This window comes from Pseudomonas jessenii (assembly GCF_002236115.1).
GTDB classification, from domain to species: domain Bacteria; phylum Pseudomonadota; class Gammaproteobacteria; order Pseudomonadales; family Pseudomonadaceae; genus Aquipseudomonas; species Aquipseudomonas jessenii.
Genome location: NZ_NIWT01000003.1, coordinates 397,555 through 851,069, shown reverse-complemented (window position 1 = coordinate 851,069; position 453,515 = coordinate 397,555). Strand labels below are relative to the sequence as shown.

The window sequence follows — 453,515 nt, the reverse complement described above, 5'->3', positions numbered from 1 at the left end:
TTGAGTCCCCTGAAGGGCCGTCGAAGACTACGACGTTGATAGGTTGGGTGTGTAAGCGCTGTGAGGCGTTGAGCTAACCAATACTAATTGCCCGTGAGGCTTGACCATATAACACCCAAGCAATTTGACTACTCGAAAGAGCATCAGATTGCGGTGTATGAAGACGAAACGAACCGAAAGTTCGACTCTTGCAAAACACCGAAAGCTGTCACATACCCAATTTGCTGAAGCGAGGCCAACCGGCCACGAGTCAGTACCCGAATTTCTTGACGACCATAGAGCGTTGGAACCACCTGATCCCATCCCGAACTCAGCAGTGAAACGATGCATCGCCGATGGTAGTGTGGGGTTTCCCCATGTGAGAGTAGGTCATCGTCAAGATTAAATTCCGAAACCCCTATCTGCGTATGCAGGTAGGGGTTTTGTTTTTGTCGTAGAAAAAGCACGATCAATCAAGCACAAATTGGCGCAGTTATTTTTGTCCCAGGACACTAGAATAGGTCCAACTTTTTCAGAGTCAGAGCGCTTATGCCGGATTCGGTTGACGCCAAAGAGCTGTCAGAAATACCACTGGAAAATCTGGTTGCCTGCCATGAGTGCGACTTGCTCATGCGTAAACCCGAACTCGCCCATGGCGAAAAAGCCGTGTGCCCGCGCTGTGGCTACGAGCTTTATGCCAATCGGTACAACGTCGTACAGCGCAGTCTCGCCCTTGTCATAGCCGCCTTGTTGTTGTTTATTCCGGCGAACTTTTTACCCATCATGCAGCTCAATCTACTCGGGCAGTCTTCGCAAGACACTGTCTGGAGCGGCGTTGTCGCCCTTTTTGATACGGGCATGCAAAGCGTTTCAGTGATTGTATTCCTGTGCAGCATGGGGATCCCGCTGCTCAAGCTGCTGTGTCAACTGACCGTATTGTTGAGTATCCGTTTTGATGTCGGACGCAGCTACGGCTTGCTGCTCTATCGCATTTATCACCATATACGCGAATGGGGGATGCTCGAGGTTTACTTCATGGGCGTACTGGTAGCGATCGTAAAACTGGCAGATATGGCAGCCATCACCGTAGGCCTCGGCCTGGTGTGCTTCATTGGTTTGTTGCTGATTCAAGTCTGGCTGGAGGTCGTAATGTCTCCACACCAGATCTGGCAAGCGTTATCAGGAGAGGATGCCCATGCGGGCGATTGATGCGGGCATTCTGATTTGCAAGGAATGTCATGAATTGAACAGGCAGGAAGCTGATACCGATGAGCAAGTCTGTACGCGCTGCGGGGCGCTGGTACACGCCCGCAGCCCGAATAGCCTGGTGCGCACCTGGGCATTGCTGATTACCGCCGCCATTCTTTACATACCGGCCAATTTGCTGCCGATCATGACCGTGAACTCCTTGGGCAAAGGTGCGCCGAGCACGATCATGGCAGGTGTGATCGAACTGATGCACTACGGAATGTTCCCCATTGCGGCCGTGGTGTTTATCGCCAGTATCGTGGTGCCCACGTTCAAGCTGGTGGGCATCGCTCTGCTGCTGTTTTCCGTGCAGCGCCGTCAGCCCCTTTCGGCTCGCCAGCGTATCTGGATGTACCGTTTCATTGAATTCATCGGCCGCTGGTCGATGCTCGATATCTTTGTGATTGCCATCCTCGTGGCGGTCGTGAATTTTGGGCGGCTTGCCAGCATCGAAGCCAATCTTGGCGCCATCGCTTTCGCCACGGTGGTGATTCTGACGATGCTTGCCGCGGTAACTTTTGATCCCCGACTGATTTGGGATAACACGGAGTCGGACGACGACCATGACTGATTTGCCTGTAGCGAAAACCCGACCGGCTTCGAACTGGTCTGCCATTTGGGTGTTGCCCCTGATCGCCTTGATCATTGGCGGCTGGCTCGGCTGGCGTGCCTATAACGAGACCGGTATCGAGATTCAGGTGCGTTTTGAGAGCGGCGAGGGCATTCAGGCCAACAAGACCGAAGTTGTCTATAAAGGCATGTCGGTCGGTAAGGTCAAAAGTCTCAAGCTCGATGACGAAGGCAGTTCCAAAGGCGTGATCGCCAGCATCGAAATGAACAAGGACGTAGAGCCATACCTGCGAACCAGCACGCGTTTCTGGCTGGTCAAGCCGAGCGTGACGCTGGCAGGGATTACCGGTCTCGAGACGCTGGTTTCAGGTAACTATGTCGCCATCAGCCCGGGGGAAGGCGAGCCGGTCCGCAAGTTCAAGGCCCTGGCCCAGGAACCGCCGCTCTCCGATGCCCAGCCCGGTCTGCACTTGACTATCAAGGCCGACCGCCTGGGCTCGCTGAACCGTGGCAGTCCGGTGTTTTACAAACAGATCAAAGTGGGCCAGATCAAAAGCTATGTATTGTCCGAGGACCAGAACACTGTCGAGCTCAAGGTCTTCATTGAGCCGACTTACGCCAAACTGGTGCGCAAACACACACGTTTCTGGAATGCCAGCGGCATCAGCATCGACGCCAATCTGTCGGGTGTGAAGGTCCGCAGTGAGTCCCTGGCCAGCATCGTCGCCGGTGGTATTGCGTTCGCCACACCCGAAAACCGCAAGGACAGTCCGCCTACCGATCCGAGCCTGCCGTTCAGACTATATGAAGACTTTGACGCCGCCGCCGCCGGTATCCGGGTGAAGGTCAAGCTCAGTGATTTCGACGGCTTGCAGGCCGGTCGCACACCGGTGATGTACAAGGGTATTCAGGTGGGCAGCCTGAAAACGCTGAAGGTCGATGCGGATCTGTCTGGCGCAACCGCCGAGTTGACGATGGACCCATTGGCCGAGGATTACCTGGTCGAAGGCACTCAGTTCTGGGTGGTGAAGCCGTCGATTTCCCTGGCGGGGATTACCGGTCTCGAGGCGTTGGTCAAAGGTAACTACATCGCTGTGCGGCCTGGCGACAAGGGTTCGGCGCCACAGCGGGAGTTTGTAGCCCGGGCCAAGGCACCGCCGCTGGATCTGCGTGCACCGGGCCTGCACCTTGTTTTGTTCACGGAAAACCTCGGTTCGCTGGAAGTCGGCAGCCCGGTTCTCTACAAGCAGGTCAAAGTCGGCTCCGTACAGAGCTATCAGTTCTCCCGCAAAAAGAAACAACTGATCATTGGCGTGCACATCGAGAAGGAATATGAAGGCCTGGTCAACGCCTCGACGCGCTTCTGGAACGCCAGTGGCATCACCCTCACGGGCGGACTGACCGGCGGGGTCCAGGTTAAAAGCGAGTCATTGCAAAGCTTGATGGCCGGCGGCATTGCCTTCGAGACCCCGCAGGACAACGCCCCGTTGCAGAAGCGTATTCCACGTTTCCGTCTGTTCGCGAACCATGAAGACGCTACGCAGAAGGGCGAAGTCATCACGCTCAAGCTCGATCGCGCTGATGGCCTGCGTACCGGCACTCCGATTCGTTTCAAGGGGCTGGATGTCGGCAAGGTGGAGGATGTTGATCTCAGCGAGGACCTGCAATCGGTGCTGTTGACCGCGCGGATTACCGAAGTGCCAGAGCGCATTGCCCGGGTCGGCAGTCAGTTCTGGGTGGTCAAGCCTGAACTGGGCCTGATCAAGACGTCCAACCTCGAAACCCTGGTGACCGGGCAATACATTGAGGTACAACCGGCGCCGAAGAACCTGGGACCGCAGAAGAGCTTTGTCGTTTTGGCCGCCGCGCCCGAAACTGCCCAGCAGGAAGCGGGATTGAGTCTGGTGCTGAGCGCGGCACGTCGCGGTTCGCTGAAGGCCGGGGTGCCGGTGACGTATCGCGAAATCACCGTGGGCAAGGTGACCGGTTATGAACTGGGCCAGACCGCTGATCGCGTGCTGATCCATATCCTGATCGAGCCGAAGTACGCGCCATTGGTACGCAGCGGTACACGATTCTGGAACACCAGCGGTTTCGACTTCGATGTCGGCCTGTTCAAAGGTGCAACGGTGCGTACTGAATCACTGGAGACGATGATTCAGGGCGGTGTCGCCTTTGCCACGCCGGATGGCGAGCGCATGGGTAGCCCGGCGCGACCGGAGCAGACGTTCGCGCTGTTCGACAAGTTCGAAGAGGAGTGGCTGGGCTGGGCGCCGAAGATTTCCCTCGGTAAATAGTCGGTGGGTTATGTGGCGTCTGTGATGACGCCTTCGCGGGCAAGCCCGCTCCCACAGGGGGCGGGGTTGTTCCTGAAGATATGCGATCAAATGTAGGAGCGGGCTTGCCCGCGAAGAGGCTCTGAAGTTCACTGCAAAGCTAAATGACACACCTATGAAAAAGGCCGCGATCCATTGGACCGCGGCCTTTTTATTGCCTTCGATTCAAGCCTCAGACCGCATCCAGCTCCGGTTCATCCGCTTGTTCGTTGATCGTCGCCCTTACCTGATCGTGACGACGGATGTACTTCCAGTCCGCCTCATCGATGTAGATACCGGCCGGGCCGCTGCCACCTTCCAGGTCGATGGCGACACTGGCGCAGACCTGCGGCTTCACGCTCGCCAGGATCGGCACGAAGCCCAGTTGCAGGCTGGTTTCCAGCAATGCGGCCTGGTTCTTCTCATCGATGTCCGCCGCCTCGTCGAGGTAGTACGGCAGGCGCACGCGACCGGCCTGGTCACGGTCCATCAAGTGCAGCAACAAGTACATGTTGGTCAGCGCCTTGATGGTCATGGTGGTGCCGTTGGACGCCGCGCCGTCGATGTCGGTGTGGATCACCGGTTGGCCGTTGACCTTGGTGATCTCGAACGCCAGTTCGAACAAGTCCTTGAGGCCGAGCTGGTTGTGGTTGGCCGCCACCAGCCGCGCCAGGTATTCCTTGGCCTCTTCGTTCTTGTTGTCCTGCTCGGCGCTTTGGCTCAGATCGAAGACCGACAGGGTTTCGCCTTCTTCATACTGACCTGCGCTGTGAATGATCTGGTCGATGTGCTTGAGCGCTTCCTTGTTCGGTGCGAGCACGATGCGGAAGCTTTGCAGGTTGGAGACCTGGCGTTTGTTGATCTCGCGGTTGAACAGTGCCAGTTGGTGTTCGAGGCTGTCATAGTCGCTGCGGATGTTGCGCAGGGTCCGGGCGATGTCTGTCACGGCGGCACGGCGAGCCTTGCCCAGGGTCAGGGCTTCGTCGGTACGGTGCGCATAGGCGTTGATCAGCAGTTGCAGGCGACGCTCCATATCGTCTTCGCTGTCGAACTTGGCCACGCCCTTGAGGCGTACCTGGGCGTACAGCGCTTCGATCTGGCCGTCGGCCCGCAGCAGGCCTTGCCAGCTGTCCTGATAGTCGTTGAGCAGTGGCAGCAGGTTGTCCATGGAATCGTCGATCGGGTCCATGAACGGTGTGCCGAACGGCAGGTCCGCCGGCAACAACTGGCGACGGCGCAGGGCGTCGTCGAGGGTGCGTTGCTTGGCTTCCATGTCGCCGATCTGGCGGCCGACCAGTTGTAGCTTGGCCGACAGTTGCTGGACGCGCTCGGTAAAGGCATCGCTGGAACGCTTCAATTCGTCCTGTGCGGCTTCCATCTGTGCCATCTGTTCCAGCTTGTCGCCTTCCTCGGCGCTCAGGGTTTGCGCGCGACGGAAATCTTCCAGGGCTTTCTGCGCATCCAGCACTTGCTGGTACAGCACTTCAGTCTGGGTCTTGCTCGCGGCGCGGTCGGCCGCCACGGCCTGCTGGGTCTTCAGTTGCTTGAGTTCTTTGTCCAGGCGCTCCTTCTGGTCGCGCAGGGCTGCGCGGTCAGCCAGGGCCTGCAGCGCCGGTGGTTCGATGTGCGAGATGTCGATGGACAGGCCCGGCACTTCGAAGCGTTCGCCTTTGAAACCGTCGAGGATCAGCTCCACGGATTTGACCCACTCGCCGTCGTCGTCGAGGGTGATCCCGTGTTCACCCAGCGGCAGGCTGAACAGTGCGCTGTTGAACAGGCGCATCAGGCGTTCGACGTCTTGCTGCGAGAATTCTTCGCGCAGGCGGGCATAACTGTTGTTGTCGGCGTGATCGAGCTGCTGCTTGACCGACTTCAGGCGTTTTTCCAGGTCGCGCAGGCGCTCGTCCAGGTCTTCGGCGCTGAACTGGCGGGACTGTGCCAGCGCACCGGCCAGTTCATCGTGAGCGTCCTTGGCGGCCAGCAGCTGCTGCTCCAGCACCTTGACGTCATCGACCAGGGCAAAGCGATGCTTGAGCACCGACAATTCGCCGAGCCAGCGCTGGATGCCGGTGATTTCCCGTTCCAGACGCATCAGTTCCTGGGTGCCACCGCGCTGGTCGTTTTGCAGGGCATCCTGCTCGTTGCGGTAGTGCTCGGCCTGAATGGTCAGCTCTTCCTTGCGCGCACTGGCGTAGTCCGACCAGGTGCCGAGCAAGGAGTCGAGCAGCGGTGAGATCCGGTGCAGTTTGCCGCGCAGAATGTCGCGTTGCTTCACGCCGTTGGCCAGGGCTTCGACCAGCGGGCCGGCGGCGACCAGCGAGTTGTAGTCCTGCTCCATGCGTCGTACATCGCGGAACGCTTCTTCGCACGCGGCGATGTAGTCGACGCTGCCGGAACGCAGGCTGTGTTCGAAGGCATCGAGGAACAGCTGCTTGAGCTTGGCCGCGGTGATTTCGCGCATGTGCAGCAGGTTGATGAACAGGGCGCGGAAGGTCTTCAGGCTCTGCTCGCTGGTGGAGCGTAGCGGGATCAGCGTCAGGTCCAGCGGGATCGAAGTGTGACCGCCAACCAGCAGGCGGCGCAGTTCGTCCGGCTTGAGTTCGTAGGCTTTCAGGCCTTCGCGCTCAAGGTTGGTGAACAGTTCTTTCTGGCGCAGGCAGGTGTCGTTTTTCTGGTAGTGGGCCAGGTCCAGTTTGCCGGCATAGGCAAAGAACTGGTGACCGAAGCCGCCGCCCGGGCCGCGGCCGACCACACCGATCACGTGGGGGCCGTGGGGCAGGTTCACCTCCACCAGGATGTAGCTGGTGTCCGAGGCGAAGTAGAAGCGCCGGGACTGCTCCAGGCTGTACTTGCCGAAGCTCATGTCCGACATGCGCGCCAGGATCGGGAACTGCAGGGCGTTGATCGAGGCGGATTTACCCAAGTTGTTGGCGCCGTATACCGATAGCGGCTCTTCCAGCGGGAACAGGCCGAGGCTGTAGCCGGCGGTGTTCAAAAGGGCAAAGCGGCGGATGCCGTAACGTTCCTTGCTCATGCGTCGAGCTCCTGTTCTTCGGCGATGGCGCGGGCCAGTGCGTCTTCTTCGCTTTCGTCTTCAAAACCCGCGAGGTCGAGCGGGTCATCGGTCTGCAACAGCTTTTCGTCGCTGTCTTCGTCGATCAGGACCGGCACCGGCAACGGCAGGACACTGTGCAGGCTGGCGGCCAGGTCGCGGTCCTGCTGCACCGACAGGCACACATCGAGGAAACGGTGCATCGGCGGCAGGAAACGGTAGACGCCGTTCTCTTCGCTGGCGAAACCGAGCTGAGTCATGCGGCGCATGATCTTTTCTTCGAGCTCGTCCTGGGTCTGCACTTCGGCCTGGATGAACAGGTCGCGGTACTTTTCCAGCAGCGACGGCAATTCATCGCGACCGAGGCTGCCGCCGTCGAGCACGGCGATCGGGTCGCGGCCCTGATCGGCCAGGTGCTCGACGAGGATAAAGGTGAACAGCGCCAGACGCTGGGCGGTCTTGTTCACCGCCGCCGCTGCGAGGTCCGGCACGAAGTAGTAGAAGCCACGGGTGTCGCAGACCAGTTCAAAGCCCAGGGCCTTGAACAGCGTGCGGTACTGGTCCTGGAAGTTCGACAACTGCGCGTACAGCTCCGGATCGCGGCGGCTGACGTGATAACCCTTGAACAGCTCGCGAAAGATCGGCGCCAGCTGGGACAGTTCGGATAGATCAAGATGCATAGGGAGTGCTCGCAGAATCCTCGGCGGCGGTGTCGCTGACCGAGAGCAGGGCGAAGGAGCGCAGGCTGACCTGGTGCTCGTGAGTATGGTATTCGCGACGTTCCAGGCGCTCGCGCTTGAAGCGTTTTTCCCGCGACAGGCGCGAGAACCAGTACAACAGTTCGTCGGTGGCACCGTCCGGTTCCTGCTCCAGCAGCCAGGTCATCAGGTCCGGCATCGGCAGGGCGTCTTCGCAGCGTTCGAGCATTTCCCGAACGGTGCGTGGCGCCCGTGGCGCGTCGCCTTTCTGGGTCTTGTGAGCCTTGGGGAAGCGCGCCGGTTTCGGTTCGAAGCGAGCCAGGGCATAAACGTAGGCTTCGACCTGGCTGGCACTGCCGAGGAAGGTGCTCTGTGGGCGAGTGAACATCGGCATCGCCGCTTGCGGCACGGCGTCGATGCCTTTGCGGCGGATCATCGACAGGGCCAATGCGGCGCCACGGGTCACGGCGTTGTGCCGGCGCGCCTCTTCGCGCAGCGGCAGCAGCAGCTCGCGGGCGTGACGCAGGGTCAGCTGGGCGCTGGTCTGCATTTCGAGGATGCGCGCGTGGGTGCGCAGCAACATGTCGTCGTCGACCAGGTGGCCGAGGCGCTGCTGTTCGCTGAGCATCTTCAGCAGGACGGTTTCGACCTTGCGCACGCCTTGTTCGAAGGCGCCGTCGGCGTTCACCAGATCAATCATCGGCTCGACGTATTCGTCCCAGGTCGCCAGCACTTCGGCGTAACGCTGGCGCAACGGAATCTGCCGGTCGCTGGTTTTCGCCCGTTCGGCGACGGCCACCAGTGCCTGTTCGTCGTTATCGAGTTTTTTCAGCACGTCACGCACGCGCATGTCGAGCAGGCGCAATTGGCGGGCGAGGTCGTTGCCGTCGCGGATATCGAATGCGTCCTGGATATAACCGGCCAGACGCTCGAGGTGGCGCAGGTAGGCTTCGATCTCCAGGCACAGGCCCAGACGGTGTTCACGGCGCAGATAGGCGAGGAAGTCGTGAATCTGCGCATTGAGCTCGAAACGGTTCGGGCTTTTGGCCACGGGAACCAGGATGTCGAGGCGAATCCACACATCCAGCAGGCTGGTGATGTCCTGCGGCGTACTGTCGAGTTGCTGGGCGGCCAGTTGCGTGCGCAGTTCGTTCAGGCTCAGTGTGCCTTGGTCGAAGTGCTCGCACAGTGGCTCCAGAAGTGCCCAGTGTTCAGCGAGGGCGCGCAAGACGCGCTTGGGTTCGATCATCGGAATGGCCGGCTGGTTGGCGATTAAAAGCCGCGATTGTACTGCATCGGGGGCAATGCGATTCACTCTCGGGACGGACTGTCGCCTTCTTTTCGGTAAGGTGCATCGATCAACTGCGGGCGATCTTCAGCGAACGGCGGTAGAATCAGCGCACTTTAGTTATCCACAAGTGGCCGACCTTTGCTTATCGAGTCCCGTCGTCGCGCTTATCTGGCCGCCATGCAGGTGGTCAACTGGCTGCCGCGCACCGAATTGCCCTTTGCCGCGCCGTCGCGGCCCGAGCTGCTGGAGATTCCCGAGCCGGTTGTGGTCGCGCCTGTCGTGCCCGCTGTTGTGGCCGATACGCCCGTGGCGCCTGTGGTCAAGCCGGCCGAGCGGGTGAAGATCGAGGTGCCACGGCCATCGCTGGCCAGCACCCGCACCGGCGCGAAACCGGTGGAAGAGGCCGAAGAGACGCCAGCCGTGGTCAAGGCACCCATCGTGCCGCCCCCGCGTTTCGCCCTGCAATTATTGCGGGCCGGGCGTTGCCTGCTGCTGGTGGAGTTACCCACAGGTGAATCCTTCCAGACTCGCGATCCTGCCTACCTGCTGCTCAAGGACATGCTGCGCGCGGCAGGTCTGCCGGACAGCCCGCAGATCGTCGGTGAGCCGGTGCGTTGGCCGCTGTTGGTGCGTGGCACGATGGATCAGGGCCCGGAAGCGGCCCGCGACTTCGTGCAAGGTTTTCTCTCGGTGCGCATGGAAGAAACGCCCTGCGCCTGCTTGTGGCTGATCGGCTTGCCTGCGGTGCGATTTGCCGGCGAAGCGGATGCCGAGGCGTTCAATCGCGAATTGCAGATCGAAGGCCTGGGCTCGGCCTGGGCGGTGCCGGGCCTGGAATTATTAATGGAAGAGCCACAGCGTAAGGCTGATGTCTGGCAAGCCATGCGTCGGCTGATGGCGCGCTGGAAAGAATCGAATGAGTGACGCTGTATCGTTTCGCCCGATGACCGAGGCGGACCTGGAAGCTGTACTGAAAATCGAATATGCGGCCTATAGCCATCCCTGGACCCGCGGGATTTTCCTCGATGGCCTGGGCAAGTATCAGATCTGGCTGATGTTCGAAGGTCAGCAACAAGTCGGCCACGGTGTGGTGCAGATCATCCTCGACGAGGCGCACCTGCTGAACATTACGGTCAAGCCGGAAAACCAGGGGCGTGGCCTGGGGCTGACATTGCTTGAGCATTTGATGTCGATTGCCTACAAGGCCGACGCCCGGGAGTGTTTCCTGGAAGTGCGCGACAGCAATACCGCTGCGTTCAAGCTGTATGAGCGATATGGTTTCAACGAGATCGGCCGGCGTCGGGATTACTACCCGGCGGTGGGCGGGCGCGAAGATGCGGTGGTCATGGCCTGCACTTTGGTGGATTGAGCTTAAAAGCTTCGCGAGCAAGCCCGCTCCCACATTTGGAATGCATTCCCCTGTGGGAGCGGGCTTGCTCGCGAAGGCGGCTGAACAGGCACTAAAAAATTATCGCTTGCCGTCCATCGGATCGCGCTGAGCCAGTTCAGCCTCATCCAGGCCATTGCCACCGCCGATCTCGTCCTCATCGACGATGCTCAGGTCCCAATCCGCACGGCTATCATTGCCCGCCTCATGGGCATCCCGGGCGCCGTCCTCACGGATCAGGGTTTCCGGGCTCAAGTCGTCATCGGTAGGTTGATGGTCACCGGTCGAGGCAGCGGTCAGGCCCGCTTCACTTCCGCGCTTGCGCGGCAGCAGTTGCTCGCGCTCCTTTTCCGGCAGTTCGTCACCGATTCTGGTGCCGGGTTCTTCTTCGTCGAAATCCAACTCACGCACCGAGCCCATGCGGTCTTCGTTGTCATCGACGGGTTCCGGTTGCACCGCATCGTACGGACGTCGTGAATCATTCATGGCAATTCCTCATACTGTAGTCCCTACTACGGTTGACCCCCGTGGCTACCGAGAATTCCACCGGCATGGAGCCCCGTGTTCCGGATCAGGAGAGCATCTGCATTTTCGCGCGTGACCCCGACGGACGGTTGTCAGTCAAAGCTGCGCATCATTCTTGAGGCTTCAAAGCATGAACGAATTACAAGATCTGATTGATAACAACGAGCGTTGGGCCGCTGCGATCAAGGAGGAAGATCCTGACTTCTTCGCCAAGCTGGCTCGCCAACAGACCCCAGAGTTCCTGTGGATCGGTTGTTCCGACGCCCGGGTGCCGGCCAACGAGATCGTCGGCATGCTGCCGGGCGATCTGTTCGTACACCGTAATGTGGCCAACGTCGTGCTGCACACCGACCTCAACTGCCTGTCGGTGATTCAGTACGCGGTCGATGTGCTCAAGGTCAAACACATCCTTGTCACCGGCCATTATGGCTGCGGCGGTGTGCGCGCTTCGATGCAGGATCGCCAGTTCGGCCTGATCGACGGCTGGCTGCGTTCGATTCGCGATCTCTACTACGAGAAGCGCGAAGAACTGGCCAAACTGGCCACCGAAGAGGAACAGGTCGACCGCCTCTGCGAACTCAACGTGATTCAGCAAGTGGCCAACGTCGCCCATACCAGCATTGTGCAAAATGCCTGGCACCGCGGGCAGAGCCTGTCGGTCCACGGTTGCATCTACGGCATCAAGGACGGTCGCTGGAAAAGCCTGAACACCACCATCAGCGGCTTCGAGCAACTGCCGCCGCAGTACCGCCTGCGTCCGGTCGACCCTCAGTAATACCCGTCAATAATGACGTTGCCGACGCCAGCGTTGCAGAAACGCCTGGCCGTCGGCGTTTGGCGACTCGTCGTAGCCGGTAATCCAGCCACGGCACTCGTATGAGCCGCACTGGCAGGCAAATTGGCGTTGCAGTTTGTCTTCGGTGGCGGCGAAGTCCATGGTCAGCCAGTCCCCCTTGCTGATGTCCTTCAGCGCCCATATCCACAACTCGCTCAAGTCCAGAAAGACATTGGGGTCGCAGGAGTGTCGCAACAGTCCGCAGAAGCGCGGGTCGTAGACGTGTATGCCCGGGGCGAGCTGGCGGGTATGCCGGCAGCGGTAGGGCAGCAAATGCCCCGACGCCCGGCAGATACGGGTGATTCGCGGGAATTCGCGCCGTGCGGCAATACCCGTGGCTTCGCCCTTGGCGTTTTCAATGATTTCGAAGTCGGCCAGGGAAGGAAATCCCAGGCGAACGGGCAACTCCGAAAAGGGGTAAACACCTTGCGGCGGTTGTGGGCGTTTTCGTTGAGGGGCGTGAGCTTTCATAACAATCCCTGTCTGCTGGGTGCTGCGACTTCCTTGCACCGACGGTCCTGTCAGCACAGCAGCACATGGGTTCAGCCCAAGCCTCTCGCAGATACCATGGGCGGTCTACTGTCATAAGTGACAGATTTTTCGCCGTTCATCGGGTTACAACGGCGGAGCAGGTTTCGCCGTGGCTGGCGCCGGAGCCTTGAGCTGCTTGAGCTGGGACACGATCGAAGCTGTCGCGCATTTGCCCACAGCCTGTTGGGGCGACAGGTTGCGGATCGAGGTGTAGAACAGCTCGCAGGTTTTTTCTTTCTGGGCCACTTGCCAGGTTTGCCTGCAGGTATTGAGCTCAACGTCCGGATTGCTGTCCGGTTGGCGGCCCATGGCGGCCTGCCAGCACGCAGCACTCAAATCCTGACCCATGACTTTCAGGCCTGCCGCATCGGCCTTGGCCTGGGCGTCACTGCCGGTGTAGCTTGCCGGATCGGCGGCATACCAAATGTAGCTCGGATGGTTGGAGCCCAGCACGGGGACTTTCACGCCGTTGTCCGGGGTGATCTGGACCAGGCCCAACACGTTCACCGTCTGCCCGTATTGCTCTTTGATCCAGTTACGCACCGGTGCGCCGAAGGCGACCATCGGCAGGGCTGCGCCGCTGGCGTTCAGGCTGACTTCCTTGACCATGGTGGTCTGGTAATCCTTGAAGTAGCCGTAGACGCCTTCGAGGTCTTTGCCCGCGTTGGACGGCGCGGCAATCGGGGCGATGTCGATGATTGTCTGGTAGCCCGGCGTCTGCCCGGCCGGGATGCCGTTGGCAGTCAGCAGCGTGGCCCAGCGATCCGTAGTGGCGGACCTCAGGTAATCCTGGGCCTGGGTCAGCGAATAGTCTGGCGGGAAGTGCAGCAGTTCGACGCTTTTGCGATTTTCCAGGGCCATACCCAACGGCAGGAACAGGTACCAGCTATACGCCCACTTGCCATCGGCATTCAGTTTGCTGGCGCCGTTGTAGGCCAGGTCACCGGCGTCGAGCAGCGCGGCCAGAGGCTTTTCATAGCCGTTGGGTACGCCGCTGATTTCGGCGTAAAGCTGATTGTTATCGGTCTTGATCAGAACCTTCGCCCCGGTGTAGCCATCACGCTGCACGCTTTGGGTCAGGTAATGCTCGACGGTCTGTTCAAGTGTCCAGTTGCGAAAGCAGATCACGTTGCAGTTGTTGGGATAGGCGAAGAGACGGGTAACGCGTTCGGTACTGCCCAGTTTCAGGGCGACATCGGCGTGGGCAGCGGCACTCAGGGTGACGGCTGCGAGAGTCAGTCCTGCAAGTTTTAGCATGCTCAGATCCTTTTCAGCGTGATTTCCCGTTGGCGTGGGTGCTACATACTGAAACCGCAGGCGGCGGTTGGTCTAGAGGGGGGAGGTAAAAAGCTGTCAGGCAACGTGCACTCTCAATGTGGGAGAAACCACAGTGGGAGCGGGTTTGCTCGCGATGGCGTCGGCACATTCAGTATCAATATGTCAGTGACATTGTCATCGCGAGCAAGCTCGCTCCCACAGGGTTCTATGTCATCACCACCATTTGGGTCACGGCATCACCGGCGGCGTATACGTCAGCGTCGTGCCCAGTGCCCACAGCAAAAACAGCACCAGTGGCGTGTGCACCAGCAACTGCACGAACGAGAAGCCGATCAGGTCCCGCGCCTTCAACCCCAGTACGCCCAGCAACGGCAGCATGTAGAACGGGTTGATCAGGTTCGGCAAGGCTTCGGCGGCGTTGTAGATCTGTACGGCCCAGCCCAGGTGATAGTTCAGGTCATTGGCCACCTGCATCACGTACGGCGCTTCGATGATCCACTTGCCGCCGCCGGACGGAATGAAGAAGCCGAGGATCGCCGAGTACACCCCCATCAGCAGGGCATAGGTGTCGTGGGAGGCAATGCTGACGAAAAAGGTCGAGATGTGGTGCGCCAGGGTCTGCGCATCGGCACCCTTGACCGTAGTCATCAGTGCGGCGATCGAGCCGTACAGCGGGAACTGGATCAACACACCGGTGGTGGTCGGTACCGCACGGGACACGGCATCCAGAAAGCTGCGCGGACGCCAGTGCAGTAGCGCCCCCAGCATGATGAACAGGAAGTTGTAGGTGTTCAGCCCGGAAATCGCGCTGATGGCCGGTTTGGTCGAGAACTCATGGAACAGCCATCCGGCTGCCAGCAGCACCAGCAGAATCGTCAGCAGCGGGCTGTGTTCCAGCCATTCGCCGGGGCGGGTGCGTGGTTGCAGCGGTGGCAGGTTGAAGCTTGGGTCGATCCCGCAGGCGTTGGCGTCTCGTGCGGAGTTCGGGCCGGGGGCGGTGGCGTAGGCAACGATCAGTGAAACGATGATCAGAGCCAGCAACATCACACCGGACTGCCAAAGAAAGATCGTCTGGGTGAAAGGGATCACCCCGGTGATCGACAGGATCGACGGCGGCAGGCTGGCCGGGTTGGCCTGCAATTGCGCGGCGGACGATGACAGGCCCAGGGCCCAAACCGCACCGAGGCCCAGGTAGACAGCGGCACCGGCGGCGCGGTAGTCCATCTTCAGATCGGTTCTGCGGGCCAGAGCGCGCACCAGCAAACCGCCGAACACCAGCGACAGACCCCAGTTCAGCAGCGACGCAACCATGGAAATCAGCGCCACCCAGGCCACGGCGGAGCGGCCGTTTTTCGGGATTTTCGCCAGGCGGTCGATCAGCTTCACCGCCGGTGGCGAACTGGCGACCACGTAACCACCGATTACCACGAACGCCATCTGCATGGTGAACGGGATCAGGCTCCAGAAGCCGTCACCGAACGCCACCGCGGCATCGGTGGGCTTGGCACCCATCGCCATGGTGGCCAGGGCCACGATAATCACCGCCAGGGCAGCAAACACCCAGGAGTCGGGAAACCAGCGTTCGGCAAAACTTGAACAGCGCAGGGCAAAGCGGGCGGAGCGGCTATCTTCGATATCAGCGGCCACGGGGGGTACCTCGGATTTATTATGTTTGTAGTGGTCTTCGGGGCAGTAACCGCCCGTCTGGACAGGCGCCAACATTAATTCAAGCCGAGGACTTTTGCGGGGCTGTTTCGTGGCTATGGGACTTTGGTCTAACGGGTTGTCCGCCGGTGCATTTGCGTAGACCATGGGCGCCTTGGTTTTTGCCTGTGCCAGAGTTCTTTTCATGACTAACACCGATTCGCGCCCGACGCCGTTCAGCCGCTCGGACTACAAGACCCTGGGGCTCGCCGCTCTCGGCGGGGCGCTGGAAATCTACGACTTCATCATCTTCGTGTTTTTCGCCCTGACCCTCAGCCAGTTGTTCTTCCCGCCGGAAATGCCCGAGTGGCTTCGATTACTGCAAAGCTTCGGGATCTTCGTCACCGGTTACCTGGCGCGACCGTTGGGGGGCATCCTGATGGCGCACTTCGCCGACCGTCTGGGGCGAAAGAAAGTCTTCAGCCTGAGCATCCTGATGATGGCGTTGCCCTGTCTGCTGATCGGGATCATGCCGACCTACGCGCAAATCGGCTATTTCGCACCCTTGCTGCTGTTGGCCCTGCGCATCCTCCAGGGCGCGGCGGTGGGCGGTGAGGTACCCAGTGCCTGGGTATTCGTCGCCGAGCACGCACCCATTGCCCACCGCGGCTATGCCTTGGGCTTCTTGCAGGCGGGGCTGACCTTCGGCTATTTGATCGGGGCATTGACCGCGACCTTCCTGGCGCAGGCGTTCACTGCGGCGGAAATTCTCGATTACGCCTGGCGTTATCCCTTCCTGTTGGGCGGCGTGTTTGGGGTGATTGGCGTGTGGCTGCGTCGCTGGCTCAGCGAAACCCCAGTGTTCACGGCCATGCAGGCGCAGCGCGAGGCGGCTGGCGAACTGCCGCTGCGTACGGTCTTGCGCGAGCATCGCCTGGCCATTTTGCCGGCGATGATTCTCACTTGTGTGCTGACTTCGGCCGTGGTGGTGTTCGTGGTCATCACCCCGACCATGATGCAGAAAACCTTTGGTATGACCGCCAGTCGTACCTTCGCCTTGAGCGCGCTGGGCATCGTGTTCCTGAACATCGGCTGCGTGCTCGCCGGGCTGCTGGTCGATCGCATCGGCGCCTGGCGCACGGTGATGCTCTATAGCCTGCTGCTGCCGCTGGGCATCGGCGTGCTGTATGCCTGCCTGATCATGGGCGGCGACTGGATCGGCCTGGCCTACGCGGTGGCCGGACTGTCCTGCGGGGTAGTTGGCGCGGTGCCATCGGTGATGGTCAGCCTGTTCCCGGCGCGGATTCGCGTTTCGGGGATCTCGTTCACCTACAACATTGCCTATGCCGCATGGGCGAGTGTCACACCGCTGTTGTTGATCGGTCTGATGCCATGGAGCCCATGGATCTGCGTGATGTTCAGTGCGGTGATGGGGGCGGTGGGCATGGGCAGTGCGGCGTACTTCGGTGCGCGGATGCCGAGAATCGCAGGCTGTCCTGCGGCTGGCGCGCATTGATCGGGCATGTCGTAACTATTTTTTGTAGGACAAGCCTGAAGCACGCTTAAGAAAATGTTTCCAAGGCCGATGGTTAGGCTGCATATCGCTTTCTACCCCTGTCCATCGGTGCTTTCCCATGTTCAATAAACGCTTGAAGCAGGAGCTGTCGGCTCTTCGTGAAGAACTCTCCAGCCTCCAGCAAGTGAAGGAAAGTCTGGAAAGCGAAATGCTGGTGCTGACCCTCGACAGCAACGGGCGGGTTCAGTCGGTCAACCAGAACTTCCTTGGCGAAATGCATTACAAGAGCGGCGACCTGATTGGCCGACACATCGACGATCTGGTCCCGGATCACGTGAAATCCGATGAATTCCAGCTGCGCTTCAAGAACGCGTTGACCCGTGGCGAGCACTTCGCCGGCGCAGTGCGTCTGTTGCGCGGTACCGGCCAGGAAGCGTGGTTGCGTTCGATCCTGCAACCGGTGCGCTCGGCGGACGGGCGGATCAAGTGTTTTTCGATCTTTTCCAGCGACCTGACCCGCACCATCGAGGCCTCCCGCGAACACGAGAACCTGATCGGCGCGCTGGTGCGCTCCACGGCGGTGATCGAATTCGACCTCAACGGCAACGTGCTGACCGCCAACGACCGCTTCCTCAGCGGTATGGGTTACAGCCTGGCGCAGATCAAGGGCAAGCATCACCGCACCTTCTGCCTGCCGGAAGAATACAACAGTGACGCATACCATAACTTCTGGCGTCGCCTGAATGCGGGCGAGTACGTGGCCGACCGTTTCAAACGTGTCGACAGCCATGGTCGTGCGGTCTGGCTTGAGGCGTCCTACAACCCGGTGGCCGATGCCAACAATAATCTCTACAAGGTGGTGAAGTTCGCCACGGTGATTACCGATCAGGTCAATCAGGAGCAAGCCGTCGCCGAGGCGGCCAACATCGCCTACAGCACCTCGCAGCAAACCGACCAAAGCGCTCAGCGCGGCAACGCCGTGGTGACCCAGGCCGTGGACGTGATGCGCAACCTGGCCAGGCATATGCAAACCGCCGGCGATGGCATCGAAGCGCTGAACGAGCAATCGCTGGTGATCGGTACCATTGTCAAAACCATCAGCGGCATTGCCGAGCAGACCAACCTGCTGGCGCTCAACGCGGCCATCGAAGCGGCCCGTGCGGGCGAGCAGGGGCGGGGGTTCGCCGTGGTGGCTGATGAGGTCCGGCAACTGGCTTCGCGCACCAGCCAGGCCACCGACGAAATCGTCCTCGTGGTGCGGCAGAACCAGGACATGGCGCGCAACGCCGTAGCGCTGATGTCCGACGGCAAGCTTCAGGCCGAGCAGGGCCTGGCACTGGCGGCGGAAGCGGGTACGGTGATTGTCGAGATCCAGGACGGCGCGCAGAAAGTGGTCAACGCGGTGGGGCAGTTTGCCAATCAACTCACCAACTGACCTGAGATCAGCTCTTGGTGGGAGCGGGCTTGCTCCGGGCGGCGTTCCGACGAAAGCGGTGTGTCATTCAACCCAGCGGTGACTGAATTGACGCCTTCGCGAGCAAGCCCGCTCCCACAGGGTTACGTGGGCGCTACAATCGGCTCTTTTCCCCCAGGAGCAGACTTCCATGAGCGTTCCCCACCGCCGTCCGGTTCCCTTGCCCAAGGCCTATCGTCTGCTCAATCATGGCCCGACCGTGCTGGTCAGCGCAGCCCACGATGGCCAGCGCAATATCATGGCGGCAGCCTGGGCCATGCCACTGGATTTCGAACCACCGAAAATTGCCGTGGTGTTGGACAAGTCCACCTGGACTCGCCAGTTGCTGGAAGCCTCGGGCACGTTTGTGCTGAACGTTCCATGCGCTGCACAGGCCGACATTGTGCAGACCGTCGGTTCGACCTCCGGCCTGGAGTTGACCCAGGGCCAGGGGCGCGACAAGTTTGAGACCTACGATTTACAGACGTTCACCGGCCAGTCGGTTGATGCGCCGATGCTCGAGGGCTGCGTGGCCTGGCTGGAATGTCGCCTGTTGCCGGAGCCGAACAACCACCAGCAGTACGATCTGTTCCTGGCTGAAGTGATTGCCGCCCAGGCTGACGAGCGCGTGTTCAGCGAAGGCCGCTGGCACTTCGAAGGGCAAGACGCCTTGCGCACCTTGCACCACGTGGCGGGCGGGCACTTCTTGACCATTGGTGATCCAGTGGACGGCAAGACCTTGCAGGCGTGAGGCGGCCAGCGCTCAAATCCAGACATCATTCTCGGCCGTGCGCTCGCCACCTTCGCGGCCGGTATTGAGCACGCCCTTGGGTTCGATCAGCAGGAGTTTTACCTCCTGCCCCGCGCTGGGTTTGTGCTCGACGCCTTTGGGCACCACATACATCTCCCCGGCGTTCACCAGCACATGGCCATCGCGAAAGTCGATACGTAACTGGCCTTCCAGAACGATGAAGGTTTCGTCGGTATCGAAGTGGTCGTGCCAGATGAAATCCCCCAGCAGCTTCACCACCTTGAACTGGTAGTCGTTCATTTCGGCGATGACCCGGGGCGACCAGTGCGAATCGATCCGGGTGAGCTTTTCCGCGAAGTTCAGGCTTTCGTAGGCGTTCATCATGGGGCTCTCGTGGTTGATCCTGGGCCACGATAGCCAGCAATTCGACGCGATTCTTGAACGATTGTGCGTGGCTCAGCGCCGCTGCAGGTTCAGCCAGCGGGCCGGTGGCAAGCCGTAGGCTTTGCTGAATTGCCGAGTCATGTGGCTCTGGTCGGTGAAGCCGGCGATCAGCGCGGCGCTGACCAGTGTCTGCCCCTGAGTCAGCAGCGCGCGGACCATGTCCAGGCGTCGCATGGTCAGGTAGCGATAGGGACTGGTACCGAACAACAGGCGAAAATCCCGGGACAGGCTCCAGCGATCCCGGCCACTGTGTTGCGCCAGCTCATCGAGTGTCACGGTGCGATCGAGGGCGCTGTGGATGTATTCCCGCGCGCGCTGCGCGGCCACGTAATCGAAACCCGAGCGTTTGGCTGGCACACCGGAAACGCTGCTCAAGGCCTGCGCCAGATCGAACAGCGCATCCTGTTCTTCCAGTGGATCGAGCGGGCAATCAAGGCTGCGCAGCAAGGCTCCCGTAGTAGCAAACAGGCGGGGGTCGTTCGACAGTCCGGTCTTGATGAACGGCAGCGGTTGGCCGCCGAGCATCTGCTGGATCAGCGCCGGTTCGATGTACATCATCCGGTACTGGAAACCGGACTCGGTGCCGGCCTCGCCATCGTGGGCTTCGTCCGGGTGCAGCACGATCGTTGCGCCTGGCTGGCTGTGACGCCAGCCACCGCGATACTGAAAGCTCTGCACCCCGGCCAGGGTGTGGCCGATGGCATAGGTGTCGTGGCGGTGAAGATCGTAGCCATGGCCGGCAAAAAACGCCTCGAAACGCTGTAGCCCGCCGACATCGGGCGCGCGATGGAACCAGTCATTGCGAGGCGGGTACTTGGCCATGGTGATGATTGTCTTGAGCTCGATGCGCAACACGGTAACCCAGTCAGCGACTCCCTGTCTTCTGATCGCAAGGCGACAGGTACGCTAGAAAACCAAGGGCAAATACTGCACTGTGTGGCGCATTCTCTGCAGGTCGTTTTTCTATTCGTCAGGTGAGGCCAGGTCATGAGTAAGCTGCGCGTGGGGATCATTTTCGGGGGCCGTTCGGCTGAGCATGAGGTGTCGCTGCAATCGGCGAAAAACATCGTCGATGCGCTGGACCGTTCACGCTTCGAGCCGGTGCTGATCGGCATCGACAAACAAGGCCACTGGCACCTCAACGATCCTTCGAATTTTTTGCTGAATCAGGAAAATCCGGCGCTGATCGCCCTCAACCAGTCCAACCGTGAACTGGCCGTGGTGCCGGGTAAAGCCAGTCAGCAACTGGTGGAAACCTCCAGCCAGGAACTGCTTGGCCACGTCGATGTGATCTTCCCGATTGTCCACGGTACCCTCGGTGAAGACGGTTGCCTGCAAGGCTTGCTGCGCATGGCCGATTTGCCGTTTGTCGGCTCCGATGTGCTGGGCTCGGCCGTGTGCATGGACAAGGACATCAGCAAGCGCCTGCTGCGCGATGCCGGCCTGGCCGTGACGCCGTTCGTGACATTGACCCGCGCCACGGCGGCGCGCACCGGGTTTGCCGAGGTGCAGGGCAAGTTGGGTTTGCCGCTGTTCGTCAAACCGGCGAATCAGGGCTCTTCCGTGGGCGTGAGTAAGGTCACCGACGAGGCTGAGTACAGCGCAGCGGTGGAGCTGGCCTTGAGTTTCGATACCAAGGTGTTGATCGAATCTGCCGTCAGCGGCCGCGAGATTGAATGCGCAGTGCTCGGCAATGAAGACGCCATCGCCAGTGGCTGCGGCGAGATCGTGGTGCGCAGCGGGTTCTATTCCTACGACAGCAAGTACATCGACGACAAGGCGGCTGAAGTGGTGGTGCCGGCCAATATCAGCGTCGAGGCCAGCGAGCGCATTCGCGCCCTGGCCGTCGAAGCGTTCCAGATACTGGGCTGCTCCGGCCTGGCCCGCGTCGACGTGTTCCTGACCGACAGCGGCGAAGTGCTGATCAACGAAATCAACTCGCTGCCCGGCTTCACCCGCATCAGCATGTACCCGAAACTGTGGCAGGCCACCGGCATGACCTACAGCGAGCTGGTGACGCGACTGATCGAGCTGGCGCTGGAAAAGCACCAGGTTCGGCAGGGGTTGAAGATCAGTCGATAAGCGGAGTTCTGCATCGTCCGTATTATCGGTAGGTATGCTTGCATGAGCCGACCCTGATCAAGCGTGTTTGACCGGTTTGATCAGGCTCTGGGCGGGTATCCCGAACAGCTCGTGCAGTTTCCAGATCATTGGAAGCGTCAACGCTCGCTTGCCATTGAGTACTTCATAAACACGATTTGTGCGGCCGATGGCGGGTGCAAGATCGGCGGCGGACAACCCGGACTGCTCCATTCTGAACTTGATCGCATCGATAGGATTGGGTAAGTCGACCGGGAAGTGCTTCGACTCATACGATTCGATCAGCGTAATCATGATGTCGAAGTAATCTCCCTCGGGAGTGCCAATCTCTGGTTCATTCTCAAACAGAGCCGACACGCTCTTGAGGGCGGCGCGGTAATCCTCTTCTGTGTGAATCGGGCGAATGTTCATGGGTTACTCCATTTCGACGTTATCAGCGTCGACCGTGTCGTACTGCTTGTGAGTGCCGACAAATTTTATGTACACGGCGCCAAAGCGATAAGCCACGGCGACTATCAGTCTGAAGTCGTTACCCTTGATGTTGAACACGACTCTGCGGCTTTTGAGAATACTGGCTGTAGCGAAGTGCAGTTTTATGTCGGCAGGCGTTTTCCAGGCTGCATTTCTTACCTCGTCAATCCAGGCCAACAAAGGTTGTTCTGCGCTCGGGTATCTCTCCCAAAATTGCTTCAGCTGATTGATGGCGATGATTCTCATGGCACGATCCTAGTCCCAACGTGGGACTGATGCAAGTCTGTGGAGGCGCAGAAACTCTAACCAGGACGCAAATATTTGCAGGTAGGAAAAAGCAGCGGGAGAGAGGCGAGCTGGACTCTTTGCTTATAAAAAGGGCCTACCCACCGGTAAGCCCTTTCTCATCCCCGCGTACGACTCAATCCCCCAGCGCTTGCCCTTCACGTCGCGGATCGGCTCCGCCTGTCAGCGACGCTTTGCCTTGGGCGTCCTTGACCCGAACAATCGCCTGGGTCCCGCTGGTCATGTCGATCTCGCTCACGCTGTGCCCTTTGTCTTTCAGCGCCTGAATCAGCGTCGGGCTGAACTGCCCCTGTTCCAGTTCGGTCGGGCCGTTGCGGCTGCCGAAGTTGGGCAGGTTGATGGCGGCTTGTGCATCGAGGTTCCAGTCGAGCAGGCCGATGGTGGATTTGGCTACGTATTCGATGATTTGCGAGCCGCCGGGGGAACCGACGGTGGCGAGGAATTCGCCGCTCTGGCGGTCGAAGATCAGGGTTGGGGCCATGGACGAACGCGGGCGTTTGCCGGGCTCGACGCGGTTGGCGACTTTTTGCCCGTTTTCCTCGGGGATGAACGAGAAGTCGGTCATCTCGTTGTTGAGCATGAAACCCTGAACCATGATGTGCGAGCCGAACGCCGACTCGATGGTGGTGGTCATCGACACGGCGCCACCCGCGTCATCGACGGCCACCACTTGCGAGGTGGAAATCCGCAGCGGCGAACGGTCCGGCGCATAGGCCACACGGATGCCCGGCGGAGTGCCGTGTTTGGCCGTGCCCATGCTGCGTTCACCAATCAGGGCGGCGCGGCTGGCGAGGTAGGACGGGTCGACCAGGCCCTTGACCGGCACGGGGACGAAGTCTGTATCGGCTAAGTATTGAGCGCGGTCGGCGTAGGCCAGGCGTTCGGCCTCAGAGATCAGGTGCACGGCTTGCGGGTCGGGTTCGATGCCGGCCGGGGCCGTGGTCTTGACCGGTTGCAGCGGTGCCAGCGCCAAGCGTTTATCGCGGGTCTCCAGGGCTTGCAGCGTGCCGAGGATCTGCGCCACGGCGATCCCGCCCGACGATGGCGGTGGCATGCCGCAGACCTGCCAGCGCTTGTAGTCGGTGCACAGTGGCGCGCGCTCCTTGGCCTGGTAGTTGGCGAGATCGGTCAGGGACAAGCTGCCGGGGTTGGCGTGCCCCTGAACCTTGGCCGCGATTTCCTCGGCGACCGGGCCTTTGTACAGGGCATCCGGGCCTTCATGGGCAATGCGTTTGAACACGGCGGCCAGTGCCGGGTTCTTCAAGTTTGTGCCGGCGGCTTTTGGGCTGCCATCGGCATTGCGGAAGTAAGCCATCATTTCCGGCGAGCGAGGCATGGACGAGTCCGCAGCGATCAAACGGTGCAGGCGTGGCGAAATGGCGAAGCCCTGCTCGGCGAACCGGATGGCCGGATCAAACAGCTGTGCCCAGGGCAGGCGTCCGTGTTTTTGATGGGCCAGTTCCAGGGCGCGCAGCACGCCGGGTGTGCCCACCGAACGACCGCCAATCTGCGCCTGGGTGAACCCCATCGGTTGTCCGTTGGCTTGCAGGAAAAGCTTTTCGGTGGCGCCGGCCGGAGCGGTTTCACGTCCGTCGTAGGTGCGCACGGCCTTGCCATCCCAGAGGACGATCAATGCGCCACCGCCGATGCCCGAAGACTGTGGCTCGACTAGCGTCAACACGGCTTGCATCGCAATCGCCGCGTCGATGGCCGAGCCGCCCCGGCGCAGCATCTCCCGCCCGGCTTCGGCCGCCAGCGGATTGGCCGCCGCTGCCATGAATTTCTCGGCATGTTGAGTTTTCAGGTCGGTGCGGAACCCGGAAGCGCTTTCCGGAGCGAGCGGTAATGTCGGCACCGAAGCGTTGTGGCACGCGGCCAGGGTCAAGGCACTGGCGAGCAGAACCAGGGTTGGCAGGCGATAGCGGCGCAATGGAAAGGTTGAGAACACGTGGGGTACTCCGTCCGTTGGATCTACGATCAGTGGACTCTATCGGCCGACCGGGAGGGACGCAAACCAGGTCCCACGGCATTGACGCTTTTGTCCTTCATCAAAAGCGGGATTTTCTGTAGGGTCGTTGCCAACAGGCAGGCCGGAAAATCAACAAGAGGCAGACATGCAAACCGAGTTCCCCACCCAGTCCAGCTATCGCACCCAGCGTGAACAGTTCCTGGTCGCCGCGACCACGGCAGGCGCAACGCTGACGGAGTATCCACACCCGCTCAAGGGGCCGTTTGGTGAGTCCCTGAGCACGGATGTGGCGGTATTGGGTGATCCGGGCGCCAAGCGCCTGTTGATCGCGCTGAGCGGCACCCACGGAGTCGAAGGCTTCTACGGCTCGGGTTGCCAGATCAAATGGCTGCAGGAGTTGGACAAGCGCTCCCTGCCAGCGGATGTCGCCGTGGTCATGATCCATGCCATCAACCCTTGGGGCATGGCGTGGTTGCGCCGGGTCAACGAAGACAACATCGACCTGAACCGCAATCACCTGGATTTCCAGCGACCGCTGCCGGACAACCAGGCCTATGACGCCCTGCATGAAATCTATGCCTGCCCACAGTTGCAAGGTCCGGAGCGTGATCGTGCCGATGCCTTGCTCGACGAACAGATTCGCCTGCACGGCTGGCCGGCAGTCATGTCGATTGTCGAGGGCGGTCAGCATGCTCACCCCGACGGTCTGTTTTTCGGCGGGCTGGCGCCGAGCTGGTCGAACCGCACGTTGCACAAGATCGTGCAAATGCACGTAGCCCATGCCGAGGTCGCCATGTGTTTCGACTTGCACACGGGCGCTGGCGAGTACGGTCATCCGATGTTGTTGACCATCACCGAGTCCGCCTATCCGGCGCTGGCGGATGCGCAGGCGATTTATGGCCCGTGGCTCTACAGCCTGCAAACCGGTGCCGATACCCTGAGCGAAACCGGCGTGGCGGCAACGGCCACCGGCTATACCTCGCAGGCATTGATCGATGCGCTGCCGCAGGTACGGCTGATGCCGTTTGTCATTGAGTGTGGGACTTACCCGGGGCCGGACGTTCACCGGCATCTGCGCGATGATCACTGGCTGCATCTGCACGGCAATCCGAGTGACGCAGCAGGACGCGAGATCAAGCTGAATCTGCTGGAGCAGTTCTATCCGGCCGACAGCGACTGGCAGGCGATGGTCTGGTTGCGCACGTGGCAGATCTGGGAGCGGGCATTGTCGGCATTGCCGACCATTGGCGTCTGATCGATGCGCGCATGCGGTTCAGGATTTCCTGCAACCGCAGCGTATTTTTTCAAGGCATAAAAAAACGGCTTACCTTGCGGTAAGCCGTTTTTAGTACTTGGTGGCTACACAGGGACTTGAACCCCGGACCCCAGCATTATGAATGCTATGCTCTAACCAACTGAGCTATGTAGCCAAGTGGCGCGCATTATTCACCGGTAACGGGGATGCGTCAAGCATAAATCTAAAATATTTCTCTGCGCTTTCAACCGTTTATCAAAGTCTATCCTCTGAGCAGCGGTGAAGGGCAGCGCTGGAACCAGCGGCTGGCCTGTTCGTAGGCGTGGGCCAGTTGCAGGACAGCGAAGTCGGCCTGGTGTCTGCCGATGATTTGCAGGCCCATGGGCAGGCCGCTGGCGCTGAAGCCGACCTGTACGTTGGCTACCGGGCAGCCGGACAAGGTGCCGGGAATCACCACCTCCATCCAGCGGTGATAGGTGTCCATGGTCACGCCTTCGATGGTGGTGGGCCACGGTTGGGTTTTATCGAAGGGGAACACCTGGGCGCTGGGTAGCAGCAGGTAGTCGTATTTTTCGAACAACCTGGAGATCGCCCGATACCAGTCGCTGCGCGTCACCGAGGCGGCAAACACGTCGGTGGCCGAGAGTTTCAGGCCGTTTTCCACTTCCCAGCAGGCTTCCGGTTTCAACAGCGCACGTTTTTGCGGGTCGGCATAGGTCGCGCCCAACGAGCCGGCGACCATCCAGTGGCGCAACGTCCGCCAACTGCTCCACAGCTTCTCTGGCGCGAATCCGGATTGAACGGGCTCGATGTGGCAACCCAGGCTTTCGAAATCGGCAAAGGCCTTTTCACACAGCGAGAGGATGTCTTTTTCCATCGGCAGGTAGCCGTTGAAGTCGCCGAGCCAGCCCAGACGCGTGCCTTTGAAGTCCCGATCCAGCGGTGCCGCAAAGGCGCTGCCGGGCTCGGCAATCGACAGCGGCGCCCGTGCATCGGCCCCGGCCTGCACTGACAGCAGCAACGCCGCATCGCGCACGCTGCGAGCCATGGGGCCTTCGTAGCCGAGTTGGTCGATAAACAGGTCGGCACTGTCATCGAAGGGCACGCGGCCCTGGGACGGACGGAACCCGAAGATGTTGTTGAAGGCGGCCGGGTTGCGCAGCGAGCCCATCATGTCGCTGCCGTCGGCCACCGGCACCAGGTGCATCGCCAGCGCCGCCGCCGCACCGCCGCTGCTGCCGCCAGCGGTCTTGCTCGGGTCGTAGGCGCAACCGGTCGCGCCGAACAGCGGGTTATAGCTTTGCGAACCGAGGCCGAATTCCGGGGTATTGCTCTTGCCGATGATGATCGCGCCCGCCGCTTTGATTCGCTCGACCATGATGCCGTCGCGCTCGGGGATGAAGTCCTTGTACAGCGGCGAACCCAGCGTGGTGCGGATGCCACGGGTCAGGGACAAGTCCTTGATGGCGTGGGGCAGGCCGTGCATCCAGCCACGGTATTGACCTTTCGCCAGTTCGGCGTCGCGGATATCGGCCTGGGCCAGCAGGTCTTGCGGCGCTTGCAGGCTCACCAGTGCATTGACCTTCGGATTGAAGCGTTCGATATGGGCAAGATAAGTCTGCATCACTTCCCGGCAGGAAACCTGGCGCAGGCGGATGCGTTCGGCGAGCTCGTGGGCCTGCAACAGGACCAGTTCGCTGATGTTATTAGAGTTCATTGCAAGCGGCCTTTCAGACGGCTGGAAAAACGCCCCGCCATTGCGTCGGGGCGGTAGAGGTCAACGCATCAGGTTGGTCCAGAGACGGTCGGCCAGGCGGATCGCGCCTTCGCCGCAGGTCTTGCTGAATACCACCTGGGTGCCTTCGGGAATGTGCAGTTCCGGGGCGTCTTTGAGGCCCGCGTCGAGGAACGGCTCCACACCCTTGATCGGGCTCTGGTGCTTGAGGAAGTTCTGGGTCATCGCCGCGTTTTCAGGCTGGCTGAGGAACGCGATGAACGCCTTGGCGTTTGCCGGGTTCTTGCTGCCGGTCGGGATGACCATGTTGTCGACCCAGGCCAGCACACCTTCTTTCGGGTACAGGTATTTCAGGCTCGGTTTCATCTCCCGGGCGCGCATCGACGAGCCGCCCCAAAAGGTCGACATGTCGATTTCACCGGAGGCGAGGTTTTCGCGGATCGAACCGGCCTTGGAACTGTAGGTTTTGACGAAGGGTTTCTGCGCCTTGAGCAGGGTCAGAATCTGCTGCATCTGCTTCGGGTCTTCGCTGCACAGTGGAATGTTCAGGTACAGGCTGGCCATGTCCACCACGTCGCTGACCGAGTCGAACATGTTGATACGTCCCTGCAGCTCGGCCGGTGGCTCGTAAAGCACCTTGAGGCTGTCGGCGGGGCCCTTGTAGCGCTCGGTGTTGAGCACCACGCTGGTGGTGCCCCAGATGAACGGCACGGAATAGGCACCTTCCGGGTCCCAGGTGGGTTTTTTCAGGTTGTCGACGACGCTGGCGTAGTAGGGCTGGTTGACCGGGTCGAAGCGCTCCAGCAGTTTTTCCTTGATCAGGATCGGCACGAACTGGTGCGAAGGGATCGCCACGTCATAACCGGCACCGCCCTGTTTCAATTTGGCCAGCAGGGTTTCGTTGGAATCGTAGGAGTCGACTGTAACTTCGATGCCGGTCTGCTTCTGGAACTTGGCGAGAATCTCCGGCGAAAAGTAGCCGCTCCAGCTCACCACGTTGAGTTTTTCCGCGGCCTGAACGCTGCCGACCATGGTCAGCGGTAAAGTCAGGAACAACGAAGTGCCGATGCTTTTAATCCACTTGCTCATGCTATTTCCCCACAGTGCGTAGAAGGTTCAGGTTTTCTTTTTGCCCAGCAGATAAGAGAGCGTGACGAACAGCACCGAGACGCCCAGGATCAGGGTCGAGACAGCGTTGACGTCCGGTGTCACACCCATGCGCAACAGGCCGAAGATGAAGATCGGCAAGGTGGTGGTGCCGGCCTGGGAGACCATCATCGAGATCACGAAGTTATCCAGCGACACGATGAAGGCCAGCATCAACCCGGAGAAAATCCCCGGCATCAGCAGCGGCAACGTGACCTTGCGAAAGGTCCGCCACGGGCCGGCATAGAGGTCGGCCGAGGCTTGTTCCAGGGACAGGTCCATGTCGTTCAGGCGTGCCCGTATCGGCAGAAAGGCGAACGGGATACAGAACACCGTGTGCGCGATGATCAGGTTGCCGTAGCCCAGGGACAGACCGATGGTGGAGAACAGCGCGAGGGTGGCGACGCCGACCACGATTTCCGGCAGCACCAGGGGCAACATGATCGCGCCCATGGACAGTTGCAGGCCCTTGAACTTCGCACCCCGTGAAGTGCCGAGAGCGGCGAGGGTGGCGATGGCCGTGGCGACCATGCTGGCGCAGACCGCGATCAACAGGCTGTTGCCGGCCGCCTGGCGCAGGGCCTGGTTGGCGAAGGCCGCGCGATACCAGTCGAAGCTGAAACCGGTCCACACCGTGGCCGACTGGTTGGCGTTGAACGAAAACACCACCAGCACCACGATCGGCGCGTAGAGGTACAGGTAGAACAGGAAACTGAATCCGCCGAAGCCGGGGAAGTCCTGCACCCCCAGCGTGTTGCGTTTGAACAGGCCGATCATCACGCACCTCCTTTGGCGATGCGCTGGCGCTCGGCACGCAAGGCATAAACCGTCAGTACCAACATCACCGCCGCCATCAGCACCAGCGACAGGGCCGCACCGAAAGGCCAGTTACGCGCATCGCTGAACTGGCGGAAGATCAGGTTGCCGAGCATCATTCGCGTGCCGCCACCGAGCAGTTCCGGAGCGATCATCGCGCCCAGGCAAGGCACGAAAGTGAGGATGGCGCCGGCGAGAATTCCCGGTTTGGCAATCGGCAACACCACCTTGCGCAAGGTTCGAACGCGTCCGGCGTAGAGGTCTTGAGCGGCTTCGAGCAGGCGGATGTCCATTTTTTCCAGGGTGGCGTAGATCGGCAGCACGACGAAGGGCGCATAGGTATAAACCAACCCCAGCAGCACCGCACCGTCGGTGTAGAGCAGTTGCAGCGGCTGGTCGATGACCCCGAGGCCCATCAGGCTGTTGTTGATCACCCCGGTGTTGCGCAGCAGCAGAATCCAGGCGTAGGTGCGGATCAACAGGTTGGCCCAGAACGGCACGGTGATCAGGAAGATCAGCAAGCCACGGCGATGGGCCGGTTGCATGGCCAGCCATACCGCCACCGGAAAACCAATCAACAGGGTGATGAGCGTGGTCAGCCCGGCGATGCCGATGGAGCGCAGGGCAATGATCAGGTAGGAGTCGGCGAAGGCCAGGCTGTCGTCCAGTTGCCGCTCGAACAGCAGGGAGGTGTAGGCGTCACTGCTGAATACTTTGTTCACCCCGCCATAGGGGTTGGCCTCCATCAGCGAGTAACCGATGACGATCAGGATCGGCACGATCAGAAACAGGCCGATGGCGATCAGCGCGGGGCTGACACCGAGAAAGCTCTGGAAGGCCCGCCGACGTTCCAGTGTGTTGGCAATCGGTAAAGCGTGCATGGCAATTCCTCGTGCTCAATCGTGCAGGACGCTGGCGCTGCCCTGGTCGAACAACAGACCGGCCTGACTGCCGACGGCGAAGCGTTTGCTCTGGTCGACGCAGTTGGGGGTGCGCACGGTGAGGCGTGAACCGTCGCTCAGGCTGACCTGGTATTGCAGGTCGGTGCCGAGGTAGATCTGCGCTTCGATCCGGCACGGCAGAGCGTTCTCAGTGGTGGCTGGCATCAGATGCAAACGCTCGGGGCGCACGGACAATGCGACGTTGGCACCGACTCGCACATCGCTGCATGGCTGTGCAGGCAATGGATGACCGGCCGGACCGGCGAACCAGGCGAGGCCGTCTGCAACGCGGGTGACCGTGCCTTCGATGAAGTTGGTTTCACCGATGAAGTCCGCCACGAAGCGATTGCGCGGGCGTTCGTAGATGTCTTCCGGACGACCGACCTGCTGCACCTCGCCTTCGGACAACACGGCGATGCGGTCGGACATGGTCAGGGCTTCTTCCTGGTCGTGGGTGACGAAGATGAAAGTGATGCCGGTACGCGCCTGAATGGTTTTCAACTCTTCGCGCATGGCCTGGCGCAGCTTGAGGTCCAACGCCGAAAGCGGTTCGTCGAGCAGCAAGACCTTGGGATGCGGCGCCAATGCACGAGCGAGGGCGACACGCTGTTGCTGACCGCCAGACAGTTGCGCCGGCTTGCGGTTGGCAAAGCGCTCCATCTGCACCAGGGCGAGCATCTCGCGCACCCGTTCGGCCAATTGCGTTTTGTGCAGGACTTTGCCCATCGGGTGGGACTCAAGGCCGAAGGCCAGGTTCTCGGCGATGGTCATGTGCGGGAACAGCGCGTAATGCTGGAACACCGTGTTGACCGGGCGCTGGAAGGGCGGGCGGTCGGCGATGTTTTCGCCGTAGAGCAGAATTTCGCCTTCAGTAGGGAATTCGAACCCGGCGATCATCCGCAGGAGCGTGGTTTTGCCGCAGCCCGAAGGGCCGAGAAGGGTGAAGAACTCGTTGTCGCGAATGTCCAGGTCGATGCTTTTGAGCGCCACCGGGCCAGTCTTTGGATCACCGTAGACTTTGCGCACTGAGCGGATGGACACCGCCAGCGTTTGCAGCGAATGCAGGGCATTCATGCGTTACCTCCGATTCCCCCATCGCCTGCGCACGTGCTGAAAACAGCTGTGTCGTCGGGCCATGGATATTATTTTTCTGGGCAGGATCGAGATTGCGTTCGGGTGTTGTAACCAGCTGTTTTGTTGTTCTGCTGTGGATCGATTATCAGCGAGGGGTTGCGGGGGCGAAACTTCAATTTTAACATAGGGGCTGTTAAAAAATTTAACAGCAGAAGGCGCCCGGAAACCATGCCTGACCACCGTTTGCCGCCGCTCAACGCGGTGCGTGCCTTTGATGCCGCGGCCCGGTTGGGCAGCTATGTCGAAGCCTCCAAGGCCCTGCACGTGACCCAACCGGCCATCGGCCGCCATGTGAAGTTGCTGGAAGACTGGCTGGGCATCCAACTGTTCGAGCGCACCTCACGCGGGGTCAACCTGACGACGGCGGGGGAGAAGTACCACCGCAAGATCACCGCCGCCTTGCAGCTGATCATCGAAGCGGGAAAAGAGGCGCAGCCAAAACACGCCGAACGCTGGCTGCGCATCATGGTGGTCCCGGGGTTCGCCAAGCGCTGGCTGATGCCGCGCATCGAGGCCATGCGTCATCTGCGTCCGGGCTTGAAGTTCGCCATCGAACCCAACTCCACCTTCACCGAAGTGGATGGCAAAAGCGCTGACCTGGGCATTGTCTACGGGTTGGACGGCCAATATGCGCACTCGCGCACCAGCCTGATTTGTCCTCGGGTGTTTCCGATCTGTTCCCCCGACTATCTGGCCAGTGTCGAGCCCATCGACAGCCCCGCGGACCTGGTGAAACACAACCTGATCCATGTGGATGACGGCGAGTGGTGGAACCTGTGGTTCGCCGCCAACGACCTCGACATGCACCTCAATTCGGACATGCTCTACGTCAACAACGACCACGCGCTGTCGGTGGCCGAGAGCGGGCAGGGCATCGCACTGGCCAACGAAGTGCTGGTGCGCGACGAACTCCATAGCGGCAAGCTGGTGCGGGTGGTGGACGCGCAAGTGAAGCTGGAAAGCTATCGAGTGCTGACGCCGTCCGCCGAACTCTCGGCGGACGTGGCGTGGTTTATCGACTGGCTCAAGAGCGAACTGGAGCAGGACTTCCCGGAGGCGGTGATCCGCGCCTGAGAAGTCCTGGCCGATTCAACTCAAGCGGAAGCGCCCGGTGTTGTCGCTTAAGGCTTTGCTGCCGTGGCTCAGGGTGTCCGCGGCCTGGTTCACCGCGCGAGCCCCTTCGAGCAAGCGCACCGCCGCTTGATCGACCTGCTGGATATTGCCGCTGACCTCGTCGGCGGTACTGGCCTGTTCCTCCACCGCCGTGGCGATTTGCGCCAGGGTATCGGTGACGCTCTGCACCGCACTGGCGATTTCCCCGAGCCGTTCACCGAGGCCGGTGACCGCTTGCGCATCGCTCTCTGCCTGACTGCACGCGGCTTGCATCAGGCTGACGGCCTCATTCACGGTGTTGCGCAGGCTGTCGACCGTGCCGGCGATCTGTGCGGTCGACGACTGGGTGCGTTGGGACAGGCTGCGCACTTCATCGGCCACCACTGCGAAGCCACGCCCTTGCTCGCCCGCCCGGGCCGCCTCGATGGCGGCGTTGAGTGCCAACAGGTTGGTCTGCTCGGCGACGCCGCGAATGGTGTCGACCACCAGTTGAATCTGCTGTCCTTGTTCACTGACCCGGCCCAGCGCCGCAGCGGTCTCGTTCAGACGTTGATTGAGCTGCTGGATACTCGCGGTGGTGCGCTGGCTGTCACGGCTGCTGTCGGCGGCAATGCGCCGGGTGTGCTGGGCGCTGCCGGACGCCTGTTCGCAACTGTGGGCCACCCCTTGTGAGGTGGCGGCCAGTTGCGTCGCCGCAGCGGCAATCTGGCTGATCTGCAACTGCTGGGCTTCGACTTCGCCCAGGGCGTCGCTGGAATGATGGTTGAGGGTTTGTACCGCGTTGCTCAGTTGCAGGGTTTCGTGATCCACCCCTTGCAGGCTGGTGCGCAGTTGCACCACGGCGACGTTCAGCGCGGTGCTGATGACCGCCAGTTCGTCCCGGCCTTGAACCGGCACTTGCAGGCTCAGATTGCCATCGCGCAGGGCCTCGGCCAGTACCGTGATGCCGCTGGCGCTGCGGCGGATCGAGGCCTGCAAACAGATGAACAGATACAGCGCGGCCAACAGCAGGCAGCCCAACACGGCGGCCACAACAACGAACTGGCGGATCGCCGAGTCGTGGTAGTAATCCAGTCGTTGATCCAGCGACACCAGCGACTGCTGACGCAACGAGGCGAGGTCAGAGAGCAGGGCGTCGAGACTGCGTTCGAAGTCATCCGGCTTGAGGTTGATGCTGCCACCGAACACGCCGTCATCCAGCACCTTCAGGCCCGCATCCAGGCGCTTGAGGCTGTCGTGGTATTGCCCGGCCCAGGTTTGCAGGGCGCTGGGCAAGCGCGCTTCGAGCAGGCCAGCGGTTTTCACCAGCTGCTCTCGCGCATCGCCGATGCGGCTGCGCAAGTCGCGCAGTTGCAGGCGGCTTTGCAGGGTGAACTGTCCGGACACCACCGAGGCCTGGCCCACAGCAGCCAGACGGCCGACCCGTTCGATCAGGTCTGGTGCGTGCTGGGTGGAGATCTGCGTCAGCAAATAAGTTTCCAGCCACGGTGCCAGCGTCAGGCGATTGTCCATGGCGATCTGCTCGCGCAAGGCTTGCAGGGCGCTCAAGGCGTTGGTGAAGCGATCATATCCATCCGGCCACCAACCGACAGCACTCAGGCTTTTTGAGTCGAGGCCATCGAGGGCGGTTTGCAGGGCCTGATAGCGCGACAGGGTTTCGCCCTCAGCGCTTTCTTTTTGCAGGGCATTGCCCAATTCGGCAGTGGCCTGGCTGACGGCGGGCTGAACCCCATCGAAGGCGGCCATCGCGGCGAGGGTGGCCGGCGTTGGCTGGCGATTGGTTTCCGTGGCGCGCCACCTGGCGGCGCGATCACGCTGGGCGGCGAGCAGGTCATCCAGCGCATCGAGGGCAAGCAGTTGCCGCACCCCGGCGCGTTCGCCGGAGATCAGGCTGAGTTTGTCGCGATAGTCCTGGCCGATCATCCACAGGCTGCCGGCCAGCGGCAGGATAAACAGCAGAAACAACAGCTGGAATTTACGTGCGAAGCCAAAACGCCCCAGCAGCCCGATCCCCGGTGATAAAAAAGCCTGCATGCCCCATGACTCCTCTGGACACCACGCACTATTGGCGTGCGACGGAGGTTGTCGCACCCCCGACTCGTGCCCTCTAAAAAGGCCTCGAAAGTTCACCCTTGTCCGCTCTGTAGGCTGACTCTGTAGCGAAACTTCCCATTGTCGGTCTCCTTTGTAAGGAGGCCGCGTTCAAGCAGACAAGGAAGGCAAGATTCAGACCATGGCTTTGCGCCATCAAGGTTGTGGTGATGAAAAACGAGGTCGTTAGCAGGCTAAGGGGATGGCGTTGCCGCACCGAAAAATGGCACATTGGCGCACCTGCACGTTCGTACCTCCTGTTGTCTGGAAATTCCCATGGCTATCAGCAACGCCCAGACCGGCTCAGTGCCGGCGTCCGCTACGCCCCAAAGCAGTCCCCTGGTGATGCGCATCATCGGCGCGGTAGCGCTGGCGCATTTGATCAACGACTTGATCCAGTCGGTGCTGCCGTCGATCTATCCGATGCTCAAGGCCAACTATGGCCTGACCTTCACTCAGGTCGGCCTGATCACCCTGACGTTCCAGTTGACGGCCTCGCTGCTGCAGCCGTGGGTCGGTTACTACACCGATCGTCATCCCAAGCCCTGGTTGTTGCCGGCGGGTACGGTCTGCACCCTGGTCGGGATTCTGATGATGTCGGTGGTCGGCAGCTTCCCGCTAATCCTGTTGGCGGCGGGGCTGATCGGCATCGGTTCATCGACCTTCCACCCGGAAGCGTCCCGCGTGGCGCGCCTGGCTTCAGGCGGACGCTTCGGGCTTGCGCAATCGACCTTCCAGGTCGGCGGTAACGCAGGCTCGGCGTTCGGCCCGTTGTTGGCGGCGGCGATCATCATTCCCTACGGTCAAGGGCAGGTGGCCTGGTTCGGCCTGTTCGCGGTGTTTGCGCTTTTCGTGCTCTACCGGATCAGCCGCTGGTACGCCAACCATTTGAACCTGTTCAAGCTCAAGCAAGGCCAGGCGGCGACTCACGGTTTGTCCAAGGGCCGAGTGACCAGTGCGCTGGTGGTGCTCGGGTTACTGGTGTTCTCCAAGTATTTCTACATGTCGAGCCTCACCAGCTACTTCACGTTTTATCTGATCGAGAAGTTCGACCTGTCGGTGGCCAGCTCGCAGTTGCACCTGTTCCTGTTTCTCGGCGCGGTCGCGGCGGGGACGTTCTTTGGCGGGCCGATCGGTGACAGGATCGGGCGCAAGGCGGTGATCTGGTTCTCGATCCTCGGCGTTGCGCCGTTCACCTTGCTGCTGCCCCATGTCGACCTGTTCTGGACCAGCATCCTCAGCGTGGTCATCGGCTTCATCCTCGCCTCGGCGTTCTCGGCCATCGTGGTGTACGCCCAGGAACTGGTGCCGGGTAATGTCGGGATGATCGCCGGGATATTCTTCGGTTTGATGTTCGGCTTCGGCGGGATTGGCGCGGCGTTGCTGGGCCATCTGGCGGATATTCACGGCATCGAATACGTGTACTACCTGTGTTCGTTCCTGCCGCTGTTTGGGGTGCTGGCGATCTTCCTGCCGCGTACGAAAAAGTCCTGATCCAGCACAAATCCCCTGTGGGAGCGAGCTTGCTCGCGATGACGGAGTGTCAGTCAGTATCTTTGTTGGCTGACACACCGCTATCGCGAGCAAGCTCGCTCCCACAGAAAAGCAAAAACAAGGCACAAAAAAAGCCGCGTATCAAACGCGGCTTTTTCTTGGGCGTATGGCTTACACGTTGAAGCGGAAGTGCATCACGTCGCCGTCTTTAACGATGTAATCCTTGCCTTCCAGGCGCCATTTACCGGCTTCCTTGGTACCGGCTTCGCCCTTGTACTGGATGAAGTCGTTGTAGGCGATCACTTCGGCGCGGATGAAGCCTTTTTCGAAGTCGGTGTGGATCACGCCAGCGGCTTGTGGTGCGGTGGCACCGACGCGGACGGTCCAGGCACGGACTTCTTCGACACCGGCGGTGAAGTAGGTCTGCAGGTGCAGCATTTCGTAGCCGGCGCGGATCACGCGGTTCAGGCCAGGCTCTTCGAGGCCCAGGGCTTCGAGGAACATGTCTTTTTCTTCGCCGTCATCGAGCTCGGCGATTTCCGCTTCGATCTTGTTGCACACCGGAACAACCACGGCGCCTTCTTCTTCGGCGATGGCACGTACAACGTCCAGGTGCGGGTTGTTCTCGAAACCGTCTTCAGCGACGTTGGCGATGTACATGACCGGTTTGGTGGTCAGCAGGTGGAAGCCCTTGATCACTGCTTTCTCGTCGGTGCCCATGTTCTTCATCAGGCTGCGCGCCGGCTTGCCTTCGGTGAAGTGAGCGATCAGTTGCTCCAGCAGGCCTTTCTGGACCACTGCGTCCTTGTCACCGCCCTTGGCGTTGCGCGCGACTTTCTGCAGTTGCTTCTCGCAGCTGTCGAGGTCGGCGAAGATCAGTTCCAGGTCGATGATTTCGATGTCGCGTTTCGGGTCGACGCTGTTGGAAACGTGAATCACGTTCTCGTCTTCGAAGCAGCGGACCACGTGGGCGATGGCATCGGTTTCACGGATGTTGGCCAGGAACTTGTTGCCCAGGCCTTCACCTTTCGACGCGCCGGCAACCAGGCCCGCGATGTCGACGAATTCCATGGTGGTCGGCAGGATGCGCTTTGGATTGACGATGGCTGCCAGGGCATCCAGACGCGGATCCGGCATCGGCACGATACCGCTGTTAGGCTCGATGGTGCAGAAGGGGAAGTTCTCGGCCGCGATCCCGGATTTGGTCAGGGCGTTGAACAGGGTGGACTTGCCGACGTTAGGCAGGCCGACGATGCCGCAATTGAATCCCATGGTGTTTCCCCTCGGATAAGAGTCAGGCCTTCTGGCTGTGCAGGTTTTTCATCGCGCGGTTCCATTCCCCGGCGAGGATATCCGGCAGCACGCCGAGGGCAAAGTCGATGCTGGCATCGAGTTTTTCCTGTTCGGCGCGTGGCGCACGACCCAGGACGAAATTTGAAACCATACTGGCGACGCCCGGATGACCGATGCCAAGCCGCAGGCGGTGGAAAGTGTTCTGATTGCCCAGTTGCGCAATGATGTCGCGCAGCCCGTTGTGACCGCCATGGCCACCGCCCACTTTGAGTTTGGCGACGCCTGGAGGCAGGTCGAGTTCGTCGTGTGCCACGAGGATTTCTTCAGGCTTGATGCGGAAGAAACCTGCAAGGGCCGCCACGGCCTGGCCGCTGCGGTTCATGTACGTGGTGGGAATCAGCAGACGAACATCCTGACCCTGATGCGAATAGCGCCCGGTCAGGCCGAAATATTTGCGGTCCGCCACAAGGTTTACGCCTTGTGCGTTCGCGATGCGCTCAACAAAAAGGGCCCCTGCGTTATGCCGGGTCTGTTCGTATTCAGCGCCTGGATTTCCCAGGCCAACGATCAGTTTGATGGCAGTCACGATAGGGGCCCTTCCTTGGAGTGGTGGATAACATCGCCGCAATCAGGGATAGCGGCGAAAGTGGACGAAAATTGCTCATTTACCATGATGTAAACTCCGCGTTCTCGCCCGCTTTCTCGCTATGCTCTAGTCCGCGATGTTTCCGGTCACTCCGGCGTACAGAGTAAAATTACTCTGCAGCGCCTTCTGCAGCTTCTGGAGCAACACGTGGAGCGTGGACGTTGGCAACAGCCTTGTCATCACCGTGTGCCAGGGCCACGAACTCAACGCCTTTAGGAGCCTTGAGGTCCGACAGGTGAATGATCGAACCGATTTCAGCGTTAGCCAGGTCGACTTCGATGAACTCAGGCAGATCTTTCGGCAGGCAGGAAACTTCGATCTCGGCAACAACGTGCGAGATTTCGCCGCCTTTCTTGGTCGGTGCTTCTTCGTTGATGAAGTGCACTGGAACGATAGCGGTCAGTTTCTGGCCGGCTACTACGCGTACGAAGTCAGCGTGCATCACGTGGCCTTTGGCCGGGTGACGCTGCAGGGCTTTGATCACGACGTTCTGCTTGGTGCCACCAACGTTCAGCTCGATGATGTGGCTGTAAGCCGCTTCGTTTTCGAGCAGTTTGGCAACTTCTTTGGCCAGCATGCTGATGGATTCAGGGGCTTTGTCGCCACCGTAAACTACAGCTGGAACCAGGCTTGCGAGACGACGCAGGCGGCGGCTCGCACCTTTCCCCAGGTCGGAACGCACTTCAGCATTCAGAGTAAAATCGTTCATGTTGTATCTCCAAAATAACCACACTCGCCCCAGCGTTTGCGACCAGCGCTAAAGGCGATATGGGCAAAAAAGCCCCGCCCCGACAGGAATGCCGGGGCGGGGCGCTTTTCGTCAACGAGACATTTCGAGAAGGGCTGGGCCCTTAGCGGAACATCGCGCTGATCGATTCTTCATTGCTGATGCGGCGGACCGCCTCGGCAACTACCGGTGCGATATCCAGTTGGCGGATACGCGCACAGGCTTGTGCTGCAGCGGACAGAGGAATGGTGTTAGTCACCACCAACTCGTCCAGCACGGAATTTTCGATGTTTTCGATCGCCCGACCCGACAGCACAGGGTGCGTGCAGTAGGCGAAAACCTTGGCAGCGCCATGCTCTTTCAAGGCCTTGGCCGCGTGGCACAGGGTGCCGGCGGTATCGACCATGTCATCGACCAGAATACAGGTACGCCCTTCGACATCACCGATGATATGCATCACTTCAGAGTGATTGGCTTTCTCACGGCGTTTGTCGATGATCCCGAGATCCACGCCCAGGGATTTGGCAACGGCACGTGCACGCACGACGCCACCAATGTCCGGGGACACGATCATCAGGTTTTCGAAGCGCTGATCTTCGATGTCATCCACCAGAACCGGGGAGCCGTAGATGTTATCTACCGGAATATCGAAGAAACCCTGGATTTGGTCAGCATGCAGATCAACCGTGAGAACACGGTCGATGCCGACTACGGTAAGCATGTCAGCCACGACTTTCGCGCTGATAGCCACACGTGCGGAACGCGGACGGCGATCCTGACGGGCATAACCAAAGTAAGGAATAACAGCAGTGATACGAGTAGCCGAGGAGCGGCGGAAGGCATCAGCCATCACTACCAGTTCCATCAGGTTATCGTTGGTCGGAGCGCAAGTCGGCTGAATAATGAAGACGTCTTTACCGCGAACGTTTTCATTGATCTCGGCTGTAATTTCGCCGTCGGAGAATTTACCGACAGAGATGTCACCGAGAGGGATATGCAGCTGACGTACGACACGCCGAGCCAGATCGGGGTTAGCGTTCCCCGTAAAGACCATCATCTTGGACACGCGCAGTACCTGAAGGCTGAGGGTAACCTGGATGAGTATAGGAAAATGGCAGGGGCGGCTGGATTCGAACCAACGCATGGCAGGATCAAAACCTGCTGCCTTACCGCTTGGCGACGCCCCTGTATCTGTTGCAACGATTACCCAGTAATCGGTTCCTTTAGAGCAGACTTTGCAGCTTGCGATGCAACATCGAAACGTTGCTTCCTTTTGCTACAAATCCTGTAAGGGTCTCTGTCAGAAGGGCCGAGACTTTATCAGCTTCAGCTTTGCTTGGGAAGCCCCCAAACACACAACTTCCAGTTCCGGTGAGTTTTGCTTCGGTAAATTTACCTAACAAATTCAAAGCGTTACGTACCTCTGGATAACGCCTTGTTACCACCGGCAAGCAGTCATTTCGACTGTTTCCCTTGGGAACGGGGCGCACTTTAATGGGAGGAGTGTTACGTGTCAACAACGGATCTGAAAAAATTTCTGCCGTACTAACAGAGACTTGCGGCACCAGCACCAGATACCACGGTTCTTCCGGGTCCACAGGGGTCAGTTTCTCCCCCACGCCCTCGGCGAAAGCCGCGTGGCCACGTACGAAAACCGGGACGTCGGCGCCCAGCGTCAACCCCAGCCCGGCCAGGCGATCTTCATCCCAGCCCAATTGCCACAGATGATTCAAGCCCAGCAATGTTGTTGCGGCATTCGAGCTGCCGCCACCGATGCCGCCACCCATGGGCAGGATCTTGTCGATCCAGATATCGACGCCCAGCGAGCAAGCGGATTGTTCCTGCAGTTTTCTGGCGGCCTTGACGATCAGATTGCTGTCGTGGGGAACGCCTTCGAACTCAGTGTGCAGATGAATGACACCGTCATCGCGCAGGGCGTAGGTGATTTCGTCGCCGTAATCGAGAAACTGAAACATCGTCTGCAGTTCGTGGTAGCCGTCTTCGCGACGACCCAGGATGTGCAGCATCAAATTGAGTTTGGCTGGCGAGGGCAGCGTCAGGCGATTGGCCGGCATGTCATGACCCCAGTTTGCGCGGTTGCCAGATCTTGATCACCAGCGTGACATCAAGGTCGGTGCCGCTGAGCTTGATGCGCTCGGGTAGCCAGAAACCGTTTTGCTGGGTGTAGGCGGTGTAGTCGATCTTCCAGCCATCCTGTTCAAGGCTCGCCAGGCGGCTGTCGCCGTCCAGGGTCAGGCGACTTTTGCTGTCGGGAGCCGGGAGCCCGCGCACCCACCAGGCCAGGTTGGACACCGGCAGCTTCCAGCCAAGCTGTTCTTCGAGCAGCACTTCCGGATTCGGCGCGTCGTAACGTCCCTGGTTGGCGACTTCCAGCGACACCTTGCCCGGGCGTCCGGTCAGGCGAGCCGCGCCGCGGCCCAGTGGTCCCGACAGGCGAATGTCGTAGTAATCCTGGCGCTGCAACCAGAACAGCGTGCCGCTGCCCGAGTCTTTCGGGGCACGGATGCCGATCTTGCCGTCGATCTGCCAGCCATCGAGGCCGGTCAGTTGCTGTTTGTGCTCGCGCCATTGGGCGGCGTTGCCATGGCCCTCGACCGACTCACGGGGACCCAGGCCGGCACAACCGGCGAGCAGGGCGATAAAGCTGAAAACGATGAAATGGCGCAAAAACATAATTTTAAAGAGTCTCTGATCCGGTCAGGCGTTTGATGGTGCCGCGCAGGGTCGGGCTGTCAGGCTGTTCCTTGAGGAACTTGCCCCAGACTTGTTTCGCTTCACGCTGTTTGCCGTTGGCCCACAGGACTTCACCCAGGTGAGCGGCGACTTCCTGATCGGGGAAGCGATCCAGGGCCTGGCGCAGCAGGCGCTCGGCTTCGTCGAGATTGCCCAAGCGGTAATTCACCCAGCCAAGGCTGTCGAGTACCGCCGGGTCTTCCGGACTGATCTGGTGTGCCTGTTCGATCAGGGCCTTGGCTTCGGCGTAGCGCGTGGTGCGGTCGGACAGGGTGTAGCCCAGGGCATTCAACGCCATGGCATTGTCCGGGTCGCGCTTGATGATCGTACGCAGGTCTTTTTCCATCTGCGCCAGGTCATTGCGTTTTTCCGCCTGCATGGCGCGGGTGTAGAGCAGGTTCAGGTCGTCCGGGTATTTCTGCAAGGCCTGTTGCAGAGCATTCCAGGCCTTGTCGCCCTGATTGTTGGCGGACAGGGTTTCGACTTCGATCAGGTACAACTGGATGGCGTAATCCGGCTGCTCATCGCGTTCTGCCGCCAGCTTGCGTTGCGCTTCGGCGGTCTTGCCGTTGTTGATCAGGATGTCGGCCTGACGCAATTGCGCCGGCAGGAAGTCGTTGCCCGGGCCAACCTTGGCGTATTCGATCAGCGCGCCTTGCGGGTCGTTTTGTTCTTCGGCGATGCGGCCGAGGTTCAGGTGCGCCGAGTCGACATGGCTTTCCCGGGCGATCAGGTCTTCAAGATGACCCTTGGCCTCATTCCAGTCCTTGGCTTCCAGGCACACCAGCGCCAGGGAGTAACGCAGTTCGTCGTCTTCCGGGTATTGCTGGACCAGGCTCGAGAACTCGGCCTTGGCGTCGTCCATGCGGTCCTGTTCAACCAGCATCCTCGCGTAAGTCAGGCGCAGGCGCTTGTCGTCCGGGTATTTCTTGATGCTTTTCTGCAGCAGCGGCAGGGCTTCGTCACCGCGATTCAAGGTTTGCAGCAGGCGTGCGCGCAGCAGGATCGGCGCAATTTCGCCGTCCTCCGGCGGATTGTCTTCCAGCAGCTTCAGCGCGCCCTTGGCGTCGCCATCCTGTTGCATCAGCAAGGCCTTGCCGAAAATCAGCTGGCCGTTGTCCGGATGACGCTGCAACAAACGGTCGAAGCTTTTCATCAAGCCGTTGCGGGTGTCCTGGTCGGTGTCGGCCGCGGATAGCGCAAGGAAGTCGAAATGGGTGTCGCCTTTGCCTTGCAGGACTTTCTCCATATAGACCATGGAGTCGTCATAACGCCCGGCGCGCGCCAGTTGCACGGCGGCGGCGCGTTGCGCTTCGAGGTCGTCGGGGGCGTTCCTGGCCCAGATCAGCGCAGTATCCAGGGCTGCCTGGTCGGCGCCCAGATATTCGGCGATACGAAATGCCCGCTCGGAGATGCCCGGATCCTGGGTGTTGATGGCCTGGGTCACATAGTTGTCCAGGGCAATGTCAAAACGATTGCGCTGGCCAGCCAGTTCGGCGCTCAACAGGCTGAAGATGGTTTCCTCGCTGAATGGGCTGTAGACCTTGAGCTTTTCAGGGGCCGGGGTGCTGTCTTCAACCGGCGGCGCACCGTCCGACGAAACGGGTGCCAAGGCCTGGCAGCCGCTGAGGAAGACAAGAGCGAGGAGCAACGCGGAGGATCTATTCATATAGGAAGAGGACGACTAACCTGCGGTCGGATCATCATGACACAAGCTTTCGAGCAAACATAACCGGCCCGGCAATTTACCTGCCAGCCCGATCCGCGTCGCCCTGATGCTTGTGTAAACGAGAACCGCTCGCAACCCGCGGCGGCGCCTGATGGGGCGATAGATATCGAGTAGTTGTTCTGATTCCGTCGAAGTAGGACAATTGCCGGCTTCACGTCACCATCAGCGACTTTGAATGGCCTTCCTTGCACTCGGTATTAACCACAAGACTGCTTCAGTAGACGTCCGCGAGCGCGTGGCTTTTACCCCTGAGCAGCTGGTTGAGGCCTTGCAGCAGCTCTGCCGACTCACCGACAGCCGCGAAGCTGCGATCCTCTCCACCTGCAATCGCAGTGAACTCTATATAGAACAGGATCACCTGTCGGCGGACGTCGTGCTGCGCTGGCTGGCCGAATATCATCATTTGAGCTACGACGAGCTGCGCGAAAGCGCCTATGTGCATGAAGATGATGCGGCAGTTCGTCACATGATGCGGGTGGCTTCCGGGCTCGACTCGCTGGTGTTGGGCGAACCGCAGATTCTTGGCCAGATGAAATCGGCCTATGCCGTGGCCCGCGAGGCCGGCACCATCGGGCCGTTGCTCGGTAGGCTGTTCCAGGCCACGTTCAATGCGGCCAAGCAGGTGCGCACCGACACGGCCATCGGCGAGAACCCGGTGTCGGTAGCGTTTGCCGCAGTGAGCCTGGCCAAGCAGATTTTCAGCGACCTGCAACGCAGCCAGGCCTTGTTGATCGGCGCCGGCGAGACCATCACCCTGGTCGCCCGCCATCTGCATGACCTGGGTGTAAAGCGCATCGTGGTCGCCAACCGCACCCTGGAGCGCGCGAGCATCCTGGCCGAACAGTTCGGTGCCCATGCGGTGCTGCTGTCGGATATTCCGGCAGAGCTGGTGCGCAGCGATATCGTCATCAGTTCCACCGCCAGCCAGTTGCCGATTCTGGGCAAGGGTGCGGTGGAAAGCGCCTTGAAACTGCGCAAGCACAAACCGATCTTCATGGTGGATATCGCTGTTCCCCGCGACATCGAGCCAGAAGTCGGCGAACTGGACGACGTTTACCTCTATAGCGTCGACGACCTCCACGAAGTGGTTGCCGAGAACCTCAAGAGCCGCCAGGGCGCAGCCCAGGCCGCCGAAGAGATGGTCTCGATCGGTGCCGAAGATTTCATGATCCGCCTGCGCGAATTGGCGGCGGTGGACGTGCTCAAGGCCTATCGTCAACAGAGCGAACGCCTGCGCGATGAAGAATTGCAAAAGGCCCAGCGCATGCTGGCCAACGGCACCAGTGCCGAAGAGGTGCTGGTGCAACTGGCCCGCGGGCTGACCAACAAACTGTTGCACGCACCGAGCGTGCAGTTGAAAAAGCTCTCTGCCGAAGGTCGCCTGGATGCGCTGGCGATGGCCCAGGAACTCTTTGCCCTCGGTGAGGGCTCATCGGATAGCTTTTCGGATAAAAAACCGCAATGAAAGCGTCACTGCTCAATAAGCTGGATATCCTCCAGGACCGTTTCGAGGAATTGACCGCCCTGTTGGGCGATGGCGAGGTCATTTCCGATCAGAACAAGTTCCGCACCTATTCCAAGGAGTACGCGGAAGTTGAACCGATCGTGGGCGTCTATAAAGAACTGCTGAAAGTGCAGGACGACCTCGAAGGCGCCCAGGCACTGCTCAAGGACAGCGACCCGGACATGCGGGAAATGGCCGTGGAAGAAGTCCGCGAGGCCAAGGAACGCCTGGTCACGCTCGAAGCCGACCTGCAGCGCATGCTGCTGCCCAAGGACCCGAACGACGGCCGCAACGTGTTCCTCGAGATCCGTGCCGGTACCGGTGGTGACGAAGCGGCGATTTTCTCCGGCGACCTGTTCCGCATGTATTCGCGTTACGCCGAGCGTCGTGGCTGGCGGGTGGAGATCCTTTCGGAGAACGAGGGTGAACACGGCGGCTATAAAGAGGTGATTGCCCGGGTCGAGGGCGACAACGTCTACGGCAAGCTGAAGTTCGAATCCGGCGCGCACCGCGTGCAGCGGGTTCCGGCGACCGAATCCCAAGGCCGCATTCACACGTCGGCCTGCACCGTGGCGGTATTGCCCGAACCGGACGAACAGGAAGCCATCGAGATCAACCCGGCCGATCTGCGCATCGATACCTATCGCTCCTCCGGTGCCGGTGGCCAGCACGTCAACAAGACCGACTCGGCGATCCGTATCACGCACTTGCCGTCCGGTATTGTGGTCGAGTGCCAGGAAGAACGTTCACAGCACAAGAACCGCGCCCGGGCGATGTCCTGGTTGTCGGCCAAGCTGAACGATCAGCAGACCTCCGCCGCGGCCAACGCCATCGCCAGCGAGCGCAAGTTGCTGGTCGGTTCCGGCGACCGCTCAGAGCGTATCCGCACCTATAATTTTGCCCAGGGCCGGGTCACCGATCATCGAGTCAACCTGACCTTGTATTCCCTCGACGAGATCCTCGCCGGCGGTGTCGAGGCGGTGATCGAGCCGTTGCTGGCCGAGTACCAGGCCGATCAACTGGCAGCGATAGGTGAGTAAATGACGATCATTGCCAGTTTGTTGCGCGCCGCCGATTTACCCGACTCGCCGACGGCGCGTCTGGATGCCGAACTGCTGCTGGCGGCGGCCTTGGGCAAGTCCCGCAGTTTCCTGCATACCTGGCCGGAGCGCATCGTACCGAGCGAAGCGGCGCTGACGTTCGCCGAGTATTTGCAGCGCCGCCGCAGCGGCGAGCCGGTGGCCTATATCCTCGGCCAGCAGGGTTTCTGGAAGCTGGACCTGGAAGTGGCACCGCACACGCTGATCCCGCGCCCCGACACCGAACTGCTGGTGGAAGCCGCGCTGGAACTGTTGCCGGCCACACCGGCCAAGGTACTCGACCTTGGCACGGGCAGCGGCGCGATTGCCCTGGCCCTGGCCAGCGAGCGTCCGGCCTGGAGCGTCACTGCCGTGGATCGTGTGCTGGAAGCTGTGGCCCTGGCCGAACGCAATCGCCAGCGCCTGCACCTGGACAACGCCACCGTGCTGAGCAGCCATTGGTTCAGCGCTCTGGAAGGTCAGCGTTTTCAACTGATCATCAGCAATCCGCCCTACATCGCAGCGGCCGATCCGCATCTGGTCGAGGGCGACGTGCGCTTTGAACCGGCCAGCGCCCTGGTGGCGGGTGTCGACGGGCTCGACGATCTGCGCTTGATCGTTGCCCAGGCACCGGACCATCTGGACGCCGGCGGTTGGCTGATGCTCGAACACGGCTATGATCAGGCCGAGGCGGTTCGCGATTTGCTGCTGACCCGGGGATTCGAAGAAGTCCACAGCCGCACCGATCTGGGCGGTCATCAACGCATCAGTCTGGGGCGCCTGCCGTGCTGAATGATCAGGAATTGCTGCGCTACAGCCGGCAGATTCTGCTGCAACACATCGATATCGACGGCCAGTTGCGGCTCAAGGAAAGCCGCGTATTGATCGTCGGTCTTGGCGGCCTTGGCGCGCCAGTGGCGCTGTATCTGGCGGCCGCCGGCGTTGGTGAGTTGCACCTGGCGGACTTCGATACGGTCGACCTGACCAACCTGCAACGCCAGATCATTCACGACACCGACAGCGTCGGCATGACCAAGGTCGATTCGGCAATCAAGCGCCTGACGGCGATCAACCCCGAGATTCAACTGATCGCCCATCGTGCGGCGCTGGACGAAGACTCCCTGGCCGCCGCAGTGGCCAGAGTGGATCTGGTCCTCGATTGTTCTGACAATTTTTCCACCCGTGAAGCGGTCAACGCCGCTTGCGTGGCGGCCGGCAAACCGCTGGTCAGCGGCGCGGCGATTCGCCTCGAAGGGCAGCTGTCGGTGTTCGATCCGCGTCGACCGGAGAGTCCGTGTTACCACTGTTTATACGGGCACGGCAGCGAAGCCGAATTGACCTGTAGCGAGGCCGGCGTGGTCGGTCCGCTGGTGGGGCTGGTCGGCAGTCTGCAAGCGCTTGAAGCGTTGAAGTTGCTGGCCGGATTCGGCGAGCCGCTGGTGGGGCGCCTGTTGTTGATCGATGCCTTGGGCACGCGCTTCCGTGAACTGCGGGTCAAGCGCGATCCGGGCTGCAGCGTCTGTGGGCCGAAACATGCGTGAAGCGCCGATTGGCGTGTTCGACTCCGGTGTCGGTGGGCTCTCGGTACTGGCCGAGATCCAGCGTTTGCTGCCCAATGAGTCGCTGTTGTACGTCGCCGACTGCGGGAATGTTCCCTACGGCGAAAAATCCCCGGAATTTATCCAGCAACGTTGCAGCGTGATGGCCGACTTCTTTCGGCAACAGGGCGCCAAGGCTTTGGTGCTGGCGTGCAACACGGCGACGGTTGCCGGGGTCGCCGACCTGCGTCGCGACTATCCGGAATGGCCCATCGTTGGCATGGAGCCGGCAGTCAAGCCGGCCGCCGCCGCAACCCGCTCCGGCGTGGTGGGGGTGCTGGCCACCACAGGCACTTTGCAGAGCGCCAAGTTCGCCGCGTTGCTCGACCGCTTCGCCACGGACGTGAAAGTGATCACCCAGCCCTGTCCAGGGCTTGTGGAGCTGATTGAAAACGGCGACCTGCGCAGCCCCGAGTTGCGCCAGCTGTTGGCCGGGTATGTCGAGCCACTGCTGGCTGCCGGCGCGGACACTCTGATTCTCGGCTGCACCCATTACCCCTTTCTCAAGCCGATGCTGCGGCAGATGATCCCCGAGGACATCAGCCTGATCGACACCGGCGCTGCCGTCGCGCGACAACTTCAGCGTCTGCTGGCCGAAGGCGAGCTGCTCGCCCAGGGACCTGCCCGTGAGGCACAGTTCTGGACCAGCGCCGATCCGCTTCATTTCAGAAATATCTTGCCGATACTGTGGAATACCTCTGGTGTTGTGCGAAGCTTCAACAGGTAGATGGCTGTCCGGGGGGATACGAAGAGTCGGGGTAAACTTCTGATAAATCGCTGACTTCTATAGTTTTGCAGGGCTTGGTAACAAAAAAACCATACGAAATCGTTCGGAAAAGGAAGTTTCAAGTGAAGCGACTATTCTGCTTGGCCGCGATTGCGGCCGCACTTTTGGGGCACACTTTTACCGCGCAGGCGGCAGGTGTGGAATTTGCCGTGGGGCAAACCGGCGAGTCGACCATGACCTATCGATTGGGGATGCAATTCGATTGGGACCAGAGCTGGTGGCAGAGCGACGTTGGTCGTCTGACCGGTTACTGGGACGGCGCCTATACCTATTGGGAAGGTGACGAGAAATCCAGTAACCACAGCCTGTCGTTCTCACCCGTGCTTGTTTATGAGTTTGCCGGCCAGAACGTCAAACCCTACATCGAGTTTGGGATTGGCGTGGCGGCGTTTGCCAGCACCGAAGTCGAAAGCAACGATCTGGGCAGCGCCTTTCAGTTCGAAGACCGCTTTGGTTTCGGTTTGCGCTTTACCGGCGGACATGAAGTCGGGGTTCGTGCGACGCACTATTCCAACGCCGGGATCACCACTCCGAACGATGGTGTAGAAAGTTACGCATTGCATTACACGATGCCGTTGTAAGCACCACGGTTTCAGCGGGTTGTAAATCCCTCTGTGGGAGCGAGCTTGCTCGCGATGACGATGTTTCATTCAACATCAATGTTGAGTCTGAAATCGCTATCGCGAGCAAGCTCGCTCCCACAGGGGGACACGTGGTTTTCCAGTTCAGCGATACGCCGTCGAAATCCCCTGGCGTTCTTCGATGCACTCCGGAGCGCCCATCTCGAACTCCCGGCAGATCAGCGGGCGTTTTTCGTAGATCGTGCACATCATCGTGTTGCGATCCAGCGCGGCACACCAACCGTCATCCAGGCGCAACATCACTTCCCCGCCCCAGTCATCGGTATCGATGAACCGTTCAGGCACGCCCGTATCTGTGATCAGCATGACTTCGAGCTGGCAGCAGCAGGCTGCGCAGGTCGAGCAGGTGACCGCGGGTTCCGCGATTTGCGTATGGGGGATGGTTTTCATGGCGCGCAGTGTAAGGCAGTCACCGGGTACTGTGTGAAAGGTCTGACGGACGCTCAAATATCTGAGCGTCCGAGACACCGCCGCCATTGATGACGACTTTCAGGGTTGATCCTTGATCGGCGGCTGGCTGCGCACCATGCGTTTGCCGATCTCCAGTTTTATTTGGTCCGGCCGTTTGGAGAGTGGCCAGAGGGCGGTCATGAACGCTGCGGGGAAAGCGATTTCCAACGGGCGGTCCTTGAGTTTTTCGAAGATGTGCCGCGCGGCTTTCTCCACCGGCCAGCTCAAGGCCATGGGCGAGTCGTTTTTTGCCGTCAGCGGCGTCTCGACAAACCCGGGGCTGATTACCGTGAGTTCTATGCCTTCCGGGGCCAGGTCGATGCGCAGGGATTCGAACAGATAACGTAGCCCGGCCTTCGAAGTGCCGTAGGCTTCTGCCTTGGGCAGCGGCAGGTAGGTCACCGTACTGGCCATGGCCACCATATGCGGTGCGGTGCCGGCACGCAGCAATGGCAGGGCGGCGTCGATGCAATAGCTGCTGGCCAACAGGTTAGTGCGCACCACATGCTCGACAATCGACGCATCGAACTGCTTGGCATCCACGTACTCGCAGGTGCCGGCGTTCAGTATCACGGTGTCCAGCGAGCCCCAGTCCTCGGCAATCTGCTCGCCGATCTCGCGTACGGTCTGGCTGTTGGTCAGGTCTCCGGGGACCACCAGCACTTGCCCCGGATAACGTAGCGACAAGTCTTTCAGGGGGGGCACGGTGCGCGAACTGACGGCCAGGTGCGCACCGGTTTTCAGGATTTCTTCGGCCAGGGCGGCACCGATGCCGCTGCTTGCACCGGTCAGCCAGTATCGTCGTGCGAGTGTCCGACTCATCCCAATCTCCTTTTCAGCCAGGCGATTGCCCGGCCCAATACGGGTAAATGTTCATAAAGCAAAGCCCCCGGCATCGAAGTAATCCCGGTGGCGGTAATTCATGACCCAACGGCGGCGTATTGCCGTGAGGGCAGGTTTTTGAATGCCGTCAACGCACGTGTACGGGAAGTACCCAGGTCGACGATCGGTGAGGGGTAATCCACAACACCGAAAAGGCCGCCGAGATTGGCGGGGTTGTGCACGTCTTTTTTATTCAACCCGGCCAGTTCTGGCAACCACTGCTTGATGAATACGCCTTCGGGGTCGAATTTTTCCGACTGGCTCAGCGGGTTGAAAATCCGGAAGTAAGGCGCCGAGTCGGTGCCGGTGGAAGAACTCCACTGCCAGCCACCATTGTTCGCCGCCAGGTCGCCATCAATCAGGTGACGCATGAAAAAGCGTTCGCCTTCGCGCCAGTCGATCAGCAGGTTTTTGGTCAGGAACATCGCCACCACCATGCGCAGGCGGTTGTGCATCCAGCCGGTTGCCAGCAGTTGGCGCATGGCGGCGTCGATGATCGGCAAGCCGGTACGCGCCTGTTGCCAGGCGGCCAGCTCTTCTGGGGCGTTGCGCCAGGCCAGCGCTTCGGTTTCCGGACGAAACGCGCGGTGCCGGGAAACCCGTGGGTAGCCTACCAGGATGTGTTTGTAGAACTCGCGCCACAGCAGTTCGTTGATCCAGGTGACGGCGCCGGTCTTGCCGCTTTCGAATTCACCTTGATTGCTGTTCAAGGCGGCGTGCAGGCATTGGCGCGCAGAAATCACCCCGGCGGCGAGATAGGCCGAGAGCTGACTGGTGCCGGGCTTCGCCGGGAAATCCCGTTCGCTTTGATAGTGCTCGATCTGCACATCGCTAAAGCTGTCGAGGCGACGCCGGGCTTCGGCTTCGCCCGCCGGCCACAGGTTGCGCAGGTTATCAGCGGGTGTTGCGAAGCCGTCGACACTCAAGGGGATCGCATCGCTGGCAATGTTCAGCGGCGCTTGTTTGTGCGGCGCGCGGACCAGGCTGGGCAGCGAGTGGTGCAGTCGTTCGTAGCAGACTTTGCGGAACTGGCTGAAGACCTGAAAGTAAGTGCCGGTGCGGGTCAGCACGCTCCCGGGCTTGAACAGCAATTGATCGAGGTAGCGGCGAACTTCGATCCCTTCAGCCTGTAGCGTCCGGGCGACCGCTGCATCGCGACGGGACTCGTGGATGCCGTATTCCTCGTTGAGGTGCAACGCATCGACCTGCCACTGTCGGCACAGGTTCAGCAATACGCTGGGTGCGTCATCCCAGCGAGGGGCCTGGCGGATCAGCAGGGGAATGTTCAGTTGACCCAGTTCGCGGCTCAACTCGCGCAGGTTACGCAGCCAGAAGTCCACTTTGCAGGGCGCATCGTCGTGTTCCAGCCATTGCTCCGGACTCAGCAGGTACACCGCCACGCACGGGCCGCGAGCCGCGGCGGCCGAGAGGGCGGTGTTGTCATGTAGGCGCAAGTCGCTGCGCAGCCAGATCAATTGCATTTTGGTATCCACGGGATCCATTTAAATCAGCCCGCGCTGAACGAGTGCCTGATGTGCCGACAACGGATCTTCGGCCAGGTACAGATCAGCGATCACGGCAGTACTTGCGGACAACTCGGTGTGGTGGATGCATACCGTTGGTCCGGCAATCATTTTTGGGCAACTAACGCCTTTGAAAAGTTTCGGCAGCTGCGCCGGATTCAGGGCTTTGCTTGAGTACAGCAGAACTCCTCGGGGTTGCAGAAGTTCGACCGCCAATGCCAATTCTCCGACAGGCAGCGGCCAGTCGAAGACCTCCACCGGGCAATCCGCGCTGCTGATCAGCCAGGCCGTGAGCCACAGGTGCGGTTCCACAGGCAGGTCCGAGTGGTTGACCAGCAGCAGCGGCGCGGTGCGCAACTGACGATTGTTATGGTAGATGCGCGCACCGAACTTGCTGCGCAACCAGGCACAAAAAAAGCCCCGCTCCATCTGCGCCCCGAACTGGCCTTGCCAGCGTTGCTCCAGAGCGGCCAGCAAGGGCATCAGCAATTGCTCGCACAGGGTTCGCGGCGGATACAGCGCCATCGCCTGATTGACGCTGTCATCCAGGGCGCGCTCCTGCAATCGGCTGACTGCCTGCAGCAACGTTTGCAGCAAGGCGTGCCAATCGTTGTCGACGGACTCGCTGAAGGCTTGCGGCGTGTCGAGCAATGGTTTGACCTGGCTGACGGCAACGCCACGGTTGAGCCAGGTGAGGATGGTCTGGATGCGTTGTACGTGGTCGGCCGAGAACAACCGATGGCCCTTGGGCGTGCGTAGCGGCACGATCAGCCCGTAGCGCCGCTCCCAGGCACGCAAGGTCACGGCATTGACTCCGGTCTGCCGCGCCACTTCACGGATCGGCAGCCAGCCTTCGTCCAGCGCCTTTTTAAAGTCATCGCCGAGGTCTTCGCGGGCGCTGGTGTCGAGTGCTTTTTTCATCAAATGGCGTTTCGCAGGCTGAGGTTTTCCGGGTGCGGTTGCAGGTAAACCTGCTGTGCGATGTACGGATCGGGGTGTTGGCGAAAGTGATGTTTGAGCAGTGTCAGCGGCACCACCAGTGGCACGATGCCCAGACGGTACTGGCTGATCACATGCTGCACTTCCCGCTTGTCTTCGCCGCTGATGGCCTGTTTCAGGTAGCCACTGAGGTGTTGCAGGACGTTGGTGTGAGTGCGACGTGTGGCGCATTTTTTCAGCGCAGCCATCAGTTCGCTGAAATATCGGGGGCCCAGTTCCTGTGGATCGGTTTTGCCCATGTTGCCCAGCAGGTTGCCCAGGGTTTTGTATTGCACCGGGTTGTGGGCCATCAGCAGGTATTTGTAGCGCGAATGAAAGTCCGTGAGACCGCGCCGGCTCATGCCCTCTTGGCGTAGTTGCTGCCAGGCGCTGTAGGCGAACACCCGGGTGAGGAAGTTTTCCCGCAGCACCGGATCGTTGAGCCGGCCGTCTTCCTCCACCGGCAAGTCCGGGTGCCGCAGGCAGAAGGCCCGGGCGTAGATCCCGCGCCCGCCACTGTCCGCCCGTGCGCCGTTGGCGTGGTAGACCTTGACCCGCTCCAGGCCGCAGGACGGAGAATTTTGCATGAAGATGTAGCCGCAAATATCCCCCAGCTGCGCTGCCATGTCCCGGCCGTAGGTGACCAGCGGTTGTGTCACGTTAAGGTTGTGATCGAGGGTGCCCACGGCTTCGGGTTGATCTGCACTGCCCACCAGCCGAATCGGTTGGCGGGGTACGCCCAGGCCGATGGCCACTTCCGGGCAGACCGGGATGAAATCGAAGTAGTCAGTGAGGGTGCGGCTGCACAACCGCGATTCCTTGTGTCCGCCGTTGTAGCGTACGTCGAGCCCCATCAGGCAGGCGCTGATGGCGATTTTCGGTTTGGCGGGGGAGTGGAGCATCGGAGCACCTCGAATCTAAACCTGTACAAACGTTCGGGTCTGTACAAGATAACTTCATCATAGATTCGAAGTTGTACAAGTCAAATTATTTGTATAGGTTTTTGACGGGCTGCTGTCAGGGCGACAGCAGCGATTTGCTCGGATTGATGCTCTTTACTGCAGGTGCTCATGCAAGCGGCGGGCGGCCTCCTGACCGCTGAGCCAGGCCCCTTCGACGCGTCCGGACAGGCACCAGTCGCCACAGGCGTACAGCCCCAGGTCGGCATCGGCCAGGGTGCCCCATTCGTGACTGCTGGCGGGGCGGGCGTAGAGCCAGCGGTGGGCGAGGCTGAAGCTCGGCGCGGGCATTGAATCGTGCAGCAGTTCGGCAAATGCGCCGTGCAACTGTTCGATCACCGCTTCCTTGGACAGGTCGATGTGCTGGCGACTCCAGGCGCTGGTGGCATGCAAGACCCATGTGTCGAGGGTGTTGTCGCGTCCGGGTTTACTGCGGTTTCGGGCCAGCCAGTCGAGGGGGCTGTCCTGTACGAAGCAGCCTTCCATGGGCGTTTCCAGCGGCGTTTCGAAGGCCAGGGCGATGGCCCAGGTCGGGTCCATTTTCACCCCGGCGGCGGCCCCGGCGAGTTTCGGCGCCGATGCCAGCAGAGCCGTGGCCTGTGGGGCCGGCGTGGCGATGACCACATGGCTGAACGGTCCGTGGGTGAAGCCTTCGGCGTCCTGCAGGTGCCAGTGTTCTTCACCGCGATAGACCTCGGTGATCCGACAGGCGAAATGCACTTCGAGGTCACCGAGCAGGGCGCGGGTGATGGCGCTCATGCGAGGCGTGCCGACCCAGCGGGTCTGCTCGTCCGGCGACAGGTTGAGTTGGCCGCCATGGTAGGTGTACAGCTGCGGCGTCCATTCGGCGACCCAGCCCTTGGCTTGCCAGCGCTGGACTTCGTTGACAAAACGCCGGTCGCGGGCAGTGAAATACTGCGCGCCCATGTCCAGAGCACCCGCATCGCTGCGCTTGCTCGACATGCGCCCGCCGCTGCCGCGACTTTTATCGAACAGTTGGACCACGTGCCCGAGGTCCGTCAGGGCCTGGGCGGCGGAGAGTCCGGCAATGCCGGTGCCGATGATTGCGATAGGTACAGTCATAGGGGCCTCGTTTACCTTTCTGTACAGACTACGCCGGGGTTCAAACCTGTACAATATTGTTTTTTGGTATAACTTTTAGCGTTCTCGATCTGACAGCTTGGCCTATTGTTAAACATAGAGCCTGCTCGATACCAAAGATCCCTGCTTATAAAAATAGACTAATGGACAAGGTAAAACGCCACGCGAGGAAGAAGTCATGCACATATTGCTGACCGGCGGTACTGGTTTGATAGGACGTCAGCTTTGCCGGCACTGGTCGGGTCAGGGATATCGCCTGACGGTCTGGAGTCGCCAACCTGAAAATGTCGCGAAAATATGTGGTGCCCAAGTGCGTGGAGTTGCACGGCTGGAGGATCTGGGGCAAGAACCTGTCGATGCGATTATCAATCTTGCCGGGGCACCGATTGCCGACCGACTCTGGACGCACAAACGCAAAGCCCTGTTGTGGAGTAGCCGCATCACGCTGACCGAAACCCTTCTGGCCTGGCTTGAAAGCCGCGCACAGAAACCGCAGGTGCTGATCTCCGGTTCTGCAATCGGCTGGTATGGCGATGGTGGCGAACGTGAGTTGACCGAAGAGTCGCCACCGGTCATCGATGATTTTGCCAGTCAGTTATGCATCGCCTGGGAAGAGACCGCACAGCGAGCTGAGGTGCTGGGCATTCGCGTCATCCTTATTCGAACCGGGTTGGTGCTGTCGGCAGAGGGCGGCTTTTTGTCGCGGCTGTTACTGCCGTTCAAACTGGGCCTGGGAGGGCCGATCGGCAACGGCCGGCAGTGGATGCCGTGGATTCATATCGACGATCAAATCGCCCTGATTGATTTTCTTCTGCATCGCAACGAGGCCAGCGGTCCCTATAATGCGTGCGCGCCCGAACCCGTGCGTAATCGCGAGTTTGCCAAAACACTGGGTAGCGTGCTGCATCGCCCGGCGTTCATGCCGATGCCGACCCTTGCCTTGAAAGTAGGCCTGGGCGAATTGTCTTCGTTGTTGCTGGGTGGACAGCGCGCCACTCCAGTGCGTTTGTTACAGGCAGGTTTCACTTTTAAGTTCACGGATTTGCGCGCGGCTTTGGACGATCTGTCCAGTCGCCTTTGAAATAGGACGTTGCATGACCGATCACGCTTTGCTTCTGGTCAACCTGGGTTCACCTGCCTCCACCTCGGTGGCGGATGTGCGCAGCTACCTCAATCAATTTCTGATGGACCCGTACGTGATCGACCTGCCATGGCCGGTTCGACGGCTGCTGGTGTCGCTGATCCTGATCAAGCGTCCCGAGCAGTCGGCCCATGCTTATGCCTCGATCTGGTGGGACGAGGGCTCGCCGCTGGTGGTGCTCAGCCGTCGCCTGCAACAAGCGATGACCAGTCAGTGGCAACACGGCCCGGTCGAGCTGGCAATGCGTTACGGCGAGCCGTCGATCGAATCGGCGCTGGTGCGCCTGGTCGCGGCGGGGCACAAGCGAATCACCCTGGCGCCGCTTTATCCACAGTTCGCCGACAGCACCACGACTACGGTCATAGAAGAGGCCAGGCGCGTGGTACGCGAGAAAAACCTCGACGTGCAGTTGTCGGTGCTCCAGCCGTTCTACGACCAACCGGAATACCTCGATGCGCTGGTGGCCACGACCCGGCCGCATTTGCAGCAGGATTTCGATCACTTGCTGATGAGCTTTCATGGCTTGCCGGAACGGCATCTGAAGAAGCTCAACCCCGGTCACAGCTTTGAGGGTGGCGGTGATTGCTGCGCCGGTGCGCCGCCGGAGGTGGTCGCCACCTGTTATCGCGGCCAGTGCCTGCGTACGGCGGCAGAGTTCGCCAAGCGCATGGGATTGCCGGAGGGCAAGTGGTCGGTGTCGTTTCAGTCGCGGCTGGGGCGCGCCAAATGGATCGAACCCTACACCGAAGCGCGCCTCGATGAGTTGGCCAAAAGCGGCGTGAAAAAGATTCTGGTGATGTGCCCGGCGTTCGTAGCCGATTGCATCGAGACCCTTGAAGAGATCGGTGATCGCGGCAAGGAGCAATTCCGCGCAGCGGGGGGGGAGGACCTGGTGCTGGTGCCGTGCCTCAACGATGACCCGCATTGGGCGAAGGCGTTGAGTGCGTTGTGCGAAAGGGCGCCGTTGGCGCTTTAAAAGCTTCGCGAGCAAGCCCGCTCCCACAGGGAAATGCATTCCAAATTGTGGGAGCGAGCTTGCTCGCGATAGCTGTCTGGCAGACTACAAATATCTCAAGCTGTCAGATCAGCGGCTCATTCGCCTTCTTGTGCTTCCAGCTGTCATTGCCCGGCAGGATCAGGTTCAAGCCGATCGCCACCACCGCGCACAGCGCGATACCCTTGAGGCCGAAATCGTCCGGCCCGGTGCCGGTGCCGATCAGCACGCCGCCGATCCCGAACACCAGGGTCACCGAAACAATCACCAGATTGCGCGCCTCGCCCAGATCGATCTTGTGGCGGATCAGCGTATTCATCCCCACCGCCGCAATCGAACCGAACAACAGGCACAGAATCCCGCCCATCACCGGCACCGGAATGCTTTGCAGCAGTGCGCCGAATTTACCGATGAACGCCAGGCTGATGGCGAAGATCGCCGCCCAGGTCATGATTTTCGGGTTGTAGTTCTTGGTCAGCATGACTGCGCCGGTCACTTCGGCGTAGGTGGTGTTGGGCGGGCCGCCGAACAGACCGGCCGCCGTGGTGGCGATGCCATCGCCGAGCAGCGTGCGGTGCAGGCCGGGCTTCTTCAGGTAATCGCGACCGGTCACGCTACCCACGGCAATCACGCCGCCGATGTGTTCGATGGCCGGGGCCAAGGCCACCGGAACGATGAACAGAATCGCCTGCCAGTTGAATTCCGGTGCGGTGAAGTGCGGGATGGCGAACCACGGTGCCGCCGCAATCTTCGCGGTGTCGACCACACCGAAGTAGAACGCCATGCCAAAACCCACCAGCACGCCGGAGATGATCGGCACCAGGCGAAAGATGCCCTTGCCGAAAACCGCGACGATCAGTGTGGTCAGCAGAGCGGGCATCGAAATCATCATTGCCGTCTGGTAATGAATCAACTCACTGCCGTCGCCGGCCTTGCCCATGGCCATGTTGGCGGCAATCGGCGCCATGGCCAGGCCGATCGAAATGATCACCGGCCCGATCACCACTGGCGGCAACAAGCGGTCGATGAAGCCGGTGCCTTTGATCTTCACCGCGAGGCCGAGGAAGGTGTAGACGAAACCTGCCGCCATCACGCCGCCCATGGTCGCGGCCAGGCCGAACTGGCCCTTGGCGAGAATGATCGGGGTGATGAAGGCAAAGCTCGATGCCAGGAACACCGGCACCTGACGCCCGGTGACGATCTGGAACAGGATCGTCCCCAGGCCGGCCGTGAACAGCGCCACGTTCGGGTCGAGACCGGTAATCAGCGGCATCAACACCAGGGCGCCAAAGGCCACGAACAGCATCTGTGCACCCGACAGCACCGTGCGCCAGAGCGGATCGTTGAACTCTTGCTGCATGGTCACGCGTCCTTCTGCTTGGTGCCGAAGATCTTGTCACCGGCATCGCCCAACCCTGGGATGATGTAGCCGTGTTCGTTCAGTTTTTGATCAATGGAAGCGGTGTAGATGATCACGTCCGGGTGAGCTTTTTCTACAGCGGCGATGCCTTCCGGGGCGGCAACCAGCACCATGGCGCGGATGTCCCGGCAGCCGGCCTTTTTCAGCAGGTCGATGGTGGCAACCATGGAGCTGCCGGTGGCGAGCATCGGGTCGATGATCATCGCCAGGCGTTCGTCGATTTCCGGAACCAGTTTTTCCAGGTAGGTGTGGGCCTGCAGGGTTTCTTCGTTGCGGGCAACGCCCACGGCGCTGACCTTGGCGCCCGGGATCAGGCTGAGCACGCCCTCAAGCATGCCGATGCCGGCGCGCAGGATCGGTACGACGGTAATCTTCTTGCCGGCGATTTTCTCGACCGACACTGTGCCGCACCAGCCTTCGATATCGTAGGATTCCAGCGGCAGGTCTTTGGTGGCTTCATAGGTCAGCAGCGCGCCGACTTCCTGAGCGAGCTCACGGAAATTCTTGGTGCTGATGTCTGCGCGGCGCATAAGGCCAAGTTTATGACGGATCAGCGGGTGGCGGATCTCATGGATGGGCATGGGGAAAGGCTCCGGCGGCGGGCAAAAAAACCGGCCTAGATTAATCTATCCGAGGGTGTTGTCCTATAGACATACAGTACGTTAGTCCACAAACGCTTGATCTGGCCTCGCTTGATGCGTACCTTTGCCCGCTTTTCCTGATTCCGCCACCCCTTTGGAGAGCACCATGTCTGCTGATCTCGAGCATATCCGTCAAATCATGCGAGAGGCTGACTGCCTGTACACCGAAGCTGAAGTCGAGGCGGCCATCGCCCGCGTCGGTGCACAAATCAACGATCAACTGGCGGATTCCAACCCAGTGGTGTTCTGCGTGATGAACGGCGGGCTGATTTTCTCCGGCAAGCTGCTGACCTATCTGCACTTCCCGCTGGAAGCGTCCTACCTGCACGCCACCCGTTATCGCAACGAAACCAGCGGCGGCGATCTGTTCTGGAAAGCCAAGCCGGAAGTTTCTTTCATCGACCGTGACGTACTGATCATCGACGACATCCTCGACGAAGGTCACACCCTGGGCGCGATCATCGACTTCTGCAAGCACGCCGGTGCCCGCAAAGTGCACACCGCCGTGCTGATCGACAAAGACCACGACCGCAAGGCCCGCCCGGACCTCAAGGCCGATTTCGTCGGTTTGCCGTGCATTGACCGCTACATCTTCGGTTATGGCATGGACTACAAAGGTTACTGGCGTAACGCCAACGGGATTTTCGCCGTTAAAGGAATGTAAGACATGGATACGCCTCGCTTTCTGGATCAGACCTTGTTCGCCGAACTGGCCGGGAAAGCCGCGGCCAATCCTCGTGGGCGCCAGCACCACAATTTCCATCAGATGGAAGACGCCTGTCATCGCATGGCGGTGGGGCTGCAGCCATCCACGTATATCCCGCCTCATCGGCATTTGGGCGACAACAAGGCCGAAACCCTGTTGGTCCTCAAGGGGCGGCTGGGCGTGTTGATCTTTGACGAGGCCGGTGCGGTGTTGAGCAAGACCGTGCTGCAGGCCGGTGGGGACTGTGTTGGCGTGGACCTGCCAACCGGTGTGTTCCACGGTTTGGTGGTGCTGGAGGCCGACAGCCTGATGTTCGAATGCAAGGCCGGTCCTTACCGCCCGGTCGGTGAGGGTGAGCTGGCGCATTGGGCGCCGCGCGAAGGCGAGCCGGGTGTTGCCGAGTATCAGGCCTGGATGCGCGCGCAGTTCGACTGATCGGTACCCTGTGGGAGCGAGCTTGCTCGCGATGGCGATGTCACTGACACATTGATGCTGGATGTGCCGACGTCATCGCGAGCAAGCTCGCTCCCACAGTGGCTTCTGTGCATTTGAACCACGTCCGTTTGCTCATGCTAGAGTGTTCGGCCCCGATTCCGGAACCTGTCATGAGCCCTTTGATCCGCAGTTGCGCCGCCCTGTTGCTGACCCTCAGCCTGCCACTGGCCGCCGCGCCGGCGCTCATGCACAGCCAATTCCTGCCGCCGGACGATCTCACGCTGCGCGATGCCGATCCCGAGCAGCAGCAACTGATGCAGGTCACCGATTATTCGGTGGTGGTCGGCGCTCAGCGTCAATCCAATCAACAGCCGATTCCGGTCACTTCGCCGCTGATGATTCGGCTCAAGGGCAAATCCCTGAACAAGGGCGCCACCATCAGTCAGGTGCTGGTCAACTTCGATGGTGAAAGCAAAAGCCTGAAGAAGCCGGTCTACGACGATAAGAGCAAAACCCTGACCCTCTTTTACCCGCTCGCTCAATACCGGGTGGTGATCGACTTGTTGCGCAACGACACGGTGTATTGCCAGTTTCTCAGCTACGCCAATGGCCATGTCTGGGCTGATCTGCACACCGGCAGCACTCGTGCGCGTTGAGCCTTGAGCCCGCGCAGGGGTAAACTGCCCGCCCCGTGAAATGTCTGCGAGCTGGAGTCGGCAATGCGTAAAGATAAAAAACAAGTGATTGGTGACGAGATCGGTGATGAGCAGATCAAGTTGTTCCTCGATTTCGAACCGGTCGACGCGACTTCTCCGTCCCTGCACAAACTGGTCAAGGCCTACCGTGGCCTGCGCATCGACGATTTCGAGCGTTTCCTGACGTTCTTCGTCGAAGCGGGTTACGACGTGAATGGCAAGGATGAGCACGGCAATGACTTCGTCGCCCTGATCAAGGATCAGCGCAACGCGCCGGACTACATTGAGCTGATCGAAAAAGCTCGCGGCTGAGTAAATTTCAGCCATAAAAAAAACGCCCCGCTCTCAGTGAGAACGGGGCGTTTTTTATAAGGCCGAATCAAGCGTAGCTTTCGGTCTCGCTGCTGGCTTCAACCAGTTCCAGGGCAACGTTGTTCTGCGTGTTGATCTTGCGATACAGCGCAGCGTCGGTTTCCAGGACCTTTTCCCGGGCCGGGAAAATTTCGGCCAGTTTGGTGGCCCATTCGCCCTTGGCTTTGCCCGGGAAGCATTTTTCGATCAGCTCAAGCATGATCGAAACGGTCACCGAGGCACCTGGCGAAGCGCCGAGCAGTGCCGCCAGGGAACCGTCCTTGGCCGCGACCAGTTCGGTACCGAATTGCAGGACGCCGCCTTTCTTCGGGTCTTTCTTGATGATCTGCACCCGTTGACCGGCCACTTCCAGGCGCCAGTCTTCAGCTTTCGCCTCAGGGTAGAAGCGACGCAGGGACTCCAGGCGCTGCTCCATCGACTGCATCACTTCGCTGACCAGGTATTTGGTCAGGTCCATGTTGTTTTTTGCCACGGACAGCATCGGCCCGATGTTGCCGGCGCGAACCGACATCGGCAGGTCCATGAAGGAACCGTGCTTGAGGAACTTGGTGGTGAAGCCGGCGTACGGTCCGAACAGCAGGGATTTCTTGCCTTCAACGACGCGGGTGTCCAGGTGCGGCACGGACATTGGTGGCGAACCCACGGCAGCCTGGCTGTAGACCTTGGCCTGGTGGTGCTTGACCACTTCCGGGTTGTCGCAACGCAGCCATTGGCCGCTGATCGGGAAGCCGCCGAAGCCTTTGCTCTCTTCGATGCCCGAGGCCTGCAGCAGCGGCAATGCCGCACCGCCCGCGCCGAGGAAAACGAACTTGGCGTCGACTTCACGGGTGTTGCCGCTGTTGACGTCCTTGATGCTGACAGTCCAGCCGCCGTTGCTGCGCTTGAGGCCGGTCACGCGCTTGCAGTACTTGACCTGGGCATCGGGTGCGCTGGTCAGGTGCTTGAGCAACTGGTTGGTCAGGGCGCCGAAGTTGACGTCGGTGCCATTGATCACGCGGGTCGCGGCGAGGGTTTCGCCAGGATCGCGACCAGGCATCATCAGCGGCATCCACTCGGCCATTTTGGCCTTGTCTTCGGTGTACTCCATGTCGGCGAAGGCGTGGTGCTTGCTCAGCACCTTGAAGCGTTCCTTGAGGAAGGATACGCCGCTGTCGCCCTGCACGAAACTCAGGTGTGGCACCGGGCTGATAAACGATTTGCACGAGCCGAACGTGCCTTTTTTGGTCAGATACGACCAGAATTGCTTCGACACCTCGAACTGGGTGTTGATGTGCACGGCTTTCTTGATGTCGACGGCGCCATCGGCGGCCTGCGGCGTGTAGTTGAGCTCACACAGCCCGGCGTGACCGGTACCGGCGTTGTTCCACGGGTTGGAACTCTCCGCGGCACCGGAATCCATCAGCTCGACGACTTCCAGCTTGATCGCGGGGTCGAGCTCTTTGAGCAGTACTGCAAGGGTGGCACTCATGATGCCGGCCCCAACCAGTACTACGTCGACTGCTTCGTTATGCGCCATTTAACGCGTCTCCAAAATCTGCAGCACCAAATTGTCGGCATGGCTGCCAGGAGTGACGGGGCGTGTCAGTGTTGCCCCAGGTACCCATGGCAGGATCGCCATGTCCGAATCTTCGCAATTTATCGCAACTTCGACGGACGCTACCTGCCAGGCCTAATGAGCCATATGAACTCATTTCAGCGCGCGGGAGGCAATTCGACTTATGGTCGATACATCCGTTTGTGCAACCAAATCCGTAGCGGACAGGCTTCAGGCTCCGGTGTTCGAGGAATACTCGGTCCTGTGTCGTTGGGCTGTTGTAGACGCTAATGGTGCATGTTCAGACGCAAAACTATTCATTTGCTCGCCACACTCTTGTGAAGTTGTGAAAACCCGTTTTTTTCACGCTCTTTTGAAGACGTGAACCTCAAAAAGGGCTGTCCCAGCCTGGCACCGTGCCCGGATGGATTGCCGCCATGGGATACAGGGCAGGCAAAACGGGCAAACAGCTCAGTGACCGAGCGTAATGACAGCTCTGCAGATTCGCGAAAAGTGGAGGTTTTGCTCAACAAAACAGCAAGCGCGCCAGCTTCACTCGATCTGTGTGGGCGGCTCTCTGTGGGCGGTGCGGGGGTGTCAATACAAGCGCATTGACGATGCTGCGAGGCCCGATCAGGAGACGTCCTTATAATCGGGGGGAGATTGTATCTAAGAAACGCAGGGAAATGGTCGTGTTTAATGACTTTTATTAGGTGTTTGGTCAGGTCGTCATCATTTGCTGTGCACGCGAGCGTGGCCGGTGCTGCTGCGAAACGACGCGGGCACCGGCAGGCAGCGGCTGATTCAGCCAGTTCAAGCGGATCTCTTCGATTTCAACCCAGCCATCGCCCATGGGCTGGAGGCTGCACTGTTTGAAGGCCTGGCAACGGCCGTTGCGGTCGAGCAGGGCGAAGCAGCGATGCAGTGGGCGTGGCGCGAACAGAGAGATCAGATGGCGCATGGCGATATACCGTTTGGGTGTCTGCCGAGAAGATTGCCTGCAGGCCATTACGTGCAAGTGTATGAGGGGTGACATCTGCATGACAGGAACCGCGTTGCCAAGGGCTTGTCAGAGATTTCATCAAACACTGTGAGGTGCTGGTTACCCGCAGTGGCGCACCGCTATACTGCCGGCCTGTTTGTGCCTGATTCTGGAGAGAAGAGCATGTTGCAACGCCTGTTGTTCGGTTTGATCACTGTGACCAGTTTGACCCTGGTTGGCTGCGCCCACAGCCCGCAACAACTGAGCCCGGAACCCAAGCTGACGGCTCAACTGGCGCCCGTCGGCCACGGTCAGCCTGTTGTGGTGCGTGTGGTGGACGGACGTCCGTCGCCAACCCTCGGCACCCGTGGTGGCCTGTACCCGGAGACCAGCGCGATTACCGTACAAGGCGCGCAGATTCTGCCGAAACTGCAGGCTCAGGCCGAAGCTGCCGTGCGCCTGTTGGGTTTCACCCCGACCGCCAATGCGGCGAACGCACCGCAAATCACCGTGACCCTGGCCGAGCTGAAGTATCAGTCGCCTAAAGAAGGCATGTACGTGACCGAAGCCACCATCGGCGCGACCTTCCGCTCGGATGTGCAGAACGCCAACCGTCGCTACAGCGGCCGTTATGGTGCTTCCCTGGACCAGCGCTTCGGTATGGCGCCGAACCAGGAAACCAACACCAAGCTGGTCAGCGATGTGCTCAGTGATGCCTTGACCCGCCTGTTCAAGGACCCGACTGTGGGGCAGGTTCTCGGCGAGTAATGCGAGCCCACTGCAGGAGCGAGCCTGCTCGCGATGGTCGTTAACGATTACGCGGGGAATCTGATACCCAGCGGCGTCCTCAAGTCCATCGCGAGCAAGCTCGCTCCTACAGATCGGTTTCAGGCGGCTTGCGAGTAAAAATCCAGCACGCTCACGCCCGTCAGCAAATCCGCCTCCGGCAAATCCGCATGCTGGTGGCCACCGAGTGCGCAATACACCAGCCAGTGGCGGTCCTGAACGTTGAAGGCGAGGCTGCCGACGAGGGCTTGTTGTTCTTCGCTGGGGGTGATGAGGTAAAGACGATCCTGGTTTTCGGCGTGGAGCATGACGTGATCCGTGTCGGTTTCGAGGCGCGCATGTTCGCCGATACAGATGACGAAGCCGTGACTCAGGACAACCATTGATCAAAAGCTTCGTTACTTGTCGGAAACAGAGGGCAGACGCGCAGGCTTTCGGTAGAATCCGCGCCGCGGTCGCCGGTCCGGCACCTGCCACCTGTGTTACTTGAGGTTTGTGATGTCGCTGCACTTGATGACGCTGTTTACCGCCCATCCCGCCAAATTGATCAATCTGCTGGCCTTGTTCTTTGCCTTCCCCGGCGGCTGGTTGCTGCACGCCACCCGTCGTCGCGAACTGCGCGCGATGGCCAGTTTGCAGGCGCAGCGCCAGAGCAGCCCCAGCGTAGAGCCCACGCTGGACTGGGCGACCTTGCGCAAGAACCGGTTTTTCTACATCTTCGGCTTTGCCTGCATGGGGATGGCACTGCTGGTGTCGTGGATCAGTACTCAGGTCTGAGGCTGAAGTAAACCCTGTGGCGAGGGGGCTTGCCCCCGTTCGGCGGCGAAGCCGTCGTCACCTCGACAGGGACGCTGTGTCAGAGGGAAAACCTTCTTAGGTTTTAGGGCCGCTTCGCAGCCCAACGGGGGCAAGCCCCCTCGCCACAAAAAGCGCCGTCAGGCCGATACCGCTTACAGCGGCAACCCTGCCTTCACCCGGTACTGATTGCGCACCGGCGTCGCATATTGCAGCACCAGGAATGGACGATGCTCTTCAGGGCAGGCGTCCAGGCGGCGTTGCCATTCTTCCTGGGCCTTGGCCAGTTCCTCGGCCGGGAACACTTCGGAGGCTTTCGGCACCTGCAACTGCGGATCGGTGTCCTTCCACTGCGCGTAAGCCAGGTAGTGCACGGGGAACAAGCGGTATCCGCTGAGGATTTGCCGGTCCATCTCGACCGCCAATTGCTTGGTGTCTTCGAACAGTTCGGTGATCGGCGTGGCAAAGTTCACATGCACCCGGCCCTTGTAGCCGGTGATGCCCTTGGCGATGCTCACGTCATCCTCGCCCGGCACCTTGGTGTAGCTGCCGGTGGTGGCGCGGATGTAAAGCTCGCGGGCCTTGGCCTGATCGCACGGGTCGTACTCGTAGCTGATCGACACCGGGGTCAGGTTCAGCGACTGAATGACTTCGCCGAACGGCTCGTCCTTGCGGCTCATGTGGAACATCTTGAGGATTGCCGATTCGGTACGGTCGTCACCGTCCTTGGCTCGTCCTTCGGCCTGGGCGATCCAGATCGAGGCGCAATCGTTGCGGATCGAATGATTGATGTACGCCGACAACAGCTGATAAGCCGCCATTTTTTCCCGACGTCCGCTGATCGAGCGGTGCACGATGAAGCTCTTGTTCAGGCGCATCAGGTCGCTGACAAAAGGCTTTTGCAGCAGGTTATCGCCAATGGCGATGCGTGGCGTCGGCAGGCCGGCGTGGTACACGGCATAGTTGACGAAGGCCGGGTCCATCACGATGTCGCGGTGGTTGGCGATGAACAGATAGGCGCTGCCGGACTTGAATTGCTCCACCCCGGTATAGGTGACACCGTCGGTGGCACGCTCAATGGTGTGGTCGACGTAAACCTCGACTTTGTCCTGCAGCGTGGCCACTGAGGTAATGCCGGCAAACTCACGGCGCAGCCGATGGGCTATAAGAGGTTTGAGTGCCCAGCCTAAAGCGCCGGCGAAACGCGGGAAGCGGAAGTGGGTGAGGATATCTAGAAACGCCTTGTCGCCGAGCAGCCGGTCCAGCACCGCTGGGACTTCGCTGTCGTCGTAAGGTCGGATGGCATCGAATTCGCCCATCATGCTCTCTTGTTAGAAACGGCTAGGGTAAGTAAAGGTTTTGATCGAAAACCGGCGGGGTACGGTCTGAAAAAGTAGCCAGACAAAAATAGCCCTGCAAATAGACCGGCGATTATACGCACAAGTCACTTGGGAGACCGCGATGCTGGAAACTGCGCAATATGAATGTCCGTATTGTGGTGAGGAAGTCGAGACGACGCTGGATTTGTCCGGTGGCGATCAGACCTATATTGAAGACTGCCAGGTGTGCTGTCGGCCGATAACCTTCGTGTTGCAGGTTCATGAAGAGGAATGGCATCTCGAAGTGTTCAGCGAAAACGAGTGAGGAGCGTGTATGCAGCGCATCTACGACCCGGAAAACCTGATGGAAGGCGAGTTGCTGCAAGGCATGCTCGCCAGCGAGGGCATTGAGGCGCATCTGGTGGGACGCGATCTGGTGGGAGCCACCGGTGAGTTGCCGATTTTCGGTTTGCTGGGTTTGGCAGTGGATAACGACCAGGCCGAATACGCCCGCGAGCTGATCACCGCGTACAATGCCGCGCTGCCGCTGTCTGGCGATGAACCGGACAGCTTCCCCGGCACGCTGGTCTGTTAGGCTGGCGTTCGTTTGATCAAGAGTCGTGCTGCCCCATGTGTGGACGTTATGCCCTGTTTCGCTGGAACCCCGCCTTCGCGGCGCTGCCCGGTTTTCCCGCCGACCAGCAGGCGCAGTGGAACATTTCCCCCAATGATTCGGTGTTGATGCTACGGGCCGAGCCAGACGGCCAGCGCACGCTGGCCCGCGCCCGCTGGGGCCTGACGCCACCCTGGCTGACCGATCTGTCCCGCACCCCGGCCCACGCCCGCGCCGAAACCGTTGCCGAACAGCCAATGTTTCGCCAGGCCTTGCGTGAGCGCCGCTGCCTGTTGCCGGCCAATGGTTTCTACGAATGGCGCGGCACGACGCGCAAGCGCCCGTATTGGCTGACACCAGGGGAGGGCTCGTCATTATTTTTTGCGGCGATCTGGGAGGCGTATCCGGTGCAGGAGCAGGTGTGGCTGAGTACCGCGGTGATTACCCAGCCGGCAGCGAGCCAGCGGCGGCCGTTGATTCTTGATGAGGCGGGGCAGGCCGCGTGGTTGGATCCCGAGACGCCGTTGCATGCTTTGCAAGCATTGCTGGCCAGTGAACCTGCGGCATTGCGCGAACGGGTGCTGGCCAACATGGTGAATGATCCGAAGCTCAATGGGCCGGAGTGCCTTACTCCGGGTTGAGCTAATGGGTGGCTGAACCGGCCCTATCGCGAGCAAGCTCGCTCCCACATTGGATCTGTGGCGTCACAAATTCCCTGTGGGAGCGAGCTTGCTCGCGATGGGGGCTTCGGATCAGACCCGGAACTGATTGATCAACCGCCGCTGCTGCTCAGCCAGTTTGGTCAAGTCCGCACTGGCCGCGCTCGACTCATCCGCCCCACCGGCCACTTCATTGGCCACCTGGCCGATGTTGATCACGTTGCGGTTAATGTCGTCCGCCACCGCACTTTGCTCCTCGGCCGCGCTGGCAATCTGGGTGTTCATGTCGTTGATCACCGACACTGCCTGAGTAATGGTTTCCAGTGCTTCGGCGGCCTTCGATGCGTGCAGTACGCTTTCGTCCGTGCGGTTCTGGCTGTCCTCCATGACTCGCACCACATCCCGGGTGCCTTGCTGCAGTTGCTGGATCATGGTCTGGATTTCTTCGGTGGCCTTTTGCGTCTTCTGCGCCAGGTTACGCACCTCGTCGGCCACCACGGCAAAACCTCGGCCCTGTTCACCGGCACGGGCGGCTTCGATGGCTGCGTTAAGGGCCAGCAGGTTGGTCTGCTCGGCGATCCCGCGAATGGCGGTGAGGATGGCGTTGATGTTTTCGCTGTCCTTGGCCAGGGTTTGCACCACGCCGACGGCCCGGCCGATCTCCACGGCGAGGGCACCAATGGAGTTCGAGGTGTCGCGCACGATCTGCATGCCCTGGCTGGCGGCCTGATCGGCATGGCTGGCGGCCTGTGCGGCCTGGGTCGCATTGCGCGCGACGTCCTGGGCGGTGGCGGTCATTTCCTGTACGGCGGTGGCCACTTGATCAATCTCGGCCATTTGCTTGTGCACACCGGTGTTGGTGCGGATGGCGATGTCGGCGGTGTGTTCCGACGAATCGCTGACGCTCTGCACCGAAGTCACCACTTGGGTGATCATCGCCTGCAACTTGGCCAGGAAAGTGTTGAAGCCTTTGGCGATCGAGCCCAGTTCATCGGCGCGATCGCTGGTCAGGCGTCGGGTCAGGTCGCCTTCGCCCTGGGCGATATCGTCGAGCATGGCCACCATCTGCTTGAGCGGGCGGGCGATGCCGTGGCCCACCAGCCAGATCACCAGCAAGCCGATACCGGCAATCACCAGGCCAACCATCGCCATGCCGAAGGTGTCGGATTTGCGCTGCGCGTCCAGGTCGGCCTGGAGCTTTTGCAGGTCGGCCATGACCGCATTCAGCGGCAACTGCAGCATCAGGGTCCAGCGGGCGTCGGTCTGGCCGATGCCGAACGGCAGGTACAACTCGATCCGGCCCTTGGCCTTGTCGACGGTATAGGTGACTTCGCCGCGCTTGAGATTGGCCATGTTGGCGATCTGTTTGCTGTCGAGGATGTCGCTGACCTTCTCGCCGAATTTGCTCGGATCCTTGGTGTAGGCAACGATCCGGCCATTGCCGCCGATCAGGGCCATTTCCCCGGCGCCGCTGTAAAGCTTCTGGTTGGCGCCCAGGAGCATTTCCTGGATGAAGTTCACCGACAGGTCGGCGCCGACGATGCCCTGGAAGGCACCGTTGAGCATGATTGGCTCAATAAAGGAGGCGAGCATGACGATTTTGTCGCCCACCTTATAAGGCGCCGGGTCGATCACGCAGGATTTTTTGGTTTCTTTCGAGCACAGGTAGTACTCGCTGGCGCGCACGCCAGTGGACAGGGTTTTCTGGTCGTCGACGTCCACCAGTTTGTCCAGACCCAGGGTGCCGTCGTCGTTGCGGAACCACCAGGGCAGGAAGCGCCCGTTGCTGGCGTCGATGCCGACCACCTGGGTGCCGACGTAGGCCGCATCGTTGTGATCCAGCGCGTCTTTTTCCCAGCCGATGTAGGTGCCGAGGATTTTCGGGTTCTTGACCACGTTTTCCTTGATCAGGCCGATCAGTTGCTCGCGGCTAAGGCTCAGTGAAGGCTGGCCATCGGTACCCGGTGTGCCGATCAGGGCGTTGACCCGCACCAGTCCGCCGGCAATCAGCAGCGGTGCTTCGAGTTCGCGCTGGATCTGGCTGACCTGGGTTTGCGCCAGGGACGTCAGGCGTTGTTCGATGACTTGCTCGAATTGGGCCTGGGTCCGCTCCTGGACCATGTCTTGCGTCCGGGCGCCGGAGAACAGTGCGTACACAACCAGCGCTGCCACGACACTAAGGACAATGGCGCCGGCAAGGGCCGCCACGGAAAACTGGATCGACTTGAATTTCATGGGGGCTCCGCACGCGAAAGGACATCTGCCCAGGTGTATCGGCAGGGTGACGGGCGGGCATGAGCGTGGGCAGTTGAAAGGACCGTTTTTGCGTGCCGGATGTCGTAATTGAATCAATGAGCGGCGTGATGGGCTGCGGGTTGTCGCCGTATGTGAATTTTTTCTACGGCGATGAGAGCTTTGTTCGAATTGTGCGTCTTACGTCCATTGTATCTGGCGTCGATACATTTCCACGCTTAGGATAAACGGCATGTTTTCAGAGAGTTTTTTGATGAACAAGATTTTGGTTGTCAGTGCACTAAGCGCAGCGCTGTTGCTCGCCGGCTGCCAGTCGGTCAATACCACCAAAGGCGGCGCTGTAGGCATTGAGCGCAAGCAGTACATGTTCAGCATGTTGTCCTCGCAACAGGTCGACCAGATGTACGCCCAGTCCTATCAGAAAACAGTGGGCGAAGCGTCCAGCAAGGGTGTGCTGGACAAGACCAGCAATGAAGCCCAGCGGGTTCAGGCGATTGCCGACCGGCTGATTGCCCAGGCGCCGAACTTCCGTCCGGACGCGGCCCAGTGGAAGTGGGAAGTCAACCTGATCAAGAGCGATGAGCTCAACGCCAACTGCGGCCCTGGCGGCAAGATCATTTTCTACACCGGGTTGATCGACAAACTGCAACTGACCGACGATGAAATCGCTGCGATCATGGGTCATGAAATCGCCCACGCCCTGCGTGAGCACGGTCGTGAAGCGATGTCCAAGGCTTACGGCATCGAAATGGCGAAGCAGGGCGCGGGTACCTTGCTCGGGTTGGGGCAGGACAGCCTGGCCCTGGCCGATACCGTGGCCAACTACGGCATGACCTTGCCCAACAGCCGTGCCAATGAAAACGAAGCGGACCTGATCGGCCTGGAACTGGCCGCCCGCGCCGGTTACAACCCGAATGCCGCGATCACCCTGTGGAACAAGATGAGCAAGGCCTCGGAAGGTTCGCCACCGGAGTTCATGAGCACTCACCCGGCGTCGTCGAGTCGTATTGCGGCGTTGCAGGCGGCGATTCCGAAGGTCATGCCTTTGTATGAGCAGGCCAAGAAGTCTTGACTATCAGATGCTGAAAATGTGGCGAGGGGGCTCGCCCCCGTTGGGCTGCGAAGCGGCCCCATTACCTGCAGCCGCAATTCAACAGTTACACCGCGGTTGCAGGATTTACGACTGCTGCGCAGCCGAACGGGGGCAAGCCCCCTCGCCACAGATTGATCTCAGTACCCGGGTCAAACCCACCCGCTGCTCTGCATCGCCTTGTACACCGCGACAATCGCCAGGATGAAGAACGCCGACGCCGCCAGTCGACGGATCAGGGTCAACGGCAATTTGTCCGCGGCAAAGTTACCGGCCAATACCACGGGCACGTTGGCAATCAGCATGCCGAGGGTGGTGCCGATGATCACCAGCCACAATTCTGGATATTGCGCAGCCAGCATCACGGTCGCGATCTGCGTCTTGTCGCCGATTTCCGCCAGGAAGAACGCGATCAGCGTGGTCAGGAACGGCCCGAACTTGCGGGCGGTGCTGGCTTCGTCGTCATCCATCTTGTCCGGGACCAGGGTCCACAGCGCCGTGGCGGCGAAACTCGCGGCGAGGATCCAGTGCAGCATCGTATCCGAGAAGAAACTGCCGACCCAGGCGCCCACAACACCAGCGGCCGCGTGGTTGGCCAGGGTCGCGGCGACGATACCGGCGATAATCGGCCAGGGCTTGCGGAAACGGGCAGCGAGAATGAGCGCGAGCAGTTGCGTCTTGTCGCCGATTTCGGCCAAGGCAACGATTGCGGTAGGTACGAGTAGTGAATCCAGCATCAGGGGTTTTCCTAAGGGGCGGGTCGACACGGCTATGACACGTACAGCCTCCCCGCCCCGGGTAAGGTGTTCGTGTCATAGGTCTTGTCAAACCCTGCGATCCATCTGATGTGGATGCTTGGGTCGCATGCGCCATGGTCTGAGGACCAAGTATGTTGACGCATGCCGGACGAGCGTGGCGCTCGTGGGAGACTACTCCCCTAGGACGGAGCGGATTCTGCCTTTGCAAAACCCATTCGGCAAGCCTTCTTTTTCAAAGAAGTTCTATCCGCGCTTGGCTCGGTAGATCCGGAAGCCCTGTCCTTCGGCCTTGATCGCGCACACACCAAGATGCTCTTCGATCAACGGTTGATACTTCAGGAAGCTGTTCGCTACCAGGCGAAGTTCGCCACCGTTTTTCAGATGTTTGGCCGCTTTTCGCAGCAAGTTCTCCGTTGCGAAATAGTCGGTGTGCACGCCGACATGGAACGGCGGATTGCTCAGGATCGCACTCAAACCCATCGGGGCGGCATCGATGCCGTCACCGGTAATCACCTCGGCTTCCAGACCATTGGCCGCCAGGGTCAGGCGACTGCTGGCAGCGGCAAAGGCATCCACATCCAGCAACGTGACCTGGTTATGCGGGTAACGACGTTTCACTGCCGCGCCCAAGACCCCTGCGCCGCAACCGAAATCGAGCAAGTGACCGCTGGGCAGTTTGTCCAGATGTTCCAGCAGCAGCGCGCTGCCGCGATCCAGGCGACCATGGCTGAACACCCCCGGCAGGCTGATGACCTTCAACGGGCCTTCGGCCAGCGGCAGTTCATAGGTCTGCGCCAGGCTCTCCAGCGGTTTGGCTTCAGGCGCGTTGGCCACGGTGACCAGCCAGAGCTGGCAGTGGCGCGCGCTGTCGAGTTTGCGTGGCTTGCCGAACGGGTTGAGTTGTTTGGCGGCACCTTCGATGCCGCTTTTTTTCTCGCCGACCAGGTACAGCTCGCGGCCAGCCAGCCGCGAGGCGAGGGCGTTGAGAATGTAGTCGGTCAGGTCCTTGGCCTTGGGCAGGAACACCACCGCTGTATCGAACTCGCGCTCGGGAGCATTCACACCAAAATGGCTGCGCTCGGCGAAGCGGGCGTCCAGCGCGGCCTGATCGCCGGCGTGCCAGCACCAGCCATGAGCTTCGGGCAGACGGCCCAGCAAGTCGTCGGCGGGCAAGCCGGCCAACAACACCGAACCCTGAAATAACTCGGCCTGACGAAGCAGTACTTCACTGCGCGGATCCATAACTGCTCCTGTGAAAAAAAGTGCCGCAGTTTATCAACTGACGACCCGCAGCGCCTTACCGCTGAAGTATCCCAGTGCGTTTTCGGTCACTTGGCCAACGATTCGCTGGCGCGCTTCGCGGCTGCCCCAGGCGTTGTGCGGGGTGACGATCAGGCGCGGGATGTCATGGGCCAGCAGCGGATTGCCGTTGACGGGAGGCTCGACGCTCAGCACGTCAGTGGCGGCGCCGCCCAGATGCCCGTTGCGCAAGGCGTTGGCCAGCGCCTGTTCGTCGATCAGGCCTCCGCGGGCGGTGTTGACCACGAACGCGCCGGGTTTCATCGCGGCCAGTTCGCGGGCGCCGATGAAGTGACGGGTGTGTTCGTTGAGCGGGCAGTGCAGGGTCAGGGCATCGACTTGCGGTAGCAGTTCATCCAGTGGCAGGCGGTCCGGCCGGGCAGGGCGCCCTGGAATTTGCCCCAGCACAACGCGCATACCGAAGGCTTCAGCCAGCCGTGCGACCGCGCCACCCAATTCGCCATGGCCCAAAAGACCAAGGGTTTTGCCTTCGAGTTCGACAATCGGGTAATCCAGCAAACAGAATTGTTTGGCCTGCTGCCAGCGGCCTTCGCCGACGGCTTTTTGATAATCGGCCAGGCGCGTGGCCAGGTTGAGCAGCAGCATGATCGTGTGCTGCGCCACCGACGGTGTGCCGTAGCCCTGGCAGTTGCACACGGTAATCCCGTGGGCGCGGGCGGCGGCGAGGTCGACATTGTTGGTGCCGGTGGCGGTGATCAGGATCAGCTTGAGATCAGGGCTGGCGGCAATGGCGGCGGCATCGATCAGGATCTTGTTGCTGATGGCGACGGTGGCACCCTTGAGGTGTTCGATGACTTGATCGGGCAAGGTCTGGGCGAACAGCTGCAAATCGCCGAAACAACTGCGCAGCGGGTCGAGGTCAAGGTCGCCGAGGTCCAGGGACGGGTGGTCGAGGAAAACGGCGCGGCGGGTGTTCGTCATCAACTGTACCTTTTGTGCAATGAACTGAAGGCGTAATCTGCCGAGCCTACCAGATGAAATAAATAGTTACGCTTGGCCTGAAGGAGCCCCCATGTACTGGACAGAGTTCTTGACCGTTGCGCTGATTCACCTGCTGGCCGTGGCCAGCCCCGGCCCGGACTTTGCCGTGGTGGTGCGTGAGAGTGTTACCCACGGTCGTCGCGCGGGCACTTGGACCGCGCTGGGCGTGGGCACGGCGATTTTCCTGCACGTGGGTTACTCGCTGTTGGGTATCGGCCTGATCGTGTCCCAGTCGATCGTGCTGTTCAATGCCTTGAAATGGGCCGCCGCCGCTTACCTGCTGTACATCGGTTACAAGGCGCTGCGCGCGCAACCGGCCAAGTCTGTGGCTGACGACCTGCACAAGGAAGCCGGCGAGCGCACCGCCCGTGGTGCCTTCACTTCGGGTTTCGTCACCAACGGTCTCAATCCGAAAGCCACGCTGTTCTTCCTCTCGCTGTTCACTGTGGTGATCAACCCGCACACGCCGCTGGCCGTGCAGGCCGGGTACGGGGTTTACCTGGCGGTGGCGACAGCGACCTGGTTCTGCCTGGTGGCGATGTTGTTCAGCCAGCAGCGCGTACGCGCCGGTTTCGCCCGCATGGGGCACTGGTTCGATCGGACCATGGGCGCGGTGCTGATCGCGATTGGCGTGAAGCTCGCGTTTACCGAGATGCACTGATCAGATACCTATCCCTGTAGGAGCAGCCGGTCGACGCTCGATTGCTCGCGATGCTCGTCAACGATAACGCTTGATATCTGGCCCCCCGCGGTAATCCCGGGTTCATCGCGAGCAATCGAGCGTCGACCGGCTGCTCCTACAGATGATCAAACCTCGCAAATGATGGCGCAACGCTATCATTCATGGGGTTCTGCAAATCATTCCTTTGGCTGATTTGGCTGACGTTCAAGGGCACTACAGTGCGTACTTTCAGTCACGACCGTGCAGTCAGATTAAAGGGATTATTATGTTGAAGACTCGCGTTATCCCCCCGGCCGAAGGCGCTTACCAGTACCCGCTGTTGATCAAACGGCTGCTGATGTCCGGTGCCCGTTATGAGAAAACCCGCGAGATCATCTACCGCGACAAGTTGCGCTATAGCTACCCGACCCTGATCGAACGGGTAGCCCGCCTGGCCAACGTGCTGACAGCGGCCGGAGTCAAACCCGGGGATGCCGTGGGTGTGATGGACTGGGACAGCCATCGTTACCTGGAATGCATGTTCGCCATCCCGATGATCGGTGCGGTGATCCACACCATCAACGTGCGCCTGTCGCCGGAACAGATCCTCTACACCATGAACCACGCCGAGGACCGCTTTGTGCTGGTCAACAGCGAGTTCGTCGGTCTCTACAAGGCCATCGAGGGGCAACTGACCACGGTCGACAAAACCCTGCTGTTGACTGACCTGCCGGAAAAAACCGCAGACCTGCCGAATCTCGTCGGCGAATACGAACAACTGCTGGCCGCGGCGAGCCCGCAATACGACTTCGAGGACTTCGACGAAAACTCGGTCGCGACCACGTTCTATACCACCGGCACCACCGGCAACCCCAAGGGCGTGTACTTCACCCATCGGCAACTGGTGCTGCACACCATGGGCGTGTCGACCATCATGGGCGCGATCGATAGCGTGCGCCTGCTGGGCACCAACGACGTGTACATGCCGATCACCCCGATGTTCCACGTGCACGCCTGGGGCTTGCCGTATGTGGCGACCATGCTCGGGCTCAAGCAGGTGTATCCCGGCCGCTATGATCCGGAGTACCTGGTGGAGTTGTGGCGCAAGGAAAAGGTCACGTTCTCTCATTGCGTACCGACCATTTTGCAGATGGTCCTCAATGCCAAGGCCGCGCAGACCGTCGACTTCGGCGGCTGGAAAATCGTCATCGGCGGCAGCGCCCTGAACCGCACGTTGTACGAGGCGGCCAAGGCCAAAGGCATTCAGCTGACCGCCGCCTACGGCATGTCGGAAACCGGGCCACTGGTTTCGTGCGCGCACCTCAACGATGAATTGATGGCGGGTACCGAAGACGAACGCACCACTTACCGGATCAAGGCCGGCGTACCGGGGCCGCTGGTGGAGGCGGCGATCGTCGACACCGAGGGCAACTTCCTGCCCGCCGATGGCGAGACCCAGGGCGAACTGGTGTTACGCGCGCCATGGCTGACCGAGGGGTATTTCAATGAGCCGCAGAAGGGCGCCGAGCTCTGGGCCGGAGGCTGGCTGCACACCGGTGACGTGGCGACCCTGGACAGCATGGGCGTGATCGACATTCGTGACCGGATCAAGGACGTGATCAAGACCGGTGGCGAGTGGATCTCCTCCCTGGACCTGGAAGACCTGATCAGTCGTCATGCGGCGGTACGTGAAGTAGCAGTGGTGGGGATCCCCGATCCGCAGTGGGGCGAGCGGCCGTTTGCCCTGCTGGTGCTCCGTGAGGGGCATGCAATCGGGGCGCGGGAACTCAAGGAACACCTCAAGCCGTTTGTGGAGCTGGGGCACTTGAGCAAGTGGGCGATTCCGAGCCAGATCGCCCTTGTTACTGAAATTCCCAAGACCAGTGTCGGCAAGCTCGACAAGAAGCGCATTCGTGTCGACATCAGCGAATGGCAAGCCACCAACAGCACCTTCCTCTCGACGCTTTAAGCGTCACCTGGCGTGCTCGAAAGGGCACGCCAGCCCCCACCAAGCAAGCGCTTGGCTTGTCAAAACGAAATTTTCAGCCATCCTTGCCGTGCCGACGGGTGTCGGACTGGCGAAAGGACTGTTCCAGAGTGGCTGGCAGCTGCAAATCACACTTTAGAGGGATCAAGCGCTACTACCTGCTGGCTATAGTCCACTCAAGGATTTTTAAGAACGGGGCAACCGCACGAACCGGGGCGATGCAACTTTGGAATGACTTTGGGATGCCATGGCTCCCGGTTATCCACAGCGTTTTTAGAAGTGCTCTTGCCATAAAAATAAAATGCACATGGAGTAGCGTCGATGACATCAGCAAACCAGTTCTGGCGCCGGGCGAAACTGCCCCTGGCTGTCAGTCTTGCCTCTACGCTCGCCGGGCCAGCATTCGGCGTCAGTTTCAACGTCGGTGAAATCGAAGGTCAGTTCGACTCATCCCTGTCGATCGGTGCCAGTTGGTCTACCGAAAGTGCCAACAAGAACCTCATCGGTGTCAACAACGGCGGCAAGGGTCTGTCCCAGACTTCTGATGACGGTCACCTGAACTTCAAGAGCGGGGAAACTTTCTCGAAGATCTTCAAGGGCATCCATGACCTTGAACTGAAATACGGCGATACCGGTGTTTTCGTCCGTGGCAAATACTGGTACGACTTTGAACTGAAGGACGAAAGCCGTCCGTTCAAGGACATCAGCGACGACAACCGCAAGGAAGGCGCCAAGTCTGCCGGCGGCCAGATCCTCGACGCCTTCGTCTACCACAACTACTCCATTGCCGATCAGCCAGGCTCCGTGCGTCTGGGCAAGCAGGTCGTGAGCTGGGGTGAAAGTACCTTCATCGGTGGTGGCATCAACTCGATCAACCCGATCGACGTGTCCGCGTTCCGCCGTCCGGGTGCCGAGATCAAGGAAGGCCTGATCCCGGTCAACATGTTCTATGTGTCCCAGAGCCTGACCGAAAACCTCTCGGCCGAAGCGTTCTACCAAATTGAATGGGACCAGACCGTTGTCGACAACTGCGGCACGTTCTTCTCCCAGCCAGACATCGTTGCCGACGGCTGCGACGACAACCTGCGCGTACTGGCCAAGCGCTCGCAAATTCCGGCCATTGCCCTGGGGCCTTTGGCCGCCAACGGCGTCGACGTCAACAATGAGGGTGTTCTGGTGCGTCGTGGCCCCGATCGCGATGCCCGCGACAGCGGCCAGTGGGGCGCGTCCCTCAAGTACATGTTCGATCCGCTGGACACCGAGTTCGGCGCCTACTTCATGAATTACCACAGCCGTGCGCCGATCTTCAGCGCTACCGGTGCGCCGCAGTCGGTCTACAACACTGCAGCGGCCCTCCAGGGCGGCCCGTTCGCCGCACTGGCGCCATTGCTGGTGGCGGGTAATTCGCAGTACTTCATCGAATACCCGGAAGACATCCGCCTCTACGGCCTGAGCTTCTCTACCACCCTGCCTACCGGTACGGCGTGGAGCGGTGAGATCAGCTACCGTCCGAACGCTCCGGTGCAGCTCAACTCCACCGACATCCTGTTCTCCGGTGTCCGTCCTATAGGCAATAACAACCCGAACAACCCGTTGACCAATGCATCGCTGCTTACCGGCGTGCCGGGTCAGGACCTGCACGGGTATCGTCGCAAGGAAGTCACCCAGTTCCAGACCACCCTGACGCACTTCTTCGATCAGGTCATGGGCGCCAGCCGTCTGACCCTGGTGGGCGAAGTGGGCGTGACCCACGTTGGCGGCCTGGAAAGCACTTCCGACGTTCGTTATGGCCGCGATCCGGTCTACGGTCCGGGTGAATTGCCAGCCTCTGGCGCGCTCAATACCTGCGTGACACTCAACAACAGCACCATCAGCGGTGCCGGCCCGGGTACGCCGACCAACAACCGCAGCCGCAACTGCACCGACGAAGGCTTCACCACCGCGACTTCATGGGGCTACCGCGGTCGTGCCATCTGGGAATACAACGACGTGTTTGCCGGTGTGAACCTCAAGCCAAACGTAGCCTGGTCTCATGACGTGGAAGGCTACTCCCCTGGGCCTGGCGGCAACTTCGAGGAAGGCCGCAAGGCGGTGAGCCTGGGTGTCGACGCCGAGTACCAGAACACCTACACCGCGAGCCTGGCCTACACCAACTTCTTCGACGGCAGGTACACCACCGTGGATGACCGCGACTTCGTTGCGCTCAGCCTCGGCGTGAACTTCTAAGCACTGAATTTTCAGGACGAACGAACATATGAAAATAACAAAGAGTCTGTTCCACGCTGGTGTTCTGGGCCTTTCACTGCTGGCGACCAGCGTCATCGCAGCGGTTCCCCAGGCCGAAGCCGACAAACTGGGCAAGAGCCTGACCCCGATGGGCGCTGAAATGGCGGGTAACGCCGACGGTTCGATTCCGACCTGGAAACCGTTGCCGAAGAACGCCGGAGCGGTCGACAGCAAGGGCTTCCTGTCCGATCCGTACCCGGGTGAAAAACCGCTGTTCACCATCACGGCGCAGAACGTCGACCAGTACAAGGAAAAGCTTGCCCCGGGCCAGTACGCGATGTTCAAGCGCTACCCGGAAACCTTCAAGATGCCGGTCTATCCGTCCCACCGCGGTGCCACCGTGCCGGATGAGGTGTTCGCCTCCATCAAGAAGAACGCCACCAACACCAAGCTGGTGTCCGGCGGCAACGGCCTGGAGAACTTTGAAACCGCCATTCCGTTCCCGATCCCGAAAAGCGGCGTTGAAGTCATCTGGAACCACATCACCCGCTATCGCGGGGGCAGCGTGACCCGTCTGGTAACCCAGGCCACACCACAGCCGAACGGCTCGTTCAGCCTGGTGTACTTCCAGGACCAGTTCGTGTTCCGCGACAAGATGAAGGACTACGATCCGGCGAACCCGGGCAACATCCTGTTCTACTTCAAGCAGAAAGTGACCGCGCCGGCACGTCTGGCCGGTGGTGTACTGCTGGTTCACGAAACCCTCGACCAGGTCAAGGAACCGCGCTCGGCGTGGGTCTACAACGCCGGCCAGCGTCGTGTGCGCCGTGCGCCGCAAGTGTCCTATGACGGCCCGGGTACCGCAGCCGATGGCCTGCGTACCTCCGACAACCTGGACATGTACAACGGTGCACCGGATCGTTACGACTGGAAGCTCGAAGGCAAGAAAGAGATGTACATCGCTTCCGATGCCTACAAGCTCGACGATCCGAAGCTCAAGTACACCGACATCATCAAGGCCGGTCACATCAACCAGGACCTGGCTCGTTACGAGTTGCGTCGTGTGTGGCATGTAGTTGCCACCCTGAAGGAAGGTCAGCGTCACATCTACGCCAAGCGTGACTTCTACATTGACGAAGACACCTGGCAGGCAGCGGTCATCGACCATTACGACGGTCGCGGTCAACTGTGGCGCGTCGCCGAGGCCCATGCCGAGAACTACTACGACAAGCAAGTGCCGTGGTATGCCCTTGAAACCCTGTACGACCTGCAATCGGGTCGTTACCTGGCGCTGGGCATGAAGAACGAAGAGAAGTCGGCTTATGACTTCGGCTTCACTGCCACCACCAGCGACTTCACCCCGGCCGCCTTGCGTCAGGATGGTGTTCGCTAAAGTGAACTGAGTAGAGGCCGCACCCTCTGAAAACGCCCCGACTGGTTCGGGGCGTTTTTTTTTGCTTGTAGACTTTTTGTAGCCATTTGTAGCAATTACCTTCATTCCCTATCCGTTTACGGCTAGTCTGCGGACATCTGCAACGCCGCCACCCGCAATTCAAACAAGAGCCGGCTATGACTGATTTGTCTACATCCCCAGGTTCTGCAAACGTTGCTGTCGCGACACTCGACGGGCGCTTCTTCCGCCCGCCGTTGCCCGACGGCCATGTGCTGCGTCCACGTTTGTGCGAGCGCCTGAGTGCCGGGCTCGGTGGCAGGTTATTGCTGGTCAGCGCACCGGCAGGGTTCGGCAAGAGTTCGTTGGCGGTGGAGTTTTGTCAGGGGTTGCCGGCGCACTGGCAAAGTCTCTGGCTGGGGTTGAGCCCGCGAGACAGTGACCCGGGACGTTTTCTCGAACGCCTGCTGGAAGGCCTCCAGGACTACTTCCCGCACCTGGGCAGGCAATCGCTCGGGCTGTTGAAAATGCGCCAGCGCCATCAGCCTTTCGCATTCGAAGAATGGCTGGATGGCCTGCTCGACGAATTGGCCGAGCACTTGTCCACCGCGACGCCATTGCTGCTGGTGCTGGATGATTACCATCTGGCCCAAGGGCCGGTACTGGACCGTTGCCTGCAATTTTTCCTCAATCATCTCCCTGATGGCTTGCTGGTGATGGTCACCAGTCGCCAACGTCCCGACTGGCATCTGGCGCGGCTGCGGCTGTCGCGACAACTGCTTGAATTGCATGAACAGGATCTGCGCCTGACCCACGACGAGGCCTTGAGCCTGCTCGACCGGCACAGCAGTTCCTTGCGCGGTGAAGCACTGGAAAACCTGATCCAGCGCAGCGAAGGTTGGGTCGCGGGGTTGCGTTTCTGGCTGCTGGCCGCCTCGGAGGCGGGTACCGATGGCGCGCTGCCGCAATCGTTGCACGGCGGGGAAGGGCTGATCCGCGATTACCTGCTCGAAGAGGTCATCGATTGCCTGCCCGCCGAGGTCCAGTCGTTCCTCTACGACACGGCGCCCCAGGAGCGTTTTTGCAGCGAACTGTGCGATGCCGTTCGCGACGCCCATGACAGCGGCGAAATCCTGCGCTTCCTGCTCGCCCACCAGGTGTTCCTGGTGCCGCTGGACGAGCACGGCCACTGGTATCGTTACCATCACCTGTTTTCCGATCTGTTGCGCACGCGCCCGACTTCCCAGTCGATGGTGCCGGCCGCCAGCCTGCACCTGCGTGCCTGCCGCTGGTTCAATGCCCAGGGACTGCTCGATGAGGCCGTGGAGCAGGCCTTGCGCGCCGGTCACCTGGACGTCGCGGCGAACCTGGTGCAGAACCTCTCCGAAGAGCAACTGCTGGCCGAGCAGAATGTCGGCATGTTGCTGCGCTGGAAAATGGACTTGCCTGACAGCTTGCTGATCAGCACGCCGCGGCTGATCGTGCTCTATAGCTGGGCGTTGGGGATGGCTTGCCAACTGGATGCCGCCGAAGAGCTGGCCAGCCATTTGAGCCGTTTCCTGCCTGCTCCGTCGGCCACCGCACAGAAGTCGATGCTCGCTCAATGGCTGGCGTTGAGCGGCATCATTGCCCGTGGACGCGGCAACCGCGAACTGACGCTGCGGTACTGCCGCGAAGCGTTGGAAAGTCTTCCGTCCAAGCGTTACGGCCAGCGCCTGATGTGCCTCTCCACCCTGTCCAACCTCGCCATTGCCGACGGCGATTTGTGGCGGGCACGGGGATTGAACCGCGAATCGCTGGAGTTGGCGCAACGGGTCGGCAACCCCTTGTTCGAAGCACTGGCGCACTACGATCGCGCCCGGGTGTTGCAAGCACGCGGGGAAATCTGTCGGGCGCTGGAAGAGGTCCGTCAGGGAATGCAGCGCCTGCAGAGCTTGCCTGCGCAACGGCTATACGCGGTTCGCGCCCGGCTGACCTTGTACGAGGGCTTTTTGCTGGCCCTGCGCATGCAGCCGCAATTGGCGCGGGTGCGATTGCAGGCCGGTTTGAGCGAGGCGCGCGCCTGCCGTGACATCAGCGTGCTGATCGGCCACTGCGTGATTGCCAGGCTGGAAGGCAGCAGTGGCGAGTTCGCCAAGGCCTTTGCCGAGCTTGCCGAAGCCGAACGGCTCATGCACATCTGGGATGTGCCACCGATCTACTACCTGGCCATGATCACCCTGGTCAAATGTGAACTCTGGCTGGCCCAGGGGCGCACCGATCTGGCCGAAGCCTGGCTGGCGCGTCTGGGACAGACCTATAACGGCGAAAACGCGGCGGCACCACCGGAGTTCCACCCGCAATTACCGCTGCATATCGAATTGCAACAAGCCTTGCTCGACGTCATCCAGGGCCAACCGATGCTGGCCGAAGGGCGTTTGAATGCACTGCTCGAACATGGCCAGCAAAGCGGTCGGCAGATGCTCAGCGCCATGGCGCTGACCCAGAAAGTGGCGTTGTTGCTGGGTAGCGGACGGGAACCGGAAGCACGCAAGGCACTGGCCCAGGCGCTGGACGCCGCCGGCGGAGGGGTGCTGCAACCCTTCGAGGGCTTGTTGGCCGAGCACCCGGACTGGCTGCGTGGGCAGCTTCAAAGCTGTCCGCCAACCCCCGTTTCCCTGAGCCTCAGTGAAAAACTGCCGGCATTGGCTGCCCGTCCCGGGCTGGAGTCCTGCGCAGCCGCGGAGCAACTCAGCACCCGGGAAATGGCGGTCCTGCGATTGATCGCCCAGGGCTGTTCGAACCAGGAAATCAGCGATCAGCTGTTTATTTCCCTGCACACGGTCAAGACCCACGCCAGCCATATCAATAGCAAGCTCGGGGTCGAGCGACGAACGCAGGCGGTGGCGCGAGCCAAGGAATTGGGGGTACTGGGTTAAGGATTTTTCACGTTACACATCGCGGCCATTGGCTGGATACTCAATTGTGAGAAAATCACTCATCCCCCGTTTATCGAGCAGGCCCCGCCGATGTCCCAGCAACCCACCCTCATTCGCGAAACCTTCCCCGTCGGCCCGTTGCAGTGCAACTGCACGATCATCGGCGATCCGGTAACGAAAAAGGCCATCGTCGTTGATCCAGGTGGCAATCATGAGCTGATCCTGGCGCGGCTCGACGCCCTGGGGCTGAAAGTGGTCAGCATCATTCACACCCACGCCCACCTCGATCATTTCCTGGCTTCCGGTCAACTCAAGGAGAAAACCGGCGCGACGCTGCATCTGCACAAGGAAGACCAGTTTCTCTGGGACAACCTGGAAATGCAGTGCCAGATGTTCGGCGTTCCTTATACCCCGGTGCCATCCCCGGATCGCTGGCTGGCCGATGATGAAGAACTGGCTTGCGGCTGCGGCGTGGCGCTGCACACACCAGGTCATACGCCGGGCTCCATGAGCTTCTGGTTTTCCGAGGCCAAGCTGCTGATTGCCGGAGATACCCTGTTTCGTCGCGGCGTCGGACGCACGGATTTGTGGGGTGGCGACCAGGCGACCATCGTGCGCTCGATCAAGCAGCGGTTGTACACCCTCGACGAAGACGCAACCGTGGTGACCGGGCATGGTCCGGACACCCGTCTGGGCGATGAAATGCGCGAAAACCCCTTTGTTCGGGGCTGATTTGTAACATTCGGAATTTTTACCCGTTAACATGATCCAACGCCCGCAAAGGCTGATGCCTTGGTCCGTTGCACCACAGAATGCAAAAAAAGTAGGAGCTTTACATGTTCACCATGCGTCGTTTGATGATTGTCGCTACTGCCGTGGCCGTACTGTCCGGCTGTGCCTCGCCCAACCCTTATGACGGTCAGCCGCAGGGTCAGGCGGATGGCAGCTCCCAAGGCATGAGCAAAACCGCGAAATACGGTGGCCTCGGCGCTCTGGCCGGTGCGCTGGCCGGTGCTGCGATCAACCACGATAACCGTGGCAAGGGCGCACTGATCGGTGCTGCGGTGGTCGGTGCTTCCGCCGCCGGTTACGGTTACTACGCCGATCAGCAAGAGAAAAAGCTGCGCGCCAGCATGGCCAACACCGGTGTTGAAGTGCAACGCCAGGGCGACCAGATCAAGCTGATCATGCCGGGCAACATCACGTTCGCTACCGATTCGGCGAACATTGCCCCAAGCTTCTATCAGCCGCTGAACAACCTGGCGGGCTCGCTCAAAGAGTTCAACCAGAACCAGATCGAGATCGTCGGCTATACCGACAGCACCGGCAGCCGCCAGCACAACATGGACCTGTCCCAGCGTCGCGCCCAGAGCGTGGCAACCTACCTGACCTCGCAAGGTGTCAGCGGTGCCAATCTGAGCGCCCGTGGCGCCGGTCCGGATAGCCCGGTTGCCAACAACGGCGACGCCAATGGCCGGGCGCAGAACCGCCGTGTAGAGGTCAACCTCAAGGCGATTCCGGGCCAGCAGTATGGTGGTCAGCAGCAAGGTCAGGTTCAGCAGTACCCTTGATCGTCTGATTGAACCCCAGGCGTAGAAAAGCCCGCTCGATCTTCTACGGATCGGGCGGGCTTTTTTTGTCGTCAGTTCCGGCCCCTTCGCGGGCAAGCCCGTTCCTACAGGTCATGTGTTGGATGCAGATTTTGTGTACGACATCGACCATTGTGGGAGCGGGCTTGCCCGCGAAGAGGCCAGGCCAGGCAGCAGAAATCTGGAACAGACAGAAACAAAAAAGCCCCCGGACCAGTGAAAGTCCGGGGGCTTTTTGTATGGCGCGAAAGCTGATTACTTCTTCAGGCCATAATGCTCATCGAGCATGCCCGGCGAGTTCGGGGCTTTAGGTGCGTAGTCGCGAGGCGGCTCCTGATCGCGCGGTGGCGTCAGGCGTTCACGGGGTGCCTGCGCCGCGTCGGCGTGCAGGGAAGCCAGCAGGCGTTGGCGAGTCTGTTCGTCCAGGGCCAGGCGGTTGGCGCCCTCGGCGAGATGGTCCTGCACTTCCTGATAGCTCTGAGTCAGTTTCTTGACCAGTGTCGCGGTGCTGTTGAAGTGGGTCACCACCTCGTTCTGATAACTGTCGAAACGTTCCTGAATATCGTCCAGCTGACGCTGCGTGCGGCTGGGCGCGGCGTTCGGTGCAACGCGAGCGATCAGGAACCCAATGGCGACACCCACAACCAGGGCAAGAGTCGGTAACAACCAAACTAAGAGCGAGTGTTCCACGAGTCCTTCCTCTATAAACGGCTTTGCTTTACGTTAACGGCTCGAACCTGCGCTGTATACCGCGATTCACTCGCAATAGACAGCCACAGACAATTTGCTAGACGAGTCGACCTGATCCGAGGTCACGGAGTTCCTTCCTTGCTTATGCGTGAAACCCCTGTAGTGATTGATGGCCCGGTGGGTCAACTGGAAGCACTGTACCTGGACAACGAGCAGGCGCGTGGCCTGGCGCTGATCTGCCATCCGAACCCGGTGCAGGGCGGCACCATGCTCAACAAAGTGGTCTCGACCCTGCAGCGCACCGCGCGTGATGCCGGTTTGATTACTTTGCGTTTCAACTACCGCGGGGTGGGTGCCAGTGAGGGTACACATGATATGGGCACCGGCGAAGTCGATGATGCCCAGGCTGTGGCCGAATGGTTTCGCGCCAGGCACCCGCAATTGCCACTGACCCTGTTCGGTTTCTCCTTCGGTGGATTTGTTGCAGCAAGTCTTGGCGGACGTCTGGAAGCGAAGGGCGAACCGCTCAAACATCTATTCATGGTCGCACCGGCGGTCATGCGCCTGAGCGCTCAGGACCCACTGCCACAGCAGGGCGAACTGACCCTGATCCAGCCGGAAACCGACGAAGTGATCGATCCGCAGCTGGTTTACCAATGGTCCGACACGCTTGAACGTCCCCATGAGCTGCTGAAAGTGGCAGAATGCGGACACTTTTTTCATGGCAAGCTGACCGATCTCAAGGATCTGATCCTGCCGCGTCTCTCGAATTGATTGCAGTCTGACAAGCGATTACCCATGACGACTCGTACCCGTATCCTCACCGGCATCACCACCACCGGCACGCCGCACCTGGGCAACTACGCTGGTGCCATCCGCCCGGCGATCCTGGCCAGCCGTGACAGCAATGCCGACTCGTTCTACTTTTTGGCGGATTACCACGCCCTGATCAAGTGCGATGACCCGCTGCGCATCCAGCGCTCGCGTCTGGAAATCGCTGCGACCTGGCTGGCCGGTGGCCTGAATGTCGACCGCGTGACCTTCTACCGCCAGTCCGACATCCCGGAAATCCCCGAACTGACCTGGCTGTTGACCTGCGTCGCCGCCAAGGGCCTGCTCAACCGCGCCCACGCTTACAAGGCTTCGGTGGAGAAGAATCTTGAAAACGGTGAAGACCCGGATGCGGGTATCACCATGGGCCTCTACAGCTACCCGGTGCTGATGGCCGCGGACATCCTGATGTTCAACGCGCACAAGGTGCCGGTCGGTCGCGACCAGATCCAGCACGTGGAAATGGCGCGGGACATCGGCCAGCGCTTCAACCATCTGTTCGGTCAAGGCAAAGAGTTCTTCACCATGCCCGAAGCGCTGATCGAAGAGAGCGTGGCAACATTGCCAGGCCTTGACGGTCGCAAGATGTCGAAGAGCTACGACAACACCATTCCGTTGTACTCCAGCGCCAAGGACATGAAGAAAGCGATCTCGCGGATCGTTACCGACTCCTTGGCACCGGGTGAGGCCAAAGACCCGGACAGCTCGCATCTGTTCACCCTTTTCCAGGCGTTCTCCACTCCGGTGCAAACCAAAGAGTTCCGAAGTGAACTATTGCAGGGCCTGGGTTGGGGCGAGGCGAAGAGCCGTCTGTTCGAATTGTTGGACAATGAGCTGGGTGAATCCCGTGAGCGCTATCATCAACTGATCGAGCGTCCATCAGATCTGGAAGACATCCTGCAACACGGCGCCAAGAAGGCCCGTGCGGTGGCGACCCCGTTCCTCAATGAGCTGCGTGAAGCTGTCGGCCTGCGTTCTTTCGTCAGTCAGGTGCAGGTTGCCAAGGGTACCAAGAAGAAAGTCGCGAAAGCCGCGCGTTTCGTCAGCTTCCGTGACGAGGATGGCAGCTTCCGCTTTCGTTTCCTTTCTGCTGGCGGTCAGCAATTATTTTTGTCCAGACCATTTAAGGATGCGAAAGACGCAGGGATAATCGTCAAAAGCCTTCAAAAATTAAACGCTTTGGATATTGGACGGGAAGAGCCGCTTTCGTCAGAGGGGCCGTTTGTTTTTGTAGTCTGGGGGGGGAATCAGATCGTTGCGGACAGCCCCGAATACTCCTCAACTGCCGAGCGTGATATAGCCATCAGCGAACTGCAGAGCGAATTCAAATCTAGTAAGAGCGAGTCAGCTTGACTCAAGTCTGATTGCCATTCCTCGGGGTCGTCGCTACAGTGTCGGCCCGTTTTTGTTGCCTTGCTAACGAATTATGACGCCCCTAGAACGATATCAAGCTGATCTGAAACGCCCGGAATTCTTCCATGACGCCGCGCAGGAAACTGCCGTGCGTCATTTGCAGCGCCTGTACGACGACCTGGTCGCGGCCGAGCAAAACAAGCCGGGCCTGCTGGGCAAGTTGTTTGGCAAGAAGGATCAGACCCCGGTCAAGGGCCTGTATTTCTGGGGCGGCGTAGGTCGCGGCAAGACTTACCTGGTGGACACCTTCTTCGAAGCGCTGCCCTTCAAGGAAAAGTCCCGCACCCACTTCCACCGCTTCATGAAGCGCGTGCACGAAGAGATGAAAACCCTGGGCGGCGAGAAAAACCCGCTGACCATCATCGCCAAGCGCTTCGCCACCGAAGCCCGGGTCATCTGCTTCGATGAATTCTTCGTTTCCGACATCACCGACGCCATGATCCTTGGCACCCTGATGGAAGAACTGTTCAAGAACGGCGTAACCCTGGTCGCGACTTCGAACATCGTGCCGGATGGCCTGTACAAGGACGGCCTGCAACGCGCGCGCTTCCTGCCGGCCATTGCGCTGATCAAGCAGAATACCGAGATCGTCAACGTCGACAGCGGCGTCGACTATCGTCTGCGTCACCTCGAACAGGCCGAGCTGTTCCACTATCCACTCGACGAAGCCGCCAACGAAAGCCTGCGCAAGAGCTTCCGTGCACTGACACCGGAATGCACGGCAGCGGTCGAAAATGACGTGCTGATGATCGAAAACCGCGAAATCCGTGCCCTGCGCACCTGCGATGACGTGGCCTGGTTCAACTTCCGTGAACTGTGCGACGGCCCGCGCAGCCAGAACGACTACATCGAACTGGGCAAGATCTTCCACGCCGTGCTGCTCAGCGATGTCGAGCAGATGAGCGTCACCACCGACGACATCGCCCGACGCTTCATCAACATGGTCGACGAGTTCTACGACCGTAACGTGAAGCTGATCATTTCTGCTGAAGTCGAGCTCAAGGATCTCTACACCGGCGGGCGCTTGAATTTCGAATTCCAGCGTACTCTCAGCCGACTGCTGGAAATGCAATCCCACGAATTCCTGTCCAGGGCGCACAAGCCGTAAGACAGTTCGGAAAATGAAAGAGGCCTGCAAATGCAGGCCTTTTTTGTGCGCCGAAGAACCTCTTTTGGGCTCACCAAAGTCCGTGTGGGAGCGAGCTTGCTCGCGATGACGGCGGCACATTCAGTATTGATGTGACTGATGCGCCGCTATCGCGAGCAAGCTCGCTCCCACAGGGGGGCATTTGTATGCCTGTGATTACGCCGCCTGCTGAAACTGCTGCCGATACTGGTTCGGCGACAGCTCTGTGTGCTGGCGGAACAGCCGCGCAAAGAAGCTCGCATCGTCATAACCAACCTCGTAGCTGATGGTCTTGATGCTCTTGCGGCTGCCGGACAGCAAGCCCTTGGCGGTTTCGATGCGCAGGCGTTGCAGGTAATGCAGTGGCTTGTCGCCGGTGGCGGTCTGGAAGCGGCGCATGAAGTTGCGGATGCTCATGCCGTGTTCGCGGGCGACGTCCTCGAAACGGAACTTGTCGGCGAAGTGTTCTTCGAGCCAGTGCTGGATCTGCAGGATGATCACGTCCTGGTGCAGCTTCTGCCCGCCGAATCCAATCCGTCCCGGTGAATAGCTGCGCTGCACTTCATAGAGGATGTCTCGGGCTACGGCCTGGGACACGTTGGCGCCGCAGAAGCGCTCGATCAGGTAGATGTACAGGTCGCATGCCGAGGTGGTGCCGCCGGCGCAGTACAGGTTGTCGGCATCGGTCAGGTGCTTGTCCTGATTGAGCTGGACCTGGGGGAAACGTTCGGCGAAGGCATTGAAGAAGCGCCAGTAGGTGGTCGCTTCCTTGCCATTGAGCAGCCCGGCTTCGGCCAGCCAGAAAACACCAGTGGCCTCGCCGCACAGTACGGCACCGCGCGCATGTTGCTGGCGCAGCCAGGGCAGGATTTGCGGGTAACGTTTGCTGAGGTTGTCGAAATCGTCCCAGAACGCGGGAAGAACGATGATGTCGGCGTTTTCCAGTCCGCCATCCACCGGAATCATCACATCGCTGAAAGTGTTGACCGGTTTGCCATCGGGGCTGACCAGGCGGGTTTCGAACGCCGGTGTCAGGCCCTGGCCCAGCTGTTTGCCGTAGCGCAGGCTGGCGAGGTGGAAGAAATCCTTGGCTTGCATGAGGGTGGAAGCGAAAACCCGGTCGATGGCCAGGATGCTGACGCGCCGCAGGGGCGTGGAGGCTTGGTTAGACATAATTCAACTTTATTTTTATAGGGGGAAGTGGTCACCAGACGGCTGGATCGTCTTATTTTTTGTCGGATGTGTCCAGTGTCCTGTATCGGAAGCGAGGCATAGTCTCTGAAGGTCAACTCCTTCTAAAAACAAAGAAAAGGTGCCGCATGATCCCCAGAACCCTGTTCAGTCCCGAGCACGAGCTTTTCCGCGACAGCGTGCGGACGTTTCTCGAAAAAGAGGCGGTGCCGTTCCATGGGCAATGGGAAAAACAAGGCTATATCGACCGCAAACTGTGGAACAAGGCAGGGGAGGCGGGGATGCTTTGCTCGCACTTGCCGGAAGAGTACGGCGGCCTGGGGGCGGACTTTCTCTACAGTGCGGTGGTGATCGAAGAAGTGGGGCGACTTGGCCTGACCGGCATCGGTTTTTCCTTGCACTCGGACATCGTGGCGCCCTACATCCTGCATTACGGCAGTGAGACGCTGAAGCACAAATACCTGCCGAAACTGGTGTCCGGCGAGATGGTAACCGCGATCGCCATGACTGAACCGGGCGCCGGTTCCGATCTGCAAGGGGTGAAAACCACGGCCGTGCTCGATGGCGATGAGTACGTGATCAATGGCTCCAAGACCTTTATCACCAACGGCTACCTGGCCGATCTGGTGATCGTCGTCGCCAAGACCGATCCGAAGGCTGGCGCGAAGGGTACCAGTCTGTTTCTGGTGGAGGCCAATACGCCGGGCTTCGACAAGGGCAAGCGCCTGGAGAAGGTCGGAATGAAAGCCCAGGACACCTCGGAGCTGTTCTTCCAGGACGTGCGTGTGCCCAAGGAAAACCTGCTGGGCCAGGCCGGGATGGGCTTTGCCTACCTGATGCAGGAGTTGCCCCAGGAGCGCCTCACGGTGGCCATTGGCGGGCTGGCTTCAGCCGAAGCGGCGCTGCAATGGACGCTGGACTACACCCGTGAGCGCAAGGCATTCGGCAAGTCGATCGCGGATTTCCAGAATACCCGGTTCAAGCTGGCGGAGATGGCCACGGAAATCCAGATCGGCCGGGTTTTCGTCGACCGTTGCCTGGAGCTGCACCTGCAAGGCAAGCTCGACGTGCCGACGGCGGCGATGGCCAAGTACTGGGGCACCGACCTGCAGTGCAAGGTGCTCGACGAGTGTGTGCAGTTGCACGGTGGCTACGGGTTCATGTGGGAGTACCCGATCGCGCGGGCATGGGCGGATGCACGGGTGCAGCGGATCTATGCCGGGACGAACGAGATCATGAAGGAGATTATTGCGCGGTCGCTTTGATTTGCGCTGACCGGGCGGACGCCATCGCGGGCAAGCCCGCTCCCACAGGTATCACCGAACCTGTGGGAGCGGGCTTGCCCGCGATTGGTTTTAAAGATCAATCAAGGCGCAGGATTCGGGTGATCCTTGTGAATCGCCTCGATCCCTTCCAGCACTTCCTCCGACAGCTTCAAGTCGAAACTGGCGATGTTGCTCTCCAGTTGCTCCATCGTCGTCGCGCCAATGATGTTGCTGGTCACGAATGGCTGCTGCGTCACGAACGCCAGGGCCATTTGCGCCGGGTCCAGGCCGTGCTCGCGAGCCAGGGCCACGTAACGGCTGCATGCCGCTTCCGACTGCGGGTTGAAATAGCGGCTGAAGCGACTGTAGAGGCTCAGGCGACCTTTTGGCGGGCGGGCGCCACCTTCGTACTTGCCTGACAGGAAGCCGAACGCCAGCGGCGAATAGGCGAGCAGGCCGCATTGCTCGCGGATGGCGATTTCCGCCAGGCCGACTTCGAAGCTGCGGTTGAGCAGGTTGTACGGGTTCTGGATCGACACGGCGCGCGGCCAGCCACGGGCTTCGGCCAGGGCCAGGAAGCGCATGGTGCCCCATGGCGTCTCGTTGGACAGGCCGATGTGGCGGATCTTGCCGGCGCGGACCTGTTCGTCCAGTGCTTCGAGGGTGTCCTCCAGAGGCGTCAGGTTGGCTTCGATCTTGTGCTTGTAGCCCAGTTGCCCGAAGAAGTTGGTGCTGCGCTCCGGCCAGTGCAGTTGGTAGAGGTCGATGTAGTCGGTCTGCAGGCGCTGGAGGCTGGCATCCACCGCTTCGGTGATGTGCTGGCGGTTGTGGCGCAGGTTTTTGTCGCGGATGTAGTCGATGGTGTTGCCGGGGCCGGCGATCTTGCTGGCCAGGATCCAGTCGGCGCGATCGCCGCGGCTTTTGAAATAATTGCCGATGTAGCGTTCGGTGGTTGCGTAGGTTTCGGCCTTGGGTGGCACCGGGTACATCTCGGCGGTGTCGATGAAGTTGATCCCGGCGCTCTTGGCTCGCTCAATCTGGGCGAAGGCGTCTGCCTCGCTGTTTTGCTCGCCCCAGGTCATGGTTCCGAGGCAGAGGGCACTCACGTTCAGATTGGTTCGGCCTAGCTGGCGATAGTCCATCGGGTGCTCCTTGGGCAAAACAATCATAAAAGCAGGTTGAATTATTTTTCGCAATCTGCATAATTGCGCACCTCTTTCTGCAGTGGAAGTGATGCGCCGCCGCCGAAGAATCTTGCCGTTGAACGGACGCGCCGACCCGAGCCCCCGAAAGCGTCTGTATCCGGCTGCCTTTGACTTGTCAAAGTACGCACTATTCAGTAAGATCCGCCGTCTAATTTACAGGGCGGCCCCTGAGGCTATAAAGAATGAAAACTTTTACTGCTAAACCGGAAACAGTAAAGCGCGACTGGTTTGTCGTCGACGCTGCTGGTCAGACCCTGGGTCGTCTGGCCACCGAAATCGCGAGCCGTCTGCGTGGCAAGCACAAGCCTGAGTACACTCCTCACGTTGACACCGGCGACTACATCGTCGTAATCAACGCTGAGCAGATTCGTGTTACCGGTGCTAAAACCACTGACAAAATGTACTACTCCCACTCCGGTTTCCCGGGCGGCATCAAGTCGATCAACTTTGAAAAGCTGATCGCCAAGGCCCCTGAGCGCGTGATCGAGACCGCGGTTAAAGGCATGCTGCCTAAGAACCCACTGGGTCGCGACATGTACCGTAAGCTGAAAGTCTATGCGGGCGCTGCACACCCACATACTGCTCAGCAGCCCCAAGAACTGAAGTTTTAACGGAATAGTACATTATGTCGGCGACTCAAAATTACGGCACTGGCCGTCGCAAGACCGCAACCGCACGCGTTTTCCTGCGTCCGGGTACTGGTAACATCTCCATCAACAACCGTTCGCTGGATAACTTCTTCGGCCGCGAAACTGCCCGCATGGTAGTTCGTCAGCCGCTGGAGCTGACTGAGACCGTCGAGAAGTTCGACATCTACGTCACCGTGATCGGCGGTGGTGTGAGTGGTCAGGCTGGCGCAATCCGCCACGGCATCACTCGTGCTCTGATGGACTACGACGAGACTCTGCGCAGCGCCCTGCGTAAAGCCGGCTTCGTAACCCGCGATGCTCGTGAAGTTGAACGTAAGAAAGTCGGTCTGCGTAAAGCGCGTAAGCGTCCGCAGTACTCGAAGCGTTAATTCGCTTTCACGTTCAAAAAAGAACGCCCAGTTTCCTCACGGAGCTGGGCGTTTTTTTATGTCTGCGATTTATCAAAGAATTGCGCTGTGACAACTTGCCACATCCGCAGACACCCTATACTACAAGGCTTGGGGGTGATGGGTTCCGGTAATTACCTTGTCAGAATTGGGGCTTTTCATTACCATTCGGCAAAATTTTTATAAGTACATAGTTTTACTTAGTAGATGCCTGATTTAACAGGCCACAAAGCTGATGGGAGAGGACTGAATGAGCAATGACGGCGTGAATGCAGGCCGGCGTCGCTTCTTGGTAGCAGCCACATCCGTGGTGGGTGCTGCAGGAGCGGTGGGGGCTGCGGTCCCGTTCGTGGGGTCATGGTTTCCCAGTGCCAAGGCGAAAGCCGCAGGTGCACCGGTGAAAGTGAATGTCAGCAAAATCGAGCCAGGCCAGCAGATGATTGCTGAGTGGCGCGGCCAGCCGGTGTTCATCGTCCGCCGTACACAGGAAATCCTGGGGAATCTTAAGAAGATCGAGGGCCAGCTCGCTGACCCGGCCTCCAAGAACTCGACACAACCGACTTACGTTGATCCGGAAACCCGTTCGATCAAGCCCGAGGTCCTGCTGCTGATCGGTATCTGCACGCACCTGGGTTGCTCGCCGACCTTCCGTCCCGAAGTGGCACCTGCGGATCTGGGTAAGGACTGGGTAGGCGGCTATTTCTGCCCTTGCCACGGTTCCCACTACGATCTGGCTGGTCGCGTCTACAAGTCGCAGCCTGCGCCTTTGAACCTGCCAGTTCCCCCGCATTCCTATGAGACCGATGAAATTATTATCATTGGCGTCGATACGGAGAAAGCGTGATGAGCAAGTTCATGGATTGGGTTGATGCGCGCTTTCCCGCCACCAAGATGTGGGAAGACCATCTCAGCAAGTATTACGCTCCGAAGAACTTCAACTTCTTCTACTTCTTTGGCTCCCTGGCGCTGCTCGTTCTGGTCAACCAGATCGTTACCGGTGTCTGGCTGACCATGAGCTACACCCCGTCGGCGGAAGAGGCATTCGCCTCCGTCGAATACATCATGCGCGACGTCGAGTACGGCTCGATCCTGCGTCTGCTGCACTCCACCGGCGCTTCGGCGTTCTTCATCGTGGTCTATCTGCACATGTTCCGTGGCCTGCTCTACGGTTCGTACCAGAAGCCGCGTGAACTGGTGTGGGTCTTTGGCATGCTGATCTACCTGGCGCTGATGGCCGAAGCCTTCATGGGCTACCTGCTGCCGTGGGGCCAGATGTCCTACTGGGGTGCACAGGTGATCATCTCGCTGTTCGGTGCGATCCCGGTCATCGGCAACGACCTGACCCAGTGGATTCGTGGTGACTACCTGATTTCCGGTATTACCCTGAACCGCTTCTTCGCCTTGCACGTGGTTGCCCTGCCGATCGTTATCCTGGGTCTGGTGGTGCTGCACATCCTGGCGTTGCACGAAGTCGGTTCGAACAACCCGGACGGCGTGGACATCAAGAAGCACAAGGACGAAAACGGCATACCGCTGGACGGCATTGCCTTCCACCCGTACTACACCGTGAAAGATATCGTCGGCGTGGTGGTGTTCCTGTTCATCTTCTGCTCGATCGTGTTCTTCTTCCCGGAAATGGGCGGCTACTTCCTCGAAAAGCCGAACTTTGAAGTGGCGAACGCCTTCAAGACCCCAGAGCACATTGCTCCGGTCTGGTACTTCACTCCGTTCTACGCCATCTTGCGTGCGGTTCCGGACAAGCTCCTGGGCGTGATCGCCATGGGCGCGGCCATCGCCGTGCTGTTCGTCCTGCCGTGGCTCGACCGCAGTCCGGTCAAGTCGATGCGCTACAAAGGCTGGCTGAGCAAGATCTGGCTCTGGGTGTTCTGCATTTCGTTCGTGATCCTGGGCGTGTTGGGTGTTCTGGCTCCGACTCCAGGCCGTACGCTGTTGTCGCAGGTGTGTACCTTCCTGTACTTCGCCTACTTCATTCTGATGCCGTTCTACACCAGGCTCGAGAAGACCAAACCGGTTCCGGAAAGGGTGACTGGCTGATGAAAAAACTATTTGCTGTATTGATGCTTGCTGCACTGCCGGTGTTTGCTTTCGCAGCTGAGCACGGTGGCCCCGAGCTGGAAAAAGTCGACATCGACGTTTCCGATAAAGCGGCCATGCAGGACGGCGCGCGTACCTTCGCCAACTACTGCATGGGTTGCCACAGTGCCAAGTTCCAGCGCTATGAGCGTGTTGCCGACGACCTGGGCATTCCTCATGAGTTGATGCTCGAGAAGCTGGTGTTCACTGGCGCCAAGATCGGCGATCACATGAGCATCGGCATGCAGCCAGCGGACGCCAAGGCCTGGTTTGGCGCAGCGCCGCCGGACCTGACCCTGGTTGCTCGTGTTCGCGGCACCGACTGGCTCTACGGTTACCTGAAGTCGTTCTACGAAGATCCTTCGCGCCCATGGGGTGTGAACAACAAGGTCTTCCCGAACGTGGGCATGCCTAACGTCCTGGTCGGCCTGCAGGGTCGCCAGGTGGTGGGTTGCAAACAGGTTCAGATCGTCGAAGACGGCAAGAAGCAATATGACCCTCTGACCGGTACGGCGCTCACTCATGAAGCGTGCGATCAGTTGACCATCGTGCCGAAAAGCGGTGCCCTGACTGCAGAGCAGTTCGATGAGAAGGTCAAGAATCTGGTAACCTTCCTGGCTTACTCGGCTAACCCGGTTAAGCTGCAACATCAGCGCATCGGTACGTACGTATTGTTGTACCTGGCGTTCTTCTTCGTCTTCGCTTACCTGCTCAAGCGCGAATACTGGAAAGACGTGCACTGATAAAGCTTCAAGCTATTGCTGTTAATCGCGCGCGCCCAAGGGCGCCTCTGAAGATGTAGCGAAACTGGTGATCCAGTCGTTACGGGAGGCGCCCTCTGGGCGCGCTCGTTTTTCCGCTTTCGATAATTTCTACAAGCGAGGAGGATCGCCATGGGCGTGACCAATCGGTTGGCCTGTTACTCCGACCCCGCCGACCACTATTCCCACCGAGTGCGCATCGTACTGGCAGAGAAGGGTGTCAGCGCCGAGATCATTTACGTGGAGGCTGGTCGCCAGCCACCTAAACTGATTGAGGTGAACCCTTACGGCAGCTTGCCCACGCTGGTCGATCGCGACCTGGCGTTGTGGGAGTCGACTGTGGTGATGGAATATCTGGATGAGCGTTACCCGCACCCGCCGCTACTGCCGGTTTATCCCGTGGCGCGTGCCAACAGTCGCCTGCTGATGCACCGCATTCAGCGAGACTGGTGTGGTCTGGTGGACCTGATTCTGGATTCGCGGACCAAGGAAGCGGCTCGTGCCGTGGCTCGAAAAGAGTTGCGCGAAAGCCTGACGGGTGTGTCGCCACTGTTTGCCGACAAACCGTTTTTCCTCAGTGAGGAACAAAGTCTGGTGGATTGCTGCCTATTGCCAATACTCTGGCGATTGCCGATTCTGGGTATAGAACTGCCGCGGCCGGCGAAGCCGCTGCTTGATTATATGGAGCGCCAGTTTGCGCGTGAGGCTTTCCAGGCGAGTCTGTCTGGTGTCGAACGCGACATGCGCTAAGGCTTAAGGAGCCGTTATGAACTCCAGTCGACCTTATCTGGTCCGCGCGCTCTATGAGTGGATTGTGGACAACGATTGCACCCCGCACATGCTGGTCAATTCCGAGTACCCGTCGGTGCAGGTGCCTCAGGGGTTTGCCAGTGACGGACAGATCGTCCTGAACGTATCGCCACAAGCCGTGCGTCACTTGCACATGGATAACGAGGCGGTCAGTTTCGAGGGGCGCTTTGGTGGCGTACCGCACACCTTGTACGTGCCAATTGCTTCGATCCTGGGTATCTACGCCCGGGAGAATGGTCAGGGCATGGTGTTCGATCTGGAATCGCCCATGGGCGAGGACGACGAGATCGAGCCGGATGACGATCTTCCACCACCCGACAGTGAGCCGCCGCGTCCAAGCGGTCGACCGAGTCTGAAAGTGGTGAAGTAATAAAAAAGGCGATCCGCAAGGATCGCCTTTTTTATTACGTTGTAGGAGCGAGCCTGCTCGCGATGGGCGTGAACGATGACGCGTGCAGTCTGAATGAACGCATTCGCCAAACGTTTTTCGCGAGCAAGCTCGCTCCTACAGGGTCAGTCGATGTACTCGAACAATTTCACGATCTTCTGCACACCGGAAACCCCTTGCACCAGGTTGGTCGCCTGCGCGGCTTCCTGCTTGGTCAGCAGGCCCAGCAAGTAGACGATGCCGTTTTCAGTGACTACCTTGATGCGCGAGCCAGGGATGTTCGCATCGGCGAGCATCTGGGTCTTGATCTTGGTGGTCAGCCAGGTGTCGTTCTGGCGTGCCAGCAACGAAGAGGGTGGCAGGACTTGCAGTTCGTTGTGCACCTTTTTCACACGCTGGACAGCGGCGGCAGCCTGTTCGGCCTTGGCCTTGAGGTCTGCGCGTGGCGTTTGCCCGGCGAGCAGTACGACACCGTTGAAGCTGGTGACGACGATATGCGAATCCTTATCCAGGGCTGGGTCGGCCTTGGCGACGTTCACGCCAACCTTGGTGTCGATCAGGGAGTCGTCGATCTTGCTGCCCAGTGTGCGAGTGCCGCGGTCATCTTCAATCGGTGCTTCACGGCTGGCAGTCACCACCGAGGTGCAGCCGCTGATGCTGAGGCACAGGGTCAAGGCCAGTAGGCCAAGGCGATTAGGGGTCATTCTTCACTCCCGAACAATTGGCTGTCGATCAAGTCGCAAAGGCAATGGATCGCCAGCAGGTGGACTTCTTGAATACGAGCGGTGACGTTGGCCGGTACGCGAATCTCGACGTCCTCGGGCAACAGTAGCGACGCCATGCCGCCGCCATCACGTCCCGTCAATGCTACGACAATCATTTCGCGATCATGTGCGGCCTGAATCGCTTGAATTATGTTGGCCGAGTTGCCGCTGGTGGAGATAGCCAGCAACACATCGCCCGGTTGGCCGAGCGCACGGATCTGCTTGGAGAAGATTTCGTTGTAGCTGTAGTCGTTGGCAATCGAGGTGATCGTCGAGCTGTCGGTCGTAAGGGCGATGGCCGGCAGGCTTGGGCGTTCGCGCTCAAAACGATTGAGCAGCTCGGAGGAGAAGTGCTGGGCATCGCCGGCAGAGCCGCCATTGCCGCAGGAAAGCATTTTGCCTTCGTTGAGCAGGGCGTTGACCATGACCTGGCTGGCTTGCTCGATGTGCGGTGCAAGTACTTCCATCGCCTGTTGCTTGGTGTCGATACTGGCCTGAAAAAGCTGGCGAATTCGGGATTGCATGTCCATCTGTGTGACCTTAAGTAGCGCGGCTGTTCGGCACGTGAATGTGCAGCCCGCAAAGCAAAGAGCAAAATGTTGGGTGATAGTGTCCGGTTCGCAATGCCGGCGATCAGCCGTCGAAGGCATTCTGTAGCCAGTTCAACTGATCGAGGTGGCTGTCGATGGCAATCACGTCGAAGCGGCAAGGGGAATTGGCCCAGCGCGGCTCGCGCTGAAGATAATATTGCGCGGCGAAAATCAGTTTTTGCCGTTTGCGCTCATCGATGCTATCGAGCGCGCCACCCCATTGAGTGTTTTTTCTGTAGCGGACTTCAACGAATACTACTGTATCGCCATCTAGCATGACCAGATCAAGCTCGCCGCGTTTACACAACCAGTTCTGCGCCAGCAGGCGCAGACCCTGTTGTTGAAGATGCTCGAGCGCATGGCGCTCGGCATCCTTGCCGCTTTGCTGGCGTGACCTGTCAGGCATCAGCGAGCGGTGTCCGGCAGGCGCTGAATCTGGCCATTGGCGAACTCGGCCCATGGTAACTGGCGCACGACCCGCTGGCTCTGGGACATGCCAAGGCTGCCCGATTCACCGTCGATGCGGCTGTCCGGCAGTGACTTGAGCTGGCCCAGGCGTGGCGCCAGACGATAGGCGTCCACACCCATGGCATACAGGCGCCCCAAGCTACCGGCGGCTTGTGGCCACTGGGCAGTGACCTGGCGGCGTAGTGGATCATTGGCGTCCAGCAACCATGGCGTCTCGCAGAAGCGAATGCCATTCATGTCGTTGTACTGGTTGACGTCACCGTTGGCGCTGAACACGTGGGAGGTGGCGTAGACCGGAACATCGCCGGCGTACTGGAAGTTCAGGGTCGGTTTGATCTGCTGGGCCTGTTGCGGTGTAGCGGCGAGGAAAATGAACTCGATGTCCTGGCGGCGCGATGGCTGGGCAGCCACTTGCGAGCCAACGGTGCTTTGCAGGCTCTTGGCGCGACCTTCGCTCTGACGCAGCTGGAACATGTCGGCAATTTGCTGGGCCAACTGGACCGGTTGGTCGACGCGTTCGGTGGCAACGATGGTGCCGCCATTGGCTTGCCAATCCTGGCTGAACGCCTTGAGCACGCGGTCGCCCCATTCACCTTTCGGCACCATGATGGCTGCGCGATGCAGGCCGTCGGCGCGAGCGCGGCGCGACACTTCGCGGGCTTCGTCTTCAGCGGCAAGGCCGAACTGGAACAGCTGCGCCGGGCCTTGATCGCCCTCGCTGTAATTCAATGCCAGGGTGGTGATCGGCAACTGCGGGCGAGTGCTCAGCTGTTTGACCAGCGGCTTCTCCAGCGGGCCGACGACCAGTTGCACGCCATCGGCCTGGGCCTTGCGGTAGAACTCGTCCATGGAAGTCAGGCGCGAGCTGTCATAAAACTCGATGGCGGGTGGTTTCTGCCCGGCCTGTTGGGCCTGGTAGTGAGCGGCCATGAAGCCGTCGCGCAGCGCTTTGCCAACCGAGGCCAGTTGGCCGTCCTGAGGCAGCAGCAGGGCGATCTTGTTCAGGGGCTGGCTGGCCAGCTCCTTGAGTTGGGTCAGTGGCTGCGGCAATTGAATGGCTGCCGGGTGCTTCGGATTCTGCGCGCGCCAGTTGTCGATGGCGGCCTGTTGCTGCTCCAGGGTGCCGGCGGATTTCACGGCCAGTGCCAGGGCCATCCAGCCGCCGAGATCGTCGGTGGCACTTGGCTGCAACTGATTGGTCGGCAGCGAAGCGATCAGGGTCCAGATGGCTTCGTGGTTTTTGCTCGCGGCTTCGCCTTCGAGCATCGGGGCGATGAAAATGCGCTGGCGAGCGGCGGCAAGGGTCTGGCCATCGGCTTCAAGTGCGCGGGCGTGGATGGTGCCGGTGCGGACCTGTTGTTCCTCGGGCAGTTCGCTCAAGTATTGCAGGCTCGGATGGCTCAAGGCGGCCAACGCGGCCTTGGGCTGATTGCGTGTCATGGCCAGTTCCGCCGCCAGGGTGTTGGCGAAAACCTGTGGGCCCGGCTTGAGCTGTTCGACGGGAACCTGTTGCAGAATTTGCGCGGATTGGCCGGCATTGCCCTGGCGATAAGCCAGGTCGGCAGCGCTCAGGCGCAGCAGGGCGGCATCTTCCGGTGATTTGCTTTGGGAGGCCTTCTCAAGCAGTTGCTCGATACTGGCGTCCGGTGTCCGTGGAAGCTCGCCAAGGCTGGAGGAGGGCGAGCTGGCGCAAGCCGTCAGCAAGGCAGCGAGGCAGAGGGCAGATAACAGCCGCAGGCAAGCGATCATGTAAGCGTTCCTGATACTCGATCAAATTAGCGTGGAATTGTACCCAAGCACTGGCCGGGGCGCGATGTTACTGGCGTGAATCGATCAATTTAGCTGGTGTAAATGTTGCGCCAGCGCACAAACGGTCACCGATACCTCGTTTGCTTACGGGTATCGTGAGTCTCGCTACGCGCTACAATGGCGACTTTTACCGATCATGAGGTGTGCGCTTTGACTGCTCCAGGTGCTTTGAATTCCGCTGCTGGCTCGCTTTATGTGGTGGCGACGCCCATCGGCAACCTGGATGACATCAGTGCGCGGGCGCTGAAGATTCTCCGTGAAGTGGCCCTGATCGCCGCGGAAGACACCCGTCATTCCCAGCGCTTGATGCAGCACTTCGGCATTGCGACGCCATTGGCGGCCTGCCATGAACACAACGAGCGGGATGAAGGTAGTCGCTTTATCACTCGTCTGCTTGCCGGTGACAACGTTGCGTTGATCTCGGATGCCGGGACGCCGCTGATTTCCGATCCGGGTTATCACCTGGTGCGGCAGGCCCGGGCAGCGGGCATTAATGTAGTGCCGGTTCCGGGTGCCTGCGCGTTGATTGCAGCGCTGTCGGCAGCAGGGCTGCCTTCCGACCGTTTCATATTCGAAGGTTTTCTGCCTGCAAAGGCTGTGGGGCGACGTGCGCGTCTCGAGCAGGTAAAGGAAGAACCTCGCACATTGATCTTCTATGAGGCCCCGCATCGCATTCTTGAATGTCTGCAAGACATGGAGCTGGTGTTCGGTCCAGAGCGCCCGGCGCTGCTTGCCCGCGAGCTGACCAAGACGTTTGAGACCCTCAAGGGGCTGCCGCTGGCTGAGCTGCGCGAGTTCGTCGAGTCGGATAGCAATCAGCAGCGCGGCGAGTGCGTGGTACTGGTGGCGGGCTGGTCCGCGCCCGAGGAGGAAGGTGCCGTCAGCAGCGAGGCGATGCGCATCCTCAACCTGTTGCTTGAAGAAATGCCGCTCAAGCGTGCGGCGGCATTGGCGGCGCAAATCACCGGCGAGCGAAAGAATGTGCTGTACCAAATCGCGCTGGATCAGCAGAAGGGCGAGTAAAACCCGACGCGCAGGCGTGCCCAATGGCGCTTGGTGCTTGTTCTTCGGGCGCTCTGCCGGTAACCTTCGCGGCGGAGAGTCGATCGGACAGTCGCTGCCCCCTATGAAAATTAGGGGGGGGAGGAAAGTCCGGGCTCCATAGGGCGAAGTGCCAGGTAATGCCTGGGAGGCGTGAGCCTACGGAAAGTGCCACAGAAAATAACCGCCTAAGCGCTTCGGCGCCGGTAAGGGTGAAAAGGTGCGGTAAGAGCGCACCGCACGTCTGGCAACAGTTCGTGGCTAGGTAAACCCCACTTGGAGCAAGACCAAATAGGGTCCCAAGGCGTGGCCCGCGCTGGGACCGGGTAGGTTGCTAAAGATGTCCAGTGATGGCCATCGTAGACGAATGACTGTTCAAGACAGAACCCGGCTTACAGATCGACTCTCCACCTTTTTCTTTCCTCTGCTTGAATCATTGAGCAGGGGGTTGGGTGATAGCAATTTCCCTCCTTACACATTCATCCGCAGAACCTCTTTTGTAATACCAAAAAAATCTTACTCTTAATAAATTACTTTAACTTTCGAACGCAGCCTTCTGTGCTGATTCAAGTTATCGATCAGTTTCATCTGCCGGATTCTCGTTGTCCCTCCGTTAATGCTCCTAAATCTCAGTTCTGTAAGGGTTTTCCTTTACTCCGCGCCTTGACGGTGTGGTGGGCGCATTCCTATAGTGTGCGCAAGTGGCGGAAAGTGGCATGAAGTGGGTTTTTTGAACTCAAAACGCTAGAATTTGGAGAAACGCAGACGTGTTTCGCGGAGCCAACGCTATCAGTCTCGATGCAAAGGGCCGTCTCGCAATGCCGAGCCGGTACCGTGACGAGCTCGATTCGCGCAGTTCCGGGCAATTGATCGTGACAATTGATGCCGTTGATCCTTGTTTGTGTGTTTACCCCCTCGATGAGTGGGAAATTATTGAAACCAAACTGCGCGCACTGCCTTCGCTTCGCGAAGAGAACCGCCGCCTGCAACGTTTACTGATTGGTAATGCCGTCGACCTCGAGCTCGATGGCAGTGGTCGTTTTCTGGTTCCGCCGCGTCTTCGTGAATATGCCAAGTTGGATAAGCGCGCGATGTTGGTAGGCCAACTGAACAAGTTCCAATTGTGGGACGAGGATGCCTGGAATGCGGTTTCTGCCGCTGACCTGGCTGCCATTCAACAACCGGGCGCGATGCCTGATGAACTGCGTGATTTGATCCTGTGACTATTGATAGCGGCTTTAACCACATCACCGTACTGCTTGACGAAGCCGTCGAGGCTCTCGCCGTACGTCCTGATGGCTGCTATCTGGACGGCACGTTCGGACGCGGCGGACACAGCCGGTTGATCCTCAGTCAGCTCGGTCCCGACGGTCGGTTGCTCGGATTCGATAAAGATCCACAAGCGATTGCCACCGGGCAGACGCTAGCGGCCGAAGACGGCCGCTTTGTCGTTGTGCAGCGCAGCTTTGCCGAGCTCGGTTCGGAAGTCGCCGAACGCGGTCTGGCCGGCAAGGTCAGCGGCGTGTTGCTGGATCTTGGCGTGTCCTCGCCACAGCTCGACGACCCTGAGCGCGGCTTCAGCTTCCTCAACGACGGTCCGCTGGACATGCGCATGGATCCGTCCCGTGGCATCAGCGCCGCCGAATTCGTCAACACCGCGCCCGTGGAAGAAATCGCCCGGGTGTTCAAGGAATACGGCGAAGAGCGTTTCTCCGGCCGCATGGCCCGTGCTGTGGCCGAACGTCGCGACATCAAGCCATTCGAGCGCACCGGTGACCTGGCAGAAGTCCTGAAAGTCGCCAACCCAGCCTGGGAAAAGGGCAAGAACCCCGCAACCCGCGCGTTCCAGGGGTTGCGTATCCACGTCAACAACGAACTGGGTGATCTGGAAACCGGCCTCGAAGCCGCGCTGGAGTGCCTGGAAGTGGGCGGTCGCCTGGTGGTGATCAGCTTCCATTCGCTGGAAGACCGTATCGTCAAACTGTTCATGCGCAAACTGGTGAAAGGCGAAGCCGACAACCTGCCGCGCAACCTGCCGGTTCGGCATGTCGCCTTCGAACCGAAAATCAAAGTCCATGGCAAAGCGCAGACGGCCTCCGACGCCGAACTCAAAGCCAACCCACGTTCCCGTAGCGCCGTCATGCGTGTGGCGGAGAAGCTGCGGTGAGCAAGCTTTTCGCCAAGCCATTGCCCGGCGGAAGCTTCTTCATGCTGCTGCTGTTTGTCGGCGTGCTCGTGTCGGCCATCGGCGTGTCTTACAGCGCGCACTGGAACCGTCAGCTATTGAATTCGCTGTACAACGAACTGAGCGTGCGCGACAAGGCGCAGGCGGAGTGGGGCCGGTTGATTCTGGAGCAGAGCACCTGGACCGCCCACAGCCGTATCGAAGTGCTGGCCACCGAACAATTGAAAATGCACATCCCCGGTGCCGCTGACGTGAAGATGGTGGCGCCATGATGAAACTCGAAGGTGCACTCTTTCCTTGGCGGTTCCGCGTGGTGCTGGGTTTGCTCGGCATCATGGTGGCCGCGATTGCCTGGCGCATCATCGATTTGCAAGTGGTCGACCGTGCCTTCCTTAAAGGTCAGGGCGATGCCCGCAGTGTTCGTCATATTCCGATTCCGGCTCACCGTGGTCTGATCACCGACCGTAACGGCGAGCCTTTGGCCGTGAGTACTCCGGTCACCACCCTCTGGGCCAATGCCAAGGAAATGCAAACGGCCAAAGAAAAGTGGCCGGCACTGGCGGCTGCCCTGGGGCAGGACCCGAAAGCCCTGGCCGAGCGCCTTGAAGCGCAGGCCAACAAGGAATTCATTTATCTGGTGCGCGGGCTGACGCCTGAGCAGGGCCAGGCGGTGCTCGATCTCAAAGTGCCTGGCGTCTATGGCATCGAAGAGTTCCGCCGTTTCTATCCGGCCGGTGAAGTGACCGCGCATATGGTCGGCTTTACCGACATCGATGACCATGGCAAGGAAGGTATCGAGCTGGCCTATGACGAATGGCTGGCCGGTGTTCCGGGTAAACGACAAGTCATCAAGGACCGGCGCGGCCGGTTGATCAAGGATGTCCAGGTCACCAAAAACGCCAAGGCCGGCAAGCCCTTGGCGTTGTCCATTGACCTGCGCCTGCAATACCTGGCCAACCGCGAACTGCGTAACGCGATCATCGAGAACGGCGCCAAGGCCGGCAGCCTGGTGATCATGGACGTGAAGACCGGCGAGATCCTCGCGATGGTCAACCAGCCGACCTACAACCCGAACAACCGCCGCAACCTGCAGCCGGCGATGATGCGTAACCGCGCGATGATCGACGTGTTCGAGCCAGGCTCGACCATGAAAGCGATCTCGATGAGCGCCGCCATCGAAACCGGCCGCTGGAAACCGAGCGATACCGTCGAGGTGTATCCGGGCTCCCTGCAGATTGGCAAGTACACCATCAAGGACGTATCCAAGACCGAAGGCCCGGTGCTCGACCTGACCGGCATCCTGATCAATTCCAGTAACGTCGGCATGAGCAAGGTCGCGTTCGATATCGGCGGCGAAACCATTTTCCGTCTGGCGCAGAAAGTCGGCCTCGGCCAGGACACTGGCCTGGGCTTCCCGGGCGAGCGCGTCGGCAATCTGCCGAACTACCGCGAATGGCGCAAGGCAGAAACCGCCACGCTGTCCTACGGCTACGGTGTTTCCGTGACCGCGATCCAGTTGGTCCACGCCTTCTCGGCCCTGGCCAACAACGGTCGCCTTGCACCGTTGACCCTGATCAAGACCGACAAGGCGCCGCAAACCACCCAGGTGCTGCCGGAGGCCGTCGCAAAAACCATGCAAGGCATGCTGCAACAAGTGATCGAAGCCCCGCGCGGTGTGTTCCGTGCGCAGGTGCCGGCGTATCACGTGGGCGGCAAGTCGGGTACTGCGCGTAAAACCTCGGTCGGCACCAAGGGTTACGCCGTGAACTCCTACCGTTCGCTGTTCGCCGGTTTCGGCCCGATGAGCGATCCGCGTTACGCCATCGTGGTGGTCATCGACGAGCCGACCAAGGCCGGTTACTTCGGCGGCCTGGTTTCCGCACCGGTGTTCAGCCGTGTGATGTCGGGCACCCTGCGCCTGATGAACATTACCCCGGACAACCTGCCACCTACTCAACAAGCGAACGCAACACCGGTCGTTCCGCTGAAAGCCAATGGAGGGCGCGGCTGATGTCCCTGAGCCTGAACAAGATTTTCCCTCACGCCGGCCACGATCTGCTGATTCGCGAACTCGCCCTGGACAGCCGCAATGTGCGTGCGGGTGATCTGTTCCTCGCTGTGCCGGGCGGGAAATTCGATGGGCGCGCGCATATGGTTGACGCCTTGCAGCGTGGTGCTGCCGCGGTGGCCTATGAAGTAGAAGGCGCCACGGTCCTGCCGATCACTGAAGTGCCGTTGATTCCGGTCAAAGGTCTGGCGGCTCAGCTGTCGGACATCGCCGGGCGTTTTTATGGCGAGCCAAGCCATCACCTGAACCTGGTGGGCGTGACCGGTACCAACGGCAAGACCAGCGTGACTCAATTGATCGCCCAGGCGCTGGACCTGCTCGGCCAGCACTGCGGCCTGGTCGGCACGCTCGGTTCGGGTTTCTATGGGGCGCTGGAAAGCGGCCTGCACACCACGCCGAACCCGATTGCCGTGCAAGCGACCCTGGCGGACCTGAAAAAGGCCGGGGCCAAGGCCGTGGCGATGGAAGTTTCTTCCCATGGCCTGGATCAGGGGCGCGTGACTGCCCTGGCGTTCGATGTGGCAGTGATGACCAACCTGTCCCGCGATCACCTGGATTATCACGGCACCATGCAGGCCTACGGCGAAGCCAAGGCCAGGCTGTTTGACTGGAATGACTTGAAATGCCGCGTGGTCAACCTCGACGACAAGTTCGGCCGGCAACTGGCCGCCGACAAGCGCGAGTCGCGGTTGATCACCTACAGCCTGGAAGACTCCAGCGCCTACCTGTATTGCCGTCAGGCGCAATTCGACGACGAAGGCGTGCGCGCCACGCTGGTCACGCCACAGGGCGAGCACCACCTGCGCAGCACCTTGCTCGGTCGCTTCAACCTGAGCAATGTCCTGGCGGCGGTCGGTGCGTTGCTCGGTCTGGATTACGCCCTGGACGAAATTCTCAAGGTGCTGCCGAAGCTTGAAGGCCCTGCCGGGCGCATGCAGCGCTTGGGCGGTGGCTCGCAGCCGCTGGTGGTGGTCGATTACGCCCACACCCCGGATGCCCTGGAAAAAGTGCTGCTGGCTCTGCGTCCACACGCCAAGGGCCGGCTGCTGTGCCTGTTCGGCTGTGGCGGCGACCGCGATCGCGGCAAGCGTCCGTTGATGGCCGAAGTGGTTGAGCGCCTGGCCGATGGCGTGCTGGTGACCGATGACAATCCGCGCACTGAAGACCCTGCAGTGATTTTCGATGACATCCGCGCCGGCTTCACGGCTGTGGATAAAGTGGAGTTCGTTGCCGGTCGTGGTCAGGCGATTGCCCGGTTGATCGCCAGTGCCTCGGCGGATGACGTGATTGTCCTGGCCGGGAAAGGTCACGAGGACTATCAGGAAATCAACGGCGAACGCCATGCCTTTTCCGATCTGGTCGAGGCCGATCATGCCTTGACCGCGTGGGAGGTGGCCCATGCTTAAGGCCTTGAAACTGAGTGAACTGACCGGTGCGCTGAGTGCTCGCCTGGTGTCCGCCGATGCCAGCTTCGACGGCGTTAGCATCGACAGCCGTGCAATCAAGCCGGGCCAGCTGTTTATTGCCCTGACCGGCCCGCGTTTTGACGGTCATGACTATCTGAATGAAGTCGCCGCCAAGGGCGCCGTGGCTGCGCTGGTCGAGCGTGAAGTCGCTGGCAGCACGCTGCCGCAGTTACTGGTCAGCGACACTCGCCAGGCCCTCGGTCAGTTGGGCGCGCTCAATCGCGCCGCCTACACCCATCCGGTCGCGGCCGTCACCGGTTCCAGCGGCAAGACCACGGTCAAGGAGATGCTTGCGAGCATTCTGCGCACCCGTGGTCCGGTGCTGGCGACCCGTGGCAACCTGAACAACGACCTCGGCGTGCCGCTGACCTTGCTCGAACTGGCACCGGAACACACCGCTGCCGTGATCGAACTGGGCGCCTCGCGCCTGGGTGAAATTGCCTACACCGTCGGCCTGACCCGGCCGCACGTGGCCATTCTCAACAATGCCGGGACCGCTCACGTCGGCGAGTTCGGCGGCCCGGACAAAATCGTCGAAGCCAAGGGCGAGATCATCGAAGGGCTGGATGCCGATGGCGTCGCCGTTCTCAATCTTGACGACAAGGCATTCGGTATCTGGAAGGCACGCGCCGGTGACCGCAAAGTGCTGACGTTTGCGTTGAGCAACGCCAGCGCCGATTTCTACGCCAGTGACCTGACTACCGATGCCCGCGGCTGCCCGGCGTTCAACCTGCACAGCCCTGAAGGCGTGGAGCGCGTTCAATTGAACCTGCTCGGCACCCATAACGTCGCCAATGCCATGGCCGCCGCCGCAGCCGCCCATGCCCTGGGTGTGTCGCTGTTCGGTATCGCCACCGGCCTTGGCGCGATGCAACCGGTCAAGGGGCGCACCGTCGCGCAACTGGCCACCAACGGCATGCGCGTGATCGATGACACTTACAACGCCAACCCCACCTCCATGTGTGCTGCCGTTGATATACTGGCCGGCTTTTCCGGTCGCACCGTCCTGGTGCTCGGGGATATCGGCGAGTTGGGCGAATGGGCGGAGCAGGGGCACCGCGACGTGGGCGCGTACGCCCGTGGCAAGGTTTCTGCGCTGTACGCCGTCGGGCCAATGATGGCTCACGCCGTGAACGCATTCGGTCCTCAGGCTTTTCACTTCAGCACGCAAGCTGAACTGATCAAGGCCCTGGACGCCGAGCAAGACACAAACACCACCATTTTGATCAAGGGGTCGCGCAGCGCTGCGATGGAAAACGTCGTCGCCGCCTTGTGCGGGTCCAGTCTGGAGAAACATTAATGCTGCTGCTGCTAGCGGAGTATCTGCAACAGTTCTACAAAGGCTTCGCGGTCTTCCAGTACCTGACCCTGCGCGGGATTCTCGGTGTACTGACCGCGCTGGTCCTGTCGCTGTGCTATGGCCCGTGGATGATCCGCACGTTGCAGAACCGTCAGATCGGTCAATCCGTTCGCAACGACGGCCCGCAGTCGCACCTGTCCAAGTCGGGTACACCGACCATGGGCGGCGCGCTGATTCTGTCGTCCATCGGTGTCAGCACCCTGCTGTGGGCTGACCTGAGCAACCGTTACGTCTGGGTCGTTCTGCTGGTGACCTTGCTGTTCGGCGCCATCGGCTGGGTCGACGACTACCGCAAGGTCATCGAGAAGAACTCCCGTGGCCTGCCGAGCCGCTGGAAATATTTCTGGCAATCGGTGTTCGGTCTGGGCGCGGCGATCTTCCTTTATATGACTGCCGCCACGCCAGTGGAAACCACGCTGATCCTGCCGATGCTCAAGGACTACAGCATTCCGCTGGGCGCCGGCTTCATCGTGCTGACCTATTTCGTGATTGTCGGTTCGAGCAACGCGGTCAACCTGACCGACGGCCTCGACGGCCTGGCGATCATGCCCACCGTGATGGTTGGTGGTGGCCTGGGCATTTTCTGCTACCTGTCGGGTAACGTGAAGTTCGCCGAATACCTGTTGATTCCTTACGTACCGGGCGCAGGCGAGTTGATTGTGTTCTGTGGCGCGTTGATCGGAGCCGGTCTGGGCTTCCTGTGGTTCAACACCTATCCGGCACAAGTCTTCATGGGGGACGTCGGCGCACTGGCGCTGGGCGCGGCCCTGGGCACCATTGCGGTGATCGTCCGTCAGGAAATCGTACTGTTCATCATGGGCGGCGTGTTCGTGATGGAAACCCTGTCAGTCGTCATTCAGGTCGCCTCTTTTAAACTGACCGGTCGCCGCGTATTCCGCATGGCGCCCATTCACCACCACTTTGAACTCAAGGGCTGGCCCGAGCCGCGCGTGATCGTCCGTTTCTGGATCATCACCGTGATTCTCGTGCTGATCGGCCTTGCCACCCTGAAGCTGAGGTAGAAACAAGTGTCTCTGATCGCTTCTGACCACTTCCGCATCGTTGTCGGCCTCGGCAAGAGCGGCATGTCCCTGGTTCGCTTCCTGGCGAACCGGGGCGTGGCGTTTGCCGTGGCCGATACGCGGGAAAATCCACCGGAACTGGCCGCGCTCAAGCGTGACTATCCGCACGTGGAAGTGCGTTGTGGCGAGTTGGATGTCGAGTTCCTGTGCCGCGCCGACGAGCTCTACGTGAGCCCCGGCCTGGCGCTGGCGACCCCGGCCCTGCAGGCCGCCGCCGCCCGTGGCGTGAAATTGTCCGGTGACATCGAGCTGTTCGCGCGTAACGCGAAGGCGCCGATCGTGGCCATCAGCGGCTCCAACGCGAAAAGCACCGTCACCACGCTGGTCGGCGAAATGGCGGCTGCGGCTGGCAAGCGAGTTGCCGTCGGCGGCAACCTCGGCACCCCGGCGCTGGACCTGCTCAGCGACGATATCGAGTTGTACGTGATGGAGCTGTCGAGTTTCCAGCTGGAAACCACCGACCAACTCAACGCCGAAGTGGCGACCGTGCTCAACATCAGCGAAGACCACATGGACCGTTACAGCGGTCTGCCGGCCTATCACCTGGCCAAGCACCGGATCTTCCGTGGCGCCAGGCAGTTCGTGGTCAATCGCCAGGACGCCCTGAGCCGTCCGCTGATGGGCGAGGGCCAGCCATGCTGGACCTTCGGCCTGAGCAAACCCGATTTCAAGGCTTTCGGTATTCGTGAAGAAGACGGCGAGAAATACCTGGGCTTCGAATTCCAGAACCTGATGCCAGTGCGCGAATTGAAGATTCGCGGCGCCCACAACCAGTCCAACGCCCTGGCAGCCCTGGCCCTGGGCCATGCGGTCGGCCTGCCGTTCGATGCCATGCTGTCGAGCCTGCGCACCTTCGCCGGTCTCGAGCATCGCTGCCAATGGGTCCGTGACCTCGACGGTGTGGGTTACTACAACGATTCCAAGGCCACCAACGTCGGTGCCGCACTGGCGGCCATCGAAGGCCTCGGCGCGGACATCGACGGCAAGATCGTGCTGATCGCCGGTGGCGACGGCAAGGGGGCCGAGTTCAAGGACCTGCGCGATCCGGTGGCGGCCAACTGCCGCGCCGTGGTCCTGATGGGGCGTGACTCCGACAAGATCGGTGAAGCCATCGGCGATGCCGTACCGCTGATCCGCGCCGGTTCCCTGGTCGAAGCCGTCGAGCAATGCCGCGCTGCAGCCCAGCCGGGCGACGTGGTGCTGCTGTCGCCTGCCTGCGCCAGTTTCGACATGTTCAAGAACTACGAAGACCGTGGTCACCAGTTCGTCCAAGCCGTGGAGGATCTGGCATGAGCCTCAAAGGCATCATCAAGCCGTATCCATCGCCGCTCATCACCGGGCGCGGTATCGACCTCGACTTCCCGATGCTCGCCGGCTGCCTGACGCTGCTCGGCCTGGGGCTGATCATGATCGCCTCGGCATCGACCGAAGTGGCGGCCGTGCAGTCGGGCAGCGCCCTGTATTACATGATTCGCCACCTTATTTACGTGGTGCTGGGCCTGGGTGCCTGCATCGTCACCATGATGATCCCGATTGCCACCTGGCAACGCCTGGGCTGGCTGATGCTGCTGGGGGCGTTCGGTCTGCTGGTGATGGTGATCATCCCGGGGATCGGCCGTGAAGTGAACGGTTCGATGCGCTGGATCGGATTCAGTTTCTTCAACGTCCAGCCATCCGAGATCGCCAAGGTGTTCGTGGTGATCTACCTCGCCGGTTATCTGGTGCGTCGCCAGAAAGAAGTGCGTGAAAGCTGGATGGGCTTCTTCAAGCCGTTCATCGTGCTGCTGCCGATGGCGGGCCTGCTGCTGATGGAGCCGGACTTCGGTGCCACCGTCGTGATGATGGGGGCCGCGGCGGCGATGCTGTTCCTTGGCGGCGTCGGGTTGTTCCGCTTTTCCCTGATGGTGGTCCTGGCCGTCGGCGCAGTGGTGCTGTTGATTCAAATGCAGCCGTATCGAATGGCGCGTCTGACCAACTTTGCCGACCCATGGGCCGACCAGTTCGGTGCTGGCTATCAGTTGTCCCAGGCATTGATCGCCTTCGGTCGCGGCGAATGGCTGGGCGTGGGCCTGGGCAACAGCGTGCAGAAACAGTTCTACCTGCCGGAAGCCCACACTGACTTCGTGTTCTCGGTCCTGGCCGAAGAGCTGGGTGCGGTGGGTTCGTTGTGCACCGTGGCACTGTTTGTCTTCGTGTGTATTCGTGGCATGTACATCGGTTTGTGGGCTGAAAAGGCCAAGCAGTTTTTCGCAGCTTATGTGGCATACGGTCTGTCGTTCCTGTGGATCGGCCAGTTCCTGATCAACATCGGCGTGAATGTCGGCCTGCTGCCGACCAAGGGGCTGACCCTGCCGTTCCTCAGTTATGGCGGTAGTTCGTTGGTGATTTGCTGCGCCTGTCTCGGCTTGTTGCTGCGCATCGAGTGGGAAAGTCGAACCCACCTGGGCAGCGAAGAGATGGAGTTCCATGAGAGCGACTTCGCTGAGGAGCCGAACCATGGGCGCTAACGTCATGATCATGGCTGGCGGTACCGGTGGCCACGTGTTCCCGGCGTTGGCCTGTGCCCGCGAATTCCAGGCGCGCGGCTACACCGTGCACTGGCTCGGCACCCCGCGTGGGATCGAGAACGATCTGGTGCCGGCGGCCGGTATCGAACTGCATCGGATCAATGCAAGCGGTCTGCGCGGCAAGGGCAAATTGTCCCTGCTAAAGGCACCGTTCATGTTGTTCAAGTCGGTCTGGCAGGCGCGGGCGATTATTCGCCGTCTGCAGCCGGTCTGCGTCGTTGGCTTTGGTGGGTTTGTGACCGGTCCTGGCGGCGTCGCGGCCAAACTGGCCGGTGTACCGGTGATCGTTCACGAACAGAACGCCGTTGCCGGTACCGCCAATCGGTTGCTGGTGCCGTTGGCCGCCCGAGTCTGTGAAGCGTTCCCCGACACCTTTACCCTGTCGGACAGCCGCCGGACCACCGGTAATCCGGTGCGCACCGAGCTGTTCCTCGAGACATCGCGACCTGCCCTGGCCGGTCGCAAGGCGCGTTTGCTGATCCTGGGCGGAAGTCTGGGCGCAGAACCGTTGAACAAGTTGCTGCCTGAAGCCCTGTCGCAAGTCGCTGCCGATTTGCGTCCGGAAGTGTTCCATCAGGCCGGCAAAAACCACGATGAAGTGACTGCAGAGCGTTATCGCGCGGCTGGCGTCGAGGCGCAGGTGCAGCCCTTCATCAAAGACATGGCCCAAGCCTACAGCTGGGCCGACCTGGTGGTATGTCGCGCAGGCGCGCTGACCATCAGTGAACTGGCCGCCGCCGGTCTGCCCTCGATGCTGGTGCCTTTGCCTCACGCCATCGATGATCACCAGACCCGCAACGCCGAATATTTGGCCCGTGAAGGCGCAGCCTTCCTGATGCCACAAAGAACGACTGGCGCAGCGGATCTTGCCGCTCGCCTGACAGAGGTCCTGATGCAACCACAACGACTCAACGAAATGGCTACCGCGGCACGCCGCCTGGCCAAACCCGATGCCACCCGTAACGTGGTCGATAGCTGCCTGGAGGTGGCCCATGGTTGAGAGTCAGAAAGCCATGCCGCAACCGGAAATGCGCCGTATCCGTCGCATCCACTTCGTCGGTATCGGCGGTGTGGGCATGTGCGGGATTGCCGAAGTGCTGCTGAACCTGGGTTATGCCGTGTCCGGCTCTGACCTGAAGGCTTCGCCGGTGACTGAACGCCTGGAGTCCTTCGGCGCGCAGATCTTCATCGGCCATCGCGCCGAGAACGCCGCGGCCGCCGACGTGCTGGTGGTGTCGAGCGCCGTGAACACGTCCAACCCGGAAGTCGCTACCGCGCTGGAACGCCGTATCCCGGTGGTGCCACGTGCAGAGATGCTGGCTGAGCTGATGCGTTATCGCCACGGTATCGCCGTTGCCGGTACCCACGGCAAAACCACGACCACCAGCCTGATCGCTTCGGTGTTCGCCGCCGGTGGCCTGGACCCGACATTCGTGATCGGTGGCCGCCTGAATGCCGCGGGCACCAATGCCCAGCTTGGCACCAGCCGCTACCTGATCGCCGAAGCCGACGAAAGCGACGCCAGCTTCCTGCACTTGCAGCCGCTCGTGGCTGTGGTCACCAACATCGACGCCGATCACATGGCGACCTACGACGGTGACTTCAACAAGCTGAAGAAAACCTTCGTCGAATTCCTCCACAACCTGCCGTTCTATGGCCTGGCCGTGGTGTGCCTGGACGATCCGGTGGTGCGTGAAATCCTCCCGCAGGTCAAGCGTCCGACCGTTACTTACGGCTTCGGCGAAGACTGCGACGTGCGCGCCATCAACGTGCGCCAGCAAGGCATGCAGACCTTCTTCACCGTACTGCGTCCCGACCGCGAGCCACTTGATGTTTCGGTGAACATGCCGGGCAACCACAACGTATTGAATGCCCTTGCGACCATCTGCATCGCCACCGACGAAGGCGTCAGCGATGAAGCCATCGTCCAGGGCCTGTCCGGGTTCCAGGGGGTCGGCCGACGCTTCCAGGTCTACGGCGAACTGCCGGTGGACGGCGGCAATGTGATGCTGGTCGATGACTACGGTCACCACCCGACGGAAGTCGCGGCCGTGATCAAGGCCGTACGCGGTGGCTGGCCGGAGCGCCGCCTGGTGATGGTCTACCAGCCGCACCGTTACAGCCGCACCCGTGACCTGTACGACGATTTCGTCAATGTGCTGGCCGACGCCAACGTACTGCTGCTGATGGAAGTCTATCCGGCCGGCGAAGAGCCGATTCCGGGCGCCGACAGCCGCAAGCTGTGTAACAGCATCCGTCAGCGTGGCCAGCTCGACCCGATCTACATCGAGCGTGGCGTCGACCTCGCGCCAGTGGTCAAGCCGCTGCTGCGCGCCGGCGACATCCTGCTGTGCCAGGGCGCCGGTGATATCGGCGGTCTCGCACCAAAACTGTTGAAAAGTGAGTTGTTCGCCGGTGCCGTTGCCGCACCGGAGAAGGGGAAGTTGAAATGACTGTTGCCTACGCCAACCTGGTCTCTACGATCGCGCCGAAAGACTTCGGCCGCGTCGCCGTGCTGTTCGGCGGCAAGAGCGCCGAGCGTGAGGTCTCCCTGAAGTCGGGTAACGCTGTTCTGGACGCGCTGCAAAGCGCCGGTGTGGACGCGTTCGGCCTCGACGTGGGCGATGACCTGCTGCAGCGTCTGCTCAACGAAAAAATCGACCGCGCCTTCATCATCCTCCACGGCCGTGGTGGTGAAGACGGCAGCATGCAGGGCCTGCTCGAATGCCTGGGCATTCCGTACACCGGCAGCGGCATCCTGGCTTCGGCCCTGGCCATGGACAAACTGCGCACCAAGCAGGTCTGGCACAGCCTGGGCATTCCAACCCCACGTCACGCGGTACTGAGCAGCGAGGCCGATTGTATTTCGGCGGCGACGGAACTGGGCTTCCCTTTGATCGTCAAACCGGCCCATGAAGGTTCAAGTATCGGTATGGCCAAAGTGAGTTCCGCGTCCGAATTGATCGACGCATGGAAAGCGGCCAGTACCTACGATTCGCAAGTGTTGGTCGAGCAATGGATTCACGGTCCGGAGTTCACCATCGCCACCCTGCGTGACCAGGTTTTGCCGCCGATTGCCCTGGGCACCACGCACAGCTTCTACGACTACGACGCCAAGTACATCGCCAACGATACCCAGTACCGCATTCCGTGCGGTCTGGACGGCGCCAAGGAAAAGGAACTCATGGACCTCACGGCGAAAGCCTGTGAAGCGCTGGGTATCGCCGGTTGGGGCAGGGCAGACGTGATGCAGGACGCCGAAGGGCAGTTCTGGTTCCTGGAAGTCAACACCGCACCGGGCATGACCGATCACAGCCTGGTGCCGATGGCGGCCCGTGCCGCCGGTCTGGATTTCCAGCAACTGGTTCTGGCCATTCTGGCCGAGAGCGTTGCCGGCAAGACTGCCGGTAACCAAGAGTCGACGAGAGGATAAGGCCATGCAAGGCGCTCAGCTCAGACATCAGCCCACCGCACCGACCGGCCGCAAGCCGGTACCGCGGGGTGCCAGCCGAATGGTGGCCAAAGAGCCGATGTCCGCGCGCCTGCCGAAAGCCAACTTCGGTTTTCTCAAAGCGTTGTTCTGGCCGGTACTGCTGGTGGCTTTGGGGTTCGGTACTTACGAAGGCGCGACACGGTTGTTGCCGTATGCCGACAGGCCGATCACCAAGATCAACGTGCAGGGCGACCTGAGTTACATCAGCCAGCAAGCGGTGCAGCAGCGGATCGCCCCTTACGTGGCGTCGAGCTTCTTCACCATCGACCTGGCGAGCATGCGCACCGAGCTGGAACAGATGCCATGGATTGCCCACGCCGAGGTGCGCAGGGTGTGGCCGGATCAAGTGGTGATCCGCCTGGAAGAACAACTGCCAGTGGCCCGTTGGGGCGACGAGTCGCTGTTGAACAACCAGGGCCAGGCCTTCACCCCGCGCGAGCTGGCGAACTATGAACACCTGCCACAGCTGTTCGGCCCACAGCGGGCTCAGCAGCAAGTGATGCAGCAATACCAGGTACTGAGCCAGATGCTCAGGCCGCTGGGCTTCTCGATTGCACGCCTCGAACTGCGTGATCGCGGCAGCTGGTTCCTGACCACCGGCCCCGGCAGTGCGGGTCCCGGGATCGAACTGCTGCTGGGACGCGGCAACCAGGTGGAAAAGATGCGCCGTTTCATTGCCATCTATGACAAGACGCTCAAAGAACAGATTACGAACATTGCGCGCATCGATCTGCGCTACGCCAACGGCCTCGCTGTTGGCTGGCGGGAACCTGTAGCGCCCACGGCAGCCCAACCCGCTGTCGCGAAGAATTAAGAAGAGGCAGGACCCATGGCAAACGTGCAAAGCGGCAAAATGATCGTCGGTCTCGATATCGGCACCTCCAAGGTGGTGGCGCTGGTGGGCGAGGTCGCGGACGACGGCACGCTGGAAATCGTCGGGATCGGCACCCATCCGTCCCGTGGCCTGAAAAAAGGCGTGGTGGTGAACATCGAGTCCACCGTGCAATCGATCCAGCGCGCCATCGAAGAAGCGCAGCTGATGGCTGGTTGCCGCATTCACTCGGCGTTCGTCGGCGTGGCCGGTAATCACATCCGCAGCCTGAACTCCCACGGCATCGTGGCGATTCGTGATCGCGAAGTCAGCTCGGCGGACCTTGAGCGTGTGCTCGACGCTGCCCAGGCCGTGGCGATCCCGGCTGACCAGCGCGTGCTGCACACCTTGCCGCAGGATTACGTAATCGATAACCAGGAAGGCGTCCGCGAACCGCTGGGCATGTCCGGCGTACGTCTGGAGGCCAAGGTCCACGTGGTCACCTGCGCCGTCAACGCTGCGCAGAACATTGAAAAATGCGTGCGCCGCTGCGGTCTGGAAATCGACGACATCATTCTCGAGCAACTGGCTTCCGCGTACTCGGTACTGACCGATGACGAGAAAGAGCTGGGCGTGTGCCTGGTGGACATCGGTGGCGGTACTACCGACATCGCGATCTTCACCGAAGGCGCGATCCGTCACACCGCGGTGATCCCGATTGCCGGTGACCAGGTGACCAACGACATCGCCATGGCGTTGCGCACTCCGACCCAGTACGCCGAAGAAATCAAGATCCGCTACGCCTGTGCCCTGGCCAAACTGGCCGGTGCCGGTGAAACCATCAAGGTGCCAAGCGTTGGTGACCGTCCGCCGCGTGAGCTGTCCCGCCAGGCCCTGGCCGAAGTGGTCGAGCCGCGCTACGACGAGCTGTTCACGCTGATCCAGGCCGAACTGCGCCGCAGCGGCTACGAAGACCTGATCCCGGCCGGCATCGTGCTGACCGGCGGTACGTCGAAGATGGAAGGCGCTACCGAACTGGCCGAGGAAATCTTCCACATGCCGGTGCGCCTGGGCGTGCCTCACGGCGTGAAAGGTCTGGATGACGTGGTACGCAACCCGATCTATTCCACCGGCGTCGGCCTGTTGATGTACGGCCTGCAGAAGCAGTCCGACGGCATCTCGTTCTCGGGCATCGGCAGTCGCGACAGCTACAGCAACGAAGAGCCACAGGCTCCGCTGCTGGACCGCCTGAAGAAGTGGGTCCAGGGCAATTTCTGAAGATTTACCGCAATACCGTTACACCGAAGCACGCAGTAGGCGAAAAAACTAGAGAATGTAAAGGAGAGGGAAAATGTTCGAACTCGTAGACAACATCCCCGCAAGCCCGGTAATCAAAGTTATCGGTGTCGGCGGTGGCGGCGGCAACGCTGTCAACCATATGGTCAAGAGCAACATCGAAGGCGTCGAGTTCATCTGCGCCAACACCGATGCTCAAGCGCTGAAAAACATCGGCGCGCGGACCATCCTGCAACTGGGCACCGGCGTGACCAAGGGTCTGGGCGCTGGCGCCAACCCTGAAGTCGGCCGTCAAGCCGCTCTGGAAGACCGTGAGCGCATTGCCGAAGTGCTGCAGGGCACCAACATGGTGTTCATCACCACTGGCATGGGCGGCGGTACCGGTACCGGTGCTGCGCCGATCATCGCCGAAGTGGCCAAGGAAATGGGCATCCTGACCGTTGCGGTCGTGACCCGTCCGTTCCCGTTCGAAGGCCGCAAGCGTATGCAGATCGCCGATGAAGGCATACGTATGCTCTCCGAAAGCGTCGACTCGTTGATCACCATTCCCAACGAGAAGCTGCTGACCATCCTCGGTAAAGACGCCAGCCTGCTGTCGGCTTTCGCCAAGGCAGACGATGTACTGGCCGGTGCCGTTCGCGGTATCTCCGACATCATCAAGCGTCCGGGCATGATCAACGTCGACTTCGCCGACGTGCGTACCGTGATGAGCGAAATGGGCATGGCAATGATGGGCACTGGCTGCGCCAGCGGTCCGAACCGTGCACGTGAAGCGACCGAAGCGGCCATCCGCAACCCGCTGCTCGAAGACGTGAACCTGCAAGGCGCACGCGGCATCCTGGTGAACATTACCGCCGGTCCGGATTTGTCCCTGGGTGAATACTCCGACGTGGGTAGCATCATCGAGGCATTCGCCTCCGAGCACGCGATGGTCAAGGTCGGTACCGTTATCGATCCGGACATGCGCGACGAGCTGCACGTGACTGTCGTTGCCACAGGTCTGGGCGCTAAAATCGAGAAGCCTGTGAAGGTCATCGACAACACCGTCCACACCTCGATGGCTGCACAGCCACAACAACAGGCCCCTGTTCGTCAGGAAGCTCCAGCGGTGAACTACCGTGACCTGGACCGTCCGACCGTCATGCGCAACCAGGCTCAGGCCGGTGCTGCGACTGCCGCGAAGATGAATCCGCAAGATGATCTGGACTACCTGGACATCCCGGCTTTCCTGCGTCGTCAGGCCGATTGATGGAATGTATCAGGGCTATGAAGGTGATTGGTGTTCAGCAAAGGCGTGGTCTGCTATCATCGCCAGCCTTTGTTGATACCAGTTCGCAATTTGCGCTGAAGCGGCCCAAGCCATGATTAAACAACGCACACTGAAAAATATTATCCGTGCCACAGGTGTAGGCCTGCACTCCGGGGAGAAGGTCTACCTGACCCTCAAGCCTGCGCCTGTCGACACTGGCATTGTGTTTTGTCGCGCTGACCTCGACCCTGTGGTGCAAATTCCTGCCCGCGCGGAAAACGTCGGTGAAACCACTATGTCGACCACGCTGATTAATGGCGACGTCAAAGTGGACACGGTAGAGCACTTGCTCTCGGCCATGGCTGGCCTGGGCATCGATAACGCCTACGTCGAGCTCTCCGCGTCCGAAGTCCCGATCATGGATGGCAGCGCTGGACCCTTCGTATTCCTGATTCAATCGGCAGGCCTGGAAGAACAGGACGCCGCCAAGAAATTCATCCGCATCCTGCGTGAAGTGACAGTGGAAGACGGCGACAAGCGCGCCACTTTCGTCCCTTTCGAAGGGTTCAAGGTGAGCTTCGAGATCGATTTCGATCACCCGGTTTTCCGGGACCGCACCCAAAGTGCAAGCGTGGATTTTTCCAGCACTTCGTTCGTAAAAGAAGTCAGCCGCGCCCGTACTTTCGGTTTCATGAGTGACATCGAGTACCTGCGCAAGCACAACCTCGCACTCGGCGGCAGCGTTGAAAACGCTATTGTGGTCGACGCCGATGGCGTACTGAACGAAGACGGCCTTCGCTATGAAGACGAATTCGTGAAGCACAAGATTCTCGATGCAATTGGTGACCTCTACCTGCTGGGCAATAGCCTGATTGGTGAGTTCAAGGGCTTCAAGTCCGGCCACGCACTGAACAACCAGCTGCTGCGCAAGTTGATTGAGCAGACAGATGCCTGGGAAGTCGTGACGTTCGAAGACGCCAGCACTGCACCGATCTCTTACATGCGCCCGGTTGCGGCCGTGTAAGCAAAAAACCTCTCTAGTTTTTTAAAGGCTGCCTTCGGGTGGCCTTTTTTTATGTCCGAAGTTTGTAGTGCCTGGGCTGGCCTCATCGCGAGCAAGCTCGCTCCCACAGTGGATTGCATTCCCCTGTGGGAGCGAGCTTGCTCGCGATGGCGTCCGCCCATCCAATGAAAATCCTATTCGGCACACACCACCCGGTTACGCCCCCCTTCCTTGGCCTGATACAGCGCCTTGTCGGCACTGAACAGCAATTGCTCCAGGTTGATATCGCTGGCCGCCGTCCAAGTGGCAATACCGATACTCACACTCATCGGCGGCTCACCGACGTCCACCAGTGGCAGTTTCTGCACCGCCTCGCGGATGTGCTCGGCGATCTGCTTCGCGCCTTCACTGTCAGTTTCGGCCAGGATCACCGAAAACTCCTCGCCGCCATAGCGAGCCACCAGATCCGTCGGGCGATGGACATTGGCGCGCAGGACCTCGGCCAATGCCCGCAAGGCTTCGTCGCCGGCCTGATGCCCGTGCCGGTCATTGAAGGCCTTGAAGTGATCGGCATCGATCATCAGCAACGACAACGGCCTGCCACTGCGCTGCGCACGAAACCATTCATGGCGCAGGGTCTGATCAAGGGATCGACGGTTGGCCACGCCGGTCAAGGCATCGGTGGCCGCCAGTTGCGCCAATTCCTGCTCGGCACTTTGGCGCCGTCGCAGCTCGCGGCAGAGCAGCCAGGTCAGCCACAACAGGCCGATGCACAAGACCCCTGTTGCACCGCTGATCACATAGGCCGTGCGGTTCCAGGTGGCGAACACTTCGTCGATGGAAAGGGCCACGATGACGGTCAGCGGCAGATTGCCGACCCGGGTAAAGGTGTACAGGCGCCGTTGATGATCGACACTCGATACGCTTTCAAAGGTACCACTGCGCTCGCGCAGCATGCGTACGACGTTGGGACGGCTGGAGAGGCTTTTGCCGATGGCGTTTTGCTCCCGGTACGGTTTCTGCGCCAGGAGGATCCCGTCATCGTTGATGATGCCCAGCGTACTGCCGTTGCCGATGTCGAGGCTGTTGAACAGTTGGTCGAAGTAACTCATGCGCATCGACGCCACCGCGACCCCCAGAAACTCACCCGTGGGCGAAGAAATGCGCCGGCTGAAACTGATGCGCCATTCGTCGCTGTCATCGCAGTCGCAGCGTGGCTTGAACGGTCGGCTGATAAACATGCCGGTGTCGCGATTGAAGGCATGGGCCAGGAAGTAATCGCGGTCAGCGAAGTTGCCCGGTTTCGGCTCGATCAATGATGAGTCGGCCAGCACGTCGCCGTGCTTGTCCAGCAGCAGGATGTCGCCCTTGTAGCGCGCAGTGGTGGAGCGGTCGAACAGCACCAGATGACGGATCTGCGGTGCAACCTGTTTAAGGTCGTCCCGTTGGGCGGCGGCGATCAGGCCCTGCAAGGTCAAGTCATAGAGCTCGACCGTACGCAGGACATCGGCATCGATCAGTTGCGCGATGGTGGTCGCGCTGCGTGTGGCGGTCTGCTGGGCGTAGGCGTGTTCGCGGATCAGCAGGAAAGTGACGATGCACAGGATCGAGATGACGGTCAGGGTACTGCCGAAGATCACCATGATCTCGGGTCGCCCGGTCGGGCCTTGAAAATGTGCGGTGCGGCTTGCGGTCATAGGGCTGACGTCTGCTAAAGGGACGCTCTAAGCGTAGTTGCATAAACGTAGCAGCCGAGTGAATCGTTCCCTCGAACGATTGATCCTGGGTGTGGGCGTCAGTGACTTTCGTTGCGCAAATTGCAATGAAGGCCGAGTCGCCACTATAAAAAAAGCCGCTGACAGCAGCGGCTTTGAAGACAACTTCTCAAAGGGAAGAGCCGATGAAAAGTGTCGAGGGAAACGGGTGTGATCGGTGCGGGTCAGCTGTCTTTCTCGGCCAGTGGCTGGGCCTGGATGCTGGATGCCTGCGGGGCTTGGGAGTCTTGAGCAGCCTTGGCCGTCATCTCGATCTGATGCTCTTCGAACGTTGCAGCGCGTGCGGCGTTATGCGCGACGAAAGTCTGCGATTCTTCCGCCATCGCCAATGGCGACAGGAACAAAGAGGACAAAACGAAAGCGCTGGCAATACCCATACTGTTGGACATTTTAAAACCTTCTTGCTTGGCAAGTGCTGTTTGGTGCGGGCAAAGATAAGGATATGGGGCGAGGGGAAAAAGAGCGGATTCATGAAAGGACTGTTGCGGTTATGGCAATAGTTGATTGGCCGCTTATATGTGTTCAACCCAATCCAATGTGGGAGCGAGCTTGCTCGCGATAGCATCACCTCGGTTCAGAAGTTGCACCGAGTCGCCTGCATCGCGAGCAAGCTCGCTCCCACAAAGGAGAGGGTTTCAGACGGGAAGGTGTATGCCGAAGGTATTCATCCCATGATCACTGCGCACGAACACATCGCCGCCATGCATCAACGCAATTGCCTTGACGATGGCCAGCCCCAGACCGTGATTGTGGCCGCTGTTGCTACGCGACGCATCGACCCGGTAGAAGCGTTCGAACAGGCGCGGCAGATGTTCGTTGGCAATCGGCGAACCGGGGTTGGCGACGCCGATGCTGACTTGATGCTCCTGGGTTTCGATCCGCACTTGAATCACCTGTCCGGGCGCGGTGTGCTGCACCGCATTATTCAGCAAGTTGATCAATGCCCGGCGCAGATGGGCGATCTCGATGCGCACCTGCGCGTCACCACTGACCTCAACCTGGACCTGAGCGTCTTCGAGAATGAAATCCAGATATTCCAGGGTCGTGGCCACCTCGTCGGCCAGCGAGGTTGAGGTGAGCTTGGTCGCCTTGCTGCCCTGATCGGCGCTGGCGAGAAACAGCATGTCGTTGATGATCGAACGCAGTCGCTCAAGCTCTTCGAGGTTCGATTGCAGCACTTCGAAGTAATGCTCGGCGGAGCGCCCGCGTGTCAATGCGACCTGGGTCTGGCCGATCAGGTTGGTCAGTGGCGAGCGCAGTTCGTGGGCGACATCGGCGTTGAATGACTCAAGGCGCGAGTAGGCTTGCTCGACCCGTTCCAGGGTCGAGTTGAACGAGCTGACGAATTGATCGAGTTCCGGCGGCAACGGTGACAATCGCAAGCGCCCCGAGCGCAACGGCGGGGCCAGGCGCTGGGCTTCCTGGGACAGTTTGATCAGCGGCTTGAGCCCGATCCGCGCCACCCAATAACCCAGTGCCGAGGCCAGCAGCACACCGACAATCGCCAGGCTGATCAGCGCGACCAGCAGGTGATGCTGGGTATGGAAAAACGTTTCGGTGTCGATGGCGATCATGAAGCGCAACGCTGGGCGCTGGTCCTTGGCCGGAAACTCGCTGACCAGCACTTTCAGCGGATACGGGTGCTCCGGCAGATGCATGTCGCGCGTGCCCAGCGGGCCTTGGGCAAAGGCACGGATCTGCGAGGTCAGGTTGCCGTATTCGTAGTGTGGATCGCCGCTGATGATCCAGAAACTGATGCGCTTGTCTTCTTCGCTCAGCAGGTTGAGCTTGTTGTTGATCTTCACCCAGTGCTCAGGCGTGCCGTAACGGCCGACCGTGGATTCGAGCACGCTGTAGCGCGCATCGAGTTCGGCTTCTGGCAGCAGGCCCAGGCCTTTGTCGACCTGCTGGTACAGCGCCCAGCCGATCAGCAGGAACACCAGCAGCGCCACCAGCGTGAACATTGCGCTCAGACGCAGGGCGATGGAATTACTGGACACCACGGCTCTCCAGCACATAACCCATGCCACGAATGGTGTGCAGCAGTTTCTCTTCGAACGGCCCGTCGAGCTTGGCCCGCAGGCGTTTGATCGCGACTTCGACGACGTTGGCGTCGCTGTCGAAATTGATGTCCCAGACCATCTCGGCAATGGCGGTTTTCGAGAGGATTTCACCCTGGCGCCGGGCCAGTACGCTGAGCAGCGAGAACTCCTTGGCGGTCAGGTCCAGGCGTGTACCGGCGCGGGTGGCCTTGCGGCTGATCAAATCTATCCACAGGTCGGCGATGCTCACTTGCACCGGTTCATGACCGCCGCTGCGCCGGGTCAGCGCTTGCAGGCGTGCCACCAGTTCAAGGAAGGAAAACGGTTTGCCCAGATAGTCATCGGCGCCTTCACGCAAGCCCTTGATGCGGTCTTCCACACGCTCGCGGGCGGTGAGCATGATCACCGGGGTTTGCTTGCGCGCACGCAGGGCGCGCAACACACCGAAGCCGTCGAGGCCCGGTAGCATGACGTCGAGGACGATCACCGCGTAGTCGCTCTCTAGCGCAAGGTGCAGACCTTCCACACCATCGCGGGCCAGATCCACGGTGAAACCCTGTTCCGTCAGGCCGCGATGTAGATAGTCCGCGGTTTTTTCTTCGTCTTCGATAATCAGAACGCGCATGACCCCGCCTCAGTCTGTGGTCGCCAGCACCGGTTCTGGCGCAGGTTTAGGTCGATGGAATAGCCGCTCAAGCCACAAGTATATGACCGGTGTGGTGAACAGCGTCAGCGCCTGGCTCACCAGCAAACCGCCGACCACCGCGATCCCCAGGGGCTGGCGCAGCTCGGCACCGGTGCCATAGCCGAGCATCAACGGCAGAGCGCCGAGCAGGGCGGCGAGGGTGGTCATGATGATCGGCCGGAATCGTGTGATGCAGGCCTTGAAAATTGCGTCCTCGGGCGACATTCCGCCATTGCGCTGTGCTTCGAGGGCGAAGTCGATCATCAGGATGCCGTTCTTCTTGACGATACCGATCAGCAACACCAGCCCGATCAGCGCCATGATGGAAAAGTCCTGGCCGCAAATCCACAGCATGATCACCGCGCCGAGGCCCGCCGAAGGCAAGGTCGAAATGATCGTCAGCGGGTGCACGAAGCTCTCGTAGAGCACGCCGAGAATGATGTACACCGCCAACAGCGCCGCAAGGATCAGCCATGGCTGGCTGGCCAGCGAGCTCTGGAACGCCTGGGCCGCGCCCTGGAAATTACCGCTGATGGCGGTCGGCATGCCGATGTCGGCCTTGGCCTGGTTGAGCATGATCACCGCATCGCCCAGTGCCACGCCGGGGGCCAGGTTGAACGACAGGTTGGCGGCGGGGAACATCCCGTCATGGGCGATGGACAGCGGGCCGACAGTCGGCGCATCGAACCTGGCCAGGGCCGACAGCGGCACCATTTCCCCGCTCAGGGGCGAGCGCAGGTAGAAGTAGTTGAGGCTTTCGGCCTTGCCGCGCTGCTTTGTATCCAGTTCCAGGATCACGTTGTACTGGTTGATCTGGGTCTGGAATTCATTGACCTGACGCTGGCCGAAAGCATCGTACAGGGCTTCGTCGACGTCACTGGCGGTGAGGCCGAAACGTGCAGCGGCGCTACGGTCGATGCTGATGTGGGTGATGCTGCCGCCCAGTTGCAGGTCGTTGGAAATATCGCGGAACGCCGGGTTGCTGCGCAGTTTTTCCGTCAAGCGTTGGGTCCAGGTACTGAGGGTCGCACCGTCGTTGCTCTTGAGCACGTATTGGTACTGGGCGCGGCTCGGGCCGGAGCTGAGGTTGATGTCTTGCCCCGCACGCAGGTACAGGACGATACCCGGGACTTTCATCAGTTGCGGGCGAATCCGGTCAATGAACTGACTGGCCGAGACATCGCGGTCGCTGCGTTTTTTCAGGGTGATCCAGAAGCGGCCGTTGGCGATGGTCTGGTTGCTGCCGGAAACCCCGACCGAGTGCGAGAACGTTTCCACCGCAGGGTCGGCGGCGACGATTTCCGCCATTGCTAGGTGTTTTTTCACCATGTCGCCGTAGGAAATATCCGCAGCTGCTTCGGTGGTACCGAGGACGAAACCGGTGTCCTGGATCGGGAAGAAACCTTTCGGGATCAGAATGTACCCGGCAACGGCCAGGCCCAGTGACAGGCAGAACACGCCGATCATCAAGCGCTGATGGGCGAGGGCGTGGCGCAGGCCTTTTTCGTACCATGCCAGCAGACGCTCGCCAAAGCCCGGTTTGTCGTGGGCATGATGCACGGGCGCGCGCATGAACAGCGCAGCGAGGGTCGGTGCCAACGTCAGCGAAACCACCACCGAAATCATGATGGTGGAGGTGGCGGTCAGGGCGAATTCCTTGAACAGCCGGCCGACCACACCGCCCATGAACAGCAGCGGAATGAACGCCGCCACCAGCGAGAAACTGATCGACACCACGGTAAAACCGATCTCGCCGGCGCCCTTGATCGCCGCCTCGCGCATGCCGTCGCCGGCTTCCAGATGCCGGTGAATGTTCTCCACCACCACGATCGCATCGTCCACCACAAAGCCCACGGCGACCACGATCGCCACCAGCGTGAGGTTGTTCAGGCTGAAGCCCATGACGTACATCAGCGCAAAGCTGGCGATCAGCGACACACCGAGCACTGCCGACACGATCAGCGTGGCCGACAGTTGGCGCAGGAACAGCGCCATCACCGCCACCACCAGCATCACAGCGATCATCAAGGTGATTTCCACCTCGTGCAGCGAGGCGCGGATGGTCTGGGTGCGGTCGATCAACACCTTGACCTGCACCGAGGCGGGCAACATCGCTTGCAGCGCCGGCAGCGCGGCCTGAATGCGATCCACGGTCTCGACGATGTTGGCGCCTGGCTGGCGGAAAATCACAAGGTTCACGCCCGGTTGCGAACCCGCCCACGCCTGAACGTAGGCATCTTCCGAACCGTTGACGACTTTCGCGACATCCTTGAGGTGAACCGGTGCACCGTCCTTGTAGGAAACGATCAACTGGCTGTATTCGTCGGGGTGGAACAACTGGTCGTTGGTCGACAGGGTTGAAATGCTTGATTCGCCGTACAACGCCCCTTTGGCCAGGTTGAGGCTTGTCTGCTGGATCGCCAGGCGAATGTCCGCCAGGGTCAGGCCGATGGCGGCGAGTTTGTCGGCGGACACCTGGACACGGATCGCCGGACGCTGCTGACCGGTGATGACGACCTGGCCTACACCATCGACCTGACTGAGCTGACGGGACAACAGGGTTTCCGTCAGGTCGCTGAGCTCAGGGCCAGGCATCAGCGAGGAGTTGACGCTGAGGATCAGCACCGGGCTGTCGGCCGGGTTGACCTTGCGCCAGGTCGGCAGGTTCGGCATGTCCTTGGGCAGTTTGCCTGCGGCGGTGTTGATCGCCGCCTGCACTTCCTGGGCGGCGGTGTCGATGCTCTTGTCGAGGGTGAATTGCAGGGTCAGGTTGGTCGAGCCCAGTGCACTGCTCGAGGTCATCTGGGTTACGCCGGGAATGGCACTGAATTGCACTTCAAGGGGCGTGGCCACCGAGGAAGCCATGGTTTCCGGGCTGGCGCCGGGCAGTTGCGCGGCCACCTGGATGGTCGGGAATTCTGCCTCCGGCAACGGCGCTACCGGCAGGCGCGGAAACGCGATGACACCCAGCAGCACCAGGGCGAACGTCAGCAGGACCGTGGCCACCGGGTGGTCGATGCACCAGGCTGAAATCGAACCATGGCCCTTCATTGCGCCGCCTCCGATCGCACCACCTGAGGTGGCTCGGTCAGCACTTGCACAGTAGCGCCGGGCTTGAGCCGCGACTGACCATCGCTGACCAGTACATCACCCGGCTTGACACCCTTGATGATGTCCTGGCCGCTGCCTTGATAGACCATCTGTACCTGCACGGCTTCGACCTTGTCCCCATTGACCCGGTACACGAAGTGCTGGTCGAGGCCGCGTTGTACGACTGTCGGCGGCACCACCAACGCATCTTTATCCAGGGCTATCTGAATCTTTACCGTCACCAGCAGGCCCGGCCAGAGTTTCTGTGCGTCGTTGTCGAATTCGGCTTTGGCGCGGATGGTGCCGGTGTTGGCGTTGATCTGGTTGTCGATCAGGGTCAGGTGACCTTCGCCGAGCAGGTTGCCGGTTTCGCCGTCGGTGTCGGCCCCGATGTAAGCCTTGACCCGGGCGTGCTGTGGGTCGTTGATCAGGCCTTGCAGGGTCGGCAGCATTTGCTGCGGCAGGGAGAATTCCACAGCGATCGGGTCGATCTGGGTCACGGTGAACAGGCCTTGGGTGTCGGTCATGCGCAGGAAGTTGCCTTCGTCGACGGTACGAATGCCGACACGACCGCTGACCGGGGAGCGAATTTGTGTGTAGGAAAGCTGTACCTCGGCGGAGTCAATCGAGGCCTGGTTACCTTGGGCGGTGGCCTTGAGCTGGTTGACCAGGGCTTGTTGCTGGTCGTAAGTCTGCTTGGACACGCCATCGTCGACACTCAACAGCTTGTAGCGCTTGAGGTTGACCAGCGCCACTTGCAGTTGCGCCTGGCTTTCGCCCAGTTGTGCCCGGGCCTGGTCGAGGCTGGCGCGGATCGACCGGTCGTCGATGGTGGCCAGCAGGTCGCCTTTTTTCACCAGTTGGCCTTCCTTGACCAGCAATCTGGTGAGGATGCCGTCGATTTGCGGGCGGACCACGACGCTGTGCAGGGACAGTACCGAACCGATGCCGCTGACGTAGCGCGGTACGTCTTTTTCGGCGACGGCGACCACGCGCACCGGGATGGCGGTGGGGGTGGCGAGTTTGGCCTTGGTCGGTTTGGTGGCGTACCACAGGCCCAGCGCTGCCAGGACGATCAGAAGGGCGACGAGCAGGGCGGATTTTTTCTGGATTCGCATGCGAGTGGGGCGCCGGGGCTGGGTGGTCGGTAGGTGGGTAAGGTAGTTTCCTTTATAAACCTGTTTGCCGGTCAGGAGGGTGACGGCTAACTGACGGCGCTGTCAGTTTGGGGGGACTTGGCGGCCTTTGGGCCGACCATGTTCTTGGTTGACCGTGTACATATCCGTTTCTTCGGTAACGGCCACTTATGGTTTCGCCCTTACGGCGACTCACTTTTTTTAACAAGCGCCTCAAAAAAAGTAAGCAAAAAAAGCGCTCGCCCCGAACGTCCGGCGCCTCGCTGGGGCTCGGCGTTCCTTCGCTCCGGCATTCATCCGGGGGCATTGCCCTCCGGTCGGCTTCGCTTCGACCTACATGCAATGAGTTCGACTGCGTCGAACGGCGCTGCGCGCCAATCCCCGGATGAATGCCTCCACTCAGCCTCCCGAGGGGGCGGGCAGATCAAAAGCAGCCGAGGCGGCCTACCGGCCGGCCTGATTTTCCTGACCGTGCATAATTCAAAATGTGGGAGCGGGCTTGCTCGCGAAGGCGACCTGACAGCCGGCCAATTTCTGGCAGATTGATGCAAATCCAACTGTGGGAGCGAGCCTGCTCGCGAAAGCGGTGTATCTGCTCACAGAGATTTGAATGTGAGTACGCCATCGTGAACAGGCTCGCTCCCACAAGGGATCAATCTGATATGAGCCGGGCTCGGGAATCCATCAATTCGCCACCCGAACCCCACCCAGACTCCCGCTCAATTCATACGCCGCCAATTCCGCCTGATGCGCCGCCAGCAATTCTGGCAACGATCCACGCAAATACTCGACCCAGGTCTTGATCTTCGCATCCAGGTACTGGCGCGACGGGTAGATCGCATACAGGTTCAGTTCCTGGGAGCGGTAGTTGGGCATCACGCGCACCAGTGTGCCGTTGCGCAGGCCTTCTATCGCGGCGTACAGCGGCAGCACCCCAACGCCCATGCCGCTGATGATCGCGGTTTTCATCGCGTCGGCGGAGTTCACCAGGAAGGGTGAGCTGTTGATGGTGACCATTTCCTGGCCATCAGGGCCGTCGAAGGCCCATTTCTCCAGCGGAATCACCGGGCTGACCAGGCGCAGGCAGGCGTGGTTGAGCAGGTCGCTGGGTTTTTGTGCGCAGCCGTTGACTTTGACGTAGGCCGGCGAGGCGCAAACGATGCTGTAGGTGATGCCCAGGCGCTGGGAGACGAAACCCGAGTCTGGCAGTTCGCTGGCGAGGACGATGGACACGTCATAACCCTCGTCGAGCAGGTCCGGCACGCGGTTGGCCATGGTCAGGTCGAAGGTCACGTCCGGGTGGGTCTTGCGGTAGCGGGCGATGGCGTCGATCACGAAGTGCTGGCCGATGCCGGTCATGGTGTGCACTTTCAGTTGCCCGGCCGGGCGTGCGTGGGCGTCGCTGGCCTCGGCTTCGGCTTCTTCAACGTAGGCCAGGATCTGTTCGCAGCGCAACAGGTAGCGCTTGCCGGCTTCGGTCAGGGCGATGCGGCGGGTCGTTCGGTTGAGCAGGCGGGTTTGCAGGTGGGCTTCCAGGTTGGAGACCGCGCGCGAGACGTTGGCCGTGGTGGTGTCCAGTTGCACGGCGGCGGCGGTGAAGCTGCCGGCTTCGGCCACGTAACTGAAGGCGCGCATGTTTTGCAAAGTGTCCATGGGGGGCTCTCGGGTGCGATGGCAAATTGTGACACGAAGTTTCAGAGTCTGAGACCCCAGACTTAAGGATTATCTCGTTAACGGTAACAAAGATTCACAGGAATCCCAGCTTATCGCCCTTCAGGCCGCCCCATAGAATTGCGCAACTTGGCAAACCGGGGGCACGGCCCCAGCCGCACAACCTGTGGGAGCGAGCAAGCTCGCTCCCACAAATGCGGCGCTGTTTCCAAAAAACGTGTACCTCCCCCTATTTCAGGAAATCGCAGCAGTGCCGCGTCGCATCAGCAGAGCGCTTCAGCCGCTCAGTGTTTTGGCTTTAACCCTGGCAATCAGCGGCTGCATCGGAACCGGAGGTATTGCCCCACAGGGCAAGGCGCTGGAAGCCAACTCACTGGCTACCGACGAAGCGATCCAGAGCGCCGCGCAAGATGCGCACTGGCCCACCGCACAATGGTGGCAAGCCTACGGCGACCCGCAACTGAATCGCTGGATCGACCTCGCCCTGCAAGGCAGCCCGAGCCTGGCCATGGCCGCCGCCCGGGTGCGTCAGGCCAGGTCCATGGCCGGCGTGGCCGAAGCGGCCGAATCGCTGCAGATCAATGGCGAGTCCACCCTCAAGCGTCACAACTGGCCTACCGACCAGTTCTACGGCCCCGGTGAGCTAGCCAACAGCACCACCTGGGACAATAACGCCGCGCTGGGTTTCAGTTATGCCCTCGACCTCTGGGGCCGCGAAAGCAATGCCACCGAGCGCGCCGTGGACATGGCGCACATGACCGTCGCCGAGGCTCGTCAGGCCCAGCTCGAATTGCAGGACAACATCGTCCGGGTCTACATCGAGTTGTCGTTGCACTACGCCCAGCGGGACATCGTTGAAGCGACCTTGAAGCAGCAACAGCAGATTCTCGAACTGGCGCAAAAGCGTCTGGACGGTGGCATCGGCACCCATTTCGAAGTCAGCCAAGCTGAAACACCGTTGCCGGAAACCCATCGCCAGATCGATGCCCTCGATGAAGAAATCGCCCTGAGCCGCAACCAGCTCGCCGCCCTCGCCGGCAAGGGCCCGGGGGAGGGCGCGCAGTTGCTGCGGCCAACGCTGTCGCTGGGTGCGCCATTGAAGCTGCCGTCGTCGCTGCCGGCACAATTGCTCGGTCAACGCCCGGACGTGGTCGCCAGCCGCTGGCAAGTGGCGGCGCAGGCGCGGGGTATCGATGTCGCCCATGCCGGTTTCTACCCGAACGTCGATCTGGTCGGCAGCCTTGGCAACATGGCCACCGGCGGTGGGGCAATGGAGTTCTTGACCGGCAAGAAACTCAACTACAGCGTGGGGCCGGCGATTTCGTTGCCGATCTTCGATGGCGGGCGCTTGCGCTCGGAGTTGGGCGAAGCCTCGGCGGGTTATGACATCGCCGTGGCCAAGTACAACCAGACCCTGGTCAACGCCCTGAAAAACATCTCCGACCAGTTGATCCGCCGCGAGTCCATGGACAAACAGCAGGCGTTCGCCGCCGAGTCGGTGGCCACTGCGCAGAAGACCTACGACATCGCGATGATCGCCTTCCAGCGTGGCCTGACCGACTACCTCAACGTGCTCAATGCCCAGACCTTGTTGTTCAAGCAGCAGCAAGTGCAGCAGCAGGTTCAGGCGGCGCGCCTCAGTGCCCATGCCGAACTGGTGACGGCGTTGGGCGGTGGTCTCGGTGCCGGTATTGACGTGCCGAACGCCGAACAGACTCAAGTGCCGAAAACCCCGAGCCTTTTGCGTTGAACACGAACCCACAGGTCCTGAGTCTGACCTTATTTTTATTGAGCAGGATTTCATGACTCCCTTGCCCGCCCCTTTGCGCTGGCTGTACTCCCTGGAATGGCGCCGGGGTTTCTTCGACTGGGCACGCAGCGACGGCGTGACTTGGGTCTACATTTTCAAGGTACTGTTCGCGGCATTCCTGGCGTTATGGCTGGCCATGCGCCTGGAGCTGCCGCAACCGCGTACGGCGATGATCACCGTGTTCATTGTCATGCAGCCGCAAAGCGGCCAGGTGTTCGCCAAGAGCTTCTATCGTTTTCTCGGCACCCTGGCCGGTTCGGCGGTGATGGTCGCGCTGATCGCCCTGTTTGCGCAGAACACTGAGTTGTTCCTCGGTTCGCTGGCGATCTGGGTCGGTATCTGCACGGCCGGCGCCGCCCGCTGCCGCAACTTCCGCGCCTACGGTTTCGTCCTCGCTGGATACACCGCGGCGATGGTCGGCTTGCCCGCGCTGGCCCATCCGGAGGGGGCGTTCATGGCGGCGGTCTGGCGGGTGCTGGAAATCTCGTTGGGCATTCTCTGTTCGACCCTGATCAGTGCCGCCATCCTGCCGCAATCGGCTAGCGCGGCGATGCGCAATGCCTTGTATCAGCGCTTTGGCGTGTTCGCCCTGTTCGTCACCGATGGCTTGCGCGGACGCAGTCAGCGGGAGGCGTTCGAGGCCGGCAACGTGCGTTTCATCGCCGAAGCCGTGGGCCTGGAAGGCTTGCGCAGCGTGACTGTTTTTGAAGACCCGCACATGCGTCGGCGCAATGGCCGGCTCAGTCGCCTGAACAGTGAGTTCATGGGCATCACCACGCGCTTCAATGCCTTGCACCAGTTGCTCGAACGCTTGCGCAGCAGCGCGGCGGACACCGTGGTGGCGGCCATCAAGCCGGGTCTGCAGGACCTCGCCGAGTTGCTCGACGGCTTCAGCGGTCGTGCCCTGACCAGCGCCGATGCGGCGCGTCTGGTCATGGTGCTGAGCGCCTACAAGGAAGGTTTGCCAGCGCGAGTGCGCTGTCTGCGGGCAGCGTTCCAGCAGAGCGATCCGAGCGATGCCGAGCAACTGGATTTCCACACCGCGTACGAGCTGCTCTATCGCTTCGTCGACGACTTGTACGGTTATGCACAGACCCACGCCTCCCTGGCCGATCACAGTCACGAACGGGAGCGCTGGGACGAGCCGTTTACCCCGCAAACCAACTGGATGGCAGCGGCAGCATCGGGAATTCGCGCAGCGTTCATTCTGGCGGTATTGGGCAGCTATTGGGTGGCAACCGCCTGGCCGAGCGGGGCGACCATGACCCTGATTGCCGCCGCGACGGTGGGCCTGTCCGCCGCCACCCCGAACCCGAAACGCATGGCGTTTCAGATGGCGTGCGGGACATTGCTCGGGGCGCTGATCGGCTTCGTCGAGATGTTTTTCATTTTCCCGTGGATCGACGGATTTCCGTTGCTGTGCGTGATGCTCGCGCCGGTGATCGTGCTGGGCTCGTTCCTGACTTCGCGGCCGCAATACGTCGGCGTCGGTCTGGGTTTGCTGATCTTCTTCAGCACCGGTTCGGTGCCGGACAACCTCACGGTCTACAACCCCTACACCTTCATCAACGACTACATCGCCATGGTGCTGGGCATGCTGGTGTGTGCAGCGGCCGGGGCGATCATTCTGCCGCCCAACAGCCGCTGGCTGTGGCGTCGGCTGGAGCAGGATTTGCGCGGCCAGGTGGTGTACGCCATCAGCGGCAAGCTCAAGGGATTGGCGTCGAGTTTCGAAAGCCGCACCCGCGATCTGGTGCATCAGGCCTACGGCTTCGCGGCGGGCCAACCGCAAGTGCAGCGGGACTTGCTGCGCTGGATGTTCGTAGTGCTGGAAGTCGGCCACGCGATCATCGAGTTGCGCAAGGAACAGGCGATTTTGCCGGTGCATCCGGCCTATGCCGAATCCCGGCCGTGGCGCCAGGCGATCCGGGTGATGGGGCGTGCGCTGGTGCGGCTGTTCCTGCAACCGAACAGCAGCAATCTCGAACGCGCGCTGATTGCCGTCGATCACGCGATCAGCCGTGTGCAGTCCACCGACGAACCCTTCGCCCCGCACTTCGATACCTCGGCGTTGCGCCGGGTGAAGAGCTACCTGCACTTCATCCGCACCTCTCTGCTCGATCCGCAATCACCGCTCGCCGCCTTCGCAAACAGCCAGCCCCAAGGACTTGAACATGCCTCGTGAAATCGCCTTCCACGGCGTGTACATGCCGACCATGACCCTGATGTTTTTCATCGCCGCGGCGCTTTCCTGGGCGCTGGACCGGTTCCTGTCCGGGTTCGACCTGTACCGTTTTTTCTGGCATCCGGCGTTGCTGCGCCTGAGCCTGTTTACCTGTCTGTTCGGCGCGTTGGCGCTGACTGTCTACCGTTGACTCTCTATCACTGAGAATGCCCCGATGAAAAAGTTTTTCAGCCTGCTCGCGACCTTGCTGGTGCTGGCTCTCGCGCTGTGGATCGGCCGCTCCTTGTGGGAGCACTACATGAACACGCCATGGACCCGCGACGGCCGCGTGCGCGCCGATATCATCAACGTCGCCGCCGACGTCACTGGCGAAGTGGTGGACGTGCCGGTGCGCGACAACCAGCTGGTGAAGAAGGGCGATTTGCTGATGCAGATCGACCCCGAGCACTACCGTCTCGCAGTGAAACAGGCACAGAGTCTGGTGGCATCGCGCAAGGCGACCTGGGAGATGCGCAAGGTCAACGCCCATCGTCGCGCCGATATGGACAACCTGGTGATCTCCCGGGAAAACCGTGACGACGCCAGTAACCTCGCCGACTCGGCCCTGGCTGATTACCAGCAGGCCCAGGCGCAACTGGAAGCCGCCGAGCTCAACCTGAAACGCACTGAAGTGCGCGCGGCGGTGGACGGCTACGTGACCAACCTCAACGTGCATCGCGGCGACTACGCGCGCATCGGCGAGGCGAAAATGGCCGTGGTCGACATGAACTCGTTCTGGGTCTACGGCTTCTTCGAAGAAACCAAGCTGCCCCACGTGCGCGTGGGTGATAAAGCCGACATGCAACTGATGAGCGGCGAAGTGCTCAAGGGCCACGTGGAAAGCATCTCGCGTGGCATCTACGACCGCGACAACCCGGAAAGCCGCGAGCTGATCGCCGACGTCAACCCGACCTTCAACTGGGTACGCCTGGCGCAACGAGTGCCGGTGCGCATTCACATCGATGAATTGCCGGAGGGGGTGCTGTTGGCGGCGGGGATTACGTGTACGGTGGTGGTCAAGCAAGGTGATGGGGCATAACCCATTCCCCTGTAGGAGCGAGCCTGCTCGCGAAAAACCTGAGAGCGACGCGTGCTTTCTGAATGCCTGCGTTATCGTTGACGTCCATCGCGAGCAGGCTCGCTCCTACAGTTGATCAGCAAAACGTCTCCTGCAAATGCCGCCAAAGGATCTTGCCTTCCACCTTCTCGAACACCACGGTCGAGCGACGATCCGAGTGCAGTCCGGTGGCATCGGTCTGCTGTTCGCGGTAACTCACGGTCGCGCCACCGTCATGCAACGCAATACCACGCAACTCACTGAGCTCGATGCGGAACCCGAGCTTCTTGCCGCCCGCCAGCGAGAACAATTCGTTCAGCGCGTCAAAATCCAGCACCCGGCCGAGCGGCGAGACCATGGAGAACTGCGGCGAAAAACGTGTCAGCAGTTTTTCGAGTTCGCACGCGTCACGTTCTTCGGCCAGCCATTGTTCGATGGCCACGTGGGCCTGGATCACTTCGTCGGAATATTCGGTGTAGTCGGTCATGTTGATACCTGAATTCTGGGGTGTTTGTTCCGGCGCCATCGCGAGCAAGCTCGCTCCCACAGGGGGCATCTGGGGGGCATAGATGGCATTCATACCCACAATCCCTGTGGGAGCGAGCTTGCTCGCGATAGGGGCACCGTGGTCTCAGAGCTGCCCACGCAGCCCGAACCGCTTCATCAGCCCGGACTCGAGCCAACCCTTGGGCAACAAACCCGCCAGCAGCGGCAACGCGCGGCTGCCATTGCCCAGGCGAATCAGTCGCGGTGGCTTGTCCTGCTGCACAGCCTTGAGCAAACCGACGGCAAACTCACTGGCCGGGGTCGGGTTGTCCTGAGAGGCTTTGGCCCGGGCGCGTATGCCTTCGCGCAGCGGAAACCATGGCGACTGTTCGCTGATCAGTTGCTCGGCTTCGTGCCCGGCATTCCTGGCGAAACTGGAAGCGATGGCTCCCGGCTGGACTTCCATGACCCGCACACCGAACGGCGCCAGTTCCATGCGCAAGGCATCGCTCAAGGCATGCACGGCGGCTTTCGAGGCACAGTAGGCGCCGGCGAATGGCGTGACCAACACACCTGAAACGCTGCCGATATTCACAACCAATCCTTTGGTCCGGCGCAGCACGGGAAACATCGCGCGAGTGACGCCGACGATGGCGAACACATTGGTTTCGAACTGGCGCTGCATGGCTGGTACGCCACCATCGAGCAGCGGTCCCATGGCGCCATAACCTGCGTTGTTGATCAGCACGTCGAGACCACCGCGCTCCTGGTTGATGCGTTCGCTCAACTGCTCGAGGGCAACACCGTCGTTTACGTCAAGTTGCACGGCGGTAAATCCGGCAGCGCTCAGCATGGCAACATCTTCGGTCTTGCGCGCACTGGCCCAGACTTCATAGCCGGCGACTTTGAACGCGTCGGCAAGGGCGCGGCCAATGCCGCTGGAGCAACCGGTAATCAACGCAACGGGCATGGCGCATTCCTTGTGCAAAAAGGGGGGGAGGGATCAGTCGGAAAAGCTACCCTGCAATCGCTCGGCGCGAAACTCCAGGGTTTCCGGACGGTAGCCAGGGCGCAGTGGCGGTAGCGGCAAACAGTCTTCCCAGTTGCCACCGGCCTGCAGTTCACCAGGGCCACGATAGCGCGGGGCGGTGTATTGATTGTCGGCCAGGTTCACCGTATCGCCCGGTGCATAAGCCGCGACCCGCCAGCGCAACTCAGTGAGCGGCACGTCATTGCCGTTGTTCAGGGTCAATTGCAATGGGCGGTCGGCGGGACACTGCTGCGGTGCGTAACTGATGCGCAACTCCAGGCGTTGCAGTTGCTTGAGTTCGTGGTGGTCCATCCAGATGACCCAGGTGGCGACGATGCCCAGCCCCACGGCGGCGGCCACGGAAACGGGCAAGGCCTTGGCCGGATAGCGCAGCAACAGGATCAGCCAGGTGATGACCAGCAGGACGCCGATGAACATGACGTGAAATCTCGGGAATAGAGAGGGTCATCCTACCTAAGCGCAGGTGGGGTTGGCGATGGGCGATTCGGTGGTGTGCCGACTGGCCCCATCGCGAGCAAGCTCGCTCCCACAGTGTACCGAGCCGAGCACAAAATCCGTGATCAACCCAACACCCTGTGGGAGCGAGCTTGCTCGCGATGGGGCCAGGCAAGGCACTACAAAAACTCAGTACAAAAAAAGCCCCCGCCCAGCCTGCTGCGGATAGGGAACGCAGCAGGCTGGATGGGGGCTTCTGTTTTACTGAACGTTACTGCGCGATGGTTTTCACCGACACGCCACGCTCAACCGGCGTCGAGCGCCCGTAGATATCTTCAAACCGCTCGATATCGTCTTCGCCCAGGTAGCTGCCCGATTGAACTTCGATGATCTCCAACGGAATCTTGCCCGGGTTGCGCAAACGGTGAACCGAAGCGATCGGAATGTAGGTCGACTGGTTCTCGGTCAGCAGGAACACGTTCTCGTCACAGGTCACCTCGGCGGTGCCGCTGACCACGATCCAGTGCTCGGCGCGGTGGTGGTGCATCTGCAGGGACAGGCAAGCCCCCGGTTTGACCGAGATGTGCTTGACCTGGAAGCGGCCGCCCATGTCCACCGAGTCGTAGGAGCCCCACGGACGGTAGACCTCGCAGTGGTTCTGGGTTTCGCTGCGGCCCTGTTCGTTGAGGGTGTTGACCATCTGCTTCACGCCTTGGACCTTGTCCTTGTGGGCGATCATCATGGCGTCCTTGGTTTCGACCACGACGATGTTTTCCAGGCCGATCACCGACACGAGCTTGCCGTTGCCGTGGATCATGCAGTTGCGGCTGTCCTGGATCACCACGTCGCCTTTGGTGACGTTGCCGTTGGCGTCTTTTGCATTGACTTCCCACAGCGACGACCAGCAGCCGACATCGCTCCAGCCCGCGGTCAGCGGCACGACGCAGGCGCGTTGGGTTTTTTCCATCACCGAGTAGTCGATGGAATTGTCCGGGCAGCACGCGAAGGTGGCTTCGTCGAAGGTGATGGTGTCGGCATCCTGGTGGCTGCGCTCCAGGGTCAGCACGCAAGTGTCGTAGATGTCCGGATCGTGCTTCTTCAGCTCTTCAAGGAAGCGGCTGGCGCGGAACAGGAACATGCCGCTGTTCCAGAAGTAACCACCGGACTGGACGAACTCGGTGGCGCGCTTCACATCGGGCTTTTCGACGAAGTGCGAGACGCGGCTGACGCCTTCAGGCAGCAGCGAGTCGTTGGTCGACTTGATGTAGCCATAACCGGTTTCCGGCTTGGTGGCCGGCACGCCGAACAGCACCATTTCACCGTTTTCTGCGGCGACGGTGGCCAGGGCCAGGGCGCGTTGCAGGGCTTTCTGGTCTTCCAGCACGTGGTCCGCCGGCAGCACCAGCATCAGCTCGTCGCGACCTTCATTGACCAGCATCAACGCGGTCAGGGCCACGGCCGGCGCGGTGTTGCGACCGAACGGTTCCATCAGGATGCGCTGGGTTTCCAGCTTGCGCGCGGCCAACTGCTCGTTGACGATGAAGCGGTGGTCCTTGTTGCAGACCACGATTGGCGAATCCATGCCTTCGAACACCAGGCGTTCCAGGGTTTGCTGGAACAGGGTGTGTTCGCCGGTCAGGGCCAGGAACTGCTTGGGGAATTGCTTACGGGAAAGCGGCCAAAGACGTGAGCCACTACCACCTGACAAGATCACCGGAATCATGTTTTTACTCCTTGAAAATCGATTGGTTAGAGCTACTGCGTTCTGTCGTTTCACTCTTGTTTTTGTTCCGTGTCCGGATTGACGCCTCGGTCCTTGTGGGAGCTGGCTTGCCTGCGATGGCGGTCTCAAGGGCCTCATCGCGGGCAAGCCCGCTCCCACAGGGATTGGGTCAAGCCAGACGAATGTATTAGCGCGTCGACACCGGGCGTTTCACCCAGACCGGCGACAGGCTGCTGCCGCTGCCGGTGACGTACAGCACCGCGGCTTCACCGCGTTCCAGGGCGACCGGTTTCACGTCGCCGACTTTGGTGGTGCCGTCGTACAAGGCCAGGCTGACCTTGACCGGGTTGATTTCACGCTCGCCGCGACCCTTGGGTGCAACGTTCGGGACCACGTCGGTCTTACCGTCGGCGGTCTTCAAGGTCAGCGCCTTGTCGCTGAGGTTTTGCACGCGTACCAGGGACTTCTGTTTGTTCTTGAACGGCGGCTCTTCGATCAGTTGCGGGGCGCCGCTGGCGTTGTTGACCAGGGTGTAATAGTGGTCGCCGGCCAGTTTTACCGGCAGGGTCTGGCTGCCAACCTTGGCGCTGTAGTCGCCGCCCGGCATGAAGCTGAAGTCAGTGCTGGACAGTGGCGCGACGTCGCTCAGGTTGGTGCTGCCGACGGTGGCGCTGACTTCGGCGTTGCCGGCGTTGTAGATACGCACGAAGGTCGAGCCTTTCGGTGCGGTCGGGCCGTACAGGGCGGCGTCGCCTGCGGCGAAAGCCTGTACCGACAGCACGCTGAGGCCGGCAACCAGGGCAAAGCTTTTAGCGAGACGACGAGGAGTTGTAGTGAAAGTCATGGTGTACCTCTCTTTCAGTTTTGCGCCCGGTCGGGCGTCTCGGATTTAGTGTTTGCAGCTACGTTTTGTTGGCGGGCGCCGGCTTGTTTAAGCTCTGCGACCCACTGCGGGTCGGCGTCGCCGATTTCGTTGTTCACGGGCAGATATCGTTCAGGGAACTCCCAGATCAGCACCTGTGGCGGGCTGTTCTTGAAGGCGTCGCTCTTGAGGTAGCTGAGCATCGGCAGAATCGGGCCGTGGCCGTCTTCGGCGTAATTGACCACGTCGCTGTTCAGCGCTTGCTTGAGCGCACCGACGAAGTTCCAGTTGGGGTTGGCGCTGTAGCTGGTGCCGATCAGGGCCACCGGCACTTCGGTGTTGGCGAACAGCGCGTCATCACCGGCGGATTGATCTTCAGCCACGACCGTATTGCGCTTCTGCAATTGCTCCTGTTTAGGCATCAGGTTTTCGAACAGCGGGTCCAGTGGCAGGAACAGACGCAGGTCGCCCTTGTGCGTAATGGTTTCGGCAGGTTCAGTGACGAAACGCTGGGGCTCGCCGCTCAGCGGGTACTTGTCGGCAATGGTCCTGGCCAGACGGTTGGCGGCGATCTCGGCACCTTGCGGCGTCCAGTGGGTGTCGGTGCGCAGGAACACTTGCTGGCCATTCTGCTTGGCCTGTTGCAGGGGGCCGAGCAGGTCAGGGGCCGGAATACGGTCGGCGGCCAGGCGCTGGTGGAAGTCCTTGTAGAGGTTGGCGTGGATGCTCGCCGGTTTCACTTCACCGAGGTGTTCCGGGTACAGGCGCACCTTGGCCGGCACCACCGCCATCACCAGTTGCACGCCTTTTTCCTTCAAGGTCTGGCGTACGCCTTCGACCAGCGCGTAGTTGCCTTGCAGGTTCAGCTCTTCGTTGACTACCGGGTGGAATTCTTCATCGCTGTACAACCACTGGTCGCGACCGAGCACCACGCCCGGACGACCTTCGTTGAACAGTTTGAAATCCAGCGCGGCCCAGAGGTTGGTGCCCAGGCGTTTGATCGGGAACTCGTCGTCGTAGTGCGTTTCCACGGCTTTGCTCCAGCGGCCGTTGAGCACAGTCGCATCGGCGTTGGTGCTGAAGCCGAAGAAGCTGCGCACCGACCACAGACCGAGCACCAGCAAGGTCACCAGGAACAGCGCGATGTAGAAGATGCGTAATGAGCGGGTCATGGTCAGATCCCTCAGAACTGGAAGTAAAGGAACGGCGAGAAGCTCTGCGCCGAGAGTTTGAGAATCGAGGCAATGAACAGCAGCAGCACCAGCGCACGCATCACGTAACGCGACCAGTCAGCGGTCCAGTAGGCCGGTTGCACCTGGGCTTCGACGCCGACGGTGTAGCCTGGCTGGTGGATGCTCGCCGGGTTATCCCCAGGCACGGCCTTGATCGTTCCCGGTGTCGTAGCGGCCGGGCCGTCGGTGTCGACGCTCACGGCAGGCTTGGTCTTGACCGGAGGCTGGTTGGTGTAGAAGTCGCGCAGGCCGAAGAACGCCAGGGTCACGTAGGCCACGATCAGGGTCGCCACTTGCAGACCGGTGAGGCTGGCCTGGTTGAGTTCCGACAGCGACCAGTCGCCGAAGCTGAACATCGCGCCGTACATGCGCCCGGCGACGTGCAGGTTTTCCGCGCGGAAGATCACCCAGCCCATCACCACCAGCAGGAAGGTCAGTGCCCAGCGGATCGGGTTGAAACTGCGTGGCGAGGTGTTCAGGCCGATGGCTTTTTCAATCGCCAGCCACATGCCGTGCCACGCACCCCAGACGATGTAGGTGATGTTCGCGCCGTGCCACAGACCACCAAGCAGCATGGTCAGGAACAGGTTGCGATAGGTCATCAGCGTGCCTTTGCGGTTACCGCCGAGGGTGATGTACAGGTAGTCACGCAGCCAGGTCGACAGGCTGATGTGCCAGCGCCGCCAGAACTCGGTGATCGACTGGCTGATGTACGGCTGCTTGAAGTTTTCCATGAAGCGGAAACCCATCATCAAGCCCAGGCCGATGGCCATGTCGCTGTAACCGGAGAAGTCGAAATACAACTGCGCGGTATACGCCAGGGCGCCGAGCCAGGCATCGCCCGTGGTCGGGTTTTGCAGGGCAAAGCAGTGGTCGGCCACCACCGCCAGGGTGTCGGCGATGAAGACTTTCTTGATGAAACCCTGCATGAACCGCGTGCAGCCCTCGGAGAACTTGTCGAGGGTGTGGGTGCGGTTGTTGAACTGGTCGGCCAGGTCACGGAAACGCAACACGGGGCCTGCGATCAAGTGCGGGAAGATCGCCACGAACGCTGCGAAGTCGATCAGGTTGCGGGTCGCCGGGGTGTCGCCACGGTAGACGTCGATGATGTAGCTGATGGACTCGAAGACGTAGAACGAGATCCCGATCGGCAGCAGCACGTGGGTCAGGATGAAGGGTTCCAGGCCCACCGACGTCATCATTGCGTTGATGCTGTCGACGCCGAAGTTGGCGTACTTGAAGTAGCCGAGGATGCACAGGTCGACAGCCACGCCGAGCAGCAGCCAGCGCTGCGCCGGTTTGGTCCTGACCCCGGCGGCACCGACTTTCAGGCCGATCCAGTAGTTCCACAGCGTAACGCCGGCGAACAGCGCGAGGAAGTCCACACGCCACCAGGCGTAGAACACGTAACTGGCAATCAGCAGCAGCAAATTGCGATAGCGTTGCCCGCTCAGATAGTACAAGCCGAGGAAGATCGGCAAGAATAAAAACAGGAACACGTTGGACGAAAAAACCATCCCGATCTCTCCTTGTTTGAACCAACAGTCAAGGGCCAACGGCCCCCCCAAACCCCCCACGGAAATCCGGGGGGCTAACTCACAAAACTCACTTTCGACACCGACCCTGTGGGAGCGAGCTTGCTCGCGATGAGGGAGTGTCAGTCGACATCGATGTTGAATGTCAGACCGCTATCGCGAGCAAGCTCGCTCCCACAGGTTTTGTGTCTGTCTTCAAGAACCCTTGCTGCCCTTTTCATTGGCCGGGTCGTAGACCTTGGTCAGGTCACCGCCGAGGCGGAAGGTCTTGAACGGTTGCATCTTGTGCTTCTTCGCCAGCACCTCGGGCGAGCAGGTGTAGAGCGAGCAGAACGGTTCGAGCCAGGCGAATTTCGAGTCGACCTTCAAGTCGGTCATGTCCTGTTCCTTGCCGTTCTTTTCCTCGAACTCATCCGGGTCATTCACCCCGGCGAGCACGCGATCACCCAGGCGTTTCAATGCGCCGTTGTTTTCCTGGCGCAAATCCACACCGTTGACCTGGGCGAAACTGGCGATCATCGCCAGCGGCGGCAGGGCGTAGTTGTGGTAGGCCAGGGCCCGTTGCTGACGCTTGAGTTCGTTGGGCAGGTAGCCGTCGGCGTCGACCTGGTTGGCGCCGACCTTGTATTCCTTCACTGCCCAGTCGAACAGGTCGCGACGGTTGGTGGCGACGGACGTGGCCATCACCGACCAGGCGGCCCAGTACGAGTGGTTGTTGGTCTGGTCGAGCGGCAGGTTGTCCCAGTCGCTGACCACCTGGTCGGCCATCTTGCTGAACCAGGCTTCGATCAGCTGCGACTCTTGCTGATGGTTGGCCAGCGGACGGGAGTCGGAGAATTTCAGGCGAATGTACGACGACGCCATGCTGCCCAACGCCCATTTGCGCATGGACTTGCCGGTGTGATTGAAGTCCTTGGACATCAGCGCATCGGCCTTGGCCCAGGCGGTCAACCAGGTCAGCGTGCACTCCAGTTGTTCCGGGCGGCCGTCACGCATGAACTGCATCACGCGCTTACTGATGCCTCGCTCGATCTTGGTGATGTCGGCGGTGCTTTCGCGGAAGGCTTTTTCCGACTGCTCGTTCAGGGTCGCGCGGGCCTTGTCCGAACCTTCGTATTTGCTGCGAAATTGCAGCGAGCCGGTGTACGGCGTCGGCATCGCATCGCAGCCTTCGCTCTTGTCGCCGGTTTTGATTTTTTCAATCGGCGCGAAGTATCCCTGCGGCGGGCGCAGTGGCGCCGCAGCCTGCGCTGCACCGGCGAACATCGCCAGGCTTAACAGGGTGGGTGCCAACAATTTTGAAAGTATCGGATTTCGCATAGCAGACCTCATTGCCCGACCGAAGCAGTACGCTGTTCGGCGCTCGGGAATACGTTGCGTTTGCAGATTTTCGCTTCGACTTTCTGTGGCGTGGTGGCGTTTTCAGGCCCCTGGATTTCGACGGCCAGCAGATTCTGCGTGGCCCAGTCTTCGTCCGTACGCAACTCGAAGGCGAAACGCCCGTCGGTATCGGAGGTTTCCGGTTTTTCGATCTTGATGTCCTCGTGGCGTCCGTTCATGTACCAGAGGGTGGCTTGCAGGGTTTTCACCGAGGTGTCGGCGAAGCGGATGTCGACCTGGTGACTGCCGTTTTGCAGGTTCAGGTTTTTGCTGTTGACCATCAGTTCATTCTTGCCCGGCTTCAGGGTGGTGCTGCCGGACATCTGTGCATCCTTGCCTTCGCAACCGTTGTCCAGCAGCGCCATCATCTGGCGGTAGATGGTTTCCTGGTCGAGGCGATACAGCGGCGAGAATTCCCAGATGAGAATCTTCGGCGGGTTCTTCTGGAACTCGTCGCTGCCCAGGTACTGCAGCATCGAACCTTCCAGGCCGCCGCCGGGGAACGCCACGTTGAGAATGTCGGCGCCGATGGCCTCTTCGAGGAAACCGGCGAAGTTGTAGTTCTTGCCGCTGTGGGAGGTACCGACCAGGGTGATTTCCGGATTGCCGGAATCGCCGAACAGATCGCCATCGCCCGCTTCGCCCTTCGGCTCGGTGGTGAACTGATCCATGTACTGGATCGCGTAGCTGGTGCCACAGAGTTGACCGGCCATGTTGTGCAATGTTCCGGTCTTGCCCATGCGACCCGACTTTTTGGTCTCGAATTCGCGCTTGGGAATGTCGGCGAATTCAGGCAACTGTTTGACTTTCTCGGCGACGATTTTCGCCGTGCGCTGGGCACCGTACGGCGTCCAGTGCTGGTCGCCACGGAAGTAGAAATCGTGGGCTGGCAGGGTGTCGGGCAACGACTCGTTGGTCAGCGGCGAAAGGTCCGGGACGACATAGCCCATCTGCGCGAAACGACCGAGCATGGACTTGTAGTTCTGCAGCGCCTTGTCGAAGTCGAAGCTGGCTTTCTCCGCCGGGTTGAGTTTGTTGCGGTTCACCAGGCCACGGGTCGGCTGGTACACGATGACCAGTTCCACACCTTTGCTCTTGAACGCATCGTGCAGTTGTTTCATGCGTTTGTAGCCGGCGGGCGTGGTGTCGAATTCGGTGCGCAGGTCTTCCTGGGTCCGGAACAGCCAGTCGCCCTGGGCCTGTACCAGGGTGGTGAAGTTCTGCTGATAACGGGTGGTGTAGTTCTTCGCATCGTGGGCGGCCGGGCACAGGCTGCAGCACGGTTCTGCGGTGAAGCTAGGCGCTTTGACCTCATCGGCGCGAGCACCACCGCTGGCGGCGAGAATGCCGGCGGTCAGGGCCGACAGGCTGAGTAATTTGATCAAGTGTGGGTGCATAAGATTATCCTCAGTCCCGCATTTCGGTCTGGCGTTCGACGGGGTCGATCAGCACGGCTTTCTGCTGGCGCACCAGCAGGTCGAGAATTTCATCCTGGCGCTCGCCGAGAATCCCCGAAAAGCTGATGCCGCTGGATTTGGTCGGGGCGAGCATGGACACGCGATACAACTCGACACTCAGCGGCGAGTCGATGGACAGCGGCCCGCTGCCGTTGGCCGCCAGTTCACCGCCGACCACGATCAGCGACACCTGGGCGTCGAACGGGTCGAGCTTGATGTCACGGTCGGTGTTGCTCAGGTCCTTGATGTGGCCATAGACGCCGGTCAGGCCGTTGGCCATGGCGACGTTTTCGTACAGGCGAATGTTCACGCTGTTACGAATGCGGATGCCGTGGCGACGGTTGCTGACGACTTTGTTGCCCCACAGCAGGTTGTCGGCACTCTCGTAGAGGGTGATGCCGTCGGTGTGGTTCTGGTAGATCTCGTTGTGGGCGATCAGGTTGTTCACGCTGTTACGGTCGATCACCAGGCCCGACAACTTGTTGTCGTAGCTGCGGTTGTTGAAGATGAAGCTGTCGTTGACCTCACGGGAAATAATGATCCCGTGCTTCTTCTTGGTCCCGTACACCGTGTTGTCGGCAATGATCAGACCGTGGGAACGGTCGTGGGGGTCGATGCCGTAGACGATGTTGTCTTTGTAGGTGTTGCCCTTGACCACGAAGTCGCGGGTTTCATAGCAGTAGAAGCCGTACCACATGTCCGAGAACTCGGAGCCGACGATCCAGCCGGTCGGCTCAGGACGCTTGAGCACCTTGGCCATGTTCGGCGTGTACTGGGAAATACTCACGCCGTAGGATTTACTGTTGGCGTAGCCGAAACTGGCGATCTTGCTGTTGGCGATGTAGGTCTCGGTGCCGCCCCAGGACAGCAGGAACGGACGGAATTCCTTGGGCGAATTGAACGTCGCCGGGCCGTTGTCTTTCTCGCGCCAGCCAGTGATTTTGGTATCGCGAACGAACAGCTGGCCGTCGTTGACCAGGAACGAGCCGGCCTCCTGGGACAGGCGCAGTTCCTGGGTCTGTTTGTCGATTTCCAGGATGCCGTGGCGACCGACCACGATCGGCAACTTCGCCAGGAACACACCCGGCGAGGTTTCGCTGAAGTACTGCTTGGGTACCTTTTTCGCCAGGTCCTTGAGGTTCATGTAGCCGTCGTCGACGAAGATCGCCTGGGGGATACCGTGCTGACGCACTACCCACTCGGCCATCTTGTTGTCGCCACCAATGAAGTCCTTCAGGGCGTCTTCCTGCATCATCCGGCGCAGGCTGATCTTGCCCGGTTTGCTGCGCACGATCTTCGCGGCGATGGCTTCGGCTGTGTAGCCGGAAACGTCCGGCAGTTTCGGCGTGGCCAGTTCCAGCGGCGCGGTCGGTGCGCTGCTGACGGTGTAGGTCTTGGCCTGTTGCAGTTCCTTGGCCGTGGTTGCCGGCTTCGCCGGCTCCACATTGGCGAAGCCAGTCGCACTGGCCAGCAGCATCGCGCCGGCCAGCAGGCTGATCGAGCCTTTTCGGGCTGGATGATTCATCTGGGAGACTCCCTTCGCAATGTGCATCAGAAGCGCCAGATCACGTCGATGAACGCGCGGTGCATGTACGAATCGACTTCCTTGCCGTACGCATCGCCTGGCTTGAACACGCCGCCACGAAAGCGCACCAGGGCCGAAGGCTCATCGATCGCCTGACTCATCGAAGCCGGCAACAGGCCTTGCTTGAAGTACTTGGTCACCACCAGGTCCATTTCCTGACCGAGGTCTTTCTCGCCATCGTTCAGTGGCAGGGACGTACTGGAGAGGATCGCGCCAGTCACGTCATCGGTATTGTTCTGCACTGCGTCGATGCCGTTGCTGCCGACCGGCTTGTTGCCGTCGACGCGCCAGAATTTGTGGTAGATCAGGCTGGCGTCGTATTCGTCGTTGAGCATCCACGAACCGAACAGAGTGGCGCTCTGCATGTTGTTCATTTCGCCACGGAAGGCCTCGCCGAAGCGGTGCACGCGCGAGCGGGTACCGGTGTAGTTCGAGCGGTTACTTTCCAGACCGTTCTGTTCATAGTCTTCGCTGGCGCGGGCGTAGGCCGCACCGACTTGCCATTGCGGATCGAGGCGCAGGCGAACACCCAGATCGGTGGCCCAGCCATCGACATCGCCGCTGCGCTTGGCTTGTGCGGGAGCGGTGCCATCGGCGTTCAGCGGATTGACCGTGTCACGGTCGCCGCTCATGCCGGTGATGCTGCCCCAGTAGTTGACTGTGTTGGTATTGCGCCAGTTGTAGGCGTCGCTGTCGGCGGTGAGGCCGAGCCAACTGATGTCGCCGTTCTGTTTCTTGTCCAGCGAATCGCTCGGCACGCCCGGTTGTGCGTAGTCGAGTTTGCCGTCGTCGTGGGTGTGATGACCGCGGATGCCCACCCAGTTGCCCGGTGTCCACTGGTACGCCGCATCGGCGTAAGCGTGCAGGCGATCCTTGTCCTCTGGCGCAAGCTCCTTGAGGTCGGTGCGGTACTCGCTGAAGCGTTCGGCGATACCGACGTTGGCGCGCAGCAGGGTGGTGTCGAAGGTCCAGTTAAGGGCTTCGATGTTGGTGTCGCGCCATTGGCCGTCGTCATTGCGCAGGCGCTGGCGACCGAGCTTCAGGATCTCGCCGGGGTAGGGCGTGAAGCCGCTGTAGCCGACCCAGAACTCACGCATCGCCAGGTAGTTTTTCTTGGTCTCGCGATCACCATTGTCGGTGTTCTCGGCGCCATCGGATTGTTGCAGGGTGTCGGTCTCGATGATGTCGGTGGACGTCACCGCCTGACCCATGGCGTAGGCGCTCCACGCGCCGCTTTCGCCGTAGACCCACGGACGCAGGTCGAGACCGACGCCGTTGACGTCGCCGCCGTCGGCGGTGCCGAGGTCACGGTCGTCTTCGGACTGGCCGGTGATTTTTACGTCCAGGCCGAAGTTCTTGGTTTCTTCAGTCATCGCAGCCAGCGTCGGGCAAGACCAGATCAGCGCGAATGTCAGGCCAATGCCGGCCTTCATGAATGGATTCAACTTCATTGGGATTCCTCGCCATCTTCTTCTTGCAGGGCATGCAGTTCCGGCGTGTTCGGGCTCAGGGCACCGCGCACGGCCTGTTCTTGTTTCAACAGGCGTTGGGCTTCGGCCAACCGGTCGGGCGGCAATTGCGTTTGGATTGTTTGCGCAAGCTCGGTGGCTTGCGGAGTGTTCTGGGCCAGGGCCAGTTGGCTGAAGACATAGGCGTTCAGCGGATCCGGCTTGGTGCCCTTGCCTTGGGAAAACAGTTGGGCGATGGCGAAGTCGGCGCTGTTCTGGCCGTTGCGCGCAGCGGTCAACAGATGGTCGAGGGCCTTCTGCGGATAGACCTTGCCCAGGTAGCCACGGCGATAAATCTGGCCGAGGTAGTAATCGGCAGCGACTTCACGGCCGACGGCTTTCTGGAAATGCGCTTCGGCGACCTTGGCGTCGGCCGGCACCAGTTTGCCTTCGAAGTAGAGCTTGCCCAGCAACAGCTCGGCGCGGGGCTGGTCGGCGGCGCGGCCGTTGTCCAGGTACTTCATCATCTGGTCGACGTCGCCCAGTTCGGGGAAGTCGTAGAGCAGTTGCGCGAGGGTGACCCACGACGCCGGGTAGCCCGGTGCGATCGGCTCTAGCAGCGACTGCGCGGTTTTCTCGTCGGTCTTGCCCAGGGAGGCATCGGCGAGCACGCGGGCGACGCTGTCGACGCGCTGCGCCGAAACGGTGCCGTGTGCGTGCGCCGCTTGCATCTGCTTGATCAGCTCGGCCTGTTGCTCTGGCTTGGCCTGTTTCTGATAGACCGTGGCCAGTTCGACGTAGCAGATGTCGCTGGTGTTGAGCGCGGCCTTGCAGATTTTTTCCACGTCATCCAGATGCTGGTCGTAGGTGCCCTGGGTGCGATAGAGCAGCACCTGCGCCAGACCCGCTTCCGGCTTGCCTTCGGCGCGCCATTGGCTGATCTGCTGCTGGGCATTCACGTTGGGGAAGCTGTGCGGGTATTGCAGGTACAGCATCGCCAACGGGATCAGCGTATTGCCTTCGCCCGCCGCAGCGGCTTTTTTCAACAGGGTTTCGGCTTCGTGTTGTTCCGCTTCGGTGGAACCGGGCTTGGCCACCAGCAGACGACCGAGGCGTGCCTGGGCGCGCGGCGAAACGCTGGCCGCGGCGCGGTAAGTCGCCTCGGCCTGTTTCATCTGCGCCGGGTCACGGCTGTCGACCTGGAGATCGGCCAGGCCGACCTGGGCTTCGCTGTAGCCCAGGTCGGCCAGTTGCCGGTAATTCTGCGCGGCGGTGGCGGTATCGCCACGTTTGAGCGCTTCGTTGGCCAGGCGCTGGTCGGGCAGGCCGGCGCAGCCGCTGAGGCTGACCGCCAGGGCTAGCGAACAGAACGCAAATCCCATGTGGGAGCGAGCTTGCTCGCGATGCGGCTGGCTCGGTGCATCAGACAGACCGCGTCGATCCCATCGCGAGCAAGCTCGCTCCCACAGGGTCGGCGGCGTGTTGAGGGTTGGAGTAGTCACAGGCATGTCCTCGACTTAAAGACCGACAGCCATGGCTTTGTCGATCAGCCAGTTCAGGTTCGGGCCACGGTCGCTGTTCACTTCCACCGGGCGGCCGGCGAGGGAGCTGTCCAGGGTTTCGTCCGGCTGGATCAGCACGCGGATGTCCGAAGACAGATCGGCGCTTTTCAGGCTTGTGCTGCTGACGATCTTGCCGGTGCGGCTCTTGTCCTCGCCAGCGATCTGGAAGCGCACCGAAGTACCCGGGCGCACGTCGCCGAACTGGCGATAGGAGAAGCGCGCTTCAACATTGGCTTCGCTGTTACGCGGCACCAGTTGGAAGATCACGTCGCCCTTGCTGGCGTACTGACCGTTGGCGACCATTTGCTGGGCCACGGTGCAGTCGCAAGGCGAGGTCAGGGTGCCGGTCATCTGCTTGCCGAACAGTTCTTCAACCTTGGCCGGTTGCAGTTGGTCTTCGTCCAGATGGCCCTTGAGCACGTCGAGCATGCTGGTGCTGAAGGTCGCCAGCGGTGCGCCCTTGGCGGCCACGCCATCGGCTTTCACCAGGCTCTGCACGGTGCCGTCGCGGGGCATGGTGATGTTCACGCCCGGCACGCTGACCAGACCGGCCTGGGCGTGGCTGACGAAGTACATGCCATACACCGATTTGAAGACAAAGCCGAATGCGGCCACGCCGACAACGAAGATCCCCAGGCTGAAGGTCACGGCTTTCAGGCGTCCGAACGCGGACATGCCGTGGCCGCCGTCCTTGACCTTGCGCGCCTTGGTGAAGTTGTCGCGCTGCAGGGTCGCCAGCATTTCACCCACGCTGACGATGTCGCCAGCCAGGTGCGAAGTGATCAGGTGGCGCAGGGTCGAGATGTCCCGTGGTTCCAGGTTCTGGAACTGGCAGCCGGCGCGTCCGGTCTCGCGATCGAAAGAGCGGACCTGCAACTCGACGTCCATGGCCAGGCCGAGGTTGTCGATGACGAATTGCAGGCGGGCCTTGTACACGTCACCCATCTTCAGCGGCAATTGACCGGCGTTGAACGCCAGGCCACCGGCGGACAGGTCGATCACCCGGGCTTCGACCGGCGTCCGGTCAGGGCCGAAGAAACGCAACTTGGCCGGGATTTTCACTCGGGCGTGTTGGCGCTGGGCTTCGGATTCATGCACTACGTTGGCGTTGACGGCGGTATTCATAAAGGCGATTTCCTGGTTAATTCAATAAGGGGGCGGTCAGACCATCAACAGCAGCACGGCGACAAAAATGCTGCCGGCAGAGAAGGTCATGGTCCGAGACGACCAGGTGTTGAACCAACGTTGAAAGCTGGCGAGATCACGGGTCAGAGACGTGGGTTGGCGGGTCCAGGACTGTTGGTCGAGGCGGAAGAACACGTAGATCTTCACCAGCGCGCCGACGATCTGGTTGTAATAGAGAATCGCCGGGTAAGCCGGGCCGATCCGGTGTCCGGAGCACGACAGCAACAAGGTCAGGATGAACCGGGTTATGCCGATCCACAGCAGGTACACCAGGATGAACGCGGTGCCGTACTTGAAGCTGGCGATCAACGCCACGGTCAGGCCCAGCAGCGAGGTCCACATCGACACGCGCTGGTCGAACAGCACCACCGAAGTGAACACGCCGAGGCGTTTGACCCCCAGGCCCAGGGCGCGGGAGTTCTGCCGCAGGTTGTTGCCGTACCAGCGGAACATCAGTTTGCGGCTGGCCTTGATGAAGCTCTTTTCCGGCGGGTGTTCAACAGTGTTGATCGCCGCGTCGGGCACGTAGAACGTGTCGTAGCCCAGGCGCATCAGGCTGAACCAGCTCGACTTGTCATCGCCGGTAAGGAACTTGAAGCGACCCAGGCGCCAGTGTTGCAGCGAGTCGCTTTCCACGTCGGCGATGAAGTCCGGGTTGGTGACCACGGTGGCGCGGAACACCGACATGCGGCCGGTCATGGTCAGCACGCGCTTGGACAAGGCCATGGAGCACATGTTGATGTGACGCTGGGCGAAACGCAGCTTGTGCCATTCGCTCATGATGTAGCCGCCGCGCACTTCGCAGAATTCGTTGGTGGTCAGGCCGCCGACGTTGCCGAACATCTGGAACCACGGCACGGTCTTGAGCACTACGCCTTCGGCCAGCACGGTGTCGCCATCGATCACCGCGACCACGGCGCGATCATCCGGCAGGTGCCGGGAGATGGCGCGGAAGCCGTAGGCCAGGCCATCGCGTTTGCCGGTGCCGGGAATGCGCACGAAGTCGAGCTTGACCCGGGACGGCGGGTTCATCCGTTTCCACAGGCTTTTGACCAGCAGCTCATCGGACATTTCCACGATGGAGCAGACCACGGTGGTAGGCAGACCGCAGTCGATGGCTTCGCGGATCACCGAGCTGTAGACCTGCGCGGTGGTCAGGGCGTCGATGCGGAAACTGGTGACCATCAGGAACACGTGGGACGGGTCAGCCGCTTTGCCCAGCTTGCGCACTTTGCGCCGCAGGTGCGGGTAGACGATGTACAGAAAAATCATGCCGCGCACAAAGTGGGTGGCACCCATCGAATAGCGCCAGATACCCACGGCGCCAATCAGGAAAATAAAGTCCTTCGACTCGGAGTCGAACGTGGACACGGGCAACGCCATGGCGAGGCCCATCAGTAAACTCAGGTAGAACAGCCAACCGGCGGCCTGGAGTAGGCCGTGTTTTAGCCTGTGCATAATCGGAATCCTAAAGTCAGTTGCAAGCCCCAAGCTTCAAGCCCCAAGCGAGGAGCTTTGAACTTGCGGCTTGGAGCTTGAAGCTTGCGGCTGCTTTACCAGCAGATACCTTCAGTCCGGCCAGTCACGCTGGTGGCCTTGGACATGAAACCGACCAGGTCGATCACTTGCTTGCCGTGTGGAACTTCCTGCACCAGCGCGCGGAACTTCTCGTCGCGGTTGCCGAGGATGATCACGTCGGAGTTGTTGATCACCGCGTCGAAGTCGGAGTTGAGCAAGGACGAGACGTGAGGGATCTTCGACTCGATGTAGTCCTTGTTCGCACCGTGAACGCGGGCGTACTCGACGTTGCTGTCGTAGATGCTCAGGTCATAGCCCTTGCCGATCAGCATTTCCGCCAGGTCGACCAGCGGACTTTCGCGCAGGTCGTCGGTGCCGGCCTTGAAGCTCAAGCCCAGCAGGGCGACTTTGCGTTTGTCGTGGCTGGAAACGATGTCGAAAGCGTTCTGCACCTGGGATTCGTTGCTGCGCATTAGCGAGTTGAGCAACGGGGCTTCCACGTCCAGGGAACCGGCGCGGTAGGTCAGGGCACGTACGTCTTTTGGCAGGCACGAGCCGCCGAAGGCGAAGCCTGGGCGCATGTAGTACTGGGACAGGTTGAGGGTCTTGTCCTGGCAGACCACGTCCATCACTTCACGACCGTCGACGCCGACCGCCTTGGCGATGTTGCCGATTTCGTTGGCGAAGGTGACCTTGGTGGCGTGCCACACGTTGCAGGTGTACTTGATCATCTCGGCGACCGCGATGTCCTTGCGGATGATCGGTGCGTCGAGCTCTTCGTACAGCGATTGCAGAACGTCGCCGGACGCCTTGTCGAATTCACCGATGACGGTCATTGGCGGCTGGTCGTAGTCGGCGATGGCGGTGCTTTCGCGCAGGAACTCAGGGTTCACGGCCACGCCGAAATCAACACCGGCCTTCTTGCCGGAGCAGTCTTCGAGAATCGGGATGACCACATTGGCCACGGTACCCGGCAGTACGGTGCTGCGCACCACGATGGTGTGGCGGGTGGTCTTGTCACGCAGGACAAAACCGATTTCGCGGCACACTGCCTCGATGTAGTTCAGTTCCAGATCGCCGTTCTTCTTGCTCGGCGTGCCTACGCAGATCATCGACAGGTCGGTGTCGCGAATCGCCTCGGCGAAGTTGGTGGTGCCACGCAGACGACCTGTCTGGATGCCCTGGGCCAGAAGTTCACCCAGGCCTGGTTCAACGATCGGCGATTTGCCGGCATTGATCATATCGATCTTGTCTTTGGCCACATCGACGCCAACGACGTCATGGCCCCGTGCAGACAGGCAACCGGCACATACTGCGCCGACGTAACCCAAACCAAAAATGCTGATGCGCATCGCAATTACCTCTCTGTTATCAAGCCTGTAAACATCAAGCCATTAAATGGCCGGAGTTAATGGTATTCAGCGTGTTTTAGTGCACTCGCAAGTGTGCCTTACAGGCACGGCAATGCCCTGTGCTGGCATATAAGTTACGAGTGTCTAAATAAATGCACTCAAGGGGTGCGCAACTAGGCCTTGTTGTTATGATTTGCCCTGTTATGCAGCCGATCCTCCTGTCGGAAGGATGCAGGTGCAACGGCCTTGCACGCCTGATGTCAGGCCGAAAGCCCGTGGATCAAGCGGTTGGGTGCTCGGGTGAGCACGTTTATAGGGGCGCTGTCGTGGCCTTGTAGGGGATAGTCATACCGCGTTATCTCCTGTCCGATTGCTGTTGTCCAAATCGGTGATTAGTCAGCGCAAGTTAATATTACAACTTCGCTACACGAATCGCTTATCTGCGTAAGTTATCTCGTACACGCTCGGCGAGAATCGTTACCGGTGGTATGAGCGGCTCGTTTGGACATAGTTCCAGCCCACTCATCGCGAAATCTGAAATTTCTTGAAATATTGAGAAAGATGGCACTGCTCTCAAATTGATAGCACTTGCCGTTTCGCCCTTTATATATAGGCGGCTCAACAGAGGGGATATTTTTTTGCCACTACTGTTAAAAAAAGTCAGTGCCACTACGCAAAAAAATGATTGAAGTCGAGTGAAACTAAAGTTAGAAAATCAGTTGGTGTTTTTATGGCGCCAAAAAAATGGCGAAATGGCAGGGAAGTCTGAAGTGAATCAAGGGTCGGCGCACGAGGGTTTGTGGAGGTCGTGCACCGACCGGATGCATCACTCTGGTGCGTGATCGCGTAGAAACACCAGATTGTCCGGCTTGGACTGTTCGGCGCTGTAGCGATAGCCTTGAACGTCGAACTGCTTGAGGGTGGCCGGGTCGTTAATGCGTTCTTCGATGACGAAGCGACTCATCAAGCCACGGGCCTTTTTCGCGTAGAAGCTGATGATCTTGTACTGGCCGTTCTTCAGGTCCTTGAATTCGGTATTGATGATGCGCGCGTTCAAGGCGTTGCGTTTGACGGCCGAGAAGTACTCGTTGGACGCCAGGTTGAGCAGCACGTCATCGCCTTGATCGACCAAGGCTTCGTTCAGCCACTCGCTGATGCGCGTGCCCCAGAAGGCATACAAATCCTTGCCCCGAGCGTTGGCCAGTTTGGTGCCCATTTCCAGGCGATAGGGTTGCATCAGGTCCAGCGGGCGCAGCAGGCCATAGAGGCCCGAGAGCATGCGCAGGTGTTTTTGGGCGTAATCGAAATCGGCTTCGCTGAGGGTTTGCGCATTCATGCCGGTGTACACATCGCCCTTGAAGGCCAGCAGCGCCTGCTTGGCGTTTTCCGGGGTGAACGCGGGCGTCCAGCTGCCGAAACGCGCGGCGTTGAGCCCGCCGATCTTGTCGGACACGTGCATCAATTCGCTGATTTGCGCGGGCGTCAGCTCGCGCAATTGCAGGATCAACTCCTGGGAGTGGTCGAGGTACTGCGGCTGGGTGAAGCGCTGGGTCGCCGGCGGTGTTTCATAGTCGAGGGTCTTGGCGGGTGAAATCACCATCAGCATGAAGTCGTCTCCTTTAATCGTGGCGGCGATTCTAGGGGGTTGTCCTCGTTGACTCCAGCTATCGCGTCCATAGGTGATGACTGGTGGCATAGCACAAAACCTGTGGGAGCGAGCTTGCTCGCGATGACGGTGTGTCAGCTGACATCATTGTTGAATGTCAGATCGCTATCGCGAGCAAGCTCGCTCCCACAGTGGTTCAGTGTTGCTGCAGGAGGTGTGTGTGGATCAGCTATAGTGCCGCGCGGGTTTTGTTATGGAGACATCCCATTGCGTATCGCTTTTCTCATTTCGATCTGGCTACTGAGCTTCGGCGCCATCGCGGCTCCGGGCGATGTGGCGACGCTCGATCGCAGCACCTGGCCGGAGAAACTCGGCAACCCGACACTGTTCGACGTGGCGTCCAGGGCCGAGATCCTCATGTTTTCCAGTGTCCTGTTGGCCAGCGAGTCGCTGGATGAACCCGCCCTGGCCCAACGCCTGGGCCTGCGCACGATCAATCTGGAGTCGGTCGACCGGGTTCGTCAGCGCATGTGGCAACGGCTGCTGGCCAACTACAACTTCGCCCAACAGAGTTGCGACCAGGATGCCTCCTTCTGTTTTCTGGTCGAAGACATGCCCACCATGCGCGAGCAGGCTGCCAAATTCCAGGTCGGCGCAGACAGCTATTACATCAAGTGGGCCGAGCCGAGCCGTGTGTTCCACACCCAGTACCTGGACGAACAGCTGCGCAAGGCCGCTTTGTTCCCGCAAACCAGCAGCGAAGTCGATCATTTTGGCGACTATGAGCGCAGCGGCGACGGGATGCATGACCGGCTGTTTCTGCTGACCTTCGACAGCGCGGCCAACGCCGCACCGGATAACACCGCCTGGGTCGCCGAGTACCTGCGCAAGTCGAACATGAGCGGGACGTTCTTCGTCCTCGGCAAGGACATCCAGGCCCGTTTGGCCGAACATTCGGTGAGTAACCTGCAAGCGACCTACTCGAGCCAGTGCATCGGCGTACAAGGCTGGGAGTTCCGTTCCCACAGCCACTGGCACGACTGGCAGGACTCGGTGCGCCGCAGCGCCGAACTGGTCAAGAGCAAGCTGCCGGAGAACTACGTGCCCCTGTTCCGTCCGCCCGACGGTCAGCGCCGTTCCGATGCCGAAGGCTTCTTCAAGACTCAAGGGTTGCAGGTAGCGTTGTGGGACATCGACGCCCAGGACGGTGCCGGCAAACTCAAGGGCAACCCGAGTGCGCAACGGGTGCTGACCCTGATGCTGCTGTGGCGGCACGGAGTGATCAATTTCAATGTGAAACAGGATGCAGTGAAAACGGCGTTGCCGTGGCTGGTCACGCAAACGGCGCCTGTCGGGATCGGCTGGGAGGATTGCCAGGATGCGTTTCGCTGAAAATGACAAAACCCCGTAAACATTGGGTTTTTGGCAATTTTGGAAGGGGATTCGTTGCAGGTGGACTTCCGACTTTAAACGGGTGATGGCAGTCCGCCAAGTGCTATTGGTCAATCTGCAAAATAAACTTCAAAAAAGCGTCAAAGTACTTTTTTCTGTCACACGTTTTGGAGTATTACGAAGACAGACCGCCGAAACCTGCAACACAGGTGGCGTCTTCCAAGACCCCGCATGTATGCAGAACACTTGAGTCCCCGCAGGTGTATTCGGCAGTCACTTCGAGGCGCAGCACCGTCAAGGTATTGCGTCGAATGGCTCCCACAAAGGTGACCGAGTATGGATGATCACGGACGTAGCTCTTCTTCCAACCAGCCAATCCTTTATGTACTCGATACCAACGTATTGATTCACGATCCAAACGCGCTGCTTAACTTCGAAGAACACCACGTCGCGATCCCGATGACCGTGCTTGAAGAGCTCGACAAGCTCAAGAGCGGGCATCACAGCGTAGCCGCCGAATGCCGCCAGGCCATCCGCCTGATCGACAAGACTCTGGGCGATGCCTCACCCGAGGACGTCGAGCAGGGTGTGCCGATCCAGCGTGGCAAAAGCGGACCCAAGGGTTTGCTGTCAATTCTGATGAGCAAGCATGCCGAGCCGAATCTGATTCTGCCCGAGCACCTGAACGACAACAAAATCATCAATCAACTGATCGACCTGCACGCGCGCGATCCGAAGAAGCCCGTGGTGCTGGTCACCAAAGACATCAACATGCGCCTCAAGGCGCGCGCCTGCGGAATCGCGGCCGAGGACTACAGCACCGACCAACTGGTCGATGACGTGTCCTTGCTGCCCAATGGCTACCACAACATGACCGGCTCTTTCTGGGACCGCGTGAGCAAGGTCGAAACCCGTCAGGACCACGGCCGCACCTGGCATCAGGTGCAATTGATCGACAACCTGCCGGCGGTGCACATCAACGAATTCATCATTGATGAACAGGGCTTTGTCGGCTGGATCAAGGAGATTGAAGAGGACCGCTTGCTGATCCTCGACCTGCACCAGGAACCGCTGCTGCACCAGGAAGCCTGGGGCCTCAAGCCGCGTGATATCTATCAGAGCCTGGCGTTGTACGCCTTGCTCGATCCGGATATCCACCTGGTCAACCTGTCGGGTGCCGCGGGTTCGGGTAAAACCATCCTGGCGCTGGCCGCTGCGATCGAGCAGACCATGGTCAGCAAACGTTATCGCCGCATCATCGCTACCCGTAGCGTGCAGGGCCTGGATCAGGAAATCGGCTTCCTGCCCGGCACCGAAGCGGAAAAAATGGAGCCGTGGCTGGGCGCCATCACCGACAACCTCGAAGCCTTGCACATGGATGACGAAAGCACCCATGGCAGCGTCGACTACATCCTCAGCAAAGTGCCGTTGCAGTTCAAATCCCTCAACTACATCCGGGGCCGCAGCTTCCAGCAGAGCCTGATCCTGATCGACGAATGCCAGAACCTCACGCCGCACCAGATGAAAACCATCATCACCCGTGCCGGTGCCGGTTCCAAAGTGGTGTGCCTGGGCAACCTGGCACAGATCGACACCCCTTACCTGTCCGCGACCAGCTCCGGGCTGACCTACCTCACTGAACGCTTCAAGGACTTCCCGAACGGGGTGCACATCACTCTGCAAGGGGTACCACGTTCGATCCTGGCCGAATACGCCGAATCGCATCTGTAACTGTCCACCGGAACCGGGCGGCCCTAAAGCCGCCCGGTTTTTTATGGGCGTATGAAAAACCTGTGGGAGCGAGCTTGCTCGCGATGACGGTGTGTCAGTCGACATTTCAGGTGAATGGCAGGTTGCTATCGCGAGCAAGCTCGCTCCCACATTGGTTTGTGGTGACTCGATAATCGTGCGTGCGGAAAATTGACCCGCAGGTTTACAATCGACGCTCCTGATCAGGAGTAATCCCGTGCTGACTCATCTCGATTCCCAAGGTCGCGCCAACATGGTCGACGTCACTGAAAAAGCTGTGACGTTCCGTGAGGCGACCGCTCAAGCGCTGGTGCGCATGCTGCCCGAAACCCTGCAGATGATCGTCAGTGGCGGCCACCCCAAGGGTGATGTGTTTGCCGTGGCACGCATTGCCGGTATCCAGGCGGCGAAGAAAACCAGCGATCTGATTCCCCTGTGCCATCCGCTGATGCTGACCGGTGTCAAGGTCGAGCTCAGTGCCGAAGGCGAGGATTCGGTGCGCATCGTGGCGCGTTGCAAGCTGTCAGGGCAGACCGGCGTCGAGATGGAAGCCCTGACCGCCGCCAGCGTCGCCGCGCTGACGATCTACGACATGTGCAAGGCCGTGGACCGTGGCATGACCATCGAAAGCGTGCGTCTGCTGGAGAAGGTCGGCGGCAAGAGCGGACATTTCCAGGCGGAGCAGTCATGAACGTTACCGTAAAGTTTTTCGCCCGTTATCGTGAAGCGTTGGGTCTGGATTCGGTGAAAGTAGAAGGCAACTTCGCTACCGTCGACGACGTCCGCGCACTGTTGGCCCAACGTGATGGTGCCGAGGTGTTGAGCGAGCAGAACCTGATGTGCGCCCGCAACGAAGACCTGTGCCAGCTCGACGAACCGGTCAGCGACGGCGATGAAGTGGCGTTCTTTCCGACTGTGACCGGAGGCTGAACCATGGCGATTCGCGTGCAGTCCACGGCGTTCGACCCTGGGGCCGAAGTCAACGCCATGCACGATGCCAATGTCGGCGTGGGTGCAGTGGTGAGTTTTGTCGGCTACGTACGCGACTTCAATGACGGCCTCGACGTCGCCGGGATGTTCCTCGAACACTATCCCGGCATGACTGAAAAAGCGTTGGGCAAGATCGCCATCGAGGCAGAGCAGCGCTGGCCGCTGCTCAAGCTGGAAGTGCTGCACCGCATCGGCGCCCTGGAGCCGGGCGAGCCGATAGTCTTCGTCGGCGCGGCCAGCGCCCATCGTCAGGCGGCATTCGACGCCTGCGCCTTTGTCATGGATTACCTGAAAACCCGTGCGCCGTTCTGGAAGAAAGAAAACACCAGTGACGGGCCGCGTTGGGTCGAGGGGCGTGACAGTGATCATGCGGCGGCGGATCGCTGGAAGCAGTAGTTTCTGCGGCGTTCTTTAGTCAGTCTTCGCGGGCAAGCCCGCTCCCACAGGGTTCTGCGTCGTACACAAAGTTTGTGTTCATCCAGATCCACTGTGGGAGCGAGCTTGCTCGCGATGAGGCCTTTCGATTCAACCAATCACTCCCGGATTCACCACCCGACCATCGGCCGGAACGGGCTGCATTTACCTCATTGACGGTTCATACATAAAAGTCCAGTATGGAATTATAAGTACAAAAAAAGTATCCACCCGTTTCAGCTTTTTCTTCTGTCTTGCCAAACCAACAACAACCGCGAGAAAACGAACATGAAGAAGTTCCCCCTCATTACCGGTCTGGCCCTGAGCCTGTTGGCGTGCAGCTCTGTGTTCGCCGCCGAGAAAACCCTGCGCATCGGTATCGAAGCGGCGTATCCACCGTTCGCCTCGAAAACCGACAAAGGCGAAATCGTCGGTTTCGACTATGACATCGGCAATGCCTTGTGCGCACAGATGAAGGCCAAGTGTGTGTGGGTCGAAGGCGAGTTCGATGGTCTGATTCCGTCCCTGAAGGTGAAGAAAATCGACATGGCGCTGTCGTCCATGACCATCAATGAAGACCGCAAGAAGTCGGTGGACTTCACCCACAAGTACTATTTCACTTCGTCGCGTCTGGTGATGAAGGACGGCGCGGTGGTGGATGACCAGTACGCCAGCCTCAAGGGCAAGACTGTCGGTGTGCAGCGCGCCACCACCACCGACCGTTACGCCTCCGAGGTGTTCGAGCCCAAGGGCATCAACGTCAAGCGCTACAGCAACAACGAAGAAATCTACATGGACCTGGCCGCCGGTCGCCTCGACGCGATTTTTGCCGACACCATTCCACTGAATGACTTCCTGTCGATGCCCCGTGGCAAGGGTTACGCCTTTGTCGGGCCGGAGCTCAAAGATCCGAAATATGTGGGCGAGGGTGCCGGGATTGCAGTGCGCAAGGGCAACACCGAGTTGGTCAGCGAGCTGAACACGGCCATTGATGGCATTCGCGCCAGTGGTGAGTACCAGAAGATTTCCGAGAAGTACTTCAAGTCTGATATCTACGGCGACTGACAAACCGCCATCGCGAGCAAGCTCGCTCCCACAGGTTCAGTGGTGTACATATCTCTTGCGCACGACTCGGACACTGTGGGAGCGAGCTTGCTCGCGATGAGGCCCTGCCAGCCAGTACATCTCTCAGGGTTCAGCCCTTCAATTCCTTCAAATGCTTGTACACCGTCGCCCGGCCCATGTTCAGCACATTGGCCACGTAGTTCGAGGCGCTTTTGCCCTTGAACGCGCCTTCGGCGTGCAACGCCAGCACCAGTTCACGCTTGTGGTCGCGGGTCAGCAGATTCAGGCTCAACTGGCGCTCACGCAGCCAGGCGTGGAGGAAGGTGTTGATCCGCTCCTGCCAGTCATCGCGAAACAGTGCATCCGGTTGCGGGATCAGCTTGGTCGGCGACAGGAACAGGTCCAAGGCGGCCTTGGCATTCTCGAACAGCGAAATATTCAGGTTGATGCACAACACCGCCAGCGGATGACCTTCGCTGTCCCGTAGCACCGTGCTGAGGCTGCGAATCTTCTGACCATCCCAATTGAGCTTTTCGTACGGCCCGATGTTTCGTTCGCTGACATCGTCGCTGAGCATGTCTTCCAGCGCCGAGTCGTCGCCGATTTCCCGCTTGGACAGGTTGTTGGCGATGTAGTCGACCTTTTGCGTGCGCAGGTCGTGCAGCACCACTTCGGCGTGGGGGAAAAACAACGTGGCGATGGCGTCGGCTATCGCGTGGAAGTTATCCAGGGACGTGTCGTCCAGGGCCGAGTCTTTTTCGGGGGCGTTCATACAGTGGAACTCCAGGCAGCGTCAGCGCCCCATCAAAGGGGCGCTGAAAGTGTGCCGTAATCGTGTGGACACGTCACCTGAGGATCAGGATCAGCCGAGGCGGGCAGGGGAGAGCATTTCGGCATTCAGGCCGAAACGGCCGAGCGACTCGGGCAACGCCGCACCACGCACCAGTGCCGCGCTGGCCTGGCCCATGGCCGGCGAAGTCTGGATGCCATAACCGCCTTGTGCCGCGACCCAGAACAGCCCCGCTACCTGTGGGTCGAAGCCGGACAACAGGTCGCCGTCGCTGACGAAGCTGCGCAGGCCAGCCCAGGTGCGTGTCGGGCGGCGAATGGTCAGGGTCGTGGCTTCTTCGATCTGGTAGATGCCCATGGCGATGTCCAGCTCTTCGGGCTGCACGTCGTGGGGTTCCACCGGGTCGGCGTTGGCCGGCGAGCCGAGGAACATCCCGGCGTCGGGTTTCATGTAGAAGGACTCGTCGAGGCTGACCAGCATCGGCCAATGGTGGATGTCCACGCCTTCGGGGCCGGCGAAGATGAACGCGGCACGGCGTTTGGGTTGCAGGCCCAGCGGTTTGGCGCCGGCCAGTTCGCCGATCTTGTCGGCCCAGGCGCCGGCGGCGTTGATGATGATTGGCGCGCTGAACGTCTGGCTGTTGGTCTGAACGTGCCATACACCTTGGCCGTCGCGGCTCAGGCCGACGACTTCGCTGTCGGTATGCACTTCGCCCTGGTTGCGGCGGATACCGCGCAAATAGCCCTGGTGCAGGGCGTCGGTGTCGATGTCGCTGGCGGTCGGGTCGTAGATGGCGCCGTGGACCTTTTCCCGGCGCAGGATCGGCACCAGCGCGCAGGCCTCGTCGGCGCCGAGCAATTGCATCTCCGGCACCGTGGTTTTTGCGCTCTGGTATTGCCTGTTCAGTTCGTCCGGGTCGCCGGTCAAGTCCACGGTCATTTCGCCCCGCGGGGTCAGCAGCGGGTGTTCGCAGAAACCGCTGGGCGGGTTGTCGAAAAAGTCCCGGCTGGCCAGGGTCAGCGCCCGCACTTGCGGGGTGCCGTAGGCCGCGGTGTACAGCGCCGCCGAACGGCCGGTGGAGTGATAGGCCGGATGGGATTCGCGTTCGAGCACGATCACGCGGCCGTGCTGCGACAACCAGAAGCCTGTGGAAGCACCGGCAATTCCGCCGCCGATGATGATGAAATCTGCCTGGCTCATGAACGTCTCCTGATGGGGCGTAAGTGCCTATGGTGAAGAAATTTTCTGTGGGAGCGAGTGGTGGTGTCAGGGCTGCAGGCGATAGATCGCATTGGCCAGCGCAATGTCTTCCAGGCCCAGGCCGATGGAGCGGAAAAACACGTGACGGTCGTAGTCGGGGCGCTGCACCTTCTCGCTGAGTAGGTCGGGCAGGTCGCCAACAATCGCGCCCTTGTCCCAGCCGTGCCGTTCGGCGGCGATCAGCATTTCGCCGGCCGAGCCCGGGGTAGTCAGGCGATAGTCACAGAACACCTGCATGTCGTTGAGGCTCTGCGGCGGCACTTCGTGGGCACGCGGCGCATTGGTGCTGATGGAGGTGATCAACGCCGGTTTGCGCAAGCTCGATGGATCGATCACCGGACCGGCGGACGAGGTGCAGAGCATGATCACGTCGGCGTCCTGAACGGCAGCTTCGCGACTATCGACGATGTTCAGGCGTGGCTCGATGTTTTTCAGCAGGCTCACGGTTTCGGCATCTTCGCTCAAGCTCGGCGAGTACAGGCAGATGCTCTGCCAGTCGCGCAGGCCTTTCACGTAGTGCAGGTGCGCCTGGGCCACTTTACCGCTACCGATGATGGCCAGGCGATTGGCTGTGAGTGGCGCGAGGGCGTCGACCGCCACGGCGGTGGTGGCCGCCGTGCGCGCGGTGGTCAGTTCTCCGGCATCGCACAGCAACAGCGGCTGGCCGGTCTGCATCGACATCAGCAGCGTCCATGCAGTCACCAGCGGCCCCTGCTCACGGACGATGTACGGTGACGTCTTGATCCCGTACACGCCGTCTTCAGCCAACACGCCCAGGTAGTTGATGAAATCGCCGGCGCCCTGTGGAAACTCCACCAGTTGCTGCGCCGGTTGTACGGCCTGCCCAGCGGCCAGCTCGCGGAACAGTTTGCGCAGGATCTGCGGTACATCGACCTGCGCCAGTAGCTCGCGAGCCTGGGCTTGGGGGATCACTTGGGGCGTGCTGGACATGGTCGGCTCCGGAGTTGGAATTAAACTAATTTGTCTATTATGGACTTTTAGTTATCGCGAGCAAGCTCCTGTTGAAAAAAAGCCGGGCGAAAAAAAAGCGCAGTCCGTTTCCGGCTGCGCTTGTCTTTTCAGCGTCGCTTAATGAGGACGCTTGCGTTCAACGGCCCGCAACAGATGCGTCGGTGGCGTTTCACAGCTGATCTTGCGCCCCAGCTTTTCCTCGATGGACGGTAGCTGGTAAGAGTCGTCTTCACCGGCAAAGCTGATGGACACACCGTCGGCACCCGCACGACCGGTACGACCGATGCGGTGCACGTAGTCGTCCGGCACTTCCGGCAGGGTGAAGTTGATCACGTGGCTGATGCCGTCGATGTGGATACCACGACCGGCCACATCGGTGGCGACCAGTACGCGGATCTTGCCTTCGCGGAAGCCTTCGAGGGTCTTGATGCGCTTGTGCTGCGGCACGTCGCCGGACAGTTGCGCGGCGTTGATGCCGTCGCGCACCAGGCGTTCTTCGATGCGCCGTACTTCATCCTTGCGGTTGGCGAAGACAATGACCCGCTCCCAACCATTGTCGTTGACCAGGTTGTAGAGCAGTTTGTACTTGTCGGCACCGGCCACCGCGTAGATGTGCTGCTCGACGTTTTCGTTGGCAACGTTCTGCGACTCGATCTCGACGATCGACGGATCGGTGGTCCATTGCTTGGCCAGGTTCATCACGTCTTCAGTGAAGGTCGCGGAGAACAGCAGCGTCTGGCGCTCGGACTTCGGCGGCGTCTGGCGAATGATCTGGCGCACTTGCGGGATGAAGCCCATGTCGAGCATGCGGTCTGCTTCGTCCAGCACCATCACTTCGACCATGTCCAGATGCACGTCGCCGCGCTGGTTGAAGTCCAGCAGGCGGCCCGGCGTGGCCACGAGGATGTCGCAGTGGCGGGCTTCGAGGTGCTTGAGCTGCTTGTCGAAGTCCATGCCACCGACGAACGTCATGACGTTGAGGCCGGTGTACTTGGTCAGGTCGGCGGCGTCCTTGGCGATCTGCACCACCAGTTCGCGGGTCGGCGCGATGATCAGTGCCCTTGGCTCACCCATGTAGCGCTCTTTCGGCGGCGGGGTTTGCAGCAACTGGGTGATGATCGAGATCAGGAACGCAGCGGTCTTGCCGGTACCGGTCTGGGCGCGGCCGATGGCGTCTTTGCCCGCGAGGGTGAAGCCCAGCACCTGTGCCTGGATCGGCGTGCAATACGGGAAGCCCAGATCCTGGATGGCGTGCATCAGTTCAGGGGCGAGTTTGAAATCGTGGAAGCGGGTCTTGCCTTCCTGGGGTTCGACGACGAAGTCTTCGAGTTTCCATGGGATGACCGGTGCCTTGGGCTTGGGTTCACGGCGCGGTTTGGCGGGTTTCGGCGTGTCGCTGCGCGGCTGCTCCGGGGCTGTGATCGCCGCAGGCTGGGCGTCTTCTACGGTTTTCGGCTCGTGCTTGGGTGCAGTCGTGGTGGCGGTCCGTTCAGACTGATTGCCGTCGGTGCGGTGGCCGGGAGCGTGAGACGGAGCGCTGGGGACTGGCGCGAGTTGCTCAGTCTCGCTTTTACCGAACATTTTCTTGAGTGCTTTGAGCACGGTCATCTCATCAATTGGTTAAGGAATGTACGCCGGGCAGTGTAATGCAAGAATCGGGCGCGGCGTAGTGGGATGGATCAAAGGGCGCTTTTAAACAGAAATGCTTAACGCAAGCGCTCGGCGAGCCAGACGCCGATGTCGCGAATTTCTTCGGGTAACACTTCGTGACCCATTGGGTATTCCTGCCATGTCACGGTGACACCACGCAGCTTCAAATGCTCGTAGGCGCTGCGCCCCATCGAGTTCTGCACCACATCGTCGTACTGGCCGTGCAGGCACAGCACTGGAATGCGCTGCTGGCTGGCGGACATTTCCAGTTGGTCACTGAAAGTCGGTGCATAAGTGGAGAGGGCGAGTACGCCACCCAGTGGTCCCTGCCATTTCAGAAACGCGGTGTGGAGCACCACCGCACCACCCTGTGAAAAACCTGCCAGGAAAATCCGCGAGGCGTCTATTCCGCTGGCCTTCTGCGTTTCGATCAGTTCGATGATCCAGTTGGCAGATTCTTCCAATTGCTCGCGGTTGATCGCGCGCGCGGGGCTCATGGCCAATATGTCGTACCAGCTCGGCATCTCGTATCCGCCATTGATGGTGACGGCGCGGCTCGGCGCCTGGGGCAAAACAAAGCGGGTGCTCAACAGGGTTTCCTGCAGGGCTTCGGCCACTGGCAGGAAGTCGTAGCGATCGGCACCCAGGCCGTGCAGCCAGATAACGCAGGCATCTGCGGTCTTGACGGGTTCAAGAATCAAGGGGTTGGTCATGGCTGCTCCAAAATTGTGCGTGCGCTCTCATTGAGTGCTAAGGCTGAGTGCGTGTCTGGTTGATCAGTTACGAAGATGTCGCAAGGTTACAAGTTTTGCTATTGACCTGCAGCTGAACCGCTTCGGAGAGCAGTGTGGTACGGGCTTTGCTATGGCGAAGTCTGTATGAAAAATCCCACGCCTGTCGGTAACACTATCAGGCCAAGGTTATTAGTGGGATTGAAAAGAATCCGGTGATGGATGTTCGCCAAAGGCCGATATGGGGCTTCGCGAACGTGAAAGGGCTACAGCCCGTTCGGCCGACTGGTGAGAGTGAGTTTTCCATGACGTGGATTTTCTCCTACTAGACTCATAGCTAACGTCTTACGTCGGTTGACCCCCAAAACAAGCCAACACGGGTCGACTACGCCTCAAAAGGGTGCGACAGGACTCACGCTCCGACACAACAAGAGCAAAACTGGAGGTTTGAATGAAGATGTTGAAATCCACCCTGGCTATCGTGACTGCAGCCGCAGTACTCGGTGTCAGCGGGTTTGCCCAGGCGGGCGCAACCCTGGATGCAGTGATGAAGAAAGGTTTCGTGCAGTGTGGCGTCAGCGATGGCTTGCCAGGCTTCTCGGTTCCGGATTCCACCGGCAAGATCGTGGGTATCGATGCTGACTACTGCCGTGCAGTAGCGGCGGCAGTCTTCGGCGACGCGACCAAGGTCAAGTTCAGCCAGTTGAACGCCAAGGAGCGCTTCACCGCGCTGCAGTCCGGCGAAATCGACATTCTGTCGCGCAACACCACCATGACCAGCTCCCGTGACGCGGGCATGGGCCTGAAATTCCCGGGCTTCATTACCTACTACGACGGTATCGGCTTCCTGGTAAACAACAAGCTGGGCGTCAAGAGCGCCAAGGAACTGGACGGTGCAACCATCTGCATCCAGGCCGGTACTACTACCGAGCTGAACGTTTCCGATTACTTCCGCGGCAACGGCCTGAAATACACCCCGATCACCTTCGACACCTCCGACGAAAGCGCCAAGTCGCTGGAATCCGGTCGTTGCGACGTACTGACCTCCGACAAATCCCAGCTGTTCGCCCAGCGCAGCAAGCTGGCTTCGCCGAAGGACTACGTGGTTCTGCCGGAAACCATTTCCAAGGAGCCTCTGGGCCCGGTCGTGCGTAATGGCGACGACGAGTGGCTGGCCATCGTGCGCTGGACTGGCTACGCCATGCTCAACGCTGAAGAGGCCGGCATCACTTCGAAGAACGTCGAAGCCGAAGCCAAGGGCACCAAGAACCCTGACGTTGCCCGTCTGCTGGGTACCGACGGTGAATACGGCAAAGACCTGAAAGTGAAGAAAGACTGGGTCGTGCAGATCATCAAGCAAGTCGGCAACTACGGCGAAGTGTTCGAGAAAAACCTCGGCAAGAGCACTCCGCTGGAAATCGACCGCGGGCTGAACGCTCTGTGGAACGCTGGCGGCATTCAATACGCACCACCAGTGCGCTGATGGTTCTATCACCCGGTGGGCCAACCACCGGGTGATGTTCTGTTCCATTATTTCCGGGGCACTTCATGCAAAATTCAATCGGCGCACCAAAGCAGAGGCTCAGCCTCAGCGATCCACGCGTGCGTGCTTGGGTATTCCAGATCATCACGATTATCGCGGTGGTCTCGCTGGGCTGGTATCTGTTCGATAACACCCAGACCAACCTGCAACACCGGGGCATTACCTCCGGTTTCGACTTTCTGGAGCGCAGTGCCGGTTTCGGCATCGCTCAACACCTGATCGACTACACCGAAGCGGACACATACGCCCGGGTGTTTGTCATTGGTCTGCTCAACACCTTGCTGGTGACCTTCATCGGCGTGATCCTGGCGACGATCCTGGGTTTCATCGTGGGTGTGGCGCGGCTGTCGAAGAACTGGATCATCGCCAAGCTGGCGACGGTGTATGTGGAAGTCTTCCGCAACATTCCGCCGCTGCTGCAGATCCTGTTCTGGTACTTCGCGGTGTTCCTGACCATGCCGGGGCCGCGCAACAGTCATAACTTCGGCGACACCTTCTTCGTCAGCAGCCGTGGCCTGAACATGCCGGCCGCGTTGATGGCGGACGGCTTCTGGCCGTTTGTGACCAGCGTTGTAGTCGCCATAGTCGCCATCGTGCTGATGAGCCGCTGGGCCACCAAGCGCTTCGAAGCCACCGGTGTGCCGTTCCACAAGTTCTGGGTTGGCCTGGCGATGTTCCTGGTCATCCCTGCGCTGTGTGCGCTGATTTTCGGTGCACCGGTGCACTGGGAAATGCCGAAGCTGCAAGGCTTCAACTTCGTCGGCGGCTGGGTGTTGATCCCGGAACTGCTGGCGCTGACGCTGGCTTTGACCGTGTACACCGCGGCGTTCATCGCCGAGATCGTGCGCTCTGGCATCAAGTCGGTCAGCCACGGCCAGACCGAAGCGGCGCATTCCCTCGGCCTGCGCAACGGTCCGACCCTGCGCAAGGTGATCATCCCGCAAGCCCTGCGCGTGATCATCCCGCCGCTGACCAGCCAATACCTGAACCTGGCGAAGAACTCCTCGCTGGCGGCCGGTATCGGTTATCCGGAAATGGTCTCGCTGTTTGCCGGGACCGTGCTCAACCAGACCGGCCAGGCGATCGAGGTGATTGCCATCACCATGAGCGTGTACCTGGCGATCAGTATCAGCATTTCCCTGCTGATGAACTGGTACAACAAGCGCATTGCGCTGATCGAGCGGTAAGGAAAAGCGCATGAGTACTCATACTTTCAAACCCGACATGCCACCGCCGGCCAAGGTCTTCGGCCCGATGGCGTGGATGCGCGCGAACATGTTCTCCAGCTGGCTCAACACCCTGCTGACCCTGTTTGCGTTCTACCTCATCTACCTGGTGGTACCGCCGATCCTGCAGTGGGCGATCCTTGACGCCAACTGGGTCGGCACCAGCCAGGCCGACTGCACGAAGGAGGGCGCCTGCTGGGTGTTCATCCAACAGCGCTTCGGCCAGTTCATGTACGGCTACTACCCGCCGGTACTGCGCTGGCGCGTGGACCTGACGGTGTGGCTGGCGATTGTCGGCGTGGCGCCGTTGTTCATCTCGCGCTTTCACCATAAGGCGGTGTACGGGCTGAGCTTCCTGGTGCTGTACCCGATCATTGCCTGGTGTCTGCTGCATGGCGGCGTATTGGGTCTGGACGCCGTGGCGACCAGCCAGTGGGGCGGCCTGATGCTGACCCTGGTGATTGCCACCGTCGGCATCGCCGGTGCGTTGCCACTGGGGATCGTCCTGGCGCTGGGCCGTCGTTCGAACATGCCGGCGATTCGCGTGGTCTGCGTGACCTTCATCGAGTTCTGGCGCGGCGTGCCATTGATCACGGTGCTGTTCATGTCCTCGGTGATGCTGCCGTTGTTCCTGCCGGAAGGCATGAACTTCGACAAGCTGCTGCGGGCGCTGATCGGCGTGATCCTGTTCCAGTCGGCCTACGTGGCCGAAGTGGTGCGCGGTGGTCTGCAAGCAATTCCCAAGGGACAGTACGAAGCGGCGGCGGCGATGGGCCTGGGTTACTGGCGCAGCATGGGTCTGGTGATTCTGCCGCAGGCCCTGAAACTGGTGATCCCCGGCATCGTCAACACCTTCATTGCGCTGTTCAAGGATACGAGCCTGGTGATCATCATCGGCCTGTTCGACCTGCTCAACAGCGTCAAGCAAGCCGCCGCCGACCCGAAATGGCTGGGCATGGCCACCGAAGGCTATGTGTTCGCCGCCCTGGTGTTCTGGATTTTCTGTTTTGGTATGTCGCGCTATTCCATGCATCTGGAACGCAAGCTCGACACTGGCCACAAGCGCTAAGTCGCTACCTAATTTAGGAAGTTTTGTGATGAGCGAAGCAATCAAACAGCCTGTGAGCCCTGAAGGCATTATTCAGATGCAGGGCGTGAACAAGTGGTACGGTCAGTTTCACGTACTCAAGGACATCAACCTCAACGTCAAGCAGGGCGAGCGTATCGTGCTGTGCGGCCCGTCGGGTTCCGGAAAGTCCACCACCATCCGCTGCCTCAACCGTCTGGAAGAGCACCAGCAGGGCCGCATCGTGGTCGATGGCGTGGAGCTGACCAACGACCTCAAGCAGATCGAAGCGATCCGCCGTGAAGTCGGCATGGTGTTCCAGCACTTCAACCTGTTCCCGCACCTGACCATCTTGCAGAACTGCACCCTGGCGCCGATGTGGGTGCGCAAGATGCCCAAGCGCAAGGCCGAGGAAATTGCCATGCACTACCTGGAACGCGTACGCATTCCGGAGCAGGCGCACAAGTACCCGGGGCAACTGTCCGGCGGTCAGCAACAGCGTGTGGCGATCGCTCGCGCGCTGTGCATGAAGCCGAAGATCATGCTGTTCGACGAACCGACGTCGGCACTCGACCCGGAGATGGTGAAAGAGGTACTGGACACCATGATCGGCCTGGCCGAAGACGGCATGACCATGCTCTGCGTGACCCATGAAATGGGCTTCGCGCGCACCGTGGCCAACCGCGTGATCTTCATGGACAAGGGCGAAATCGTCGAACAGGCTGCGCCGAACGACTTCTTCGACAAGCCGCAGAACGAGCGCACCAAGCTGTTCCTGAGCCAGATCCTGCATTGATCAACCCCAGGCACTGAAATAAACCCGGACTGAGTTCCGGGTTTATTTTTGCCTGCGGAAAACTCATACCCCTGTAGGAGCGAGCTTGCTCGCGATGGACTGGAGAGCGCTGCGGGGTGCCTGCCAACCAGCGTTATCGTTGACGACCATCGCGAGCAAGCTCGCTCCTACAGGGGGAGGGCTGTTGCCGTTCTGGGATATGTTGACTAACATGTCAGAAAATTCATCCTATGATTGGATGACAGGGCGAATTCCATGTCAGAAATTTCTCCATTAGTGAAACGATCCCTGGTCGATCAGGCCCTGGATCAGTTGCGCCAGCGCATCAACCAGGGCACCTGGGTCGTGGGCCAGCGCTTGCCCACCGAGCCCGAGTTGTCCGCCGAGCTGGGCATCAGTCGCAACACCGTGCGCGAAGCCATGCGCGTGTTGGCGTTTTCCGGGTTGATCGAAATCCGTCAGGGCGACGGCAGTTACCTGCGGGCGGTGGTCGATCCGCTCGATACGTTGAAGGCGCTGTCCCGTTGTTCTCTTGATCAGGCCCGGGAAACCCGGCACATCCTCGAAGTCGAGGCCATTGGCCTGGCGGCAGTGCGCCGAACCGATGAAGATCTGGTGGCTTTGCGCGAGGCCCTGAGTGTCAGCGGCAGCCACTATCACGGCGATCTCGACACCTACATCGCCTGCGACCTGGTGTTTCACCGCCGGTTGGTGGACGCCGCACACAACCCGACCCTCAGCGAGTTGTATCGCTATTTCTCCAGCGTCGTCGGCGCCCAATTGCGCCAGATCCTGAACATCGTCCCGCGCCGTCAGGAAGTGTTCGACCTGCACATCGCGTTGCTCGATGCCGTCGAGCAACGCGACCCGGAACGAGCCAAAGCCCTGTCGAGGCAGTTGATCAATGAACCTTGAAACCGAGAAGTCCATGCACCGCAGTGAGTTATCCACAGCCCTCAAACGTTCGGCCGAGCTGGAAGAGTTGCTGATCGATGCCGAGGCCGATGACGAACAGGTCCAGCAAGCTCACCCGGTTCTGCACCGGCCCTGGCTGTTGCTGCTGGGCCTGATTCTGGTGGCGCTGAACCTGCGCCCGGCGCTGTCGAGCATGGCGCCGATGCTCAGCGAGGTCTCGAAGTCCCTTGGCTTGTCGGCGTCCGCGGCGGGGTTGCTGACCACGTTGCCGGTGCTTTGCCTTGGCCTGTTTGCGCCGTTGGCACCCGTGCTGGCGCGGCGATTTGGTGCGGAGCAGGTGGTGCTGGGCATTCTTCTGACCCTGGCGGGCGGGATCATCCTGCGCAGTTCGTTCGGTGAAATCGGTCTGTTTGCCGGCAGTGTGCTGGCCGGTGCCAGCATCGGCGTGATTGGCGTGTTGCTGCCGGGCATCGTCAAGCGCGACTTCCCGAAACAGGCCGGGACCATGACCGGTGTCTACACCATGGCCCTGTGCCTGGGCGCGGCGATGGCGGCGGGTGCGACCGTGCCGTTGAGTGAACACTTCGACAAGAATTGGGCGATGGGCCTCGGCTTCTGGGTTATTCCGGCATTAGCGGCGGCGCTGTTCTGGTTGCCGCAAGTCGGCCAGAAACACGGCGCGCACAACGTCGCCTACCGGGTTCGCGGATTGCTGCGCGATCCGCTGGCCTGGCAAGTGACCTTGTACATGGGCCTGCAATCGTCCCTGGCCTACATCGTGTTCGGCTGGTTGCCGTCGATCCTGATCGGGCGCGGCCTGACCCCGACCCAGGCCGGTCTGGTGCTGTCGGGTTCGGTGATCGTTCAACTGGTCAGCTCCCTCGCCGCGCCATGGCTGGCGACGCGCGGCAAGGATCAGCGCCTGGCGATTGTGATCGTGATGGCCCTGACCCTCGGCGGTCTGTTCGGTTGCCTGTACGCCCCGATTGAAGGTCTGTGGGGCTGGGCGATTGTGCTGGGGCTGGGGCAGGGCGCCGCGTTCAGCCTGGCATTGACCCTGATCGTGCTGCGCTCGCGGGACTCCCACGTTGCGGCGAACCTGTCGAGCATGGCCCAGGGCTTCGGTTACACCCTGGCGTCCATGGGGCCGTTTGCGGTCGGCATCGTGCATGACTGGACCGGCGGCTGGACGGCCGTGGGCTGGATCTTCGGTGTCATCGGCCTTGGTGCGATCCTCGCCGGCCTGGGGGCCGGACGTGCGTTGTACGTGCAGGTCGAAAGCGAAAAGGTCTGATTCCCGCACACTGTCGGTATTCGTCTTGCGAATGCCGATAGTGTTCGACCCATTTGCAGACTATCGTGCAGGCAATCTTTCGATACCCATTGCACAACAGGGAGTCTGCCCATGAGTGAAGTCCACAGCGCCTTGATCACCCGTTTCTACCAGGCCTTCCAGCGTCTCGACGGTGAGGCGATGGCTGCCTGCTACACCGATGACGTGGTGTTCAGTGACCCGGCGTTCGGCGAGCTTCGTGGTCGTGATGCTGGCGATATGTGGTGCATGCTCACCACCCGCGCCAAGGATTTCTCCCTGACCTTCGATCATGTCCGTGCCGATGATCGTATCGGTAGCGCCCATTGGGTCGCGACCTATCTGTTCAGCCAGACTGGCAATACCGTGGTCAATGACATTCAGGCACGCTTTGTCTTTCGCGATGGCAAGATCTGCGAGCATCACGACAGTTTCGACCTGTGGACATGGTCACGTCAGGCCCTGGGTTTCAAAGGCCTGCTGCTGGGCTGGACGCCACTTGTTCGCAACGCCGTTCGCTCACAGGCCCTGAAGGGGCTGAAGGCATTCCAGGCCAGTCGCTGATAAGATTGCGGCTTGTTTTCCTTCAAGCCCTGATCGTTACGTGACCACCCTCAGCGAAAGCCTTGTCGACGCCGACACCCCCGCGAGCAAAACCTGGTTCGTCTACCTCGTTCGCGCGGCCAACGGTTCGCTCTATTGTGGGATCAGCGATGATCCCGTGCGTCGCTTCGCCAAGCATCAAAGCGGCAAGGGCGCGCGATTCTTTCTTTCCAGCCCGGCCATGGCCCTGGTCTACACCGAACGCTGTCGCGACAAAAGCGATGCGTTGCGTCAGGAGCGGCTGATCAAGAAACTCAAGAAGAGCGCCAAGGAATGCCTGGTGGCGAGTGCAGCGAGCACAGCCCCTGGCTTATCACTCTGACTGATCGGTTCCCATCAGGCAGATCTGTAGGCTGCCAGGTGATTGCGCGCTAAGCTGCGGACTCCTGATCCTTGCGGCGGAGCCGAGCATGTCCGAGTTGATTCTGCATCATTACCCGACGTCCCCCTTTGCCGAGAAGGCCCGCCTGCTGCTGGGCTTCAAGGGCTTGTCCTGGCGCTCGGTGAAGATCTCGCCAGTGATGCCAAAACCGGATCTCACGGCGTTGACCGGTGGCTATCGCAAGACACCGGTGTTGCAGGTCGGTGCCGATATCTATTGCGACACGGCATTGATTGCCCGGCGACTGGAGCAGGAAAAGGCCTTGCCGGCGTTCTTCCCGGAAGGTCAGGAAATGATCGCTGCGTCCTTTGCCGCCTGGGCTGATTCGGTGGTGTTCCAGCATGCGGTGAGCCTGGTGTTCCAGCCGGAATCGATTGCCGTGCGTTTCGGTAATTTACCGCAGGAAGCGATCAAGGCGTTTCTGGCCGACCGCGCCGGTTTGTTCAGTGGTGGTAGCGCGACAAAATTGTCTACCGAACAGGCGAAGCATCAGTGGCCGACGATCATGTCGCGTCTGGAGCTGCAGTTGCAGCGCGAGGAGGGTGACTACCTGTTTGGCGAGCCGTCGATTGCCGACTTCGCCCTGGCTCATTGCCTCTGGTTCCTCAAGGCCACGCCGGTGACGGCTCCGCTGGTCGAAGCTTATCCGGCAGTCAATGCATGGCATGCGCGGGTATTGGGCTTCGGTCATGGCGCATCCAGCGAGATGAGTTCCGAGGAGGCTCTGGCAGTGGCGCGCACGTCCACGCCAGCGGCTTTGCCGGATGAGCAATTCGTCGATCCCAACGGGTTCACGGCGGGTCAGCAGGTGGTCATCGCGGCCACGGACTACGGTGTTGATCCGGTGGCGGGGGAATTACTGTTTGCCGGCCGCGAAGAACTGATTGTACGGCGAGAGGACGAACGCGGCGGTGTGGTGCATGTGCACTTCCCGCGGTTTGGTTTCCGGATCGAAGCCTGCTGAAAAAAAACCTTGTGGGAGCGAGCTTGCTCGCGATGGCGGACTGACATTCAACAAAATTGTTGGCTGTGTTGGCCTCATCGCGAGCAAGCTGAACTGGTCAAGTAATCCCGGACACCGGTTACGGTGTTTATGCCGCTTTTTGCTCCATGGCTATTGGCGACAGATAGTTGTTGTAGCTGTGGAGCCTGGTGCGGTTGTAGTACATGAAGAAGCGCACCATATCGGTTTTGGCTTCCTCGATCTTGCTGTAGCCACTACGAGGCACCCATTCTGATTTCAGCGTGCCGAAAAATCGCTCTGTTGGAGCGTTGTCCCAGCACTGCCCGCGATGGCTCATGCTTTGCAATATGTCACGACGCTTCAGTTCTTCTTGAAACTTGCGGCTGGTGTACTGACAACCCTGATCCGAGTGAAACATCAGCCCCGCAGGGCACGTTCGAACCTCTGTCGCCATGCGTAGCGCCTTGCTGACCAAGTTGGCGTCATTGACCAGCGAAAATGCCCAACCGATGACCCAGCGAGCAAACAAGTCGATGACGATGGCCAGATGAACCCAGCGTTTGCCCACCATCAGACTGGTCACGTCGCCACACCAGACCTGATCGACTGCAGCCGGTTTGAAGTTGCGCTTGAGCCGATTGGGCGCGACAAATGCTTCCACTCCCTTGGATCTGAATGGGTGCGGCTGGCGTTGTTTACTGACAATGTTGGCCTCCCTCATCAGCGCTCGGACAAGGCCTCTTCCAACTGCAATGTTTTGGGACTTCAGGCCCTTGCTGATCATTCTGGAGCCCATGGCTTCGCGGCTTTCGCTGTGCAGTTCAACCACTTTGAGCTTGAGCTCTTCGCGCCTGATCCGCGGTTGGGTTCGCCGCTGAAGCCACTCATAAAAACTGCTGCGCTTCACATTGAAAACACGACACACGACGGCCGTCGGGAACGACTCTCTTAGTTCCGCAATCATCGAAAACGATCGGGATCCGACATCAAGAGAGCGGTAGCCTTTTTTAAGATCTCGGCTTCCATCTCCATGCGCTTGATCTTGGCCTTTAGTTCCTGGATCTGGCGCTGATCTTCGGTAATCGCCTTGGTGCCTTTGACTGGCTGCCCCTCGCGCTCCTTGCGAACCTGATCGACCCAACGCCGTAAAGCGGTGGGCCCGATATCCAGCGATGCACAAACGTCTGGAACCGGGCAGTTATCATCAAGCACCATGCTGGCAGCATGCAGCTTGAACTCGCGGGTATAGACCTTTCTTTCGTTCATGGAACCTCCAAGTTGGCGAAATCATATCGCCCTTAAGAGGTGTCCGGAATTATTAGGCCAGTTCAAGCTCGCTCCTACAGAGTTACTTCAACGCTGCCAGAATCGCATCCGGGTCATACCCGCGAATCAGCGTCCCGTTCACATCGATGATCGGAATGCCCCCACCACCCAGCGCCTGATAGTCCTCGCGCGCGGCAGCATCCTTCTCGATGTCGAACTCCTTGTACGCAATGCCTTTCTGATCGAGGAAGCGCCGGGTCAGCTTGCAGTAACCACACCATTCGGTGGCGTAGAGCACAACGTTGGCCTTGGCCTGCGTCTGCGCCGACACCACTTGCGATGGATTGAACACCCGCTCGATCTTGCCCCAGTTCTGATAGGCCACGACCACCAGCAGGATCAGCAGGAATTTCTTCAGTACGCCGCCGAGCATCAGTTGCGACGCTTCAGCTGATCGGTGAGCGAAGTGGGCAGGCCCTTGATGATCAACGTGCCGGCTTCCTCGTCGTACTCGATCTTCGAGCCCAGCAGGTGTGCTTCGAAACTGATCGACAGGCCTTCGGCGCGACCAGTGAATCGGCGGAACTGGTTCAGGGTGCGTTTATCGGCCGGGATTTCCGGCGAGAGGCCGTAATCCTTGTTGCGGATGTGATCGTAGAAAGCCTTCGGGCGTTCTTCGTCGATCAGCCCCGACAACTCTTCCAGGCCCATCGGCTCACCGAGCTTGGCCTGGCTACTGGCGTAATCCACCAGGGTCTTGGTCTTCTCGCGGGCGTCGTCTTCCGGCAGGTCTTCGCTTTCAACGAAATCACTGAAGGCCTTGAGCAGGGTGCGGGTTTCACCCGGACCGTCGACGCCTTCCTGGCAGCCAATGAAGTCGCGGAAATACTCCGAAACCTTTTTGCCGTTCTTGCCTTTGATGAACGAAATGTACTGCTTGGATTGTTTGTTGTTCTGCCACTCGGAAACGTTGATCCGCGCCGCCAGGTGCAACTGGCCAAGGTCGAGGTGGCGGGATGGGGTCACGTCCAGTTCGTCGGTTACGGCCACGCCTTCGCTGTGGTGCAGCAGGGCGATGGCCAGGTAGTCGGTCATGCCTTGCTGATAGTGTGCGAACAGCACGTGGCCGCCGACCGACAGGTTCGACTCCTCCATCAGTTTCTGCAGATGCTCGACCGCCACGCGGCTGAACGCAGTGAAATCCTGACCGCCCTCGAGGTACTCCTTCAGCCAGCCGCTGAACGGGAACGCGCCGGATTCCGGATGGAACAGGCCCCAGGCTTTACCCTGTTTGGCGTTATAGCTTTCGTTGAGGTCGGCGAGCATGTTCTCGATGGCCGCAGACTCAGCCAGTTCAGAGTCGCGGGCGTGGAGAACTGCAGGTGTGCCGTCGGGTTTTTTGTCGATCAGGTGGACGATGCAATGACGGATCGGCATGGGCTTCTCGGCTGAATGAAGAGAGGAGGGCGCGCTCCCCCGAAAAAGCGCCCAGTGTACCGCAACCACTGGTTTTGGCGCGGTGCGAAGGCCAATTCCCGGGCGACCGGCGGCGCTTATGCGATTTTTTCCCGATTTAGAGCAATAAAGCTGACCAAATGGGTAGCTGGAGGCGGATATTTCCCCGTCTCTGTGCTAGCTTTGCCCGGTCTTGCGCGAAGTCACTGCGTTAAGCGTGCAGTCAGCATTTGTCAGGTCGAACCAAACCCTGATTTCGGTATCTATAACCCCGATCCCGAGGTTATTTGGCCGAGGGTGCCAGATCCAGAAGATCGGGCTCGATAGCTGACATTGCACTCTGCAATCCATATGAATTTGATAGGGAAGGAACACTAAATGGCTCTTACTAAAGACCAACTGATCGCCGACATCGCTGAAGCTATCGACGCGCCGAAAACCACCGCGCGTAACGCTCTGGACCAACTGGGCCAAATCGTTGCCGATCAGCTGGAAAACGGCGGCGAAATCACTCTGCCAGGTATCGGCAAGCTGAAAGTGACTGAGCGCCCTGCCCGTACTGGCCGTAACCCTTCGACTGGCGCTGCCATCGAAATCGCTGCCAAGAAAGTGATCAAGCTGGTTGTGGCCAAAGGCCTGACCGACGCTGTTAACAAGTAAGACTTGTTAAAAAAAAACCGTGCACCGGAGCGATCCGGGCACGGTTTTTTTGTGCCTGCGATTGTAGGAGCGAGCCTGCTCGCGATGGGCGCAAACGATAACGCGGGCAGTCTGAATGAACGCGTTGCTCTCAGGTTTTTCGCGAGCAGGCTCGCTCCTGCAGGTGGACGTGTTTTAGTTTTTAGGCGCCCAACGTTCGCGCCAAACCTGTTGCTGGACTGGATTCTGGAAAGTCCACGCCACGAAGCGGCTCTGCTTCTGTCCCTGACCCATTTCCACTACCTGACTGTCCAGCGCGCCAGCCTTGTTCAGGGCCGCCTGGATCGCCGGCAGGTTCGACGCCTTCGACACCAGTGTGCTGAACCACAGCACTTGTTGCGCCACCTGCACACTCTCGCTGACCAGTTGCGTGACGAAACGCACTTCTCCGCCCTCACACCACAATTCCGCCGCTTGGCCGCCAAAGTTCAATACCGGCAGCTTGCGTTTCGGATCGGCCTTGCCCAGGGCGCGCCATTTGCGTGTGCTGCCCCGTGTGGCCTCGTCCAGCGAGGCGTGGAACGGCGGGTTGCACATCGTGAGGTCAAAGCGCTCTGCGCTCTCCAGCAGGCCGGTGAGGATCTGCTTGGGGTTGCTCTGCTGGCGTACCTGGATCGCTTTGTTCAGGCCATTGGATTGAATGATGGCCTTCGCCGCGGCGATGGCGGTCGCATCGATATCGGAACCGAGGAACTGCCAGCGATAGTCGCTGTAACCGATCAGCGGATACACGCAGTTGGCGCCCATGCCAATGTCCAGCACCTTCACTGCGGCGCCACGGGGGATCACACCGTCATTGCCACTGGCCAGCAGGTCGGCGAGGAAGTGCACGTAATCGGCGCGGCCTGGCACCGGTGGGCACAGGTAGTCGGCCGGAATGTCCCAGTGAGCGATGCCATAGAACGACTTGAGCAGCGCTCGGTTGAACACCCGCACGGCTTCCGGGCTGGCGAAGTCGATGCTTTCCTTGCCGTACGGATTGATGATTACGAATTTCTTCAGTTCCGGGGCACTTTTGATCAGCGCCGGAAAGTCGTAGCGACCCTGATGGCGATTGCGCGGGTGCAGGCTGGCCTTTTCCTTCGGGGCGACGGCCGTGGCCGGGGTCTTCGGGGCAGGCTTTTTGCGCGCAGGCTTGGGGGAGCGGGGGGCGGTCATGGCGGTGGTCGATTCGGGTATGGCTAAAAGTGGCGGGCATTGTCCCACATCCGGCCCGTGTGAACCCAATTGTGGCAAACACCGCTGTCCCTTGTGGGAGCGAGCTTGCTCGCGATGGCGGTCGGTCAGTCAATATTGATGTTGAATGTTATGGCCTCATCGCGAGCAAGCTCGCTCCCACAGGGGATTTTTGGCGTTTGGGAAAATGGGACAACAGGCACAAAAAAGGGAGGCCATTGCTGGCCTCCCTTTTTCATTGCGACTCGCCGTTACAAACTGGCAATCCGCGCATGCTGCTCGGCCAGCTTGCCCAGGGCCTGTTCGGCCTCGGCCAGTTTGGCGCGTTCTTTCTCGATGACTTCAGCCGGTGCCTTGTCAACGAAACCGGCGTTGGACAGCTTGCCGCCGACTCGTTGCACTTCACCTTGCAGACGCTGGATTTCCTTGTCCAGACGCGCCAGTTCCGCACCTTTGTCGATCAAGCCGGCCATTGGCACCAGCACTTCCATCTCGCCGACCAGCGCGGTGGCGGACAGCGGTGCTTCTTCGCCAGCAGCCAGTACGGTGATCGATTCCAGGCGCGCCAGCTTCTTCAGCAGAGCTTCGTTCTCGGTCAGGCGACGCTGGTCCTCGGCGCTGACATTCTTCAGGAACAACGGCAGGGGTTTGCCCGGGCCGATGTTCATTTCGCCACGGATGTTACGGGTGCCGAGCATCAGGCCCTTGAGCCATTCGATGTCATCTTCGGCGGCCTGATCGATGCGTATTTCGTTGGCCACTGGCCAAGGTTGCAGCATGATCGTCTTGCCTTCGATGCCGGCCAGCGGCGCAATGCGCTGCCAGATTTCTTCGGTGATGAACGGCATGAACGGGTGCGCCAGGCGCAGGGCGACTTCCAGCACGCGCACCAGGGTGCGACGGGTGCCGCGCTGGCGTTCGACCGGTGCGTTTTCGTCCCACAGCACAGGCTTGGAGAGTTCCAGGTACCAGTCGCAATACTGGTTCCAGATGAACTCGTACAAGGCTTGTGCTGCCAGGTCGAAACGGAACTGGTCAAGCTGGCGGGTCACTTCGGCTTCGGTGCGCTGCAGCTGCGAAATGATCCAGCGGTCAGCCAGGGACAGCTCAAAGGCTTCGCCGTTCTGGCCGCAGTCTTCGCCCTTGTCCAGTACGTAGCGCGCCGCGTTCCAGATCTTGTTGCAGAAGTTGCGATAGCCTTCGACGCGGCCCATGTCGAACTTGATGTCACGACCGGTGGACGCCAGCGAGCAGAAGGTGAAGCGCAGGGCGTCGGTGCCGTAGCTGGCGATGCCTTCGGCGAACTCGTCGCGGGTCTGCTTCTCGATCTTCTTCGCCAGTTTCGGCTGCATCATGCCGGAGGTGCGCTTCTGCACCAGGGCTTCGAGTTCGATGCCGTCGATGATGTCCAGCGGGTCCAGGACGTTGCCCTTGGACTTGGACATCTTCTGGCCCTGGCCATCGCGCACCAGGCCGTGGACGTAGACGGTCTTGAACGGAACCTGCGGAGTGCCGTCTTCGTTTTTCACCAAGTGCATGGTGAGCATGATCATCCGGGCAACCCAGAAGAAAATGATGTCGAAGCCAGTCACCAGGACGTCGGTGGAGTGGAATTTCTTCAGGAACTCGGTTTTTTCCGGCCAGCCGAGGGTGGAGAACGTCCACAGGCCCGAGCTGAACCAGGTGTCGAGAACGTCGTTGTCCTGTTGTAGCGCAACGTCCGGGCCGAGGTTGTGCTTGGCCCGCACTTCGGCTTCGTCGCGACCGACGTAGACCTTGCCCGACTCGTCGTACCAGGCCGGAATCCGGTGGCCCCACCACAACTGGCGGCTGATGCACCAGTCCTGGATGTCGCGCATCCACGAGAAGTACATGTTTTCGTACTGCTTCGGCACGAACTGGATACGACCGTCTTCAACGGCGGCAATCGCAGGCTCGGCCAAAGGCTTGGTGGACACGTACCACTGGTCGGTCAGCCAAGGCTCGATGACGGTGCCGGAGCGGTCGCCTTTCGGTACCTTCAGGGCGTGATCGTCAACGCTGACCAACAGGCCGGCGGCGTCGAACGCGGCCACGATCTGCTTGCGCGCTTCGAAGCGGTCGAGACCGGCGTATTCGGCCGGGATCTTGCCGTCGATGGTTTCGTTCAGCGTGCCGTCGAGGTTGAACACCTGGCAAGCCGGCAGGACCGATGCGTTCTTGTCGAAGATGTTCAGCAGCGGCAGGTTGTGACGCTTACCGACTTCATAGTCGTTGAAGTCGTGGGCCGGGGTGATTTTCACGCAGCCGGTGCCGAATTCAGGGTCGCAATAATCGTCGGCGATGATCGGGATGCGGCGGCCAACCAGTGGCAGCTCGACAAATTTGCCGATCAGGGCTTTGTAGCGTTCATCGTTCGGGTTAACGGCCACGGCGGAGTCGCCGAGCATGGTTTCCGGGCGAGTGGTCGCGACGATCAGGAAGTCGTTGCCTTCAGCGGTCTTGGCGCCGTCGGCCAGCGGGTATTTCAGGTTCCACAGGAAACCTTTCTCGTCGTGGTTCTCCACTTCGAGGTCGGAAATCGCCGTGTGCAGCTTGGTGTCCCAGTTGACCAGGCGCTTGCCGCGGTAGATCAGGCCGTCTTCGTGCAGGCGGACGAAAGCCTCTTTAACGGCCTCCGAGAGGCCGTCGTCCATGGTGAAGCGCTCGCGGCTCCAATCTACGGACGAACCGAGACGACGGATCTGACGGCTGATGTTGCCACCGGACTCATCTTTCCACTCCCAGACTTTCTCGAGGAATTTCTCGCGGCCCAGGTCATGGCGGCTCTGGCCCTTGGCTTCGAGCTGACGCTCCACCAACATCTGCGTGGCGATACCGGCGTGGTCGGTACCCGGCTGCCACAGGGTGTTGCGACCCTGCATGCGGCGGAAACGGATCAGGGCGTCCATGATCGCGTTGTTGAAGCCGTGACCCATGTGCAGGCTGCCGGTGACGTTCGGCGGCGGGATCATGATGGTGTAGGACTCGCCCGCGCCTTGCGGGGCGAAGTAATTCTCTGACTCCCAGGTGTTGTACCAGGAAGTTTCAATGGCGTGCGGCTGGTAGGTCTTATCCATGCGCGGCGGGACCCTATTGGCATTTATTCAGGAAAAGCCGGGAAGTATAGCGGGGATGAGCCCATGCGCGTAGAGCGAGGTGACAATGGGTGGGGGAAAAGTTGTGGTTTTTCGGGGAGTGTTTTGTCTGCAATGACGCCATCGCGGGCAAGCCACGCTCCCACAGGATCAGTGTCGATCACAAAATAGTGGTTCGACAAAAAAACTGTGGGAGCGGGCTTGCCCGCGAAAGCAATCTGTCAGGCGATCTGATTCAAATCGTTATGCCGCGTTTCCTTCAGGCACAGAACCGCGATCAAACTCAGCACCGCCGCCGCGGACACATAACCGCCGACATAACTCAATCCGCCCATCGCCACCAGTTTCTGGGCGAAGAACGGCGCCGCGGAAGCGCCGACGATACCGCCCAGGTTGTAGGCCGCCGAGGCGCCGGTGTAGCGCACGTGGGTGGGGAACAGCTCCGGCAGCAACGCCCCCATAGGCGCAAATGTCACACCCATCAGAAACAGTTCGATGCACAGGAACAACGCCACGCCCCAGGTCGAGCCTTGGGTCAGCAGGGGCTCCATGAGGAAGCCGGACAGGATCGCCAGCACACCGCCGATGATCAGCACCGGTTTGCGCCCATAACGGTCGCTGGCCCAGGCCGACAGCGGGGTGGCGGCAGCCATGAACAGCACCGCGAAGCACAATAGGCCGAGGAAGGTTTCGCGGCTGTAGCCGAGCGTTGCCACGCCGTAACTCAGGGAAAATACGGTGGAGATGTAAAACAGCGCGTAGCACACGACCATCGCGCCGGCTCCCAGCAATACGGGCGCCCAGTATTGGCCGAACAGCTCGAACAGGGGGATCTTTACCCGTTCCTGGCGCGCCATGGCGTTGGCGAACACCGGGGTCTCATGCAGCTTGAGACGAACGTACAGGCCGACCATCACCAGTGCGGCGCTGAGCAGGAACGGAATACGCCAGCCCCATGAGCGGAACTGTTCGTCATCCAGCACCACGGCCAGGGTCAGGAACAGGCCGTTGGCCGCCAGAAAACCGATGGATGGACCCAGCTGCGGGAACATGCCGAACCACGCGCGCTTGCCTTTCGGCGCGTTCTCCGTGGCCAGCAATGCCGCGCCACCCCATTCGCCGCCCAATCCAAGGCCTTGGCCGAAGCGCAGGACGCAAAGCAGGATCGGTGCCCAGGCGCCAATGCTGTCGTATCCCGGCAGCACGCCGATCAGCGTGGTACACACGCCCATCAGCAGCAGCGAGGCGACCAGGGTCGATTTGCGGCCGATACGGTCGCCGAAGTGACCGAAAAGGGCCGAACCCAAGGGGCGTGCAAGGAAGGCGATGCCGAACGTGAGAAAAGCCGAAAGCATCTGGGCGGTGCCGGATGTCTGCGGAAAGAACACCGGGCCGATCACCAGCGCGGCGGCGGTGGCATAGACGTAGAAGTCGTAGAACTCGATGGCGGTACCGATGAAGCTTGCGGTGGCCACGCGGGTGGCGGAGTTCGTCGGTTGCGCAGGTGTGGAGTCGCTGTAAGTCGTGCTGGTCGTCATGCGGTTATCCCTGACAGTCATGTGCTCCAGTGGAGCGAATTATTATGGTCGAGAACCCAGGGATGTGGGCGGAGGCACGGTCGCTGTTCAAGGTAGGAACAGTCGTCGGTTTGTTGCGGACTTTGCTGGTGGACAGGCCGGATGCTGCGACGTGCGGGGTAAGCACGGGGCCGGCGAGGCTTGGGTAAGCGTTTCGATTATAGGAAGGTGGCTAACGATCGAACAAGAGGGCTTGCGAGGACATTGTGGCGAGGGGGCTTGTCGGAACGCCGCACCGCCCCGTTCGGCTGCGAAGCAGTCGTAAAGTCGGCAGCCACGGTGTACCAGATGAAAAGTAGTTGCATGGTTTAGCACTGCTTCGCAGCGCAACGGGGGCAAGCCCCCTCGCCACAAGGATTTGTGTCGGGTTTTAGATAACCACAGGCATCGAGCTGGTCTGCCAGATCAGCACCCGCGTGACACGGTTGTCCTCGGTCTCGAGAATTTCCAGGCGATACCGGCCGATCTTCAGGCACACCGCGCTATCGGGAATAGTCTCCAGGGCCTCGGTCACCAGGCCGTTCAAGGTTTTCGGGCCATCGCTGGGCAGGTGCCAGCCGAGGCTCTTGTTCAGCTCGCGAATGGACGCGGCACCGTCGATCACCAGGCGTCCGTCGGCTTGCGGATGAATGTGTGGGTTGTCCAGGCTCTGCTGGCTTTCGAACTCGCCGACGATTTCTTCGAGAATGTCTTCCAGGGTAACGATGCCCAGCACTTCGCCGTATTCGTCGACCACCATGCCCAGGCGCCGCTGCTGCTTGTGAAAGTTGAGCAGTTGCAGTTGCAACGGGGTACTTTCCGGCACGAAGTACGGCTCGTGGCTGGCCGCCAGCAACGCTTCCCTGGTCAGGCTCGCATCGGGCAGCAAATGAAGGATGTGTCGGGTGTTGAGGACGGCTTCGACCTGGTTGATATCGCTGTGGAACACCGGCAGGCGCGTGCGTTTGTTGTGGCGCAATTGTTCGATGATTTCTTCGATGGAGTCATCGAGATTGATGCCGTCCACGTCGCTGCGCGGTACCAGGATGTCATTGACGGTAATGTTGTCCAGCGCGTGGATGCCTGGCAGCGGGTGAGGGCGGCTTGCGGTTTCGGAGGGCGCATGCCGCTCCGTCAGCGCTTCGTCCTCGCTTTGTTGCACCACTTTGGCTTTACGGGCGAATGGGCGCGTCAGCAACTGACTGATGCTGTTGAGCAGCCATGCCGCGGGATAGATGATTTTCAGCGGCAACCGTAGCAGGTTGTTGCCCTGGGCCAGGATCGCATCCGGATAGCGGGTGGCGAGGGTGCGTGGCAAATAGTCGGAAAACACCAGCAACATGGCGCCCGCTCCGAGGCAGGCGACCCACGGGCCGTTCTCGGCCCAGGTGAACAAGGCCAGCAAGGTGCTGATGACCACCACGAGTGCACGGCAGAGGGTGTTGCAAAAAATCAGGCTGGCCAGTGGGAAGCTGAGTTTCGCTACCGGTTTGTCGCTGGAACGCGTTGCGGTGCGCTGGGCCAGCAAATGCTGGTGCGCCGCTTCGATGGCGGTAAACAGCCCTGACCATAAAACCAGCAGGGTCACTACCGCGAGCATCGGCCCTATGGGCAAGTCGTCCATTAATGCCGCCCGTCAGATATGCAGGATGTATTCACGAACCAGCTTGCTGCCGAAATACGCCAGCATCAGCAGGCAAAAACCGGCCAGGGTCCAGCGAATGGCTTTGTGCCCGCGCCAGCCAAGGCGATTGCGTCCCCACAGCAGCACGCTGAAAACGACCCAGGCCAGGCAGGCCAGCAGTGTTTTGTGCACCAGATGCTGGGCGAACAGGTTCTCTACGAACAGCCAGCCGGAAATCAGCGATAGCGACAACAGCGTCCAGCCGGCCCAGAGGAAACCGAACAGCAGGCTTTCCATGGTTTGCAGTGGCGGGAAGTTCTTGATCAGCCCGGATGGGTGCTTGTGCTTGAGCTGATGGTCTTGAATCAGCAGCAACAAAGACTGGAACACCGCGATGGTGAACATGCCGTAGGCCAGGATCGAAAGCAGGATGTGGGCGAGGATGCCCGGCTCCTCAACGATGACCTGTACCGTGCCGGCGGGAGCAAAATGCGCCAGCAACACGGTCAAGGCCCCAAGCGGGAGCAGCAGGACCAGCAGGTTCTCCACCGGAATCCGCGAGCAGGCCAGCAGGGTCAGTGCGATGACCGCCACGGCTATCAGGCTGGCGGCACTGAAGAAGTCCAGGGCCAGGCCGGTCGGGGTCAGCAGGTGGGTGAGCAGGCTGACGCTGTGGGCCAATACGGCGAGCACGCCGAGCATGACCAGCAGGCGTTTGTTGACCTTGGCGCCGGACGCCAGGCGAGTGCCCTGGTAAATGGTCGCAGCGGCGTACAAGCAGGCGGCGGCGAGAGTAGTTAGCAAGCTGGGTGACAAGGGGAGCATAAATCCTGTTAGGCAAGCCCGAAAGTCGCTGAGTTTGGCATAGAACCCCCGCCACACGAAAGACCGCGCAACCCGACGGCGAGGTGTCCGCCGGCCGCAGTCTTCGCTATAATCCGCGACCTGCCCACGCCGCAGGCTCGCCGAGCACACGTTTAGTCCGGTCCGGGCCGCCATTATCCCGGTCTACACAGGGCCTGAAAGGATCGCGCAATGTTTGAAAACTTAACCGACCGTCTCTCGCAGACGCTGCGCCATGTCACCGGCAAGGCCAAGCTGACTGAAGACAACATCAAAGACACCCTGCGCGAAGTGCGCATGGCGTTGCTCGAAGCCGACGTCGCCCTGCCGGTGGTCAAGGACTTCGTCAATTCGGTCAAGGAACGCGCCGTCGGCACAGAGGTGTCACGCAGCCTGACGCCGGGCCAGGCCTTCGTGAAGATCGTCCAGGCCGAACTCGAAAGCCTGATGGGCGCGGCCAACGAAGATTTGAACCTGAGCGCAGTGCCGCCAGCGGTCATCCTCATGGCAGGTTTGCAGGGCGCTGGTAAAACCACCACCGCCGGCAAGCTCGCGCGCTTCCTTAAAGAGCGCAAGAAGAAGTCGGTCATGGTTGTGTCCGCCGACGTTTATCGTCCAGCGGCGATCAAGCAACTGGAAATGCTCGCCGGTGAAGTCGGCGTTACCTTCTTCCCGTCCGACCTGAGCCAGAAGCCGGTCGCGATCGCGCAAGCGGCTATTAAGGAAGCCAAACTCAAATTCATCGACGTGGTCATCGTCGATACCGCCGGTCGCCTGCACATCGATGAAGAGATGATGGGCGAGATCAAGGCCCTGCACGCCGCGATCAACCCGGTCGAAACCCTGTTCGTGGTCGACGCCATGACCGGCCAGGACGCCGCCAACACGGCCAAGGCCTTCGGCGATGCATTGCCGCTGACCGGTGTGATCCTGACCAAGGTCGACGGCGACGCCCGTGGCGGTGCCGCACTGTCGGTGCGCGCCATCACCGGCAAGCCGATCAAGTTCATCGGTATGGGCGAGAAGAGCGAAGCGCTCGATCCGTTCCATCCTGAGCGTATCGCCTCGCGCATCCTCGGCATGGGCGACGTGCTCAGTCTGATCGAGCAGGCGGAAGCGACCCTCGACAAGGACAAGGCCGACAAACTGGCCAAGAAGCTGAAGAAGGGCAAGGGCTTCGACCTCGAAGACTTCCGCGATCAGCTGCAACAGATGAAGAACATGGGCGGCCTCGGCGGGCTCATGGACAAGCTGCCGAACATGGGTGGCGTGAACCTGGCGCAAATGGGCAACGCCCAGGGTGCGGCAGAGAAGCAATTCAAGCAGATGGAAGCCATCATCAACTCCATGACCCCGGCCGAGCGCCGTGACCCTGAGATGATCAGTGGTTCGCGCAAGCGCCGGATCGCCATGGGTTCCGGCACCCAGGTGCAGGACATCGGCCGCTTGATCAAGCAGCACAAGCAGATGCAGAAGATGATGAAGAAGTTCTCTGCAAAAGGCGGAATGGCCAAGATGATGCGCGGCATGGGCGGAATGTTGCCCGGCGGCGGCATGCCAAAGATGTAAAGAATCCGCGCCGGTCATCGCACCGGCGCAGACCCGCAAGGAAGCGGGATCTCCAGCAAACCCGCACTTGGCGGGAGCTGACCGGCCGTTTTCAACGACGGCTCTATAGCAAATCTGCATGGCGGCCGATAGACCGCCGGAAAAAGTCATTTGCAAAAGTCCGGATATTCCTTAGAATATGCGGCCTTTCGGGCACCCATGCCCGCTGTGCCTTTAGATTTGCAGCACCGACTACAGGAACGATGTTCACATGCTAACAATCCGTCTTGCCCTTGGCGGCTCCAAAAAGCGCCCGTTTTACCACTTGACCGTAACCGACAGCCGCAACCCGCGCGACGGTTCGCACAAGGAACAGGTTGGCTACTTCAACCCTGTTGCCCGTGGTCAGGAAGTTCGTCTGTCCGTGAACCAAGAGCGCGTAGCCTACTGGCTGAGCGTTGGTGCACAACCTTCTGAGCGCGTTGCTCAGTTGTTGAAGGAATCTGCTAAGGCTGCGGCCTGAGCAATATGAACGCGACGCCAGCCATTGCTGATGATTTGATCGTTATCGGCAAGATTTATTCTGTTCACGGCGTTCGCGGCGAAGTGAAGGTGTACTCCTTTACTGATCCGATTAAAAACCTGCTGGACTACAAAACCTGGACGCTCAAGCGTGACGGTAATGTAAAGCAGGTAGAGCTGGTCAGCGGACGCGGGAATGACAAGTTCCTGGTCGCAAAGCTCAAGGGTCTCGATGATCGCGAAGAAGCTCGTCTTCTGGCCGGTTATGAGATCTGCGTGCCGCGCAACCTGTTCCCTGAACTGACCGACGGCGAGTACTACTGGTACCAGCTGGAAGGTCTCAAGGTCATCGATACGCACGGACAACTGTTCGGAAAAATCGATCACCTGCTGGAGACCGGCTCGAACGATGTCATGGTGGTCAAGCCTTGCGCTGGCAGCCTGGATGATCGCGAACGCCTGTTGCCCTATACGGAGCAATGCGTGTTGGCCGTCGACCTGGCCGCGGGCGAGATGAAGGTGGATTGGGACGCGGATTTCTAAGCGTGGCTAACTTGCGCGTAGAAGTGATCAGTCTGTTTCCCGAGATGTTTTCCGCCATCAGCGAGTACGGCATCACCAGTCGGGCGGTGAAACAGGGGCTCTTGCAGCTCACCTGTTGGAATCCGCGAGACTACACGACGGATCGACATCACACTGTGGACGATCGCCCGTTTGGCGGTGGTCCGGGCATGGTGATGAAGATCAAGCCCCTGGAAGATGCTCTGGTTCAGGCCAAGGCAGCAGCCGGGGAGGCGGCGAAGGTGATTTACCTGTCCCCCCAAGGCCGTCAACTGACTCAGTCGGCGGTACGCGAGTTGGCGAATCTGGATGCATTGATCCTGATTGCCGGCCGCTATGAAGGCATTGACGAGCGTTTTATTGATGCTCATGTCGATGAAGAGTGGTCGATTGGCGACTATGTACTGTCTGGCGGCGAGCTGCCGGCGATGGTCCTGATCGATGCGGTTACACGACTGCTGCCTGGAGCTTTAGGGCATGCGGACTCCGCAGAGGAAGATTCCTTTACGGATGGTTTGCTGGATTGCCCGCACTACACCCGACCGGAGGTGTATGCGGATCAGCGTGTTCCCGACGTATTGCTAAGTGGCAATCACGCGCACATCCGGCGTTGGCGTTTACAGCAGTCCCTTGGTCGGACCTTTGAACGACGCGCCGATCTTCTGGAAAGCCGCTCGCTTTCTGGAGAAGAGAAGAAGCTGCTCGAGGAATACATCCGCGAGCGGGACGATAGTTAACAACGTATCGATGGTAGATCCGACGATTTACCTTAGGAGCACAGCATGACTAACAAAATCATCCTTGCACTCGAAGCAGAGCAGATGACCAAAGAGATCCCTACCTTTGCCCCGGGCGACACCATTGTCGTTCAGGTGAAAGTGAAGGAAGGCGACCGTTCGCGTCTGCAAGCGTTCGAAGGTGTTGTTATCGCCAAGCGTAACCGCGGCGTAAACAGTGCATTCACCGTTCGTAAAATCTCCAACGGTGTTGGTGTAGAGCGTACTTTCCAGACCTACTCCCCGCAAATCGACAGCATGGCTGTCAAGCGTCGCGGTGACGTACGTAAAGCCAAGCTGTACTACCTGCGCGACCTGTCGGGCAAAGCAGCTCGCATCAAGGAAAAACTGGCTTAAGTCCAGCTTCCGATGCAAAAAAAAGCAGCCTGCGGGCTGCTTTTTTGTTGCCTGCGGTTTAACGAATTCTCCGGATCGCGGCCTGACGCGAGACCGGGTTGCGGCCATCGCGAGCAAGCTCGCTCCCACAGTAGATCTTCTGCGACCACAATGCCTGTGAACGCCATAGATCCCCTGTGGGAGCGAGCTTGCTCGCGATGCGATTTACGTAGCGTCGCTGGTTTCAGGCTGAATCAACGCCAACAACGTCCACCCTGCTGAAGGCTTGACCGCACTGTCCGGCGTCACCACATGCACCCAGCCACTGTCATCACGAGCAAACAGCAGAGTCGCACGCTCGCCGTGCAACGCCTGATAATCCTCCCAGCCAAAGCCCTCGGTCAGGTTCGTGCTGTACAACTCAGCCCCCTGATGCAGCTGATTGGCCAGCTTGATATAGGTTAACTCCTCATTGCCTAGCAAACGCCCGCGATGTTCATGGCTGGCGCGATGCTTGTCGGTGCGTCGGCTCTCCTGGCCGCTGGCCAGTCCGAACAGCCGTTGATGGCCGAAATCATGGCGAAAACGCATTGCGGCGAGGGTGTTCAACTCCCCGGACGGTGACAACGCCAGCAAATGCCCGAGGCCGACCAGATCCAGATGCGCATCGGCATGTTGCGAGGCCGGGTTGCCAAAATAGGTCGGCAAGCCTTCCATCCGGGCTGCGCGAATGTTTTCCCAGCTCGAATCCGTCAACAGTACGCGACTGCCCAGTTGCTGCAGGGCCTTGCCCAGCGTGCGCGCAGGTCCGTTGGCGCCGATGATCAGAAAGCCGCTCGGTGCCGGTTCCGCCACCTTCAGCAGGCGCGCCAGCGGTCGTGCCGTGGCGCTTTGCAACACCACTGTGCCGATGATCACCGCAAAGGTGAGCGGCACCAGCAGCAACGCTCCCTGGTGACCGGCCTCATGCAGGCGAATGGCGAAGATTGCCGACACCGCCGCTGCCACGATGCCCCTTGGGGCAATCCACGCCAGCAGCGTCCGTTCGCGCCAACCCAGGCTGGAGCCCGCCGTGCTCAGCAGCACATTCAAAGGGCGGGCGATGAACTGAATGACCAGCAGCAAAATCAGCACCAGAGGCCCGAGGCCGATCATGGCGTTCAGGTCCAGCCGTGCCGCCAGCAGAATGAACAGGCCGGAGATCAGCAATACGCTGAGGTTTTCCTTGAAATGCAGGATGTGCCGTACATCCACGCCTTTCATGTTGGCCAGCCACATGCCCATCAGTGTCACGGCCAGCAACCCGGATTCATGGGTGACCTCGTTGGAGGCAATGAAAATACCCAGGACTGCCGCGAGCGCCGCCAGGTTGTGCAGGTATTCCGGCAGCCACTGGCGGCGAATCAGGGTGCCGAGTAACCAGCCACCCAAAATACCGAACAGGCTCCCGCACAAAATCACGCCACCGAAGGTCAGCAGGCTTTCCTTGAGGCCGTTACCTTCGGCACTGGCAATGATGAAGCTATAGACGACTACCGCCAGCAGGGCGCCGATGGGGTCGATGACAATGCCTTCCCAGCGCAGGATATTGGCAATCGACGCTTTCGGGCGCACGACGCGTAGCATCGGTACGATCACGGTCGGCCCTGTCACCAGGGTCAGGCTGCCGAACAGGATGGCCAGCAACCAGTCGAACCCCAGCAGCCAGTGAGTGGCGACAGCAATGACCACCCAGGTGGAGAGGGCGCCAATGGTGACCAGGCGATGGACGACGCTGCCGATTTCGCGCCACTCGGACAGATGCAGGGTCAGGCTGCCTTCGAACAGGATCAGCGCCACCGCCAAGGACACCAGCGGCATCAGCAATGGCCCGAACATTTCTTGCGGGTCGAGCAAGTGCAGCCCGGGGCCAGCCAGGATGCCGGTCAGCAGCAGAAAAAGAATCGCCGGCAATTTCAAGCGCCAGGCCAGCCATTGGCAAAGCAGCGCCGCCGCGCCTATCCCGCCAAATGCCAATAAAATCTGCTGCTCGCTCATTGCTGCTCCCTGTTCCTTGAAATGGCGGCCTATGAAAGACTAGCGGCCGTTTTCATGTCCAATCTTAATTTTGCGTGCAGCCTCAAGGCTGCATGATTCGAGTACCCATGCCTGCCATCGATCACCCGCTGATAGACCAATTCCTCGATGCCCTGTGGTTGGAGAAAGGTCTTTCCGACAACACCCGCGATGCCTATCGCAGTGACCTGGCGCTGTTCAACGGCTGGTTGCAGGAAAAAGGGCTGGAGCTGATCAACGCTGGCCGCGAACTGATCCTTGATCACCTGGCTTGGCGTCTGGAACAAAACTACAAGCCTCGTTCCACTGCGCGATTTCTCTCCGGTGTGCGTGGGTTCTATCGCTATTTGCTGCGGGAAAAACTCATCGCCGTCGATCCGACCCTTCGCATCGACATGCCGCAGCTGGGTAGGCCGCTGCCGAAATCCTTGTCGGAAGCCGACGTGGAGGCGCTGTTGAAAGCGCCGGACCTGAGCGAAGCCATTGGCCAGCGTGACCGGGCCATGCTTGAAGTCCTGTATGCCTGCGGCCTGCGAGTGACAGAGCTGATCAGCCTGACGCTGGAGCAGGTCAATCTACGTCAGGGCGTGCTGCGTGTGATGGGCAAGGGCAGCAAGGAGCGTCTGGTGCCGATGGGTGAAGAGGCAATTGTCTGGGTCGAGCGCTACATGCGCGATGGCCGTGGCGAACTGCTCGGCGGGCGTCCCAGCGATGTGTTGTTCCCGAGTCAGCGTGGCGAGCAGATGACCCGTCAGACCTTCTGGCACCGGATCAAGCACCAGGCCAAGGTGGCCGGGATCGGCAAGTCGCTGTCGCCGCACACCTTGCGCCATGCCTTCGCCACGCATCTGCTCAATCACGGTGCAGACCTGCGGGTGGTGCAAATGCTGCTGGGGCACAGCGATTTGTCTACGACGCAGATCTACACCCATGTTGCCCGGGCGCGCTTGCAGGATTTGCACGCCAAGCATCATCCACGCGGGTGAACTTCCCGAGATCCGCTTTTCTGTGGGAGCGGGCTTGCCCGCGAAGAGGTCGGCACATACAACATTGATTTCGCCTGATACGACGCTCTCGCGAGCAAGCCCGCTCCCACAGGAGATTGTGTCGCCACAAATGTCTTGCATCAGGTGCATTCGGCCATGTGGGCCTTATGTGATAGGCTGGGCCGGTTTGCACGATGGGCGTTTATGACCCGGTGTTTCGGCACGGGCGTTCTGATCGTCCCATTTGTCCGCCTTCAGGAGTTCTCATGCGTCTGACCCAGATTTTCGCCGCCGCAGCCATTGCGTTGGTCAGCACCTTTGCCGTCGCCGATGACGCGGCCGACAAAGCCATTCGTAAAAGCCTGGAAAACCTCCAGCTCGAAGTGCCGGTAGAGACCATCACCGCCAGCCCGTTGCCAGGCCTGTACGAAGTCAAGCTCAAGGGCAGCCGTGTGCTGTATGCCAGCGCCGACGGCCAGTACGTGGTTCAGGGCTACCTGTTCGATCTCAAGGACGGCAAGCCGGTCAACCTGACCGAGAAGACCGAGCGCCAGGGCATCTCCAAGCTGATCAACGCCATCCCGGTTGCCGAAACCGTTGTCTACCCGGCCATTGGCGAAACCAAGTCGCACATCACCGTATTCACCGACACCACTTGCCCGTACTGCCACAAGCTGCACGCCGAAGTGCCTGAACTGAACAAACGCGGCATCGAAGTGCGTTACGTCGCGTTCCCGCGTCAGGGCCTGGGCTCGCCGGGTGACGAGCAACTGCAAGCGGTGTGGTGCTCGAAAGACAAGAAAGCGGCCATGGACAAAATGGTCGACGGCAAGGAAATCAAGGCCGCCAAGTGCGATAACCCGGTCTCCAAACAGTTCGCCCTCGGCCAGTCGATCGGCGTGAATGGCACACCGGCCATCGTTTTGGCCGACGGTCAGGTCATTCCGGGCTACCAGCCTGCGCCACAAGTCGCCAAACTGGCGCTGGGCGCGAAGTAAATTCGCATCGTCACGGCAAGCCTTGACGATCATGGTCCGGTAGCGACATTCGCCGGGCCATCAATAGAGAGCCGCGAGTCTGCGGTTGTTTTCACGGCCGGCCTCGAGTCGGCCGTTTTATGGGGAGTTCACAGTGAAACCGGTCAAAGTAGGCATCTGTGGGTTAGGAACCGTCGGTGGCGGTACCTTCAACGTACTTCAGCGCAACGCCGAGGAAATTGCTCGTCGTGCCGGGCGTGGAATCGAAGTGGCACAAATTGCCATGCGCACGCCAAAGCCTCAGTTCCAAACGACCGGTATTGCGATTACCAACGATGTCTTCGAAGTGGCCACGAACCCTGAGATCGACATCGTCATAGAGCTGATGGGCGGCTACACCGTTGCCCGCGAGCTGGTACTCAAGGCCATCGAGAATGGCAAGCATGTGGTCACCGCGAACAAGGCGCTTATCGCCGTTCACGGTAATGAAATTTTCGCCAAGGCCCGCGAGAAGGGCGTGATCGTTGCGTTCGAAGCGGCGGTGGCCGGTGGCATCCCGGTGATCAAGGCGATCCGCGAAGGCCTGTCCGCCAACCGCATCAACTGGGTAGCCGGCATCATCAACGGCACCGGCAACTTCATCCTGACGGAAATGCGCGAGAAGGGTCGCACCTTCGAAGACGTATTGGCCGAAGCCCAGGCCCTGGGTTACGCCGAAGCCGATCCGACCTTCGACGTCGAGGGTATCGACGCCGCTCACAAGCTGACGATCCTGGCATCCATCGCGTTCGGTATTCCGTTGCAGTTCGACAAGGCTTACACCGAAGGCATCACCAAGCTGACCACCGCCGACGTGAACTACGCCGAAGCGCTGGGCTACCGCATCAAGCACCTGGGCGTGGCGCGCAGCACCGCGGCCGGTATCGAACTGCGCGTGCACCCGACGCTGATCCCGGCCGATCGCCTGATCGCCAACGTCAACGGCGTGATGAACGCGGTGATGGTCAACGGCGATGCTGCCGGTTCGACCCTGTTCTACGGCGCTGGCGCCGGCATGGAACCGACCGCTTCGTCGGTGATCGCCGACCTGGTGGACGTGGTCCGCGCCATGACTTCCGACCCGGAAAACCGCGTACCACACCTGGCGTTCCAGCCGGATTCGCTGTCGGCTCACCCGATCCTGCCGATCGAAGCCTGCGAAAGCGCCTACTACCTGCGCATCCAGGCCAAGGACCATCCGGGCGTATTGGCTCAGGTCGCGAGCATCCTTTCGGAGCGCGGCATCAACATCGAGTCGATCATGCAGAAGGAAGCCGAGGAGCACGACGGCCTGGTGCCGATGATCCTGCTGACCCACCGTGTGGTGGAACAGCGCATCAACGACGCCATCGCTGCTTTGGAGGCCTTGGCGGGTGTGGTCGGTCCGGTCGTACGGATCCGTGTCGAGCACCTGAACTAAGCCGATATCGTTGACCGGGCTCGCTTGCGGGCCCGGCACTACGAACACTGTCCATTGGAGTCAGTCATGCGTTACATCAGTACCCGCGGCCAGGCACCGGCCCTGAATTTCGAAGACGTCCTGCTGGCTGGTCTTGCCACCGACGGCGGTCTGTACGTCCCGGAAAACCTGCCACGTTTCACCCAGGAAGAAATCGCCTCCTGGGCCGGCCTGCCGTATCACGAACTGGCCTTCCGCGTCATGCGCCCGTTCGTCACCGGCAGCATTCCGGACGCCGATTTCAAAAAGATTCTTGAAGAAACCTACGGCGTGTTCGCCCACAGCGCCGTTGCGCCGTTGCGTCAGCTGAACGGCAACGAATGGGTGCTGGAGCTGTTCCACGGCCCGACCCTGGCGTTCAAGGATTTCGCCCTGCAACTGCTCGGTCGTCTGCTCGACTACGTGCTGGAAAAGCGCGGCGAGCGCGTGGTGATCGTCGGCGCTACTTCCGGTGATACCGGCTCGGCCGCCATCGAAGGCTGCAAGCATTGCGAAAACGTCGACATCTTCATCCTGCACCCGCACAACCGTGTGTCCGAGGTGCAGCGTCGGCAGATGACCACGATTTTCGGCGAGAACATCCACAACATCGCCATCGAAGGCAACTTCGATGACTGCCAGGAAATGGTCAAGGCGAGCTTCGCCGATCAGAGCTTCCTCAAAGGCACTCGCCTGGTCGCGGTGAACTCGATCAACTGGGCGCGGATCATGGCCCAGATCGTTTACTACTTCCACGCATCCCTGCAGTTGGGCGGCCCGGCGCGTTCGGTGTCGTTCTCGGTGCCAACCGGCAACTTCGGCGACATCTTCGCCGGTTACCTGGCGCGCAACATGGGCCTGCCGATCAATCAGTTGATCGTCGCCACCAACCGCAACGACATCCTGCACCGCTTCATGAGCGGCAATCAGTACGTCAAGGACACCCTGCACGCCACGCTGTCGCCGTCGATGGACATCATGGTCTCGTCGAACTTCGAACGCCTGCTGTTCGACCTGCATGGTCGCAACGGTGCGGCCATCGCCGGGCTGATGGATTCGTTCAAGCAGGGTGGCGGTTTCAGCGTCGAGCAAGAGCGCTGGACCGAAGCCCGCAAGTTGTTCGACTCGCTGGCCGTGGATGACGCGCAAACCTGCGAAACCATTGCCGAAGTCTACGAGCAGACTGGCGAAGTGCTGGATCCACACACAGCCATCGGCGTGAAAGCTGCCCGGGAATGCCGTCGCAGCCTGGATATTCCAATGGTGATCCTGGGCACCGCCCACCCGGTCAAATTCCCGGACGCCGTGGAAAAAGCCGGTGTAGGAAAAGCGCTCGAACTGCCGGTACATCTTTCTGATTTGTTTGAGCGAGACGAACGTTGCACCGTATTGCCAAATGACCTGAAGGCCGTGCAGGCCTTTGTCAGCCAGCATGGCAACCGCGGCAAGCCGCTGTAACCGGTCAGCACTGTTACATTTTGAAGCCCGTCTCCTGACGGGCTTTTTCATTTCTGCATGCACACTTGTCGTGTTATCGCCGCGAAGGGACAGGCGAATGGATCACCAAGGACGTGGGAATGCTGTTTACAAGTGTGTTCAAGCCAGTCGCGCGCTGGCTGTTTTTATTCGGCATGCTGGGAATCGCCGAATGGGGAGGGGCAAGCCCTGCATCGATTCAGGAGCGTGGGAAGTCTGCCGCACGGTCAATGGTCGTGCTGGATGACCAGGAGTTGCAGTGGATGGCCAAGCATCCTCGGGTCGTGGTCACGGCGCTGGAATACCCGTTGTACCTGTTCAAGGATGAACATGGCCAATGGACGGGCTTGAACAGTGACCTGCTCAAGCGCATCAGTGACATGACGGGGTTGCAGTTCGTTTACCAAGAGTCTTTTTCCACCGATCAGATGCTGGCCCATCTGGAAAGCGGCGCTGCGGATTTGAGTACGACCCTGGCGATGAATGACGAACGCAAGGCGTTTCTTGATTTCAGTCATGCGTTCGGCGGTGCAGGATGGGTCTTTCTCGGGCAGGCCGGAGCACCACCGGTGCAGTCGCTGGAGGATCTGGCGAAGCGGGTACTGGTGCTGCCGACCCGGCATGCACTGGAAGCGATGATCCGTCGCAATTATCCGTCCATCGAGTTGCGTTCGGTTAAAACCTACGCCGAAGCCCGTGCCTGGGTGGAAAGCGGCGAAGCCTACGCCACCATCGAAAGCGAAATCGGCGCCCAGCTTATTCCGTCGGGCCGGCTAAAGATCGACGCCGTGGTGCCGGGAAAATGGGATGCGGATTATCTGGCGGTGCGCAAAGGCCAGCCGCAGTTGCTGAGTATCCTCAACAAGGCGCTTGAGGCGTTTCCTGAACAGGAGTTGCGCGGCCTTCGCCTGAAGTGGTTCGGCGGCGCTACCGTGCCACAGGCGCCTGGCCTCTGGCAGCGGATTGACCAGTGGGTTTGCTGGGGCGTGTTGGTGGTCAGCCTGTTCGGTCTGTTGTCCCTGCTCTGGAATCGGCGGTTGGCGGTGGTGGTCAGGCAACGGGTCGAGGCTCAAAGCAGTCTGCGCGATCAGCTCGCCTTCCAGCATGCCCTGATGGATGCCATGCCTGACCCGATGTTTGTCCGTGATCTGCAAGGGCGCTTGATCATGTGCAACAAAAGTTATGAGGACGCCTTGTCGACGCGTTTTGACCGGATGCAGGGGCGGCAGTTGATCGAGGTCGATGCCATGCCCAGACAAACCGCGGAACTGCTGCATGCCGAGTTCATGGCGCAATTGAGTACGCGCAGGACGCGCTTTTTCGAGCGTCAATTGATGTTCAAGGACGGTGTCAGGGATATCTACCAGTGGACAGTGCCGTTTTATACGGCGGATGGCCAGCTACGAGGATTGTTGGGGGGATGGGCCGACATCGCCCGGCGCACCCGACAGACGTGATGGTTGGGTTTTTTCTCTGTCATGTTCGCCGTGCATGCTCTCTTGACTGGGCTGCAGGTTCGCCTGCAGTCAGTACCCAGAACTTTCTTCTCGGGCCAGCGGTCATTTGTAGTAGGCATGCCCCAGGCACGTTGTTTTCGGACTATTGAGTGGTGATCGGGATGGAAAGTATCAGTCTGTTGCTCGGTGAGGCGCTAAGCCCGTATCAGGTTACGTTGACCCCGTCAGGCATTCGTGGCGAATGCCGGGTGACCCTGAAGAATGCTATCGGCGCGACCGTGGTCGAGCGCGAGTTCAATCAGGCCCAGTTGAATGACAAACGCCTGCTGACGGATGTGGTCGACGGTTTGCATCGCGACGTGCTGATTGCTGAAGGACGCCTTGAGCCTTGTGTGATCGCGGCATTGCGTAATGCGGCGCAGGACAAGCTGCTGGCCAGCCGCAATTGAACGGTTTTTTGCGGGAACCTTCCCGCGCCCAGGTCAGTCAGACTTTGTAACAGCAGGATCAAGCATTGTGCTCCGGTGCTTGTAGCTTGCTGCTACTGGTCTCCAAGCAGACCACGTTTGACCCCGAGTCGTCTCCCCACTTCTCGGGGTTTCTTTTGCCCGGGATTTGTCAGGGGTGCGCCAGATTGTCGAAAAACGCCTTGGTGTCTTTCAGGTAGTCGCTGCGGCTTTCGGGATCCAGCCAGGCGGCGTAGGCCTCATCGAGGCGTTCACGGGGAAGGGTGCGCAACACCTGGTTGATCTCGACAATGGCCTGCCGGCCCTTTGGCGTGTCGGTGCAACCGATATAACCGGACAGGTATTTGCCCGTGCCACGGATCGGATAGAACTGCAATTCATCCTCGGCAATGCCTTGCAGCGAGGCCTGGTAGCGTATTTCCGGGCGATAACCCAACAGCAGGCGCAAGCGTCCCAGGCGCTGCATTTGCAGCAGGCTGCCCAAGGCGTCGTTACCGTAATGAGGGGCCAGCGCGTCGGCTGGCGCTTGCTTGAGCAGTCCGTCGAGGTATTCGCCGTAATTGCGCTCGGCAATAATTCCCAGTTTTTCGCTACCGCTGGCGAGCAGCGCTGCCAGGTCCACTTCGTCGTCCTTGATAAAGGGTGTCAGTACTTTCTGGTCGACGCGCCGCACGGCCAGGCCATTGCTCATGGCGCGGAAGACCGGAATGGAAAAGGCGATCCACTTTTCCCGTTCCTTGCTCCAGTTCAGCGCCGCGTCGCAGACGAGGGACGGTTCGTGGAGCATTTGCAGTCCACGCGCGCGATTGACCCTCATCACGCTGTGCTGGTATTGCGGCATGCCGGCAATCAACATTGGAAGCAATTGATCGATAACGCCCAGACCCTTTTTCGGCCCGTCGAAAATCGTCAGCGGCGGCAGGTCGCGCTTGAGCCAGATCAGGGGTTCCCCGGTTTGCGCCATGGCTGACGGGATCGGTCCAGGGAGCAGGAACAAGATCGCCAGCATGCACAGCAGCCGCCCGCCGCGTGGTGGGCAGTGTCGAATGGGCCATGCGGGCAGGTGCCTCAGCCTAGATGGCGCCGTCTTTGCGCAACTGTGCAATCTGCGTCGCGTCATAGCCAAGTTCCTGGAGTACCTGTGCGTTGTGCTCACCCAGTTGTGGCCCGACCCATTCACATTCCCCGGGTGTCTCTGAGAGTTTCGGCACAATGCCCGGCATCTTGAAGTCTTTGCCGTCCGGCAGCTTGGCTTGCAGGAACATTTCCCGCGCCAGGTACTGGGGGTCATTGAACATGTCTTCGGCGCTGAAGATCCGGCTGGCCGGCACCTCGGCCTGATTGAGCTGCGCCAGCACCCTGTCCAGCGGCAACGAGTTGACCCAGCGATCGATGACGCCATAAATCTCGTCGCGTCGGGCATCGCGGCCATCGTTGCTGGCAAGCTGGGGGTCATTGGCCAAGTCTTCCCGGCCAATGATCAGCATGAAGCGTTTGAAAATCGCGTCGCCATTGGCGCCGATCTGCACGTGCTTGCCATCGGCACTGGTGTGGATCGAGGACGGGGTGATGCCGGGCATGATATTGCCCGTGCGTTCGCGGATGAAACCGAACACGTCGAACTCCGGAACCATGCTTTCCATCATCGCGAAGATGGCTTCATACAGCGCCACGTCCACCACTTGCCCCTGGCCGCCGTTGACCTCGCGATGACGCAGGGCCATCAGCGCGCCGATCACGCCCCAGAGCGCGGCAATCGAGTCGCCGATGGAAATGCCGGTGCGTACCGGTGGGCGGTCTTCGAAGCCGGTGATGTAGCGCAGGCCCCCCATCGACTCACCGACCGCGCCAAAGCCGGGCTGATCCTTCATCGGGCCGGTCTGGCCGAAACCCGACAGCCGCACCATGACCAGTTTCGGGTTCAAGGCGTGCAGGACGTCCCAGCCCAGGCCGAGTTTTTCCAGGACGCCGGGACGAAAGTTTTCGATCAGTATGTCTGCCTCACCCAGCAGCTGTTTCAGGATGGCCTGACCGTCGGGGTGCTTGAGGTTGAGGGTCAGGGACTTTTTGTTGCGGGCCTGGACGAACCACCACAACGAAGTGCCTTCATACAACTTGCGCCATTTGCGCAATGGATCACCGCCGTCCGGGGATTCGATCTTGATTACGTCGGCGCCGAATTCCGCGCAAATACGCGAGGCAAACGGGCCGGCAATCAAGGTGCCCAATTCGATGACTTTCAGACCGGAAAGCGGTTTGGCGGTGAACGGCATGCTGGATCCTGTGGGGCAAAGGTTGAGCGGATAGAGCGTTTTAACATAGCCGACTGTCAGACGCTCCAGCTTGATTGTGTTCAATTCGTGGATTGCCCGTCGCATCGGTTAGACTTGCCGCCTTTCCTCGTATCAAGAAGCCCGTACATGGCCCAGCCGTCCACGACCTACAAGTTTGAACTGAACCTCACCGACCTCGACCGCAGCGTCTATGAGAGCGTGAAGCAGACCATCGCCCGTCACCCTTCGGAAACCGAAGAGCGCATGACCGTGCGCCTGCTGGCCTACGCCCTCTGGTACAACGAGCAGTTGTCTTTTGGCCGTGGTCTGTCGGAAGTGGATGAACCGGCCTTGTGGGAAAAAAGCCTGGATGACCGCGTCCTGCACTGGATCGAAGTCGGCCAGCCGGATGCCGAGCGCCTGACCTGGTGCTCGCGCCGCACTGAACGTACCAGCCTGTTGGCCTACGGCAGCCTGCGCGTGTGGGAGGGCAAAGTGGTGCCGGCGGTGAAAAACCTGAAGAACGTCAACATCGCTGCCGTGCCTCAGGAAGTCCTGGAAACCCTGGCCAAAGACATGCCCCGCGTCATCAAGTGGGACGTGATGATCAGCGAAGGGACGATCTTCGTCACCGACGACCGTGGTCAGCACGAAGTCCAGTTGCAGTGGCTGGCCGGTGAGCGCGGCTGATTTTTCGCAACTGCCCCGCGTCACCCGGTTTTATCCTACGTATTGAAGAGAAGCATCTTTCACCCCATGCGCATCGAACCTCGCCTGCTGCCCGACACCCTGCCATTCCTCGGTGATATTCCGCCGCTGTTGACCCGCCTGTACGCGGCTCGGGGCGTGCTGTCCGAGGCGGAACTGGACAAGAGCCTGGCGCGGTTGATTCCGTTCCAGCAACTCAAGGGCATCGATGCCGCCGTGGATCTGCTGGTGACTGCGCTCGAACAGCGTCAGCGCATTCTGATCGTCGGCGACTTTGATGCCGACGGTGCGACGGCGAGCACCGTGGGCACCCTGGGTTTGCGTCTGTTGGGGGCGGCACATGTCGACTACCTGGTGCCCAACCGATTCGACTACGGCTATGGCCTGACACCGGAAATCGTCGCGGTGGCGCTTGAGCGTCAGCCGCATTTGCTGATCACCGTCGACAACGGCATCTCCAGCGTCGAAGGCGTGGCAGCGGCGAAAAAGGCCGGGCTCAAGGTGCTCGTCACCGACCACCACTTGCCCGGTGACGAGCTGCCGTTGGCCGATGCCATCGTCAATCCGAACCAGCCCGGTTGCGAGTTTCCGAGCAAGGCGCTGGCCGGCGTCGGGGTGATTTTCTATGTGTTGATGGCCCTGCGTGCGCGGTTGCGCGAGCTGGGCTGGTACACAAGCAGGCCGCAGCCGAATATCGGCGAACTGCTCGATCTGGTGGCTCTTGGCAGCGTGGCCGACGTGGTGCCGCTGGATGCCAACAACCGGATTCTGGTGCATCAGGGCCTGGAGCGGATTCGCGCTGGACGTGCCCGGCCGGGAATCAAGGCGATCCTCGAAGTGGCCAAGCGCGATCATGCGCGTATCACCTCCACCGATCTGGGCTTCATTGTCGGCCCGCGCCTGAACGCAGCAGGGCGCCTGGACGACATGAGCCTGGGCATCGAATGCCTGCTGACCGAGGACGCAGGTCTGGCCCGTGAGATGGCGGCGCAACTGGACGGCATGAACCAGGATCGCAAATCCATCGAGCAAGGGATGCAGCGCGAAGCGCTGGCGCAGCTCAAGGATTTGCCGGTGGAGTCGATGCCGTTCGGCTTGTGCCTGTTCGATCCCGAGTGGCACCAGGGTGTCATCGGTATCCTCGCGTCACGGATGAAAGAGCGCTATTTCCGCCCGACCATCGCCTTTGCCGATGCCGGAGATGGCCTTCTCAAGGGCTCGGGGCGTTCGGTCCAGGGCTTTCACATCCGCGACGCCTTGAGTGTGGTGGCGGCGCAGCATCCGAATCTGATCACCAAATACGGTGGCCACGCGATGGCGGCCGGCCTGACGCTGCCGGAAGCAAATTTCCCCTTGTTCGCCGAAGCCTTTGACGCTGAAGTGCGCCGGCAGCTGCGCGAAGAAGATCTGACTGGTCGCCTGTTGTCGGACGGCACCCTGGCGGTGGAAGAGTTCCACCTGGAGCTGGCTCGTGCCTTGCGGCATGCCGGTCCTTGGGGACAGCACTTCCCGGAACCGTTGTTTCATGGGGTGTTCCAGTTGGTCGAGCAGCGCGTCGTTGGCGAGCGGCATCTTAAAGTCGTGCTCAAAAGTGAATGTGGTTCGGTGAAACTCGACGGCATTGCCTTCGGGATCGATCGCGATATCTGGCCGAATCCGACCATCAAATGGGTGGAGCTGGCCTACAAACTCGACCTCAACGAGTTTCGCGGGAACGAGACGGTTCAATTGATGATTGCCCACATCGAACCGCGTTGACCCGACCCTTGTAGGAGCGACATTCCCCGATGTCGACTAGGCTCTAAGCACTGCTTGATTTTGGCCTTGTGACGTCTTGTCGAATTTTTTGCCCGCGGGGGCGGGTGTTGTACCTTTTTCCTGTCACTCGTCGACTATTCAAACAGAACCTGGAGCCTGCCCACTGATTCGAGAGGTGCCCCATGAGTCTGCTGCTTGAACCCTTTACCCTTCGCCAATTGACTCTGCCCAACCGCATCGCGGTATCGCCGATGTGCCAGTATTCCAGTGCCGATGGCCTGGCCAATGACTGGCATCTGGTCCACCTCGGCAGCCGTGCTGTCGGCGGGGCCGGGCTGGTGTTTACCGAAGCCACGGCGGTCACCGCCGACGGGCGTATCACGGCCGAGGATCTCGGTCTGTGGAATGATGAACAGATCGAACCCCTGCAACGCATCACCCGCTTCATCAACGCCCAGGGCGCCGTTGCCGGCATTCAGCTGGCCCATGCCGGGCGCAAGGCCAGCACCCACCGGCCGTGGCTCGGCAAGCATGGCAGCGTCAAACCCGACGAGGGCGGCTGGGTACCGGTCGGACCTTCGCCGATTGCGTTCGACCCGCAGCACACCCAACCCAAACAACTGGATGACGACGAGATCGCCAAGGTGATCCAGGCCTTTGTCGATGCGGCAAAGCGCTCACTGACGGCCGGTTTCAAAGTGGTCGAAGTGCACGCGGCCCATGGTTACCTGTTGCATCAATTCCTGTCGCCGTTGAGCAATCAGCGTCGCGATCAATATGGCGGTTCGTTCGAAAATCGTATTCGGCTGGTGCTGCAGGTCACCGAAGCGGTGCGTGCGGTGTGGCCTGAAGAGTTGCCGGTGTTTGTCCGGGTCTCGGCCACCGACTGGGTGGAAGACGGTTGGAACCCCGATGAAACCGTGGAGCTGGCCCGCCGCCTCAAAGCCTTGGGGGTCGACCTGATCGACGTCTCGTCGGGCGGGACGGCAGTCAATGCCGAAATTCCCACAGGCCCCGGTTACCAGACCCGCTTCGCCGAGCGGGTGCGCAAGGAGTCGGGCATGGCCACCGGCACAGTCGGCATGATCACCGAACCGGCCCAGGCCGAGCACATCCTGCGCACCTGTCAGGCGGACATCATCTTCCTGGCCCGTGAGTTGTTGCGCGATCCGTACTGGGCGCTGCACGCGGACGACGACCTGGGCGGGCACAAGGCCGTGTGGCCGGCGCAATATCAGCGGGCGACTCACCGTGAGCAGCCCATTCATGAATCGGATTTGCGCGACTGAAATCCATCGATACGAAAAAGCCCCTGAGTCGTGAGATTCAGGGGCTTTCGTTTATCCGGATCGTAGTCAGGCCGCTTCGATCTTGTTGCGGTTTTGCTCGATCTTGTTCAGGTAATCCTTGAGTTTTTCCTGCTCCGCGGCTGTGGTGAACAAGCCGAGCTTGCTGCGCCGCCAGAGGATGTCGTGTGCGGTAGTGGCCCATTCTTCACTGCACAGGTAATCGACCTCGCGGGTGTAGAGACCGCCGCCGATATGCTCGCCCATATCGCTGAGGTCCTGTACGCCTTCGAGCATGCGCCAGGTACGGCTGCCGTAGGAGGTGGCCCAGCGGCGAGCAATATCGCTTGGTACCCAGTCGAATTTGTCGCGGATACGTGAGCTCAAGGCCTGCGGGGTGGTCATGTCTTCACCGCCCGGCAGCGTGGCGCTTGCGGTCCAGCTTGGCTGGATGTGCTTGAAGTAGGGTGCCAGTTGCGCCAGCGCCGACTCGGCCAGTTTGCGATAGGTGGTGAGCTTGCCGCCGAACACCGACAGCAACGGAGCCTCTTCGCCAGTGCCGGACAGCGCCAGGGTGTAATCGCGGGTCACGGCCGACGGGTTGTCGGATTCGTCGTTGCACAGCGGGCGCACACCGGAATAGCTGTGCAGGATGTCCTCGCGGCTGATTTGCTTTTTGAAATGGGCGTTGACCACGTTCAACAGGTAATCGGTTTCGCTGTCGGTAATTGCAACCTTCGCCGGATCGCCGGTGTACTCGCGGTCGGTGGTGCCGATCAGGGTGAAGTGATTCAGGTACGGAATGGTGAACACGATGCGCTGATCTTCGTTTTGCAGGATGTGCGCGTGTTCGCCTTCGTACAGTTTCGGCACGATCAGGTGGCTGCCCTGGATCAGGCGGATGCCGTAAGGCGATTCCATCTTCAAGTCATCGCGAATGAACCTGGCGACCCAAGGCCCGGCCGCGTTGACCAATGCCTTGGCGCGGATCGAAAACAGGCTGCCATCGGCGCGCTCCAGGTGCAGGTGCCACAGGCCCTTGGTGCGACGTGCGCTGACGCAGCGGGTCTGGGTGTGAACGTGGGCGCCTTTTTCCCGGGCGGCCATGGCGTTCAACACCACCAGGCGGGCGTCGTCGACCCAGCAGTCGGAGTATTCGAAGCCCTTGGTGATTTCGCTTTTGAGCGCGCTGTCGGGGCCGAACTTCAGGCTTTTCGAACCTTGCAGTTGCTCGCGCTTGCCCAGGTTGTCATAGAGGAACAGACCGGCGCGAATCATCCATGCCGGGCGCAGGTGTGGGCGGTGCGGCAACACGAATCGCATTTGCTTGACGATGTGCGGCGCCTTGGCCAACAACACTTCGCGTTCAGCCAGGGCCTCACGCACCAGGCGGAATTCGTAATGTTCGAGGTAGCGCAGGCCACCGTGAATCAGCTTGCTGCTGGCCGACGAGGTATGGCTGGCCAGGTCATCCTTTTCACAAAGGAACACCGAGAGACTGCGTCCGGCGGCGTCCGCTGCGATCCCCACGCCATTGATCCCGCCACCGATGACGGCGATATCGTAGACCTCGGCGAGAGGGGGCGTAGGCAAGGTGGAAGTGGGCATCGGCTCGGCCTCGGAATTCTTTGATGTTCTGTATTTGAATTCGAACATTAATGTTCATTTGCGAAAATACTAGCCCATAAAGACGCCCACAGCCAGTCAGCTTCGATTGAAAATACTCATCGAAGAGCCGTTAAAGGAAAATTTACGAACATTGAAAGGTTGCAGGCTGCTTTTGTGGCGAGGGGGCTTGCCCCCGTTCGACGGCGAAGCCGTCGCAGGTTGGGGCTATGAATGTGCCTGTCTGAACTCGGCTGAATGGTTTTAGGGCCGCTTCGCAGCCCAACGGGGGCAAGCCCCCTCGCCACAGGGGAGCGGTGTGCTTAAACGACTTCCAGCCGAACCTTGTGCTGGTTCAACAACTGCGCCAGCGCCGGGGAGGGTTGCTGATCGGTGACCAGGCAATCGACCAGGCTGATCGGCCCCAGGCGAATCATGGCGTTGCGCCCGAACTTGCTGGAGTCGGCCGCGAGGATCACTTGCCGGGCATTGGCGATGATCGCCTGGGATACCCGCACTTCCTGATAGTCGAAGTCCAGCAGGCTGCCGTCTTCATCGATGCCGCTGATGCCGACCAGGGCGAAATCGACCTTGAACTGATTGATGAAGTCGACACTGGCCTGACCCACCACGCCACCATCGCGCCGCACGTTGCCGCCAGTGAGCAGGACATCGAAATCGTCCTTGGCGCTGAGCATGGAGGCGACGTGCAGGTTGTTGGTGATGATCTTCAGGTGACTGTGGTTGAGCAGTGCCCGGGCAATGGATTCGGTGGTCGTGCCGATGTTGATGAACAGCGAGGCATGGTCGGGAATCTGCGCGGCAATGGCTTCGCCGATACGCTGCTTCTCATCGCGCATCTGATCGGCGCGCATGGCGTAGGCGGTGTTTTCAACGCTGGAGTCGTAAGCCGCGCCGCCGTGGTAGCGACGCAACAAATTGGCTTCCGCGAGCTGATTGATGTCGCGGCGAATGGTCTGCGGGGTAACTACGAACAGCGTGGCCATTTCCTCGATGCTGACATAGCCGCGTTCGCGGACCAGTTCGAGGATTTGCTGCTGACGGGGAGGCAGATTCATGGGGCGTCCTTTGGGCTGCCGTGCAAAATTTGCCCATGATGCCGCAGGAATCTGCTCCCGACCAGTTACATACAGATACGAGCCTGCGTCTTGGCTTATTCAGTCTCGTCTTCAGCCGCCCAATCGCGGGTACGGCTGACCGCTTTTTTCCACCCCGCGTAAAGTTTTTCCTTCGCCGTTTCATCCAGCGTCGGCTCGAACTTGCGTTCGATCACTGCCTTGCCGCGCAACTCCTCCAGGCTGCCCCAGAAGCCGCAGGCCAGGCCTGCCAGGTAAGCCGCACCCAGTGCCGTGGTTTCGCGCATTTGCGGACGTTCGACCTGCGTGCCGAGGATGTCGGCCTGGAACTGCATCAGGAAATTGTTCGCCACCGCGCCGCCGTCCACGCGCAGGGCCTTGAGGCGTTCGCCGGAGTCCTGTTGCATGGCGTCGAGAACGTCGCGAGTCTGGTAGGCAATCGATTCCAGCGCTGCGCGAATGATGTGATCTACGCGTACGCCGCGGGTCAGGCCGAACAAGGCGCCACGGGCGTACGGGTCCCAGTAGGGAGCACCAAGACCGGTGAAGGCCGGCACCAGGTACACACCGTTGCTGTCCTTGACCTTGTTGGCGAAGTATTCGGTGTCGTGGGCGTCGTTGATGATCTTCAGTTCGTCACGCAGCCATTGCACTGTGGAGCCGCCGTTGAACACCGCGCCTTCCAGCGCGTAGGCCACTTCGCCACGTGGGCCGCAGGCGATGGTGGTGAGCATGCCGTGTTGGGACTTAACGGCTTTGTCGCCGGTGTTCATCAGCAGGAAGCAGCCAGTGCCGTAGGTGTTTTTCGCCTGGCCTGGCTCGACGCACATCTGGCCGAACAGGGCGGCTTGCTGGTCGCCAGCGATGCCGCCGATGGCGATGCCGCTTTTGGTGTGACCGTAGATTTCCGAAGAAGACTTCACTTGCGGGAGCATCTCACGCGGGATGTCGAGGACCTCCAGCATCTTCGCGTCCCACTCCAGGGTGTGGATGTTGAAGAGCATGGTGCGCGACGCGTTGGTGTAGTCGGTGACATGCACCTTGCCACCGGTGAATTTCCAGATAAGCCAGCTGTCGACGGTGCCGAACAACAGCTCACCGTTGCGCGCGCGCTCGCGGCTGCCTTCGACGTTGTCGAGGATCCACTTGAGCTTGGTGCCGGAGAAGTACGGGTCGGTGACCAGGCCGGTGGTGTCGCTGATGTATTGCTCGTGGCCATCGCGCTTGAGCTGCTGGCAGATCTCGGTGCTGCGTCGGCACTGCCAGACGATGGCGTTGTAGATCGGGCGGCCGGTGTTCTTGTCCCAGACCACGGTGGTTTCGCGCTGGTTGGTGATGCCGATGGCCGCCACCTGGTCGTGGTGCAGGCCGGCTTGCGCCAGGGCCTCGACCATCACGGCGCTTTGGGTAGCGAAGATTTCCATCGGATCGTGTTCGACCCAGCCGGCTTGCGGGTAATGCTGTGCGAACTCCCGTTGGGCGGTGCAGACCACGTTCGCGTCGCGGTCGAAAATGATCGCGCGGGAGCTGGTCGTACCCTGATCGAGGGCAATGATGTAGTTCTTATTCTGTGTGTCGGTCATGTCGATTGCCTTGGACGAAATAAGGGAGTGAGGTCTGGCGCGCGATCAAGGGGCAGGGGCACGCGCCAACGGTATCAAGAAGTTCTGGGTTTGCCGTCAATGGCAGCTGTTGCATCCTTTGTAGCAGGTACGGCGCTGGGCAGATGGCGGGCAATCAGCCCGCGATAGGCGGCAGCACCGAGGCAGGCACCGACAATCGGTGCAAAAACAGGAATCAGGAAATACGGGATATCGCGTCCGCCAGTGAAGGAAATTTCACCCCAGCCAGCGAAGAAAGTCATCAGTTTAGGGCCGAAGTCCCGCGCAGGGTTCATGGCAAAACCGGTCAGTGGTCCCATCGAGCTACCGATCACCGCAATCAACAGGCCGATCAGCAGCGGTGCCAGCGGGCCTTTGGGCAGGCCATTGTTGTCATCGGTCAGGGACATGATCACGCCCATCAGAATGGCCGTGATGATCACCTCGACCAGAAATGCCTGGGCGGTGGTCAGCACCGGGTTCGGGAAAGTGGAGAACACGGAGGCCAATTCGAGGCTGGCTTGAGTGCCGCGAACCATATGGTGCGTTTGTTCGAATTCGAAGAATAGATTGCTGTAGAGCGTGTAAACCAACAGCGCTCCACAGAAGGCACCCGCCACTTGGGCGAGTATGTAGAAAGGCAATTTACGTTTTTCGAAGTCCGCGAAAATGCTCAGGGCAATGCTGACGGCAGGGTTCAGATGAGCCCCGGAAACCCCAGCGGTAAGGTAGATCGCCATGCTGACGCCGACACCCCAGATAATGCTGATTTCCCACAAGCCAAAACTGGCACCCGCGACCTTGAGCGCGGCAACGCAACCTGTACCAAAAAAGATCAGCAGCGCCGTACCCAGAAACTCGGCCATGCATTGGCTCGAGAGCGACGGTTGTTGTAAAGCAGTTGTCATTGAAACCTCATTTTTTTTGTTGTCTGGCGCTTTTTCCATCATGGTCGGAGCGCGGTTTTCGCCGAGGCAGGATCCCCATCCTGGTCGCGGTTTACTGCTGGGTGCAGCGGTAGGACGTTTCGTACAGTTTCATAAACGAAAAAATATAGACAAGAAACGCTGCTGTCAAAGGTCGAAAGTGAACCGTCGGTCACAAAGAAACTATTCGCTGTATGAATGACCGGGTTGTTGAGGAATGGGGTGGCCAGGCAATGGCGTCATGAATGCGCCGCCGTAGAGCCTTTTAATGATCAATGTCCTAGAATCGGGCGCAGTATTTTTCTTCTGCCGCCCAGTCTGGAGCTGTCATGACCCCCGCATTGGATTTGTTGAAAAAGGTTCGGGCCGAACATCGCGTACACAGTTACGAACATGACCCCAAGGCGGCCTCCTACGGGTTGGAAGCGGCGGAAAAACTCGGGCTCGATCCGGCGCAGGTGTTCAAGACCTTGCTGGCGGCCAGCGAAAAGGGCGAGTTGCTGGTGGCCGTGGTGCCGGTTGTCGGCAGCCTGGACTTGAAAGGACTGGCCCACGCCGCGGGCGTGAAAAAGGTCGAAATGGCCGACCCGGCGGCAGCGCAGCGCTCTACCGGCTATCTGTTGGGCGGGATCAGTCCGCTGGGGCAGAAAAAGCGCTTGCGTACCTTCATTGATAATTCGGCCCAGCCCTTCGCCAGCATTTTTGTCAGTGCGGGGCGGCGTGGACTGGAAGTCGAACTGGCACCGGCGGTGCTGGCCGAGCACACCCAGGCCAGATTTGCCGATATCGGCCGTGCGTGAACATCATCGGAGTCCGCGCAGCGCTGTATGGTGAAAATCAGCTTGCTCTGTCACTGGTGCCGGTTGAGCCAGCGCGGCATGCTGGGTGGTCTGACAAAGGGAGAAGGTTATGCAACTGGAGTTTCATCAGGTCGACGCGTTCAGCAATCAGCCATTTAGCGGCAATCCGGCGATGGTCTATCGGCTCGACACCTGGCTCGCCGATGAGTTGATGCAAAAGATTGCCGCCGAACACAACCTCGCCGAAACGGCGTTTGTCGTGCGTGAAGGGCAGGGCTGGCACATCCGTTGGTTTACGCCGACCACCGAGGTGCCATTGTGCGGTCACGCGACGCTGGCTAGCGCTCATGTGCTGTTCGAGATTTATAAGGAGTCCGTCGAGCGACTGGACTTCACCTGCAAATCCGGCCCGTTGGGCGTGACCCGTGAAGGTGGGCGGCTGTGGCTGGATTTCCCGGCGATCACTGCATCGCCGGTGAACGTGATCTCGGACATCGAGCGTGCACTGGGCGTGAAGGCTGTTGAGGTACTGGCTTCAAATGAGCTGTTTGTGGTGCTGGAGTCGGAGCAAGCCGTGCTCGACTGCAAGCCGGACATGGTGGCCCTGGCGAAACTGCCATGGCTGGGCGCCATCGTGACGGCGCGGGGCGAGCAGCACGATTTCGTTTCCCGCTACTTCGCCCCGGCAATCGGCATCAATGAAGACCCGGTGACCGGATCGACCCATTGCCTTCTGATTCCGTACTGGTCAAAGCGTTTGGCCAAGTCGAGCCTGACGGCTTTTCAGCGTTCGGCGCGGGGTGGGGAATTGTTCTGCCAACTGGAAGGCGATCGGGTGAGGATCGGCGGCAATGCGACCCTGGTTGCCAGTGGCACGCTGATGCTGCGATAACGCAAACCCAGCGTAGGAGCGAGCTTGCTCGCGAAAAACGTCTGGATAACGCGTTCATTCCGGTTGCACGCGTTATCGTTGTCGTCCATCGCGAGCAAGCTCGCTCCTACAGTAGGGGGGGTATCAGTTGGCCGTGCTGTAGCGCCGGACACCTGATTCAACAGCTGGAATCTGCGCCGCCGTGCTGCCGGACGCCTGGAACAGCACCAGGTGTTCAGCCGCGACACGAATACCCACATCCGCCCCAACCTGACGATCGACATGGCTCGGGAAAATCGACTCCAGCTGTGCGCCTGTCGGCAGTTGCAAGCGATACAGGGTCGATGCACCCAGGAACGTCTTGCCGGCAATTCGCGCCTTCAGGGCGCTGTCCGGCGCATAGACGATATCGTCCGGGCGCAGCAACACGTCCACGGCGCCGCCTACCGGCCAGGTGTAGGCCCGATTGCCGCGCAACTCACCCAGTTCGGTTTGCACCGATTCGGGGCTGCTCAACTGACCGCGAATGAAATAGCCCTGGCCGATGAAACTCGCGACAAAAGGTGTCAGGGGTTCGTGATACAGGTTGTAAGGCGTATCCCACTGTTCCAGGCGACCTTCCTTGAACACTCCAACGTGGTCGCTGACCGCGAAGGCTTCTTCCTGGTCGTGAGTCACCAGAATCGCGCTGGTGCCACGGGCCTTGAGGATGTCGCGTACTTCATGGCTGAGCTTGCGGCGCAATTCGCCATCAAGGTTGGAGAAGGGTTCGTCGAGCAACAGCAGTTGCGGTTCCGGCGCCAGGGCACGGGCCAGTGCGACACGTTGCTGCTGACCTCCTGAAAGCTCGTGGGGGAAACGCTTGCCGAGATTCTTCAGGTTGACCAGTTCCAGCAGCTCTTCGGTCACGCGATCCTTTTGCGGATGCTTGCGAATGCCGAAGGCGATGTTGTCGGCCACGCTCAAATGCGGAAACAGCGCGTAGTCCTGGAACACCATGCCGATGCGACGTTTCTCCGGCGCAAGGGTGAAACCGGCGCTGGAGATGGTCTCGCCAGCCAGCTGGATTTCGCCTTCGTGCACCGGTTCGAAACCGGCAATCGCCCTCAGGGTGGTGGTCTTGCCGCAGCCCGACGAGCCCAGCAGGCAACCGATGTCGCCTGCGTTCAGGTGCAGGTTGAGGTTCTGCACCACGCGCTGGTCTTGATAGCCGCAGGCGAGGTTGCGCAGGTTAAGCAGTAATGGCTGGCTCATGCGTGGTGATACGCCGGTTCGACGAGGAACTCGAGCAGGGCTTTTTGCGCGTGCAGACGGTTTTCGGCTTGATCCCAGGCCACCGAGCGCTTGTCATCGAGCAGGTCGATGCTGATTTCCTCGCCGCGGTGCGCTGGCAAGCAGTGCATGAACAGCACGTCTTCAGCGGCCAGGTCGAGCAGGGCGCGGTTGACCTGATACGGAGCGAACAGTTGCAGACGCTTGGCGGTTTCCTCTTCCTGGCCCATGGAGGTCCAGACGTCGGTGCTCACCAGATGTGCACCACGCACGGCTTCCTTCGGATCGCGAACGATGGTGACCCGATCGCCGGCCTTGACCAGGAACACCGGGTTGGGTTCATAGCCTTCCGGGCAGGCTACGCGCAACTGGAAGTCGAACTGGATCGCCGCTTCTATATAGCTGTTGCACATGTTGTTGCCGTCGCCAATCCAGGCCACGGTCTTGCCCTGGATGGAGCCGCGGTGTTCGAGGAAGGTCTGCATGTCGGCCAGCAACTGGCAGGGGTGCAGGTCATCGGACAGGCCGTTGATCACCGGTACGCGGGAGTTGGCGGCGAATTCGGTCAGGTTGCTGTGGGCAAAGGTACGGATCATCACTGCATCGAGCATGCTCGACATGACGATGGCGCAGTCGCCGATCGGCTCGCCACGACCCAGTTGGGTGTCACGTGGCGACAGGAAGATCGCCTGCCCGCCGAGCTGGATCATGCCGGCCTCGAAGGAGATCCGGGTACGGGTCGAGGATTTCTCGAAAATCATTCCCAGGACGCGGTTTTTCAGAGGCTCGAACAGTACGCCGCGGTTACGCAGGTCCTTGAGCTCAACGCCTCGACGGATCACGCTGACCAGCTCTTCGGGCGTGCAATCCATCAGGGAGAGAAAGTGCCTTGCGCTCATCATTGACTACCTTTTGCTACAAACCGCAGATGCTCAAAGCCTTGTTTAACGGAACAACGGGCGAGACCTGCGGCGTAAGCCGCACGGGGCGACGAAATAGGGGAAGGCGCGATCTTATAATTAAATGTCGCGTCTTACCAATAGGGCTACAGTTTTTAGGGAGTTTCAGAGGTGCTACGGGTTTACCGAGGTAGCGCTTTTGAAGCCTGTTTCCTGATAGCAGCGGTTCATTTGTACACCGGCCCCTCGGGGCTTGGCAATCAGGCGAGGCGGCAATGGTGCGCTGACAGTCGGTTTTTGACTTGTCATTCATCAGCGCCGGGCTTGATGAGCACTGGCGCCCGATCGGCGAGCAGACCGGCGCGCATGGACCCCACGGACCGATTGAAACCCTTCAGGAATTTCAGTTGCAGGCGCCGCCCAGGCTGCCTTCGAACTGAACTCGGACGGCCATCGGCTGGCCTGATAACCCTCGATTCACAAGACGAACGTCGCTGGCGTGTCGGCGGCTCTGGCGCCATAGTTTTGTTTCCGCGGCCTACGTTGCCCGCCCATAACAAGACAGAGACTGGCCATGACCAAGACTCTCCATCACCGTGCTTGCCATTTGTGCGAAGCCATCTGTGGCCTGACTATCGAAACCACCAGGGGCGAAGGCGGTAACGTCCAGATCACTTCGATCAAGGGCGACCCCCAGGATACGTTCAGTCGTGGGCACATCTGCCCCAAGGCCGTGGCGTTGCAAGACATTCAGAACGATCCGGATCGCCTGCATCAGCCGATGCAGCGGGTGGGCAATGAATGGCAGCCCATCGAGTGGGAAGCGGCATTCAATCTGGTCGCCGAACGCCTCGCTGCCATTCAGGCGCATCACGGGCAAAACGCGGTGGCGGTCTATCAGGGCAACCCGAGCGTGCACAATTACGGGTTGATGACCCACAGCAATTACTTCCTCGGCCTGTTGAAAACCCGCAACCGGTTTTCCGCTACGTCGGTCGATCAATTGCCCCATCACCTGACCAGTCATTTGATGTACGGCCACGGTCTGCTGCTGCCGATCCCGGACATCGACCACACCGATTTCATGCTGATCCTGGGCGGCAATCCACTGGCTTCGAACGGCAGCATCATGACCGTGCCGGATGTGGAGAAACGCTTGAAGGCGATACAGGCCCGGGGTGGCAAGGTGGTGGTGGTCGATCCGCGCCGTAGTGAAACGGCGGCGATTGCCGACCAGCATCTGTTCGTACGCCCGGGCGGTGATGCAGCGCTGTTGTTCGGCCTGCTCAATACCTTGTTCGCTGAAGGTCTGACCCGCGACAGTCATCTGCCGGTGGACGGCCTGGAGGACGTACGGGAGGCCGTCGCACCGTTCACTGCCGAGGCCATGAGTCCGTTGTGCGCCGTACCGGCCGAACAGATCCGCCAGTTGGCGCGGGACTTCGCCGCGGCACCGAGTGCAGTCTGCTATGGCCGCATGGGCGTCTCGACCCAGGCCTTCGGTACTCTGTGCCATTGGGTGGTGCAGTTGATCAACCTGGTCACCGGCAATCTCGATCGCGTGGGTGGTGCCTTGTGTACCGAGCCAGCAGTGGATCTGGTGGCGTCGACCTCGGGCGGGCATTTCAATCTGTGGCAGAGCCGGGTTTCCGGGCGCCCGGAGTACGCCGGAGAACTACCTGTCTCGGCGCTGGCCGAAGAGATGCTCACTGAAGGGGAAGGGCAAGTCCGCGCGCTGATCACCGTGGCGGGCAATCCGGTGTTGTCCACACCCAATGGCCGACAACTCGAACAGGCGCTGGACGGGCTGGAGTTCATGGTCAGTATCGACCTGTACATCAATGAAACCACGCGTTACGCCGACCTGATCCTGCCGTCCACATCGGCGCTGGAAAACGACCATTACGACACCACGTTCAACCTGTTCGCGGTGCGCAACGTCAGCCGTTTCAACCGCGCCATCCTCGCCAAACCCCAGGGTGCATTGCACGACTGGGAGATTTTCGTCGGCCTGGCCAAGGCATTTGCCGTCAGGACCGGCAAAGAACTGAAGCCCACCATCGCCCCAGCGCAAATGATCGATCTCGGCTTGCGCATGGGAATGTACGGCGACAATTCAGAGCACAAGCTGTCGCTGGCGACTTTGTTCGATCATCCCCATGGCGTCGATCTGGGCGCGCTCAAGCCTAACCTGACGCCACGCCTGAAGACTGCCAATCAACGCATCCAGGCCGCGCCTGCGGCGATTCTCGCTGACCTGGCGCGCTTTGCAGCCTTGAAGGCGCCGGCCGCCGACGAGTTGTTGATGATTGGCCGCCGGCATGTACGCAGCAACAATTCATGGATGCATAACTATCATCGGTTGGTAAAGGGCAAGCCGCGTCACCAGTTGCTGATGCATCCGGACGATCTGGCCTGTCGCGGGCTCAGCGACGGACAGCGCGTTCGGGTCAGTTCGCGGGTGGGTGTGATCGAAGTCGAAGTGCTTGGCAGTCTGGACATGATGAAAGGCGTGGTCAGCCTGCCTCACGGCTGGGGGCACGCGCGGCCGGGCGTGCAAATGTCGATTGCCAGCAGTCAACCGGGCTCCAGCGCCAACGACCTGACCGACGAACGCCAGATTGACGAACTGTCGGGAAATGCCGCGCTCAATGGTGTGCCGGTGATCGTGGTGGCGGCGTGAATCAGTCAGACGGAGAGACCGAGCAGGGCGCTCGGCTTTCCGTTACAATGCGCCACCGTGCCGACCCATGAGTCGGAAAGTTCAGCCGAGGTGCTCCATGGATATCATCGAAACGATTAAAGAGCAGATTGCCAACAACACCATTCTGCTTTACATGAAAGGCTCGCCGAATGCCCCGCAGTGCGGCTTCTCCGCGAAAGCCGCGCAGGCCGTGATGGCGTGTGGCGAAAAGTTTGCGTACGTGGACATCCTGCAGAACCCGGAAATCCGCGCCAACCTGCCAAAATACGCCAACTGGCCAACCTTCCCACAGCTGTGGGTTGCCGGTGAGCTGGTCGGCGGTAGCGACATCATGACTGAAATGGCTGCTGACGGTTCGCTGCAGAGCCTGATCAAGGACGCCGCCGCCAAGGCTGCTGCTCCAAAGACCGAAGCCTGATTCGCTTCCTGTAGGAGCGAGCTCGCTCGCGATGGACTAAAGAACGCCGCTGGGTGTCAGGCTCCCAGCGTTATCGTTAACGACCATCGTCGGAACGCCGCCCGGAGCAAGCTCGCTCCTACAACGGCAGGCACAAAAAAGCCCCGCCTCTTCAAAGAGAGCGGGGCTTTTTATTGCATCGAGATTAATGGCGTAGAACTTACTCGTCTTCGCCCATCTGCGATTGCAGATAGTTCTCAAGGCCCACTTTATCGATCAGGCCCAGTTGGGTTTCCAGCCAGTCGATATGTTCTTCTTCGGACTCGAGGATGTCTTCAAGCAGTTCACGGCTACCGAAGTCGCCAACCTTTTCGCAATGCGCGATAGCCACTTTGAGATCGGCATGGCCGGTTTTCTCGATACGCAGGTCACACTCAAGCATTTCCTTGGTGTGCTCGCCGATGTGCAGCTTGCCCAGGTCCTGGACATTCGGCAGGCCTTCAAGGAACAGGATGCGCTTGATCAGCTTGTCCGCGTGCTTCATCTCGTCGATGGATTCGTGGTACTCGTGCTTGCCGAGCTTGTTCAGGCCCCAATCTTCATACATGCGCGCATGCAGGAAGTATTGATTGATCGCGACCAGCTCATTGGCGAGGATCTTGTTGAGATGCTGGATGACTGTAACGTCGCCTTTCATGATGGGGTCCTGCCCTGTATTAGCTGTCAATAGAGCAGAGTTTGAGCCTCGTACTTAATAGTGTCAAACCTAAGTTATTGAAACTTAAATGAAAATTAATCGGAATAAGAATGTTTGTGTTCCGCGTCTAGAGCATAACTAGTTGATTTTGAGGCATAAAAAAACCGGACATATGTCCGGTTCTTTGAAATTCGATGTTTAAGCTGCGGTAAATTCTGCTGGATAAGGAATTGCAGCCTGGGCCGTTTGCAGTTTGGTCAGGGTCTCTCGGACCACTTCCTTGGCGAGGCAGGCACATTTGCCGCACTGGCTCGCAACGCCGGTGGCCACACGGACTTCCTTGTAGCTGCAGCATCCTTCATAGATCGCATCGCGGATTTGACCGTCGGTGACGCCAGTGCAGAGGCAAACATACATAGGGAAGGACCGTCGCTGATTGTGACTCAATTGCGATGGATCTTAATGTTAACGAGAATGATTGTCAAAGTGGTTTCAGAGCACTTTTCGTCATAAACGGGTATGGCTGACGAACGGTCTGCCTGGCAAATCGGTGATCCAAAACCGGCGGGGATTTCATCGTACGGGGAAAAAACAGCTAAGCCAGCTCAAACACGCGGTGTATGATGGCCGGTCTTTTGCGACCGGGGATCGTGTCACAGGGCTGTCGCCTCAGGGTGGCAGGCTGATGCGAACCCTGTTTCTCACGCTATTACACCAGGAGATATCCAATGAGCGTACTCGTAGGCAAACAAGCCCCTGACTTCACCGTACCGGCCGTACTCGGCAATGGCGAGATCGTTGACAGCTTCACCCTGTCCTCGGCGATCAAAGGCAAATACGGCCTGGTGTTCTTCTATCCACTGGACTTCACCTTCGTTTGCCCGTCCGAGCTGATCGCTCTGGACAACCGCATGTCTGACTTCAAGGCACGCAACGTTGAAGTGATCGCTGTTTCGATCGACTCGCACTTCACCCACAACGCATGGCGCAACACTCCAGTGAACAATGGCGGTATCGGCCAGGTTCGCTACACCATGGCTGCCGACATCAAGCAGGACATCATGAAGGCCTACGACGTTCAGTCCGCTGATGGCGTGGCTTTCCGTGGCGCGTTCCTGATCGACGACAAAGGCGTTGTCCGCTCGCAGATCGTCAACGACCTGCCGCTGGGCCGTAACATGGAAGAGCTGATCCGTCTGGTCGACGCTCTGCAATTCCACGAAGAGCACGGCGAAGTCTGCCCTGCCAACTGGAAAAAAGGCGACAAAGGCATGAACGCTTCGCCAGAAGGCGTTGCTGCTTACCTGACCGAGCACGCTGCCGCTCTGTAAGGCGTTCCAGGTATAAAAAAACCGGCCTTCGAGGCCGGTTTTTTTATGTGCTGAAGTCCCTGTAGGAGCGAGCTTGCTCGCGATGGAATCATGAACACCGCGGGGGAACCAGGCTCCCCGCGTTATCGTTGACGTCCATCGCGAGCAAGCTCGGCTCCTACAAAGAGCAAGCAGCAGTCACCATCAGTCGCCGAAGTCTTCCCAACCACCCATCTGCTTCCAGCGATTGACGATGCCGCAGAACAGCTCTGCCGTCTTCTCGGTATCGTAGCGAGCCGAGTGAGCCTCGCGACCGTCGAAGTCGATGTCCGCTGCCTGGCACGCCTTGGCCAACACGGTCTGGCCGTAAGCGAGACCGGCAAGCGTTGCGGTATCGAAGCTGGAGAACGGATGGAACGGATTGCGCTTCATGTCCAGCCGCGCAACTGCCGCATTCAGGAAGCCCAGGTCGAAACTGCTGTTATGCCCGACCAGGATCGCCCGTTTGCAACCGTTGGCCTTGAGGGCCTTGCGCACGCCGCGGAAGATATCGTTCAGGGCAGACTCTTCACTCACCGCCATGCGCAGCGGGTGATCGAGCTTGATCCCGGTGAATTCCAGGGCTGCCGCTTCGATGTTCGCGCCTTCGAACGGCTCGACACGGAAAAAGTAGGTGTGATCCGGGTAAACAAAACCCTTTTCATCCATGGCGATGGTGGTCGCGGCGATCTCCAGCAGGGCATCGGTGGCCGAGTTGAAGCCACCGGTCTCTACGTCGACGACAACCGGCAGGTAACCACGAAACCTTGCCGCCATTGGATGACGAGGGCCGCCTCCGCCGCCATTGCCTTCCAGTTCGTCGTCGAAATGGTCTTCACTCACGCGTGTTCCTCCAGCAGGCGCCAGCGCAGTTTTTCACCGGCGCGCAGCGGGATAACGGTCAGCTCGCCAAATGGCAGGCTGGTCGGGGCGGTCCACTCTTCGCGGACCAGGGTGATGCGATCGGTGTTGGCCGGCAGACCATAGAACCGAGGACCGTTGAGGCTGGCGAAGGCCTCGAGCTTGTCCAGCGCATTGCGCTGTTCGAAGGCTTCGGCGTACATCTCGATCGCCGCATAGGCGGTGTAGCAACCGGCGCAGCCGCAGGCCGCTTCCTTGGCATGCTGGGCGTGGGGGGCCGAGTCGGTGCCGAGGAAGAACTTGTCGCTGCCGCTGGTGGCCGCGTCGAGCAGGGCTTCCTGGTGGGTATTGCGCTTGAGGATCGGCAGGCAATAGAAGTGCGGCCGAATCCCGCCCACCAGCATGTGGTTGCGGTTGTACAACAGGTGATGCGCGGTAATGGTCGCGCCCACGTTGGCCGAAGCCGAGTTGACGAACTGCACGGCGTCCGCGGTGGTGATGTGTTCGAAGACCACTTTGAGGGTCGGGAAACGCTCGACCACACGACGCATGTGCTCGTCGATGAAGATTTTTTCTCGGTCGAACACGTCGACATCGCCCCGGGTGACTTCACCGTGGACCAACAACGGCATCCCGACTTCGGCCATGGCCTCGAGTGCAGGGAAGATTTTGTCGATGCTGGTGACGCCAGAATCCGAGTTGGTGGTCGCGCCAGCCGGGTACAGCTTGGCGGCGTGAATGAATCCGCTGGCCTTGGCCTCGCGAATTTCTTCAGGCTGGGTGCGGTCGGTCAGGTACAGGACCATCAGTGGCTCGAACAGGCTGCCGGCCGGGCGGGCAGCGAGAATCCGCTGCCGATAGCCGTCGGCTTCGGCCGCATTGCGTACCGGTGGAACCAGGTTGGGCATGATGATGGCGCGGCCAAAGGTGCGCGCGACATCCGCGACGGTATTGGTCAGCACGGCACCATCGCGAAGATGAATATGCCAGTCGTCGGGACGCAGCAGGGTCAGGCGGTCGGACATGAGGGGATTCCAGGCGGGTCAAACTCAAGGGAATGCTACCGGAAAAGACTCTTGCAGGCACTCGCTATCAAGTTTTGCAGGAAGCTTCCGATATCCAACAGGTATGCCGTAAACATGTGTGTGTCGGTCTTTTTGTTGTAGAAGCCAGTGGAGCCTCCCGTGCGCCAGCGTTATTTAGCCTTGCTCAGTGTGTTTGCCAGCCTTCCGGCGATGGCGCTCACTTTCCAGACACGTCTGGAGAACATTGAGTGGACGGTCGAAGGCGACAAGTTCGAATGCCGCCTGACTCAGCCGGTTACCGATTTCGGTTCGGGCGAGTTCGTGCGTCGTGCCGGCGAGCAGGCGACTTTCCGTCTGAAAGCCTACAACCCGATGATCGGCGGTGGTTCGGCCACCTTGCTGGCCGCTGCCGCGCCGTGGCAGCCGGGCCGTGACGATATCAACCTGGGCACGGTGAGAATCGGCAGTGGCAACGTATTGTTCAATAGCTCACAGGTTCAGGCCGGGCGTCTGATCAGTGGCCTGATGGACGGTCGCAGCCCGGTCGTTCGACATTCCTCGGGGGATGGGCGGGTGTCGGAAGTACGCTTGTTGCCGGTCAGGTTCACCAAGGCGTTTGCCGACTACCAGGGTTGCGTGGCGAAACTGTTGCCACAGAATTTCGAACAGGTGAAGCAATCGGAAATCGGCTTCCCCGGCGGCGGAATCGAACTCGACAGCGCCGCAAAAGCCAAACTGCAGGTAATGCTGGAGTACATGAAGGCCGATCCGACGGTCAATCACATCGAGCTCGACGGTCACTCCGACAACAGCGGCAATCGCCTGACCAACCGCGACCTGTCGCGGCGCCGAGCCCTGGCAGTGATGGAGTTCTTCAAGGCCAACGGCATCCAGGAATCGCAAATCACTCTGCGTTTCCATGGCGAGCGTTATCCGGTGGCGCCGAACACCAACAACACCAACCGCGCGAAGAACCGTCGAGTAGCGGTGCGCCTGGAGCGCGGAGCACCCGCGGAACAAGTCGCCCCGCAGGCGACGAAAGCGGCCACTTCGGCCACTTCCTGACCCGGCTGTAATCGTCGCGCTCTCGACATAATCTGTCGCTTCGTCGTCATAAGCTGTCGCGCCACTGTAAATTATTCTGCATGAGCGGTAGACTTCCCGGCTTTCCGTAGAACCCCGTGGAGTGATGGCATGGCGGACGTAAACAAGGTCGTTCTGGCGTATTCCGGCGGCCTGGACACTTCGGTGATCCTCAAGTGGCTGCAGGATACTTATAACTGTGAAGTAGTGACCTTCACCGCTGACCTGGGTCAGGGCGAAGAGGTCGAACCTGCACGCGCCAAGGCTCAGGCCATGGGCGTCAAAGAGATCTACATCGACGACTTGCGCGAAGAGTTCGTGCGCGATTTCGTTTTCCCGATGTTCCGCGCCAACACCGTTTACGAAGGCGAGTACCTGCTGGGTACTTCCATCGCTCGTCCGTTGATCGCCAAGCGCCTGATCGAAATTGCCAACGAAACCGGTGCAGACGCCATTTCCCATGGCGCTACCGGCAAGGGTAACGACCAGGTTCGTTTCGAACTCGGTGCGTACGCCTTGAAGCCAGGTGTGAAAGTGATCGCTCCTTGGCGCGAGTGGGACCTGCTGTCCCGTGAAAAGCTGATGGATTACGCCGCGAAGCACGCGATTCCGATCGAGCGCCACGGCAAGAAGAAGTCCCCGTACTCCATGGATGCCAACCTGCTGCACATCTCCTATGAAGGCGGCGTGCTGGAAGACACCTGGACCGAGCACGAAGAAGACATGTGGCGCTGGACCGTTTCCCCGGAAAACGCTCCAGACAAGCCGCAGTACCTGGAACTGACCTACCGCAACGGCGACATCGTCGCGCTGGACGGCGTCGAAATGACTCCGGCCACCGTGCTGGCGACCCTGAACCGTATCGGTGGTGAGCACGGTATCGGCCGTCTCGACATCGTCGAGAACCGCTACGTGGGCATGAAGTCCCGTGGCTGCTACGAAACCCCTGGCGGCACCATCATGCTGCGCGCCCACCGTGCGATCGAATCGATCACCCTGGACCGCGAAGTGGCTCACCTCAAGGACGAGCTGATGCCCAAGTACGCCAGCCTGATCTATACCGGCTACTGGTGGAGCCCTGAGCGTCTGATGCTGCAACAGATGATCGATGCGTCCCAGGTCAACGTGAACGGCGTTGTGCGCCTGAAACTGTACAAGGGCAATGTGATCGTCACTGGCCGCAAGTCCGACGACTCGCTGTTCGACGCCAACATCGCTACCTTCGAAGAAGATGGCGGCGCGTACAACCAGGCGGATGCCGCGGGCTTCATCAAGCTCAACGCCCTGCGCATGCGCATTGCGGCGAACAAAGGCCGGAAGCTGTTCTGAGACCTTTGACATCGTGATGGGTACCTGACCTCGTCCTCGACGAGGTCAGGTACCTGAAAACGGGGTGTGATGCCAGTTACTGCGTTGTCGGGTGTTTTCGTTTCCGTTGATGATTTCCTGTTTTTCTCCTTCTCGATGGCCTGACCTGTACTACAGGTTGCTGTTCGCCGGTTGCCCGGCGAGATCGATGACCGACAACCTGTGCGAGTCCGGATTGTAGGTCACATAAAAGGCGGCACCGCGCTTGCTGGCCTGCTTTGTATGTCCAAGCGCACTGGCTTTCAGTAATTTCTCCGAAACGGCACAAGTGACAAACAGAATCACGTACGCCGTCTTTTCCCGTGGCCTCTGGATTTTTTCCAGCAGCGCTCCAAACTCGACCTCTTCGCTCATCCAGCGTACATCAACGACGTACAGGTCCTTTACCGGTTCCGGTAACTGAAGGTGATGCTGAACAGAGACAGTGGTTTGCAGACCAATCCTGGTTGGCGGGTCCTGTGCACCACAGGGCGTTCGGGCTGACCGCCAGCCATTCGCTGACGTTTCCAGTGTGGGGTTTTCAGACGGTTTTGCGGACGCTTTTTTTTCCGAGCGCCCAACATCATCCATGGCCTTCATGAAGTGCTTTCCCTTTTCAAAATCGGAGGGTGCATAAAGTGATTTATAGTTGAAGTTGAGTGTCGCGAAAAAAAGTAAAAGTAAATAAAACGGAAAGCTGATCAGGAACCAGACGTAGAGTTCTCTTTCCTCCTGATCAAGGAAGGGTAGCGAGACGGCTGCCGAAGTTTCAGAGAGTGCTGCGAATATCGCGATAATTGTCATTGGGTTGGTGATTCGTTTTTTTATCATGTTCTGTACTCATGCCGGGTTGTCTGTTCTCGAGTGGTTTATGAAGTTGGTTCGATGTGATGCCTATTGTAGTGATTTTGATTGTCTGCTGGTTTTTGACAGGTTTTTATTTGTTTGTTGTATTGCTCTTCGATTTCTTGAATTTTTGGCGTGGTTTAATGATTGCTCAAAAAATATTATTTGCTGTAAGAGTAATTGGATGCGAAGTGTGTGATATTTCTGGTGTGGGTGTTGAGTGCGAAAATATCAGTTACGTTTTAGCGGAAAGGTAGAGGCTGGTGTTTATCAGGGCGCGACCGGATCAAGCTGGCTCTCGAAAAATTCTGGTCGTAAATCGACACGGGTGGCTGCTGGAAAGTGCGACACACTGACGCTGATACAGTTTTAAATTCATTCTGTTCGAGGGATTTTTGTAGGAGGAATCCGTGTTGTTTGTAGGGGATGTCTCTTGGTGTGGGTGGCCGGGAGGGGCGACATGCCATGGGTGAAACGACTAGGCTATTGTGCGGGCTCTAAAAATTCGAACAGCGAAAATTGGACTTGCCCATGAATAAAGTGCTGATCGTGGATGATCACCCCGTCATTCGTCTTGCGGTACGTATGCTAATGGAACGTCATGGCTACGAAGTTATTGCAGAAACCGATAATGGTGTGGACGCACTGCAACTAGCCCGTGAACTTATGCCGGACATTGTCATTCTGGATATCGGGATTCCGAAGCTGGACGGGTTGGAAGTTATCGCGCGTTTATCTTCGACTTCAATGCCGATGAAAGTGCTGATTTTGACTTCCCAGGCGCCGGGACATTTTTCGATGCGTTGCATGCAATCCGGTGCAGCCGGTTATGTCTGCAAACAACAAGACCTCACGGAGTTGCTCAGTGCAATAAAGGCCGTTTTGTCAGGCTACAGTTACTTTCCTAATCAAGCCTTGCATACCGTACGTTGCAGTTTGGGGAATGCCAGTGAGGCCGATATGGTCGATCGATTGTCGGGGCGGGAAATGATGGTCCTGCAGCAGTTGGCCCGAGGAAAGACCAATAAAGAGATTGCCGATGGGATGTTTCTCAGCAATAAAACAGTCAGTATTTACAAGACCCGCCTGTTGCTCAAGCTGAATGCGCGGTCTCTGGTCGATCTGATCGAACTGGCACAACGCAATGGTCTGGTGTGATGGCATAACTGCGCGACAAGGGGCGCCTATCGGGGTGCGGCACTTAGTAAAAAAAAGCCTCCGTTTCGGGAGGCTTTCAGGTGTCATAAATCAAAATCGTAATCGGCCAATTGCTTTTGCAGTCGGCGCTCCTCCAGCAGGTTGTCGATGGTGCGGCGTTTGCTCAGATTAGTTTTCGCTACTTCAACCACCGGTTCAGCGTCATCGGTTTCGGCGGTGGTGAAATCTTCTTCTACGTCTAATTGCTCTTTGCCAGTACTCATTTAGTTGCTCCAGGCTAAGAAGGCCTTTGGCGCCCCTTATATCGACATTCTCCCGGCGGGTAAAAAAGATTTTTTCAATCGACAAATCAATAAACCCAATAGCGCCTCAATCGTCGGAGGTTTTGTGCTTGTATTCGCACAAGTCCTCGATCCGGCAGCTTCCGCATCGGGGCTTGCGGGCCAGGCAAACATAGCGACCATGAAGGATCAGCCAGTGATGGGAGTCGAGCAGGTACTCCTTGGGCACGAACTTCATCAGTTTTTTCTCGACTTCCACCACATTCTTGCCGGGAGCAATGCCAGTCCGGTTGCTGACCCTGAAAATATGCGTGTCGACGGCCATGGTCAGCTGACGGAATGCCGTATTGAGTACCACATTGGCGGTCTTGCGGCCGACGCCGGGCAGTGCTTCCAGCTCTTCGCGGGTTTGTGGGACCTCGCCGGCGTGACGCTCGACCAGCAAACGGCAGGTTTCGATCACGTTTTTCGCTTTGCTGTTGTACAGCCCGATGGTCTTGATGTACTCCGACAGCCCTTCGACACCCAGGGCATGCATCGCTGCCGGGGTATTGGCGACCGGGAACAGCCTGGCTGTGGCCTTGTTGACGCCGACATCGGTGGACTGCGCCGAGAGAATCACGGCAATCAGTAATTCGAAGGGGGAGGAATAGGCCAGTTCGGTCTTTGGTTCCGGGTTGTCCTCGTGCAGTCGGCGGAAAATTTCCAGACGTTTTGCGGCATTCATGGGCAGTGCGTTTCCTCGAAGGCAATCAATGTGTGGGCGTGGGGCGCCAGGCCTGCCAGGCGGCGATCAGGAGTCCGAGCAGGATGAACCCGCCAGGGACCAGTGTGGTCAGGCGCAGTCCGCCGTCAGCCACCAGCACCCAGCCATGCCAGTCAGTTTGCGTTGCACCGAACAGCCACGATAGATGGTTTCCAAGTGTTCCGTTGCCGATGAGTTCGCGCAGCAGGCCCAGCGTGATCATCAGCGTGGCAAACAGGCTATTGAGTCGCAGGCGTTGACGCCAATCGCTCTGAAAGACCCCGGTGTGTTCCAGTACAACGCATTGCAAGGCGATCAAGGCTCCATAAATCCCCAGATGCTGCTGCCATTGCAGCGACCAGGCTTGTGCCATGAGTTCCGCGCAACTGGTGAGGGTGGCTGCCAACAGGATGCTGGCCAGCATACGGGTCGCCGGGACCAGTCGAGATCGCAGGGCACCCATGGCCAGACCGAACAACTGAGTCACCACCAAGAACATCAGGCACAGGCCAACTGCAGCCATCAGCGAGTGGGTGACGCCGATCAGTGGCGTCAGCATCAAGGCGTTGCGCAGAGTCGATGAGTTATCCATGGGCAGGGATTCCGAGCAGTTGTTGCCGGTGTTCATCGAAGTAGCGCAAGGCATCGTGGACGGCATTGATCACCGCTCTTGAGGTGATGGTTGCGCCTGCGATCTGATCGAACTGTCCCTGATCCTTTTTCAGCGCCCAGCCGCTGTCACCGGGTTCTGTTCGAGACTTGCCGGAAAAAACCTGGAGCCAGGCATTGGGCCAGTCGGCGATCCGAGCCCCAAGTCCTGGTGTTTCCGACTGTTTGAGGGTTTTGACGCCCAGCAACCTGCCATTGGCGTCGACTGCGATCAACAGGTCGATGGCACCGGCGTAGCCAAGGGTTTGACTGCGCAGCAAGACCGCGACGGGTTGATCGGCCCGGGTCGCCATATAACCACCCAGCAAGGTGCTGTTGGTCAGTGCGGCTGCTTCAATCGTTATGGGGTGTTCGAGTGGTTGATTGTCGTAGCTGTCCGGCGCGATCAGGTCCAGCAGGTTACGGCTGTCGATCAGGCGCTGTTCGGCTGCAATGCGTGGCGCGCTGCCGAGTTGTACGAAGTACGTCACGCCAAGGCCCAGTGCGGCCAAAAGCACCACAAGCGCGATGCTTGATGTCCGGTTCATGGCGCCTCCGGCTGTTGCCTGGCCGCCACGAACCGCTCCAGCGCCGGCACGCACAGGTTCATCAACAGCACAGCGAAGGCGATGCCGTCCGGGTAGCCACCCCAGGTACGAATCAGATAAGTGAGAAGCCCAACACCAGCGCCGAACAACAGTTTCGCGCCAGGGCTTCTGGCGCCGGACACCGGTTCGGTGATGATGAAGAACGCACCCAGCATGGTCGCGCCGGTCAGCAGATGAAACAACGGCGAGCCATGGGAGTCGGAGCCCGAGCCGTTCCAGCACAACAGGCTGATGATGAACAGGCTGGCCAGCATGCCGACCGGTGCATGCCAGCTGATCACCCTTCGTTGCAGGAGAAACGCTCCACCCGCCACAAATGCCAGGTTCACCCATTCCACCCCCCGGCCACCAAAGTGGCCGAATGCCGGGTTGCCGGCAAACAGTTCATCCATGGTCAGGCTTTTGTTGATCCGCAGACTGTCCAGTGCCGTGGCCTGCACCCACGCATCCGGCACATGGCCGATGCCAAACACGTGCTGCAGGCCGCTCAACAGATCCATGCCATGGGGCAATGGCCAATGGGTCATTGGTTGGGGAAAGGTCACCAGTACCAGAGCCAAGCCAAGCATCGCCGGGTTGAAGGGATTCGAACCGACGCCACCATACAAGTGCTTGCCGAACACCATCGCAGAAGCGGCAGCACTGAGGGTCAGCCACCATGGGCAGTAAGGCGGCAGTGCCAGAGCCAGCAATGTGGCACTGACCAGCGCGCTACCGTCACTCAAAGTTGGCCCCGGCGGCTGCTTGCGCCATTGCACGACGGCGGCCTCGACGGCCAACGCGGCAGTGGCCGCCAGAAGCAGATTGATCAACACACCCCAGCCGTACAGCCAGAACGCCGCCAGGATTCCCGGCAGCGTGGCCAACAGCACCAGTTTCATCGCCTGTTGCAGGCGATCATCCACCGCGTCAAGGGCTGGCATGGGCGTCCACCAGGCGTTCGGCTTCACCGAGTGCGCGTTCCAGGGCTTCGATTTGTTCCGCTGGTGCTTCGTTGGCCTGAGCCTTCTTGAGTTCGGCGCGGCGCATGGCCAACTGGATTTTGGCCCGTTTCAGATCGGCATCATTTGACGACGCAGCCGCGACCGTCGGTGCAGGGGAAGGTGGAGCGGCGCTTTCCAGTTGCGCCAGGTTTTGTTCGGCGGCTTCGAACTGTTGTTGCAGTGCGATCAACTGCGATTGCTGTTCGAAGGTCGGCGGATGCCCGAAGGCCTTCAGCGATTTGTGCAACTGCGCCCGACTCATCGCCACCTCGATCTTGGCCTTTTTCAGCGCGGCATCGGCATTGGCGGTTTTCTGTGCGCGGACGCGCTCGAGGGCCGCCTGCACCGGGTCGGCTGTCGTCTCGGCAGGTTGCGCGGCTCGCTGCCTTGCCTGGCGCTCGGCGATTTTCTGTTGCTCCTCACGCTGCAAGCGGGCATTGCGTTGTTCGAAGCGGCGCCGTGCGTGATCGCGCTTGAGGTTGCGGGCCTGCCGCGCCTGCGGTGTGAGGGCCAGGCCCCCGACAACAGGCAGTACAGTGTTCGGCGGCAGTGGGCGCATTTCGATGCAGTCCACCGGGCACGGTGCCACGCAGAGGTCGCAACCGGTGCACTCATCAATGATCACCGTGTGCATCAGCTTGGCCGCGCCGACGATGGCATCGATCGGGCAGGCCTGAATGCACTTGGTGCAACCAATGCACTCGGCCTCGCGGATATAGGCGATCTGCGCAGGTGCCGAGCCGCGAGTGATGTCCAACTCCAGCACCGGCACCTTCAGCAGTTCAGCCAGGGCCGCGATGGTTTCGTTGCCTCCGGGAGGGCACTTGTTGATCGGCTCACCGCTGGCGATGCCTTCGGCATACGGCTTGCACCCGGGGTGCCCGCACTTGCCGCATTGGGTTTGCGGCAAGAGTGCGTCGATGCATTGAATCAGACTCATGTTTTGATCAGTCCGCTGAATCCGAGAAAAGCCACTGCGATCAGGCCGGCACCAATCAGGTCGATCGGCAAGCCGCGAAAGGGCAGGGGAACATCGTTGTCGGCCGTGCGTTCACGCAAATCAGTGAACAGGCTCAACACCAGCCAGAAGCCCAACCCTGCACCGAGGCTCAAGGCAGTGGCGTGAAAGAAGCCCTTGTCTTCCTGAGCATTGAGCAGGGCCACGCCGAGTACGCCAGCATTGCCCAGCAGCAACGGCCAGAGGCCTTCGAATGGTAGTGTCGAAAACAACCGCGCCAGCAACTTCAGCAACGGGCTGATCAGCAGCACGCTCAATGGCAGAAACACAAACAGACGCAGCGGCGTCAATTGTAGTGGCACCAGCATCCATTGATAGAGCGCGTAGCCGAGCATGCTCACGACCAGCATCAGGCATGTCGTCGCAATGCCCAGGGCATGTACCTGACGACGCTGACCGGCCAACAGTGGATCGACGGCCAATGGCCATTGCAACACGAGGTTGTTGATCAGGGCAGCGCTGATAAGCGTAAGCAGGATTTCGGTCATTGTTCGTGCCGACAAGAACGGTAGTTTTTGTAGGAGCGAGCTTGGTCCGGGCGGCGTTCCGGCGATGGACTCAAGGGCGCTGCGTTCAACCTGTGGACACGCATAATCGTTAACGACCATCGCGAACGAGCTCGCTCCTACAGGAGATGGTCTAAAAAGCTTAGGCATTATCCGGCAAGGCGGGAGGGTGGGCCAGACATGAAAATCCCACAGCCGCGCCAGGCACGACTGTGGGATCGATTTGCCGCAGACCTTACTTGATGCGCTGGCCAGGCTTGGCGCCGCTGTCAGGGCTGAGCAGGTAGATTTCTTCTCCGCCAGGGCCTGCCGCCATCACCATGCCTTCGGAGATACCAAACTTCATTTTCCGTGGCTTGAGGTTGGCGATCATCATGGTCAGGCGCCCATCGAGCTTGGACGGGTCCGGGTAAGCGCTCTTGATCCCGGAGAACACGTTGCGTTGCTCGTCACCGATATCCAGGGTCAGGCGCAACAGCTTGTCGGCACCTTCCACGTGTTCAGCCTTGACGATCAGCGCGACACGCAGGTCGACAGCGGCAAAGGTGTCGAACTCGATTTCCGGCGACAGCGGATCCTTGGCCAGTTCGCCATTGCCGGCAGGTGCGGCTTCGCCAGTGTCGGTCTGGCTGGCGGTCAGGTCTTCTTTCGAGGCGTCGGTCATGGCTTGCACTTTTACCGGGTCGATGCGGGTCATCAGCGGCTTGAACTCGTTCAGCTGGTGATTGCCGAGCAAGGTCGCGTGATCGTTCCAGGTCAGTGGCGCGACGTTGAGGAACGCTTCGGCGTCGGCGGCCAGCAGCGGCAGCACCGGCTTGAGGAAGATCACCAGTTGGCGGAACAGGTTGACGCCTGTGGCGCAGATGGCCTGGACTTCATCCTGTTTGCCTTCCTGTTTGTTCAACGACCACGGCGCCTTGTCGGCGATCCAGGCGTTGGCGCGGTCGGCCAGGCCCATGATCTCGCGCATGGCACGGGCAAAGTCGCGGGCTTCATAGGCGTCGGCGATACCTGGCGCGGCGGCCAGGAAGGCTTCGGTCAGTTCAGGCGCGGCGTTGGTGTCGACCATTACGCCGGCATTGCCCTTGTTGATGAAACCGGCACAACGGCTGGCGATGTTGACGACCTTGCCCACAAGGTCGGAGTTGACCTTCTGCACGAAGTCTTCGAGGTTCAGGTCGAGGTCATCAACGCCACGGCCCAGCTTGGCCGCGTAGTAATAGCGCAGGTATTCCGGCGACAGGTGGTCCAAGTAGGTCCGGGCCTTGATGAAGGTGCCGCGGGACTTGGACATTTTCTGACCGTTGACAGTCAGGTAGCCGTGCACGTTGATGCCGGTCGGCTTGCGGTAGCCCGCGCCCTCGAGCATGGCTGGCCAAAACAGGGCGTGGAAGTTGACGATGTCCTTGCCGATGAAGTGGTACAGCTCGGCGGTGGAGTCCTTGCCCCAGAACGCGTCGAAGTCCAGCTCCGGCGTGCGGTTGCACAGGTTCTTGAAGCTGGCCATGTAACCGATCGGCGCATCCAGCCACACGTAGAAGTACTTGCCCGGTTCGTCGGGGATTTCAAAACCGAAATACGGTGCATCGCGGGAGATGTCCCACTGTTGCAGGCCGGCATCCAGCCATTCGGCGATCTTGTTGGCGACGGCATCCTGCAGGGTGCCGCTGCGGGTCCAGGTTTGCAGCATTTGCTGGAAGTCTGGCAGCTTGAAGAAGAAGTGCTGGGAATCCTTGAGCACCGGTGTGGCGCCGGAGATCGCCGACTTCGGATCCTTCAGGTCGGTCGGTGCGTAGGTCGCACCGCATTTTTCGCAGTTGTCGCCGTACTGGTCTTCGGTGCCGCATTTCGGGCAGGTGCCCTTGATGAAGCGGTCGGCCAGGAACATTTTCTTTTCCGGGTCGAAGTACTGGGTGATCGAACGCGTGGCGATGTGCCCGGCGTCACGCAGCTTCAGGTAGATCTGGCTCGACAGCTCACGGTTTTCTTCGGCGTGAGTGGAGTGGAAATTGTCGAAGTCCACCAGGAAGTCGGCAAAGTCGGCGCTGTGTTCAGCCTGGACGTTGGCGATCAGTTGTTCCGGGGTGATGCCTTCCTTTTCCGCGCGCAGCATGATCGCCGAACCGTGGGCGTCGTCGGCGCAGACATAGATGCATTGATTGCCGCGGTGCTTCTGGAAACGCACCCACATATCGGTCTGGATGTATTCCAGCATATGGCCGAGGTGAATCGAACCATTGGCATAGGGCAGGGCGCTGGTGACGAGGATCTTGCGTGGCTCGGACATGGGGCTCGGCTACTTGATGAAACGGAGGTCGGCCACTATAAAGCGCCGGCGCATATTTTTCACCCTGTGAGCCTGTTTCATTGGATGAGTAACAGGTGAAGGTTCAACATCCCGCCGAACGCTCGGAACAGGTACGATAGCCACTATCTTTTCCAGTCCTGTTTTCGGAGTTGCCCATGAGCGCCGTCAATCGCGCAGCGGTGGAAGCCGTCCTTCGCCAATACACCGACCCTTACCTGAACCTGGACCCGGTCAGCGCCGGGTGCGTGCGCAACATCGAGATCCAGGGCGACCGCGTCAGCGTTCAGCTTGAACTGGGTTACGCCGCCGGTCTGTTCAAGAGTGGCTGGGCGCAGATGCTGGAAATGGCCATTCAGGGGCTGGATGGCGTGGCAAGTGCCAAGGTCGAAATCACCAGCGTGATCGCCGCGCACAAGGCTCAGGCGCAGATTCCGGGCTTGGCGAACGTGAAAAACGTGGTGGCCGTGGCGTCCGGCAAGGGCGGCGTGGGCAAATCCACCACGGCGGCCAACCTGGCCCTGGCTCTGGCCCGGGAAGGCGCCAAGGTCGGGATTCTCGATGCGGACATCTACGGCCCGAGCCAGGGCATCATGTTCGGCATACCCGAGCGTACCCGCCCCGAGGTCAAGGATCAGAAGTGGTTCGTTCCGCTCAAGTCCCATGGCGTCGAAGTGATGTCCATGGCTTTCCTCACCGACGACAACACGCCGATGGTCTGGCGCGGGCCGATGGTTTCGGGCGCCCTGTTGCAACTGGTCACCCAGACCGCGTGGGGTGACCTCGATTACCTGGTCATCGACATGCCGCCAGGCACCGGTGACATCCAGTTGACCCTGGCGCAGAAAGTGCCGGTGGCCGGTGCGGTGATCGTGACCACCCCACAGGACCTGGCATTGCTGGACGCACGCAAGGGCGTGGAAATGTTCCGCAAGGTCAACATCCCGGTGCTGGGCGTGGTGGAGAACATGGCCGTGCACATCTGCTCCAACTGCGGGCATGCCGAGCATCTGTTTGGCGAAGGCGGTGGTGTGAAACTGGCCAACCAGTATGGCGTTGAACTGCTGGCTTCGCTGCCGCTGTCGATGGTCATCCGCGAGCAGGCCGATGGCGGCAAGCCAACAGTGATCGCCGAGCCTGATAGCCAGATTGCGATGGTTTACCAGGAACTGGCCCGCCATGTCGGCGCGCGGATCGTGTTGCAGGAAGCGTTGACGCCGGCGATGCCGAACATCAGCGTCAGCGACGACTGAGGGTGTGAACGCAATCCCCTTGTAGGAGCGAGCTTGCTCGCGATGGTGGGTCAGTTACACCAATGTGCCTGACACACCATCGCGAGCAAGCTCGCTCCTACAGTAGTTGTTTTGTGGTGGATTTAGAGACGCAACCCGCCATCCATCTCCAGAATCCGACCGGTGTAATAGTCGTTCTCGAAGATGTAAGCCGCCGAATGGGCGATTTCCTCAGGCTTGCCCATGCGCTTGAGCGGGATCCCCGCAGTCATCTTCTCCAGCGCTTCAGGCTTCATGCCCAGGGTCATTTCGGTTTCGATGAAGCCCGGTGCAATGCCGGCGACGCGAATGCCGTAGCGTGCCAGTTCCTTGGCCCAGGTCACGGTCGCCGCAGCAACACCGGCCTTGGCGGCGGAGTAGTTGGTCTGACCGACGTTGCCGGCGCGGGAAATCGACGAGATATTGATGATCGCGCCGTTGTTGTTCAGCTCGACCATTTTCGCCGCGACTTCACGGGTGCACAGGAACACGCCGGTCAGGTTGACGTCGATGACGGCCTGCCACTGGGCCAGGCTCATCTTGGTCATTTCGCCATCCTTGACCTTGAGCAACAGGCCGTCGCGCAGGATCCCGGCGTTGTTGATCAAACCATGGATCGCGCCGAAGTCTTCAGCGACCTGGGCAACCATGTGGGTCACTTGCTCTTCGTTGGCCACGTTGCACAGGTAGGCGCGGGCCTCGACACCTTGGGCCTTGCAGGCCGCGACGGCGTCGTCGAGTTTTTCCTGGTTCAGGTCCACCAGCGCGAGTTTCGCGCCCAGGCCTGCGAAATACTCGGCCATGGAGCGGCCTAAACCCTGGCAACCGCCAGTGATAATGATTACTTTGTCAGTGAGTTGCATTCGCATGCCCCGGTAGCAGGTCTGAGTGGTTTCCTTTAGAGAGCCTCTCGATCTGCGCCTGACCTGGCTTGGCTGCACATGAGAACTGCCCCGATGGCGTGCTGGGACTTTCGCCAGCAGCTCGTCCGTTTTTCTGACGGATTCTATTTAAGGAGTCATAAATTGAGCGTTGAAGCGGCTAAGCATGCACGAGAATTGCTTCTCAAGGAATACCGTGGGGTGCTCTCGACGCACTCCAAATCAATGCCCGGTTTTCCGTTCGGTTCCGTGGTTCCGTACTGCCTGGACGAGCAGGGCCGGCCGCTGATCCTGATCAGCCGCATCGCCCAGCACACTCATAATCTGCAAAAAGATCGGAAATGCTCGCTCTTTGTCGGCGAACGTGGTGCCGAAGATGTCCAGGCCGTTGGTCGACTGACTTACCTGGCTGAGGCGCAGCAGCTCGAAGACGAAGCCGCCATCGACGCTGCCTCCGAGCGTTACTACCGCTACTTCCCGGAGTCGAAGGGTTATCACAAGGCCCACGATTTCGATTTCTGGGTGCTTGAGCCTGTACGCCACCGTTACATCGGCGGTTTTGGCGCGATTCATTGGGTCAACGAGCTGACCCTGGCCAACCCGTTCGCCGGCAAGGCCGAAGTGAGCATGGTCGAGCACATGAACGCCGATCACGCCAAGGCCATCGCCCATTACGTCGATCTGGCCGGGCTGCCGAAAAACGTGCCGGCGCAAATGGTCGGCATCGATTGTGAAGGCATGCACCTGCGCATCGGTCAAAGTCTGTACTGGTTACCGTTCCAAGCGCCTTGTAATACGCCGACACAAGTTCGCGAAGCCTTGGTTTCTCTGGCTCACGCCGATCATTGGCCGAAAAATGAAGTGGCCGACGCTTGAATTCACGAAACGGCGACGTCATCTAAGGTGAACTGGCAAGGCATTCTTGCGTTGAGGAACCATTTGATGCGCCCTTTTTTGTTGCTCTTTCTGCTGTTCCCGGTGTTGGAGCTGTTCGTATTCGTCAAGGTGGCAGGGTCCATCGGGTTTTTCCCGGCCCTGCTGCTGATCATTCTCGGCTCGATGTTCGGCGTGTTTGTGCTGCGCATCGCCGGCCTGGCCACGGCCCTGCGTGCCCGTGAAAGCCTGAGCCGCGGCGAACTGCCGGCCCAGACCATGCTCGAAGGCCTGATGCTGGCATTGGCCGGTGGCCTGCTGATTCTTCCGGGCTTCATCAGCGATGTGATCGGCCTGTTCATGCTGCTGCCGTTCAGTCGTCGCCTGCTGGCCAATAAAATGCGTCAGCGCGCCGAAGAGCAGGCGATGCGTCAGCGAGCGTTCGCCGACGACCTACAGGCCCGTGGCGGCCCGGCGCCTCGCGAGCCGCTGGGCCGCGAGCCCAACGTGATCGAAGGCGAGTTCGAACACCGCGATACCAAGTAATACGCACATCGACACGGCACCTTCGGGTGCCGTGTTCGTTTGCGGGGCATCGACCTGAAAAATTTTTCACCGCCGCCCTTGTAATAAGCTTATGCGCCCTTATGTAACGGTCACCGCAAGGTTTCTGGCGAACAAGCCAGACAGACTTCCGCGGTTCGCTTGACGAACCGCAACCGGCACCGCCGGCCTTTGTTAAACCCGCCGGGACTACACCGGCCGATGAAAACCACAATTAGGAGAGATCGACAATGAAGCTTCGTCCTCTGCATGACCGCGTCGTCATCCGTCGCAGCGAAGAAGAAAAGAAAACCGCTGGCGGTATCGTCCTGCCAGGTTCGGCTGCTGAAAAAGCCAACAGCGGCGAAATCCTCGCTGTAGGCACCGGCCGCGTACTGGAAAACGGTGAAGTGCGTGCACTGTCCGTGAAAGTGGGCGACAAGGTTGTGTTCGGTCCTTACTCCGGCAGCAACACTGTGAAAGTCGACGGCGAAGACCTGCTGGTAATGAGCGAGAACGAAATTCTCGCCGTTATCGAAGGCTGATACCCCCGTTCATTTTCCCGCTACTACAAAGTATTTAAGGAATATCGATCATGGCTGCTAAAGAAGTTCTGTTTGGCGATTCCGCCCGTAAAAAAATGCTCAAGGGCGTCAACGTCCTGGCTGACGCAGTAAAAGCGACCTTGGGCCCGAAAGGCCGTAACGTGATCATCGAGAAGAGCTTCGGCGCTCCGACCATCACCAAGGACGGTGTTTCCGTCGCCAAAGAAATCGAACTCGAAGACCGTTTCGAAAACATGGGTGCGCAGCTGGTCAAAGACGTTGCCTCCCGTGCCAACGATGACGCTGGTGACGGTACTACCACCGCTACCGTTCTGGCTCAGTCGATCGTCAACGAAGGCCTGAAAGCCGTCGCTGCCGGCATGAACCCGATGGACCTCAAGCGCGGCATCGACAAGGCGACCATCGCCATCGTCAAAGAGCTGAAAAACCTGTCCAAGCCATGCGCTGACACCAAGGCTATCGCTCAGGTCGGCACCATCTCGGCCAACTCCGACAACTCCATCGGCGACATCATTGCCGAAGCCATGGAAAAAGTCGGTAAAGAAGGCGTGATCACCGTTGAAGAAGGCTCGGGCCTGGAAAACGAACTGTCGGTTGTTGAAGGCATGCAGTTCGACCGTGGTTACCTGTCCCCGTACTTCGTCAACAAGCCAGAGACCATGGTCGCTGAGCTGGACGGCCCGCTGATCCTGCTGGTCGACAAGAAGATCTCGAACATCCGCGAAATGCTGCCAGTGCTGGAAGCCGTTGCCAAAGCCGGCCGTCCACTGCTGATCGTGGCCGAAGACGTTGAAGGCGAAGCCCTGGCGACTCTGGTTGTGAACAACATGCGTGGCATCGTTAAAGTCGCAGCCGTCAAGGCTCCAGGCTTCGGCGATCGCCGCAAGGCCATGCTGCAGGACATCGCCGTTCTGACCGGCGGTACCGTTATCTCCGAAGAGATCGGTCTGAGCCTGGAAAGCGCAACCCTGGAAAACCTGGGCAGCGCCAAGCGCGTGACCCTGTCCAAGGAAAACACCATCATCGTTGACGGTGCTGGCGTACACGGCGACATCGAAGCACGCATCACTCAGATCCGTGCTCAGGTTGCCGAAACTTCCTCGGACTACGACCGTGAAAAACTGCAAGAGCGTCTGGCCAAGCTGTCCGGCGGCGTTGCAGTGATCAAGGTTGGCGCTGGTTCCGAAGTTGAAATGAAAGAGAAGAAAGCCCGCGTTGAAGACGCCCTGCACGCTACTCGTGCAGCCGTTGAAGAAGGCGTGGTACCTGGCGGTGGCGTTGCGCTGATCCGTGCTCTGCAAACCCTGAACGATCTGAAAGGCGACAACGCTGATCAGGACGTAGGTATCGCTGTTCTGCGCCGTGCCGTTGAAGCACCGCTGCGTCAGATCGCTGCCAACAGCGGTGACGAGCCAAGCGTTGTGGTCAACGAAGTCAAGAACGGCAAAGGTAACTTCGGTTACAACGCTGCGACTGGCGAATACGGCGACATGATCGAAATGGGCATCCTGGATCCGACCAAGGTCACCCGTTCCGCGCTGCAAGCTGCATCGTCGATCGGCGGTCTGATCCTGACCACCGAAGCCGCTGTTGCTGATGCACCGAAGAAAGAAGGTGCAGCTGGCGGCGGTATGCCAGACATGGGCGGTATGGGCGGCATGGGCGGCATGATGTAAGCCAGCCTTACCCCTGTACGAAAAAACCCCGTCTGCGAAAGCAGGCGGGGTTTTTTATTGCCTTCAATTTGGGATTGGCTGGAGATTGCGTCGCGCCCATCGCGGGCAAGCCACGCTCCCACAGGATCTGCATCGTCTCTGTGGGTGCGTGGCTTGCCCGCGAAGGCGTCAGGTCAGGCGCTGACAGGTTCTGCACTTGCCACGCGATCCGCCCTCAAGGCCGGTCGATACAGAACGTAGTAATACGACCCCAAACAAATCAGCCAGCAGAACACCGCCGTCCACACGTTGTGCGAGAAGAAGTGTGCGCCCTGCATCATCCGCCCGATGGAGAACACCGAGCCGAGGGAAAAGGCGAAGACCAACGCTGCGCGAGCCATGCGCGGGCGACGGTCGCGCAGTACGAAAAACAGGGCAAACAGGGTGAAGCCGGTGGCCGCATGTCCGCCGGGCCAGCAACGCCCTGGTTTATCGGTGTGCGGGCGAGGACTCAACAGTTCGCTGTAGGTCTCGTGACCGCCGAATTGTTCGAGGCTCCATGGGCATTGCACCGCGGTCACTGCTTTGATGGGCGTGACAAAGGAAGTCGCCAGGCCCAGGGACAGCACCAGGCAACCCAGTTCCCGCTTGAGTGGTTTGAGCCTGGCCATGAAGAACGAAGCGATGAAGGCGAGGATGGCAAACACCGAGAAGGCGATGACCACTTGCTTGGCGCGATCGTGCAGGATGTCCTCGAGGAAGTAACTGTGGCGTCCGATGAACTCCCCGGTGACCGGGTCGTAAAACAGCTTGGCCAGGTCCATGTCCAGACTGGTCAATTCGAGCAATACCAGAATGATCGCAGCTACGGCGGGGACTCCAAGGCACACCCAGAAATTGAGCGGACGAGGGGCAGGGCGGGCAAGGGTCGAAACCATGCTAGTTCCTTGATCAGTGAAATGTTCTCAAATGCGCAGCCGCGCAGAGTTTGAACCCGATTCTGTCGCCAGCATGTGAATCGCCGGTGAAAAACTCGTTAAGGCTGTAATCGGTCAATTTCCGCGCTTTTGCGCTTCACTCAGTCCTAGCCCTGAGCGGAACTTCGCCTTAAGCTGCGCGGGCCACGACGGCCGTTACTGTGGACGGAGAGATACCCATGCGAATTCTATTGGTTGAAGACAACCGCGATATCCTGGCCAACCTGGCCGATTACCTGGGGCTCAAAGGCTATACCGTCGATTGCGCTCAGGATGGTCTGTCGGGCCTGCACCTGGCGGCCACCGAGCACTACGATTTGATCGTGCTCGATATCATGTTGCCCGGCATCGATGGCTACACCCTGTGCAAGCGCCTACGCGAGGATGCTCGCCGCGAAACGCCGGTGATCATGCTCACGGCCCGCGATCAACTGGATGACCGTCTGCAGGGCTTCAAGTCCGGCGCCGATGACTATCTGATTAAACCGTTCGCCCTGTCTGAGCTGGCGGCGCGGATCGAAGCGGTCATGCGCCGAACCCAGGGCGGCGGGCGGCGGACCTTGCAGGTCGGCGACCTGAGCTACGACCTCGACACACTGGAAGTCACTCGCGAAGGCCGGTTGCTGAAACTCAACCCGGTCGGCCTGAAGTTGCTGGCCGTGTTGATGCAGAAAAGCCCTCATGTGTTGCGCCGTGAAATTCTTGAAGAAGCGCTCTGGGGCGACGACTGCCCGGACAGCGACAGCCTGCGCAGTCATGTCCACCAACTGCGCCAGGTGATCGACAAGCCGTTCGCCAAACCATTACTGCAAACCGTGCACGGTGTGGGGTATCGCCTGGCCGAGGGCCGTGATGGAGTTTAAGCAGAGCCTTGCTCAACGCATCATCATTGCCTTTGCGCTGATGAGCGCACTGGTGGCGGGTGCCTTTGCCATGGGCATCGTGGCGACCGTGCACCTGGTGGAGGAAAAACTGATTTCGGCCGGTCTGGGCGGCGATTTGCAGCGCCTGTTGCTGATGGACAATGTCACGGACTGGAGCCACCGACCCGAACCGGACCAATTGTTCTACTTCAGCAACGGGCCAGGCGATTTCAATTTGCCCAAGGATTTGCGGCATCTGGAGCCGGGTTTCCACGAAGTGTTCCGCGAAAACCTGTCGTACCACGCCATGGTCGAAATCGTCGACGGCCGACGTTACGTGCTGTTGCAGGACCAGAGCGATTTTGAAGAGCGCGAGCGGGTGCTGTTTGCCGTGGTGCTGGTGGGTTTCGTACTGAGCCTGGCACTGGCTGTATTTCTCGGCTGGGTGCTGGCACGCAAGGTCATGGCGCCGGTGGTACGGTTGGCCCGCCAGGTACGCCATCGCGATCAACTGCTGGGTTTGGCTCCTCCCTTGGCTCCGGATTATGCCGCCGACGAAGTGGGCGAACTGGCCGTGGCCTTCGACGCCACCCTCGGGCGCTTGCGTCAGGCCCTGACCCGCGAGCGTTTGTTCACCAGCGACGTCAGCCACGAATTGCGTACGCCCCTGATGATCCTGGCCAGTTCCTGCGAGTTGTTGCTGGAAAACCCAGGTCTCGATCAGCGCGGTCGCGCTCAGGTCGAGCGCATTGCCCGGGCATGTGAAGAAATGCGTGAGCTGGTGCAAACCTTCCTGATGCTGGCCCGCGCCAAGCGCGAAGACAACAGCATGTCGCCGCAGCAGCCCCTGGGCCAGGTAGCCGAGGGCCTGGTCGGTCTGTGGCGCGGGCCCATTGAAAGCAAAGGGTTGAAACTGATCTTCGAACCGGGCAACCCTGAGGCCAAGGGCTACAATGCGACGCTCCTGCACGCGGTGATGGGTAACTTGCTGCGCAACGCCTTGCACTACACAGAACGGGGCTTCATCCGCCTGAGCCTGACGGGCACGGGATTTCTGGTCGAAGACAGCGGTGTGGGCATTCCCGAAGAAAAACGCGAGGCGATGTTCGAACCCTTCGTTCGGGGCACTGAAAAACGCGGGGAAGGCTTGGGCCTGGGGCTTTCACTGGTGCAGCGGATTTGTGAAAACCAGGGCTGGAGCGTCAGCCTGACTACGATGGAGCCCAGTGGCTGCCGTTTTCAGGTGGAGCTGTCCCGAACTTGATCTGTTAAGTCAGGCGTCCAGCAAACCCTGTCAACTCCGTAAAACCCTGTAATATTTCAGGGTTTCCCATAACGATATTTTCACAAGTGGATGACCAGACGCCGACACTACAAAATCTAAGGTAGCTGCTATCAGAAGTTCAGGAGACCTGATGATGGACGGCCCGATCAAGCTCGATTTTTCCGAAAAGTACGACGATCAACACGCGCAACGCTATTTGCGCAAACACCAGGAAGGTCTCGGCCGTCGATTGTCCCACTGGCGTGACGAACAACTGGCGCGCAAGGCACTGGCCCTGGTTGGCGAGCCTGGTCTGGTCCTCGATTTGCCTTGTGGTGCAGGGCGTTTTTGGCCCTTGTTGGCGGAAAAATCCAACCGTGTGATCATCGGTGCCGATAACTCGCCGTCCATGCTGAAGGTCGCAACCCAGGCGCAACCTGCCGATGTGGTGAAGCGGGTACAACCCTTGCACACATCTGTATTCGACATCGCCTTGCCGGACAACGCCGTCGACAGCATTTTTTGCATGCGTTTGCTCCACCACGTCGGTGAAGCCAAGCATCGCATGGCTATTTTGCGTGAATTCGAGCGGGTTTCCCGCGACAGCGTGATCCTTTCGCTGTGGGTCGATGGCAACTTCAAGGCCTGGAAACGCAAGCGTTCGGAGAAAACCCGTGGGCAGGAAGGTTACCAAAACCGGTTTGTGTTACCGGCCGCTACCGTAGAGAAGGAATTTGAGCAGGCGGGTTTCCGAATCCAGGAACAACTGGACTTTTTGCCGCTCTATGCCATGTGGCGAGTTTACGTATTACGCAAGAGGTAACAGGATGGCAGTGCAGTGTGCAGCAGAAACGGAAGTCGTTCCCCAGGACCGCTTCGATTACTTTTGGAATCAGCGCGGTGAATGGGTAGAAGAACCCAACGTCCGTCGCGGCGGGGAAAGCGGCGTTCAACGCCTGATGGGCAGTGATGGTCAACTGCTCTACGTCAAGCGCCAGACCGGGCATATCCATCGTAGCTTTCAGCATCCTTTCGGGCGGCCGACGGTCATGCGCGAGCATGCTGCGCTCACCGGTGTGACCGCGCTTGGCGTACGGGTTCCGGAAATCGTTTTCTGTGGCGCACAGCGCGATCCTGTGCACAAGTGGCGTGCCTTGCTGGTCACCAAGTCGCTGGACGGCTTCGAGGAAATCGATCGCTGGTACGCCGGTGGCGGTCGCGAGCGTCATGGTGAAGCCATAAACGAACGAGTGCTCAAGGACCTGGCTGAAAACCTGGCTCGCATGCACAAGGGCCGCTGGCAGCACGGATGTATTTACGACAAGCACGTATTCGTTTGTGTGACCGGTGAGGGCGAGACGGCCAAGGTCGAAGTGGCCCTGATCGATCTGGAGAAATGCCGACAGCGTTTGACGGCCCATCGCGCAGCTGTCCATGACATGAAGCAATTGCGTCGCCACTCGTCGTTCAGCGACGCAGACTGGGAAAAACTCATCTACTTTTATGAGACGGCGTTTGGCAGCGCTATCAAGGGTTTATAGCGATGAAACTCGAAATTGCACGAGGTTTGTTTCTGGTAGGAGCCTTGGCAGTTGCATCGATCGCGATGGCAACCTGGGAGCAACCACGCCCCCAGGTTCTCAGCTCGATAAACGCAGAAGAACATTGTCCGTTGCCACGGATTGCCAAGGCATCCGTGGCCACTCGACCCGATCATGACTTGTTGCTGTTCATGTTCGGACTTTCTCAGGGATTGAGGCCGCAGAGTTGAACCGATTGAAGCCAAAATGAAAGGCCTCGCTGATGCGAGGCCTTTTTTTATTGCCCTGACTTCGGGCTCCCACAGGTTTTTCTGCATCAGGGTTTATCCGGCTTGGCCAGTAAGGTGTAGACGCAAGGCAATACAAACAAGGTGAACAGTGTGCCGATCGACATGCCGGTCGCGATGACCGTGCCGATGTCGAACCGGCTGACCGCGCCAGCACCGCTGGCGATGATCAATGGCACCATGCCGAACACCATTGCCGCCGTGGTCATCAAGACCGGACGCAGCCGGATGGCCGCTGCTTCCTCCACCGCTTCCCGTGCGGTCAGGCCCTTGTCCTTGCGTAACTGGTTGGCGAACTCGACGATCAGAATGCCGTGCTTGCTGATCAGCCCGATCAAGGTCACCAGCCCGACCTGGGTATAGATGTTCATGCTCGACCAGCCCAGGAACAGCGGAATCAATGCACCGCAGATAGACAGGGGCACGGTGACCAGGATCACCAACGGGTCGCGGAAGCTTTCGAACTGGGCCGCCAGCACCAGGAAAATGATCGCCAGTGCCAGGGCAAAGGTGACCCACAGGGCACTGCCTTCCTGAACGTACTGCCTCGATGCGCCAGCGTAGTCGAAGGCAAAACCGGCGGGTGCCTCTTCCCGGGCGATCTGGCGCACGAGGTCGATGGCTTCCCCCATGCTCACCAGCGGCACGCCGGACAGGATGGCCGAGTTGAGTTGCTGGAACTGGTTCAGCTGTCTCGGTCGGGCACGGTCGGTGACGGTGATCAGGGTCGACAACGCCAACAGTTCACCCTTGGTGTTTTTCACGTAGTAATTGTTCAGCCAGTCCGGATTGTCACGGAACGGCCGCTCGACCTGGGCAATGACCTTGTAGCTGCGACCTTCAATGGTGAATCGGTTGATCTCGCCTTCACCCAGCAGGGTCGCCAGGGTTCCCCCCAGGTCCTGCATGGAAACCCCCATCTGCGCAGCCTTGGCGCGGTCGATATCCACCACCACTTCCGGCTTGTCGAAGGCCAGGTCAACGTGGACAAACGCAAACTTGCCGGATTCCTTCGCACGTTTTTTTACCCGGTCGACCACCTGCAGCAGCAATTCGTAATCGTTGGCGGAGTTGATGACGAACTGGAACGGCACGCCTTCGCCGGTGCCCGGCAGCGACGGCAGGTTGAAGCCGAAGATCTGCAGCCCCGGGATCTTTTCCAGTTTGGCTTGCACCTCGGGCAGGATCGCCATTTGCGTTCGACTGCGATCGTCCCATGGCTTGAGCAGGAAACCGCCGATGCCCGATTGCACGCCGTTGAAACCGTTGATCTGGAACGACGAGTAGTACTCGGGAAACGCCTTGAAGATCGAGACGAACTCGTCGGTGTAGGTGTTCAGGTAGTCGAGGTTGGTCGGTTGCGGGGCGTTGGCAATCATGAAAATGATGCCCTGGTCCTCATCCGGCGCCAGTTCCGATTTGGTGAAGTTGAGAAGGACCGGAATCAGGCACAACACGATCACGGCGAACACCAGCACCACCGGCCGGGTGTTGAGGGTGCCATGAAGCAGGCTCTGGTAGCGGCGCTTGAGGCGTTCGAAAATCATGTCCAGGCGATGGGCCAGGCCGCTGGGGTTCTCGTCGTGACGCAGCAGAAACGCACACATCATCGGCGACAGGGTCAGGGCGACGATACCGGAAATCACCACCGCGCCGGCCAGGGTCAGGGCGAACTCCTTGAACAGCGCCCCGGTCAGGCCGGTCAGGAAGCCGATCGGTGCATACACCGCCGCCAGGGTGATGGTCATCGAAACCACCGGCATGGCGATTTCCCGGGCGCCTTCAATGGCGGCCTCGAGCGGTGTCTTGCCTTCCTCGATGTGACGGTGAATGTTTTCCACCACCACGATGGCATCGTCCACCACCAGGCCGATGGCCAATACCATCGCCAGCAGGGTGAGCAGGTTGATCGAGTACCCCATCATCTGCATGAAGAACATGACGCCGATCATCGACAGCGGGATGGTCACCACCGGGATCACCACCGAGCGCAGGGCACCGAGGAACAGGAACACCACCACAATCACGATCAGCACCGCTTCGAACAGGGTCTTCACCACTTCGTCGATCGAGGCCTGGATGAACAGAGTGGCGTCGTAGGCGATTTCACCTTTCAGGTTCGGCGGTAGCTGGGCCTCCAGGTCCGGCATGATCTTGCGCACTTCCTTGATCACTTCCAGCGGGTTGGCGCCGGGCGTCGCCTTGATGCCGATGTACACCGACGGGGTGCCACCGAACGAGCTGATGGAGTCGTAGTTCTCCGCACCCATTTCCACGCGCGCCACATCCCGCAGCAACACTCGGCTGTCGCCATCGACCTTGAGCGGAATCGTCCCGAAGGCTTCGGCGGACTTGAGTTCGGTATTGGCGTTGATGCTGGTGACCACGTATTCGCCCTTCACCTCGCCGGCGGCAGAGAGGAAGTTGTACTGGCGCACCGCATTGGTCACATCGCTGGCACTGAGGCCGAAACCCGCCAGCTTCATCGGGTCCAGCCACAGGCGCATGGCAAATACCTGGTTACCGAGGATCTCGGCTTCGGCCATGCCGGGCAAGGTCGCCAGCTTGGGCTGGATCACCCGTGACAGGTAATCGGTAATCTGCGGGTTGCTCAACTCCTTGCTGAAGTAGCTGATGTACATCAGCACTGACGCATCGGCCGATTCTTTGCTCAGCACCGGGTCTTCAGCGTCCTGGGGCAGCTGGTTCTTGACCTCGTTGGCCTTGGCCAGCAGTTCGGTAAACAGACGGTCGCTATTGGCGCCGACGCGCGCGTAGATCGAGATCACCGAGAAATTCTGGCGACTGACCGAGGTCATGTAGTCGATGCCCTCGGCGCTGGCCAGGCTTTGCTGCATCGGTTGGGTGATGTAGCCCTGGATGGTCTCGGCGTTGGCCCCGGGGTAGGCGGTGGTCACTGTGATCAGGGCGTTTTCCATTTGCGGGTACTGGCGTAGCGGCAGCTTGCTCCAGGCCTGAAAACCCAGCAGTACAATCAACAGACTGACCACGGTAGCGAGAACCGGACGGCGGATGAACGGGTCGGTAAAAGCCATGGGAATTCCTTGATCAGTCCGCGCGTGGCTGGCTGTTCTGCCCGGCCAGGGTCTTGTCGTCGCTGATGGCAATGCGTGAGCCGTTATCCAGTTTGAGCTGGCCGGCGGTCACCACTTTCTCGCCGCTCTGCACGCCTTTGGTGATCATCACTTGCCCATCGCGGCGTTCGCCGGTCTCGACAAACCGCCGTTCGGCGATCAGCACCGGTTGGCCCTTGTCGTCCTTTACCAGGCTGCCATCCTCGGCTTTCTTTGGTACGGCCACATACACCGAGTTGCCGTAGAGCGTGTAGGTAATCGCGCTTTCCGGCACCACGATGCGCGGTTGCGGGTCGGGCAGGAGCACCTGGAGGCTGGCGAACATGCCTGGCATCAACTTGCCGTCGGGGTTGGCCAGGGTGGCGCGGACCTGCACGTTACGGGTGCTGTTCTCGACTTTAGGGTTGATTGCACTGATGGTGCCGGGGTACTCCACGGTCGGATACGCCGCGACAATGACCTGCACTGGCTGGCCGAGCGCAATCTTCGGCACCGACTGCTCGGGCACAAAAAAGTCGACATACAGGCTACTGAGGTCTTGCAGGGTGGCGATCATGGTGCCACTGGCCATGTAGTCGCCAACGTCCACCTGACGAATGCCAATGGTGCCGCTGAACGGCGCGATGATGCTTTTTTTGCCGAGCGCAGCCTTGAGTTGATTGACCGTGGCCTTGCTCTTTTTCAGCACCGCCGAAAGTCGGTCGAATTCGCCTTTGGAAATGGCCTGGCTGCCGACCAGTTGGCTACCGCGACCGTAATCAAGCTGTGCCAACCCGAGGTCGGCCAGAGCAGTTTCCAGCAGGGCACTTTCAACGGCGCTGTCGAGGCGCAGGAGTGGTTGGCCGGCCTTGACCTTCTGCCCCGACTCGAACTGGAGATCGATGACGGTGCCATCGGTCTCCAGGCTCAGGTCCACCCCCTGCAATGCCTTGAGCGTGCCAACGGTAGGCAGGCGGGCTTGCCATGGGCGCTCGGTGGCGGTGGCCACGGCAACGCTGACGGCCGGTCTGGGCACAGAGAAGCCTTGAACCATCGTATAGATCGAGAAGGCTTTGTACGCAGCCAGGGCTAGCACAATCAATAGAACCACACCCAACATGATCAGCATGCGGCGACGCAGCATATTCCAGTTCCTTGGAGAAAATCAGGTGAGACAGCAGGGAACATTACCGCGAGTGTAGAGGGTAAATCCAACTGCCGTTTTTACAGGTAGTGAGGTATTAGAGGGGTGAAAGCCTGAAAAGATTCGCCGTCTCGGTTCTCACCTGCGGGGTGTACGTCATCCCGATGCAGGCGCGGCCCAGGCCGGCGATCTTTTCAATGATTCAGGCCATCAGATGCAGATGGTTGTCCCAGAGCCCTGCGGGTAGCTCCAGCGGTTTTGCAACGAGGTTTGTCTGGCGGCAATCGTAGTAGCGGCAGCGCCCCTGTCCCGAGGTCACGACAAAACCATCGGCCACGGCACCGACCCCGGCGCAATCGGGCAGTGGCGCGTCCAGGCGTACTTCACCGCTGTCCAGGTCCCAGATGAAAAAGCGGTTGCCCCGCGGTGCGGTCAACGCCACCAGACGCAAGTCGCTGTGTACTGCGACGCTGGCGGTGTAGTGTCCCATGGCCTGCAACTGGTGCTCGGGTACCGGGAACGCGACGAAGGGCTGACCGGGGCGCTTGATCGCCAGCAACTCCGACGACTCGTGGGCCGCACCCATGAACTGCTGGCTGGCGACGATGGTGCCGTCGCTGGCGATGGCCAGATGACGCACGCTGTTCATCTGCTGGGCGAGGGTTTCCTTGCTCAGCAGGGTGCCGTCGCGGTGCATCAGGACCAGGCTCGGTTCCATGGCGTTGAGGTTCATCTCCACCCGGCTTTCGGCCTCGGTGCGAATCCCGCCGTTGGCCACCACCAGGGTTTCGCCATCGGGCATCCACGACACCTGATGCGGACCGAGGCCGTGGGTAGAAATCTCACCACTGTGCACCAGCCGTTCGCCTTCGAACTTATACACGCCGAGCAGGCCGCGGCCCGGATCGGAGGTGTCGTTTTCGGTGGCGTACAGCCAGTCACCGCTGTGGTGAATGACCGCGTGACCGTAGAAGTGCCGGTTCGGCTGTGACACCACGGTTTGCAGGAGCGCGCCGTCGCGCAGGTCGATCAGGTAGCTCTCGGTGCCCGGACGGCGAGCGACGAACAGTGCAATCGGCTGTGTCGGGTGGTTGATGATGTCGTGGCAACGCTGGCCGACCCGGGTGGCGAACACTTGGGTGCCATCGAGCCGATAACCGACGGCGTAATGCTGGCCGTCGGTGTCGTCCCGTGCCGAAAGCAACAACGGACTCCTGTCCTTTTGCTTGAACAGCTTCCAGCCGCCCAGCGTCACTGCACCCAGCAGCAAACTACCTAATGTCAGAACCTGGCGTCGCAGCATGGAACCGGCCCTCATCAGTCACCGTCGTTGGCGTTGAAGCCCAGCTGGATGCCCAGTGCCTTGGCCAGATCGGCCTCGTGCAGGCGATGGACGACGTTGAGACTGTCATACAGCTCGTTGAGTTGCTGGCGGCCAGCTTCGTCATTGAGCATGTCGGTCAGCGAGCGCTGGTTGCCGGCGAACAGTTTCAGCGAGGCGGCATAGGCTGCATCGATCTTGTCGGCCAACGGCTTCTGCTCGCTCGGCAACAGGCCGCGCAGGCCTTTGTTATCCACACCTTCCCAGACGGTCCTGGCGGCCGCGAGGCTGGCTTCGAGGCTGGTCAGGGACGCCTGGCTGCGCCATGCATCGGCCTGGAACGGTTGCGGCACGCCCTTGCTCTGGCGACCCATTGGCGTGCCGAGTTTTTTCTTCAGGGTGTCGATGGCGGTGACTTGCACGCGCAGCAAATCGGCGATCGCTTCGTGGGAGTCCGCGTAGCGCTGGTTCGGGAACTTGCTCATTTGCGCGAGCATGCCGTCGGTGTTGTTCCAGGTTTGCAGAATTTCTTCGGCCAATTGCTTCTGGCGTTCGCCGATGGCGATCAGCAGCGGGCAGTATTTGCTCTTCTGCTCAGCGTTGGCCACGTCGGGCTTGCTGTCGAACAGAATGTATTCGTAGGCCGAGAGCCCCTGTACCACGACGCTGGACTTGGCCAGGGCGGCGGCATCGATTTGCGGCTGGGCGGTGACCAGTTGCTCGACCTGACGGCCGACCAGGTTTTTCTTGTCCGGCCAGAACTGCACTTGCCACGAACGGTTGCCTTCGGCCAAAGGCCCGATCAGCAGCGGTTGCAGCTCGGCCCAGGCTTTTTGCGCATGCAGGAAGTCGGCACGGGCTGTTTCCAGGGTTTCCTTGCCTTCGCAGTAGGCGAGGGCGCTGACCGCCAATTGACGATCGGCCTCAACCCAGCGGGTGTAGGTCGGCAGGATCACCGACTTGGCAATGGCCGCCGACGTGACCGCTTGCGGGTCCTGGGGCGAGCAGGCGCCCAGGGCGAGGGCGGCAAGGCTGGTGAACAACAGTTTGGGACGGAACATGTCGGGCTCCCGCGAGTGGAATGCGTGTTAAAGGGAATTCAGGAACGCCAGCAACGCAGTGCGTTGCTCGGCATTGAAAGACAAAACCTGTTGTTGCGCCGCAGTCGCCTCGCCGCCATGCCAGAGCACGGCTTCGAGCAGGTTGCGGGCGCGGCCGTCGTGCAGGAACTGGGTGTGGCCGCTGACCGCCTGTGTCAGGCCGATGCCCCATAACGGCGGGGTGCGCCATTGGCGGCCGCTGGCCTGGAATTCGCTACGGTTGTCGGCCAGGCCGTCGCCCATGTCATGCAGCAGCAGATCGCTGTACGGGCGAATCACTTGATTGGCCAGTTCAGGTTCGGCGGCATTGGCGGCGGTGGTGTATTTCGGTGTGTGACAGGACTGGCAACCGGCCTGATAAAACAGGGTCTTGCCGGCCAGCACTTCAGGGGCGTTGACGTCACGGCGGGCCGGTACGGCAAGGTTGCGGCTGTAGAACAGCACCAGGCGCAGGATGTTGTCGCTGACTTCCGGCTCGCCATCGGGGCCGTTGCCACTGGGTGCCTGTTTGCAGGCCGTTTGCGCGTCCGTGCAGTCATCAAGGGGTCTAAGGCTGGTTGTGAGCCCCATATCTCCCGAGAACGCGTGGACATTCTGTTGATTGAGGTTCGGTTGTCCGGCTTTCCAGCCAAATCGTCCCAGAACGGTCTTTTGCAGAGCGTCATCCCAGACCCGGTTCGGTCGCCCGTTGATGCCGTTGTTCGCCTTGGCCTGTGCCTCGGCGTTGGCCAGGATCGCCTCCTCGGGGATCGCTTCGAGCAGGCCCAGGCCAATCATTGGCGGCGCCACGCGGGCCGAGAAACGGGTGTCGGGGTGCATCGGGCCGTAACCCAGCTGGGTGATGTTCAGGCTCGGTTTGCGTAACTCGACTTCGGTGCCGTCCTTGAAGCGAACCGGCACGGGGGTGTAATCGACCCGCACTTTGCCTTCGGGGGCCACGCCGGGTACGGACATGTCCTGGAACTGGCCGCCGTAGACGGGCTCCGGCACCACGCCGAGCTGTTCGATGACCTTGGCATACGCCGGGGCATCGGGAATCGACAGGCGTACCAGCATCGACACCGCGTTCACATCGTCGGGCGTCGGCGGATGGCCGCGGCCGTCCTTGATGTGGCAGCCCTGGCAGGCATTGGTGTTGAACAGTGGACCGAGACCATCGCGAGCGGTCGTCGTCGACGGGGCGATCACCCAAGGGCTGCGGAAGAAGCTGTTGCCGACACTGAAATCCACACGCCGTGATGGCGGCAGGTTCGCCGAGGGCATGGAAAACGCGTTCTGATCGGTCTTGCGCACCGTCGCACTGCCGCCGGAGCGGGCTTCACCGGGTTCGGCCCGGGTGAATTTCGGGGCGTCATCGCAGGCACTCAGGCCCAGGGCCAGAAACAGTGCGGACAAGCGAAGAGGCAGCGGGGGCATCAGACATCCTGCAAGACGAGCAAAACAAGGGCGCAAAGTCTAACAGGGGATGGGAATTTGAATAAGAGGAATTATCGTTTGCTTGATGTGGGGCAAGGTTTTCACTTGAGACCGCGGTGCAGCCATCGCGGGCAAGCCACGCTCCCACAGGGATTGAAGGTGCTCACAGATGATGTGATCAGCACGGATACTGTGGGAGCGGGCTTGCCCGCGATGAGGCCATGAGCGTCACCCAAAAAGCAGGCAAGAAAAAGGCGACCCGAAGGTCGCCTTTTTCATTCAGCCAGCGTTGATCAGAATTCGTGATCAGCGTTGTCCGGGTTCAGGTCGGCGATACCCAGTTTGCCAGCGGCGGCTTCGATCGAACCGGTCTGCTTGACCAGGGACGCGATAGCGTCACGGACGATCTGGTTGCCTGCGGTGTTGCCGGCAGCGATCAACTGGTCGTAGTGCTCGCCCTTGTTGGCGTGGTCGACCATGACCTGAAGCTTGGCTTCAGTGGCGGCCAGGTCGTCTTTGAGCGCGGTGTCGGCAGCCGGGTCGGCTTTGGCCACCAGGGACGACAGGCTGGCGCCGGTCATTTTGGTGCCATCGACGCGAGTGTATTCACCCAGGTACACGTTACGAATGCCCTTGGCATCGTAGAAGTGCGAGTTGTGGGTGTTGTCGCTGAAGCAATCCTGTTCGTCTTCCGGGGAGTTGGCTTCCAGGGAAACCTTCATGCGCTCGCCCGCCAGTTCGCCCAGGGAAAGGCTGCCCATGCCGAACAGCATTTTGCGCAGGCCGGTTTCAGCCGGTTCTGCTTCCAGGGTGGCGCGGTAGTTGTCGGCCACGTTCGGCTTCCAGTTACCGACCATTTCTTCCAGATCGCTGACCAGCAACTGGGTCACGGACTTCAGGTAGGCACGACGACGATCATTGTGACCGCCGGTAGCGCCTTTGCCTTCCAGGTAGTCCGAAGCCGGACGGTTGCCGGCGCCAGGGCCGGTGCCGTTCAGGTCCTGGCCCCAGAGCAGGAATTCGATGGCGTGGTAGCCGGTGGCGACGTTGGCCTCGGAACCGCCCAGCTCGTTCAGGCTGGCGAGTTTTTCCGGGGTGATGTCTTTGACATCGACCTTGTCTTCGCCGATCTGCACTTGAGTGTTGGCGATGATGTTGGCAGTGGCACCCGGGTTGCCCAGGGCGTGTTCGTAGGATTTGTCGACGTAGTCGATCAGGCCTTCGTCCAGCGGCCAAGAGTTCAGCTGACCTTCCCAATCGTCAACGATGGTGTTGCCGAAACGGAACACTTCGCTCTGCAGGTAAGGCACGCGAGCGGCAACCCAGGCAGCCTTGGCGGCTTTGAGGGTGTCGGCGTTCGGCTTGGCGAGGAAGGCGTCTACGGCGGTTTGCAGGGTCTTCGCGGTGGATTCGGCATCGCTGTAAACGGCGAAAACGATGTCGGCGTAATGGGCGACAACGGCTTTGGCGGCAGCTTCGTCGACCTTACCGGCAGCGGCAGGCGCAGTGGCTGGAGCAGCCGGGGCAGCTGCAGTGCTGGCAGCTGGCGCGGCAGCTTTTTCTTGGTCTTTACCTTCGCCGCAACCGGCGAGGGAAATAGCGATGGCCAACAGACTGGCGGTAGCCAGAGGCATACGAATCATGGCGAACATCCTGCTTCGATAGGGGTGGAGTCGTGCTATGCACACGCAAAACTGCGACATAATGCAAATCTTTCGCATTATGTGTAAAGGGTTGTACCTGTAAATATTTCTTATTCACGTGGCGTGGCGCACGGCCTTGTAGGAGCGAGCTTGCTCGCGAAGGACCTCAAGGCGACGCGTTTTTTCAGGCTGCCCGCGTCATCGTTCACGACCATCGCGAGCAAGCTCGCTCCTACAGGGGGGGTTACAAAATAGCCGCATTGCTGCGTTGGGCCTGCTTGAGGTAAACGCCCAGTTCCCGTGCCGGCAACGGTTTGCTGTAGTGATAGCCCTGACCTTCGTGGCAGCCTTCGGAAATGATGTAGGCCTCTTGCTCGGCGGTTTCCACGCCCTCGGCAATCACCTGCATGCCCAGGCTTTTGCCCAGCTGGATGATGGCGCGAACGATGGTCGCATCATCGTCGTCATCGAGCAGGTCCTGAACGAAGCTCTTGTCGATCTTGATCTTGTCCAGAGGCAGGCTCTTGAGATAGCTCAAGGACGAATAGCCGGTTCCGAAATCGTCGATGGCGATCAGCGCGCCGGAGCGGCGCAGGCTGAGCAAGTGCTGGGCCGCGGTGCTGATGTCTTCCATCAGACCGGTTTCGGTGACTTCCAGCTCCAGGCTGCGCGGTGGCAGGCGGTACATCTGCAGCAGGTTGTTGACCACCCGTGGCAGTTCGGCGTGGTGCAGTTGAACCGTAGACAGGTTCACCGCCATGCGCAGGTCGGAGAAGCCCTGGTCATGCCACTCGCGTAGTTGTTTGCAGGCCTGGTCCAGCACCCATTCGCCGATGGCGATGATGGTGCCGTTCTGTTCGGCCAGCGGGATGAACAGGTCCGGCGGCACCATACCGTGCTCGGGGTGTTGCCAGCGAATCAGGGCTTCGACGCCCACCACGCGGTTGTCGCGGTAGCTGATCTGCGGTTGATAGACGAGGTAGAACTGATTGCGGATCAACGCATCGCGCAGGTCTTTTTCCAGCTCGCGGCGGCGACGCATTTCAGTATCGACGCTGGCGATATAGAACTGATAGCGGTTGCGCGAACGGGTCTTGGCCAGCGTCATGGTCTGCTCGGCCTTTTGCAGCAATTTCTCGGTGCTGTCACCGTCCTCGGGGAACAGGGTGATGCCGATGGTGGCGCGCAGGCGGATCTCCTGATGATCGAGGGCAAACGCCGCTTCCAGGTCATCGAGAATGCTTTGCGCCAGCTCGGCGGCTTCGTAGGGCTGCTCGATATCGGCCTGGACCAGGGCGAACTGGTCGCCGCCGAGGCGGGCGAGGGCGCCCAGGCGACCGCTATGACCGCGCAGGCGATCGGCCAGGGCCAGCAGCAACTGGTCGCCGGTCTGGTAGCTGAACTGCTCGTTGATGCCCTTGAAGTCATCGAGGCCGACACACAACACCGCGACCCGGCGCTGCAATTTGCCGGCGTCGATGAGGATCTTGTCCAGTTGCTGCTGCAATTGCTGCCGGTTCGGCAGCCCCGTCAGGAAATCGTACTGGGACATGCGCACCAGGCTGTTTTCCGCTTCGTGGCGCAGATGGGTATTGCGTTCGATGGATTCGAGCAACTGGTTGGCGGTGTTGATCCAGATGCCCAGTTCGTTGTTCTCGTGCCCCTTGAGCAGCGGAATCTTGTGTTCGCTGGGACGATCCGGATTGATTTCCGTGAGATGTTCGATGATCCGCGATAGCGGCTTGGTCAGCAGCCAGTGGTAGACCAGGTACAACACCAGCCCCATGGCGAGCGCGCGCAGGACGCCGGAAATGAAGATGATCACCGAGCTGACAATGAACCCTTGGCCGTAGGTGGCGGTATCGAGGGTGATGCTCAGGTCCCCGTAATACTCACTGTAGGGCCCGCGACCGACCAGTTGGGTGGTAAAGGTGCGTTCCTTGCCAAGAATCAGGTCGGTCAGCCAGCGGCTGTGGGAGTGCTGCAATTCGCGGGTTTTTTGCGCGAGCATGGCTTCGTTGGGATGGCCGATGGAGGCCTTGCGCACGGCGGCGTCCTGAAACAGGCCTTCGATCACCTGCATGCCCATTTCCCGGTCCAGGCTGTAGACGGCCTGGGTCGAGGGGTCGCGAAACATGTCGAGGATGCGTTCGGCATCGCTGGCGACGGCCTGACGTGTTTTATAGGCATCGAACACAATCTGCGCGCAGCTCAAGACCACGCCGACGATCAATGCCGACAGGAGTACGACCCGGAGCAACTTCACCGACAAGCTGTTCTTGAGTTCCAGCTTCAAAGGGTTATTCCTTGTTCCGTGCGGGTAGCATCAAGTTGCCATGAGTATTGGCAATCCCGTGATGGCAGTCAAAGGGACAATCATCCTTGGGGGATTTTGCCTGCTGCTTGGCCGATTTGCAGTTGACCTGGCGAGTTAGCCTATTAGTACTGTGTCGGTTGTCGAGTCCTTCAACTTGAGGGGCGGGATGGAGATATTTTCCTTTTGTTTGATGTTAGTCGGCGTGGGCGGGGGAGCAAGGGGCTGGAGGCTGGTTTCATCTTGGGAAATTGGCTTCGTCCGGGTTTTTTTGGGGGGGGGGGACATATCCATTGCTGCGGTAACGGCAGCTGGCGGTTTCGCCCTTACGGCGAGTCCCTTTTGTCAAACGACACAAAAGGAACCAAAAAGTCTCGCCCCGAACGTACGGCCCCTCGCCAGGGCTCGGGGTTCCTTCGCTCCGGCATTCATCCGGGGGCATCGCCCTCCGGTTGGCTTCGCTGGCACCTACATGCGATGTGTTCGACTGCGTCGAACGGCGCTGCGCGCCAATCCCCGGATGAACACCTCCACTCAGCCTGCCGAGGGGGCGGGTGGATCAAGATCAAGAGCTGCAGGCGAGCTAACGCTCGGCCTGTTGAGTGGTGAGAAGCGTGGGTGTATGCCGATCTGCCTTTGCTCTGCTCTTCTGTAGGAGCGAGCTTGCTCGCGATGGACGTTAACGATAACGCGGGCTGTCTGATTGATCGCGTTGTTCAGACGTTTTTCGCGAGCAAGCTCGCTCCTACAGGGATCTTCAGTGGCCACAAGTCCCGACTGAAAACCGGGGACCCAATGTGAGTGAGTCATACCCATGTGTGGCCAGGGATGCTTCGCGTTACGTTTTGGGCGTTAGCGCGGTGTAGGAAAGCGCCAGAAGTTTCCCACGCAGTTTTCAGGTTGTCCGTCGGAAGCGGGCTGAATAACCTTTGGTGATCGCTGAAATGCTTCAGCGATCGGGCGTGAGAACCCGCAAGAGAGTGTTAATCCAGCGCCAGTACCACCATAATTGCCGCCAGCTTATCCGCTGCCAGCAATGCTTTATGGCGGCTGTGTGCGGGCAGACCTCGGTCTGGCCGGATTGCTCTCTTGCCGGTTTCTCACTCCGCACATAGCTGCCACCTCTTCGCTCGCGTGAGAAACGGCGAGAGATGGCTCCAATCGATAAGGAGCATATTTTGGATAAGTTAATCCCCGATCCCCCCTGCAACACCACCAAACCCTACAGCCCTCGCACCATGTTCATGATCGTCCCCGACATGGACACTGAAAGCCTGCTTGCCCACGCTTGTGAATCACTGGCTTCAGCCAATGTCATGGCGAGTGATTTCGCTACCTGCCTGGCTGGCCCCCAGCGCAACACGGCGCTGGCCATTTCGCAGATTGTCATGTTGGCGGAGCTGGCGGTGAATCGTGCGCTGGATAACCTCGATCCGCAGTAGTTGGCCGACTGACTGCTTTATGGTTCTTCGCGAGCAGGCTCGCTCCCACTGGCTCGGGGGGTGATCTGTGGGAGCGAGCCTGCTCGCGAAGACGGCGGGACAATCACCACCGTCCCTTTGCTCATATTCCTTCCATAAAAAAACCCGGCACAAAGCCGGGTTTTTGTCTGGCATCGAGCTTAAGCGGTGAAGGTTTTGCCTTCGAACTGCTCAGCCACGAATTTCCAGTTGACCAGGTTCCAGAACGCTTCGACGTACTTCGGACGCAGGTTGCGGTAGTCGATGTAGTAAGCGTGTTCCCAGACGTCGCAGGTCAGCAGCGGGGTGTCGCCGTTGGTCAGCGGGTTGCCGGCGCCGATGGTGCTGGCCAGGGCCAGGGAACCGTCAGCCTTCTTCACCAGCCAGCCCCAACCGGAACCGAAGGTGCCGATGGAAGTCTTGCTGAACTCTTCCTTGAACTTGTCGAACGAACCGAAGGCCGCGTTGATGGCTTCAGCCAGTGCGCCGGTTGGTTGACCGCCAGCGTTTGGCGCCAGGCAGTTCCAGTAGAAAGTGTGGTTCCAGACCTGAGCGGCGTTGTTGAAGATACCGCCCGAGGAAGTCTTGACGATTTCTTCCAGGGTCTTGCCTTCGAACTCGGTGCCTGGCACCAGGTTGTTCAGGTTCACGACGTAGGTGTTGTGGTGCTTGTCGTGGTGGAACTCCAGGGTTTCCTTGGAGATGTGCGGCTGCAGGGCATCGTGTGCGTACGGCAGTGGCGGCAATTCGAAAGCCATGATGATTCTCCTAATCAGGTCAGTTGCGGTGAGCGCAAGGCCGATCACGGGCGGCCAGACAAGCGCCGGGGAGTTTGTACTCTTTGCGGCGCAGGGAGTCGGATCATAGCACCGGGGGGGCGGCATAACCACGCAACAACTGTGTGGAATAGAGGTTCCGCCAATCAGATGGCCGCGATCAGCTGCAGCGCTACGGCAAACATCATCACCGCCACCAACAGATCGAGAATTCGCCAGGTGCCGGGCCGGGCGAGCCACGGTGCCAGCCATGCCGCACCGAGGGCCAGGGTGAAGAACCACAGCAGCGAGGCACTGGCCGCGCCTACGACATAAGCGCCCGGCTCGGTTTGTTGGGCGCCCAGGGAGCCGATCAGCAAAACGGTGTCCAGATAGACGTGCGGGTTGAGCAAGGTCACCGCCAGCGCGCTGAGCATCACCGCCCGCAGCGAACGTACGGTCTGGCCTTCGCCCTGCTCAAGGCTCTGCTTCGAGAAGGCCCGGCGCAGCGCCTGGCTGCCGTACCACAACAGGAACGCTGCGCCGCCCCAACGGGCAATGGCCAACAGCGTCGGGTTCTGCGCCAGCACCGTCGCCAGGCCGAATACCCCGGCGGCTACCAACAGGGCATCGCAGGTCACGCAGAGTGCCGCCACCGGCAGGTGATGTTCACGCCGCAGGCTTTGCGCCAGGACAAACGCATTCTGGGTGCCAATCGCCATGATCAGGCCGAAGGCCACGAGCAGCCCGTTCACATAACTTTGCCACATGATTTTTTACTCCGCGTTGGCTGCCAGATCCCGCAGCACTTGCAGGGCTCGGTCGGCGTCGGCCTGGCCGACGAACAAATGGTCGTGGTAGTAGCCGGCAATCACGTTGCAGCTGATTCCGGCCTTGGCCAATGCCGTGGCGAACGCGGCGGTCAGGCCGACCGCTTCGAGGGCCGAATGTACGTTCAAGGTGATCCAGGCGGCGATGTAGTCGAAGCTGAATCCGGCTGTTTCGGCGTGGGAACGCTCGAGAATCACGGTCAGGCCTTCCTGCTCGCGGAAGCTGCCGACAATCTCCAGATCCGTAGGCAATTTACCGTCGCGCAGGGTGCAGAACACGTATTCGCCAGCGTTGAGTTGCGGGCTCATGCTGCGCAGCAGCGTTGCCAATGAAGTTTCGCCAGCCATGTGGGTGATCCTTGTTCAAGAGTTCTTGCTGGTCATTGTCCTTGTGAAGGTTGTATAAGAAAAACCAATCTTGCTGATCGCTCATTAGGAAAACTGATGTTCGACTATAAATTGCTTTCTGCCCTGGCCGCCGTGGTCGAACAGGCCGGTTTTGAACGGGCGGCCCAGGTACTGGGCTTGTCGCAATCGGCGATCTCCCAGCGCATCAAGCTGCTGGAAGCGCGAGTTGGTCAGCCGGTGCTGGTGCGGGCCACGCCGCCAACGCCGACGGAAATCGGTCGACGGCTGCTCAACCACGTGCAGCAGGTGCGATTGCTTGAACGGGATTTGCAAAGCCTGGTGCCGGCGCTGGATGAAGAGGGCCTGCCGGAACGCCTGCGGATCGCCCTGAACGCCGACAGCCTGGCCACTTGGTGGGCGCAGGCCGTGGGGGCGTTTTGCGCCGAACAGCATCTGCTGATGGATCTGGTGGTCGAAGACCAGACCGTCGGCCTCAAGCGCATGCGTGCCGGTGAAGTGGCGGCTTGTGTCTGCGCCAGCGAGCGGCCGGTGGCGGGCGCGCGCAGCGTGTTGCTGGGGGCCATGCGTTACCGTGCGCTGGCCAGCCCCGCCTTTATTGCCCGGCATTTTCCGCAGGGCGTACGCGCCGATCAGTTGGCCCGAACCCCGGCGCTGGTATTTGGCCCGGACGATTTCCTGCAGCATCGCTACCTTGCGTCCCTAGGCGTCGAGGGTGGATTCGAACACCATTTGTGCCCGTCCTCCGAAGGTTTTATCCGCTTGGCGGAAGCCGGTCTGGGCTGGGGGCTGGTTCCGGAACTGCAGGTGCGCGAGCAACTGCAAAGGGGTGTATTGCAGGAGCTGCTGCCAGATAAGCCGATCGATGTGCCGCTGTACTGGCATCATTGGCGTAATGGCGGCCAACTGCTGGGGCTGCTCACCGATCAATTGGTCAGCGCATCTAAGCAATGGCTGGTGCCCTTGGACTGACGCGCAGCGTCAAGACCTCACGTAATACGCAAAACGAAATATTCGGAGCAATTCATGAAGATTCTGGTTACCGGCGCAAGCGGCTTCATCGGCGGGCGCTTTGCGCGTTTTGCCCTGGAGCAGGGCCTGGACGTGCGGGTCAACGGTCGCCGGGCCGAGAGCGTGGAGCATCTGGTACGCCGGGGAGCCGAGTTCATCCAGGGTGACTTGAGCGACCCGGAACTGGCGCGCGAGCTGTGCTCGGACGTCGAGGCCGTGGTGCATTGCGCCGGTGCTGTTGGTTTATGGGGACGTTATCAGGACTTCCATCAGGGCAACGTCCAGGTCACCGAGAACGTGGTCGAAGCCTGCTTGAAGCAACGGGTTCGGCGGCTGGTGCATTTGTCGTCGCCGTCGATCTACTTCGATGGTCGCGATCACCTGGGTCTGACCGAAGAACAGGTGCCCAAGCGCTTCAAACACCCTTTCGCCGCCACCAAGTACCTGGCCGAGCAAAAAGTCTTCGGTGCCCAGGAGTTCGGTCTCGAAACCCTGGCCTTGCGCCCGCGTTTCGTCACCGGGGCCGGCGACATGAGCATCTTCCCGCGCCTGTTGAACATGCAGCGCAAGGGGCGCCTGGCGATCATCGGCAATGGTCTGAACAAAGTTGATTTCACCAGCGTGCAAAACCTCAACGAGGCGTTGCTCAGCAGTTTGCTGGCCAGCGGTTCTGCGCTGGGCAAGGCTTACAACATCAGCAACGGCACGCCGATTCCCCTGTGGGACGTGGTCAATTACGTCATGCGCAACATGGAAGTCCCACAGGTCACCCGCTGCCGTTCCTACGGCCTGGCCTACAGCGTGGCGGCGCTCAACGAGGGCGTGTGCAAGTTGTGGCCGGGGCGTCCCGAACCGACGCTGTCGCGTCTGGGCATGCAGGTCATGAACAAAAATTTCACCCTGGACATCAGCCGCGCGCGGCATTATCTGGATTACGATCCCAAGGTCAGCCTCTGGACGGCGCTCGATGAATTCTGTGGCTGGTGGAAGGCCCAGGCTGTTCGCTGACGCTCGAACAACGACCCCCGACTGAACCGGATTCGGGCTTGGGGGTCAATGGTTGCGGCTGTGGGGTTTATACTGTGCGGCATAAAGCCATTATGTGATTCACTAAGGTTGATTCAATGTCCATGCGAAACGATGCCAACGACGACTTCGATGATGTACCGAGCCTGCGTGCAGACGTTCTCGATGACGACTTTGCGCCCCCCGCCCGCACGGTCGTGCATTCGCGCACGACGCCGGTGGTGAAGGTCAAGGCGGCGAGTACCGGTGCCTTGTGGGCGTTGGTCGGGGCGTTGTTCTTTGCGTTCGCGGGCCTGGCCTGGTGGAGCTTTCAGCAGATCTCCCTGATGGAACAGCAACTGGTGGCGACCCAGGAAAGCTTCGCGCGAATCAGTGAGGAAGCGGCAGGGCGCCTGCAGGATATTTCCGGAAAGGTTGTTGCCAGCCAGACCAGTGTCAACACCGACAGCGAGGCCTTGAAGCTGCAAATCCGCCAGCTGGAAAGTAAGCTCCAGGACCAGAACGCCCAGCAGCAAGGTGTTGCCGGCCAGGCCTCGGACCTGGACAAGCGACTGGCACAAATGACCGCGCAAACCACCGAGCTGGACAAGCGCCTGGCGCAATTGAATACCCAGAACACCGAACATCAGACGGCCAATACCCAGTTGCAGGCCCAGGTCAAAGCCTTGAGTGCTGAATTGGCCACCCTGAAAAGTGCTCCGTCGGACGCTGAAAAACTCGATGCACAACTGAAGAGCCTGGGCGCCGATATCACAGCGCTGAAGAAACAAGGCAACCCAAGCGCTGCTATCGAGCGTCTCGAGCAAGACATGATCGTGCTCAAGAGCGAGCAGGACAACCGTCCGGCGGTCACGCAGGGCTCGACCAATACCGCCGAGTTCGATGCGTTCCGCAGCCAGGTCACCCGCAACATCAATACCCTTCAGGCGCAGATCCAGAACCTTCAGCAGCAACTGCGCGCCCGGCAGTAATCGACTGCTCTGTGAGCATTTTGTGGCGAGGGGGCTTGCCCCCGTTGGGTGGCGGAGCCGCCCCAAATCCATTCGCCGCGGTTCACCAGATCAACCGCGGTGCCTGATTTACGACTGCTGCGCAGCCGAACGGGGGCAAGCCCCCTCGCCACAAAAGCCTATGACCCTGTTCTGGCGAATATTCGTACATATCCCATTGCCGTCTACGCTCTTGAAACACCACCAGGAATGAGGGATGCGCAATGGGGTTTCTGCATAGGTTTACCTTGCTGTGCGGCATGTTTTTGTTGTGCCTGGGCCAGGCGCAAGCCGCCGGGACGGAAAAGGACGACAGCAAGGCGGCCATTGCCCTACTGGAAAAAGCCCTGGCCTACTACCACCAGAATGGCGACAAGGCGCTGGCGGCATTCAGCCGCCAGGGTGAGTTTGTCGACAAGGACCGTTATGTCTTCGTGCTCGACACCAAGGGCGTGATGCTCGCCAGTGGCGGGCCGTCGTCGGCGCTGATTGGCCGGGACGTGTCGCAAGTGCTCGGGCCGGATCTGCAGAAAGCTTTCAAGGACGCCCTGAAAGTGCCGGAAGGCAATGGCATTCAGCAGGCGGAATATCGCTGGCAGAACTGGAATGACGGCAAGGTCGAGCGCAAGCATGTCTACTACCAGCGCGTTGGGCAGCGGATTCTGGCGGTCGGTTATTACCTGCCACGGGCCTCCGCCGAACAGGCCATGGCCTTGTTGAACAAAGCGGCAACCGATCTGGCCAAGGACGAAAAGGGCACCCTGACGGCGATCAATTCCCTCAAGGGCGGCTACCTGCAGGATGACCTGTATGTGTTTGTCGTCGACCTGGATACCCAGCGTTACGTGGCCCACGGCACCAACCTGCGGCTGATCAATACCGACTTCAGCAAGATCGTGGACCCGGAAGGCAAACCGGTGGGCGAGCCGATTCTGGCGTTGATGGGCCAGCAGGATTACGGCGAATACGAATACCGCTGGAAAAACCCGGTGACGGGCAAAGTCGAGAACAAGCATGCCTACCTGAAGAAGGTCGGACATTTTCTGGTGGCTGTCGGGTATTACAGCCCTTGATAGCCTTCGCGATGTAGGAGCGAGCTTGCTCGCGAAGGTCGTAAACGATAACGCGTAAACCAGATGCCCAGCGGCGCCCTTGGATTTTTTCGCGAGCAAGCTCGCTCCTGCAGATATCTACCGAACCTTGTCCTCGCGCCCGCGCAACAACATGTTCGGCATGGCAATCGCCGCCGCCAGCCCAAGCAATGAAACGGCCGCGCTGACCGTCAGCAAATGCCGGAACGTCAGTAACAATTCGGCACGCAGGGTGTTCTGCGCGTCACCCGGCGCGGCATTCAAACCGTCCAGCAACACATTCCCCGAGCTGCCTTCGGCAATCAGCGACGAACCGGCCAGGTGCGCGAAACTCGAATCCTGCAACAACGCCAACAGCAGCGCCGACATCAACGCCACACCCACGGCACCACCCAGCGAACGGAACAGGTTGGTGGTGCTGGTGGCTACACCGATGTCCTGCTGGTCCACCGAGCTCTGCGTGCCGACCAATGACGTCGGGAACTGCATGCCCGAGGATATCCCGCAGAGCAGCATGAACAGACTGCTCACAACGAACGCCTGCGGCGGGCTGAACGCCATGCCGATAATCGAGACAGGCATCAGCGCCGCACCGGTAAGGATCATCGGTTTGTAGCGTCCGGTGACCGAGGTGCGGCGGCCTGCGAAATACGCGCCAATCGGCAAACCCATGGCCAGGGGCAGCAAGTGCAGGGCGGCGCTGTCGGCACCGGCGCCGGTGACGCTCTGAAAGCGCAGCGGCATCAACACAATCAGCGAGATGGCTTGGAAACTGGTGAAGAAAATCGTGCACCAGCACAGGATCGCATTGCGGTTGGCGAACAGATGCATGGGCAACAACGGTTCTCGCGCCCGTCGCTCGTGGACGACGAACAGCCCCAGCACCAGCACCGCACAAGCGAGCAGCGCCAGCACCTCGGCACTGCGCCACGAATGGCCCTGGCCGACCTGGGTGATGCCCAGCAACAATGCTGTCAGCCCGATGATCATCAGCACGGTGCCCAGGTAGTCGATGATCGGTTTGCGTTGCGGAATCGGCAGGCCCACCAGCGTGCGATAGGCGACCAGCCAGGCGCCCAGGCCCAGTGGCAGGTTGATCAGGAACACCCAGCGCCAGGACAGGTATTCGGTCATGTAACCGCCGAGCACCGGGCCGGCCACGCTGGCCACTGCATACATGCTGCTGAAATAGCCCTGATACCGGCCGCGCTCCCGTGGCGGCACGATGTCACCGATGATCGCCTGGCTCACCGAAATCATCCCGCCGGCCCCGATGCCCTGGAAGATTCGCGCCAGTACCAGTTGTTCCATGCTCTGTGCCATGCCGCAGAACACCGACGCCAGGGTGAACAGGCCCATGCCGAACAGCATCAGCTTGCGCCGCCCGTACAAGTCGCCCAGTTTGCCGTAGATCGGCACCGCCACGGTCATGGCCACCATGTAGCCGGAAATCACCCAGGCCAGCAGGCTGACGTCCTTGAATTGCGCGGAAATGGCCGGCATCGAAACGGCGACGATGGTCTGGTCCAACGCACCGAGAAAGATCGCCAGCATCAGGGCGATCAGCACGCTGCGAATGGCCGGTTTGGGCGTTTCAGGCTGATGGAGATTGGTCACGGGAAAACCTGCGGGCAGTGATTGACCCGCAAGAGGCAAGGCGAGCGGGGATGCTCGCCAGTGTAAGTCGATAGGAAGCTATTCGATAGCCTCATAAGGAAGCCCGACGTAGTTTTCTGCAATGGTTTTGCGACCCGCCTGCGAATCGACAAAATAGTCCAGTTCCGACTCGGCAATGCGCTGGCTAAAGGCATCGTGATCATCAAAGCGGTGCAGCATCGAGGTCATCCACCAGGAAAAACGCTCGGCTTTCCACACCCGGCGCAGGCAGATTTCCGAGTATTTCTCCAGCAGATCAAGGCGATCGTCGCGGTAAACCTTGACCAGGATGTTGAACAGCGTGCTGACGTCACTGGCCGCCAGGTTCAGGCCCTTGGCCCCGGTGGGCGGGACAATGTGCGCGGCATCACCGACGAGGAACATCCGCCCGTACTGCATGGGTTCGACGACGAAGCTGCGCAGCGGCGCGATGCTTTTCTCGATGGACGGGCCGGTCACCAGTTTTTGCGCAAGATCGACCGGCAGGCGGTTTTTGAGTTCGTCCCAGAAGCGTTGATCGGACCAATCCTCGACATTTTCCTCTGCGGGCACTTGCAGGTAATAACGGGTGCGCGTCGGCGAGCGCATGCTGCACAAGGCGAAACCGCGCTCATGGCGCGCGTAGACCAGTTCTTCGTGGACCGGCGGGGTATCGGCCAGAATCCCCAGCCAGCCGAAGGGATAGATCCGTTCGAAGATTTTCAGGCTGTCGGCGGGAATCGATTGTCGCGCCACACCGTGGAAGCCGTCGCAACCGGCGATGTAGTCGCAGTCGAGTCGATATGGCTCGCCGTCCTTCTCAAAAGTGACAAACGCTTCATCGGTTTTCATGCCGTGGGGAACGACGTTGCTGGCCTGGTAAATCGTCTGCGCGCCCACCTCCCGACGAGCGGCCATCAGGTCACGGGTGACCTCGGTCTGGCCGTAGATCATCACCGTCTTGCCGCCGGTCAACGCTTGCAGATCGATGTGTACCTGGCGCCCGTCGAGGGCCAGTTCGAAGCCACCATGGACCAGTCCCTCGGCGTCCATGCGCTGACTCACGCCGGCCTGACGCAACAGCTCTACCATGCCTTGTTCAAGCACGCCGGCGCGGATTCGACCGAGTACATAATCGGGGGTTTGACGTTCGAGAACGATGTTGTCGATGCCGGCGTTGTGCAGCAATTGGCCGAGCAGCAAGCCTGAGGGGCCAGCACCGATAATGGCAACTTGGGTTTTCAGTGTTTTCATTGTTCTTATGACTCGCAAGCTCCACACGACCTGGGCCGGTGAATAATTTTTATGGATCGAGTGCTTGCATTTTTCCCTTGCGAGTCTGTCAATTGAAGGTGAAAACTGAGCCGATAGCTGTACATTCTGCCAATCGGTGCGATTATCGCCCCAGATCAACCCCGAGGCCTGGATTGAAGTGATGAACAAGCCTGACCTGCCTTCGATTCCGGTGTTCAAGCTCTACGGTGAAAGCCTGGATTGGCCGACCCCGGACTTGCTGCACTGTGAAACCATTTCCAAACGCAGTCGCGAACATCATTGGGAAATCAAACCTCACCGCCACGCTGACTTGTGCCAGTTGCTCTTCGTATTCAAAGGTCAGGCCGAGCTTGAAATCGAAGGCAAGCGAACGCAACTGGTGGAGCCGGCAATCCAGATCCTGCCACCGCTGTCGGTGCACGGCTTTCGTTTTTCCGAGGACGTGGAAGGGTTTGTCGTAACCCTGGCCGCGCCGCTGATCGCCCACCTGCAGATGCAGTTGGGGCAATCGGTCAATGCCCTGGCCCAGTCCGAAAGCTACCCGGCAGGCAAGGACGCCGAGTACCTCAACAGCCTGTTCAGCGCCTTGCAGAACGAATACACCAGCCATCAACCGGCGCGGGAAATGCTCATGCATTCGCTGGTCAGCGTGATCGTGGTGTGGGTCAGCCGCCAGGTGATCCAGCGTCGCACCGCCATGGCGCGACCGCAGCGAGCCCGGGAATACCTCAACGGCTTTATTCAACTGGTGGAAGAGACGTATCGCCAGCACGTCAAGGTCGAGGATCTGGCACACCGGCTGGGGATTTCCGTGTCCCACCTCAACGGCACCTGTCGTGAGCTGGCGGGGCAACCGGCGTTGCAGATCATGCATGAGCGGCAATTGCTGGAGGCCAAGCGTTTGCTGACCTACACCAGCATGACCATTTATGAAATGTCCGACGTGTTGGGGTTTTCCGATCCGACCAACTTCACGCGCCTGTTCCGGCGTCGTGTGGGGATTTCGCCCAAAGCGTTTCGCGACCGCTTGAAGGCCGATCAGGACAACGAAGCCTGACCCCCTTCGTTACCGGAGGGCGTTGAGGGTGGCGTTGTGGGGGATGCAGCGCTCGAAGTTGCAGCTCGCGGCTTCACGGGGCAGGTTGCGCAGTTGCTCGACGCGCCAGGCCGCAGCGCCATAAAGCCCGAGCGTGACCGCACAGGTGATGAAAATCGCGAGGTATCTTCTTGTTCTGATGTTCATGGCGTTGACCTCTGAACGAATACCTTTCGGTATTACTTTGAGCATAGGTCAGCGCCGGTGAGTTACCAGCAATAGCGCGGTATTCAGAACACTGATCACCCCTGTGGGAGCGAGCTTGCTCGCGATAGCGGTGGATCAGTCGACATCATGGGTGAATGTTCGGTAGCCATCGCGAGCAAGCTCGCTCCCACAGGGCTTCCATTTACAACCCGATGTCCCATTCCGGTTCTTGCGGAAACCTCACCACCAGAAAATCCAGCAAGCTGCGCAACGCCGCCGGCATGTGCTTGCGCGAGGCATACACCGCATACACGTTCATTTGCCGGGGTTCGGCCGTTGGCAGCAAGCGAATCAACTCGCCGCTGTGGATGTGCACGCCGGCCTGGTAGGTGGGCAGCATCGCCACCCCGGCGCCGGCTATCGTTGCGCGCAGCAGTGTGCTGGCCTCGTTGGCGCTGATGTTGCCTTGCACCGGTACTGAAACCTGCTCGCCGTCCTGTTCGAAATGCCACAGGCTTTTGCCGAAGTAGGAGTGGGTCAGGCAATTGTGCAGGCTCAAGTCCTCGACCCGTTGCGGCACCGGGTGCTCGCGCAAGTAAGCGGGGGACGCGCAGATCACCGAGCGGCAAACCGTCAGGCGGCGGGCGATCAGGTTCGGGTCCAGGTCGTTGCTGGTACGGATCGCCAGGTCGATGCGCTCATCCACCAGGTTCACGGTGCGGTCGAGCATCTGCATGTCGATGCTGACGCCGGGGTAGCGTCGGACATAGGCGGCCATGGCGTCGGCCAATTGCGCCTGGCCGAAGGAGGTGCTGACGCTGATTCGCAGCAAGCCGCGGGGTGCGTCATCCGGTTCGCTGACGGCAGCTTGCATGTCGGTGGATAAATCGAGCATCTGCCGGCAGCGGGGCAGGATCTCGGTGCCAGCGGCGGTAAGGCTCAACTTGCGTGTGGTGCGATGCATCAGGCGCGCGCCGACCCAGTCTTCCAGTTCCGCCAGATACCGCGACACCACCGGCCGTGACAGCTCCAGATGATCGGCGGCGGCCGACTGGCTGCCGAGGTCGACCACCGTGACGAACACACGCATTGCTTGAAGACGATCCATGATTTGCCCGCTTTCAGAAACAAACTATGTTCAAGCATCGCATTTTTTGTACCGAGTCAGGCAACTAAGCTCTGTTCCTCTGTGTAGGAGCGAGCTTGCTCGCGATGGTCGTTAACGATAACGCGGGATACCGGTTATACGCGGCGCCTTCAAGTCCATCGCGAGCAGGCTCGCTCCTACAAAAGGCATCGCCAAACATGGCATCGGGATCACGGAGCAACAGATGATCGGTTTCACCTCACTTAAGCGAGTTTTGCTGGCCACCACCTTCGGTTTTGCCGCCCACGCCAGCGCCTCGACCCTGACGCTGGATGTCTACAACCCCGGCGAAAAAGCCATCTTCCCGGTGACCTCGGTGCTGGTCAGTGGCGAGAAAGAAGCGATCCTGGTGGATGCGCAATTCGGCAAATCCCAGGCCGAACAGGTAGTGGAAAAAATCCGCGCCAGCGGCAAGCAGTTGACCACCATCTACATCAGCCACGGTGACCCGGACTACTACTTCGGCCTCGATACCCTGACGGCCGCATTCCCCAAGGCCAAGGTCCTCGCCTCGCAGCCAACCGTCGACCACATCAAGCACACCGTCGACGGCAAACTGGCATTCTGGGGCCCGAAAATGGGGGCCGACGTGCCTGTAAAAACCATCGTGCCGGACGTGCTCAAGGGTGACAGCCTGATCCTCGAAGGGCAGAAGTTGCAGGTGGTGGGTCTTGAGGGCCCGCAGCCGGATCGCAGCTTTGTGTGGATTCCATCGATCAAGGCCGTGGTTGGTGGTGTCGTGGTGGCGCAAAACATCCACGTCTGGATGGCTGACACGCAAACTCCGCAGTCCCATGCCGATTGGCTGACTACGCTGCATGCCATTGAAACCCTGAAACCGCAGACCGTGGTGCCTGGTCATTACCTTGGCGAGAGCGATCGTTCACTGACGGCCGTGCAGTTCACCGCCGCCTACATCAAGGCCTTCGACGAAGAAACCGCCAAGGCCAAGGATGCTGCCGCGCTGATCGCCGCGATGAAAAAACGCTTCCCGACCCTGGGCGATGAAAGCTCCCTGGAGCTGAGTGCCAAGGTCGCCAAGGGCGAGATGAAGTGGTAACCGGAAGCACATGAAGCTGAAGCAAGTTTTGAGATGAAATTGATTACCTGTGGCGAGGGGGCAAGCCCCCTCGCCACAAAGGTCAGCGCAATTTGATACCGATACTTTCAAGCCAACTGGAGAACGTCATGAGCAAAATCGCAATCATCGGTGCCACCGGTCGTGCCGGTAGCCAAGTGCTGGAAGAAGCCCTGCGTCGCGGTCACAGCGTTACCGCCATTGCCCGCGACACATCGAAAATAGACGCGCGTGAAGGTGTGGTCAGCAAGGCCGTCGATGCCCTTGATGCCGCTGCGTTGCAAGCTGCAATTGCGGGCCATGACGTAGTCATCAGCGCCGCACATTTCGCGACCCTGCCTGCCAGCGCAGTCGTTGGCCCGGTGAAAAAAGCCGGGGTTAAACGTTTGCTGGTAGTGGGCGGGGCGGGCTCGCTGCTATTGCCCGATGGCGCTCGAGTGATCGATAGCGAAGGTTTCCCTGAGGCTTACAAGGCAGAGGCCAGCGCCGGTGCCGAATTCCTCGCAAACCTGCGTGAAGAGCGGGATCTGGACTGGACCTTCCTGTCGCCATCGGCCGAATTTGTCGAGGGCGAGCGCACGGGCAAGTTCCGCATCGGCAAGGACGATTTGCTGGTGAGCAGCGAAGGGCGCAGCTGGATCACGTTCGCCGATTATGCGATCGCGATGCTTGATGAAGTGGAAGCCCCGAAGCATTCGCGACAGCGGTTTACCGTCGGTTATTGAGTTCACTGACCTTCTGTAGGAGCGAGCTCGCTCGCGATGATCGCCAACGATAACGCTGGGAACCTGATACCCCGCGGCGTTCTCAGGTCCATCGCGAGCAAGCTCGCTCCCACAAGGTGGTGCACCAGGATTTTGCGGTTTTACCGCGATTGCGCCTGCTCCACCAACCACCCCATCAATTCACGCAACTTCGGCGAAGGCCCGGGTTTTTCCGGGAACACCAGGTAATAGGCCAGTCCCGTTGTCACCTTCAAATCGAATGGCATGACCAGCCGCCCGGCGTTCAGGTCATCACCGATCAGCGACCAGTCGCCAATCGCCACACCCGTTCCCTGGGACGCCATCGACATCGCCAGGTCCAGTGTTTCGAAGTGCTGGCCCTTGCCGACATTGGTCAAATGCACATCCGCGGCTTTCAACCAGGCTTTCCAGTCCCGTTCATCGCGGGTCGGGTGCAGCAACAGGTGTTGTTGCAGATCGGCCGGATTTTGCAGGGGCATAGGGCCTTCGAGCATCGGTCTGGAACACACCGGCGTGAGTTGTTCGTCGAAGAGTTTTTGCGACATCAATGAATCATCCGGCGGTGCGCCGTACATCACCGCCGCATCGAATTGCTCGCGATGAAAATCCACCCCGTGCTTGACCGTGGTGGTCAGTTCCACCGGCACGTCCGGGCGTTCCCTTTGCCATTGCAACAGACGCGGCAGCAACCAGCGCATGACGCAGGTCGGTGCCTTGAGTTGCAGGGTTTCACGCTTCTCGCCGATCTGTTCAACGGCCTCGTCGATCAGGCCGAAAATCTGCTGCACCCGCGGCAGCCATTCCCGTCCTTCGGCTGTCAGGTCCAGGCCTCGGGCCTGACGGATGAACAATTCATAACCCAGAAAATCTTCCAGACCGGCGATCTGCCGACTCACCGCGCCCTGGGTGATAAACAGCTGTTCGGCGGCCCGGGTGAAATTGCAGCACTGCGCGGTAATCAGAAAAGTGTGCAGCGCCGGCAGGGGAGGCAGTCGTTTCATTGGGATCCAAGGTATGACGTGAGGACATGGCTAGTATGACTTTTTATCCATTGTTGCGGCTACCTGTCGCCCGTTCCAATGAGGCCATTCCCGGGCCTGCGAATCCATCATAAACACAGCGCACGCCCGGCGTCTCAAACGAACAAAAAGGGCAAAGACATGGCGACGTGCGGCGAAGTATTGGTCAAGTTACTCGAAAACTACGGGGTCGAGCAGGTGTTCGGCATTCCAGGGGTACATACCGTGGAGCTGTATCGCGGGCTGGCCCGTTCGAGCATCAACCACGTCACGCCGCGCCATGAACAGGGCGCCGGCTTCATGGCCGACGGCTACGCCCGCACCAGCGGCAAACCGGGTGTGTGCTTCATCATCACCGGCCCTGGCATGACCAACATCACCACCGCCATGGGCCAGGCCTACGCCGATTCGATCCCGATGCTGGTGATCTCCAGCGTGCAATCGCGCAGCCAGTTGGGCGGCGGTCGCGGCAAGCTGCATGAACTGCCGAACCAGGGCGCACTGTGTGCCGGTGTCGCGGCGTTCTCCCACACCCTGATGTCGGCGTCGGAATTGCCGGGTGTGCTGGCTCGCGCCTTTGCACTGTTCCAGGCTGGCCGTCCGCGTCCGGTGCACATCGAAATTCCGCTGGATGTTCTGGTTGAAGAAGCCGACGACTTGCTCGCCAGCCTGCCGGTCAATATCGACCGCGCCGGTGCTTCGCCGAGCGCCGTGTCGCGCATGGCCGAATTGCTGGCCGGCGCCAAGCGTCCGCTGATTCTCGCCGGTGGCGGCGCCATCGACGCGGCCGTCGAGCTGACTGAGCTGGCTGAACTGCTGGACGCGCCGGTCGCCCTGACCATCAATGCCAAGGGCATGCTCGCCTCCGGCCACCCGCTGCTGATCGGCTCGACTCAGAGCCTGGTCGCCACCCGAGCGCTGGTCGCCGAGGCCGACGTGGTACTGGCCATCGGCACTGAACTGGCCGAGACCGACTACGACGTGACCTTCGCCGGTGGCTTCGAAATTCCTGGCAAGCTGCTGCGCGTCGATATCGACCCGGACCAGACCGTGCGCAACTACCCGCCGCACGTGGCGCTGGTGGCCGACTCGCGCAACGCCGCCCAGGCTTTGCTCAGTGCCCTGTCGCACAAATCCCTGGCCGAGCGTCGCAACGATTGGGGACAAGTACGTGCCGCCCGTCTGCGTGAAGACCTGGCCGCAACCTGGGACGCACCGACCCTGGCCCAGACCCGCTTCCTCGAAACCGTGCTGCAGGAACTGCCGGACGCGGTGTTCGTCGGCGATTCGACCCAGCCGGTGTACACCGGCAACCTGACGTTCAACCCGGAGCGTCCGCGTCGCTGGTTCAACTCGTCCACCGGTTACGGCACCCTCGGCTACGCCTTGCCGGCGGCGATTGGCGCCTGGCTGGGTGGCCGCATCGAAGGTGGCGCGCGTCCTCCGGTGGTGTGCCTGATCGGCGACGGTGGCCTGCAGTTCACCTTGCCGGAACTGGCCAGTGCCGTTGAAGCGCGCACCCCGGTCATCGTGCTGCTGTGGAATAACCAGGGCTACGAAGAGATCAAGAAATACATGGTCAACCGCGCCATCGAGCCGGTGGGCGTGGATATCTACACCCCGGACTTCATCGGTGTGGCCAAGGCATTGGGTTGCGCCGCCGAAGCGGTCAGCAGTGTCGAGCAATTGCGCGGCGCATTGCGGGTGGCTACCGATCGCCAGGGCCCGACCCTGATTGAAATCGACCAGACCCAGTGGATGCAGGCGGTGTCGAAATGAGCTTCCCGACGACTCTGGATGGCCTGTACATCAACGGCCAATGGTCGGCCGGCAACGAACACCTGCGGGTGATCAACCCGGCGACCGAAGCCCTGTTGACCACCGTCAATGGCGGCGACGAACGCGCGGTTGATCAAGCCGTGAGCGCGGCGACCCAGGCGTTCGCCGACTGGTCGAAAACCTCGGGCGCCGAACGCGGTGCGATCCTGCGCAAAATCGCCACGGGCGTGCAGGCCAATCGTGAAAAGCTGATGCACTTGCAGTCGAGCAACAACGGCAAGCCGCAGTTCGAAGCCGCGATCGACGTCGATGACGTGATCGCCACGTTCGAGTATTACGCCGGTCTGGCCGAAGGCCTGGATGCCAAACAAGACAGCGCGGTAGAGCTGCCGACCGACGACTTCAGCGCTCGCCTGCGCCGCGAGCCGTGCGGTGTGGTCGGCCTGATCGTGCCGTGGAATTTTCCGATGGTCACCACCGCGTGGAAACTCGCCCCGGCCCTGGCCGCCGGTTGCTGCGTGGTGCTCAAGCCTTCGGAAGTGACGCCGCTGCCGGAACTGGAGCTGGCCGCGATCATCGCTGAAGCCGGTGTGCCGGCGGGTGTCTTTAACCTTGTGTGCGGCACCGGCCTGGCCGTTGGCGCTCCGCTGTCGGCAGACCCGCGCATCGCCAAGGTGTCGTTCACCGGCAGCAATGCCGTTGGCGTGCAGGTCATGCAACGGGCGGCGGAAACCGTCAAAGGCGTGAGCCTGGAACTGGGCGGTAAATCTTCGCTGTTGGTGCTGGCCGATGCCGATCCCGAACTGGCGGTGGAAGTGGCCTGTGGCGGTGGTTTCTTCAACGCCGGGCAGATGTGCTCCGCCACCAGCCGTGTGCTGGTCGCCGATGAACTGGCCGATGAATTCCTGAACCGAGTGAAGGCCCGTGCCGAAGCCATCCGCGTGGCCGACCCGTTCGACCCGAACGTGGAAATGGGCGCGCTGGTCAATCAGGCGCAATACCAGCGCGTGCTCGGTCACATCGATCGCGGTTTGAGTGCCGGTGCCAAGCTGGTTTGCGGTGGCAATCGCCCGGCCGACCTGCCGCGCGGATATTTTTTGCAGCCGACGGTGTTCACCGAAGTGCCCCTCGACAGTGCGTTGTGGAATGAAGAGATTTTCGGCCCGGTGATCTGCGTACGCCGTTTCGCCTCCGAGGCCGAAGCGATTGCCCTGGCCAACGACAGTCAGTTTGGCCTGGTCGCCAGTGTGGTGACGCGCAATGCACAGACCGCCGACCGCGTTGCCAATGCTTTGCAGGCGGGGCTTGTGTGGATCAACGCGCCGCAGGTGATCTTCCCGCAGACCGCCTGGGGCGGCTACAAGCAGAGCAGCATCGGCCGCGAATTGGGGCCATGGGGCTTGCAGGCTTTCCAGGAAATCAAACACGTGATCCGGGCCGTCTGACGCCTGGCACTGTGTAGGAGCGAGCTTGCTCGCGATGGACGCATGGACGACACGGGCTGTCTGATGCCCCGCATTATCGTTGACGTCCATCGCGAGCAAGCTCGCTCCCACAAGGAAAAGGAGGCATGCGCTGGCGTCATGGCTTCAATGAGTTTTTATCGATAGTCAGGTGTTTTACGCGACCTCAGGATGAACTTGCCGGCTCAGCCAAGCCCCCGAAAATACGAGGGCTAACGCTGGTCCGGTCGCGCGGATGCAACAGTTTCGACCTGCCTTATACCTACAAAAACAAAGGGAGTCCGTAATGGGCGAGCATGATCTGAACAGACGTCAATTCATCAAGACCGTGGGCGTAGCCTCGGTTGCAGCGGCAGCCATGAGCATGCCGTTCATCAAGGCCAATGCCAGCGACACACGCTTTGCCGGCAAGACCCTTCGTCTGCTGACCTGGTCCGATGACACCGGCCTGGCCGCACTGCGCAACATCGCCGCGACGTTCGAAGACAAGTACGGCTGCAAGGTCATCGCTGACCGCACCGGCAGTACCTCGGAAATGGTCGCCAAACTCAAGGCCGGCGGTGATCGTCCGCAGTACGACATCATCACCCTGGCAGGCGTTGGCGCCGAAGGTCTGGCCGCCGCCAACCTGCTGGAAAAACCCGACCTCAACCGCATTCCCAACCTCGTCGATGTACCGGAGAAATACCGCACCGGCGCCAATGGCCACGGTATCGGTTACCTGCTGTGGTGCAACAGCCTGGTCTACAGCACCCGCACCCAGAAAGAAGCCCCGACCAGCTACGCCTCCCTGTGGGATGCCGACGCGGCGCCGAACATCTTCCTGCCGCCGCCGAACTGGACCGAGGCCATGGACCTGATCATCATCGCCGCCAAACTGGCCGGTGGTGACGAACACAACATCGAGCCTGGCTTCAAGAAGCTCGCCGAGCTGAAGGATCGTGTGGTGACCCTGGGTGAAAACCCGAACCAGATCGCCGAACTGTTCCGCACCGGTTCCCTGGACATGGGCGGCCTGTACGCACCAGCCTTCTTCCCGAAACAGATCCGCGATCCGAACTACGGCCTGGGCGCCACGTTCGGCATGAAGGAAGGTTTCTACACCGACCTGATGCTGTCGGTGATGCCGAAGAACCGTCCGGGCGATACCGACATGGCCTACGCCTTCATCAACCACTCTCTGGACCCGCTGGTGCAGGGCAAGATGGCTGAAGACATCTACAACGGCCCGGTTAACGCCAAGGCGATCATTTCTGCCGAAGCACGCAAGAGCCCGTACATCCTCACGCCGGAGCAGATTGCCGAGAAGGCGATCATGCACGACAACGCCTTCCTGGCCAGCGTGCATGACCAATGGATTCGTCGTTACACGGAAATCTTTTCTTCCTGATCGAGTGACGTACACAGGATCTTCAAACACTGAAGATCCCCTGTGGGAGCGAGCTTGCTCGCGATATCGGAGTGTCAGTCGACATCATTGGCGACTGACAAGCAGTCATCGCGAGCAAGCTCGCTCCCACAAGGGGGCAAAGTGACCTTGAGGCTTGTGTTTGTCAGCTGCTGTCCATTGACGAGACCCTTTGCTATGGAACACCAACCTCTGACTCATCCGCTGAGTGCCGCCCCCGTGCGCGCCGCTCGGGGTGTTTCGCCGACCGCGCGCGCCTGGCTTTTCCTCACGCCGTCGATGCTGTTTCTCGGCGTTTTGATTGCCGCGAGCCTGCTGGTACTGCGCATGAGCGTGGGCACCAAAGGCGCGGAATGGTCCGGGTTCAGCCTGGCCAGTTACGCCCAGTTGCTGGAACCCTATTACCTCAAGTCGCTGATGCTGACCCTGCGCCTGGCGCTGATCAGCGCGGTGATCGCAGTGATTCTGGCGATCCCGGTGGCCTACACCATGTCGCGCCTGACCTCGCCGTTCGTGCGACGGATCTTCCTGGCGGCGGTGTTGCTGCCATTGCTGGTCAACCTGCTGCTGCAAAGCTACGGCTGGCTGGTGATCCTCGGCCCTGGCGGCATGCTCAACCAGGCACTGATGGGCCTGGGCCTGATCAAGCGCCCGATCATGCTGTTGTACAACCAGAACGGCGTGTTGATGGGCCTGGTGCAAACCGCCTTCCCGCTGGCCGTGTTGCCGATTGCCAGCGCCATGCGCGGTGTCGCCCGCAGCTACGAAGAAGCTGCCGCCACCCTGGGCGCCAGTCGCTTCCAGGTGTTCCGCCAGGTGGTATTGCCGATGAGTCTGCCGGGGATCATTACCGGTGCGACCCTGGTGTTCGCCTACAACGCCAGCAGTTTCGTGGTGCCCTTGCTGCTCGGAGGTCGGCGCGTGCCCATGCTGGCGGTGATGGTGCATGACCAGATCGCCCCGCTGATGAACTGGCCCGCCGCGTCTGCTGCCGGCGTGGTGCTGATCGTCACCACCCTCGCGATCATGACCTTGTCCGAATACATCACTGGCCGTCGTCGGCGCATGCTGGAGGCTTCCCAATGAGCACCCTGACCAAAAAGCGTTATGGGCTGTTGCCCGGCGAGACCGGCAAGTTTGCCGGCATCCTTTCCGGCTTCATCCTGCTGCTGGCGGTACTGCCGATCCTGACCATGATCGTCATGTCCTTCAGCGGCGCGTCGAACCTCGACTTCCCGCCGAGCAGCTACAGCCTGCAATGGTACAAGGCCGCCTGGCACACCTTCGTGTCGCCGGACGCCAGTGACGTCCTGAGCCTCGGCCAGGCCATGAGCACCAGTTTGCTGGTGTCGTGCCTGACCATGATTTTCGCCACGATCATCGCGGTGCCGGCGGCCTACGCGCTGACCCGTTGCGAGTTCCGCGGCAAGGCCGTGGCGCTGCAGCTAATGTCGTTGCCGCTGGTGTTTCCGATGGTGGTGTTGGGCCTGGCGTTGCTGCTGGTGTTCGACAGCCTGCCATTCCACATGACCACCTCGCGCCTGGTGATTGCCCATGTGATCCTCGCGTTGCCATTCGTGGTGAAGAACTGCACGGCGGCGATGCTCTCCATCGGCAGCGAAGTCGAAGAGGCCGCGCAAATGCTCGGTGCTTCACCGCTGCGGGCGATTGTCGATGTGGTGGTGCCGTTGATGAAGTCGGGGATCCTGGCGGGCATGCTGCTGGCGTTCATCGTCTCGTTCAACGAATTCACCGTGACCTATTTCCTCTACACCATCGACGTCATGACCGTGCCGATCTGGATGTACAGCCGCACTGTGTCTTCGCTCGACCCAACCGTATTTTCGTTTGCCGTGCTGATCGTGCTGATCGACTTCGTCCTCATCTGGGCGCTGGAGAAGCTGGTTGGTGAAGGTGGCGTTTCGTTCTGATTTCTTGAGGTGATTCTTATGTCTGGTCTGATTCTGGAAAACGTCGAGAAACATTACGGCTCGGCCTGCGCGGTAAAGGATGTAAACCTGCATTTGCCCGAGGGCAAACTGGTGTGTTTCCTCGGTCCTTCGGGCTGTGGCAAAACCACCTTGCTGCGCATGATTGCCGGGCTGGAAACCCTGAGCGGTGGCGAGATTCGCCTGGACGGTGAAGACATCGGCCACACCCCGGCGCATCTGCGTAATTTCGGCATGGTGTTCCAGTCGCTGGCGCTGTTCCCGCACATGACGGTGGGGGAGAACATCGCCTATCCGCTGAAACTGCGTGGCGTCAGCAAGGCTGACCAGCAGGCGCGGGTGGTGGAATTGCTGGAACTGATCCAGCTGCAAGCGATGATCAATCGTCCGGTGGCCAAGCTGTCCGGCGGCCAACGCCAGCGCGTGGCGATTGCCCGGGCGATTGCCAATCACCCGAAAATCCTCCTGCTCGACGAGCCTCTGTCGGCGCTGGATGCCAAGCTGCGCGAGTCGATGCAGGTGGAAATCCGCCAACTGCAACAACGCCTGAACATCACCACCATCATGGTGACCCACGACCAGCGCGAGGCCATGACCATGGCCGATATCGTGGTCGTATTGGGTGAGCACAAGGTGCAGCAGGTGGGCACGCCGATCGAGATCTATCGTCACCCGGCCAACGAGTTCGTCGCGGACTTCATCGGCTCGGGCAACATCTTCCCGGCCACGGTGCTGGGTAACGGCAAGGTCAGTTTGCCGGGCGGCGATGCGCTGCAAGTACCGATCTGCAGCAGCATCGTGGTCGGTGAAAAGGTGAAGATGCTGATTCGCCCGGAAGACCTGCAACTGTCCGCACCCCAGGCGACCGCGGGCAACCGTTTGCTGGGCAAGGTGACGTTCGTGCGCGATATCGGCGCGACCATCGAGACCACGGTGGAGTGTTCCGGGGTGTCGTTTACCGCGCTGAGCACGCCATGTCAGGGCTTTGGCCTGAGCGTTGGTCATCCGGTGTCGGTGACCTTGCCGGTGGAGGCATGCCGGGTACTGGGCGCCTGATCCGGATTTGATGTTGGCCTCACTGGCCTCATCGCGAGCAAGCTCGCTCCCACACTATCGGTGTACACCGGACCCTGTGGGAGCGAGCTTGCTCGCGATGGGGTCGGCACAACCAACACAAATTCTGGATCAGACTGACAACCGCAACCGCGCCAGATCCCGCAACGGTGGCGCCCCGAACAACCGGCTGTACTCTCGGCTGAACTGCGACGGACTTTCATACCCGACCCGATAGCCCGCCGCCGAAGCCTCCAGCCCTTCGGCGAGCATCAGCCGCCGTGCTTCCTGCAGGCGCAACTGCTTCTGATACTGCAACGGACTCATCGCCGTCATCGCCTTGAAGCGGTGATGCAGCGTCGACACGCTCAGGTTCACTTCCTTGGCCAATTCATCAATGCGCAACGGCTGTTCGAAATTGCCGTTGAGCCATTTGATCGCCTGGCTGATGCGATGGCTCTGACTGTTGGCGATGGCGATTTCGTACAGCCGATGCCCCTGTTTGCTGCGCAACAGGCGATAGAGGATCTCCCGGCGAATCAGCGGCGCGAGCATGGCGATGTCTTTTGGCGTGTCCAGTAATCGTGCCAGGCGCAGCACGGCGTCGAGCATCGCGGTGTCGAGTTTTTCGACATAGAGCCCGCGCCCGGTCGGCCGGGTGGGCACGCCGAGGGGGCCGGCGTCAGCGATCAGTGCGGTGATTTCCGTCGGGTCGATGTCCAGGCGCAAGGCCAGGATCGGTTCCTCAGGCGAGACATCCACCACTCGTCCACTGAGCGGCATCGAGACCGAGACCACCAGGTAGTTCAGCGGGTCGTAGTTGAAGTATTCGTTGGCCAGCTGAACTTCCTTGCGCCCCTGGGCCATGATGCACAGCGCCGGTTGCGCGAGCACCGGGGCGAACTCGTGGGACTGGCTGTGGCGGGACATGAACAGCGAGCCGATGGCCGTGGCATAACTGCCATCTTCGGCGGTGTTGCGGCGGATGATGGCCGCCAGTTCCGCGCGCTGCTTTTCCATGTCGGTGTCCAGCGGGGCTTGAAAGTGATCGAGCGACGACATGCGAGGCATCCTCGGCAAGGCATGAAGGGAGTGGTGCAGAGCATAAGTTTGTGCAAGCGACAGCGGTAGACACATCCTGCCGGATGCTTGCCTGATTCTGCCTGGGGGCGACCGGCGGTGTAGCCAATAGAGCCTTGTGCCGCAAGAACTTGCTTGAAACTCGTATGGCAGAACCGTGACAGGGTTTTACAGCTTGTTACAGGCTGGCGATGAAGTTTCGCAGGATTGTGCAACGCGCCGGCAGGAATCGATTAACGAGACAGGCGTCGCGGCCCTTAACCTTTGATCCTGTCGCAGCCCGTCCCCCGGCTGCCACGCGACTCCCCGGGAGGGTTGAACATGTCCACGCAGATCCCCGTCAGTCATATGGCCTTCGTTCGAGCGCGCGCCGGGCGCTCGGAGGAACTCGGTGTGCGCCTCAGCGCCCTGATCGAACCGTCCCGCGCAGCGCCAGGCTGCCTGAGCTTTGCCTTGCAGCATTCGCAATGCGATCCGGAGCTGTGGCTGGTGTCCGGTTTCTGGGCCAATCAACAGGCCATGACCGCGTACTTCAGCACGCCGGCGATGGAGATTTTTGCCGAGCTGGTGCAGGAGCTGGTGGTCAACCGTCTGGATTTCCACACCTTCAAGGATGTCTCGGCGGCGCAGGCCCTGGGGCAGTCAGCAGTGGCGGTACACAAACTGGCCGGTTGAGGGTTTAATGACGGCATTCTCAACCAGCCAGGATTCGCGACATGGCACGTAAAGCCTTTGAACACTTTGAAGCTGTTTCCGCTGTAGTACCGGGCGAGGGTGGTTACCACGCCGCTATCGCCGTCAAAGCGCTGGGTGGTTCCGGCGCCCCGCGTTTTCACAAGGTGCTGGAAGGGCAGATCTTCAAGACCGCCCATGACGCCGACCTGGCAGCGGCCAAAGAGCTGACCCACCTCAAGGACGTCAAAGAAGACACCGACCTGCTCTGGTGATCACTTCACCGCCCCTGGGCGGTACATCTTGAACAACGCCTCAGGCCCCAGCTGGAAGTAATCCGCCGGCCCGCCGCCGCGCAGAATCGGTTCTGCCGCGGCGGTGTCGTATACCCCGTCCTTCAACAGCCATTTGGCGATATGTACGGCGACCACTTCGCCGAGGATCAGCCAGCTCGGCACCACGTTGCCGTCCGCCCGTTGCAACTGAATGATCTGCGTGACCTTGCACTCGAAGGACACCGGGCTCTCTGCCACCCGTGGCACCTGAATGACCTTCGAGGCAGCGGTCGTCAGCCCGGCCAGTTCGAATTCGTTGACCTCAGGCCCGACCATGGCGCAGCTCTGGTTCATCTGCTCGGCCAGCGGCCGCGTGGCCAGGTTCCAGGCGAATTCGCCGGTCTGTTCGATGTTGTTCAGGCTGTCTTTGCGCCCGACGCTGGAAAACCCAATGATCGGCGGAATGTAGTTGAAGGCGTTGAAGAAACTGTAGGGCGCCAGGTTCAGGTGGCCCTCGGCATCCTGTGAAGAGATCCAGCCAATGGGGCGCGGGCCGACGATAGCGTTGAACGGATCGTGGGGCAGGCCGTGGCCGTTGGCGGGTTCGTAGAAGTGGATGTCGTCAGGCATTGGAGAGAATTTCCGGAGCGGGCTGGAGGCGCTCATGGTGCAAGCACGCGCCGCAGATTTCCAGCCCGACCTCACCCCCTTTAGGAGCGAGCTTGCTCGCGATGGTCGTTAACGATTACGCGTGTTCCCTGGCTGAACGCGGCGGGCTTGAGTCCATCGCGAGCAAGCTCGCTCCTACAGGTTTTGAAGCCGGATCAGCCGATAGCTTCAGCGCTACCGGTTTTGTCGAAACCGTCGGCAGCGATAGCGTCCGCGCTACCGGTTTTATCGAAACCGTCAGAAGCATAGGTGCCCGAGTGGCTGCGTTCGATGGCGGCGCTGGCGCCGGAGCCGTAAGAGGCCGAGCCGGTTTTGTCGTAGCCATCGGCGGCGAACGTGTTGGCGGCCAGTACGGAAAGGGCCAGGGCAAGGATCAGTTTGGTCTTCATGGTAGTGACTCCCGTCTCGTTGGCGTTTAGTGGAAAAAAGCCAAGGCGCCAGATATATCGATTAATTTTCGCAATTAGATCCTGCTACTTATCGATTAATTGGATGTTAAGGCCGTCAGGCTTTTTCGCTTTCAAGGACTGAGTGAGCGCATCGCAATGAATCGATCAGGCCGTTAAAGGTTGGGCGGCGAGCATTAACGCGTGATTAATCGGCTCTTTTACCTGGGTGACGGATTTTTCATGAAGCCTGTGGAGAACAGGTTCGGCAAGCGCGAGGGTGCGCAGTTGCCCTGATAGACCGAGTTGCGCCTATCGCGAGCAGGCTCGCTCCCACATTGGACCGCATTCCTCCCAGGGTACGCGGTCAACCTGTGGGAGCGAGCCTGCTTGCGAAGGGGCCTTGGCAGTCACCCTTGTGGTAACTGCCTGACGTCTGTCAGTCAGTGACGATCCGCGAATGCTTGCGGGTGTCTTTCATGGTGATGTACACCAGCAACGACACGGCAATACACGCGGTGACATACCAGTAGTAACCCGTCTCCATGCCGATGCTCTTGAACCACAGCGCGATGTATTCGGCGGTGCCGCCGAAGATCGATACGGTCAGTGCGTACGGCAGGCCCACGCCCAGGGCGCGGATTTCGGTCGGGAACAGTTCGGCTTTCACCACTGCGTTGATCGAGGTGTAGCCGCTGACGATGATCAGCGCCGCCATGATCAGGAAGAACGCGCCCCACCAGGTCGTAATGGTGTGCAGGGTGGTCAGGATCGGTACGGTGAACAGCGTGCCCAGGATGCCGAAGGCAATCAGGATCGGCCGACGACCGATTTTATCCGACAGCCCACCGATGATCGGTTGCAGGCACATGAACAGGAACAACGTGGCAGCGGAAATGGTGGTGGAGTCGGAAATGCTCATACCGACGGTATTCACCAGGTATTTCTGCATGTAGGTGGTGTAGGTGTAGAACGCCAGCGTACCGCCCATGGTCAGGCCGACCACGGTCATCAGTTCCTTGGGGTGACGCATCAAGGTGCGCATCGCGCTTTCCTTGGCTTTTTCTTTCTTGGTGAAAGACTCGGTTTCTTCCATGCCACGACGCAGGTACAGCGCAACCACGGCACACAGCGCGCCGATGGCGAACGGGATGCGCCAGCCCCAGGCGTAGAGCTCCTCGGTGGTCAGGAAGTTCTGCAGGACAATCAGCACCGCCAAAGCGATGAGCTGGCCGGAGATCAGGGTCACGTACTGGAAGCTGGAGTAGAAGCCGCGACGCTCCTTGGTCGCCATCTCGCTGAGGTAAGTGGCGGAGGTGCCGTATTCGCCACCCACCGACAGGCCTTGCAGCAAGCGCGCGAACACCAGCAGGATCGGCGCGCCGATGCCGATGACTTCATAACTCGGGCTCAGGGCGATCAGCAGCGAGCCGAAGCACATCAGGTACACCGAGGCCATCAGGGCCTTTTTGCGCCCGACCTTGTCGGCATACAGACCCATCAGCCAGCCACCGATCGGACGCATCAGGAAGCCCACGGCGAAGATCGCGGCGGTGTTGAGCAGTTGGGCGGTGGTGTCGCCTTTGGGGAAGAAGGTCTTGGCGAAGTACAGGGAGAAGGCGGCGTAGACGTACCAGTCGTACCACTCGACCATGTTGCCAACGGAGCCGCTGAAGATCGACTTGATGCGGCTGGAAGTGGTTCTTTCTTTGACCGGCGCGGCAGCCGACCCAAGCGGCAGGGAGTTGGAGTTATCCATTGAAGGATCCTTCATTTAATTGTTTTTGTGGAGCGCGATGAAACGCAGCCTGCCAGGGCTATAGCAGGAGCTGTGCCAACGGGGAGAGGGCCGGTTTAGAGGGGGTAGAGTGTTTCAGTGAGCGGAAATCCGCTTATTCGTGGCAGCTGATGGGCGGAAAATTGCTTACGGTTTGGTTGGTTGCTTTGCCTGTACAGGCCCCATCGCGAGCAAGCTCGCTCCCACAATGTTTGGCGTACACAGATCCACTGTGGGAGCGAGCTTGCTCGCGATGGGGCCAGGGCAGACACCACAAAAATCAGGCCTCGGGCAAAAACATCTCCCGGCTCAACCCATGCCGCTGCATCTTTTCATTGAAGGTCCGGCGCGGCAGTTGCAGTTCTTCGAGCACCGCTTTCACATCGCCCTTGTGCCGGGTCAATGCCGCACGCAGGCATTGCGCTTCGAACGCCTCCTGCTGAGCCGCCAGTGACTGGCCGGGCTCGATGCCCAAGGGCTCCGGCTCACCAAGCCCCAATACCTGACGCTCGGCGACATTCGCCAATTCGCGCACGTTGCCTGGCCAGTCGTGGCTCAGCAGATGACTCAACTGGGCGCCGCTCAACGGTGGAAATTTGCGTCCCAGGCGTTCGGCGGCGTTTTGGGCAAAGGATTCAAACAGCAGGGGTATGTCTTCACGGCGTTCGCGCAAGGGCGGCAGGCGTAGCTCAGCGACGTTCAAGCGATAGGCCAGGTCTTCGCGAAAGCGTCCGGCCCGCGCTTCGTCGAGCAGGTCCGGCTTGGTCGCGGCAATGATGCGCAAATCCACGCGGATACTCTGGTTCGAGCCCAGCCGTTCAAGCTTTTGCTCCTGCAACACCCGCAGCAGTTTCACTTGCTGGGCCAACGGCATGCTTTCGATTTCATCGAGAAACAGTGTGCCGCCGTCGGCGTATTCGAGCTTGCCGATGCGCTTGCCGGACGCCCCGGTGAACGCGCCGCTTTCGTGACCGAACAGCTCGGCCTCGAACAATTGCTCGGGGATGGCCGCGCAGTTGAGTGCGACAAAGGGCTTGTCGGCCCGCGGCCCGAAGTCGTGCAGGCAACGCGCGACCAGTTCCTTGCCGCTACCGGTTTCGCCGCGAATCAGCACGTTGACCGGCAGTGCTGCCAGGTCCAAAACTTGCCGACGCAGGGTCTGCAGACCCCGGGACACGCCGAGCAGCGTGGCATCCAGTTTGGCGCGGTTGTCCGCCTGTTCGTGCAGCGCGCGGTTTTCCAGCACCAGCCGGCGTTTGTCGAGGGCGCGGCGCAGGCTGCCGAGCAGGGTTTCCGGGCTGAAGGGTTTTTCGAGGAAGTCGTAGGCGCCGTCGCGCATGGCTTCGACGGCCATCGGTACATCGCCGTGACCGGTCAGCAGGATCACCGGCAAATCGGCATCCCGGCGCTGCACCTCGGCCAGCAGTTCGAGGCCGGTCATGCCGGGCATGCGCACATCGCTGAGAATCACCCCGGCAAAATGCCTGGGCAATTGCGCCAGGCATTCATCGGCGCGACTGAACAACTGCACCTCGAAACCCGACAGGCTCAACCATTGCTCGACGGCACTGCGGATGCTGCTTTCGTCGTCGACCACGATCACTGAGTTCAGCATGGTTCATGCACCTCCAGGTCGATGGGCAAGGTCACGGTGAACACGGCACCTTTGTCATGATTGTCGGCACTCAAGCGCCCGCCGGATTCGTGAACGATGGCAAACGATACGGCCAAACCGATCCCCAGGCCATCGCCCACCGGTTTGGTGGTGAAGAACGGATCGAAGACCTTGGACAGGTTCTCTTCGGCGATACCGCCGCCGTTGTCGATCACACTCAGGCGCCATAGTTGTTCGTCGGCTTCGAGGCGGATTTCCAGGCGTTTGCAGGGTTTATCCTGCATCGCATCGAGGGCATTGCGCAGCAGATTGATCAGCACCTGTTCCAGGCGAATCGCATCGCCACGCACCCAGGCCGGGCGGGTCAGATGCAGCACGGTGCTGACCTGTTCGTCGCGCAGCCGGGTGTCGAGCAGTTGCAGCGACTGATCCACCACCGCCGCCAGGTCCAGGCGTTCGCGCAAACCGCTGGGGCTCTTGCGGGCGAAGGTTTTCAGGTGGCCGGTGAGGGCCGCCATGCGGGTGAGCATTTCATCCACCGGCTTGAGCGCCTTGTAGGCGTCGTCGACGCGGCCGTTGTCGAGCAGCAGGCGCAAGGTCGCCAGCTGCATGCGCTGGGCGGTGAGCGGCTGGTTGATCTCATGGGCCAGGGCGGCGGACATCTGCCCCAGCGCCGCGAGTTTGGCCGACTGCACCAGGCCTTCCTGGGCGGTGCGCAGGTCGCGGGTACGCTCTTCTACAAGCTGTTCGAGTTCTTCGCGACTGCGCTGACGCAGTTTGGCCAGGCGCCAGCGCTGGTTGAGAAACAGCAGCAGGAACACCAGGGTCAGCCATAGCCCGGCCGCGGCGAGGGCAGCATTGCGGCTGTCTTCGAAGGCGACTTGTGGGCGCCGCAGCAGGTGCAGGGTCCAGCCCTCGGTATTCAGCGGCAGGGATTCCCACAGGTAATCCGCCTTGCCGTCCGGGCCATCGACCCGAGCCAGGTCGCTGTTGTCGTCGAAGCGCCGCAACGATTGAAACTCAAGCGGCGTCAGCGGCTGCTTGTCGTACTGGCGGGTGGTCTTGAGTTCGGCGTGATCGCTGTCGCTCAGCGGCTTGAGCAGGCGATAGCGCCAGCCCGGCTGGTTGGCGATGAAGATTATTCCACGTGCGTCGCTGACCAGCAGTGTGTCGCTGCCCTGGCGCCACTCGCGTTCCAGTTCGGGGAACTCCAGTTTCACCACCATGGCGCCGAGGAACTGGCCATCGTCATCGCTGACCGCGCTGGAGAGGAAGTAGCCGGGAATTCCGCTGGTCACCCCCACGGCGTAAAAGCGCCCGGTGCCCTGGGTGCGGGTCTGGTTGAAATAGGGACGGAAACCGTAGTTGTGGCCGACATAACTGCTGGGCAAACGCCAGTTGCTCGCCGCTACGGCGAGGCCGGTGTGATCGAGCAGTTCCAGGGTCGATGATTGGGCGGCACCGTTGATTTTTTCCAGTTTGCGGTTCAATGCGTCCTGCTGTTCGGAACTGACCTTGCCCTTGAGCGCCGAGCGCAGCTCCGGGTCCAGCGCCAGCACCGCGGGCAGGGCGCGGTAACGTTCGATCAGGGTATGCAGGGACGTGGCATACAGAGCCAGTTGCTGATTGGCGCGAGCCGCGTCTTCGACCATTGACTGGCGCACGGTGTGGCGCATGGCCAGGGTGGCCGCGATGGCAGCACCGGCAATGATCAATACGGTATAGAGCGCCAGGCGCAGGGATCGAGATGACTCAAACATGCAGGGCTTACACAAGGAATACGGAGGGGTCGCACGATAACATGAGCGACTTGGCCCTTGTAGGAGCGAGCCTGCTCGCGATGGAAGTCAACGATAACGCGGGGCACCAGACAGCCTGTGTCGTCCAGGTGTCCTTCGCGAGCGGGCTCGCTCCTGCAGGGGTATGGCTTGGCAATAAAAAAGGCGACAGGGATAACCCTGTCGCCTTTTCTGGAGCAGTCCAAGCGCTTACTGCACTTCTACCGCCAGGCTTTCACTGATCTTTTTCTGCCAGATGGCAGGACCGGTGATGTGTACCGACTCACCTTTGCTGTCGACGGCAACAGTCACAGGCATGTCTTTCACGTCGAACTCGTAGATCGCTTCCATGCCCAGTTCGGCGAAAGCCACCACGCGGGACTTCTTGATCGCTTGCGCTACAAGGTAAGCCGCGCCGCCGACTGCCATCAGGTAGACAGCCTTGTGGTCCTTGATCGCGTCGATTGCGGTCGGGCCGCGCTCGGATTTGCCGATCATGCCCAGCAGGCCGGTTTGGTCGAGGATCTGACGGGTGAACTTGTCCATCCGCGTGGCGGTGGTAGGACCGGCCGGGCCAACCACTTCGTCACCGACCGGATCGACCGGGCCGACGTAGTAGATGAAGCGACCCTTGAGGTCCACCGGCAGGGTTTCTCCCTTGTTCAGCATCTCGACCATGCGCTTGTGCGCAGCGTCGCGGCCGGTGAGCATCTTGCCGTTGAGCAGAACGGTTTCGCCCGGCTTCCAGCTCTGCACTTCTTCCGGGGTCAGGGTGTCGAGGTTGACGCGACGGGCCGACGGGCCGGCTTCCCAGACGATTTCCGGGTAGGCGTCCAGCGGTGGCGCTTCCAGCGAAGCAGGGCCGGAACCGTCGAGCACGAAGTGTGCGTGACGGGTGGCGGCGCAGTTCGGGATCATGCACACCGGCAGCGAAGCGGCGTGAGTCGGGTAGTCCATGATCTTCACGTCGAGCACGGTGGTCAGGCCACCCAGGCCCTGGGCGCCGATGCCCAGTTGGTTGACCTTCTCGAACAGCTCCAGGCGCATTTCTTCAATGCGGTTCTGTGGGCCACGGGCCTTCAGCTCGTGAATGTCGATGGATTCCATCAACACTTCCTTGGCCATGACGGCAGCTTTCTCGGCGGTGCCGCCGATGCCGATGCCGAGCATGCCCGGTGGGCACCAGCCGGCGCCCATTTCCGGAACTGTCTTGAGCACCCAGTCGACGATCGAGTCGGACGGGTTGAGCATGGCCATCTTCGACTTGTTCTCGGAGCCGCCGCCCTTGGCTGCCACGTCCACTTCCACGGTGTTACCCGGAACGATGGAGTAGTGGATGACCGCCGGGGTGTTGTCCTTGGTGTTCTTGCGAGCGCCCGCCGGGTCGGCGAGGATCGAAGCACGCAGGACGTTTTCCGGCAGGTTGTAGGCGCGACGTACGCCTTCGTTGATCATGTCGTCCAGGCCCATGGTGGCGCCATCCCAGCGCACGTCCATGCCGACACGCACGAACACGGTGACGATACCGGTGTCCTGGCAGATCGGGCGGTGGCCGGTGGCGCACATGCGCGAGTTGATCAGGATCTGTGCCATCGAGTCGCGGGCCGCTGGCGATTCTTCGCGCAGGTAGGCCTCGTGCATCGCCTGGATGAAATCCACGGGGTGGTAGTAGGAAATGAACTGCAGGGCGTCGGCAACGCTCTGAATCAGGTCGTCTTGCTTGATCACGGTCATGAGTCGCGCTCCTCTAAAAGACGGGAACATTCAATAAGGTGCTTGCAGCTTGGGTGCATCGGTCGGTTGCAAGCACCTTTCAAGGCACGCCGGGCAAGCTGGCGCGACGCTAAAAAGGCGCGGCAGTATACCGCGCATCAAAGGCCGGCACACGCGCCGACAGTCAATCGTTGGTCGCATAGAAGCAGCTGCAAGAGGAGTGCGTGGCTTTTGTGGCGAGGGGGCTTGCCCCCGTTCGGTTGCGAAGCAGCCGCATAACCGGTGAAAACAATCCGCCTGACACAACGACCTGTCTGTTACCGGGACTGCTCCGCAGTCCAACGGGGCGATGCGGCGGTCCGACAAGCCCCCTCGCCACAGGGTCGCGCAAGGCCCGGACCGTCGATCCCGAAAATTGAATGGTCATTTATCGGCCACGCCACTAAAGTGACATTCGGTCTGTAGAGTAGGACGCTCTGTCAGTCTCCTTTCATTTGGTGAATCAACGATTGACCCAAAACGCCATCCAGCGCCTGTTGCTCAAACGTTTCGCCCTCGCGGCCGGCACCTATGCCCTGGCATTGCTGTTGCTGTGGCTGGCGTTTTTTACCGGTCACTACAACGCGCCGCTTTCCAGTGTCGCCATCGGCAGCGCACTGGTAGTGATCAGTCAGGCCATCCTGTTCGCGGTGTTCTACAGCGGCTGCAACCTGCGCTTCGCCGACCCCAGCCTGACCGAGGCACAAGTGTTGCTGGGGCTGGGTTGGCAAACCTGGCTGATTGCCCATCTGGACGAAGCCCGGGGCGCGTTTCTGGTGTTTTACGTGCTGATCCTGCTGTTCGGCCTGTTCCATCTGTCTCGCCGGTCTTTAGTACGATGCGCGCTGCTGGTGTTTTTGAGTTTCAGTGCGATCACGCTGTGGGAGGGCTACCACTTCCAGCTGCCTGACCCAGCCATGGCGGTGTTGCAGGTCTGTGTGCTGTTCATCGTGCTGGTGTGGCTGGTGCTGTATGCCCGCTATGTCCAGGCCTCGCGACAACGCATGCGCCAGCGGCGTTTTGCCTTGCAGGCGCACCAGGACACGTTGCGCGGGATGATGCGCCAGCTCGAAGACCTGGTGGCCACCGACGAGCTCACGGGCCTGTTCAATCGTCGGCATTTCCTGCGCCTGGCGTCACGCGAGCTGAACGCCATGGACGCCGGTGTCGTGCATGGCCTGGCACTGATCGACCTCGACCATTTCAAACGCATCAACGACCTGCACGGTCATGCTGCCGGCGATCAGGTGCTGCAAGCCTTTGCAGGCGTTGCCAGCGCGTGCCTGCGTGACGGTGACGTACTGGCTCGCTACGGTGGCGAAGAGTTCGTGGTGCTGCTGCCCGATTGCGATGCCGACAGTCTGACTTCGTGCTGCGAACGGCTGCGCATCGCGTTCACCGATGTCGAGCTGATTGGTCTGAATGTACGCAACCTCAGCCTGTCCGCCGGCATGACCCTGCTGGAATTGGGTGACGACCTCGATGATGCGTTGCAGCAGGCCGATCAGGCGCTCTATCGCGCCAAGCGTGACGGCCGCAACCGATGCGCGGCAGCGTGGGAGAACGTCGATGCCTGAGCTGCGGGTCGGCGAGCGCCATTGGTCGGTGGCGGCGGGCAGCAATCTGCTCGATGCACTAAATCAGAACGGTGTGCCAGTGCCATACAGTTGCCGCGCTGGCAGTTGTCATGCGTGCCTGGTGCAGTGTGTGCGGGGCCTGCCGAACGACAGCCGCCCCGATGCCTTGAGTGCACAGCAGCGTGAACAAGGCTGGCGGCTGGCGTGCCAGTGCCAGGTGGTCGAGGACTTGCAGGTGCACGCCTTCGACCCGCAAACCGATGGTCATCCAGCCGAAGTCGCGGCGGTCGATTGGCTGACTACCACGGTGCTGCGCTTGCGGGTAATCCCCCAGCGACCGTTGCGTTATAGCGCCGGGCAGCACCTGGTGTTGTGGGCGGGCAGCGTGGCGCGGCCGTATTCCCTCGCCAGCCTGCCGCAGGAAGACCGTTTTCTGGAGTTTCATCTCGATTGCCGCACGCCCGGGGAATTCAGCGATGCCGCCAGGCAAATGCGCATCGGCGATCCGATCCGTCTCGGTGAACTGCGCGGCGGTGCCTTGCATTATGACCCTGACTGGCACGCCCGGCCGTTGTGGTTGATGGCGGCCGGCACCGGATTGGGGCCATTGTTTGGTGTCTTGCGCGAAGCATTGCGCCAGGATCATCAAGGCAGCATCCGCGTCATCCACCTGGCCCATGATGCCGATGAGCACTACCTGGCCAAACCCCTGCAAGCCATGGCAACCAGCCGTCCGAACCTGAGTGTCGAACTGTGGACCCCGGCCGAGTTGCCAGCGGCTTTGGCGCAACTGCGGCTTGTTTCCCGGCAAACCCTGGCCTTACTCTGCGGAGGCCCCGACAGTGTCGACGCCTTTGCCCGGCGTCTGTACCTGGCGGGATTGCCGCGCAATCAACTGCTGGCCGATGTGTTCCTGCCCCGTGGTTGAGCGCTGACTCTTCAGACGCGAGACCTGCCATGACCGATGCTATCCAAGTTGAACGCGAACGCGGCCTGTTGACCCTGCGCCTGAATCGCCCGGACAAGAAAAACGCCCTGACCCGCGCCATGTACAGCCACTTGGCCGAGACGCTGAAACAGGCCGACAGCGACCCCAATATCAACGCCGTGTTGATCACCGGCTCTGCCGAATGCTTCACCGCCGGCAACGACATCGCCGATTTCATCCAGCAACCGCCGAACAGCCTCGACAGTCCGGTGTTCCATTTCATGCTCAACTTGCTCGAATGCCGAAAACCGGTGGTCGCCGCCGTGGCCGGAGCGGCGGTGGGCATTGGTACGACCATGTTGCTGCATTGCGACCTGGTCTACGTCAGCCGCGACGCCCGCCTGCGCATGCCGTTCGTCAACCTTGGTCTTTGCCCGGAGTTCGGCTCCAGCCTGATCCTGCCGCGTCTGCTCGGGCAGGCCAAGGCGGCGGAGTTGTTGCTGCTCGGTGAAGGTTTCAATGGGGAGCAGGCTGCCGCGTGGGGTATTGCGTCCGAAGCCTTGGGCAGTGGCGAAGAAACCTTGGCCAGGGCGCGGGAGATGGCGTTGCGATTCGAGTCGCTGCCGCCGGAAGCAGTGCGTATCAGCAAGCAATTGATGAAAGCGCCGGACCGGGAGCTGTTGCGCAAGGTGATTGAAGAGGAGGGTGCGTTGTTTACCCAGCGGCTGCGGTCGCCGGAGGCGTTGGCGGCGTTGACGGGGTTCATCAAGCGGCATTGAATCTTTCGCTGACTGGGCCGGCCCCATCGCGAGCAAGCTCGCTCCCACAGTAGATTTGTGTACACCAAACCATTGTGGGAGCGAGCTTGCTCGCGATGAGGCCAGCCTGAACAACACAACTATCGGATCAGAATGCAAAAAGCCCCGCCATTCACATGGCGGGGCTTTTGTTTTTCAGCAGCCGGTCACTCAGACCATCGGATCGCCAACGTGCAGGATCTTCATGCCGTTGGTGCCACCGGTAGTGTGGTAGCTGTCGCCTTTGGTCAGGATGACCCAGTCGCCTTTCTGTACCACGCCGCGCTTGACCAGCTCGTCGATAGCCTTCTGGCTGACTTCGTTCGGCGCCAGCGAAGCCGGGTCGAACGGGATGGTGTACACGCCACGGAACATTGCCGCGCGAGCCTGGGCTTCGCGGTGTGGGGTGAACGCGTAGATCGGCACCGAGGAGCGGATGCGCGACATGATCAGCGGGGTGTAGCCACTTTCGGTCAAGGCGATGATCGCCTTCACGCCCGGGAAGTGGTTGGCGGTGTACATGGTCGCCAGCGCGATGCTTTCGTCGCAGCGCTGGAATTCCTTGCCGATGCGGTGGCTGGAGGTCTTGCTGGTCGGGTGCTTTTCGGCACCGACGCAGATACGCGCCATGGCCTGAACGGCTTCCAGCGGGTACAGGCCAGCGGCGCTTTCGGCCGAGAGCATCACGGCATCGGTGTAGTCGAGCACGGCGTTGGCTACGTCGGACACTTCGGCGCGGGTCGGCATCGGGTTCTGGATCATCGACTCCATCATCTGGGTCGCCACGATCACCGCCTTGTTGTGGCGGCGTGCGTGCAGAATGATTTTCTTCTGGATGCCCACCAGCTCGGCATCGCCGATTTCCACACCCAGGTCACCACGGGCAACCATCACCGCATCGGACGCCTTGATCAGGCCGTCGAGGGTTTCGTCGTCGGCCACGGCTTCGGCGCGTTCGATCTTCGCCACCAGCCAGGCAGTGCCGCCGGCCTCGTCGCGCAGTTGACGGGCGTACTCCATGTCGGCGGCGTCACGCGGGAAGGATACCGCGAGGTAGTCGACTTCCATTTCCGCGGCGAGCTTGATGTCGGCCTTGTCTTTTTCAGTCAGGGCCGGAGCGGTCAGGCCGCCACCGCGACGGTTGATGCCTTTGTGATCGGACAGCGGGCCACCGATGGTCACGGTGCAGTTCAGTTCGGTGGCGGTGGCGGTATCGACGCGCATCACCACGCGACCGTCGTCGAGCAGCAGCTCGTCGCCCACACCGCAGTCCTTGACCAGGTCCGGGTAGTCGATGCCGACCACTTGCTGGTTGCCTTCGGTCAGAGGATGGCTGGTGGAGAAGGTGAATTGATCACCGATCTTCAGCTCGATCTTCTTGTTGGCGAATTTGGCGATACGGATTTTCGGGCCTTGCAGGTCACCCAGCAGGGCGACGAAGCGGCCGTGCTTGGCAGCGAGGTCACGCACCAGCTTCGCGCGAGCCTTGTGCTCGTCGGGGGTGCCGTGGGAGAAGTTCAGGCGGGCGACGTCCAGGCCAGCCAGAATCAGCTGTTCGAGAACTTCCGGCGAGTTACTGGCCGGGCCAAGGGTGGCGACGATTTTGGTACGACGGACGGACATGCAAAGACTCCTGAGTTCAAGCGCTGAGTGAGGCTACTATGCTCCGAAGGTGTAGTCATTGTTCGTATGCACTACTTTTCGTGAAGAGCTTGGTTTTTTCGAAGAACCTGGTTATTGCCTTCTTTATAGAACCGCGCAACTTTGCATCCGGCAGCCTGAAGATTTCCGACCATGGGTCGATACAGCGTTCATGACAGGAGATTTTCCCATGCGTTGCGTACTCATTGCCGCCCTTGCCATCAGCGCCCTCAGCGTCACGGGCTGCACCCGTTGGTCGATGAACCATCATTTGAACAATGCCTACAAAGCCTATGACCGGGGCAATTGCGAGCAAGTCATGCTTGAACTGTCCAAGGTCGAGCGCGAAAGCCGGGCGCGACCTTATGTGTGGCCGGAAGCATCGATGATGCGCGGCCTTTGCCTGGAACGGCAGAAGATGTTTGTCGATGCGGCGCAGACGTATCAGTTCATCATCGCGTCGTACCCACAGAGCGAATACGCCTACCGCGCCCGAGCTCGTCTGGAAACCCTGCAAAGCCTGGGTCACTACCCGTTGCGCAGTGCCGCCGCGGCAAAATCCACGCAGTTCTGACGGCCGCAACCCTCTGATCGCTGGCTCCCCGGCGGTGGTGAGCTATAGTCCAGGGAACCGGTTTTAGAGCGTTGTCTCTGATGAACCGGGGCAACACCTGTGACCGGCACAAGCAAGACTCTGCGCTACAAGGACTGGCGCACCGGAAGCGGGGAGAGCGGGCAAAGACTTATGCATACCCGTTCCGAAGCAGTAGTGCGGCTCTGCTTAAGAGCCTTGCATAGCGAATTTGCACATGTTCACTGACCGCCGAATCGAGCGGCATCAACTGCCGTACTTCCTGAAAGTGTTCAACGGCATCACCGGCAAACCCATCGGCTACCTGGGCAATGTCTCCGAAGACGGGCTGATGTTGATCAGCCAGCTGCCGATGATGATCGGCGCGGACTTCAGCCTGCGCCTGAAAATTCCCGCCAGCGAAGGTGGTCTGCGAATCATCGACCTGCAGGCCTGTTGCCTGTGGTGCCACGAAGACGCGACCCCCCAACATTTCGACGCCGGGTTCAGCCTGCAACGGGCACCGCCGGAGTATGGGCAACTGGTAGAGGCGTTGAAGCAGTATTTCAGTTTTCTGCCGCTGCCGGCTTCGGCCTGAGATCAATGAGAACCTGGCTGTGAGTGATTGCCCAGGCTCAGAGTCCGGTTCTCTTCCAGCCCAGGTACCGAGTCACCAACTCTGCCCCCAACTCACCGGGCCGCGCATCCATCACCAATACGCCATGAGCGTTCAAGCGCTCATGGAGTTCGGCGCGTGCATTCAGGTAGTCCACGGTCCCGCAATAGGCCAATGCTTCGGGCAAAGTCTGCACCGGTGACTGACGCAGGGTGTCGAGCACGTCTTCGCGCAGGCCCGCTACCAGCACCTGATGCTGCCGGCTCAGGCGGTGGACGGCCGGAAGCAATTCATCGTCGTCCTCTTCGCGCAGGTTGGTCACCAGCACCACCAGTGCCCGGCGTTTTTGCCGGGCCAGCAGTTGCGTGGCTGCGGCTTGATAGTCGGCGCTGCGTTGGGTGCTGTTCAAGTCATAGACGGTGTTGAGCAGGGTGTTGAGATGGCTGGTGCCTTTTACCGGCGCGAGGTAGCGCGGCTGTTCGCTGGCAAAAGTACTCAGGCCCACGGCGTCGCCCTGACGTAGAGCGACGTAGCTGAGCAACAAACAGGCGTTGAGGGCGTGATCGAAGTGCGACAGCTCATCATCCTGGCTGCGCATGTGCCGGCCGCAGTCGAGCATGAAAATGATTTGCTGATCGCGTTCGTCCTGATATTCCCGGGCAATCGGCGTGCGCTGGCGCGCGGTGGCTTTCCAGTCGATCTGGCGCAGGCTGTCGCCCTCGCGAAATTCGCGCAATTGATGGAATTCCAGGCCCAGGCCCCTCCGTTGTTTCTGGCGGACGCCAAGCTGGCTGAGCCAGTTGTCCACCGCCAGTAATTGCCCTTCATAGAGACGGGCGAAGTCGGGGTAGACGCGGGTGGCGTCGGGCAGGTCGAGCAAGCGTCTTTGCGACCAGAGTCCCAAGGGGCTTGGCAGGTTGATTTCGCAGTGTTCGAAGCTGAAGTGGCCGCGCTTGAGCGGGCGCAGGCGATAACCGGCCAGGCTGTGCTGGCCGGGTTGCAGCTCGACCGTCAGCGGCAGGTTTTCGAAACTCAGGCCCGGTGGCACATGGTCGAAGACTTGTACCTTCAGCGGTTGCGCAAAGTCGTGTTCGACCGTCAGTTGCACCTCGCTCCATCGACCCAGCGCCAGGCTGCCGAGTATCTGGCGTTTCAGCCGGGGCGACGGCAGGCGCTTCACGCACACCGCATCCAGCAGTGCCAGGGCCAGCAGCGCCAGCAGTAACCCCCAGTTGATCGCCATGAGATTCGTCGGAACCGAGACCTCCAATGCCACCAAAGTGCCCGACACAATGGTGCAGGCCAGCAGGATCAACAGCCAGACGAGCACCAGGCGCGAGGGTTTCACAGGCGCGGCGCCGGCACTTGGTCGAGCAACTGCTGGAGCACCTGATCGACATCCAGACCCTCGATATCCAGCTCCGGCGCGATGCGCACACGATGGCGCAGCACGGCCAGGGCGCAGCCTTTGATGTCATCCGGAATCACGAACTCACCGCCGCGCAGCAGCGCCCGGGCCCGGGCACATCGCACCAGCGCGATGGATGCGCGTGGGCCGGCGCCGAGGATCAAACCAGGCCAGTTGCGGGTGGAACGGGCCAGGCGCACGGCGTAATCGAGCACCTGGTCGTCCAGTGCCAGGTCGCTGGCGATGCGTTGCAGGGCCAGTACATCCCTGGCCTGCAATAACGTGCGCATCGGTTGGACATCAAGCATGTCGGCCCGGGTCGAGCGGCTGACCTGACGCACCATGTCCAGCTCCTGCTCGGCGTCGGGGTAATCCATGCGGACCTTGAGCATGAAACGGTCCAGTTCAGCTTCCGGCAGGGGGTAAGTGCCTTCCTGTTCGATCGGGTTTTGCGTGGCGAGCACCATGAACGGTTGCGCAATCGGCAATGCCTGGCCTTCGAGGGTGACTTGCCGTTCCTGCATGGCCTCGAGCAGCGCGGCCTGGGTTTTCGCAGGGGCACGGTTGATCTCGTCGGCCAGTAGCAAGTTGGTGAACAATGGCCCTTTGCGCAGTTTGAATTGTTCAGTCTGCAAGTCATACACGGCATGCCCGGTGACATCGCTGGGCATCAGGTCCGGGGTGAACTGGATGCGTGCGAACTCGCCGCCGAAGCAGCGGGCGAGGGCGCGCACCAACAGGGTCTTGCCCAAACCTGGCACACCTTCGAGCAGCACGTGGCCGCCGGCGATCAGTGCCGTCAGGACGTCGTCGATCACGCTGTCCTGGCCAATCACCGCTTTTTGCAGTTCTTTGCGTACGGCCTGGGCCAGATGGCCGGCACGCTGACGCTGTTGAGCGGCATGGCTCGGTGCGTCGGGCTCGATCGGTTGACTCACGACTTCCGGAGCCTTGTTAGCAGTTACATTTGTTTTATCTTCCATAAGTCAGTCACTTATCTAATCTAACTTTTTCACGTTTTTTTTACGCGCGGAACGAGTGAGTGACTGCCAATCTGCCTCATTGCAAACCCATGGCAACCCTTCATTTGAGCGTTCGTCAGAGGTGGAGGTTAGTCTATGACGGTCAACTGCCGACATTACCTGCCTTGCTTGGGAGAATTTGGTTCGATGAGTGAATCAAACGCTGCTGTCAGGTCTGCACGATAAGGTGCAGCAAAGCCTTGCCGTGTCGCGGCAGTCATTCGGCCATCCCGGAACCAAGGGTGATGCGAGCGAAAAGCATGGCTGGAGCTGCTTGAAACGTATCTGCCGCACCGGTATCAGGCGGCAACGGCGCATGTCGTAGATAGCAGGGACGGGTTCAGCCAGTGACAATTTCACAGCAGAGCAAGCCTGCAACACTCCTTCTGCCTACACAGAATTTAGCTGTGTTGCATCGACCGGTTGAATCCACAGCCGAAAGCTGCCGACCGTCAAGGGCTGCTACCGACCTGGAGCAGTCGGCGAACAGAATAATGGCAAATTAGTGGCTATGCTTGGTCTGCTGTCGAAGCTGATCAGGCAGTCCGGCAGGCTGCGCGGAAATGACCCGCAACGTGCCCTGTGTCACTCGACTATCCTGCATGAAGCATCCAGTTCAGGGGCGCAAATGCGCAACGACACTCGGGAGCTTCGCTCACGAAAACCAGCGTGAATCCAGAACAGAGAAAAAATTTGGCTAATGCTACGCGCGGTGTGTTCTCAGGTTCAGGTGGCGGCACAAAAGGTTGATTGGTTTCCGAATACTGCTTCTATTGATCAATTTAGAAGGATTATGTTTGGAGTTTGTGAAATGGATTTTTTCAGGAATAAAAGCGCCGCAAAGCAAGCCATACCCACCAGTTCAAATAAGCCGCGCTCGACCAAATGGCACCGCATGTACTTTTTTCTTGCGGGATTCGACGTGCTGGTTGTTGTGCTGAGCGTGCTATTGAATCACCTGATCGTCGATACCTATCACCGCTCCATCAAGGCAAACCAGTCGTGGGTCCAACAGCTGTCGAGCTATTCAACGCTGGGCAGCCTGGCTTCCACAGTCAATGCGCCGGGCAATAATGTGTTCGATACACATAATGTTGAAGCCGAATCGCGGAACATGAATGAAGCCCTGCGCGCCTTCAACGAGCATTTGGCAATGGCCAAAAAACAGTTGGAAGTACGGATCGCCAATGAGGCTGAACACAGTGCAGATATACAGGCCTTTACCCTTGCATTGAAGGATGAGGTGGGCGCAGTTGATGCCGCGATGGTCGAAATGGTGAACGAGGCCTTGCTGATCTTTTCCTACTTCAGGGAGGGGCAGTCGGACAATGCCGGCAAACGCATGGCAACGATGGACAGGAAGTTTGCCCTGTTGCTCGCCTCACTCAGTACCGTGCGGGATCGCGTTGGCCTGATTCAAAGCAAGCTCCTGGAGGAGGAGCTTGAGTCGGTCGAAGAACTGCGCCGGGTCGAATACGCGATCATGGTGTTCGTGCTACTGATGGTCAGTGCGGCCGTTATCTACGGGGGCAAGATCAGGCGCGAAATGGAGTCGCAAGCAGCCGAAAGGGAAGGTTATCTGGCAGTGCTGCGCGAAAGCGAGAAGCAGGCCCGCCAGCAAGCATCGCTGCTGGACAAGGCCCAGGACGCCATTGTCGTTCACGGGATGGATAACCGCATCCTGTACTGGAACAAAAGTGCCGAGCGTCTCTACGGTCTGTCAAAGGAAGAGGCACTCGGCAAATCGGCACAGGAGTTGATCTACCAGGGTAGCGCCGCTTTCAATGCGGCCACTGACAGCCTGATAGAAACGGGTGACTGGGCGGACGAAGTTACACTTCGACGCCGGGATGGCTGCACCATCACGCTCGAAAGTCATCGAACCCTGGTGCGAGACGATGATGGCCAGCCGCAATCCGTTCTGTCGATCAATACTGACATCACCCACCGTAAGACCGCTGAGCAAGAGGTCCAGCGTTTGGCCTTCTACGATCAGTTGACCGGGCTGGCCAACAGGCGGCTCATGTTGGACCGGTTACAGCATCTGCTGGCGGGCAGCGCCCGTAGCCTGCATACGAACGGGATAATTCTCATTGACCTGGATAACTTCAAGGCACTGAACGACACGCTGGGGCATGACAGAGGCGACATGTTGCTGCAGCAAGTTGCTCTGCGCCTTTGCGGCTGCATACGCGAGAGCGACACCGTGGCTCGCCTGGGCGGAGACGAATTCGTCGTCCTGCTGGATGGCCTTAATGAGAATCCTCCAGACGCAGCTATCCAGGCCAAGGCTATTGGCGAAAAGATTCTCAACTCTCTGAACATTTCCTACCAGTTGGATGGATATGAGCACCACAGCACCCCCAGCCTCGGCATTGCGCTGTTCCAGGGGCAACTGAGCACAGCGGACGATATTCTGAAGCGCGCTGACCTGGCGATGTATCGCGCCAAGGCGGCGGGCCGCAATACCATGCGCTTCTTCGATCCGGAAATGCAGGCGGTTGCCACGGCACGCGCCAGACTGGAAGTAGACTTGCGCCAAGGCTTGCAGGACAACGAATTCCTTCTTCATTACCAGCCGCAGGTGAATAGTGAGGGCCGTATCATTGGCGCAGAGGCACTGATGAGATGGCGGAATCCTGAGCGCGGAGTCGTGTTTCCAGGCGAGTTCATTCCATTGGCAGAGGAAACAGGGTTGATTCTGCCATTAGGCCGTTGGGCGCTGCAGGCAGCCTGCACTCAGCTGGTTGCCTGGGCAAAGCGTTCGGAAACCGCCCGACTGGGTATGGCTGTGAATGTCAGCGCCCGCCAGTTTCACCATCCGGACTTCGTCGAGGAGGTACTGCAAGTACTGAGATACACGGGGGCCGATCCGAAGAAATTGAAACTGGAACTGACCGAAGGCCTGCTGATAGAGGATATGGAAGGTACTGTCGCCAAAATGATCGAGTTGAAAGAGATCGGCATAGGCCTTTCGCTGGATGATTTCGGAACCGGCTACTCGTCACTGTCATACCTGAAGAGCCTTCCGCTGGATCAACTCAAGATCGATCAGTCCTTCATCAGAGATGTGCTGGTTGATCCCAACGACGCCGCCATCGCCTGCGCGATTGTGAGTCTGAGCCAGATATTGGGGCTTTCGGTGATTGCAGAAGGTGTGGAGACAGAAGCTCAGCGCATCTTTCTGGTCAAGCATGGCTGCCAGACCTACCAGGGATTCCTGTTTTCCCCGCCACTGCCAGCCGAACAATTTGAGGAGTATGTTCACGAAAGATTAATGGCGAGTACTGATTTCACACGGACCAAGTCTAAATCGCCATAACTTCGTAGGTGCCTGGGGACGTCCGCTTTCGGCTGTGGATTCAACCCAATGCGGACGATGAGAGGCCGACTCAAATGTGGCTTGCACCCGCAACTGCCGGAGGTAGCCTCGAACAGCTCGTAAGGGACTGTCTTCTAATCCAATGGGAATCCAACACTTGTCAGGTGCCAGATCATAAGGCGTTCCTCAAGGTTTGCAGGTGGGCGACCTGGCGGCTGAATTCAACGCTGGAAAGCCGTTGTTTCGGCCGCGGGCTCATGGCCTGGCTGATGGCGCGTGTGGGTTGGCCGGTCAGGCGCGCGAGCACCAGCCATTGTTCGGCAACGCCGAGCTGTTCAAAACCGGGGTGACGACGCCGTACACGCCGCAGGATGTCTTGCTGCAAGGCTTGCAGCAGGACGGCCTGACCGTTGCGGCGCAACAGGAAGTCGGCACTGGCGCGCAGGTGCTCCTGCAATTGCCGGCGTGCTTTCGGAGCCGCTTCCAGCAGCGGTCCCTGGCGCACGCCAAAGTGCCAGAAACTCAGGCCGATCAAGGCGAGCAACGCGACCAGCGCCTGGGGGAAGTAACGCAGTAGTAACGTAAGCAGGCTGTCGTGATCGGTGTTGAAGATCAGCGTCACGCGGGTGTCGGCGGTCAGGTACCAGAGCAGCCAGGCGTTGTCGTACCGGTCGATGGTCGGGGTTTTCCACAGGTCGGCATCGGTGACCACGATGATCGAACCGAGCCCGTGGTTGAGTTGCATCATATGCGTGGCCCTGGCGCTGTTGGCCCAGGCCAGGGCGAGGTTTTTCGGGTCTTCGAGATGGAACGCGGTATCGAAACCGGCATAGGCCGGGGCGTCTTCGCCTTCCAGATAGAGCTTGGTCAGTTGCGGGTACGGATCGTCACCGACATCCGGCGGTGGGTCCTTGAGGTCTTTGCTCAAGGACTGGTGCAGTTGCACCCGGTCGAGCAGCAGGTCATTGCTATGGCCGAGTTTTTCATCCCACAGCGACTCGGCGACGAACAGAAGCCGCCCGCCGGCCCGGGTCCAGTTCATCACCTGGTCGATCTGCCGTGGGGTCATGTTGTAGCGTTCCCCGAGCAACAGCAGGCTGTGTTGATGCGGGTCGAGGCTGGGCAGGATATCGAGGCCATTGGCGTGGCCGACCTTCAGGCCTTGCTTGCGCAGGAACAACTCGGCCGCCAGATAAGGGTTGGCATTGGCTTCGGGGGAGGGGCCGTGATCGATTTCGGTCTGGTAGGGAGTCGCCTTGAGGTACAGATAAACACTCAACGCAGCCAGCAACACGGCCATCAACGCACCGGCTATCGAACCCCGGCGCCGACTCAACGGACAGCCTCCGGACCGAACAGAACACGCCAGCCGTTACACAGTTCCTGTTGCACTTGAGCGGGCGGCAGGCGATGCCCGTAGGCCATGTTTTGCCAGTGCCCGGTAAGGTTTTGGCTGTAGGCCAGCAAGGCCGGCTGCTGCAGTAGCTCGACACGCCGAAGCACCTGGCCTTCGGTGTCGGCGGCCTTGAGCACGATATTGAAGTCGTGCAGCAGGCGGCTGAGCAGAGCGCGATAGAGCAAGCCAAGCGCTTCGCGTGGGTGGGCTTGCCAGAGGCTTTCGGCGTGGGCGGCGATGTCGGCGGGCAGGGATTCGGGCTTGAGGTCCAGGCCGAACGCCTGCTGCGGTAACGGTCGCGTGGCTTTGACATTGAGGGGCGGTCGTCGGCTGACGAACGCCTGCAGCCAGTCGCGATAGCGCCAGATCAACAGGCCGACGGCGCCAATGACGATGCCCCACAGTACGATTTCGATCAGTGTCGCCAATGCCCCGAAGTGTTGCCCCTCGAACAGCTTCAACAGCGCCTTCAACCATTGTGGTGTCTTGCCGTCGTCCAAAGCTTCAGCATTCGGTTGCTCTTCGCCAAAGCGGTAGCGCGTGACCGATTCCCGGTTCTTGAAGGGCGCCTGTTCGAGGATCGCCTTGATGCTGTCCCTGGAGGCCTGACTGGTAAGGGGCTGGCCCAGCAGGCGCGGGCTGTCGGGTGAGAAGGCCGGTTCTGTGGCCCATGCGTTGTGGGTGGTTGGCATCAGCATAATCACGGCCATCAACAGGACAGCGCCTGCACTGACCAGGCGTTGGCGCATCCGGCGAAACACCAGTTCGATATCCCAGGCCTCCAGCACGGTGCGCCGGTTCAGGTACAGGCTGAAACCGCAGGCGACATAGATCGGTTCCCAGGCCACCAGCACCAGTGCATAAAAGGCATTAGTCAGGTGTTCCAGCCAACGCCAGTCCTGGGTGGCCGCCGAGATCAGCGACTGCCAGCTCCAGTCGAGCGCGACCTGTTGTGGCAGCAGCAGATAGAACAACACCATCAAGCCGACCCACAATGCGCCTTCCAGGTGCGCGCCGATGATCGTCAGCCAGCGTGCGGTGCCGGCGTCTCGCTGCAACAGCACTTGTAGGCGTTGTTGCCGTTGCTGCCCGTCCAGTCCTTCGAGTTGCACCACCGGCATCACGAAACTGCGGGGCAAACTCAGGCGTCGCCAGGTCAGGCTGGCCAGCAATTGCGGCTTGAGCAGACGTGGCCATTGGCGCAGGGCCTGTTTGAGCGTGGGCGTTTCACCGAACATGGCTTTGGACAGGATGTATAGGGGAAGGCGTTCGAACGCCGGCTTCAGCCACCAGAAAATGAACACGGCGAGATCGGGCGAATCCCAGAGCCCCCAACTGAGCAGCGCGAAAACCGGCAAGGTGACCAAGGCCCAACTGGTCATCAACAGACGTCGGTGGCGTTGGCTCAGCAGCACCCCCAGGTCCATGGCTTCCCAGGTCGAGCGCGGGCGAATCACCACCGTGGCGTCACTCAGGCGCATGGCGCTGACGTCCGGCAAACACGAGATAAACCACCACCGACAGCCAGAGCGCCGCGCCGACCAGATATTTGGTCTGGTGCGAAGGGCCGGTCATTGACGACCAATAGGCTTCGATAAACGCCGCGATCAACAGAAACAGCATGACCCCGCAGATCAGCAGCACGCTCTTGCGCGCAGCCAATCGCAAGGCCTCGGCCCGTGGCAGGCGCCCCGGGGCGACCAAGGCCCAGCCCAGCTTCAGACCGGCGGCACCGGCCAGGGCGATGGCGCTGAGTTCGAAAGCGCCATGGCCGATCACGAATGACCAAAAGGTTTGTCCGTAGCCGACGTAGGTCAGGTGCCCGGCCACCGCACCGATCATCAGGCCGTTGAAAATCAGGAAAAACACGCTGCCCAGACCGAACAGCAAACCACTGGCGAAGGTCTGAAAGGCAATGCCGATGTTGTGCATGATGTAGTAGCCGAACATCGCCCAGTCCTCACTGGCGGCTCGTTCCGCCGTGCGCCCGAGGTGACCGGCAACAGGGTCGTACATGCTTTGCATCTCGCTGACCTGCTCGGCGGGGATCAGGTTGTAGACCAGCGCCGGGTACAGGTACACCAGCAGCGCGAAACCGGTCAGGCTGCCAAAAAACATCAGGCTGGCGGCGAGGACAAAACGCCACTGTTCGCGCACCAGTCGCGGAAAGTCGGCCAGGATGAACGCCAGCACATTGGCCCCCAAATGGCTGCGATGACGGTAAAGCTGTTGGTGTCCGCGCAGCACCTGTTGCTGCAAGGAGTCGATCAGAAAACTGCTGTAGCCACGCTCCCGTGCCAGTGCCAGGTGTTGGCAGAGGCGTCGGTAGTCCTTCGGGAAGCTGCCGGCTTCGGTAGCCTTGCCGTCCCGTTCCAACTGCTCGAGCAGATGGGCGAAATGATCCCATTCGGCCTTGTGCCGGCTTTCAAAAAGGCTTTGCTTCATGTCGGCCCCAACAAGCCGCGGGCGATACCGTTGAGCTCGGTCACTGCCTGCGGGGGTTCGACTTGCAAGGGGTGGGCGAGAATCGAAGCCAGTTCATTGACCCGCGCTTCGGAGAGTTCACCCTGGCGCTCGGCAAACCCGAGGATGGCTCGTTGCTCGGTGAGTGTCAGGACAAAGGCCGGGCGGCGGGGCCGGGCTTCGGGGAGCTGGGGGCGGGTGTGCGGTCGTTCGCGGTAGATCACCAGGGTCCCGGCGGCGATATCGCCGAGGCGCTTGAAGTGGGGATGTTGCAGGCAACTGATGGCCCCGAGGAAGTAACCGAACGGCAGCAGGTCGACAACGCGCAGCAGGTTGCGCAACAGCGACGCCGACCAGCCGACCGGGGTGCCATCGTCGTGCACCACCTGCAGGCCCATCCATTGCTTGCCCGGCGAGCGACCGTGATTCAGCACCTCGAACAGCACCATGTACCACCAGCTCACCACGAACAGCAGGATCGAGCCGAGCCCGGCTCCGAGTTTGCCGAGCATCGCCAGCACAATGAACAGCACGCCCAGGACCAGGCCGCGTAAACCAAGATCAATGGAGAATGCCAGCGCACGGACCATCAACCCGGCCGGGCGCAGTGGCAGGTCGACGCCCTCCGGCGTTTCGACCTGGTACCGCGTATCCAGCGGAGGTGACAGCGGCGCATTCCGTGGCTGTGCTGTGGTCTCGAGCATGGGCAACCTGATGATGTGGCCTTATTCGGGATTGTGTATCCATTCGATGCTAGCAGCCTATTCGAGGGGCGGGGGGCGGGGGAAACGACATAACTATGCATTGCATGGTGAGTCGCGCAAGGTGCTTGAATGACAAGACTACTGGCCGGGGCGGGCGGTGAACGCCTAGACTTTGCCGATCTTCAGTTCAGGAATCGCCCGTGACCTCCATTTTCTGGTACGACTACGAAACCACTGGCATCAATCCCCGTAGTGACCGTCCGTTGCAAATGGCCGGCCTGCGCACCGACTTCGATCTCAATGAAATCGACGAACCGGTCAATCTTTACTGCCAGCCCAGTGACGACATCCTGCCGCATCCTGCCGCCTGCGCGATCACGGGAATCACCCCCGGGCAACTGCAAGAGCACGGCTTGAGCGAAGCCGATTTCATGACCCGGGTGCATGCCCAACTCGCGGCGCCCGGTACCTGTGGTGCGGGGTATAACACCTTGCGTTTCGATGACGAGATGACCCGCTACAGCCTGTACCGAAACTTTTTCGACCCCTATGCGCGGGAGTGGCAGGGCGGCAATAGCCGCTGGGACCTGATCGATGTGGTGCGCGCCGCCTATGCCTTGCGTCCCGATGGCCTGGTCTGGCCGACCGATGACGAGGGGCGGGTCACGCTCAAGCTCGAACGCCTGACCGCTGCCAATGGCATCGATCATGGCAATGCCCACGAAGCACTGTCGGACGTTCGCGCGACGATCGCCCTGGCGCGCCTGATACGGGAAAAACAGCCAAAGCTGTACGACTGGCTATTTCAACTGCGCAGCAAGCAAAAAGTCATGGACCAGATACGCCTGCTGCAACCGCTGGTGCATGTTTCCGGACGTTTTTCGGCCGCGCGCAACTATGTGGGGGTGGTGTTGCCGCTGGCCTGGCACCCGCGCAACAAAAACGCCCTGATTGTCTGTGACCTGCACCTGGATCCCCAGGGCCTGCTCGACCTGGATGCCGAAAGTTTGCGCCAGCGCTTGTATACCCGCCGCGACGAACTGGCCGAAGGCGAGTTGCCGGTGCCGTTGAAGCTGATTCACATCAACAAGTGCCCGGTGGTGGCACCGTTGTCGGTACTTCGCCAGGAAGATCAGCAGCGTCTGGGGCTGGATATGGCGCTGTATCAGCAGAGGGTGTCGCAGCTCAATGGCGCCCGGAAAGTTTGGCTGGATAAAATCCTGGCGATTTATGCCCGCGAAGACTTTTCCCAGAGCCAGGATCCGGAGCAACAGTTATACGATGGATTTATCGGTGATCGGGATCGGCGATTGTGTGAACAAGTCAGGACCGTTGACCCGATGCAATTGGCACAAGAGCAGTGGCCTTTCGATGACGAACGTTTGCCTGAATTGCTGTTTCGATATCGCGCACGCAACTTTCCCGACACGTTGAACTCCGAAGAGCAAGAACGCTGGCGAATATTCTGTCAGAAACGTTTGTCAGACCCTGAATGGGGTGCGCCAAATACCCTTGAAAGTTTTGTAGAAGCCGCGGCCCAATTGAGCGTTAGTGCTACTGCGTTTCAGCAGGGGGTACTCGGTGAGTGGCAGGATTATGTCCAGGGACTGCGCCAGCGTTTGAGTCTTTGAAATCGAACATGCCAGGGCTTAAACGCCGAGCATAAATAACGCCAGCATTTGCTGGCGTTATTTTTTGTCACGGATCCATCTGCGACAAGCTCTGAGGCTTAGCCCAGCAGGGTAGCCCAGCCTTCCACCACGTCACCGCCCCACTTGGCTTTCCACTCTTTCAGAGTCTTGTGGTTGCCACCTTTGGTTTCGATGACTTCACCGTTGTGCGGGTTTTTGTATTGTTTAACTTTGCGAGCACGCTTGGTGCCGGTAGTTTTCACTGCACCGCCGCGTGGTGCCTTGGTTTTGGATTCTGGATCCAGCAGCGCGATGATGTCACGCAGGGACTTGGAGTATTCACCCATCAGGGTGCGCAGTTTGCCTTCGAATTCCAGCTCGGTTTGCAGTTTGTCGTCTTGGGACAGGTTCTTCAAACGGGCTTGCAGCTCTTTGATAGCTTCTTCGGTGGCGCGATATTCGTTGATCAAGGACATGTGGACTACCTTATGTTGTGCGCTGGATGGCAGGTGACAGTGCGGCAATAATAGTCACGGTGTTTCATCAAGTAAACATTTAAGGCAAGTTTATTCAATTTAATTGCCGGGGTTCTGGCGCGCATTGGTAGTGCGATTATTAGTGTGGTCCCGGTCTGTCAGATATACATAAATTAACAAATGGCCGGCACCGCAAGAGCATCTGTGCAAGCAGGCACTGCTGGTGTCCGCCCTGCCGCACTGACCTTCCGGCAGGGCGAAACGTCAACAATACTGCAGTTTTGTTGCGCAATCGCTAGAATGGCGGCCTTTGCGAAGTTCTGGAGTTCCCCCCTCATGCGCACTTTTCGTCTGGTGATTTCTTGCCCGGACCGTGTTGGCATCGTTGCCAAAGTCAGTAACTTTCTGGCATCACACAACGGCTGGATCACTGAAGCGAGCCATCACTCGGACAATCTCAGTGGCTGGTTCTTCATGCGTCACGAAATCCGTGCCGACTCCCTGCCATTTGGTATAGAAGCGTTTCGTGAAGCCTTTGCCCCGATCGCCGAAGAGTTCTCGATGGACTGGCGCATCACCGATACCGAGCAAAAGAAGCGCGTGGTCCTGATGGCCAGCCGCGAGTCGCACTGCCTGGCCGACTTGCTGCACCGCTGGCACAGCGATGAACTGGACTGCGAAATTTCCTGTGTGATTTCCAACCATGATGACTTGCGCAGCATGGTGGAGTGGCACGGTATTCCGTACTACCACGTCCCGGTCAATCCGCAGGACAAGCAGCCAGCCTTCACCGAGGTTTCGCGCCTGGTCAAGCAACACGATGCCGAAGTGGTGGTACTTGCCCGCTACATGCAGATCCTGCCGCCTGAGTTGTGCAGCGAATACGCGCACAAGGTCATCAACATTCACCACAGCTTCCTGCCGTCGTTCGTCGGTGCCAAGCCGTACCACCAGGCCTCCCTGCGCGGCGTGAAGCTGATTGGCGCGACTTGCCACTATGTGACCGAAGAGCTGGATGCCGGCCCGATCATCGAGCAGGACGTGGTGCGCGTCAACCACAGCGACAGCATCGAAGACATGGTGCGTTTCGGCCGCGATGTCGAGAAAATGGTGCTGGCCCGTGGCTTGCGTTATCACCTGGAAGACCGCGTGCTGGTGCACGGCAACAAGACCGTCGTCTTCTGACAGACGTACGTCACAGTTGAAATTCGAAGGGCCTGGGCGTTCAATCGCTTCAGGCCCTTCGCCGTTTTTGCACCGAGGACATGACCATGGCCGATCCACTGGACAAAGCCACCTCCAAGGCTCCCGCCACGCTGGGCGAGGGTTGCCTGAGCCGCTACGACCCGGATGACATGGGGCCTGAAACCGGTACGGAGTTTCCCGGCGCCGCGCAGTTGTGGGAACAGTTGCAGCAAGAGCCCGAGGACAAACCTAAGCCTGCCTGAGTTTCATCAACTTCTTCAGCAGCGGCCGACCCAGCATCAGCAGAAACACCGGCCCACCGACCAGTAAATAGAAGTAATAGGTTACCGCCCGCCAAATCAGAATCGCCGCGGCTGCCGTGGACTTCCCGACCATGGGCGCCAGCAGCGCGGCGGACGTCAACTCGGCCGCCCCGGCTCCGCCCGGCAGCAGGCTGAATTGCCCGGCGCTCAGTGCCAGCATCTGGATCAGAAAACTCCAGGCCCACTGCAAATCCGCGCCGAGCCCACGCAACGCCAGGTACAGCACGCTGTAGCGCAGGCCCCAATGCACACAGGTCAGGGCGAATACCTTGATCAAGGTCTGCACGGGCAACTTCAACGTGTCGGTAAACGCCGCCAGAAACTGCAGGAGTTTGCGCGCCCAGCGCATTCGAGTGGCCGCTTTGACATTGAGTCGGGCGAGCCAACGACCACTCAGGCGAATCAATAATCGGTGATAGCGCGCCACCATGACGCAACTGATCAGGCCGCCGAACAGCGAAACGGCGCTGACCATCAGCATCCATTCCATACGCTGGCTGAGGTGCTGGAACAGGGCATAAATCAGAATCCCGCTCAGGGCACAGAGGAAAAACAGCAAGTCGCTCAGTTGATCCATGGCAAACACCGCACTGCCCCTGGCCGGACGCACGCCATGACGCGCCAGCAAAGCCATGATCGTCAGAGGCCCGCCACTGCCGCCGGGCGTGGCGCAGTAGGCGAATTCGGCGGCCATCACCATGCCGAGGCTCCTGAGCCGGCCGACCTTGTCGCATTGATCCCCCAGCAATAGGCGCAAACGCAGGGTGTTCACCCCCCAGCACAACAGGATCATGCCGAACATGACCAGCAACCACGGCAGCGGAAAGGCGGTCAGCCGAGACCAGATTTCACTGCCGCCCAACAGTAATGGAATCAGCACTGCCGCGAGCAGACCGACGAGCAACAGCAGTGCGCGACTCATGCGGCACGGCCCAGTCGGTCGTTTTGCATCGCCAGCCAGTGGGCCTTGGTCATTGGCACCCGTCCGTTGTCGAGCAGGCGCTCAAGGGTTTTTAGCCAGTATCGGCGCGAGAACTCATGGCGCATGTCCACCGGGTGCAGGCCCAGGCGAATCACCGGAGCGTGCTGCCAGCGCTGTTCACGCCGGTCGCTGACGAGCTTCGACACACCCCGGCGCCAGGCACTGCGCGCACTCCAGACCAGCCCCGGCGCCTGGAGCGCGGTGAAATCCGGTAGCCGGTATAAATGTTGCGAGTCGCTGGTGTAACTCAGCGGCAATTGGCGCAATGCCTGGCGAGTGCCTTGGCTCATCAGCCAGGCCGGGGCGACGAACCCTTCCAGCGGCCAGTCATGGCGGTGGAACATCTCGATGCCCGAACGCAGGCGGGCGAGGGCGTCTTCCTGCGACAAACGGTAAAACTCGCCTTCGTGGGTGTAGATCCGGCGCATGAACCAGTCGCTGGGATTGATGGTCATCGGCCCGTCGTCGTAATGGAAATAGCCATGCAGTGCCAGTTCGTCGCCCCGGGCGACCCTGGCACTGAGCTGGCGGCAAAACTGCGGATGGGCGTCCAGGTTGTTGTGTTTGTGCAAATCCGGCACCACCAGCCAGGTGATCGGTACGCCACCCAAAGCGTCGACGGCTTTGACGAACGGCTGGTAATCGGCCCAGGTGGGCGGCGCCACGTCGTGCAGTACCAGCAGTAAAGCGGGACTGTTCATGGGCTCAACCATTGGCTGTCAGCGGCCATTGGCTGCCGAGCACGGCGTGATAGTGGCGCAGCAAACTGGTGACCACCGTGTCCCAGGCATAATGTCGTTCGACATGTAATCGCGCCTGTTGGCCCAGCGCTACGCTGCCCGAGCCGAACAGTTCTCGAACAGCGGTGGCCATCGCGGCGGGATTGTTCGGCGCACAGAGCAGGCCGCAGTCCTCGGTGACGATTTCTTCGAAAGCCCCGGCCGCCACGGCTACCACCGGAATACCGCTGGCCATGGCTTCGAGTATCACCAGGCCGAAGGTTTCCTGATCGCCAGCGTGGAGCAAGGCGTCGGCGCTGGCCATCAGGCGGGCCACCTGCGCCGCCGGGCAGAACTCGTCGATCACCGTCACGTTGGAGGGCACGGCCGTGGGCATCGACGACCCAACCAGCAGCAGGTGATAGCGTCGGCCCAGGCGTTTCATGCAGTCGAGCAGCACCGGCAGGTTTTTTTCCTTGGAACCGCGCCCGGCAAAGATCAAGAGGTGGGTGTTTTCGTCCAGACCCAGTTCGGCCCGCAGCCCGGGGTCTCTGGCATCGGGATTGAAGGTTTGCAGGTCGACGCCGAGCGGCTGCACGAAGACATTCCTGACCCCAAGCCCGGTGAGTTTGTCGGCCATGACCCGGCTGGGCGCCAGGACCCTGTCGAAGTTGCCGTAGAGCTTGCTGACATAGGCCTCGACGTTGTTGGTCACCCAGTTGCCCATGCGGTTGCTGACCAGCAGGGGCAGGTCCGAGTGATAAAAACCGATGATCGGCACATCGAGTTGGCGCCGCGCATCCAGCGCCGCCCAAGCGGTGAGGTAGGGGTCGCCGACTTCGATCAGGTCGGGTTGCAAGTCTTGCAGGACATTGCGCCAGGGCGCCAGACGCAGAGGAAAGCGATAGCCCTTGCCGAAGGGCAGGGCAGGGGCGGGAACTGTGAAGATGCCATCCTGCTCTCCAAAGGACGATCCGGGGATCAGCAAACTGTGGCGAATGCCTGGCTTGATGCCCAGGCGACGGTGCTTGGCATCCAGATAAGTGCGCACGCCTCCGCTGGCAGGGGCGTAGAACATGGTGATGTCCGCGATATGCACGATGAACGATCCTCCGGTCCTGTTACTCCTTTGGTTGACCTATATGAAGGATAGATGTTCGGTTGGGGTTTGCGGGAGGGATGTCGGCGGGGGGATGTATCGTTTGGCAGGCCGCTATCGCGAGCAGGCTCGCTCCCACAGGAATCTTTGTCGCACTATAGATCTACTGTGGGAGCGAGCTTGCTCGCGATGAGGCCGGTGAGGTTGCCTTATATCCTGAAGCTACCTACCAACTGCTTCAACCGCGCCGCCTGCTGCTCAAGGTCCGAGCACGCGCGCAATGTCGATTGCAGGTTTTCCACACCTTCCTGGTTCAGCGTGTTGATTTCGGTGATGTCGACGTTGATCGACTCCACTACGGCGGTCTGTTCTTCGGTCGCGGTGGCCACCGACTGGTTCATGCCGTCGATTTCACCGATACGCAGCGTCACGCTGTTCAGGCGCTCACCCGCAAGGTTGGCGATTTCCACGCTGTCCTGGCTGTGGCGCTGACTGTCGCTCATGGTGCTGACCGATTCCCGGGCGCCGACCTGCAGCTCCTCGATCATGGATTGCACCTGTTGCGCCGATTCCTGCGTGCGATGTGCCAGGTTGCGCACTTCGTCCGCCACCACGGCAAATCCACGACCGGCTTCACCGGCGCGGGCGGCTTCAATGGCGGCGTTGAGCGCCAGCAAGTTGGTTTGCTGGGAAATGCTGGTGATCACTTCGAGAATCTGCCCGATGTTCACCGTTTTACTGTTCAGCGATTCGATGTTGGAACTCGATGCACTGAGCATGCTCGATAGTTGATTCATCGCCACGATACTGCGGTCCACCACTTGCTGGCCGTCTTCGGCCAGGCTGCGGGCATCGCTGGCCTGGCTCGAAGCCTGAGCGGCGTTACGGGCAATTTCCTGGGCGGCGGCGCCGAGCTGGTTGATTGCGGCCGCGACGCTGCTGGTGCGCGAGGCTTGCTGGTCGGAGTTGAACATCGACGAATTGGAAGCCGCCACTACGCGCAATGCCACTTCGTTGACTTGCCCGGTGGCCGAAGACACTTCGCGGATCGAGCCGTGAATGCGCTCGACGAAACGGTTGAACGCGGTGCCCAGAGTGCCGAATTCGTCATTGTTCTGGATGGTCAGGCGCTTGGTCAGGTCGCCTTCGCCGTCGGCGATGTCGGCCATGGCGCGGGTCATGACGTGCAACGGCTGGGTCAGGATGCGAATCAGCATGCCGAGCAGGGCGATGATGATGGCCACGGCAATGATGGTCGCAACCACAGCCGAGGTGCGGAATTCGCTGAGCATCGAGTAGGCTTTTTCCTTATCGACCGACAGACCGATGTACCAGTTGACCGATGACAAGCCTTTGATCGGGGTGAAGGTCACGATGCGGGTTTTGCCGTCGACCAGGATTTCGCTCATGGCGCTGCTGATGGCCGGCGTGTCTTGCGGGTAGACATCCTTGAGCGTCTTCATCGCCAGCGCTTTGTCGGGATGTACCAGGATCTTGCCGTCGGAGCTGACCAGGAACGCATAACCCATGCCGTCGAAATCCAGCTTGCCGAGGCTGTCGGCGATCACCTGCAAACTCAGGTCGCCACCGACCACGCCGATGTTCTGGCCGTCCTTGATAACGCTGTCGACAATGGAAATCACCAGTTGGCCGGAGGCCAGATCAATATAAGGCTCGGTCAATGCCGAACCGCTGCTGCCTTGCGCGCTCTTGTACCAGGGACGTGCACGCGGGTCGTAGCCATCGGGCATCTTGCTGTCCGGGCGAATGATGAAAGAACCATCCTTGCTACCGAGGTAGGCGCCCATGAAGGTCGAGGTCACGGCTTTTTGTACAAGCAGGCTGGAAACGTTGTCGGCATCGGGGTTGAGCGCGACAGTTTGTGACAGGTTTTCAATCAACAGGCTGCGCCCGTTCAACCAGGTCTGGATATTGTTGGCGGTCACCGCGCCCATTTCCTGCAGATAATTTTCCAGGTCTTGGCGGATGGCATTGCGCTGCAAGTAGTCGTTGTACAGCGTAAAGGAGGCGAAGGCGGCAATCACAATGAGGGCGGCAGCAAGCAGGATTTTATGGCTGAAACGCAGATTTTTGTTCATGGCTTGGGGTTCCGCTAAGGTCTTAATGTCCAGCGCGTGCTTTTATAAAGGGACGCACGACGGGCAAGGTTGAAAGCAAGTGAATTTTCCGACTCTCCTTAGGGAAATTTCCGACCAGATCGTGTCTGACTGCTTTGTCGTTATCTCTATCGGCCGTGTAGGACCAAAGATTAATCATGGGTGACCAAATGCCTGACTCATTGCAACTCGTTATCGGCGCCGATCCAGAAGGGCAGCCGACTGCCCAGGCCATGCGCCTGGCGAACCGCCACGGATTGATCGCGGGCGCGACCGGCACCGGCAAGACCGTCACTTTGCAACGAATGGCCGAAGCCTTCAGCGATGCCGGCGTGGCGGTGTTCGCCGCGGACATCAAGGGTGACCTGTGCGGCCTCGGCGCCGCCGGCAATCCCCAGGGCAAGATCGCCGAGCGGATTGCCGGGATGCCCTGGCTCAACCACAAGCCTCAGGCTTATCCGGTGACGTTGTGGGACATACACGGTCAGTCCGGTCATCCTTTACGCACAACCTTGAGTGAAATGGGGCCGCTGCTGCTGGGCAGTCTGCTGGAGCTGACTGACAGTCAGCAGTCGGCGCTGTACGCCGCGTTCAAGGTGGCGGACCGCGAAGGCCTGTTGTTGCTTGATCTCAAGGACCTGAAGGCATTGCTCAATCACCTGCGGGACAACCCCCAGTTGCTGGGCGACGATGCGGCATTGATGACCACCGGCTCCAGCCAGGCATTGCTGCGACGTCTGGCGACCCTGGAGCAACAGGGCGCCGAAGCCTTGTTCGGCGAGCCGGCGCTGCAACTCGAAGACATCCTCCAGCCCACGGCGGACGGGCGCGGTCGCATTCATTTGCTGGATGCCAGCCGCCTGGTGCATGAAGCGCCGAAAGTCTACGCAACGTTCCTGCTGTGGCTGCTGGCAGAGCTGTTCGAACAGTTGCCTGAGCGTGGCGATGCCGACAAGCCATTGCTGGCGCTGTTCTTCGACGAGGCCCACTTGTTGTTCAACGGTACGCCCCAGGCCTTGCGTGACCGTCTGGAGCAAGTCGTGAGGCTGATTCGTTCGAAAGGCGTGGGCGTGTATTTCGTCACCCAGTCGCCGGGTGACCTGCCGGATGATGTGCTGGCGCAGTTGGGCTTGCGCATCCAGCACGGTCTGCGTGCGTTCACCGCCAAGGAACAGAAGTCCCTGCGCGCGGTAGCCGAGGGTTTCCGGCCGAACCCGGCGTTTGATGCGTTGTCGGTGCTGACCGAGCTCGGGATCGGGGAGGCGCTGGTCGGCACCCTGCAGGAAAAAGGCACGCCGGAAATGGTCCGGCGGGTTCTGGTGGCACCGCCGCAATCGCGGATCGGGCCTTTGACCGGTGCAGAACGCACAGCGTTGATTGCCGGTTCGCCATTGCAGGGGCGTTATGACAAGCCGATTGACCGTGACTCGGCCTATGAGGTGCTGATGGGACGCAAGGGCCTGGCACCTGAGCCCGAAGCGGAGCAGGGTAAACAAGAACCGAGCTTCACCGAACAGGCGGGAGAGTTCCTCGGCACCGCGGCAGGGAAGGCACTGAAATCGGCGATGCAACAGGCGGCGAACCAGATTGGCCGACAGTTGGTGCGTGGGTTGATGGGGTCGTTGCTAGGCAGCAAAAAACGCCGCTAGCTTGAGCGAACACAATCAATGTGGGAGCGGTCTGCTATTCAACGGATATGCCGTCTGACACACCGCCATCGCGAGCAAGCTCGCTCCCACATTGGATTTGTATCAGGTTCTGGTTTTGGCGTGCGCCGCCAGTCGCTCCAGCGCTGCCCGCAAATTCGGGTCGCTGATCCCATCGGCCGTGGCCTGGATGGTCGCTGCCGCGTCGTTGGACAAGTCCATGGTATGCCCGGCCGCACCTTGCTGAACGGTCGGCGGTTGAACTTTGAACAGGATCCGGGTCAGATTGGCGAACTCATCGAACATCTGCAATTGCCGCTGCAAACGCTTTTGCTGGTAACGCAGGCGGGTTGCCCAATGACCGTCGGTGACAATCAGCAACAAACTGCCTTCGCGCCAGGAAGCCACGTGGCAATGCTCGCGAGCGGCGGGTTGCAATTGGCTTTCGAGCAAACGTTGCAGATGACCCAGGCGTTGAGCGTGGCCGAGAATGGCCTTCAGCGGCTTGGCTTCGCGTAGTAGAACGGCAGGTACTTTGGCCGTAAGTGGGCGAAATGCCATGATCAGACACCTGAAGTAACAGAGGCGCCATGGTAGCAGAAAGCACCGAGTGCACCCGCCCATTGCTTTTGTGGGTGCTTTACCCATTAAATCAACAACTAACTTCTGCCTTGAACGGCTTGAAGTTGAGCAAAACGCCCTTATTTTAAGTGAGCCCCGTCAAAGCGCTGTGCCAGCATCGTGGAATATCGCCACTTTCCTCTCCATCGTTTCCGGGTAGAATGCTCGTTCGCATGCGGCCATGAGGGCTGCACGGGCGACTCACGGGGCCGCCCTCCATCCCTTTAGTGTGGAAGATCCTGCCGATATGTTTGCGCCTTTGTTAAAGAAACTTTTTGGAAGCAAGAACGAGCGTGAAGTCAAACGCATGCTCAAGACGGTGCAACTCGTCAATGCCTTCGAAGAGCAAATGGTGGCCCTTTCGGACGATCAATTGCGTGCCAAGACAAGCGAGTTCAAGGCCCGCATCGCCAAAGGGGAATCCCTCGACAAACTGCTGCCAGAAGCCTTTGCGGTCGCCCGCGAAGCCGGCAAGCGTGTCATGGGCATGCGCCACTTCGATGTCCAGCTGATCGGCGGCATGACCTTGCATGAAGGCATGATCGCGGAAATGCGTACCGGTGAAGGCAAGACCCTGGTGGCAACACTGGGCGTTTACCTCAACGCGCTGTCCGGCAACGGCGTGCACGTTGTGACGGTGAACGACTACCTGGCCCGCCGTGACGCCAACTGGATGCGCCCGCTGTATGAATTCCTCGGCCTGACGGTCGGCGTTGTCACGCCGTTCCAGCCGCCGGAAGAGAAGCGCGCTGCCTACGCCGCCGACATCACCTACGGCACCAACAACGAATTCGGTTTCGATTACCTGCGCGACAACATGGCGTTCAGCATGGAAGAAAAATTCCAGCGCGAACTCAATTTTGCCGTGATCGACGAAGTCGACTCGATCCTCATCGACGAAGCCCGTACGCCGCTGATCATCTCCGGTCAGGCCGAAGACAGCTCCAAGCTGTACATCGAGGTCAACAAGCTGATCCCGCAGCTCAAGCTGCACGTTGAAGAAGTCGAAGGCGAAGTGACCCAGGCCGGTCACTTCACCGTCGACGAGAAGACCCGTCAGGTCGAACTCAACGAAGCCGGTCACCAGTACGTCGAAGAAACGCTGACCCGCATCGGCCTGCTGGCTGAAGGCGAGAGCCTGTACTCGGCCCACAACCTGAGCCTGCTGACTCACGTTTACGCCGGCCTGCGCGCGCACAAGCTGTTCCATCGCAACGTCGAATACATCGTGCAGGACGGTCAGGTCGTACTGGTCGACGAGCACACCGGCCGTACCATGCCGGGCCGCCGCTTGTCCGAAGGCCTGCACCAGGCCATCGAAGCCAAGGAAAACCTGAACATCCAGGCCGAAAGCCAGACGCTGGCGTCGACCACTTTCCAGAACTACTTCCGTCTGTACAACAAACTGTCCGGCATGACCGGTACGGCCGACACCGAAGCGTTCGAGTTCCACCAGATCTATGGCCTGCAGGTCATGGTGATTCCACCGAACAAGCCGCTGGCCCGTAAGGACTACAACGACCTGGTGTTCCTGACCGCCGACGAGAAATACGCGGCAATCGTGGCCGACATCAAGGAAAGCATGGCCGCGGGCCGTCCGGTCCTGGTCGGTACCGCCACCATCGAAACCTCCGAGCACATGTCCAGCCTGCTCGTGAAGGAAGGCATCGAACACAAGGTCCTGAACGCCAAGTTCCACGAAAAGGAAGCCGAGATCATTGCCCAGGCCGGTCGCCCGGGCGCGCTGACCATCGCCACCAACATGGCCGGTCGTGGTACCGACATCCTGTTGGGTGGTAACTGGGAAGTGGAAGTGGCTTCCCTGGAAAACCCGACCCCTGAGCAGATTGCCCAGATCAAGGCCGACTGGCAGAAACGTCACCAGCAAGTGCTCGAATCGGGTGGTTTGCAGGTGATTGCCTCCGAGCGCCATGAATCGCGCCGTATCGACAACCAGCTGCGTGGTCGTGCCGGTCGTCAGGGCGACGCCGGTTCCAGCCGTTTCTACCTGTCGCTGGAAGACAGCCTGATGCGCATCTTCGCCTCTGACCGGGTGAAGAACTTCATGAAGGCCCTGGGCATGCAGCCTGGCGAAGCGATCGAGCACCGCATGGTGACCAACGCTATCGAAAAGGCCCAGCGCAAGGTTGAAGGCCGCAACTTCGACATTCGCAAGCAACTGCTCGAGTTCGACGACGTCAACAACGAACAGCGTAAAGTGATCTATCACATGCGTAACACGTTGCTGGCCGCCGACAACATCGGTGAGACCATCGCTGACTTCCGTCAGGACGTGCTCGAGGCCACCGTCAGCGCGCACATTCCTCCACAATCGCTGCCTGAGCAGTGGGACGTGGCCGGTCTGGAAGCCGCGTTGCAGAGCGATTTCGGTGTGGCTCTGCCGATCCAGCAGTGGCTCGACGAAGACGACCACCTGTACGAAGAAACCCTGCGCGAGAAACTGATGCAGGAACTGATCGCGGCGTACAACGAGAAAGAAGACCAGGCGGGCGCCGAAGCGCTGCGCACCTTCGAGAAGCAAATCGTTCTGCGCGTGCTGGACGACCTGTGGAAAGACCACCTGTCGACCATGGATCACCTGCGTCACGGTATCCACTTGCGTGGTTATGCGCAGAAGAACCCGAAGCAGGAATACAAGCGCGAGTCCTTCACCCTGTTCTCCGAATTGCTGGATTCGATCAAGCGCGATTCGATCCGTGTGCTGTCCCACGTTCAGGTTCGTCGCGAAGACCCGATCGAAGAGGAGCAGCGCCTGCGTCAGGAAGCCGAGGCATTGGCCGCTCGCATGCAGTTCCTGCATGAAGAAGCTCCAGGCCTGGAGCAACCGGAAGCGTTGGGCGAAGAGATTGACGTTGCTCTCGCTGCTGCACCGGTTCGCAACGAGCAGAAGCTGGGTCGCAACGAGTTGTGCTACTGCGGTTCGGGCAAGAAGTTCAAGCATTGCCACGGGCAGATTCAGTAAAACCCGTTTCAATCGCTGAAATACCCGCGCCGCGACCGGCTTCTGCCGTCGCGGCGTTTTACCATTCGAACCACCGTTCTGCTGAAACGGTGCTGACATCATTTATAAAGGAGCGCATTCATGGCTGTTGGTCTTGGTCCTTTGCCAACGTTGCACCCGGTTGCCGGTTTTGAACTCGGTATCGCCTCGGCTGGCATCAAGCGCCCGGGGCGCAAGGATGTTGTGGTCATGCGCTGTGTTGAAGGCTCCACGGTTGCCGGCGTGTTCACCCTGAACGCCTTTTGCGCCGCACCGGTGATCCTGGCCAAGCAACGCGTACAAGGCGCTGTGCGTTACCTGTTGACCAACACCGGCAATGCCAACGCCGGCACGGGCGAACCTGGCCTGGCCGCCGCCGAGCGCACTTGCGCGAAACTGGCCGAGTTGACCGGTGTCGATGCCAGCCAGGTGCTGCCGTATTCCACCGGTGTGATCGGCGAGCCGCTGCCGGTCGAGAAAATCGAAGGCGCGCTGCAAGCGGCCCTCGATGACCTGTCGATCCACAACTGGGAAGCTGCCGCCACCGGCATCATGACCACCGACACCCTGCCAAAGGGCGCCAGTCGTCAGTTCCAGCACGACGGTGTGACCATCACCGTTACCGGCATCAGCAAAGGCGCCGGCATGATTCGCCCGAACATGGCGACCATGCTCGGCTACATCGCCACCGACGCCAAAGTCTCCCGCGACGTGCTGCAAAACCTGATGCTCGATGGCGCCAACAAGTCGTTCAACCGCATCACCATCGACGGTGATACCTCGACCAACGACTGCTGCATGCTGATCGCCACCGGTCAGGCTGCGCTGCCGGAAATCACCCGCGCCGAAGGCGAACTGTTTGCCAAGCTCAAGCAAGCGGTGTTCGAAGTGTGCATGGACGTAGCCCAGGCCATCGTTCGCGACGGTGAAGGCGCGACCAAATTCGTCACCGTTGAAGTCAACGGCGGCGGCAATCACCAGGAGTGCCTGGACGTCGGTTACACCGTGGCCCACTCGCCGCTGATCAAGACCGCGCTGTTTGCTTCGGACCCGAACTGGGGTCGCATCCTGGCGGCCGTCGGCCGTGCCGGTGTACCGAACCTGGACGTGAGCAAGATCGACGTGTTCCTCGGCGACGTGTGCATCGCCAGCCGTGGCGCGCGCGCGGCGACCTACACCGAAGCCCAGGGCGCGGCGGTGATGCAGCAGGAAGAAATCACCATCCGTATCGAGTTGGGTCGTGGCGATTGCAGCGAAACCATCTGGACTACCGACCTGTCCCACGAGTACGTGAAGATCAACGCCGAGTACCGTACGTAAGATCGAGTCGCCCCTATCGCGAGCAGGCTCGCTCCCACATTGGATTTGTGTACACCTCGAACCACTGTGGGAGCGAGCCTGCTCGCGATGGCGATCTGTCAGTCGCTAGCTAGACTGGCCTGTCTCCCTCATCCCAAAGGTCCCGAACATGAGCCTGCACCTGATCATCGGCGACAAACTGCATTCCTCCTGGTCCCTGCGCGGGGCTCTGGCCCTCGATCTGGCTGGCGCCTCCTACACCGAAGAACTGATCAAACTGAACCAGCCGGACACCCGCGAGCGTCTGCTCAAGCATTCTCCGACCGGCAAGGTCCCGCTGCTGAAAACCGAACACGGAACCATCGCCGACTCCCTGGCGATTGCTGAATACCTGGCAGAACAGTTCCCCGACGCGAACCTGTGGCCCAAAGACACTGCCGCCCGTGCCCAGGCGCGTTCGGCGTGCGCGCAGATGCACAGTGGCTTTTTCGCCATGCGCGGCAACATGCCGTTCGACCTGGGCCATGACGCAGCGCTGTCGCCGGTCCCGGCCGATGTCCAGGCGGACATCGAACGCATGTCAGCGTTGTGGGCCGAGTGTCGTGTCGCTGCGACCGAGAGCGGTCCGTACTTGTTTGGCCGCATCACGTTGGCTGACGCGTTCTTTGCACCCATCGCCGTGCGCCTGCGCACCTATCGGGTGAAACTGTCCGCGGCTGATGAAGCCTATGTTGAAACCCTCTACCAATGGCCAGCGTTCAAGGCCTGGCAGAAGGCCGGACTGGAGGAAATCGAGCGGTGAAACGAGTTCATGTAGCCGCCGCCGTTATCCGTGATAACAACGGCAAGATCCTTATCGCCCGCCGTGCCGATACCCAGCACCAGGGTGGCCTGTGGGAGTTTCCCGGGGGCAAGGTCGAGGCCGACGAGTCGGTCGAAACCGCACTGGCCCGCGAACTCCATGAGGAACTGGGCATCGTGGTCGGCGCGGCGCGCCCGCTGATCAAGGTCCGGCACGATTACCCGGACAAGCAGGTGTTGCTGGATGTCTGGGAAGTCTCGGCGTTTAGCGGCGAGCCCCACGGTGCCGAGGGACAGCCGCTGGCCTGGGTGACACCCCGCGACCTGTCGGATTATGAGTTCCCTGAAGCCAACCGGCCGATCGTCGCGGCCGCACGGTTACCCGAGCAGTACTTGATCACCCCGGAAGACCTGGAAACCTCCGCGTTGCTGCGTGGTATTCAGAAGGCCATTGCCGGCGGCGTCAAGCTGATCCAGTTGCGTGCACCGAACGGCTACGATCCGAAATACCGCGACCTGGCAGTGGATGCTGTGGGACTGTGTGCCGGCAAGGCGCAATTGATGATCAAGGGGCCGTTCGAATGGCTGGGCGACTTCCCGTCCGCCGGTTGGCACATTACCGCGGCGCAACTGCGTAAATACGCAGCGGCTGGCCGACCGCTACCGGCATCGCGCTGGCTGGCGGCGTCATGCCATAACGCTGAAGAGTTGGCGCTGGCCGAACAGATGGGAGTGGATTTCGTGACCCTGTCACCGGTTCAACCGACCCTGACTCACCCTGGTGCCGAGCCGTTGGGTTGGGAGCAGGCATCGAGCCTGATCGAGGGCTTCAGCAAGCCGGTGTTCCTGCTTGGCGGGGTCGGTCCGGCTGAAGTCGAGAAAGCCTGGGCTGCGGGTGCGCAGGGTGTGGCGGGGATTCGGGCGTTTTGGCCTGAGGCCTGATTCTGTGCTGTAGCTTCTGACGCCATCGCGAGCAAGCTCGCTCCCACAGGTTTTGTGAACGCCACAAGTCCACTGTGGGAGCGAGCTTGCTCGCGATGAGGGCCTGGCAGGCGCCGATTAAACCTCAGGTTTCGCCGCAGGCTGCCAAAGTATCTCCGCCACTCCCTGACGCTTGGCAATCAACCGCGCCACAACAAACAACAAATCCGACAACCGATTGATGTACGCCAGGCCAACCCCGGCCAACGGTTCAATCGCGTTGAGCTGCTGACATCGCCGTTCTGCGCTGCGCGCCAGGCTGCGGCAGACATGGGCCTGGGCAATCAGCGTCGAGCCGCCGGGCAAGATGAAGTTTTCCAGCGGCCCCAGCTCTTCATTCCACAGATCGATCGCCGCTTCCAGTCGTTCGATTTCCGCTGCATTCAACGCCTGATACACCGGCATCGCCAGTTCGCCACCCAGATCAAATAACCGGTGCTGGCAGGGGGCCAATACCTCGATCACTTCGTTCAGGTCCGGAAACTGACCCGTTTGCGCTGCCAACCCGGCCAGCAACACGCCCACCTGACTGTTCAGCGTATCGACTTCGCCAATGGCCTCGATCCGCGGGTGATCCTTGGGCACGCGACGACCATCGCCCAGCCCGGTCTCGCCTTTGTCGCCAGTGCGGGTGTAAATCTTCGACAAACGAAAGCCCATGGTTACCTCGATAGCAGATTGAGTTGTTGCGAGACAGGCGGCGTGCTCGCCAGGGGCAGGCGCAAGGTGAAGCAGGTGCCTTGGCCAAGCGTCGATTGCACTTCCATCTGCCCTTTGTGGTTATTGGTGACGATGAAGTACGACACCGACAGGCCAAGCCCGGTGCCCTGGCCGATTTCCTTGGTGGTGAAGAATGGTTCGAAGGTCCGTTTGCGCACGCTTTCGCTCATGCCGATGCCGTTGTCCTCGACCTGAATTTCCGCCCATGGCGGATTGAGCCTGGTGCGCAGAATGATCCGTCCAGGCTCGCTGTCATCTTCGCGCTGGTGGATGGCTTGCGCAGCGTTTTTCAACAGGTTGAGCAGCACTTGCTCCAGTTCGTTGGCGGTGCCGGGGACCGGTCCCAGCGCGGGATCGAACTGACGAATGATGGCCTGGCCCTTGAAGTCGAAGCCGATCGCCAGGTCAAAATCGTTACCGGCGATCTCCACCGCCTGGTCGATCAGGGCGGGCAGGTCGCAGGGGGCCATCTGGCGGGTGCTGCGACGACTGAAGCTGAGCATGTGGGTGACGATTTTCGCCGCCCGGGCACCTGCCTGCTGGATGCCGTCGAGCAACTGTGGCACCTCGCGAACTTGCAGGTACTGGTTGACCGTCGTCAGTTCGATGCCGGCCTGTTCAGCCACTTCGAGGTTCTTCGGCAAATCGGGTGACAGGCGTCGGCGAATGTTTTGCACGTTGTGCAGGATCGCGCCCAGCGGGTTGTTGATCTCATGGGCCATGCCGGCGGCCAGACCACCCACCGAAAGCATTTTCTCCGACTGCACCATCATCTCTTCCAGGGACAGGCGCTGGGTGATGTCATCGATCCGGATTACCACGCCACGCCCGGCACCGCCCATCAGCGGGTAGAAAGTCAGGGCGTAGTGGCGGGGCTCATCGTCCTTGAGCCAGGTGACACGTTCGATCTTGGCCACCGTATGCTGCTCGACCGTTTCCTTGAGTTGCGGCAAGAACGGCTTGAGCGGTTCGAAGGCGAGGAAGATAGGCTGGTTCAGGGCTTCATCGAGACGCGTGCCGGACAGGGCACTGGCCTCCTGGTTCCATTGCGTCACGTAGAGCTGTTCGTCGAGTGCGATCAGCGCCGACGGCATGGAGTCGATGATGCTGTTGAGGTAGTTCTGGAAACCGGTGAGCTTTTTCTCGATCTTGCTGCGCACCTGGACTTCGAGCTCCAGTTTGCGGTTGGTATGGCGGGTTTCCTCTGCCAGACCCTGGGCCTGGTCGTAGGCTGCCTGGGAGTCGTCCCTGGCCCGCTTGAGTTGCTGCTCCCTGGCCTCGATCCGCGATAGCATGGTGTTGAACGCCTCGGCGAGGCTGCCGATTTCATCGTGGTTTCCGCGCGAAGCACGCAGTGCATAGTTTTCTTCACGGGTTACCTGCCGGGACAACTCCTCGAGTTGGTGGATCGGCCGGGTAATCAAGCGCTTGATCTGGCGGGCAATGATCAGCCACAGCAGCACGCTGAAGATCAGAATCCCCAGGCTGGCCGTCAGGGTCCCGGTGTAGAACGCAACTGGCAGTTCGCTCGTGGCCACCAACAGCAGGTGCCCTGGTGCCGCACCGGTGCGGGGCAGGGGGATGACCTGGTTGGTACGAAACTCGGTGGCCTGCCAGTCTTCGATATGCCGGAAACGCTTCGGCAGTTCCAGGTTGTCGCCATGCTGCAATTGCGCCAATCGCTCACCCTTTCCGTCATACAGGGCCGCCGCGCGCAACGGCGAATAGCTGTTGAGTTCATTGAGCAGGCGCTCGGCGCTTTGCGGTGACGCCAGGGCTTCGGAGGCCAGGCTCGGGTTGGATATCAGGCGGCCGATGGTCTGCAGAGCCTGGGGCGCCATGCTTTCCTGGGAGATGTAGTAGGCGGCACTGATAAAGGTCAGGTTGGCAACCAGCAGGACGGTGACCATCAGTACCAGCAGGGCGGCCAGCAGTTTCTGGCCGACGGGCAGGTTTTCAAGGCGCTGGCGCAATGGCATCGGATTGATCGCAGACAAGGAACAAGTGGCCAGCGTAGCCGCTGCTCAGTCGCTGGGCAATCCAAGGCTTTGCAGGCGAGCGATCAACCTTGTCTCAAGTTGATTGAGGTGAGGCAGGTTCAGTTGATGACGCCCGGCCACTTTGCAGGCGTAACCGAGCAGGTAGCTGATTTCCGTGCGGCGCTGGCTCGTGACGTCCTGATGCATCGAGGAGTAGTTGGCTGCGGTGGCGTGAATCACTCGTTCGACTTCCTGCTGCAGGTTTTCGGCGGCTGCTGGCTGACCACAACGCTCAAGCAACTCCGCCAGTTCGCCGCACAGGGTGGCGACCTCACATTGATGTTGCTGCAAACCGCCGTTGCGGCAATCGTGCAGCACCGTCAGCGGATTGATCGCACAGTTGAGGGCGAGTTTGCGCCACAGCCTGGTCAGAATCTCCGTGCTCCACTCGTGGGGAATGCCGGCAGCGCTCAGGTCATCAAGCCAGATCGGCGCCACCGGATGGCTCGCATCCCCCAGCCAGGTGAAGCCATGCCCGGCAAACACCACGCGCCAATCGCCATCGCGGAAGGCGCCTTCTGTGCTCGAGGCATAGATGCAGCGTGCCTGAGGAACCTGTGCGGCTACCGCGTCCTGACTGCCCAGGCCATTTTGCAGCAGGATCAGTTCGGCGCCTGGGGCCAGGCGTGGCGCCAATCGAGCCACCGCACTTTCGGTATCGTAGGCTTTGCACGCCACCAGCAGGCGGTGGATCGGTTGCGGGTTGTCGGCTGTCTCGGCGGGCACGGCATAGTGTTGCGCCTCGCCGTGTTCCACCAGTGTCAATCCACCGGCAGTCTCATAGGCCTGCAGTCTCGCGGTGTCCCGCAGGATCAGCCTGACCGGCACGCCAGCCCGTGCCAGACGTGTCGTCCATAATGTGCCGAGGCTGCCGGCGCCCAGTACATGCCAGGTGGTGGACATCAGCTTTTTGCTCTGTTTAAGGCGTGCATCGGCAGCTCACAGTGAATGATGGGAAAGACCCGTTATAATCAGCGCGGATTTTAACCGCAAGCCAGGCGTGCTCCATCGGTGCGCCTTTATATTTGGAGAGATTACATGCCGTCGTTCGACGTGGTATCCGAACTGGACAAACACGAAGTCACCAACGCGGTCGAGAACGCCGTCAAGGAACTCGATCGTCGTTATGACCTGAAAGGCAAAGGCAGCTTCGAGTTCAAGGAAAAAGACCTGACCGTCAACCTGACCGCCGAAGCGGATTTCCAGCTTGAAGCGATGATTGAGATCCTCAAGCTGGCGCTGGTCAAGCGCAAAATCGACGTGCAGTGCCTTGAAGTCAAGGACGCGTTCGCGTCGGGCAAGCTGATGAAGCAGGACGCCGTCCTCAAGGAAGGCATCGACAAGGAGCTGGCGAAGAAAATCGTCGCTCATGTCAAAGACGCCAAGCTCAAGGTCCAGGCGGCCATTCAGGGCGAGCAGGTTCGCATCACCGGCAAAAAGCGTGATGACCTGCAAGAAGCCATTGCAGTGCTACGGGCCAAGGAATTCGGCATGCCGCTGCAGTTCAACAACTTCCGCGACTGATCTTGAAAGCGGGAACCTCCTGGCGTTTGCGACGTCGGAGGCCCCAGCAACGGCAGAAACGATTGAGCCCGTCGCGGTTGGATCTTTCTGCCGCTTTTTTTACGCATGCCGGGTAGCCGGAAAACAGGAGAATGTAGATGGACTTAAATGCCGAGGTAGACAATCTGGTCAAGGTATCCCAAAGCTGGATCCCGATGATCATGGAATACGGCAGCCGTGTACTGCTGGCGGTCATCACCCTGGCCATCGGCTGGTGGCTGATCAACAAGGTCACGAAAAAGCTCGGCGGCCTGATTGCATTACGTAATGCCGACCTGGCGCTGCAGGGCTTTATCAGCAGTCTGGCGAACATCATCCTCAAGATCCTGCTGGTCGTCAGCGTGGCCTCGATGATCGGTGTGGAAACCACTTCGTTTGTGGCGGCGATTGGTGCGGCAGGCCTGGCCATTGGCCTGGCCTTGCAGGGCAGCTTGGCGAACTTCGCCGGTGGCGTGCTGATTTTGCTGTTCCGTCCGTTTCGCATCGGCGACTGGATCGAGGCTCAGGGTATCGCCGGTACTGTCGACAGCATCCAGATTTTCCATACCGTACTGCGTACTGGTGACAACAAGACCATCATCGTGCCGAACGGCAATCTGTCGAATGGCATCATCACTAACACAAACCGTCAGCCGACTCGTAAAGTCGTGTTTGATGTAGGCGTTGATTACGAAGCGGACCTTCAGAAAGCCCGTGAAGTTTTACTGGAATTGGCCAGGGACCCGCGAGTATTGACAGATCCGGAACCACAGGCAGTTGTTTCTACCCTGGGTGACAGTTCGATCACGCTTTCGCTTCGTGTCTGGGTAAAGACTGCCGATTACTGGGATGTGTTGTTCATGTTCAACGAACTATCCCGTGATCGCCTGAGAGAGGCCGGCATTGATATTCCATTTCCACAGCGGGTTATTCGTGTGGTTCAGGAGTCTGCGGTGCAGTGACAGGTCATTTGAACAATGTCTGACTCTTTGGTCAGGCATGTTCTGTAAGGGGCAGGTCGTTAAAGCAGTCAAGCGACAGCCAACAAAAAGGCCCATCCGAAGATGGGCCTTTTGTTTTGTTACCGCAAACTAACTGGATGCGATTACAAAACCGACAGCGGGTAGTCGACGATGAAACGGAACTCTTTCACGTCGCCTTCGCCTTGGTCGGCGTTAGCGAAGTGCCATGCCTGACGAATACGGAAGGACAGGTCTTTTGCCGGGCCAGTCTGAACAACGTACTTGGCTTCGAAGTTGGTTTCGTTGTGCTTGCCATCTGCACCGTACAGACCAGCGTAAGCGCTGTTGGCTGGAGTGTTGGTGCCGTCGATGTCCCAACCTTTAACGTAACGGGTCATGAAGCTCAGACCTGGAACGCCGTACTCGGCCATTTTCAGGTCGTAACGAACCTGGGCAGACTTCTCGTTCGGAGCGTTGAAGTCAGAGTACTGGATGGAGTTGGCGAGGAAGATCGAGTCACCGCCGCGGTTGTTCTTGCCAATACCGATGTAGTCGAACGGAGTGTCACCGTTGACCTTCTGGAAGCCCAGGGTAATGGTGTGTGCTTTCAGGAACGAGAAAGCAGCCGCCAGGGAGAACGTGGTGTTGCTGATATCGCCGACTTTGGCATCGCCAGTGTCTTTGGTGTTGTAGATGTTACCGTCCAGGTTCAGCGACTCGGAGTCGGTGAACGGGATGGTGTAGTTCAGGTTGGCGTAGTACTGGTTCCAGATGTCTTCCAGCTTGGCGCCGTACAGCGATGCGCTCAGGTTTTCGGTGAAACCGTACTTGCCGCCGAAGTAGTCGATCTTGTTGGCGGAAACGCCGGCGTAGTTTGCAAACAGGTCGCCGTCACGGGCGTTTTTGTCCTGGCTGCTACCCGAGTAGAAGTGACCGGCCTCGAGGTCAAGGTCTTTGATCTCGCTGCTCTGCAGTTGGATACCGCTGGCAGTTTGCGGCAGGATACGGGAGCCGCCCACAGCGAACACTGGGGAAGTGCTTGGCTGCATGTCGCCGACTTTCAGCTCGGTTTTGGAAACGCGGAATTTAACGGCGCCACCGGCTTTACCCTGGCTGTCGTTGACATCGCGAGAACCGTTGGCGTTAACGGTGTCGCTACGGCTCATGTTGCCGCTACCGCTAGTGCCGTCACCACCGTCCAGCTTGATTGCCAGGTAACCGTACGCATCAACGCCGACACCGATCAGGCCTTGGGTGTAACCGGAGCTGTAGTTAGCCCAGATGCCCTGGGTCCAGTCTTTCTGGTCACGGCCACCGTCTTTGTTATCACGGTTGAAGTAGTAGTTGCGAACCAGCAAGTTCAGCGTGCTGTCTTCAACAAAACCTTTGGCTTCAGCCTGGTCACTTACGAAAGGGGCGGCCGTAGCCAATTGGGTACTGGCTGCTGCTGCAACTGCCAGTGCGATCATGCTCCACTTCATCACGCGCATCGTGATTTGCTCCTTTGGTTTTAGAAGAGTACTGCCGTCCCACCTGTTTTATTATCTGGGCGGCTCTTTCTTTTTGTGTCGGCGCAAACTTATATCACGCCGACAATGTTGGCGATACTTGCGCATCTAACCTTTCGCCTTCTTTACGACCCTGTCGCAAACAGCGTGGTAGATGTCGCAAATTTCCAGCTCCGACGCAACCGGGCGGACAACTTTAATGCTGTTTTTTGCGCCTTGTCGTCGGTAAAAAGAGTCCTGGTGAAACGTTTGAATCTCCATCGGGCTACCTTGCCACTGTTTTTTTTGCCTGAGGGCCTCCGCTTCCAGCGGGTGCGACTCGGGCGATGTTGGGTATGAATGCAACAAGCGTGCACAAAATCGTGTTTTTTCACGATTATTTTATAGTTGACTGCCAGGTGCTGTAAAAACCTCATAAAACCGGGGGGTTCAAGCGCTTTTAGTTTGGGCTTGACGCCTTGCCTGACATCATGTTTCGGCCTTCTGGTCGACAGTCTGGCAACCAAAAATGTTACCGGTTCACCCCACCACTGAGTAAATGGCGGATGTCGAAGCGTTCAGCGTAGACCCACTGTGCGGTTTTGGTGCAAAAAATTTTAGCCCTGTACTGAATTCATCTCTGTCGGCCGCTTGCCTGTAGCGAACTTTTCCTTGTTGATCAGTCATTTCGGTGTTTGTTGCCTGTCGTTCGGTTCTGTAAAGGTGCGCGGCAGCGAAAATTGTCCCATTCGGGGGCGGCTGTCAGCTTTCCACTGGCGCTCGTGGCTTCGATGCAAGGTTCGCCGTGAAGCCTGCGCCGTTCGCAGGTATGCTGCCGTCCGGTCGCTTGGTGCGCTGTCCCTCTGGATGGGCGCTAAGCTGAAAATGATGGCCCGGCGGGAGTACGCGCAGTGTTCACTTTAGATCCACGACTTCAACAAGACACGTTACCGATCGGGGACTTTCCGCTCTGCCGGTTGCTGCTGTCCAATGATTCGAACTATCCCTGGTTCATCCTGGTACCTCGTCGCGAGGCTATCAGCGAGATATTTCAGTTAGATGTCCTAGAGCAGCAACAGCTTTGGCAGGAAACGACAGTGCTGTCGCAAGTGCTCAAGGACGCGTTCGATGCGGACAAGTTGAATGTGGCGGCGCTGGGCAATGTCGTGAGTCAGTTGCACATGCATGTGATTGTGCGCAAGCGCGAAGATGCCGCCTGGCCAGCGCCGGTTTGGGGTAAGCATCCGGCGAAACCCTACAGTTCGGAGCAGATCGCCGCGATTCGCGAACGTTTGCGCTTGATTTTGACCAATGAATTTACGTTTCTGGAGGGCTGAAGCATGAGCCTGGAAGAGCGCGTTACCGAGCTTGAAAGCCGTCTGGCGTTTCAGGATGACACCATCCAGGCGTTGAACGATGTGCTGGTGGCGCAGCAGCGGGTGGTCGAGCGCCTGCAGCTGCAAATGGCTGCGCTGCTCAAACGGCAGGAGGAAATGGTCGGGCAGTTCGAGTCATTCGAAGAAGAGGCGCCGCCGCCGCACTATTAGGAGCGTCGCAGGCATGAAAAAACCGCGGACAGCTCAGCTGTGCGCGGTTTTTTTTAGCCTTGAATCAGCGGCGCGGCAGTGCGGCGATCACATCTTCGGCTTGCAGGCCCTTGTCACGATTCATGACGGAGAACTCCACGCGCTGGCCTTCGACCAGGACACGGTGGCCTTCGCCGCGAATGGCCCGGAAGTGGACGAAGATATCGTCACCGGAGTCGCGGGAGATAAAGCCGAAGCCTTTGGATGTGTTGAACCACTTGACGGTGCCGGTATCGCGGTTGCTCATGTCGTAGCTTGGCGAGGTGGCGGCTGGTGACGACTTGTAGAAGCTGATGCCCAGGTGCAGGGTAACGGCGATCAGGGCTGCGACCAGGCTGAACAATACAGCGGGTTGACCGGCGATGACGGGCATCGGTGCGATCAGCGTCAGGGTCTGCAGGACCACGCTCAGAACCAGCAGGGCGCTGACCAGGTTTTGCAGTTGGTGACGCGGGCCTTTGTTCCAGTAAGGGATGACAGGCGCAAGTGTGAGGTTGAGCAGGCCGAAAAAGGCCAGGTACAGCGCGTCGGGTTGTTGCAGGTAAGGTAAGGCTTCGGATTGCAGGCTAGGGATGAAGGACAGCAGCAAGGCCGCTGCGCCTATCAACAGATGGACGATTTTCAACATTTTGATTAACTCACGTTAAGACAGCTCACAAGGAAGAGCTGATGGCGCACGGTTCGCTTCAAGATAATAAAGAGGCGTTGGACACGTACCCGGTATCAGCCTATGCGCCGTACCCGGAAAAAATGGGCACTGGCGACACACTGTCTATTTAACAGCAAAGCCGCAGGCTACTCAAATCAGGGCGTCCGGCGGCTCTTTTGGGGGGGATTAGCCGCGGGTTGCCCGAAGTTCCGGGGCTGCGGTACGACGGCGGGTTTTGTCAGGCGCCTTGAAGTGTTGTACGCGCTCTTCTTTCCTACGCCATTCCATTAGGTGCTTCTGAAGGGGGTATCGCTTCGCTGCGTGGGAAAATGTCCGGAGTAGGATGCTCTCCAGGGTCTGCCAAACGTTGTTGGCTTATCCTACGTCGAGGGTCATAAAGTCGGCTGGAAAAGACCTTTGCACTGCGTTTTTATAAGTCGACACACAGTTGCGCTTAAAGAAACCAGGATGGCAAAGGAGTGTCAGCGTTATGGTTTATGAAAGGCAGGAAGAGGGGCGATACGGTTCGCACAAGGATGTAAAGGTTGATCCGTTTGTTCGCGAGTTCGATATGGGGCTGGCGCAGCCCTTGTCCCGCTCCGTGCGATTGAATGGCTTCGCCACCTGTTTGCGGCTCGAGCAGGTTTATTGGGATATTTTGGGGGAGATGGCCCGGGTCAATGGTTGCTCGGTCAACAACCTGTTGTCTCATGTAGATCGCGAAGTTCACTTGCGTCACGGCGGGGTGAGGAACTTCAGTGGATTGGTGCGGGTTGTCTGTGTCGTGCACAGTCTCAAGGAAGGGGGTTGCATCGCCACGGCCTAGTCTGGGCGGCGAAAACAGCAGAGTGTCGGTCTGTGCAGTCTTACGGCTGCACAGGCCGCATTTAATGGATATAATCCCGCTCTTTGCCGCAAAACCCTGCGTTTACGGTAGCAATCTGATCGCCGAGACAACCTCCATGCCGATGTACGATTATCAATGTGCTTCCTGTGGTCATCAGTTGGAAGCCATTCAAAAGATCAGCGATGCACCGCTGGTCGACTGCCCTGCCTGTCAGGCGCCAGAGCTTAAAAAGTTGCTGTCCATGCCGGGCTTCCGCCTCAGCGGCACGGGTTGGTACGAAACCGATTTCAAGACCGGTTCCAAGAAGAACCTGGCCGGCGGCGACAAAGCTGACTAAGGTCTGGAACCTGAGTTGAACGACACGCGTGCTCTTGCATCACCCGACGACTTTTTTAAAGGCGGGGCTGCTGTAGGATCTCCAACGAATTTCGAATTACGAGAAGTGAAACCACGACCATGATGCGCAGCCATTATTGCGGCCAACTGAACGAAAGCCTGGACGGCCAGGAAATTACCCTTTGCGGATGGGTCCACCGTCGCCGTGACCACGGTGGGGTGATTTTCCTCGATATCCGTGATCGTGATGGTCTGGCCCAGGTCGTGTTCGATCCTGACCGTGCTGAAACCTTCGCCGCTGCCGATCGCGTGCGCAGCGAGTACGTCGTGAAGATCACCGGCAAGGTTCGCCTGCGTCCGGCCGGCGCGACCAACGCCAACATGGCGTCGGGCATGATCGAAGTCCTGGGCTACGAGCTGGAAGTGCTGAACGAGTCGGAAACCCCGCCGTTCCCGCTGAACGAGTTCTCCGACGTCGGCGAAGAAACCCGCCTGCGCTATCGCTTCCTCGACCTGCGTCGCCCGGAAATGGCCGAGAAGCTGCGTCTGCGCTCGCGCATGACCACCAGCATCCGCCGCTTCCTGGACGAGAACGGCTTCCTCGACGTCGAGACGCCGATCCTGACCCGTGCCACCCCGGAAGGCGCACGCGACTACCTGGTGCCGAGCCGTACTCATGCCGGTTCGTTCTTCGCCTTGCCGCAATCGCCGCAGCTGTTCAAGCAACTGCTGATGGTGGCCGGCTTCGACCGTTACTACCAGATCGCCAAGTGCTTCCGTGACGAAGACCTGCGTGCCGACCGTCAGCCGGAATTCACCCAGATCGACATCGAGACCAGCTTCCTCGATGAAAAAGAGATCATGGGCCTGACCGAGCAAATGATCCGCAACCTGTTCAAGGAAGTGCTGGGCCTGGAATTCGGCGAGTTCCCGCACATGACCTTCGAAGAAGCCATGCGCCGCTACGGTTCCGACAAGCCAGACCTGCGTAACCCGCTGGAACTGGTGGACGTGGCCGATCAGCTCAAGGAAGTCGACTTCAAGGTGTTCAGCGGCCCGGCCAACGACCCGAAATGCCGTATCGCCGCCTTGCGCGTACCTGGCGGGGCGAGCATGCCGCGCAAGCAGATCGACGACTACACCAAGTTCGTCGGCATCTACGGTGCCAAGGGCCTGGCGTACATCAAGGTCAACGAGCGTGCCAAGGGCGTTGAAGGCCTGCAGTCGCCAATCGTGAAGAACATCCCTGAAGACAACCTCAACGTGATCCTCGATCGCGTCGGTGCGGTCGACGGCGATATCGTGTTCTTCGGCGCCGACAAGGCGAAGATCGTCAGCGAAGCCTTGGGCGCGCTGCGGATCAAGCTCGGCCACGACCTGGACCTGCTGACCTGCAAGTGGGCACCAATGTGGGTCGTCGACTTCCCGATGTTTGAAGAAAACGACGACGGCAGCTTCACCGCCTTGCACCACCCGTTCACCGCGCCGAAGTGCACCCCGCAAGAGCTGGAGGCCAATCCGGCTGGCGCTCTGTCCCGTGCCTACGACATGGTATTGAACGGTACCGAACTGGGTGGCGGTTCGATCCGTATCCACCGTAAAGAGATGCAGCAGTCGGTGTTCCGTCTGTTGGGCATCAACGAAGCGGAACAGGAAGAGAAATTCGGCTTCCTGCTCGATGCCCTGAAATACGGCGCGCCACCGCACGGTGGCCTGGCCTTCGGTCTGGACCGTCTGGTCATGCTGATGACCGGCGCCCAGTCGATCCGTGAAGTGATCGCCTTCCCGAAAACCCAGAGCGCGGCGGATGTCATGACTCAGGCGCCGGGCCAGGTGGATGCCAAGGCATTGCGCGAGCTGCACATTCGTCTGCGCGAAACGCCTAAGGCCGAGTAAGGCTGACCTGAAGGGCGCATCTGTGGATGCGCCCTTTCCTTTATAGGCAGAGCAGTTCAAGATTTTTGTTTGCCGGCCGGCGCAATGCAGCGCGGCGGGCAATGTTTCAAAGAGAATTCGGAGCGAGTTATGGCAGGTCATTCCAAGTGGGCGAACATCAAGCACCGCAAAGAACGTCAGGATGCCAAGAGGGGCAAGATCTTCACCAAGTGGATTCGTGAGCTGACCGTCGCTGCCCGTCAGGGTGGTGGTGATCCAGGCTCCAATCCGCGTCTGCGCCTGGCCCTGGACAAGGCCCTGGGTGCGAACATGAGCCGCGACATCATTGATCGTGCCATCGCCCGCGGAACCGGCGCTGCCGACACGGACGACGTGGTCGAACTGACCTACGAAGGTTACGGTCCGGGCGGCGTGGCGGTGATGGTCGAATGCATGACCGACAACCGTAATCGCACCGCAGCCGCTGTTCGTCACGCGTTCAGCAAGTGCGGTGGCAACCTGGGGACTGACGGTTCGGTGGCCTATCTGTTCGAGCGCAAGGGGCAGATCTCCTTCGCTGCCGGCGTTGACGAAGACGCACTGATGGAAGCCGCCATGGAAGCCGACGCCGATGACGTGGTGACCAACGAAGACGGTTCGATCGACGTTTTCACCTCGTTTGCCGGATTCTATTCCGTTCGTAACGCACTGGAAGCGGCGGGCTTCAAGGGTGACGACGCTGAAATCGTCATGTTGCCGACCACCAGCGCCGAGCTCGATCTGGAAGGCGCCGAGAAAGTCCTCAAGCTGATCGACATGCTCGAAGACCTGGATGACGTGCAAAACGTCTATTCCAACGCGGAGATTCCGGAGTCGGTGGCCGCGCAGCTCGGTTGAGAGCGCCGTCTTTGTAGGAGCGAGCTTGCTCGCGATAAACCTGAGAGCGACGCTGATTTCAAACGTTGCGTTATCGTTAAGGTCCATCGCGAGCGAGCTCGCTCCTACAGCGTGCGGTGTTCTGGCCGACGCGTTATTTCAATTTATCCGCAGGCGTTATGACTTTAATTCTTGGTATCGACCCCGGTTCGCGCATCACCGGTTACGGTGTGGTTCGCGATACCGGCCGTGGCTGTGAGTACGTCGCCTCCGGTTGTATCCGCACCGGTGCCGGCGAGTTGCATGAGCGACTGCAGATTGTCTACCGCGGGGTGCGGGAGATCATTCAGACTTACCACCCGGTGACCATGGGGATCGAAAAGGTGTTCATGGCCCGTAACGCCGATTCCGCCCTGAAACTGGGGCAGGCCCGTGGTGCCGCGATCGTGGCGGGAGCCGAGGAAAGCCTGGAAATTGCCGAATACACTGCAACCCAGGTCAAGCAGGCGGTCGTCGGTACCGGTGCGGCCAACAAGGAACAGGTGCAGATGATGGTCATGCACATGCTCAAACTCACCAGCAAACCGCAGATCGATGCTTCGGATGCCCTGGCCATTGCCATCTGCCACGCTCATACCCGTTCCAGTCTGTTGCCCCATGGTCTGGGAGCTGCACGCAGTCGTGGCGGGCGCCTGCGTCTCTGATAGCATCAGCAATCATTTTCATGGAGTGAGGGTATTCCGCCTGTGTTGTCGGCGGTATTCCTCGCTCTATCAGTCGCTGGCCATGAGCTGGCCAACGCTCAAGGATTTGTAACGTGATTGGACGTTTGCGCGGCACCCTGGCTGAGAAGCAGCCTCCCCATCTGATCCTGGATGTAAATGGCCTGGGCTATGAACTTGAAGTGCCCATGACGACCCTTTACCGCTTGCCGTCGGTCGGTGAGCCGCTAACCTTGCACACGCATTTGGTCGTGCGCGAAGACGCACAGTTACTCTATGGTTTTGTCGGCAAGCGTGAACGCGACTTTTTTCGCGAATTGATCCGTCTCAATGGCGTCGGGCCGAAACTGGCCCTGGCCTTGATGTCGAGCCTGGAAGTCGACGAACTGGTTCGTTGTGTACAGTCACAGGACACGTCGGCGCTGACCAAGGTCCCGGGCGTCGGCAAGAAAACCGCCGAGCGTTTGCTGGTGGAGCTCAAGGATCGCTTCAAGGCCTGGGAAACCGTACCGGCCATGTTCGCCCTGGTGCCGAACCAGCCGGATGGTCCGGCTCCGGTGAACACTGCCGAGACTGACGCCGTCAGCGCCTTGATTTCCCTGGGCTACAAGCCCCAGGAAGCGAGCAAGGCAGTGTCTGCGATCAAGGAGAAAGATTTGAGCAGTGAAGACATGATCCGCCGCGCCTTGAAGGGAATGATCTAAGTGATTGAAGCTGATCGTCTGATCGCTGCCACGCACAGTCCGCGTGAGCGCGAAGAAGTCCAGGACCGAGCCATTCGCCCGGTCAGCCTGGCCGAATATATTGGCCAACCGACCGTTCGCGAGCAGATGGAGTTGTTCATTCAGGCTGCGCGCGGTCGTAATGAATCCCTGGATCACACGCTGATCTTCGGGCCGCCCGGCCTGGGCAAGACCACCCTCGCCAACATCATCGCCCAGGAAATGGGCGTATCGATCAAGAGCACCTCGGGGCCGGTGCTGGAGCGCCCCGGTGACCTGGCGGCGCTGTTGACCAACCTTGAACCCCACGATGTGCTGTTTATCGACGAGATCCATCGCCTGTCGCCCATCGTTGAAGAGGTGCTGTACCCGGCCATGGAGGATTTCCAGCTCGACATCATGATCGGCGAAGGTCCGGCCGCGCGTTCGATCAAGCTGGACCTGCCGCCGTTCACCCTGGTCGGCGCAACGACGCGGGCGGGGATGCTCACCAACCCGTTGCGTGACCGTTTCGGCATCGTTCAGCGTCTTGAGTTCTACAACAACGCCGATTTGTCGACGATTGTCAGTCGTTCGGCGAGTATCCTCGGTTTGCCGCTGGACCCGGAAGGCGCCTTCGAAATCGCCCGCCGTGCCCGTGGCACCCCACGAATCGCCAACCGTTTGCTGCGCCGGGTGCGCGACTTCGCCGAAGTTCGCGCCAAGGGGCATATCACCAAGCCGATTGCCGACCTGGCGCTGAACCTGCTGGATGTCGACGAACGTGGCTTCGATCACCAGGACCGGCGTCTGTTGTTGACCATGATCGAGAAATTCGACGGCGGGCCAGTCGGGGTCGACAGCCTGGCCGCCGCCATCAGTGAAGAGCGTCACACCATCGAAGACGTGCTGGAGCCTTACCTGATCCAGCAGGGTTACATCATGCGCACGCCACGGGGGCGGGTGGTGACGCGGCATGCCTACCTGCATTTCGGCTTAAACATTCCGTCACGATTGGGCGAAATGCCCGTGGTAGACGAGTTTCTTGAAGCCGCTGACGATTAATTAACATTGCGTGCTGATTTTTTCGGGCAATGTAGGGTCCCAGGACCGTACTTTCACGTGAAAGCCGCAGAACAATGAAAAACAGTTGCCATGCCGGATTGGCAACCTGAGGAGTAAGCACTAGAGTATGCGCGCGCAAAACGGGCTTGAGCCTTTCGCACATCGTTGTCGCGTTTATTACGAGGACACCGATGCGGGCGGCATCGTGTATTACGTTAATTACCTCAAGTTTATGGAACGGGCTCGAACCGAGCGGCTACGAGATCTGGGCTTTGCCCAATCGCAGCTGGCAGGGGAGGACCTGTTGTTCGTCGTGCATTCCAGCGAAGCGCGCTACCACGCGCCGGCGCGACTGGATGACGAACTGTTGGTAAGCGCTGAAGTAATCGAATTGAACCGTGCCAGCCTGCGCTTCAAGCAGCAGGTGAGGCGAGCAACGGATAATGCACTGCTCTGCGAAGGGCAGTTTCTGGTGGCCTGTGTGCGCACTGAAAGTTTAAAACCCCGGGCCATTCCCGAAGCTTTACGAGCGGCCTTTGCCGACGTGAGCGGCGCGGGTACACACTCAAAGCAGGAGATAAAGCGTGGAAGCTAACGTCGTCGACCATTCCTCCATGTGGAGCCTGGTCAGCAATGCCAGTATCGTGGTGCAACTGGTAATGCTGATCCTGGTAGCCGCATCGGTGACCTCGTGGATCATGATCTTTCAGCGCAGCAACCTGCTGCGCGCCGGTCGACGTGCCCTGGAGAGCTTTGAAGAGCGCTTCTGGTCAGGTATCGACCTGTCCAAGCTGTACCGTCAGGCCGGCAGCAATCCGGACCCTGATTCGGGTGTCGAACAAATCTTCCGTGCCGGTTTCAAGGAATTCTCCCGTCTGCGCCAGCAGTCAGGCGTTGACCCGGAAGCGGTCATGGAAGGCGTGGCGCGTGCCATGCGCGTTGCCATTTCCCGCGAAGAAGAAAAGCTTGAGCAGAGCCTGCCCTTCCTGGCCACCGTTGGCTCCGTCAGCCCGTACATCGGTCTGTTCGGTACCGTCTGGGGGATCATGAACTCCTTCCGCGGTCTGGCGACCGCCCAGCAAGCGACCCTGGCCACTGTGGCCCCGGGTATCGCCGAAGCACTGATTGCCACCGCGATCGGTCTGTTCGCTGCCATTCCAGCCGTTATCGCTTACAACCGTTTTGCTGCGCGCAGTGAAACCCTGCTGGGCCGCTACTACACCTTCGCCGACGAGTTCCAGGCGATCCTGCACCGAAAAGTGCACACCAGCGAAGAATAAGCAGGTAATTTCCAATGGCTTTAATCGCTCGAGCTCGCAAAAAGCGCAAGCCGGTCGCCGAGATGAACGTAGTGCCTTACATCGACGTGATGTTGGTACTGCTGGTCATCTTCATGGTGACCGCGCCGATGCTCAATCAGGGCGTGAAAGTTGATCTGCCCAAGGTTTCCAGCGAAGCCTTGCCGCAGGACAACAACACCCAGGTCCTGACCATTTCCATCAAATCCGACAAGACCTACTACTGGAACCTTGGTAGCGAAGTCGACACCGAAAAACAGCAGGATCGGGCCATGACCCTGCCGCAGATGACTGACGCGGTGACCAAGATCATTCGCGTCGGCAACGAAGGCGGCAAGCGTACCCAGGTCTTCATTCGCGGCGACAAGAGTGTCGATTACGGCTCCGTCATGGGCGCCATGGGCGGGTTGCAGAAAGCCGGGGTCGGTAATGTTGGCTTGATTACCGAGGCGCCCTGATGCAGCAACAGCGAGAGCCGTCCGCCTCGGAAAGCTACTTCTGGCCTAGTGTCTGGGCGATTGGCTTGCACGTGCTGGTCTTCGGCATGCTGTTCGTCAGTTTTGCCTTTACCCCGGAACTGCCGCCGGCCAAGCCGATTGTCCAGGCGACCTTGTACCAGCTGAAATCGAAAAGTCGGGCCACCACCCAGACCAATCAGAAGATTGCCGGTGAGGCGCAGAAATCTGCTGCGCGTCAGACCGAAGTCGAGCAGATGGAACAGAAAAAGGTCGAGCAGGAAGCGGTGAAGGCTGCGGAACAAAAGAAAGAAGAGGCGGCTCAAAAGGCCGAAGAAGCCAAGAAGGCCGACGAGGCGAAGAAAGCGGACGAGGCGAAAAAGGCTGATGAAGCCAAGAAAGCCGACGATGCGAAGAAAACCGCGGAAGCCAAGAAGGCAGAAGAGAAACAATTGGCTGATATAGCCAAGAAGAAAGCCGAAGAAGAAGCCAAGAAAGCTGCGGAAGAAGAGGCCAAGAAAGCGGCCGCTGAAGAAGCCAAGAAAAAGATCGTCGAAGACGCGAAGAAGAAAGCCGCGGAAGACGCCAAGAAGAAAGCTGAAGCTGAAGAGGCGAAGAAGAAAGTCGCCGAGGAAGCGAAGAAGAAAGCTGCTGCCGATGCTGCGAAGAAGAAATCGCAGGACGCGGCGCGTAAATCCGCCGAAGACAAAAAGGCCCAGGCCCTGGCAGATTTGCTTTCAGACACGCCGCAGCGTCAGCAGGCCTTGGCCGATGAGCAGGGCGACGAAGTCGCCGGCAGTTTCGATGACCTGATTCGTGCGCGTGCAGCGGAAGGCTGGGCTCGTCCACCTTCGGCACGCAAAGGCATGACGGTCGTGTTGCAAATCGGCATGTTGCCGGACGGTACGGTGACTTCGGTCAGCGTGTCCAAGTCCAGTGGCGACGGTCCGTTTGACGCATCGGCTGTTGCAGCGGTGAAGAATATTGGACGTTTGACAGAAATGCAGGGAATGAAGCCGAGTGATTTCGCTCCGTATCGTTCATTCAAGATGACATTCACACCTGAGGATCTAGCCTTGTGAGAAACCTTCTTCGAGGAATGCTGGTCGTTATCTGCTGCATGGCAGGGATGGCGATGGCAGATGAGAAAAACATTCTGGTTACCAGCGGCAGCGATCGGGCGACCCCGATCGCAGTCGTGCCGTTCGGCTTCCAGGGCGGTAGCGTGCTGCCGGACGACATGGCGGAAATCATCGGTAACGACCTGCGCAACTCGGGTTACTACTCGCCGCTTCCAAAGCAGAACATGATCAGCCAGCCGAGCCAGGCCAGCGAAATCATCTTCCGTGACTTCAAGGCACTGGGCGCCCAGTACGTCATGGTCGGCAGCATTGTGCCGGCGGGCGGTCGCCTGCAGGTGCAATACGCACTGTTCAACGTGGCCACCGAGCAGCAAGTGCTGACCGGCAGCGTGTCCGGCGGCGTCGATCAGTTGCGCGACATGGCGCACTACATCTCCGACCAGTCGTTCGAAAAACTAACGGGTATCAAGGGTGCCTTCTCGACTCGCCTGCTGTACGTGACGGCCGAGCGTTTCTCCGAGAACAACACTCGATACACCCTGCAACGTTCGGACTACGACGGTGCTCGCGCCGTGACCCTGCTGCAGTCGCGCGAGCCGATCCTGTCGCCGCGTTTCGCACCGGATGGCAAGCGCATCGCTTATGTCTCCTTCGAGCAGAAGCGTCCACGCATCTTCATGCAGAACATCGACACCGGTCGCCGTGAGCAGATCACCAACTTCGAAGGCCTGAACGGTGCGCCAGCCTGGTCACCGGATGGCAATCGCCTGGCGTTCGTGCTGTCGAAAGACGGCAACCCGGACATCTATGTGATGAACCTGGGTTCGCGTCAGATCAGCCGCGTCACCAACGGTCCTGGCATCAACACCGAACCGTTCTGGGGCAAGGATGGCTCGACCATCTACTTCACGTCCGACCGTGGCGGCAAACCGCAGATCTACAAGACCAGTGCCGGTGGTGGCGGTGCCGAACGCGTGACTTTCGTCGGTAACTACAACGCCAACCCTAAACTGTCGGCTGATGAAAAGACGCTTGTCATGATTCACCGTCAGGATGGCTTCACCAATTTCAAGGTGGCGGCCCAGGATTTGCAGCGCGGTAGTGTAAAAATCCTCACTGATAGCACTCTGGACGAGTCGCCTACTGTTGCGCCCAACGGCACCATGGTAATCTACGCCACCCGCCAGCAGGGCCGGGGAGTCTTGATGCTCGTGTCCATCAATGGACGCGTAAGGCTCCCGCTTCCTACCGCACAAGGCGAAGTCAGAGAACCTTCCTGGTCCCCTTACCTGAACTGACGCGGCGCTATACGTTGTACTTAACACACTGGGGTTCATTAGGAGTTTCACGATGGAAATGCTGAAGTTTGGTAAATTTGCTGCGCTGGCACTGGCCATGGCTGTAGCTGTAGGTTGCTCGTCCAAAGGCGGCGACAATGCCGGTGAAGGCGCGGTAGATCCAAACGCTGGTTACGGCGCAAACACTGGTGCAGTTGACGGCTCCCTGAGCGAAGAAGCTGCTCTGCGCGCTATCACCACTTTCTACTTCGAATACGACAGCTCGGACCTGAAGCCAGAAGCCATGCGCGCTCTGGACGTTCACGCCAAAGACCTGAAAGCAAACGGCGCTCGCGTTGTTCTGGAAGGCAACACCGACGAACGTGGTACTCGTGAGTACAACATGGCACTGGGCGAGCGTCGTGCGAAAGCCGTTCAGCGCTACCTGGTACTGCAAGGTGTTTCCCCAGCTCAGCTGGAACTGGTTTCCTACGGCGAAGAGCGTCCAGTTGCTACCGGCAACGACGAGCAGTCCTGGGCTCAAAACCGTCGCGTCGAACTGCGTAAGTAATTCGTCATGCGAACGTGCCGTCGTGCTGTAACTGTTCTGGCTCTCAGCCTCGCGCCGCTTGCGGTGTGGGCTGCGGTTCCTGTGGTCGATAACGACTCCGGCTATAACAATAGCGGGAGCAGTTATCCGCCTGCAGGTTACGGTACGAACGGCGCCTATGCCGGGGGAGGGGTTTCGGCCCCTGTCTCGGCACAGGGCGAGCTGTTCAACCAACTGCAATCAATGCAGCAACAGATCGAGCGCCAGCAAGGTGCGATTGAAGTTCTGCAAAATGATGTAGCGCGCATGAAGCAGGAAAACCTGGAGCGATATCAGGATCTTGATCGGCGCATTGGAACCGGCGTTGCACCAGCCGCGACTCCTGAAAATTCTTCCACCGGTGGCGATTTGAACGCCCCCGGTGCAGCAGCAGGTGCAGGGGCAGCTGCCGCCCAGGCACCGGCCGCAGGTAGCGAACCGGCGGATCCGGCGAAGGAAAAGCTCTACTACGATGCTGCCTTCGACCTGATCAAAGCCAAGGATTTCGACAAGGCCAGTCAGGCTTTTGCCGCATTCCTGCGCAAGTACCCGAACAGCCAGTACGCGGGCAACGCCCAATACTGGTTGGGCGAAGTGAACCTGGCCAAAGGCGATCTGCAAGGCGCAGGTCAGGCATTTGCCAAGGTTTCGCAGTTGTATCCCAAGCACGCCAAAGTGCCGGACTCGCTGTACAAGCTCGCTGATGTAGAGCGTCGCTTGGGGCATACCGACCGAGTCAAAGGCATTCTGCAGCAGGTGGTTTCCCAATATCCGGGCACTTCCGCCGCTCAGTTGGCCCAGCGCGATCTGCAAAAAATGTAAGCCTGCTTGACCCGTTTCAAAGAAACCCGCGCTTGTCGCGGGTTTTTTCGTTAGAATTCACGCCCTTTTTATGAAACACGCTTTTGGGGGCCTGCGCTTTGCCGGGGTTCCTTCAAGTGCCTGACGGAGGCGGACAGCCTGTTTAGCTGTTACGCCCGTGGCGACTATGCAAGACACATTGAGAATCACCGAAGTTTTCTACTCGTTGCAGGGTGAAACGCGGACTGCCGGCCTGCCCACTGTTTTTGTGCGTCTGACCGGTTGCCCTTTGCGTTGCCAATACTGCGACAGCGCCTACGCGTTCACCGGCGGGACCATTCGCACGCTCGACGACATCCTCGAGCAGGTCGCAGGGTTTCGCCCGCGTTATGTCTGCGTCACGGGCGGCGAGCCCCTGGCACAGCCCAACGCCATTCCCTTGCTCAAGCGCTTGTGTGACGCCGGTTACGAAGTGTCGCTGGAAACCAGTGGCTCCATCGATATCTCGGCAGTAGATTCCCGGGTCAGTCGCGTTGTCGACCTGAAAACCCCGGGTTCGAAGGAAGCACACCGCAACCGCTACGAAAACATCGAGCTGCTCACGCCCAACGATCAGGTGAAGTTTGTCATCTGCTCGCGAGAGGACTATGACTGGTCTGTTTCCAAGCTGATCCAGTACGGTCTGGACCAGCGCGCCGGTGAAGTCCTGTTCTCGCCAAGTCACCATGATCTCAATGCCCGGGATCTGGCGGACTGGGTGGTGGCAGACAACCTGCCAGTGCGTTTGCAATTGCAGCTGCATAAATATCTATGGAATGACGAGCCGGGGCGCTGAAATGACTGAACAACTCAATACTGCTGAAAAACGTGCGGTCATCCTGCTGTCCGGTGGCCTGGACTCGGCGACCGTCGTGGCCATGGCGCGCGCCGAAGGCTACAGCTGCTACACCATGAGCTTCGACTACGGCCAGCGCTCTCACGCCGAACTGTACGCCGCCGAGCGTGTGGCGCGGGACCTGGGTGTGGTCGAGCACAAGGTGATCGGCCTGAACCTGAACGGCATGGGCGGCTCGGCCCTGACCGACAGCAGTATCGATATTCCAGAGGAGCTCGGTGAAGGCATTCCCGTGACTTACGTGCCTGCGCGTAACACGGTGTTCCTGTCCCTGGCCCTGGGCTGGGCAGAAGTACTCGGCGCACGGGACATCTTCATCGGCGTCAACGCCGTGGATTACTCCGGTTACCCGGACTGCCGTCCCGAGTTCATCGAGTCGTTCGAGCGCATGGCCAACCTGGCAACCAAAGCCGGCGTTGAAGGCAATGGCTTCCGTATTCAGGCACCGCTGCAAAACCTCAGCAAGGCGCAAATCGTCCAGGCGGGCGTGAAGCTTGGCGTGAACTACGGGCTGACCGTTTCCTGCTATCAGGCCGACGATGAAGGCCGTGCGTGCGGCAAGTGCGACAGCTGCCGACTGCGTGCGGAAGGCTTTGCAGCGGCCGGAATCAGCGATCCAACCCCTTATTTTTGATTTATTTCAAAATAGGTGTTGAATAGTCCTTAAAAATCAGTATTATACGCGCCACCACACAGCGGGTCGTTAGCTCAGTTGGTAGAGCAGTTGGCTTTTAACCAATTGGTCGTAGGTTCGAATCCCACACGACCCACCATTTTTGGCGGTTTAGAAAATCCGGAAGGCCCACGCAAGTGAGGATTTCCGGGTTTTTTTTTGCCCGCGATTCAGGTCCGCCTCGTTGCGGGCTGCTGCCCATGACGCAGATCAGAATCACCTTTTGCATCCATCGGATATTCTGTAGCCTTGCGCAGCTTCAACGCTGTCCGTGCCTGATGAATACTCACTTTCCCGGCGGTACCCCGTAGGGTCCGGAGCCGGGTGTATACTCGACTTTCGCGCGAATGCGCCTGCAGGTCTTGCGAACATGACGCAAATTTCCGAACGCCTTCTGGTTCAAGCCCACCTCGACGCCAAACGGCCCAAGCCGCTGACTGCCGATGAAGAGGCTTATTACCGTGCTGCCATCGCTGCCGAGCTCAAGGCTCAGGACGCGGTGCTGGTGGCCCACTTCTATTGTGACCCTGTCATTCAGGCGCTGGCCGAAGAGACGGGCGGTTGTGTTTCCGACTCGCTGGAAATGGCCCGTTTCGGCAACGCCCATCCGGCCAAGACCGTGGTCGTCGCCGGCGTGAAGTTCATGGGTGAGACTGCCAAGATCCTCAACCCGGAAAAACGCGTGCTGATGCCTACGCTCGAAGCGACCTGTTCGCTCGACCTGGGTTGCCCTGTGGACGAGTTTTCCGCGTTCTGCGATCAGCACCCGGAGCGCACGGTGGTGGTGTACGCCAACACTTCGGCTGCGGTAAAAGCCCGAGCGGATTGGGTGGTGACTTCAAGCTGTGCACTGGAGATCGTCGAAAGCCTGATGGACAACGGCGAGACCATCATCTGGGGCCCGGACAAGCACCTGGGGACCTACATCCAGCGCCAGACCGGTGCCGACATGCTGCTGTGGGACGGTGCCTGCATCGTTCACGAAGAGTTCAAGTCCAAGCAGCTTGAAGACATGAAGGCGCTGTATCCGGATGCGGCGATTCTGGTGCACCCGGAGTCGCCGACCTCGGTGATCGAGCTGGCGGACGCCGTGGGCTCCACCAGTCAGTTGATCGCGGCGGCACAGAGCCTGCCGAACAAGACGCTGATCGTTGCGACCGACCGCGGCATTTTCTACAAGATGCAGCAGTTGTGCCCGGACAAGGTCTTTATCGAAGCCCCAACGGCGGGTAACGGCGCGGCGTGCCGCAGTTGTGCACATTGCCCGTGGATGGCCATGAACACCCTTGAGCGCACGCTCAAGGCGTTGAAGGAAGGGGCGAACGAGATCTTTGTCGATCCGGCACTGATCCCGCAGGCGATCCGGCCGCTCAAGCGCATGCTCGATTTCACCCAGGCGGCGCGGATGAAGCTGGCCGGTAACGCCTGAGATCTTTCAACCAGGCCCAAAAAAACTGTGGGAGCGAGCTTGCTCGCGATAGCGGTGTATCAGTCACCATTGAAGTTGACTGACACCACGCCATCGCGAGCAAGCTCGCTCCCACAGTGGTTTCTGCGTCGGGAAATTATTTGGTCTTCTTCGGAATCCGCACCAGTTCGGTATTGGAGTAGATGTCATGCCAGCTGCGTTTCTGTTTGTCGAACAGCGACCAGAAGAATCCCAGGCCAACACACAGCAACGAAGCAATCGACACCACAAAGCGCAGCAGCGCCTGCCACAGGCTGATGGACGAGCCATCGGCATTCTGCACGCGGATGCACCAGACCTGCATGCCCAGGGTCTGACCGGACCAGGTCCAGAATTTGGCGAAGAAGCCGAACAGTACGAACAGCAGGACCGTGGAGAGCAGGGGATCGCCGTCCAGCGCCCCGGCTTCGGTAAGGGTGCGCATCCTTTCTTCGCCGATGATCGCCATCTGGATCATCTTGTAGATGCCGCTGGTGACGATCAGCAGGGCGGTGCACAGCAGGAAATCATAGAACATGGCTGCCAGGCGACGACCCAGGCCAGCGGCAGGAAAGTCGCCCTGGGGGGTAAGCAGGTGTTTCGACATGGCAGGCTCTCGGCGAAAAAGAAGCCATTTTACGGATTTACGCGCACAAAAAAGCCCCTGATGTCAGCATCAGGGGCTTTTTCGTTACAGAAGATTAGGCTTCTGCTTGTACTTCGTCAGCCTGCATGCCTTTCTGGCCCTGCACGGCGATGAAAGTCACTTTCTGGCCTTCTTTCAGGCTCTTGAAGCCGTTGCCCTGGATGGCGCGGAAATGCACGAACAGATCCGGACCGCTTTCAGGAGTGATAAAACCAAAACCTTTCTCGTCGTTAAACCACTTGACGGTACCGCTCTGACGTTGGGACATTTCTTATTTCCTTTGACGCAAAAATTAATGACAGTCTCCTTCTCATGAAAGAGTACTGGGGCTGGTTGCAGGAGAGTAAGAAGACGTCGAACGGGATGTAGCTAACTTGTAGGCTACTGCCCAGGTCACGATTCCAAGCGACCCATGCAAACACAGTGAACAAACTCTACGCCAACTACGGGAGAAAAAACAAGCCCCGTGTAGGCCCCGTATTTCCTCAGGTTGATGGCAAAGTAAGTCCACTAGTGGGGCCTTATTCACTAACCTTGTTCAATTGTTTTCGATCGTTATAAGCAAAGTTCATAATCGAAGCTTATAGCCAAACAATGCACTATTTTATGGCGGTTGCGTTACACATTAGTGCACCGTTAACGCAACCGCGTTACTTATAGGAACATTCAATCAGCCGCGATAGTAGCGTTGTGGAACAAATGGCATTTTGCTTACAAGCAAAGGCACCTTTTTCCCACGAACGATCGCCCAGACCGGTGTGTCCAGTGCGATGTAAGCGCTGTCGACGTAACCCATGGCTAGCGGGCCGCCCAGGGTTGGCCCGAAACCACCGCTGCAGACGCTGCCGATGATGTCGCCGGCTTCGTTGACGATCTCGGCGCCTTCGCGCACGGGTGTACGTTCCTGTGGTAGCAGACCTACACGTTTGCGGCTCACGCCTGCCTGTTGCTGGGCGAATACGCTTTCGGCGCCAGGGAAGCCGCCGGCCCGTGCGCCATCAGCGCGACGTGGCTTGGAGATCGCCCACAGCAGGCTCGCTTCGATCGGGGTGGTGTCGGTGTTCATGTCGTGGCCGTACAGGCACAAACCCGCTTCCAGGCGCAGGGAGTCGCGGGCGCCCAGGCCGATGGCGGCCACTTCGGCTTCAGCGAGCAGGGCGCGAGCCAGGGCTTCGGCGTTGGTGGCGGGTACGGAAATTTCGAAACCGTCTTCACCGGTGTAACCCGAACGGCTGACAAAGCAGTCCACGCCCAGCAGCTTCACGCGGGCGAACTGCATGAAGGTCATCTTCGCCACTTCAGGGGCCAGACGTGCAAGCACGGTCACTGCAGCCGGGCCTTGCAGGGCGAGCAGGGCGCGCTCTTCGAACAGCGGTTCGATCGTGCACTGGTCGCCAATGTGCTTGCGCAGGTGTGCCAGGTCCTGGTCCTTGCAGGCGGCGTTGACCACCAGGAACAGTTCGTCATTACCCAGGTTGGCGACCATCAGGTCATCGAGGATGCCGCCCGTCGCATTGGTGAACATCGCGTAGCGTTGCATGCCCACTGGCAGGTCGATGATGTCCACAGGCACCAGGGTTTCCAGGGCCTTGGCGGCATTGGCGCCGGTCAGGCGAATCTGGCCCATGTGCGAGACATCGAACAACCCCGCCTGGTCGCGGGTGTGCTGGTGTTCTTTCATCACGCCCAGCGGGTACTGCACGGGCATGTCGTAGCCGGCGAAGGGCACCATGCGGGCGCCGAGTTCGATGTGCAGTGCGTGCAACGGAGTTTTCAACAGTTGTTCGGTGGACATATTCAGCTCCTGAAAAAGGGTGCAGATGAGCGCGCATCAGCACTCGATAATGTTGACCGCCAAACCGCCACGGGCGGTTTCCTTGTATTTGCTTTTCATGTCGGCGCCGGTCTGGCGCATGGTGCGGATGACCTTGTCGAGGGAGACGAAGTGTTGTCCATCGCCGCGCAGCGCCATGCGCACCGCATTGATGGCCTTGACCGAGCCCATGGCGTTGCGCTCGATGCAAGGCACTTGCACCAGCCCGCCAATCGGGTCGCAGGTCAGTCCGAGGTTGTGTTCCATGCCGATTTCCGCGGCGTTTTCCACTTGCTGCACGCTGCCGCCGAGTACTTCGCACAAGGCACCGGCGGCCATCGAGCAGGCGACGCCGACTTCACCCTGACAGCCGACTTCGGCGCCCGAGATCGAGGCGTTTTCCTTGTACAGAATGCCGATGGCCGCGGCGGTCAGTAGGAATCGCACCACGCCGTCGTCATTGGAGCCTGGGATAAAGCGCATGTAGTAGTGCAATACCGCTGGAATGATCCCCGCTGCACCATTGGTGGGTGCCGTTACGACGCGCCCACCGTTGGCGTTCTCCTCGTTGACGGCCAGGGCGTAGAGGTTGACCCAGTCCAGCACCGACAGGGGATCGCGCAACGACGATTCCGGGTTCTTGCACAATTGCCGATGCAGTGCGGCGGCCCGGCGCTTGACCTTCAGCCCGCCGGGCAGGATGCCTTCATTGCGGCATCCGGCGGCGACGCAGTCCTGCATCACTTGCCAGATTTTCAGCAGGCCGGCGCGGGTTTCCGCTTCCGGACGCCAGGCGCTTTCGTTGGTCAACATCACCTGGCTGATGGACAGCCCGTATTTGACGCAATGACCGAGAAGATCCTTGGCGCTTTTGAACGGAAAGGTCAGGGGGGTGGCATCTTCGACGATGCGGTCGGCGCCGGCGGCGTCCTCATCGACCACAAAACCGCCGCCGACCGAGTAGTACTCGCGGCTGCGGATCTGCAGGCCCGCTGCGTCGAAGGCGCGGAAAATCATGCCGTTGGGGTGATAGGCCAACGGTTTGCGAATCATCGCCAGGTGTTCTTTCTCGTTGAACGCAATGCTGTGTTCGCCGAGCAGGTTCAAGCGGCCGTTGCCGCGAATCTCTTGCAGGCGCGCGGCGACGGTCTCTGTATCCACGGTGTCCGGGTGTTCGCCTTCCAGGCCGAGCAGCACAGCCTTGTCACTGCCGTGGCCCTTGCCGGTGGCACCGAGCGAACCATACAGCTCGACTTTGACGCAGGCGGTGGCTTCAAGCAGGTTTTCGCGGCGCAAACCTTCGGCGAAGCGCGCAGCGGCACGCATCGGGCCGACGGTGTGGGAACTGGAGGGGCCGATGCCAATCTTGAACAGGTCGAACACGCTTAACGACATGGTGGTTCTCCGGTTTCTTGTTATAGGAATTCACGGAACATAAGACTTGGCACAGATCCCTGTGGGAGCGAGCTTGCTCCGGGCGGCGTTCCGACGATGACGGACTGACATTCACCAGAGATGTTGATTGAAAGACCGCTATCGCGAGCAAGCTCGCTCCCACAGAGGACTGTGGTGTTCCTGCAAAAAGGGGGCGGGATCAACCGCCCCCTCATTGGTTTAAGCGTAGCTTTCGATCGACGGGCAGGCGCAGACCAGGTTGCGGTCGCCAAACACGTTGTCGACGCGACCGACCGGTGGCCAGTACTTGCCTTCGATCAGCGACGCAACCGGGTAAACCGCTTGTTCACGGCTGTACGGGTGCGACCACTCGCCAACCAGTTCCTTGGCGGTGTGCGGCGCGTTTTTCAGCGGGTTGTCGTCCTTGTCCAGCGTGCCATTTTCCACTGCGCGGATTTCTTCGCGGATGCGGATCATGGCGTCGCAGAAGCGGTCCAGTTCTTCCTTGGATTCGCTTTCGGTCGGCTCGATCATCAGCGTGCCGGCTACCGGGAACGACATGGTCGGGGCGTGGAAGCCGAAGTCGATCAGACGCTTGGCGACGTCATCGACGCTGATGCCGCTGCTGTCTTTCAGTGGACGCAGGTCGAGGATGCACTCGTGCGCCACCAGGCCGTTGCTGCCGGTGTACAGCACTGGATAGTGCTCTTCCAGGCGACGGGAGATGTAGTTGGCATTGAGGATCGCCAGCTGCGAAGCACGCTTGAGGCCCGCGCCACCCATCATACGAATGTACATCCAGGTGATCGGCAGGATGCTCGCGCTGCCGAACGGTGCCGCGCAAACGGCGCCTTCCTTGCGCTCCATCTGTGCGTGGCCCGGCAGGAATGGCGCCAGGTGCGACTTCACGCCGATCGGGCCGACGCCCGGGCCGCCACCACCGTGGGGAATGCAGAAGGTCTTGTGCAGGTTCAGGTGCGAAACGTCGCCGCCGAACTTGCCCGGGGCACAAAGGCCGACCATGGCGTTCATGTTGGCGCCGTCGATGTACACCTGGCCGCCGTTGTCATGAATGATGCCGCAGATTTCGCGGATGCCTTCTTCGAACACGCCGTGGGTCGACGGGTAGGTGATCATCAGCGCGGCGAGGTGTTCGCGGTGCTCGATGGCCTTGGCGCGCAGGTCTTCGATGTCGACGTTGCCACGGGCATCGCACGCGGTGACGACCACGCGCATGCCGGCCATTTGTGCGGTGGCCGGGTTGGTGCCGTGGGCCGACGACGGGATCAGGCAGATGTCGCGACGGTCTTCGCCACGGCTCTGGTGGTAGGCACGGATCGCCAGCAGACCTGCGTATTCACCCTGGGAGCCGGCGTTCGGTTGCAGGGACACCGAGTCATAACCGGTGGCGGCGCAGAGCATCGCTTCCAGCTCGTCGGTCAGTTGCTGGTAGCCAGCGCTTTGCTCGGCCGGGGCGAACGGGTGGAGGGCGCCGAACTCGGCCCAGGTCACCGGGATCATTTCGCTGGCGGCGTTGAGTTTCATGGTGCACGAACCCAGCGGGATCATGGTGCGGTCCAGCGCCAGGTCCTTGTCCGCCAGTTTGCGCAGGTAGCGCATCAGCTCGGTTTCCGAGTGATAGCGGTTGAACACCGGGTGGCTGAGGATCGGCGACTGACGCACCAGCGTGGCCGGGATGGCGCTCTGCACCGAGGCGGCGAGGGCGGCGAAGTCCGGCAGGGCCTTGCCGTCGGACAGCAGGCTCCACAGGGTTTCAACGTCGGCCTGAGTGGTGGTTTCGTCCAGGGACAGGCCCAGGCGCTCACCATCGACCACGCGCAGATTGATGCGCTGGGCGTGTGCCTTGTCGTGCAGGGCGGCGGTTTGCGCGCCGGCCTTCACCGTCAGGGTGTCGAAGAAGCTCGCCTGCTCGACGCTCAGGCCCAGTGCGCTCAAGCCTTTGGCCAGGATTGCAGTCAGGTGATGCACGCGATTGGCGATTTGCGTCAGGCCTTTCGGACCGTGGTACACGGCGTACATGCTGGCGATGTTGGCCAGCAGTACTTGTGCGGTGCAGATGTTGCTGGTGGCTTTCTCGCGACGGATGTGTTGCTCGCGGGTCTGCATGGCCAGGCGCAGGGCCGGGTTGCCGAAGCGGTCTACCGAAACACCGACCAGGCGGCCCGGCATGTCACGCTTAAATGCGTCCTTGGTGGAGAAGTACGCCGCGTGTGGGCCACCGAAGCCCAGCGGCACGCCGAAGCGCTGTGCACTGCCGATGGCCACGTCGGCGCCGAATTCGCCCGGCGCAGTCAGCACGGTCAGGGCCAGCAGATCGGCAGCCACGGCGACGAGGGCGTTGGCAGCGTGGAAGCGTTCGGTCAGCTCGCGGTAATCGAACACGTCACCGTTGCTTGCCGGGTATTGCAGCAGAGCGCCGAAGAACGGCGTCACGTCGCTCAGTTCACGCTCGTCGCCCACCACCACGTCGATGCCCAGAGGCTCGGCACGGGTGCGCAGTACGTCGAGGGTTTGCGGGTGGCAATGCACGGAAGCGAAGAAGGCGTGGCTGCCTTTGTTCTTGCTCAGGCGTTTGCAGAAGGTCATGGCTTCGGCAGCGGCGGTGGCTTCGTCGAGCAGCGAGGCGTTGGCGATCGGCAGGCCGGTGAGGTCGCTGATCAGGGTCTGGAAGTTCAGCAGCGCTTCGAGACGGCCTTGGGAAATTTCTGGCTGGTACGGGGTGTAGGCGGTGTACCAGGCCGGGTTTTCCAGCAGGTTGCGCAGGATCGGCGACGGCGTGTGGGTGCCGTAGTAGCCTTGGCCGATGTAGGTCTTGAACAGCTGGTTTTTAGTCGCGATGGACTTGATCAAGGCCAGGGCATCGGCTTCGCTCAAGCCATCTTCCAGGCCGAGGACACTGGTGCCCTTGATGCTGTCGGGAATCACGCTGGCGCTCAGGGCTTCCAGGGAGTCGAAACCGAGGCTGTTGAGCATGGCTTGCTCGTCACCGGCGCGCGGGCCGATGTGACGGGCGATGAATTCGTTGGCGGTAGTCAAATTGATCTGGGTCATGTCGGTGCTCCTCAGGCTTCGGCTTGGGCTTTGATCAGGCGGTCGTAGGCGTCCTGATCCAGCAGTTGGCCGACAGCGGCGGCGTCGCTTGGTTTGAAACGGAAGAACCAGCCTTCGCCCAGCGGATCTTCGTTGACCAGTTCCGGGCTGCTGTCGAGCGCCGGGTTCACTTCCAGCACTTCGCCGTCCAGCGGCATGTATACGCCGCTTGCAGCCTTTACCGATTCCACGGTGGCGGCTTCGGCGCCTTTGTCGTAGGACTGCAGCTCAGGCAGTTGAACGAAAACCACGTCGCCCAGGGCGTTCTGTGCGAAAGCGGTGATGCCGACCGTGACGCTGCCGTCAGCTTCGGTGCGCAGCCATTCGTGATCTTCAGTAAAACGCAACTCGCTCATGGAAACTCCTAAGGGGCCAGACTCGTCTGGTGGACGCGATTGAAGGCTTGGGCAATGCCCAGGTTATGGAGGACTACATAGCAAGAACGCGGCCAACGTTATTTTTATTGTTATTGATCAATGATTTAGGTGGTTTCGACAAACACTGAAATTCACTCGTTGTAGCGAAATCGATACGGTATATGTCAAGGATAAAAGCCGAGGTGGATCAAAGCCTTGCACGGCCGTGATCGGAGAGGGGTGTAGCGATATCGTTCCGCTGTAGCGCTTTCAGTACAGGTGGAGGTCGTTTTTGGCGCGGTTTCGCACCGGACACAAAACCTGTGGGAGCGAGCTTGCTCGCGATGAGGGAGTATCAGCCGACACAAACGTTGAATGTAATACCGCCATCGCGAGCAAGCTCGCTCCCACAGGTTTGTTCGGTGTCAGGCCTCAGGCCTTGCTCGGAATCCCGTACTTGCGCAACCGATGGGCAATCGCCGTGTGGGAGGTTTGCAGCCGGGTCGCGAGTTGCCGGGTCGAGGGGTAGCTGGCGTAGAGTTTTTCCAGCAGGGTTTTCTCGAACTCGTCCATGGCCTGTTCCAGGCTGTCGACGTCATGGTCGCCCTGGCGGGCTACCGAGGTGCCGGCGATGTCCAGATCGCCGATGTCCACCAGGCTGCTTTCGCAGATCGCCGCGGCGCGGAAAATCACGTTCTGCAATTGCCGCACGTTGCCTGGCCAGCGGTTGCCCAGCAGCGCCGGGTAAGTGCCCGGCGCCAGACGACAGATCGGTCGCTGGATCTGCGCACAGGCCTGCTGCATGAAGTAGCGGGCCAGCAGCAGGATGTCCTGGCCGCGTTCGCGCAGGGGCGGCACTTCGACGTTGAGGACGTTGAGGCGATAGAACAGGTCCTCGCGGAACAGGCCTTCGCTGACCATTTTTTCCAGGTCACGGTGGGTGGCGCTGAGGATCCGTACGTTGACCTTGACCTCACGGTCACCGCCGACCCGGCGAAAACTGCCGTCGTTGAGGAAACGCAGCAATTTGGCCTGCAAGTACGGCGACATCTCGCCGATTTCATCGAGAAACACCGTGCCCTGGTTGGCCAGTTCCATCAAACCGGGTTTGCCACCCCGTTGTGCGCCGGTGAAGGCGCCGGGGGCGTAGCCGAACAGTTCACTTTCGGCGAGGTTCTCCGGCAATGCCGCGCAGTTCAACGCCAGAAAGGGTGAGCTGTGCCGGGCGCTGATGGCGTGGCAGGCGCGGGCCACCAGTTCCTTGCCGGTGCCGGTTTCGCCCTGGATCAGCAACGGTGCGTCGAGGGCCGCCACCCGCTGAGCACGCGCCTTGAGGGTGCGGATCACCGGGGACTCGCCGAGCAGGGCATCGAAACCTTCGGCGTGGTCATGGTGCAGCGCGGACAGGCGTTCGCCGATGCGGTTCGGTTGGTACAGGGTCAGCAGGGCGCCGGCGTCGGTGATCGGTGTGGCGTCGAGCAACAGGGTCTGGCCGTTGACGGTGATTTCCCGCAGCGGCAGGCGAAAGCCGTGTTCGAGCAGGGTGTCGAGCAAGGCCGGGTCGGCAAACAGGTCGGCCACGCTTTCACCGTCCGGTTCGCGGCCGTACAGGGCGATCAGGGCCGGGTTGGCCAGCAGCACCTTGCCGTCACTGTCCAGTGCCAGTACCGGGTCGGTCATGGCTGCGAGCAACGCGTCGAGCTGCAGGTGCCGGCGCTGGCCGGGCAGGATGTCGACCACCGTCACCGCTTGCACGCCACGCACGCTGAACAGGGCATCGCGCAGTTCCTCGAGAACTTGCGGGCTCAGCGTCGGGGCGTCGATATAAACATTGGGCGGGACCATTTCCACCGCATCCAGGTTCAGATTGCGCCCGCCGAGCAGGGCCAGGACTTCCTGGGTGATACCGACGCGGTCGATGAAGCTGACGTGGATACGCATGGGGCGGTCTTGGGTTCTGCAGTGCGAAGGGTGGCAAGTATGCCTTGGGGCGGGCTAATGGTGAAATCCTGCGCGGACTTCAATTGAGCGAACGCCCCCTGTGGGAGCGAGCTTGCTCGCGATGGCAGTGTGTCAGTCAACATCAATGGTGGATGACAGGCCGCCATCGCGAGCAAGCTCGCTCCCACAGGGATCGGTGGTGTTCACAGAGTCCGGGGTTATTCCAGGTGCTCGGGTTTGACCGGGTCGCCCGATTTCATGTTCAGTTGTACCCGCACGTCCTCGAACATGGCGTCGTAATGCTTGTGGATCGAACCGATGTTGCTATGGGTTTTCGGGATGCCGTGCTTCTCGGCAATCTTGGTGACGTTGCTGGCGAAGTTGTAGGCCATGTCCTTGGGCAGGAAGAACGTCTCGCTCATGTCCTTGCCCTGGATGCTGCCGTGCATCTTGAACTGCATCCCTTTGCCTTCCTTGGGGTCCTGGGCGACTTCATAGTCGATGCAGATGTTGTAGCTGACGTCATCCTTGTTCAGCGCGTGTCGCTCGATGTGCAGGTGACCCGGCTCGAACGTTGCCATTGTTGACTCTCCTTCAAAAGATCTTGAATCAGGGCCGGCCCCAGGCCTGCCCCGCCGTTTCGTTTACTGATAGCTGATGCCCGGTGTCGCCGTACTGATGCGCGTACCGGCCTTGCCCTGGACGATCGCTTCGATGTCCGAGAGCGAGCCGATCACTGCGACTTTCCCAGTATGGCGCGCGAATTCGCAGGCTGCCTGCACCTTCGGTCCCATGGAGCCGGCGGCGAAGCCGAGTTTTTCCATTTCGTCGGGGTGGGCCTGGGCGATGGCTTTCTGCGTGGGTTTGCCAAAGTCGATGAAGGCGGCGTTGACGTCGGTAGCGATCACCAGCAGGTCGGCTTCAAGCTGTTCGGCCAGCAGCGCCGAGCACAGGTCCTTGTCGATGACCGCTTCGACGCCCTCGAGTTTGCCGGGCGAGGTATACATGGTCGGAATGCCGCCACCGCCGGCGCAGATCACGATGCTGCTTTTTTCCAGCAGCCATTTGATCGGACGGATTTCGAAGATGCGTTTCGGTTTCGGGCTGGCGACCACGCGACGGTATTTGTCGCCGTCCGGGGCAATGGCCCAGCCTTTCTCGGCGGCGAGTGCTTCGGCCTCTTCCTTGGTATAGACAGGGCCGATGGGTTTGGTCGGGTTCTTGAAGGCCGGGTCATTGGCATCGACTTCGACCTGGGTCAGCAAGGTCGCGAAGGGCACTTCGAAGTCCAGCAGGTTGCCCAGTTCCTGTTCGATGATGTAGCCGATCATGCCTTCGGTTTCGGCACCGAGCACGTCCAGCGGATAAGGCGAAACCGAGGTGTAGGCCGCCGCCTGCAATGACAGCAGGCCGACTTGAGGGCCATTGCCATGGGCGATGACCAGTTGGTTGCCGGGATGGATCTTGGCGATCTGTTCGGTGGCGATCCGGATGTTGGCGCGCTGGTTGTCAGCGGTCATGGGTTCGCCCCGGCGGAGCAGGGCATTACCGCCAAGAGCAACGACGATACGCATGGTGCTAGTCCTTCTAAAAGAGAAGTAAACGGGCGACTCGGTCTGTCGATGGAACCCGATCCTGTGGGAGCGAGCTTGCTCGCGATGGGATCGCCTCGGTCTGTCAGATGCACCGCGGCGCTGCCATCGCAGGCAAGCCAGCTCCCACATTGACCGTGTTCCGTCAGTGGGAGCCAGTCAGCCGTTATAGATCAGCCAGTGTCGACACCAGAATCGCCTTGATGGTGTGCATGCGGTTTTCCGCTTGCTCGAAGGCGATGCAGGCCGGCGACTCGAACACGTCATCGGTCACTTCGATGCCGTTGCTCAGGTGCGGGTACTGCTCGGCAATCTGCTTGCCGACTTTGGTATCACAGTTGTGGAACGCCGGCAGGCAGTGCATGAACTTGGTGCGCGGGTTGCCGGTGGCTTTCATCAGTTCGGCGTTGACCTGATACGGCAGCAATTGCTGGATGCGTTCGGCCCAGGCTTCAACCGGCTCGCCCATCGACACCCAGACGTCGGTGTGGATGAAGTCCACACCCTTGACCGCCGCTTTCGGGTCTTCGGTGAGAGTAATGCGCGCACCGCTTTCTTCGCCGTACTGTTTGCAGCGCGCCACCAGGTCGTCCGCCGGCCACAGGGCTTTTGGCGCACAGATGCGCACGTCCATGCCGAGCTTGGCGCCGGTCAGCAGCAGGGAGTTGCCCATGTTGTTGCGCGCATCGCCCAGGTAGGCGTAGCTGATCTCGTGGATCGGCTTGTCGGCGTGCTCACGCATGGTCAGCACGTCGGCGATCATTTGCGTCGGGTGATATTCGTCGGTCAAGCCGTTGAACACCGGTACGCCGGCGAACTTGGCCAGTTCCTCGACGATTTCCTGCTTGAAGCCACGGTACTCGATGGCGTCATACATGCGCCCGAGCACGCGGGCGGTGTCCTTCATGCTTTCCTTGTGGCCGATCTGCGAGGAGTTCGGGTCGATGTAGGTGACGTTGGCGCCCTGGTCATAGGCTGCAACTTCAAACGCGCAGCGGGTGCGGGTCGAGGTCTTTTCGAAGATCAGCGCGATGTTGTTGCCCTTGAGATGCTGCTGTTCGGTGCCGGTGTACTTGGCACGCTTGAGGTCGCGGGACAGGTCGAGCAGGTAGCGCAATTCGCGAGGGGTGTGGTGTTCCAGGCTCAGCAGATTGCGGTTATGGATATTGAACGCCATTTTGGATCTCCTAAGGTGTCGGTAATCCCCTTGGCCTGCGCATGCCCTTGGGTAGAGGGCAGCGCGGTCCAAGGCAATAGGTTAGTAGTCAATCGGGTCGCGGATGATCGGGCAGGTCATGCAATGGCCGCCGCCCCGTCCCCGGCCGAGTTCGCCGGCGCTGATGGTGATCACTTCCACACCGGCCTTGCGCAGCAGGGTGTTGGTGTAGGTATTGCGGTCGTAGCCGATGACCACGCCTGGCTCCACGGCCACTACGTTGTTGCCGTCGTCCCATTGCTCGCGTTCGGCGGCGAAGCTGTTGCCGCCGGTTTCCACCACGCGCAGCGCTTTGAGGTTCAGGGCCTGGGCCACGGTGTCGAGGAAGCTGGTTTCTTCGCGGCGGATATCGATGCCGCCCGCCTTGCTTTCATCGGGACGCAGGGTGAAGGCGACAATCTGGTTCACCACTTCCGGGAAGATCGTGACGAGGTCGCGATCACAGAAGCTGAACACGGTGTCCAGGTGCATCGCCGCGCGGGATTTCGGCAGGCCGGCGACGATCACTTTCTCCACGGCTTTGTTTTTGAACAGGTTCACCGCCAGTTGGGCAATGGCCTGGCGCGACGAGCGTTCGCCCATGCCGATCAAGACCACGCCGTTGCCGATCGGCATCACATCACCGCCCTCAAGGGTGGAGTTACCGTGGTCCAGGTCCGGGTCGCCGTACCAGATCTCGAAATCTGCTTTGGTGAACTCGGGGTGGAATTTGTAGATGGCGGTGGTCAGCAGGGTTTCCTGACGACGTGCCGGCCAGTACATCGGGTTGAGGGTGACGCCACCGTAAATCCAGCAGGTGGTGTCGCGGGTGAACTGGGTGTTGGGCAGCGGCGGCAGGATGAAGCTGGAGTTGCCGAGGAAGTCGCGGAACATCTCGATGGCCTTGCCACCGAAACTGGAGGGCAGATCGTCGCCCGAGACGCCGCCGATCAGGAACTCGGCGATCTTGCGCGGCTCCAGGCTGCGCAGCCACGAAGAGGTTTCATTGATCAGGCCAAGGCCCACCGAGTTGGCGGTGACCTTGCGCTCCAGAATCCAGTCCAGGGCTTCGGGGATAGCGACGATGTCGGTCAGCAGGTTGTGCATTTCCAGCACATCGATGTTGCGTTCGCGCATCTTGGTAACGAAGTCGAAGTGGTCGCGCTTGGCCTGGGCCACCCACAGCACATCATCGAACAGCAGTTCATCGCAGTTGTTCGGGGTCAGCCGCTGATGGGCCAGGCCTGGGGAGCAAACCATGACTTTGCGCAGTTTGCCGGCCTCGGAATGGACGCCGTACTTAACTTTTTCCGTGGTCATTACAGTGATCCTCCAGATGACAAAAACAGGGGTTTTACAGAGTCAGGAAGCCGTCATAGAGACCGTAGGCCGCCACCATGGCGCCGACGACCACCGTAGCGAAAATCAGCTTCTCGACGTTGGTGAAAACCGGTTTGTTGATTTCCAGCTTGGCCTTGGCGAACAAGATCACACCGGGGGCGTAGAGCAGGGCGGACAGCAGCAGGTACTTGATGCCACCGGCGTACAACAGCCAGACCGCGTAGATCAGGGCCACGGCGCCGATGATGAGATCCTTCTGCCGCTCGCCCGCGGCGCCTTCGTAGCTTTCGCCGCGCACCGCCAGCAGCAAGGCGTAGGCTGCCGACCACAGGTAAGGCACCAGGATCATCGAGGTGGCGAGGTAGATCAGCGACAGGTAAGTGCTGGCCGAGAACAACGTGATGATCAGGAAAACCTGCACCATGGCGTTGGTTAGCCACAGGGCGTTGACCGGTACATGGTTGGCGTTTTCCTTGCGCAGAAACTCCGGCATGGTGTGGTCCTTGGCGGCGGCGAACATGATCTCCGCGCACAGCAGCACCCACGACAGCAGCGCCCCCAGCAACGAGATGATCAAACCGACGCTGATCAGCACCGCACCCCAGTGACCGACCACGTGCTCCAGCACGGCGGCCATCGACGGATTCTGCAGTTTGGCCAGTTCCGGCTGGGTCATGATCCCCAGCGATAGCACGTTGACCAGGACCAAAAACAGCAGCACGGTGACGAAGCCGATCACGGTGGCCTTACCCACGTCGCTGCGTTTTTCCGCCCGGGCCGAAAAGATGCTCGCGCCTTCGATGCCGATGAACACCCACACGGTGACCAGCATCATCTTGCGCACCTGGTCCATCACGCTGCCCAGGTCCGGGTTCTTCAGGCCCCAGATGTCGGCGGTGAAGATGTCCAGTTTGAAGGCGAACAACGCAATCAACATGAACAGCAGCAGCGGCACGATCTTGGCGACAGTGGTCACCAGGTTGATGAACGCTGCTTCCTTGATTCCTCGCAGTACGAGGAAATGTACCGCCCACAGCAGCACCGAGGCGCCGATCACGGCAGCGGGGGTATTCCCCTCCCCAAATATCGGAAAGAAGTAGCCGAGGGTGCTGAACAAAAGTACGAAGTAGCCGACGTTGCCCAGCCAGGCACTGATCCAGTACCCCCAGGCGGACGAGAAGCCCATGTAGTCGCCGAACCCGGCCTTGGCGTAGGCGTAAACCCCGCCATCAAGATCGGGTTTGCGGTTGGCCAGGGTCTGGAACACGAACGCCAGGGTCAACATGCCGACGGCGGTGATCGCCCAACCGATCAGAATGGCGCCGACATCCGCGCTGGCCGCCATGTTTTGTGGCAAGGAAAATATCCCGCCACCAATCATCGAACCCACGACTAACGCAACCAGCGCGCCGAGTTTCAGTTTTCCGGGAGCTTCAGACATTGCATGACTCCAATGCAGGAGAAGAGAGGCAACAGACTAATTCCGTTGACTGCTCAATCAGCTGACTTAGATCACTAAATGAGAGCGCTCCCAGTTTGTTGGCGGAGTGCCATCATTTGCGGTGTTTCTGTCTGTAATGCCTGTTCTAGAGCCTTTTGCAGTTTGTTTTAGCACTTTTTGTATTTGTTTCGAATTATGACGCTAGTTGGGGTTTCCGAATTTGCAAGTTTTGTTCATGGGTTTTTTGTACAGAGTCAATGTATTAAAAGTGTGTATAAAACAAATGAATATATCGGTGCCAAAATAGCCATTTTGTGCAAGTAAAAAAGAGGCTGGTTGGCGTTATCCAATAAACGTTATTACTCTTCATCAGTTTAGTTAGCGCCCGTTATCTGACGATCTCGTGGCCGTTGCCGCCCACCAACGAAAAATGGAGATGCAACGATGTCGCAATCACCGAACAAGCTTCGCCTGAGCGCGCTGATCGCGCTGGTGGTGGGGTCGATGATCGGCGGCGGGATTTTTTCCCTGCCGCAGAACATGGCGGCCAGGGCCGATGCCGGGGCGATCCTGATCGGTTGGGCAATCACCGCCGTCGGCATGTTGACCCTGGCGTTCGTGTTCCAGACCCTGGCCAATCGCAAGCCGGAGCTGGACTCCGGGGTGTACGCCTATGCCAAGGCCGGGTTCGGCGATTACATGGGTTTTTCTTCGGCCTGGGGCTACTGGATCAGCGCCTGGCTGGGCAACGTCGGCTACTTCGTGCTGCTGTTCAGCACCCTCGGTTATTTCGTTCCGGTGTTTGGCGAAGGCAACACGCCGATCGCCATCGCCTGCGCTTCGGTGCTGCTCTGGACCGTGCACTTTGTGGTGATGCGCGGGATCAAGGAGGCGGCGTTCATCAATCAAGTGACCACCGTGGCCAAGATCGTGCCGCTGATCATGTTCATCGTGATCGCCGCCGTGGCGTTCAAGGCGGATATCTTCACCGCCGACATCTGGGGGCGCAACAACCCGGAATTCGGCAGCGTGATGGATCAGGTTCGGCACATGATGCTGGTCACCGTATTCGTGTTCATCGGTATCGAGGGGGCCAGTGTCTATTCGGCCCGTGCGGAAAAACGTTCCGACGTGGGCCGGGCGACGGTGATCGGGTTCATTGGGGTATTGGCAGTGCTGGTGCTGGTGAACGTGCTGTCGCTGGGCATCATGACCCAGCCGCAACTGGCGAAACTGCAGAACCCCTCGCTGGCGGCAGTGCTTGAACATATCGTCGGCCCCTGGGGCGCGTTGCTGATCAGCGTCGGCCTGGCGATCTCGCTGTTGGGGGCCTTGTTGTCCTGGGCGTTGCTGTGCGCCGAAATCCTGTTCGCCACGGCGAAAGACAAGACCATGCCGGCATTCCTGACCAAGGAAAACGCCAACCATGTGCCGGTCAATGCGATGTGGCTGACCAACTCGATGATCCAGTTGTTCCTGCTGATCACCCTGTTTTCCGCCGGCACCTACACCAGCCTGATTTACCTGGCGTCCTCGATGATTCTGGTGCCGTACCTGTGGTCGGCGGCCTATGCGGTGTTGTTGTGCGCACGGGGTGAAACCTATCAACAGGCACCCGCCGAGCGGATCAAGGACCTGCTCATTGGTGGCATCGCTCTGGGCTACGCGGTGTGGTTGCTGTATGCCGGCGGCCTGAAGTATTTGCTGCTGTCGGCGCTGCTGTATGCGCCGGGTGTGATCCTGTTCGCCAAGGCTCGTAATGAGCAGGGCAAACCACTGTTCACGGTTGTCGAGAAAGGTATTTTCACCTGTGTCATCGGTGGTGCGGGGCTGGCGGCTTACGGGTTGTACAGCGGGTTGCTCAGTCTGTGAGGTTGTTGCTGGCGTACCAGCCGCCCTATGACTGGCCGGCGCTCCTGGGGTTCTTGTCGGCGCGGGCGATCGTGGGCCTGGAAAGGGTGGTTGAGGGTGTGTACTCGCGCAGCATCGACCTGGATGGCGTTCACGGTACGTTTTCGATCCAGCCTGCTACATCCGATGCACTTGAGCTGACCCTGGACTTTCCGGAGGCTGCTGCCGTGCCTGAGATCGTTGCGCGAGTGCGGCGAATGTTCGACCTGGATGCCGACCTGTCCACGATTCACCGGCACCTTGCGGTTGATCCGCTGATGGCGCGGTTGATTGCCGAACGCCCGGGCCTGCGCGTACCCGGGGCGTGGGACGGGCTGGAGCTGGCGATCCGCGCGGTACTGGGGCAGCAGATTACGGTGGCGGCGGCGATCCGCCTGGCGGGGAAACTGGTAGCGCAGTACGGCACGCCATTGAGTTCAGCGCTACCGGGATTGACCCATGTTTTTCCCCGGGCCAGCGTTTTGGCAGGCGCAGATCTGGCGGCGCTGGGCATGCCGAAAAGCCGAGGCCGGACCTTGTTGGGGGTGGCTCAGGCACTGCTCGATGATCCGCGATTGTTTGAGCCCGGGCGGGAGGGGGGTGTAGCGCGGTTGCTGGCGTTGTACGGGATTGGTGACTGGACGGCGCAATACATTGCGTTGCGACAGTTGCGGGAGATGGATGGGTTTCCCAATGGTGATGTCGGGCTGATCAATGCGTTGGCGGCGCTGGAGGGGGGGCCGGTGACAGCCAGGCAACTGTTGCAGCGGGCTGAAGGGTGGCGGCCGTATCGAGGGTATGCGGCGCAGGTGCTGTGGACTTCCTTGAGTCGGGCGGACTGAGCTGATCCGGGATTTGTGCTGCTGTTTCTGGCGCTATCGCGAGCAAGCTCGCTCCCACAGTTGATCGCGGTCTCTCGGAAGGTCTCGGTCACCTGTGGGAGCGAGCTTGCTCGCGCTGGCGATATGACTGTCACCACCACTGTGCGGGATGTGAACCCAGTTCAGTCGCGGGCAAGGTCCATTGCAGAGGCGTTCCTGTGATCTTCAGAGGCGCCTGCAACCGATGCGCCGGTCCCCAGGGTGTCTGCTCCACCATCAACCCCTGATCCTGCTCATCTTCCGCACGTAACGCTTCACTCGTCCCCGCCCCATGCTCGATCAACAACCTCGCCGTACGCGCCAACGACAATCGCGCCGAACCCCCGATACCGTCGCTCAACCGCTGTGCCAACAACCGGATCGCACTGGCCGCCATCAGATACCCGGTGGCGTGATCGAGGGCCTGCACCGGCAATGGCGTCGGTTTGTCCGACTGCTTCCAGCGCATGCCCGCTTCGGCAATGCCACTGCTCATCTGCACCAGGCTGTCGAAGCCCCGCCGATTTTGCCAGGGGCCGCTCCAGCCATAGGCGTTTAGACAAACATCGATCAGGCCCGGGTTCAGTTGTCGGCGCTCATTCATGCCCAGTCCAAGTCGTTCCAGTGCATCAGCACGATAACCATGAAGCAGAATGTCGGCGTCCTTGAGCAGGCATTCGAATACGGCGCGGTCGGACTTGTCGTTCAGATCAAGACGCGCACAGCGTTTTCCCAAGGTGACTTCCGGCACCACTCCAGGTTCGTTCCAGGTCGGCGGATCGATGCGCAGGACATCGGCGCCCAGGCCTGCCAGAAAGCGACTGGCGATGGGGCCGGCCAGTACCCGGGTCAAGTCCAGCACCTTGATGCCAGCCAGTGGTCGAGCCACTGAACCTGACCACGGTTGGCGGCTCTGGCTTGGGTTGTTGGCGAATTGAATCAAGGGTTCGACGTTTACCGCCTGGCCTTGAGGATGGACCTGCCATTGTTCCCAGGTACGCATTTCGGCGGCACAGCCACCGGCATCGACCACAGCCTGTTCCAGATCGCTTTTCGCCCACCGAGCCACTTTGTCGGCCATCGCTGCGCGGTCGGTACAGGCACCGAGCACGCTTTCGGCAGCGGCGCGGTGATGGGGCGCGTTGGTGTGCAGGCGAATCCAGCCATCGCGGGTGGCGTAGTCACCCGCGATCGGGTCCCACAACGGCGGAACGCTCCAGCCAAGCGGGCGAATCGAGGTTGCGAACCAGAATGACGCCAGGCGTCGGTCAACTTCAAGGTCGGGCAGGCGCCCGGTTTGTTGGTGCAGCAGTTCGCTGGCAGCCTGGCCGGCGACGGCCATGCTGGCGCAGGCCAGATCAGTGACGGCAAACGCCGAGGGCAGGGCGCCACTGGACGTGAATGGAATCGGGGTGTGAGGCAAGCCGAGCGCGGCTTGAATGGACGTGAGCAGATCAGCCATCGAAGGCCCTCCGGAGCGAGAGCCCGATCATAGTTCAAAAAAATCCAGGTCAGATGAAATCCCTGTGGGAGCGAGCTTGCTCGCGATAGCGGACTGTCAGTCGACATCAATGTTGAATGTCAGTCCGCTATCGCGAGCAAGCTCGCTCCCACAGGGGATCTTCGGTAGGTTCTTTAAACGCGGAACTGATCCATCAACTTCATCTGATGGGTGGTCAGGGAGTTGAGCTGGCTGCTGATCTGCGCCGATTCGGTGGCCTGGCTGGTCAGGGTTTCGGTGACGGTGCGGATCGCCGAGACGTTGCGGTTGACCTCTTCGGCGACGGCGCTTTGCTGTTCGGCGGCGCTGGCGATTTGCAGGTTCATATCGCTGATCACGGTAACCGCATCGCTGATCTTGCCCAAGGCCTGGACGGCCTGCTGGATCTGCCCGGCGTTGCTGTGGGCCTGGGTCTGGCTTGAGTGCATGGTGGCGACCACGCCGCGGGTGCCGCTCTGGATGCGTTCGATCACCAGGCGAATTTCTTCCACCGAGTCCTGGGTGCGTTTGGCCAGGTTGCGCACTTCATCGGCGACCACCGCAAAACCACGACCGCTTTCACCGGCACGGGCGGCTTCGATGGCGGCGTTGAGCGCCAGCAGGTTGGTTTGTTCGGCGATGCTGCGAATCACCTCCAGCACCGAACCGATCTGCTCGCTGTTGACCGCAAGGGCTTCGACTTCGGTCACGGCCTTGCTGACTTCTTCGGCCAGTTGATTGATGTCGCGGGTGCTGCGCTCGATGATTTGCATGCCGTCGCGGGCCGACTGGTCGGCGCCTTTCGCCGCGTTGGCCGCGTTCGAGGCGCTGTTGGCGACATCGTGGGCGGTGGCGCTCATTTCGTTGGACGCGGTGGCGACCTGGTCGATTTCGCGGAACTGCACCTGCATGCCTTCACTGGTCTGGCGGGCGATTTCCGAAGACTGGTCGGCCGTGCCACGGGCATCGGTGATGCTTTGCTTGATCTGCGCGATGGTCGGTTGCAGCTTGTCGAGGAAGCGGTTGAACCAGCTCACCAGTTCGCCCAACTCGTCCTTCTTGCTGTAGTGCAGGCGCTGGGTCAGGTCGCCGTCCCCACTGGCAATCGCCTTGAGCATGTCGGCCACGCTGTTGATCGGGCGGGTCACGCCGGACGCGGTAAGCCACATCAGCAGCAGACCGATCACACCGGCAATCACTGCCACCGACAGTGCCTTGATCGTGCCGCTGTGTTGGGCATCATCGAGTACCGCTTGCAGTTTCACTGAGTCGGCCAGCAGCACTTGTTTGGGCAGGTCGATCACCACGGCCCAGGCCTTGGCATCGGCAATCGGGCTGACCGGGTACACCGCGCGGATCAGGTCGCCTTGCTGGAGAATCTTCGGCGCGCCACTAGTGAGCAACTGCAGGATGTCCTTGCCATCGCCGCCCAGGGTGTCGCCGATGTTCTTGCCGACTTTGCCGGCGTCGACACTGTAGGCGGCCAGTACGCCAGTGCCGGAAACGATGAGCATGTGCCCGGCACTGTTGAACAGGTCGCGCTGGGAGTCGACTGCCGCCGCTTGCAGGGCGTCGAGGGCGATGTCGATGCCGACCACGCCGATGGACTTGCCATCTACCAGCAGCGGTACGGAAATGGTGGTCATCAACATTTCCTTGTTGCCGACGGTATCGGCATACGGGTCGAGCAGGCAGATGCGCTTGCTGTCCCGCGGGCAGGTGTACCAGACGTTGTACGGCGTGCCGCTGAGGTTCAAGGTGGTTTTGGTCATGTCTTCTTCGACCATGATCGTGTTCAGCGACTCACCCCCGGCGCGGCTCCAGTACGTGGCGAAACGGCCGATCTCGTTGGACTGGCGGGCGGCGTCATTGACGAATTCGCTGTCCTTGCCGTCCAGCCCATTGGGTTCGAACGCCAGCCAAATGCCCAGCACTTTGCTGTTGCGTTCGAAGGCGGTTTTCAGGCTCTGGTTCAACTCTTCTCGCAAGATGCCGGGCTCGAGGGAGCGTTTGGCGGCCAGGTTGCGCATGTCCTGGATCTGGTCCGCGAGGGCGGTCACCACCGTCAGGGTTTCACCGAACGTCTTCTGCACCCGCACCGCCTGCTCGGCGGCCTTGGCCTGGAGCAGGTCCTGCACACTGGCGGTAAGCATTCTGCTGCTGGAATCGCCGACCAGATCATCGTTCTGATTGGTCTGGTAGATGTTCATACCCACTATCAAGGCGACTACGCCCAGCAGGCACAGACCGGACAGCAGGACGATTTTCAGGCGAATGGACAGTGAGTCGAACATAGGGCGAGCTCGCGAATGGATGAAGTGTTGGCTGTGGGCCGTTGTGGCTCACTCGCTAAATCCATTTAGCGCCGATCAATGCACATCGGCGTGGCGAAGAGGTTACATGAGGGGCAACCCGACGAGTGGTAGTTGTTGAACGTTTGCGCAGAAAAATGTGCCGAAAATGGGGATAAAAAGAGGAAAAAGCGCGGGGTGAATTCAGGGGGCATCAGGGACGCCGGTCTCGAAGCGCCTGAATGAAATTCACAAAATACATATGTACCGCTTCTCATAAACGGCAGGACGTTTCAATGCAGATGCCACCTCGGTGGAACACTTCCGGAAGCTTTGGCTTTCGGCATCTGACAGAAAATAATGAGAAGACTCTATGTGGATTACTTGCTTTAAAAGGACTGGGTTGCGCTCGGTGTTGTTGTTTTGGGGGATGTTGTTGGCGGCAGGCTCGGCTCCTGCCATGTCTTTTCTGAACTCGGCAGCTATTTCGGGTATTGCCTCTCAAATTCCCTCGGCGGCCACGGTACTGCCGGACAAGCTGAACACCCTCAAGGAAAGTCTGGCTGACGAAACGGATGTGAAGCAATACAGCTTCATGGCGGTGCGGGGGCAGGATGTGTGGATCCGTGCGAGCGGGACGAAAGGCGGGCCATTGACGCTGGAATACAATCGCGATGGAAACTGGGCCGTAATCCCTTGGGGTACACCCTTAACGGTTTCTGGTTTGCAGCCGAATCAGGAAGTTCAGGTTCGCATCTCGAAGAAACCGTCCGCCCCGTTCGTGGCGGGTGATATCTACACGCTTGAGTTTGGTTCTGCACCTTACTACGCCGACAGTCGCGTCCGGGGCGATGCCGGTGAGCTGCCGCTGTACTGGGCGACCACGCAGGCCTACAGAGTCCTGAACTGGTCGGTCCGATTGAGGGATTCGACAGGGCAGCCGCTCGAAGGCGCTAAAGCTACCTTGATATTGAACAAGGGGGGGGATGACGAAAGGTTCGACCTTATAACGGACAGCACTGGTAGCGCCGCGCAAGCCCTTGAGTTGGGCAGGTGCTATGGCCAGTTGAAGTCTGATCCTTTCTGGACCAGCAGTGGCAAGTATCGCTATAAGTGGGAGGTCGAATACAACCTGGGATATTGGTCGATTCAGGTTCAAGACAAAGAGGCGTCGGGGGTGGGCGGTCACAACGTGCCGAACGTTTCATTCGCTCAGATATGCTATCAAAACATGTTGCATAACTAGATCCGGCATATTCCCGGCAATGCGGTGATGTACACCGCTTTGCCGGGCTTTTTTTCAAACGATCAGGCCTCGATGTGCAGTCCCTGCTTTCTCTCGCTCGGGTCCTTTTCGGCTTTTTTATGCAATTGATCCAGCCAGGAGTCTGAACTTCCCAGGTCCAGCGCACCTTTGTTCAGCAATAATCCATAGTCAATCATGTTGTGGAAGTTGCTCAGGTCCAGTTTCACCTTGCCCTCGAACTGTGGCTTATCCAGCTGAATCAACTCGATTACGGTCTTGGCGTGCTTGAGGGTCAGGGGTTGCAAGCCTTTGGCCTCGTTCAACAGGGTGTTCAATATTTCCTCATCCCTGGCGGTCAGGGTGTCGGGGGGCGAAGTGACTTTCAACTGACCGTCTTCGGCCACGGTGAAGCCCATTACGTTATGGGCCAGGCCAGACCATTTGTTTTGCAGGTCTTTTTTGAAGTCGGAGTAAATCCCTTCCATTTTTTTGAGCATCAAATTTGCCTGGAATTCATGATGCCTGATCATTGAATATCTAAAGCTTTTTATCTGAGGGGGTAGGTCATAGAACCCGTTAAGTGATTCGAGCGTATTCAAGAAATCCTCCACCTCATTCAGTTTTTCGCTGCTGAGATTTCTAGGTTCACTTCGAGGAGCTCGGAGTTTCTCGATGGTCAACCTTATCCTGTCATCCATTACCGGAATGTCGACTTTCTCAAGCTGGGATTTTTCCGTGTTCGCCTTCACTGTTTGCGGATACGGAACTTGAAAAGATGCAGCGGCACTTACATTCATGTCAGCTTCTCATTGTGGGGGTTCATGGTGCTTAACGGCCATGACCCGGTCATGGATGACCTGATAAACACGTAGGAGAAGTCCGAACAGGAAGTAGGTACTTTCAAGCATGCCGTTGTCGGCTGTCACAGGGCGGTTTGAAGAGGTTTCAGGTGACTTGCGGCAGTGATTCCGGTCGTGACCAGATCCACAGATTGCCCAGCCCCATGCCGGCAATCGCCAGGTAAATCGGCCAGCCGTGATCGAGCATCACCAGCATGAGACCGGCACATAACAGCATGCTGACCGTGGCGCTGACTTTTGCCCGACGCGCGATGATCTTGCCGTTGCGCCAGTTATGGAGGATGGGGCCGAACAGCCGGTGGTTTTCCAGCCAGGCACTCAGGCGCGGCGAACTGCGGGTCGCGGCCCAGGCGGCCAGCAGGATGAACTCGGTGGTTGGCAGGCCGGGTATGACGATGGCGATCAGGCCGATGCCCAGGCTGACATAGGCCAGCAGGCCGAAGAGGAGGCGGGAGAGTCTGGAGGAGGCTGGCATGGGCTCAAGGCAACATGTGAGGCTGATCGAAATCTTACGGATTTACTTCGTTCCTTGTGGGAGCGAGCTTGCTCGCGATAGGGGGGTATCAGTCGACAATAATGCTGTCTGGAATACCGTCATCGCGAGCAGGCTCGCTCCTACAGGGGCGGTGGTGTGTCAGGCGATTTCTGGTGCGGTAGCGTAAGCCCGCTCCAGCAACACGGTAAAACGGTTGAACGCGTCGATGGCGCCTTTTTCCACTTCGGCTTCTTCCTGGGCGCTGAATGCCAGGCCGTCCAGGGTTTTAACGAAGCTCTTCCAGCCTTCAGCGCGGCCGCCGGCCGGTTCGCCGAGGTGGCGGGCGCCGAAGGTTTCGCTCAGGCCAAGGCCCACGGCGCGCTTGATGAGGAACGCCGCGCCGAGCTTCGAGCCTTCGGAGACGAAGATCCAGCCCAGGGCCTCGGCCTTGGTCGGGTTCTTCAGTGCACCGGCGACAGGTGCCGGCACGTCGGTGTCCAGGTCCGCGAGGTCGGCCCTGGCTGCATCGGCACGACAGCGGGCCGGCAGGTCCGGGACGATGGCGGTCAGTTCGGTATCGTTGTACAGCGACACCAGTTCCGACTGGAACAGGTACTGCGCCACCACGAAACGGGCGAAATTGGCCGGGGTTTCAAACGGCGCATGAGCCTTGACCAGGGCATCGAGCTTGCTGTGCGGCTCGTGGGTGATCTGGTTCAAACGTTGCGAACGCAGGTTGGGGCGTTGTTCGGTGGCCTGGGTAGTCATGGCAATTCCTTGGAGAAAGAGAGGCGCTTGGTAACGAGACGAACAGGAAGGCGCCTGACAGTAAAAAATCCTCACCGGGCGGCTTGATGAAACCGCCAGGCGAGATGAGCGGATCAGATATCCCAGATCAGGTTGACCGCAAAGTTGCGACCCGGCTGAGTCAGACGGTCGAGGTTGGCCGGTTGGGTCACCGAGGCTTCGCCGACGCTGTCGTAGCCGCGCACGTCATCCCACAGCCAGTACTTCTTGTCGGTGAGGTTGTAGACGCCGCCGCTGACGGTCACGTCGTCGGTCACCTTGTAGAACGCGCTCAGGTCCAGAATGCCGAAACCGGGCGTCTTGAACTGGGTGCTGGTGCCGTCCGGGGTTTTGAAGCTGGTGCTGTCGACGCGATCCTTCTTCTTCACCAGGGTCCAGCTGAGCAAGCCACCGTAGGTGTCCTGGTCGTAGCCGAGGCCGAATACGCCGGTCAGCGGGTTGACGCTGTTGAGCGGCTCGCCGTTGTCGTCGTTGCGACCGTAGGCATAGGCCACCGAGCCCTGGGTGTAGAGGCCTTGCGGCGCGCCGAAGGCGTCGAGGTTCAGGCGTCCCTTGACCTCCGCGCCCTTGATGGTGGCGTGCTTGATGTTGTTGCTCTGGAACGTGGTCTCGGTGTAGCCCGGAGTGATGGCGTTCTCGTTGATGAAGTCGCGGTATTTGTTGTAGAACACTGCCACGTCAAACGAGCCCTGCTCGAAGTTGCCGCGCAAACCCGTCTCGTAGCTTTTGCTTTTTTCCGGTTCGAGGTCAGGATTAGGCGCTACCCGATAGCCGCCGGCGATGTTTTCGAAACGACCGTACAACGCCTTGGCGGTCGGGGTGCGGAAGCCTTCAGCGTATTTGCCGTACCAGGTGTAATGGTCGTTGAAGCTGTAGGTGGTGCCAAAATTCGGCGACAGGCGATGCCAGGTTTTGGTCTCGTCGCTCACCGTACCGTTGCCGCTCTGGTCGGCGGTGGCCAGGAACTCTTCGGTGATGTGCGGCTTGAGTTCGGTGTAGTCGTAGCGAGCACCTGGCGCAAAGGTCCAGTTGCCCCAGCTGATCAGATCCTGGGCGAACAGGCTGTAGCTGTTGACGGTCGGGTCCGGGAAGTCACTGGCGGGTGTCAGCGTGTCGGTGGCACTAGGGGCGCCAATGACCCGGCAGGATCCGGCCACGGTCAGGCAGGTGCCGGTGCCGGTACGCAGGCCGGTGATTTTGTCCTGCTTGATGGTGGTGCCATAGGTGACGAGGTGGTCGGTGTCGGCGATGGCAAACGACTTGTCAGCCTGGGCATCGAATACCCATTGGCGGTCCTTGTAGGTGGTATCGCGGTTACGCAGCACGGTTCGTGACGGCGGCGCGTAGATTTCCTCGGTGCTCTGGTCGGTCTTGGCGATCTGGTAGTTCAGCGTCCACTTGATGTTGTCGGCCAGGGCGCTGTCCAGACCGAAGCTGTGTTCCAGGCCAAAGCGTTCGCGGGTGATCGTGTCGTTACCGGTACGGGACTTGTAGTAGCCGAAACCGCGTCCGGCATTGAACGGGCCGCCCACTGCGCTCAATTGATTGGTGTCGCGGTCGTCCTTGTAATGCTCATAGGTCAGGCCCAGGCGCGCGTCGTCGGCGTAATTCCAGCCCAGTTTGGCCAGCACGCTGGTGGTGCGAGCGTCCTGGGGGTTGGCTTCAGTACGGTTCAGGCCAGTGCCGCCGGTTTCGCCATAGGACTCTGTTTCATGACCGTTGCGTTGACTGAGATGCAACAGGCCATCGAGCTCGCCTGTACGGCCGGCGACGGTGCCGGACGTCAGCCAGCTGTCGTCGGCGGAGCTGTAGCCGGTTTTCAGGCGCGCGCCGACATCCTTGCCCGGTTTGATGATGTCGTCCGGGTCCAGCGTGTAGTAGCTGACGGCGCCGCCAATGGCATTGCTGCCGTACAAGACAGAGGCCGGGCCACGGAGGATTTCCACACGCTTGACGATTTCCGGGTCGACATAGTTGCGGTTGGTCTGGGCATAGGGGCCGTTGAAGAAGCCGTCGGGTACCTGCACGCCATCGACCTGGGTCAGCACGCGGTCGCCATCGATGCCGCGAATGTTGTAGCCGGTGATACCGGCCCGCTGGCCTGCGCCGCCTACCGAAACACCGGGTTCGTAGCGCACCAGCTCCTTGATGGTATTGACGTTGTTGCGGTCCAGATCTTCGCGGGTGTAGACAGAGACCGTGCTCGGCACGCTATTCACAGACTGTTCGTTACGGGTGGCGCTGATGGTCACCTGATCGAGATTCAGGGCACTGCTACCGTTGCGTTTTTCCAGAACGATGCTGTTGTTGCCCAGTTTGCGATAGCCCAGGTTGGTCCCCACCAACAGGCGATCCAGGGCTTTCTCCGGCGACAGCGAACCACGGACGCCCGGCGAGGCCACACCTTGTGCCAGCTCCGACGACATACCGATCTGCCAGCCCGTTACGGTGGTAAAGGCATTGAGTGCCGACACCAGTGATTGCTGGGGAATGGCGAACGAGTAGTCGCCCATTTTGCGGCTCGACTGCTCGGTGGCGGTGGCGGCCATGAGCGGTGCGGTACCGGCCATCAGGATGGCGGCGGTCAGCAGCGACAGCACGCGGGAAGGTGTAGGGGCTTGGCGGGTAAGGCGAGGGGACATCGATAGCGCTCCGTGTCGCACGAATCTTTATAGGTGCTGATTGGCATGGTGAGATGCGAATCAATTGCATTGGCTATAACGAGACGTACGGGGTTTGGCTATCGAGTAAAAATAATTCTCATTCAGTTCAGGATGACCAGCGCCGGGAATTCCTGGAGCCGGGCCGAGGTGATGTGGGCCAGGGAGCGAACCACGTCCAGCGGCTGATCGAGACGGTAGTTGCCGGTCACGGTGACATCGGCCAACTGTTCGTTGTTGTTGATGATCCAGCCCGGGTAATAGCGGCGAAGTTCTGCCAGTACCTGGTTCAACGGGCAGTTTTCGAATACCAGCCGTCCCTGGACCCACGCAAGGTCGGTGGCGGCGTCGAGTTTGGCCGGGCGGTCGAAGCCGTTGGGGCCGATGCGAATGCTTTCCCCGGCGGACAAGCGTACCCGCGCGTCATCCCGAGTGGCGCGCAAGTCGACGTCGCCGCGCTGTACCCGCACCTGCGCCACGCCGTCGAGGTAACGCACGGCAAATGCGGTATCGCGAACGCTGGCCGTGACCGGGCCGGCGTCGATTTCCAGTGGTTGGCCGCGATTGGCCTGCACTTCGAAAAACGCTTCGCCCTGATACAGGCGGGCAACACGTTGCTGGTCGTTGATGGTGCTTGAGAACGCCGAGTTGGTATTGAGCAGAACCCTGGAACCGTCCTCCAGTTGCAGGCGCTGGCGTTCGCCGACCACAGTCAGGTGATCGGCCTGCAGGCGCATCGGCAAACTGCTGAAACTGAACAGCCCGAGCAGCAGCACGGCGGCGGTGGCCAGTGGTTTCCAGTGCGGACGCAGACGGGCGAGGACAGTGACTTTCGCCGGACGGGCGGCCAGGCTTTGCGCGCATTGCGCTACTTGCGGGCCGTCCCAGATCGCCTGGGCCTTGGCGAACGCCTGGGCATTCAACGGATCGGCGTCGAGCCATGCATGGAATTGGCTGCTCTGCTCCTCGTCGGGACTGCCGAGCACAATCAGCCAGTCCAGGGCCTGGTCCATCGCGCTTGCGGGGTCCTGCGCCGATGAAGGCTCGGGGGAGCGGTGGTTGTCCGTCACGGTGTTTCCTCGGCAGTGTCTGTGCACGGCTGTTTTTTTAGTGAAGCGTAAAAGTGGGCCAAGGGTAGCAAAGCCCGATGATCAGCGCAGTCGGTCCAGGTAAGCGCAGGGGCTTGGCGCTCAGTTGGCGTTCAAGCGATCGGCAACCCCGATGCAGATCGACATGATCAGTTTGAGTTCTTTCTGCACGGTGCTGAGGGACACGTTCAACTCCTCGGCGATTTCCTGGTAACTGTGCCCGTGCAGGCGGCTGAGGATGAAAATCCGCTGTTGGCGGGCGCTGAGTTCACTGAGGCTCACGTTCAAACGCTCCAGCAATTGTTCGGCGTGGGCGGCGTCTTCGGCGCTGCTGGTGGCGGCGGCGATGCTGTGCATCACCTCCTGCGGCACGTCGTCGACCATCGTGCGCGAATGGATGCGCCGCGCGCGCAAATGGTCCAGCGCCAGGTTGCGCGCCGTCTGGAAGACAAAGGGCTCAAGATGATCGATGGCCCGTTCGCTCAATGCCCGGGTCACCCGCAGGTAAGTTTCCTGCAAAAGGTCTTCAGCGGTGCTGTGATTGTTGACCATCCGCTCCAGCGTGCGCAGCAGGGAGGTGCGCTGGGTGAGGAAAACGTGGTTGAAGCGCGACTGACTCACGGGAGAACCTGATCCATTTCGAGTAGATGATAATGCTTATCATCTACTCGAGTGGTCAAGCACTGATTTGTGACGCTTTACGCGCGACCTTGCAAATAGGTGGCGTAATCGGGAATCCGATGGAGGTGCGCCTGATCCATCAGCGGGCTGCTGAGCAGGTAGTCGGCGCTGCATTCGTTACACGCCACCGGGATGTTCCACACTGCCGCGACCCGCAGCAACGCCTTGATATCCGGGTCGTGGGGCTGTGGCTCGAACGGGTCCCAGAAGAACACCAGCATGTCGACCCGCTGCTCGGCGATTTGCGCACCGAGCTGCTGGTCGCCGCCCAGTGGCCCGCTGATCATGCTTTGCACCGGCAGATCGAGGCGTTGTTGCAACAACAACCCCGTGGTGCCGGTGGCGACCAGATCATGCTGGGCCAGCCTGTCTTTTTGCCGTTCGGCCCAGTCCAGCAAGAACACCTTGCAGTGGTCATGGGCAACCAGGGCGATACGCTTGCGCGCCGCCATGGTCTTTTGCGTAAAGCTGATGCCGATCATCGATGGTAGCTCCAGACGCGCAACTTGTAGGAGCGAGCTTGCTCGCGATGGACTGTAGAACACCGCGGGGCATCAGGTTCCCCGCGTTATCGTTCACGACCATCGCGAGCAAGCTCGCTCCTACAAGAAGGAAGGGACGTGCTGCTTATTCGGCGTTGCACAGCGCCAGGCAGTTATCGAGCATGCGGTTGGAGAAGCCCCACTCGTTGTCATACCACGCCAGTACCTTGAGCAGCTTGCCGCTGGATTTGGTGTGGTTGGCGTCGAAGATCGACGACAGCGGGTTGTGGTTGAAGTCGCTGGAGACCAGCGGCAGGGTGTTGTACCCAAGGATCTTCGAGTGCTGGCTGGCTTCTTTCATCAGCGCATTGACCTCATCGGCCGACGCTTCGCGCTTGAGCTGCACCGTCAGGTCTACCAGCGATACATTGATGACCGGTACGCGCACCGACATGCCGGTCAATTTGCCCGCCAGTTCCGGCAGCACCAGGCCCACCGCTTCAGCAGCACCGGTCTTGCTCGGGATCATGTTCTGGGTGGCCGAACGGGCGCGGTACGGATCGACGTGATAGACGTCGGTCAGGTGCTGGTCGTTGGTATAGGCGTGAATGGTGGTCATCAGACCGCTTTCGATGCCCAGCTCGCGGTGCAGCACCTGGGCCACCGGGGCCAGGCAGTTGGTAGTGCACGACGCGTTGGAAATGATCTGGTGCGATTGGCGCAGAATGTCGTGGTTCACCCCGTAAACCACGGTGGCGTCGGCGCCTTTGGCCGGGGCGGAGATAATCACTTTGCGCGCGCCCGCCGTAATATGCGCAGCGGCCTTGGCCCGGTCGGTGAACAAACCGGTGCATTCGAACACCACATCAATCTTTTCCGCGGCCCAAGGCAAGTCGGCCGGGTTGCGGATGGCACTGACCGAAATGCGGTCGCCGTTGACCGTCAGGCTCTCCTGGTCGTGCTGGACATCGGCATCGAATGTGCCGTGAACGGTGTCGTACTTGAGCAGATGAGCATTGATCGCGCTGTCGCCCAGGTCGTTGATGGCGACAATCTGCAAATCCTGACGGTAGCCCTGGGTATAGAGTGCGCGCAGGACATTACGGCCGATGCGGCCAAAACCATTGATTGCGATTCGAAGAGTCATAGTGCGGCGCTACCGTCGTTTTGTTGTTGGAATTACAAGATTATTCGTAAAAAAATAGAAAACAAGCCTTTTTGATGGCAATATTTTGTTCGATCTACAACGAGTGACCTGAATCAACTGGTCCGAATGGTCAAATAAACCGTCTGTCATCCCATCGACACCGGCCTTTGATCAGCATAGACAATCAGGTCGCCACATCCGTTAGCCTGGAGTTCTACACATGCATCCCCGCGTCCTTGAGGTCACTGAACGGCTTATCGCCCGCAGCCGCGCCACGCGTGAGGCCTACCTTGCATTGATCCGCGGTGCGGCCAGCGACGGTCCGATGCGCGGCAAGCTGCAGTGCGCCAACTTCGCCCATGGCGTGGCCGGTTGCGGCAGCGACGACAAGCACAGCCTGCGGATGATGAACTCCGCGAACATCGCGATAGTTTCGTCATATAACGACATGCTCTCGGCACACCAGCCGTACGAAGTCTTCCCCGAACTGATCAAGAAAGCCCTGCGCGAAATCGGCTCCGTCGGTCAGTTCGCCGGTGGCACGCCGGCCATGTGCGATGGCGTGACCCAGGGCGAGCCGGGCATGGAGCTGAGCCTGCCGAGCCGCGAAGTGATCGCGTTGTCCACTGCCGTGGCGCTGTCCCACAACATGTTCGACGGCGCGCTGCTGCTCGGCATCTGCGACAAGATCGTGCCGGGCCTGATGATGGGCGCGCTGCGCTTCGGCCATCTGCCGATGATCTTCGTGCCGGGCGGGCCGATGGTCTCGGGCATTTCCAACAAGCAGAAAGCCGACGTGCGCCAGAAGTACGCCGAAGGCAAGGCGACTCGCGAAGAGCTGCTGGAATCGGAAATGAAGTCCTACCACAGCCCTGGCACCTGCACCTTCTACGGCACCGCCAACACCAACCAGTTGCTGATGGAAGTCATGGGCCTGCATCTGCCGGGCGCGTCCTTCGTCAACCCGAACACGCCGTTGCGCGATGCCTTGACCCGCGAAGCCGCGCACCAGGTCACACGCCTGACCAAGCAGAACGGCGACTTCATGCCGATCGGCGAAATCGTCGACGAGCGTTCGCTGGTCAACTCGATTGTCGCGTTGCATGCCACGGGCGGTTCGACCAACCACACCCTGCACATGCCGGCCATCGCCATGGCGGCGGGCATTCAATTGACCTGGCAGGACATGGCCGACCTCTCCGAAGTCGTGCCGACCCTGAGCCACGTCTACCCGAACGGCAAAGCCGACATCAACCACTTCCAGGCCGCGGGCGGTATGTCGTTCCTGATCCGCGAACTGCTGGAAGCCGGGCTGCTCCACGAAAACGTCAACACCGTGATGGGCCACGGCCTGAGCCGCTACACCCAGGAGCCGTTCCTCGACAATGGCCAACTGGTCTGGCGTGAAGGCGTGACCGACAGCCTCGACGAAAGCATCCTGCGTCCGGTCGCCCGCGCGTTCTCGGCCGAAGGTGGCCTGCGGGTGATGGAAGGCAACCTGGGTCGCGGTGTGATGAAAGTCTCCGCCGTGGCCGTGGAAAACCAGATCGTCGAAGCGCCGGCCATGGTGTTCCAGGATCAACAGGACCTGGCCGATGCGTTCAAGGCCGGTTTGCTGGAGAAGGATTTTGTCGCGGTGATGCGCTTCCAGGGCCCGCGCTCCAACGGCATGCCAGAGCTGCACAAGATGACGCCGTTCCTCGGCGTGTTGCAGGATCGCGGCTTCAAAGTCGCGCTGGTGACCGACGGGCGCATGTCCGGCGCGTCGGGGAAAATCCCGGCGGCCATTCATGTCAGCCCCGAAGCTTATGTCGGCGGCGCTTTGGCGCGGGTACAAGAGGGCGATATCATCCGCGTCGATGGCGTCAAAGGCACCCTGGAGCTTAAGGTGGACGCCGAAGAATTCGCAGCGCGCACGCCGGCCAAGGGCCTGTTGGGCAACAACATCGGCACCGGTCGCGAGCTGTTCGGTTTCATGCGCATGGCCTTCAGCTCGGCGGAGCAGGGCGCCAGCGCCTTTACTTCTGCTCTGGAGACGCTTAATTGAAACTGGCTTTGGTCGGTGACATCGGTGGGACCAACGCACGTTTCGCGTTGTGGAAAAACCAGCAGCTGGAATCGGTCCAGGTGCTGGCAACGGCAGATTTCCCCAGCCCTATCGATGCGATCAGCCTGTACCTTAATGGTCTGGGGCTGGCGCCGGGTTCGATCGGTTCGGTGTGCCTGTCGGTGGCGGGCCCGGTAAGTGGTGACGAATTCAGGTTCACCAACAATCACTGGCGCCTGAGCCGCAAGGGCTTTTGCCAGACCTTGCAGGTGGATCAGCTGTTGTTGGTCAACGACTTTTCGGCCATGGCCCTGGGCATGACCCGTTTGCAGCCCGGCGAATTCCGCGTGGTCTGCGAAGGCACGCCGGAGCCGTTGCGCCCGGCGGTGGTGATTGGCCCGGGCACAGGTTTGGGCGTCGGCACCTTGCTCGATCTGGGCGCGGGCCGTTTTGCCGCGTTGCCGGGGGAGGGCGGTCACGTCGATCTGCCATTGAGCAGCCCGCGTGAAACACAGCTCTGGCAGCACATCTTCAACGAAATTGGCCATGTCAGTGCGGAAACAGCCTTGAGCGGTGGCGGCTTGCCCCGTGTCTATCGGGCGATCTGTGCGGTGGATGGGCACACGCCTGTGCTCGACACACCGGAAGCCATCACCGCTGCCGGGCTGGCGGGCGACCCGATTGCCGTGGAAGTGCTTGAGCAGTTCTGCTGCTGGCTTGGTCGCGTGGCCGGCAATAACGTGCTGACCACCGGTGGACGCGGTGGCGTGTACATCGTGGGCGGGGTGATTCCGCGCTTTGCCGATTTCTTCCTCGAAAGTGGTTTCGCCCGCTGCTTCGCCGACAAGGGTTGCATGAGCGATTACTTCAAGGGGATTCCGGTGTGGCTGGTGACAGCGCCGTATTCCGGGTTGATGGGCGCGGGTGTGGCGTTGGAACAATCAATCCCCCGCTTGAAACCCGATTACCTGTAGGAGCGAGCCTGCTCGCGATGGACGTCAACGATAACGCGTGCTTTCTGAATGTACGCGGTGCCTTCAAGTCCATCGCGAGCAGGCTCGCTCCTACAGTGGTTTTGTGGTGTTTGTAAAATCGGTGCTTAAGGCATAATCCGCCCCAATTCAAACAACAAGGACGCCGCCCGTGAGCTCAGTCAACAAGTCGATTTTGTTGGTCGATGACGATCAAGAGATACGCGAGTTGCTGGATACCTACCTGACCCGCGCCGGTTTCCAGGTACGTACCACGCCCGACGGTGCCGGCTTTCGCCAGGCGCTGAACGAGGCGCCGAGTGATCTGGTGATCCTTGATGTGATGTTGCCCGACGAAGACGGCTTCAGCCTGTGCCGCTGGATTCGCCAGCATCCGCGCCAGGCGCAGGTGCCGATCATCATGCTCACCGCCAGTTCCGACGAAGCCGATCGCGTCATCGGCCTGGAACTGGGCGCCGACGATTACCTCGGCAAGCCCTTCAGCCCACGGGAGTTGCAGGCCCGGATCAAGGCGTTGCTGCGCCGCGCACAGTTCGGTCAGGAGCGCAGTGGCGGTGAGGTGCTGGCCTTCGATGACTGGCGGCTGGACATGGTCAGCCATCGGCTGTTTCACATCGACGGCGAAGAGGTGATTCTTTCGGGCGCCGATTTCGCGCTGCTGAAACTGTTCCTCGATCATCCACAGGAAATCCTCGACCGCGACACCATCGGCAACGCCACCCGCGGCCGCGAACTGATGCCCCTGGATCGCATCGTCGACATGGCGGTCAGCCGGTTGCGCCAGCGCCTGCGCGACACGGAAAAACCGCCACGGCTGATCCGCACCGTGCGTGGCAGCGGCTACCAACTGGCGGCCAACGTGGTTGCCAGCAATGGTCACTGAGGCTTTGCGCAAGCTCGCCGCCAAGGTGCCGATGCCGCGTTCGCTGCTCGGGCGGATGTTGCTGTTGACCCTGCTGGCGGTGTTGTTCGCCCAGGCATTGTCGAGTGTGATCTGGGTGTCGCAACTGCGCGCCACGCAGCTCGAGGGCCTGGTCACCAGCGCCCGCAGCCTGGCCCATTCAATGACCGCCAGTGTCAGCTATTTCCGATCGTTACCGGTGGCGTTTCGGCCCCTGGTGCTCGACCAGTTGCGCAGCATGGGCGGCACCCGGTTCGTGGTGACGCTCAACGACAAACCCCTGGGCATGGAAGTGCTGCCCATCACCCCGCGCAAAGAGGCGGTGCTCAAGGCGGTGGACGAAGTGCTGCGCCAGTCCCTCGGCCAAGACACGGACATCTCGGTGACCTTCGTCAGCCCGGAAGACCTGCGCATCTTCAATGGCGGCCTGAAGCTCGATGAGTTGCCACGCTCCTGGGCGCACTACGCGCTGACCCTGGAACCGGTGAATCCTCCGGTGCTGGTCACGCAGATCCAGATGGCGCCGGGGGAATGGCTGTACATCGCCTCGCTGTTGCCCGAGCCCTACACCAGTCTTGAAGAGCAGGGCCTGCCGGCGCAGCAGGTGTGGTTCATCGTCCTGACCAGCAGCTTTTTGCTGTTGTTCATCGGCCTGCTGGTGCACTGGCAGAGTCGTCCGCTCAAGCGCCTGGCGCGGGCGGCGCGGGACCTGTCGTTGGGTGCCGACGTGGAACCGGTGGCCGAGGGCGGTGGCAGCGAAGTGGTCGAGGTCGGGCGCGCCTTCAACACCATGCGCGAGCGCATCAGCCGTTACCTGACCGAACGCAGCCAGTTGTTCAGCGCCATTTCCCACGACCTGCGTACGCCGATCACCCGCTTGCGCCTGCGGGTTGAATTGCTCGAAGACGAAACACTGCAAGCCAAGTTCGGGCGCGATCTGGACGAGCTGGAGTTGCTGGTCAAGGGCGCGCTGCAATGCGTGAAAGACACCGACATCCACGAGAACATCGAGCCGGTGGATCTCAACCATGTGCTCGACTGTCTGGTGGAACCCTATCTCGCGCCGAACGGCAACGGCCGCGTGACCCAGCAGGGGCGGGCACTGGCGGCGTACCCGGGCAAACCGCTGGCGCTCAAGCGCTGCATCGGCAACCTGATCGACAATGCGCTGAAGTACGGGCAGAACGCGCACCTGCACATCGATGACGACGAAAGCGCGTTCATCCTGCATGTCGATGACGAAGGGCCGGGCGTGCCGGAGCAGCGCCTGGAGCAGGTGTTCGAACCGCACTTCCGCCTGGCCGGGCAGCAGCAGGGTTACGGCTTGGGGCTGGGGATTGCCCGCAACATTGCCCATAGCCATGGTGGTGAGGTCAGCTTGCAGAATTTGCGTGAAGGCGGGTTGCGGGTAACGTTGCAGTTGCCCCGCTCAGTGGATTGACACCACCCTGTGGCGAGGGGGCTTGCCCCCGTTGGACCGCGAAGCGGTCCCAAAACCATCACCCACAGACTGCCTGTAAAAATCAGGTCGCTGATTTTACGACTGCTGCGCAGTCGGACGGGGGCAAGCCCCCTCGCCACAAGTATTTCACTCAATGTCTGTGTCCATTGTCACAGGCTGGTGACATAACCCACCCCCTTCGTTACAAGCCGACCTTCGTCCGTTGTTTATGCTGCCCCACAGTCATAACAACAAAAAAGGTACGCCATGGACACCTTCCAACCGGTCTTCAGCAGTTGGCTGAACGCACCTGCCCATCAGCAATGGCTCGCCACCGAAGGCTGGCGCCTGCTGGCCTTCGCCAAGGCTTCGAAACTGCCTGAAGGCTTCGGCAACCTCGATGAAAAAGGCCGCCTCCCGCCTGATGCGCAAGCCCAGACCATGAACACCGCGCGCATGACCCACAGCTTCGCCATGGCCCATGTCCAAGGGCTGCCGGGCTTTGCCGAGCTGGTGGATCACGGTGTCGCGGCACTTCGCGGGCCACTGCGGGATGCGCTGCACGGCGGCTGGTTCGCGACTGCCGAACATCGCGACGGCAATACCGGCAAGAACGCCTATCTGCATGCCTTCGTCGCGCTGGCCGCCAGTTCAGCGGTAGTCGCGCAGCGCCCCGGTGCGCAAGCGTTGCTCGATGATGCCATCGATATCATCGACACTTATTTCTGGAGCGAAGAAGAAGGCGCGATGCGCGAGTCTTTCAATCGCGACTGGAGCGAAGAGGAGGCGTACCGGGGCGCCAACAGCAACATGCACGCCACCGAGGCCTTCCTCGCCCTGGCCGATGTCACCGATGACAACCGTTGGCTCAGCCGTGCCCATCGGATTGTCGAGCGCGTAATTCATGGCCACGCCGCCGCCAACGATTACCTGGTGATCGAGCATTTCGACCGCGCCTGGCAGCCACTGCGGGACTACAACCGCGACAACCCGGCCGACGGCTTCCGCCCCTACGGCACCACCCCGGGCCATGGTTTCGAGTGGGCGCGGCTGTTGCTGCATCTCGAAGCTTCGCGGGTGAGGGCCGGGATGCTCACGCCGGGCTGGCTGGTCACCGATGCGCAAAAACTGTTCGAGCACAATTGCCTCCATGGCTGGGACGTCGATGGCGCGCCGGGCATTGTCTACACCCTGGACTGGGACAACAAAGCGGTGGTCCGCCATCGCCTGCACTGGACCCATTGTGAAGCCAGTGCAGCCGCCAGTGCGCTGCTCAAACGCACCGGTGAAGAGCAATACGAACACTGGTACCGACTGTTCTGGGAATTCTGTGACAGTCATTTCATCGACCGCGAAGACGGCAGTTGGCATCACGAACTCGACCCGCGCAACCGCCCGAGTGCCGATATCTGGCCCGGCAAGCCAGACCTTTACCACGCCTGGCAAGCCGTATTGATTCCGCGCCTGGCGCTGGCGCCGAGCATGGCCACGGCGCTGGGGCAGTTGTCCCAGAGCGGTTCTATGTAACCATGCGGTGACATTCGCGCATCCCTTCGTTACCTGCGAAGGGATATCCCCTGTTTAGAATCTTATGCAGCGCAAGCAACAGACTTGCATGCATAACAACAAGAAAGGTGCTCCTAGATGAATGCGATTTCTCGCCTCGCTACTGTCATTTCTCTCGCTTCCCTGTCTGCGCTCCCCCTCAGTGTCCTCGCTGCCGAATCCAAAGGTTCCGTTGAAGTCGTTCACTGGTGGACTTCCGGTGGTGAAAAAGCAGCGGTCGATGTCCTGAAGGCTCAAGTCGAAAAAGACGGCTTCACCTGGAAGGACGGCGCAGTCGCCGGCGGTGGCGGTTCCACGGCCATGACCGTACTCAAAAGTCGCGCCGTAGCCGGCAACCCGCCGGGCGTTGCCCAGATCAAAGGCCCGGACATCCAGGAGTGGGGCAGCACTGGCCTGCTCAGCACCGACGCGTTGAAAGACGTTTCCAAGGCGGAAAACTGGGATGGCCTGCTGTCGAAGAAAGTCTCCGACACTGTGAAGTACGAAGGTGACTACGTCGCCGTGCCGGTGAACATCCACCGCGTCAACTGGCTGTGGATCAACCCTGAAGTGTTCAAGAAAGCCGGGATCGAAAAAGCCCCGACGACCCTCGAAGAATTCTATGCCGCCGGCGACAAGCTCAAGGCCGCCGGCTTCATCGCGCTCGCCCACGGCGGTCAGCCTTGGCAGGACAGCACCGTGTTCGAAGACGTGGTGCTCTCGGTCATGGGCGCCGACGGTTACAAGAAAGCCCTGGTCGACCTGGACCAGAAAACCCTGTCCGGCCCGGAGATGACCAAGTCGTTCGCCGAGCTGAAAAAAATCACCGGCTACATGGACCCGAACCGTGCCGGTCGTGACTGGAACATCGCCGCCGCCGACGTCATCAGTGGCAAGGCCGGCATGCAGATGATGGGCGACTGGGCGAAAAGCGAGTGGACCGCCGCGAAGAAAATCGCCGGCAAGGACTACCAGTGCGTAGCGTTCCCGGGCACCGAAAAAGCCTTCACCTACAACATCGACTCGATGGCGGTGTTCAAGCTCAAGGCCGATCGCAAGGGCGACATCGCTGCCCAGCAAGACCTGGCCAAGGTCGCGTTGGGTACCGACTTCCAGAAAGTCTTCAGCATGAACAAGGGTTCGATCCCGGTGCGTAACGACATGCTGAACGAAATGGACAAGCTCGGCTTCGACGAGTGTGCCCAGAAGTCGGCCAAGGACTTCATCGCAGACGACAAGACCGGCGGCCTGCAACCGAGCATGGCGCACAACATGGCCACCTCCCTGGCCGTGCAGGGCGCGATCTTCGACGTGGTCACCAACTTCATGAACGACAAGGACGCTGACCCGGCCAAGGCCAGCGCCCAACTGGCCTCGGCTGTCAAAGCTGCCCAGTAACTCGTAATCGCCGCAGGTGATCCTGCGGCAAACCCCAGAGAGAGCTCCATCCCATTGTGGGAGCGAGCTTGCTCGCGATGGACTACCAGGCACCGCGCCAATCCAGACAGGCCCCGGTGTTCTTGATTCCATCGCGAGCAGGCTCGCTCCTACAGGGGGGAACTCTGTCCGGATTTCACTTCTCCACCTGGATTATCCCGATGAGCTCTGTGGCGGTTTTCAGCAAAGCCTCACCGTTCGATGCGCTGCAACGCTGGTTACCCAAGTTGGTACTCGCGCCGAGCATGCTGATCGTGTTGGTTGGCTTCTACGGTTACATCATCTGGACATTCATACTGTCCTTCACCAACTCCAGCTTCATGCCGAGCTACAAGTGGGTCGGCCTGCAGCAATACATGCGCCTGATGGACAACGACCGCTGGTGGGTCGCGAGCAAGAACCTCGCACTGTTCGGCGGCATGTTCATCGGCATCAGCCTGGTGCTGGGCGTGTTCCTCGCCGTGTTGCTGGACCAGCGCATTCGCAAGGAAGGCTTCATCCGCACCGTCTACCTGTACCCGATGGCGCTGTCGATGATCGTCACCGGTACCGCGTGGAAATGGCTGCTCAACCCAGGCCTGGGCCTGGACAAGATGCTGCGCGACTGGGGCTGGGAAGGCTTCCGTCTCGACTGGCTGGTGGATCAGGATCGCGTGGTCTACTGCCTGGTGATCGCCGCCGTGTGGCAAGCCTCCGGGTTTGTCATGGCGATGTTCCTCGCCGGCCTGCGCGGTGTCGATCAATCGATCATCCGTGCTGCGCAAGTCGATGGCGCGAGCCTGCCGACCATCTACCTGAAGATCGTCCTGCCGAGCCTGCGCCCGGTGTTCTTCAGTGCCTTCATGATCCTGGCGCACATCGCGATCAAGAGCTTCGACCTGGTCGCGGCGATGACCGCGGGCGGTCCGGGCTACTCCTCCGACCTGCCGGCGATGTTCATGTATTCCTTCACCTTCAGCCGTGGCCAGATGGGCATCGGTTCGGCCAGCGCCATGCTGATGCTCGGCGCCGTGCTGACCATCCTCGTGCCGTACCTGTACTCCGAGCTGCGAGGCAAACGCCATGACTAATCAACTCGGAAAATCGGGTATCAGTTTCAGCCGCATCGCGATCTACGCAACTCTGTTGCTGGCGGCAGCGGTGTACTTGATCCCGTTGGTGGTAATGCTGCTGACCAGCTTCAAATCCCCGGAAGACATCCGTACCGGCAACCTGCTGAGTTGGCCGACCGTGATCGACGGCATTGGCTGGATCAAGGCCTGGGACGTGGTCGGCGGCTACTTCTGGAACTCGGTGAAGATCACCGTGCCGGCGGTGCTGATCTCCACGTTCATCGGGGCCATGAACGGCTATGTGCTGTCGATGTGGCGCTTCCGTGGTTCGCAACTGTTCTTCGGCCTGTTGCTGTTCGGCTGCTTCCTGCCGTTCCAGACCGTGCTGCTGCCAGCCTCGTTCACCCTCGGCAAGTTCGGCCTGGCAAACACCACCACCGGCCTGGTGCTGGTGCACGTGGTCTACGGCCTGGCGTTCACCACGCTGTTCTTCCGCAACTACTACGTGAGCATTCCGGATGCGCTGGTCAAGGCCGCACGGCTCGATGGCGCGGGCTTCTTCACGATCTTCCTGAAGATCCTGCTGCCGATGTCGATCCCGATCGTGATGGTCTGCCTGATCTGGCAGTTCACCCAGATCTGGAACGACTTCCTGTTCGGCGTGGTGTTCGCCAGTGGCGACGCCCAGCCAATTACCGTGGCCCTGAACAACCTGGTCAACACCAGCACCGGGGCCAAGGAATACAACGTTGATATGGCCGCCGCGATGATCGCCGGGCTGCCGACACTGCTGGTCTACATATTCGCTGGCAAGTATTTCCTGCGCGGGCTGACGTCCGGCGCGGTCAAGGGGTAGAACATGGCAACTCTCGAATTACGCAACGTCAACAAGACCTACGGCCCCGGTTTGCCGGACACCCTGAAGAACATCGAACTGAAAATCGATGACGGTGAGTTCCTGATCCTGGTCGGCCCGTCGGGCTGCGGCAAGTCGACCTTGATGAACTGCATCGCGGGCCTTGAAACCATCAGCGGTGGCGCGATCCTGGTGGACGACGCCGACATCAGCGGCATGAGCCCCAAGGATCGCGACATCGCCATGGTGTTCCAGTCCTACGCGCTGTACCCGACCATGAGCGTGCGCGACAACATCGCCTTCGGCCTGAAAATCCGCAAAATGCCGACTGCCGAAATCGACGAAGAAGTCGCTCGGGTTTCCAAGCTGTTGCAGATCGAACACTTGCTCAGCCGCAAGCCCGGCCAGCTCTCCGGCGGCCAGCAACAGCGCGTGGCGATGGGCCGTGCCCTGGCGCGGCGGCCGAAGATTTATCTGTTCGACGAACCGCTGTCCAACCTCGACGCCAAGCTGCGGGTCGAGATGCGCACCGAAATGAAACTGATGCACCAGCGCCTGAAAACCACCACGGTCTACGTGACCCACGACCAGATCGAAGCCATGACCCTGGGCGACAAAGTGGCGGTGATGAAGGACGGGATCATCCAGCAGTTCGGTACGCCGAAGGACATCTACAACAACCCGGCCAACCTGTTCGTGGCGAGCTTCATCGGTTCGCCGCCGATGAACTTCATCCCGCTGCGCTTGCAGCGCAAGGACGGTCGTCTGCTGGCGCTGCTAGACAGCGGCCAGGCCCGTTGCGAATTGCCGCTGGGCATGCAGGACGCCGGTCTTGAAGACCGCGAAGTGATCCTCGGCATCCGCCCTGAGCAGATCATCCTGGCCAACGGCGAAGCAAACGGGTTGCCGACCATTCGTGCCGAAGTCCAGGTCACCGAACCGACCGGGCCCGACACCCTGGTCTTCGTCAATCTCAACGACACCAAGGTCTGCTGCCGCCTGGCGCCGGACGTGGCGCCGGCGGTGGGCGAGACCCTGACCCTGCAATTCGATCCGGCGAAAGTGCTGTTGTTCGATGCCAAGACCGGGGAGCGTTTGGGGGTTGCCGGCGTGCCGATAGCCGAGACTCCCACTGACAACGTAGCGCAATTCAAAGGTCGCTGAAAAACAAGACTGTAGGAGCGAGCCTGCTCGCGATGGACGTCAACGATGACACTGGAAACCTGACACCCCGCGGTGTTCTCAAGTTTCTCGCGAGCAAGCTCGCTCCTACAGGGGGGGATTCGCAATGCGCGGCCTGTCGCGCATTGCACCGGATGTAACCGCGTTAAAAAAAGAAAAGTTAATAACAATAAAACGAGGAAGTAGGGATGAAGATGAAGAACAAGGCCCGGTTGATCTGCCAGGTTTCAGCAGCGGCAGCACTGGTTCTGGCCGGCAATGCGATGGCCGATGAAGCGTTCAGCTCCGACTCCAGGTGGATGACGGGCGATTGGGGTGGCGAGCGTACCAAGCTGATCGAGCAAGGCATCGACATCAAGATGGACTACGTCGGTGAAGTCGGCGGCAACCTCCATGGCGGCTTCAACGATGACAAGACCGCGCGCTACGCCGACCAGTTTGGCCTGGGCGCGGCGCTGGACCTGGAGAAGCTGTTTGGCTGGGATAACACCCAGGCCAAGATCCAGCTCACCAACCGTAACGGTGAGAACATCTCCAACGACCGTATCGGCGATCCGCGTGCCGGCACCTTGAGTTCCTCCCAGGAGGTCTATGGTCGCGGCCACATGGTCCGTCTGACCCAGTTGTGGATTCAGCACCAGTTCTTCGACAACAAGCTGGACGTCAAGGCCGGTTACTTCGGTGAAGGTGAAGACTTCAACACCTTCCCGTGCGAGTTCCAGAACCTGGCGTTCTGCGGATCCCAGGTGGGTAACTGGGCCACCAACATCTGGTACAACTGGCCGGTGAGCCAGGCGGCGATCCGTGTGAAGTACAACATCAATGACGAGCTCTACGCCCAGATTGGCGCGTACAACCAGAACACGTCGCAACTGGAGCACGGTAACGGCTTCAAGCTCAGCGGCAGTGGCACCAATGGCACCGTCCTGCCGGTCGAGCTGGTCTGGTCGCCGAAGGTCAACAACCTGCCGGGTGAATACCGTGTCGGTTACTACAAAAGTACCTCTGATGCCGACGACGTTCTCAAGGACGACAACGGCCAGAACGCAGCGACCACCGGCAACCCTTATCGCGTCCACGATAGCAAGCACGGCTACTGGTTCGTCGCGCAGCAGCAACTGACCAGCCACAATGGCGATGCTTCCCGTGGTCTGAACATCGCGGCCAACGCAACGTTCCACGACAAAGACACCAACTTCATCGACAACTACCAGTCGCTGATGTTCGTGTACAAGGGCCCGTTCGACGCGCGTCCGAAGGATGACGTGGGCATCGGTTTCGCCCGTATCCATGTCAACGATGACGTGAAGAAAAACGCTGAACTGACCAACGCGGCCAACGGTGTTTCGGAATACGACAATCCGCTGTTCTCGCCCATTCGTGAAACCGAATACAACTACGAGATCAACTACGGCTTCCACGTGACCAACTGGCTGACCGTGCGTCCCAACCTGCAATACGTCACTCACCCGGGTGGTGTGGATGAAGTCGACAACGCGCTGGTGGCCGGCCTGAAAATTCAGTCGGTGTTCTAACGCGTCTGCGATAAGCTTCTCTCCATGTGCGCATATTTGCGGACAGCCATGGCTGTCCGCTTTTTTTTGCGGGCCGCGCACCCCGGTGATAGATGATTTTCAGGACCGTGGCACATGCTTGAGCATCCGCTACAACGCTTCTTCAAATCCTTGCGCGAACGTCCGGTGTTCGCGTGGGAGCGCTATCAGACGCGCGATGTGCTGGTGATCGATCATCCGCTGTGTCAGGCGGTGTTCAGTCGTCAGGGCGCGCAGTTGTTGCACTTCCAGCCCAAGGGCCAGAAACCCTGGCTGTGGTGCGCGGCAAAGTGGCCGCAGGTCGGCGCCATTCGCGGCGGTGTGCCGGTGTGTTGGCCGTGGTATGGCCGGCATCCGAGCGAAAACGCCTGGCCGTCCCATGGCTGGGCGCGGTTGCTCGACTGGAAGCTGCTCGACAGTAACAGTGACGACGATGGCGTGCGATTGCACTGGCAACTGAAGTTGTGCGACTGGCAGGTGGACCTGCACGCGCACTTGGGTGAGCGCATGGAACTGCGCCTGAGCACCGAGCATCAGGACGACATGCCGTGCCAGTTGAGCCAGGCTTTGCACGCTTACTGGCGTATTGGCGATGTCAGTGAGATAGCGCTGTCTGGACTCGAAGGCGCGCAGGGTTACGATCAGTTGAGCCGACAGGTTTGTCAGCAGGAAGGTGAGTTACGCGTTGATGGCGGGTGTCAGCGGGTGTTCCAGCACGACGGCGAATTGCAGTTGAACGACCATGCCTGGCAGCGGGCGTTGTGCATTGATACCGGGGATACGGCAGACACGGTGGTGTGGCATCCCGGTTCACGCCCGTTGCTCGGCGTGACCTGGAACGAGATATCCGAATTCGTTTGCGTAGAGGCCGCTAGCGGCGGCACCGACAGCCTGTGTCTGAAACCTGGGGAGCGGGCGCATTTGAGTTTGCAGGCGCGGGTGGGGGCTTAGCTCTGGATTTGCGGTGCTGCGTCTGCCGCCATCGCGAGCAAGCTCGCTCCCACACTGGATCTTCGGTGAACACAGTTTTTGTGTTCAACACCAATCCCCTGTGGGAGCGAGCTTGCTCCGGGCGGCGTTCCGACGATGAGGTCAGAACGATCAGCGCAAATGTTGGATCAGTTGAACTCATCTCCAACCGGATACCGGCTGGCATTCAGGCTTTCCTTGATCTTGCGCAAATGCGGCTGGAAGTCCACGCCACGGCGCAAGGTCATGCCGGTGGCGAGTACGTCCAGCACGGTCAGCTGGATGATCCGCGACGTCATCGGCATGTAGATGTCGGTGTCTTCCGGCAGCGGAATGTTCAGGCTCAGGGTGCTGGCCTTGGCCAGTGGCGAGTTCTCGGCGGTCAGGCCAAGCACCGAGGCGCCGTTTTCCCGGGCGATGCGCGCCACTTCCACCAGTTCGCGGGTGCGACCGGTGTAGGAAATGATCACGAACAATTCGCCGGTATGGGCCACCGAGGCAATCATGCGCTGCATCAGCACATCCGCGTGGGCCGTGACGGCGAGGTTGAAACGGAAGAACTTGTGCTGCGCATCCAGTGCCACCGGGGCCGAGGCGCCGAGGCCGAAGAAGTGGATCTGCCGGGCCTGGATCAGCAGGTCGACGGCGCGGCTGATCAGGTTCGGGTCCAGTGCCTGGCAGGCGCTGTCCAGGGAGGCGATGGCGCTGCCGAAGATCTTCTGGGTGTAGGCCTCCGGATTGTCATCGGCCTCCACCGCACGGCTGACATAGGCGGCGCCACTGGCCAGGCTCTGGGCCAGTTGCAGTTTGAGCTCGGGGTAGCCGCTGACACCGAACGAACGGCAGAAACGGTTGACCGTCGGCTCGCTGACCGAGGCGGCCTGGGCGAGGGCGGCGATGCTGAAGCGGGTGGCCTGCTGCGGGTTGAGCAGGATCACCTCGGCGACTTTGCGTTCGGCCTTGTTCAGCTCTTCAAGGCGATTCTGGATTTGCTCCAGTAAATTTCGCACGCGGTCCATATAAGTATCCTTTACACCTGCGCCAACAAGCGCGCGGCTAATGCAAAAAGGGCCTTTGGTGAGGCCCGTAACGGTGGCCTATCCTACTGATGGCTCCGACCGACCACCACTCGGAATCTGTATTTTGCGAAAATGTTGTGGTTATTACTACATTTTCCCTTGAGTGATGCCTTGAAAAAAGGTATTTGTAGCTTAACTTGATAAAAGAACAAACATCATGCTCTCGATTACGGTTGAACCGTGCACCTTTGCCTTGTTCGGCGCCCTTGGCGACCTGGCCTTGCGCAAGCTGTTTCCTGCCCTCTATCAACTCGACGGCGCCGGCCTGTTGCACGAGGACACGCGTATTATCGCGCTGGCCCGTGAGCCGGGCAGCGAGCAGGAGCACCTGGCGTTCATCACCTCCGAGCTGCGCCGCTATGTCGGTGCCAAAGAGCTGGACGAAGCCGTGGTCGAGCGTTTTCTGGCGCGCCTGAACTACCTGCACGTCGACTTCCTCAACCCCGATGATTATGTGGCCCTGGCCGAATCCGCCGGCAGTTCGCAGCGGGTCATCGCCTACTTTGCGACTCCTGCCGCCGTGTATGGCGCGATTTGCGAGAACCTGGCCAAGGTCGGCCTGGCGCAAAACACCCGTGTGGTGCTGGAAAAGCCCATCGGTTCGGATCTGGAGTCCTCGCGCAAGGTCAACGACGCCGTGGCGCAGTTCTTCCCGGAGAACCGCACCTACCGCATCGACCACTATCTGGGTAAAGAGACCGTCCAGAACCTGATCGCCCTGCGTTTCGCCAACAGCCTGTTCGAAACCCAGTGGAACCAGAATTACATTTCCCACGTGGAAATCACCGTGGCCGAGAAGGTCGGTATCGAAGGCCGCTGGGGTTACTTCGACAAGGCCGGCCAGCTGCGGGACATGATCCAGAATCACCTGCTGCAACTGCTCTGCCTGATCGCCATGGACCCGCCGGCCGACCTGTCCGCCGACAGCATCCGCGACGAGAAGGTCAAAGTGCTCAAGGCCCTGGCGCCGATCAGCCCGGAAGGCCTGACCACTCAAGTGGTGCGCGGCCAGTACATCGCCGGCTACAGCGAAGGCAAGGCAGTACCGGGGTACCTGGAAGAGCCCAATTCCAACACCCAGAGCGACACCGAAACCTTCGTCGCCTTGCGTGCCGACATCCGCAACTGGCGCTGGGCCGGCGTGCCGTTTTACCTGCGTACCGGCAAGCGCATGCCGCAGAAGCTGTCGCAGATCGTCATCCACTTCAAGGAACCGTCGCACTACATCTTCGCTCCCGAGCAGCGCCTGCAAATCAGCAACAAGCTGATTATCCGCCTGCAACCGGACGAAGGCATTTCCTTGCGTGTCATGACCAAAGATCAAGGCCTGGACAAGGGCATGCAGCTGCGCAGCGGTCCGTTGCAGCTGAATTTTTCCGACACCTGGAGCAGCGCACGGATTCCCGATGCCTACGAGCGGTTGTTGCTGGAAGTGATGCGTGGCAATCAGAACCTGTTTGTCCGTAAAGATGAAATCGAAGCCGCGTGGAAGTGGTGTGACCAGTTGATCGCCGGGTGGAAAAAATCCGGTGATGCGCCCAAGCCGTACGCGGCCGGGTCCTGGGGGCCGATGAGCTCCATTGCTCTGATCACGCGGGACGGGAGGTCGTGGTATGGCGATATCTGATTTGAAACTGCCGCAGGGCGTCAGCGCCCATGCATACAAGAGCCCGGTGCTGCTGGCTGAAAGCCTGGCACTGAACGTGGCGAAACAACTGAGCGACGCGATCGACGCCCAGGGCACTGCGACCCTGGTGGTTTCCGGTGGCCGCAGCCCGGTGGCGTTTTTCCAGCACCTGGCCAAGCAGACGCTGGACTGGTCGAACGTGGTGATCAGCCTGGCTGACGAGCGCTGGGTGCCGGTCGAACACGCCGACAGCAACGCCGGTCTGATCAAGCGTTACCTGCTGCAAGGCCAAGCGGCCAAGGCGCAGTTCCTGAGCCTGTACAGCGCCAGTGCCAACCTGGAACAGGCAGCCGAGCAGGCCGACCGCTTGCTGTCGGAGTTGCCGGTGATCGACGTGCTGATCCTCGGCATGGGCGATGACGGCCACACCGCATCGCTGTTCCCCAACAGCCCGAACCTTGCCGAGGCATTACAGGTCGATGGCGTTCGTCGCTGCTGGCCGATGCTGGCGCCGACCGTGCCGCATCAGCGCCTGACCATGAGCCGTGCGCTGCTGGCTTCGGCCAAACATAAAATTCTGTCGATCTCCGGTCAGTCCAAACTGACCACCCTGAGTTTCGCGCTGGCCGGTGACGATGTCGCCGAAATGCCGGTGCGCGCGTTTCTGCAACCCACGTTAGAGATTTACTGGTGCCCATGAGCCAAGGAACAGCCGCTATGACAAACCCATCCCCGACCGTTTCCATGGCGGATAAAGTTGCCCTGATCGACAGTATTTGCGCGAAAGCGCGGATTTTGCCGGTGATCACCATTGCCCGCGAGCAGGACGTTCTGCCGTTGGCCGATGCCCTCGCGGCCGGTGGCCTGACGGCCCTGGAAGTCACCCTGCGTTCGCAATTCGGCCTCAAGGCCATCCAGATTCTGCGTGAGCAGCGTCCGGAGCTGGTGACCGGTGCCGGCACCGTGCTGGATCGCCACATGCTGGCGGCGGCGGAAGCGGCCGGCTCGCAATTCATCGTCACGCCGGGTATCACCCGCGACCTGCTGGAAGCCAGCGTCGCCAGCCCGATTCCACTGTTGCCAGGCATCAGCAATGCCTCGGGCATCATGGAAGGCTACGGCCTGGGTTATCGCCGCTTCAAGCTATTCCCGGCCGAAGTCAGCGGCGGCGTCGCGGCCATCAAGGCTCTGGGCGGTCCGTTCGGCGAAGTGAAGTTCTGCCCGACCGGCGGCGTGGGACCTGCCAATATCAAGAGCTACATGGCATTGAAAAACGTCATGTGCGTGGGCGGTAGCTGGATGCTTGATCCGGAGTGGATCAAGAACGGCGACTGGGCCCGCATTCAGGAATGCACCGCCGAGGCTTTGGCGCTGCTGGACTGATCGCTTCACCCTACACCTCGTTGTGTGTTCTACGGCTTTACGGTGCGCTTGGTCGGTGCACCGTTTTTTTTTGCCTGAAGAAAGTTGTCGTACCCCTGTGGGAGCGAGCTTGCTCGCGATAGCGGTGTGACAGATTGCATGGATGTTGACTGACACGACGCCAACTCGAGCAAGCTCACTCCCACAGGGACAAGGACATCATGCGATACATAGTTACCGCATAACGAAAATCGACCGGTGCTAGCCTGCGTTCATCTTATGGAAGAGAGAACGTCATGGACGCCAATACCCCAGATGTACCCGCAGCACCGGTCTATCTGCTGTCTCCCGAACAGATTGCCGGCCCGTATTTCCGCAACCCCAAACTGATCCGCAGAAACATCAGCGAAGGCGCCGAAGGCGTTCCGTTGGTGCTGCGGCTGACCATTGTCGATGCCATGACCGGCGAGCCGGTCCCCGATGCGCTGGTGGATATCTGGCACTGCAATGCCCGCGGTGCCTATTCGGGCTGGAGCAAGATCAACCCGGACGTCGAGGTCGATACCGGTGATATCGGCGCCGTCCCGCGCACCGATGACGATACCTATCTGCGCGGCGGGCAGTTCACCGACAAGTCGGGCATCGTGCGCTTCACCACGATCTATCCCGGTTTTTACGCCGGTCGCGCATTGCACATTCACGTCGCCGTGCGCATCACGGCCGGTAACAACTATCTGCAAGAACGGCATGTCGCCTGGGTCGGGCAGCTTTACCTGCCTGAAGTGGCCTCTCGTTCGGTACTCGGTAGCCGACCGTACAGCGGCCGATCCGTACCGGCACTGACCAACGCTCAGGACTATTTTTACTCAACCATGGGCGGTGAAAAATCGACCTTGAGTGTGCACACCCTGGGGCGGGATTCGACTGGAGACGGCTACTTCGGGCAGATGACCATCGGCATCGACACGTTCGCCGTGTCGACACAGATCAAGCCCGAGGACTTTGACAAGTACACCGTCTGAGGTCAGCCCAGTTCGGTCAGCGCCCTGACCAGCACATCCATGTCGGCCGCGGTGGTGGTAAGCCCCGGTGTAATGCGGATGCACGGACCGCATGCCGCGCCACTGCGGGTCACGGTGAACAGGTTGTATTCATTGAGCAGGCGCTCGACCATGGTTTGCTGGTCGGCATGCCGGGTAAAGCGCATCGAGGTGATGCCGCAATACAGGCGTGGGTCATCCGGGGTCAGGACTTCGACGCCCGGCAACTGCCGCGCCGCAGCGACCCAGCGGTTGCGCAGATAATTGAGCCGCGCGCCCTTGGCCGCGGCACCGCCCATCGCCCAATGTTCTTCGAGCACCAGCGGCAGGGTCATCAGCGCCGGGATGTTGGGGGTGCTGTACGAGGTACGGGCGCGAATGTCAGTGGGCGGAAAATGCATCTCGCCCATGTCCGGGTCGATGTCGGCCAGGCGTTCGGGTGCGATGTAGATAAAGCCGAGCGTCAGCGGTGCGCCGATCCACTTGTGCAGATTGAAGCCGGCGAAGGCGATACCGAGCTCGGTCAGGTCGAATTCAAACTGGCCGAGGGCATGGGCGCCGTCGAGGATGACGTCGATGCCCTGTTCCTTTGCAGCGGCTGCAATCGCCTGCACCGGCATCACCAGGCCCGTGCGATGGGTGACGTGGGTCAGGGCCATCAGCTTCAGCCGCGGATAGCGCGCGAAGGCTTCCCGATAGGTATTGAGCAAGCTGTCGAAGGTTGCCGGGTGTGCGTGTTCGATCTCGATCACTTCGACACCGCGATTACGAGCCAGCCAACGCATGGCACCTTTGACCGTGTCGTATTCCAGATCGCAAACCAGTACCTGGTCGCCTGGCTGCAGCCGGTTGTAGTTGCGGATCAGCGACTGCAAACCTTCCGAGGCGTTACGGGTCAGGGCGATGCTGTCGGCGGGTACGCCAATCAACCTGGCCAGTTGCGCGCGGATCTTCAGGCTGTCGCCCTGTTCGAAACGCTGGCGCACGTACACCGAATTGCTGCGGTTGATCAGTTCGATGTTGCGCTGATATTCCTCGACCACCGTGCGCGACATGCGTGCGAAGTAACCGTTCTCCAGGTTGAGCGGGCCGGGTTCGACATCGTAGCGGTCGGCAAAGGTTCGCCAGAAGGCTTCATCACGGGCGCGGCGGGTGTTGTCGGGCATGGGGTACTCGGTAGGTGATTCAATGGCGCGGGGCCGGCTTGCCGTGTTTGGCGCGTAGCGGTTCGAGCAAGTCCGACAAACCGTTGTGATCGATCTCCTGCATCAGGGCCAGCAGGCCGCCCAACTCGCCATGGGGGAAACCCTCCCGGGCGAACCAGTTCAGGTAAGGGCCGGGCAGGTCGGCAATGATTCGACCCTTGTATTTGCCGAAGGGCATTTCACGGGTGATCAGCAGTTCGAGCTTTTCAGGGTTCATCGATCAGTCGTCTTGATTCAGTCAGTCTGGAAAATACAGGCATTCTGCATGCAGGCCAAATGACAGATCATGCAAATAAAACGGATACAGATTTTTTGATAATGGATAACTATTTGAAAAGTAAAGAATAGTTAGACGATTCCGAGCTGGCACGCAGAGTGCAACGTTCCTTACACCGTTCATCCGTCGTAAGGAGTTGAAAAATGACCGACATCAAAAAAGAAGCGATTTCTGTACTCAACGACCTGATTGAAACCAGCAAGGACGGTCAGGCCGGGTTCAAGACATGCGCTGAAGACATCAAGCACCCTGAACTCAAAACCCTGTTCATCAATCGGGCGAGCGATTGTGGTACGGCCGCTGCGGAGTTGCAGTCTGCCGTGCGTTCACTGGGTGGCGATCCGGAAACTTCCACCAGTGTCAGCGGCGACTTGCACCGTCGCTGGGTCGACGTGAAGTCGATGTTCACCGGCAAGGGCGAGGAGGCCGTGCTCAATGAAGCCGAGCGCGGAGAAGACCATGCGTTGAAGGCTTACCGCGACGCCATGGAGAAAATCAACAAGCACAATCTGGTGGGCATTCGCGACCTGGTTGAGCGTCAGTACCACGGCGTGCAGCGTAACCACGATCAGGTCAAGGCCCTGCGTAACCAGGCGCGTGCCCGTTCGTAACGACTGGTTGAAACAACTGTGGGAGCGAGCTTGCTCGCGATAGCGCCAGATCAGTCAACATCAATGTTGAATGTCAGGCCCTCATCGCGAGCAAGCTCGCTCCCACAGTTTTTGCCCCGTCAATCAGCCAATGCTGATCGCCGGCAGCTCCGTCAACGTCACACTCTGTTGCTTGCGTGGCGCGAGGATTTCCGCCTCGCCATCCACCACCAGTTCATCGCGCTGGTTGAACACGCGAGTGGCGATGCGCACGCGAAACTTCGGCAGTTTTTCCAGGATTTCCAGGCGCACGGTCAGGGTGTCGCCGATCTTCACCGGCTTCTGAAAGCTCATTTGCTGGCCAATGTAGATGGTTCCCGGGCCAGGCAACTCGCAGGCGACCGCCGCGCTGATCAACGCGCCGCTGAACATGCCGTGGGCGATGCGCTCCTTGAACATGGTGCTGGCGGCGTATTCGGCATCCAGGTGTACCGGGTTGTGGTCGCCGGACATCGCAGCGAACAGCTGGATGTCGCGCTCTTCGACCGTCTTGCTGAAACTGGCGGTCTGCCCGACTTCGAGGGCTTCGTAAGGGGTGTTGGTAACCTGGGTCATCTGTCTCAATTCCTGTGACGAATTAAAAAATTCACAAAAAAAATCTATTCGGACCGGTGCGGCCGAGGAGCGCTCAAGGCCTGTGCGATCCAGTTCAGCACATCGGCGATGATTTCATCGCGGTTGCTCTCGTTGAACAGTTCGTGCCGCGCCTGTGGGTAAACGGTCAGTTGCAGGTGCTGGCTGCCGGCCGCCCGCAGCGCGTCGGCCAGATCCTTGAGACGTTTGCCTTCGCTCACCGGATCACATTCGCCGCCAATCACCAGCAGCGGCAGGCCCGGGTCGATCTGCGCGAGATTGGACGCTTTGCTGATTTGCTGCAAGCCGCCGAGCAAGTCGATCCACAGTTGATTGGTGCAACGGAAACCGCAGAGCGGGTCGTTGACGTACAGATCGACCTGCGCCGGATCACGGCTGAGCCAGTCGAACGGTGTGCGTGCCGGTTTGAATTTGTTGTTGAACGAGCCGAACGACAGCCATTCGATCAATGCGCTGCGTCCTGTGCGGCCTTGGCGCAGGCGTTCGAGACGGGCGATTTGCCGTGCCGCGCGATAAAGCGCCACAGGCTGGAAGTTCGAGCCGCTGAGGATTGCCCCGTGCAGGCTGGCACTGTGGTGCAGCAGATAGGCCTGGGCGATGTAACTGCCCATGCTGTGACCGAGCAGCACGATCGGGACGCCAGGGTGCTGCTGGCCGATGTGCTGGTTGAGGCTGGCCAGGTCGCTCACGACCTTGCACCAGCCATCGTCATCGGCGAAATGCCCGAGTGTCCCGTTTTCGGCAGTTTTGCCATGTCCACGCAGGTCCGGCGCGCATACGCCATAGCCCTGGTCACAGAGCTTTTGCGCAAGGGGGCCATAGCGACCGCTGTGTTCGGCCATGCCGTGGGCCAGCAGAATCATTGCCTTGAGGCTGCCGTCGGGAAGCCACTGGTTGACGAAGAGGCGGCTGTGGTCGCTCGTGGTCAGCCAGAAAGTGTCATGGATCATGGCGGTTCCTTTGCATGAGGCTGCCTGGTCGCAAACAGCTCGTTGCAGTTTATAGCGCATCCTTGGCCGGGCGTCTGATCAGCCTACGCCACGGCAAGAAGATTCATACGGTCAATGACGGCCGTGGGCATATTTGCCTGCTACGTCATAACTGCTAGTGTCCGTGAAGCTCCGCTTTTTGCATTTTTTTGAAAAATGACAGAAAAGTGGCCCCGGATAGATTCAGGTCAAAGAGGACAAGAACAATGCAACCTGATTTCTGGAATGACAAACGCCCGGCCGGTGTACCCCTGGATATCGATCTGGGAGCCTACAAGTCGGTGATCGAGGTGTTCGAGCGTTCCTGCAAGAAGTTTGCTGACCGCCCGGCGTTCAGCAACATGGGCGTGACCCTGACCTACGCCGAGCTGGAGCGCCAGAGCGCTGCCTTCGCCGGCTACCTGCAAGCCCACACCGACCTGGTGGCGGGGGACCGCATCGCGGTGCAGATGCCCAACGTCCTGCATTACCCGATTGCCGTGTTCGGGGCCTTGCGCGCCGGGTTGATCGTGGTCAACACCAATCCGCTGTATACCGCGCGGGAAATGCGCCATCAGTTCAAGGACTCAGGTGCCCGGGCGCTGGTGTACCTGAACATGTTCGGCCAGAAAGTCCAGGAAGTACTCCCGGACACTGATATCCAGTACCTGATCGAAGCGAAGATGGGCGACCTGATGCCCACCGCCAAGGGGTGGCTGGTCAACACGGTGGTGAGCAAGGTCAAGAAGATGGTCCCGGACTATTCCTTGCCCCAGGCCGTTTCTTTCAAGAGCGCATTGCGCATGGGCCGTGGCCTGGGTATCAAGCCACTGAAAGTCGGCCTCGACGACATCGCCGTGCTGCAATACACCGGCGGCACCACGGGCCTGGCCAAGGGCGCGATGCTGACCCATGGCAACCTGGTGGCGAACATGCAACAGGCACGGGCCTGCCTGGGACAGTTCGGCAGCGACGGGCAACCGTTGTTGCGCGAAGGGCAGGAGGTGATGATCGCGCCGCTGCCGCTGTACCACATCTATGCCTTCACAGCGAACTGCATGTGCATGATGGTGACGGGCAACCACAACGTGCTGATCACCAATCCGAGGGACATCGCCGGCTTCATCAAGGAACTGAAGAACTGGCGGTTCTCGGCGTTGCTGGGGCTGAACACATTGTTCGTTGCGCTGATGGATCATCCGGACTTCAAGACCCTGGACTTCTCCAGCCTCAAGCTCACCAACTCCGGCGGCACTGCGCTGGTCAAGGCCACCGCCGAGCGTTGGGAACAACTGACCGGTTGCCGCATCACCGAAGGTTACGGCCTGACCGAAACTTCGCCGGTGGCCTGCACCAACCCCTATGGCGACCAGTCGCGGATCGGCACGGTCGGCCTGCCGGTGCCAGGCACCACGCTGAAAGTCATCAATGATGACGGTGTTGAACAACCTTTGGGCGAACGCGGCGAGCTGTGCATCAAGGGCCCGCAGATCATGAAGGGCTACTGGCAGAAACCTGATGCCACGGCCGAGGTGCTGGATGCCGAGGGCTGGTTCAAGTCCGGTGACATTGCGGTGATCGACCCGGATGGTTTCGTGCGCATCGTTGACCGCAAGAAGGACATGATCATTGTCTCGGGCTTCAACGTGTACCCGAACGAAATCGAAGACGTCGTGATGGCTCACCCGAATGTCGCCAACTGTGCGGTCATCGGTGTGCCCGACGAGCGGTCGGGGGAGGCGGTGAAGCTGTTCGTGGTGGCCCGTGAAGCAGGGGTCAGCCTTGACGAGCTGAAGGCTTACTGCAAGGAGAACTTCACGGCGTACAAGGTACCCAAGCACATCGTGCTGCGGGAGTCCCTGCCGATGACGCCGGTGGGCAAGATCCTGCGGCGGGAGTTGCGTGATATCGCCTGATCGGTGAATGGCCGATCCCTGTAGGAGCGAGCATGCTCGCGATGGACGTCAACGATAACGCGCGCTGTCTGAATGATCGCGTTGCCCGGACGTTTTTCGCGAGCAAGCTCGCTCCCACAGGTTTAAGCGAAAGCCCCGGATTTCGGGGCTTTCAGAGGCGTATAGAATTTTTGCTCTAAAATGACCAATCGCTAGTCTTGAGTCACGAATGTGACCGTAGAGGCCGCTTTTGGCTCTAGTCGACCCTTGGCAAAGCTGCTACTCTCGGCGCGCTTTGTGACTTCTCGGCCTTCTATCAGCCAGATTCACCAATGACCAAACACCAATAATAATCGCATCAAATGCGGTGCTGAATTCGCGTTGCTGAGGAGTGGGCTTCCATGATCGAAGACTTTTGGAAGGATAAGTACCCAGCTGGGATTGCTGCCGACATCAATCCCGACGAGTATCCGAATATTCAGGCAGTGTTGAAGCAATCCTGCCAACGCTTCGCCAACAAACCGGCATTCAGCAACCTGGGCAAGACACTCACCTACGGTGAACTGTACGAATTGTCCGGTGCGTTTGCCGCTTACCTGCAACAGCATACCGATTTGCAACCCGGCGATCGAATCGCCGTGCAACTGCCCAACGTGTTGCAGTACCCGGTAGCCGTCTTCGGTGCAATCCGCGCCGGGCTGATCGTGGTCAACACCAACCCGCTCTACACTGCGCGGGAAATGGAACACCAATTCAACGACTCCGGTGCCAAGGCCCTGGTCTGCCTGGCCAACATGGCGCACCTGGCGGAAACCGTGGTGCCGAAAACCGGCGTCAAGCACGTGATCGTCACCGAAGTCGCCGACCTGCTGCCGCCACTCAAGCGTCTGCTGATCAACAGCGTCATCAAGTACGTGAAGAAGATGGTGCCGGCCTATCACTTGCCCAAGGCCGTCAAGTTCAACGACGTGCTGAGCAAAGGCCTGGGCCAGCCAGTGGCGGAAGCCAACCCGGCCAGTGGTGATGTCGCTGTACTGCAATACACCGGCGGCACCACCGGCGTGGCCAAGGGCGCGATGCTGACCCACCGCAACCTGGTGGCGAACATGCTGCAGTGCAAGGCGCTGATGGGCTCCAACCTCAATGAAGGTTGCGAGATCCTGATCACGCCGCTGCCGCTGTACCACATCTATGCGTTCACCTTTCACTGCATGGCGATGATGTTGGCGGGCAACCACAACATCCTGATCAGCAACCCGCGCGATCTGCCGGCGATGGTCAAGGAACTGTCGAAGTGGAAGTTCAGCGGCTTCGTTGGCCTGAACACGCTGTTCGTGGCCCTGTGCAACAACGAAGGCTTCCGCAAGCTGGACTTCTCCGCGCTGAAAGTCACCTTGTCGGGGGGCATGGCCCTGCAACTGGCCGCGGCCGAACGCTGGAAAGCGGTGACCGGTTGCGCCATCTGCGAAGGCTACGGCATGACCGAAACCAGCCCGGTGGCGACGGTGAACCCGATCCAGCACATCCAGGTCGGCACCATTGGCATTCCGGTACCGTCGACCCTGTGCAAAATCATCAATGATGCCGGTGTCGAGCAGCCGCTGGGCGAAATCGGCGAACTGTGCGTGAAGGGGCCGCAGGTCATGAAGGGCTACTGGCAGCGCCAGGAAGCCACGGATGAAATCCTCGACAGCGAAGGCTGGTTGAAGACCGGCGACATCGCGCTGATCCAGCCCGATGGCTTCATGCGCATTGTCGATCGCAAGAAAGACATGATCCTGGTGTCCGGTTTCAACGTGTACCCGAACGAGCTCGAAGACGTGCTGGCCACTCTGCCGGGCGTGCTGCAATGCGCGGCCATCGGTGTGCCGGACGAAAAGTCGGGCGAGGCGATCAAGATTTTCATCGTTGCCAAGCCGGGCGTGACCCTGACCAAGGAGCAGGTGATGGAGCACATGCGCGCCAACGTCACCGGCTACAAGGTCCCGCGCTCCGTGGAGTTTCGCGATGCACTGCCGACCACCAACGTCGGCAAGATCCTGCGTCGTGAATTGCGCGATGAAGAGCTGAAGAAGATCAACGCGAAGAAAGCCACCGCGTAACCAACAAAAAGCCCCGCAAATGCGGGGCTTTTTGTTGGTCGGCTGGCAACACCGATCCTCTGTAGGAGCGAGCATGCTCGCGAAAAAGGTACAGACAACGCGGGCATCCAGGCACCCCGCGTTATCGTTTACGTCCATCGTCGGAACGCCGCCCGGAGCCGGCTCGCTCCTACAGGAATGATGGTTATTGACGAAACGGTGCGAAGTTGACGTTGGTGCCTGCCGGGCGCATGTCCTGCAGGAAGGAGTCCTTGTCGGCGCTCAGTTCCAGGCTCAATGCCGCCTTGCGCTTGCCTTCATTGCGCACCACCAGGCCTTCGAGCTTCTCACGCAGGAACACGGTCGGCACTTTCAGGTGCAGCAGTTCGTCGGTGTCCGGCGTGTGCATCAGCAGGTGAATCCACTCGTACTGACCCACGGCCAGGCGCGATACCGGGATGTCGAACCACCAGATATTGCGGTTGCGGTTCAATTCGGTGAAGTGGCAGTTGTTGACGCCAAGCACAGCACCGCCGAGTTCCTGGTTTCTGCGGGCAATGGCCTGCTTCTTATCGAGTTTCATAACGTTCCTACGGGATTGGATCTTCAGCGCCAAGGCCTGAATGTGTTGCGCATTCTCAAGGGTTGGCCCGCAAACATAAAGCGCAACCTGCACTGAACGATGAAATGTCGTGGTGAAAATAAATGAAACTCCCTGCAAAAGCCCCCGGTCAACCTTGTGTAACGACTTTCCTGCATTGAAATGTCTTTAATGAAAAGAAGACGCGGCCATCTTCAGATGGCCGTTTTTGTGTCAGCCTGAACTTGCACGCCGAATTTGTTTCAAAGTCGCCAACTGGGCTACCTTGATGAAAGAAAACAGCCCCTGAGTCGCCACGACTTCACCCCAAATCCGTATGCGGCGAATGGAGACGCTAATGATTTTCCCGGACATGAGAGGCTTGCCCCTGCACCGTGTGATGATGCGCACGGTCACCGAGTTCGTCGCCGACGAGATGTCGACCTATGCCTCGGCGCTGGCCTATCAAATGCTCTTTTCGCTGTTTCCGTTCATTCTGTTTCTGATCGCCCTGATCGGCTTCCTGCATCTGCCCGACTTCTTCTCCTGGCTGCGCCTGCAATCGGAACTTGTATTGCCGCCCCAGGCGCTGGAGCAGGTCAACCCGGTGATCGACCAGCTTCAGCAGTCCAAGGGGGGGCTGCTGTCAGTGGGTATCGTGATTGCGCTGTATACCGCCTCCGCCGGTGTGCGGCTGATGATGAGCGCGATGAACGCAGCCTACGACGTGGTTGAAGGGCGCCCGCTGTGGAAGCGCTTTCCGTTGTCGATCATCTACACCGTCGGCATTGCCGGCATGCTGCTGATCGCCGCAGCGCTGATGGTGCTCGGACCGCAGGTGATGGGCTGGATCGCTGCGCAAGTCGGCCTTGAGTACTTCATCGTCACCCTCTGGACCATCGCGCGCTGGCCGGTGATCGTGATTCTGCTGATGGTCGCGGTGGCGTTGATCTACTACGTCATGCCCGACGTCAAACAGGAATTCCGCTTCATCACCCCAGGCTCGGTGCTGGCGGTGGTGGTATGGATCATCGCGTCCCTGGGCTTCGGTTTGTACGTCAAGGAGTTCGCCAACTACAACGCCATGTATGGCAGTATCGGTGCGATTATCGTGCTGTTGCTGTACTTCTACATTTCCGCCGCGGTGCTGCTGCTGGGCGCGGAGATGAATGCCGTGATCGAGCACATGTCACGAGAGGGCAAGGACCCTGGCGAAAAAGTGGCTGGCGAGCATGGTCCCGTCCATGAGGAAAAGCACCACGTGTCGGGGCTGGGCCGCGATCATTCACAACCGAAACCGACCATTGACGAAACCTGATCATGATTCGTGAAATTCTGAAAATGGGCGATGAGCGCCTGCTGCGCATTGCCCCGCCAGTGCCGGCCGAAATGTTTGACAGCCCCGAGCTGTGGCAGTTGATCGATGACATGTTCCAGACCATGGAAAGCGTGGGGGGCGTTGGCCTGGCTGCTCCGCAGATCGGCGTCGACCTGCAACTGGTGATCTTCGGTTTCGAGCACAGCGAGCGTTATCCGGATGCCGAGGCCGTGCCGCAGACGATCCTGATCAACCCGTTGATCACACCGCTGAGCCCGATCCTGGAAGAGGGCTTCGAAGGCTGTTTGTCCGTGCCTGGCCTGCGTGGCGCGGTGCAGCGTTACCAACAGATTCGCTACGAAGGCGTCGACCCCAAAGGTGAGCCCATCGTGCGTTTTGCCTCGGGGTTTCATGCGCGGGTGGTGCAACATGAGTGTGACCACCTGATCGGCCGCCTGTACCCGTCGCGCATTACCGACTTCAGCAAGTTTGGCTTCACCGAGGTGATGTTCCCGGACCTGGATCCCAACGCGGACGAATAGACTCACTGCAAACCCCTGTGGGAGCGAGCTTGCTCGCGATGGCGGTGTATCAGTTGCCTACAATGCTGACTGACCGGACCTCATCGCGAGCAAGCTCGCTCCCACATTGGATCTCCAACTGGCTTGAGTCAGTTAAACGCCTGGCGCCAACCCCATAGCAATCATCGGCTTGCTGCGCGCGTATCGGCTCAACCGTTCAACCATCGCGTAAGGCATCGGCGGATCGAAAGTAAACCCGCGCCGCTCATAAAACCCCCGCAAATCCGGATGACAGAACAACCACACCGGCTGTTCGCAATCCTTCACCGCTGCCGCAATCAACCCGGCGGCAAGCCCTTGTTCGCGACAGGCCGGATCGACAAACAACCCGGTCAGCCAATGCCCGCCGGACACCGGACGCAAACACAGCGCGGCAACTATCTGGTCACGTCGGGCTACCCACAACTGCGCGTCGCGCACGGCTTTCATCGACGATTGGTGAGCGCGGTAGAACTTGTTCATCAATGGCCATAAAGGCTCGTCGAGCAGGGTGTATCGGGTCTCGGGCATGGTTTTGGACTGTCGGTAGGCAAAGCGGGCGATTATAAAAGAACGCGCGCGCCGGGATAGGTGTATACCTGATCTCACATCCCCATGAGTGGAGTACGCATCATGTCCAAAGGTATGGATTCAAAGAAATCGGCGAAAAAGAAACCGGTGAAAACCGCCATTGAAAAGCGCGCGGACAAGAAGGCCAAAAAAGTTGGCGTATTCGGTCACTGATCCGCGTTGATTGATCGCTCCCATGCAACATGGGAGCGATCCTCCTGAAAATAATCTGCAAGATTTCCCAAGGCCATTGCACAGAAGGGGACTGGTCCCCGATCTGAGCAACGCCATGCCCCATTACTTTGATAGCGCCCACCAAGAAGAAATCGAAACACTGCGCCGACGCTTCACCGCGCGCACCGAATGGCCGACCTGGTTGCTGTTGATCGGTGTGTATGGCGGCTGGTTTGGCATCGTGTTGAACAGCCATCGATTGGGTTTATGGTGGAGCACGCTGTTGCTGACTCCATTGCTGGTGCTGTGGTTATCCGTGCAACACGAACTGCTGCACGGTCATCCCACGCGCTGGGCAACCCTGAACAAAATCCTTGGCTACGCGCCGTTTGCCGTCTGGTATCCGTACACCCTGTATCGCGACAGCCATTTGCAGCATCACCGCGACGAGGACCTGACGATCCCCGGTCGCGATCCGGAAAGCCGTTACTTGAGCGCCGGGCAGTGGCAGGGCAGTTCACCGCTGGTGCGCAGCCTGCATTGGCTGAACAAAACCGTGCTCGGTCGTTTTTCCCTGGGGGCACCGCTGGCCTTGCTGGCATTGGCCCGTGAAGAGCTGCAACGCCTCAGAACAGGCGAGCGCCAGGCTTGGCTGATGTGGTTGAGTCACGGCTTGATGACCGGGTTGATGCTGCTGTTCATCGCGAACTTCAGCCTGTTGCCGGTTTGGCATTACCTGTTTTTGATCAGTGTGCCGGCGCTGTCGATCGCCATGATTCGCTCCTACTATGAACATCGACCTCATGCCGCGCCGGAGCAGCGCACGGTGCTCAATGAAGCGGCGTGGCCGTGGCGCTGGCTGTTCCTGAACCTCAATTTTCATTTGGTGCACCACGAGTTGCCGGGGTTGCCCTGGTACGACTTGCCCCGCGCCTACAGGGCCCGCCGCGAGCAATGGCTGGCGCGTAGCGGCGGGTTTCTGGTGCGGGGTTATGGGCAGTTGTGGCGTGAACATGGAGTCAAAGCCATCGACAGCCCGAGGCATCCGTTTTACTGATTTGTTGCTACCAACTGAGTTCCCTTGTGGGAGCGAGCTTGCTCGCGATGGCGTCGTGTCAGTCAACATCCAGGCAATATGTCACACCGCTATCGCGCGCAAGCTCGCTCCCACAGGGGGGGCTTTGTTACATGGAAAACTTCGATGACCCAACACTTCGCCGAACTGCTGATGTACACGGCCCCCGACCCCATCCACCAGGCCAACGAACGCTGGCTGGCGCGAATCCTCGAGCACCTGGGCGACACCCGCCGGGATGCCAAAGGCCTGTCACTGCTGGACTTGTGGTTGTCGCCGAAATTGTTGCTCACCCAAACCTGCGGCTATCCGTTGATGACGGCATTGCGCGGCAAGGTCCGGGTGCTGGGGCGGCCTCGTTATGAACTGCCGGACAGCAGTGGCGGCAATCATTGCAGCCTGATTCTGGGACGCATCGAAGATGCACGGCGAACCCTGCCGGAGTTTCGCGACAGCCGAGGCGTGATCAATGGCCAGGACTCCAACAGCGGCATGAATCTGCTGCGCCACCAGTTGGCGTCGTTGCAACGTGACGGGCGGTTTTTCTCTCAGGTCGGGATCAGCGGTAGCCATCGTGAAAGTCTGCGCTGGTTGCGCGAAGACCTTGCCGATCTGGCGGCCATCGACAGCGTGACCTTTGCCTATCTGGCACGCCACGCCGCAGAGGAAGTGGCCGGTTTGCGGGTGATTGCCCGCAGTGCGCTCAGTCCTGCCTTACCGTTCATTACTGCCGCGACGGTCAGGGATGAGCAGGCTGATGAACTCCTGCAGGTGATGAACCTGGCGTTGCGCGAGCTGCCGGAGGTTGCCCAAACCCTCGGTTTGCCAGAGGTACTGCCCACCAACGAAAGCGACTATCAGATTGTGCTCGACTACCAGCGTGAGGCCGAGGTGCTGGGGTATGGGGATTTGCGATAGCGGCCTGTCAGGTGTTCTTTTTAATTCCATTAGCGAATATAAAAATAAGTTTTAAATATTATTAATGAATAAGGCTCCTTGCTAGGATTCGCCTCACCGGACCACCGGACATTCAGCGACCCCTAACCCAGGAGCCCCTATGTCCGGCGCCGATATTCTTCATCGCAAACAGGTGGACGGATTGTTCCGCGCCCACTACCTCTGGCTCTGCACGCGCCTGCGTCAGTCCCTGAACGATGCCGCCGCTGGCGAAGACATTGCCTGCGAAACCTTCGTGCAACTGCTGCAGGCTCCTGGCCTGACGGCAATCCGTGAACCCCGTGCGTTGCTCACCACCATCGCCCAGCGCCTGCTCTATCAGCGTTGGCGTCGAGGTGACCTGGAGCGCCAGTACCTTCAACAACTGCAACAGACCGAGTCGATCCACGCCCAATCGCCGGAAGAACTGGCCCAGGTGTCCCAGACCCTGACCCGTGTGGATCGCACTCTTCAGCGGCTACCCGGCAAAGTCCGCTCGACCTTCCTGTTGTCACGGATCGACGGCTTGACCTATCCGCAAATTGCCGCTGCGCTGGGCATCTCCCTGCGTTCCGTCAGCGACTACATGACCCGCTCCCAGGCCTTGTGCGACCGGCACAGCGCCAACCAATCCCTGAACCGTCCCCTCCAGAACAAGAGGTCCGCATGAGATCGGTCAAAACCCTGCTCGGCAGTTCGTTGCTGGCCCTGAGCCTGTTGTCCCACCCGGCATCGGCCACGGAAAAAGCGGCACCTATTCACTTTGGTGACATCACTTGGGAAAGCGGCAGCCTCATCACCGAAATCCTGCGCCTGATCGTTGAAAAAGGTTACGGCTACCCGACCGACACGCTGCCGGGCAGCACCGTCAGCCTTGAAGCGGCGCTGGCCAAAAACGACATCCAGGTCATCGGTGAAGAGTGGGCCGGACGCAGTCCCGCCTGGGTCAAGGCGGCGGCGGAGGGCAAGGTATTCGGCCTTGGCGATACGGTCAAAGGCGCCACCGAAGGCTGGTGGGTGCCGGAGTACGTGATCAAGGGCGATCCGGAGCGCGGCATCAAGCCCTTGGCCCCGGAGTTGAAATCCGTTGCCGACCTGGCGAAGTACAAGGACGTGTTCCGTGACCCCGAAGACCCGAGCCGCGGACGCTTCCTCAACAGCCCGACCGGCTGGACCTCGGAAATCGTCAACAGCCAGAAACTCAAGGCCTATGATCTGACCGCCAGCTACGTCAACTTCCGCACGGGGTCCGGTGCCGCGCTGGATGCCGAGGTGGCCTCGTCGATCCGCCGTGGCAAACCGGTGCTGTTCTACTACTGGTCGCCGACACCACTGCTGGGGCGGTTCAAACTGGTGAAACTCGACGAGCCGCCATTCGATGCCGAAGCCTGGAAAACCCTGGCCGATGCCAACAACCCGAACCCCAAAGGCACGCGCTCGATGCCGGCCAGCCTGGCCATCGGCGTATCGGCACCGTTCAAGGCGCAATACCCGGACCTGGTGACGTTCTTTGAAAAGGTCGATTTGCCGATTGATCTGTTGAACCAGACCTTGGGTCAGATGAGTGAAAAACGGCAGAAACCCCGGGAAGTCGCCGAAGCGTTTTTGCGTGAGCAGCCGCAGGTATGGAAGGGGTGGGTGCCGGGAGAGGTGGCCACCAAGGTAAGTGCCAGCTTGTAGTTTGTTCTGAAAGTTCTGCAGTGTTTGAGCTGCAACCATTCGCGAGCAAGCCCGCTCCCACATTGAATCTGTGATTTCCACAAAACCTGTGGTCACCGCCGATCCCCTGTGGGAGCGGGCTTGCTCGCGAATGGTCTACAGCCTTAAGCCAATTCGGCAGCCAGCGCCGCTCTCACTACCGACCGCTGATCTGTCTTGTTCTCCGAGTATTTCCCCCCTCGACAAGCTGCTGAACCGATTTTATCCTCAGTAGTGGCAGACTAGTGGCCTTGCAAGCCCGAGGTTGCTGTCTATGATCAGGTGTAACTAACTGTATCGACCCTCATGAGGTGGTCGATCTCTGGTCGCAGAATGCGCAATCGAAGGCACCAACACTTGATGGCAAGGAGCTGTCCGCTAAATGGAATTTGTTGTGAATCTGTTAGGGCTGGCCCGCATGCGGGCTATCAAGAGAAGGATGTCTTGATGAGCGTGTCGCTGTAAGGACCCCTCCGATTGAACATCATTTATCACCTGACTAGTCCTTCTTTTTGGAGGGATGCGTGTGCCTGTTCCACGGAGCGTAGTGGTGGATTTGAAAGACCTGCAACGTTCATCAATCAAAAAACCGCGCGGAAGGTGATACGACAATGTTCAACCTACATCACAAGGCCGACCTGCTGGAAATTGAACGGTTCAGTTGCGCGCTGACTGAGGCTAATGCCAAGTTGGCGGCGATCAGTCATTCGATGGCGATGATTGAATTCACTCCGGACGGCATCGTCATCGATGCCAACGAAAACTTTTGCAATGCCATGGGCTACAGCGCTGACGAAGTGCGCGGCAAACATCACCGGGTCTTTTGTGAAGAGCAGTATTACCGCAGCGATGAGTACATCAAATTATGGCGTGACCTGGCGCGGGGCGAGCCGCTGAGCGGGACCTTTTTGCGCTTGCACAAGAGTGGCCGGGAGATCTGGCTCGAAGCCAGTTACATGCCGGTGCTGGGCCCCGACCGGCAGGTGAAAAGTGTGATCAAGGTGGCCACCGACATCACCGCACGGATCAACAAGGAACACGAAAACGAAAGCAGGCTCTCCGCGATCGGCCGCTCGATGGCTGTGATCGAATTCACGCCCGAAGGCAAGGTCATCAGCGCCAACGAGAACTTCCTGAAAACCATGCAGTACTCGCTCAACGAAGTGGTGGGGCAGCATCACAGCCTGTTCTGCCACCGTGCCGAAGCCGAGTCCCAGGGCTACCGGAATTTCTGGGCTTCGCTCAACCGCGGCGAATATCACTCCCATCGTTTCGAGCGCAGGAACAAGCAAGGTCAGACGGTATTCCTGGAAGCCTCCTACAACCCGTTGTTCGACGCCAAGGGGCGGTTGTACAAGGTGGTCAAGTTCGCCAGCGATATCACCCACCAGATGACCACCCTGCAAACCGCCGCAGAATCGGCCCACAGCACTTCGGTACAAAACGACGTCTGCGCGCGGAAGGGCTCCGAGGTGGTGCAGCAGACGGTGCAGATCATCCAGGACATTTCCCGGGACTTGAACGAGGCGGCTCTGAGCATCGACGCCGTGAGCAAACAGTCCGACATCATCGGCACCATCGTGCAGACCATTCGCGGCATTGCCGATCAGACCAACCTGCTGGCGCTCAACGCGGCGATCGAAGCGGCCCGTGCCGGAGAGCACGGGCGCGGGTTTGCGGTGGTAGCCGATGAAGTGCGCAGCCTCGCGGCGCGCACCAGTCAGGCGACGCTGGAGATTGTCGAGGTGGTGCGCAAGAACCACGATTTGTCGCTCAGCGCGGTGTCGAGCATGCAATCGAGCCTGAGTCGAACCGGCCTCGGCGTGGAACTGGCGAACGAGGCAGGGGAGGTGATTCTGGAAATCCAGCAGGGCTCGCGGCATGTGGTGGATGCGATCAGTCAGTTCAACTCGACGTTGCAATTGAACTAGTCGCGGTAACTGCGATGGTCGATAACGATGACGCGTGTTTCCTGGCTGAACGCGGCGCTCTTGCATCCATCGCGAGCGAGCTCGCTCCTACAAAAAACGCCGACCCACTGTAGGAGCGAGCCTGCTCGCGATGGACGTCAACGATAACGCGTGAAAGCTGGTTGAACGCGGTGTTCTCAGGTCCTTCGCGAGCAAGCTCGCTCCTACAAGAAACAGCGCGGCATTTTGCGGCTCCTCAAGGCAAGCCGTTGCAGCCGTGCTTGAGGAACCCCGGACGCTGCGCCAGGCGCTGGAAATATTCATCGACGGTGGGGTAGTCAGGCCGGTCGATCGGCGTCATCAGCCAGCGATTGACCGACAAACCGATGACAATGTCGGCCAGGGTAAAGTGTGGTCCGGCGACATACCCCTTGGTGGTCGCGAGTTGATGTTCGAGGATGCCCATTTTCTGGTTCCAGCTACGGATGCCGACTTCAAGGCTATGCGGGTCCTGGAATTCCGGGTCCTTGCGCACCAGTGCCATGAACGGGTATCTCCAGGACGGATTGAGCTCGGTGGCTTGCCAGTCCATCCACTGTTCCACCCGAGCGCGGGCGGCCGGTTCGATGGGCAGCAACTCGCTGTGATGGTGGTGGTGTTTGCCAGCCAGATAGCGGCAGATGGTATTGGATTCCCACAACACGCCGGCTTCATCGATGATCACCGGAACCTGTGCGTTGGGATTGAAGCGCAGGAACTCGGGGCTGTGGGTGGACGCGAAACCACTGCCCCAGTCCTCGCGTTCGTAGGCAATACCCAGCTCCTCGCAAGTCCACAGGACTTTTCGGACGTTGATGGACGAGGCTTTGCCGAGAATCTTTAGTGCATGTTCCATTTTGCTACTCCGTCAGCGAATCATGGCGTCGGGAATTCATAGTGTGCCTGCCGACGGCTGACATCAAGTCTGCAGGATCCGCAGGACCAGACGTAAACCTGTAGGAATGGTCCGTAGGCAAGGGGTATCAGAGGATTTCTGCAGACAGTGATTTCTTGCGGAATTACCTACGACTACGCCAGAATCCGCCGACTTGTGCGCCTGGTATCCGGACTCGTATTGTTCCGTGTCGCTGCAAATTCAGCGATCGGGTCTAGCAGCCTGGATACTTTAGACGCATGGCGTCCACCGTTCGTGATCGGTTCACGTTATGGCGGCTGTGTGTGGGAAGACCTTCGGGTCTACCGGGTTCTAGAGTCCTGGTCTGCTAGCCCGCGCACGGCTGCCACCTTAATTTCGTCTAGCAGCGAATCGTGGCAGCTCCATCACTCTAGGAGCATTGCCATGTTCAAACCCACGCCCAACCCCCCACGCAATCCCAGCCCAATGTTCACCATCTCACCCGGCATCAATAACGAAACGCTGTTGGCGCACGCCTGCGAATCACTGGCCTCGGCGAGTGTCATGACCAATGACTTCGCTGCTTTTCTGGAAGGCAGCCATCGCAACACGGCGCTGGCGATTGCACAGATCATCATGCTGGCCGAACTGGCGGTGAACCGGGTGCTGGATAACCTCGATCCGCAGGATTGAACACTGAGCGGGGGCGAGAGGCTTTCCCTGTGGCGAGGGGGCTTGCCCCCGTTCGGCTGCGGAGCAGTCGTAATCCAGTTCACGGGTTTTACCTGTAAGACTGCGGCGTCTGTTTTTGGGGCTGCTTCGCAACCCAACGCAACGGGGGCAAGCCCCCTCGCCACAAAATCTCACTTCACTGTGGGTGTGTCGTGCTTACGTGCTTTCGCGCACCTTCAACTCAAACCCCATGTCCTGCACCGGTTTGGCCACGGTGTTGCCGGCCATCAGCGTCAGCATCTGCTCCGCCGCGCGACGGCCGATGGCTTCGCGGGGGGTGTTGATGCTGCTCAGGCGCGGGACCATGTGTTCGGACATGGGCAAGTCGTTGAAGCCGAGGATCGCCACCTGTTCGGGGATCTTGATCCCGTTGCGCATGGCTTCGAGCAGGGCGCCCTGGGCCAGGTCGTCGTTGCCGAAGAAGATCGCATCGACATCCGGATGACTGGCCAGCAGTTGCAGGAACAACTCACCGCCGAGGCCGACGGAGGAGGAGCGGGGCGTCAGCACTTCCAGGTCCGGGTCATACCGACCGGCCTTTTGCAGGGCTTTGCGGAAGCCTTCGCCGCGCAACAAGGTGCGCTGGTCCAGCTGCGCGCCGATGTAGGCCAGGCGCTTGCGGCCGCGAGACAGCAAGTGTTCGGCTGCCGTTTCGCCGGCCGCCAATTGCGAAAAGCCAACGCAATTGAGCCCGGCGGCGCTGTCCAGTTCCATCATGTACACGCAAGGAATATTGCTGGCTTCGATCATCCGCCGCGAACTTTCGGTGCGGTCGAAACCCGTCAGCAATAAGCCGCGCGGTTGATAGGCCATGTAGTTGCGCAGCAGGTTTTCTTCTTCATCGCGCGAATAGTGGAAGTTACCGATCAGCACTTCGAAACCCTTGGGCCGCAAAACCCGATGAATGGCTTCCAGGGTGTCAATGAACAGCAGGTTGGACAGCGACGGCACCAAAACCACGACTGACTGGCTCTGGGCCGAGGCCAAGGCGCGGGCGGCAGGGTTGACCACATAGTTGAGTTCCAGCGCCGCTTTTTGCACCTTTTCCACAAGTTCAGTGGCCACGGTACTGACGCCACGCAAGGCGCGGGAGGCGGTGATCGGGCTGACGCCGGCCAGTCGGGCAACTTCGTTCAGGGTAGGGCGGCCAGTGGTGCGAGTATTTTTATCGTTCTTGGTTGTGTTCATCGACGGCTTGCCAAACAAAATTCAAGGCACTAAGGTAGCGCTGTCTCGATGCAGCTGCAAATGCGTGAGCAAGGGTTCGCCTGATCCTTGCTTTTTGGTGTTGGGACCTAACCTGCTGCAACCCATAAAATGACAAGAAAGGCGTCGGCAACTTCTGCTTTTGATCTGGTGTCATAACTGGCAAAGGTAGCGCTGTCTGCGCGCTGAGGTGTTACATGAATCATCCCATCACCGCCCTGGTCATCATGGGCGTTGCCGGTTGCGGCAAGACGTGCGTCAGCGAGGCCTTGTGCCATTTGAGCGGCGCCACTGCCATTGAAGGCGACTCTTTTCACCCTGCCGCCAATATCGAAAAGATGAGCGCGGGGATTCCCCTGAACGATGAAGACCGTGCCGGCTGGCTCGACAGCCTGTGCGATGAACTGCGCCGTGTCGACGCCAAGGGCCAGCGCCCGGTGCTGACCTGTTCGGCTCTCAAGCACGTCTATCGTGAACGTCTGCGCAGTGCCTTGCCGGGCCTGGGCTTTGTGTTCCTTGAGTTGACCCCCGAAGTCGCCGCCGACCGTGTCTCCCATCGGCCAGGCCACTTCATGCCGTCGACCCTGATCGACAGCCAGTTCGCCACCCTCGAATCGCCCGTCGGCGAGCCGTTGACCCTGGCGCTGGATGCTTCGACCTATAGCGTCGAGCAACTGGCGGCGCAGGCTCATGCCTGGTGGCAGGCGAACGGCCTGAAACAGGCGGTATGACTGTGCTCGCAAAGACAGCGCTGTCCTCACGACTTCTGATCAACCCGCTTTAATAACAACAACAACCAGGAGACACCCCTAATGTTTGGCATGTCCCACGAGACGTTCCTGCTGCTCGATGCAGTGGTCACGGTGATCGGGCTTATCGTCCTGATCACCAAGTTCAAGTTGCACCCATTCCTCGCACTGATCATCGCCGCAGCCTTCCTCGGGCTGACCTCCGGCATGCCGATCGGCACCATCATCAAGGCGTTCCAGGACGGCTTCGGTGGCGTGCTTGGTTTCGTCGGCATCATCCTGGCACTGGGCACCATGCTCGGCAAAATGATGGCCGAATCAGGCGGTGCGGATCAGATTGCGCAGACGTTGATCCGCGCCTTCGGCAAGGACAAGGTGCAGTGGGCGATGATGTTCGCCGCGTTCCTGGTCGGCATTCCGCTGTTCTTCGAAATCGGCTTCGTGCTGCTGATTCCGCTGGTGTTCATCGTGGCCCGTCGCACTGGCGTGTCGATCATCAAGATCGGTATCCCGCTGCTGGCCGGTCTGTCCGCGGTACACGGCCTGGTGCCGCCGCACCCGGGTCCGCTGCTGGCCATCGGCGTGTTCGGTGCCGACATCGGCAAGACCATTCTGTACGGCCTGATCGTTGCGTTGCCAACCGCCATCATCGCTGGCCCGATCTTCGGTACGTTCATTGCCAAGCACATTCCCGGTCATCCGAACCAGGAGCTGGTGGATCAACTGTCGCGCGAAACGGATTCGGCTGAACTGCCGAGCTTCGGCATCACGCTGGTGACCGTGCTGCTGCCGGTGTTCCTGATGCTGCTCAAGACGTTTGCCGACGTGGTGCTGCCCGATGGCAACATCTTCCGCGCCTTCATGGACCTGATCGGTCACCCGATTTCGGCGTTGCTGCTGGCATTGCTGCTGTCGCTGTATACCTTCGGCTACAAGCAGGGCATCGGTTCCAGCCAAATGATGAAATGGCTGGATGCCAGCCTCGCGCCGACCGCCGCGATCATCCTGATCATCGGTGCCGGTGGTGGCTTCAAGCAGATGCTGGTGACCAGCGGTGTGGGTGACGTGATCGGCCACATGGCGGTGAACGCACAGATCTCGCCGATCCTGCTGGCCTGGCTGGTGGCGGCGGTGATTCGTATCGCGACCGGTTCAGCGACCGTGGCGACCATCACTGGCGCCGGCATCGTGGTGCCGGTGGTGGGGATGATTCCGGGCGTGAACCGTGAGCTGCTGGTGCTGGCCACCGGTGCAGGGTCCCTGATCCTGTCCCACGTCAACGACGCCGGTTTCTGGTTGGTGAAGCAGTACTTCAACATGACCGTGGCCGAAACCTTCAAGACCTGGACCGCGATGGAAACCATCCTCTCCGTGGTTGGCCTGGGCTTTATCTTGTTGTTGTCGCTGTTCGTCTAAGCGATTCGACAGACACAAAAAAACCGCAGCGATGCGGTTTTTTTGTGGGTGATCGATTTACAGGTTGTACATAAATCCACTGTGGGAGCGAGCTTGCTCGCGATGGCGTCGTATCAGTCAACTTTAATGGCGACTGAAACACCGCTATCGCGAGCAAGCCCGCTCCCACAGGGGGATATGTATCAGGCGTTGGTTTTCGGTGCCAACCCATCCGCCCTGAACATCCCGCGAATCCCGCGTACGGCCTGACGAATCCGGTCCTGGTTTTCGATCAGGGCGAAGCGCACGTGATCGTCACCGTACTCGCCAAACCCGACGCCCGGCGAGACACACACCTTGGCTTCGGCCAGCAGTTTCTTGGCGAACTCCAGCGAGCCCAGGTGCGCATAGGCCTCGGGAATCTTGGCCCAGACATACATCGACGCTTTCGGGTTTTCCACCATCCAGCCCAGTTCATGCAGACCCTTGACCAGCACATTGCGCCGCTGCCGATACTGCTCGGCGATGTCGCGCACGCATTGCTGATCGCCTTCAAGCGCAGCGATGGCCGCCACTTGCAGCGGAGTGAAGGTGCCGTAGTCGTGGTAGCTCTTGATCCGCGCCAGGGCATTGACCAGTTCCGGGTTGCCGACCATGAAGCCAATGCGCCAGCCGGCCATGTTGTAGCTCTTGGACAGGGTGAAAAACTCCACCGCAATGTCCTTGGCCCCGGGCACTTGCATGATCGACGGGGCTTTCCAGCCGTCGTAGACGATGTCGGCGTAGGCCAGGTCGTGTACCACAAGCACGTCGTACTGCTTGGCGAGGGCGATCACTCGTTCGAAGAAATCCAGCTCCACGCACTGGGCGGTCGGGTTGGACGGGAAACCGAGGATCATCATCTTCGGCTTCGGGATCGAACCGCGAATGGCCCGCTCCAGTTCAGCGAAGAAATCCACGCCCGGCACCAGCGGCACCGACCGCACCTGGGCGCCGGCAATCACGGCACCGTAGATGTGAATCGGGTAGCTCGGGTTGGGCACGAGCACGGTGTCGCCCTGATCCAGGGTGGCCAGCATCAGATGCGCCAGGCCTTCCTTGGAGCCGATGGTGACAATGGCTTCGCTTTCCGGGTCGATGTCGACCTCGTAGCGGTCCTTGTACCAGTTGGAAATCGCCCTGCGCAGGCGCGGAATGCCCTTGGACGTCGAGTAGCCGTGGGTGTCTTCGCGCTGGGCTACCGTGACGAGTTTTTCGACGATGTGCGGCGGCGTGGCGCCGTCGGGGTTGCCCATGCTCAAGTCGATGATGTCTTCGCCACGACGACGGGCGGCCATCTTCAGCTCGGCAGTGATGTTGAAAACGTAAGGGGGGAGTCGATCTATGCGCGCAAAGCGGCGCGGCGAACCTTGTTCGGCCATTGTTGCCTCGGATAACGTAAGCGCCCGGAACCGTCCGAGCGACGCTGGTCACTGCGGTGACCTGTGGCGGAATGTAAGGGCAGCTGTGGCAGACTGTCCAGCCTCAATGTAAACAAATTTTTCCGAAGGATAGGGTTCGATGGAATTTACCAGCGGCTTCTTGCTGAGCCTCTCGCTGTGCCTGGATATCGGCGTGGCCAACATCGCGATGATCACCCTGGCCATGCAGCGCGGCTATTTCCAGGGGTTTGCGCTGGGGCTGGGGACCTGTGTCGGCGACCTGATCTACGCGGTACTGGCACTGGCCGGCATGACCGTGTTGCTGCAATACGAAACCGTGCGCTGGGTGTTGTGGATCGGTGGCTCGGCGCTGCTGGTGTACTTCGCGGCGAAGATGATCTATTCGGCGATTCACCACGAAGCGGTGCTGGCGCAATCGGCCGAGGTGGGGCACAACTCCCATCGCAAGGAGTTCTTTCGCGGGATCTTCCTGGCCATGTCGTCGCCCAGCGCGATTCTCTGGTTCGCTGCGGTGGGTGGCACGCTGATCGCCCGTTCCGGCGGCGGTGGCGCCCTCAGTTCGGCGTTGTTTCTCGGCGGTTTTCTCTGCGCAGGGATTCTCTGGTGTGTCGGGCTGTGCTTCGCCGCGAGCCACGGCGGCAAGTTGCTCGGCGACAAGTTACTGCGTTACTCCTACATGGCATCGGCAGCGATCTTCTGTTATTTCGCAGTCTACGTGATCCTATCGGGTTATAACGAGTTTGTCGGTTCAGGCGCCGTCGAGCAATTGCACGCCCTGTAATTGGGCGAATCGGGTTTGGCTTCTATACTCCCAGCCGAACCCACTTTTTGCTCCAGGAGTTGAGCCATGGATGAGCAAACACGCGTCGAACTGGCGGAGCCACGCTTCGAACACGGACACTTCCTGCTGATTGCAGGGCTTGGCGGAACATTTACCCAACAATCCGTTCAAGGCATTCCCGAACTCTGGGAGAAACTCATCCCGCATCTGGGCCATATTCCGGGCCAAAAAGGCGAAGTCACCTACGGTGTCTGCTGCAATTTCGACGGCAAGGGCGGCTTCGATTACATCGCCGGGGTCGAGATCAGCAAGCTCGACGACTTGCCCGAAACCTACCGCTGGGTAGAAGTTCAGCCGCAGCAGTACGTGGTGTTCGAACACAAAGGACCGCTGGACACCCTGCCGCAAACCTTTCAGTACATCCATGGCACGTGGCTGCCGCAGTCCGGCCACGAGCTATTGGCGGCTCCGGAGTTCGAGCGCTACAGCGAAGACTTCAACCCCAAACTCAACACCGGCAAGCTGGAAATCTGGCTGCCGATCAAGGCATGACACCTGCACGAGAGGCGGATCAGCCGATTCGTCTCTCGATGTCCCACAGCAGCTGATTTATCATCCCCAGCCTTTCCCATGCTGATCCCGAGCTGCCATGAACACCGTCATCCGCAACGTCACCCCCGCCGATCTGGACCGCTGCTTTGCCATCGAAACCCTTGCCTACGAAGGTGACGAAGCCGCGACCCGCGAGAAAATCGCCACCCGCATCGCCACCTGGCCCGAGGGTTTTATCGTCGCTGAAGTGGACGGGGTTGTCGCCGGATTCATCAACTCCGGTGCGGCGTTCCAGGTGGAAATGTCGGACGAGGCGTTCAAGGAACTGATCGGCCACGACCCGGCCGGGCCGCATGTGGTGATCATGTCGGTGGTGGTGCACCCGGATTATCAGGGCCAAGGCCTGGCCAAGCGCCTGATGGGCGAGTTCATCGAGCGCATGCGTGCGATGGGCAAGGTCACCATCAACCTGATGTGCAAGGAACGGCATATTCCGTTGTATGCCGGGTTCGGCTTTGCCTACGTTAAACCCTCGGCCTCGGACCATGGCGGCATGGCGTGGCATGAGATGGTGCTCGAACTCTGATCCGACATAGATCCCCTGTGGGAGCGAGCTTGCTCGCGATAGCGGACTATCAGTCGACATCGATGTTGAATGTTACGCCGCCATCGCGAGCAAGCTCGCTCCCACAGTAGTTTTGTGGTGTTGGTGGGGGCTGAGTTCAAAACACCAACCCCATCCGCCGCTCATACCCGATCCGGCCCTTGTACGCCTCGCCGCTGTCGACAAAGCCAAACCTGGCGTACAGGGCGATGGCGGCTTCGTTGTCGGCATCCACTGACAGCTCCAGCCCCCTGATTTCCGGCCAGGCCAGGCGCGCCGCCTCGGGCAGCGCTTGCAGGCAGGCCTTGCCGTAGCCCTTGCCCTGGACGCGTTGATCGACTTGCAGCGCATGCAGCGTGGCGCTGTGCTCATCGGCCCAGGCCGGCAACACCGGCGGGCGCTTGAGCAGCAGGAACGCGACGGGCACATCCTCGGCCAGCAGGGCGAAGCCCTTGACGCCGGGGCCGGGCTTGGACAACAGCGTGTGCAAGGCGCCGTGGATGTCACCCGAGAATCTGATCTGTTCCGAATGCACTTCAATGGCCTCGACCTGCTGGCGCTGCAGCGCATTCAGGCTTTCATAAGGCACGAGTCGGGCTGTCACGGGAGTGTCCTTTTTCCATCACAAATGAGCCTCGGATTCTAGCGAGTTTGCTTTCCCGGATTATTTTTATTTCACCTGTCGATTCACCGGATCGCCAGACGACTAAGGGTGTCTTCACTATAAAAACCACGGAGAACCACCATGAACTCGCAAACCCAGATCCAGAACCTCATCGAGAACTATCGTCAGGCGGTCATGACCAAGGACATTGAAAAAGTCATGGCTCTGTATGCCGATGACATCGTCTCCTTCGACGCGGTCAAGGCCCTGCAATTCAAAGGCAAGCCGGCGTATCGCGCGCATTGGCAGGCCTGCATGGAAATGTGCCCCGGCCCGCACATCTTCGAATTCGACGAAATCACCATCGAGCCGTCCCAGGAAATTGCGTTCGCTCACTGGCTGGCACATTGCGGTGGCACCAACGACAAGGGCGAAACCCAGTCCTGCTGGATGCGCGTCACCGCCTGCTATCGGCAAGAAGCCGGGCTGTGGCAGATCGTCCACGAACATTGGTCGGCGCCATTCGACATGACCAGCGGCGCGACGCTGTTCGACCTCAAGCCCTGATCGTCGGGAAGCCGAGCCAGAATGCCAATCAGCGGCCATAGTTGATCGTTCGATAAGGAGAGCGTGATGAAGTATTTATGCCTGGTCTACAGCGATGAGCGGTTGCTGCATTCGCTGCCGGAAAGCCCGAAGGACGAAGAGTGCATGGCCTATGCCGAGTCGATCCAGGGCAGTGGCCGGATGGTCGCCGCCGAGGCGCTGGAGTCGGTGCAGACCGCCACCACGGTGCGCATGCGCAATGGCAAGGTGTCGATCACCGACGGGCCATTCGCTGAAACCAAGGAGCAACTGGCCGGGTTTTATCTGATCGATGCCAAGGACCTCAACGAAGCCATCCAGGTCGCCGGGAACATACCGGCGGCCCGGGTCGGCAGTGTCGAAGTGCGCCCCGTTCGGCAGTTGAATCCTTAAGATGCCGGGGCTGCCGGTTCAGGCGCAGGTCGAGCGGGTTTATCGCGAAGAGTCGCGGCGGATTCTTGCGACCCTGATTCGCTTGCTGGGTGATTTCGACCTCGCCGAAGAGGCCTTGCACGAGGCGTTTTTCATCGCGGTCGAACGCTGGCAGCGTGACGGCGTGCCGGACAATCCGCGGGCTTGGCTGGTGTCCACCGGGCGCTTCAAGGCCATCGATGCCCTGCGCCGGCGCGCACGCTTTGCCGCGTCGCAGCCCTTGCTGATCGCGCAACTGGAGGAACTGGAGCAGGCCGACTGGAGTGATGAAGACGTGGAAGACGATCGCCTGCGGCTGATCTTCACTTGCTGCCACCCGGCCCTGGCGGCCGACGCACAAGTGCCACTGACGCTGCGGGAAGTCTGCGACCTGACCACGGAAGAAATCGCCCGGGCCTTTCTCTCGGCCCCGGCCACCATCGCCCAGCGCATCGTGCGCGCCAAGGCGAAGATCCGCGATGCGAAAATCCCTTATCAAGTGCCGACACTCGCTGAGTTACCCGAGCGCCTGGACAGTGTATTGCGGGTGATTTACCTGGTGTTCAACGAGGGGTACTCGGCGTCCATCGGGGCAGAACTGATTCGTGAGGATTTGACCCGCGAAGCGATCCGCCTCGGCCGGTTGCTGGTGGAACTGTTGCCGGAACCGGAGGTGATGGGCTTGCTGGCGTTGATGCTGTTGCACGAGTCGCGTCGCCCGGCCAGGACCTCGGCGAGCGGCGAGCTGATTGTGCTGGACGAACAGGACCGTTCGCTGTGGGACGCCGGGTTGATCAGCGAAGGCTGCACGCTGGTCGAGCGGGCGCTGACCATGGGACGATTCGGACCCTATTGCCTGCAAGCGGCGATCGCAGCGGTGCACGCCGAAGCCCCGACGGCGGGGGAAACCGATTGGCCGCAGATTGTCGGTCTGTATGACGTCCTGCTGCGGGCGGTGCCGTCGCCGGTGATCGAGTTGAATCGTGCGGCGGCGATTTCGCAGCGCGATGGTCCGCTGGCGGGACTGACGTTGGTCGACGCCATTCTGGAGCGGGGAGAACTGCTCGACTACCACCTGGCGCATTCGGCGCGGGCGCAATTCTGTTGGCAACTGGGTCGCAAGCAGGAGGCGCGGGCCGCGTGGGAGCGGGCGCTGGCGTTGACCCGACAGGAGCCGGAGCAGCGGTTTATCGAAGAGCGGCTCAAGGCGTTGGAGTGATGCGGCCGTTCTGGCCTCATCGCGAGCAAGCTCGCTCCCACAGGGATTGATGGTGTACTCGATACTGTGGGAGCGAGCTTGCTCGCGATAAGGGCCGAAGGACCTTCACTCCAGCATCTTGCCCAGCAACCAGCTCCCCGCCGGCCCCGGCGGATTCAGCCGCGACCACAACGCATCCACCGACACCGTTTTCGGCCAGCCGCGCACCACCAGTTCCTGCAACGTACCAGGCCCGAATCGCTCGACCAGCCAGCGGGGCAACGGCGCCCAGCCGAATCCGCCCTGGGCCATTTCCAGCAGCATCAGGTAACTTGGCGCCGACCAGACGCGGCCCTTCGCCCGGCTTTCATAGGGATTGATGATGGTGGCCAGACGCAGTTCGCGGTGTTGCTGCAGTACGTCCCGGTCGATGTGGTCCAACGTCGCCAAAGGATGCGTCGGGGACACGAACAAGGCGATTTCCGTGCGCTCGTCCACCGTCGAACTGACCAGGTCCGGCGGGTAGCTGTCCTGCATTTCGGCGAAGGCAATCTGCGCCCGGCCGCTTTGCACCAGGGACATCAGGTCATCGCATTCGGCGATCAGACACTCGAGCTCCAGGTCCGGGTAACGCTGCTCGAAGGCGCTGAGGGCGGCTTCGAAGCGGTCCGACTGATAGGTATCGGACAGCGCCACCGTCAGCTTCGCTTCCACCCCTTGGGACAGTTGGCTGGCGGCTATTTCCAGGCGACTGGTGGCGGCCAGGATGTCTTCGGCCCGTTGCAGCATGACGTGTCCGGCCGGGGTCAGGCCGGGCTTGCGGCTGCTGCGGTCGAACAGCGTCAGGTTCAGGTCGATTTCCAGGCTGGCCACCGCCGCACTGATGGTCGACTGACTGCGGCCCAATTTGCGCGCCGCGGCGGAAAACGAGCCTTGGGTCGCGGCTTCGACAAACGCCAGCAACACTTCGTGAGAGGCCATGAGCTATCGCCTTGATCGATGGTTATTGGTTATGAAGTATCGGTGTGCTGATGGATCATGGCAACCACAGTCACCCAAGGGAGTTCGGCCATGAGCGCCAACAAATCCATTACTGAACGTATTTTTCAAGCCATCGGCTTCGAACTGCTGGCCATCCTGATCTGTACCCCGTTGCTGGCCTGGATCATGAAGAAACCGATGCTGGAAATGGGCATGGTCACCATCCTCATCGCCGGCCTGGCCCTGGCCTGGAACGTGGTCTTCAACGGTATGTTCGATCGGCTGCTCAAGCGCCTTGCCATCGCACACAACGCCTGGGTCCGCGTGGTGCATGCGCTGTTGTTCGAAGGCGGCCTGGTCGCCCTCGGCGTGCCGCTGATCGCCTGGTGGCTGAATGTCAGCCTGTGGCAGGCGTTCTTGCTGGATATCGGTGTGTTGCTGTTCTTCCTGCCGTACACCTACGTCTACCACTGGGTGTATGACGTGGTTCGGGAGCGGATGCTGGTGACTCGTGAGGTTTGCTGAGTCGTGTTTGAACCGGTTTTTGTGGGAGCGAGCTTGCTCGCGACGGCGGCGTGTCAGTCAACTTCATTGCTGAATGTCAGACCGCTTTCGCGAGCAGGCTCGCTCCCACAGGTTTTGCACCAGATCAGACGTGGAAGTAACCCACGCACGAATCGAACGGCAGGCGCTTGAGTTCGATCTTGTTCAGGTCGAGCACTTCACGCAGGGCCTTGGTTTCGCCCGGGAAGTTGCGGTAGGCGACTTCGTCGAGCACCACGATCGCGCCTTTGGGCATGTACGGCAGGAAGGTTTCCAGCGCGACTTTGGTCGACTCGTACAGGTCGGTGTCGAGGATCAGCATGGCCACGACCAGGTCGGGACGGGTCTTGACCCACTCCGGTACGGTCTTGACGATGTCGCCCTTGACCAGTTCGCAGCGCGGAATGCGATTGACCGGGCGCAACAGGTCGTTGGCGTCGATCATGTCCTGGATCAGCGACTGGTCGGTGTCGGCGAACATGGTTTCGTTGACGTCGGCCGGGTCTTCTTTCTTGTCGATGCTCTGGAAGCCTTCGAAGGTGTCGAAACCCACGATCGAGCGGTTGATCGCATACGGTTCGAGAATCATCGACAAGTGCATGTAGAGCATCAACGAGTTGCCCTTGTACACGCCGCACTCAATGATGGCGCCCGGTACTTCCGCGACCTTCTTGAACAGCTCCATGCGCGACAACGCGGCGGTCACGCCAATGCGGTTGGCGAAGACGAACGGAGCGTCGGCCACGTATTCGGCATCGACCCGTTTCAGGACGTTGGTACGGGTTTCGTTGTACTGGGCCTCGGCGGGCGTGATGCGACGCTTGGTCATTGCGGGATTCCTCGGAAATTCGAAAAGTCGTGGACGTGGAAGTAGTCTTTGAAGCCGGCGCCGACATCCGGGCAGGCGCTGTCGACGTTAATCGCGCCGCGCTGGTGCTTGAGGTCGTCGAGGTGCATCAGGCGAAAGTCCACGCTGAAGCGGGTTTGTTGTGTGTAATTGGGAACGGTGCCGTGCAGGTGCGAGCCCGAGAACACCAGCATCTCGGCGGTGTTGCCGGCGATGCGCAGCTCAGAGGCGCTGTTGATCGCTTCGGTGGGCACCGGGTGCTGGCGCGCCTCTTCCTTGACGTTGTCCTTGGCGCGCTGGCGTTGCACGCCGATCCAGTCGGACAGGCTCCACTGCGCCGAGGTGTTTTTCACCGGGGCGTCGAAGTAGGCCGGGTTGATCATCATGGTCTGGTCAGGCTGGATCGTGTAGACCGGCATCCAGGTATTGATCTGGCAGTCGACACCGCCGTACCAGGTATCGCGATGGGGTTTGTAGGCGTAGCTGACGCCAGCGTGCAGGTAGTCGTAGTTGGGTACGACACGGATGCGCGGGACGTCGAAAATGAACTCCTCGGGAGCGGCACCGATTTCGTCGGTGAAGCTGCGGATCAGCTCCTTGGCACGCAGGCTGTTGGTGAACTGGCCCTTGAGCCGAGTCACCAGCACCACGAACTCTTCCACCGGCATCAGTGTGTGCAGCGCCTGGTGGTTGGTCTCGCCATCGAAGGCCGCCGTGATGCTTTCCTGGGCAAAGGCACAGAGTTCTTTGGCGGCGCGTAACTGCGTGTTCAGGAAAATATCGCCCGCGTAAATGGCTTCTTTAAAGTCAGCTTTCTGTTGCAGCTGATTGATGTACAGATTCACGGTTCCTCTCCTGAATACATCGAGTGTCTTATGAGTCGGCACCACGCTGGCAAACTGAAGGGCTGCCGGACGAGTTGTGCGTCAATAAAGCGCAGCCCTTGAGTTCGCGAGCAAATGCCGTGCCGCTGGACGAAAAAATCCCGACGGGAAAACCCGCCGGGATGATGTGCTTCGAACTTGTACCCTGTGGGAGCGGGCCTGTCGGAATGCCGCACCACCCCGTTCGGCTGCAGAGCAGTCCTCAATCCTGCTAGTGCGGTTTGAATGACCGAGTGCTGGGGCGGCTGCGCCACCCAGCGGGGGCAAGCCCCCTCGCCAAAGTTGATCAGTGTGTCAGGTGATGACGGGGACTCAATAATCCTGCTGCTTGCGAAACGCCCAGCGCCCGGCGATCACGGTAAAGGTCGCGACCAGCGCCACCAGGATCCAGAAACCCTGCGGGTCATCCGCCAGCGGAATGCCGCCGACGTTCATGCCGAAGAAACCGGCGATGATGTTGATCGGCAGCGCCAGCACCGTCACTACCGTCAGGGTGAACAGCGTGCGGTTGGTCTGTTCGTTGATGTTGGCGGCGATCTCTTCCTGCAACAGCTTGATCCGCTCACCGAGCGCCGTGAGGTCGTTGATGATCAGCGCGAACTCCTCGGTGGATTTGCGCAGCTCCTTCACGTCTTCCTTTTGCAGCCATTGCGGTGGCCGGTTGAGCAGGCGCAGCAATGAGCCTGGCTCCAGCGCCAGCAGCCGTTGCAATCGCACCAGCACCCGGCGATTGGCGCCCAGTTCCGCGCGGTTGGTCGACAGGCGCGAGGACAGCAATTGGTCTTCGATCTGGTCCACGCTCTGACTGGTCTTGCGCACGATCTGGGTCAACACCTCACCCTGGTCGCGCAGCAAATGCACCAGCAGCTCCAGCGGGGAGCGAAAGCACTCCCGGGCCTTCACCGACGAGCGCAATTTGTCCACCGAGTGCAGCGGTTGCAGGCGGGCGCTGATGATCAATTGACTGCGGGCGCACACCCACAGGGTCGAGACATCCGACGAGACCATGTTGCTGAGGTTGAACACCACATCGTTGACCACTGCCAGCAACGCGGAGTCGACATGCTCGATGCGCGTCGAACGCGAGCCTTCGTGCAGCGCTTCGAAAAATTCCTCGGGCAATTCCAGATGGCTTTTCATCCAGCGCTCGCACGCGGCATGGGCCAGGTTCAGGTGCAGCCAGAGAAATTGCTCATCGCTTTGCGGCTGTTGCAGGTACTGCAAGGCCTCGGCGGAATTGATTTCCCGACCGGCCTCACCGGGGCGAAAACTGAAACCGTAAAGCAGGCCGAACAGATCCGTGTCGCGATGGCTTTGATCGATGCTGTGGTTCATGAGGACTCGCAAGGGGAGGCGCCTGTCACGTGTTTTACAGGTTCACTTGAGCGGCATCATCGCAAGCAGGAATGACGTTTTTGTGACAGGAAAACAACGCAAAAAATTGTTCTACCGGCGGTCGGGATTTTCTCAAGAACCGCTCTGGCTAGCCGATCACGCTTGGGTTAAGTTGCGCGCCGCAGGCCTCGGCCGGGACCGCAGACAGGGATGTCCGGACACTTTTCACGCCTTAACGGGCGTGCCCCATTCCTGTCATGAGTACTCTGCGATGCTTTTGCAAAAGTCCCTGAGAGCACAAACTCTCGCCCTGCTGAGCGGCAGCCTGCTGGCGATGCTGTTGATCGCCCTGGCGTGCTTTCACTTCCTGTCCAGCGGCGTGCAGAACTACGCCAATCTGATCGAAGGCCCGTTGCACACCTCGCAATTGATCGATGAAGCCAACCTGCAATTCAAGGTGCAGGTGCAGGAGTGGAAAAACGTTCTGCTGCGCGGCAAGCAACCGGCGGACCTGAGCAAGTACTGGGGGCAATTCGAGGAGCGTCAGCGCGATGTGCAAAACATCCTTGGCGAACTGGCCGCGCAGAAGGGCATCGAGCCGCAACTCAAGAGCCGCATCGAGCGCTTGCGTGACGAACATCGCCATTTGGGCGCGGCCTATCAGAAGGGCCGGGACGCGTTCGTGGCCGCCGGTGGTGACCCTGCGGCGGGCGACGCGGCGGTCAAGGGTGTGGACCGCGCAACCAGCGATCAGATGAGTGAACTGGTCAGCGAGTTGCGCAAGCAGGGCGCCGAGCAATCGACACTGATCAGCGCCAGTGCCGAGCGCACGGTGTTGCTGGGGCTGGTCGTGATGCTGGTTTCGGGGGTACTGATCGGCCTGCTGAGCTTGTGGCTGGTCAACCGCAACCTGGTCGAGCCGATCCGCAAACTGATCGAATACGTGGCGCAACTCAGCCAGGGGCGTATTGCCGAGCGCGTGGCCAGCACCCGTCAGGACGAGTTGGGCAAACTGGCGATGGCCGCCAACACCCTGCGCGATTTCCTCGCCGAAACCTTCAGCCGTTTGCAGCGCAGCGCGTCGGACCTGGACAGCGCCAGCGGTGAGTTGAACTCGATCGCCACCGTGATGGCCGGCGGCACCAACGAGCAGTTCAACCGCACCGATCAGGTGGCCACGGCGATGAACGAAATGTCCGCCACTGCACAAGAAGTGGCCCGCCATGCCGCCGAAGCGGCGCGGGCCGCCGACGATGCCGACCAGTCCGCCCAGCAGGGCGAAAAAGTCATGCAGGGCACCATCCATACCATCACCCAGATGCGTGGCGAAATCGCCAACACCGCCACGGTCATCCGCCAACTGGAAACCGACAGCGGACGCATCGGCAAGGTTCTGGAGGTGATTCGCGGGATCGCCGAACAGACCAACCTGCTGGCACTCAATGCAGCCATCGAAGCGGCCCGCGCCGGTGAGGCCGGACGCGGATTCGCTGTGGTGGCCGACGAAGTGCGGAGCCTGGCCCAGCGCACGGCGGCGTCGATCATCGAGATCAACCAGATCATCCAGACCGTGCAGACCGGTGCAATCGAAGCGGCCCAGGCGATTGAAAGCGGTCAGTCGCGCAGCGAACAAAGCGTGCAGCAAGTGACGGAGGCCGGCGCCATGCTCGAACGCATCACCCTGGCCGTGGAAGCCATCCGCGACATGAACCGCCAGATCGCCACTGCCGCCGAAGAGCAGACCTCGGTGGCCGAAGACATCTCGCGCAACCTCACCGAAATCACCAGCATTGCCAGCACCAACCTGGACAACGTGCAGCGCACTGAAGCGGCCAGCACCAATCTGCACGGCTTGTCGGGGCAGTTGAACGAGGTGACGGCGCGCCTGAGCGCTTGAATCCCGAAAACGCAAAAGCCGCACGATGTTCCCATCGTGCGGCTTTTGTCTGTTTGGGGATTACGTGTCCTGTTTGTTTTCCAGGACCTTGCCGTTGGAGGCATCGATGTCCACATCCCACTCGACGTTCTTGGCGTCACGCAGTTCAACTTCGTACTCGTAACCGTTGAAGTGGTTGTCCAACTCGGTCTTGGTAATCGTTGCACCCGGATGCAGATCCAGCGCGATCTTGTTCAAGTCTTCCAGTGGCTTGATCTTGCCGTCCTTGACCAGTTGCGGGATCTGATCGACTCGCACATCGGCCTGGGCCAGGCCGGCGGTGAGGGTCAGGGCTGCAGCGGTAAACAAAGCAGTCAGGGTCTTCATGGGCTTCTTTCCTTGGGTGATCTGTTTAAGTGAGATCAGGTTAGCCTGTGTAACTTAATCCACCCTTAAATCCCTCTACATGTCCTGCATCAATCCCTGTGGGAGCGTGGCTTGCCCGCGAAGGCGGAGTGTCAGTCAACGTTGATGTTGAAGCTGATGGCCCTATCGCGAGCAAGCTCGCTCCCACAGGTTTTTGTGCAATAGCGCATCAATACCCGTTGTTCTGTAGCACCTGCGCAACACTCGCCGCCGGGCGTTTATAGAACTTCAACAACTCACTGGCGCGATTGGTGAAAATGCCGTCGACTCCGGCGTCCATGACTTTCTGGTAGTCCACCGCATCATCGATGGTGTAGACGTGCACCAGCAGGCCCTGGTCGTGGGTGTACTGGTTCATCCAGGGTTGCACCAGATCCGAGTAGCTCTGGTCGCCACCCTGGGTCAGTGCGGCGGACGGGCCGGTGCCGATGGCGCCCTGGGCCTTGGCGTAGTCGACCCAGTGCTGGAATTCGGCTTTGTCCTTCGGTTGCTGTTTGGCGTAGTAAGCGGCTTTGTCCTTTTCGCCGGACTCGGCAAATGTCACCTTGGACTTGGGCTCGATACTGCCTTCACCGACCCACAGCAGCAGGATCTTCGGCACCTTCGGCATCTCTTTTTGCAGCAGTTCGAGGCTGCTCTTCTCGAAAGTCTGCAGGACCACCTTGCCTTTGCCTTGGCCGACCGCCAGCTCGTTTTTTGCCAGTTTCGAAGCGGTCGGGCTCAGCCAGCCCCGGTCCTGAAGTTTTTCCTTGAGGTCGCGTTCGATGCCGGGGAACTGCTTGGGCTCCTTGGTCTCGATGTACAGGCCGGGCTTGTGCAGGCTGTTGCCCTCGGCGATGTCGATGATTTCATCAAGGGTCAGAATTTTCAGGCCCGCGAAGGCGGGACGTGCGCGATCCGGGTACGCGGCATTGAACCAGCTGCCCGCGTCCAGGGTTTTCAGTTCGGCCATGGTGAACGCATTGGCGGGGCTGTCCTTGCGCTCGGGGAATTTGCTGGCGACGTCGGTGGTGCGTTGCAGATTGTTGTCGTGCAGGGCAAACAGCACGCCATCCTTGCTGCGCTGCAGATCCAGTTCCAGGTAGTCGGCGCCCAGGTCGCGGGCAGTCTTGTAGGCGGCGGCGGTGGATTCCGGGGCATCGAACGATGCGCCACGGTGGGCGATCACCGCTGGACGCGGAATGTCCAAGCGGGTCGCCAGTGCCGCGGGACCGGGTTCGCTGGCGGCCTGTGCGTGGCCGAGGGCGAGCAACAGGCTCAGTAACAGGGCGCTTTTAGTAAAGGTTGCGGGCATGGTCGAGATCCTTTCGCAATAAGTGAGCGGTCCCTTTTAACAACTCATCGTTGCAGACGCTATCACCAGACCGACACAAACCTGTCGAAAGCTGATTTTCGTCAGCGCTTTTGTGCGCCCGTTTGCAGTACGCTGAGGCCCTGCAATTTCCCCGGCAGAGGGAAACGCAGGCCCTGCGTGCAAACCAACGATCACCATTGCGGGGTTTACCATGCGCATCACTTCCCAGTTCATCTGCCAGGCTGCCGACCAACTCAAAGGCTTCGTCGGCCTCAACCGCAAGACCGGGCACTACATTGTGCGCTTCAGCGAAGACTCGTTTGGCATGGACGTGGCGGACGACGGCATCATCCCTGTCAGCGAATTCGTCTGGGCCGCGGGGCCCGGGCAGGTCATGACGCTCAAGCGGGAATTGATCCAGTTGCTGCTGGACCAGAACATCGATGACCGGATCAACATCACCGAGCCGTTGCGGGTGTACATGAACCGGCGGGAAGTGCCGGAGATTTCGGCGGTTCGCAGTCTGGTTCAGGGGTGAGTTTTTGCGGTGAATTGATGGGCCCCATCGCGAGCAAGCTCGCTCCCACATTTTGATCCCGGTCGGTCACAACATTTTTGCGCGACAAAGATCTACTGTGGGAGCGAGCTTGCTCGCGATGGCGACCTGAAAAACACTACATCACTCACTGGTTAAACCCATAAGCCCGCTCAACCCTGCCCACCCGCGTATGACACCGCGCATACCAGGTCGAGCGCCCACGCTCGCGAATCGCACTGTGCTCCGGATGATGCTTCCACGCCAGAATGGCCGCTTCACTGGCCCAGTACGACACCGTAATCCCAAGCCCATCCTCGCCCCGCGCCGACTCCACGCCGAGAAACCCCGGCTGTTCGCAGGCCAGTTCCAGCATCCGTGCGGCTGCTTCGGCGTAACCCTGGTCACCCTCGGTGCGCAGTGAAGTGAAGATCACCGCGTAATAAGGCGCAGCTGGCGTATCGGCGATCATGACGAGCGCCCCGCACAGGCTTCGACAAAGGCGCCAACCAAAGGAGGCAATACGCCCTTGAGCGCCGCCCGCTCGGGCTGGAACAAGGTCGCGACAAAGAACGGATGACCGCTGAGTTCGACCGCCCGCAGTCCGTGTTCCGAATCGTGGCCGACGGCATGTAGTTCGCGCTTGAGCAACTCCCCTTCGTACTGCGGATTCACACCAAAACGACAGCGATAGCCTTCACGAATCTCGGTGTTTTCGTACGCTTTGGCAAGCAACGAACCCTCAAGCAAATCAATCGTATCGACCGCTTCCACCAGCGCACACGACAGTGGCGTCAGCAGCGCCCGCGCGGCATCGGGATTTGTCTCGCCGTGTTCGGCATCCGACCAGCCCAGCACGTTGCGCGCATATTCCAGCACCGCGTGTTGAAAACCACCGCAGGTGCCGAGGAAAGGTCGCCGTTGTTCGCGGGCAAAGCGAATCGCCAGCAATGCACCGTCCATGCTCCGGTAAGGGCTGGCCGGCACACACCAGAACCCGTCGAATCTGTGCAGCGGTGTCTCGGCGTGGATGTCATCGGTGGCCAGCCATTGCCATTGCACGTTCAGGCCACTGTGTTCAGCGGCCATTTCGAGGGCGACGGGAATGGCCTGGTGGGCGGTGACTTGCGGGTCGTAGTCGCCGATCAGGGCGATGCGAATCGGGCGGGTTTCCATGTGGGGCCTCTGCACTTGTTGATTGCTGGTGCCCACTATAGATTGGCGCTCACGCACTCAATATTGGCGTTTTCCCAAGTGATCAATGCAGCGACGCACTATCGATTGGACTACCCGGACCTAGCCCTGATCCTCGCGCTGGTACGTGGCGGCTCTCTGGCTCGCGCTGCGCAACTGCTGAAGGTGGATGTTTCGACGGTGTTTCGAGCCGTGCGCCGGCTGGAGGGTGCACTGGGTCAGCAACTGTTCGAAAAAAGCCGCACCGGTTACCTGGCCACCACTCTGGCGCAGTCCCTTACTGAACAGGCCGAGCGCGCTGAACAGGCTCTGGAGGCGGCGCGCATTGGTGTGGAGCAGGGCGGAGAAGTGATCAGCGGCATCGTGCGCCTGACCTGTACCGATTCGGTCCTGCAAGGTTTGCTGTTGCCGGCGCTGGCGCAGTTCATGCCGAACTATCCGGCGCTGACGCTCGAGCTCAGCACATCCAATGATTTTGCCAACCTCAGCCGTCGGGATGCCGATATCGCCCTGCGCCTGACCCGCACGCCACCGGAGCATCTGGTGGGACGGCGGCTGGCGGACATTTCCTATCGCGTGTGTGCCAGCGAGCGATACCTGCAATCGGTCAATACCCCTGACCTGGCTTCATTGACCTGGATAGCCCCGGATGACTTCCTGCCTGATCACCCGACCGTTACCTGGCGTCGCCAGGCCTTGCCGGGGGTAACGCCGGGCTATCGCTGCAACAGCATGCTGTCGGTGACCGAACTGGTCAGGGCCGGCCTGGGTGTAGCGGCGTTGCCGGATTTTTTGATCGGCGACGGATTACAGCCGCTGAGCGAACCCCTGCACGGATACGACACCGCGCTGTGGCTGCTGACCCGTCCCGACTGCCGCGCTTTGCGCTCGGTGGTCACCTTGTTCGATGAGTTGGGGCGGGCGCTGAAACTGCCGTGAAACCGTTCAGGTTCCTGGCTGAAGCTCACTAAAGCCTCAGTGCCGGTTTCATTCTGAAACACATCGCGTCATTCAAATCAGAGCCATCGATCCTTCGACGCCGCCGTCGAACTTGTCATTTATTGCAACTGATAGCAGGCCAGAAACATGTCCAGCGCGGAGTCTGCCACCTGGTGTTGTTCTTCGGGTGACAAGCCAGGCTTGCCCATGGAAATCTGCGGCCAGAAGGCAAACGACTTGAGCAGCCCCTGCACCTGTTGTGCGGCAAAATCAGGGGCAATAACTTTCAACCGACCATCGGCCTGAGCGGCACGAATCCAGACCGTCAGCCCTTCTTCGCGTTCGCCCATTCGCGCCACCATATCCTGCGCCCGCTCCGGGGAATGAATCGTCGCCGCTATCGCCACCCGCGCCAGGTCGAGAAAATTGTCATCGCCCAACATTTGCAGCTTGGCCATCAGCAATCCGCGCAATTGCTCACGCAACGGCAGGTCGGGACGGTAGGCCGTTTCCTGTTCTGCCGTCACCCGGGTCCATAATTGATTGAGGATCTCGGCGAACAACTCTTCCTTGCTGGGAAAGTGGTTGTACACCGTGCGCTTCGACACACCGGCAGTGGCAGCAATCTTGTCCATGCTGGTGATCTCGAAACCGTTGTCACGGAATTCGTTGATCGCGGCATGAATGATCGCTTGGCGTTTTCGGTCGGTGAGGCGCTGTGGAGCTGTCATAAGTACGCTTCGGCAGGAAGAAGGGAGGAATTACACTCAGCAGTTTACTTGTCATCGACTTTGATGCAACCTAGAAACTACACTGTGCAGTGTAATGTTTTGTTAATCCTGCCCAGCAAAAATAGAAAGTCCGGCTGATGCGTGCGTGCTTTGGCCATTTATCGTCCCAAAACGGAAAGTCGCGTCATGCGCGGTTTTTCTGGAGTCATTCAGTCATGGCCAATTCAAACTCCCCGGCGGACAACGCCTCCACACCTGAAGCGTCCCGACAGGCTCAAGGGCAGTACCAAAACTTCACGCCGGTTCAACGTTTAAGCTTTGGCAAAACCATGGGTGTCCTATGGAACGTGCTGTTCCACAAACCGCAAAACACCCGCCCGAGCGCGCCCGTCCCGGTGCAAGCCCTGACTCAAGCCGCGCTGATCGCAGCGCCGAACCACAGCGTCTATCGCCTGGGCCACTCCACGGTGTTGCTCAAGTTGCGCGATAAATTCTGGATCACCGACCCGGTCTTCGCCGAGCGTGCCTCGCCCGTACAATGGGCTGGCCCCAAGCGTTTCCACCAGCCACCGATCAGCCTGGAAGAATTGCCACCGATCGAAGCGGTGATCCTGTCCCACGACCACTACGATCACCTGGATCATCAGGCCGTGCTCAAGCTCGCGGACAAGACCAAACACTTCCTTACCCCGCTGGGCGTAGGCGACACCCTGATCAAGTGGGGCATCGACGCGAGCAAAGTCCGCCAACTGGATTGGTGGCAAGGCACGGAAGTCGATGGCATCCAGTTCATCGCTACCCCGTCGCAGCACTTTTCCGGCCGTGGCCTGTTCGACAGCAACAGCACCCTCTGGGCCTCGTGGGTGATGATCGACGGCGACACGCGCCTCTTCTTCAGCGGCGACAGCGGCTACTTCGACGGCTTCAAACGCATCGGCGAACAGTACGGTCCATTCGACCTGACCCTGATGGAAACCGGTGCCTACAACGTCGACTGGCCACACGTGCACATGCAACCCGAACAAACCCTGCAAGCCCACCTCGACCTCAAGGGCCGCTGGCTACTGCCAATCCACAACGGTACGTTCGACCTGTCGATGCACGCCTGGTACGAACCCTTCGACCGTATCCTGGCCCTGGCCTGGGAACGCAACGTATCGATCACCACGCCGCAGATGGGCGAGGCGTTCAACCTGATGCATCCGCAGCGTGGTGGTGCGTGGTGGTTGGCGGTGGAAGGGGAGAGTGAGCGGGTGGTGGCTCATAACGCGTAGAGTGATGGGCCCTGTAGGAGCGAGCTTGCTCGCGATGGACGTTAACGATAACGCGTGCTGTCTGAATGATCGCGTTGTCCAGATGTTTTTCGCGAGCAAGCTCGCTCCTACAAGGGGCCATTTATCGTCAGTCAGTGAGTTGGCTCACTCCACCATCGCAAAATCCGCCCGCCCAACCGGATTCGGCGTAGAACCTTTGACGTTCATCCCTCGACCCGGCGCAAATCCCGGGAAGAACACCAACCCTTCGGCTTCAAGCCGATAGGCCAGCGCCAGGCACGTGACATCCAGCACCTCCTGGCGTGCTTCGAAGCGTTGAATGGCATCCACCGAGACTCGGGACTCCCGCGACAGCTCTTCCACACTCCAGCCCAGCATCGCTCGGGCCTGGGCGCAGTGGGCCGGGGTGAATTGGAAGAGGGCGATACGTTCCAGGGTGATTTTCATCGCTTGAGAGGCCATGGTGTTCTCCGGGCTCGAGAGTGTTGGTTCAAAATATACTGTGTTTTTGTACAGTTGTTTTGAGCCCGGATCAAACGCATTTTTTGATTTGTCTTTTCAGGCAGACGAACGGTGCTGCGCCTATTTGCCCGCCAACCCCGGCGCCTCCCGCACGATAAAGTGATCCAGATTCTCGATGTTGGCGCTGAACACCCCGAACGTCTGCTCGGGGTTCTTCTTGCTCGGCACCTGCTTCAGCTCGGGCGTTACGCCATAAAAGAAGCAATACAACTCCCGCCCGCTCTCGATGGCGTGCTTGATCTCCTCCAGGAACGCCTTGCGCTTGCGGTAGCTGTCGATCAGCTTCTTGCTCAGGTAGACATTGACCGAGTAAGGCTTTTTCTCGAACCAGACCTTCTTCTCGAAATCGATGCGAAAGCTCTGGGTGTAGTCCTTGATCTCCTTTACCTTGCCCCAGTAAATCAGCCCCTTGTTGTCCTGCAGGTATTCGATTTTCTTGAAAAACGACCCGTAGGGCGCGGTGTGCTCGCCAATCTTCAGCGGCACACGCTTGAGCAAATCCTTGTCGTCGAAGTTCGACACGAAACACTCCACCGGATGGGCGAAGACGCTGGTCTTGTCCGGGGCCGATTCCCTGTCCGGTTGCTCGACAGTGCTTGCCACCGAAAGCTTCAGCGACTCATCCCGCACCCCGTCCACCGCGACCTTCGGGCTGGACGGCTTACGCAGATATTCACGCCGAGTCAGTAACAATTCCGACGGGAAATTTTCCTCGCGGCTGTCATCCGTTTCCGTCTCATCCCCACCCGACGCAGGCGTCTTCAAGCTGACATAAGGGCAGCCCTCGACATGCCGCGTACTCGGCAGGTTCTTGAAGTGCGGCGTGCGCACGTAATTCACATTCTTCGCGTTGAACGTGCCCAGCTCATTGGTCGCATCGAACGCCAAACGACAGGCATCGTTGGGGCACTGGAAGTGTTCCTTGGCGGAGTCGAAATCCATCGTCTCGTCGAAATTCAGATCCCGAACGTCGTAGATCGACAACTTGTCGTTGAGGCCGAGGCAATAGGCGAGGTCGAATTTCATGTCGGGTTCCAAATCCTTTAGGTGAACAGCTTCCAGTGATGGCGCATTCGAAGCAATAGCTACACTCAGATCACTTCGATATCGCCGAGCCTGCACAGTCCATCAACGAGGGCGGTTCATGAGCCATTCAGATGCTTCGCCCCCTCTCCCGGAGCCAGGCCGGATAGCCCGCCGGGATGAACAGACCGGCTGGCGCCGTTGGGTACCGGGGCTGAGCATGCTGCGCGAATACCAACCGGCATGGTTGCGTTACGACATCGTGGCCGGCCTGGTGCTGACCACGATGCTGGTGCCCGTCGGTATCGCCTATGCGGTGGCTTCGGGCGTGCCCGGCATATATGGCCTCTACGCGACCATCGTTCCGCTGCTGTTCTATGCCTTGTTCGGCCCTAGCCGAATTCTGGTGATGGGGCCGGATTCCTCCCTGGTGGCCGTCATCCTTGCCGTCATCATTCCACTCTCCGGCGGCGATCCGCAGCGTGCCGTCGCCCTGGCGGGGATGATGGCGATCGTCTCGGGAGCGGTGTGTATCCTGGCCGGTATCGCGCGCCTGGGTTTCATCACCGAACTGCTGTCAAAACCGATCCGCTACGGCTACATGAACGGCATCGCACTGACCGTATTGATCAGCCAGTTGCCCAAGCTGTTCGGTTTTTCGATTGAATCCGACGGCCCATTGAGCAACATAGGGGCCATCGCCTCCGCGGTGATGGAGGGGAAGGTCAACTGGACCACCTTCATGGTGGGCGGGCTCACCCTGGCGGTGATCCTGCTGCTCAAACGATGGCCGCGACTGCCGGGCATCCTGATCGCAGTGGTTGGCGCGACAGTCGCCGTGGGAGCACTCGACCTTGCGACACGCGCCGGAGTGTCGGTCCTCGGTTCGCTCCCCCAAGGCTTGCCCGGCTTCGCCATCCCCTGGATCACCAGCGCCGATATCGTCCCGGTGTTGATCGGCGGTTGCGCCGTCGCACTCGTCTCGTTCGCCGACACCAGCGTGCTCTCCCGCGTCTATGCGGCGCGGACCCGAACCTACGTCAACCCGAACCAGGAAATGGTGGGCCTCGGCATCGCCAACCTGGCGGCCGGTTTTTTCCAAGGCTTCCCGATCAGCAGCAGCTCGTCACGCACGCCCGTGGCCGAAGCCGCCGGAGCCAAAACCCAAATGACCGGCGTCGTCGGCGCACTGGCGGTTGCCTTGCTGCTGGTGGTGGCACCGGACCTGCTGCAACACTTACCGTCCAGCGCCCTGGCAGCAGTCGTGATCGCCTCGGCCATTGGCCTGATCGAGATCGCCGACCTGCGCCGGATCTATCGCATCCAGCGCTGGGAGTGCTGGCTGTCGATTGTCTGTACCGTCGGCGTGGCCGTGTTCGGCGCCATCGAGGGCATAGGCCTGGCCATCGTGATTGCCGTCATTGAATTCCTCTGGGACGGCTGGCGCCCGTACTCCGCAGTATTGGGCCGCGCCGATGGGGTCAAGGGCTACCACGACATCAAACGCTACCCCGACGCACGCCTGATCCCCGGCCTGGTCCTGTTTCGCTGGGATGCGCCCTTGTTTTTCGCCAACGCCGAACTGTTCAGCGACCGAGTGCTGGACGCCGTAGCGGCATCGCCCACCCCCGTGCGCTGGCTGGTGGTCGCCGCAGAGCCCGTCACCAGTGTCGATGTGACGTCTGCCGACATGCTGGCCGAACTGGACGACACCTTGCATGCGGCGGGTATTGAGTTGTGCATTGCGGAGATGAAGGATCCGGTGAAGGACAAGCTGAAGCGGTTTGGGTTGTTTGCGCGGCTGGGGGAGACGGCGTTTTTTCCTACGATTGGGACGGCTGTGGATAGTTATGTGGCGAATTATCGGGTGGATTATGTGGAGGGGGATGAAGGAGGGGAGGTGGGGCGTTGAGTGGGGGAATGGCTTGCGGTGTGTGCCGCCAATCCCCTGTGGGAGCGAGCTTGCTCGCGATGGCGTCAGTGAATGCGCCACTTAAACAAAGTCTGCTACTTGAAACTCAAGCAGCGGATTGTTTGAGCGACCTATCTCCGCAGCAGATTCGCCTCTCTGTACAGCTTTACCCGTGATGGCAATGTAGTTACCGTTGTAGGATTAATCTCCTGCGGCTGTAGCCTGTTTCCATGGTCGGGTTTTGGTTCCTATAACTCCTACCGACTTTGATCGAGCCGCCACCACGCGATGCCCCTTTTTTGCTCACGTAGCCAAGGAAAGCGACTCGATGACCTCGCCTGCACTCAACCAGATCTTGTTTGGCCCTCCCGGTACCGGGAAGACTTTCGCCACCATCGAGGCAGCGCTAGAAATCCTCGCCCCTGAGTTTCTTCAGACCAACAAAGAAAATCGGGCTGCGCTGAAGAAGCGCTTCGATGAGTTAGCCGCAGACGGACATGTCGAGTTCGTCACGTTTCATCAAAGCTTCAGCTACGAAGACTTCGTTGAAGGCCTACGCGCGGAAAGCGGAGACGACGGGCAATTGCGATATGACGTTGTTGATGGTGTGTTCAAAAGATTATGTACCACTGCCAAAGTGACCCAACAAGCGCACGCAGCGGAAGTGAGCCATGGTGCTCTCTTTACTAAGGGCGAAACCTTTGGTTCGGGATACGTAGTCACAAGTTCATCCACAGAGTTGCTCAATTTGGTTAAACCCAACGGTAAAGAGTTGCCGGTTGGTATGAACATGCTTAACACGCTTGCTGAATATGTGCGCGCAGGACGTTTAACTGTCGCAGACATTCGCAACAAGCAGGTTTTTGACAAGGTGCCAGAGACTATGCTGGAGCCGTATCTCATCAATGGCTACAACAATATTTTGCCGCTTTTGGTGGCGCGGATATTGGATGGGCGATCCAACGGCGCCGAGGTTGAGCCAAAAACTCAACCTTGCAATGCTCATGTACTCATCATCGATGAAATAAATCGCGGCAATATTTCTCGGATTTTCGGTGAACTGATCACGCTAATCGAACCGTCCAAGCGTGCTGAGGCTGACGAGGCTCTGAAAGTGACGCTGCCGTATTCGAAGAAGCATTTCAGTGTACCGAACAATGTCTATCTCATTGGCACGATGAACACTGCTGATCGTTCGTTGGCCGGTCTAGATATCGCTTTACGTCGTCGCTTCACTTTCCGCGAAATGCTGCCTAAGCCTGAGTTGTTGAAAGACATTGCCGTAGGTGAGCTCAATATTGCCAAGCTACTGAGAGTGATGAATCAGCGAATCGAAATGTTGCTAGATCGAGATCATTGTCTGGGACACGCTTATTTTATGCCGCTAGATAGCGACCCTACGTTGGAACGATTGGGGCAGATTTTTCGTGAACAAGTTCTCCCGCTGCTGCAAGAGTACTTTTTTGAAGATTGGCAGCGGATTCAATGGGTGCTCAACGATCATCGTAAAGCCGCTGAAAATTGCTTTATCGAACAGCCACCATTCAAGCCAGATTCGTTGTTTGGCGATCAAGTGGTGCTCAGCAACCAAAATAACCAATGGATGATCAATGAAGAGGCTTTTGCTCGGATCGAGTCCTATTGGGGCGTCATTGATCACCAAGCTGTGCTTCCAAAGCTGCAAGACGCTATCGAAGCTGAAAAAGGCGATATCCAGGTTCGTCAGCTTGAAAGCGGTTCAATCGAAGTTCTACAGGCGGGAAAGATCGTCCGTCCCTCTAGGCCTATATTGCGTGAGCTTGCAGCAGAACATGGCCTGACAACACACCATTCAAGCGGTCGTGAGTTGAATACTCGTCATCTTGGCGTAGCAGTTATCCGAGCATTGAAAGGCGTGACGGCGTGAAACCCATTGTCACGGTTCGCGAATACGCGAGGCTGACGACAGATAACGTCGCTGTGCCGACGTTAGACCTTGCTCAGGTATCGGTTTCAGCCTTCGACTGGTTGTGCAGATTAAGTGCTTTTTTCAGCAAGGCTGGGGCGGGGCTGGTCCAGCTCGAAAACCGTTGCTTGCTCAAGCTCGACAACTACGTCGGCGTATTGGAAACACCCTGTGGTACGCGCCTTGAAATACTTCCTAAGCATTTCGAGCGCGAGGACTGCATCAAGCAGAGCAGAGCGTTGCTGAGGCGCATGATCCAAGCCACCCTAGATTTACCCACCCGTGAAGTCGGCGCGGCGGATCTTCAGAGTTTCGATGCGCCGTTGAGCGAATGGGTCATGGGCCGATTCTTACTGGCTCTGGATCACTTGATCAATCGGGGCCTACGCTTTGACTACCAGCGAGTGGAGGAGGAACAGCGATTCCTTCGTGGTCAGTTAGATGTGGTCAAGCAAATGCGCCAACCCCCTGGTCGGCAGCACCATTTCCAGATACGACATGATATTTATTTGCCCGACCGACCAGAGAATCGCTTAATCAAATTCGCGTTAGATCAGGTCTGCAAAACAACAAAAGATGCTGGTAACTGGCGACTGGCTCATGAGTTAAGAACCGTGTTGTTAGAGGTGCCTACAAGTCGCAACGTGCATCAGGATTTCAAACTGTGGAGTAACGAGCGACTGATGGCGCACTACGTACCGGTGAAACCATGGTGCGAGCTGATTATCAATCAACAGATGCCTTTAGCAGTCGCTGGGGATTGGCACGGCATGAGCTTGTTATTCCCAATGGAAAAGCTATTTGAGCGTTATGTAGCTGCGAGCCTAAATAGGGACCTGCTGCACGATGCGCGACTGCTCACCCAAACCCGCAGCGAACACCTGTGTAAGCATAGGGATGAAAACTTCTTCCAGCTGCGGCCGGACCTGATGATCCACCATCAGCAGAAAATCTGGGTGCTCGACACAAAATGGAAGCGACTGAGTTCATCGGGAGAGGATAAAAATTACGGTTTGAAGCAATCCGACTTTTATCAGTTGTTCGCTTATGGTCATAAATACCTAGCGGGGGATGGAGAGTTGGTGCTGATCTACCCAAAACAAGCTACGTTTGATGCCCCATTGCAGGTATTCGAATTCGCACCACAACTTAAGCTCTGGGTGCTGCCATTTGATTTGGAGCAGGGCATCTTGATGGGTGGGCCTGAGGGATTGCCGCTGCAATCTAAGTGGTTACAGACGGCCAGTGGTTAGTCGATTGGACGTTCGGCGGGCAAAATCAATATAGGGTGCAGAGGGTTGCACCCTTTTTGCGATAGCCTGTTAAAACAGAAAAAACTGCGAAACCTTCCGCCACCAAGACGTTCGCTGCTGGCCCAGTAGTAAACAAGGCATATCCCGTAACCGAATCCACGGTTCATCCTGCCAATGCAGCAGGCTCAGCGACATTTCTGGCCAATCCAACACACTCAACATCGGCCGGTCCGAATTACCCGACTGCTCCACATCACGCAAGGCCGGCACCACTTGATGAGTGATCCACTCTCGCAGCAACCGATTTCCTGGCGCGTAGTGATACACCAACAGCGCGTACACACCTGACTCGCTGAGCATCAACTGCTTTTCCGGTTGCCGGTAATACTCAATCCACAACGTGTGGTGTTGGTCTTTATCCAGTTTGTTGACCATGCGCTCACTTAGATGGAAACCCATCAAGCGTCCGATATCACGGGCGCAAAACCATGGTTGGTTTTCTAGGAGGAGGGCGTGGAGAGGGAGGTTGTGGCGGGTGAAGACTGTTACAGAAAAGAGATCAGACATGACCGATCTCCATGGTTTGGAGAGTGACGAGAAGGTTGTGTTCAGGCATATCCATTACCTCTACGTTTGGACTTTGGCGGGCCTGACCCCCAACATAGAGTGGACATAAGAAGCTCCAACGAGCAAAAGCCTCACACATCCGTACGATAAATCACCAAGGGTGACTGCTCGTCTGTGTAATTGGCTAGCTTTCTACGTTGGGCGTTTCTTAGGCACCTGCAGTAGAGCTTAAGGCCGCTTGGAATGGCCCTCAATACAGAAGGTGCTGGAATACATGTAGGAGGTTTAGCTGCTACTGAGATTGTGAGTAAGAGTTTTCCTACCCCATAAAAAAGCCCCGATCAGATCGGGGCTTTCAGATGTTCGATTTGTCGATTCAAGTCTTCAAATCGCGGCTAGTTTGGAAATTAATCCCAGCTAAGCGCACCACCAGTCTGATACTCAATAACCCGAGTCTCAAAGAAATTCTTCTCTTTCTTCAAGTCCATAATCTCGCTCATCCAAGGGAACGGGTTAGTCGTCCCTGGATACTCTTCCTTCAACCCAATCTGCGACAGACGACGGTTAGCGATGAACTTCAGGTAGTCCTCCATCATCGCAGCGTTCATGCCCAATACCCCACGAGGCATGGTGTCACGAGCGTATTCGATCTCCAGCTGAGTACCCTGCAGAATCATCTGCGAAGCTTCTTCCTTCATCTCGGCATCCCACAAATGCGGGTTTTCGATTTTGATCTGGTTGATCACGTCGATGCCGAAGTTCAGGTGCATGGATTCGTCGCGCAGGATGTACTGGAACTGCTCGGCGACGCCGGTCATTTTGTTGCGGCGGCCCATGGAGAGGATCTGGGTGAAGCCGCAGTAGAAGAAGATGCCTTCCAGAACGCAGTAGTAGGCGATCAGGTTGCGCAGCAGTTCTTTGTCGGTTTCGACGGTGCCGGTTTCGAACTTCGGATCGGAGATCGAACGGGTGTATTTCAGGCCCCAGGTGGCTTTTTTCGCGACCGACGGGATCTCGTGGTACATGTTGAAGATTTCGCCTTCATCCATGGCCAGCGATTCGATGCAGTACTGGTAGGCGTGGGTGTGGATCGCCTCTTCGAAGGCTTGGCGCAGGATGTACTGGCGGCATTCCGGGTTGGTGATCAAACGGTACACGGCCAGGACCAGGTTGTTGGCAACCAGGGAGTCGGCGGTGGAGAAGAAGCCGAGGTTGCGCATCACGATGCGGCGCTCGTCGTCGGTCAGGCCTTCCGGGTTTTTCCAGAGGGCGATGTCGGCGGTCATGTTGACTTCTTGCGGCATCCAGTGGTTTGCGCAGCCGTCCAGGTACTTCTGCCAGGCCCAGTCGTACTTGAAGGGTACGAGTTGGTTGAGGTCGGCGCGGCAGTTGATCATGCGCTTTTCGTCAACGGCGACACGGGCGGAGGCGCCTTCGAGTTCGGCGAGGCCTTCGGCGACGTCGAGGGAATCCAGGGCAGCTTTGGCGCGGGCAACGGCGGCGGAGTCAGCGGCGGTCACGGCACGGGCTTCCAGGGCGGCGGCACCGCCGGCGCTGTCGAGACGGTCCATGTTGGCTTCGGTGGCGTGGCCAGCGTTGGCGCTCTTGACTGCTACTTCCGTGTCTTCTTTGTCGAATTCGTCCCAGCTCAGCATGACGTGTCGTCTCCTGCGTGAGGGCCAGTGTGCCCGTGTGAAATTGGATAGGTCGGTTTTTCACACGGCCTTACTGGCCGCGTTGGATCTAAAGGAATCGTTTTTTGCGGCAGCTATACGCAGGCATCAAACAGAATTTTGTACGGGGTTCCGAGAGCCACTGATGGGCGCAGCAAGCGTTGATCGCTTGTGCGGGGCTTCAGACTGGCTTTTCGTCCCTGTAAGGGAATATTGCAGGCCCGTTTAAGGCCGCATTATAGGGAAGTTTTGCGTGCTGTGGTGCGGCGAAATGGCTCACGGAACGGTCGACGGGGGCCGTTTTTCGGTCGGAGTGAGGGTTTACAGGGCTTTGAACGATGTTGGCGGGGGAAGATTTTTTTTCTTAATTTTTTGCCCCGGATTATTTTTGTTCAAGAAATGACCAAAAAAGGCTTTTTTCACTACATCTTGTGTTTCGGTGGGGTTTTCTCAGGCTCCAGACACAACTAAGCCCGACCGAAGTCGGGCTGTGAAGTCACGCTGGCGGATCAGCTCAGGCGAGCGGCACCGACGTGATCGGCACCATCGGCGGCTAGACGGGCTGCGCCGATGTGGTCGGAGCCATCGGAGGCCAGTTTGCCTGCACCGACGTGATCGGCACCATCGGCGGCGAGGCGGGCGGCACCGGTGTGGTCGGAACCGTCGGAAGCGACAGCCGCTTCACTGGTGTAAACGGCAGAGCCGGTGCGGTCGTAACCATCGGCGGCGAAGGTGTTGGCTGCCAGGACGGAGAGGGTCAGGGCGAGGATCAGTTGGGTTTTCATGGTTGTTGCTCCAGATTCGTGGGTGTTGTTTGTCTTGGGTTGCAGTTGATTCTACGCCTGCTATTTCGATAAAAAAGCGCAAATAAATGCTTAAAATAATCGAATTAATCGATCTTTAAGGTTCGGCGCTTCATCTGCCTGATCGCGGCGGGTGGGTCGAACCTTTTGGGGGAGGGGTGAAGCGGGGGGGGGGATCAGCCGTTGGAGCAGCCATTGCCCATCATGCTGTAGCGCAGGATATGTCGTTGGCCGTGGGAGTCTTCGTATTCCATTTTCATCGGCACAACTTCACACACGTTCGGGGCTTCGCTCATGGAGGTCACTTTGGCGATGTCCAGGTGGGTGGAGTAGGTGTATTCCTCTATTGCTGGTTGTTGCTGTGCGACATCAGTCGGGACCTCGTTTGCCATGGCGGTTGCGCACAGACTGCTGAGGGCCAGAACCAATAAAGCTTTCATTTGAAATTTACCTTTTAGAGGTCGAAAGGGGGCACGCAATCTTTTTGGGATTGCGTGTGGAGCTTCGGTATCAGGGGTTTGATTAACTGCCTTCGTGGGGGCTGCAACTTGGTTAATCAGGTTGCCTTGTTGGCGTGGCTGATTTTAGGCGTCGACGCTTCGTCCATATAGGCGTGGTTTTGATAAACACTTTTGACAGATCCTGTAACAATCCCTGAATAACCTCTTCTTTTGTAGGCGCGAGCTTGCACTGCGGGGTGTCAGATTGGGCGCGTTATCGTTGACGACCATCGCGAGCAAGCTCGCTCCCACAGGTACCGCGGCGGTAGTGGGGTTGACGGTTTTTCACGACATTTTGTAGGGACTTGTTACTACCATCGTCGAATGGTTCTATAGCCCCGGCCCGGCTAAAACAGGGTCATACAAAAACAACTATTCCACCGAGGTAAGAAAGATGAGTGCGGCTTCCCTGTATCCCGTTCGTCCCGAGGTTCTGGCTAACACGCTGACCGACGAGGCGACCTACAAGGCCATGTACCAGCAGTCGGTCGTCAACCCCGACGGCTTCTGGCGCGAGCAAGCCAAGCGCCTCGACTGGATCAAGCCTTTCACCACGGTGAAGCAGACTTCCTTCGACGATCACCATGTCGACATCAAATGGTTCGCCGACGGCACCCTGAACGTTTCCTACAACTGCCTGGACCGTCATCTGGCCGAGCGCGGCGATCAGGTCGCGATCATCTGGGAGGGCGATGACCCTGCCGAAAGCCGCAACATCACTTACCGCGAACTGCACGAGCAAGTGTGCAAGTTCGCCAACGCCCTGCGTGGCCAGGATGTGCACCGCGGCGACGTGGTGACTATCTATATGCCGATGATCCCCGAAGCCGTGGTCGCCATGCTGGCCTGTACCCGGATCGGCGCGATTCACTCGGTGGTGTTCGGCGGCTTCTCGCCGGAAGCCCTGGCCGGTCGCATCATCGACTGCAAATCCAAAGTGGTGATCACCGCCGACGAAGGCATTCGTGCCGGCAAGAAGATCCCGCTCAAGGCCAACGTCGACGACGCGCTGACCAACCCGGAAACCAGCAGCATCCAGAAAGTCATCGTGTGCAAGCGCACCGGTGGCGACATCAAGTGGAACCAGCATCGCGACATCTGGTTCGAGGACCTGATGAAAGTGGCCGGCACCGTGTGTGCGCCGAAAGAGATGGGCGCCGAAGAAGCGCTGTTCATCCTTTACACCTCCGGCTCCACTGGCAAGCCGAAGGGCGTGCAGCACACCACCGGCGGCTACTTGCTGTACGCGGCCATGACCCACGAGCGCGTGTTCGACTACCGTCCGGGTGAAATCTACTGGTGCACCGCCGACGTCGGTTGGGTCACCGGCCACAGCTACATCGTCTACGGCCCGCTGGCCAATGGCGCGACCACGCTGCTGTTCGAAGGCGTGCCGAACTACCCGGACATCACCCGGGTGGCGAAGATCGTCGACAAGCACAAGGTCAACATCCTCTACACCGCACCGACCGCGATCCGCGCCATGATGGCCTCCGGCACCGCCGCCGTTGAAGGCGCCGATGGCAGCAGCCTGCGCCTGTTGGGTTCGGTGGGCGAGCCGATCAACCCGGAAGCCTGGGATTGGTACTACAAGAACGTCGGCAAGTCCCGTTGCCCGATCGTCGACACCTGGTGGCAGACCGAAACCGGCGGCAACATGATGAGCCCGCTGCCGGGCGCTCATGCGCTCAAGCCAGGCTCTGCGGCGCGTCCGTTCTTCGGCGTGGTACCGGCCCTGGTGGACAACCTGGGCAACATCGTCGAAGGCGAGGCCGAGGGCAACCTGGTGATTCTCGATTCGTGGCCAGGCCAGGCGCGTACGCTGTTTGGCGACCATGACCGCTTCGTCGACACTTACTTCAAGACCTTCCGTGGCATGTACTTCACCGGTGACGGCGCCCGTCGCGATGCCGATGGTTACTACTGGATCACCGGTCGCGTGGATGACGTGCTCAACGTGTCCGGCCACCGCATGGGCACCGCCGAGATCGAAAGCGCGATGGTTGCGCACCCGAAAGTCGCCGAAGCGGCGGTGGTCGGTGTGCCGCACGACATCAAGGGGCAGGGCATTTATGTCTATGTCACCCTTAAAAACGGTGAAGAGCCGAACGAGCAACTGCGCCTGGAACTGAAAAACTGGGTGCGCAAGGAGATCGGCCCGATTGCTTCGCCGGATGTGATCCAGTGGGCGCCGGGGCTGCCGAAGACTCGTTCGGGCAAGATCATGCGCCGGATTCTGCGCAAGATTGCCACGGCTGAATATGATGGGTTGGGGGATATTTCCACCCTGGCTGATCCGAGTGTGGTGCAGCATTTGATTGATACCCACAAGACCATGAATGTCGCGTAAGCGGCGGTTCTGAGTCACTTAAACGCCCTGTCAGGTGTTGAGCCTGGCGGGGCTTTTTTGTGCCTGGGTTTTTGTGTTGGTTGGGCTGGCCTCATCGCGAGCAAGCTCGCTCCCACAGGGGATCTGTGGTGAATGCGATATTTGCGTTCGACACAAAACCATTGTGGGAGCGAGCTTGCTCGCGATAGCGGTTTAGCAGGCGCTACAGCAACATCTACCAATAATTATCGGGATACTCTGTCGGCATTTTCCTACTGTTACCTGCTTTCTTTCAGGTTACTGAATGTGTAACCGCATCGCGCCAATACGGGGCATTGGGAAACGCCAGTGCTTAAATCCGGGCTTGAAATGCGCCTCAAAAAAATAAGCCGCTACACTGCGCTTGCCGGATTAGAAGGGTTTGCCAATAATAGGCCCGCAATTTGCAACATAGATCGGTTCACTATCTTTTGCTCTTGCATGATTTTGCAGGGCTGTCAACGTGCTAAAACGGCTTTCTCGGTGCTTCTGTAATTAGTTGTCGCATTGAAGAAATATCGGCCTCGGGCCTGTCGTTAGAATGCCGATCACTCGCTCGTCGTTGCTCGTGTTGAATTTCAACACCCGCTTCCCAGGACGCAGCACTGCTTTCTGGTTCCACTCATTCGCATATTGGGCTGTCGCTCACTCTGCCGTTTTTGCCCTTTACCGATGGAGTCCCAAGATGAAGAAACTCGTGCTGCTTGGCGCCCTGGCACTCTCCGTGCTGTCCTTGCCAACCTTCGCCGATGAAAAACCTCTGAAAATCGGTATCGAGGCGGCTTACCCTCCGTTCGCGTCCAAGGCGCCGGATGGCAGCATCGTTGGTTTCGACTACGACATCGGCAACGCGCTGTGCGAAGAAATGAAGGTCAAGTGCGTGTGGGTCGAGCAAGAGTTCGACGGCCTGATCCCAGCGCTTAAAGTGCGCAAGATCGACGCGATCCTGTCGTCCATGTCGATCACTGAAGATCGCAAGAAGTCCGTGGACTTCACCAACAAGTACTACAACACTCCGGCTCGCCTGGTCATGAAGGCCGGCACTCAGGTCAGCGAAGGCCTGACCGAGCTCAAGGGCAAGAACATCGGCGTGCAGCGTGGTTCGATCCACGAGCGTTTCGCCCGCGAAGTCCTGGCCCCGCTGGGTGCCGAGATCAAGCCTTACGGTTCGCAGAACGAAATTTACCTCGACGTGGCCGCCGGCCGCCTCGACGGCACCGTGGCAGACGCTACGCTTTTGGATGACGGCTTCCTGAAAACCGATGCCGGTAAAGGCTTCGCCTTCGTCGGCCCTGCGTTCACCGACGTCAAATACTTCGGCGACGGCGTAGGCATCGCGGTGCGCAAGGGCGACAAGGAAGATCTGGACAAGCTCAACAACGCCATCGCAGCCATTCGTGCGAACGGCAAGTACAAGCAAATCCAGGACAAGTACTTCGCCTTCGATATCTACGGCAAGTAATACGTCCCAGCGACAAGTCCGAAATGGCGCAAGCAACAGGATCTCTGAGGTTTGCGCCATTTTTTCATCCCAACTTTCGAGGACCTGAATCATGTTGAAAGGCTACGGGGCTGTCATCCTCGATGGCGCTTGGCTGACGCTTCAGCTCGCCTTGTCGTCCATGGCCATGGCCATCGTTCTGGGCCTGATCGGCGTGGCACTGCGTCTGTCGCCGGTGCGCTGGCTGGCCTGGCTGGGCGACCTGTATTCCACGGTGATCCGCGGTATTCCCGACCTGGTGCTGATCCTGCTGATTTTCTACGGCGGCCAGGACCTGCTCAACCGCGTCGCACCGCTGCTCGGCTTTGACGAGTACATCGACCTGAACCCGTTGGCGGCCGGTATCGGCACCCTGGGCTTCATCTTCGGTGCGTACCTGTCGGAAACCTTCCGTGGCGCCTTCATGGCGATCCCCAAGGGTCAGGCCGAAGCCGGCATGGCCTACGGCATGAGCAGTTTTCAGGTGTTCTTCCGGGTGTTGGTACCACAGATGATTCGCCTGGCGATTCCGGGTTTCACCAACAACTGGCTGGTATTGACCAAGGCTACCGCGCTGATTTCGGTGGTGGGTCTGCAAGACATGATGTTCAAGGCCAAGCAGGCGGCCGATGCCACCCGCGAGCCTTTCACCTTCTTCCTCGCAGTAGCCGCGATGTACCTGGTGATCACCAGTGTGTCGTTGCTGGCATTGCGTCACCTTGAGAAGCGCTACTCGGTAGGCGTAAGGGCGGCTGATCTATGATCTTCGACTACAACGTCATTTGGGAGGCCATGCCGCTGTACCTTGGCGGCCTGGTGACCACCCTCAAACTGCTCGCGCTGTCGCTGTTCTTCGGCTTGCTGTGCGCCTTGCCGCTGGGCCTGATGCGCGTCTCGAAGAACTCGGTCGTCAACATGTCGGCCTGGCTCTACACCTACGTGATCCGCGGC

General features: G+C 59.9%; 416 protein-coding genes, 3 tRNA genes, 2 rRNA genes, 1 other RNA gene, 6 pseudogenes and 1 riboswitch (1 of these 429 running past the window's edge). Of the genes and pseudogenes, 225 read left to right on the top strand and 203 right to left on the bottom strand.

Translation table 11 applies throughout. The features are described 5' to 3' along the window. The 5 genes from PSJE_RS13130 to PSJE_RS13110 form a co-directional block, all read left to right on the top strand. Positions 1-108: ribosomal RNA gene (locus tag PSJE_RS13130) — 23S ribosomal RNA — on the top strand; the annotation flags it as partial. A gap of 157 nt (positions 109-265) precedes the next feature. Then, positions 266-381: ribosomal RNA gene (gene rrf / locus PSJE_RS13125) — 5S ribosomal RNA — on the top strand. A gap of 147 nt (positions 382-528) precedes the next feature. Beyond that, a complete protein-coding gene (locus tag PSJE_RS13120) occupies positions 529-1,188 on the top strand; it encodes a paraquat-inducible protein A (protein ID WP_090457702.1) in 660 nt (219 codons plus the stop codon). After that, positions 1,175-1,798, top strand: coding sequence for a paraquat-inducible protein A (locus PSJE_RS13115; RefSeq protein ID WP_007997011.1), 624 nt, complete (start codon positions 1,175-1,177; stop codon positions 1,796-1,798). Before PSJE_RS13120 ends, PSJE_RS13115 begins: the two co-directional genes overlap by 14 nt. Next, positions 1,791-4,094, top strand: coding sequence for a PqiB family protein (locus tag PSJE_RS13110; protein ID WP_090457700.1), 2,304 nt, complete (start codon positions 1,791-1,793; stop codon positions 4,092-4,094). Before PSJE_RS13115 ends, PSJE_RS13110 begins: the two co-directional genes overlap by 8 nt. Before the next feature lie 211 nt (positions 4,095-4,305). Here the strand turns inward: PSJE_RS13110 and mksF are convergent, their stop codons facing one another. The 3 genes from mksF to mksB are packed head-to-tail and all read right to left on the bottom strand — an operon-like array spanning position 4,306 to position 9,111. After that, positions 4,306-7,146, bottom strand: coding sequence for an Mks condensin complex protein MksF (mksF, locus tag PSJE_RS13105; RefSeq protein ID WP_057713290.1), 2,841 nt, complete (start codon positions 7,144-7,146; stop codon positions 4,306-4,308). Then, the gene (mksE, locus tag PSJE_RS13100) at positions 7,143-7,844 is read right to left on the bottom strand and encodes an Mks condensin complex protein MksE (RefSeq protein ID WP_090457698.1); all 702 of its coding nucleotides are present in this window, start codon (positions 7,842-7,844) and stop codon (positions 7,143-7,145) included. The genes mksF and mksE overlap by 4 nt, the downstream gene beginning before the upstream one ends. Continuing rightward, the gene (gene mksB, locus PSJE_RS13095; protein ID WP_167362878.1) at positions 7,834-9,111 is read right to left on the bottom strand and encodes an Mks condensin complex protein MksB; all 1,278 of its coding nucleotides are present in this window, start codon (positions 9,109-9,111) and stop codon (positions 7,834-7,836) included. The genes mksE and mksB overlap by 11 nt, the downstream gene beginning before the upstream one ends. Before the next feature lie 219 nt (positions 9,112-9,330). Here mksB and PSJE_RS13090 point away from each other — a divergent pair, with 219 nt between their 5' ends. Both PSJE_RS13090 and rimI read left to right on the top strand, forming a co-directional pair. Then, complete coding sequence (locus PSJE_RS13090) at positions 9,331-10,077, top strand: energy transducer TonB (RefSeq protein WP_090457694.1); 747 nt, start codon at positions 9,331-9,333, stop codon at positions 10,075-10,077. Next, positions 10,070-10,522, top strand: a complete 453-nt coding sequence (gene rimI, locus PSJE_RS13085) for a ribosomal protein S18-alanine N-acetyltransferase (protein ID WP_007981794.1) — start codon at positions 10,070-10,072, stop codon at positions 10,520-10,522. The genes PSJE_RS13090 and rimI overlap by 8 nt, the downstream gene beginning before the upstream one ends. A 99-nt stretch (positions 10,523-10,621) precedes the next feature. On the opposite strand, the gene PSJE_RS13080 is transcribed toward rimI, so the two are convergent. Further along, on the bottom strand, positions 10,622-11,026 hold the full coding sequence (locus PSJE_RS13080; protein ID WP_090457692.1) for a serine kinase/phosphatase: 405 nt from the start codon (positions 11,024-11,026) through the stop codon (positions 10,622-10,624). Between the two features lie 169 nt (positions 11,027-11,195). Between PSJE_RS13080 and can the strand changes: the two genes are divergently transcribed. After that, positions 11,196-11,840: a carbonate dehydratase gene (can, locus tag PSJE_RS13075; RefSeq protein WP_057713295.1), complete on the top strand. Its 645-nt coding sequence runs from the start codon at positions 11,196-11,198 to the stop codon at positions 11,838-11,840. A 6-nt stretch (positions 11,841-11,846) separates the two neighbouring features. Here the strand turns inward: can and PSJE_RS13070 are convergent, their stop codons facing one another. The 3 genes from PSJE_RS13070 to PSJE_RS13060 form a co-directional block, all read right to left on the bottom strand. Continuing rightward, positions 11,847-12,371 carry an SET domain-containing protein gene (locus tag PSJE_RS13070; RefSeq protein ID WP_090457690.1) on the bottom strand — a complete coding sequence of 175 codons (525 nt, stop codon included), beginning with the start codon at positions 12,369-12,371 and terminating at the stop codon, positions 11,847-11,849. Positions 12,372-12,515: 144 nt separating this feature from the next. Continuing rightward, positions 12,516-13,688 carry a hypothetical protein gene (locus PSJE_RS13065; RefSeq protein WP_090457689.1) on the bottom strand — a complete coding sequence of 391 codons (1,173 nt, stop codon included), beginning with the start codon at positions 13,686-13,688 and terminating at the stop codon, positions 12,516-12,518. 249 nt (positions 13,689-13,937) lie between these two features. Further along, positions 13,938-15,356: a short-chain fatty acid transporter gene (locus tag PSJE_RS13060; protein ID WP_057713298.1), complete on the bottom strand. Its 1,419-nt coding sequence runs from the start codon at positions 15,354-15,356 to the stop codon at positions 13,938-13,940. A 202-nt stretch (positions 15,357-15,558) separates the two neighbouring features. On the opposite strand from PSJE_RS13060, the gene PSJE_RS13055 reads away from it, so the two are divergent. From PSJE_RS13055 to PSJE_RS13045, 4 genes and pseudogenes are all read left to right on the top strand, one after another. Continuing rightward, positions 15,559-16,869, top strand: coding sequence for an MFS transporter (locus tag PSJE_RS13055; RefSeq protein ID WP_328587071.1), 1,311 nt, complete (start codon positions 15,559-15,561; stop codon positions 16,867-16,869). 118 nt (positions 16,870-16,987) lie between these two features. Then, a pseudogene (locus tag PSJE_RS32195) lies at positions 16,988-17,716 on the top strand (PAS domain-containing protein); the annotation flags it as partial. Next, complete coding sequence (locus PSJE_RS32190; protein ID WP_235863968.1) at positions 17,696-18,304, top strand: methyl-accepting chemotaxis protein; 609 nt, start codon at positions 17,696-17,698, stop codon at positions 18,302-18,304. The pseudogene PSJE_RS32195 and the gene PSJE_RS32190, both read left to right, overlap by 21 nt. A 169-nt stretch (positions 18,305-18,473) precedes the next feature. Then, entirely contained in the window at positions 18,474-19,073 is a 600-nt protein-coding gene (locus tag PSJE_RS13045; protein WP_090457683.1) for a flavin reductase family protein, read from the top strand. Between the two features lie 12 nt (positions 19,074-19,085). Here the strand turns inward: PSJE_RS13045 and PSJE_RS13040 are convergent, their stop codons facing one another. Continuing rightward, a complete protein-coding gene (locus tag PSJE_RS13040) occupies positions 19,086-19,454 on the bottom strand; it encodes a cupin domain-containing protein (protein ID WP_090457996.1) in 369 nt (122 codons plus the stop codon). Between the two features lie 75 nt (positions 19,455-19,529). Further along, complete coding sequence (locus PSJE_RS13035; RefSeq protein WP_090457994.1) at positions 19,530-20,339, bottom strand: AraC family transcriptional regulator; 810 nt, start codon at positions 20,337-20,339, stop codon at positions 19,530-19,532. Between the two features lie 165 nt (positions 20,340-20,504). Here PSJE_RS13035 and ddlA point away from each other — a divergent pair, with 165 nt between their 5' ends. Then, positions 20,505-21,599, top strand: coding sequence for a D-alanine--D-alanine ligase (gene ddlA / locus PSJE_RS13030; protein ID WP_090457681.1), 1,095 nt, complete (start codon positions 20,505-20,507; stop codon positions 21,597-21,599). A gap of 57 nt (positions 21,600-21,656) precedes the next feature. Here the strand turns inward: ddlA and PSJE_RS13025 are convergent, their stop codons facing one another. The 3 genes from PSJE_RS13025 to ggt all read right to left on the bottom strand — a co-directional run bounded on the left by PSJE_RS13025 (position 21,657) and on the right by ggt (position 24,342). Further along, positions 21,657-22,028 carry a helix-turn-helix domain-containing protein gene (locus PSJE_RS13025; protein WP_057398063.1) on the bottom strand — a complete coding sequence of 124 codons (372 nt, stop codon included), beginning with the start codon at positions 22,026-22,028 and terminating at the stop codon, positions 21,657-21,659. 3 nt (positions 22,029-22,031) lie between these two features. Next, positions 22,032-22,334, bottom strand: a complete 303-nt coding sequence (locus PSJE_RS13020; RefSeq protein WP_090457679.1) for a type II toxin-antitoxin system HigB family toxin — start codon at positions 22,332-22,334, stop codon at positions 22,032-22,034. 175 nt (positions 22,335-22,509) lie between these two features. Next, positions 22,510-24,342 carry a gamma-glutamyltransferase gene (ggt, locus tag PSJE_RS13015; protein WP_090457677.1) on the bottom strand — a complete coding sequence of 611 codons (1,833 nt, stop codon included), beginning with the start codon at positions 24,340-24,342 and terminating at the stop codon, positions 22,510-22,512. Positions 24,343-24,508: 166 nt separating this feature from the next. On the opposite strand from ggt, the gene PSJE_RS13010 reads away from it, so the two are divergent. Continuing rightward, complete coding sequence (locus PSJE_RS13010; protein ID WP_090457675.1) at positions 24,509-25,618, top strand: DUF2817 domain-containing protein; 1,110 nt, start codon at positions 24,509-24,511, stop codon at positions 25,616-25,618. A 98-nt stretch (positions 25,619-25,716) separates the two neighbouring features. Here PSJE_RS13010 and PSJE_RS13005 read toward each other — a convergent pair. From PSJE_RS13005 to PSJE_RS12980, 6 genes are all read right to left on the bottom strand, one after another. After that, a tRNA-Met gene (locus tag PSJE_RS13005) sits at positions 25,717-25,793 on the bottom strand. 87 nt (positions 25,794-25,880) lie between these two features. Next, entirely contained in the window at positions 25,881-27,335 is a 1,455-nt protein-coding gene (locus PSJE_RS13000; RefSeq protein ID WP_090457673.1) for an amidase, read from the bottom strand. Between the two features lie 60 nt (positions 27,336-27,395). Continuing rightward, complete coding sequence (locus PSJE_RS12995) at positions 27,396-28,442, bottom strand: ABC transporter substrate-binding protein (protein WP_090457671.1); 1,047 nt, start codon at positions 28,440-28,442, stop codon at positions 27,396-27,398. Positions 28,443-28,469: 27 nt separating this feature from the next. Continuing rightward, positions 28,470-29,276 carry an ABC transporter permease gene (locus PSJE_RS12990; protein ID WP_057713307.1) on the bottom strand — a complete coding sequence of 269 codons (807 nt, stop codon included), beginning with the start codon at positions 29,274-29,276 and terminating at the stop codon, positions 28,470-28,472. Next, positions 29,276-30,196, bottom strand: coding sequence for an ABC transporter permease (locus PSJE_RS12985; RefSeq protein ID WP_007981819.1), 921 nt, complete (start codon positions 30,194-30,196; stop codon positions 29,276-29,278). Before PSJE_RS12985 ends, PSJE_RS12990 begins: the two co-directional genes overlap by 1 nt. A 15-nt stretch (positions 30,197-30,211) precedes the next feature. Continuing rightward, positions 30,212-31,330, bottom strand: coding sequence for an ABC transporter ATP-binding protein (locus PSJE_RS12980; protein WP_090457669.1), 1,119 nt, complete (start codon positions 31,328-31,330; stop codon positions 30,212-30,214). A 228-nt stretch (positions 31,331-31,558) separates the two neighbouring features. Here PSJE_RS12980 and PSJE_RS12975 point away from each other — a divergent pair, with 228 nt between their 5' ends. Beyond that, complete coding sequence (locus PSJE_RS12975) at positions 31,559-32,464, top strand: LysR substrate-binding domain-containing protein (RefSeq protein ID WP_090457667.1); 906 nt, start codon at positions 31,559-31,561, stop codon at positions 32,462-32,464. A gap of 15 nt (positions 32,465-32,479) precedes the next feature. On the opposite strand, the gene PSJE_RS12970 is transcribed toward PSJE_RS12975, so the two are convergent. After that, positions 32,480-34,537: a methyl-accepting chemotaxis protein gene (locus PSJE_RS12970; RefSeq protein ID WP_090457665.1), complete on the bottom strand. Its 2,058-nt coding sequence runs from the start codon at positions 34,535-34,537 to the stop codon at positions 32,480-32,482. 333 nt (positions 34,538-34,870) lie between these two features. On the opposite strand from PSJE_RS12970, the gene PSJE_RS12965 reads away from it, so the two are divergent. Then, entirely contained in the window at positions 34,871-36,088 is a 1,218-nt protein-coding gene (locus PSJE_RS12965; RefSeq protein ID WP_090457663.1) for an MFS transporter, read from the top strand. 171 nt (positions 36,089-36,259) lie between these two features. Here PSJE_RS12965 and ychF read toward each other — a convergent pair whose 3' ends face one another. From ychF to PSJE_RS12925, 8 genes are all read right to left on the bottom strand, one after another. Beyond that, entirely contained in the window at positions 36,260-37,360 is a 1,101-nt protein-coding gene (ychF, locus tag PSJE_RS12960; protein ID WP_057713313.1) for a redox-regulated ATPase YchF, read from the bottom strand. Positions 37,361-37,382: 22 nt separating this feature from the next. Beyond that, positions 37,383-37,967, bottom strand: a complete 585-nt coding sequence (pth, locus tag PSJE_RS12955) for an aminoacyl-tRNA hydrolase (protein ID WP_007973893.1) — start codon at positions 37,965-37,967, stop codon at positions 37,383-37,385. Positions 37,968-38,136: 169 nt separating this feature from the next. After that, positions 38,137-38,736 carry a 50S ribosomal protein L25/general stress protein Ctc gene (locus PSJE_RS12950; protein WP_007973891.1) on the bottom strand — a complete coding sequence of 200 codons (600 nt, stop codon included), beginning with the start codon at positions 38,734-38,736 and terminating at the stop codon, positions 38,137-38,139. Between the two features lie 142 nt (positions 38,737-38,878). After that, positions 38,879-39,820 (bottom strand): ribose-phosphate pyrophosphokinase, encoded by a 942-nt coding sequence (locus tag PSJE_RS12945; RefSeq protein ID WP_003171603.1) that lies wholly within the window; start codon positions 39,818-39,820, stop codon positions 38,879-38,881. Between the two features lie 46 nt (positions 39,821-39,866). Continuing rightward, positions 39,867-39,941: transfer RNA gene (locus PSJE_RS12940), tRNA-Gln, on the bottom strand. A 36-nt stretch (positions 39,942-39,977) separates the two neighbouring features. Beyond that, positions 39,978-40,829 carry a 4-(cytidine 5'-diphospho)-2-C-methyl-D-erythritol kinase gene (gene ispE / locus PSJE_RS12935; RefSeq protein WP_057713314.1) on the bottom strand — a complete coding sequence of 284 codons (852 nt, stop codon included), beginning with the start codon at positions 40,827-40,829 and terminating at the stop codon, positions 39,978-39,980. A 1-nt stretch (position 40,830) separates the two neighbouring features. Beyond that, positions 40,831-41,448, bottom strand: a complete 618-nt coding sequence (lolB, locus tag PSJE_RS12930) for a lipoprotein insertase outer membrane protein LolB (protein ID WP_090457662.1) — start codon at positions 41,446-41,448, stop codon at positions 40,831-40,833. A gap of 4 nt (positions 41,449-41,452) precedes the next feature. Continuing rightward, positions 41,453-43,177: a tetratricopeptide repeat protein gene (locus tag PSJE_RS12925; protein WP_090457660.1), complete on the bottom strand. Its 1,725-nt coding sequence runs from the start codon at positions 43,175-43,177 to the stop codon at positions 41,453-41,455. 235 nt (positions 43,178-43,412) lie between these two features. On the opposite strand from PSJE_RS12925, the gene hemA reads away from it, so the two are divergent. The 6 genes from hemA (at position 43,413) to PSJE_RS12895 (ending at position 48,786) form a co-directional block, all read left to right on the top strand. Beyond that, positions 43,413-44,702, top strand: coding sequence for a glutamyl-tRNA reductase (gene hemA, locus PSJE_RS12920; protein ID WP_057713317.1), 1,290 nt, complete (start codon positions 43,413-43,415; stop codon positions 44,700-44,702). After that, a complete protein-coding gene (prfA, locus tag PSJE_RS12915; protein WP_090457658.1) occupies positions 44,699-45,781 on the top strand; it encodes a peptide chain release factor 1 in 1,083 nt (360 codons plus the stop codon). Before hemA ends, prfA begins: the two co-directional genes overlap by 4 nt. Continuing rightward, the gene (gene prmC, locus PSJE_RS12910) at positions 45,782-46,612 is read left to right on the top strand and encodes a peptide chain release factor N(5)-glutamine methyltransferase (protein WP_090457656.1); all 831 of its coding nucleotides are present in this window, start codon (positions 45,782-45,784) and stop codon (positions 46,610-46,612) included. Then, positions 46,606-47,361 carry a molybdopterin-synthase adenylyltransferase MoeB gene (locus tag PSJE_RS12905; protein ID WP_090457654.1) on the top strand — a complete coding sequence of 252 codons (756 nt, stop codon included), beginning with the start codon at positions 46,606-46,608 and terminating at the stop codon, positions 47,359-47,361. The genes prmC and PSJE_RS12905 overlap by 7 nt, the downstream gene beginning before the upstream one ends. Continuing rightward, positions 47,354-48,145 (top strand): glutamate racemase, encoded by a 792-nt coding sequence (murI, locus tag PSJE_RS12900; RefSeq protein WP_090457652.1) that lies wholly within the window; start codon positions 47,354-47,356, stop codon positions 48,143-48,145. Before PSJE_RS12905 ends, murI begins: the two co-directional genes overlap by 8 nt. Before the next feature lie 122 nt (positions 48,146-48,267). Next, complete coding sequence (locus tag PSJE_RS12895) at positions 48,268-48,786, top strand: acyloxyacyl hydrolase (RefSeq protein ID WP_090457650.1); 519 nt, start codon at positions 48,268-48,270, stop codon at positions 48,784-48,786. A 144-nt stretch (positions 48,787-48,930) separates the two neighbouring features. Here PSJE_RS12895 and PSJE_RS12890 read toward each other — a convergent pair whose 3' ends face one another. The 7 genes and pseudogenes from PSJE_RS12890 to PSJE_RS12860 form a co-directional block, all read right to left on the bottom strand. After that, positions 48,931-49,236, bottom strand: coding sequence for a YkgJ family cysteine cluster protein (locus PSJE_RS12890; protein ID WP_056726267.1), 306 nt, complete (start codon positions 49,234-49,236; stop codon positions 48,931-48,933). A gap of 99 nt (positions 49,237-49,335) precedes the next feature. Further along, positions 49,336-50,118, bottom strand: a complete 783-nt coding sequence (locus tag PSJE_RS12885; RefSeq protein WP_090457648.1) for an SDR family NAD(P)-dependent oxidoreductase — start codon at positions 50,116-50,118, stop codon at positions 49,336-49,338. After that, a pseudogene (locus tag PSJE_RS12880) lies at positions 50,115-50,214 on the bottom strand (nuclear transport factor 2 family protein); the annotation flags it as partial. The gene PSJE_RS12885 and the pseudogene PSJE_RS12880, both read right to left, overlap by 4 nt. A 2-nt stretch (positions 50,215-50,216) precedes the next feature. Next, positions 50,217-51,659, bottom strand: a complete 1,443-nt coding sequence (gene phrB / locus PSJE_RS12875; RefSeq protein WP_090457992.1) for a deoxyribodipyrimidine photo-lyase — start codon at positions 51,657-51,659, stop codon at positions 50,217-50,219. Positions 51,660-51,680: 21 nt separating this feature from the next. Next, a complete protein-coding gene (locus PSJE_RS12870) occupies positions 51,681-52,622 on the bottom strand; it encodes a MerR family transcriptional regulator (protein ID WP_057713323.1) in 942 nt (313 codons plus the stop codon). Beyond that, entirely contained in the window at positions 52,622-53,581 is a 960-nt protein-coding gene (locus tag PSJE_RS12865; RefSeq protein WP_090457646.1) for a YbgA family protein, read from the bottom strand. Before PSJE_RS12865 ends, PSJE_RS12870 begins: the two co-directional genes overlap by 1 nt. A gap of 153 nt (positions 53,582-53,734) precedes the next feature. Beyond that, positions 53,735-54,721, bottom strand: coding sequence for an NAD(P)/FAD-dependent oxidoreductase (locus PSJE_RS12860; RefSeq protein ID WP_057713325.1), 987 nt, complete (start codon positions 54,719-54,721; stop codon positions 53,735-53,737). Between the two features lie 196 nt (positions 54,722-54,917). On the opposite strand from PSJE_RS12860, the gene PSJE_RS12855 reads away from it, so the two are divergent. Next, complete coding sequence (locus PSJE_RS12855) at positions 54,918-55,820, top strand: TIGR01777 family oxidoreductase (protein ID WP_090457644.1); 903 nt, start codon at positions 54,918-54,920, stop codon at positions 55,818-55,820. Positions 55,821-55,833: 13 nt separating this feature from the next. Then, positions 55,834-56,856, top strand: a complete 1,023-nt coding sequence (gene hemH, locus PSJE_RS12850) for a ferrochelatase (RefSeq protein WP_090457642.1) — start codon at positions 55,834-55,836, stop codon at positions 56,854-56,856. A 103-nt stretch (positions 56,857-56,959) separates the two neighbouring features. Here hemH and PSJE_RS12845 read toward each other — a convergent pair whose 3' ends face one another. Both PSJE_RS12845 and upp read right to left on the bottom strand, forming a co-directional pair. Further along, complete coding sequence (locus PSJE_RS12845) at positions 56,960-58,234, bottom strand: uracil-xanthine permease family protein (protein WP_057713328.1); 1,275 nt, start codon at positions 58,232-58,234, stop codon at positions 56,960-56,962. Positions 58,235-58,236: 2 nt separating this feature from the next. Further along, positions 58,237-58,875, bottom strand: a complete 639-nt coding sequence (gene upp, locus PSJE_RS12840; protein ID WP_053159679.1) for a uracil phosphoribosyltransferase — start codon at positions 58,873-58,875, stop codon at positions 58,237-58,239. A 166-nt stretch (positions 58,876-59,041) separates the two neighbouring features. Here upp and PSJE_RS12835 point away from each other — a divergent pair, with 166 nt between their 5' ends. From PSJE_RS12835 to PSJE_RS12820, 4 genes are all read left to right on the top strand, one after another. Continuing rightward, entirely contained in the window at positions 59,042-59,599 is a 558-nt protein-coding gene (locus PSJE_RS12835; RefSeq protein WP_008045996.1) for a hypoxanthine-guanine phosphoribosyltransferase, read from the top strand. Positions 59,600-59,602: 3 nt separating this feature from the next. Continuing rightward, entirely contained in the window at positions 59,603-60,076 is a 474-nt protein-coding gene (locus tag PSJE_RS12830; RefSeq protein ID WP_057713329.1) for a WbuC family cupin fold metalloprotein, read from the top strand. A gap of 170 nt (positions 60,077-60,246) precedes the next feature. After that, complete coding sequence (locus PSJE_RS12825) at positions 60,247-60,732, top strand: hypothetical protein (protein WP_057713330.1); 486 nt, start codon at positions 60,247-60,249, stop codon at positions 60,730-60,732. A 63-nt stretch (positions 60,733-60,795) separates the two neighbouring features. Then, positions 60,796-61,083 carry a PA4642 family protein gene (locus tag PSJE_RS12820; RefSeq protein ID WP_015096805.1) on the top strand — a complete coding sequence of 96 codons (288 nt, stop codon included), beginning with the start codon at positions 60,796-60,798 and terminating at the stop codon, positions 61,081-61,083. Positions 61,084-61,150: 67 nt separating this feature from the next. On the opposite strand, the gene mqo is transcribed toward PSJE_RS12820, so the two are convergent. Beyond that, complete coding sequence (mqo, locus tag PSJE_RS12815; RefSeq protein ID WP_057713331.1) at positions 61,151-62,659, bottom strand: malate dehydrogenase (quinone); 1,509 nt, start codon at positions 62,657-62,659, stop codon at positions 61,151-61,153. Between the two features lie 739 nt (positions 62,660-63,398). Then, positions 63,399-63,638 (bottom strand): hypothetical protein, encoded by a 240-nt coding sequence (locus PSJE_RS12810; RefSeq protein ID WP_057713332.1) that lies wholly within the window; start codon positions 63,636-63,638, stop codon positions 63,399-63,401. 204 nt (positions 63,639-63,842) lie between these two features. On the opposite strand from PSJE_RS12810, the gene PSJE_RS12805 reads away from it, so the two are divergent. Then, positions 63,843-64,427, top strand: a complete 585-nt coding sequence (locus tag PSJE_RS12805) for a YajG family lipoprotein (protein WP_057713333.1) — start codon at positions 63,843-63,845, stop codon at positions 64,425-64,427. A 119-nt stretch (positions 64,428-64,546) separates the two neighbouring features. Here PSJE_RS12805 and PSJE_RS12800 read toward each other — a convergent pair whose 3' ends face one another. After that, positions 64,547-64,753, bottom strand: coding sequence for a hypothetical protein (locus PSJE_RS12800; protein ID WP_033052291.1), 207 nt, complete (start codon positions 64,751-64,753; stop codon positions 64,547-64,549). A gap of 190 nt (positions 64,754-64,943) precedes the next feature. Here PSJE_RS12800 and PSJE_RS12795 point away from each other — a divergent pair, with 190 nt between their 5' ends. Beyond that, positions 64,944-65,222, top strand: coding sequence for a hypothetical protein (locus PSJE_RS12795; RefSeq protein WP_057713334.1), 279 nt, complete (start codon positions 64,944-64,946; stop codon positions 65,220-65,222). A gap of 173 nt (positions 65,223-65,395) precedes the next feature. Here PSJE_RS12795 and PSJE_RS12790 read toward each other — a convergent pair whose 3' ends face one another. Then, positions 65,396-66,562: a 1-acyl-sn-glycerol-3-phosphate acyltransferase gene (locus PSJE_RS12790; protein WP_090457640.1), complete on the bottom strand. Its 1,167-nt coding sequence runs from the start codon at positions 66,560-66,562 to the stop codon at positions 65,396-65,398. Between the two features lie 139 nt (positions 66,563-66,701). Between PSJE_RS12790 and PSJE_RS12785 the strand changes: the two genes are divergently transcribed. The 3 genes from PSJE_RS12785 to PSJE_RS12775 are packed head-to-tail and all read left to right on the top strand — an operon-like array spanning position 66,702 to position 67,813. Next, complete coding sequence (locus PSJE_RS12785) at positions 66,702-66,884, top strand: CPXCG motif-containing cysteine-rich protein (RefSeq protein WP_053159662.1); 183 nt, start codon at positions 66,702-66,704, stop codon at positions 66,882-66,884. Between the two features lie 9 nt (positions 66,885-66,893). Then, the gene (locus tag PSJE_RS12780) at positions 66,894-67,154 is read left to right on the top strand and encodes a putative signal transducing protein (RefSeq protein WP_057713336.1); all 261 of its coding nucleotides are present in this window, start codon (positions 66,894-66,896) and stop codon (positions 67,152-67,154) included. 35 nt (positions 67,155-67,189) lie between these two features. Next, positions 67,190-67,813 (top strand): SOS response-associated peptidase, encoded by a 624-nt coding sequence (locus PSJE_RS12775; protein ID WP_046041890.1) that lies wholly within the window; start codon positions 67,190-67,192, stop codon positions 67,811-67,813. 111 nt (positions 67,814-67,924) lie between these two features. Here the strand turns inward: PSJE_RS12775 and PSJE_RS32185 are convergent, their stop codons facing one another. Beyond that, positions 67,925-68,668: a methyl-accepting chemotaxis protein gene (locus PSJE_RS32185; protein WP_371918691.1), complete on the bottom strand. Its 744-nt coding sequence runs from the start codon at positions 68,666-68,668 to the stop codon at positions 67,925-67,927. Between the two features lie 111 nt (positions 68,669-68,779). Next, positions 68,780-68,977, bottom strand: a pseudogene (locus PSJE_RS32180) (HAMP domain-containing protein); the annotation flags it as partial. A 1,360-nt stretch (positions 68,978-70,337) separates the two neighbouring features. Between PSJE_RS32180 and PSJE_RS12765 the strand changes: the two are divergent. After that, positions 70,338-71,156, top strand: a complete 819-nt coding sequence (locus PSJE_RS12765) for a M48 family metallopeptidase (protein WP_090457990.1) — start codon at positions 70,338-70,340, stop codon at positions 71,154-71,156. Positions 71,157-71,326: 170 nt separating this feature from the next. On the opposite strand, the gene PSJE_RS12755 is transcribed toward PSJE_RS12765, so the two are convergent. From PSJE_RS12755 to PSJE_RS12745, 3 genes are all read right to left on the bottom strand, one after another. Then, positions 71,327-71,911 (bottom strand): TMEM165/GDT1 family protein, encoded by a 585-nt coding sequence (locus tag PSJE_RS12755; protein WP_090457636.1) that lies wholly within the window; start codon positions 71,909-71,911, stop codon positions 71,327-71,329. An 89-nt stretch (positions 71,912-72,000) separates the two neighbouring features. Beyond that, a riboswitch (yybP-ykoY riboswitch) is annotated at positions 72,001-72,125 on the bottom strand. A gap of 50 nt (positions 72,126-72,175) precedes the next feature. Continuing rightward, positions 72,176-73,174 carry a methyltransferase gene (locus PSJE_RS12750; RefSeq protein WP_008045980.1) on the bottom strand — a complete coding sequence of 333 codons (999 nt, stop codon included), beginning with the start codon at positions 73,172-73,174 and terminating at the stop codon, positions 72,176-72,178. Positions 73,175-73,207: 33 nt separating this feature from the next. Then, a complete protein-coding gene (locus PSJE_RS12745; RefSeq protein ID WP_090457634.1) occupies positions 73,208-74,173 on the bottom strand; it encodes a 2-hydroxyacid dehydrogenase in 966 nt (321 codons plus the stop codon). 91 nt (positions 74,174-74,264) lie between these two features. Here PSJE_RS12745 and PSJE_RS12740 point away from each other — a divergent pair, with 91 nt between their 5' ends. From PSJE_RS12740 to PSJE_RS12710, 7 genes are all read left to right on the top strand, one after another. Then, the gene (locus PSJE_RS12740; protein WP_057713341.1) at positions 74,265-74,894 is read left to right on the top strand and encodes a LysE family translocator; all 630 of its coding nucleotides are present in this window, start codon (positions 74,265-74,267) and stop codon (positions 74,892-74,894) included. 286 nt (positions 74,895-75,180) lie between these two features. After that, positions 75,181-76,863: a fatty acid--CoA ligase gene (locus tag PSJE_RS12735; protein WP_090457632.1), complete on the top strand. Its 1,683-nt coding sequence runs from the start codon at positions 75,181-75,183 to the stop codon at positions 76,861-76,863. 339 nt (positions 76,864-77,202) lie between these two features. Continuing rightward, on the top strand, positions 77,203-79,107 hold the full coding sequence (locus PSJE_RS12730) for a DUF1302 domain-containing protein (protein WP_057713343.1): 1,905 nt from the start codon (positions 77,203-77,205) through the stop codon (positions 79,105-79,107). A 28-nt stretch (positions 79,108-79,135) separates the two neighbouring features. After that, entirely contained in the window at positions 79,136-80,500 is a 1,365-nt protein-coding gene (locus PSJE_RS12725) for a DUF1329 domain-containing protein (protein WP_057713344.1), read from the top strand. A gap of 176 nt (positions 80,501-80,676) precedes the next feature. Further along, positions 80,677-83,415, top strand: a complete 2,739-nt coding sequence (locus PSJE_RS12720; protein ID WP_090457630.1) for a winged helix-turn-helix domain-containing protein — start codon at positions 80,677-80,679, stop codon at positions 83,413-83,415. A 90-nt stretch (positions 83,416-83,505) separates the two neighbouring features. Beyond that, positions 83,506-84,147 carry an MBL fold metallo-hydrolase gene (locus tag PSJE_RS12715; protein WP_057713346.1) on the top strand — a complete coding sequence of 214 codons (642 nt, stop codon included), beginning with the start codon at positions 83,506-83,508 and terminating at the stop codon, positions 84,145-84,147. Between the two features lie 104 nt (positions 84,148-84,251). Continuing rightward, a complete protein-coding gene (locus PSJE_RS12710; protein WP_090457628.1) occupies positions 84,252-84,986 on the top strand; it encodes a YiaD family glycine zipper/OmpA-like lipoprotein in 735 nt (244 codons plus the stop codon). Positions 84,987-85,259: 273 nt separating this feature from the next. On the opposite strand, the gene PSJE_RS12705 is transcribed toward PSJE_RS12710, so the two are convergent. Further along, positions 85,260-85,694, bottom strand: a complete 435-nt coding sequence (locus PSJE_RS12705) for a Z-ring associated ZapG family protein (protein WP_008045970.1) — start codon at positions 85,692-85,694, stop codon at positions 85,260-85,262. A gap of 144 nt (positions 85,695-85,838) precedes the next feature. Between PSJE_RS12705 and PSJE_RS12700 the strand changes: the two genes are divergently transcribed. The 3 genes from PSJE_RS12700 (at position 85,839) to zapE (ending at position 89,046) form a co-directional block, all read left to right on the top strand. Beyond that, positions 85,839-86,468, top strand: coding sequence for an alpha/beta hydrolase (locus PSJE_RS12700; protein ID WP_090457626.1), 630 nt, complete (start codon positions 85,839-85,841; stop codon positions 86,466-86,468). Between the two features lie 24 nt (positions 86,469-86,492). Next, positions 86,493-87,878: a tryptophan--tRNA ligase gene (locus PSJE_RS12695; protein ID WP_090457624.1), complete on the top strand. Its 1,386-nt coding sequence runs from the start codon at positions 86,493-86,495 to the stop codon at positions 87,876-87,878. Between the two features lie 73 nt (positions 87,879-87,951). After that, positions 87,952-89,046, top strand: a complete 1,095-nt coding sequence (zapE, locus tag PSJE_RS12690; protein WP_007998226.1) for a cell division protein ZapE — start codon at positions 87,952-87,954, stop codon at positions 89,044-89,046. 195 nt (positions 89,047-89,241) lie between these two features. Here zapE and PSJE_RS12685 read toward each other — a convergent pair whose 3' ends face one another. Continuing rightward, positions 89,242-90,162, bottom strand: a complete 921-nt coding sequence (locus PSJE_RS12685; protein WP_191622270.1) for a GlxA family transcriptional regulator — start codon at positions 90,160-90,162, stop codon at positions 89,242-89,244. 221 nt (positions 90,163-90,383) lie between these two features. Here PSJE_RS12685 and PSJE_RS12680 point away from each other — a divergent pair, with 221 nt between their 5' ends. Beyond that, positions 90,384-91,520: an acyl-CoA dehydrogenase family protein gene (locus tag PSJE_RS12680; protein WP_090457620.1), complete on the top strand. Its 1,137-nt coding sequence runs from the start codon at positions 90,384-90,386 to the stop codon at positions 91,518-91,520. A 101-nt stretch (positions 91,521-91,621) separates the two neighbouring features. On the opposite strand, the gene PSJE_RS12675 is transcribed toward PSJE_RS12680, so the two are convergent. Beyond that, complete coding sequence (locus PSJE_RS12675; RefSeq protein ID WP_057713352.1) at positions 91,622-92,662, bottom strand: NADP(H)-dependent aldo-keto reductase; 1,041 nt, start codon at positions 92,660-92,662, stop codon at positions 91,622-91,624. A gap of 245 nt (positions 92,663-92,907) precedes the next feature. Between PSJE_RS12675 and rplM the strand changes: the two genes are divergently transcribed. The 7 genes from rplM (at position 92,908) to PSJE_RS12640 (ending at position 97,796) form a co-directional block, all read left to right on the top strand. After that, on the top strand, positions 92,908-93,336 hold the full coding sequence (rplM, locus tag PSJE_RS12670; protein WP_007917032.1) for a 50S ribosomal protein L13: 429 nt from the start codon (positions 92,908-92,910) through the stop codon (positions 93,334-93,336). Positions 93,337-93,350: 14 nt separating this feature from the next. Further along, on the top strand, positions 93,351-93,743 hold the full coding sequence (rpsI, locus tag PSJE_RS12665) for a 30S ribosomal protein S9 (protein WP_003228056.1): 393 nt from the start codon (positions 93,351-93,353) through the stop codon (positions 93,741-93,743). Between the two features lie 268 nt (positions 93,744-94,011). Continuing rightward, positions 94,012-94,605 (top strand): ubiquinol-cytochrome c reductase iron-sulfur subunit, encoded by a 594-nt coding sequence (petA, locus tag PSJE_RS12660; RefSeq protein WP_057713353.1) that lies wholly within the window; start codon positions 94,012-94,014, stop codon positions 94,603-94,605. Next, positions 94,605-95,816, top strand: coding sequence for a cytochrome b (locus PSJE_RS12655; RefSeq protein WP_034149536.1), 1,212 nt, complete (start codon positions 94,605-94,607; stop codon positions 95,814-95,816). Before petA ends, PSJE_RS12655 begins: the two co-directional genes overlap by 1 nt. Continuing rightward, complete coding sequence (locus PSJE_RS12650; protein ID WP_057713354.1) at positions 95,816-96,598, top strand: cytochrome c1; 783 nt, start codon at positions 95,816-95,818, stop codon at positions 96,596-96,598. The genes PSJE_RS12655 and PSJE_RS12650 overlap by 1 nt, the downstream gene beginning before the upstream one ends. Positions 96,599-96,748: 150 nt before the next feature. Next, on the top strand, positions 96,749-97,366 hold the full coding sequence (locus PSJE_RS12645; RefSeq protein WP_007989864.1) for a glutathione S-transferase N-terminal domain-containing protein: 618 nt from the start codon (positions 96,749-96,751) through the stop codon (positions 97,364-97,366). A 16-nt stretch (positions 97,367-97,382) separates the two neighbouring features. Continuing rightward, positions 97,383-97,796, top strand: coding sequence for a ClpXP protease specificity-enhancing factor (locus PSJE_RS12640; RefSeq protein ID WP_007998247.1), 414 nt, complete (start codon positions 97,383-97,385; stop codon positions 97,794-97,796). A 143-nt stretch (positions 97,797-97,939) separates the two neighbouring features. Here the strand turns inward: PSJE_RS12640 and PSJE_RS12635 are convergent, their stop codons facing one another. The 4 genes from PSJE_RS12635 to PSJE_RS12620 all read right to left on the bottom strand — a co-directional run bounded on the left by PSJE_RS12635 (position 97,940) and on the right by PSJE_RS12620 (position 101,385). After that, on the bottom strand, positions 97,940-98,518 hold the full coding sequence (locus tag PSJE_RS12635; RefSeq protein WP_057713355.1) for a BON domain-containing protein: 579 nt from the start codon (positions 98,516-98,518) through the stop codon (positions 97,940-97,942). Then, positions 98,515-99,108 (bottom strand): phosphoheptose isomerase, encoded by a 594-nt coding sequence (locus PSJE_RS12630; RefSeq protein WP_007972584.1) that lies wholly within the window; start codon positions 99,106-99,108, stop codon positions 98,515-98,517. Before PSJE_RS12630 ends, PSJE_RS12635 begins: the two co-directional genes overlap by 4 nt. A gap of 103 nt (positions 99,109-99,211) precedes the next feature. Next, entirely contained in the window at positions 99,212-99,574 is a 363-nt protein-coding gene (locus PSJE_RS12625; RefSeq protein WP_090457618.1) for a YraN family protein, read from the bottom strand. Next, the gene (locus PSJE_RS12620) at positions 99,574-101,385 is read right to left on the bottom strand and encodes a penicillin-binding protein activator (protein ID WP_090457616.1); all 1,812 of its coding nucleotides are present in this window, start codon (positions 101,383-101,385) and stop codon (positions 99,574-99,576) included. The genes PSJE_RS12625 and PSJE_RS12620 overlap by 1 nt, the downstream gene beginning before the upstream one ends. A gap of 177 nt (positions 101,386-101,562) precedes the next feature. Here PSJE_RS12620 and rsmI point away from each other — a divergent pair, with 177 nt between their 5' ends. The 18 genes from rsmI to lpxC all read left to right on the top strand — a co-directional run bounded on the left by rsmI (position 101,563) and on the right by lpxC (position 121,087). Beyond that, entirely contained in the window at positions 101,563-102,468 is a 906-nt protein-coding gene (rsmI, locus tag PSJE_RS12615) for a 16S rRNA (cytidine(1402)-2'-O)-methyltransferase (protein WP_167362876.1), read from the top strand. Positions 102,469-102,543: 75 nt separating this feature from the next. Then, positions 102,544-102,897: RNase P RNA component class A (rnpB, locus tag PSJE_RS12610), an RNA gene on the top strand. 356 nt (positions 102,898-103,253) lie between these two features. Next, on the top strand, positions 103,254-103,709 hold the full coding sequence (gene mraZ, locus PSJE_RS12605) for a division/cell wall cluster transcriptional repressor MraZ (protein WP_007917012.1): 456 nt from the start codon (positions 103,254-103,256) through the stop codon (positions 103,707-103,709). Beyond that, positions 103,706-104,653: a 16S rRNA (cytosine(1402)-N(4))-methyltransferase RsmH gene (rsmH, locus tag PSJE_RS12600; RefSeq protein WP_007972589.1), complete on the top strand. Its 948-nt coding sequence runs from the start codon at positions 103,706-103,708 to the stop codon at positions 104,651-104,653. Before mraZ ends, rsmH begins: the two co-directional genes overlap by 4 nt. Then, complete coding sequence (gene ftsL / locus PSJE_RS12595) at positions 104,650-104,943, top strand: cell division protein FtsL (protein WP_007998257.1); 294 nt, start codon at positions 104,650-104,652, stop codon at positions 104,941-104,943. The genes rsmH and ftsL overlap by 4 nt, the downstream gene beginning before the upstream one ends. Next, on the top strand, positions 104,943-106,682 hold the full coding sequence (locus PSJE_RS12590) for a peptidoglycan D,D-transpeptidase FtsI family protein (protein WP_173677933.1): 1,740 nt from the start codon (positions 104,943-104,945) through the stop codon (positions 106,680-106,682). Before ftsL ends, PSJE_RS12590 begins: the two co-directional genes overlap by 1 nt. Further along, positions 106,682-108,145 carry a UDP-N-acetylmuramoyl-L-alanyl-D-glutamate--2,6-diaminopimelate ligase gene (locus PSJE_RS12585; protein WP_057713360.1) on the top strand — a complete coding sequence of 488 codons (1,464 nt, stop codon included), beginning with the start codon at positions 106,682-106,684 and terminating at the stop codon, positions 108,143-108,145. Before PSJE_RS12590 ends, PSJE_RS12585 begins: the two co-directional genes overlap by 1 nt. Beyond that, on the top strand, positions 108,138-109,505 hold the full coding sequence (locus PSJE_RS12580; RefSeq protein ID WP_090457613.1) for a UDP-N-acetylmuramoyl-tripeptide--D-alanyl-D-alanine ligase: 1,368 nt from the start codon (positions 108,138-108,140) through the stop codon (positions 109,503-109,505). Before PSJE_RS12585 ends, PSJE_RS12580 begins: the two co-directional genes overlap by 8 nt. Continuing rightward, complete coding sequence (mraY, locus tag PSJE_RS12575) at positions 109,505-110,587, top strand: phospho-N-acetylmuramoyl-pentapeptide-transferase (protein WP_015096766.1); 1,083 nt, start codon at positions 109,505-109,507, stop codon at positions 110,585-110,587. The genes PSJE_RS12580 and mraY overlap by 1 nt, the downstream gene beginning before the upstream one ends. Before the next feature lie 6 nt (positions 110,588-110,593). Then, positions 110,594-111,940, top strand: a complete 1,347-nt coding sequence (gene murD, locus PSJE_RS12570) for a UDP-N-acetylmuramoyl-L-alanine--D-glutamate ligase (RefSeq protein WP_057713362.1) — start codon at positions 110,594-110,596, stop codon at positions 111,938-111,940. Then, entirely contained in the window at positions 111,937-113,154 is a 1,218-nt protein-coding gene (gene ftsW / locus PSJE_RS12565) for a putative lipid II flippase FtsW (protein WP_056726220.1), read from the top strand. The genes murD and ftsW overlap by 4 nt, the downstream gene beginning before the upstream one ends. After that, complete coding sequence (murG, locus tag PSJE_RS12560; protein WP_046041926.1) at positions 113,144-114,214, top strand: undecaprenyldiphospho-muramoylpentapeptide beta-N-acetylglucosaminyltransferase; 1,071 nt, start codon at positions 113,144-113,146, stop codon at positions 114,212-114,214. The genes ftsW and murG overlap by 11 nt, the downstream gene beginning before the upstream one ends. Further along, positions 114,207-115,667, top strand: coding sequence for a UDP-N-acetylmuramate--L-alanine ligase (gene murC / locus PSJE_RS12555; RefSeq protein ID WP_007989894.1), 1,461 nt, complete (start codon positions 114,207-114,209; stop codon positions 115,665-115,667). Before murG ends, murC begins: the two co-directional genes overlap by 8 nt. Beyond that, positions 115,664-116,647, top strand: a complete 984-nt coding sequence (locus PSJE_RS12550) for a D-alanine--D-alanine ligase (RefSeq protein WP_090457611.1) — start codon at positions 115,664-115,666, stop codon at positions 116,645-116,647. The genes murC and PSJE_RS12550 overlap by 4 nt, the downstream gene beginning before the upstream one ends. A gap of 4 nt (positions 116,648-116,651) precedes the next feature. Next, the gene (locus PSJE_RS12545; protein WP_057713366.1) at positions 116,652-117,521 is read left to right on the top strand and encodes a cell division protein FtsQ/DivIB; all 870 of its coding nucleotides are present in this window, start codon (positions 116,652-116,654) and stop codon (positions 117,519-117,521) included. A 15-nt stretch (positions 117,522-117,536) separates the two neighbouring features. Further along, complete coding sequence (gene ftsA, locus PSJE_RS12540) at positions 117,537-118,796, top strand: cell division protein FtsA (RefSeq protein ID WP_007989901.1); 1,260 nt, start codon at positions 117,537-117,539, stop codon at positions 118,794-118,796. 73 nt (positions 118,797-118,869) lie between these two features. After that, the gene (ftsZ, locus tag PSJE_RS12535; protein WP_007972612.1) at positions 118,870-120,063 is read left to right on the top strand and encodes a cell division protein FtsZ; all 1,194 of its coding nucleotides are present in this window, start codon (positions 118,870-118,872) and stop codon (positions 120,061-120,063) included. A 112-nt stretch (positions 120,064-120,175) separates the two neighbouring features. Beyond that, positions 120,176-121,087: a UDP-3-O-acyl-N-acetylglucosamine deacetylase gene (lpxC, locus tag PSJE_RS12530; protein WP_007916984.1), complete on the top strand. Its 912-nt coding sequence runs from the start codon at positions 120,176-120,178 to the stop codon at positions 121,085-121,087. Between the two features lie 173 nt (positions 121,088-121,260). Here lpxC and PSJE_RS12525 read toward each other — a convergent pair whose 3' ends face one another. The 7 genes from PSJE_RS12525 to PSJE_RS12490 form a co-directional block, all read right to left on the bottom strand. Continuing rightward, a complete protein-coding gene (locus PSJE_RS12525) occupies positions 121,261-122,763 on the bottom strand; it encodes a sensor domain-containing diguanylate cyclase (protein WP_090457609.1) in 1,503 nt (500 codons plus the stop codon). Positions 122,764-123,005: 242 nt separating this feature from the next. Then, positions 123,006-123,230 carry a hypothetical protein gene (locus PSJE_RS12520; protein WP_057713368.1) on the bottom strand — a complete coding sequence of 75 codons (225 nt, stop codon included), beginning with the start codon at positions 123,228-123,230 and terminating at the stop codon, positions 123,006-123,008. A gap of 246 nt (positions 123,231-123,476) precedes the next feature. Beyond that, the gene (locus PSJE_RS12515; RefSeq protein WP_090457607.1) at positions 123,477-124,841 is read right to left on the bottom strand and encodes a heavy metal sensor histidine kinase; all 1,365 of its coding nucleotides are present in this window, start codon (positions 124,839-124,841) and stop codon (positions 123,477-123,479) included. Continuing rightward, positions 124,831-125,508 (bottom strand): heavy metal response regulator transcription factor, encoded by a 678-nt coding sequence (locus PSJE_RS12510; RefSeq protein ID WP_056726212.1) that lies wholly within the window; start codon positions 125,506-125,508, stop codon positions 124,831-124,833. The genes PSJE_RS12515 and PSJE_RS12510 overlap by 11 nt, the downstream gene beginning before the upstream one ends. Before the next feature lie 9 nt (positions 125,509-125,517). Further along, entirely contained in the window at positions 125,518-128,619 is a 3,102-nt protein-coding gene (locus PSJE_RS12505) for a multidrug efflux RND transporter permease subunit (protein WP_090457605.1), read from the bottom strand. Continuing rightward, positions 128,616-129,776, bottom strand: coding sequence for an efflux RND transporter periplasmic adaptor subunit (locus PSJE_RS12500; RefSeq protein ID WP_090457603.1), 1,161 nt, complete (start codon positions 129,774-129,776; stop codon positions 128,616-128,618). Before PSJE_RS12500 ends, PSJE_RS12505 begins: the two co-directional genes overlap by 4 nt. 702 nt (positions 129,777-130,478) lie before the next feature. Further along, positions 130,479-131,447 (bottom strand): LysR family transcriptional regulator, encoded by a 969-nt coding sequence (locus PSJE_RS12490; RefSeq protein WP_090457599.1) that lies wholly within the window; start codon positions 131,445-131,447, stop codon positions 130,479-130,481. Between the two features lie 268 nt (positions 131,448-131,715). Between PSJE_RS12490 and PSJE_RS12485 the strand changes: the two genes are divergently transcribed. From PSJE_RS12485 to PSJE_RS12470, 4 genes are read left to right on the top strand one after another with little or no spacing between them, the layout of a single operon-like run. Continuing rightward, the gene (locus PSJE_RS12485) at positions 131,716-133,215 is read left to right on the top strand and encodes an efflux transporter outer membrane subunit (RefSeq protein ID WP_090457597.1); all 1,500 of its coding nucleotides are present in this window, start codon (positions 131,716-131,718) and stop codon (positions 133,213-133,215) included. 52 nt (positions 133,216-133,267) lie between these two features. Then, positions 133,268-135,460, top strand: coding sequence for an FUSC family protein (locus PSJE_RS12480; RefSeq protein WP_090457596.1), 2,193 nt, complete (start codon positions 133,268-133,270; stop codon positions 135,458-135,460). Continuing rightward, positions 135,450-135,650 (top strand): DUF1656 domain-containing protein, encoded by a 201-nt coding sequence (locus PSJE_RS12475; RefSeq protein ID WP_090457594.1) that lies wholly within the window; start codon positions 135,450-135,452, stop codon positions 135,648-135,650. The genes PSJE_RS12480 and PSJE_RS12475 overlap by 11 nt, the downstream gene beginning before the upstream one ends. A 24-nt stretch (positions 135,651-135,674) precedes the next feature. Then, entirely contained in the window at positions 135,675-136,538 is an 864-nt protein-coding gene (locus PSJE_RS12470) for an efflux RND transporter periplasmic adaptor subunit (protein ID WP_090457592.1), read from the top strand. A gap of 115 nt (positions 136,539-136,653) precedes the next feature. Here PSJE_RS12470 and PSJE_RS12465 read toward each other — a convergent pair whose 3' ends face one another. The 16 genes from PSJE_RS12465 to yaaA form a co-directional block, all read right to left on the bottom strand. After that, positions 136,654-137,043, bottom strand: a complete 390-nt coding sequence (locus tag PSJE_RS12465) for a DUF4440 domain-containing protein (RefSeq protein ID WP_090457988.1) — start codon at positions 137,041-137,043, stop codon at positions 136,654-136,656. 144 nt (positions 137,044-137,187) lie between these two features. Next, positions 137,188-138,012 carry an SDR family oxidoreductase gene (locus tag PSJE_RS12460; RefSeq protein ID WP_057713376.1) on the bottom strand — a complete coding sequence of 275 codons (825 nt, stop codon included), beginning with the start codon at positions 138,010-138,012 and terminating at the stop codon, positions 137,188-137,190. A 33-nt stretch (positions 138,013-138,045) separates the two neighbouring features. Continuing rightward, positions 138,046-138,510: a hypothetical protein gene (locus tag PSJE_RS12455; RefSeq protein ID WP_057713377.1), complete on the bottom strand. Its 465-nt coding sequence runs from the start codon at positions 138,508-138,510 to the stop codon at positions 138,046-138,048. 289 nt (positions 138,511-138,799) lie between these two features. Then, positions 138,800-140,251 carry a mannose-1-phosphate guanylyltransferase/mannose-6-phosphate isomerase gene (locus PSJE_RS12450; RefSeq protein ID WP_090457590.1) on the bottom strand — a complete coding sequence of 484 codons (1,452 nt, stop codon included), beginning with the start codon at positions 140,249-140,251 and terminating at the stop codon, positions 138,800-138,802. Positions 140,252-140,438: 187 nt separating this feature from the next. Beyond that, positions 140,439-141,095, bottom strand: coding sequence for an alginate O-acetyltransferase AlgF (locus tag PSJE_RS12445; RefSeq protein ID WP_057713379.1), 657 nt, complete (start codon positions 141,093-141,095; stop codon positions 140,439-140,441). A gap of 14 nt (positions 141,096-141,109) precedes the next feature. Next, the gene (locus PSJE_RS12440) at positions 141,110-142,285 is read right to left on the bottom strand and encodes an alginate O-acetyltransferase (protein ID WP_057713380.1); all 1,176 of its coding nucleotides are present in this window, start codon (positions 142,283-142,285) and stop codon (positions 141,110-141,112) included. Positions 142,286-142,296: 11 nt separating this feature from the next. Next, a complete protein-coding gene (locus PSJE_RS12435; RefSeq protein ID WP_090457588.1) occupies positions 142,297-143,862 on the bottom strand; it encodes an MBOAT family O-acyltransferase in 1,566 nt (521 codons plus the stop codon). Between the two features lie 213 nt (positions 143,863-144,075). Next, positions 144,076-145,200: a mannuronate-specific alginate lyase gene (locus PSJE_RS12430; RefSeq protein ID WP_057713382.1), complete on the bottom strand. Its 1,125-nt coding sequence runs from the start codon at positions 145,198-145,200 to the stop codon at positions 144,076-144,078. A gap of 8 nt (positions 145,201-145,208) precedes the next feature. Beyond that, positions 145,209-146,657, bottom strand: a complete 1,449-nt coding sequence (locus PSJE_RS12425) for an alginate O-acetyltransferase (RefSeq protein ID WP_090457586.1) — start codon at positions 146,655-146,657, stop codon at positions 145,209-145,211. Positions 146,658-146,667: 10 nt separating this feature from the next. Further along, on the bottom strand, positions 146,668-148,242 hold the full coding sequence (gene algG, locus PSJE_RS12420) for a mannuronan 5-epimerase AlgG (protein WP_057713384.1): 1,575 nt from the start codon (positions 148,240-148,242) through the stop codon (positions 146,668-146,670). Between the two features lie 26 nt (positions 148,243-148,268). Continuing rightward, positions 148,269-149,753, bottom strand: a complete 1,485-nt coding sequence (locus tag PSJE_RS12415) for an alginate export family protein (RefSeq protein ID WP_090457585.1) — start codon at positions 149,751-149,753, stop codon at positions 148,269-148,271. Continuing rightward, complete coding sequence (gene algK, locus PSJE_RS12410; RefSeq protein ID WP_090457583.1) at positions 149,750-151,252, bottom strand: alginate biosynthesis TPR repeat lipoprotein AlgK; 1,503 nt, start codon at positions 151,250-151,252, stop codon at positions 149,750-149,752. Before algK ends, PSJE_RS12415 begins: the two co-directional genes overlap by 4 nt. 15 nt (positions 151,253-151,267) lie before the next feature. Continuing rightward, the gene (locus PSJE_RS12405; protein WP_057713387.1) at positions 151,268-152,437 is read right to left on the bottom strand and encodes an alginate biosynthesis protein Alg44; all 1,170 of its coding nucleotides are present in this window, start codon (positions 152,435-152,437) and stop codon (positions 151,268-151,270) included. Positions 152,438-152,473: 36 nt separating this feature from the next. Then, entirely contained in the window at positions 152,474-153,955 is a 1,482-nt protein-coding gene (alg8, locus tag PSJE_RS12400) for a mannuronan synthase (RefSeq protein ID WP_057713388.1), read from the bottom strand. Between the two features lie 95 nt (positions 153,956-154,050). Beyond that, entirely contained in the window at positions 154,051-155,367 is a 1,317-nt protein-coding gene (locus PSJE_RS12395; protein ID WP_057713389.1) for a nucleotide sugar dehydrogenase, read from the bottom strand. An 826-nt stretch (positions 155,368-156,193) separates the two neighbouring features. Further along, complete coding sequence (gene yaaA / locus PSJE_RS12390) at positions 156,194-156,973, bottom strand: peroxide stress protein YaaA (RefSeq protein WP_057713390.1); 780 nt, start codon at positions 156,971-156,973, stop codon at positions 156,194-156,196. A gap of 267 nt (positions 156,974-157,240) precedes the next feature. On the opposite strand from yaaA, the gene PSJE_RS12385 reads away from it, so the two are divergent. The 6 genes from PSJE_RS12385 (at position 157,241) to PSJE_RS12360 (ending at position 162,583) form a co-directional block, all read left to right on the top strand. Then, the gene (locus PSJE_RS12385; protein WP_090457581.1) at positions 157,241-158,365 is read left to right on the top strand and encodes a polysaccharide deacetylase family protein; all 1,125 of its coding nucleotides are present in this window, start codon (positions 157,241-157,243) and stop codon (positions 158,363-158,365) included. 336 nt (positions 158,366-158,701) lie between these two features. Then, positions 158,702-160,096, top strand: a complete 1,395-nt coding sequence (locus PSJE_RS12380) for a PhoH family protein (protein ID WP_008050144.1) — start codon at positions 158,702-158,704, stop codon at positions 160,094-160,096. Between the two features lie 235 nt (positions 160,097-160,331). After that, positions 160,332-160,805 (top strand): cyclic pyranopterin monophosphate synthase MoaC, encoded by a 474-nt coding sequence (moaC, locus tag PSJE_RS12375; protein ID WP_057713392.1) that lies wholly within the window; start codon positions 160,332-160,334, stop codon positions 160,803-160,805. Then, positions 160,802-161,044 carry a molybdopterin converting factor subunit 1 gene (gene moaD, locus PSJE_RS12370; RefSeq protein WP_057713393.1) on the top strand — a complete coding sequence of 81 codons (243 nt, stop codon included), beginning with the start codon at positions 160,802-160,804 and terminating at the stop codon, positions 161,042-161,044. Before moaC ends, moaD begins: the two co-directional genes overlap by 4 nt. A gap of 3 nt (positions 161,045-161,047) precedes the next feature. Beyond that, positions 161,048-161,500, top strand: coding sequence for a molybdopterin synthase catalytic subunit MoaE (moaE, locus tag PSJE_RS12365; protein WP_007989960.1), 453 nt, complete (start codon positions 161,048-161,050; stop codon positions 161,498-161,500). Positions 161,501-161,806: 306 nt separating this feature from the next. Continuing rightward, positions 161,807-162,583, top strand: a complete 777-nt coding sequence (locus PSJE_RS12360; protein WP_057713394.1) for an ABC transporter substrate-binding protein — start codon at positions 161,807-161,809, stop codon at positions 162,581-162,583. Between the two features lie 130 nt (positions 162,584-162,713). Here PSJE_RS12360 and PSJE_RS12355 read toward each other — a convergent pair whose 3' ends face one another. The 5 genes from PSJE_RS12355 to PSJE_RS12335 all read right to left on the bottom strand — a co-directional run bounded on the left by PSJE_RS12355 (position 162,714) and on the right by PSJE_RS12335 (position 167,968). Beyond that, entirely contained in the window at positions 162,714-163,355 is a 642-nt protein-coding gene (locus PSJE_RS12355; RefSeq protein ID WP_007972668.1) for a helix-turn-helix transcriptional regulator, read from the bottom strand. Positions 163,356-163,445: 90 nt separating this feature from the next. After that, the gene (locus PSJE_RS12350) at positions 163,446-164,573 is read right to left on the bottom strand and encodes an NAD(P)/FAD-dependent oxidoreductase (protein ID WP_090457579.1); all 1,128 of its coding nucleotides are present in this window, start codon (positions 164,571-164,573) and stop codon (positions 163,446-163,448) included. Positions 164,574-164,639: 66 nt separating this feature from the next. Next, the gene (locus PSJE_RS12345; RefSeq protein ID WP_090457578.1) at positions 164,640-165,584 is read right to left on the bottom strand and encodes an ornithine cyclodeaminase family protein; all 945 of its coding nucleotides are present in this window, start codon (positions 165,582-165,584) and stop codon (positions 164,640-164,642) included. A gap of 138 nt (positions 165,585-165,722) precedes the next feature. Then, positions 165,723-167,213, bottom strand: a complete 1,491-nt coding sequence (gene rhlB, locus PSJE_RS12340; protein WP_090457577.1) for an ATP-dependent RNA helicase RhlB — start codon at positions 167,211-167,213, stop codon at positions 165,723-165,725. A gap of 98 nt (positions 167,214-167,311) precedes the next feature. After that, entirely contained in the window at positions 167,312-167,968 is a 657-nt protein-coding gene (locus PSJE_RS12335) for an alpha/beta hydrolase (protein ID WP_057713399.1), read from the bottom strand. 469 nt (positions 167,969-168,437) lie between these two features. On the opposite strand from PSJE_RS12335, the gene PSJE_RS12330 reads away from it, so the two are divergent. The 9 genes from PSJE_RS12330 to PSJE_RS12290 all read left to right on the top strand — a co-directional run bounded on the left by PSJE_RS12330 (position 168,438) and on the right by PSJE_RS12290 (position 176,793). Continuing rightward, positions 168,438-169,469 (top strand): amino acid ABC transporter substrate-binding protein, encoded by a 1,032-nt coding sequence (locus PSJE_RS12330; protein WP_008018591.1) that lies wholly within the window; start codon positions 168,438-168,440, stop codon positions 169,467-169,469. Positions 169,470-169,534: 65 nt separating this feature from the next. Further along, positions 169,535-170,716, top strand: coding sequence for an amino acid ABC transporter permease (locus PSJE_RS12325; protein WP_090457576.1), 1,182 nt, complete (start codon positions 169,535-169,537; stop codon positions 170,714-170,716). 10 nt (positions 170,717-170,726) lie between these two features. Then, complete coding sequence (locus PSJE_RS12320) at positions 170,727-171,824, top strand: amino acid ABC transporter permease (protein ID WP_057713401.1); 1,098 nt, start codon at positions 170,727-170,729, stop codon at positions 171,822-171,824. A 28-nt stretch (positions 171,825-171,852) separates the two neighbouring features. Beyond that, positions 171,853-172,617 (top strand): amino acid ABC transporter ATP-binding protein, encoded by a 765-nt coding sequence (locus PSJE_RS12315; protein WP_007989979.1) that lies wholly within the window; start codon positions 171,853-171,855, stop codon positions 172,615-172,617. A gap of 255 nt (positions 172,618-172,872) precedes the next feature. Further along, entirely contained in the window at positions 172,873-173,532 is a 660-nt protein-coding gene (locus PSJE_RS12310; RefSeq protein ID WP_090457574.1) for a FadR/GntR family transcriptional regulator, read from the top strand. After that, entirely contained in the window at positions 173,522-174,826 is a 1,305-nt protein-coding gene (locus PSJE_RS12305; RefSeq protein WP_090457572.1) for a CynX/NimT family MFS transporter, read from the top strand. The genes PSJE_RS12310 and PSJE_RS12305 overlap by 11 nt, the downstream gene beginning before the upstream one ends. A 111-nt stretch (positions 174,827-174,937) precedes the next feature. Beyond that, positions 174,938-175,408 carry a nuclear transport factor 2 family protein gene (locus PSJE_RS12300; protein ID WP_057713404.1) on the top strand — a complete coding sequence of 157 codons (471 nt, stop codon included), beginning with the start codon at positions 174,938-174,940 and terminating at the stop codon, positions 175,406-175,408. Between the two features lie 40 nt (positions 175,409-175,448). Then, positions 175,449-175,769, top strand: a complete 321-nt coding sequence (locus PSJE_RS12295) for a GIY-YIG nuclease family protein (protein WP_090457571.1) — start codon at positions 175,449-175,451, stop codon at positions 175,767-175,769. An 88-nt stretch (positions 175,770-175,857) separates the two neighbouring features. Then, on the top strand, positions 175,858-176,793 hold the full coding sequence (locus PSJE_RS12290) for a glutathione S-transferase family protein (RefSeq protein WP_090457569.1): 936 nt from the start codon (positions 175,858-175,860) through the stop codon (positions 176,791-176,793). 127 nt (positions 176,794-176,920) lie between these two features. Here the strand turns inward: PSJE_RS12290 and PSJE_RS12285 are convergent, their stop codons facing one another. The 4 genes from PSJE_RS12285 to yejK all read right to left on the bottom strand — a co-directional run bounded on the left by PSJE_RS12285 (position 176,921) and on the right by yejK (position 179,496). After that, a complete protein-coding gene (locus PSJE_RS12285; RefSeq protein ID WP_235863952.1) occupies positions 176,921-177,757 on the bottom strand; it encodes an IS3 family transposase in 837 nt (278 codons plus the stop codon). Then, positions 177,754-178,059 carry an IS3 family transposase gene (locus tag PSJE_RS31615; RefSeq protein WP_008047186.1) on the bottom strand — a complete coding sequence of 102 codons (306 nt, stop codon included), beginning with the start codon at positions 178,057-178,059 and terminating at the stop codon, positions 177,754-177,756. The genes PSJE_RS12285 and PSJE_RS31615 overlap by 4 nt, the downstream gene beginning before the upstream one ends. Positions 178,060-178,141: 82 nt before the next feature. Next, on the bottom strand, positions 178,142-178,492 hold the full coding sequence (locus PSJE_RS12280; RefSeq protein WP_057713407.1) for a glutaredoxin family protein: 351 nt from the start codon (positions 178,490-178,492) through the stop codon (positions 178,142-178,144). Next, entirely contained in the window at positions 178,492-179,496 is a 1,005-nt protein-coding gene (gene yejK / locus PSJE_RS12275) for a nucleoid-associated protein YejK (protein ID WP_008018580.1), read from the bottom strand. The genes PSJE_RS12280 and yejK overlap by 1 nt, the downstream gene beginning before the upstream one ends. Positions 179,497-179,892: 396 nt before the next feature. Between yejK and PSJE_RS12270 the strand changes: the two genes are divergently transcribed. Next, positions 179,893-180,174, top strand: a complete 282-nt coding sequence (locus PSJE_RS12270; protein WP_007905514.1) for an HU family DNA-binding protein — start codon at positions 179,893-179,895, stop codon at positions 180,172-180,174. Positions 180,175-180,348: 174 nt separating this feature from the next. Here the strand turns inward: PSJE_RS12270 and rlmF are convergent, their stop codons facing one another. The 5 genes from rlmF to PSJE_RS12245 all read right to left on the bottom strand — a co-directional run bounded on the left by rlmF (position 180,349) and on the right by PSJE_RS12245 (position 188,510). Continuing rightward, complete coding sequence (gene rlmF, locus PSJE_RS12265) at positions 180,349-181,371, bottom strand: 23S rRNA (adenine(1618)-N(6))-methyltransferase RlmF (RefSeq protein ID WP_090457568.1); 1,023 nt, start codon at positions 181,369-181,371, stop codon at positions 180,349-180,351. Positions 181,372-181,640: 269 nt separating this feature from the next. Further along, positions 181,641-184,487 carry a valine--tRNA ligase gene (locus tag PSJE_RS12260; protein WP_090457566.1) on the bottom strand — a complete coding sequence of 949 codons (2,847 nt, stop codon included), beginning with the start codon at positions 184,485-184,487 and terminating at the stop codon, positions 181,641-181,643. A gap of 239 nt (positions 184,488-184,726) precedes the next feature. Further along, the gene (locus PSJE_RS12255) at positions 184,727-186,043 is read right to left on the bottom strand and encodes an MFS transporter (RefSeq protein ID WP_090457564.1); all 1,317 of its coding nucleotides are present in this window, start codon (positions 186,041-186,043) and stop codon (positions 184,727-184,729) included. Positions 186,044-186,452: 409 nt separating this feature from the next. Beyond that, positions 186,453-187,685: a transporter associated domain-containing protein gene (locus tag PSJE_RS12250; RefSeq protein ID WP_090457562.1), complete on the bottom strand. Its 1,233-nt coding sequence runs from the start codon at positions 187,683-187,685 to the stop codon at positions 186,453-186,455. A gap of 12 nt (positions 187,686-187,697) precedes the next feature. Then, positions 187,698-188,510, bottom strand: a complete 813-nt coding sequence (locus PSJE_RS12245) for a cytochrome C assembly family protein (RefSeq protein ID WP_090457561.1) — start codon at positions 188,508-188,510, stop codon at positions 187,698-187,700. Between the two features lie 210 nt (positions 188,511-188,720). Here PSJE_RS12245 and ffh point away from each other — a divergent pair, with 210 nt between their 5' ends. The 5 genes from ffh (at position 188,721) to rplS (ending at position 192,292) form a co-directional block, all read left to right on the top strand. Beyond that, the gene (ffh, locus tag PSJE_RS12240; protein WP_090457559.1) at positions 188,721-190,097 is read left to right on the top strand and encodes a signal recognition particle protein; all 1,377 of its coding nucleotides are present in this window, start codon (positions 188,721-188,723) and stop codon (positions 190,095-190,097) included. Between the two features lie 250 nt (positions 190,098-190,347). Then, a complete protein-coding gene (gene rpsP / locus PSJE_RS12235) occupies positions 190,348-190,599 on the top strand; it encodes a 30S ribosomal protein S16 (protein ID WP_007972721.1) in 252 nt (83 codons plus the stop codon). A 5-nt stretch (positions 190,600-190,604) separates the two neighbouring features. Then, a complete protein-coding gene (gene rimM / locus PSJE_RS12230; RefSeq protein WP_057713414.1) occupies positions 190,605-191,141 on the top strand; it encodes a ribosome maturation factor RimM in 537 nt (178 codons plus the stop codon). A 2-nt stretch (positions 191,142-191,143) separates the two neighbouring features. After that, positions 191,144-191,896, top strand: a complete 753-nt coding sequence (gene trmD, locus PSJE_RS12225) for a tRNA (guanosine(37)-N1)-methyltransferase TrmD (RefSeq protein ID WP_007897583.1) — start codon at positions 191,144-191,146, stop codon at positions 191,894-191,896. A 45-nt stretch (positions 191,897-191,941) separates the two neighbouring features. Next, positions 191,942-192,292 carry a 50S ribosomal protein L19 gene (rplS, locus tag PSJE_RS12220; RefSeq protein WP_003175895.1) on the top strand — a complete coding sequence of 117 codons (351 nt, stop codon included), beginning with the start codon at positions 191,942-191,944 and terminating at the stop codon, positions 192,290-192,292. A 204-nt stretch (positions 192,293-192,496) separates the two neighbouring features. On the opposite strand, the gene PSJE_RS12215 is transcribed toward rplS, so the two are convergent. Then, entirely contained in the window at positions 192,497-194,308 is a 1,812-nt protein-coding gene (locus PSJE_RS12215) for a cation:proton antiporter (protein WP_090457557.1), read from the bottom strand. A 107-nt stretch (positions 194,309-194,415) separates the two neighbouring features. Here PSJE_RS12215 and xerD point away from each other — a divergent pair, with 107 nt between their 5' ends. From xerD to PSJE_RS12185, 6 genes are all read left to right on the top strand, one after another. Further along, positions 194,416-195,312: a site-specific tyrosine recombinase XerD gene (gene xerD, locus PSJE_RS12210; RefSeq protein WP_056853624.1), complete on the top strand. Its 897-nt coding sequence runs from the start codon at positions 194,416-194,418 to the stop codon at positions 195,310-195,312. Between the two features lie 266 nt (positions 195,313-195,578). Further along, entirely contained in the window at positions 195,579-196,310 is a 732-nt protein-coding gene (dsbC, locus tag PSJE_RS12205; RefSeq protein WP_057713416.1) for a bifunctional protein-disulfide isomerase/oxidoreductase DsbC, read from the top strand. Between the two features lie 133 nt (positions 196,311-196,443). Further along, entirely contained in the window at positions 196,444-197,748 is a 1,305-nt protein-coding gene (locus tag PSJE_RS12200) for a homoserine dehydrogenase (protein WP_057713417.1), read from the top strand. A 66-nt stretch (positions 197,749-197,814) separates the two neighbouring features. Further along, positions 197,815-199,224: a threonine synthase gene (thrC, locus tag PSJE_RS12195; protein WP_057713418.1), complete on the top strand. Its 1,410-nt coding sequence runs from the start codon at positions 197,815-197,817 to the stop codon at positions 199,222-199,224. A 119-nt stretch (positions 199,225-199,343) separates the two neighbouring features. Next, on the top strand, positions 199,344-200,699 hold the full coding sequence (locus PSJE_RS12190; protein WP_090457556.1) for a transporter substrate-binding domain-containing protein: 1,356 nt from the start codon (positions 199,344-199,346) through the stop codon (positions 200,697-200,699). A gap of 161 nt (positions 200,700-200,860) precedes the next feature. Continuing rightward, positions 200,861-201,148: a DUF3509 domain-containing protein gene (locus PSJE_RS12185; RefSeq protein ID WP_046041997.1), complete on the top strand. Its 288-nt coding sequence runs from the start codon at positions 200,861-200,863 to the stop codon at positions 201,146-201,148. A 169-nt stretch (positions 201,149-201,317) separates the two neighbouring features. Here PSJE_RS12185 and PSJE_RS12180 read toward each other — a convergent pair whose 3' ends face one another. Both PSJE_RS12180 and PSJE_RS12175 read right to left on the bottom strand, forming a co-directional pair. Further along, on the bottom strand, positions 201,318-202,286 hold the full coding sequence (locus PSJE_RS12180) for a TIGR02285 family protein (protein WP_090457554.1): 969 nt from the start codon (positions 202,284-202,286) through the stop codon (positions 201,318-201,320). Further along, positions 202,240-203,439: a CaiB/BaiF CoA transferase family protein gene (locus tag PSJE_RS12175; protein ID WP_090457552.1), complete on the bottom strand. Its 1,200-nt coding sequence runs from the start codon at positions 203,437-203,439 to the stop codon at positions 202,240-202,242. The genes PSJE_RS12180 and PSJE_RS12175 overlap by 47 nt, the downstream gene beginning before the upstream one ends. A 147-nt stretch (positions 203,440-203,586) precedes the next feature. On the opposite strand from PSJE_RS12175, the gene PSJE_RS12170 reads away from it, so the two are divergent. The 3 genes from PSJE_RS12170 (at position 203,587) to PSJE_RS12160 (ending at position 207,194) form a co-directional block, all read left to right on the top strand. Then, a complete protein-coding gene (locus PSJE_RS12170) occupies positions 203,587-204,129 on the top strand; it encodes a YaeQ family protein (protein WP_007971297.1) in 543 nt (180 codons plus the stop codon). A gap of 66 nt (positions 204,130-204,195) precedes the next feature. After that, positions 204,196-205,905 (top strand): single-stranded-DNA-specific exonuclease RecJ, encoded by a 1,710-nt coding sequence (recJ, locus tag PSJE_RS12165; protein ID WP_090457550.1) that lies wholly within the window; start codon positions 204,196-204,198, stop codon positions 205,903-205,905. A gap of 182 nt (positions 205,906-206,087) precedes the next feature. Next, positions 206,088-207,194 (top strand): NADH:flavin oxidoreductase/NADH oxidase, encoded by a 1,107-nt coding sequence (locus PSJE_RS12160; RefSeq protein ID WP_057713424.1) that lies wholly within the window; start codon positions 206,088-206,090, stop codon positions 207,192-207,194. 66 nt (positions 207,195-207,260) lie between these two features. On the opposite strand, the gene glpD is transcribed toward PSJE_RS12160, so the two are convergent. The 4 genes from glpD to PSJE_RS12140 form a co-directional block, all read right to left on the bottom strand. Next, the gene (gene glpD / locus PSJE_RS12155; RefSeq protein ID WP_090457986.1) at positions 207,261-208,799 is read right to left on the bottom strand and encodes a glycerol-3-phosphate dehydrogenase; all 1,539 of its coding nucleotides are present in this window, start codon (positions 208,797-208,799) and stop codon (positions 207,261-207,263) included. Between the two features lie 320 nt (positions 208,800-209,119). Next, the gene (locus tag PSJE_RS12150) at positions 209,120-209,875 is read right to left on the bottom strand and encodes a DeoR/GlpR family transcriptional regulator (RefSeq protein WP_007971301.1); all 756 of its coding nucleotides are present in this window, start codon (positions 209,873-209,875) and stop codon (positions 209,120-209,122) included. Positions 209,876-209,970: 95 nt separating this feature from the next. Further along, positions 209,971-211,476 (bottom strand): glycerol kinase GlpK, encoded by a 1,506-nt coding sequence (gene glpK, locus PSJE_RS12145; RefSeq protein ID WP_057713425.1) that lies wholly within the window; start codon positions 211,474-211,476, stop codon positions 209,971-209,973. A gap of 74 nt (positions 211,477-211,550) precedes the next feature. Further along, entirely contained in the window at positions 211,551-212,402 is an 852-nt protein-coding gene (locus PSJE_RS12140) for an MIP/aquaporin family protein (RefSeq protein ID WP_090457548.1), read from the bottom strand. A gap of 347 nt (positions 212,403-212,749) precedes the next feature. Here PSJE_RS12140 and ybaK point away from each other — a divergent pair, with 347 nt between their 5' ends. After that, positions 212,750-213,220: a Cys-tRNA(Pro) deacylase gene (gene ybaK, locus PSJE_RS12135; RefSeq protein ID WP_057713427.1), complete on the top strand. Its 471-nt coding sequence runs from the start codon at positions 212,750-212,752 to the stop codon at positions 213,218-213,220. Positions 213,221-213,329: 109 nt separating this feature from the next. Continuing rightward, positions 213,330-214,112 carry a PhzF family phenazine biosynthesis protein gene (locus PSJE_RS12130; RefSeq protein ID WP_090457546.1) on the top strand — a complete coding sequence of 261 codons (783 nt, stop codon included), beginning with the start codon at positions 213,330-213,332 and terminating at the stop codon, positions 214,110-214,112. A gap of 123 nt (positions 214,113-214,235) precedes the next feature. Here the strand turns inward: PSJE_RS12130 and PSJE_RS12125 are convergent, their stop codons facing one another. Together PSJE_RS12125 and argF are read right to left on the bottom strand one after the other, a co-directional pair. Next, the gene (locus tag PSJE_RS12125; protein ID WP_007971311.1) at positions 214,236-215,345 is read right to left on the bottom strand and encodes an ABC transporter ATP-binding protein; all 1,110 of its coding nucleotides are present in this window, start codon (positions 215,343-215,345) and stop codon (positions 214,236-214,238) included. After that, entirely contained in the window at positions 215,342-216,262 is a 921-nt protein-coding gene (gene argF / locus PSJE_RS12120) for an ornithine carbamoyltransferase (RefSeq protein ID WP_090457544.1), read from the bottom strand. Before argF ends, PSJE_RS12125 begins: the two co-directional genes overlap by 4 nt. A 574-nt stretch (positions 216,263-216,836) precedes the next feature. On the opposite strand from argF, the gene PSJE_RS12115 reads away from it, so the two are divergent. Both PSJE_RS12115 and grxD read left to right on the top strand, forming a co-directional pair. Further along, positions 216,837-218,945: a molybdopterin oxidoreductase family protein gene (locus PSJE_RS12115; protein ID WP_090457542.1), complete on the top strand. Its 2,109-nt coding sequence runs from the start codon at positions 216,837-216,839 to the stop codon at positions 218,943-218,945. A 97-nt stretch (positions 218,946-219,042) separates the two neighbouring features. Then, positions 219,043-219,384, top strand: a complete 342-nt coding sequence (gene grxD, locus PSJE_RS12110) for a Grx4 family monothiol glutaredoxin (protein WP_007971318.1) — start codon at positions 219,043-219,045, stop codon at positions 219,382-219,384. Positions 219,385-219,583: 199 nt separating this feature from the next. Here grxD and bfr read toward each other — a convergent pair whose 3' ends face one another. After that, entirely contained in the window at positions 219,584-220,060 is a 477-nt protein-coding gene (bfr, locus tag PSJE_RS12105; protein WP_057713432.1) for a bacterioferritin, read from the bottom strand. Positions 220,061-220,258: 198 nt separating this feature from the next. Then, a complete protein-coding gene (locus PSJE_RS12100) occupies positions 220,259-220,477 on the bottom strand; it encodes a bacterioferritin-associated ferredoxin (protein WP_007985869.1) in 219 nt (72 codons plus the stop codon). A gap of 311 nt (positions 220,478-220,788) precedes the next feature. Here PSJE_RS12100 and PSJE_RS12095 point away from each other — a divergent pair, with 311 nt between their 5' ends. After that, positions 220,789-221,391 (top strand): peroxiredoxin, encoded by a 603-nt coding sequence (locus tag PSJE_RS12095; RefSeq protein WP_057713433.1) that lies wholly within the window; start codon positions 220,789-220,791, stop codon positions 221,389-221,391. Positions 221,392-221,574: 183 nt separating this feature from the next. On the opposite strand, the gene rnt is transcribed toward PSJE_RS12095, so the two are convergent. Beyond that, positions 221,575-222,252, bottom strand: a complete 678-nt coding sequence (rnt, locus tag PSJE_RS12090; protein ID WP_057713434.1) for a ribonuclease T — start codon at positions 222,250-222,252, stop codon at positions 221,575-221,577. After that, positions 222,249-223,295, bottom strand: a complete 1,047-nt coding sequence (gene pyrC, locus PSJE_RS12085; RefSeq protein ID WP_090457540.1) for a dihydroorotase — start codon at positions 223,293-223,295, stop codon at positions 222,249-222,251. The genes rnt and pyrC overlap by 4 nt, the downstream gene beginning before the upstream one ends. 159 nt (positions 223,296-223,454) lie before the next feature. On the opposite strand from pyrC, the gene PSJE_RS12080 reads away from it, so the two are divergent. Together PSJE_RS12080 and PSJE_RS12075 are read left to right on the top strand one after the other, a co-directional pair. Further along, the gene (locus PSJE_RS12080) at positions 223,455-224,360 is read left to right on the top strand and encodes a flagellar protein MotY (protein WP_057713436.1); all 906 of its coding nucleotides are present in this window, start codon (positions 223,455-223,457) and stop codon (positions 224,358-224,360) included. Between the two features lie 129 nt (positions 224,361-224,489). Then, complete coding sequence (locus PSJE_RS12075; protein WP_007972320.1) at positions 224,490-225,707, top strand: argininosuccinate synthase; 1,218 nt, start codon at positions 224,490-224,492, stop codon at positions 225,705-225,707. Positions 225,708-225,857: 150 nt separating this feature from the next. Here PSJE_RS12075 and PSJE_RS12070 read toward each other — a convergent pair whose 3' ends face one another. Beyond that, positions 225,858-226,556 (bottom strand): hypothetical protein, encoded by a 699-nt coding sequence (locus tag PSJE_RS12070; protein ID WP_090457538.1) that lies wholly within the window; start codon positions 226,554-226,556, stop codon positions 225,858-225,860. Positions 226,557-226,615: 59 nt separating this feature from the next. On the opposite strand from PSJE_RS12070, the gene PSJE_RS30510 reads away from it, so the two are divergent. Further along, positions 226,616-226,828: a hypothetical protein gene (locus tag PSJE_RS30510; RefSeq protein ID WP_139212761.1), complete on the top strand. Its 213-nt coding sequence runs from the start codon at positions 226,616-226,618 to the stop codon at positions 226,826-226,828. Positions 226,829-227,102: 274 nt separating this feature from the next. Beyond that, complete coding sequence (locus PSJE_RS12065; protein ID WP_090457537.1) at positions 227,103-227,729, top strand: response regulator transcription factor; 627 nt, start codon at positions 227,103-227,105, stop codon at positions 227,727-227,729. A gap of 83 nt (positions 227,730-227,812) precedes the next feature. Here PSJE_RS12065 and PSJE_RS12060 read toward each other — a convergent pair whose 3' ends face one another. The 8 genes from PSJE_RS12060 to metG form a co-directional block, all read right to left on the bottom strand. After that, complete coding sequence (locus tag PSJE_RS12060; RefSeq protein ID WP_090457535.1) at positions 227,813-227,992, bottom strand: PA3496 family putative envelope integrity protein; 180 nt, start codon at positions 227,990-227,992, stop codon at positions 227,813-227,815. 106 nt (positions 227,993-228,098) lie between these two features. Beyond that, the gene (gene nth / locus PSJE_RS12055) at positions 228,099-228,737 is read right to left on the bottom strand and encodes an endonuclease III (RefSeq protein WP_057713439.1); all 639 of its coding nucleotides are present in this window, start codon (positions 228,735-228,737) and stop codon (positions 228,099-228,101) included. Positions 228,738-228,762: 25 nt separating this feature from the next. Next, positions 228,763-229,347 (bottom strand): Rnf-Nqr domain containing protein, encoded by a 585-nt coding sequence (locus PSJE_RS12050; protein ID WP_090457534.1) that lies wholly within the window; start codon positions 229,345-229,347, stop codon positions 228,763-228,765. Further along, entirely contained in the window at positions 229,340-229,951 is a 612-nt protein-coding gene (locus tag PSJE_RS12045; protein ID WP_090457532.1) for an RnfABCDGE type electron transport complex subunit G, read from the bottom strand. Before PSJE_RS12045 ends, PSJE_RS12050 begins: the two co-directional genes overlap by 8 nt. Then, positions 229,948-230,934: an RnfABCDGE type electron transport complex subunit D gene (locus PSJE_RS12040; protein WP_057713442.1), complete on the bottom strand. Its 987-nt coding sequence runs from the start codon at positions 230,932-230,934 to the stop codon at positions 229,948-229,950. The genes PSJE_RS12045 and PSJE_RS12040 overlap by 4 nt, the downstream gene beginning before the upstream one ends. Continuing rightward, the gene (gene rsxB, locus PSJE_RS12035) at positions 230,921-231,934 is read right to left on the bottom strand and encodes an electron transport complex subunit RsxB (protein WP_057713443.1); all 1,014 of its coding nucleotides are present in this window, start codon (positions 231,932-231,934) and stop codon (positions 230,921-230,923) included. Before rsxB ends, PSJE_RS12040 begins: the two co-directional genes overlap by 14 nt. Next, on the bottom strand, positions 231,931-232,500 hold the full coding sequence (locus PSJE_RS12030) for an electron transport complex protein RnfA (protein ID WP_057713444.1): 570 nt from the start codon (positions 232,498-232,500) through the stop codon (positions 231,931-231,933). The genes rsxB and PSJE_RS12030 overlap by 4 nt, the downstream gene beginning before the upstream one ends. 253 nt (positions 232,501-232,753) lie before the next feature. Beyond that, a complete protein-coding gene (metG, locus tag PSJE_RS12025; RefSeq protein ID WP_056726133.1) occupies positions 232,754-234,805 on the bottom strand; it encodes a methionine--tRNA ligase in 2,052 nt (683 codons plus the stop codon). Between the two features lie 176 nt (positions 234,806-234,981). Between metG and apbC the strand changes: the two genes are divergently transcribed. After that, positions 234,982-236,076, top strand: a complete 1,095-nt coding sequence (gene apbC, locus PSJE_RS12020) for an iron-sulfur cluster carrier protein ApbC (protein ID WP_057713446.1) — start codon at positions 234,982-234,984, stop codon at positions 236,074-236,076. Positions 236,077-236,198: 122 nt separating this feature from the next. On the opposite strand, the gene PSJE_RS12015 is transcribed toward apbC, so the two are convergent. Beyond that, a complete protein-coding gene (locus tag PSJE_RS12015) occupies positions 236,199-236,957 on the bottom strand; it encodes an SDR family oxidoreductase (protein WP_090457531.1) in 759 nt (252 codons plus the stop codon). Positions 236,958-237,119: 162 nt separating this feature from the next. Between PSJE_RS12015 and PSJE_RS12010 the strand changes: the two genes are divergently transcribed. The 4 genes from PSJE_RS12010 to groL all read left to right on the top strand — a co-directional run bounded on the left by PSJE_RS12010 (position 237,120) and on the right by groL (position 240,633). Continuing rightward, positions 237,120-237,851 (top strand): HugZ family pyridoxamine 5'-phosphate oxidase, encoded by a 732-nt coding sequence (locus tag PSJE_RS12010; RefSeq protein WP_057713448.1) that lies wholly within the window; start codon positions 237,120-237,122, stop codon positions 237,849-237,851. 66 nt (positions 237,852-237,917) lie between these two features. Continuing rightward, positions 237,918-238,394, top strand: a complete 477-nt coding sequence (locus PSJE_RS12005) for an FxsA family protein (RefSeq protein ID WP_008053539.1) — start codon at positions 237,918-237,920, stop codon at positions 238,392-238,394. Between the two features lie 248 nt (positions 238,395-238,642). Next, complete coding sequence (locus PSJE_RS12000; protein ID WP_007985847.1) at positions 238,643-238,936, top strand: co-chaperone GroES; 294 nt, start codon at positions 238,643-238,645, stop codon at positions 238,934-238,936. 50 nt (positions 238,937-238,986) lie between these two features. Further along, positions 238,987-240,633 (top strand): chaperonin GroEL, encoded by a 1,647-nt coding sequence (groL, locus tag PSJE_RS11995; protein ID WP_090457529.1) that lies wholly within the window; start codon positions 238,987-238,989, stop codon positions 240,631-240,633. A 173-nt stretch (positions 240,634-240,806) separates the two neighbouring features. On the opposite strand, the gene PSJE_RS11990 is transcribed toward groL, so the two are convergent. Next, a complete protein-coding gene (locus tag PSJE_RS11990; RefSeq protein ID WP_057713450.1) occupies positions 240,807-241,550 on the bottom strand; it encodes a phosphatase PAP2 family protein in 744 nt (247 codons plus the stop codon). Positions 241,551-241,768: 218 nt separating this feature from the next. Between PSJE_RS11990 and colR the strand changes: the two genes are divergently transcribed. From colR to PSJE_RS31610, 5 genes are all read left to right on the top strand, one after another. Continuing rightward, positions 241,769-242,452 (top strand): two-component system response regulator ColR, encoded by a 684-nt coding sequence (colR, locus tag PSJE_RS11985; RefSeq protein ID WP_007985839.1) that lies wholly within the window; start codon positions 241,769-241,771, stop codon positions 242,450-242,452. Then, positions 242,442-243,716: a sensor histidine kinase gene (locus tag PSJE_RS11980; RefSeq protein WP_057713451.1), complete on the top strand. Its 1,275-nt coding sequence runs from the start codon at positions 242,442-242,444 to the stop codon at positions 243,714-243,716. Before colR ends, PSJE_RS11980 begins: the two co-directional genes overlap by 11 nt. A gap of 154 nt (positions 243,717-243,870) precedes the next feature. Then, positions 243,871-244,539: a class I SAM-dependent methyltransferase gene (locus PSJE_RS11975; RefSeq protein ID WP_090457527.1), complete on the top strand. Its 669-nt coding sequence runs from the start codon at positions 243,871-243,873 to the stop codon at positions 244,537-244,539. Positions 244,540-244,543: 4 nt separating this feature from the next. After that, complete coding sequence (locus tag PSJE_RS11970; protein WP_090457525.1) at positions 244,544-245,257, top strand: lipopolysaccharide kinase InaA family protein; 714 nt, start codon at positions 244,544-244,546, stop codon at positions 245,255-245,257. 2 nt (positions 245,258-245,259) lie between these two features. Then, the gene (locus PSJE_RS31610; RefSeq protein WP_079246712.1) at positions 245,260-245,487 is read left to right on the top strand and encodes a hypothetical protein; all 228 of its coding nucleotides are present in this window, start codon (positions 245,260-245,262) and stop codon (positions 245,485-245,487) included. Between the two features lie 86 nt (positions 245,488-245,573). On the opposite strand, the gene PSJE_RS11960 is transcribed toward PSJE_RS31610, so the two are convergent. From PSJE_RS11960 to PSJE_RS11930, 7 genes are all read right to left on the bottom strand, one after another. Next, on the bottom strand, positions 245,574-248,600 hold the full coding sequence (locus tag PSJE_RS11960) for a multidrug efflux RND transporter permease subunit (protein ID WP_090457523.1): 3,027 nt from the start codon (positions 248,598-248,600) through the stop codon (positions 245,574-245,576). Positions 248,601-248,613: 13 nt separating this feature from the next. Then, entirely contained in the window at positions 248,614-249,762 is a 1,149-nt protein-coding gene (locus tag PSJE_RS11955) for an efflux RND transporter periplasmic adaptor subunit (protein WP_090457521.1), read from the bottom strand. 202 nt (positions 249,763-249,964) lie between these two features. Further along, a complete protein-coding gene (locus PSJE_RS11950; RefSeq protein WP_090457519.1) occupies positions 249,965-251,065 on the bottom strand; it encodes a DUF1513 domain-containing protein in 1,101 nt (366 codons plus the stop codon). Between the two features lie 14 nt (positions 251,066-251,079). Next, complete coding sequence (locus PSJE_RS11945) at positions 251,080-252,144, bottom strand: imelysin family protein (RefSeq protein ID WP_057713455.1); 1,065 nt, start codon at positions 252,142-252,144, stop codon at positions 251,080-251,082. Between the two features lie 27 nt (positions 252,145-252,171). Further along, positions 252,172-253,599: a di-heme oxidoreductase family protein gene (locus PSJE_RS11940; RefSeq protein ID WP_090457517.1), complete on the bottom strand. Its 1,428-nt coding sequence runs from the start codon at positions 253,597-253,599 to the stop codon at positions 252,172-252,174. Positions 253,600-253,892: 293 nt separating this feature from the next. Next, a complete protein-coding gene (locus tag PSJE_RS11935; RefSeq protein WP_090457515.1) occupies positions 253,893-255,242 on the bottom strand; it encodes an imelysin family protein in 1,350 nt (449 codons plus the stop codon). A 244-nt stretch (positions 255,243-255,486) separates the two neighbouring features. Continuing rightward, entirely contained in the window at positions 255,487-257,538 is a 2,052-nt protein-coding gene (locus PSJE_RS11930) for a putative bifunctional diguanylate cyclase/phosphodiesterase (RefSeq protein ID WP_090457513.1), read from the bottom strand. Between the two features lie 1,196 nt (positions 257,539-258,734). Here PSJE_RS11930 and PSJE_RS11915 point away from each other — a divergent pair. Further along, complete coding sequence (locus tag PSJE_RS11915) at positions 258,735-258,998, top strand: DUF6124 family protein (protein WP_090457509.1); 264 nt, start codon at positions 258,735-258,737, stop codon at positions 258,996-258,998. A 179-nt stretch (positions 258,999-259,177) separates the two neighbouring features. Here the strand turns inward: PSJE_RS11915 and PSJE_RS11910 are convergent, their stop codons facing one another. The 3 genes from PSJE_RS11910 to PSJE_RS11900 all read right to left on the bottom strand — a co-directional run bounded on the left by PSJE_RS11910 (position 259,178) and on the right by PSJE_RS11900 (position 260,949). Further along, positions 259,178-259,774, bottom strand: coding sequence for a superoxide dismutase (locus PSJE_RS11910; RefSeq protein WP_008022038.1), 597 nt, complete (start codon positions 259,772-259,774; stop codon positions 259,178-259,180). Positions 259,775-259,938: 164 nt separating this feature from the next. Beyond that, a complete protein-coding gene (locus PSJE_RS11905; RefSeq protein WP_057713460.1) occupies positions 259,939-260,541 on the bottom strand; it encodes a LysE/ArgO family amino acid transporter in 603 nt (200 codons plus the stop codon). 6 nt (positions 260,542-260,547) lie between these two features. Continuing rightward, complete coding sequence (locus PSJE_RS11900) at positions 260,548-260,949, bottom strand: ACT domain-containing protein (protein ID WP_090457507.1); 402 nt, start codon at positions 260,947-260,949, stop codon at positions 260,548-260,550. A gap of 96 nt (positions 260,950-261,045) precedes the next feature. On the opposite strand from PSJE_RS11900, the gene PSJE_RS11895 reads away from it, so the two are divergent. The 4 genes from PSJE_RS11895 to PSJE_RS11880 all read left to right on the top strand — a co-directional run bounded on the left by PSJE_RS11895 (position 261,046) and on the right by PSJE_RS11880 (position 265,066). Further along, positions 261,046-261,939, top strand: a complete 894-nt coding sequence (locus PSJE_RS11895; protein ID WP_057713462.1) for a LysR family transcriptional regulator ArgP — start codon at positions 261,046-261,048, stop codon at positions 261,937-261,939. A 54-nt stretch (positions 261,940-261,993) separates the two neighbouring features. Next, positions 261,994-262,986, top strand: coding sequence for an NAD-dependent epimerase/dehydratase family protein (locus PSJE_RS11890; protein ID WP_090457506.1), 993 nt, complete (start codon positions 261,994-261,996; stop codon positions 262,984-262,986). 116 nt (positions 262,987-263,102) lie between these two features. Continuing rightward, positions 263,103-263,975 (top strand): coiled-coil domain-containing protein, encoded by an 873-nt coding sequence (locus PSJE_RS11885; RefSeq protein ID WP_090457504.1) that lies wholly within the window; start codon positions 263,103-263,105, stop codon positions 263,973-263,975. 242 nt (positions 263,976-264,217) lie between these two features. Beyond that, the gene (locus PSJE_RS11880) at positions 264,218-265,066 is read left to right on the top strand and encodes a cache domain-containing protein (protein WP_090457502.1); all 849 of its coding nucleotides are present in this window, start codon (positions 264,218-264,220) and stop codon (positions 265,064-265,066) included. A 117-nt stretch (positions 265,067-265,183) separates the two neighbouring features. On the opposite strand, the gene PSJE_RS11875 is transcribed toward PSJE_RS11880, so the two are convergent. Both PSJE_RS11875 and pobA read right to left on the bottom strand, forming a co-directional pair. Continuing rightward, positions 265,184-266,701 (bottom strand): MDR family MFS transporter, encoded by a 1,518-nt coding sequence (locus tag PSJE_RS11875; RefSeq protein WP_090457500.1) that lies wholly within the window; start codon positions 266,699-266,701, stop codon positions 265,184-265,186. Positions 266,702-266,779: 78 nt separating this feature from the next. Next, positions 266,780-267,973, bottom strand: coding sequence for a 4-hydroxybenzoate 3-monooxygenase (gene pobA / locus PSJE_RS11870; RefSeq protein ID WP_090457498.1), 1,194 nt, complete (start codon positions 267,971-267,973; stop codon positions 266,780-266,782). 181 nt (positions 267,974-268,154) lie between these two features. Here pobA and PSJE_RS11865 point away from each other — a divergent pair, with 181 nt between their 5' ends. After that, the gene (locus tag PSJE_RS11865; RefSeq protein ID WP_090457497.1) at positions 268,155-269,051 is read left to right on the top strand and encodes a helix-turn-helix domain-containing protein; all 897 of its coding nucleotides are present in this window, start codon (positions 268,155-268,157) and stop codon (positions 269,049-269,051) included. 9 nt (positions 269,052-269,060) lie between these two features. On the opposite strand, the gene PSJE_RS31295 is transcribed toward PSJE_RS11865, so the two are convergent. Together PSJE_RS31295 and PSJE_RS11850 are read right to left on the bottom strand one after the other, a co-directional pair. Further along, positions 269,061-269,237, bottom strand: coding sequence for a hypothetical protein (locus PSJE_RS31295; RefSeq protein WP_007978514.1), 177 nt, complete (start codon positions 269,235-269,237; stop codon positions 269,061-269,063). A gap of 202 nt (positions 269,238-269,439) precedes the next feature. Further along, on the bottom strand, positions 269,440-270,345 hold the full coding sequence (locus tag PSJE_RS11850; RefSeq protein ID WP_208601468.1) for a LysR family transcriptional regulator: 906 nt from the start codon (positions 270,343-270,345) through the stop codon (positions 269,440-269,442). A 223-nt stretch (positions 270,346-270,568) separates the two neighbouring features. On the opposite strand from PSJE_RS11850, the gene PSJE_RS11845 reads away from it, so the two are divergent. Beyond that, the gene (locus PSJE_RS11845) at positions 270,569-271,444 is read left to right on the top strand and encodes an MBL fold metallo-hydrolase (protein ID WP_090457492.1); all 876 of its coding nucleotides are present in this window, start codon (positions 270,569-270,571) and stop codon (positions 271,442-271,444) included. A 128-nt stretch (positions 271,445-271,572) separates the two neighbouring features. Further along, positions 271,573-272,187, top strand: coding sequence for an NAD(P)-dependent oxidoreductase (locus tag PSJE_RS11840; RefSeq protein ID WP_090457490.1), 615 nt, complete (start codon positions 271,573-271,575; stop codon positions 272,185-272,187). A 140-nt stretch (positions 272,188-272,327) separates the two neighbouring features. On the opposite strand, the gene PSJE_RS11830 is transcribed toward PSJE_RS11840, so the two are convergent. Beyond that, positions 272,328-273,209 (bottom strand): LysR substrate-binding domain-containing protein, encoded by an 882-nt coding sequence (locus PSJE_RS11830; protein ID WP_090457487.1) that lies wholly within the window; start codon positions 273,207-273,209, stop codon positions 272,328-272,330. Between the two features lie 159 nt (positions 273,210-273,368). Here PSJE_RS11830 and PSJE_RS11825 point away from each other — a divergent pair, with 159 nt between their 5' ends. The 6 genes from PSJE_RS11825 to PSJE_RS11800 all read left to right on the top strand — a co-directional run bounded on the left by PSJE_RS11825 (position 273,369) and on the right by PSJE_RS11800 (position 280,882). After that, a complete protein-coding gene (locus tag PSJE_RS11825) occupies positions 273,369-275,006 on the top strand; it encodes a 5-guanidino-2-oxopentanoate decarboxylase (RefSeq protein ID WP_057713474.1) in 1,638 nt (545 codons plus the stop codon). Continuing rightward, on the top strand, positions 275,003-276,451 hold the full coding sequence (locus PSJE_RS11820; protein WP_057713475.1) for an aldehyde dehydrogenase family protein: 1,449 nt from the start codon (positions 275,003-275,005) through the stop codon (positions 276,449-276,451). Before PSJE_RS11825 ends, PSJE_RS11820 begins: the two co-directional genes overlap by 4 nt. A gap of 304 nt (positions 276,452-276,755) precedes the next feature. Beyond that, positions 276,756-277,859 carry an extracellular solute-binding protein gene (locus PSJE_RS11815; RefSeq protein ID WP_057713476.1) on the top strand — a complete coding sequence of 368 codons (1,104 nt, stop codon included), beginning with the start codon at positions 276,756-276,758 and terminating at the stop codon, positions 277,857-277,859. A gap of 195 nt (positions 277,860-278,054) precedes the next feature. Then, positions 278,055-278,963, top strand: coding sequence for an ABC transporter permease (locus PSJE_RS11810; RefSeq protein ID WP_057713477.1), 909 nt, complete (start codon positions 278,055-278,057; stop codon positions 278,961-278,963). Continuing rightward, positions 278,960-279,808, top strand: a complete 849-nt coding sequence (locus PSJE_RS11805) for an ABC transporter permease (protein ID WP_007978496.1) — start codon at positions 278,960-278,962, stop codon at positions 279,806-279,808. Before PSJE_RS11810 ends, PSJE_RS11805 begins: the two co-directional genes overlap by 4 nt. A gap of 18 nt (positions 279,809-279,826) precedes the next feature. After that, on the top strand, positions 279,827-280,882 hold the full coding sequence (locus PSJE_RS11800) for an ABC transporter ATP-binding protein (RefSeq protein ID WP_057713479.1): 1,056 nt from the start codon (positions 279,827-279,829) through the stop codon (positions 280,880-280,882). A gap of 129 nt (positions 280,883-281,011) precedes the next feature. On the opposite strand, the gene PSJE_RS11795 is transcribed toward PSJE_RS11800, so the two are convergent. Then, positions 281,012-281,941 carry an AraC family transcriptional regulator gene (locus PSJE_RS11795; protein ID WP_090457485.1) on the bottom strand — a complete coding sequence of 310 codons (930 nt, stop codon included), beginning with the start codon at positions 281,939-281,941 and terminating at the stop codon, positions 281,012-281,014. Positions 281,942-282,280: 339 nt separating this feature from the next. On the opposite strand from PSJE_RS11795, the gene PSJE_RS11790 reads away from it, so the two are divergent. Both PSJE_RS11790 and PSJE_RS11785 read left to right on the top strand, forming a co-directional pair. Then, positions 282,281-282,634: a putative quinol monooxygenase gene (locus tag PSJE_RS11790; RefSeq protein ID WP_090457483.1), complete on the top strand. Its 354-nt coding sequence runs from the start codon at positions 282,281-282,283 to the stop codon at positions 282,632-282,634. A 41-nt stretch (positions 282,635-282,675) separates the two neighbouring features. Continuing rightward, positions 282,676-282,906 carry a hypothetical protein gene (locus tag PSJE_RS11785; RefSeq protein ID WP_057713482.1) on the top strand — a complete coding sequence of 77 codons (231 nt, stop codon included), beginning with the start codon at positions 282,676-282,678 and terminating at the stop codon, positions 282,904-282,906. Here PSJE_RS11785 and PSJE_RS11780 read toward each other — a convergent pair whose 3' ends face one another. From PSJE_RS11780 to PSJE_RS11755, 6 genes are all read right to left on the bottom strand, one after another. After that, complete coding sequence (locus tag PSJE_RS11780; RefSeq protein WP_090457482.1) at positions 282,907-283,536, bottom strand: flavin reductase family protein; 630 nt, start codon at positions 283,534-283,536, stop codon at positions 282,907-282,909. It lies immediately after the preceding gene. 194 nt (positions 283,537-283,730) lie between these two features. After that, positions 283,731-283,964, bottom strand: a complete 234-nt coding sequence (locus tag PSJE_RS11775) for a hypothetical protein (protein ID WP_090457481.1) — start codon at positions 283,962-283,964, stop codon at positions 283,731-283,733. A 436-nt stretch (positions 283,965-284,400) separates the two neighbouring features. Beyond that, the gene (locus PSJE_RS11770; protein ID WP_090457479.1) at positions 284,401-285,720 is read right to left on the bottom strand and encodes an MFS transporter; all 1,320 of its coding nucleotides are present in this window, start codon (positions 285,718-285,720) and stop codon (positions 284,401-284,403) included. 298 nt (positions 285,721-286,018) lie between these two features. After that, positions 286,019-287,353 (bottom strand): sigma-54-dependent transcriptional regulator, encoded by a 1,335-nt coding sequence (locus PSJE_RS11765; protein WP_057713486.1) that lies wholly within the window; start codon positions 287,351-287,353, stop codon positions 286,019-286,021. After that, positions 287,347-289,113, bottom strand: coding sequence for a sensor histidine kinase (locus PSJE_RS11760; protein WP_090457477.1), 1,767 nt, complete (start codon positions 289,111-289,113; stop codon positions 287,347-287,349). Before PSJE_RS11760 ends, PSJE_RS11765 begins: the two co-directional genes overlap by 7 nt. Positions 289,114-289,341: 228 nt before the next feature. Beyond that, positions 289,342-290,865, bottom strand: coding sequence for a fumarate hydratase (locus PSJE_RS11755; protein ID WP_090457475.1), 1,524 nt, complete (start codon positions 290,863-290,865; stop codon positions 289,342-289,344). 488 nt (positions 290,866-291,353) lie between these two features. On the opposite strand from PSJE_RS11755, the gene PSJE_RS11750 reads away from it, so the two are divergent. Genes PSJE_RS11750 through PSJE_RS11740 form a run of 3 tightly spaced genes read left to right on the top strand, consistent with a single transcriptional unit; the run spans position 291,354 to position 294,167 of the window. Further along, complete coding sequence (locus tag PSJE_RS11750; RefSeq protein WP_057713488.1) at positions 291,354-292,460, top strand: GGDEF domain-containing protein; 1,107 nt, start codon at positions 291,354-291,356, stop codon at positions 292,458-292,460. After that, a complete protein-coding gene (locus tag PSJE_RS11745) occupies positions 292,453-293,388 on the top strand; it encodes an iron-sulfur-binding ferredoxin reductase (protein ID WP_090457474.1) in 936 nt (311 codons plus the stop codon). Before PSJE_RS11750 ends, PSJE_RS11745 begins: the two co-directional genes overlap by 8 nt. Before the next feature lie 29 nt (positions 293,389-293,417). Further along, the gene (locus tag PSJE_RS11740) at positions 293,418-294,167 is read left to right on the top strand and encodes an enoyl-CoA hydratase-related protein (protein WP_090457472.1); all 750 of its coding nucleotides are present in this window, start codon (positions 293,418-293,420) and stop codon (positions 294,165-294,167) included. A 189-nt stretch (positions 294,168-294,356) separates the two neighbouring features. Here PSJE_RS11740 and pyk read toward each other — a convergent pair whose 3' ends face one another. Continuing rightward, positions 294,357-295,808: a pyruvate kinase gene (gene pyk, locus PSJE_RS11735; RefSeq protein WP_007978464.1), complete on the bottom strand. Its 1,452-nt coding sequence runs from the start codon at positions 295,806-295,808 to the stop codon at positions 294,357-294,359. 208 nt (positions 295,809-296,016) lie between these two features. Between pyk and PSJE_RS11730 the strand changes: the two genes are divergently transcribed. Both PSJE_RS11730 and PSJE_RS11725 read left to right on the top strand, forming a co-directional pair. After that, positions 296,017-296,400, top strand: coding sequence for a tetratricopeptide repeat protein (locus PSJE_RS11730; protein WP_090457471.1), 384 nt, complete (start codon positions 296,017-296,019; stop codon positions 296,398-296,400). 235 nt (positions 296,401-296,635) lie between these two features. Beyond that, entirely contained in the window at positions 296,636-296,995 is a 360-nt protein-coding gene (locus PSJE_RS11725) for a PilZ domain-containing protein (protein WP_057713492.1), read from the top strand. Between the two features lie 37 nt (positions 296,996-297,032). Here the strand turns inward: PSJE_RS11725 and PSJE_RS11720 are convergent, their stop codons facing one another. Continuing rightward, a complete protein-coding gene (locus PSJE_RS11720) occupies positions 297,033-298,361 on the bottom strand; it encodes a DUF58 domain-containing protein (RefSeq protein WP_090457470.1) in 1,329 nt (442 codons plus the stop codon). Then, complete coding sequence (locus PSJE_RS11715) at positions 298,358-299,359, bottom strand: AAA family ATPase (RefSeq protein WP_090457468.1); 1,002 nt, start codon at positions 299,357-299,359, stop codon at positions 298,358-298,360. The genes PSJE_RS11720 and PSJE_RS11715 overlap by 4 nt, the downstream gene beginning before the upstream one ends. 895 nt (positions 299,360-300,254) lie before the next feature. Between PSJE_RS11715 and PSJE_RS11705 the strand changes: the two genes are divergently transcribed. Then, entirely contained in the window at positions 300,255-302,765 is a 2,511-nt protein-coding gene (locus tag PSJE_RS11705) for a putative bifunctional diguanylate cyclase/phosphodiesterase (protein ID WP_090457467.1), read from the top strand. A 172-nt stretch (positions 302,766-302,937) separates the two neighbouring features. On the opposite strand, the gene PSJE_RS11700 is transcribed toward PSJE_RS11705, so the two are convergent. Genes PSJE_RS11700 through PSJE_RS11685 form a run of 4 tightly spaced genes read right to left on the bottom strand, consistent with a single transcriptional unit; the run spans position 302,938 to position 307,328 of the window. Then, the gene (locus PSJE_RS11700; protein ID WP_191622241.1) at positions 302,938-304,065 is read right to left on the bottom strand and encodes a DUF4350 domain-containing protein; all 1,128 of its coding nucleotides are present in this window, start codon (positions 304,063-304,065) and stop codon (positions 302,938-302,940) included. Between the two features lie 32 nt (positions 304,066-304,097). Further along, positions 304,098-305,642: a DUF4129 domain-containing protein gene (locus PSJE_RS11695; protein WP_090457463.1), complete on the bottom strand. Its 1,545-nt coding sequence runs from the start codon at positions 305,640-305,642 to the stop codon at positions 304,098-304,100. Beyond that, complete coding sequence (locus PSJE_RS11690) at positions 305,629-306,606, bottom strand: stage II sporulation protein M (RefSeq protein ID WP_090457984.1); 978 nt, start codon at positions 306,604-306,606, stop codon at positions 305,629-305,631. Before PSJE_RS11690 ends, PSJE_RS11695 begins: the two co-directional genes overlap by 14 nt. Next, on the bottom strand, positions 306,603-307,328 hold the full coding sequence (locus PSJE_RS11685) for an RDD family protein (protein ID WP_090457461.1): 726 nt from the start codon (positions 307,326-307,328) through the stop codon (positions 306,603-306,605). Before PSJE_RS11685 ends, PSJE_RS11690 begins: the two co-directional genes overlap by 4 nt. 200 nt (positions 307,329-307,528) lie before the next feature. Here PSJE_RS11685 and sbcB point away from each other — a divergent pair, with 200 nt between their 5' ends. Beyond that, positions 307,529-308,959 (top strand): exodeoxyribonuclease I, encoded by a 1,431-nt coding sequence (gene sbcB, locus PSJE_RS11680; protein WP_090457460.1) that lies wholly within the window; start codon positions 307,529-307,531, stop codon positions 308,957-308,959. Positions 308,960-309,057: 98 nt separating this feature from the next. Here sbcB and mvaT read toward each other — a convergent pair whose 3' ends face one another. Next, entirely contained in the window at positions 309,058-309,435 is a 378-nt protein-coding gene (mvaT, locus tag PSJE_RS11675; RefSeq protein WP_007933316.1) for a histone-like nucleoid-structuring protein MvaT, read from the bottom strand. 336 nt (positions 309,436-309,771) lie between these two features. Between mvaT and purU the strand changes: the two genes are divergently transcribed. Further along, positions 309,772-310,620, top strand: a complete 849-nt coding sequence (gene purU / locus PSJE_RS11670) for a formyltetrahydrofolate deformylase (protein WP_057713501.1) — start codon at positions 309,772-309,774, stop codon at positions 310,618-310,620. 86 nt (positions 310,621-310,706) lie between these two features. Next, positions 310,707-310,883, top strand: coding sequence for a hypothetical protein (locus tag PSJE_RS31290; RefSeq protein ID WP_167362875.1), 177 nt, complete (start codon positions 310,707-310,709; stop codon positions 310,881-310,883). Here PSJE_RS31290 and gpgF read toward each other — a convergent pair. From gpgF to PSJE_RS32360, 5 genes and pseudogenes are all read right to left on the bottom strand, one after another. Next, the gene (gene gpgF, locus PSJE_RS11665) at positions 310,870-311,865 is read right to left on the bottom strand and encodes a glucosaminyl phosphatidylglycerol flippase (RefSeq protein WP_057713502.1); all 996 of its coding nucleotides are present in this window, start codon (positions 311,863-311,865) and stop codon (positions 310,870-310,872) included. The genes PSJE_RS31290 and gpgF overlap by 14 nt on opposite strands. Further along, the gene (gpgD, locus tag PSJE_RS11660) at positions 311,862-312,638 is read right to left on the bottom strand and encodes an N-acetylglucosaminyl phosphatidylglycerol deacetylase (protein WP_090457458.1); all 777 of its coding nucleotides are present in this window, start codon (positions 312,636-312,638) and stop codon (positions 311,862-311,864) included. The genes gpgF and gpgD overlap by 4 nt, the downstream gene beginning before the upstream one ends. After that, positions 312,631-313,743: an N-acetylglucosaminyl phosphatidylglycerol synthase gene (gene gpgS / locus PSJE_RS11655; RefSeq protein ID WP_057713504.1), complete on the bottom strand. Its 1,113-nt coding sequence runs from the start codon at positions 313,741-313,743 to the stop codon at positions 312,631-312,633. The genes gpgD and gpgS overlap by 8 nt, the downstream gene beginning before the upstream one ends. 209 nt (positions 313,744-313,952) lie before the next feature. Beyond that, a complete protein-coding gene (locus PSJE_RS32365; RefSeq protein ID WP_456239065.1) occupies positions 313,953-314,717 on the bottom strand; it encodes a methyl-accepting chemotaxis protein in 765 nt (254 codons plus the stop codon). Between the two features lie 93 nt (positions 314,718-314,810). Continuing rightward, positions 314,811-315,842, bottom strand: a pseudogene (locus PSJE_RS32360) (HAMP domain-containing protein); the annotation flags it as partial. A 188-nt stretch (positions 315,843-316,030) separates the two neighbouring features. Here PSJE_RS32360 and PSJE_RS11645 point away from each other — a divergent pair. After that, complete coding sequence (locus PSJE_RS11645) at positions 316,031-317,509, top strand: helicase HerA-like domain-containing protein (RefSeq protein WP_090457982.1); 1,479 nt, start codon at positions 316,031-316,033, stop codon at positions 317,507-317,509. A 102-nt stretch (positions 317,510-317,611) separates the two neighbouring features. On the opposite strand, the gene PSJE_RS11640 is transcribed toward PSJE_RS11645, so the two are convergent. After that, positions 317,612-318,067 (bottom strand): DUF721 domain-containing protein, encoded by a 456-nt coding sequence (locus PSJE_RS11640; protein ID WP_090457454.1) that lies wholly within the window; start codon positions 318,065-318,067, stop codon positions 317,612-317,614. A gap of 307 nt (positions 318,068-318,374) precedes the next feature. On the opposite strand from PSJE_RS11640, the gene secA reads away from it, so the two are divergent. The 4 genes from secA (at position 318,375) to PSJE_RS11620 (ending at position 324,170) form a co-directional block, all read left to right on the top strand. After that, a complete protein-coding gene (secA, locus tag PSJE_RS11635; RefSeq protein ID WP_057713507.1) occupies positions 318,375-321,110 on the top strand; it encodes a preprotein translocase subunit SecA in 2,736 nt (911 codons plus the stop codon). Positions 321,111-321,230: 120 nt separating this feature from the next. Further along, entirely contained in the window at positions 321,231-322,448 is a 1,218-nt protein-coding gene (gene argJ / locus PSJE_RS11630; RefSeq protein WP_090457453.1) for a bifunctional glutamate N-acetyltransferase/amino-acid acetyltransferase ArgJ, read from the top strand. A 148-nt stretch (positions 322,449-322,596) separates the two neighbouring features. Further along, on the top strand, positions 322,597-323,229 hold the full coding sequence (locus PSJE_RS11625; protein ID WP_090457451.1) for a glutathione S-transferase family protein: 633 nt from the start codon (positions 322,597-322,599) through the stop codon (positions 323,227-323,229). Next, positions 323,226-324,170, top strand: a complete 945-nt coding sequence (locus PSJE_RS11620; RefSeq protein WP_090457450.1) for a Nudix family hydrolase — start codon at positions 323,226-323,228, stop codon at positions 324,168-324,170. The genes PSJE_RS11625 and PSJE_RS11620 overlap by 4 nt, the downstream gene beginning before the upstream one ends. Before the next feature lie 117 nt (positions 324,171-324,287). Here PSJE_RS11620 and PSJE_RS11615 read toward each other — a convergent pair whose 3' ends face one another. The 3 genes from PSJE_RS11615 to PSJE_RS11605 are packed head-to-tail and all read right to left on the bottom strand — an operon-like array spanning position 324,288 to position 327,871. Further along, positions 324,288-324,869: a cob(I)yrinic acid a,c-diamide adenosyltransferase gene (locus tag PSJE_RS11615; RefSeq protein ID WP_057713510.1), complete on the bottom strand. Its 582-nt coding sequence runs from the start codon at positions 324,867-324,869 to the stop codon at positions 324,288-324,290. Between the two features lie 2 nt (positions 324,870-324,871). Further along, a complete protein-coding gene (locus tag PSJE_RS11610) occupies positions 324,872-326,908 on the bottom strand; it encodes a sensor histidine kinase (protein ID WP_057716570.1) in 2,037 nt (678 codons plus the stop codon). Positions 326,909-326,953: 45 nt separating this feature from the next. After that, positions 326,954-327,871 carry a putative 2-dehydropantoate 2-reductase gene (locus PSJE_RS11605; protein WP_057713511.1) on the bottom strand — a complete coding sequence of 306 codons (918 nt, stop codon included), beginning with the start codon at positions 327,869-327,871 and terminating at the stop codon, positions 326,954-326,956. Positions 327,872-328,006: 135 nt separating this feature from the next. Here PSJE_RS11605 and PSJE_RS11600 point away from each other — a divergent pair, with 135 nt between their 5' ends. Both PSJE_RS11600 and PSJE_RS11595 read left to right on the top strand, forming a co-directional pair. Beyond that, positions 328,007-328,492, top strand: coding sequence for a YajQ family cyclic di-GMP-binding protein (locus PSJE_RS11600; protein ID WP_007990750.1), 486 nt, complete (start codon positions 328,007-328,009; stop codon positions 328,490-328,492). Between the two features lie 137 nt (positions 328,493-328,629). Then, positions 328,630-329,472 carry a mechanosensitive ion channel family protein gene (locus tag PSJE_RS11595; protein ID WP_057713512.1) on the top strand — a complete coding sequence of 281 codons (843 nt, stop codon included), beginning with the start codon at positions 328,630-328,632 and terminating at the stop codon, positions 329,470-329,472. A gap of 143 nt (positions 329,473-329,615) precedes the next feature. Here the strand turns inward: PSJE_RS11595 and PSJE_RS11590 are convergent, their stop codons facing one another. Further along, positions 329,616-330,962: an OprD family porin gene (locus PSJE_RS11590; protein ID WP_057713513.1), complete on the bottom strand. Its 1,347-nt coding sequence runs from the start codon at positions 330,960-330,962 to the stop codon at positions 329,616-329,618. A 908-nt stretch (positions 330,963-331,870) separates the two neighbouring features. On the opposite strand from PSJE_RS11590, the gene PSJE_RS11585 reads away from it, so the two are divergent. Together PSJE_RS11585 and PSJE_RS11580 are read left to right on the top strand one after the other, a co-directional pair. Beyond that, positions 331,871-332,296, top strand: coding sequence for an HIT domain-containing protein (locus tag PSJE_RS11585; protein WP_090457448.1), 426 nt, complete (start codon positions 331,871-331,873; stop codon positions 332,294-332,296). Between the two features lie 3 nt (positions 332,297-332,299). Next, a complete protein-coding gene (locus PSJE_RS11580) occupies positions 332,300-332,506 on the top strand; it encodes a SlyX family protein (RefSeq protein WP_008052459.1) in 207 nt (68 codons plus the stop codon). 64 nt (positions 332,507-332,570) lie between these two features. On the opposite strand, the gene PSJE_RS31940 is transcribed toward PSJE_RS11580, so the two are convergent. After that, on the bottom strand, positions 332,571-333,173 hold the full coding sequence (locus PSJE_RS31940) for a cold-shock protein (protein WP_057713515.1): 603 nt from the start codon (positions 333,171-333,173) through the stop codon (positions 332,571-332,573). 511 nt (positions 333,174-333,684) lie between these two features. On the opposite strand from PSJE_RS31940, the gene PSJE_RS11570 reads away from it, so the two are divergent. The 18 genes from PSJE_RS11570 (at position 333,685) to nadA (ending at position 348,115) form a co-directional block, all read left to right on the top strand. Beyond that, positions 333,685-334,020 carry a ribbon-helix-helix domain-containing protein gene (locus tag PSJE_RS11570; RefSeq protein WP_090457447.1) on the top strand — a complete coding sequence of 112 codons (336 nt, stop codon included), beginning with the start codon at positions 333,685-333,687 and terminating at the stop codon, positions 334,018-334,020. A 136-nt stretch (positions 334,021-334,156) separates the two neighbouring features. Next, the gene (locus PSJE_RS11565; RefSeq protein WP_032829812.1) at positions 334,157-334,378 is read left to right on the top strand and encodes an FmdB family zinc ribbon protein; all 222 of its coding nucleotides are present in this window, start codon (positions 334,157-334,159) and stop codon (positions 334,376-334,378) included. Between the two features lie 119 nt (positions 334,379-334,497). Further along, on the top strand, positions 334,498-336,273 hold the full coding sequence (aspS, locus tag PSJE_RS11560) for an aspartate--tRNA ligase (RefSeq protein ID WP_007995642.1): 1,776 nt from the start codon (positions 334,498-334,500) through the stop codon (positions 336,271-336,273). A 129-nt stretch (positions 336,274-336,402) separates the two neighbouring features. Further along, positions 336,403-337,149 carry a YebC/PmpR family DNA-binding transcriptional regulator gene (locus PSJE_RS11555; protein WP_007977329.1) on the top strand — a complete coding sequence of 249 codons (747 nt, stop codon included), beginning with the start codon at positions 336,403-336,405 and terminating at the stop codon, positions 337,147-337,149. Positions 337,150-337,307: 158 nt separating this feature from the next. Further along, entirely contained in the window at positions 337,308-337,832 is a 525-nt protein-coding gene (gene ruvC, locus PSJE_RS11550) for a crossover junction endodeoxyribonuclease RuvC (protein ID WP_008015799.1), read from the top strand. 113 nt (positions 337,833-337,945) lie between these two features. Beyond that, complete coding sequence (gene ruvA, locus PSJE_RS11545) at positions 337,946-338,554, top strand: Holliday junction branch migration protein RuvA (protein WP_008052450.1); 609 nt, start codon at positions 337,946-337,948, stop codon at positions 338,552-338,554. After that, complete coding sequence (gene ruvB, locus PSJE_RS11540) at positions 338,555-339,616, top strand: Holliday junction branch migration DNA helicase RuvB (protein ID WP_057713517.1); 1,062 nt, start codon at positions 338,555-338,557, stop codon at positions 339,614-339,616. 127 nt (positions 339,617-339,743) lie between these two features. Beyond that, on the top strand, positions 339,744-340,211 hold the full coding sequence (ybgC, locus tag PSJE_RS11535) for a tol-pal system-associated acyl-CoA thioesterase (protein WP_057713518.1): 468 nt from the start codon (positions 339,744-339,746) through the stop codon (positions 340,209-340,211). Then, complete coding sequence (gene tolQ / locus PSJE_RS11530) at positions 340,201-340,896, top strand: protein TolQ (RefSeq protein ID WP_007897030.1); 696 nt, start codon at positions 340,201-340,203, stop codon at positions 340,894-340,896. Before ybgC ends, tolQ begins: the two co-directional genes overlap by 11 nt. A gap of 23 nt (positions 340,897-340,919) precedes the next feature. Continuing rightward, on the top strand, positions 340,920-341,372 hold the full coding sequence (gene tolR / locus PSJE_RS11525) for a protein TolR (RefSeq protein WP_162135951.1): 453 nt from the start codon (positions 340,920-340,922) through the stop codon (positions 341,370-341,372). After that, complete coding sequence (gene tolA, locus PSJE_RS11520) at positions 341,372-342,451, top strand: cell envelope integrity protein TolA (protein WP_056726036.1); 1,080 nt, start codon at positions 341,372-341,374, stop codon at positions 342,449-342,451. Before tolR ends, tolA begins: the two co-directional genes overlap by 1 nt. 17 nt (positions 342,452-342,468) lie before the next feature. Continuing rightward, positions 342,469-343,749 carry a Tol-Pal system beta propeller repeat protein TolB gene (gene tolB / locus PSJE_RS11515; protein ID WP_167362903.1) on the top strand — a complete coding sequence of 427 codons (1,281 nt, stop codon included), beginning with the start codon at positions 342,469-342,471 and terminating at the stop codon, positions 343,747-343,749. 52 nt (positions 343,750-343,801) lie between these two features. Further along, positions 343,802-344,299, top strand: a complete 498-nt coding sequence (gene pal, locus PSJE_RS11510) for a peptidoglycan-associated lipoprotein Pal (RefSeq protein ID WP_003178634.1) — start codon at positions 343,802-343,804, stop codon at positions 344,297-344,299. 6 nt (positions 344,300-344,305) lie between these two features. After that, entirely contained in the window at positions 344,306-345,139 is an 834-nt protein-coding gene (gene ybgF, locus PSJE_RS11505; RefSeq protein WP_057713519.1) for a tol-pal system protein YbgF, read from the top strand. 166 nt (positions 345,140-345,305) lie between these two features. Then, positions 345,306-345,953 (top strand): 7-carboxy-7-deazaguanine synthase QueE, encoded by a 648-nt coding sequence (gene queE / locus PSJE_RS11500; protein ID WP_007995628.1) that lies wholly within the window; start codon positions 345,306-345,308, stop codon positions 345,951-345,953. Between the two features lies 1 nt (position 345,954). Then, a complete protein-coding gene (gene queC, locus PSJE_RS11495) occupies positions 345,955-346,647 on the top strand; it encodes a 7-cyano-7-deazaguanine synthase QueC (protein ID WP_090457445.1) in 693 nt (230 codons plus the stop codon). A gap of 63 nt (positions 346,648-346,710) precedes the next feature. Then, a tRNA-Lys gene (locus PSJE_RS11490) sits at positions 346,711-346,786 on the top strand. 270 nt (positions 346,787-347,056) lie between these two features. Beyond that, complete coding sequence (gene nadA, locus PSJE_RS11485) at positions 347,057-348,115, top strand: quinolinate synthase NadA (RefSeq protein WP_090457444.1); 1,059 nt, start codon at positions 347,057-347,059, stop codon at positions 348,113-348,115. A 136-nt stretch (positions 348,116-348,251) separates the two neighbouring features. Here the strand turns inward: nadA and PSJE_RS11480 are convergent, their stop codons facing one another. The 12 genes from PSJE_RS11480 to arcD (PSJE_RS11420) form a co-directional block, all read right to left on the bottom strand. Further along, positions 348,252-348,740 (bottom strand): RDD family protein, encoded by a 489-nt coding sequence (locus tag PSJE_RS11480; protein ID WP_057713522.1) that lies wholly within the window; start codon positions 348,738-348,740, stop codon positions 348,252-348,254. A 94-nt stretch (positions 348,741-348,834) separates the two neighbouring features. Further along, positions 348,835-349,047, bottom strand: a complete 213-nt coding sequence (locus PSJE_RS11475; RefSeq protein WP_007977299.1) for a cold-shock protein — start codon at positions 349,045-349,047, stop codon at positions 348,835-348,837. A gap of 402 nt (positions 349,048-349,449) precedes the next feature. Further along, positions 349,450-350,574 (bottom strand): glycine cleavage system aminomethyltransferase GcvT, encoded by a 1,125-nt coding sequence (gcvT, locus tag PSJE_RS11470; protein WP_090457442.1) that lies wholly within the window; start codon positions 350,572-350,574, stop codon positions 349,450-349,452. 36 nt (positions 350,575-350,610) lie between these two features. Further along, complete coding sequence (locus PSJE_RS11465; protein ID WP_090457440.1) at positions 350,611-351,987, bottom strand: L-serine ammonia-lyase; 1,377 nt, start codon at positions 351,985-351,987, stop codon at positions 350,611-350,613. A 219-nt stretch (positions 351,988-352,206) separates the two neighbouring features. Further along, entirely contained in the window at positions 352,207-355,059 is a 2,853-nt protein-coding gene (gcvP, locus tag PSJE_RS11460) for an aminomethyl-transferring glycine dehydrogenase (protein WP_090457439.1), read from the bottom strand. An 11-nt stretch (positions 355,060-355,070) separates the two neighbouring features. Further along, a complete protein-coding gene (gcvH, locus tag PSJE_RS11455) occupies positions 355,071-355,454 on the bottom strand; it encodes a glycine cleavage system protein GcvH (protein WP_007996035.1) in 384 nt (127 codons plus the stop codon). Between the two features lie 432 nt (positions 355,455-355,886). After that, positions 355,887-357,395, bottom strand: a complete 1,509-nt coding sequence (locus tag PSJE_RS11445; protein WP_090457437.1) for a sigma-54-dependent transcriptional regulator — start codon at positions 357,393-357,395, stop codon at positions 355,887-355,889. Between the two features lie 218 nt (positions 357,396-357,613). Beyond that, positions 357,614-357,976, bottom strand: coding sequence for a DUF5064 family protein (locus PSJE_RS11440; protein ID WP_090457435.1), 363 nt, complete (start codon positions 357,974-357,976; stop codon positions 357,614-357,616). A gap of 63 nt (positions 357,977-358,039) precedes the next feature. Beyond that, the gene (arcC, locus tag PSJE_RS11435) at positions 358,040-358,969 is read right to left on the bottom strand and encodes a carbamate kinase (protein WP_057713528.1); all 930 of its coding nucleotides are present in this window, start codon (positions 358,967-358,969) and stop codon (positions 358,040-358,042) included. A 184-nt stretch (positions 358,970-359,153) separates the two neighbouring features. Continuing rightward, positions 359,154-360,164, bottom strand: a complete 1,011-nt coding sequence (locus PSJE_RS11430) for an ornithine carbamoyltransferase (protein ID WP_090457433.1) — start codon at positions 360,162-360,164, stop codon at positions 359,154-359,156. Between the two features lie 81 nt (positions 360,165-360,245). Then, positions 360,246-361,502, bottom strand: coding sequence for an arginine deiminase (arcA, locus tag PSJE_RS11425; RefSeq protein ID WP_057713530.1), 1,257 nt, complete (start codon positions 361,500-361,502; stop codon positions 360,246-360,248). Positions 361,503-361,536: 34 nt separating this feature from the next. Then, entirely contained in the window at positions 361,537-362,964 is a 1,428-nt protein-coding gene (arcD, locus tag PSJE_RS11420; RefSeq protein WP_057713531.1) for an arginine-ornithine antiporter, read from the bottom strand. Positions 362,965-363,408: 444 nt separating this feature from the next. Here arcD (PSJE_RS11420) and arcD (PSJE_RS11415) point away from each other — a divergent pair, with 444 nt between their 5' ends. Next, a complete protein-coding gene (gene arcD / locus PSJE_RS11415) occupies positions 363,409-364,836 on the top strand; it encodes an arginine-ornithine antiporter (RefSeq protein WP_090457431.1) in 1,428 nt (475 codons plus the stop codon). Beyond that, positions 364,833-365,696 carry a DNA-3-methyladenine glycosylase family protein gene (locus PSJE_RS11410; RefSeq protein ID WP_090457430.1) on the top strand — a complete coding sequence of 288 codons (864 nt, stop codon included), beginning with the start codon at positions 364,833-364,835 and terminating at the stop codon, positions 365,694-365,696. The genes arcD (PSJE_RS11415) and PSJE_RS11410 overlap by 4 nt, the downstream gene beginning before the upstream one ends. A 130-nt stretch (positions 365,697-365,826) precedes the next feature. Here the strand turns inward: PSJE_RS11410 and PSJE_RS11405 are convergent, their stop codons facing one another. From PSJE_RS11405 to PSJE_RS32170, 3 genes and pseudogenes are all read right to left on the bottom strand, one after another. Continuing rightward, entirely contained in the window at positions 365,827-367,176 is a 1,350-nt protein-coding gene (locus PSJE_RS11405; RefSeq protein ID WP_090457428.1) for a CoA transferase, read from the bottom strand. A 173-nt stretch (positions 367,177-367,349) separates the two neighbouring features. Further along, complete coding sequence (locus tag PSJE_RS32175) at positions 367,350-368,105, bottom strand: methyl-accepting chemotaxis protein (RefSeq protein WP_371318440.1); 756 nt, start codon at positions 368,103-368,105, stop codon at positions 367,350-367,352. A 102-nt stretch (positions 368,106-368,207) separates the two neighbouring features. Then, positions 368,208-369,224: pseudogene (locus PSJE_RS32170) on the bottom strand (methyl-accepting chemotaxis protein); the annotation flags it as partial. A gap of 721 nt (positions 369,225-369,945) precedes the next feature. On the opposite strand from PSJE_RS32170, the gene PSJE_RS11395 reads away from it, so the two are divergent. Beyond that, entirely contained in the window at positions 369,946-370,731 is a 786-nt protein-coding gene (locus PSJE_RS11395; RefSeq protein WP_131726847.1) for a hypothetical protein, read from the top strand. Positions 370,732-370,793: 62 nt separating this feature from the next. On the opposite strand, the gene PSJE_RS30490 is transcribed toward PSJE_RS11395, so the two are convergent. The 8 genes from PSJE_RS30490 to gap form a co-directional block, all read right to left on the bottom strand. Beyond that, positions 370,794-371,528, bottom strand: a complete 735-nt coding sequence (locus tag PSJE_RS30490) for a hypothetical protein (protein ID WP_139212757.1) — start codon at positions 371,526-371,528, stop codon at positions 370,794-370,796. A gap of 148 nt (positions 371,529-371,676) precedes the next feature. Continuing rightward, complete coding sequence (locus PSJE_RS11385; RefSeq protein WP_090457420.1) at positions 371,677-372,066, bottom strand: YbaN family protein; 390 nt, start codon at positions 372,064-372,066, stop codon at positions 371,677-371,679. Between the two features lie 159 nt (positions 372,067-372,225). After that, positions 372,226-372,834: a biliverdin-producing heme oxygenase gene (locus PSJE_RS11380; protein ID WP_090457418.1), complete on the bottom strand. Its 609-nt coding sequence runs from the start codon at positions 372,832-372,834 to the stop codon at positions 372,226-372,228. A 113-nt stretch (positions 372,835-372,947) separates the two neighbouring features. Continuing rightward, positions 372,948-375,515, bottom strand: a complete 2,568-nt coding sequence (locus PSJE_RS11375; protein WP_090457416.1) for a TonB-dependent receptor — start codon at positions 375,513-375,515, stop codon at positions 372,948-372,950. A 122-nt stretch (positions 375,516-375,637) separates the two neighbouring features. Then, positions 375,638-376,603, bottom strand: coding sequence for a FecR family protein (locus PSJE_RS11370; protein WP_090457414.1), 966 nt, complete (start codon positions 376,601-376,603; stop codon positions 375,638-375,640). 120 nt (positions 376,604-376,723) lie between these two features. Further along, positions 376,724-377,242 carry an RNA polymerase sigma factor gene (locus tag PSJE_RS11365; protein ID WP_057713542.1) on the bottom strand — a complete coding sequence of 173 codons (519 nt, stop codon included), beginning with the start codon at positions 377,240-377,242 and terminating at the stop codon, positions 376,724-376,726. Between the two features lie 77 nt (positions 377,243-377,319). Then, positions 377,320-377,784: a methylglyoxal synthase gene (locus tag PSJE_RS11360; protein WP_057713543.1), complete on the bottom strand. Its 465-nt coding sequence runs from the start codon at positions 377,782-377,784 to the stop codon at positions 377,320-377,322. 145 nt (positions 377,785-377,929) lie between these two features. Beyond that, the gene (gene gap, locus PSJE_RS11355; RefSeq protein ID WP_007974423.1) at positions 377,930-378,931 is read right to left on the bottom strand and encodes a type I glyceraldehyde-3-phosphate dehydrogenase; all 1,002 of its coding nucleotides are present in this window, start codon (positions 378,929-378,931) and stop codon (positions 377,930-377,932) included. A 220-nt stretch (positions 378,932-379,151) separates the two neighbouring features. Between gap and edd the strand changes: the two genes are divergently transcribed. The 11 genes from edd to PSJE_RS11300 all read left to right on the top strand — a co-directional run bounded on the left by edd (position 379,152) and on the right by PSJE_RS11300 (position 392,888). Then, positions 379,152-380,978 (top strand): phosphogluconate dehydratase, encoded by a 1,827-nt coding sequence (gene edd, locus PSJE_RS11350; RefSeq protein WP_057713545.1) that lies wholly within the window; start codon positions 379,152-379,154, stop codon positions 380,976-380,978. Then, positions 380,975-381,952, top strand: a complete 978-nt coding sequence (locus PSJE_RS11345; protein WP_090457413.1) for a glucokinase — start codon at positions 380,975-380,977, stop codon at positions 381,950-381,952. The genes edd and PSJE_RS11345 overlap by 4 nt, the downstream gene beginning before the upstream one ends. 169 nt (positions 381,953-382,121) lie before the next feature. Further along, positions 382,122-382,853: a response regulator gene (locus PSJE_RS11340; RefSeq protein WP_008050538.1), complete on the top strand. Its 732-nt coding sequence runs from the start codon at positions 382,122-382,124 to the stop codon at positions 382,851-382,853. Between the two features lie 31 nt (positions 382,854-382,884). Next, entirely contained in the window at positions 382,885-384,312 is a 1,428-nt protein-coding gene (locus tag PSJE_RS11335) for an ATP-binding protein (RefSeq protein ID WP_198530255.1), read from the top strand. A 267-nt stretch (positions 384,313-384,579) separates the two neighbouring features. Continuing rightward, on the top strand, positions 384,580-385,839 hold the full coding sequence (locus PSJE_RS11330) for a D-mannose isomerase (RefSeq protein ID WP_090457411.1): 1,260 nt from the start codon (positions 384,580-384,582) through the stop codon (positions 385,837-385,839). A gap of 117 nt (positions 385,840-385,956) precedes the next feature. Continuing rightward, complete coding sequence (locus PSJE_RS11325) at positions 385,957-387,255, top strand: ABC transporter substrate-binding protein (RefSeq protein ID WP_057713549.1); 1,299 nt, start codon at positions 385,957-385,959, stop codon at positions 387,253-387,255. Between the two features lie 200 nt (positions 387,256-387,455). Beyond that, on the top strand, positions 387,456-388,364 hold the full coding sequence (locus tag PSJE_RS11320) for a carbohydrate ABC transporter permease (RefSeq protein WP_008032969.1): 909 nt from the start codon (positions 387,456-387,458) through the stop codon (positions 388,362-388,364). After that, positions 388,357-389,202: a carbohydrate ABC transporter permease gene (locus tag PSJE_RS11315; RefSeq protein WP_007974434.1), complete on the top strand. Its 846-nt coding sequence runs from the start codon at positions 388,357-388,359 to the stop codon at positions 389,200-389,202. The genes PSJE_RS11320 and PSJE_RS11315 overlap by 8 nt, the downstream gene beginning before the upstream one ends. 3 nt (positions 389,203-389,205) lie before the next feature. After that, complete coding sequence (locus PSJE_RS11310) at positions 389,206-390,366, top strand: ABC transporter ATP-binding protein (RefSeq protein ID WP_090457409.1); 1,161 nt, start codon at positions 389,206-389,208, stop codon at positions 390,364-390,366. 206 nt (positions 390,367-390,572) lie between these two features. Beyond that, positions 390,573-391,919: a carbohydrate porin gene (locus tag PSJE_RS11305; protein WP_090457408.1), complete on the top strand. Its 1,347-nt coding sequence runs from the start codon at positions 390,573-390,575 to the stop codon at positions 391,917-391,919. A gap of 114 nt (positions 391,920-392,033) precedes the next feature. Further along, positions 392,034-392,888 (top strand): D-hexose-6-phosphate mutarotase, encoded by an 855-nt coding sequence (locus PSJE_RS11300; protein ID WP_090457406.1) that lies wholly within the window; start codon positions 392,034-392,036, stop codon positions 392,886-392,888. Positions 392,889-393,055: 167 nt separating this feature from the next. Here the strand turns inward: PSJE_RS11300 and PSJE_RS11295 are convergent, their stop codons facing one another. Next, complete coding sequence (locus PSJE_RS11295; RefSeq protein WP_170948639.1) at positions 393,056-393,916, bottom strand: MurR/RpiR family transcriptional regulator; 861 nt, start codon at positions 393,914-393,916, stop codon at positions 393,056-393,058. A 226-nt stretch (positions 393,917-394,142) separates the two neighbouring features. Here PSJE_RS11295 and zwf point away from each other — a divergent pair, with 226 nt between their 5' ends. The 4 genes from zwf (at position 394,143) to PSJE_RS11275 (ending at position 397,996) form a co-directional block, all read left to right on the top strand. Continuing rightward, positions 394,143-395,612: a glucose-6-phosphate dehydrogenase gene (zwf, locus tag PSJE_RS11290; RefSeq protein WP_057713554.1), complete on the top strand. Its 1,470-nt coding sequence runs from the start codon at positions 394,143-394,145 to the stop codon at positions 395,610-395,612. Beyond that, positions 395,599-396,312, top strand: a complete 714-nt coding sequence (gene pgl / locus PSJE_RS11285) for a 6-phosphogluconolactonase (RefSeq protein WP_090457404.1) — start codon at positions 395,599-395,601, stop codon at positions 396,310-396,312. Before zwf ends, pgl begins: the two co-directional genes overlap by 14 nt. Before the next feature lie 17 nt (positions 396,313-396,329). Continuing rightward, positions 396,330-396,995, top strand: a complete 666-nt coding sequence (locus PSJE_RS11280) for a bifunctional 4-hydroxy-2-oxoglutarate aldolase/2-dehydro-3-deoxy-phosphogluconate aldolase (RefSeq protein ID WP_008050561.1) — start codon at positions 396,330-396,332, stop codon at positions 396,993-396,995. Positions 396,996-397,270: 275 nt separating this feature from the next. Then, complete coding sequence (locus PSJE_RS11275; protein ID WP_090457403.1) at positions 397,271-397,996, top strand: intradiol ring-cleavage dioxygenase; 726 nt, start codon at positions 397,271-397,273, stop codon at positions 397,994-397,996. Positions 397,997-397,998: 2 nt separating this feature from the next. Here the strand turns inward: PSJE_RS11275 and PSJE_RS11270 are convergent, their stop codons facing one another. Then, positions 397,999-399,180, bottom strand: coding sequence for an aminotransferase class V-fold PLP-dependent enzyme (locus PSJE_RS11270; RefSeq protein WP_090457401.1), 1,182 nt, complete (start codon positions 399,178-399,180; stop codon positions 397,999-398,001). Positions 399,181-399,199: 19 nt separating this feature from the next. Next, a complete protein-coding gene (locus PSJE_RS11265; protein WP_003227425.1) occupies positions 399,200-399,436 on the bottom strand; it encodes a DUF3820 family protein in 237 nt (78 codons plus the stop codon). A 203-nt stretch (positions 399,437-399,639) separates the two neighbouring features. Here PSJE_RS11265 and PSJE_RS11260 point away from each other — a divergent pair, with 203 nt between their 5' ends. After that, positions 399,640-400,107 (top strand): ferritin-like domain-containing protein, encoded by a 468-nt coding sequence (locus tag PSJE_RS11260; RefSeq protein ID WP_057713558.1) that lies wholly within the window; start codon positions 399,640-399,642, stop codon positions 400,105-400,107. Between the two features lie 123 nt (positions 400,108-400,230). On the opposite strand, the gene PSJE_RS11255 is transcribed toward PSJE_RS11260, so the two are convergent. Then, positions 400,231-400,701, bottom strand: coding sequence for a MaoC family dehydratase (locus PSJE_RS11255; protein ID WP_007974451.1), 471 nt, complete (start codon positions 400,699-400,701; stop codon positions 400,231-400,233). Positions 400,702-400,745: 44 nt separating this feature from the next. Beyond that, a complete protein-coding gene (locus PSJE_RS11250) occupies positions 400,746-401,690 on the bottom strand; it encodes an alpha/beta hydrolase (RefSeq protein ID WP_090457399.1) in 945 nt (314 codons plus the stop codon). Positions 401,691-401,935: 245 nt separating this feature from the next. Here PSJE_RS11250 and fadD2 point away from each other — a divergent pair, with 245 nt between their 5' ends. Beyond that, positions 401,936-403,624 carry a long-chain-fatty-acid--CoA ligase FadD2 gene (fadD2, locus tag PSJE_RS11245; protein ID WP_090457397.1) on the top strand — a complete coding sequence of 563 codons (1,689 nt, stop codon included), beginning with the start codon at positions 401,936-401,938 and terminating at the stop codon, positions 403,622-403,624. Between the two features lie 380 nt (positions 403,625-404,004). After that, entirely contained in the window at positions 404,005-405,705 is a 1,701-nt protein-coding gene (gene fadD1, locus PSJE_RS11240; protein ID WP_090457395.1) for a long-chain-fatty-acid--CoA ligase FadD1, read from the top strand. Between the two features lie 184 nt (positions 405,706-405,889). Here fadD1 and PSJE_RS11235 read toward each other — a convergent pair whose 3' ends face one another. Further along, positions 405,890-406,267, bottom strand: a complete 378-nt coding sequence (locus PSJE_RS11235) for a hypothetical protein (protein ID WP_008019269.1) — start codon at positions 406,265-406,267, stop codon at positions 405,890-405,892. 355 nt (positions 406,268-406,622) lie between these two features. On the opposite strand from PSJE_RS11235, the gene PSJE_RS11230 reads away from it, so the two are divergent. Next, complete coding sequence (locus PSJE_RS11230; protein WP_090457393.1) at positions 406,623-407,582, top strand: YihY/virulence factor BrkB family protein; 960 nt, start codon at positions 406,623-406,625, stop codon at positions 407,580-407,582. Positions 407,583-407,584: 2 nt separating this feature from the next. Further along, positions 407,585-408,124: a peptide deformylase gene (gene def, locus PSJE_RS11225; protein WP_057713564.1), complete on the top strand. Its 540-nt coding sequence runs from the start codon at positions 407,585-407,587 to the stop codon at positions 408,122-408,124. A 132-nt stretch (positions 408,125-408,256) separates the two neighbouring features. On the opposite strand, the gene PSJE_RS11220 is transcribed toward def, so the two are convergent. After that, on the bottom strand, positions 408,257-408,673 hold the full coding sequence (locus tag PSJE_RS11220; protein ID WP_057713565.1) for a GNAT family N-acetyltransferase: 417 nt from the start codon (positions 408,671-408,673) through the stop codon (positions 408,257-408,259). Between the two features lie 328 nt (positions 408,674-409,001). Between PSJE_RS11220 and PSJE_RS11215 the strand changes: the two genes are divergently transcribed. The 6 genes and pseudogenes from PSJE_RS11215 (at position 409,002) to PSJE_RS32160 (ending at position 414,526) form a co-directional block, all read left to right on the top strand. Then, entirely contained in the window at positions 409,002-409,943 is a 942-nt protein-coding gene (locus PSJE_RS11215) for a fatty acid desaturase (RefSeq protein WP_090457391.1), read from the top strand. A 144-nt stretch (positions 409,944-410,087) separates the two neighbouring features. Next, the gene (locus PSJE_RS11210) at positions 410,088-410,879 is read left to right on the top strand and encodes a phosphate/phosphite/phosphonate ABC transporter substrate-binding protein (protein WP_090457389.1); all 792 of its coding nucleotides are present in this window, start codon (positions 410,088-410,090) and stop codon (positions 410,877-410,879) included. A gap of 139 nt (positions 410,880-411,018) precedes the next feature. Beyond that, positions 411,019-411,567 carry a sigma-70 family RNA polymerase sigma factor gene (locus PSJE_RS11205; protein WP_090457387.1) on the top strand — a complete coding sequence of 183 codons (549 nt, stop codon included), beginning with the start codon at positions 411,019-411,021 and terminating at the stop codon, positions 411,565-411,567. Then, complete coding sequence (locus PSJE_RS11200) at positions 411,564-412,577, top strand: ABC transporter substrate-binding protein (RefSeq protein ID WP_090457385.1); 1,014 nt, start codon at positions 411,564-411,566, stop codon at positions 412,575-412,577. Before PSJE_RS11205 ends, PSJE_RS11200 begins: the two co-directional genes overlap by 4 nt. 629 nt (positions 412,578-413,206) lie before the next feature. Next, a pseudogene (locus tag PSJE_RS32165) lies at positions 413,207-413,980 on the top strand (PAS domain-containing protein); the annotation flags it as partial. Positions 413,981-413,986: 6 nt separating this feature from the next. Next, positions 413,987-414,526 carry a methyl-accepting chemotaxis protein gene (locus tag PSJE_RS32160; RefSeq protein WP_227698141.1) on the top strand — a complete coding sequence of 180 codons (540 nt, stop codon included), beginning with the start codon at positions 413,987-413,989 and terminating at the stop codon, positions 414,524-414,526. A 235-nt stretch (positions 414,527-414,761) separates the two neighbouring features. Here PSJE_RS32160 and PSJE_RS11190 read toward each other — a convergent pair whose 3' ends face one another. After that, the gene (locus PSJE_RS11190; protein ID WP_090457382.1) at positions 414,762-415,400 is read right to left on the bottom strand and encodes a glutathione S-transferase family protein; all 639 of its coding nucleotides are present in this window, start codon (positions 415,398-415,400) and stop codon (positions 414,762-414,764) included. 444 nt (positions 415,401-415,844) lie between these two features. Here PSJE_RS11190 and PSJE_RS11185 point away from each other — a divergent pair, with 444 nt between their 5' ends. After that, positions 415,845-416,093, top strand: a complete 249-nt coding sequence (locus tag PSJE_RS11185) for a DUF6124 family protein (protein ID WP_090457380.1) — start codon at positions 415,845-415,847, stop codon at positions 416,091-416,093. Between the two features lie 195 nt (positions 416,094-416,288). On the opposite strand, the gene gntR is transcribed toward PSJE_RS11185, so the two are convergent. Beyond that, positions 416,289-417,320 carry an HTH-type transcriptional regulator GntR gene (gene gntR / locus PSJE_RS11180; protein WP_057713572.1) on the bottom strand — a complete coding sequence of 344 codons (1,032 nt, stop codon included), beginning with the start codon at positions 417,318-417,320 and terminating at the stop codon, positions 416,289-416,291. 215 nt (positions 417,321-417,535) lie between these two features. Here gntR and PSJE_RS11175 point away from each other — a divergent pair, with 215 nt between their 5' ends. Continuing rightward, on the top strand, positions 417,536-418,069 hold the full coding sequence (locus tag PSJE_RS11175; RefSeq protein WP_090457379.1) for a gluconokinase: 534 nt from the start codon (positions 417,536-417,538) through the stop codon (positions 418,067-418,069). A gap of 81 nt (positions 418,070-418,150) precedes the next feature. Then, positions 418,151-419,503, top strand: coding sequence for a GntP family permease (locus tag PSJE_RS11170; RefSeq protein ID WP_057713574.1), 1,353 nt, complete (start codon positions 418,151-418,153; stop codon positions 419,501-419,503). A gap of 182 nt (positions 419,504-419,685) precedes the next feature. Here the strand turns inward: PSJE_RS11170 and alaC are convergent, their stop codons facing one another. After that, the gene (gene alaC, locus PSJE_RS11165; RefSeq protein ID WP_057713575.1) at positions 419,686-420,903 is read right to left on the bottom strand and encodes an alanine transaminase; all 1,218 of its coding nucleotides are present in this window, start codon (positions 420,901-420,903) and stop codon (positions 419,686-419,688) included. 139 nt (positions 420,904-421,042) lie between these two features. Between alaC and PSJE_RS11160 the strand changes: the two genes are divergently transcribed. The 3 genes from PSJE_RS11160 (at position 421,043) to PSJE_RS11150 (ending at position 422,843) form a co-directional block, all read left to right on the top strand. Next, a complete protein-coding gene (locus PSJE_RS11160) occupies positions 421,043-421,705 on the top strand; it encodes a LysE family translocator (protein ID WP_057713576.1) in 663 nt (220 codons plus the stop codon). Between the two features lie 66 nt (positions 421,706-421,771). Beyond that, positions 421,772-422,257: a GyrI-like domain-containing protein gene (locus PSJE_RS11155; RefSeq protein ID WP_090457378.1), complete on the top strand. Its 486-nt coding sequence runs from the start codon at positions 421,772-421,774 to the stop codon at positions 422,255-422,257. A gap of 97 nt (positions 422,258-422,354) precedes the next feature. Then, positions 422,355-422,843, top strand: a complete 489-nt coding sequence (locus PSJE_RS11150; protein WP_090457377.1) for a GNAT family N-acetyltransferase — start codon at positions 422,355-422,357, stop codon at positions 422,841-422,843. Between the two features lie 136 nt (positions 422,844-422,979). On the opposite strand, the gene PSJE_RS11145 is transcribed toward PSJE_RS11150, so the two are convergent. Beyond that, the gene (locus PSJE_RS11145) at positions 422,980-423,465 is read right to left on the bottom strand and encodes a GNAT family N-acetyltransferase (RefSeq protein ID WP_090457375.1); all 486 of its coding nucleotides are present in this window, start codon (positions 423,463-423,465) and stop codon (positions 422,980-422,982) included. Between the two features lie 141 nt (positions 423,466-423,606). Here PSJE_RS11145 and PSJE_RS11140 point away from each other — a divergent pair, with 141 nt between their 5' ends. From PSJE_RS11140 to PSJE_RS11130, 3 genes are all read left to right on the top strand, one after another. Further along, a complete protein-coding gene (locus PSJE_RS11140) occupies positions 423,607-424,032 on the top strand; it encodes a YybH family protein (protein WP_057713580.1) in 426 nt (141 codons plus the stop codon). Between the two features lie 66 nt (positions 424,033-424,098). After that, positions 424,099-424,443 carry a YciI family protein gene (locus PSJE_RS11135; RefSeq protein WP_090457373.1) on the top strand — a complete coding sequence of 115 codons (345 nt, stop codon included), beginning with the start codon at positions 424,099-424,101 and terminating at the stop codon, positions 424,441-424,443. 1 nt (position 424,444) lies between these two features. Continuing rightward, a complete protein-coding gene (locus PSJE_RS11130) occupies positions 424,445-425,680 on the top strand; it encodes an RNA polymerase sigma factor (protein ID WP_090457371.1) in 1,236 nt (411 codons plus the stop codon). Between the two features lie 105 nt (positions 425,681-425,785). Here PSJE_RS11130 and PSJE_RS11125 read toward each other — a convergent pair whose 3' ends face one another. After that, positions 425,786-426,640, bottom strand: a complete 855-nt coding sequence (locus PSJE_RS11125) for a LysR family transcriptional regulator (protein ID WP_057713582.1) — start codon at positions 426,638-426,640, stop codon at positions 425,786-425,788. Between the two features lie 90 nt (positions 426,641-426,730). Between PSJE_RS11125 and PSJE_RS11120 the strand changes: the two genes are divergently transcribed. After that, positions 426,731-427,165, top strand: coding sequence for a multidrug/biocide efflux PACE transporter (locus tag PSJE_RS11120; protein ID WP_057713583.1), 435 nt, complete (start codon positions 426,731-426,733; stop codon positions 427,163-427,165). A 124-nt stretch (positions 427,166-427,289) separates the two neighbouring features. On the opposite strand, the gene PSJE_RS11115 is transcribed toward PSJE_RS11120, so the two are convergent. The 3 genes from PSJE_RS11115 to PSJE_RS11105 all read right to left on the bottom strand — a co-directional run bounded on the left by PSJE_RS11115 (position 427,290) and on the right by PSJE_RS11105 (position 430,249). Continuing rightward, positions 427,290-428,012: a TylF/MycF/NovP-related O-methyltransferase gene (locus PSJE_RS11115; protein ID WP_056725897.1), complete on the bottom strand. Its 723-nt coding sequence runs from the start codon at positions 428,010-428,012 to the stop codon at positions 427,290-427,292. Further along, the gene (locus PSJE_RS11110) at positions 428,009-428,875 is read right to left on the bottom strand and encodes a hypothetical protein (protein WP_090457369.1); all 867 of its coding nucleotides are present in this window, start codon (positions 428,873-428,875) and stop codon (positions 428,009-428,011) included. Before PSJE_RS11110 ends, PSJE_RS11115 begins: the two co-directional genes overlap by 4 nt. Positions 428,876-429,226: 351 nt before the next feature. Next, positions 429,227-430,249: a transporter gene (locus PSJE_RS11105; RefSeq protein WP_090457368.1), complete on the bottom strand. Its 1,023-nt coding sequence runs from the start codon at positions 430,247-430,249 to the stop codon at positions 429,227-429,229. A 271-nt stretch (positions 430,250-430,520) separates the two neighbouring features. Here PSJE_RS11105 and PSJE_RS11100 point away from each other — a divergent pair, with 271 nt between their 5' ends. Then, on the top strand, positions 430,521-432,146 hold the full coding sequence (locus PSJE_RS11100) for a methyl-accepting chemotaxis protein (protein WP_090457367.1): 1,626 nt from the start codon (positions 430,521-430,523) through the stop codon (positions 432,144-432,146). 60 nt (positions 432,147-432,206) lie between these two features. Here the strand turns inward: PSJE_RS11100 and PSJE_RS11095 are convergent, their stop codons facing one another. Further along, on the bottom strand, positions 432,207-432,512 hold the full coding sequence (locus tag PSJE_RS11095) for a PepSY domain-containing protein (RefSeq protein WP_057713587.1): 306 nt from the start codon (positions 432,510-432,512) through the stop codon (positions 432,207-432,209). Positions 432,513-432,720: 208 nt separating this feature from the next. Further along, complete coding sequence (locus PSJE_RS11090; protein ID WP_090457365.1) at positions 432,721-433,845, bottom strand: glycerophosphodiester phosphodiesterase; 1,125 nt, start codon at positions 433,843-433,845, stop codon at positions 432,721-432,723. A gap of 211 nt (positions 433,846-434,056) precedes the next feature. Between PSJE_RS11090 and PSJE_RS11085 the strand changes: the two genes are divergently transcribed. Further along, a complete protein-coding gene (locus PSJE_RS11085; protein WP_090457363.1) occupies positions 434,057-434,383 on the top strand; it encodes a DUF2025 family protein in 327 nt (108 codons plus the stop codon). 145 nt (positions 434,384-434,528) lie between these two features. Here PSJE_RS11085 and PSJE_RS11080 read toward each other — a convergent pair whose 3' ends face one another. Next, entirely contained in the window at positions 434,529-434,852 is a 324-nt protein-coding gene (locus tag PSJE_RS11080; protein WP_090457362.1) for an antibiotic biosynthesis monooxygenase family protein, read from the bottom strand. Further along, on the bottom strand, positions 434,849-435,556 hold the full coding sequence (locus tag PSJE_RS11075; RefSeq protein WP_090457360.1) for a CTP synthase C-terminal region-related (seleno)protein: 708 nt from the start codon (positions 435,554-435,556) through the stop codon (positions 434,849-434,851). Before PSJE_RS11075 ends, PSJE_RS11080 begins: the two co-directional genes overlap by 4 nt. A 15-nt stretch (positions 435,557-435,571) precedes the next feature. On the opposite strand from PSJE_RS11075, the gene PSJE_RS11070 reads away from it, so the two are divergent. Further along, a complete protein-coding gene (locus PSJE_RS11070; protein ID WP_090457980.1) occupies positions 435,572-436,513 on the top strand; it encodes a LysR family transcriptional regulator in 942 nt (313 codons plus the stop codon). Between the two features lie 119 nt (positions 436,514-436,632). On the opposite strand, the gene PSJE_RS11065 is transcribed toward PSJE_RS11070, so the two are convergent. Then, positions 436,633-437,244, bottom strand: a complete 612-nt coding sequence (locus PSJE_RS11065; RefSeq protein ID WP_090457358.1) for a TetR/AcrR family transcriptional regulator — start codon at positions 437,242-437,244, stop codon at positions 436,633-436,635. A gap of 215 nt (positions 437,245-437,459) precedes the next feature. Here PSJE_RS11065 and PSJE_RS11060 point away from each other — a divergent pair, with 215 nt between their 5' ends. Continuing rightward, positions 437,460-438,518, top strand: coding sequence for an MBL fold metallo-hydrolase (locus tag PSJE_RS11060; RefSeq protein ID WP_090457356.1), 1,059 nt, complete (start codon positions 437,460-437,462; stop codon positions 438,516-438,518). Positions 438,519-438,662: 144 nt separating this feature from the next. Here the strand turns inward: PSJE_RS11060 and PSJE_RS11055 are convergent, their stop codons facing one another. Together PSJE_RS11055 and PSJE_RS11050 are read right to left on the bottom strand one after the other, a co-directional pair. Next, on the bottom strand, positions 438,663-438,980 hold the full coding sequence (locus PSJE_RS11055) for a helix-turn-helix domain-containing protein (RefSeq protein WP_090457355.1): 318 nt from the start codon (positions 438,978-438,980) through the stop codon (positions 438,663-438,665). A 120-nt stretch (positions 438,981-439,100) separates the two neighbouring features. Continuing rightward, positions 439,101-440,066 (bottom strand): hypothetical protein, encoded by a 966-nt coding sequence (locus PSJE_RS11050; protein WP_090457353.1) that lies wholly within the window; start codon positions 440,064-440,066, stop codon positions 439,101-439,103. Between the two features lie 118 nt (positions 440,067-440,184). Here PSJE_RS11050 and PSJE_RS11045 point away from each other — a divergent pair, with 118 nt between their 5' ends. The 3 genes from PSJE_RS11045 (at position 440,185) to PSJE_RS11035 (ending at position 445,173) form a co-directional block, all read left to right on the top strand. After that, complete coding sequence (locus PSJE_RS11045) at positions 440,185-441,975, top strand: SulP family inorganic anion transporter (RefSeq protein ID WP_090457351.1); 1,791 nt, start codon at positions 440,185-440,187, stop codon at positions 441,973-441,975. A gap of 328 nt (positions 441,976-442,303) precedes the next feature. Beyond that, the gene (locus PSJE_RS11040) at positions 442,304-443,881 is read left to right on the top strand and encodes an McrB family protein (RefSeq protein ID WP_090457349.1); all 1,578 of its coding nucleotides are present in this window, start codon (positions 442,304-442,306) and stop codon (positions 443,879-443,881) included. Further along, positions 443,878-445,173, top strand: coding sequence for an McrC family protein (locus PSJE_RS11035; protein ID WP_090457347.1), 1,296 nt, complete (start codon positions 443,878-443,880; stop codon positions 445,171-445,173). Before PSJE_RS11040 ends, PSJE_RS11035 begins: the two co-directional genes overlap by 4 nt. A 69-nt stretch (positions 445,174-445,242) precedes the next feature. Here the strand turns inward: PSJE_RS11035 and PSJE_RS11030 are convergent, their stop codons facing one another. The 4 genes from PSJE_RS11030 to PSJE_RS11015 all read right to left on the bottom strand — a co-directional run bounded on the left by PSJE_RS11030 (position 445,243) and on the right by PSJE_RS11015 (position 448,656). After that, a complete protein-coding gene (locus PSJE_RS11030) occupies positions 445,243-445,740 on the bottom strand; it encodes a BRO-N domain-containing protein (protein ID WP_090457346.1) in 498 nt (165 codons plus the stop codon). A gap of 407 nt (positions 445,741-446,147) precedes the next feature. Continuing rightward, entirely contained in the window at positions 446,148-447,395 is a 1,248-nt protein-coding gene (locus tag PSJE_RS11025; RefSeq protein ID WP_007978181.1) for a ribonucleotide-diphosphate reductase subunit beta, read from the bottom strand. Positions 447,396-447,922: 527 nt separating this feature from the next. After that, the gene (locus PSJE_RS11020; RefSeq protein WP_090457344.1) at positions 447,923-448,198 is read right to left on the bottom strand and encodes a hypothetical protein; all 276 of its coding nucleotides are present in this window, start codon (positions 448,196-448,198) and stop codon (positions 447,923-447,925) included. 194 nt (positions 448,199-448,392) lie between these two features. Further along, positions 448,393-448,656 (bottom strand): DUF2790 domain-containing protein, encoded by a 264-nt coding sequence (locus PSJE_RS11015; RefSeq protein ID WP_090457342.1) that lies wholly within the window; start codon positions 448,654-448,656, stop codon positions 448,393-448,395. Between the two features lie 454 nt (positions 448,657-449,110). On the opposite strand from PSJE_RS11015, the gene acs reads away from it, so the two are divergent. The 4 genes from acs to PSJE_RS10995 form a co-directional block, all read left to right on the top strand. Then, the gene (acs, locus tag PSJE_RS11010) at positions 449,111-451,066 is read left to right on the top strand and encodes an acetate--CoA ligase (RefSeq protein ID WP_090457340.1); all 1,956 of its coding nucleotides are present in this window, start codon (positions 449,111-449,113) and stop codon (positions 451,064-451,066) included. Between the two features lie 703 nt (positions 451,067-451,769). Further along, complete coding sequence (locus PSJE_RS11005; protein ID WP_056724133.1) at positions 451,770-452,546, top strand: ABC transporter substrate-binding protein; 777 nt, start codon at positions 451,770-451,772, stop codon at positions 452,544-452,546. A gap of 91 nt (positions 452,547-452,637) precedes the next feature. Then, a complete protein-coding gene (locus PSJE_RS11000; protein ID WP_015096506.1) occupies positions 452,638-453,327 on the top strand; it encodes an ABC transporter permease in 690 nt (229 codons plus the stop codon). Beyond that, positions 453,324-453,515 carry the start of an ABC transporter permease gene (locus PSJE_RS10995; RefSeq protein WP_056724135.1) on the top strand. 507 nt of this gene lie beyond the right edge of the window, so the window shows 192 of its 699 coding nt (coding positions 1-192); it begins with the start codon at positions 453,324-453,326; the stop codon falls past the right edge of the window. The genes PSJE_RS11000 and PSJE_RS10995 overlap by 4 nt, the downstream gene beginning before the upstream one ends.

Coding starts and splice junctions, on each gene's coding strand:
- PSJE_RS11465 (WP_090457440.1), bottom strand. CDS start 351,987: ATGTCGTTAAGCGTGTTCGACCTGTTCAAGATTGGCATCGGCCCCTCC.
- pyk (WP_007978464.1), bottom strand. CDS start 295,808: ATGTCCGTCCGTCGTACCAAAATCGTCGCCACCCTTGGCCCGGCCAGT.
- PSJE_RS11615 (WP_057713510.1), bottom strand. CDS start 324,869: ATGGGCTTTCGTTTGTCGAAGATTTACACCCGCACTGGCGACAAAGGC.
- PSJE_RS12780 (WP_057713336.1), top strand. CDS start 66,894: ATGCAGCGCATCTACGACCCGGAAAACCTGATGGAAGGCGAGTTGCTG.
- PSJE_RS11690 (WP_090457984.1), bottom strand. CDS start 306,606: ATGAAGCAAAGCCTTTTTGAAAGCCGGCACAAGGCCGAATGGGATCAT.
- alg8 (WP_057713388.1), bottom strand. CDS start 153,955: ATGCACAGGCTAAAACACGGCCTACTCCAGGCCGCCGGTTGGCTGTTC.
- PSJE_RS12130 (WP_090457546.1), top strand. CDS start 213,330: ATGCAACTGGAGTTTCATCAGGTCGACGCGTTCAGCAATCAGCCATTT.
- PSJE_RS11215 (WP_090457391.1), top strand. CDS start 409,002: ATGCCCCATTACTTTGATAGCGCCCACCAAGAAGAAATCGAAACACTG.
- arcD (WP_057713531.1), bottom strand. CDS start 362,964: ATGTCTGAAGCTCCCGGAAAACTGAAACTCGGCGCGCTGGTTGCGTTA.
- PSJE_RS11945 (WP_057713455.1), bottom strand. CDS start 252,144: ATGTTCCGTCCCAAACTGTTGTTCACCAGCCTTGCCGCCCTCGCCCTG.
- PSJE_RS11090 (WP_090457365.1), bottom strand. CDS start 433,845: ATGCCCGCAACCTTTACTAAAAGCGCCCTGTTACTGAGCCTGTTGCTC.
- PSJE_RS12475 (WP_090457594.1), top strand. CDS start 135,450: ATGCCTCGTGAAATCGCCTTCCACGGCGTGTACATGCCGACCATGACC.
- PSJE_RS12845 (WP_057713328.1), bottom strand. CDS start 58,234: ATGCAGCAAGAGTTCAACGATCCGCTCTGGCGCACGGTGCTGTCGGGT.
- PSJE_RS12255 (WP_090457564.1), bottom strand. CDS start 186,043: ATGACGACCAGCACGACTTACAGCGACTCCACACCTGCGCAACCGACG.
- PSJE_RS11000 (WP_015096506.1), top strand. CDS start 452,638: ATGTTGAAAGGCTACGGGGCTGTCATCCTCGATGGCGCTTGGCTGACG.
- PSJE_RS12950 (WP_007973891.1), bottom strand. CDS start 38,736: ATGAACGATTTTACTCTGAATGCTGAAGTGCGTTCCGACCTGGGGAAA.
- PSJE_RS11800 (WP_057713479.1), top strand. CDS start 279,827: ATGTCTGGTCTGATTCTGGAAAACGTCGAGAAACATTACGGCTCGGCC.
- PSJE_RS12640 (WP_007998247.1), top strand. CDS start 97,383: ATGAACTCCAGTCGACCTTATCTGGTCCGCGCGCTCTATGAGTGGATT.
- zapE (WP_007998226.1), top strand. CDS start 87,952: ATGACGCCCCTAGAACGATATCAAGCTGATCTGAAACGCCCGGAATTC.
- PSJE_RS31940 (WP_057713515.1), bottom strand. CDS start 333,173: ATGTTGAAAATCGTCCATCTGTTGATAGGCGCAGCGGCCTTGCTGCTG.
- PSJE_RS12805 (WP_057713333.1), top strand. CDS start 63,843: ATGTTGCAACGCCTGTTGTTCGGTTTGATCACTGTGACCAGTTTGACC.
- PSJE_RS11030 (WP_090457346.1), bottom strand. CDS start 445,740: ATGTCTGATCTCTTTTCTGTAACAGTCTTCACCCGCCACAACCTCCCT.
- murI (WP_090457652.1), top strand. CDS start 47,354: ATGCGTGAAGCGCCGATTGGCGTGTTCGACTCCGGTGTCGGTGGGCTC.
- pobA (WP_090457498.1), bottom strand. CDS start 267,973: ATGAAAACACTGAAAACCCAAGTTGCCATTATCGGTGCTGGCCCCTCA.
- PSJE_RS12975 (WP_090457667.1), top strand. CDS start 31,559: ATGCCTGACCACCGTTTGCCGCCGCTCAACGCGGTGCGTGCCTTTGAT.
- mqo (WP_057713331.1), bottom strand. CDS start 62,659: ATGGCGCATAACGAAGCAGTCGACGTAGTACTGGTTGGGGCCGGCATC.
- PSJE_RS12360 (WP_057713394.1), top strand. CDS start 161,807: ATGAAGAAGTTCCCCCTCATTACCGGTCTGGCCCTGAGCCTGTTGGCG.
- PSJE_RS11305 (WP_090457408.1), top strand. CDS start 390,573: ATGAAGATGAAGAACAAGGCCCGGTTGATCTGCCAGGTTTCAGCAGCG.
- tolB (WP_167362903.1), top strand. CDS start 342,469: ATGCTGGTCGTTATCTGCTGCATGGCAGGGATGGCGATGGCAGATGAG.
- PSJE_RS11580 (WP_008052459.1), top strand. CDS start 332,300: ATGAGCCTGGAAGAGCGCGTTACCGAGCTTGAAAGCCGTCTGGCGTTT.
- ffh (WP_090457559.1), top strand. CDS start 188,721: ATGTTTGAAAACTTAACCGACCGTCTCTCGCAGACGCTGCGCCATGTC.
- PSJE_RS12305 (WP_090457572.1), top strand. CDS start 173,522: ATGAACCTTGAAACCGAGAAGTCCATGCACCGCAGTGAGTTATCCACA.
- bfr (WP_057713432.1), bottom strand. CDS start 220,060: ATGAAAGGCGACGTTACAGTCATCCAGCATCTCAACAAGATCCTCGCC.
- PSJE_RS12675 (WP_057713352.1), bottom strand. CDS start 92,662: ATGGACTATCGCCAGCTAGGCCGAACCAATCTGAACGTGAGTGCCCTC.
- PSJE_RS11825 (WP_057713474.1), top strand. CDS start 273,369: ATGGCGACGTGCGGCGAAGTATTGGTCAAGTTACTCGAAAACTACGGG.
- PSJE_RS11795 (WP_090457485.1), bottom strand. CDS start 281,941: ATGTCGTCGCTCGATCACTTTCAAGCCCCGCTGGACACCGACATGGAA.
- PSJE_RS11810 (WP_057713477.1), top strand. CDS start 278,055: ATGGAACACCAACCTCTGACTCATCCGCTGAGTGCCGCCCCCGTGCGC.
- PSJE_RS12885 (WP_090457648.1), bottom strand. CDS start 50,118: ATGAGTCGGACACTCGCACGACGATACTGGCTGACCGGTGCAAGCAGC.
- PSJE_RS12405 (WP_057713387.1), bottom strand. CDS start 152,437: ATGAATACCGCCGTCAACGCCAACGTAGTGCATGAATCCGAAGCCCAG.
- PSJE_RS12700 (WP_090457626.1), top strand. CDS start 85,839: ATGCGTGAAACCCCTGTAGTGATTGATGGCCCGGTGGGTCAACTGGAA.
- PSJE_RS12510 (WP_056726212.1), bottom strand. CDS start 125,508: ATGCGCGTTCTGATTATCGAAGACGAAGAAAAAACCGCGGACTATCTA.
- PSJE_RS11205 (WP_090457387.1), top strand. CDS start 411,019: ATGTCCGGCGCCGATATTCTTCATCGCAAACAGGTGGACGGATTGTTC.
- PSJE_RS12545 (WP_057713366.1), top strand. CDS start 116,652: ATGCAAGGCGCTCAGCTCAGACATCAGCCCACCGCACCGACCGGCCGC.
- PSJE_RS12795 (WP_057713334.1), top strand. CDS start 64,944: ATGTCGCTGCACTTGATGACGCTGTTTACCGCCCATCCCGCCAAATTG.
- lolB (WP_090457662.1), bottom strand. CDS start 41,448: ATGTTTTTGCGCCATTTCATCGTTTTCAGCTTTATCGCCCTGCTCGCC.
- PSJE_RS12160 (WP_057713424.1), top strand. CDS start 206,088: ATGAGTCTGCTGCTTGAACCCTTTACCCTTCGCCAATTGACTCTGCCC.
- mvaT (WP_007933316.1), bottom strand. CDS start 309,435: ATGTCCTTGATCAACGAATATCGCGCCACCGAAGAAGCTATCAAAGAG.
- PSJE_RS12395 (WP_057713389.1), bottom strand. CDS start 155,367: ATGCGCATCAGCATTTTTGGTTTGGGTTACGTCGGCGCAGTATGTGCC.
- PSJE_RS11760 (WP_090457477.1), bottom strand. CDS start 289,113: ATGTTTGAGTCATCTCGATCCCTGCGCCTGGCGCTCTATACCGTATTG.
- PSJE_RS12995 (WP_090457671.1), bottom strand. CDS start 28,442: ATGAGCAAGTGGATTAAAAGCATCGGCACTTCGTTGTTCCTGACTTTA.
- algG (WP_057713384.1), bottom strand. CDS start 148,242: ATGAATCATCCAGCCCGAAAAGGCTCGATCAGCCTGCTGGCCGGCGCG.
- pgl (WP_090457404.1), top strand. CDS start 395,599: ATGGCGATATCTGATTTGAAACTGCCGCAGGGCGTCAGCGCCCATGCA.
- PSJE_RS12735 (WP_090457632.1), top strand. CDS start 75,181: ATGTTGAAGACTCGCGTTATCCCCCCGGCCGAAGGCGCTTACCAGTAC.
- PSJE_RS11085 (WP_090457363.1), top strand. CDS start 434,057: ATGCGCATCACTTCCCAGTTCATCTGCCAGGCTGCCGACCAACTCAAA.
- gntR (WP_057713572.1), bottom strand. CDS start 417,320: ATGAACACAACCAAGAACGATAAAAATACTCGCACCACTGGCCGCCCT.
- PSJE_RS11820 (WP_057713475.1), top strand. CDS start 275,003: ATGAGCTTCCCGACGACTCTGGATGGCCTGTACATCAACGGCCAATGG.
- PSJE_RS11360 (WP_057713543.1), bottom strand. CDS start 377,784: ATGATCGGCATCAGCTTTACGCAAAAGACCATGGCGGCGCGCAAGCGT.
- PSJE_RS30510 (WP_139212761.1), top strand. CDS start 226,616: ATGCCTATTGTAGTGATTTTGATTGTCTGCTGGTTTTTGACAGGTTTT.
- dsbC (WP_057713416.1), top strand. CDS start 195,579: ATGCGTCTGACCCAGATTTTCGCCGCCGCAGCCATTGCGTTGGTCAGC.
- PSJE_RS11135 (WP_090457373.1), top strand. CDS start 424,099: ATGAAGTATTTATGCCTGGTCTACAGCGATGAGCGGTTGCTGCATTCG.
- PSJE_RS11065 (WP_090457358.1), bottom strand. CDS start 437,244: ATGACAGCTCCACAGCGCCTCACCGACCGAAAACGCCAAGCGATCATT.
- PSJE_RS11625 (WP_090457451.1), top strand. CDS start 322,597: ATGAGCCTGCACCTGATCATCGGCGACAAACTGCATTCCTCCTGGTCC.
- PSJE_RS11045 (WP_090457351.1), top strand. CDS start 440,185: ATGAGCCATTCAGATGCTTCGCCCCCTCTCCCGGAGCCAGGCCGGATA.
- PSJE_RS32365 (WP_456239065.1), bottom strand. CDS start 314,717: ATGTTCAACTCCGACCAGCAAGCCTCGCGCACCAGCAGCGTCGCGGCC.
- PSJE_RS11950 (WP_090457519.1), bottom strand. CDS start 251,065: ATGCTGCGACGCCAGGTTCTGACATTAGGTAGTTTGCTGCTGGGTGCA.
- PSJE_RS11095 (WP_057713587.1), bottom strand. CDS start 432,512: ATGAAGACCCTGACTGCTTTGTTTACCGCTGCAGCCCTGACCCTCACC.
- PSJE_RS12015 (WP_090457531.1), bottom strand. CDS start 236,957: ATGCAACTCACTGACAAAGTAATCATTATCACTGGCGGTTGCCAGGGT.
- PSJE_RS31295 (WP_007978514.1), bottom strand. CDS start 269,237: ATGAACATCAGAACAAGAAGATACCTCGCGATTTTCATCACCTGTGCG.
- PSJE_RS11385 (WP_090457420.1), bottom strand. CDS start 372,066: ATGCCAGCCTCCTCCAGACTCTCCCGCCTCCTCTTCGGCCTGCTGGCC.
- arcC (WP_057713528.1), bottom strand. CDS start 358,969: ATGCGTATCGTCGTTGCTCTTGGCGGTAATGCCCTGCTCCGCCGGGGC.
- rplM (WP_007917032.1), top strand. CDS start 92,908: ATGAAAACTTTTACTGCTAAACCGGAAACAGTAAAGCGCGACTGGTTT.
- PSJE_RS11375 (WP_090457416.1), bottom strand. CDS start 375,515: ATGTCCCCTCGCCTTACCCGCCAAGCCCCTACACCTTCCCGCGTGCTG.
- moaD (WP_057713393.1), top strand. CDS start 160,802: ATGAACGTTACCGTAAAGTTTTTCGCCCGTTATCGTGAAGCGTTGGGT.
- PSJE_RS12550 (WP_090457611.1), top strand. CDS start 115,664: ATGACTGTTGCCTACGCCAACCTGGTCTCTACGATCGCGCCGAAAGAC.
- PSJE_RS11700 (WP_191622241.1), bottom strand. CDS start 304,065: ATGGCCGTGTTGCTGGCTGCGTTGAGTGTTTATCTGTACCTCAAGGCG.
- PSJE_RS31290 (WP_167362875.1), top strand. CDS start 310,707: ATGGCCGATCCACTGGACAAAGCCACCTCCAAGGCTCCCGCCACGCTG.
- PSJE_RS12285 (WP_235863952.1), bottom strand. CDS start 177,757: ATGATTGCGGAACTAAGAGAGTCGTTCCCGACGGCCGTCGTGTGTCGT.
- PSJE_RS11730 (WP_090457471.1), top strand. CDS start 296,017: ATGCGTTGCGTACTCATTGCCGCCCTTGCCATCAGCGCCCTCAGCGTC.
- ispE (WP_057713314.1), bottom strand. CDS start 40,829: ATGCCGGCCAATCGCCTGACGCTGCCCTCGCCAGCCAAACTCAATTTG.
- PSJE_RS12260 (WP_090457566.1), bottom strand. CDS start 184,487: ATGGATAAGACCTACCAGCCGCACGCCATTGAAACTTCCTGGTACAAC.
- mksB (WP_167362878.1), bottom strand. CDS start 9,111: ATGATCGAACCCAAGCGCGTCTTGCGCGCCCTCGCTGAACACTGGGCA.
- nadA (WP_090457444.1), top strand. CDS start 347,057: ATGACGCAAATTTCCGAACGCCTTCTGGTTCAAGCCCACCTCGACGCC.
- PSJE_RS11120 (WP_057713583.1), top strand. CDS start 426,731: ATGAGCGCCAACAAATCCATTACTGAACGTATTTTTCAAGCCATCGGC.
- rpsP (WP_007972721.1), top strand. CDS start 190,348: ATGCTAACAATCCGTCTTGCCCTTGGCGGCTCCAAAAAGCGCCCGTTT.
- aspS (WP_007995642.1), top strand. CDS start 334,498: ATGATGCGCAGCCATTATTGCGGCCAACTGAACGAAAGCCTGGACGGC.
- yejK (WP_008018580.1), bottom strand. CDS start 179,496: ATGCCGATCCGTCATTGCATCGTCCACCTGATCGACAAAAAACCCGAC.
- PSJE_RS12460 (WP_057713376.1), bottom strand. CDS start 138,012: ATGCCCGTTGCGTTGATTACCGGTTGCTCCAGCGGCATTGGCCGCGCC.
- PSJE_RS12865 (WP_090457646.1), bottom strand. CDS start 53,581: ATGCTCCACTCCCCCGCCAAACCGAAAATCGCCATCAGCGCCTGCCTG.
- thrC (WP_057713418.1), top strand. CDS start 197,815: ATGCGTTACATCAGTACCCGCGGCCAGGCACCGGCCCTGAATTTCGAA.
- ybgC (WP_057713518.1), top strand. CDS start 339,744: ATGCGCGCGCAAAACGGGCTTGAGCCTTTCGCACATCGTTGTCGCGTT.
- nth (WP_057713439.1), bottom strand. CDS start 228,737: ATGAATGCCGCAAAACGTCTGGAAATTTTCCGCCGACTGCACGAGGAC.
- colR (WP_007985839.1), top strand. CDS start 241,769: ATGCGAATTCTATTGGTTGAAGACAACCGCGATATCCTGGCCAACCTG.
- arcD (WP_090457431.1), top strand. CDS start 363,409: ATGTCGCAATCACCGAACAAGCTTCGCCTGAGCGCGCTGATCGCGCTG.
- zwf (WP_057713554.1), top strand. CDS start 394,143: ATGCTCTCGATTACGGTTGAACCGTGCACCTTTGCCTTGTTCGGCGCC.
- purU (WP_057713501.1), top strand. CDS start 309,772: ATGCGCACTTTTCGTCTGGTGATTTCTTGCCCGGACCGTGTTGGCATC.
- PSJE_RS11015 (WP_090457342.1), bottom strand. CDS start 448,656: ATGAAAGCTTTATTGGTTCTGGCCCTCAGCAGTCTGTGCGCAACCGCC.
- PSJE_RS12290 (WP_090457569.1), top strand. CDS start 175,858: ATGTCCGAGTTGATTCTGCATCATTACCCGACGTCCCCCTTTGCCGAG.
- argF (WP_090457544.1), bottom strand. CDS start 216,262: ATGAGCGCAAGGCACTTTCTCTCCCTGATGGATTGCACGCCCGAAGAG.
- PSJE_RS11640 (WP_090457454.1), bottom strand. CDS start 318,067: ATGGCATTTCGCCCACTTACGGCCAAAGTACCTGCCGTTCTACTACGC.
- prfA (WP_090457658.1), top strand. CDS start 44,699: ATGAAAGCGTCACTGCTCAATAAGCTGGATATCCTCCAGGACCGTTTC.
- PSJE_RS12990 (WP_057713307.1), bottom strand. CDS start 29,276: ATGATCGGCCTGTTCAAACGCAACACGCTGGGGGTGCAGGACTTCCCC.
- PSJE_RS12185 (WP_046041997.1), top strand. CDS start 200,861: ATGGAAAGTATCAGTCTGTTGCTCGGTGAGGCGCTAAGCCCGTATCAG.
- def (WP_057713564.1), top strand. CDS start 407,585: ATGATTCGTGAAATTCTGAAAATGGGCGATGAGCGCCTGCTGCGCATT.
- hemH (WP_090457642.1), top strand. CDS start 55,834: ATGACCGATCACGCTTTGCTTCTGGTCAACCTGGGTTCACCTGCCTCC.
- PSJE_RS11200 (WP_090457385.1), top strand. CDS start 411,564: ATGAGATCGGTCAAAACCCTGCTCGGCAGTTCGTTGCTGGCCCTGAGC.
- PSJE_RS12175 (WP_090457552.1), bottom strand. CDS start 203,439: ATGCCGTTCACCGCCAAACCGCTTTCCGGTCTGAAAGTCATCGAATTG.
- PSJE_RS12095 (WP_057713433.1), top strand. CDS start 220,789: ATGAGCGTACTCGTAGGCAAACAAGCCCCTGACTTCACCGTACCGGCC.
- PSJE_RS32160 (WP_227698141.1), top strand. CDS start 413,987: ATGACCACCCTGCAAACCGCCGCAGAATCGGCCCACAGCACTTCGGTA.
- PSJE_RS13020 (WP_090457679.1), bottom strand. CDS start 22,334: ATGAGAATCATCGCCATCAATCAGCTGAAGCAATTTTGGGAGAGATAC.
- PSJE_RS12380 (WP_008050144.1), top strand. CDS start 158,702: ATGGATGATCACGGACGTAGCTCTTCTTCCAACCAGCCAATCCTTTAT.
- ychF (WP_057713313.1), bottom strand. CDS start 37,360: ATGGGATTCAATTGCGGCATCGTCGGCCTGCCTAACGTCGGCAAGTCC.
- PSJE_RS12765 (WP_090457990.1), top strand. CDS start 70,338: ATGAACAAGATTTTGGTTGTCAGTGCACTAAGCGCAGCGCTGTTGCTC.
- PSJE_RS13115 (WP_007997011.1), top strand. CDS start 1,175: ATGCGGGCGATTGATGCGGGCATTCTGATTTGCAAGGAATGTCATGAA.
- PSJE_RS12500 (WP_090457603.1), bottom strand. CDS start 129,776: ATGCGAATCCAGAAAAAATCCGCCCTGCTCGTCGCCCTTCTGATCGTC.
- PSJE_RS11770 (WP_090457479.1), bottom strand. CDS start 285,720: ATGGATAACTCCAACTCCCTGCCGCTTGGGTCGGCTGCCGCGCCGGTC.
- PSJE_RS12215 (WP_090457557.1), bottom strand. CDS start 194,308: ATGAGCGAGCAGCAGATTTTATTGGCATTTGGCGGGATAGGCGCGGCG.
- PSJE_RS11785 (WP_057713482.1), top strand. CDS start 282,676: ATGGCACGTAAAGCCTTTGAACACTTTGAAGCTGTTTCCGCTGTAGTA.
- PSJE_RS11940 (WP_090457517.1), bottom strand. CDS start 253,599: ATGCCCCCGCTGCCTCTTCGCTTGTCCGCACTGTTTCTGGCCCTGGGC.
- PSJE_RS12445 (WP_057713379.1), bottom strand. CDS start 141,095: ATGACTTTCACTACAACTCCTCGTCGTCTCGCTAAAAGCTTTGCCCTG.
- gpgD (WP_090457458.1), bottom strand. CDS start 312,638: ATGGTTGAGCCCATGAACAGTCCCGCTTTACTGCTGGTACTGCACGAC.
- PSJE_RS12775 (WP_046041890.1), top strand. CDS start 67,190: ATGTGTGGACGTTATGCCCTGTTTCGCTGGAACCCCGCCTTCGCGGCG.
- fadD2 (WP_090457397.1), top strand. CDS start 401,936: ATGCAACCTGATTTCTGGAATGACAAACGCCCGGCCGGTGTACCCCTG.
- PSJE_RS12965 (WP_090457663.1), top strand. CDS start 34,871: ATGGCTATCAGCAACGCCCAGACCGGCTCAGTGCCGGCGTCCGCTACG.
- PSJE_RS11275 (WP_090457403.1), top strand. CDS start 397,271: ATGGACGCCAATACCCCAGATGTACCCGCAGCACCGGTCTATCTGCTG.
- PSJE_RS11595 (WP_057713512.1), top strand. CDS start 328,630: ATGGACTTAAATGCCGAGGTAGACAATCTGGTCAAGGTATCCCAAAGC.
- PSJE_RS12480 (WP_090457596.1), top strand. CDS start 133,268: ATGACTCCCTTGCCCGCCCCTTTGCGCTGGCTGTACTCCCTGGAATGG.
- PSJE_RS11695 (WP_090457463.1), bottom strand. CDS start 305,642: ATGCGCCTGAGTGACGCCACGGTGGTGATTCGCCCGCGCTCGACCTGG.
- secA (WP_057713507.1), top strand. CDS start 318,375: ATGTTTGCGCCTTTGTTAAAGAAACTTTTTGGAAGCAAGAACGAGCGT.
- PSJE_RS11805 (WP_007978496.1), top strand. CDS start 278,960: ATGAGCACCCTGACCAAAAAGCGTTATGGGCTGTTGCCCGGCGAGACC.
- grxD (WP_007971318.1), top strand. CDS start 219,043: ATGGATATCATCGAAACGATTAAAGAGCAGATTGCCAACAACACCATT.
- PSJE_RS11140 (WP_057713580.1), top strand. CDS start 423,607: ATGAACTCGCAAACCCAGATCCAGAACCTCATCGAGAACTATCGTCAG.
- PSJE_RS11175 (WP_090457379.1), top strand. CDS start 417,536: ATGAATCATCCCATCACCGCCCTGGTCATCATGGGCGTTGCCGGTTGC.
- PSJE_RS12730 (WP_057713343.1), top strand. CDS start 77,203: ATGACATCAGCAAACCAGTTCTGGCGCCGGGCGAAACTGCCCCTGGCT.
- PSJE_RS13110 (WP_090457700.1), top strand. CDS start 1,791: ATGACTGATTTGCCTGTAGCGAAAACCCGACCGGCTTCGAACTGGTCT.
- PSJE_RS12470 (WP_090457592.1), top strand. CDS start 135,675: ATGAAAAAGTTTTTCAGCCTGCTCGCGACCTTGCTGGTGCTGGCTCTC.
- PSJE_RS12005 (WP_008053539.1), top strand. CDS start 237,918: ATGCGCCCTTTTTTGTTGCTCTTTCTGCTGTTCCCGGTGTTGGAGCTG.
- PSJE_RS11900 (WP_090457507.1), bottom strand. CDS start 260,949: ATGGCTGGCGAAACTTCATTGGCAACGCTGCTGCGCAGCATGAGCCCG.
- PSJE_RS11050 (WP_090457353.1), bottom strand. CDS start 440,066: ATGAAATTCGACCTCGCCTATTGCCTCGGCCTCAACGACAAGTTGTCG.
- ruvC (WP_008015799.1), top strand. CDS start 337,308: ATGACTTTAATTCTTGGTATCGACCCCGGTTCGCGCATCACCGGTTAC.
- PSJE_RS11190 (WP_090457382.1), bottom strand. CDS start 415,400: ATGGAACATGCACTAAAGATTCTCGGCAAAGCCTCGTCCATCAACGTC.
- PSJE_RS13055 (WP_328587071.1), top strand. CDS start 15,559: ATGACTAACACCGATTCGCGCCCGACGCCGTTCAGCCGCTCGGACTAC.
- PSJE_RS11025 (WP_007978181.1), bottom strand. CDS start 447,395: ATGCTGAGCTGGGACGAATTCGACAAAGAAGACACGGAAGTAGCAGTC.
- rplS (WP_003175895.1), top strand. CDS start 191,942: ATGACTAACAAAATCATCCTTGCACTCGAAGCAGAGCAGATGACCAAA.
- PSJE_RS11380 (WP_090457418.1), bottom strand. CDS start 372,834: ATGACTACCCAGGCCACCGAACAACGCCCCAACCTGCGTTCGCAACGT.
- PSJE_RS12355 (WP_007972668.1), bottom strand. CDS start 163,355: ATGAACGCCCCCGAAAAAGACTCGGCCCTGGACGACACGTCCCTGGAT.
- PSJE_RS11755 (WP_090457475.1), bottom strand. CDS start 290,865: ATGACCGTGATCAAGCAAGACGACCTGATTCAGAGCGTTGCCGACGCC.
- rlmF (WP_090457568.1), bottom strand. CDS start 181,371: ATGACCGCCCCCCGCTCCCCCAAGCCTGCGCGCAAAAAGCCTGCCCCG.
- yaaA (WP_057713390.1), bottom strand. CDS start 156,973: ATGCTGATGGTGATTTCACCCGCCAAGACCCTCGACTATGAAACACCG.
- PSJE_RS12830 (WP_057713329.1), top strand. CDS start 59,603: ATGGATACGCCTCGCTTTCTGGATCAGACCTTGTTCGCCGAACTGGCC.
- PSJE_RS11880 (WP_090457502.1), top strand. CDS start 264,218: ATGGGGTTTCTGCATAGGTTTACCTTGCTGTGCGGCATGTTTTTGTTG.
- PSJE_RS11815 (WP_057713476.1), top strand. CDS start 276,756: ATGGGCGAGCATGATCTGAACAGACGTCAATTCATCAAGACCGTGGGC.
- PSJE_RS11885 (WP_090457504.1), top strand. CDS start 263,103: ATGTCCATGCGAAACGATGCCAACGACGACTTCGATGATGTACCGAGC.
- PSJE_RS31610 (WP_079246712.1), top strand. CDS start 245,260: ATGAAACTCGAAATTGCACGAGGTTTGTTTCTGGTAGGAGCCTTGGCA.
- PSJE_RS12645 (WP_007989864.1), top strand. CDS start 96,749: ATGGGCGTGACCAATCGGTTGGCCTGTTACTCCGACCCCGCCGACCAC.
- queC (WP_090457445.1), top strand. CDS start 345,955: ATGACTGAACAACTCAATACTGCTGAAAAACGTGCGGTCATCCTGCTG.
- xerD (WP_056853624.1), top strand. CDS start 194,416: ATGCCTGCCATCGATCACCCGCTGATAGACCAATTCCTCGATGCCCTG.
- PSJE_RS12810 (WP_057713332.1), bottom strand. CDS start 63,638: ATGCGCCATCTGATCTCTCTGTTCGCGCCACGCCCACTGCATCGCTGC.
- PSJE_RS11980 (WP_057713451.1), top strand. CDS start 242,442: ATGGAGTTTAAGCAGAGCCTTGCTCAACGCATCATCATTGCCTTTGCG.
- PSJE_RS12970 (WP_090457665.1), bottom strand. CDS start 34,537: ATGCAGGCTTTTTTATCACCGGGGATCGGGCTGCTGGGGCGTTTTGGC.
- PSJE_RS13070 (WP_090457690.1), bottom strand. CDS start 12,371: ATGAAAGCTCACGCCCCTCAACGAAAACGCCCACAACCGCCGCAAGGT.
- PSJE_RS11270 (WP_090457401.1), bottom strand. CDS start 399,180: ATGCCCGACAACACCCGCCGCGCCCGTGATGAAGCCTTCTGGCGAACC.
- PSJE_RS11830 (WP_090457487.1), bottom strand. CDS start 273,209: ATGAAACGACTGCCTCCCCTGCCGGCGCTGCACACTTTTCTGATTACC.
- PSJE_RS11230 (WP_090457393.1), top strand. CDS start 406,623: ATGATTTTCCCGGACATGAGAGGCTTGCCCCTGCACCGTGTGATGATG.
- PSJE_RS12890 (WP_056726267.1), bottom strand. CDS start 49,236: ATGAAAACCATCCCCCATACGCAAATCGCGGAACCCGCGGTCACCTGC.
- PSJE_RS12785 (WP_053159662.1), top strand. CDS start 66,702: ATGCTGGAAACTGCGCAATATGAATGTCCGTATTGTGGTGAGGAAGTC.
- PSJE_RS12790 (WP_090457640.1), bottom strand. CDS start 66,562: ATGATGGGCGAATTCGATGCCATCCGACCTTACGACGACAGCGAAGTC.
- PSJE_RS11105 (WP_090457368.1), bottom strand. CDS start 430,249: ATGAACCACAGCATCGATCAAAGCCATCGCGACACGGATCTGTTCGGC.
- hemA (WP_057713317.1), top strand. CDS start 43,413: ATGGCCTTCCTTGCACTCGGTATTAACCACAAGACTGCTTCAGTAGAC.
- PSJE_RS12580 (WP_090457613.1), top strand. CDS start 108,138: ATGCTTAAGGCCTTGAAACTGAGTGAACTGACCGGTGCGCTGAGTGCT.
- PSJE_RS11480 (WP_057713522.1), bottom strand. CDS start 348,740: ATGTCGAAACACCTGCTTACCCCCCAGGGCGACTTTCCTGCCGCTGGC.
- PSJE_RS12250 (WP_090457562.1), bottom strand. CDS start 187,685: ATGGACGACTTGCCCATAGGGCCGATGCTCGCGGTAGTGACCCTGCTG.
- queE (WP_007995628.1), top strand. CDS start 345,306: ATGCAAGACACATTGAGAATCACCGAAGTTTTCTACTCGTTGCAGGGT.
- PSJE_RS12630 (WP_007972584.1), bottom strand. CDS start 99,108: ATGGACATGCAATCCCGAATTCGCCAGCTTTTTCAGGCCAGTATCGAC.
- rhlB (WP_090457577.1), bottom strand. CDS start 167,213: ATGACCGTGCTCAAAGCACTCAAGAAAATGTTCGGTAAAAGCGAGACT.
- PSJE_RS12350 (WP_090457579.1), bottom strand. CDS start 164,573: ATGAGCCAGGCAGATTTCATCATCATCGGCGGCGGAATTGCCGGTGCT.
- PSJE_RS12620 (WP_090457616.1), bottom strand. CDS start 101,385: ATGATCGCTTGCCTGCGGCTGTTATCTGCCCTCTGCCTCGCTGCCTTG.
- PSJE_RS12050 (WP_090457534.1), bottom strand. CDS start 229,347: ATGGATAACTCATCGACTCTGCGCAACGCCTTGATGCTGACGCCACTG.
- PSJE_RS13065 (WP_090457689.1), bottom strand. CDS start 13,688: ATGCTAAAACTTGCAGGACTGACTCTCGCAGCCGTCACCCTGAGTGCC.
- arcA (WP_057713530.1), bottom strand. CDS start 361,502: ATGACCACGGAAAAAGTTAAGTACGGCGTCCATTCCGAGGCCGGCAAA.
- PSJE_RS12440 (WP_057713380.1), bottom strand. CDS start 142,285: ATGACCCGCTCATTACGCATCTTCTACATCGCGCTGTTCCTGGTGACC.
- PSJE_RS12650 (WP_057713354.1), top strand. CDS start 95,816: ATGAAAAAACTATTTGCTGTATTGATGCTTGCTGCACTGCCGGTGTTT.
- PSJE_RS11300 (WP_090457406.1), top strand. CDS start 392,034: ATGCTTGAGCATCCGCTACAACGCTTCTTCAAATCCTTGCGCGAACGT.
- PSJE_RS12625 (WP_090457618.1), bottom strand. CDS start 99,574: ATGCCTGACAGGTCACGCCAGCAAAGCGGCAAGGATGCCGAGCGCCAT.
- murC (WP_007989894.1), top strand. CDS start 114,207: ATGGTTGAGAGTCAGAAAGCCATGCCGCAACCGGAAATGCGCCGTATC.
- PSJE_RS11845 (WP_090457492.1), top strand. CDS start 270,569: ATGATCGGTTTCACCTCACTTAAGCGAGTTTTGCTGGCCACCACCTTC.
- tolA (WP_056726036.1), top strand. CDS start 341,372: ATGCAGCAACAGCGAGAGCCGTCCGCCTCGGAAAGCTACTTCTGGCCT.
- PSJE_RS12070 (WP_090457538.1), bottom strand. CDS start 226,556: ATGATAAAAAAACGAATCACCAACCCAATGACAATTATCGCGATATTC.
- PSJE_RS12820 (WP_015096805.1), top strand. CDS start 60,796: ATGCGTAAAGATAAAAAACAAGTGATTGGTGACGAGATCGGTGATGAG.
- mksE (WP_090457698.1), bottom strand. CDS start 7,844: ATGCATCTTGATCTATCCGAACTGTCCCAGCTGGCGCCGATCTTTCGC.
- PSJE_RS11600 (WP_007990750.1), top strand. CDS start 328,007: ATGCCGTCGTTCGACGTGGTATCCGAACTGGACAAACACGAAGTCACC.
- PSJE_RS11395 (WP_131726847.1), top strand. CDS start 369,946: ATGTCTTTTCTGAACTCGGCAGCTATTTCGGGTATTGCCTCTCAAATT.
- metG (WP_056726133.1), bottom strand. CDS start 234,805: ATGTCCGAGCCACGCAAGATCCTCGTCACCAGCGCCCTGCCCTATGCC.
- PSJE_RS12190 (WP_090457556.1), top strand. CDS start 199,344: ATGCTGTTTACAAGTGTGTTCAAGCCAGTCGCGCGCTGGCTGTTTTTA.
- gpgF (WP_057713502.1), bottom strand. CDS start 311,865: ATGAGTCGCGCACTGCTGTTGCTCGTCGGTCTGCTCGCGGCAGTGCTG.
- can (WP_057713295.1), top strand. CDS start 11,196: ATGAACGAATTACAAGATCTGATTGATAACAACGAGCGTTGGGCCGCT.
- PSJE_RS12125 (WP_007971311.1), bottom strand. CDS start 215,345: ATGAGCCAGCCATTACTGCTTAACCTGCGCAACCTCGCCTGCGGCTAT.
- PSJE_RS11745 (WP_090457474.1), top strand. CDS start 292,453: ATGCCTGAGCTGCGGGTCGGCGAGCGCCATTGGTCGGTGGCGGCGGGC.
- petA (WP_057713353.1), top strand. CDS start 94,012: ATGAGCAATGACGGCGTGAATGCAGGCCGGCGTCGCTTCTTGGTAGCA.
- PSJE_RS12150 (WP_007971301.1), bottom strand. CDS start 209,875: ATGAATCTGCCTCCCCGTCAGCAGCAAATCCTCGAACTGGTCCGCGAA.
- PSJE_RS12100 (WP_007985869.1), bottom strand. CDS start 220,477: ATGTATGTTTGCCTCTGCACTGGCGTCACCGACGGTCAAATCCGCGAT.
- phrB (WP_090457992.1), bottom strand. CDS start 51,659: ATGCAATTGATCTGGCTGCGCAGCGACTTGCGCCTACATGACAACACC.
- PSJE_RS12325 (WP_090457576.1), top strand. CDS start 169,535: ATGCAAAATTCAATCGGCGCACCAAAGCAGAGGCTCAGCCTCAGCGAT.
- PSJE_RS12835 (WP_008045996.1), top strand. CDS start 59,042: ATGTCTGCTGATCTCGAGCATATCCGTCAAATCATGCGAGAGGCTGAC.
- PSJE_RS11040 (WP_090457349.1), top strand. CDS start 442,304: ATGACCTCGCCTGCACTCAACCAGATCTTGTTTGGCCCTCCCGGTACC.
- PSJE_RS12725 (WP_057713344.1), top strand. CDS start 79,136: ATGAAAATAACAAAGAGTCTGTTCCACGCTGGTGTTCTGGGCCTTTCA.
- rpsI (WP_003228056.1), top strand. CDS start 93,351: ATGTCGGCGACTCAAAATTACGGCACTGGCCGTCGCAAGACCGCAACC.
- PSJE_RS13080 (WP_090457692.1), bottom strand. CDS start 11,026: ATGAATGATTCACGACGTCCGTACGATGCGGTGCAACCGGAACCCGTC.
- PSJE_RS12455 (WP_057713377.1), bottom strand. CDS start 138,510: ATGTTCATCGGCGTCCTGCTGGTCATCACCTGGCTGATCCTGTTGCTG.
- PSJE_RS12030 (WP_057713444.1), bottom strand. CDS start 232,500: ATGACCGAAATCCTGCTTACGCTTATCAGCGCTGCCCTGATCAACAAC.
- PSJE_RS11075 (WP_090457360.1), bottom strand. CDS start 435,556: ATGGAAACCCGCCCGATTCGCATCGCCCTGATCGGCGACTACGACCCG.
- pyrC (WP_090457540.1), bottom strand. CDS start 223,295: ATGTCCGACCGCCTGACCCTGCTGCGTCCCGACGACTGGCATATTCAT.
- PSJE_RS12300 (WP_057713404.1), top strand. CDS start 174,938: ATGAGTGAAGTCCACAGCGCCTTGATCACCCGTTTCTACCAGGCCTTC.
- PSJE_RS13025 (WP_057398063.1), bottom strand. CDS start 22,028: ATGAACATTCGCCCGATTCACACAGAAGAGGATTACCGCGCCGCCCTC.
- PSJE_RS30490 (WP_139212757.1), bottom strand. CDS start 371,528: ATGAATGTAAGTGCCGCTGCATCTTTTCAAGTTCCGTATCCGCAAACA.
- PSJE_RS13000 (WP_090457673.1), bottom strand. CDS start 27,335: ATGAACTCTAATAACATCAGCGAACTGGTCCTGTTGCAGGCCCACGAG.
- edd (WP_057713545.1), top strand. CDS start 379,152: ATGCATCCCCGCGTCCTTGAGGTCACTGAACGGCTTATCGCCCGCAGC.
- PSJE_RS12065 (WP_090457537.1), top strand. CDS start 227,103: ATGAATAAAGTGCTGATCGTGGATGATCACCCCGTCATTCGTCTTGCG.
- PSJE_RS11020 (WP_090457344.1), bottom strand. CDS start 448,198: ATGAAAACCCAACTGATCCTCGCCCTGACCCTCTCCGTCCTGGCAGCC.
- PSJE_RS13040 (WP_090457996.1), bottom strand. CDS start 19,454: ATGAACGCCTACGAAAGCCTGAACTTCGCGGAAAAGCTCACCCGGATC.
- PSJE_RS11475 (WP_007977299.1), bottom strand. CDS start 349,047: ATGTCCCAACGTCAGAGCGGTACCGTCAAGTGGTTTAACGACGAGAAA.
- PSJE_RS11335 (WP_198530255.1), top strand. CDS start 382,885: ATGCCGCGTTCGCTGCTCGGGCGGATGTTGCTGTTGACCCTGCTGGCG.
- PSJE_RS12450 (WP_090457590.1), bottom strand. CDS start 140,251: ATGATTCCGGTGATCTTGTCAGGTGGTAGTGGCTCACGTCTTTGGCCG.
- PSJE_RS11605 (WP_057713511.1), bottom strand. CDS start 327,871: ATGTCCACCACCTGGCATGTACTGGGCGCCGGCAGCCTCGGCACATTA.
- PSJE_RS11315 (WP_007974434.1), top strand. CDS start 388,357: ATGACTAATCAACTCGGAAAATCGGGTATCAGTTTCAGCCGCATCGCG.
- rimI (WP_007981794.1), top strand. CDS start 10,070: ATGAGTGACGCTGTATCGTTTCGCCCGATGACCGAGGCGGACCTGGAA.
- PSJE_RS11610 (WP_057716570.1), bottom strand. CDS start 326,908: ATGCCATTGCGCCAGCGCCTTGAAAACCTGCCCGTCGGCCAGAAACTG.
- PSJE_RS12170 (WP_007971297.1), top strand. CDS start 203,587: ATGGCCCAGCCGTCCACGACCTACAAGTTTGAACTGAACCTCACCGAC.
- PSJE_RS11685 (WP_090457461.1), bottom strand. CDS start 307,328: ATGCTCGAGACCACAGCACAGCCACGGAATGCGCCGCTGTCACCTCCG.
- PSJE_RS12745 (WP_090457634.1), bottom strand. CDS start 74,173: ATGACGAACACCCGCCGCGCCGTTTTCCTCGACCACCCGTCCCTGGAC.
- PSJE_RS11910 (WP_008022038.1), bottom strand. CDS start 259,774: ATGGCTTTCGAATTGCCGCCACTGCCGTACGCACACGATGCCCTGCAG.
- PSJE_RS11060 (WP_090457356.1), top strand. CDS start 437,460: ATGGCCAATTCAAACTCCCCGGCGGACAACGCCTCCACACCTGAAGCG.
- PSJE_RS11080 (WP_090457362.1), bottom strand. CDS start 434,852: ATGATCGCCGATACGCCAGCTGCGCCTTATTACGCGGTGATCTTCACT.
- PSJE_RS12585 (WP_057713360.1), top strand. CDS start 106,682: ATGTCCCTGAGCCTGAACAAGATTTTCCCTCACGCCGGCCACGATCTG.
- PSJE_RS11990 (WP_057713450.1), bottom strand. CDS start 241,550: ATGGTTTCGACCCTTGCCCGCCCTGCCCCTCGTCCGCTCAATTTCTGG.
- PSJE_RS12715 (WP_057713346.1), top strand. CDS start 83,506: ATGTCCCAGCAACCCACCCTCATTCGCGAAACCTTCCCCGTCGGCCCG.
- PSJE_RS11740 (WP_090457472.1), top strand. CDS start 293,418: ATGACCGATGCTATCCAAGTTGAACGCGAACGCGGCCTGTTGACCCTG.
- PSJE_RS11325 (WP_057713549.1), top strand. CDS start 385,957: ATGAATGCGATTTCTCGCCTCGCTACTGTCATTTCTCTCGCTTCCCTG.
- PSJE_RS11705 (WP_090457467.1), top strand. CDS start 300,255: ATGGATTTTTTCAGGAATAAAAGCGCCGCAAAGCAAGCCATACCCACC.
- mraY (WP_015096766.1), top strand. CDS start 109,505: ATGCTGCTGCTGCTAGCGGAGTATCTGCAACAGTTCTACAAAGGCTTC.
- PSJE_RS11260 (WP_057713558.1), top strand. CDS start 399,640: ATGACCGACATCAAAAAAGAAGCGATTTCTGTACTCAACGACCTGATT.
- PSJE_RS11905 (WP_057713460.1), bottom strand. CDS start 260,541: ATGTGGCAAAGTTATGTGAACGGGCTGCTCGTGGCCTTCGGCCTGATC.
- PSJE_RS12270 (WP_007905514.1), top strand. CDS start 179,893: ATGGCTCTTACTAAAGACCAACTGATCGCCGACATCGCTGAAGCTATC.
- PSJE_RS12925 (WP_090457660.1), bottom strand. CDS start 43,177: ATGAATAGATCCTCCGCGTTGCTCCTCGCTCTTGTCTTCCTCAGCGGC.
- PSJE_RS12825 (WP_057713330.1), top strand. CDS start 60,247: ATGAGCCCTTTGATCCGCAGTTGCGCCGCCCTGTTGCTGACCCTCAGC.
- fadD1 (WP_090457395.1), top strand. CDS start 404,005: ATGATCGAAGACTTTTGGAAGGATAAGTACCCAGCTGGGATTGCTGCC.
- prmC (WP_090457656.1), top strand. CDS start 45,782: ATGACGATCATTGCCAGTTTGTTGCGCGCCGCCGATTTACCCGACTCG.
- PSJE_RS11780 (WP_090457482.1), bottom strand. CDS start 283,536: ATGCCTGACGACATCCACTTCTACGAACCCGCCAACGGCCACGGCCTG.
- PSJE_RS13010 (WP_090457675.1), top strand. CDS start 24,509: ATGCAAACCGAGTTCCCCACCCAGTCCAGCTATCGCACCCAGCGTGAA.
- rsmI (WP_167362876.1), top strand. CDS start 101,563: ATGGCGACTTTTACCGATCATGAGGTGTGCGCTTTGACTGCTCCAGGT.
- PSJE_RS12320 (WP_057713401.1), top strand. CDS start 170,727: ATGAGTACTCATACTTTCAAACCCGACATGCCACCGCCGGCCAAGGTC.
- PSJE_RS11970 (WP_090457525.1), top strand. CDS start 244,544: ATGGCAGTGCAGTGTGCAGCAGAAACGGAAGTCGTTCCCCAGGACCGC.
- PSJE_RS11895 (WP_057713462.1), top strand. CDS start 261,046: ATGTTCGACTATAAATTGCTTTCTGCCCTGGCCGCCGTGGTCGAACAG.
- PSJE_RS11280 (WP_008050561.1), top strand. CDS start 396,330: ATGACAAACCCATCCCCGACCGTTTCCATGGCGGATAAAGTTGCCCTG.
- PSJE_RS12505 (WP_090457605.1), bottom strand. CDS start 128,619: ATGAAGGGCCATGGTTCGATTTCAGCCTGGTGCATCGACCACCCGGTG.
- PSJE_RS11775 (WP_090457481.1), bottom strand. CDS start 283,964: ATGAAGACCAAACTGATCCTTGCCCTGGCCCTTTCCGTACTGGCCGCC.
- PSJE_RS12280 (WP_057713407.1), bottom strand. CDS start 178,492: ATGCTCGGCGGCGTACTGAAGAAATTCCTGCTGATCCTGCTGGTGGTC.
- PSJE_RS11170 (WP_057713574.1), top strand. CDS start 418,151: ATGTTTGGCATGTCCCACGAGACGTTCCTGCTGCTCGATGCAGTGGTC.
- PSJE_RS11565 (WP_032829812.1), top strand. CDS start 334,157: ATGCCGATGTACGATTATCAATGTGCTTCCTGTGGTCATCAGTTGGAA.
- PSJE_RS12345 (WP_090457578.1), bottom strand. CDS start 165,584: ATGTCCAGCACGCCCCAAGTGATCCCCCAAGCCCAGGCTCGCGAGCTA.
- PSJE_RS12860 (WP_057713325.1), bottom strand. CDS start 54,721: ATGACTGTACCTATCGCAATCATCGGCACCGGCATTGCCGGACTCTCC.
- PSJE_RS11220 (WP_057713565.1), bottom strand. CDS start 408,673: ATGCCCGAGACCCGATACACCCTGCTCGACGAGCCTTTATGGCCATTG.
- acs (WP_090457340.1), top strand. CDS start 449,111: ATGAGTGCGGCTTCCCTGTATCCCGTTCGTCCCGAGGTTCTGGCTAAC.
- PSJE_RS12740 (WP_057713341.1), top strand. CDS start 74,265: ATGTACTGGACAGAGTTCTTGACCGTTGCGCTGATTCACCTGCTGGCC.
- PSJE_RS31615 (WP_008047186.1), bottom strand. CDS start 178,059: ATGAACGAAAGAAAGGTCTATACCCGCGAGTTCAAGCTGCATGCTGCC.
- PSJE_RS12315 (WP_007989979.1), top strand. CDS start 171,853: ATGAGCGAAGCAATCAAACAGCCTGTGAGCCCTGAAGGCATTATTCAG.
- PSJE_RS11310 (WP_090457409.1), top strand. CDS start 389,206: ATGGCAACTCTCGAATTACGCAACGTCAACAAGACCTACGGCCCCGGT.
- PSJE_RS12430 (WP_057713382.1), bottom strand. CDS start 145,200: ATGCGAAATCCGATACTTTCAAAATTGTTGGCACCCACCCTGTTAAGC.
- ftsZ (WP_007972612.1), top strand. CDS start 118,870: ATGTTCGAACTCGTAGACAACATCCCCGCAAGCCCGGTAATCAAAGTT.
- PSJE_RS11155 (WP_090457378.1), top strand. CDS start 421,772: ATGGATGAGCAAACACGCGTCGAACTGGCGGAGCCACGCTTCGAACAC.
- PSJE_RS12720 (WP_090457630.1), top strand. CDS start 80,677: ATGACTGATTTGTCTACATCCCCAGGTTCTGCAAACGTTGCTGTCGCG.
- ybgF (WP_057713519.1), top strand. CDS start 344,306: ATGCGAACGTGCCGTCGTGCTGTAACTGTTCTGGCTCTCAGCCTCGCG.
- PSJE_RS12140 (WP_090457548.1), bottom strand. CDS start 212,402: ATGACAACTGCTTTACAACAACCGTCGCTCTCGAGCCAATGCATGGCC.
- ybaK (WP_057713427.1), top strand. CDS start 212,750: ATGACCCCCGCATTGGATTTGTTGAAAAAGGTTCGGGCCGAACATCGC.
- PSJE_RS12425 (WP_090457586.1), bottom strand. CDS start 146,657: ATGCACCCACACTTGATCAAATTACTCAGCCTGTCGGCCCTGACCGCC.
- PSJE_RS12870 (WP_057713323.1), bottom strand. CDS start 52,622: ATGAAAAAAGCACTCGACACCAGCGCCCGCGAAGACCTCGGCGATGAC.
- rimM (WP_057713414.1), top strand. CDS start 190,605: ATGAACGCGACGCCAGCCATTGCTGATGATTTGATCGTTATCGGCAAG.
- PSJE_RS13090 (WP_090457694.1), top strand. CDS start 9,331: ATGCAGGTGGTCAACTGGCTGCCGCGCACCGAATTGCCCTTTGCCGCG.
- argJ (WP_090457453.1), top strand. CDS start 321,231: ATGGCTGTTGGTCTTGGTCCTTTGCCAACGTTGCACCCGGTTGCCGGT.
- PSJE_RS11590 (WP_057713513.1), bottom strand. CDS start 330,962: ATGCGCGTGATGAAGTGGAGCATGATCGCACTGGCAGTTGCAGCAGCA.
- mksF (WP_057713290.1), bottom strand. CDS start 7,146: ATGAGCAAGGAACGTTACGGCATCCGCCGCTTTGCCCTTTTGAACACC.
- gap (WP_007974423.1), bottom strand. CDS start 378,931: ATGACTCTTCGAATCGCAATCAATGGTTTTGGCCGCATCGGCCGTAAT.
- PSJE_RS12115 (WP_090457542.1), top strand. CDS start 216,837: ATGACCAAGACTCTCCATCACCGTGCTTGCCATTTGTGCGAAGCCATC.
- PSJE_RS11150 (WP_090457377.1), top strand. CDS start 422,355: ATGAACACCGTCATCCGCAACGTCACCCCCGCCGATCTGGACCGCTGC.
- ftsW (WP_056726220.1), top strand. CDS start 111,937: ATGAGCCTCAAAGGCATCATCAAGCCGTATCCATCGCCGCTCATCACC.
- glpK (WP_057713425.1), bottom strand. CDS start 211,476: ATGACCGACACACAGAATAAGAACTACATCATTGCCCTCGATCAGGGT.
- PSJE_RS12525 (WP_090457609.1), bottom strand. CDS start 122,763: ATGACCGCAAGCCGCACCGCACATTTTCAAGGCCCGACCGGGCGACCC.
- PSJE_RS11210 (WP_090457389.1), top strand. CDS start 410,088: ATGACCCAACACTTCGCCGAACTGCTGATGTACACGGCCCCCGACCCC.
- gcvT (WP_090457442.1), bottom strand. CDS start 350,574: ATGTCCACCGAACAACTGTTGAAAACTCCGTTGCACGCACTGCACATC.
- PSJE_RS12680 (WP_090457620.1), top strand. CDS start 90,384: ATGATCCCCAGAACCCTGTTCAGTCCCGAGCACGAGCTTTTCCGCGAC.
- PSJE_RS11430 (WP_090457433.1), bottom strand. CDS start 360,164: ATGGCGTTCAATATCCATAACCGCAATCTGCTGAGCCTGGAACACCAC.
- PSJE_RS12040 (WP_057713442.1), bottom strand. CDS start 230,934: ATGCCAGCCCTTGACGCGGTGGATGATCGCCTGCAACAGGCGATGAAA.
- PSJE_RS11005 (WP_056724133.1), top strand. CDS start 451,770: ATGAAGAAACTCGTGCTGCTTGGCGCCCTGGCACTCTCCGTGCTGTCC.
- groL (WP_090457529.1), top strand. CDS start 238,987: ATGGCTGCTAAAGAAGTTCTGTTTGGCGATTCCGCCCGTAAAAAAATG.
- PSJE_RS12245 (WP_090457561.1), bottom strand. CDS start 188,510: ATGCTCCCCTTGTCACCCAGCTTGCTAACTACTCTCGCCGCCGCCTGC.
- PSJE_RS11130 (WP_090457371.1), top strand. CDS start 424,445: ATGCCGGGGCTGCCGGTTCAGGCGCAGGTCGAGCGGGTTTATCGCGAA.
- PSJE_RS11960 (WP_090457523.1), bottom strand. CDS start 248,600: ATGGCTTTTACCGACCCGTTCATCCGCCGTCCGGTTCTCGCTACCGTG.
- PSJE_RS12855 (WP_090457644.1), top strand. CDS start 54,918: ATGCACATATTGCTGACCGGCGGTACTGGTTTGATAGGACGTCAGCTT.
- PSJE_RS11115 (WP_056725897.1), bottom strand. CDS start 428,012: ATGACCAAGCGTCGCATCACGCCCGCCGAGGCCCAGTACAACGAAACC.
- recJ (WP_090457550.1), top strand. CDS start 204,196: ATGCGCATCGAACCTCGCCTGCTGCCCGACACCCTGCCATTCCTCGGT.
- PSJE_RS12335 (WP_057713399.1), bottom strand. CDS start 167,968: ATGACCAACCCCTTGATTCTTGAACCCGTCAAGACCGCAGATGCCTGC.
- PSJE_RS12685 (WP_191622270.1), bottom strand. CDS start 90,162: ATGCAAGCCAAGGATTTCTTCCACCTCGCCAGCCTGCGCTACGGCAAA.
- apbC (WP_057713446.1), top strand. CDS start 234,982: ATGAGCGCCGTCAATCGCGCAGCGGTGGAAGCCGTCCTTCGCCAATAC.
- PSJE_RS13035 (WP_090457994.1), bottom strand. CDS start 20,339: ATGGCCAAGTACCCGCCTCGCAATGACTGGTTCCATCGCGCGCCCGAT.
- PSJE_RS12465 (WP_090457988.1), bottom strand. CDS start 137,043: ATGACCGACTACACCGAATATTCCGACGAAGTGATCCAGGCCCACGTG.
- PSJE_RS12980 (WP_090457669.1), bottom strand. CDS start 31,330: ATGAATGCCCTGCATTCGCTGCAAACGCTGGCGGTGTCCATCCGCTCA.
- PSJE_RS13045 (WP_090457683.1), top strand. CDS start 18,474: ATGAGCGTTCCCCACCGCCGTCCGGTTCCCTTGCCCAAGGCCTATCGT.
- PSJE_RS12695 (WP_090457624.1), top strand. CDS start 86,493: ATGACGACTCGTACCCGTATCCTCACCGGCATCACCACCACCGGCACG.
- PSJE_RS12800 (WP_033052291.1), bottom strand. CDS start 64,753: ATGCTCCACGCCGAAAACCAGGATCGTCTTTACCTCATCACCCCCAGC.
- PSJE_RS12415 (WP_090457585.1), bottom strand. CDS start 149,753: ATGAAGTTGAATCCATTCATGAAGGCCGGCATTGGCCTGACATTCGCG.
- PSJE_RS12985 (WP_007981819.1), bottom strand. CDS start 30,196: ATGCACGCTTTACCGATTGCCAACACACTGGAACGTCGGCGGGCCTTC.
- PSJE_RS12000 (WP_007985847.1), top strand. CDS start 238,643: ATGAAGCTTCGTCCTCTGCATGACCGCGTCGTCATCCGTCGCAGCGAA.
- PSJE_RS12075 (WP_007972320.1), top strand. CDS start 224,490: ATGGCGGACGTAAACAAGGTCGTTCTGGCGTATTCCGGCGGCCTGGAC.
- PSJE_RS32175 (WP_371318440.1), bottom strand. CDS start 368,105: ATGCAGGTGCAGTTCCGCGAAATCGACCAGGTCGCCACCGCGTCCAAC.
- glpD (WP_090457986.1), bottom strand. CDS start 208,799: ATGCCCACTTCCACCTTGCCTACGCCCCCTCTCGCCGAGGTCTACGAT.
- murG (WP_046041926.1), top strand. CDS start 113,144: ATGGGCGCTAACGTCATGATCATGGCTGGCGGTACCGGTGGCCACGTG.
- PSJE_RS12655 (WP_034149536.1), top strand. CDS start 94,605: ATGAGCAAGTTCATGGATTGGGTTGATGCGCGCTTTCCCGCCACCAAG.
- PSJE_RS11975 (WP_090457527.1), top strand. CDS start 243,871: ATGGACGGCCCGATCAAGCTCGATTTTTCCGAAAAGTACGACGATCAA.
- PSJE_RS11865 (WP_090457497.1), top strand. CDS start 268,155: ATGAACAAGCCTGACCTGCCTTCGATTCCGGTGTTCAAGCTCTACGGT.
- pal (WP_003178634.1), top strand. CDS start 343,802: ATGGAAATGCTGAAGTTTGGTAAATTTGCTGCGCTGGCACTGGCCATG.
- upp (WP_053159679.1), bottom strand. CDS start 58,875: ATGCCCATCCATGAGATCCGCCACCCGCTGATCCGTCATAAACTTGGC.
- lpxC (WP_007916984.1), top strand. CDS start 120,176: ATGATTAAACAACGCACACTGAAAAATATTATCCGTGCCACAGGTGTA.
- PSJE_RS12635 (WP_057713355.1), bottom strand. CDS start 98,518: ATGACCCCTAATCGCCTTGGCCTACTGGCCTTGACCCTGTGCCTCAGC.
- PSJE_RS11935 (WP_090457515.1), bottom strand. CDS start 255,242: ATGATTCGTATGCCTCTGGCTACCGCCAGTCTGTTGGCCATCGCTATT.
- PSJE_RS12060 (WP_090457535.1), bottom strand. CDS start 227,992: ATGAGTACTGGCAAAGAGCAATTAGACGTAGAAGAAGATTTCACCACC.
- PSJE_RS11320 (WP_008032969.1), top strand. CDS start 387,456: ATGAGCTCTGTGGCGGTTTTCAGCAAAGCCTCACCGTTCGATGCGCTG.
- PSJE_RS11265 (WP_003227425.1), bottom strand. CDS start 399,436: ATGAACCCTGAAAAGCTCGAACTGCTGATCACCCGTGAAATGCCCTTC.
- PSJE_RS12435 (WP_090457588.1), bottom strand. CDS start 143,862: ATGGTTTTTTCGTCCAACGTGTTCCTGTTTTTATTCTTGCCGATCTTC.
- rsxB (WP_057713443.1), bottom strand. CDS start 231,934: ATGAGTCTGATTCAATGCATCGACGCACTCTTGCCGCAAACCCAATGC.
- PSJE_RS12045 (WP_090457532.1), bottom strand. CDS start 229,951: ATGAACCGGACATCAAGCATCGCGCTTGTGGTGCTTTTGGCCGCACTG.
- PSJE_RS11555 (WP_007977329.1), top strand. CDS start 336,403: ATGGCAGGTCATTCCAAGTGGGCGAACATCAAGCACCGCAAAGAACGT.
- moaE (WP_007989960.1), top strand. CDS start 161,048: ATGGCGATTCGCGTGCAGTCCACGGCGTTCGACCCTGGGGCCGAAGTC.
- gcvH (WP_007996035.1), bottom strand. CDS start 355,454: ATGAGCGAGTTGCGTTTTACTGAAGATCACGAATGGCTGCGCACCGAA.
- PSJE_RS11570 (WP_090457447.1), top strand. CDS start 333,685: ATGGTTTATGAAAGGCAGGAAGAGGGGCGATACGGTTCGCACAAGGAT.
- PSJE_RS11330 (WP_090457411.1), top strand. CDS start 384,580: ATGGACACCTTCCAACCGGTCTTCAGCAGTTGGCTGAACGCACCTGCC.
- alaC (WP_057713575.1), bottom strand. CDS start 420,903: ATGGCCGAACAAGGTTCGCCGCGCCGCTTTGCGCGCATAGATCGACTC.
- PSJE_RS11250 (WP_090457399.1), bottom strand. CDS start 401,690: ATGATCCATGACACTTTCTGGCTGACCACGAGCGACCACAGCCGCCTC.
- PSJE_RS11100 (WP_090457367.1), top strand. CDS start 430,521: ATGCTTTTGCAAAAGTCCCTGAGAGCACAAACTCTCGCCCTGCTGAGC.
- PSJE_RS11955 (WP_090457521.1), bottom strand. CDS start 249,762: ATGCTGCGTCGCCGCATGCTGATCATGTTGGGTGTGGTTCTATTGATT.
- PSJE_RS11790 (WP_090457483.1), top strand. CDS start 282,281: ATGTCCACGCAGATCCCCGTCAGTCATATGGCCTTCGTTCGAGCGCGC.
- ddlA (WP_090457681.1), top strand. CDS start 20,505: ATGAGTAAGCTGCGCGTGGGGATCATTTTCGGGGGCCGTTCGGCTGAG.
- PSJE_RS13120 (WP_090457702.1), top strand. CDS start 529: ATGCCGGATTCGGTTGACGCCAAAGAGCTGTCAGAAATACCACTGGAA.
- PSJE_RS12520 (WP_057713368.1), bottom strand. CDS start 123,230: ATGTCCAACAGTATGGGTATTGCCAGCGCTTTCGTTTTGTCCTCTTTG.
- PSJE_RS11160 (WP_057713576.1), top strand. CDS start 421,043: ATGGAATTTACCAGCGGCTTCTTGCTGAGCCTCTCGCTGTGCCTGGAT.
- gcvP (WP_090457439.1), bottom strand. CDS start 355,059: ATGACCCAGATCAATTTGACTACCGCCAACGAATTCATCGCCCGTCAC.
- PSJE_RS12330 (WP_008018591.1), top strand. CDS start 168,438: ATGAAGATGTTGAAATCCACCCTGGCTATCGTGACTGCAGCCGCAGTA.
- PSJE_RS11440 (WP_090457435.1), bottom strand. CDS start 357,976: ATGGCAACGTTCGAGCCGGGTCACCTGCACATCGAGCGACACGCGCTG.
- PSJE_RS11125 (WP_057713582.1), bottom strand. CDS start 426,640: ATGGCCTCTCACGAAGTGTTGCTGGCGTTTGTCGAAGCCGCGACCCAA.
- PSJE_RS11405 (WP_090457428.1), bottom strand. CDS start 367,176: ATGGCTGATCTGCTCACGTCCATTCAAGCCGCGCTCGGCTTGCCTCAC.
- PSJE_RS12710 (WP_090457628.1), top strand. CDS start 84,252: ATGTTCACCATGCGTCGTTTGATGATTGTCGCTACTGCCGTGGCCGTA.
- PSJE_RS12755 (WP_090457636.1), bottom strand. CDS start 71,911: ATGCTGGATTCACTACTCGTACCTACCGCAATCGTTGCCTTGGCCGAA.
- PSJE_RS11235 (WP_008019269.1), bottom strand. CDS start 406,267: ATGAAACTCGATAAGAAGCAGGCCATTGCCCGCAGAAACCAGGAACTC.
- PSJE_RS11445 (WP_090457437.1), bottom strand. CDS start 357,395: ATGCGTATCCACGTCAGCTTCATCGACCGCGTCGGTATCACCCAGGAA.
- PSJE_RS11890 (WP_090457506.1), top strand. CDS start 261,994: ATGAAGATTCTGGTTACCGGCGCAAGCGGCTTCATCGGCGGGCGCTTT.
- PSJE_RS11725 (WP_057713492.1), top strand. CDS start 296,636: ATGTTCACTGACCGCCGAATCGAGCGGCATCAACTGCCGTACTTCCTG.
- PSJE_RS12750 (WP_008045980.1), bottom strand. CDS start 73,174: ATGGATCCGCGCAGTGAAGTACTGCTTCGTCAGGCCGAGTTATTTCAG.
- PSJE_RS12180 (WP_090457554.1), bottom strand. CDS start 202,286: ATGACGCGACGCAGATTGCACAGTTGCGCAAAGACGGCGCCATCTAGG.
- PSJE_RS11185 (WP_090457380.1), top strand. CDS start 415,845: ATGTTCAAACCCACGCCCAACCCCCCACGCAATCCCAGCCCAATGTTC.
- PSJE_RS11840 (WP_090457490.1), top strand. CDS start 271,573: ATGAGCAAAATCGCAATCATCGGTGCCACCGGTCGTGCCGGTAGCCAA.
- PSJE_RS12490 (WP_090457599.1), bottom strand. CDS start 131,447: ATGGACACTTTGCAAAACATGCGCGCCTTCAGTTACGTGGCCGAAGCC.
- PSJE_RS12310 (WP_090457574.1), top strand. CDS start 172,873: ATGTCAGAAATTTCTCCATTAGTGAAACGATCCCTGGTCGATCAGGCC.
- PSJE_RS11255 (WP_007974451.1), bottom strand. CDS start 400,701: ATGACCCAGGTTACCAACACCCCTTACGAAGCCCTCGAAGTCGGGCAG.
- PSJE_RS11645 (WP_090457982.1), top strand. CDS start 316,031: ATGCCTGACTCATTGCAACTCGTTATCGGCGCCGATCCAGAAGGGCAG.
- PSJE_RS11055 (WP_090457355.1), bottom strand. CDS start 438,980: ATGGCCTCTCAAGCGATGAAAATCACCCTGGAACGTATCGCCCTCTTC.
- PSJE_RS12590 (WP_173677933.1), top strand. CDS start 104,943: ATGAAACTCGAAGGTGCACTCTTTCCTTGGCGGTTCCGCGTGGTGCTG.
- PSJE_RS11765 (WP_057713486.1), bottom strand. CDS start 287,353: ATGCTGAACTCAGTGATCGTGGTCGACGACGAAAGCAGCATCCGCAGT.
- PSJE_RS11850 (WP_208601468.1), bottom strand. CDS start 270,345: ATGGATCGTCTTCAAGCAATGCGTGTGTTCGTCACGGTGGTCGACCTC.
- ftsA (WP_007989901.1), top strand. CDS start 117,537: ATGGCAAACGTGCAAAGCGGCAAAATGATCGTCGGTCTCGATATCGGC.
- PSJE_RS32185 (WP_371918691.1), bottom strand. CDS start 68,668: ATGGCCGAGATTGATCAAGTGGCCACCGCCGTACAGGAAATGACCGCC.